Source organism: Alteromonas gracilis (assembly GCF_036870955.2).
In the GTDB taxonomy this organism is placed as follows: domain Bacteria; phylum Pseudomonadota; class Gammaproteobacteria; order Enterobacterales; family Alteromonadaceae; genus Alteromonas; species Alteromonas gracilis_A.
The window spans coordinates 3,114,258-3,575,630 of record NZ_CP145482.2; the positions used below are offsets into that span (position 1 = coordinate 3,114,258).

Consider the following 461,373-nt stretch of genomic DNA (forward strand, 5'->3'; position numbering starts at 1 on the left):
ATGGCCATGTAATGAGAAGGTACGACTTTTTGAAAAAATAGAAGAGGAATACTGTGTTGTTGGCGCTAGCTGGGCTACCACTAAGTCTAAAGCTATACTGTGGGGCGATAGCCATTCAATACACTGGTCGCCAATCTTTCAGCAGTATTTGCACAATAAAGATATAGCATTGGTTATTGCCCCTAGAGACTGCCCTGCCTACCTTGATGGTGTTTTGATAAAAGAAAGATACAAAAAGTTTCCGAGTTTTACTGATATGTGCGCTAGAAAACATCAAGCAACGCTGGAATTATTAAGAAACGAAAAAAATATCGACTATGTTATTCTCGCGGCGGCTTGGGCTGGGCATTTAAGAATGCTTTATGAAGACGTTAACAAAAGTGGTTCGGAAAAACCTTCAAGTAAACAAGAGTTGATGAAGCTAGGGCTTACAAAGCTTTTAAAAGAACTTCAAGGTTTGAATAAACAGGTTTTGGTTATTGGCGACATTCCTAGAAACGAAAGTGGCGTTAATATTGCGGAATGTGAGTTCAATACTATGACTGAATTGCTGCGAAGAGAATGCGACAGCGACCATACCTACCTAAACAGCGAAGATGTTAAGAAAACGCATAAACATTCTGAGTTGGTAATGGCGAACACCACAAAACAATTCGACAATGTAAAGTTTGTTTCATTCGTGGATACAATGTGCAATTCGAGTAAAGGTAAATGCATTACCACTTTAGACGGCGATATTTTATATCGAGATGGGAATCATTTGCGTCAGAATCTGACGCCCACAACGAACAATTGGTTTATAGAAAAATTACAATTATTAGATTTTTTCAAGAAAAGTAATACTATCGATTTATGAAAACACAAAACGAGTGAATCGACCAGACTTTACTAGACAGACTTTCGTTTGAATTCTTCTGGCTTTGCATAAGCCAGTGGGCGCATAACAATCGAGTCAGCGCTACCGAAATTAGCTTTGGACTTTACTTTTGATCCAATCCTAACTCTACAAAAGCAACTGTCATATCGGGCCTCTTATATATCGCACCATATAACCACCACATTAGAGCCTTTATCTGCGCAACTTCAGGTAGGTAATGGCTAACCCTAATCCGGTAACGCTTAACTTCACGACTGATAGTGCTTTGTCTCTTTTTCAGCCGCTTTTCAATTCCATCTGTAAACTGAACCCCTCGCGCAAGCTCTACTTCTATCATATATATTTTTCGTTTAATCAAATCCTTGTAACTCTTGTTAATAATCCTAGTTTATTTGCTTCAGTGTTGTAACATTCAGCCAGAGAGTGATTGTATCTTAATGGTTGAGGTTTCAGGCCGATTATTCAAGGAGTAGTTTTTGAAAGTTCTTCATCACACAATGCAGTTTTTACCTGTTTCACAAACTTTTGTTATCGATCTAATAAATGAACTAGGCGAACAAGATAGTTTAGAACAAGCAATTGTAACTCATGAAGTTATTACAGGTAATATTGCTAGAGTACCAGTCTTTGATATATCTCTAAATTATTTGTCAAAATATGTTAAAAAACTGGTCAATGCGAAAAATAAGTTAATATCTGGATTGGCGCACAATACGGACTACGTTAAAGCTAATTCAATTATTACTAGTTTTAAACCAGATGTGATTCATTGTCATTTTGGCACGGCAGCCTACATGAACTTCTATATACAAAAATATTGCAAAGTTGAGATACCCTTAGTCATATCATTACATGGTTACGATGTGTTTGACGTGGATAAATTATTTAGTGGATATCGAGATTCCATAGAAAAGTTGGCACAGCGTAACGTGGTTTTTACATGCCCAAGTCAATATTTGGAGCAAGAAATTCATAAAAGGCTGTCAATTTCAGCGGATAAAGTCAAGGTTGTTCCTAATGGGTTTAATGCAGGGTTATTTAAGCCTGCTCCTAAATTAAGAACGTTGAATAAAAAGTGTAATATTGTTCATACGGGACGCTTTGTTGACTGGAAAGGCCAAAAGTTTCTCATAGAAGCTGTTAGTACATTAAAGAAGCGAGGGTATGATCGAGTAGAATTAGTATTGGTTGGTGGTGGCGAGACAATGCAAGAAAACAAACAATTAGCAAAAATCTTGGGGGTTGAGAAGTCAATAATATTTAAAGGGGCGGTTTCTCATCAAACCGTCGCTCAGTTGTTGAATGACGCTGATCTTTATGTTCACCCCAGCTACACCTCATCTAAAGGGAATGCGGAAACTTTCGGTGTAGCAATTCTTGAAGCATTGGCGTGCTCATTGCCAGTTGTCATAACAGATTCAGGAGGAATGAAAGAGATCATAAGTTCACCAAATGAAAATTATGTAAAAGTTGTCCCCGAAAAGTCATCTGAAGTTTTAGCCGATGCTATACAGTGTTTTATAGATGATAATGCTTCTTTTGACGAAGATCAGTTTGCCAGATTTAGACAACAAGTGGTTGATGATTGCAATATAAAGCTAACCAAAAACAAAATTTACTCGATATATGAAACGTTAGTAAAAAGCTGATACGTTAACACAAAATTATTTTACTTAATTTCGGTGCTGGTAATTTTTGATCATATGGGTGATTTTTTCTTGACCAAAAGTACTATCACTATAATATTGTCAGGACATCCCTTAAGTCTCACTAGCGGCCAAAATGAGCTCAGTATCATTAGAAAATCTCGATTTCAACCAGCAATTTGAAACTTTTTCTGCAAAGGTGAACTCCTTCCTAGATGACAGCAAATCTGTTGTAGTATCATCTTCATTTCAGACTCAAAGTCTTCCTCTTTTGCATATGATTTCGAAGCTCGATACCAAAATCCCTGTTGCCTTTATTGATACGGGCTTTCTGTTTCCGGAAACTTATATATTTAGGGACAGAGTTGCCGAAGAGCTTAAACTTCATATCATCAACGTTTCTTCTAACGTAGAATATGGACAACAGATCGATAGCAGCAATCGATTTTTGTTTTCTACGGCTCCAGAAAAATGTTGCAATCTTAATAAAGTTGCATCGTTCAATGCGTTTCTTAAAGGTTTTGATGTTTGGATTAGTGGGGTTAGAGCAGATCAGAGCACAACTCGAAGTCAAATGAAAGAGACTCAAAAAAACTCTGACGGCTTATTGAGATATCATCCAATGCTTAATTGGAGCAGTAAAGACATATTTTTGTACCGCAAGCACAATGGGCTGCCATCACATCCGCTGGAAGAGCAAGGGTATTTGAGTGTTGGATGTATTCCATGTACTCAAAAATATATTGATTCAATTGGATCTGAGCGAGGTGGCCGCTGGTCTGGATTGAAAAAAGATGAATGTGGTTTACATACTGATCTAGCAAAGTGAGAATGAAATAAATGCGTATTTTGGTCACAGGGGGTGGAGGGTATCTTGGAGCTAATTTGGTCGAGATGTTCTTAGATTTGGATGAAGTGGAATCGGTTATTGTTTACGATAATTTCTCTAGGAAGTGTTTCAGTGTTTTGTCTTTATTGAATGACATTCATCAAAGTAAATTGGAGATACAGTGTAGTGACTTACTTGACAATAAGTCCTTGCACCAAACTTTACAAAATGTAGATGTCATAATTCATTTAGCCGCAGTATGCAGGACTCCGTTTAATGATGAAAACCCACAATTTTTTGATCAGGTTAACCACTGGGGAACCGCCGCTCTTGTGGGTGAACTTGATAAGATCACAACGTCAAAAAAAGTACTCTTCGCAAGTAGCGGCTCGATTTATGGTCGCACAGATTCTGAAGCTACAACTACGACGATACCACATCCAGTAACTTCCTATGCTAGGTCAAAACTTGCTGGCGAGACACAAATGAAGCGCCTTAAAGGCAAGCACAGTGTAGCCATTTATAGGTTTGGTAATGTTTTTGGTATTGGAAAGTCTATGCGTTTTGATGCTGTTATTAACAAGTTCTTTTTAGAATCCATTTTCAGTAAACCTTTAAAAGTTGAAGGTGATGGTACTCAGCGTCGACCATTTGTTCCTTTAAATAGTGCGATTTCTATGATTAAAAAGTATGTTTTTGAGGATTTTCAAGGTGTTTTTAATATAAATACACACAATTGGTCTATCAATGAAATACTCGATGGTTATCGGAATATTTTCAATCAAACCGAAATCATTCATATAAACCAAAATGAGGTTTTAGGGGGACTGAATATGACACCATCTCAACTTGTCTTAGATAGTCAAACTGAATTTATGAATAAAAGTTTTAGCTATTATCTGAATAGCATGGTTGATGAATTTAAAGTTGTAAACTGTGGGCTCTAACAGGGGCTTTACTTCCTTCAATTTTGATAATGTGCGTTTGTTTCTATTTGTCGGTTGAATAAGTTTTATGCTGCTAAATTGGTTAATTGAGTGACTAGTAAATCAAAAATAATGAACCGAGATGAAATTTTTTCAGTTCGACACCTTGAATCAAACCTCAAAGAGCATTCTGTTAAAAGTGCCGCTGTAACAATTATTGCGCAAGCTTTTAAGGTTGTTCTTCAAATTGGTTTTATTGCACTTTTATCGCGCTTATTGTCGCCTAACGACTTTGGTCTGATAGCTATGATTGCCGTTGTGACGGCTCTAGGTATGACGCTTTTGGATGGTGGACTGTCAATGGCAACTGTTCAAAGAGCGACTATTACTCACACACAGGTATCAAATCTATTTTGGATTAACATATCATTGGGCATTTTGCTTACATTGGTTGTCGCAGCAGCGAGTCCATTAATGAGCTGGCTGTATGGTGAAGACAGTTTGCTATTCCCTATGTTGGCCCTGAGCAGTACATTCTTGATTGGTAGTTTTGTTGTACAACACGAGGCTATATTGAAAAGGCGCATGCAGTTTAAAGCGCTTTCGACAATTGATCTATGTTCGGTAACTGTTGGAAATACTGTTGGTGTTATATTTGCGTACAAGGGGTTCAGTTATTGGTCTTTGGTCTTCGCTACAATTTCGACTTTTGTAGTGAGGGTTGTCATGACTTGGTGGGTGGTAGGCTGGATACCTTCTTTTTATCAGAAAAGCAGCGAAATCGGTGCTTTGGTTGGATTTGGAGCAAATCTAACGGGCGTCAATTTTGTAAATTATTTTACCAATAATATTACCCCTTTTTCTATTGGTATAATTGGTGGTGCTAATGCGCTTGGTTTGTTTGACCGTTCATTCAGACTTGCTTCAATTCCCAAAAACCAAGCCTTGATGCCAGTTTTGAAAGTACTTCAATCAACTCTAGTCAGAGTTGCTGTCGACCCGCAAAAACTGGAAAATCTTACGATCTCGCTAATGTCTAAACTGTCTTTAATTACTTTTCTAATATCATTGGTGATGTTTCTTTCCGCTGAATGGATTGTTTTAACTTTACTTGGAGAGTCTTGGGTAGAAGCTATTGCCATTTTTAAGCTGTTATCAATCGCAACAATTGCTACACCAATAACAACGTTAACTGCAATGTCGTTAGTTGCTATGGGGCAGGCAAAAGCGCTACTGAAATGGAAGATAATTACTTTCAGCATACTGTTAATGGCCTTGATTATAGGAAGTTTTTGGGGCATGTGGGGGCTTCTTTTCGGAGTAACTTTGTCAGCTCTATTTATTAGAGTTCCCCTGTTTTTTATTTATGCTGCACATTATTTACCAATTAAAGCCAAACAGTTATTTTTAGCCATCGCCTCCCCGTTGCTAATTTCACTATTCCTCGGTTTACTATTTGAGCTTTTTGTAATAAATCTTCTCCCTAGTCATTCTCTAGTTTCTATTGGGTTATATGTTTTTTTCATTCCTGCAGTTTATATTTTTCTTTGTTTAATAATAAAAAGTACACGACGCGATGTTATCGAGTTAGTAGGGTTGATTCGAGATAACCTCAAGCTCTCTAAATTTACAAAATAAATAGGTATTTAACATGGATCTACTTGTTATCGGGATTGATGGAGGCACAAAAGAAATTATTGATAATTTGCCCATGCCCTTCACTCAGTCGCTGTTTAAGACAGCAAAATCTAAAACCTTAACAGAAGATTTAATTAGTAGAGGATGGGCTGAGGTCTTAACGGGGCAACATGCGGCTGATACTAAGGCTTTTTATTTAATGCCTTGCGCCGACAAAAGCTACGATTTCAGTGCTTCTTACTCAAAGAAAGATATGGTTAATGAGAGTCCTTCAAAACCGCTGTGGGAAGTTCTGAACGAAAGCGGTGCGAGTGTTGGCATCGTAAATGTGCCAACGACCGGGCCTGTCGATGAAGTAAACGGATTTTTTATCATGCGGTGGCGGTGGAGGTTTAAAAGCGGGAGGAGGCATACCAAAGGGAATGTTTTATCCTGAGAAGTATGAAAAAGTTCTAGAGCGTAACGAGTATGTATTTGATGTAAGGTTACCTGGTGGAACGAAGACTGTCTCTGAATTTATAAAAAAAATAACCGCAGCAGAAGAATGCCAGAAAAATACGTTTATTGAATTAAGTTTAGCTGAGAAGCCTCACTTTGGGTTTCACTGTTTTAGGATTACGACTGAAATTCAATACTTGTGTCGTTATGAAATAAACAGATGTATGGAAGGTTTGAAAAAAGCTAAGCAGGAAGGTGTTGATTTTTTACCAACTACGACGGTTCAAGAAAGTATAATTCGACACTATCAAAAGTTAGATCAACATATTGAAGATATCTTTAAGGCTTTAGCTCCGAAAAACTTCTTATTTATTGGTGATCACAGTACATCTTCATTTGAATATGAGGGTAATGCGGATGTTTGGTTAGCGAATAATGGCTATTTGAACAAAGAAGGAATGTATAAGGCGTTTAAACGCAGGTTGACTAAATTCTTATCGAATAAGTTCGGAGTAAATATAGCAAATACAGCAAAAACTCCTGCCAAAAAGGGTTTGATTCGTAGGCCTATTACTAGGTTTGACGCAGACACAACGAAAGCGTTTGGTACATTTTACGACACAGGGAATTTTGCGGGGATTTTTATCAATGATGAAGCTCGTTTTGGCGGCGCAATAAATTCTGAAAACGAAATCAACGAGTTAGTAGATAAAATCTGCCAAGAGTTTAATTCAGATGAGACGAATATAAAATACCAGATTAGCGCGGAACCTTATAAAAGGAACTTTTTGAATACCAAGTTTTGTGAACTAATGCCGGACATTAAATTGCAAAAACCAGACAATATTTATTTTTCAAGTCGAAGGTGGGAGTATTTGATCGAGAATCCGTACATGAAACCTATCGATGAGCCTATTGAAGGTAAGAAATATCCATTCACTGGCGCTAAGGGAAGCGACCCTTTGTTTGTTTACAGTACAGAGCTCGATAAATTTATCCACAGTGAAGATCCCAACGATCTCAGGATGACATATCGACTAATTAAAAGATACTTTTCCAACGGAGCACCTTAACACAATGAAAGTAGCTATTTTGACTCAACCTTTGGGGCACAATTATGGAGGCTTGTTACAAGCTTATGCGCTTCAACACGCTATTTTAAAGTTGGGGGCAGATGTAGTTACGGTCGACCGCAGAAAGTTAGATGTGAAGCTGACCATCTCTGAACAATTAAAAATTTGGGTAAATGATACAATCCGTCTTGCAAAAGGGAAGATTAAAAATCGACCATCTATACATAAAGTTAGATATGTATTGACTAATCTTCACTCGTTTAAAGCTAATCATATTCAAATTTCTCCTGAAATTACTAAACAAGAAGAGTTGATAGAATACTTTACACAGAACCCAGTAGATTTGTTAATTGTTGGCAGTGATCAAGTGTGGCGTCCTAAGTATTCTCCTTGCATAGCGAACTACTTTTTTGATTTTTATTCCAAGATTGAAAGTTCTCCTAAGCGTATTAGCTACGCTGCCTCATTTGGAGTTGATACATGGGAGTTCAATGAACAGGATACGAGAAAGTGTCGCTCTTTAATTAGTGGGTTTGATGCTGTGAGTGTGAGAGAGGACTCAGCAATTGAACTTTGTAAATCCTATCTAAATGTTGATGCTGTAAAAGTCGTCGACCCTACTTTATTGTTGGAATCATCTGATTATAAAGCGCTTATGCCAAAGAGCGATGTTTTAGGGGCTAGCGGAAGAGTACTAAATTATATATTGGATCCAGCCAAGGAAAAGCAGGATATTGCAAAAAAAATTGCTAGTTTACTTTCTAAGGAGAGCCTAACTATAAAACCAGATGATTATATAAAGGTTAAACCAAAGCATATTGATAAGTGTATTTATCCTGGAGTGGAACTTTGGTTACAGAGCTTTTTCTTTGTGATTATGTGGTAACTGACTCTTTTCATGGTTGTGTATTTTCTATTATTTTTAATAAGCCTTTTATCGCCGTTGGTAATGTAAGCCGAGGTTTAGCTCGGTTTAATTCGCTGTTATCAATGTTTAACTTGGAGAAAAGGCTTGTTGATTCAGAGCTAAATATTGATAAAGAGATTCTAGTTTCCGAAATAGATTGGAATCAGATAAATATTAAGCGTTCAGAGCTTATCAAAGAAGCAAGTAGCTTTTTACAAACTTATTTATCTGGAGATAATTAATTGGAAAATTCACAGCTTGTTTCTATAGTAGTACCCGCTTATAACGCAGAAAAGACATTAGAGGCAAGTATTTATAGCCTTATCGAACAATCATTGAGAAAAGTTGAGATTGTTATTATTAATGATGCCTCGGATGATAAGACCTTAGATATTGCAAACCTACTAGCGAAGATAGATTCTAGGGTTAAGGTAATTGATTTGCCATTTAATCAGGGCGTATACAAAGCGAGGGCAGTAGGTATCGAGGCTGCGACAGGCAGCTGGATTGGCTTTATGGATGCGGATGATTTTGTAAAGCCTACTATGTATGAGCGAATGCTTAAAGTAGGAGAGGCTTATTCAGTTGATATTGTAATTTGTAATGCGGACAGAGTTACACAAGCTCGAGAGTTTTTGAATCATAAAGTTTCGTTAAATAAAGAAGGTGTGCAGAAAAAGGATATATTTGAGTCTTACTGTCATCTCGAGCTAGGTACTGGAGCGCTATGGAATAAACTATACAAAGCGAGCAACATAAAAAAATGGGGAACAATTAAGCATCCAATCAGACAGGATACCCATGAGGATGCCGTAATAAACTTTGGGTGTTTTTACGAGGCAGAGTCAATCTACTTACTAAAATCAAGTTTATACGAATATGTATATAACTCAGCAAGTGTTACATCAAAAATTACAAATGATCGTGCCTTTTATAAATTGATTTTGTCCTATTTTTTAGCACTTTTCATATACAAAGATTTAGACAAAGACAGTATTATCTTACTTACAGACCTTTATCGCTCAAAGCTTGAGTGGTCTTTATACCAACCATTGAGCTTAAATTTATCAGAACAAGATTTACAACAGTTGACTCCCCTTATGGCTCATGGTCTAGAAAGTAGTCCAGAGGCAATTTTAAAACTACTTTTAAGGCAACCGACTCAAAAAAAGAAGCTTGGTCAGTTGGCTGAAAAAGTGGGTCGCGAAATGAAGATTGACAAAATTTGATCTCCGCATGTTTTCGCAAATTTAAGGTTCACAGTAATGAAAATAAATAGTTCTTGCAGCTTAAAAGAAAATGTATTGGCTATGATTTATGGCGAAAAAAATACCAAGTTGGTTGTGCTAGGACATCAAAAGTCAGGTACGACGGTTATTGGAAACTTGATTTCTAAAGCTACAGGCCTCTCGTACTCTAATGACCCGACATATGCTGTCAAGGTTGGGGATAGTGAAATAATAAATCAGTTTTATCACTCGCCGTCTTCATTTAATTCCTTAAGCAAATCCAAAAAGTCTTTTTTTTATCAACAAATTGTAAAAGATCCAGAATTTACATTGAATTTCGAACTAGTTGAAAAATTATATCCTAATGCCGATTTTGTCTTTATAGCACGTAGCCCACATCAGACGATACGTTCTATATTTAATCGACTGAAGTTAGACGGGACACTCGACTCTCAGCATGTCAAAGTATCTGACATGTATAATGGAAATCAACTTTGGTCGTTTATTTTAAATGGTGAGGAAAACGACTACACAGTCGTTGAAAATTTAGCTAGGAGAATCGAAAAATGCACAGAGAACTATTTAGAAAACAAAGACAAAATGTATTTAGTTCGCTATGAAGACTTCGTGAAAAATAAATCGGAATCTATATTCCAGATTGTTAATGACCTTTCACTAGAAAAAAAATATGATATTGATTCATTTGTCGATATTCAATATCAACCTAAAGGGCATATAGAAACTGATTTGAATAAATTTTTTGGTAATAAAAACTACCAGAAAATAGCTAATTTATGTCCTAAGACAATGGAAGCTTTTTCCTACACTCACTGAAACTAATTGGTGAATTTAGCAGATACCTTGTTTTTGAGGTCGATACTTCTTTGCCCGCTGGCTGTATCGTGCGCGAGTTAGAACAGCTTAAGGCTGAGCGAGGATTACCAACTCAGCTGCGCATGGATAGTGGCCTAGAGCTAATTTCAGCGAAGCTGACAGATTGGAGTGAAACCAATAATCATTTGACGTTTTTCGAAGTTAATACAATATTGAATAATTACTTGGACTAGCAGTAGTTAATTAAGTCGCAACTTTAAACAATCTGTAAATTGTTTTTGACAACAATAATCGACAGGTAGATATTTTGTTTAAGTATTTAAACATTAACCAGAAATCTTTCCAGTTAATCGCGATTGAATAATAAGTTTGCTTGCTACACAACGCATACGCTAAATACTTTTCTTGTTGGTATTCAGGGTATTTTTGAGTAAATATCGTAATCGCTTTTTCTACCGATACAGGGCTTTTGCTGATCCGAATGTCAGCGCTCCCGTCCATGATATAGCTGTAATTATCTAGTAGAATCGCGGGTCCGAAGTTTTTGATCATTCGAATCCACATGTCGTAGTCTTGCCAAGCGGGTAAGGTCACATCAAATAAACCCGAGTCTACAAAAAATCGTTTTGGCGCAAACACTTGATTGTTGATGAAATTCCCTTGAAAGATGATGTTTTTGTCAATTTCTGAATAGTTACAACGGCGCTTTTTGCGTTTATCAGTTTCAACGTAGATGTAATTGGTAAACAGGCACGCATCACCGTGTTTTGCGGTCCAATTATAAAATTCTGCTAATCGCTCTGGTGTGAACGTATCGTCGTCATCTAAGCCCGTAATATATTCACCAGTTGCCGCGATAATTGCTTTGTTTCTGGCTACACAAGCTCCTTGTCGCCCTTGTGTGCTCAACTGAATCACATTGTTGTTTTTTAGATAGGACAATATTTGTTCTGGCAAAGTATCACCGTCGTTAACAACAAGAATTTCAACGTTTGGATATGTTTGGTTTAGCACCGAGTCGACCGCTTTTTGTAGTTCGTCAGGTCGATTAAACGTTGGAATATAAACCGAAATTAAAGGTGTTTTAGTTTGTGCTTTCATTGTTAAATCGACCTAACTAAACTTATTTAAGTAAGCTGTTATAAATAAAATATGTTCAAACATTTGATCAGTCGTTTCAATAAAGCGAGGTCTTTTTAGCAGAAGTGCGCCTCTTAAAGTGTCGAACTTTTGAGCATTTGGCAGTGAGTTGTAAATCTTACGTTCGAGACTATTCAACATGAGCGTTTTTCATGCGCCTTTTGATGATTTTGAACACTTCGTTGACAATAGGTTGAGAAAAACTACGCAGCTTTAGTGCGCCTGCCAACTTCTGCTTCTTTGACCGTAACCAACCTTTTAGCAACCAACGTGCGGCCAATTGTTTCAGCTGCTGCTGACTTTTTGCATTGAGTTTTTTTGTTTTTGTGACTGAATCAAGCAAAGCGTTAAAAAGTCGTGTTGCTGAGTCGAAGTCTTTGGCGGTTAGATAATTATGAGTAAACAATACGTTCATCGTCCCGAGTAAATCTCTGGCGTAATGTTTTGCCAAATCTGGGAATTCTCGTCGGATATTGTTTTTAACGATTTCTGCTGTTTTTGCCATTTGCGCTTCAAATTTGGTAGCGGAAATATTGTTGTCATGCAAACGATATTCAATCAGAGGCTCTTGTATTACGTGAATCTCACCGTAAGCCGCCATTCGTGACCACATATCAAAATCTTCCGCTGGAAACATATCGTCTTTGTAACGCAATCCATGCTCGGTTATAAGACTTGTACGGAACATGGCGGATGGATGCATTAACACGGGACGAAACAGATTTATCCAATACACCTCCCAAGCTTCGCCTGCTTCAATCGTAAGTTTGTAACGTTTGTCATTTTTATCGATTGTGTAATAACCGAGTGCCAACCAAAACAATTTCTGCTTGAGATTGAAGGGTGTTAACTTGTTTTTTGAAGCGGTCTGGGAAGGAATAATCATCACCATCCATGCGCGCGATATATTCTCCGCTCGCTTGCTCTAATCCTGCATTTAAATTGGGTAGCAAACCTAGATTTTTTTCATTTAGAGTTAGTTTTATGCGTGGGTCTTGTTGCGCATACTGTTGCAACTTCTCTCTGGAACCGTCAGTTGAGCCGTCGTCGAATATCAGAAACTCAAAATGCTCATAACTCTGCGCCAAAATGCTGGCGACGGCTTTTTCGATATAATCGATATTGTTATATACCGACATGACGACACTGACCAGCGGTGTTTGTTGAGTCATGTTGTTCATATTACCACTTACTCATTTTGGCTTGTAAGTAACCCCAAACATAAAAGGGCATTAACAGCAATAGAGCAAAATAATCCCAACCATCAAACTTTCCGCCACCATTGCTTGGCTCAGGTTTTCCGCCGCGCAATGCACGAGAGTAACCGCCGTAATAGATGCGTTTGGAAATCCATTTAAAGCTAACTCGCTCAGGCATGACTTGATGTTGGACCGCTGCGGAACCAACATATATAACGTCTAAACCTTTGTCGTTGGCATCTGAACATAGTTGGGTTTCTTCACCGCCCAATAACTTACCGTTTTGGCGGCCAAGCTCTTCATCAAAATGCGCCAAATCGCCTAGTAAGGCTTTATTTATTGCGAAATTTGCGCCAATCACTTTTTTAACTTTGAAGGTAGTTTCGCCGAGGTTTAGCATTGAATATTGGTCGAGTACAAAGCGACTCTTCTGCAACAAGCCTGGGGGTTTATGCCATTTGGGAACAATCTTTCCGCCAGCAATTGCGGCTTGAGTTTTGCTCATTTCTACATAGAGCTGTTGCGCCCAGTTCGGCTCAGCGACAGCGTCGGTATCTATGTAAAACAATAAATCTGTTTGGCACTGGCAAATCGCTTCGTTACGAGCATAGGACAGACTTTTGGCCGGAATGACTTGGTAATCTAGATAGATGGAATCCGATGAATGTTGTTGGCAAAAAGTTCTTATTTCCTCGTTATTTTGTTGGTCCAACACAAAAACATGAGCACGAATATTTTTCTGTTGAGAAAGGGATTCCAATGTTTCTAAAAACAACCAGTTTGGCTCGGCGTAACGAGTCAGCGTAATACTTACATCAGGTGAAAAGCTCATCCTAAAGATTCCCAAGCGATAAGGTATTTTCGGTAAACTTTTGCCAACTGAACATTTTGCGGTAATCGACAATATGTTTCGCCATTTCATCGGTGTTACAGTTGTGAGTGAATTCCATTAACGATTCGGCAACTGACGTGGCGGATACGGCGCTGCCGATAAAACCAGTTTTACCTTGTTTTATTACCTCGTGAAATGCTGGTAAATTTGTCGCAATTACCGGTTTTTGGTAATGATAAGCCAATGGAATTACGCCCGTTCCAGTCATGCTACGGTATGGTAGTACAACCGCATCTGCGCGATGAAAGTATTCTGCAGCTTGTTGATCAGAGACGTAGCGATCTACAAATTCGATTTTGTCAACAAGTCCCAACGCTTGTGCCTGATTTTTGTATTGATTTATATCGCTCCAACATTCACCGACAATACTTAAATGATAATCTATGTCATCAGGTAACTGCGACAGTGCCTCTAAAAGGATATCCAAGCCTTTGTAATCTCTAATAATACCAAAAAACAGTAGTTCGAGATTTGCTCGTTTCTTTAGTTCACCTAGCGCTTGAGGGTATTGGTCAAAGATAGGATGCGGAGTAATTACAATCTTAGGGGTTTCAATCACTTGGTTTATATCATCTGCAAGTGACTGATTGTGGCAAACAAAACTTGTAGAATTAAGTAGTTGGTACTTCATTAGTACATTCTTAATATGGCCTGCTTCATGGTCAAAAGCGTTGTGCACAATAGAGATTACATGAATACCTGAGCGTCTTAAAGCGCGACTAATCCAACCTAAACACGGTGCAACAAAAAATGTCCATGCAGGAATAATGACTATATCCGTATTGGATCTTTTAATGCTAACGATCACTTTTTGCCAAGTTAAGGGATTGAGGGTATCGATCCAAAATTTGGCACCAAGTTGCTCGGGCGGCCGTAGATACTTATCGCGGTCGCCATCACCGGGAAACAGAATTTTTGGATACAGACGTTTGAACGAATAAACCTGTAACTCGACATCAGCTCGATTACACAGCTCAAGCGCTATCTGATTAGAATGCTTGGCAACTCCACTTCTAAATGGTTCTATGGGTCCTATAAAAGCGACTCTTTTTTTCTTTTCCATATCGCCATTAATTCCTGTCGCTTTCGCCGCATTCTTTCTTTTCAATTACACCTTTATCAGATAAATCAGAACTCAATCGGCTACTGCCATACTCATTATGAATAACCAGTTCCATTCGTCGTACTTTTTCCAAGGTTTGCTCGATTAACTGACGATTAAAGTTTATTAAGTCTGCAATTAATGCTATGAGGAATGTGAATGCGCCGAGTAGCGAAATAACGCTACCCAATATTAATGATTGAACATGTCCATCACCTTCACCCATGAAGTAATAAACCAAAAATCGAACGATAGGAATTAAGCCTACTAATGTAATTAGTGCACCGAGCAATACAAACACTCTTAACGGTTGATACATTGTGTACATACGTACGATTGTGGTCAGCTGTCGCTCAATAAATTTGGGAATACTGGTGAAAAGGCGAGATTCTCGGGTTTTGGCATTGGTCTCTACCTAAGCACATGAGAAACTGCCATGTGCTTTTTACCCGATTGTATTAGTGCTTCAATGGTGTAACTAAACGGGCTGATTATATTCAGTTGCAGTGCAGCTTCTCTGCTGTAGGCACGAAAACCACTTACTGCATCTGGCACCTGTACTCCAGACACCTTCTTTACAACGTAACTACCAAGGCGCTGCAAGAGCTTTTTAACTGGCGAAAAATGCTCAATATTTTGTGTTTTTCTGTCACCAACAACCACATCGGCTTTTTCATCTAAAATAGGTTGAATTAGCTTTGGAATATCCCACCCCGCGTACTGGTTATCACCGTCTGTGTTAACAATAATATCAGCCCCAAGCTTTAAACACTCATCAATTCCTTTTCTGAAGGTTCGCGCAAGGCCGCGATTGTTTTTGTTGCGAATAATATGGTCGACGCCAAGAGACTTAGCTACTTCAACAGTGTGGTCTGTCGAGCCATCGTCGATAATCATGATTTCAACCGTGTCAACACCCTCAATTTTTCGTGGAATGTCTCTGTATGTATCAGGGAGTGTATGCTCTTCGTTGTAACAAGGAATTTGTACAATCAGCTTCACGGCTTTCCTTCTCCAAAAATAATGAATATTGAGTTTTGGTAGTTTGACAGATTTACTCTTTAATGAGCAAGCGCAAATTGGCAATTGCCGCTATGCAAGCCAATATTTATTCCCAGTTAATTAAAAAGTCATGGTCAACTATTTACACTTCAATCATGCTTGCCCAACATGTAGACTTATATTTTCATCGTAAAAACAGAGTGAAAGGCTTTGAGCAAACGGATTTTAGTAGTAAGTCAACGTGTTCCTTATCCTCCTAATAAAGGGGAAAAGATACGCACGTTCCATCAAATACAATGTTTAATCAACGAAGGCTACAAGGTCGATGTTTGCTGTTCTATTTCTGATGATGAAGAGAAAAAACAGTTAAGTGATTTGAATGAAAAAATTAATGGAAGTACGTTTGGCTTTTCTTACAAAACACCTAGGTGGTTGCGATTATTCAAGGGCTTGTTTTCTTCAAAGTCGCTGTCTGAGGCAAACTTTCACAACATGGCGCTGCAGCATTGGCTGACAAATTACGCAAGCGCAAATGAATATTTGGCCGCACTATTTACCGCTTCAAGCTTATTTACATATGCTAGCGCACTTGAAAAAGAGAGCAACCGCAAAAGATCTCAGCATACACCACGCATTTTAATTGACTTTATGGACGTGGATTCTGACAAGTGGCAACAGTATGCCGCGCAAAGCAGTTGGCCGATGACACAGCTTTACCGACGCGAAGCAAGCTTAGTAAGAAAGCTTGAAAAGGCCTGCGTGCATATTGCAGACAAAGTATTTTTGATAGCACAATCCGAAATTGCGTTGTTTAGCAAAACTGTGGTCAGTTCATCCAATGTTGTGGAACTTGGCAATGGCATAGACGCACATGAATTCAAGCCTGCTGCATCAAACTTTTCAACAAAACCGTCAAATTACAATTTATTATTTACTGGTGTTATGGATTACAAGCCAAACATTGACGCGGTGCTATGGTTCACGAAGGAAATTTGGCCAAAGGTTGTGGACAAATTTCCAACCGCCACATTCACCATTGCAGGCATGAATCCCACCGATGCGGTTAAAAAGTTGTCTGAGCTGCAGGGAATAGAAGTAACGGGGTTTGTTGACGATATAATGCCTTACTTTCAAAACGCTTCTGCATTTGTCGCGCCCTTTCAAATAGCCCGTGGAGTTCAAAACAAGGTACTGCAAGCTATGTCATGCGGGCTGTAGGTTGTAACAACAACCATGGGAGCAGAAGGCATTATGTGCAAACATGAAACGAATGTGCTTATTGCAGATAAGCCTGAAGCATTTGCCCACGCATTAATAAACGTGCTCAACTCTACGACGATGGCGAATTTACTTGCTCAAAATGCGAGGCAGACCATACTCGACCACTACTCTTGGGAGAGCAAAATGGAGCCTTTCATCAAAACCTTAAAACAATAATAAGAAGTTAACGACTATGAAGTTTATGATAAAAAAATGTATTCATGTCATGTCCCTCATTGTAGTTTGCCCTCTTTTTTTGCTTTATTTCGCTTTGAAACTTTTTCCATCAAGTAATTCTTTTGCGGCATTCAGTCAATTTTTGAGCCTATTTCCTGGCAAGCTGGGGAATTTTTTAAGAGGTGCGTTTTATCGACTAACCGTCAAAGACTATTCTCAAGATTCTTTTATAGGGTTTGCAACATTGTTAAGCCAAGCCAATACCACTATTGGGCAAGGCGTATATATTGGACCGCAGTGTAATATAGGTGCTTGTATAATTGAGAAAGACTGCTTATTAGGCAGCGGCGTACACATATTAAGTGGAAAGCAGCAACATAACTTTACTGATCTACAAACGCCAATAAGAGACCAAGGCGGCACCTTTACTCCTATCACTATAGGCGAGGACACTTGGATAGGGAATGGAGCGATTGTAATGGCTAATGTAGGTAAGAAATGTGTTATTGCCGCTGGTGCAGTAGTGACAAAAGATATTCCCGATTTTGCGATTGTTGGTGGAAACCCCGCAACTATTATAAAAATGAGAAAGTAACAATGAGAATTTTAACCTTCATTGCCGTTTTATTTACGCACTTCTGTAGCTTGGCGTCGGTAACGGTCGACAGTGTTGAAGACTTATCAAGGGCTATTACTCGGCCCGACACTCAAATTATTGTTCTACCCGGCGTATATAGGCTTAATCATCGGCTGCAAATAACCGCAAACAATGTTGCTATTAGCGGGTCTACAGGTAACCCCAACGATATAATTTTTCAGGGAAGCGGCATGCGCGCCCCTATTCCACATAGCGGCGCAGAAGTACTTATCGATGTTCATGCGGACAACTTTTCACTATCTGGCGTTACACTTGAGCAAAGCACCAACCATCTCATTCAGGTAAGGGCAGAAACTGGAGCAGACAACTTTACGTTAACTAACAGTATACTGCGCGATAGTTACCAGCAATTACTTAAGGTTAGCGCAAGCGCTAAAACCAACTCTTTGTTTTCAGAAAGTGGAACAGTTCAGAATTGTCTATTTACATACACCGCTGGCATTGGACCGAATTTTTATATAGGTGGAATAGATGCACATCGTGCAAAGAATTGGCGAGTTGAAAACAACCGCTTCGAGAACATAGCAAGCCCATCTGAACATGTTGCTGAGCATGCGATACATTTTTGGCGACAATCACAAAATACAGTGGTAAAAAACAACATTATTTTCAATAGTGATAGGGGCATTGGGTTTGGTCTGGACAATACTGAGAACGAGCACATTGGCGGCGTTATCGAAGGCAATATAATTATTCACAATAACAAGAACCATCCTTATAGAGATGCTGGCATTATATTGGAGAGCGCCCGCGCTACCAAAGTGATTGCCAATAATGTTTTGCTAACATCAGGCTACCCTAACGCAATCGAATTTCGATTTGTACACACACAAGACGTAGAAATTAGCAGCAACACTGTGCTAGGTAAAATAATGCCTAGAGATGGCGCTTCGGGAGTGATAGATAACAACACACAACTTAGTGTGAACGCCGAAGAGCGCTCAGTGTGGTCCAAGCTTCTTGGAAAATAAATATGAGCTGCCCACGATAGACTTTTGGCGATAACCAAAACATGTACGAGAAAGTTAAAACAATGTAAACCGCTCCAAATACAATAGAGATTATAGCAAGCTTAAACGGCGCCCATAACAAGGCGATGTGGCTTGCCACGAAAGCGGCCGCTTCACCAGAACCGACACTGATAAAGGCAAATGCCAATAAATTAACAAAAACGCCAATCAGTGCCTTCCATTGCTTTGAGTACAAGATGCCAACAGCAAGTCCGGTCAGCAAGAAGCCTGCTCCAACGCGTGCTTCTATTACCCACAAAATATCCATCTTAACTTTCAATGCTACCAGTAAAACAAACGCAATAAATAGCAAGGAAAGCACATCAAAGAAAAACAAAAAGCTAACTTTCCCCTGAGAAATAAGGCCTTGTTCGGTAATTTGCAGTACTACCCAATAAAAGAATAGAAAAATGAGATAGGGCATAAAGCTCGAAGCTAGCGCCCACTGTTCGCCCAGTAGAGCCAATACAACAATATCTGCGAAGTAGTTGACGAATACTGTGATCGGCGTAGCAATAAGTAAAGCAACGCAATAACTTACTGCTACTTTTTCCAACAACGCTTTCCCTTGTATTGTTTCGCTTCGAAATGAAGCAATAAGGGGTTCTATTGCGGGGCCTAGCAAAAACCGACCCGGCAACATTGCTACATCCCTTGCCATATAATAATGACCAGTAACTGTTGCTGAAAAGAATTTTGCTACAAGCAGCGTATCTAGCTGAGACCGAAGGTAACCTGCAATTTGCTTACCTAGAAGCCACTTTGAAAACATCCATTGCTCTTTTATTTTTACTAACATAAATATGGGGCGTTGCTTAGAAATTAGGTAACTTGCCCCCAAAAGTAAAACAGCACCACCTATATCTGCAAAAACAAAAGCCCAAACATTTTCATATAAAAGGGCACAAGAAATCAGCAATATTGTGGCACCAGCACGCTCTATTAACGTAGCCAAAGTAAGCGCCCCATACTTAAGGTGTCGCTTTAACTTCAAAAAATGAACCGAACATGAGGCCTTAAGCGGTAAAACTAGCGTTGCAGCCTGAAGCGGCGAGGTTAATGATGGCTGTTCAAAAAACGCTGCCGCAAACGGGGCTAGGGCAATCAACAACAGACAACAACCTGTTTTTATGACAAGGTTTAAAGACCATGCACTGTGAAGGTCGAAATACGAAACTCGTCTTTTCTGCAGTATATAGGTTTCACTTGCTACGTCCCCTAGAACATCTACAAAGTAAAGTGTTATCGAAAGCAGTGCAGCAACTGCAAACACTTCTGGAGCAAGAACACGCGCTACAACTAAAGTGCTCAGTAATCCGAGCAGTTTACTGAGTATTTGTGCCGCGCTAGAAAAAGCTGAGCTAACTAGCGTTTTTTTAGTCAGTGAAACTGTCAAACAGAGCCTTTGCTTTTTTCACGTGAACGTCCCAAGAAAAAGTTTCTTTTACAAAAGAACTCGCAGAGGCACTTAATTTTGGAAGCTGATGCATGACCAGTGAAAACCCATCAACAATTTCTTCTGGCGAATTACAGTCTATTACGAACCCCGTCTCACCAACATTCATGGTTTCTCTCGTGCCACCAGAATTCCCAGCCACGACATATTTGCCGCATGCCTGGGCTTCTAGAAGAACCATTCCAAACCCTTCTATATCTCCCCCTATGGTCCTATTGGGCAAAACAAAAAGGTCGCACTGTTGATACATTGCAGCCATTTTATCGTCATCTGCATCTGTAACAACTCGCGCGCTTTCAGCTAAACCTAATGTATCAATTTGTTTGTTTAGTTCGTCTTTTAACTCGCCCCTTCCAATAATGGTGTAGTGCAAATCAGGGAAGCGTTTTAACAATTCAGGCATTGCTTGCAGGAAATAGTCTTGCCCTTTTCTTCGTTGTAGGCGCCCAACTGTTATAACGGCAAATTTATTGTTCCATCCAAAGGAGCTTCGTATTTGTGCATTTGGTGGCGCGGGGCAAAATTGTTGCGCATCAAAACCAGGGTGAAGAACCACACATTTTTCTGGCTTAGCAAAGTTCAAGGTTTGTACAAGGCGCTTGCTATTTTCACTATTGCAGATAAGAGTATGAGACTTATGACAAACTCGCTTTACCAAAAAACTGTGTTCGCGACTTATTGCGGCAACTTCAACATCTTCACCATGCACGTAACATACAACTTTCACGTTGGTGAACTTTGATACTAACCAGGCTATCACTCCCTCGTGAATCACTCGCCCACAGTGTATTTCTTTTATGCCGTGTTTCTTTATCAGCTTTAAAACGTGCCTAACGCTTTTGAAATAAAACGAAAGGTTTAGCGAGGCTCTTAACCCCCACTCTGCACTTTGCAAAGGTATTCGCTCTATTATCATTCCATTTGGTGAAGCAGCGATTTGTTCGTCAGATAAATTAGTAGCAATCACTACACTTTCGCTTGGCAATCTAGAATAGAGTTCCCAAAACCATCGTCCACTTCCTCCTTCTACTGGAGGAAAGTTCTCAGTAAGTACTAATGTTTTATTCATAATATTCGGTAATTTGAAACTCTATAGTGTTTGCTTCTTGAGGCACGGCTAGCATCAAAAGGCGACCACCGTTGTATTGACGCGTCATTTTTAAGAAGGTTACATATAATTTGGCTTTGATATTTGAAGTGAAAACTCGATTGTTAACTTCATACCATTTGGTTACCTTAACTTTTTGTTCTGTTGGCGATGTCAAATATATAAACGAAACCATGACCTGCTGGTCACCAATTTGGACCTTTTCACTTTTAGTATTTTCTAAAGACCATTCTTTTTCAGAGTAAAGCAGTGTTAGTCCGCTCACTAATTCGCTGTCTTGACTATAATAATTGGCCTGAATTAATACCGCCTGGCAGATATCACTTATGAGATACTGCTTTCGAGAAATCCCGTCAGCGCCCTCAACTACGGGTCGCCAACCAACATTATGCTTATTGCATTCTAAGAGCGATTGAATTTCCTTTTGACTAAAAGCGGCTTGAGTATTTTCTAGCCCACTTAAAGAATAGCTTGTTCCCCACAAACCAAATAAACACAATACTGAGAATATTGCTGTTGGCTTCTTGAGGCTTATATCAGCTGTCTGGTTTACATTTGCGTTTTGAGCCGTATCAACAGGTATGTTCTTATCGCGCATTAGCTCGCCGATACCCAGTAGACAAACGATAACAAATGCAAAGAAAAACCAACCATAAATAAGATGATCAGCGCCCGCCGCATACTCCATATCAGTTTTATGTGCGATATAAATAATGCCAAAAACTCTAATAACATTAGCTAAAACAGGCAAAAATACCGAGATGGTTACGAAAGCCAGCTTTTTCTTAATAGAAACAAAGCTCAAATAGGAAAACAGCGAGCCAATTACAATACTGACAATAAAGAAGCTAACACCTGAACACGCCTCTGCGACTAAAAAGCGACCAGCCGGAATTTCGATGTACAACCCGCTCCTATATAGAGGGATGCCCACGGCCTTGAGTAATGCTACTGAGCCATCTGCTGTAACTTCCTGAAGGTGAGGAATCAATTGCTCCCCTATCGGTATCGCAAACAATAAGAAGAAAAGAGGGAATATAATTACTTTAGAAGCGTCATGACCCAATAGAGACCAAATTAGCAATGGCAATATGGTGAATACAGCCACATGCATAAAAAGCTGGATATCACCGACTTGGCCTACAACATACAGAAAACAAAATGGAACAATACAAGCTAGGGGTAACAGGGTGGGCTTAATCGAGCAAGTAGGCACTTGATTGCGTTTTTGATAAATAAGATAAGCTGACGTAGGAACGACAAATAGGCAATGATTGAAAATTTCATTGCCCCACCAAATGTCAAAAGCGGTAACGATGCCTTGCCAGAAAAAAAGCGCCCAGAGAGCAATGGTTATCGAAAGTAACGTTACAAACTTCCTATTTGACTGCTTATCCATAAAGCTCATAAATTACACCACTACACCGTTTTTATATCGTAGGCTGCGCTCATTGTTGTCCAGTTATAGTCCTCTAAAAGTCGAACTACTTTCGACTCCATCTTTTTAAGATTGATGAAATGACGAAACTTAGACTTTAAATATGCTCCCTTAACACTGGGGTGTTGTTGATCTATTTCCCAAGGGTGAAAATAGAAGTTGTATGGCGCCGACTCATTAGCAAAAAAAGTTTCTATTCGGCGCTTCGAGTACCAGTATGGATATAGCCTAAAGAAGCCTCCCCCGCCTATTCCAATGTTTTTGCCCGACTTTTTGATTGTTGGAATTGGAATTTCCCAAAGCCCTTCAACTCTCTGGTATTTGAATCGAGGCCAATCGGGCACTCCATACAAATCATGTTCTATCGGGTATGTACTTGAGGAATATAAAAAACCAAGCTCTTTAACAATGTCAAAAGCCCACTCATTGGCGCTATTTATAGAAAAACTAGGAGCTCGATATCCATTAACGGCAACACCACCAATATCTTCTAGAATTTGCTTACTCGATCCAGCATCTTCTTTGAACTCTTCGGGCGTCATTGTCGACACTCTTCGGTGCGCAACACCATGACTTGCTAGCTCGTGGCCTTCGCTTACAATTCGCTTAATCAGTGATGGGCATTTTTGCGCTACCCATGCCAAAGTAAAAAACGTTGCTTTAACATTATGCTCTTCGAAAAGGTCTAACAGGCGATTTGTGTTGTGGTCAACTCTAAGTGGTGTTTTATCCCAATCATTTTGCGTAAAAACGTTTTCGAATGCTGATACTTGAAAGTAATCTTCAACATCCACCGTCATGGCGTTCAAACGACCATCTTTCATCATCGCCCCTTGCCAAATAAAACGACCTCTACGGTGCGCACTAAAATTAGGATATCTAAAAGCAAGCTCTGGTGCTTTACGTAATACAAATCAAACTTAAGCTTTTCCATTGAGTCTTCGACACTCGCTCCGTATGGATAGTTAAGCTGTGCCCATCCGGCCAACCCTGGCTTAACATTGTGACGTTGATTGTAATATGGCACTTCTCTTACCAATTGTTCGACAAACTGAGGGCGCTCAGGACGTGGACCGATGAACGCCATTTCACCTTTGATAACATTCCAAAGCTGGGGTAATTCATCAACGCGGTATTTCCGCATAAAATTACCAATACGCGTTGTCCTGCTGTCATTTGCAACAGCCCACTTGGCGCCAGTAGCCTCTGCATCTGAACGCATACTTCGAAACTTGATAATATTGAAAAGTTTTCCGTTTAGCCCTACGCGCTCCTGCTTATAGAAGATAGAGCCTCCGCCTTTTCTTCCATCATCAAGAAAAATACATACCGCGGCGACCAACATTATTGGCCAAACGAATAAAAAAATCACGAACGCCAAAAATGCATTTAGGCTATAATCTAAAGCATCTCTTAAGTAATTTTGTGATTGAAACCCGTTTGAATAAATTACCCAACTTGGGTACATAAGATTAACCACAATTTGACCCGTTTCACGTTCCATAAAATCGAGAAGCTCTGTGACTTCTATACCACGCAAACGACATTCAAATAGTACCTCTACAGGCAAAGTCCCTCTTCGCTGGTCACAGGCGATGATAATCTCTTCAATGTCGTTATCTAAAATGAATTGAAGGAAATTGTTCGCCATATTTACGTGGACAATTCTTTCTTTTTTGATGCCATCTTCTCTGTTGTCGCCAGGAAGAGGAATAAAACCCATGAGTTCGAAACCAATTCTGTCAACGTCTCTTCTCATTCGCTTTTCGATGATTGACGCTCTTTCACCAGCCCCTATAACAACAGTTCTGACCTTCCCTAAACCAAGCAAACCCAGCCTGTGCGTGAAATAACGAAAAACGACGATGACAATAATATTGAAGCCCACTACAACTGGCAGAAAATAGGAATCCATTACCAGTTCATCGAAAAAAGCGCGGCTTCCTAACTCTACAACGAAATAGCTTAAGCCAAGGCTGACAAATATTCGTCTAATGATTCCACGAAATGTCTCTCTCAATTTTGCTTCATATAAGCCTACAGACAGCGAGCAGACCAATACCGACACAGTGAACAAACCAACGTTCACTATCAGTTTTTCAGCCGATACAGTAGGTGAAAGGCCTAAGCTCGAGAGTACAAAATGGGAAATATAACCAACGTAAGCTATTAAACACGCTTCAGTAAAAACCAATACGTTAGATCTTTTCCTTTGTCTGCGTGTATTTTGCGCCACACTAAAACTCCGTTTCAAAAATTATCTATTGCCATCATAAAGTTTTTTAAAGCCGTAGACTAGAACTTATGTTGGCGTTATAGTTTTTACTAATGTAGTGTTTGATTGCTACACTTTGAATTTCTTATGAATCATAGAATATAACTAAACGAGCGCAGGACGAACTCTTATGCGATGCAGTAAGCCACTTGTTGCGATAACTATAGCTACGGCACTACTATCAGGATGTACTAATACTTCAACTCTACCAGAGGCGACTACAAGAGCATCGCTAACCACTGATGTTAATAATTATCAGTATTTGATTGGGCCGGGGGACAGACTAAATATCTTTGTTTGGCGTAACCCTGAACTGTCGACTCAAGTCGTCGTTCGCCCAGACGGAAAAGTCACAACGTCATTGGTTGAAGATTTAGACGTGGCGGGTAGAACGCCTACCATGCTCGCAAGAGAAATTGAAGATGCATTATCCACTTACGTGAATTCACCTCGAGTTACGGTTAGTGTTAACAATTTTTCGGGCCCACTTAGCGAGCAAGTGAGGGTTATCGGCGAAGCATCGCAGCCTAGAGCCGTCAATTACTCTGAACATATGACATTACTCGATTTAATGATATCGGTTGGCGGCCTCACCAATTTTGCAGACGGAAATGGTGCGAAACTAATACGTGTAGTAAATGGTAAAAAACGCGTTTTTGAATTAAACATCGACGATTTGATTCGAGATGGAGATATTACTGAAAACGTGGATATGCTGCCAGGCGATATCGTAATTATTCCAGAAGCGTGGTTTTAGGGATTAGATGTAGTAGTAATGCAAGAATTACAATCAATTGTTACATTAGCGTCTGATTACCTTAAAGGTATTTGGATAAAGAAGCGGTACGTTATTATCTGCAGTTGGCTAATTTGTCCTGCAGGTTTTTTATATGTGGCAAATCAACCTGACTATTACTCTTCGAATGCGACCGTTCACGTTGACACGCGCTCAATGTTGCAGCCTTTGTTAAGGGGCTTGGCTATTCAGACAAACAAGCAACAAGAAATACGGTTAATGGCCAGAACCTTTTTCACCCCTGACAACGTAGCCAAAATAGCTCGTAACTCAGACCTCGACCTCACTACCTCATCAGAGGCCCAGTTTGATGCGCTGGTTAACCGTTTAAAAAACACCATTCGACTTAACAGCACTCCTCGAGACAATATCTACAGAGTTTCATATACAAACCGAGACCCTGCTGTAGCACAACGTGTAGTTCAAGAAACGCTCAACCTATTTGTAGAAGGTGCGTTAGGTGACAACAGGCGTAATACTGACAGCGCCGAACGCTTCATTGATAACGAAATCGCAGAGTATGAAAATAGACTCATGGAGTCGGAACAGAGGCTAGCTGACTTCAAACGGAATTATTCTGATATTCTTCCTGTATCAGGTTCTTTCTATGGCTTAGTTAGAAGGAGAAAAAGGTAAACTTGCAAGTATTGAATTAGAAATAAAGCAAACTAAAAAGAGACTTGAAGCTTTTGCCAAACAATTAGCTAATGCCAAAAACCAGCTTTCAAATGGTAATTCTGAAAATGCTGGCTTTTCTACTCGTTATGACTCGAGAATTCGAGCTTTAGAACAAAAGCTTGATGAATTGTCGCTTCGCTTTACTGATCAGCATCCAGACGTGATAGAAACGAAAGAGCTAATAAAAGCATTAGAAGAACGTCGCAGTGAGGAGATAGCAGAACTTGTTGAAAACACTGGGGAGGAGCCAGTACCGCTCAACGCTTTGAGTAGGGATTTAAGTCTAGAGATGTCAAAGCTAGAGAGCCAGTTAGCATCGCAAACCGTTCAGCGCGACGACATTGCTTCTAGAATTTTAGAACTGCAGTCTAAAATTGATCTAGTTCCTCAAATTGAGGCTGAGTCTACTGCGCTAAATCGAGACTACGGCATCCTAAAGAGTAAATACAACTCACTTCTCAGCAGAAAAGAGTCTGCGGAGTTAGCCAAACGTGCCGAGCTATCTGGCGAAGACATTCAATTTAAAATACTACAGCCCCCAAAACTTCCAACTAGACCTGCAGGTCCAAAGCGTATCATTCAATACGTATTGGTATTGATTGCAGGCTTTGGTGCAGGTTTAGGTATTGCATTCATTATTAGCCAATTTTCGCCAGTATTATTCCGCTCATCTCAGCTTAAATCGATTACTGATTACCCTGTACTTGGCGTTGTGGGGCACCTGGAAATAAACAAAGTGAAGAAGCGTAATCGCTTCCGAATTTTGGTTTTTGCCATTTCATCTGGTGTTATTTTAATGATGTTTGCAGCCGTCATTGCTATAGACATAACTAATAAGACGATTCTGCAGGGGTTATTTTAGTGAAAAATACAATTGAAAAAGCACTGCAAAAACAAGCAGAAGAAAAGCAAGCAGAGCTTGAAAACGCTCCAGGTAAAGCAGGTGTTACACCATCGCCTAACTCAGAAGAGTCGAAAGAGGTAATGGCCAATACTGAAGACAATGCGGAGTCACAACCGTCAAATGCTGAAGCAAAGCATCCGAAACAAGCTCTAACCGAAACCGCTAACTATACTCAGAAGCCGAAGTACAAGCTAAACTTTTCACAACTTGAAGAGAAGGGTTTTGTTTCAACGACAGGTCAGCGCAAGCAAATTAATGAAGAGTATAGAGAAATAAAGCGTAAGCTACTATCGAATGCGTTTGGTCCAATTGCAAAGACGCTTCACAACAGCAACGTAATAATGGTTACAAGTGGCCGCCCTTCTGAAGGCAAAACTTTCACTGCAGCAAATTTGGCGCTAAGCATTGCATCTGAACAAGACAAGACCGTTCTTTTAGTTGATGCCGATGTCTTAAAACCGAATGTTTTAAGAACATTGGGTCTTGAGAGGCGAAAAGGTCTTATGGAATACCTAATGGGCGAAGTAGAGGAAGTTGCTGATGTTCTCTACCCTACCAACATAGATACGCTTAAGATAATACCAGCAGGTAAATTCGATCATAGGACTACAGAGTTATTAGCAAGCCAGAGAATGCATGAGACTATTGACGAGTTCGCCAATAGATACAAAGATCGTGTTGTTATTATAGACACACCGCCCCTCATTGGCATTACTGAGTCGGCTGTACTGGCTAACTTTGCGGGCCAGGCGGTTGTTGTAGTAGAAGAAGGTCGCTCAAAGCTTAACGACATCAAGTTCTCGATAGAGAGACTTAACCCTGAAATGGCAGTGGGCTTTGTTGTCAACAAGTCCGTCGACAGTAATTCACTAAATGGATATTATGGATATTACTATGCTGAAAGAAACGACTAAGCTACCAAGACTTTCAGTCACACGCGCTTTAGTATTGTCAATAATTGTTTTTTCACTGTCTACTCTTTCTTATGCTAATGATATCCGAATAAATGGCAGCGTAAGTGTTGAAGGGATATATAGAGATTCTGATAGCAACAACTCTCGATTCGACGAAACAGTAGGCCAAGTTGCTCCCACTTTTGGTATTTCTTATCAAAGCGCAAGAGTAAGCGCTAGGTTAAACGCTAGAGCAACTCACTTGGAGCGCGATAATAGCGATGCCTTGAACACTCAACGTAATACTTTTGGTAGCTATAATTACAATAGCCGAGTCGAATTACTAGAAAACCTTCTTTTTCTTACCGCGGATGGAGGATTCAGCTATCGCGATGGCAATCCTCTCAATTTTTTGACGTCTGATTTTGTAAACAACTCAGATAATCTAGTTAAGACAAGAACTAATAGCTTAGCCGCTAATGTGGTAACACAGAATAATAGGCGCTTCCTGGTCAACGGTGTAGCGCGCTTCTCACGAACGGAAACTGACAATACACAACGAAATGAAGGCAGGATTGAAGATAATAACTACTCTTTAACTGGAAGCATTCAAAGCAACTCTCTAAGAAGCAATGTGATTTGGGACGCGAGAGGCAGTTACATTGAAACGGAGCGTGGAGGAGCTAACCAGAACAGCCTGATGACTCGCAATTACTTAGCCAATGCTGAAATTAAAGTTTTCGATAATTTTGGCGCTTTTGTAACAACGTCTCACGATGCTTTTCAGAATGAAAGCCAAGATGGAAATGTCAATGTCCAACAGTTTTATAGCTACGGCGCGGGCATCACTTATAGACAAAATAGACAACGATTTTTGAGGCTTGCGTTCAATAAGCAGTTTGACTCGAATATAGACGTAGAATTGGCAGATGACCAGGACATCAATGATGACGACTACTTTTTGAGTGGCGAACTGAATTGGGCTATTTCGCAAAGAAGCTCGATTAGGGGGTTGTACACAAGAAGGTCAACAGGTAGAACTGGGCAGTTAGCTCTAAATTACAACACCCGACGCATTAGAGCCCGCGTTGACTACAATGACTCAGTAACGAGTTTCTCTCGTTTAATTTCATCACCAGAAAACTTAGGTGTATTTGTTTGTCAACAAGGCAGCAGTGATATCGCAGACTGCTTCCAGCCAGCTAGCTTAGACTACACTTTGGATGCAGATGAACAATTTGTTAATTTCTTATCCCCAAATTTTGAGGTATCTAACGAAGTTATTAATAGAGAGTCGCTTATTGCTCAAATAGGACTACAAGGTAGGCTTACAAACATTTCATTTAATACCCGGTATTCATTGGACTCTTTTATAGACTCAGGAAGACAGACTCGAACAATATCAGTTGGTTCTACACTTTCACATAATATTGGAGTCAGAAGCAGAGTATCCCTATCTGCTACATACGCTAGAATACAAAACAATTTGTCTGATACTGTAGGTCTTGATAGCGAGAATGATAATATTAATGCCTCGTTAGTGTTTACTCACTCCTTTCGCAGCCCATTAACTGCAAATCTGGGCATGTATTATATCGAGCGGGACGCTGGAGGCTCAATTAATCAGAACTTTGGTTTGCAAGAAAGAAGGCTACAGCTAACCATCAGATACACTTTCTTTAATAGAAATGGAGCAAGAAACCAAGGTGGCAACAACCAAAATAACGGTACACCGAATGTAGGCAATCAAAACGTGGGTGGTTTCTAACGCGACAATGGACAATTCAAGAAAGACACAACTCAGTTTGTGTCTTTCTTATCATCACTCTTCAATCTTACATACGTTTTAAACTTCTTTTTCATCAGCTTATCAACGTATTGCGTCATTTTTACTTTTTGTGAAATGGCATCGTCTAACGCGTCAACCAATTCAGCAAGCATATCTAGGTAGTACTTGGTATCGCGAATAACGTTACCTTTAGGCGTCATCACTGTTTTACTTTCAGGGCTATCTGCAAACCCCATATGCTCGGTAACTTCAGCGCCCGACACCTCAGGCTCAAACATCTCAGATTTTACTTCTTCGATAACTTCATTTACCGCATCTGCAGAAAAGGTCTCTAGCTCTTCAAGAAAGCCATAAAGCATGACGCGGTCCATCAGCGTGTTGATTTTCCGGGGTATGCCCCGTGTAAACATGTGAATGCGTTCATGGGCTTCGTCGCTAAACAGCTGAGAGCCGTTCCAGCCTGCGTGATGCAGACGGTAATCAATGTATTCTTTACATTCTTCAAGGGTCAACGGCGCCAAATAGCAAGACGCGACAATACGCTGTCTAAACTGCTCCATATTAGGCGCTTTCAAGATAGGTTGAAGCTCTTCTTGCCCCAATAAGAAGCTTTGAATAAGCGGTTTGCCATTAAGCTGGAAGTTACTCAACATGCGTAACTCTTCAATAGTCTCTAATGGCAGGTTTTGTGCCTCATCAACCAGCAGCAATGCACGACGTCCCGCTCGGTTTAAGTCGTATAAAAATATCTCTAACGCTTTTAGAATATCGGCTTTCGAGCGCCCTTCCGTAGCAATATCAAATTTCGCCGCAACCATTTTGACAAGTTCATCGGGCGATAGCTTTGGCGTCACTATTTGCGCCGCTGCAATATCGTCTTCAATTTCTTCAAGTAGACTGTTTGCTATTGTTGTTTTCCCGGTGCCTATTCCGCCGGTAATAACAATAAAACCTTCTGCTTGCGAAAGCCCATACTGCAAATAAGACATAGCGCGTTTGTGCCATTTACTGGCAAAGAAAAACGCTGGGTCAGGGGTTAACTGAAACGGTTTCGAGTTAAGTCCATAATAACTTTCGTACATGCAAAATTACCGTTGAATATCGTGATTAAAAAGCGCGCAGCTATAGTACCCAACTACGCGCTTATATCGAAGTGTTAAATGTGCGCATATGATGATTTTGCGCAATTCATAAATTAGCCAAGTTTATTTTTGGTGATGCGTTCGATGATCCCTGTTGTCGAAACACCATCTTCAAAACTCAATACTTTAACTTCACCGCCATTCGCGAGAACTTCTGTTCCACCCGCGATGTCGTCTATTTTATAGTCGCCCCCCTTTACCAACACATCGGGTAGCAAGCGTGCAATGAGACGTTGAGGCGTATCTTCTTCAAAAGGTACTACCCAATCGACCGCACTTAACCCAGCTAATACTGCCATGCGACGATTAACATTGTTCACAGGACGGCCAGGGCCTTTCAACGCAGTTACTGACGCATCAGTATTTACGGCAACAATAAGTCTATCGCCAAGCTGTGCAGCTTCTTCTAGGTAGGCAACGTGGCCTGAATGTAAGATGTCAAAACAGCCATTCGTCATCACTACCCGCTCGCCTCGCGCTTTTGCCGCTTTTAGGGCAATGGCAAGTTGGTCTTCTGTCATCACGCCGCCATCTAAATGAACAGATTGCTCGCCAAGCGCCAGCGCAAGTTCAGTGTTTGATACAGATGATGTACCTAGCTTACCAACCACAACGCTAGCCGCTAGGTTTGCCAGTACACATGCTGCTTGCAAAGGCAGTTGGCATGCCATGGCCACCGCAAGCGTTGACACAACAGTATCGCCCGCCCCGGTAACGTCATACACTTCTTTAGCTTTTGCTGGTAAATGAAATTCAGTATTGTCACTTTCAAACAAGGTCATGCCGTCTTCTGAGCGAGTCACCAACAGCGCATCTATGGCCAGGTCACTTTTAAGTGCCGTCGCTTTTTCTACTAGCGCTTTTTCATTTTCTACTTCGCCTACAATGCTGCGCAGCTCATCCATGTTAGGCGTAATAATGGTAGCCCCAGCATACTTTTTGAAGTTGCTTCCTTTCGGGTCAACGACAACGCGTTTTCCCTTAGCTCTTGCTCGCGCAATTAGGGTTTGAGGGTTGCTCAAGCAGCCCTTTGCGTAATCGCTAAGAATGACCACATCTGCGTTGTCTAGCGCGTTATCAAACGCCGCTTCAAGTTCCTGCTTGCCCGTATCGGCGAAGCTCTTCTCGAAATCGAGTCTTAGCAACTGTTGGTTGCGACTCATTACACGCAGCTTTGTAATAGTGTCAAAACCAGGTACCGCAAGAAACTTGCATTTAATATCGTAGGTTTGCAGGCGCTCTTTCAGTATGCGTGCATTGTCGTCTTCACCGCACATTCCTAGCAGAGTAACCTCTGCCCCTAAGGTTGCTGCATTCACAGCCACATTGGCAGCGCCGCCAGGGCGGTCTTCAGCATTGTTCACATTCACCACGGGGACGGGGGCTTCTGGTGAGATGCGTCCCGTACCACCGCTCCAATAGCGGTCTAACATCAGGTCGCCAACAATAAGCACTTTTGCTTTTGTAAAATCTGGTAATATCATGCTGAAAATAACTTTTAAGACATTGAGAACATTGGCACAGAGTATAACAGCCAACACGGGCAATACCCACAGCAGCGAGGCAAATAACCCTTGGTACCTCTACCTGGTAGAGAACAAATTAGGGCAATTGTATACGGGAATAACTACCGACCCAACGCGAAGAATTGCTCAGCATCGAGGTGAACTAAAAGGCGGTGCAAAAGCACTAAAAGGAAAGTCACCTTTAACGTTCCGTGCTATTTTTGAAGTTGAAAATAAGTCGCAAGCGGCAAAACTAGAAGCCTTTGTGAAAAGCTTAAGTCGCGCTCAAAAGGACAAGGTCATCGCACTGAGCATGCTTAATGACCTGCCCTGTATTAAGTCAAAATTTCTTACTTAGCCGCCCTAACTTAGCCGCCTAAGATAGCGTTAATAATCATTGCGTTGCCAATACTTAATGTAAAGCCAAGCGCTGCAACGCCTACGTTATGTTGCTGATCTACTTCTTGGCGGTAGTTCATACCAAACAGAATAATTTTCTTACTCACCAACACTAATATATGTAAGGCAATAGCCATACATACGCTAACAATCAACCACCCGGTTACGTTGCTCACGTACCCTGACGGTGAATAAATAAGTAAATTCTTTGCCGCCGACACTATCATTGCCGTGCCCAGCAAATTCCCCGTATGTTCAATCGCAAGGGCTAACTGCCCTTTTTCCAGTGCACCTTGAAACGAGTCGTTTTGATTATCTTTGGCGTACCTAAATTCTAAGATCCGAGTCATAACAAGCAGCATGGTTAGCACTACAGAGAAGCTGAGTAACAATTGCGATCATCGCATTCATATCACTTCCATCTACCCACAGCATAATGTTACGAAGTACTATGGCGCTGGCTACCAAGCTGCCAGCGTCAACAAGTGCAACACTTACACTGCGCTCTGCAATCATTTCATGCGTGTCGATGCGATTAAGTACTAGCTTGTCGTGAGCAAACCGTCCTAACTTCACAAGAAGAATGCCCACAGCGCCGAAGGTTACCATGCCAATGGCAGCTTCTTGGTAACCTACTCCCACGTGCCGACCAACCACCGAACTCAATACTATGCAAAGAGATAGCATGCCGCTAAGCTATGCTTATCCCAAAAGCAAAATTGTCTTTTACACCCAGCTCCTCAGTAACTGAATATTTGCGAAGGGCGCCCGTTAGCCACTTCATAATCATCAACAGTACTAGCGCAATACCCACATCCATTGCCAAATAAATCAACAACTCTTGTGATAGAGGTACTAGTTTTACTAAGGCTTCCACGTTATCTTTGCTCCCTGAACCTGTTTGGTTCGTGTGTTTTTATTGAAGGCCTATCGCCTTCTTTCGGCTACTTTTAAGTGATAAGCGAGTATTATGCCAATAGACAGCCAAAATAGCATGACAAACGTAGAACACGGCGAAAAATTGTGGCAGCAATTGTTGTCAGCGTGCGACGCTAACAATACTGGTGAAACTGCTCACCTCATACAACACGAAGCCGAATTAAAACGTGTGTTTTCTCGCTCTTATTTTGTTGCCGACACGCTTATCAAATGCCCACAGTTTATCGAGCGCGTAACACAGCCTGCGCCACTTAATAACCACGACGCGTTTTATACCTCTGCACTCAATGAACGGCTTCTTAAGGTTGAAAATGAAGACCAGCTTATGAGTGTGCTGCGTCATTTTAGAAACAAAGAAATGGCGTGCATAACGTTTAACGACGTATTGAATAAACAGTCAATAGAAGACTCGTTAAAACAAGTTTCTGCGCTTGCCGACGCGTTAATTTGCGGTGCCTATCATTGGCTTTATCAAAATTTAGCACTACGCTACGGAAAGCCTGTCTCTCAGTCTGTTGATATGCATATGTATATTCTGGGTATGGGCAAGCTTGGTGGGCGAGAGCTCAACTTTTCTTCTGATATCGACCTTATATTTGCGTACCCCGAAAAAGGAAGCACAGAAGGTGGTCGAAAGCCAATTGAGAACCAACAATTTTTTACCAAGCTAGCGCAGAAGCTTATTCAAGCTCTGAACAAAATAACCAACGACGGGCAAGTGTATCGTGTCGATATGCGCCTGCGGCCATTTGGAGATTCAGGGCCCCTTGTTATGCATTTTGCTGCCTTAGAGGACTACTACCAAGACCAAGGTCGACATTGGGAACGTTTTGCGATGGTAAAAGCGAGGGTCATAAACGATGACGATTCGAGTAACGCAAAGTGGTTAAAGAGCATTCTGCATCCCTTTACCTTCAGACGCTATTTAGACTTCACAACGTTAGACGCGCTACGCAATATGAAAAAACTTATTGCCACCGAGATTCGACGACGTCGCCTTAGCAACAATATAAAATTGGGTGCAGGCGGTATCCGCGAAGTCGAGTTTTTTGCGCAAAGCTTTCAGTTAATTCACGGTGGAAGAGAACCATCCCTTCAAAGTAAGTCACTACTCACTACCCTTTCAGCGCTTAATGAAATAGGTACCGTAGAGCAAAGTGTTACTGACGAACTAAAAGCAGACTATTTGTTTTTACGTAAAGTTGAACATACTCTTCAGCAGTATAACGACCAGCAAACGCAAACACTTCCTGATGCTCATGAGCAGCAGCAAGCGCTCATTGACGTAATGGGTTTTGAAAGTTACCCCGCATTCTACGGTGAACTTGAAGCCATAATGGCTAGAGTGCATCGCCATTTCAATGAGCTTGTAGAAGAATCCCATGAATCTCACGACGAAGAAGACGCCCTGTTTTCAGCATGCCAAGATGCTTGGCGACTGTCCCTGCAAGAAGATGAGTTTGTTGATGCATTTTGCGAGCATTTATCAAAAACAGAAATTAAGGGCATTTTCGAGACGCTATATGAATTCAAAGAAAAGCAACGTCATTACAGAATGGGCCAAAAAGGCGAGGACACACTAAACAAACTATTGCCTGAGATTTTGTATGTATTGGTTGTACAACACCCCACCAATTCAATACACGTTTTAAAGCGTATTCTCGGTGTTATTGAAGCTATTACTTAGCCGCACGACCTACTTAGACTTACTTCTTGAAAATCCTGACGTGTTAAAACAGCTGGTTCGACTTTGCGAGCGAAGCGAATGGATAGCCCAAGAGATCAAACGCTTTCCGCTTTTATTGGATGAGCTGCTTACACCTTTATATTTGGGTCAGCAAAATACAGATATTGTCACTAGCAAAGCAGAATACGAGCAAGAGCTTAGAGAAACTATGCTTCGCGTGGAGCAAGATGATGTTGAGATGCTCATGGACACGTGGCGACAGTTCAAGCTATGCCAGCAGCTTCGAATTGCCGCTAGCGATATTAGCGATTCATTACCCATTAATAATGTCAGTGACAAGCTTACAGCGTTAGCAGAAGTCATCATGCATAGTGTGGTGAATGCGGCGTGGACGCAGATGCAAACACGGTACGGTATTCCGCGTCATATACAAGAATCGCCTGAGACAGATGTAACAGAAAACCGAAAAGGTTTTGCTGTCATTGGGTATGGCAAACTTGGCGGCTACGAACTTGGCTATGGGTCTGATCTGGATTTAGTGTTTCTTCATAATGCGCCAAGAGGAAGCACAACCGACGGCAAGAAATCGATTGAGTCTCAGCAATTCTATATAAAGCTGGCGCAGCGCATTATGCATTTGTTAAACACCAAAACGTTATTTGGCCAGCTTTACGAGACCGACTTACGGCTACGTCCATCCGGTAACGCCGGACTATTGAGCTGTCATATTGATGGCTTTGAGAAATACCAAAAAGAAGAAGCCTGGACATGGGAGCATCAAGCACTCGTCAGAGCACGTGCAATCTGCGGCGACCAAGACTTAATTCAAGATTTTAATCGAGTCCGAAATACGATTTTACGTCAACCAAGAGACAAGCAGCAACTGGCAGAAGACGTTTGTAAAATGCGAATAAAAATGCGTGAACATTTATTGTCAAACAACACCGACAAGGTCGATTTAAAACAATGCGTGGGCGGAATCACTGACATAGAATTTATGGCGCAATACTGGGTGCTCGCCCACTCACACGATGCAGAGGCGCTTACCGTATATCCTGACAATTTACGAATTTTTGATGCGGTGACGACTTCGGGACTGGTGGATGAAAAAACCGCGCATAAGCTTCAAAAAGCGTACTTAGCGCTGCGTGAACAATACCACCACTTAACGCTTGCTGATACCAAATATGCTGATCAAACCGAAGAATTAGAAGATATAAGAGCGAAAGTAACTACTTACTACAATACATTGTTTAGTCATTGCGCCACGTAAAATGTGGCGCTGTAAGAAAGACGTTTTTTCCAAGCGACTAACTGTGCGTGAACATTGTTATCGCACCAACTGACAGTTCTCTGTAAGGAACTCCGTTTTTGTTTCAGTAACAATTAATGAACGCTGATTTGGGCACATGTATACCCTTACCTTGCCCTCAAAGTTACTGTCTATTGCATTGGCGATATTAGCTAGCGATCCCGCAACCGTGTTCTCTAACTGAAATTGATACTTGATGACGAAGTCTTGTTCAAGGTTCCAAATAACCTGCATGCCTTCAGCTTGGGCATACTGAGAAATGACTTCACGCAGCGTACTGCCTTCTTTAAAACTGCGATATTTGTGTTCACCCGTCCAGCTATCTGCAACCGGGCGAGTTTGGCTCGACATATTCGCCAGCTTGCTATCAAGTTCTGGGTCAACCCCTTCAATATCAAGCACAAAGTCACCCTGCTCTTCTTCTTCTGGTGACGTTGAAGAACTTAAATAATCACGATAGAAATTCCCTAGACCGCTTGCAACGCTCTTTTCTTCCACTTGCGATTCAGGTACTGGCTGCGTATCTTGATTCTGTAACAAATAAATGAGCAGGCCTGCTATTAGTACAAGCGCTACCGCCAGCCCAATTTGCTTTGCCCAGAATGAGGAACTTGAATACCCTGTTTGCGCCATAGTCCGTTTTTACCTACTGCAAAATAGTAATGTGAATAACCGTGTGTCGAAGTAAAAACATAAGACACCTTTTTGTATAGTTTAGCCGAATTGCCTCTACAGACACATTATCCAATTTATCTAATTAGCCTAATAAGCAAATCGAAACCCTTACCCCTAATCATAAAGTGACGCAGGGTTGTCTGTAGGTCGTGTTTTGAAACGCTTGTGCATCCATAAATAGCTTTCAGGCTGCTCTTTAACGGCGGCATCAATATGTTCGTTAAGGCGCGTTAGCGCTTCAGCATCTTCCATCTCGCCTAAACCATCTAGCGCTGGAAAAAATTTAAGCTTATAACCGCGTTTGGTGTATTGCGATGTTATGAGAATCGGCTCGCAATCACTTCTTCTTATAAACATTAACGTTGCTGTTGTGGTTGCCGTTTCTTTTACGCCACCAAAGGGGACAAAAATGCTCTGCTTAGGTCCATAGTCTTGGTCTGGCAAATACAAACACAGTTCTTTGTCTTCAAGTGCCGCGAGCAGCGCTTTTGCATTGCGCTTATCTATCATATATTTGTTAGAACGATTGCGTCCGTGATACTGCAGATAGTCAACAAGCGGGTTGTTGTGCTTTCTGTAAAAAGCGATGCTGGGGTGGAAGAACCCAATACCACGACAAGCAAATTCTAGGTTCATGTTGTGCAGCGCCATGCCAAAGACACCTTTTCCCTTGGCGAAAGCCGCTTCAACGTGTTCCGCCCCTTCTATTTCAAAAGCACGCTTTATACGCCATGAAGGCCACCACCACCCCATCGCGGTTTCAAATAGCGCCATCCCTGTTCTGCGGATATTTTCTTTAAATAGAGTATCGACTTCCGCTTCACTTAGTGAAGGGTTCCAAAGCTCGAGATTTCTTTTAGCTACGCGCGCTCTTTTAGGCACAATCAACGCAATAAGCCGTCCTGCACCAGCGCCAATGCGGCGTATTATTGGCAATGGCAGCCAAGTAATCACATACAAAATGAACACGCCAAGCCACACGGGCCAAAATTTAGGACCAAGAAACGCCAGTTTAAATGTGGGAGCTTTTATTGCCGCAGCCAATGTCGAAATCCTTATAATACTCGGGCTGCATAGTGTATCAGAAGGAGTTATGGGGGGCTATTGAATGCACGCGCGCAGAGCACGTACTTAGTAAGTCTTGTCGATTTGCTTCAGTTTCTTTTCAAATGACTCGTAATGCTCACGGCTATCATAGTCAAAATGATACTGATTGTGGAATCCAAACTGTAGCTTCACGTTTACGTCTTCAATGTAAAGTGTATAACCATCGTGATCGGTAAAAGCGGTTATGCCCAGTAATTGGTATTGGTCGTTTTCTTTGTTACCGTGCTGGCGAATTTTATCGAATACTTGAAGAAGAAACTTGCTGTCGAGTTCGTTTTTCATAATCAATCCTTTATTGTCACGTGCTTATTTGTACACGCTCTTACTCAATTTGGATTTACATATAACGATATCTTGATGATCTAGCGAAAGCGCATGCAGTTATTAATGCAAAGCGCCTGCTAATATTATTACCTAGAAGTTATAGCGAAACCCTAAGTTTACGATGTGTGCAGAAAAGTCATCTTTGCCACCAAAATAGGTGTACTCAACCCTAAGCATTGACTGATAACCCAGATGATAATCGAAACCAAGGCCCGCCATTCCCGCAATAACACTTTCGTCATATCCGCAGAAATCAATTGACTCGCCGCAAACATCTGTTGAAGTAAAAGTCTGTTCTATATCAATGCTCGCAATACCTAGTTTGTAGTACAGCTCACCATCAGTACTGCTAGCCTTTCCGAGCAACGCTAAATAGGGTCCGCTGCTAGAAAGTGATTGGTCATCATTGTCCGCATCTATCAGTGAAATATAGCCACCTTCTACATACCATTGACGATGAAATTGGTATCCAAGAGCAGCTGAGTAGCTCACATCACTTTCGCTATCGAATTCGGTGTCGACATTTCCATATCCTACATTTACAACCGCATAACTCTCAGCACTCACGTTTGCTGTAAACATTGTCGCTACAGCAATGCCAAAACCTAGTGATTTAGACAGTGTGCTTATCTTCTTAACCATTAACTTGCTTCTCCATGTAATCAAGCGACAACTATAAAAGAGAATGGCGGGAAATCAAATAACTGACACCGCTTTGTTGTTAGCTCATTCTTATTGAAAGATTAAATTGGCGTAATATTAAACGATTGTTTGAATTAATTTCCCCTCTACCTGTCTTATCTTATGAGTAAGTTAATGAATATTAATTAATTTTTACAAAATTTGATCTTTTTCAAATCTGGTGTAGTATTAATATACACAACTGGTCAGATGAGCGGATGAGTTATTATGAGTATCAGAACTAGCTTAAAGAAAGTATTACCCCCAATTTCAATCACAGAACAAGAAGCCCTAGATGCGGGTGACGTGTGGATTGAATCTTCTATTTATCAGGGTAAGCCTGACATGCAGGCACTACGCGATATCCCTCAGGCAAAACTGAGCGCAGAAGAACAAGCATTCATGGACGGTCCAGTAACTGAACTACTGAACATGGTCGATGACTTCGAACTAGGCAACGGCAAGCATATTCCTCAGGAAATTCTAGATTTCCTAGGTAAAAACCGTTTCTTCTCAATGATCATTCCAAAGAAATTTGGTGGTCTTGAATTTAGCCCATATGCAAACTCGACGATTGTTGCAACGATTGCAGCTAAAAGTGGCGCGATCGCGGTAACCGTAATGGTTCCTAACTCGTTAGGCCCAGGCGAGCTACTAATGCATTATGGTACTAACGAGCAACAAGATTATTGGCTACCTCGCCTTGCTGACGGCCGCGATATTCCGTGCTTCGCGCTAACAAGCCCCGAAGCAGGTTCAGACGCAGGTGCAATTCCTGACGCAGCTATCGTAACGAAAGGCGAATACAACGGCGAAGAAGTACTTGGTCTACGCGTAAGCTGGGACAAGCGTTATATTACGCTTGCACCAATTGCGACGGTACTTGGTCTTGCGTTTAAAGTATTCGACCCAGACCAACTTCTTGGTGACAAACTAGAGCTGGGTATTACTTGTGCTCTTCTACCTAAGTCACACCCAGGTGTTGAACTTGGTAACCGTCACGACCCAATGGGCGTACGTTTCTATAACGGTACTACTCGTGGTCAAGACGTGTTTATTCCAATGGACTTTATTATCGGTGGACAGAAGAACATCGGTCGCGGTTGGCAGATGCTAGTAAGCTGTCTTGGTGCAGGTCGTGGTATTTCACTTCCAGCAATGGGCGTGGCAACTGCGCAGTCAGCATTTAAAGGCACGGTTGAATATTCATTTGTACGTGAGCAATTTGGTCTTCCAATTGGTCGCTTCGAAGGTATTCAAGAGAAAATGGCAGACATTGCTGGTAAGACATTCTTGCTAGAAGCGATGCGTGTGCTAACAACCGAAGGTCTAGGCCTAGGTGTTAAGCCATCTGTTGTGACGGCTATCGCGAAGTATCACATGACTGAACTAGGTCGTGATGTAATGAACTCTGCAATGGATATCCAAGCAGGTAAAGCGATTCAGCGCGGTCCACAAAACACATTGGTAAGCGGCTACGCAGCATTGCCTATCGCTATTACGGTAGAAGGTGCAAACATTCTAACGCGTAACCTAATGATCTTCGGTCAGGGCGCAATGCGTTGTCACCCTTACCTGAAAGACATGGTTGACCTAATTCACAGCAACGAAAGTTCTGCTGATAAAGAGTTCAACAAAGTGCTTCGTAAGACTGTAGGTTTTAGTGTAAACAACGCGTTCCGTAGCTTCGGTAAGGCATACCTTCCGTTCCTACGCGGCAGCGAGTCTGCTCTTCCAGAAGTACGTAGGTACGAGAAGCGCGTTAACAGCATCTCTGCGAAACTTGCACCACTAGCTGACCTGTCACTTGCGGTACTTGGTGGTGACTTGAAGAAAGCTGAGCTTCTATCTGCTCGTTTAGGTGATGTAATGAGCTACCTATACGGCGCGATGGCTGCAATTCGTTTCTACGAGCAGCGCATTGAAGATAGAAAACTTGCACTTCCATACTTTGAGTATGCGATGCAGTGGTCACTACAACAAGCTGAACAGGCAATTGTTAATTTCATCAACAATTTCCCGAACACAGCAACACGCGGTCTTATGCGTCTGCTAACAAACACGTACTCTAACAGCGTTGCTGGTATCAGTGATGACCTAGTGCGTGAGCTGTCAATTGCATCTATGCAAGACAACAGCGTTAAGGCACAGCTAACGCACCTTGTGCGCGTAAGCCCAGGTGACGGTAACGATATTAACGAGCAGGCGTTTAAAGCTAAGCACGCTGTTGCTCACCTTCTTGGTAAAGTGCAAAAAGCACTGCGCAAAGAGCTAGTTGTACCGTTTATCTCTTTCGAGCACGCGCTTAACAAGCTTCAAGAGAAAGGTGTGGTTAATGCCGATGAAGCAGCGAAGCTTCACGACTATAACGAAAAACGCAAACTTGCAGTACGTGTAGACGAATACACATTTGATATGGAACTTGTTCCAGCGTCACAAACGCTTAAAGCGATTGATGGCGGTCAAAGCGCAGCTTAATTGAAACACCAACGAAAAAGCCCCGACCAAGGTCGGGGCTTTTTTTGGCTTCAGTTTATAACGCCCATCCATCGCATTCGTTTGGACATTTGCGACATTCTGGACTACTTTGAAGATGCGTGTTTTTTCGATTTTCAGGGAAGTAAACGTGAAACCTACGTTACGCAACATGGCCTTGGCAGTTATCAGTCTCTTATTATTTATCTCAGTCACCTTCGCAGACGAAGACAGATTTATTATCGGTTATGTCAGCCACCCGCGCGTCACGCAATTTTATAAGCCGCTTATGGAGCAAGTGTATGCTGATATTGGTATTAAAGCAGAATTTGTAGAAGTGGGTGGCGAAAGGGCCTGCGGCTGCTAGATGAAGGCATGACCGATGCCGATGTTATTCGCTATAACGTTGTAGCAACACCTGATAACAACGTTATCGCCATAGAGCCCGCCTTTTCAATTGGCGCGTCTTTTTTACTTTGTATTCGCAATGCGATATGCAATAAAGATGTAACCTATAACCCTACTAATGCAATTGCAGTAACTACACGATTTTTCTCAAACGTAGGCGAAGCCAAGGCGAACATCACAGCGAATATTTTTGAATTCGATGATTTCAACCATGTGCTAGAACTACTCATTAACGGTAGATTCGACTACGCTATCTTACCCAGTGACTTTACACAAAATAGCGTATTCGAAAAGCAGGGCATTGAATTTGTGCCCATTGTCGAACACAGACTCGTGCACGTCATTAATAAACGGCATGCTTATCTTTATAGCGCGCTTTCAAACGCTATTGCAAAGAGATTGGCGGAACTTGAAAGGGACGACGATCAACAAACTGACCTACCGAATTGACTCCATAGAAAGACGGAAGGAACAAAGTATTAGAAAAAGAAAACGCCCGCATTTTACGGGCGTTTTGTTATAAGTTACTCGAACATATATTTAAGTGACAGTACTGTAGTACGACCGTTTAACGGACGTGCTCGCACATAACTACCTACCGCTGCAGAACCCTCTTCCGATTCTGTAATGATAAATTCATCAGTAGCGTTATTCACGTTAAGTGAAACCGAGAATTGATCGTTCACCCAATAGGTCGCAAAAAGGTTAACCAAGTTGTAAGCCTCTTGCTCTAGGTCATTATTGTCTTGAACGTAGTAATCAGTAGAGCCTTGCAGTGACGCCCCAACAGACCAATCATCGGTCACATATTCAGGTGTGATAGTCCAGATAAAGTCAGCTTGACGACGTGGAGTATTACCAACAAGTGCTGGATTATTTACGTCTCGGCTTATTTCAGCATCGGTCCACGTCATATTACCCGAAACAACAAAGTTGTCAGTCGCGTTCCAACGCCCTTCTAGCTCAAGCCCACGCGCTTCGTACTCGCGCATAAAGGTTAAACCACTGGTCACTTCAGCCTGTGTGTCTTCAGTAACAGTATCAAACAAGGTAGCGTTAACCATTAGGTCTTTTGTGCCATACTTGTATCCAACTTCAAACTGCTTTGTCGTATCGTAACCAGATGTTGTACTGGTAAGACTGCCGTCTACATTAAGCGTCCCACCTATCTGCAGTAAACGGTCAGCAATAGCGCGGCCACCTTTAGAGTAGCGAGCAAAGAATGTTTGGTTGTCGCTTAGCAAATACGAACCACCTAATGAATACGACGTATTGTTTGCCGAATAGTCGACGATTTGAGATGAAGCCCCTGCACGATTTAGATTGATAACGCCACCGCTAATAAAGCCGCTGTTCGTTGCAGACGCGTCTTCAATTTGTTCTATTACGCCGTTACCGTTAAGGTCGAAATCGGTGTTACCACCACAGCACGAACTGATCAATTCGCCAGACGCTTCTGTAGTATCGTGACGTACTGATGCATCGATAATGATGTTATCAGATAATTCGAAACCTACGTTCATGTAGGGTGCTTTAGTAACGTAGTTTAAGTCCCATTCCCATGACAAGAAGCTCGCCGATAACAAGCCGTCAGACACCAACTCGACACCATCAGCATCTGTAATGTTTAGAAGCTGAGAGTTGTCTCCGTCAAGCGTCTGAATAAAAGTCTGCCAGCTCGACCAGCTTGTCGCGATGTCCTGATTTGAATAGTAATAACCAACGGTAAGATTAACACCGTTGTCGAACTCTTTGCGCAAGCTGAAATCGTTAATCATGTTGCCAAGGTCGTTGATGCGTGTATCAAACTGCAAGTTTGTGAATGCTTGACCTGAATACACTTCGCTTAAGCACCAGGGCCATTGGCTAAAGTCACTGTGGTGCTGTCACAGTTTAGTGCATTGCCATCGCCGTCTGTTGCTCCTGCGCACAATGCAGATGCAAAATTAGACACGTCGCCTGGGCCTGCTGGGAAGCCATCAGTAAACGGCGCGATAAAGCCACCCGAAATATCTGAAATGCGGAATTTGTTCAAAAGAAACAGGTTTTCAGCAACTTCTAAGTCGACTTCTACACCAAAAGAACTCACTTTTGACTCAATACCATCGCGAACATCGCGATTTTCTGGGTTGCCAAAACTATCAAACGTTGAAATGTTTGTGTTGTATGCTGAGTTCAGCGCCTGCGAACTTGCATCGTAACCTGGTACTGGGCCATATTCACCGCCGCCTTTCACTAAAACAGGCGAAGGAAGATAGGTAGACACTTTGTCATCAAGGTTTTTGTAATAAAAACGAATATGACCGTTGTCTAACACTTTGGTCAAATTGAATTTAACCTGCCCACCTTGGTCGCCGTTATAGCCAGTTTCTCGTGGCCCCTCGCCTCCTCTGGCGAAACCTGCAATGTGATAATACATGTCATCGCTAATTTCACCGCCATAGCGAAAATCTAAGCGAAACTCTTCATAATCAACGCCAAATGAAGTCCCAATTGCACCACCGCCAATTTCGCCAGTGTTGCTGATCATGTTAATCACACCACCAGGTGAGTTACTCGCGAAGGTGGAAGCAGACCCCCTCGTACCGCTTCTACATTTGCCACAGACCAGTCGTAGCGTAAAAAGTTATCAGCGTTACCAAAGTTAATATCACCATATTCTAAAACCGGTAGACCGTCTTCGTGAATTTGAAGGAACTTAGACCCGCCCGTTGCTAGCGGTATACCACGGATAGTAATGTTGGCATTACCGCCGCCACCTGAAGATTCTGCGCGAATACCCGGCAATGCACGAAACACTTCTGCCGTTGAACGCGGTGCTAACTTGATAATATCTTCTTCATCGAACGCGCTAACAGAAACACTTGCTTCTTGCATGGTCGCGCCGCCCGGCGCAGCAGTAACCACAATTTGTTCATACTTTTCTTTGCTTTGTGTCTCTTCAGATGCCGCGTCTTGTGCAACAGCATGTGTAGATAGTGCAGTGCATACTGCCAGCGTGAGTGAATGTACTCTGTAATGTTTTTTCATGTTTTCTCCAGCGATGAACCAAGGGCGCCGTTAATCATTTGTGTGTTTTTGGATTATTTCACCCGCCAAACTTAATCGTTTAAGAATTTAAACCAATAAAAACGTGTTGTAAATATCTTGTGAAGAAAAAATAACTAAAAATCACATAGAGGAATTGATTTCAAAAAAATTTAACAGACCAACATCAATTAAAGGCACGCCACAAAAAAACATAATCGATTAAGATAATTTCATTTTCGACATCCATAACAAGTACTTTTTGAGCATAAAAGTGATTAAGGGCAAGGATTAATGGAAAGGTTATTTGCATTAAATAGAAGTCGAACGTCGCTGGTATAAATTTACTCTGCTAATCTAATAAGGTATACAGAATATATGTGAGCTGAACACCCTCTTGGTGGCAGTGAAGCAAGCAATATAAAACATAAATAATTTTTGCTCGAAAGTAGACTGGGTACTTTAACCATTGCAATTTGAAAACAACACAATATCCACTACCGAAATAAAGCGCGATACTGCAAACATGCTCGTTGGCAATAGCTTCGTTGGCTTATTAATGACCATTTTTGCGTTTTCTGGACTTGTTTTCTTCTTCGAAAGTGAATCAGAGACCATCGTGGCGTTAAAGTGGCAAGTGTGGCTTGTCATGATGGCAGTGTGTGTGTTGCGGTTTATTGATGCATGCTACTGGCGTTTACATTTAAGTGACAAACATTTCGAACCTGAGCCTGTGGTTAAACGCTTTGCTTTAGGGGTTTGTGTGACTGGAAGTGTATGGGCGGCGTATTCCATTATTTTCTATTCTTCTATGAGTGCTGTAGAAATGTCCGCTACCATGGTGGTGCTGTCGGCCATGTCTGGTGGCGCTGGTACTGTGCTTTCTCCTAGTAAACGACTGGTTTCATTCTATTGCACCGCGCTATTAGTTCCTATGTCTGTGTGCGCCTTGCTCGACGAGTCTGGCGAGTTTTTTATTTTAGGTGTGCTTGGCTTAGTATTTTGGGTTGGCATTTTTTTAAGTGCATCTCGATACAATCGTTTTTTTATCAACACGCTTTCACTTAAGTCGAACAATGAAAGATTACTTGAGCAAATGCGCATTGAGCGCACAGAGACTGAAAAAGTTAATCAACTGCTCATTGCTACTAACGAAAAGTTAGATGCTTCGAACGCTAATTTAGAAGAGGAAGTTGAGCGCAGGACCGAAGATCTATTTCGACTTTCAAATCGCGACCCACTTACGAATTTACTCAACCGCAATGGCTTTTTAAAACACCTAAACGGGCTGTTAGACACCACTGATGTTCTTCAAAACTCTCTCGCAATCTTATTTATTGATTTAGATGGGTTTAAACAAGTAAATGACAGCCTAGGGCATAAAGTCGGCGATATTGTATTAGCTGAAATAGCATCTAGGCTGAGAAACTATAGCGAGAAGAACCACCTTGCACGCTGGGGTGGCGATGAGTTTGTGGCAGTTATACCCTATGCCACCGTCGACACGGCTAAGGCAGTCGCTCACGCCATGAGAAGTGGTGTCACCATTCCAATTGTAGCTAACGACAATCAAATAACGCTGGATGCCACTATTGGTATTGCCATGTACCCGGAGCACGGAAACAGCGCCGTTGATTTAATTCAGCAAGCAGATCTAACCATGTACGACCAAAAGCGTAAGCAACGTGGATCTGTGGGTGTTTTTAATGAATTACTGCACGCTGAGATTAAACGAGACCAACGCCTATGCGAGCGTTTACGAGGTGCTATTAGTAAAGGAGAGCTCAGCGTTTTCTATCAACCTATCATAGATGTTCAAACTAACTCAGTTTCATCGGTTGAAGCATTACTTCGTTGGACGTGCGACGATGAAATGATAACACCAGATGTGTTTATTCCACTGGCAGAACGAAGCGGTCTTATGCCTGAGATAGGTGCTTGGGTGCTCAACCGGGCACTGATTGACTTATCGCACTGGCAGTTTGCCAGCAAACTGTGCATGTCGGTCAACCTTTCAATTACACAATTATTGGACGATGGGTTTGTAAAAGTGCTCGATAGCGCGCTCAAAACAACAGCGGTGGAACCTCGACGTTTGTTCCTAGAGGTCACCGAAAGCGTCTTTGCAAATAACGCAGAGCTAGTCACTCAACGATTGTACGACCTTGTCGACCGCGGAGTAAAAATTTCTATTGATGATTTTGGCACTAGGTTACTCTTCGCTACACAGACTACAGTCTATTCCATTTGATTTTATAAAAATTGATCGTTCTTTTGTACAGAACACATCTGAAGAGAGTGATACCATTATAAGAGCGACGCTGTTGATGGCACGAGAGTTTCGTTGCAAAACCATTGCAGAAGGTATTGAAACCGATGCCCAGCGAATTCACCTTTCCGATTTGGGCAGTGATTATTTGCAAGGTTATTACTATGCGAAACCGATGAGTGCCAACGACTTTATCTCTTGGTATAACAAAAATTATTAGAGCCCCCGAGCATGGCACAACTTTATTTTTATTACTCTGCAATGAATGCAGGTAAATCTACGTCACTTCTACAATCTGCATACAATTACCGCGAACGCGGCATGCATTCAATCATTTACACAGCGGCCCTTGATGACAGATATGGGGTGGGTAAAGTGACATCGCGTATTGGCCTTAAAGCTGACGCCCAACTTTACGCAAAAGAAGACAACCTTTTCACGTCTATAAGCAATGACCACAGCAAGCAAAAGCTTGACTGTGTTTTCATTGATGAAGCACAGTTTTTAACAAAAGAACAAGTAAGGCAGCTTGTCGATGTGGTTGATGAACTAAGAGTGCTTAGGTACTGGCTTATGGACTTCGAACTGACTTTCTTGGTGAAACATTTGAAGGTAGTCATTATCTTCTTGCATGGGCAGACAAGCTGTCAGAACTAAAAACCGTATGTCATTGCGGCCGCAAAGCAAGCTTTGTTGTCCGACTAGATGAAAATGGCAACGCTGTGACAGGCGGTGATCAGGTGCAGATTGGTGGCAACGACACCTATGAATCTATGTGTAGAAAGCACTTCAAAGCCTTAGTTTGGCGCTAATACCCCCAAATTAATGTGGCGCATGTATCATCGTGCGCTATGCTTTCGCAAGGCTATTTCTTTTCTTCTCACTTCCCTCACGGCAAAACTTTTCTACCTTTCAAATCAATGCATACAATAGCAGAAATGCATTAAGCAAAGGCTATATAGGCAGATATTAATACTTATAAACCAAAAACAAACTCAAACTTAATCAATTAAGAAAGCCCTTGCAAACGTTCAAATATCGAACTATTGTTAATTTAATGTAAACAACAAGAATAGCCTTTTTTCTTACAGCAAGGTAACGCATATGAAGCACACAGCACATTTCAAGCTCGGCATTGGTCGCAATGTCTATTGCTGCAGCACTCAACGGTAGCATCGCATACGCACAAGAAACGCCCGACGAAGATAACTTAGAAGTTATCCAGGTTTCAGGTATTAGAGGTTCATTAATGCGAGCGCAGGCCGTTAAAATGGATAACGACTCTATTGTTGAAGCACTTTCCGCAGAAGATATCGGTAAGCTTCCAGATTCCTCTATTGCCGAATCTCTCGCTCGGTTGCCGGGTTTATCGGGTGAACGCGTTGGTGGACGCACATCGGGTATATCAGTTCGTGGTTTCAAAGAAGACTTTACTCGGTACCTCGCTTAACGGCCGAGAGCTAATTGGTATTGGTGACAACCGCGGGGTTGAGTATGACCTCTACCCTGCCGAAATTATGACAGGGGCAACCATTTACAAAACGTCAGATGCAACACTGCTCGTTCAAGGCATAGGTGGTACGGTCGATCTTCAAACCGTTCGCCCTCTCTCTGCACAAGAAACCTTAACCGTCACGGGTGTATATGAACTAGGCGGTAATGATTCTGACAACCCAGAATTTGACAACACCGGCAATCGCTTCGCCCTGTCATTTGTCGAGAAGTTTGCTGACGATACCATTGGATTGGCACTCGCTATTGCGTCGACAGAATCGCCCCGTAACGAGCGAAAGTACGGGGTTTGGGGTTATGGCGAGAATGACGAAGGGCAAGTGTTGCCATTTGGCCTCGATACGCAAGCTATAAGCCGCGTGTTGGAGCGCGACACCATATCAGCCATATTACAATGGCGCCCTACCGACAGACTTGACATCGTTTTCGATGCTCTTGATATCGATTATTCTGATTCCGGCGTTATTCGAGGTTTCATAGAACCTTTTGCCGCAGCTAATGTAACGGGAAGCGGCGTCAACAACTCTGGGACACAAATCAACGCCAACCCAGTGCTGCGTACTGACCCCGCGCAAAAAGACGGTGAATTGCAAACGTTTGGACTAAACATCAGATACGACATTAACGATGAGTGGGCATTAAAAGTAGATATTGCCGATAGCCAGTCATCTAAACGCGATCTGCGCGGCGAATCTTATGCTGGCCTCGCTCGCTCAGGCGCACTCAACAATGACCAGCTTGGTTCACGTCAGTTTCAAATGAGCGCCGACGGTATATTCTTTACAGACAGCACAGGGCTTGATGCATTTGCAGACCCGAATCTTCTACAACTTGCTGGGCCTCAGGTGTGGGGCGGAGGTATGGCAAACATTGCCGATCAGTTCGCAACCGATGTATTGCAGGCAAACGGGCAGCCATATAGCTATTTTAATGCGCAAGATGGCTTTTTGAACTTTGCTGACTTTGAGGAAGAGCTAACCACAGCACGACTCGAAGTTACAGGATATGTGGAATGGAGTATTTTCAATACCTTTACTGCGGGTGTGAATTACAGCGATCGCTTTAAATCTAAAGACAATAAGGGCTTTTTTGCGACAGCGTCTTCCTACCCCTTTTCCGACTCTATTCCTTCTCAATATCTTTACAATGGGTTGGCAGACCTTTCGTGGGCGGGGCTTGGCCAAGTTGTAGCTTACGACGGCTTCGCGCCTTATAACGATGGCGAATATACCTTAAATGATGCGGGGCTATTGGAACCAGACCGCTTAGGTGACACGTTCACAGTAGATGAAGAAGTCATTACGCTTTATGCCCAGCTGGATTTCGAAACTGAGATCAGTGGCTTTAACGTAAAAGGTAACGTGGGTGCTCAATACGTAGAAACCGATCAAAGCTCTTCTGGATTCATCGGCATCGTTGGCGGCAACTTTGCTGTTTGTGATGATGATGGGAACCAGGTTGTTGATGCAGACTGTATTATCAACGACGGAGACGATTACTCGCATTTTTTACCTAGTCTAAATCTTAGCGTCGAGTTAACCGAAAACCGCTATCTGCGTTTCGGCGCATCCAAAACCATTAGCCGAGCACGTATTGACCAAATGAAAGCGTCTGGTTTTGTGAAGTTCGACCAAAACATCGAGCTAATAGCAACGCCCAACACACAAGCTGCGGTAGAAGAATACGGTTCACCTTGGTCTAAATTTACCGGTAACCCTACACTTCAGCCTCTTGAAGCCAACAACTTTGACTTGTCGTTTGAAAACTATTTTGAAGATGAAGGCTATGTTTCTATCGCGCTATTTTACAAAGACTTAGTCAATTGGACTCGCGATGGAAATCAGCTTATTGACTTTACCAATGATGAAACTAATGGCGGCGCCAACTACTTCATTCCAGGGTTTCATGACCGCGTTATAGATGTAGACGGTAACTATGGCCCAGAGGACACACCTTACCAAGCTGAGCGATTTAGTGACGCCGCCTGATTTCGGATTTTACTCGTTCTTTGAGGATGGCTTAACAGGCAGCATGAAAGGGGTTGAGCTTACGGCCAACATTCCACTGAGGATCGTAAGCAACTCGCTGGATGGGTTTGGCATAGCAGCTTCAGCTACCATTCTCGACGCTGAACTAGAAGACGGTACCGCCATACCAGGTCAATCTGACAATACCTATAGCGTAACGGCTTATTATGAAATGAATGGGTTTGAGTTTAGGGTCGCCGCTACGGATCGCTCTGAATTTTTGACTTACCAACGAGGCGGTTCAAATAAAATAGAAGCGGCAACGCGAGACGCTGTCACACAAGTTGATGCTCAAATTAGCTACGACTTCGCGCAGAGTGGCATTGAGTATTTGGAAGGCTTACGCATCGCACTACAAGGCGTTAATTTAACCGATGAAAAAGAGGAAACCATTGACGGTAACGGCATTGTTACCCTTAGACGAGAATTTGGGCCATCGTACATGCTTAACCTAAATTACTCTTTTTACTAAGCACTTCTAAATAGCGCCGTCTTTGACGGCGCCTTGCTTTCTTAAGGTTTAACTCGTTGAAACGGTTTCACCTTGCCTTAATTCAAATGGTAGCACCGCTTTGTCTTGCAATTGCTCAAGCAATGCCGTTGCTGCGCGGACACCTTTTTCGGTACTTGATTGGCAGATTGTCGTTAATCGTGGGCGAACTCTTTCGCCCTCTTCAATGCCGTCAAATCCAGTTATTTTAAGCTCTTCAGGCACTTTTATCCCCATGTCCAACGCCATCTGGAGCAGCTCAAGTGCAATAATATCACTCATACAAAGCACCACGTCTGGACGCGGTGAACTGGTTAGTACTTCTCTAGCCGCTTGTCTTGCGAAGCTGCGATCACTTTCCGGTAAATGCCAAACTCTTTCATTACTTACGGTAATGTTTTTTTCATGCGTCGCGCGCAAATAGCCGTCTAATCGTCGGTGTGAAATTGACGAATCCACGTCAATAAGTGGGTTGTCATAAATACGGCAAGTAGAGGGAGAATCGATAAGACGCAAGCCCAAGATAGCAACTTGATCACCCTCTGAAAGAGCGAAGCGCGCAACCTGATAGGCTGCTTCTTCGTTATCAATATTAATAGACGGCGTATCTTCTATATCAAAGTCCACAGTAATCACAGGCTTAACTGATGTAGAAAGCTCGTCAACTAACTTTGGATTTCTCGGTGCGCCATAGCAAATAAAGCCATCGACAAAATCAACCACATCAAGAATGCTCTGCGAGTCACCTGCATATAACAACAAGTGCTTGCCTTGCTCACGCAATGCATGTGAAACACCTTTGATAAAAGTACTCGCCACAGGGTCGCTCACCATATATGAAATGCTATCAGCAAGTACCAAGGCAACAATATTCGACGTCCCTTTTCTCAGAATTTGCGCCGCTTTATTTGGCCCGCTATAGCCAATTTTTTTACATTGCTCTAGTATTTCTTCGCGCTTAGCTTTAGAGAGTTGATCGGGGCGATTGAACGCGTTGGAAATGGTCGCAGTTGACACACCAAGTTGCAGTGCGACATCTTTAAGGGTGAGTTTGCTTTTATTCATTATTACCAGCTCTTATCACGCAACACATCAGAGCCTGCTTCGTTAATTGTGAAATTAAGCAAAAAGAAACAGGCTTAAGTTACCGTGCAATATTACTACTCAAGAACTATAACACTATCTTAAACGTTTAACCCGAGTAATTTATCTACCTCCGTGAGCCTGAGTAAAGCCCGGCGACTAGCGAGTACCAAAGATTTTATCGCCTGCATCACCGAGCCCAGGCAAAATGTAGCCGTTTTCATTTAACCGTTCGTCAATAGCCGCGGTAAAAATGTCCACATCAGGGTGAGCATCCACAACGGCGCGAATACCTTCAGGTGCGGCAACCAAAAACAGCCCCATAATTTTTGTACAACCTTTTTTCTTAAGTAAATCGATGGTCGCAATTAGAGTACCACCGGTAGCTAGCATGGGGTCTACAATCAATGCCGTTCGCTCGTCTATATTCTTAACGACCTTGTCAAAGTAAGCTACAGGTTGCAGCGTATCTTCATCTCGATATAAGCCAACGACACTAATTTTGGCGTTTGGGATAAGTTCAAGCACCCCATCAAGCATGCCCAAGCCAGCTCGTAGAATGGGAACTACGGTAATTTTCTTTCCTTTAATCTGTCTGACTTCAACTTCGTCGCCCGACCAACTCCTTATTTTTGCTCTTTCGGTTGGCAGTGTTCTCGTCGCTTCATAGGTCAGAAGGTTACCCACTTCTGAAGCCAGCTCTCTAAAGTCTTTGCTGCTTATCTTTGCATTGCGCATCAGTCCTAACTTGTGTGCAATAAGGGGGTGCGTAATCTCATGAACAGCCATGCTCTAACTCCAATTTAATCAATTATATCTTCGCATCATCAAAGCGTACGTTTAAACGCGCTTTCACGAAAGGGGAACGTTAAAAGTTTTTCTTCTCGCTTAAAACGTGCGCAAAGTATAGACAGCTCTCTTTTTTCATTTACTCTAGGGCTTAGCGTCATTATGACGTTGCCGCATAACACCACTTACCTTTTACTTTATAGCTTATTAACTGTGCACATTTTGGATGTAGTGCACGTGGGAAAGTAGTGGCAAAAAACCACGACCTCTTTAAACAAAAAGGATTTGTACCATGATAACACCGCGACAGTGCCTTAGAATATTGATAAGCACTACTCTACTATTTTTTTCGTCTCACTTATTTGCCCAATGGGAGCAAATTACTCCACCCTCTTTGTTTTCAGTTTCGCTTCCTGACGGCACTGAAAAGCAAATTTCCCCCTCTTGTGCGCTTCCAATACTAAACAGCCCTGCTGGCTTGCAAGCGAACCCTTTCTCTTTCTACTTCGAACGAGGAGAGAGTGACAACCTAGTTATCTATTTCAACGGTGGAGGAGCCTGTTGGGATGGCGCAACATGCTTGAAATCACTGCAACTAGAGGTAGATGATAACCCTCTTACGCGCGCTGCATTTAATCCATCTGCAGTTATAGAAAATACCCCTGCTGCCGCAGGCGGAATTTTCGAAAGCCGCGATGACAACCCATTCAAAACATGGTCAAAAGTCTTTATTCCCTATTGCACTGGCGATCTTCATTTAGGGGCAAGTGACAATAGTTACATTGACGAATTAGGCATAGTGTCTGACGTTCCTGGTGGCGAAGTGACAATTCATCACAGGGGCAATGACAACGCACTTGCTGTCATACATTGGCTTAAGGAAAAATTAACGCAATCGTCACTTTCACCAGACAAGGTATTGCTTAGCGGTAGCAGTGCTGGCGGGTACGGTGCCGTATTCAACTTCCCTACTATTCAACAACTCTTTGGCCGCACCAAAGTGGCACTGTTTGCAGACGCATCGCTAGGTGTCATCTCAAAGGGCTTTGTACAATCGGTTTTAAACTACGGCGGGCCATGGGCAATTGAAGATACCCTGCCCCGCAATTTCCAATCTTTGATTGGTAACTTCAATCACTTATCTTTAAACAAACAAGTTATGATGCGCCTTGCTTACCAATACCCATGGAATAGATTTGCGCAATATTCCACTGGTACTGACATTGTCCAAGTCCAATTCTTAAAAATATCCGACCAAGTCGCGAAGGGAAACCTCGACCCAACATCGTGGGGAGTCAACGAATCAGATCTTGCTTATATTCTAGGCTGGCAAATTCAAGCACATGCTTCTTTGCATGCGCTTTCTGCATTTACCTGGAATTACCAGTTTTATCTTGGCGAAGGTACCTGCCACATGGTTTTAAATGATTTTTGTGAAGACAATGCATTTCCAACATCATCTCCCAGCCCCTTTTACAACGAAAACAGCGCGAAAGGTGTTTCGTTTAATGAGTGGCTTTACACATTCGCAACGTCAAGACGTTTTAGTGACCGCAGTGTCGCTTATTATCACTAAAATGTGTTGAAATTGCTGGTCAAGCAGAGCGCCGCTACCCTACATGCAGGGTAGCGCCATCTGGCATAGTAACCTCAATTTTCACGTTGCCGCCCACCGCAGCGAGATAAGCGGCCGCTCTTTGTAATGACACGTCTTGAATACGTTTAGATTCTAGCTTGCTAACCCCTGACGCGGTCACTGACAACGCCATAGCAACCACTTCCTGTTTCACTCTATGCTGCTTTCTTATGTCACCTAATGTGAGTTCTTTCATTGTTCTTTACCGAGAATAACGGGCATTAAAAAAGCCCAGATGGTTAAACCTTCTGGGCTTTTGCAAAACGTTCTACCTGCGTGCCCAGAAGCCAAAAACTGCCCCTGAACACCGATGGTCAGGTGCAATCAGTAATTAAAATTATAAAAGTAGCCTGTTGAAACGTTTCGCATAATAATTCTCTTTATCACTCTATAAGTAAGTGTTTGTGCACCAATACCCGCGCACATCTATGTTATTTATCCTTTACCATACCAGCAAAATATTCAATAGCAATGACTTTCCAAAAAGGAAAGTCATTTGTGGCGCTAACGCCTATTCAGTGGCGTCGTTTATTACAGCTGCACTTTGCCCTTCCTTCACGGCTTTTAAGTGCTGTAAGAACAGTGGCACGTCTTCACTACCTTCTGGTGGCGCCCATGGTGCAAACCCTTTATCGTCAGTCACCTCATAAGGCCCTTGTTTTACTTCCATAAATACAACGGGCGCTTCGCATACGGTGGCATGCCATACATTAGGTGGGATTTCGAGGCCTCTGCAATCTCCAGTAGCATCTAACATGACACGCTTGGTTACCGTACCGTTATCATCGAACAGTATCAGCGTAAGCTTACCTTCAACCGCCATAAAAAACTCCCATTTATGCGTCTGGGTATGGCGATGGGGACGAACATAGGAGTCGGGCATCATTGCAATAAACAAGCGCTGTACAACGTCTTCATAAGACGCATGCACATTCAGGTTGGCACGACGCCGCTCGCTTTGAGCAGCTTTACTTAACAGAGCATCAAAAGTCTGCTTATCAAACTGCTTCACAGTATCCATTGGCACCCCCTTCCTAAACAGGTTAGTTTTATCGCCGCGCTTTTTTCATTCTACGGCTTTGTTCCTGACGCTTTTCTTCGCGTTTTTCTTTGCGATCTTTTTTGTCTGGTGTAAGCGACCCGGTTTTAAACTTTTGTTTTCGCTTAGCTTTCGCTTCCGCTTTTTTCGCTGCCGCCAACACCATTTCTTCTTTTTCTTTTTCCAGCATCTCTGGCGTTTCTAGAGTTATCCGCCCTAGTTTGCCGGACTGGAGCTCTTTCAAAAGAATTTCACAGATTTTGTGAAGGTTAACTCGGCCACCTGCCTGAATGGCGCCTCGATTTTTGGCTGCAGCTTCCAAAAACTCGATTTCCGTCTCCGGCAACTCATCAAGTTTATAGCGCTCTTTCATTACTTCAGGATAGGCTTTAATCAGATAATCTGCGGCAAAAAAACCAACATCATCATATTCCATCGCGGTATTTTTCACCGCACCCGACGAAGCAAGACGATAAATTGAATGTGGATTCTCAAGCTTCGGCCACAGCACGCCTGGGGTGTCAAACAAGATGATTCCACTGCCAAGATTTATACGCTGCTGACTTTTAGTCACCGCTAGGTTCGTTACCCGTTTTTGCAATTATGCGCTCTGCCAGAATATTGATTAGCGTTGACTTACCGACATTAGGTATACCGGTAATCATGGCTTTAATCGCTTTGGGCTGAGCGTCTTTTTGCGCACAAATGCTTCGGATAAGCTGCATAATTTGCTTACTGTTACCCGGATTATCGCTAGACGTGGTGATCGTTTTTACGCCGCGCTCTTTCTCCAAGCTCTCTTGCCAACGGGCCGTAATTTCTGGGTCAGCCAAATCATACTTATTGAGAATTTTAATACACGGTTTATCGCCGCGAATTTTCGCAATTTCTGGGTTCTCACTTGAATAAGGAATGCGTGCGTCAAGCACCTCAATAAGAATATCTACTTGACTTAAGGACTCTTTAATCTCTTTGAGGGCTTTGTGCATATGCCCTGGAAACCATTGTAATGCCACAGTTTAATCCTGTATTTTGCGAATATAAAAACGAGTTTTTAACACAAGCTAGCGTGAAAGCTCATAAGCACACATGTTCACGGCGCTGGCTAAGTTAAGTGAATCAATACTGCCGTTGCCAGGTATGGTATAAGCCTTGGCGTTCAATTCAGTCAATACGTCAGTGGGCACACCACGCGCCTCATTCCCGAATAAATAACACTGATGCTGTTTAAACGTTGGCGATTTTACTTCTTCACCCTTCATATCGAGATAGGCAAACCGTTGAAACCGTTGATTTAAAGACGCAAGCGGCACATTAAGTTCCATGTTGACATGAAATATTGCCCCCATGCTAGACCTAACAACTTTAGAATTGTATGGGTCAACGCTATTAGGGCTCATCAATAGCGTAAAATCGCCAAACCACGCTAGCGTTCTTAAAATAGTGCCAAGGTTACCAGGATCTTGCGTCTCATAGAGATAGACATACATTCTGTCTAATGGCGTTTGTACTTCAGAAGCACTGGCCCCTTCTTGAGGTAGCGGCACTCGCGCGATAATCCCTTGGGGGGTTTTGGTATCACTTAACGATGCCATCTGTTGTTCAGATAGCACGTCAACACGACACGGTTGAGACAACTTTTCGTTTAACCACGTTGCATATTGCTGTGTCACGTAGAAGGTTATGTTGTTCAGGCTCAATGTTTCGGGGCGTTTTGCGACGGCATTTAATAGCTCTAAGACTAAATGCTCTCCCTCAACCAAGTAATAACCGAATTGCGATCGGTATTTCTTTTGATGAAGCTTTTTTACATCACTGAGTTTCATTAAACCTGCCTTTGTGTCAATTGCGGCGCAAGTGTAAGGCAACCATCCGAAAACTCAAGTGATGCTTTACATTGAATCCGTCTTGCAACCTATGATTACTCTAGCGCACTGCACGTACGTCAGCTATGCGCTGAGGCAACGTGAAAGCACTTTTACCAAATGCTAACGCATAGCCTAGCCCTTCATTGTCAAGTACATGACCAGGTAAATAGAACTTTCTTACGCTTTGAACTGTGGCAAGTGCTGCATCAACTCTTACCCACTTATCGTCAATGAACAATTCATTCCACGCATGACCATAAGCTTCAATCGCCTCTGCACTCTCCACAATGACAGTACCAACGACGACGCGCGATGGCGTACCCAGTGCTCGCGCAAGCGCTGTCGTTAGTACAGCAAATTCCGTGCAATCACCACTTTTTGTGGTGGCCACGGTTGATGCAAAAGCAAAATCATGGATATAAGTCGGTTCAGTAATATAGCCAGATACAAAGCCTTCTAACGCATCACCTATCGGTAGTGTCGGTGACGCTCCGTATTGTTGCTTGAACTGCTCTAGTACCGTTTGTACCTGAGGTTCGTCGTAATCAATAACAAAGCTACTTTTGCGATATTGGTCAATAACACTGGCTATTGAAAGGTATTCCTCTTTAAGAGCGATGGAGAGCGTATTCTGTGTCACCTTATTAACGCTCACGCCTTCCCACTCTCGTAACAGTTCGCGATATTTTTGCGGCGTGTCTACCGTCACTTCAAATTCAATGACTGGCCCTAGTGGCAGTACCTGCCCCGCTTGACGGGTAATTGATATTTGCGCAAAGGTGGGCGCACTTTGTCCGAAAGAAAAGTGCGACACCAAGCATAAAGCTAGCGAAAGAAGGAGCCTCATAACGCGGTAGGCTTTCCGGTTACATAAAGCGGTGCCATTTTCATCGACACTGGCCCCATGCTCATTGTGGCAGACTGCATAACAAGGTCCTCATTAGACGAGTACTTCACTTTAAAGCCCGCCATGTCAGCGGCGTACTGTAGCAACCCATCTTGCTTGCCAAGTTTCTGCATCGTTGTGGGTGTCGGTGATGTAGGATCTGTGTCAGCCGACCAAGTCACATACGTCGTCGTATCTTGTTCTGAATCATTTAAGGCATCTACGACTAAATAGCTACCGAAGTTAGATACAAACTCACCGTCATACTCAAGTTGCATGGTCACAGGTTTGCCCTGCATTTCGCCCTCAATTTCCCATATTCCCTCAGATGCTGAGAGAGAAAATGTTGACGATACTTGTCCATTTTCAACTGAATATGTGTGCGCGTTGATTAAGCTACCATCTGGGCTGCTCCAAGACTGGGTAACCGTATCAGTGGCCGCTACATTACTCGCATCGACAGGAAGGATCATCGTGAGCGCTTCTCTGATTTCCACATCACCATCTGCATCTTTGGTAAATGTCTCAGCTGCAAGCCCCACCAGTTGCTGGTTAACTTCTACTGAATTAATTGAGTTGAAGAAAGGTGATGATTGCGCTGATGAGTCAAGTGCATTAACAAATGAGGTAAAGACTTCCTTAAACGTCTCTCTATAGCCCACTTCGTTGTGCATGCATATCTGCAAGCCACTTGCCGTTTCGGCAGACAAACCTTTTAGAAGACCACTTACTTTTTCGCTACCTTCTCCAAGGTTATACAATACTTGATAATCAAGCATCATCGCATCGTCAATGTTTGATGCATCAAGTGAATAGTTAAACTTACTTGAAAGCGCTTTGTTGTGAACAGTCGCAATGTTATTAGTGGCATAATTCATCATATTGACCAAGGAATTAGCCGGGCCGTCATACTCTTGGAACGCCCAACACTCAACCGGAGTATCACTACCAATGTTTACGGTGTAGTACCAGTAGGTGTCAGCTTTTTCAACATCTGACCATTTGCCTTTTACTGTGCCGTTAATGGGAAAGTCTGTTAATGAGATTGCGCTAGTCTCAGTCACATTCATCTCGCGTTTGACAGCATCATTGAACCATTTGGGAAGCTGGTCTGCACTTATATAGTCTGTCGCAATAACTGGGGTGGCAGAAAAAGCCATGACGAGGCCCAGTGCAGATGCATTAAATTTTGTCATTTTTAACTCCATACTCTAATGTTCTTTCCTTAAAAAGCGTAATGCGCTACGAAATACGCGTTCGCTATTTTTATTCTTCCACCACGTATATTTCACCGTCGTAGATACCTTGTACTGTCAACTTCTGACTTGCCAGCGCCTGTAAATAATCAATATGAGCTTGCTCTATGATTTGCCCTGGAACAATCAATGGAATACCGGGAGGATATGGGGTAATGAGACCCGCAGCCGTTCTTCCAACACTTTGTTGCCACGCAATTGCTTTCGTTTTCTTAAAAGCGCTATCGAAGTTAATGATAATACTAAGGTATGAAACCTATATACCACGATATAGAGTGTACCTCTGAATTGGTCGATTGTCGTGTAATGTATGCACGCTCAATAATCTTTATCAATCGCATGTCATCACTTTCGCAAAGTGGGCAAATACCGTTAAGTACGGTTATGATATATACACGTTAATTATTGAATGTTACTAACACTTTGAAGCTAGGACAAAGCATGGCTTTTAATTTGAAAATAGAAAACGATGTGGCGGTTATCACGTTTGATGACGGCAAAGTCAATGCCGTTGGATTTACACTAATTGATCAATTTAATGATGCATTAGACACGGCAGAAAAAGAGGCTAAAGCGGTCGTTCTGCACGGTGGAGAAGGTAAGTTCTGCGGTGGATTTGATCTCTCTGTGATGAAATCAGGCGATAAGACAAAGCAACATGAACTCGTGCAGGCAGGTGCTGACCTGATAATAAGACTCTATAGTTACCCGCTGCCAGTCATTGTGGCCGCAGAAGGTCACAGTATTGCCTTAGGCGCTATTATGCTGATGGCAGCAGATTTGCGTATAGGTAAGGACAGCGATACCAAGTATGGGCTAAATGAAACGGCGATTGGAATGGTCCTTCCACCTTTTGGCATGGAGCTGGCAAAGGCTCGACTAGCGAATACTTCTCAAACTGAAGCCTTATTATTCTCTCGTATCTATGAAGGTAAAGAAGCCGTGAAAGCTGGTTTTCTAGATGCAGCGCTGCCACAAGAACAAGTTTTACCCACCGCATTAGGCTACGCTGACAAGCTAAAAATGCTACCTCGGGATGCATTCGCAGAATCGAAACTACAGCTGCGTAAGTCAACGCTTGAAAAAATGAAGGGGCGCTAGCAAGGCGCTGTGCATTGGGTATCACAACGCAACTGCGCTTAGATTAACTAGCCTTTAAAGCACCACACTCACATTTAAGAGAGTGTGGTGTTTTCATATTATCTTACTGGGCCTGAGCGAGTTTCGATTTCATTTTTAAGCTGAGAGCGCAGCCCCAATTCAAAACTCACCTCGGCAAGCACAAACAGTGGCCCTATAACTAACCCCATAATGTCGTCAACAAATGCGGGCTTTTTCCCTTCAAAATGATGACCAATAAATTGCAATGCCCACCCACCGATAAAAATGCCAAGCGAAATAGATAACCACGCAGCCACACCCATTGCAGCAACAGGTTGAGCAAAGTACACCATCGCTCCAGTGACAAGCGCCATGACAGCCCCTAGTCTGCTATCAAGCTTAAGGTAGAAAATATTCCCTAAAACCCACACGATAACAGCTGGACTCATTATCACGTCTCCCAAAAACGGAAGTGCAACTAAAAACGCAGGCTTACTTAGCAAACACAACACAGAGAAAACAATTAGTGGAATGCCCACATAATGTGTGTAGATATTTCGCTGATCTCTATGGTAATGCGCGTACTCGCTTAGATACTCTTCTATCGACTTCATAAGATAAATCACTCATCAATTGCCATTCTCACAGTGTAAGGCGACACCAACAATCAAACTGTCGCCTACAAGACATTTCTACACATCAACGTATTACCGACAATTAATTAGACCCCTAACTAAAAAACTAATAAACCTTATGAGGTGAATTCTTACTCGAGTTTTTATTTGTCTTGTAAAAACATTTAATGTTTTTAATGAGTGGCAATAAAAACTTTGTAAATCAGAATAATAAGTAAATCTGATGTACAAGGATATCAAAGCAATCGCGCACACAACTTTGCTTAAAGTTGAAATAATAGTTAGAGCACTATACAATTTATTTTATATTGAACAATCAATCAAAATAAAATTTTAAAAATTTTACGTACTTTGAATGGTTAAGTGCTTAACTTTTAAACAGATATTCATCAAACCGTAGTGTTTGTTGTGTTTATAGAGTAGCGCGTCAATAAATATCAATAATGCATAGGAGTTTTACATGGCAATACCGACTTATCAGAATTTCATACACGGCAAGCCGCTGGCGAACAAAAGCGGAGAAACCTTCGCTGTGACCAACCCAGCTACCGCAGAAGTGATTTATCACGTTGAAGTTGCTGATGAGTTTGTACAACAAGAAGCCATAGAGAGTGCAAAAGAGGGTTTTGCAACGTGGTCAGCCATGACGCCTATTGAAAGAACACGTATTCTTAATAAGGCTGTTGCGTTACTAAGAGAGCGTAACGATGAACTTGCAAAAGTAGAGGTGCTAGATACCTAGCAAGCCCATTCAAGAAGCAGACTGCGTCGACATTGAAACGGGCGCTGACGTTATTGAGTATTATGCAGGCCTAGCGCCAACCCAGCTTGGTACTCAGCAGAGTGTTGGCAGCGACTTCTTTTACACACGAAAAGAGGCTCTTGGGATCTGCGCGGGCATTGGCGCATGGAACTACCCGCTTCAAATTGCGTGTTGGAAGTCTGGGCCAGCACTAGCAGCAGGCAATGCTTTCATATTTAAACCATCAGAAGAAACGCCTTTAGGTGCATTAAAACTTGCCGAAATCTTTGCTGAAGCTGGAGTACCTGCGGGTGTGTTTAACGTCGTTCAAGGCGCAGCCGAGGTAGGTCAGTGGCTCACATCGCACCCTGCAATTGAAAAAATCTCGTTTACCGGCGAAGTCGGTACGGGCAAAAAAGTGATGCAAAGTGCAGCGGCATCAAACTTAAAAGATGTCACCATGGAGCTTGGCGGAAAGTCGCCTTTGCTTGTGTTTGAAGACGCTGACATCAGCCAAGCCGTAAGCGCAGCAATGCTAGGCAATTTTTATACGCAAGGCGAGATTTGTACTAATTGTACACGCGTTTACGTGCAGCGCTCTGTTTATGCGTCTTTTATCGAAGAACTAAAATCACGTACTGAGCAAAACATTGTTTTGGGCAATCCTATGGATAGTCAAGTAAACATAGGGGCGCTTATCTCCAAAAAGCATCAGGAATTAGTCCTTAGCTACATAGAGAAAGGTAAACAAGAAGGTGCCACGCTTCTTACAGGTGGTCGCGCTGTCTCTCCAGAGTCTGCACCCAACGGATTTTTTGTAGCGCCTACAATATTCACTGATTGCACCGACGATATGACCATAGTGAAAGAGGAAATATTCGGACCAGTGATGAGCGTTTTGGTGTTCGACGATGAAGATGAGGTTATCAAACGCGCCAATGACACAACGTTGGGGCTTGCAGCTGGTGTATTCAGCCAAAATATACAGCGCGCTCATCGCGTCATTCATCAGCTTCAAGCGGGCATTTGTTGGATTAATGCATATGGAAACTCCCCGCAGAGATGCCAGTAGGCGGTTATAAGCAGTCTGGTATTGGCCGCGAGAACGGCGTCGAAACGCTCAACAGCTACACGCAAACCAAGTCTGTGTACGTTGGCATGGTAGATATTGAAAGCCCGTTTTAAGGAGTAGCTAAACCGATGACATCACAAACATACGATTACATCATTGTTGGCGCAGGCTCAGCGGGCTGTGTATTGGCAAATCGTCTGTCAGAGTCTCCAGAACACAAAGTTTTATTGTTAGAGACTGGCGGTTCAGACAAAAGCATCTTCATTAAGATGCCAACAGCATTGTCGATCCCCATGAACACTAATAAATATGCATGGCAGTTTCACACTGAGGAAGAGCCATACTTAAACAACCGCAAAATGCACTGCCCGCGGGGCAAAGTGCTGGGCGGCTCTTCTTCAATAAACGGCATGGTGTATGTTCGCGGTCATGCCAAGGACTTTGACGAATGGGAAGCGCACGGCGCTAAAAACTGGAATTACCAAGCATGCCTACCCTACTTTCAAAAAGCCGAAAGTTGGTATAGAGGCAACGATGCCTATCGCGGTGGCAATGGTGAGATTGGCGTAAATAACGGCAATGAAATGGAAAACCCACTTTATACCGCCTTTATCAAAGCGGGCGAGCAAGCGGGTTACGACATCACGAGCGATTACAATGGTGAACAGCAAGAAGGCTTCGGCCCAATGCACATGACCGTTAAAGATGGCGTTAGAAGCTCGACGAGTCGTGAGTACTTAGATCCGGTAAAGTCGCGCAAAAACCTTCACATAGTGACAGGTGCACTTGTGACCAAAGTTATTCTTGATGGCAAAACGGCCACGGGAGTGGAATATCAGGTGAAAGGCAAAACCTGCCAAGTACACGCCAACAAAGAGATTATATTGAGCGCAGGCTCGATTGGTTCACCACATATTTTGCAGCTGTCCGGCATAGGTGAGGCACACGCGCTCAACGCAGCAGGTATTGACGTTAAGCACCATTTGCCTGGTGTTGGGCAAAACCTTCAAGACCACTTGGAATTCTATTTTCAGTACAAGTGCAAGCAGCCCGTTTCGTTGAACCGTAAGCTGGGTCTAATATCAAAAGGACTGATTGGTGCACGTTGGTTACTTAACCGCTCTGGTCTAGGTGCTACCAACCACTTTGAATCCTGTGCATTTATACGTTCAAAGCCCGGTATTGAATGGCCAGACATTCAGTATCACTTTTTACAAGCGGCTATTCGCTACGATGGAAAATTGGCGTTTGATGGTGACGGATTTCAAGTGCACGTCGGTCACAACAAGCCGAAAAGCCGTGGCAGTGTAACCATTCAATCTGCCGACCCGAAAGTGCCGCCCAAAATACTGTTTAACTATTTGCAGCACGAAGAGGACATAGAAGGCTTTAGAGCCTGCGTTAGACTGACGCGAGAGATTATTGAGCAATCGCCCTTTGATGCGTTCCGCGATGGTGAAATTCAACCTGGTGAGCATATTCAAAGCGACGCTGAAATAGACGCGTTTGTCCGCGAAGCCGTAGAAAGTGCTTATCACCCATCGTGTTCTTGCAAGATGGGAGAGGATGACATGGCAGTGGTTAATTCAGATACACAAGTTCATGGTATTGAAGGATTACGAGTCGTTGACTCATCGATATTTCCCACGATCCCCAACGGGAATTTAAACGCGCCCACTATTATGGTCGCAGAAAAGGCAGCAGATATTATTTTGGGTAAGCCTCGCTTGCCTGAACACAATGTCAACGTCGCCATCAACGAACAGTGGCAAACCGAGCAACGCTAATACGCGTTTGTCGTTCGTCGGCATGTCTGCCCCTATGCGTTGCGATGTTTCACCAACATTGCCGGGCAGTGTGCTACAACAAACAATAAAAAGGAAAATCATGTTACATTTTTATCAATATTGGGAGGGTGACAATGACAGTTTGGCTTAGTGCAGGCATTATATTCACCCTACTTTCGGTAGCCTATATTCTATTTAAATGGGGCAACTTGAAAGTTGTCGGCGTAATGCTTAGTAAGAACCCTAACTTTTATTGCCATTTTATTTACCTCTGGTTTGGATGTGGGCTTGATCATGTTCCCACTCACCGAATTTGCAGGTTATGCTGACATAAGCGCAAGCCCTGAATATGCTTTTACCAATCCTCTGGCCATTGAGTTTGGCTTCTGGGGTTTCTTGATTTGGGGGTTTTACTTTTTAACTTGTTTTTATTTCTGCGTAATCGAGCCTAAAGTAAAGTTTTTCGAACTTCCTGTGGTAAAATTCGTTAATAATGTAGTCATTATCGGCACGTGTGCATTTACTGCATTTTTGCTCTTGTCCAATCTACCTTGGTACCTACCGAGCGTTGGCGACGGCGAGTCTATTGTTCCAACATTTTATGCCATTGTTTTTGCTGCCATCGCATTTGCCGTTTATTCAAGTACCAGCATTAAGTTTGTTCGCATTTTAAGTATCACAACAACGTGGGTATTTATTGCGCTTATCGTAGGTATGTGGGCAGGCGCGTTTATCTTTGGTGAAAGTGAAATGGCAAGCTACTTCACAAATTTAGGGCTTATCGGCGGCTACTTTGCCAACATCGACAAGTTTGTATTACCCATCAATGAATATCACGAATTCTATCTATTTTGGTGGTTTAGCTGGAGTATCATGATTGGCCAATTTACTTCACGGTTTGTGGGTGGCCTGAAAACCTATCAGGTGCTCATTGCCATGATGGTAATACCGTCTATTCCTATCGCCGCATGGTTCTCGGTATTGTACCACTACCATAGCGCTGGCATATCGACAGATGGACTGGTGAACTTTGCCATGGTGTTTGTGGGCATTGTATTTGTTATCAACTCACTGGACTCACTTATTCGTTTATACACTGACAACTTAAACATAACGGTTGAACGTTTAGGGCGTGTTAATTACATGGCATTAAACATTGTTGCGCTGTCGCTTTTGACCTTATTGTTCAAGCTCGACTTCCTACAAATACAATGGGTAGGTGCTTTGGTTATCGCTATATTCTTTGGCTGCTTCGGCTTTATTCTTAGCCAAAAATTTAAGTCAGTGATGGCAATTAAAACCTCGCCTAAAGAAAACAAAATCGATTTCACTAAAATCGAAAATCTGAACTAACTCATCAATTCTTATTGCGAAGACCACGGCTCATGCATTGAGCCGTGTCTCCGCGCGCGTCCGGCATTTGTGACGCTAGCAATACTTAGAGATAAAAGGCTCTTAAACAATGACAAAAACCATTTACATGTTTGCTGCATGCGCAGCACTATTTACAACTTCATCTTTGGCTGACTGGACTGCAACGGTATCTGGCGTGTCAGATTATACGTTTAACGGACTCAGCCAGACCCGAAATAACCCAGCGTTACAGGTGGGCGTGAACAAGACCTTAGACGATGGGTTTTACGCTGGAACGTGGGCGTCAAACGTCGACTTTGGCGGTGACACGAATACTGAGTGGGACTTTTACGCGGGTCGTTACCAAATGCTAACTGATGCTATAAGCATTGATTACGGTATTGCTTACTACTCTTATCACGGAGCAAGTAATTCGAGCGAGGGTAACTACCCTGAAGTCTATACAAAATTTGGCTACACCAGTGAATGGGGAGCGTCAGAGCTTAACTTTTGGTACACCTGGGATTATTTTGGCACAGGTGCAAGGCACGCGGTATCTATGATCGCCCATACTTTTGAACTTGCCCCCAACCACACACTGCGCGCAAGCTTTGATGTATCTAACTCTATGGATAGCGAAAAGTGGTTGTGGCGCGGCGACAACACCTCGTTTTACCACTATCGACTTGCATATCAAACCAACTACCACGGGTTTGATATAGAAATTGCGGCTGAGAATACAGACTTGGATAGGGGCACTGCAGATGAAAGGATAGTGTTTGGTATTTCAAAGACCCTAGATTTCTAGCAGCACACTGTATTGCAAATAAGGGGGCATTGCCCCCTTCACATATTACTTGCTTTCAATCTGTTTTAATAATCTTTCTTGTCTATTTTTGTATACCGCATAACCATCATAGTCTTCATTGGCTAGCGCCAACGCTTTATTAACGTGCACAAGTGCTTGGTCGTATTTACCCGCTTGTTCAAAACCATATGCCAAGCCGTTATTAGCATCTGGAGAATTGGGGTAATGCGCTATACCGTATTGAAAGAGTTGAATGGCGTGTTCATGGTTGCCTTGGTTCACGTAGTAATAGCCTAACTCCCTAATCACCCATTCAGGTGCAAGTATTTCAACGCCGCGCTGCGTCGATACGTTTTCATAGTATTGTTCGATAGACGCGATATCACCTGAATAATCTTTGGGCTGCATATACTCAGAGAAAAACAAATTGAAGTACGCGTTAAAACTGCCCGCAGCTGACACCAAATTATGCGGAACGTCATCAAACTTTTCATTTACCCAGCGCAAACCTGTTGGTTTATGCGCTTCAATGCCTTTGATCATGTCATCGTAGTATGGACGCATTGGTGAGGGCTCATTGCCGATTGCTGTGTAAACAAAGCGATCCAAGCTGTCTGTGTTTTTGAAAAACGACACCGTAGATTTTCCCGACGCGCCATATGCCCACCACACGGCGGCGCTATAGGTTATTACGGCGTGAAAAAGGTCAGGACGTTTTTGTAAGGCATACAAAGAAAATACACCTGCCGCTGACGCCCCCGCCATAATGCGATAATCATGGACACGGTATTTCGACTCAATAACGGGCATCAGTTCTTTTGTAATGAACGACAGAAAGTTGGCACCACCACCTCCCAAACCTACTGGGCCATTGGGGTCTTGGTTTACAGTGGGATACAAATCTCGCAGCCTGTCTGTATTTTCAATAGCTACAATGATGACTTCAGGGGCATTACCTTGTGACTGAAGACGCTCTAGAACAGCGTTCAACATAGGAAGGTTCCCAGCACCATCTAAACGATAAATGATGGGGTAGTTTTTATTTTCGTTTTCTTTATATGACTTGGGTAACTGCACGTTTACGGTACGTTGTTCACCCAGCACTTCAGAGGCAATAGTTTCAGTTATTAACGTGTAAGCATTTTCATCACCAATTGCCGGATGAACCCGCAAACACGCAACTAATGCCCCAATTATCATGATGAGGTTTCTAGAACTAAGCTTCAATTTATTCCCTTAAAACAAGAATGAAAAAATTAAGCTAACACAGAATTTACAACTTGGATACGTTCTAATATTACGGTAATCAATTGAATAGTATTAGAAATTTACTGTGCAAAGGTAGTTTTCGAAACGTTAAATTATCTGAAGGACCAGGCTACAAAACGGCTTAACTTGTTGCCCTGCCCCATTTCTACAACCTTGAAATGTGTGGCTTTATGATAGCGAATACTGGTTTCAATAGGTTTTAGATGCGCGCTTTTAGAGACTAGACAAGTAAACCACCCTACATTCTCTTTATATTGAGTACTTTCTGTAATCATTCGCTGAATAAAGGCCAATTCGCCGCCCTCACACCAAAGCTCATTCGCTTGTCCTGCAAAATTAAGGTTTGCTTTTGCTTGGCTTGCACCTTTGGAGCCACGTTTTTCCGCGTTGCGTTTGAGATTTTGAGTTTTACGCTGGGTACCCTGCAACGCCTCTTTTTGCGATTTGTGAAAAGGCGGGTTGCACATGGTAAAGGTAAAATACTCATCGTCTGCAATGATGCCATCAAAAATAGCATTTTTTGTACCCTGCTTGCGTATGCTTAAAAATGGTTGCAGATGTGAATTTTGTCTGGCTATTTCCGAGGCGTTACGAAAGGCAACATCATCGACTTCACTGCCAACAAAAGCCCATTGATAGCTTACGATGCCAATAATAGGGTAGATAGCATTGGCGCCGACACCAATATCAAGGCCTTTCACTTGCGTTCCCTTACAAAAGTCGGTGGTAGATAACAAGTCGGCAATGGCGTGAATATAGTCTGCCCGCCCGGGCACAGGTGGACAAAGATAGCCTTTAGGCACTTTCCAAAATTCGACGTGATAATAGTGTTTTAAAAGTGCTGCATTCAATGCCATTACAGCATTGGCTTCGGCAAAGTTAATGCTTTTTTGCCCACTTTTGGCGCGAATAACAAAGGGAGTGAGATTCGGGTGCGACTTACATAGCGCGTCAATGGGATAGCCGTTTTTATGAAGGTTTCTTGGGTGCATTAAAAATTACTAGTTTTATCATGTGTCAGCGGAAATACTACGTTGTGCAAATCGCGAACAGATTTAGAAAGGCATTGCTATATCGTATTTATCGTAAAGCGAGCGAAGCATACCAGACTTATTAAGTTGATCCAGCGTGTTGTCAAATTGATATTTAAGCCGTTTTCCTTTTTCATTTTTTGCAAAAGACCAATACAGCTCGAAATACCCCACTTCAGATGTTTGCATATCACCTTTTGATATGTTCTCGCCAAACACCCTGCTGATGAGTATCTCAGTGTCGACATAAAAGTCCACTTTGCCCTGAGTGAGAAGTGCTAAACCTTGCTCTACATCTTTCACTTCAATACCAGCAACATTATCAGGTAACGCTGCGTAAAATATCACATCGTCATAGCCAGCACGATACGCGCCTAACTTATGCTCTAAATCTTCAACGTGTAGTTTATTGACACTTACGAGTAAAATTTTCTCACTTAACACTGGCTTTTTCGACTGATAAAAATCTGGGCTTTTGGGCATGCCGCCTGTCATATCAATGTCAGCTTGTGAGAGGTGCTTAATAGAACGTTTCCAAGGGAAATAACTTACCTCGAGATTGAACTTTGGCGATGGAAAAATCTGGTTCATCAGGTCATGGTAGAAGCCAATGCCGTCTTGGTTTGTGAATCCGTTCCATTCATCTGTACCCCACTCCACAGTGACTGCGCTATTTGCGCTTACTGAAAAGGAAAAGAGGAACAGCAAGAGCCCAAAATACTTCATGAAATCATTTCACCAAACCAAAACAAGTGTTAAAACAAAACACGATCAATCAAAAATTTGCCTAGGTCAATCCAAATACGACAGACAACGGTGCTAGCTATCTAACAAACATAATGGCCAGCTTAGGCGTTTTTTTGGCCTAAATATATAAGTCATTAGTCAAAGTACAAGGAAAAATCAATGTTGAGAAAACTATCTGTATGTGTCGCGCTAATGTGGTTTTCAGCTTTTGAAATATACGCAGAGCCCGTTTTGAACATGAAAGAGCGCAGCATGCTTATTGATCGCATGACTGAACAGCGTGTGCAAACGGTGTTGCCAAAAATAATGGCCAGAGAAGATATCGATATGTGGATCATCATGTCGCGGGAATATAACGAAGACCCGGTATTAAAAACGTTACTTCCATCCACTTGGCTTTCAGCACGACGACATACCATGTTAGTCATTTATCGACCAAAAGAAGATGGCCCATTGGAAACATTGGCAGTTGCCCGGTACGCCGTTGGCAACTTATTCAAAAAAGCATGGGACAAGGAAGCCCAACCCGATCAATGGCAAGCGTTGATAGACATCATCAAAGAACGCTCTCCTAAGCGCATCGCAATCAATACTTCCAATGCTTTTGCGCTAGCAGATGGTATGACATCTACTGAATATACCAAGCTAATGCAGGTGCTGCCGCCAAATCTTAAGTCTCGTATTGTGTCGGGAGAAAAGCTGGCCATAGGTTGGCTTGAAACGCGAAGCGAACTTGAAATGACTCACTACCCGACATTAACGAGAATCGGCCATAATCTTATCGCAGAGGCATTCTCAAATAAGGTCATCATTCCTAATAAAACAACTACTGATGACGTAGTGTGGTGGCTAAGAGACCAAACTCGTGCACTGGGGTTAACTAACTGGTTCCATCCTACAGTGTCAATTCAGCGCGCCGATGACGAGGCCTTTGACCAAATTAAAGCCTTCAGCAAACGTCCCGGTGAAAACATTATACGACATGGCGACCTACTTCATGTCGATTTTGGCATTACTTACCTTCGCTTAAATACTGATCAGCAGCAGCATGCCTATGTACTAAGGCCTGGGGAAACTGACGCGCCCGAGGCCCTTAAACAAGCGTTGGCAAGCGCCAATCGTTTACAAGATATTTTAACTAATAACTTCCAACGTGGACGCACAGGTAATCGAATATTAAAAATGTCGAGGGAACAGGCAATTAGCGAGGGCATCAAACCTTCTATTTACACTCACCCATTAGGCTTACACGGTCATGCAGCTGGGCCAACGATAGGTATGTGGGATGCGCAAGAGGGCGTTCCGGTTCAAGGAGATTATCCTATGTACGAAAACACGGTGTATTCAATAGAGTTGAACGCTGCCAGCCATATTAAGCCGTGGAATAAAGAAATACGGATTATGCTAGAAGAAGACGCGTATTTTGATGGAAAAAACGTTACGTATTTGGACGGCAGGCAAAAAGCCTTTCATTTGATAGACGCTACACAAGAGTAACGCTAGGTAAAGTGTCAGGCCTCTCGCCTTTAAGAGCGAAAGGCCATGAAACTGTACAAATAGTTTAAGCAGATATCTGCTTAGTGCTTACTCTGCGTTAGAGCGCACAATCACATTTTCAGCACTGTACTGGCGCACAAAGTCTGAAATGTTTTGGTGGTTACAGATGATGTTTTCACCTTCTAAACCATATTTTACTAATGCAGCGTCTTTACCAATCGTAAGTGCTTCTAGACACGCTTGTGAAGCCGCATCTTGATTCTTCGCGACTAATGCAACTGTTTTTGCATTTTCAGTAACTTGGTTGTTTTTGTACATATAAGCGAATGTACGAAGCGATTCACCGTTACAACGAACAGAAGCACTGAACTCTTCTGCGTTAAAACCGCTGTTGCGAATAAAACGCAATGCTGGACCAAAACCCTCTTCAGCAGCAGTCAAACATGCTTGGGTTTCAATATTGTTGTTTACAGGCTTAAGACGTACGTCTTTAGCGAAAGGTTGAGTTGCAGCAACAGATAACGTTAAAGCAATAGCAAAAGTAGACAGTTTCATTTTTGAATTCCTATTTTGTAACTTAATTAGATATCACCTCAGTGATGTGTACATTATGAACAAAACTTTCAATAAATAAAGCATTTTTCGTAATTAAATTACAGAAAATACAAATAAAACATCCAGATCACGCCAAAAGTGAAAGTAATTTACAAAAATGGTGTAATTTTATCTAAAAATTTACAAATAAGACGAAATGATGACAGCTAGAGGTGTGGAATTACCTGTTTGCGATAGCATGGACAATGCCATGACCTCATAGAATGAGGTCATGGAGCCAGTTAAGTGAAGGTAAGGGTTGTTCAGGTTGGTAGAAAAGTCTGTTAAGTCGTCCCAGCAGATTGACAGAGCGAGTTGGGTCATGCGCTTTAACCCTATGCTCACTTTCGGTAAGCATGAACTCCCAGGGTTGCAAACTCAGTGCATCTATTTCTTCTTGTGATACCCCTAACGAAGCTAGTGTTGAAAGAATACGCTCCGTTTTGCTTTCAGCTATGGGAATAATTTCATTGCAATAGATGTCATCCAGAGGCGCATTGATAGCCTCTAGAGTATGATTAATTGCATGCCAAACGGCATCATGGTCGAAGGCCCAATCTCTCGGCGCATAGTAGCCTTCTATTTCCCACTCAAATTCAGCATTACTAGTGGCAATTGAACTCTCAGCTACAGGTGAATAGGACAAGTCAGGCTTTGCCCCTATGTTGTATGCATCGACGCTCATCGCGATACATATAACCAAATCACCGCACTCTTTATGCGTATATAGTGCTTCAAAAGCCGCCCGTTTCACTCCCATCCACCCGTGTACTTTTGACGGTTGCTCCACAAAATGACGCACTTCATTAGGTAGGTCTTCACCGTATAAATCAATAAGAAGCGGTAAAGGATTCTGATCAGGCGCTTCATCTGGCATCCAAACCTCATACTCCAAACGGTTATCCGCTTTACCACGACTTTTTATTCCGTACGACAGGTTTACTGGACGACAAATACTTCGGTCTTCATCAACGCGGTGAAAATACTCAGAGCGCATTCGTTTGATAAATGGTGCATCGAGACCCGCTAGCGCTGCTGTAGGATAGCGATAACCGATTTCGCTATTTTCCACCAAGGTTAACGTTGGAACCGCCGTAGTAAGCTTATGCTTTAAACCTTTGAGGACATTAACAGAAGGTAGCACTATGCTGCGCTCAGGCTCGATAGTCAGTCTTGAACCGTCTTCAGCTATAAATTTTGGCGTTTTGTGGAATTCATAGTCGCGATATCCCAACATATCTAATGCAGTGCTTCTGTATAGTGAGAGTTCGCTAAATAAAGCAGTATGGTTTCGAATGTGTTTAAACAGTGGTCTATTAGCGCTCATAGTTACGATTTCATCCCTTTTCACACAGTGGTTTCAGTAACAGTAGATATGCTTGAACTAATACAGCCAATACACATTAATGTAAGAACTGAAACCAAATTTGCGTTCCTACATCATCAAAATGTTTTACCAATTCACTATATCGCTGCCTGAGTGCTACGTCGACTAAGGGAGAAGGTAGCAGCGGATCGAAAACCACACGATGGATAGCTCTGTCTCCAACCTCATAAGAGGTAATCAATGCATCCTCTAGGGAAAGTGTCGAGAGTAAATCTAGGCAACGCTCTAGCTCGTCTATACCATTTCGGTAATGACTTTCGAGGTTTTTACTCTGCCATAGCCGATTAGCTGTAACATTATGAAGGTCATCAAAATCTCTGGCAGTGAAAACCAATGCTTTTTCAGCCAACCCTACGTTGTGTAGCTTTTGACGTGTTTCATTTAACGGCGTTTTTAGATTGTTAGGCCTGATGTACATATCATCAATTAGCTTTTCCATACCTAGAAGTTTCAGCGCCCTTGCGTTATGGCGTTGCTGCTTCTTGTCGCTTTTAGCCAAACTGCTTGTTTGAACAGCAATCCAGCTACCGTCCCAGTCACTTAACAACGACTCAGCATGGCGCCACTGGTTAATTTCTCTGGCGAACTGTTTGCCTGCTGGCCCCAATTGATAATAGCCCCTCTCTACCAGAGTGAGAAGATTACTACTGTGAAGACGGTTCAACGTTACACGTACATTGTTCTCTGATATGCCAAATAACGCCCCTACCCTTACTGCTGTCGCAGCATTCATTTCAATGTTTTCTCTCGAACCCAATAGTTTCAGAAGCAATTTGCGCGCTACTGGTTTGTTTCTTTTATTTTGCGTCATGACTACTTATTTACAACCGTTTCGAAAAAGAACGTATCTGTCTTGCCATAATACACGAGCATTGTGCACATCCCACCTGAAATGACATGACATTACTTTATTTGATCAAATATACCGTTGCATGTAATGTTTAAATATTCCAGTAGCATGACTTTATGAATAAGGTACGCCATCATGACCGAACTCAATCGTTTTGAAACCCATGTTGTTGAAAACCAACCCTATCCGATACGGCCCTACAATTTATGGGAAAACGATAGGCTGCTTAAACATTTCACGACCTTGTTTTTGAAGGAGGGAGAGTCGTCAGCGTGCACTGAACAGGGCCTGGGATTACTGCAACAATACGGTGATATAGCTGGAGATGTGCTTATGCAGCACGGAGAACTCGCCAACAAACACAAGCCTGTTTTCGTCCCCTTCGACCGTTATGGACGTCGCTGTGATCACGTTGACTTTCATCCTAGCTACCATGCGCTTATGCAAGCGGCAATGGATAATCAAGTTCACTGTTATTCTTGGCGTAATGGTGAATATGATGGCGCTCACGTCATTCGGGCCGCGCTAATGTTTATGCATTATCAAGCAGAATCAGGCACCGCATGCCCCTTAACGATGACCCATGCTGCTGTACCTGCATTAAAAGCTGCGAAACACTTGCCTTCCTTTTGGCTAGATAAAATTATTAACGGCAGTTACGACAACCGCAATATTGCCGCTCAGCATAAGTCTGGCCTCACTCTCGGTATGGGCATGACAGAAAAACAGGGCGGGTCTGATGTAAGACGCAACACGACCACGGCTACAAAACAAACTGATGGCAGCTACAAGATTGTCGGTCACAAGTTTTTCTTTTCTGCGCCTATGTGTGATGGTCACCTAATATTAGCCCAAACCCAGTTAGGTTTGAGTTGCTTTCTGCTACCTCGCTATTTGGAAAATGGTGAGCTTAACAAGGTAAGAATTCAGCGACTTAAAGATAAGCTCGGCGATTGGAGTAATGCGTCTTCAGAAGTCGAGTTCCAGGATGCAACGGCGTATTTAATAGGAGAAGAAGGAAGAGGCGTCCCTGTGATCCTTGATATGGTCTCGTTAACGCGCCTCGATTGTATGATTGGCTCTTCAGCATTAATGCGCCAGTCATTGGTTCAAGCTATACACCATGTAAGTCATCGTAGCGCATTTGGAGATAAGTTAATAAATCAGCCACTTATGCGAAACGTTTTAGCCGACCTTGCACTGGAGTGTGCAGCAGCAACAGCATTGACTATGCGTGTCGCCAAGGCTGTCGATGAGGCGCCAAACGACCCAGTTGAGGCGGCTTTTGCCCGCATCGTTACCGCTATTGGTAAATTCTGGATTTGTAAGCGCACGCCCACTTTTGTTAATGAAGCGCAAGAATGCCTTGGCGGCATTGGGTATGTTGAAGAAAATCCCATGCCCCGTTACTACCGCCAAGCACCGCTAAATTCTATTTGGGAAGGAAGTGGTAATGTGCAATGTCTTGATGTTTTGCGGGCATTGGCAAAAGAGCCCAATGCCAAAAATGCGTTGTTCTTAGAGTTAAAAAAACAGACTGGTAAAAACAAGCACTTCGACATACATCTGGCAGGTGTCCTTGACGCTTTCACTGACACAAACAATATGGAAATCCGCAGCCGCGCTATTACAGAGCAAACAGCACTGGCACTGCAAGCGGCTATTCTATTAAGTGATGACGGCAATCCTATAGCTCATGCATTTTGTAATTCACGCCTGAATAATGCGAGAGGGGTGACCTTCGGTACGTTATGCAGTGAAGCAGACTTCGAGGGTATTATTAACTTCGCATGTTTAGATTTTCAATAGTTGGACTAACTACTGAAAGAGGTCTTTAAGGCGCCTTTTATGGCTGTTTTCGCGCGACAATGTTGCCTTGTGGCTTAGGTAAGCTACCGCGCCAAAACTCCTGCTGCTTTTGATAAATTGGCGTATTTAATACGTTAGGAAGCGCTTGATTTATCCTCTTTACTACGTCTTGTCCCCACGCATTGTTAGTACACCCAATAGCGCCCGCAACGCCATTATTCGCCAATTCAGCCGTCTCGTAATACACCAAAGTACTTGCACCCTGCGTCATGTTGTAATACTGCAAAATTGAGGGGTACTCAAGTGTGTAATCTAGTCTGCCCATGTCTATTTGCTCAAGCACTCTTACCGTTGCGTTCTCACCAGTGAGCTCTGCAAAATGACGAGTTTTGCTCACGTTATCTACCAGAGGCTGTAGCAAATCGGGGTAACGCCTTGCAAGAGGCTTCCCCATGCGCAAGGGTGCCGAGCTGACCAGACTCTCCAAAGCAATTCGTCCATCTTCGTTGAGAAATGGGTCGAGCACTTCAGGTCGACCAATTATCCCTAAGGGAGCGTGTACGACAGTCTCATCCGTGTATACCCAAACATCATTGTCCTCTCGCTTTATTAAGCAGGGAAAACAAAGGTTTTCTTTTTGTTTTGATAACATGCGAACGCGGTTTTGAGGCATTAAAACCGTCTCATGGGTTGTGTGCGTCATCGTGTCTTTTAAGGAATCTATCAGGACGTCGCATATACCTGAATTTTGATACTCGCCCTCAATCACGTGGAAAGGCGGCGCATCGTTTATTGCCCAGGTTACGGTTAACTGTCGCTCTTCATCGGCATACACAAGGCTTTGGCTCATGTACAGGTACGACATAATTAGCGAAGCTGCACGTAACGTTTTCATTAAATTCAACACATCCTTATTCATTTATAACTTAAAGTTAGTGCATTGGCGCTAATATACAAATTAACACTTCTAAAGACATATTGGTTTGTACTTTCGTTATACAATAAAGTTTAATGTTTACTTGCTAGTCCAAAGCTACGTATCAAATTCGCAGAGCGTCATTCTTTTTCCTCAAAACAAGAAGGTATTGTTATGTTAATGCCACAAGAGCCAAAAAACTTGTGTGTTCGCTTCAAGACCACGGCGTTAATGTTGCTTGCATTAGCACTTTGCGCGTGTGCTTCAAATAACAAAGAAATCAGCGTAGATAAAAATCATAACTTTTCAGAGATCAAAACCTTTTACATTCAACTTCCAGTGAACCCAATTAATGAGGCTCTGCAAAACCACCTGAATTATAAGATCGCACAAAATCTTACCGCCAAAGGTCTTGAGCTAGCTAAGGAGAGCGATGCTGATATTACCGTAGGCTATCTACCAACTACGCTAACAAAAGATGACGGCGCTACGCTTAATCTAGGTTTAGGAACGGGGAGCTATGGTCGATCAGGGGGAATTTCTCTGGGAGGTATATTTAGCATTCCTGTGGGAGAACAAGTCTCTTTTTATCAAGTACTAGACATTAATATTATGCGCGATGGCCATTTTATCTACAGTGCCTCAGGAAGCATTGAACTAGAATCAAAAGATACCATTAGCGTGCAGGCAAAATTAGATGAACTGGTTGATAGGTTGCTCTTAGAATACCCAACGAATTAGGAAGTTATCTTCGCTCTTACTGCAGTAACCACCTGCAGGTGCCTTGATTTAGGCCCTATTGTGAACACTAAAATTCATTTTGAAGCGTACAAACGAGAAACTTTTCGCTAATCACTGAAATTTAAGGAAGTCTGAGAAAAATAGCGCTATGCTTGGCATCATGAAGAAGTTAGAAAAAGTGCAATGACAGCGCAACAACCGCTCTCGGTCCAACAAAACTTGACCATTCGCTTATTACGCGTTTTGAGATACAACAAAGCGCGCATTGAGCGTGCCCTTACGCTTCTTCCTACCAAACATCAACCCCTGTTTCATGTGCTTCCGTTTCTTGTCCACGTTAACCATGAACAACTCCCAGGGTATGTGCCCCCTTCTGATAACGGTGAAACCGTTCCATTTGGTATTAACAACTATTCCTTCAGAACCGACGTTGAGAATGCTTTGTTACGCTGTTTTCCTGAACAAAGTAATTTATTTACCGACATTAAACAGATTTGGCCTAGACAGCGCGCTATCTCATCTTTGGTACTAATGGGAAGTATCGGCACCATTGCGCAAACCGATGAATCTGACTTTGACTATTGGGTATGTGTCGACGGTAAACAATGCTCGCCAGAGGCCTTAACCCTGCTTCAGCAAAAACTCTCTGCCATCGAAAGCTGGGCTGAGCAGCAATTTGATATTGAAGTGCACTTCTTCTTATCTGAAATAGACAAAGTAAAGCAAAATGACTTTGGTGTTGCCGATGGTGAGAGCGCAGGCTCGGCACAAGCGTTATTTTTGAAAGCCGAATTTTACAACACGAATATCGTTGTTGCGGGCAAAGCGCCGTTTTGGTGGCTGACACCTGAAAAGACGACTGACAAACAGTATCAAGCGTTATACAACAGCCTAGAGAAAGGCGGTTCGCCAGATGTTGACTGGTTTATGGATCTTGGAAATCTAGAGCGACTTGAGGCAAGCGAACTTTTTGGCGCCGCCATTTGGCAACTAGGCAAAGCAATGGACTCGCCATTTAAGTCACTGCTTAAAATGGCCAAACTTGAAGTGTACCTTGCCAATATTGAACATGGGCAACCCTTATGCAATGCCCTGAAAAAACACGTTCACCATGGCAGCGAGGCGCCAGGACAAGTTTCTCATATTGACCCCTATGCATTTATGTTCGATGAACTCATTGAACACTATAAAGTGCACGGTCAACCCGAAGATGTGCTTATTCTTCAACAGTGTCTCTATTTGAAATGTGCATACAATCTTAGTCAGCCACTTGCAGAGGGCGAGCCGTATAATTTTAAACGTAAAATATTGGCGTCGTATGCAAGACAATGGGGATGGAGTCGCAAGCAACTCTATCAATTAGACAACCACCAAGAATGGTCGTTTAGTGAACGTGTTCAGCTAAGCGCGCGTATTCATCGATTTTTGCTCAAGTGCTATCGTCGCATTTCCAAGCAGCTTGGCCAGTACAAACAAGCGATGGACGAAAAAGACATGACCGTATTAGGGAGAAGGCTAAGCACTTTTTACGGCAAAAAGCAGCACAAAATAGAATTTCTACGCCGGGCTTTTGATGAAAGCTTGTACTGCGAGAAAATCACCATTGCTATGAAACAGCAAAAAAATGGCACTGAAATCTGGACTGCCTATGCTTATGACTTGTTAAGTAAGTCGGGCATAATGGACGACACTCAAAAGATAACTCAAGCATCAAATGCACTAGCCCTTATGGTGTGGTGTGTATCCAGTAAAATTATCGACATAAACAGTAAGGTCTACCTCGACTACAATTATGGTGAAATAAGCGAACTTGACCTTAACGATTTACTGAAACACCTTTGCACGTACTTCCCTCCTGTTAAGGTTTCGTCGCTCCCAAGAGAAGACTTACTTGCGCCTGAACGAATAACCGCATGCTTTGCCGTCGTCAATTTTCCTACATTGCGTCAAAAAGCGTCTGTAGAGCATATTAGTGTGCTGTATACCACATCATGGGGTGAGACATTTCTCAAGCATGGCAACGACGTATTGGATGAACTATGGTTTGAGCTACGAGAAGTGACGCCCGCCCCTAAATGCTACGTTATGGTTCCTAGAGGCAATCAGCAATCGCGCATTGTAGGAGAGTTTTTAGAAGAGAACGACCTAAATTTCAACGTTCTCTACTAGCGCTACTGATCTTGTAAGCGGCTTCTTTAATTAAGTACCTGCATTGACGAATTCGGTGTCATTACATAAGTATTACGTATATTGTGCTTCTTATCTGACACCGCCAATTCAAAGCGCTTCTCTACCCTAGAATCACCAAAAAGAGACATTGAAAAACCTAATGTATTAAAGCTGTTTTGCTTAACTTCATATTTTCCCGTGATAACAATTTGCTGTTCGTCATGAGAAAGCTCAGGAATAATTTGAAGCCCCATTATTTCAAAACCCTCTTTGTCGTAATCAGCATTATTTTGAGTGTTATTCACAAGCGAAACGTTGTTGAGTACATGATTTTTTATCGCCTGACGGGCGCGGTTAAACTCAATCATATCGACCTTTCCATTGGCATCGGTGTCAAGCACCACAACATCATTGGTAAACGCAGCAACGGGCACTGACAACACCATATAGATGTCGCCATCAACAAGGTTAAGCGTCCCTTTTTGGGCGACCATGTAATGTGCGCTGGCAAAGGGAGAAAGCATAGCTGCCAAGGCTGCACCTAAAACGAGACTTACACGGCTCTGTATTTTACTGAATAAATAGGCTTTCATTGCTACTGCACTCCCGAAATACAACGTTGAAAGTAGGGATAGGTATCAGTTGCGAAGTAGTGAAATATGCCTTCTGGAAACTCTGGAGTAACGCCAAACCGCCCGTTACATTCATCCAAGTCACCGCTACCCTCTACATATTCCCAGTCTTGAGAAAACGTTCCTAAGGCGTAAAGGTCTGTTGAAGGTCGTGAAGCACTCACTTGGCTGGTTAGCTGATAGCTCCCTTTTATTTCAACAATTTCAGAGGTTTCATCAAGAGGGTCGCTATAGCCATAACGCGCATAAACAGGGAATCCGTCAGCTGCCCACCCAATAAGCGTCATGGTATTAGAACTTCCTCCTCGAAGTGCCACTAGCCCTTCAGGCATACCGTGATAGTGATAAGCGCCGCCTGGTTGCACATGGGCGTTGTTTTCATCGGTCCCGAAATCAAAATACGATTGGCCTAGCGCCTCAATGCTCCAACCGTAACTCGGATCGCCAAGTGAACATGTCGCGCCACTATCATCACAACTTCCTCCTGTACCTGCATCCACTTTCACGCCATTGAGCATATAGGCAATAACCCCGCGTGGACCGCCCAATTCGGTTGCGCTTGTACCCTCAACCTAGGTGTAAGCGTAAACGATTCAGATACCCCCACCTCTTCAATGGCATTAGGGTTGTTCGCGTTGGGAAACGTTCCTACTTCATGATCAGGTATGCCGTTTGCTGATAGGTCACGGAAACCGTTAGAGCATGACCAATACGCCGTGCTATATGCCTGAACTGACGAAGAATCATTATAGGTGTCGTTGCTATAGTCACACATCACACCCTCGGTAGAGACTGTGTCTTGGCCTCCAGTATCCGTATCCGTCTCTGTTTCATCAGGCGTATCATCAACAACGGTGGACGCGCTATCGTCAATACTATCGCTTGTGCTACCACCGCAGCCTGTTAATCCGACAACGCCTGTCAAAACAAACAACCATACTGCTAATTTATTTGAATTCATGACTCACACCTGCTCATTACACATCATGAAAATAGAGTAACCAACAAATGTGCAGAAAATGTGCAGATGGTGTGAAGAACTTGGCGATTTAAAAGGACACAGTCAGCTTAACTTGACTTCATTTACCAACAACTTTAGTGTGCCCAACGCTATTGAAAATATGGATATTACAATGAAAATACTAATAGGATTTGGGCTCATAGCATGCCTTATCGCAACAGCCTACCTTGCTTTTCACAAAAACGCTGAAAGCCCAACTGCTTTGCAAGTGTCTAAAAATGAGCACGCGACTGAAACAGGCAAAATAGATGAAGTCCATAGTCAAAAAGGGACTAAACCCAACATCACGCCATTTCCTGAAACCACACTAACCTACGACCAATGCGAAGCCGTTGACGAAGAACGCCGCACAGATTTGCAAAAACGCAGTGAATTGGCAATGCAAGCTGCGATGAACGCATACTTGGCGGGAGAACCCAAAGAAAAGATTGCTGATGCAATTTGGCTGGACGTCACGGCATTTACCGCACAACAATGGTACGACACCATGGCTTTTTATGAAGCAACCAAACGGCACAAATTAGCCATAGAGAGTTTAAGCCCTGCGCCTTTTGTCGCGCAAGAAATTAACGAATTTCACGATGCTATCGAGTCTGGTGCATATCAACAATTTAATGTACGAGTAGAGCAACTTTTCACCAATGTCGACCTTAGATCTATCAATCAGGCGATCTCTGAGAAACGCGAACTGGACGACATTCTTTCCATTGTGGATAGCGCATTGGCTCATATACGCTAGCGCAGTTATTGCACGACCCGCTACTTTCGCCTGTAAAAGGCCTAATAAAAAGCGCGTTGGAGCTTCACTATTACGACTTGTCTATTACACTTATTGAGCTCTACCCATCAGCCGTTATTCAAGACAGCAAGTATTTGAACCGCTTTATCTCAACCTTGTTGAGTAGTTTATATCAATCTATCGCTAACGAGCCGGATAAAGGCCGCCTCCAGCGCATAGTGGAACTTCTGCAAAAAGAAAACGCCACCATAGTGTTAGAAGACATGCTTACCATGTTTGGACCTGCATATGCGAGTGCAGCAGCATCAAAGCTTAATGCGCTAGGCATCAACATTGACTACACAAAGTTGGAAGACTTAAAGCCCACGGTGGTAGAACTTGACCTCGTAGCAAACACGCCTGCACAAGGCGCTATAGAAGAAAAATACGAACAATGCAGGGCACCTAAAAAATGGCTGGCGTCTCGGCGATACAGCCAAAGCGAGTGGCAATCGTTTTCGCCTACACCACTGACACAAAAAGCAGTAGATTCATTCGAGTTTGCTTTGTGTAACGTGAACGAAAACACCGGGGACTTTGTGGGGCAGTCAAGTGCAGTACAAAACGCAGTGAGAGATATAAAGGTGCAGCTTTCATCAAAAGGCCAATCGCTTTTTGATGTATTGCCAAGCGAGTTACCTATCCCTGAACTCACCAAAGATGAGCGTGCTATTGTGATTGCCCTTATCGCAGACGGTTACCTAGAAAACCCAGCTTACAGCGAAGAAGAAGTTAAAACACTTATGGTGAGTGCTAGGTTTGCTCCCTGAGCCTGTAAGTATGGAAGCCAAACAAGTTTTACTGTCACAGCGTAGCGCTACGCTTTGGCTGGACATACTAGATTTTGATGATCATCCAACAAGTTACATGGCGTTGAATCAACTCGCCTATGATGGGAAGTTTGAACTATTCAATGCGTTAAAAAGTAAGATAGATGTCAAAGATAAAGCCTTATTCGACCCGCTTTACTTTTTCCTACTGGGGTACAGTGAGCTAACAACAACGGGCGGCAACAGCTTTGCGTTTGATGATACTGACAATGCACTTTTCGCCAGTTACTTTAAAGAAAACGGCTACGAGTTTCTCCCCCATCACCAGCGATTAATGCTCGAAAAAAAGCTCAATCAGCAACCATATTTTGAAAAAATAACAACGCTGCTCCCCAAGTTTGAAGTATCAAAACCTGAGGACTTCTTCTCTATATCGTGCAAATAACCTCTCTCTCAATTCGTGGCTCTGCGCCCTGCGTCTGAAAAACGTCAGGGCGGCAGAAATACTGCACCCCCTAAAGCCTAAAAAACATGCAAACAAAACTTGCAAAAACTAATTACAAGTGTAATCTTAAATCAAGACTACATTTGTAATCATCCTATTGGTGTACACAAAATGAATGCAAAAACGCAGAAGAATGATATCTCCAATGCTGAATTTGACGTGCTAGATGCATTGTGGGAGGGCAGCCCAGCCACCTCAAATCAAGTTATTGAGCGACTGAATAAGCGCAAAGATTGGCACGAGAAAACCGTAAAAACACTGCTTGGCAGATTGGTAAAAAAAGAAGTCGTTAGCTTTGAAAAACAACAGCGCCAGTATTTGTATTACCCGCTCATTGCCAGGGAAGAGTACGCCAAACAAGAAACCAACAGTTTTGTAAGCCGCCTTTTCAAAGGAAAAATCGCCCCTATGGTTGCTGGTTTTGCAAACCAGAATTCGCTCTCGAAACAAGACGTACAGGACTTAAAAGCGCTTATCGAAGAGTGGGAGAAAGACAATGACTGATTGGCTCATTGCACAACAGGGTGTGTTAAGTGCAGCTTTGCTTTTTCTTCTTTTGGCAGAACGCTTTTTAACGAAACGAATGGGCGCCGTAGGGACCTACGCGTTGTGGTTGCTCGTCCCTTTGACACTTATTGCCAATAACCTTCCTTTTGACATTGTCGCCGTTGAGTCAACCTCAATAACCCGCTTTGTTGTTGGTATGACACCCAACATCGCTAGCAACGACATCAATATTCTATTTAGCGTATGGGCGATAGGAGCAAGTGCGATAACATCCTTTATACTGGTTCATCACTTTTACACATGGCACTCGATAAGTCGCCAAAAAGCGATTCATACTGACGCCTACTATTCCAGTAAAGCCGCAACCCCAATGCTGTTCGGCTTTATCGCACCTAAGGTATTACTGCCCTACTCGTTCAAGTCAGTTTTCAGCCAATCTCAGCAATCATTAGTGCTTGAACATGAAACCATGCATCAAAAGCAGTTTGATCACGTTTGGAATACCTTGGCCCTAGTGCTAGCTGCTATGTTCTGGTTCAACCCGCTAATATGGCTGGCACTTAAATCGTTTCGTATCAACCAAGAGCTAGCGTGTGACTACCACGTTCTAAAAAACAAATCTGAAGTTGAAAGAATCACTTACGCCAAAGCGCTAGTGCAATGCGCCGAAGCGTGTTCAAAAAACATAACCCTGTACCCAACGTTTGGAGAAAAAACAACTATGATGAAACGCCTTAACGCAATTAAACAGCCCGCAAGTGGTAATCGATTGATAGCAGCCGCAGCGTTATCAATTGCGACACTTTTCATGGCAAATACGGTACTAGCCAACGCACCTCAAGCTGAAATAAAAAAAGCTTCCGCTAAAATAAACGAGGCCTGGCCGACAAAACGCATAGAGCCCAATTACCCTGAAAAAGCGATTGAAGAAAACATTGAAGGCTATGTGGTATTAGAGTTCGATATTACTGAAACCGGCGCGACTGACAATATACAAGTTGTACAGTCTTCACCAAAAGGTGTCTTTGACAAAAATGCACTGGCAGCCTTTAAACAATGGGAATACAAGCCAGCGATTAATAATGGTAAAGGGGTAAGGCAACAGGGTCTGCTCGTTCAGCTCGACTTTAAACTTGCGCCAGAACCGTTGAATGCAAACGCATCATCAAAAATGTAAAACATTGATTTAGTAGTAAGAATACTAAAAGGAGCTGAAGCTCCTTTTAGTGTTTTTTTCAAAATCTATTTTTGAATATGTGGCGCACAAGTATCGGCCACCCGTGACGCATTAAAAATTTCTATCCAGTAACCATCAGGGTCTTTAATAAACGCTATGCCTTTCATTGCACCGTCGTTAAGTCCTTTTTGAAAGGGAACGCCCAGCGATGAGAAGCGCGCACAAGCGGCTTCAGCGTCAGGCACATGAAAACCAATATGGCCAAACCCTTTGGGTTCGCTATTACCATTGTGATATTGAATAGAATCGGGAGTATCTCCCCAATTGTGGGTTAGCTCTAACATGGCGGGCCGACCAAACGTTTGCTGTGTGCGGTCTGCATCATCGCGACTAATATCAGAGAAGTCATCGCCTGCCGCAAGAAAATACAAACTGAACTGCATTTCTGCAAAATCTAAGCGTTTTATGAGTGTCATTCCCATGACGCGGGTATAAAAATCCAATGAACGTTTGGGGTCGGCTATACGCAGCATGGTTTGATTAAATACAAACCCTTGCGTTGCGTTGTCTTTCTCTTCACACAACCCTTCGGCGTTATCAAAGTGTCGACTCATACTTGCAACTCCTTTATTTAGTACTATTACGTCGTTGTTTCTATCTCGTGGATGCGGTGCTTACCAGTTCACCGAGTGGGTTTGGTGATCTTTCCCCACACCGAATTTGCCTTCGCCCCATCGCGGTTTGCGGGCTTTGAACCTTGGCGATGGTTCTCTTTGCTACAAGAAGCATTATCACGAGACGGCTTACCCTTGGCTTCTTTTCTGAGCGTGCTTGCGCCAGTATTACTTTTGCTATTTCTATTGCCTGATGCCTCAGGACGGTACTTTTTCACCATTCCCTGCAACAAGTTGCGCACAACTTGGTCACCAGCAGGTTTAAAGTTGCGATGATCCGGTTTTCTAAAAAACGCTGATAACTCGCCTTTACTGATACGGAAGTCCGCCCTTTTTAGCGCATCAATCATATCGTCATCTTTGTAGCTCAAGGCGATACGGATTTTTCTTAAAATTTCGTTGTTACTCAAGCGCTCACCTGCATCTAAAACGCGAGGTTCGCTGCCTTCTTGTTTTCCGCGATTTTTCACAATTAGCCCGTCGAGGAACAATGAAATAATCTTGTCTCGACACGGCAGATAGCCAGGTTCACCCTCTTTTTTCATTACGGCATGCAAATAGTCCATCTCCATGTCGTAATCGACAAGTTTAAATATGCTAATGGCTGCGGTGTCGTTAATGGCAAGTGCGTAGCGCAAGCGACGTAGAACATCGTTGTGGATCATGAATAGCCTATGAATAGTAGAAATGTGAAGGGATAATCAAAATGTGATTATACAGTGTAGCACAGCCCTTCGATACGGCTATTGCAGGTTAAGGTTAAGATCAAGGTTAAGACTAAGGCAATGCTTAATACCAGTCGGCCGCGACTTGCAATGGCGTTGGATCTTGTCGCGCGGACACCCATAGCACTAATGCTCGTCTCGTGGTTTTAACATCGTCATTTTCAGGAATAGGAAGTGATGCACCGTGCTTTCCCTCTAATTCACCCATGGGTGCTTTGACATAATCAATAACCACAAAGTCATGACTCAAGACCCTGTTTGCATTCTCACCGCGCTTTACAGAGGTTTTAACACCAAACCCTAATAACGCCGCGTGTGCGACTAAGTCACTTTCTTCAAACGCATCCTTCGATTTAACATACAGGGTGTCTATCTGATTGTTTCCTACCTCAGCCTCCAAGTGTCCCGCTAACATAGGTACACGTTGAGGTATTGGCTGTCCTCTAAACCAACCGTTCCACCCTTTGCCATTAAGCGCGAAGCCTGGTGTACCTACTGTTTTTGATTTTCCCACGCGTTTGTAATCGCGCTGCCTCATGCTAAACGCGCTTTTAGCAAACGGGTCTTTCCAACCCAAGTAATCCCAGTAGTCCACGTGAAAGTTAATAGGTACGAGTGACTGCCACAGAGAGGTATTATCCACCATTGTCGACAACCATTTTTCAGCAGGCGGGCAGCTGCTGCAACCTTGTGAGGTGTAGACTTCTAGTACCGTCGTTGGCGACGTTGAGCTGTAAAGCGTTATTGCCTTTTCTTCGCTTTTACTGCCACCTTCACCCTCTACTTCAGAATTATACGCATTTATGGTGTCTGTTGAGTTAATGTGCCAGTCATAGTCAATAAAGCGTACTTGATAGTCGCTCGGTATAGGCGTTGTAAGGTATCGATTAATGTACTGCGGTAAATCTCGCGCTTTGCCAGAGTCGACAAAGTCTTCTGTGTAAAAGTCGAGTATTTCAGAAATATAGGCACGTTTTGCTTTATGATCTAAATAAAAATGCTTAGGTTTAGCAAAGAACTCCACTGTTAAACTTTCAAGCACCTCATCTAGATTATCGGCATAAAACGGCTCTTGAGGTAACCTTGGACAGTCTTTTACCATGCAGTTAAGCGCGAAGTGAACACGAGGCTCATTAAGTGGGCGAATCACGTCATTCTCGTAGTCGTATAAATTCGTCTCGTTGCCACCAATAACAACATCGCGAAACTTAAAGAAGCTAGCCCGAGAAAAAAGCTGGTAAAGCCATCCGGTATATCTCGTTCAATAACCCCGTACATCGCCAATGCATTGTAGCTATTGATATGGTAAGCCAGCACAGCTTCAGGTGTTGGAAACAATGAAGGCGTATTGCTAGGGCTCACCGCGCCAATAAATGAAACGACATTTTCAAGCTTTGCCATGTCCTTTGATAACGCTTTAAAATTTGTTCGTCCTTGGTCATCTACGTAAGTTTTAAGCACATAGGCCCAGCCCTCTAGTGCTTTTTGATAGTCTTGCTTCATTTGCAAAGCAGTATCATTTGAAGCGGCAACACTAACGTTTGATGCCGGAAGCAAGTAAACCAGTGTGAGAGACAAGAAAAGTAAAAATGATGTCGATACTTTGAAGGCGACTTTAGACCATGACGATGTTTCGTAAGGTTTAATCATAGGGCTTTTTCCCCGGTAAAATGTGTTTGTTGCGTGCTCTCATTGGTGTCTTTTGACACAGCTGTTGGCGAATCGCCACTAAGAACGGTTATTGGAATAATGTTTTCATCGTTATAACGCTCGCGTTTGTAACGTTCGCTCAACGGTTTGTACTGCTTAACCTGGCCTCTGGCATTAGTATAGGAAAGCGGCTTTAAAATGTAGTCGTCACGCTGTGCATTGTGCTGACACATTGATACAGGTCCATCTGCGGTCATAACCATAAAAGAACAGGCATCAACGCGTTCCTTAACCAGCCCCTTGGCATCCATGAAATTCTGAACAAAAAAAGACAATTTATGCACTTTGCCCGCACTACATATGAGGCTAGAACGCATTTCAAAAAGTTTTTTACACGCAGCTTTTGTCAGGCGACCAATCCACCGCGGTTGCGCCAGCAATGCCTTGGAGTAGTCTGCAATGATGCGCAACGTGCCATCCTGTCGAGTCGTTTGAATATGCTTAAAGTCTTCTATAAATTGGGCGAACAGTGCAGCATCATCAACCACAGAATACACCGTGTTGTTTGAGACCAACGTGGGCATATAACTATGACAATCACTGTGACCAATGCGTACCTTTTCCCAAGGAAGAGACTTATTAATTGCACTTTCAATTGCGCCTTTAATCGTTAAGGGGTCTACCACATCGTTTCTAGCCCCCACTCTCCTCGCCCAGTTTCAGCCTGTAGCTGAAGTGAAGCAAAACTCACCGAGTCAGCGTGTCGAACGAAAAAGTCCACCAGCATGGGTAATTCTCCAAAGTTGCCGTTGTGAACTGTGGTATTAAAAATGACCATTAAGCCCAACCCTTTTGCGCGGGCAATGTATTCTTCTCTTATGGCATTAAGTGAGCGCTCGTCGTCATACCCCTTTCGCTCTTGCGTGGTATCGACATGGAAAGCAACATCGTTAAGCCCTGCTTTGGCGAGTTTTCTTAACAGCGCTCGAGAGGCTTCAATACCGTTGGTAAATAGCGCCGTATGCAAACCAAGCTTGTTTGCATAAGCCACAATATCTATAAGCTCGCTGTGCTTGCGCAACGTAGGGTCGCCACCTGTAATTTGCACACTAGTGCCCGGCCCATAGTGCAAAAGGATATTGTCTAGCCGTTGAAAAACTTCCTGAATAGGAATATCACGAACCGCTTGCGAATGTTCAGACAAATAGCATAAGGTGCAATCTAGATTACACTTTTGTGTGATTTCTACAGCAACGCACCCTATGGTATGTGTGCGCCCAAGTAACTGATTAGGAGTGAAATGTTCACCCATGCGTTGTTTGGTATGGGCCAGTTGTTGTTCTCTTGTTTTAACTGGTGAACACGCCATGACGAAGCGCCTTTAAAAACTGCAACATAATCAAAAAGACCTTTTACTATGAGAAATTCTTTCACTGCTTGGTGTTTTTTTACGCTGCTGATTACACATTTTTACTGCAGCTCGTCGACGAATAGCCAGTCGAAAGACGCGACAGAGCGTTATTATGACCACGCTGTACAAGAAGTGTTTTCAGACCCTTACCCTTTTCTTCCACAGTATGAAGTGAGCCGCGACCTCTTTGACAAAGGCAGAGAAAACATTCTTTTGAAACACGCAAAGCGCACGCTGTCGAGTAACGCTGATTTTGTTGAATTAGAAACCAAACAAAAGCTGCTGCAGGCAAACGGTATTTGTTTTGCGGGGACTTGGCGTATAGCAAACGATAGTCCTTATTCAGGGCTTTATGCCAGTAGCACCAACGCACCGGTTATAGTGCGGGCCTCGGTTAGCTTAAGCGGCACAAAGCAAAAAGACAAAAGAGCCTTTGGCATGGCAATAAAGCTGTTTCCAGGCTCGCATGCAGATGGCATATCGACAGAGAACCTTTTTGTTATGCACTCTCTGGGTGGCACAAAAACAAAGCAAGTTTTGCGTTTAGCCATGACAAATGAACCTGCACTGGGTGAATTACCGCCATTTAGCCAATTGCTGACAGCTTACCGTTTGGAAAGCGACTTAGAACAAGCCGACCAATTGTTCAGCAAAGATAGGGCTAACGCGAGGTTTAGACCGGTTTCACACTTAGGAAAAGTAGATGTGCGCAATGCACCAGTAAGTACTCAAAAGACTGAAGCCCCCTCTTTTTACGCGCCCCACTGGCTAAAACTCATCCCTTCACCAGACACCGTGTATGTCGATAAAGACGACTTTCGAGAAGAACTCAATGTGTCGCATTACCCTAACCATGAAATCAAATGGGAAATACACGCGGCTGATGAAATTGAGGCTGGCGTTGATAGCGCGTTATGGCAGCATATAGGGACGCTTACCGTTACAGCGTCAGTGGTCTCACTCACTTGTGATACTCGTCTGCATTTCAACCACCCAGCAATACCTTAGTGCAAATGAACTAGAACGACGATTTACTGCGCTTTACCGACTAGAATTTTTACTCAAACTTGGTTTTGCCTTATAGTAGTTGCGGTTATTTAAGGTAGTATTACATGTCCTCAACGCTTCGAAGATTAAGCCGCAGCCTGCATTTGTGGTTGTCTTTAGTCATTTTTATCCCTGTTGTGATTGTTATCGGCAGCGGTTTATTGCTGCAGGTAAAAAAAGAATTCGACTGGATCCAGCCTCCTACCCAAAAGCTGCAGAGTGCAGCGCCATCTATGAGCTTTGACGATGTGCTTCAAGCTGTACAAAAAGTGCCGCAGGCTAACATTCAAACATGGGATGATATTGACCGCCTCGACGTTCGCCCAAGCAAAGGCATCATAAAAATAAGAGGGCGTAATCACTGGGAAGTACAGATAAACGCGAGCACGGCTGAAGTGCTGCAGGTTGCCTATCGCCGTACCGACACCATTGAGGCCATTCACGATGGTAGCTGGTTTTTTGAAGGTGCAAAACTCTGGTTATTTTTACCTGTTGCAATTGTGCTCTTTATACTCTGGCTAACAGGGTTGGTAATGCTGTACACCACACTAAAGAGCAAATATAAAAAACGTTACTATCAACTCAATCGTTAACGATGATCACAATAATAGCGTAGCGCCTAGCTGTATTCGTCGTCCTTGCGCAAAAGCGGCTCTATCGTCAGTACTTGCGTAAAAGAGCTGATTGGATACATTTTGAATACTTGTGTTTACCGTTAGGCGCGGTGATAGTGCGAGTGTAATGCCCATATCTAGAGTAGTAACGCTATCAAGAGGGCGTTCTCCGTCAGCTACATCCCGCTTGCTCGCGCGATAAATGACAGAGCCGAACCATCGCCATTGCTGTTTGTCGTAGCTTACCGTCAATCGTTGATTATGCGCGGGAATATCAGCAACGGGAACATCATCATCGTCTTCACCCTGCGTCCATGCACCTGCTATTTGGGCCCCCCATGGGCTTTGCGAAGGTCGCCATGCAAGTTGATAGGTCACGCCTTCAATTGTGGCGCTATCTAGATTTTGATACTGAAGGGTATCTGTATCTTCTCCTGTCGAATCTACAACGTTTTTTCTTTCGATGTAGTCATTTATGCGTTGGTGAAACAGCTCTATTGAGCCAGTAAACGCGTCATCTGAAAAATACAACGTCGCTTGAACATTGGTTGCTTTTTCTGTGGCAAGCGTAGTATCGCCAAGCACCGTGCCACGAGGCGTTTCCCCATTGAAAAAACGTTCAGTTAATGACGGGTTTCTAAACGCACTGGATAAGTAAACACTTGCGCTAAAGCGTGATGAGATTGCATAGCTCACCCCCGCGAATGCACTGACGTTGGTATTAGTAACATCATTAGATAAGTGCGATTGCTGCTGCCAATCTACTCGCCCTCCACCTGCAATGGAGATAGACTCAAAGGTGCGGCTTGCATCTAACACTCCCGCAAGGTTTAGTTCACTGGCGTCAAGTGTACGAATGTCGTACGCCAAAGACTCCGAAGGCAATGAAAACTCACGTTCATCTGTTATTACCCCTTCTCGAGAATTCATTTGAAGCTGCCAATTCGTTAGCCAGTGTCCAACTAATGCTTTACTTCCAATGCTCGCGCCAAAGTCCAGCGCTTCGCTGTTGCTCTCATTAATGCGTTGCTCTGGCCTCAGCGTATTCGTATCAAGGGTATTGTGATGCCACCACACGCTTCCCTTCACACCAACATCAATATCATTATTGCCTTGGTCATCGCCTGATAATGAAAAGCGCAATTTTCCTAAAAAGTGCTTATTTTGGGGGTAAATAGTTATTCTATCGTTTGGAAAGTCACTGCTTGATTTACCGATATCACGATTATCTGAATAGAGTGCCCACGCTTCTTCTACTGCACTGTCTTCTGACCGATGACGGAGGAAGAATGAGGTTTGCTCAAAACCGTCAAAAAGCTCACGACCGTTTGCATCTTCGCCGTTTGCCCCGTGGCGATGAGAAACATGCCAGTCCATGCTACCCAACGCATCTGCATAGCTATATTCCTGCATATGCTGGTTGTCACTCAAGCTCAACCGGACGTGAGGTTCAATGAAATCACCAAAGTGCAAATTTACCGCACCACCTATAGCACCCGATCCAAGGTAAGTTGACGTTGCCCCAGGCACAACTGACACACTCTCAATTAACGACGGCGGAACAAACCCAACGCTCGAACCCGCCCTGCGATCACTAATAACAGGTACGCCATCAAGAAGCGACTGCACACGCCAGCGAGAAAACCCCCTTATATTGATATTTTGCAGTTGCCCACCCTGGCCATTAAGGTTCACCGAAGGGGACTGCAGCAATATATCGTTGATATGGTTTGGCGTAACAATATTGGCTTGGTGGTATCGGTATTGAGGGAATATACGCTCTAGAGTGTCGTCGTAAAACGCGCGCTCAGACGTCACTGTGTATCGTTCAATAATGGTATCTGTCGTCGCAAAGGTATGAGTGCACAGCGCGACACTGCAAAAGGCAATAGTAAATCTAAACAAACTGGATAACTTAACTTTAATAACGTAACGCAGATAAAAGGGTCTGGTGACTAGTTTACCGAAAAACAAAAAACGGCAGAACTAAGTCTGCCGTTTTCTATCATTTTCGCTATTACTCAGCGATTACAGTAAGACCTGTAGTCCAAGGACCACCTTGATCTACTACTGACTGCTGTAACGCAGGTACGGCATTTTGCTGAAGCGCGCTGATACGTGCGCTCACCTCTGCCAAACCTTCACTGGCATAGCCAAGTTGGTCTTTGTGCTGCTGCGTTGGGCCGTAAGAAGACCACAACGCAGAACGCGCGTAACCAAGGCGGCTCATTACATTAGCCGGTTTAGCCCCTTTGCGATTGCGCGCTTCAAGACCGTAAAGTACGTTATTCACGTCGTGAATTTCGCGCTTAATGGTCGCATACTTGGCTTCAAGATCTGCCACATTGCTCGGTGTACGCGATATCGCCACGCGAAGCAGTTCCATTGTGCTCTCTAGCTGCTTTAACACTGCAGTTGAAGACATGGCTCGCTTTTGTGCCTTATCAAGTGACGCTTGGAACGCCTTGATATCTTGCGCAGAAGGCCCTTCCAGTGCGCCCGGGTAGATAGACTCTAAAACGAACTCTACTGGATCAGCTAGCTGAGATACCTCTGCTCCCTCACGTTTAAACAAAGTCGCGGTATATGTACCTGGCAATGCCATAAAGCCGCTATTGCTGCCGTCTTTCTTGGTAACAGGGGTCGTCAATGCGTAATCCATTTCCCACGTTACGCGATGCAGACCTTTCTTAGTGCTACCGTCAACACGGTTAACAATGTCTCCATTTGCATCACGAATTTCCAAGTAAACAGCAGGCTCTAACTCTTCAAGTTCAGCTTCAACCGCTTCCCAGCTCGGATATTTAGGATACTTTTCATCGTCAAGTAGCTTCTTCTCTGCTTCTTTACGCTTATCCTTCGCTGTCATCAAACTTTCTTTTAGATAATAAGTCAGCGTTGCACCATGCTCAGGGTTCTCAGCAACATAGCGATCATCACCGTCAGAATCGGTATGGTTACTGTCTAACTGGAACCACTTAACAGGGCGACTTGGCGCAAATAACAGCGCATCTTGTTCCATTGACTTCTTAGTCAACTGGCGAAGTGGTGCATAGTCATCAAGAATATATATACCACGACCAAATGTACCCGCGACTAAGTCGTTCTCGCGGCGCTGAATTTTAACGTCGCGTGTAGAGATAGTTGGCATACCACCATCTAGTTCAACCCAGTCTTTACCACCATCAACAGTAAAGAAAATTCCGAATTCAGTACCAATGAACATTAAGTCTTTATTCACGTGGTCTTGAACAATTCGCCATACTAAGTGCTTTTCAGGTAAATCGTCGGCCAATGAAGTCCACTTTTTACCTAGGTTTGTCGACTTGATCAGATACGGCTTATAGTCACCATACTTGTGGTTATCAAGTGCCACATACACAGTGTTAGGATCATACAGGTCGGCACGAATATCATTTACATATGCAGTAGCTGGAATACCGCGAATGTCATCAAGTTCAATTTTCTTCCAGCTCTTGCCACCGTCAGTCGTGACTTGGATGATACCGTCGTCGGTACCCACCCATAGAATGTTTTCATCAACTGGGCTTTCAGCAAAGTTAGCAATGGTGTGGAATTCAGACATTGCGTATAGGTCCCAGCCCGCTTCAACCGACCAGGTTCTGCCCATCATAGGCATGTGCATACGGTTTTTGTTTTGGGTTAGGTCTTTTGAAATAGGCGTCCAGCTGTCACCGCGGTCATCACTTCGCCATACACGCTGTGAAGCGAAATAAATGCGCTTAGGATCATGTGCCGACACATTGATTGGCGCGTCCCAATTAAAACGCTCAGCAGGGTCGCCTGGCAGTGGCTGTGGCTTAATGTAAACCCCATCTTTATTGGTGCGGTCAACCCTTACCAAATTACCTTGCTGCCACTGAGAGTACATAATATCTGGGTTGCCTGGCTCAACAGCCGCTGATGCCCGTCACCGCCTAGTGTTAGGAACCAATCTTTGTTTTTAATCCCTTCTTCTCTGTTGGTACGAGAAGGGCCGCCTTGCGTTGAGTTATCCTGAGCACCTGCGTACACAGTGTAGAAAGGCTTGCCGTCATCAGGCGCTACTTTGTAGAACTGAGTCAGTGGTAAGTTAGCCATGTAACGCCAATTCGCCATTCTGTCGTGCGACATGTAAATGCCACCATCAGAGCCCATTAGAACGAAATCAGGGTCTGTTGGGTGGAATGCCATGGCATGGTCGTCTACGTGCTTACGCTTGGTATTAATTGGCGTCCATGTCTTACCGCCATCATCTGACACCTTGCTGTAGTTACTAGCAATATAGACGCGGTCAAACTGGTGCTGGTCTGCAAAGATTTCTTGATAATAATGAGGGCCAGTTCCACCGCCCACTTCGTCAGACATTTTTGTCCAACTTGCACCTTGATCGGAAGAGCGGTAAAAACCACCTTTGCGGTTATCTGTTTCAATTGTGGCGTAAAGCACATCTGGGTTCATTGGCGATATCGCCATACCTATTTTACCCATGTTACCGCTTGGAAGGTAGGTTTTAAGCTCTGTCCATGTCTCGCCGCCATCATCAGAAGTATGAATACCAGCACCTTCATTCGTCCCCACGTAAGCAGCAATAGTACGCTGGCGAGACCATGTCGCCGCGTAAAGCTTATCCGGGTTGCGCGGGTCGATGAGTAATGACGTTACGCCAGTCCACTCATCAGCGCCTTTCAGTACATGTGTCCAGGTTTCACCGCCGTCGGTCGTTTTATATAGACCACGCTCGCCTCCGCTCAGTCCAAAGAGGACCTTGTGCTGACACCCACACAATGTTGGGGTTAGTAGGATGGATAATAATGTCAGAAATATGCTCCGACTTTTTCAAGCCCATGTTTTTCCAAGTTTGGCCGCCGTCCGTTGACTTATAAACACCGTCACCAAAACTGATGTGTCTACCACCGTTGTTTTCACCCGTACCCACCCATACGATATTTGAGTTACTCGGGGCAATGGTAACGTCGCCTGTTGAATACACAGCCTGTTTGTCGAAGATAGGCGTCCACGTGGTTCCAGCATTAGTGGTTTTCCATACACCGCCTGAACCTACTGCCGTGTACCAAGTAGATGGGTTATTTTGGTCAACCGCTATATCAGCAATACGGCCTGACATGTAAGTAGGTCCGATGCTTCTTAATTCCATTGCTTCAAATGTTGAGCTATTGAAAACGGTTTCTTTGTCTGACTTGTCTGCCATTACTGGCATTGAGAGTGCCATCGACACTGCTACCGCCGCTTTAAGGAGCTTGTTCATTATTATTATCCAGTGTGTTTTGTATTGTTAGGATCCAATTGTGTGACTTTATAGCATTACTTATATTTTCATTAAGTTGCAATCGCTCGTACGACCAACGTACCAAAAAGAAAGCTCAGTTATCGAATACTACTTTTTAATATTTTGGTTAAGTAGCGACTATCGTCCATCCAGCGCTTAAAAGCACTATCGTTGGTGCTCGAAGGTTAGTCACATTACAAAGTTTTAACAAAGATAAAACCCACAATATTAGACTAAAGTCTAGACTATAAATATATATCCAAATGAAATAACCACATAGATTTTGTGGTTTAGTGTTAACGATGAAAAAACTTAGTCTTAAACTTCAGCTTCGTCTTATTTTCGTATTTGTTTTGGTATTAGTGTTAGCGACCTCGGTTGTCAGCTTCCTCAGTATAAACACTACCCAAAATACCTTTGAAGGGTTTCAGCACGAAACAGCAAACGCGGTAATCATCTCAGAGGTTCAGGAAGGCATGTTGATGGCCCGAATTCAGGCGATCAAATATTTTTCAGAGAGCAGTAAAACCCATGTAAACAGTTTTAAAACCTGGGCTGATACCGTCGACAAGAGGTTAAGCCAAGCAAGGCGTCAGTTTACCGATAAAGAAAATTTAGCCAACATAGCCAACATGCAAAATGACTTCACTGATTACGAGCAGTCTTTTTTACGTTTGGTTGAAACAGACAATAATCCTGACTTGTCATCCCAAGAAATTACTCAAATTAAAAATCGTATCATTAGTGACGAACTTAATGTTATTGGCCCTCGCATGGCCAGTAAGCTGGATCTTGCAAAAGAACGAATAACCACGATTCAATCTGAACTCGGTCAAGACGTATTAGCCGTGGTCAAAACATCAACCACCCTTGCTGTAACGATAGCCATTTTAGCAACCGTGATTTGCACGTTTATTGCCGTTGTATTTCCTAATTTAATTTTAAAGCCCGTAGGTGGCGAGCCCAACGAAATAAAACACATTGCTGAAAAAGTTGCGCAAGGTCAGGTAAACGCCATCTCTACAACCGTTGATAATAAGTCAGGGATTTATCGAGCGCTTGCAAAAATGGCATCAGAACTTAAAAGCGTGCTTCATGATATCAATAGTGCGTCTGGCTCAGTCAACTCACTTGCCTCATCGCTAGAGAATATGGCGTCAGATACTTCCTCTGGCGCACACAAACAAATGGATACACTAAGCCAAATTGCGACCGCGATGGAGCAAATGGCAACGACAATTTCACATGTAAATGAAAACGCACAGCAAGCAGCTTCCAGTGCTTCACAAGCCAAAAATAGTACGCTGTCAGGCAGTCATTCTATTGAAAATAGCGCACAAAGCTTGTCACAACTAATCTCTCACATTGATGACGTGTCCCTGTCAGTAGAACGCCTCACCACCGAAGCACAAGGCATGAGCAGCATTTTAAACACTATCAATGAAATTGCCGAGCAAACTAACTTACTTGCATTGAATGCCGCAATTGAGGCCGCAAGAGCCGGCGAACAAGGTAGAGGATTTGCCGTTGTTGCCGACGAAGTGCGCACACTTGCATCGCGCACTCAGCTCAGTACTGATGATATACAAAGCAAGCTCACACACCTTCAAGCTGAAACCCAAAAAGCAAAAGCTTTGATGCTGGAGACAACTAAAAAAGCTCAAGACACAAGGGAGGCATCGGACAATGCGCAACAAGCATTTGAAATTATTAATGGCGCTATAACGCAAATTGATTTGATGAACCAACAAATTGCGTCTTCCTCCGAGGAGCAGTCGGCGGTTGCCAAAGAGATCAATAATCTTGTCATTGGTGTTAACGAGCTTGCCCAGAGTACATCTCAACGGGCGTTAAACACCACAAACAAAGCGAAAACCCTAGCAAGCACAGCAACAACTTTAGAGAGCAGGTGTGCCTATTTTAGTGTGTAGGGTCACCGTTGCTCTCACAACAACGGCGACCCTACACATACAATCAAGGTATGAACTTCGCCACATAGTTTAAAAGGTAACAATATCGTCGTTAACCAAGTGACCCACAATATCGCTGTTCTCTGCGTCAGCAAAGGCACTATCGATAGCTTTAAAGCGACCTAGCTGTCACTTTGCGATAATTCGGGTGCGTGTATATATAGGTTTGTTTTGAGTGTAGCGCTTCAATAACTCTTTCAGCCAACATGGTTACTGGAATACCGGACTCAACAGCTCGTGCGGCAGCTTGGGCACCGGCTTTTAGTTTTTCTTTGTCTACAGGTTTGTCTGATGCGACTGCATATTTTTGTTGGCGATTGCGATACGACTCATGAATTCGCGTTTTAACAAATGCTGGGCACAACACAGAAACGTGAATATTGTGTGGCTGCAACTCAGCAAACCAGCTTTCTGACATAGAAACCACTGCCGCTTTCGATGCGCAATATGCTCCGGCATAAGGCATGCCCATCATGCCTGCCATAGAAGCAACATTAAGTACCCAGCCTCCTTCACCATGCGCTTTAATGGCAGGTACACAAGCCTGCGTACCATAAAGCACACCCATAACATTGACATCCATAACCCAACGCCAGGTTTCGTGTTCTGTATCCTCTATTTTTCCCGGTGTACCACCGACCCCAGCGTTATTGATAACCATATGTACTTTGCCAAATGTATCTTGTGCACGAGAAACAATGTCTTGCCATTGGGCGTAGTCGGTCACATCAAGTGCACACGTTAAGACGTTATGCCCGTCCTTGCGCAATTGCTCTGCTGAGGCATTCAGTGCATCTATGTCAATATCGCCCATCACAATATTCATGCCCTGCTCGGCGAGTGCCCCTGCGAGTGCAAGACCAATTCCCCCTGCTGCACCTGATATAACAGCAGTTTTTCCTGAAAAGTCGTTTGGCATGGTGCTCTCCTGTTTTACTTAAGCTTTTTAACTTCGACAACGATGCATAAAGACTAGGCTGGCACCTTAAATTGGAACACTTTATTTAACGAATTTGTCTTACTTCATGAAATTGATAAATAGCGGCCGAAGAAGATGTGAAGCAACAGCCTGTTACTTGGTAGGCATGACGTATACTTCTCTCACGCAAGATGAATCGCTCGCATTGAGCGCAAACACCACAGCATTTGCAATATCTTCGGGTTGTAGCTTTTCTTCTTTAGGTTCGTCAAAAAATGGCGTGTTAACCATACCTGGGCAAATCGTAGTACAACGCCCGCCCCATTCACGCATTTCCTCTGCTAGATTTAGACCAAAACCATAGGCAAACCATTTGCTTGCACCGTAAACCGAACCTTTAAGTGCGACGCGCCCCGCAACAGAACTTGTAATAATGAAATGTCCCTGTGTTTTGCGAAGTGTCGGTAAACTGGCTTTAGCCGTGTAAAGCAGACCGTTTACATTAGCGCCTAGCATCGTGTCCCAGTCTTTTACCTCTCCCTGCTCAATACCAGATGAGCTCGCGCCAGTGCCAGCATTAGCAAAAACACCGTCAATGCGTCCAAAACGTTTTTCTATTGCCTGAAACGCCTGCTCTAGTGCTTCATAATTACTGACATCGGCGACAAAAGGATATGCAGAACCTTCACCCAATTTTTCTACCAACTGAAGAAGTTTTGCTTCAGTCCTGGCAATAAGCGCCACACTAAAGCCCTCGTTAACCAAACGCTCTGCCGTTGCTTCACCAATGCCACTAGATGCTCCAGTTATCGCGATAACGCCTTTTTTATCTGCGTGCTGTTCATTCATATCACTCTCCTCTCGAAACCAAGTAATAGGCGGAAATCCAACAATAGCTCTTGCAACTAACAAGCCATCACCATGAAGAGTAAGCCATTGATTTTATTTAAAAAAGAAAAAAGAAATTTACTAACGCAATTTAAAATGTCAAAAAGACAAGGAGTATGAAGGTTTTACAAAAGGTGCTCAGCGCCAACTGGCAGATAAACTAACCCATTTCAGGCTCATCGCTGCTGGTACTGCTTTTTACTTCCTACTAGCTGCGTTTCCTTTAATGGCTTCAACAATTTCGCTTTACGGTTTGATAGTAACTGCAGAGCAACTTCACCAACACATGCAGCTTCTTATCAATGTCATCCCGGGTGAAAGCAGATATATTATCAATGAGCATTTGACCTCTTTGTCACAAAAATCATCCAGCACATTAGGCTTTGGGTTCATATTCACATTAGCGCTCTCATTATGGAGTAGCAGCAAGGGCGGCAATGCGCTTATAACGGCATGCAATGTGTCCTATATCGAGCCGCAAAGTAGAGGTTTTGTGGCCGGACTGATAGCTAGACTTGTTTGCACCCTACGAATGCTGTCTGTATTGATTATCGCCTTGGTATGCGTGTCGTTTTTGCCAGAAGTATTGGGTGCTGTAACGAGTCGAAGAATGCCCCCCAAAATGCAAGCTGGATAACATGGCCATCTTTGCTTCTCTTGTTCAATTTATGCCTGTCTTTACTGTATAAGTACGCGCCAAACCGCAAATCTGCAAAGTGGCGCTGGGTAACTCCAGGCTCATTTATCGCTACAGTGATTTGGATACTAGCGTCGAGTGCCTTCTCATTCTATTTGGATGAATTTGCACGATATGATGAAACCTATGGTTCAGTGGGCGGGATCATCATTCTCTTAATGTGGCTTTATATTAGTGCGTATGTCGTATTGATTGGTGCAGAGATAAACGCGGCAGCAGAACTTGAGACAGCAGCTGACAGCACCATAGGTGATGATAAACTTATGGGAGAACGTGACGCAGTTGTTGCGGACAATAAACCTAGGGACTTGTGAGTTCTTGCTCAAAATCTTGAACGAATTTATGCGCCCACGCCAATGCGGAACGCTCATCAACGAAGCGACGACGATGAAAACTGTCATCATCAGGCGGAAGGATCAATGACGTTAAAGGAGACAAACCTTGTTTTATCAAGGTAACGACATAATTAGAAAACATAGATCTTGGGCGCTATTGAATTTATGCAGCGCCTGACAGCCATGCTTCAAAGTCTTTTTTAGCTAACGGTTTACTGAAGTAATACCCTTGAAATAGTGTGCATCCATAAGATGCCATTAGTTCGACTTGCTCAAGCGTTTCTGTTCCTTCAGCAACGTTCGTTAAATCCATTGCCTTACTTATCGCAATTATTGATTTCACCAGTTCTCTATTGCGTTCGTCATGAAGACCATCTACAAATGATTTATCAATTTTAAGTACATCCAACGGCAACTCGCTAAGGTACGAAAGCGATGAATAGCCAGTCCCAAAATCATCTAGCGCCACCGCAATGCCAAAACTTCTAAGCGCATTCAACGTCGCAATGGCTTTATGGCGCTCAGTTAACAAGCCAGACTCAGTAAGTTCAAGTTCAATGAGACTAGGTGATATTTCGCGCGACTCAATTGACGTCATTAGGTGCTGAATAAATTCACTGTCTTCAAATTGAGATGCCGTGGCATTAATGGCTACTGGCACTACGTTCAACCCTGTAGATTGCCATCTTGCCATATCATCAAGTACGCGCTCTACCACCCACTTCCCTAGCATGTGGATGACGCCGGTTTCTTCTGCCACCGGAATAAACTCAGCGGGAGAAACGAAGCCTCGCTTTTTACTAAACCAGCGTACCAGTGCTTCAGCGCCAACAATGTCGCCGTCGCGATTCACTTTAGGTTGATAGAAAACATCGAGACCGTCTTCGCTTTGTAATGCCGCCAATAAATCAGCCTCAAGCTCACGGGCATGCTCTACATCCATAAGCAAGGCTGGGTCAAAGAAAGAAAAGCGGCCTCGACCTTGCTCTTTTGACACCATCATTGCCTGCTCTGCCGCGCCAATAACGTCAAAACTGGAATCCAATTGGGACGGAAATACAACGGCTCCCATCGTGCAATTTATGTTTATTCTTCTATTACCTATTTCGCACGTTTTGCTGACAATAGCTTGAATAGCGGTCCAGTGAACGTTGGTAACTTTAGCAATATCAGCTTTTATGTCAGGTATCACAACGGCAAACTCATCCCCGCCGCAGCGTGAAATAAAAACCCCCTCATTTGAGTAGCTTTGTAATCTGTCACCCAACACCTTCAATACTCTGTCGCCCACGTCGTAGCCATATTTGCGATTTACCTCACCGAAGTGGTCAATATCAAATAGCATGAGTAGCGCTTGATTATGGTCGGTGTAAAAACGCGAACGGATGTTATTGATAAACCTCAGTAGCTTGATGCGGTTAGGCAAACGCGTTAAATAGTCAATGTAGGCCGTTGCCCTTAATTCATCTTGAAGTATTTGCCGTCTAATCTCAGCGCTGATTCTTGTGGCAAATACATCGGTAACCGTTTTAACAGTGGCATCGTTTTGTAGCGGCGTTTTATAAAGTAATACCAGAACGCCAATCGTGCACTGCTTGCTTCCGACAATAGGGTATCCAATATAGGCTTCAATGCCTTCTTCACGCAAAAATGCGTCATCAGGATAATCGTCAGCGACATGAGATTGATGCACGCAGGCATCAATAGATAAGACGTTTTCGCAAGGTGTACCTTTTCTATCGTAAGCAAAGTTTTCTATTCGAACTCCACCCTTAAAGGCAACCTTGGTCACAATCTTTTGGTCATCGTTGGCGTCGACCAAACCAAACAGCACATAGTCAGCTTTGGTATAGCGGGTTAATAGCTCTACACTTTCTTCATAAAACGCATGCTGCCCATCTTCATTGGATATCTGTGCAAGCTCAGCAAACACATGCTGAAGCGCACTTTTTTGTTCAAACTCCTTTACTAATTCATTCGATTTTTCTTTGAACCCACGGCTTATCATGCCTAGAACAAGTAAAGACAATACAGTAGAAGGCACGCCGCCCACATAGACCCAATTCAGGTTTTGCTGATCTATTTGAAAGCCCACAACACTGGATCCAAATTGAAGGGCAATAGTAAGCAGTAAGGCTCCAAACAAATACGTTTGCTTTTGCTTAAAAAAGCGAACTACGCAGTACATCATAAATAGAGAAGACAAACCGTAGCTCAAATGAATAAGTGGAAAGTAAGCTCCCCCTTCACCTTTTAAAACCGAGGCATAATCTCCAAAGACTGTCTGGTAGGAGACGAGCTCGACATTTTCACCGTAGCGAATAGAAAAGTCTGAGAATATATTGATAAAAAGCAACGGTAGTGAAAGCAGACACCACGTGTAGAAGAGCGCATTGACATACTTAAACCTAGTCCATAAGCCCAATACAAGAATTAAAAACGGATGGCCTAAGATAATACACAAAAGGTGCAGCTTGCTAATGAACACGGCGTCATCGACGCTAGTAGCACTGTGCAATGACAATGAGCACCAGTGGAATAAAAAGAGGATGACGTTAAGTAAGGCCAGTACTACAAAATAAGGTCGTTGTTTGTCTATACCCGACAGCAAAATACTAATGGCGCACACTGCGTTCATTGTCATTAGCACACTGTAAAACTCTGTCATGTAAGGGTTCCTTTGCACAAATGCATCAATCCACTCCCTTCCATCATAACCTTATAAAAACCGCTGCACATTATTTAATCATAGCGGACTTTTTTGATAAAACGTCTTTGGATTATTAAAAATAAATAAAAAATGCCGAGTAAGAACTCGGCGCCAAAAATAGCGAATGATTTAAAAGGAGCGCTTAGTTATTACTTTGGCGCTGAAGACATTGGGAAATATGAAATTTCGTCGCTGCCTTCTCGGCTTACCACAATACGTTTTTTGTCTCCAAGTACCTCAATACTCAATAAATTAGCATACCCGTCTGCGGCATATTTACCGTTGCCGACATGCACTAACTCACCTTGGGTCTTGTCGCTCCAAAGCATTAGGCGACCATTGTAGATGAGCTTTCCATCCTGCTCTTCAATTGACAGCTTTTGGTCAAATATTAGGTCATACGTCCCCACCATAGCCTGTCGCGCCTTCAATGCCTGCTGACTGTCTGCTGGCGTAATAGGTTTTTCCCAATTCAATTGAGCCAATACATCTGCTGTTAGGGTTTCAATAACGGGTATACGCGACGGGTTTCCGCCATTACCGAATATTGCAATGCCACGCCCCCTTCCATCGACCCCATGATATGACCTCCCGTGCCTGTATTAGAACCGCCATGAGAGAACCAGTCTATATTGCCTTTTGCCTCAACTCGCATCCAGCCTAAGCCCCAACCGCCTGTGGTATGTAACGTTTGAATTTGTGTTGTTGCTTTAGCTACATTCTGAGTAATGACATTGGTTTGCTTACCAGCTAATGCTTTTTGCATTTCGATGATTAAGGTTGCCATATCACTCGGCGTACTCCACATTCCCGACGGCGCTATTTGTGGACATATTGGCAACCCTGCACCTATCACCGTTAAGTCATTGTGATGAACATTGGCTACATTGGTAAGAAACGCCTTGTGGTTAGGCTGATACATGGTTGTTCGAGTCATACCTAGCGGCTTGAACAACATGGACTCAGCAAGTTCAGGCAACGACTTTCCCGTTAGATCCTCAAGCGCAATTTGTACGATGACATAGCCACCGCCGCTATACTCCCAACTAGTACCTGGCTCGAACTTCAAGCTAATGGGTTTGTCATAGCGTGGAACCTTTACGCCGTTTAGACTATCTATCGCCGTTGGTACATCGTCACCGTCATAATAATCGGCAAACCCGCCTTGCGTTGTCCCTGCGGTATGACTCAACAAGCGTCGAAACGTAATGGCGTCAGGCTCTGGAAAGTCATTGGTATTCAAAGTCCAGCGCTTAAGATATTTGGCAACAGGATCATCGATAGATAACCTTCCCTGCTCTTCCAACATGGCCACCAGCAATGCGGTTACCGGTTTAGAAATTGACGCGGTAGAAAAGGCCGTATCATCGTCAATTAGTTCACCAGAACCGAAACGCTTTTCGCCACTTGTTGCCTTAAGTACCACCTCATAATTGTCGATAACCGCTAGACTCACGCCAGGGAGTTTATGTTCTTTTAACAGCTTATCGAGCTTATCTTGAGTAATATGTAAACCTGATGGTGACGCTAAAGCTGACTCCTCAGCAGCAGCATGGTTAATTGCGGCTATTTGAAAACCTGAAAGTGCGAAGGTTGCACCAAAAACTAGCGTTTTAATGAGTGTCATCGTTGTATCTCCTCGTAAAGTAGTTCATACCTTAACCAGAAGTACACAGCGATTTTGTCATCAATTCCCAAACGGCATCCAGACATCCCCAACGGCACCAAGGACGCTTCAATAGCGCAAGAAAACTGTGTAAGGTAGCCATCTGTTAGTACGTTTTTTGTTTTATAGAATGTTGTCGCGCTCCACGACACTAAAACCCATAGGTATCCCTTTTTGTGCGAATAGTTAACTGGTTTTATTTAGCACTCATGGCGTTTGTCATTTGGGGCCTCGTACTTATGCACAAACCAGCACTGCAGACGCTTGTTGAGCCCTCTTCGTTTTTTGTATTGCAATCAGATCAAACCGCTTTACCGTCTGACAGTGCAAACTGGCAAGCCCAATCCATAAAGAGTCTCGCGTTATCTGACACCCCCATTTGGTTAAAATTCACATTGGACTTTGATAATCCGCTGGAAGACGCAGGTGCGAAAATAACCAATATAGATGACCCTATGTCACAACCTATGGACGCAACTGGTTTGTTAATTTCGGTACTTGGTGCATATACCGTCTATTTTAACCAAGAATTCATCGGTTCAAACGGCCAACCCGCTCATGCTGGTTATGAAGAAATACCCGGAGACATCGACAGTGTCTTTTTGCTTCCACCGCATCTCATTCAGCCTGGCACCAATACGGTTATGATGCGTTTTAGCAGCCAGCATCGGCCCAAAAACCTGTCTTATAGTGGTGTCTGGGTATTAGCCGATCAGTATGTTCGCCTCGTCAACATTAACGAAGAGCGAGTGCGCCTACCTATGATGATGCTAAGTGCCTTACTGCTCGTATCTCTGTACTCATTTATGGTGTATTTCTCCTCGCTTAAAAATGTCAGTTACCTGTGGTTTAGTGGACTGAGTGTGGCACTAATGTGCCTCATTGTTGCTGAATCTTGGAGAGGGCTTTTTGGCTATACCTATCAATGGCACGTGTTTAGAATGGAAGTTGTATTGTGGCTAACATTAGCCATAAGCCTTCTGCTGCCTATGTTTTTTGTTGCCTTATTTGGTTTTAGCAAGCGCATATCCCTGATTTGTCTTGCGATAATTGCTCTGTCTTGTGGTGCGGTTATGCTTTTTGTCGGGGGCTATGATTATCGCAGTTTTATCTTATTCAGTGTTGGGCTAGCAAGCAGCTTCATTGTTTGTGTAGCCAGCTTAATTGCTAAAAAGCAGCATGCGTGGATCATGACAACAGGGTTAATGATATTTGTATCACCGGTACTGCTGAGCCGCTATTCCTTTATGGATCAGTACTTTTTTGTGTCGTTCATAGGCCTAGCCTTATTAATGCTTATGGTGCTCAATCAAACGCAGACTGAACGCCAAAAAGCGCTAACGCAATCTATGTTAACGACCCAAAGGCTCGAGCTGGAGCTTGTCAAAAAGCAGCTTCAGCCCCATTTTATTTTAAACACGCTAACGGCAATTGAAGAATGGGTAGACACTGCTCCAAAAGAAGCTGTGATTTTTATTCAAGCGTTAGCTCAAGAATTTCGACAGATGGCGCAGCTAAGCAGCCAATCGCTCGTAACACTCGCCCAAGAACTGGCCCTATGTGAAACTCACCTAAAAATAATGGGCTATCGCTTCGACGCCACTTTCACATTGGAGACCATCGATGTGGACCCGCAGCACTCTATTCCACCCGGCATCATACTAACGCTTATTGAAAATGCATTTAGCCATAATTATTACGACTCTCAAGCCTACACATTTGCGTTGTCATGCAAGGTGAACACTAGTACAGCGGACAATAGTAAAAAAATGGCAACCTATACATTTACATCAAAGCGCAGCACTCTTACAAATGAACATGGTGAAGGTAATAGCAGCCCTAGCACTCGAGGCCTAAATACCGGTGTAGGGAACAAGTATATCAAGGCCAGACTTCGCGAAGCGTATTCAGACGCTTGGGAATTTGAGGAAATCGTCAGGCCCGATGCATGGTCAGTAGTAATCAGCCTTCCGGCAGGAAGTGAAATAGATACCAACCAAAAGGCAGAACTCTAATGCAAATTGTACTGGTAGAAGACGAACCTATGGTTGCAAGGCGGCTTCGTCGATTTATAAGCGAGAGTACGCAAAACAAGGCCACAATTCGTCAATTTAGTAACCTAGACGATGCACAAGACAATTTAGCGACCCAGCCTGCTGATATATTGTTTCTCGATTTAAATCTTCATGGCAAAGATGGCTTCACCTTACTGAATGAGCAGCTTGCGCAGCCGTTTCATACTATCGTTGTGTCTGCTAACACAGACCGAGCACTTGAAGCCTTCGAGCTAGGTGTATTGGACTTTGTCGGAAAACCCTTTACTCAAGAGCGCATCGATAAAGCGCTTAAGCGCTATACAGACAAAAACTATAAAGGGCAATGCAAGCAACTTTCATACAAGAAACAAAACAGCGTTCACTTTATCAATATTAACGACATTCAATTTGTGCAAGCAGCTGGGCACTACAGCGAAATCACAATGCAAAACGGTGACGTTATCTTACATGATAAACATCTCGATAAACTTATGCAGATATTGCCAAACACCTTTGTAAGAGTGCATCGTTCTTACGCTATTTCATTGCACGAAGTATCAAACGTTTCACAAAAATCAGGCGCTAAATATATAGCTCATCTTAAATCAGGTGCGAGTGTGCCTGTGGGTAGAACCAAATTCAGTGAACTTGTAACCCAACTCGAAAACCTTTCTTCGACATAATTCTCCACCACCTTGCCATAAGTTATCACCGCATAGCGCCTTATTTATTGGCGTTAATAGCAATACCCTTTGCTTACACTGTGATATCCCATGTTATTTTCAAAAACCCCAAAACGAGAAATCTTTGATCCGTACCGCGAGCAAAAACCTTGGTTCAACCAACCAAGAAAAAAAAACACTACGCCACATATCACATTGTTCTTAGTGGGGTTGCTGTGCTTCTTGTTAGGCGTGCTATTAAGCCCTGTCGCGCGGGCTGACGCAGGTGAACTGCTTATGCAAAACGATGATGGAAGCAGTTCGCAAGCCCTGTTACTGCACACCGATATCAAACTCTCGGTCAATGGCATGATAGCGCATGTCACGTATAAGCAAGTTTTCACCAACAATAGTGATACGTGGAAACATGCCATTTATACCTTTCCACTGAACGAGAAAGCCGCCGTAAATGATATGGAAATGGTAATTGGCGAACGTGTCATTCGTGGCCATATAAAGCCAAGGGCCGAAGCGAAGAAAGCTTATGAAAGCGCACTTAAAGCAGGAAAAAAGGCGAGTTTGACTGAGCAGCAGCGGCCTAACCTTTTTACCCAGCGCATTGCTAACATTGCCCCGAATGAGAGCGTCACAATTACCCTTAAGTACATACAGGAGGTCAGCTACCGAGACGGTGAGTTCTCTTTTCACTTGCCGACTACGCTAACGCCTCGCTATATCCCTGGCAGTGTTCTACAGCAGGTATCATTAAATGAATTAGAAGCAAGTGAATTAAAGGAAAGTGAAAGCATGTCAGCCTTATCGAGTGGCTGGGCAATGCCCACCATCGAAGTGCCTGACGCCGACCAAATAACCCCTTTTATGTTTGACGCTGACAATGCTCGCAACACCCATCACTTGTCGTTCAATGCGTCGTTAGATATTGGCATTCCAATCGAGCGAATCGACAGCCGCTACCACGATATAACGCGACAAGATAATGCAGGTGTAACAACAATTAGCTTGCGCAACAATCAAACGCGCACGAACCAAGACATCTTACTTTTATGGCGTGTCGCTCCTGCGGTCACTCCGCGTGCTGCAGCGTTTACGGAAAGGTTTGAAGATAGTGACTATGCCATGGTGATGCTGATGCCTCCCCAAGTTAGCGCATCGGCGCAGCATGACTTTGCTCGCGATGTCACTTTTGTTATCGATACCTCAGGCTCTATGGGCGGAAGACCAATAGAAGATGCTAAGTCTAGTTTGCTAATGGCAATCGAACGTTTAGATGCAAAAGACAAATTCAATGTCATTGCGTTTAATAGTAACTACTCACTGCTTTTTCAACGCGCTCAGCCTGCCGACCTTCAACACAAACGCTACGCGTCTGGCTTTGTTTCACGTTTGTCTGCCAATGGCGGTACGGAAATGGCGGGCGCGCTCAAGGAAGCCCTTAACGCTCCATCCGATGAAAACTATCTAAGGCAGGTTGTGTTTATTACCGACGGTGCTGTTGGCAACGAGGCATCGTTATTTGCCCAGATTAAACAAGACCTTGGGTCTGCGCGACTATTTACGGTAGGTATTGGCAGTGCGCCTAACAGTTACTTTATGACACGGGCCGCGCAGTTTGGAAAAGGAAGTTATGTGTTTGTTGGAGATAGCGACGATATTCAATACGAAATGCAGCGCCTCTTTCACAAGCTCGAAAGCCCTGTACTTCGAAACCTAACGCTTACCCTTCCCCCGCATTTGCAGCAGTCGGCTGAGATATTTCCAAAACGCGTGCCCGACTTATACGCTGCCGAGCCACTTCTCATCAACCTTAAAGCTGTGCAAGATGCCCCGCGAAATGTCCCGCTTAGTGGTGAAATAACCCTATCCGGTAATATCAAAGGAAATGACGGGAACACTTACCCGTGGTCTCGTGCTATTTCCATCCCGCCAATTACCACATCAAAAACTGAACACAAAGGAGTAGCCACAGCATGGGCTCGCAAAAAAGTGGCGGCACTGATGGATGAAAAAATGTTGGGAAGAGACGAGGCACTAGTGAAAAAAGACATTCTAAACGTCGCACTTCCCCATAAGTTAATAACCGCCTATACGAGCTTTGTTGCTATAGAAGAGCGTATCTCTCGCCCCAAAAACCATACTGCAACCTCGGAAGTGCTGAAAAATGCTATGCCAGAGGGAATGCAAATGCGCGCGGTGAGTTTTCCACAAACTGCTGCTTGAGTATAAACGCACACTTATTTGTTGGCATTCTTGCTCTGGTTGCTTATTTGAGTTTAAAGGGTTTTATGCTAATAACGCGCCTCCCGACAACGTCAAAAACACGCAAGACAAAAACGAGAAATGCGACATGATTAAACGTTATATCGCCATTTTGCTAATAGGTGTATCGGCGTTAAGTTTTGGCCAGGCGCTTTGGATAAGCGTCAAGGCTGAACTTGCTCAAATCTTAATAAAGAATGCATGGCAAGACAGCATAGACTCGCAAACCATAGAGAAACCGTGGACGTGGGCAGATACCTGGCCAGTTGGAAGGTTAATGCATCCAAATAGTGAAACTGACCTGTACATATTGGAAGGCGCACAAGGCAACGCACTAGCCTTTGGTCCTGGCCGCCATTCAGATTCCGCCTTATTAGGAAAAGGCATTACTGTCATTGGTGGTCATAAGGACACACATTTCGCTTTTCTTAAACACGTGGAGCTGGGTGATATGATGCAGCTACAGTTACTTGATGGCAGATGGTTGCCCTATCGCGTGGCAGATAAGCAAGTCTACGACTCCAGCAAAGGGCCTCTACCTGTCGCAACTAGCGGCTTTTATGTGTATCTGGTGACCTGTTATCCATTTAATAGCCTAGATAGCTTTAGTTCAGGAGGACCACTGCGACTTGTGATTACCCTATCGCTTAGCTGAGCAAGCCCTCACTAAATAGGTTACACTCGAACAAGGATGTTCATAAAAAGCGTAAAAAGGAATGAAAAAGTCAGTGCTAAATCACGAACTGCCACTAGGTTTGTCAAGCGGTGCCTACCAGCGCCGCGCAATGCCCATTTACAAAGGTTTCCGCCTTGCCGCCGCGGCATTTTTTATATTTGCAGGCAATGCGAGTGCTGATGTTACGCCTCTATCAGTGTCTCAATCGGCCTCTGGAATTGAGGCGTCTGATTTACCAGCGTCAGGGACAGCAAGCAACACAGCAATCATAGAGAAGACATTCACTATTGAAAGCTTGGGCCGCGAAAGAAAAGTTCGTATTTATTTACCGCCCAACTATCAACAAAGTCACGCACGCTACCCCGTTATTTATATGCACGATGGGCAAAACCTTTTTGACGATAAAACCTCTTACGCTGGTGAGTGGCATGTGGATGAAACGCTAAATAAACTCTCAGCATCCCAGAACCTTAATTTTATTGTAGTAGGCATTGATAACGGCGGCGAGCATCGAATGAATGAGCTTTCCCCATGGCCACACAAGCGCTTTGGAAATGCCGAAGGTGCCCAGTACTTGGCGTTTATCACCAACACCGTTAAACCTTACATTGATAACACCTATCGTACACTTACCGATGCCCAAAACACCGCCATGATAGGCAGTTCGATGGGCGGCTTAATGACGCATTATGCGGCACTAAAACATCCTGGCATCTTTGGTAAAGCGGGCATATTTTCTCCTTCTTACTGGTTTAGTAAAGACGTTTTCACCTTCACTGATGATGCAGTTATCCCTAACGAAAACCGTTTTTTCATTACTGTGGGCGGAAAAGAAGGTGAGTCTATGGTGCCTTATGCCATTCGCATGACCGAGGAGCTCACCGACAAAGGGCTAACAAAAGCCAACCTGTTTTCCCATGTGGTCGAAAACCAAGAGCATAACGAAGCGTTTTGGACTGATGAATTTGAACAGGCGGTAGTATGGCTGTTTAAACGTTAATTGTTTAAACGCTAATCATTTAACGCTAATTATTTTATGTTAACCAGTGTGCTTGCCCGAGACTGCAAAAATGCAATAAATGCAGACACTTGCTTTGCAACACCTAGGTGCGAGAAGGCAATAAAATTGAAAGGGACGCCCGTTGTGTGTACCACTGTGGTAGCACGTTCGTCAGCGTTCCTTCTTCTATATCACGCTGACAAATATACGCAGGTAGCGACACCACCCCACGGCCTTGTTTACATACCATTTTAAGCGTATTCATATCGTCTGATATCAAGCGTGGACTGTATAATACGTCTTCCTTTTCGCCTGATGCTTTGCGTAACGACCACTCACGCTTTTGATTTTTCCAACCAAAGCTAAGCGCTCTAACACCGCGTAAGTCAGACGGCTGCACAATAGACGATACTTGAGATAAAAATTGTGGGCTTGCAAACAAGCTCCACTGAACGGTAGCCAGCGACTTTTGAATTAATGATGAGTCAGGTAAATTTTCTACATGGCCCCGTACCGCGATATCCAAGCCTGTAGAGATTAAGTCAACATAGTCGTTTGACGCATGCTGACAAATATCCACATGTGGATGCAGGGCCATAAACTCATTAATGATATGTGAAAGCAAAAAGGTCGACACACCAAACGAGCTGCTTACGTTGATAGTGCCTCTGAGTTCCTCAGATTGATTATTAAAAACGTTTTCTGCCGACTCCATGGCGTGCATCACTTTTTTGGCCTCGCTATAAAACGCTCGGCCTTCCGCGGTCACGGCAAACTGCCTTGTGGTGCGCTGTATAAGCTTTGTCTCCAACCTCTCTTCTAAGCGCTTGATGTGCCTGCTTACTTTCGATTTTGGCGCGCCCATGCGCTGTGCGGCTTGGGAAAAGCCCTTACTTTCTACCACGTAAACGAAATAGATATAGTCGTTTAAATCGATCATCCATCAAACCCAACCGCCATACACTAGCGCCATGTTTTTGCCAAGTACTTGCCACATTTATGCCATCACCATTGTTTCAATATTAGAACAGTATTTTCATTTTTTGACTATTTTTTAAAACAATAAACACCACTATTGTTAATGCGTAGACATTAAACGAGGGCAATATGATGCGCACTACAGAAGGTAACAACAATCCACTAGTTATGAACAGCAATGTAAGCCAACCTGTTGCAGGTACGCCTTTTAGCGTGGGGCAAGGCTTTAACGCCCTGTCATTTAGACATCACGCGTTTCAATCGGGCTTTGACCCGCTTATTATGGTTGATCACTATCACATGCACGCACCCACGTTCGGTGCACATCCACACGCGGGACTCTCAGCCGTAACCCTATTATTTGAAGATAGCCAGGGTAAATTCCACAATACCGATTCATTAGGCAATGACTTTGATATGTTGCCTGGTGATCTTTATTGGTTAAAATCAGGCGCTAGCGCAGTTCACGACGAACGCCCGCGCGAAGGTGGGACTGCACACGGTTTACAGATGTTTGTAAACATCCCAAACGCGCAAAAAAACGACGCCCCCGAAACCATGCATGTTAAAGCCAGTGACATGCCAGTTATCACAAAAGACAGTGCCAGAGTAAGAGTAGTGTTAGGAGAATACCTGCATTTACAAAGCGCGGTTTCCCCTAGCGTGCCAATGACCATATTAGACGGCAAACTGTTAGAGTCAGGGCGTTTTGGCTATCACGCAAAGGCACAAAGTAATAGCTGGATTTACGCGGTATCTGGCGCGCTGACAATACACATCAATGGCGCTGAAATCGCTCTTGCTAAAGGTGAATCTATAACCCTTGAAGCGAATGAGCACACGCTTGACGCAGAATTTTTAAACGCGCAAGGTGAACCTACTCAGTTTGCTGTGGTGTCGGCGACACCGCTTAATGAAACTTTTGTGCAGCAAGGCCCACTCGTTGCCGCAAATGACAAAGCAATGAAAGAAGTGATAGCTCGTCTGAGCAAATGAGCGCGATAACGAAGGTGGATGAGTTGCTATTTAACCTGCAATATACCCTTTACGTTTAACGCAACGACTGCTGATATCTAAGTGGCGTAATGCCACGCCACTTTTTAAAGGCATGAGTAAATGAAGACTGCTCTTGAAAACCTAACTCAAGCGCGGTTTCAGCAATACTGTATTGGGTGAGCAAGAAATCAACTCGCGATTGACGCTCTAGGTTTAGTAACTCCATAAATGAGACATCTTGTTGTTTTAATTTCCGCTGAAGAGTTCTTGGGCTAACAAAAAGTGCCGCCGCGATACGAGTTTGATTGCACTGGCGTAGAGTCGCTTTTGCTTTTAACAACAAGGTTACCTGTTCTTTAATATCTCTGTGCGTAGTGCGTGCTTGTAACTCATTCTCTGTTACTTCAATTAACGCCCTAAACATCGCTCTATTTTCACTTGTAAAGGGGATAGACAGTAACGCTTTTGAAAAAATAATGCTGTTCGTTTTGGCACGAACGATCACGTTACAGCTAAACCAATCGGTTAGGAGTGTTAGCTCATCAGACGTTAATTCAAAAGCAAAAGTGATTTCGTCAGGCCTATACGATTCACCTAAAATTTTTCGTACGGTTTCAACCCATGCTGTGGTATTTCGCAGCACCATTTGTTTGCAGTTGGTGCTCTTTGGAACCCAATCAAGCTTAACTTGATTCGCCAAAGGATGAACATGTGTATCCCCAATATCTGCCACCAGCGAGTCAAAGCGTATTAGTGCATCAATTGCTTGCGAGAGGTTTTCACAACTTTCAACGAGATATCCTAATACTCCATAATCTTTTGCCTGAATACGCTTACCTAGCTCAAAACCGAATAAGCTTTGTCCACTCAACTCAGCGCCTAAATTAAGTAAATTAATGTAGTCTTCCATTGCTATACGCCCAGCATTTTCAACATAGTTGCTTGCTGGAGGCGTTATATCGAGTTCATTTAGATAACTCGAAACACTGTGTAAATATGCAATCGAAACTGAGGCCATAACACTGTCGCAAAATAACAAAACTCATGACGTATTAGCGCAAGATAAAGATACAAAGTCAAATTAAGCTGCGATAAGTCGCAAATAAACAGCAGTGTTATGATTTCAGTTAGTTATCAAAAAACGATAGGGGCAACGCCAGAACAACTTTTTACTACGTTGACTGATCACCACAACTTACATCAATTATTTAATGCAAAATTTGACGTGGTGAAAGAGCAAAATAGTAATGAACCTAAAGGTGGTAAAGGCTGTGTCAGGCAAGTATCTATTCTTGGCGTGTCGTTTTTAGAAGAAATAATTGCCGCAACACCCCAGGAAATTCGCTATCGGGTCATAAATAATTTTCCGGTAAAGCATCATTTAGGAGTTATTTCGTTTCAGGCCCAACATCACGCTACAACGGTTAATTACACCATTAAATGCCAATCACCTTGGTATTTGCCGAGCTTTGTTTTGCGCAAGTTACTTTCTAATGACATTCGCAAATGCTTAGCGAAATTAGGAGCTATGTATGATCTCCGCTGAGCTAATTTTGTTGGGGTTGAGCCCAATTTTTATTTTTTGTGTTGCTGTAGAGTTTATCAAGGCACGTAAGCATTACGATATAAAAGACAGCATTAACAACACCGCACTTGCGCTTTTGCATCAAGGATCTGATGCGATTTTTTTACTGTTGCTCATGCCGATGTTTAACTGGCTCCATCAATTTGCATTGTTTGATATCAAGCTTACGGCTGTGTCCTTGTTTGTCGGCTTTATTTTACAAGATTTTCTGTATTATTGGTTTCATCGAGCATCACATAACATTCATTGGTTTTGGCTTGCCCATGTGGTGCATCATAGTTCGACACATATGAACTTTACTACCGCTTTTAGGCAAAGTGTATTGTATCCGATTGTGGGTATGTGGCTATTTTGGTTACCGATGATCTTGGTTGGTTTCTCGCCAAGTTTAGTCTTTGCCATTGTGGCAATTAACTTAGCTTATCAGTTTTTTGTGCACACTCAGACTATCGGCAATCTAGGCTGGTTTGAAAGCATTTTCAATACGCCAACTCATCATCGTATTCATCACGCAACTAACAAGCCCTACATCGATAAAAACTACGCGGGCGTGTTAATTATCTGGGATAAGTTGTTTGGTACCTTTGCGCCAGAAGATAAATCCCTAATCATCAAGTATGGAATTATTGGCGAACTGCCAAAAGACAACCCTGTGAGCACAAATTTTAAGCAGCTCTCGGTGATGAAGCAAAAGCTCAAAGCATCAAACTCTCTAAAAGAAAAATTAAGAGTGCTATTTGGCTACCCTAGCCATTAACAGGGAACAATTAATCTTTGCCATACAAGCGAGTGTATTCACCGACTATTTTGCTGAAAGCACCTCGATTATACACCTCACCAATCGCAGCATTTGAAGGTGTTAATAGGCGTTGCGAAGTAGTGGTTCTCTGTGTGACGGGTACTTTGCTATATGAAACGAAAAAACATGGAAATAACAATAAAAAAGGTATGCTATGAAACTAACAAGACGAAGCTTTCTTAAAGGCTCTATGGCAGGTTTCGGAACCGTTGTTGTGTCGACGGGTCTGTCAGGCTGTTTTTCAGATAGCAGCGACAATGGCCCCAACCAAGACCCCTACGTGCCCCCAGAAGCCGATTTTACACACGGTGTCGCCAGTGGAGATCCCACACCGTCAAGCGCGATTATCTGGACCCGCGCAACGCCAAGGGATGCTGGTGTAATTGCCGTGGCCGTTGTCTGGGAAATTGCAACTGATGCTAACTTTACCAATATCGTACGTAACGGTGCATCGCCTGTAGTTGCAGTGAACGACTTTATCCTCAAAGTCGATGCCCAGCAGTTAGATGCTGGGATGACCTACTACTATCGTTTCAGCGCTGGTGCAACGGTGTCGCCTGTTGGCCAGTTTAAAACCTTGCCTCATGGTTCAGTTGAACAGGTAAAACTCGCGGTGTTCTCTTGCTCTAATTATCCCGCTGGTTACTTCCATGTCTATGCTGAAGCGGCTAAACGTGATGACCTTGATGCGGTCGTGCATTTAGGGGATTACATCTACGAGTATGAAAATGGTGGTTATGCAACGGAAGATGCTGAAGCACTCGGACGAACTATTCCCGCTGATAATGATGTAGAGACGATTTCTCTCGATGATTATCGAAAGCGTTATGCGCTCTATCGAAGCGATCCTGATTTACAGTCGCTGCATCAGAAAGCCGCCTTTATAACCGTATGGGATGATCATGAAGTCGCCAACGACGCTTACCGCGATGGCGCGCAAAATCATGATGACGGCGAAGGTGACTATGAAGCACGTAAAATGGCTGCGCTCCAGGCCTACTTTGAATGGATGCCAATTCGTCCGGTGGCACCGGATGATCAAGAAACCATTTATCGGCAGTTCGATTTTGGCAACCTGGTGAGTCTGTACATGTTAGATACGCGGATTATTGCACGGGACAGCCAGCTCATACTAACTGACTATGTCACTCAGGATGGCATTGATGCAGATCGCTTTGTTGCTGATGTAACTGACCCCAACCGTGCATTGCTTGGGTCGCAGCAGATGGGGTGGTTAACCGATAGCATGATTTCATCGTCCGCAACCTGGCAAGTGTTGGGGCAGCAAGTTTTGATGGGGCGAATGCTGCTACCCGCGGAGATTATGGTTGTATTGGGACAGCTTGAAGCCTTGGTCAACGCTGGGCAGGATACATCTGCATTAATTGCACAGGCCAACGTACTGTTTGGTGAGCTGGCGACCATTAAGGGACGTCTTCTGGTAGTGATCCTACTGTTACTCCTCAAGAGCGTGCGCGCATAGAAACCGTTATCCCTTACAATCTAGACGCCTGGGATGGCTACGCTTACGAACGCGAAGTGCTGTTGGGTACTGCGGCTACCTTCAATAAGAACCTTGTGGTCCTAGCTGGTGACACCCATAATGCTTGGGCAAACAATTTGGTTACCGATGCAGCTAATCCTGTTGCGCCGGGCGTAAAGGCAGGCGTTGAGTTTGCGACCTCATCGGTATCATCACCCGGACTGGAAGCAATCTTTGGACTAAATCAGGCAACACCTGAAGCCGCAGCTCAGTTTGAAGGCGTTCTCGAACTGCTGGTTGATGGACTCGACTACACGAACCTGGTTCAGCGAGGGTATCTGGTAATGACCTTTACAGCACAGGAGGCAACAGCCGAGTGGCAGTTTGTCGATACTATAAAACAACAGCAATATAGTTTGCTGGAGAGTCGTCAAACGACACGCCGGGTCACCGTAGGAACCAATGACATCAAGGGCTGATGTCGCAGACAAGGTATATCAGCTTATGAAGACGTTAGCTGGTATGCCTTTCTCACCTCGTTGGGGCTTTTCCCAATGATTTTCTTAAACGCCCGTGAAAACGCGGCTTCAGATTGATAACCAATATCTAACGCGATGGACAGCATTGAGTCTTTGGATAGCTGCAGCTTTGAATAGGCCAGCGACATGCGCCACTCTGCAAGATACTCCATGGGTGTATTGCCCACTAACCGTTTAAATTGCTGCGCAAAGCTGGTGCGTGACATTCCTACGTTATGTGCCAATTCTTCAAGCGCCCAATGACGCTCTGGACTTTCGTGAATTAGGCTAAGTGCTTGGCCTATTCGATCATCTTCTAATGCGCCCAACCACCCTACTTGTTCATCGTCTAATTGGTTTAAATGTTGCCGCATGGCACTGATGACTAAGATATCAGCTAGCCTTGCAATAACCGCTTCTGCGCCTATGCCCACACCACTGGTTTCCGCTTTCAGTAATTGACTGATATTGCTCACCACATTGGTGGCAGGCGCTTCCGCCTGCGCGCTGTTTTGTCGAATGAGAATATAAGAAGGCAGCACGCCAAGTAGCTTTATGGCTAAAGGGTGTTGAAACAACAACACGCCACATACCATGTCTGTGGTTTCTCCGCCGCCACCAAATTCAAGGGTCTCAAAACGCTCTGTGACCGCTTTTATCGGCAATTCGCCAAGTGGAGTAAAGTGGGTACAGTCTCCATCATGTAAGTTGTGGCCTTCACCTTTTGGAAACAAAATAAAATCGCCAGACTCAAGCTTCACTGAACTAGCGCCAATGCGAAAAAAGGCACAGCCTTCCACCACCATATGAAACATCATGCAGTTATGCATTGGCGGCATACTCATGGCCCAGGGCTTACTTAACGTCGACTGCGTGAAAAAAGCACTTTCCATGCGCAAACTATCGAGTAACTTGCCTATCGGCTCATCGTGAATAGGGGTTTTAACCCGTGCCTTGTAATCGAAACCCATAATTGGTTCTCCGCAATGCCCTTAAAAGAGCATAGCATTAAAGCGACATTAGAAATCCAGAAACTATACCCGCCGCCGTTCTGCAGTGGTTCCACAATACCCATTTCGACAAATATTCGGCCCATACAGACGCCATACTCTCTTTTTGTGCCGCTTTTAACTTGTTGTTTAATGGAACATTAAATACCACTGTCACGACCGTAGTCCCCATGAAAAAAAACAAGCCAGATAGTGCTTTTGCACCGCTTCCAAAATAAACAAAGTACATACTGGCTAAGCCTGACACAAAAAAGCATGTCAGAAACACGGGGTTTAGGATCGCAGAGTTGATCTTATTCATAACACTGGCTCCGTCATGCTCCTTAGCGAGGACGCGCATGATGGTGTTGCTAAAAATAAAGTAAAGACCAATCATGACGATCATTGATAGCTGCAGCAGTGCTTCAGCTATCGTTACCCAATTGGTTAATTCAGACGTCGTATTTCCTTCAAGCATGAGACACTCCAAATTGTGAGTGGTTGTCTCGTACAAAGTCGCTAAAACGTTTCGCCGGGCGACCCAACGCTCTGAAAACCCCATCCGTCAGGTGTTCATTTCTGCCATCGAGTACTACGGTAAACAAATAGGACAACATTTCAATGGCACTGGGGTCGACCTGATTAGCACTAAGCCCGTCGACGAAACTATCAAGCGATATTTGCTGGAAACGAATGGGTTTATCTAACACCGTTGAAAAGGTATCAGCAAGCTGAGGAAAGCTAAGTAACTCTGGTCCTGTTACTTCATATAGCTCACCGTTGTGTTTATCATCAAGTAGCGAAGCAACCACAACATCGCAAATGTCATCCACATCAACAAAAGGCTCTGTCACATGGCCCACTGGCAGCGCGATGGTGCCCGACTCGATATACGCCTTGAACATTCCCTCGCTAAAATTTTGATTAAACCAGCTTGCTCTTACTACTGTGTTGCTTAACCCTGATGTCTGCACTATTTCTTCGCAAATCTGTGCAGCTGGTTCGCCTCTACCTGACAGAAGCGTGATATGTTTTACGCCTTTAATTTTGGCTAAAGCGCAAAACTTGGCAATATCTTCTGGCGCTTCGGGAATAGCTAAATCGGGATAGTAAGTCAAATAGACTGCATCTACGTTATTCAATGATATGGCCCACGTTTCTGGCGCCTGCCAATCGAAGTGTACTTCTCCATGACGACTCGCGCCTTTCACGTTAAGGCCCATGTTGGACAGCGTTTGATAAACACGAGAGCCAGTTTTACCTGTCGCGCCAATAACTAAATATGTATTTGTGTTGTTAAGCATTTTTCTCACCTTATTACCTTGTCGTACAAACACTGTAGCCAAACAAAACCGCTCTTTTTTTGCTCAACGTTTGTGATTTTTTACTTAGCGTCCGCAATTCACTGAACGGCCAGAGTATAAATAGCCGTTGCGTCTTCGAGGGTGAGCAAAGCCGTTAACGTACCGCCGTTTGATATATAGCGAGAGGCAAGCTGGTATCCAACCCAGTAGCCCATATCTACTGGCATTGCTATCTCTTCATTAAGCTCAGGGGACTGGGTGTAAAGCCACGGCGCATAGTCAAAGGTATGCATGGTTTTTGAAAAGGTATCTAACAGTAACGGGGCTAAAGGTTGCCCAAATGCCACACGTTCATCGTCTAGCACAAAAGCTTCATCAAGCAACAATGTAGCAACATAGTCGGCAGTTCCCTCTAGCAACGCCATTTCAAGTAAGTTGAAGTGAAAATCGGTACGCGTGGTAAGACGATATTGAGTCACGTGCACCAGTTCATGTGCCAGGTAGTTTTTAAGTATTTTTTCAATGTCTGCTGATTGCTCGAGGTTTGACGCTGTCGACCCGCAAAGCATTTCTAGGCCCAGCACAACCGCGTGAGGTGAAGCGGTAGCCGCCGTGTTACCCGCCCCAATTACACCGTATGCCGTTACATCATGAAGCGGTACCCCAGTAATTTCAGTAAGCTGCTTTTTGAAAGAAGAGAAAGCGGGGTTGAGTGAATTTAGTATTCCTGCGCATTGCTGGTAAGCCTTCATATCGCTGTCAGAGATTGAGGTATAAGCCTGTTTGAGCGTATCGACGGATTTAAAGCGTCCGCGCAACAATGCTAACCCACCCGCGTTCTCTGAAAGAAACTGCAATTCAAACTCTGAAGAAGTCAATTTACTCACATCAGTGGCAACCAACTTATTAACTGCAGACACATCAATATTGGCTTGTGCTTTTGCGGGCACTAACAGCCCGCCCGCCAGCATTGCCCCTCCTACTAACCGCAATAATATTTTTGTCATTTCATGCTCCGCACAGTTTTTGGTTTGTGAATGTGCAGATTAATCTTTTATAGCGCCCCTTAATGTGCCAAGCGTACGCTTTATCTTGCAGTTAGTACCTGCTTGTTCGTGGTCAATAGCGTGTCGAAAGAGTTTGTCAAAAAAGCCTGTTGATGATAGCTAAAGATTTTGAAACATCTTCTCGCTTGATGCGCTTTTTCAGCATGGTTACACTGAAATTAGAGAGCTATGGGTGCAATTAAGATGATGTTACACAACCTACAAATTGTCGTGCTGTTAACATGCCTTTGGCTGATGTTTGCCCAGTTGGTTGTAAAGAACAAACGAGCGACCCACATTCTCTTTGCCATATTCTGTGGCTCGGTCGCCATGTCGATTGCAAAAACGCTATCAGGTAGCACCATCGGCCCTTATCAATATTTGATTGGCATGGGAGCATGCATTACCTGCAATGGCTACTGGCTGTTATCTCGTTCACTATTTAGAAAAAGTGGCGCCATCGGGCTTCCCCATTTAGTATTCGCAGGCGCTATTGCCGTGCTTATCATGCTTAACCAAGGCATGTTGTTTGCGAGCAACAGTGGTGTCATTGCCTTCAATGAACAAAGTGTAATGGGGCATGTTTTAAGAGAATTCACTGTGTTGCTGTCTTCTTCTATTCTCGTGCTTTCTTTTTGGGAAGGCGTGCGGGGGTTTAAACAGGCAAACCATACCGAAAAAGCACAGCGAATATTGTTTCTAGCCACCTTTGGCGGGGCTGTAGCATTTAGCAAAGTACTACAAGGTGCACTTGCCGATACCCCTGTAGCCAAAGACCTGGCCATAGCGTGCATTACCCTGATTGTCGTCACGAGCACGCAAGTGCAAATACTATGGCATGACAAAACGCGAAAACACGCGAACAAAACATTGCCGTCTTCTGTACCGTCCGTCGCCTCTACAGCACATTCAGTTGCAACAGCATCACAAACAAATGGCGCTGTTGATGAAAGTCTGCTTGCTAATCAAATTGACGCGCTTCTTATCGATGACGCACTGTATTTGCAATCAAACCTGAGGCTCGTCGATGTTGCACAAAAGCTTGGCGTACCGGAATACAGGGTAAGCAATGCCCTTCGCTACAACCTTAGGGCGCGAAACTTTAATCAATACGTCAACGCGCTTCGCATTCAGCATGCGCAAACGCTATTGGCTGATGAAGATAAACAAAAATGGACGGTGTTAGTGGTTGGTTTAGAAAGCGGCTTTGCCTCAGTTGGCCCATTTACCCGAGCATTTAAAGCAACAACAGGTTTGACGCCAAATCAATATCGACAGCAGCTGCATCAGATGAAAACGGCATAGCACCATATCTAGCGACTTCATTTAAACTTCGACGCATCAGCCCCCCACTCTTGCACCAGAATCATTGATCACAGGACTGTGACTCTGGTGCATGTCAGGTAGCTTGGCTCTCACTTAGTTTGGCTCAAATGGATTTAATTACATGGATTTGAGCACAAGGCGGTTTAAAGCCACTTTTTCGGCATTTTGTTAGGCCAATTTCCGAATTCGGCGCGAATTCTCCCCTTATTCTTCGCACACTTCACTCACTTGAACTAGGTAAGGAACAGCAATGAGTGAATCTATCTTACGCCACCCGATATGGGTTTTACCCAACGCAAAAAAAGCGTTAAACATAACATTAAAAAGCTGGTTTGTAGTGGCGCTGGCAGGTCAATGGGCCTTCGCAATATACATATTGGCGATATACACGTTGACAGCATTTAACGATTTGGCAGTAACGGACTTCAGTCCATCGCCCAACTTAAAACATGCAACAGGGCATATCCTGTTTATCTTTTTTGCACACGTTTTGCCTGCCGTTTATCTGTCCATGTTTGGTTTACTACAACTTATTCCAGTGCTGCGCAGCAAGTACCCTCGCTTTCATCGTATTAATGGAAGAGTGTTTCTGCTGCTGGGTTTGACTGGTGCGCTTACGGGGCTCTATCTGCAGTGGTCGAAAGGCGGGCAAACAAACATCTCAGCCTCTTTAGGCACCTCGCTTAATGGCATCCTCATCATTTGTGCAGTATTTTTTGCATGGCGATTTGCGCTACAAAAACGTTTCGATTTACACAAGCGTGTAGCAGTGCATGCATTTCTTCTCGTCAACGGTGTGTGGACTTTCAGGCTTTATCTAATGGGATGGTATATGGTCAATCAAGGACCCAATGGCAATACGCCTAATATCGATGGTCCTATGGATATTTTCTTGTCATTCGCCTGTTATTTATTGCCAATGTTAATAGCAGAAGCAGTGCTGTTGGCACAAAAACAACAAAGTATAACCCGAGTGTGGGTAAGTACAGCGGTGTTGGCAAGCGGCACACTTATCACACTTATCGGGGTTATTGCCGCTGCCATGATGATGTGGAGCCCGAGAATATTAAATGTAATTAGTGCAATTTAAATGAATAGTGAAGGTATTGGTGCCATTCAGGCTATCCAAGTGGATAGCCCAATTAAATTGTCAAATTGAGGAACACATAGCGTTTTTTAGTAATCTAAGAAAACACTTACGCAAGTCACTAATAAGCGTCGCTTAATCGCTGCTATATAATGCTGTACCTGATAGACTACGCGTTATTCAAAGATCTCTTTACTAATAAGCCGAAGATTTTTGGCGCATCGCTAAAAAATAATAAAAATGCGTCGAAATTAACGCAGGAATACCATGGCACTGAAAGCAACCATATTTAAAGCGGACATATCTATTACAGATATGGATCGTAACTATTACAACGACCATAACCTAACCATAGCTCGCCATCCTTCGGAAAACGACGAGCGCATGATGCTGCGCGTTATTGCCTTTATCGTCAATGCACACGAAAGATTGCAGTTTACCAAAGGGCTGTCAGACGATGATGAGCCAGATCTATGGCAAAAGAGTTTTGCCGACGAAATAGAATTATGGATAGAGTTAGGTCAGCCTTCAGAACAACGCATTAAAAAAGGCTGTAACCAAAGCCAGCAAATGATGATTTACGCCTACGCTGACAATAGTTTTGACGCATGGTGGAAAAAAGAACGCAATAAACTTCAAACTCGAAGCAACCTTTCGGTGTTTACCTTGCCAGAGGCACTTGCAACAACACTCGCCAACGCCGTGCAGCGTTCAATGCAAATTCAAGTCACTATTCAAGATGGGCAAATGTGGTTAACCATAGAAGGAGCAGACGTTACCGAAAGTGTTGAAATTAGCATAGAGAAGCAGATGTAATGAAGAAGCTTTCAGCAGTGCAGCTTAAGCAGCAGGCACTTATATTTGATGTTGCAGATACCCTAGAAACAAAGGCTCGGGAAGAGCTTAGCGGTATGGTGCAATGCTGGTTTGACGTGGAGTATCATCAGTTTCCAAGCTCGTTATTACTGCGCTTTCAATTCGAAAGTGAACAAGCACTTACAGCTGCGCTAGCAGAAGAAAAAGCGTGGCAAAAACGACTTAGTGCCGCGCTATTAAAAAAAGGGGTGGTGTTCAAAGACAAACGGAAACACCTCATTTTTACAACAGAAGCACCGCAAACATAACCCTTCGTACTATTCACACCCTGATAGGGTTACAGAGTTTGATGTGATGGTAAGTGGCGCCACGCGAAGTAAGGTGTTAATACCCAAAATATTGCTTCCTTTGGGTAGCACCGCCACTTCTACTGGCCCTACTTCACATGTATTGCCAATGCGTACAGAGTTGAGTTGATACTGCGACACCGTGAGAATTTTGCCATTGGCCATTCTAGCCGCTGACGTTCTAGTCGCAGTTAACTTTTTATTACGAGTCAGCGCATCAAACGTAGCCTGATTTAAGGTAAGCAGACTTGAACCCGTGTCGAGTAGAAAAGAGGTCTTAAACTTCGACTCCAGAGTTGCTTCTAAATACAGTGTTCCACCTTTACTTTGAGACAAAGGAATGTTGTGCTCGATAGCAAACACTGGCGCTGTAAGGGCAAGTGAGGTAAGTAGCAAAACAGAAAATAGGCGCTTCACTGGCGTGTCTCGTAAACCACAAGGTAAGAGAAGACAGCAAGATAAAGACCAATTCAGTAATTGCTTGATTTGGCAATAACTTTAGAATTTATGCCTACTTTACTTGCACCACGCCCGTGCAAAAAACCAGCAGTCCTGCACTCTAATCGCACATATACGCAATTCCCATCGCTTATCGTGGCACCTTGATTAGTAAAACATAGTTTACAAAGCTAGGTGATAGATAATGCCTATCGCCAACCTGTATTGTTTAGAACTTTTTGAGTTATACAATAGTATAAGTATTGAGTGTATTAGTAAGCATGTATTACGTAGCGTATAACATTTGAGGGTTTAACATGAAATTACGTTATTTAGTGGGTTCTCTTATTACGGCTGTTTCGATGAGTTTTGCGGCAAATTCTGCACAGGCAATGACAAATCCTACGGGTGAAACTGTTGATGTACAGGTTGTTGATTATTCAGGCAAGCCACCGTTTAAACGCACGGTAGTGACCATGTCGGTTGACGACGTTGCACAGCTTGAGTCAGTAGGACAGGAAGCAGTTGAATACGTTGAAGTAAAAGAAGTGGTTATGCGTGGTAAGCCACCGTACCGCCGAGTGACCAAAACAATGCCTGTATACGATGTAGCGCAGCTTGAAGTACTTAAAGAGCAAGACACTTCAACAAAACGTGGAACACGTCCTCCATTTAAACGCCACAATTAATTATATAGCTCCTTATTAAAGCGGTTCACATTTAAAAGTGAGCCGCTTTTTTATAGTTTAAGCCGACTCAGGCTGACATGTGCTGCACCAATACAACCGTCTGCCGTTATAGGTTTGTCTTCGAATTGGCGTGGTGCACACCCGGCATGGCAAAGCTTCGCGATCAAAAACCATAAACCGAGTCCGCTCAAAATCACCGTCTTGAGTTTCGAGCACTTCACGTAACTCTGTATAAACCGTGTATCCACCAGTTTCATAACTGCGTTTACATATTTCTAAGGTATGTTGTGCCAAACGTGCCAGCTCAATTTCGTTTAACTGAGCAGGTTTACGTGCAGGGTGAAGACCTGCCGCAAACAGGATTTCACTGCGTAAATAGTTCCCCAGCCCTGCCATAAAGCGCTGATCAAGAAATAAGGCACTGAGCGCACGATTGCGAAACGTTTTAGAAGATAAGCGCGCTTCAACATCCGCTGGGGTAACTGTTTTATCAAGCACATCTGGCCCAACGCGCTGTAGGAATGGATGCTCACCAATAAGCTGCGTTGGATGAATGCTGATATCTGATGCGCTGTACAGTATGGCGCTATGCGTTGCCGTGTGTAGCCCAACTCTAAGCTGTCGAGCGGTTTCTGGCAGCTCACCACGTTTACACGTGTGCCAAATGCCGTACAGCTGGTTGTGAGAATACATCGACAACCCATTACTAAAATGTGTGATTAGGGCCTTGCCGCGAGTTTCAATTCGTAGTACTTGCGTGCCTTCCAATTGCTCAGCATAAGGTTGTAGTTGAGCTAAACCGAACTCGACACGCTGCAAAGGCTTGTCTATCAACACTGCTTGAACTTTGTCTGCGGCTCGGCGAATTTCTGGACCTTCAGGCATTCTGCTCTCTATAAAGTATGATGTTTTTGGAAAAACAACGTGTTTTTAGTTAGTCGCAGTTAATAGTGTAAAAATCGACACTGGGATCGCTATTGCCGCAAACCCCGTGTAAAATTTAACGCTCATTTCCAAGTTTCTTTGAACGAATACTAAGGACAACTTCTTCAGTGAATAAGACTCTATCTCTCACACTACGTCGCGCGGTGCTATTTATCTTTTGTTCGCTTGCAGCTACCTCAGTGTATGCGGCTAAATCGATTGAAATAGCAGGAACCCTTGTGCCAGCGGGCACTAAAAAAGATATCACTATAAATATTGCTGCCAGTGACAATGACCCAGCAACGTTTATCCCCATTACCGTTATTAACGGTAAGCACGATGGCCTGACACTGGCCACCGTAGCTGGCGTTCACGGGTACGAGTACATTTCTATTGCAGCAACTGAAAAATGGGCTGCGTCACTATCTCCCGATACACTATCAGGGGCATTAATCATCGTCAGACTGGCGCATATACCTGCTTTTGAAGAACGCTCAGTTTACGTAAACCCCTATGATAGAAAAAACCTTAACCGCAGCTTTCCAGGTAGCAATAACGGCACACAAACCGAGCGAATAGCCCATGCTATTTCAACACAAATTGTTGCCAATGCGGATTTCCTTATTGACCTTCATAGCGGCGACGGTGCGGAGTGGCTAGCACCTTTTGTAGGTGTTTATGGCGGCCCTCTGGCCACCGACTATGAAAAGGCAATGGATGTCGCCATGCATTTTGGTTTTCCGAATATTGTGACCTACCAAATGAAAACACAAAAACAGGTTGATACACGACGCTCGCTAAACAGACAAGGCGTGGCCCAAGGCATTCCAACACTGTTAGTAGAAATTGGGGAAAACGGCTCAACAGATAGTGCGTATGTAGACGCATTAATTAGCGGGTTGAACAATACACTTGTAAAGCTTGGTATAAGTGCGAATACACCTGTCTCTGAAGCATCATCTAACGCTATTAATACGTTTGTAGGCACAACGTCAGTGCCTGTTACTGCATCAGGCATTTGGTATCCACGTCAAAGCATGGGGCGTAAAATTACGAAAGGCGAGGTACTAGGCGAAATTAAAGACTACTTTGGCAACCTTGTTCAAGAAGTGAAAGCGCCTGCTTCGGGATATGCGCTATATGGCCTAGCGGGATTGCTTAGGTTAAAAAGGGTGAAAGTGTAATGACAATTGCGATAGAACAATAATTAGCTGCACGCTCGTCATTGTTTGTTTTTGCTTTCTTGGTTTCTCGCTAACTGCAAACCGAAAAACAGACGCAGAGTAAAACGATACGGCTTGTGACAACCCCCTCGTTGTCACAAGCCTATTGACCAACTTATTACAAACTTATTAACCTTTGCTTGGCACAATCAGGTATTTTTCATAGGTTTTCTTCGCGTTGTACAGGGCCACATTATCAGGCTGTAACGCTTCTTCAAGTGAAAGCTCTTTGGTATATGACGACGCAAATGTAGTGTTAATTTCCATCGCAACCTTTTGATACAGCTCGCCCACGCGCTTACGGTCAAGCTTGCCTAGGAATCGCATAAGCAACCAGCCACCAATTCCCCATGTCATACCATACGCTCGGTTTAAGATAGTGGGTGAAAAGTCTAGACCGCCATAGATATACACTTGTTTATTGCTGTCAGAGCCATAAGTGTTGAAACCTTTCGCATCTTTACTTCCCGATGCTTCCATCATGGTTAAAATATCGCTAACCAACTCACCGCCACCAATTGCATCAAACGCAAGCGTTGCACCTGTGCTATCAATTGCTTGATATAACTCTGCTTTAAAGTTCTCACTGGTCGAGTCCAACACAATTTTAGCGCCAATACCTTTTAATAGGTCTACTTGCTGTTGGCTACGCACAATATTGACCAGCTCAACACCTTGTTCTAAACAAATTTTGTTAAGCATTTGCCCCAAGTTTGATGCAGCAGCTGTGTGCACCAGCGCTTTGTGTCCTTCCATGCGCATGGTTTCTACCATACCCAAAGCGGTGAGCGGGTTCACAAATGAAGACGCGGCCTGCTGCGCAGTTGTACCATCCATATGCGGTAAACACGCCTGCACCTAGGTACACAAGCATACTCTGTGTACGCTGCACCTAGGTCAGAATAGATACTGTTTTTCCCATTAACGCTTGTGCTTCCGGACTGTCGCCAGTCGCTACCACAGTACCTGCCCCTTCATTGCCAATTGGCAGTGTTTGATCAAGACGTGACTTAATACGCATCAACATAGATTTATGGACAGGTGCAACAAGGGCGTTTTTATCCGCATCAAATGTTGCCTTTTCTAAGCTGGCTGGGCCAAACATAGGCCACATATCTGAAGGGTTTATCGGAGACGCCTCCATACGAACAATCACTTCGTGAGGCTTAGGCTGTGGAACATCTACTTCTTTCAATGAAACTTCTAGTTCGCCTGATGAGGTAATAAGCGTAAATAACTGTTTAGATTTGTTCATAGTGGTAAATTCGCCCTGTAAATGAATCGCTAAGTGTAGACGTAAGCTAACATGTCGCCACTATCAACGTTATTTATATTACGAATATATATGGGTAGCCATAATTTATAGAAAACACCTCAACTGAAAACAACATAGTAAATGATAGCAAACTAATTTATAGTGAATTCAAGAGGTAATTCGGTTAGCAAAATTGAACAGGACGTCATGGAAAACGCCCCAAAAGGAGAGCTAGTCATTGTTGGTACCGAGCATAAGTGTGGCAGGCCAAATGACGTTAGCAGCCAAGAACCAAATAGAAAGTGCCGACATTGTGTTTATGGGTATCATGAACAAAGTGGGTGAGCATGCGGTAAGAAAACTAAACCCTAATAGCGTTTCACTGGATGACCTTTATCAAGACGGAAAATCTCGTGCACTAACCTACGCGCAAATGACTGATCGCATCGTGCAAGCGGTGGTCGAGGGCAATAAAGTGTGTGCGGCCTTTTACGGACATGCAGGTGTCTTCGTTACTCCTTCTCATGAAGCTATAAAACGCGTTCGCGAATTAGGCTTAAGCGCAAAGATGCTGCCTGGTGTCTCTGCTGAAGACTGCCTTATTGCCGACTTAGGCATAGACCCCTCAAAATTTGGCTGCCAGTCTTATGAAGCCACACAATTTCTGTTTCGCGACTATCGCATCGACCCCTACATGACACAAATTATTTGGCAGATTGGTCTGGTTGGTGAAGCATCGTTAAGCGTTCTTGACGCGAAGCACAACAAACCGGGTTTGGCGTTGTTAACTGAAATTCTACTTGAACACTACCCTGCCGATCACGAACTCATAATTTACGAAGCACCAACGTTGCCTATTTTGCAGCCAGACATTCAAAGGCTCGCATTACGTGATTTAGTGCATGCCAACACCAATTTGGTTTCAACCTTGGTTATTCCGTCATTAGGTTTACCTGCTTACCGCAGCGACAGACTAGAAAAACTGGGGTTAACAGAACAACAAGTCATCAATTACAGAAGCCCGTCCACCAACTAGAAGGAAGCTACAATGGCAAAATCACTAGAAGATTTTTTAATTGAGTTAGACACCAATAGCGATCTAATGAAAGCGTACGAAAAAGATCCTGTGGGTACTGCAGAGCAATACGGCTTGTCTGAAGAGGATGTAAAACTGATAAAAGACAAGAATTGGGAAGAAATTGAAAAACGCTTTGCCGACCAAAACAAAGCGCCTCGCGTAGTACATTGCTAACCGCGCTTGATTTATCACTATGCGTTATCTGTTCCGCCTAGCATGCATCACCATTATGTTGGTGGTGCTGCCTGTGCTTGCGGTTCAATCAGATATTGATAATGGCGCTCATGCCAAAGACATGTTGGATGGACTTAGGGAACGCATTCAGCAAGGCGACCCTACCATCGATGATGCATTTCAAGCATTAGACAGCTTTTTCGAGTCAACCCCTGAAAACGACGACAAGGCCCGCTTTTTAAATTTAAAATCGTATAGCTACATACTTCGGCAAGACTACCTTGGTGCCTATGAAGCCCTTTTAGCGGCGCGTGATGTAGCTGCAACAAGCAACAATACCCGTGCAACGGCAGAGTCATACCGATTAGAGGGCCTGATACTCGACTTTTCAGGCGAGCATGCTAGTGCGCTTGAGGCCTTTAACCGCGCACTTGAATTATATAACGAGATTCAAAGCGACCGCGTGTTAATGGTGTATAGCTCAATGGGAAATGTCTTTTCGTCATTAAAAGACTTTGAGCAAACATTAGACTTTGGAAAAAAGTATCAATCGACAGCGCAACGCCTGTTTAGTCAAGAAGACGAGGGTATTGCCTACTTCTATCAAGGCTATGCCCAAAGCCAGTTGGGGCTGTATCAAGAAGCACAAGTGAATTTACTACTTGCCGAGTCGCTGCTTAGTGAAATTCAGTACCCGTTTATTGGTATTGTCTACAGCGCCATGGCAGATTTACACATTGCACAGAACAATTTTAATGAAGCGCTTAGAAAACTGAATGAAGCGGTCGAAGCAGACCGTAAAGTGGATTTTCGCTACAACGAAGGCGCCTACATTCTGCAGTTAGCAGAGATATATAAACGCCGCGGCGAAGTTGACTTAGCGATAGCAGAGCTAACTAACGGGCTTAACTCTGATGCCATTCAGAACGACAAATTGTTAGTGCTTAGTGCACTGGAGCAACTTATCGCGCTTTCAAAAACGAAAGAAGACTACCGCTCAGCGCTTAGCTATTCCGAAGAATATAAAAAGGTGTATGAGCAAAGTTTTAACGAACAACAATCTCGCTCGCTGGCACTTAACCGTATTCGCCTAGCAATATCGGAAAAAGAAGAAACCATAAAACTGCTAGAAAAAGACAACCTACTTAAAGAGCAGCGCAACCTTATTCAGCAGAAGCAGAATACCTATCAGCTTTACTTTATTGCGGTGGTGTTTCTATTTTTGCTACTTGTTATTGGCCTTTGGCTGCGCACGCGGCAACAGCGCAAAGCACTCAATACCATTACCCATGACTTGCAAAAAGCAACCGAAGCTAAGTCTGACTTTCTTGCTCGCATGAGTCACGAAATTCGCACCCCGCTTAATGCAATTATTGGGCTAACAAAGCTGTCTCAGCGCGCTGCTGAAAATGAAGAACAGCAAACTAATTTAATCCAAATAGAATCAGCTTCACACACACTGCTTGGCGTCATCAACGACATCTTGGACTTCTCAAAAATTGAAGCCGGAAAGCTAACGATAGAAAAGACGCAATTTAACTTAGACACTTTAGTTAATCAGACCATCCGACTGCATTTAGGGCGCGCCGACGAACACCATATTGAGCTTATCCAATATATCGCTAGAGACGTTCCTTTGCATCTCATTGGCGACCCGCTTCGCATACAACAAATCTTAAGTAACTTAGTGAGCAACGCACTAAAATTTACCGAAGAAGGCCTTATTTCAGTAAGCGTGCGTTGCAAAGAAAAAGAGGATGACATTGAGCTTGAGTTTGAAGTAAAAGACACGGGTATAGGGCTAAGCAGTCAACAAAAAGAACAACTTTTCAAACCTTTCAATCAGGGCGACGAGTCTATTTCTCGCCGATATGGCGGCACAGGATTAGGCTTGGCTATTTGCCAACAGCTTGCCGGATTAATGGGCGGTGAAATTTGGGTAGAAAGTCAGTTAAGCAAAGGCTCTAGCTTCTATTTCACAGTTCAGGTTCAGCGAGACCCTGCAAAACGGCTAGTGTCTCCGTCAAAACAACTGTCAGCGCTTAAGGTGCTGATAGCTGACGACGTTAGCCTATCAAGACGCGCCATTGGTGAAGCCTTATCGAGCGCCAACATCAAATCAGATACGGCTTCTGGCGGCCAGGAAGCCATTGCGATACTGCGTGACGCCGTTGCTCAAAACAAACCTTACGATGTATTGATACTCGATTGGAAAATGCCCGATATTGATGGTTTGGAAGTGGCAGCTATTATGAAGCAGCAGCTTTCAAACAAAATGCCTAAAGTTATCATGCTATCGGCATTTGACTCGCCGCGCATGCATGAACAAGCAAGGCAGCTTGGTATTCACACCTTCATTAAAAAACCCCTTGGTACCAGTGAACTCGTCGATAGGCTACAAGAGCTCTGCCTTAATATTCCTTTGCGCCCTGTTCAGACAGACGAGTTTAAATTGCCTAACTTTAGCGACAAAAAGATTTTGTTTGCAGAAGATAATGCACTAAATCAAAAGGTAACCTTAGGTCTTTTAGCCGATACGAACGCAAAAGTAACTGTAGTGAATAATGGCCTAGAAGCCGTCAATGCACTTCGCGAAGACCCATCCTTCGATGCCGTTTTGATGGACATTCAGATGCCAGTAATGGATGGTCTGGCTGCCACTAGAGCAATCAGAGAAGAGCTTGGTTTGTCTCTACCCATCATTGCCATGACGGCGCACGCTATGCAGCAAGATGTAGAAAAAAGTTACAAAGCAGGCATGAATGGGCATATCAATAAACCCATTGAACCCAAGGTGTTTTTTGATGCGCTAAACAAAACGCTGTGCGTTGAGTCTTCACTTACAGCACCAGAACACTTAAATGACACCAGCATTCAGTCGGCCATTTCCTACAAACACAGTGTACTTTCTGTGATAGATAAACCCAGGGCAATGCGCAAGCTTCGAGGTAATGAAACGCTGTATAACGAGCTTCTTAAAGACTTTGTAGAACTTAAAGGCGAGCTTTACGCGCTACGCAAAGCCATTGATGATGATGACTTCGCGACTATTTCGAGAATAGCGCATATTTACATTACAGCGCTTAAATACATTGGTGCTTTTGCGTTAGCTGAATTAACAAATATGGTTGAACTTACCATAGTGCGAAATGAACATGGCAATACAAAAGACTTTAAAGATCAGCTAGAGTTACTGCACAGCGAATTGTCAAAAATGAAAGAGAAGATAAAGACGCAGGTAAGCTCGATATAGCTAGTCATGCTTTGCTCTCTCGCGCCTTAACCTTCTGAGACTCCAGCCGAATTTTTAAAGTGTATGAACTTCGGATATCGCAGGCTGCTGACTTAGATTTCGTAAGTTTTGTTAAAGGCTGAGATAGATGAACACAAACGGTGTTCATCTATCTCGCACGATTTAGTGCTGATACTTAAATCGATACAAGGTGTATGGTGCTTTCGCGTTGCCTAAACCTTGACTAAAAGCAGGGTGCTGATGAAGTTGGTCTTGAGTGACATAAATATAGCCGTCACTAATTGCTAAGCTATCCGGCCACGACAGCCTTTTGTCACTGATAAGTGTTCGATATTCTCCTTTGGTTGTTAAGCCAATGGCGTTATGTTCTAAATCAGTTGCAAGTATTCCGCCACCGGGAGCAAAGGCAATACCATCGCTTGGCTTTTTGGGGCCAAAGACTTCGATGTTCTTCGACAAGGTAACATCGGAAGCATCACTATTACTGATTACTGCCGTAGGAATTCGATATACTGTTGTTCCTGAAAAAGCGCCAAAGTATAACCATTCAAATGTATCATCTATTGCTATTGGGTTCAGACCAAAACGGAGCTTATTTGTTTTCCCCTCTTTCGTCTTCGATGCCAACAAAGACGCTTCGATAACAATATCACGCTCTTCTGGCATGAGTTCGTTTGCACTTTCTAGTAATCGTTTTGATGCACCTGTCTTTAAATCTACGACAATAATGGCGGGCTTAGTGGCACCTGCAAAATTCCCAAATGTCATATCGGCGATATAAATTTTTTCGTGTTTCTCATCAATAGCAAAATCTTGAATAAATGAGTTTGGTTTTAGTGAAGAAGGGGCGATTTCAATAATATTGTGCAGCTTATTTTTCACCGTATCCCATGCAACTAACTGAGCGGGTGATGACTCGCTACCCATGTCCAAAATCCACACTATACCTTTGCTATCACTGTGTACGCCAATAACCGAGCTAAAGCCAACTGCCCCTGTTTCTGGGCCATCTGCCCAATCGAGCGTTGGGAATGGTTGCTTTGTGCCGTTTGCCATAACTTCGACAACACGCAGTTTTGGTGCATCTAGCGGATGCATGCTGATAATAATTCGCCCTTTGGGAGAAATAGTGATACCGCCACCCCGTGCATCGTCAAACGTGGTAACAGCCTCTAACTCACCAACTTTCGGTTCAGGCGCTTCAGCGGCATTTGTAGAAGTTGCGTTAAGCGTTACCGCACCGACAAAAGCGGTGAGAAGGCTTTTCGTGAATAGCTTCATGTTAATTCCTCTTCTAGTTGTTTGGTTAGTTTTACTTGATGGTATTAGCTAGCTATACACACAATAGAATTCTTATTAACAAACAAAAACAGCCTTACTTTCGAAAAATTATCAAATTTATTTTGATAATTAGCATTTTATTTTCGATAACCAACGTCCATACTTTAGTGAACCTAACCGCTAAAGGGCCTGTAATGACGATTGAAGATCTTATGATTGTGCTTAAAGTAGCTGAATTTAAAAACATTACCGCAGCTGCCGAGAGTTTAAACATGCGAACCGCTACGGCAAGCGCTGCACTTAAGCGGGTAGAACGGCAGCTTGGTGTCGAGCTATTCACAAGAACGACTCGGCGACTGAAATTATCCAGTGCAGGTGAGCGATTTATTCCGCGATGTAGAGAAGGTATTCACACCTTAGAAATCGCTAGACAAGAAATGTTGAGTGAAACGAATGTGATTCGCGGAGAGTTAAAGCTCTCTGCCCCCTCAGATTTAGGTCGTAACATCCTTCTGCCATGGTTAGATGAATTCACTACAACGTATGACCAGATAAAGCTGAACTTGCATATTGCAGATAGAAATATTGATTTCTATCGTGACCCCGTGGATGTGGCTATTCGATACGGCGCATTAACCGATGAAAATCTTTACGGATTTAAAATTTGTGACGTACGCCGCGTACTTTGTGCGTCTCCTAAGTATGTAAAAAAGTACGGAGTACCTCACAAACCTGCTGATATAAGTAAACACAATGCGCTGCTATATCAACTACATGAGCTTATAGATGATGAGTGGTGTTTCACGAAAAAAGACAAAAACTATAAGGTGAAAACAAAGAGTACTAAAGTCTCTAACGATGCTGATTTAGTAAGACGATGGTGCTTATCTGGCCAGGGGCTGGCTAAAAAGTCGAGCTTGGATATGTCGACAGCACTATTAAATGGTGATGTTATACGGCTTATGCCAGAGTTTGAGCCAACCCCAACTGAGCTATGGCTTGTCTGCCCTAGCAGGCAAACCATCACACCTGCCGTTCGACTACTAAGAGACTTTCTGCGAGAGAAATGTGAGCACGTGATTAAATCGCTCGTAGCGAACGGTATATTTTAATGTGACAAAAAAAGAGGCGTGTTTTGCTAGGTCAGAAAAAACCTCCTCCGTTTTACCCCATATTCTCAATATGCTTAAGAATGCTACCAAAAGCGCGGCTGCCCACGTTTTGCACTTGTTTATCGAAATACAGACTTCCCAAAAGAAAAATCGAGATATGCCCTACTGAGCGCCAGGTGACATGGGTTTTACCGTCCTGTTCTTTCAGCGTTACCTCGCCAAGCTCATGATTATACGGCAAAGGCTTTGATTTAATGATCTTGTATCCCAACTTGTAAGGTGGCTCGTAGGCGACGATTTCTTCATGTAAATTGGCACCACCTGCGATAATTTCGCGCACTGCCCCCAAGCCGTTTTTATCTTCTTTACCTTCAACAATAAGCGTAGATTTATCTACCCCTTTAAACTGAGAATAGTTTGCGTGGTCGCTTAATGCTGCGAATACGTCTTCAATGGGCTTATCAATGGTCCGCTCTACGTGTATTGAGAACATCGTTTTCCTTACATCTAACGTTAATCATGACTACCACGACATACTATCTTAATTAGATGCTACACAAGAATTGATATTGCTGAGTGAGGGCAATAAGAACGCATGATTATACAACAAGGTGTTTAAACACTTGCGCTCAGAAAAATCTTATCAATCAAGGCTTTCATGGTCGATTTTACTTGGATTACTAATACTTCATTTCGTTTAAAAAGCACTTATGCCCTTTGCGGTAGCGAGACTAAAGCCTGATGAAGCGCAGCTTTTTTTAATTCAAAGGTTTGATTGGGCTGCGCATAAGCGACACCGTGTTTCGCGAAATGAATAGCATCATCGGGGCAACTATAGTGATACGCTACCAAACGATTAAGCACGCCTGGTTCGTATTCTCTTGTTAAGTCATCTAACCCAGAATGACTTGGGTTTCCTTTAACACTGCAATCATGAAAAATGATTTCGTGATTATTAACATGGTGATTAATGATTTCAGGAATGGGTCGCGTATCACTAGGTGTAAAAGAAAGCGCCGGGCATATGAAGTGAAAATGCGCTAGTTGGCGCGTGATGTCGAACGGGATAAATATGCAGTTTAATGCCTTGGTGAAAAAATGTATGTTGGACAGGCACTATGTTTAGCACGTCCCACACATTCTCATGGCCTTCTGCAAGTAACGTGTTTCCAAGAACACTCACAAGCGTAGAAACCAGCAAATGTGATATGTAGATTACTGGTTTTTTATTTGCGAAGCGCGCGAGAAAGTATAACTGCTCTAGCCCGCCAATATGGTCGAAATGACAATGCGTAATAAATACTGCGGGAGGTAGAGAAGTAGGGTAGCGTGCTTGATACCTATCTAACGTATCAAAACCGCAATCCACCAATAACCAAGGTGCATCGTTGTGTTCGATGATCATACTGGCATTACCCAGGGAGGTAGCTCGTGCGTTGCCTACACCTAAAAACGTAGCAGTTAAGTCCACAAAGCCTCCCATCTCATGTAGCGCATTACAATGAATAACGCGCTTTAATGGCAAGCAAGTGTCTAAACAATGATGTTTTTGTTACTGTTTACCAATTGAACTACATGGCTTAACGTAATGACTTATACATTCGATAACAAAGAGCGAATAAGTTAAATGGAGTTTTTAGATACCTCGTGGCGCACAGCGCTTATGCTGGCGATGGTGCTGCCCATGTGGGTTATCGCTCTTGCGTTAGCCATAAGAGACATAGAAACCATAGCTCACCGTTTCTTAGCTGCTTTTTTGTTTTTATTTGGCCTTAATTTAGTACCACAGGTAATTGGGTTTTCTGGCTTTTATCAGGCATTTCCTTGGCTTACCTTCGCGCCTTTCAACAATGAACTGTGGCTTGGCCCCTACTGCTTGCACACACTAGCGCTTTATTGAAAACACCAAAACACCGTTTATTCAAGTGGCTGTTTGCCCCGGGTGTTTTGCAAACCGTGTATTATTGCATTGCGTTTGTGGCTATGCCTGATTACAAAGACAAATGGGCATTTAACGATGCTGTGCACGAGCCCTACATTGTGCCTGTTGAAGTGTTGGTAGGAATTACACTTAGCATTTACTGTGTATGGAAAAGCTGGCGTTTGATTTCCATATATCAAACTAAGTTAGTTGACGTTCAAAGTAGTGTGGAGTCATTTAGCCCAACTTGGCTTAAGCGAGCCATCAGCCTGTTTTCAGCGCTCATGGCAATGTGGATAGCATTTGAGGTATACAATCAACTTATCGAAAACATGACCTATATTGATCAGTTTGGGTTTTATCTTTTATTTGCCACTATTGTGCTATGGAGTGGCATACAAGCCCTTTCCCAAATTAGAGAGCCCTACCCCGGCATAAACTGGAAGAAATACACGGAAAAACCTGATGTTGCACAACCTCAAAACAGCGATGAACAGTTAAGTGCCTTAGCGGTACGCATTGACAAAGCGTTAACAGAGCAACAGTGGTTCAGGCGCTCCAAACTAAGTATTAGCGACTTGGCGCGAGAACTTGGTACTAACGAGTCTTACGTGTCTCGTGCGCTCAACAACCATTTAAATAAGAACTTTAATCAGTTGGTGAATGAAGCGCGCGTTGAATACGCAAAGCAGTGTTTAACGCAACAAACCAACGGTAGTGTATTAGATATTGCCTTTGACAGTGGCTTTGCCTCAAAAGCCAGCTTTAATCGCTGGTTTAAACAATGCACTGGGCTCTCGCCCAGCGCTTGGCAATCACATCAACAAAGCATTAATGATGCGGCGTAAAAAGGCTGTGAGCCGTTTGCATCGCTCTGTCTTGCATCGTTAAGAAATCGTTCAGTTGTTCTGGTACATATATGTCAGGCATGGCCCCCACCCCGTCCAACGCGTTATCGATATTGTAGTGGTTACGAATAAGTGGAATACGTACCACTATCTTTGAGGTAGGAAGCGTTAAAAACGCCATAATGGTAGCGGTTGTTCCACCTTGATTGCCACCTGTTGCCTGGCCCACCAGCGTAACATTGGGTTGCTGCTGAATATGCGAGAGCAATGCTGCCGAAGCCGACGCATTGCTTTTACTTGTTAGCAGTATAATATCACCTTTAAAAGCATGCTTGGCAGGTTGCTGTAGCTTTGCATTAACGCCTAACGCATCTACTGGAATAGCCCGGCCTTTGGGCGTGAGCGGTAGCTGTGATTTATCAATATCAATGGCACTTCTATCCCAACTGTTAAGTTTGGCCGCTAGCGAACCTAATGGCTTAGCAGACAACCAGGCCCCGTCAACTAGGGTAAAAGGCACTTGATACAAATGACGTAAAAGCGCCATTTGCGCATCGTCACTGCCCCCGCCATTATTTCTTAAATCAACGATAAGGTGCGTAACTCCCTGCTTTTCAAAATCTGAGAATATCTCCTCGAATACGTGAAATGCATCAACAGGGTTGCGGTAGTTAACGAAGGTATCTACCGTGAGCACAGCGGTATTACCTTGTACGTTTACCTTAACTGCATCACTGAAATTTAGCCGATAGGGACGACCACTCAGACCAATCCAGTCATCAAATGAAATAGCCGACATGGAGGCCTTTACTATATTAGAGCCTTCGTTATTTTGTTTATACGTAACATCAAACTGGGTAACAAATGTATCTTGCTGTAGTACTACAGAAGAGAAAAATTGCTCAAAACTGGAGCCGAGTAAATCAAAGTTTTGCTCTAGTAATGCGGTAGTAGCATGGTCGGTGTAACCGTCTCGCTCAATGTAGGGAAAAAGCTGGCTGATGATTTGTTGAATAGGCACATCGTTAATTCTTAGCACCTCATCACCTCGTGATAAGCCAGAGGTGTCATGGGCAAATTCTACAAACATACGGTTATCGAAAATACGAAAGCGAAACGGCATAAACGCCTGTTTCTTTTGTTTTTCTAAATGAGGAGAAAACTCTGCTTTGGTATGTTCGCAGCGAAGGCCTACCAATAATTTAGACACCGCACTATAAAACGTCAGCTCGGAGGGCGCTTTTGCAACTACCATTTCGAGCTCTTTAAAAAGGCCGTCCTTCTCTGCTTCAGTTAAGTATCGGCTATAACCTGGGTGAGCCGTTTCAAGCGCGGTTTTTAACAACGACACATCGGAAGCGTAGTCTTTATTAGCAAAAGTAAACGCGCTGAAACAAGTTAGCAAAGCACACAATAAAATTCGTAAAAGCATAGTGGTATCTACATGTAGAGAATTGAGCTTTAAGCATGGCGAAGATACCAAAGACTAGCGACTCAATACCTGTAAAGCCTTGAAAATACGTATTTTGAGACGGTAAGGAGAAATAATTTTGGCACTAACAATAATAAACACAAGAAAACCGAGAGAATGACTTACTGTTCACAAATCAAATTTCTATTGATGACTCGACGCAAGTAGAAGCTGAACTATACTCTTAGCTTCTAAACTTTAAGAAAGGACTCACCATGATAAATAAACTACTCATAATAATTGTAACTTCCTTTGCTCTTATCGCCTGTCATCACACAGACAATGATAGAATAGCATCGCCCGATAAGAACTCAATTAAGCTTTCATCAATAGTAACCCAACTTCAAGTTGCCGTAGATAGCATGAAGGAGGCAGCAGCTCAAAACCCGACACTTCCCCCATTTGATAACGCTGAGGTAACTCTTGCGAATGTGATTGAACGAAAGTCTGAGGCTGGAATTGATGTTTATGTATCAATAGGTGGTTCGTTTTCATCAAGTATAGAGTCGTCTATAAAACTTACGCTCAAAAATAAGACCATTGAAGAAAAGGCGAAACAATTTTCTCCAATGCTTACAGAGAAATTTATGAGCTTGCCTGATTCAACTAAAAGTAAGGTTAAAGGTCCAGAAGAACTACTAGAGAAGTTTTATCTTGAACAAGAGCAAACAATGGATGACAAAATCCTTGCGTTTGAGCTCTACGCTTCGCAATCTCAAAAAGCTGAAGCTAGTAGTTTACGTTCAAGCTATGAAGCTTTCTCCGAATTCATAAATAACTTTTACGCCAGTAATGTAGCACCTGGCCGCGAAATTTCTGAGCAAATCATAGCAGCTCTCAATGCTGTGGCCAGCAATAGTAGCTTCGAAGCGAATTCTGTTGTAATCAACTCAAAAATAATTAAAACCAAAGAAGGGAACATCGGCCTATCAATTGGAATTTTGGACAAGGATGGCCTTTTAATTGATCACACTAAATCATCTAAGAAAACTGATACAGTGGCTCTAACATTTAAAAAGAAAGCCCCTAAAAACGAGTAAGACTAGCTTTTAAGCTATTTTCGCCTACTTGCTAAACTTTTGTTCATAAAAAGATGCATGAAGGATTAACAACTCATAAACAAAAATTAAAAATTATTGTCTTAAAATCAGCCGCATATCACTAAAAACTGCTGTCTATATAAAAGTATAATTTCCCTAGCAGTTTAAGAGGTATAAGACATGAGCAAAAACAGAGAAAAAGTGAGCAAAGAAACCGCCAAAGTTGTAGCAACAATGATGATACCAATGGTGGGGCTAGGCCTATTATGTTTATCAATAGGCGTTTATTTGATGAATAATGTGTTTACTGGAATTTAAGATTACAACTTAGCCCATCGCATACGACAGTATGCGTTGGGGTTGTAAGCACAGTGAGTTGCAGTAAATACACACTACCCAAAGAAGTTAAAACACACCTTGTTTCCATCTAGGTCTCGCACATACCCACCGTAAAACAGTTTTGGAACACGCTGCCCCGGTTCACCGTCGCACGTAGCGCCGAGAGACAGCGCTTTTTGATACATGGCGTCTACTTTTTCTTTGCTACCTGGCGCTATTGCAAACATATTGCCGTTACCCGGATGCGGATCTTGTTCGTCATAAGGAATACACACGGCCACCATCGGCTCTTTCATGTTCTTCCCAATGTACTTGATTCTGTCCATATTAACCAAACGCTTAACGCCAAAATCTTCTAACAGTTTCTAGTAAAACTGTGCAGCAGCTTCAATGTCTTTTGTGCCTAATGTGATGTAATTAATCATTGTGAACCCTTGTTGATTGCTTTTGTCATTTGCCAAATAGTTACGGAAAACAAGGGGAAAAGTTCGCACTGTGAGCTTCAATCACTGGGCGCTTATTTATAACAACCAGTCATTGCCATCAAAAGAGTGCTTGCTTTGCTACTACTGCATCGCAGCAGATTAATTGACGGGGTAGCTATAGCAACGTAGTCTGAAGTTACTTAAAAAAGAAAACGCGTAATGGAATACTTCTGATGAAACCAACCAAGACACTTACTGCCTTAACACTTTCTTTTTGCCTTTCATCACTTTTAGGCTGCGTGGAACCTGAAACCTTAACGGCCTCCCCCTCGCCTGCCGAAGAAACACAAGAAGCCAATCTTTTAAAAACGGGGCTAGCAGGTCGAATTCGCATTGAAGGGCAAGCGGTTGATTTCCAGTCTTTAGAACAACGACAGGCGCATTACAAGGTGCCAGGGGTGTCTGTCGCATTTATGCGAAATGGACAGATAGCCTGGACCATGCAAAGTGGTGTTAAAGACGTAACCTCAGAGTTGGCGGTTGATGAAGACACAGTATTCCAAGCAGGCAGTATTTCTAAGCCCGCATTTGCAGCAGTATTGATGAAGTACCGCCAAGATAATCCTATTGATTTAGATACTGACGTTAACAACTTGCTTACCAGCTGGCAATTACCCGAACACGAATGGACTGGCCAAGAAGTGGTGTCGTTACGCCGATTATTAAGCCACACGGCGGGTACCACAGTGCACGGCTTCCCTGGTTACGCCGCTGGTGAGCCAGTGCCAACTTTGCAGCAAGTGTTAGAAGGCACAGCGCCTGCAAACACCAGCGCAGTAGTTGTTGATATTAAGCCAGGCACGCAAATGCGTTATTCAGGTGGCGGCACTACACTAGCTCAACTTGCCTTGCAAGACGTAGCTAATGAACCTTTGCCGACTATGTCGCAACGGCTTTTGTTTAAACCTTTAGGTATGACACGTTCAGGATACGAACAACCCCTAACAACAAACCTATCGAACAATATGGCTACCCCGTACGACGGTGACGGTTCGCCAATTAAAGGGGGTGCACATACCTACGCCACACTAGCAGCGGCAGGCATGTGGAGCACCCCATCAGACATGTTGAAGTTGGCAAACAGTGTTCGCAGTGCGTATTTAGGGCAAAAAACAGACTGGATATCGCAAGCTACTGCACAAGAAATGTTAACCAACAATACGCCAAGTATTGAGCCACCTAATGTAGGAATAGGCTTTTTCATCAATATGGATGACAACGGGGAAATTCTAGGCTTTGGCCATGGTGGCGCAGATGCAGGGTTTATGTCGCAGCTTTATATTGAGCTAGATACTGGCAACGGCTACGCCATTATGACTAACGGCAATAACGGTAGGCAGTTAATAACTGAACTAGAAATACGTTTAAAAGAAGCATTAGACGTAGGCTATTCGGAAGCTGAAATAAAAACACTATTACCTATTAGCCAAGACGAACTAAGCCAGTACGTTGGCACCTATGCAGTGACAAAACCAGTTATTGTTGATGTGGTGTTAGAAAAAACAGCCAATGGCTTTGTGCTTAACGCATTACCTTACGTTGAAAACGAGGAGTATTTTCATGAGGGTGAAGGGCTATTTTTTGCGAAAAATGGCAGCAGTATTCGTTTTGAAATGGATGAAGAAAATGGAATGGTTAAGGCGCTTGTGATGGATGGGAATATTCGGGGTGCTAGGAAGGAGTAGTTTGTAGGGTGTGAACCGATAGATGGCTCTGGACTTTTTTGTGCAAGCTGGCGCCGTTAATACATTCAAAGTCAGTAGGCTTCTATGTGCGTAAAACGGCTGCTGGCTAATCGTAATTTTAAAACCAAGTATGAGTTAAAAGCAGCCCTAGTCAAAAGGTTTCAATCCACTTCAAAGTATGGCTATTATATGTTTACAGAACTGGTGGCATTCATTCTTTAATTCGGAGAAATATGCGCAGTATTTTTTACCTAGACACATCAGCTCTAAATTTTCTTGCTGACAACATAAAGGACTTTAGTTTTCTTGCTGGGATGAAAGAGAATTTAAAGTTTGAGTTGTTTTTGTCTCCGGTAAGCCTCTGGGAAGTGCTTCTTAGCTCGAATGCTAAGCGTAGAGACTACCTTATTTACTGGGCTCAGTTTAATTGTGCTAGCAAGCTAGTCAAGTCCCCCACGGAAGTTATCATTGAATATATAAAACAGGGCTGTCCTGTTAAGGATAGAAAAATATTCCTAGATGCCCCTTACTCAAATTCGGAGATGGGGGCAACTTGGGAATACATTCATGGAAAAATTGACCGTACTATTCCAGTAGATTTTAACGAGTTAAAAGAGAGAGCTGACGGAATTAGACAACTTTCAAAAAATTTGAAGAGAATCATTAATGATATGAGTAATGACTCTCTAAAAAATTATGAGAACGATCCATTTCATGTCGCCATGATTATGGCATTGGGAAAACTAGAACTTCGCCTGGAGATAGATAAAAAAGCCGAGCGCACCTACAAAATAACACTCGTATTTATCTTCTTTTTCGTTTGTACTGGCTTTGAGCTACAGAACGGTATTGTTAGCGAATTTTGGAATGAAAAAGGTATTGAAGACCCTTTTGAAAGACTGGATTTCATAATTCAAAATCATTCTGTGCTGATGTAAGAGGGCCCGTTTTGGAAATGGCTGTGATGGCTGAAACTCAACTCCAAATGGATAACTCCAAGAGTAGAGGCCTAATTCACGACTGTATGCATACGATATATTGTTACTATGCTGACAACGTAATAACCAGCGATATTCACTTTGAACGTCTGCGAGATGATGTAAATCACCCAGTATTCGAAAGAATTATTATGACCTCTCAGATTCAAGAAATTTGGGAGCTGGCTATGAACAAACTAACAAATCAAAGCACGCAGAGAGCGTAAACACTGCCGTTTTTTAAAGTGTTAGCCTCCAAAGGAATATAAGGCCTTGTATAGAATAATTAACTATTTGGCTTTCATCGGTTGTATTATTTGGATCTTTCTAGATCAAAGCCCAGAGCCAGTAGTAGTACTTCTGCTTACAGTTGCAGGTTTTTTCCGTGATGACATTCATGGCGTTATAGGTAAAAACGTTTTTACGCTAACTCCAAAGAACCAGCTTATTCGAGACCTCGAATCGGCTAGATACTCCTTCATTAGTCCAGAGTTCATCAACCCTCAAATATTGAATGATTTATCTGGTTGGCTTAGTGATACGGGTGACCAAATCGTATCTATCAATATTTCCGAATCAAATGATTCAAACCGGTATTATGGTGATGTTACTTCGGAGGAAACAGATGGTTATCCTATTGTCACTTCCTCTGCTGAAGAAGGCTGGGTGTCGTATAAGTACATCGGTAATTCATTTAGTGGAGTTCACATTGTCCAAACTTGGAGTAATGGTGGTGGTTCTGGTGTCTATACTAAAATTTTACTAGTCACATTAAGCTCAGATTCAACACTGGAGTCAAATGGAGTTAGTTACAGTAAAAAACCTCGATACGTCATAAAGTTAGTGGGCTCATTACCTCTTGGTGATAGGTATCAAGGGCAAGTGAAGTATAGGTTTGGCATTCTTTCAATATCTCCATGTGAAGGCATGAAATCACTCAGAGAGTCAGGCTCGAGAATTCTCGTAATATAAGGCTTACAGAGCACTGCTGTCGGATAAATTTTCCGCTGCACTCAAATTCTGGCACCTAACGTGACGTTTCACCGTCTGCTGTTAGTCTCTTGATGCCAGCTAAAGCTGGTTGTAGGTCAACTGTGTACCTTGAGCTCAATCAATGGGTACAAAACATCGGTTAAATTTCTGTGCTGGTGTTTCATAGTCTAACGTTTTTCTTGGTCTTTCGTTAAGTTGTCTCGCTACATTGCTAAGTTTTTGTTGGCTGTGTTCTGAGCTTAGGTATGGGTACCAAATGGTGAGTAGAGCTTGTTTACGAAAATTGGAAAAAGCCACCAGAATATTGTAGTGGCCTTTATATACTAATACGGTACTTTAACGGGAATGCTCGCGCCGAAACTTGGTGTTGTGACATTCATTATTGCACCGGGCTCTGGCTTAAAGTCCGAGTTATTAATGTCAATTATCAACTGTGTCTGTACCAACATTTCGCAATCGTCTCTTGGTGATGTATCTACGATACTGATTATATACTGGGGAGGGTTTGACTTTCTCATTTTGCCGTCGCACTCAACTTCAAAGTCATGTTGGAGACACCCACCTGAATATTGAAGGTCAACAATGAGATGACCGCTCTGTTCGTCGATACTCGCACCTACCGGCGTAACCATGTTGAACGTTGAATCTGAGTATTTCTCAATGACACCTACCTTCATCAAAACGACTTCTTCGATAGGCTCATGATCTTGTGGGAAAAGTATTCTTACGCCATTCGCATCTTCTTCTGGCATCTCTGCATAGACTGAAAATGGTGTCAGCATGGCAGGAACAAAGGGTGCCATTTTATAGGTTATGGCATAGTCATATATACCATTGGCAGGTTTGTCAATATACACCATAAACGAAACAAAAACTTCCGTTCCACCATAAGCGGTATGGCCGCTGATGACTACTTTGTTTTTATCGGTAATATCAATTGATGTTACATACACTATAGACATTAATCTTTCCTTTTAATGATGTGATTCAGATTGCCATGGATTGGCAGTACCACAATAAATTACAACTGGTTAAAATGCGAGCAATTGTTTGTTTCATGAACAGCAAAGAAAGGGGACAGTCAAAGTTCTGTCGTTATAGTCGGCTGTGTACGTTTTCCGGACCTTCAGCATTGCTTTATCAGCTAATTTGTAACTAACAGAGACGCGCTAAGGAAATTAGTAGCGATCAACATTCGTTTTAAGTAAATGTCTGTTGATAACACACTATTCCAAACACTTAGACTCGTTGAGATAACCAATCAGTATCTTTGCCATTCTTCCACGCATTTTCCAAAATTGATCGGGTACATAGTTCGTCGCGAAGGCAATAGCAGCTTTGCATTGAGGAATAACGAGTAGATAAGCTGTTGATGCCTTATCAGTTACGCCTCCGTGGTGAAGCACGGTAAACAAGTTCTCATCTGACTCATCAAGTTGTAGCTTGCCTACCCGCCATCCAAGGGAGTAATTATCATCGTTTACCTTTCCACTTCTCAGTTTCACGGGGGTTGATAGAAGTCTTTGTGCTTCTTTAGAGAGATATTCTTCGTCAAACGTTGCGCGTGCCATATTAACTAAGTCTGTTGGTGTTGAGATAAACCCACCCCCACCAAACAAAAAGCTGCGATCTCTTTTCTTTACCGACTCTGTGTAGTGCTGGCTGTCTTGATAGTCCTGATAATAAGTGGCTTCATTGTCCTTTCCAGCAAAAGATGTATCGTGTTCAGTGCTGTTCATATCAAATGTTTGCCACAAAGATTTGTTGAGAAAATCAACATAGCGTTGCTGAGCTGCATTCTCTATTACAGCAGATAAGAGAATGTAACCATTCGAGGAGTAGAGGTATTCACTTCCGGGACTTGTTAGTAATGGATGTGAATCAAAAACATAAAACGCGTCCTTAGGCCTTTCGTGATCCTTCACCTCTTCAAATTCGGCAATAGCTCGTTCAGGCGTATTATGAGGAATGCCTGAGATATGTGCGGCAAGTTCTAGAACGCTAAATGAATCTGCATATTCAAGAGCATCCACGTAGTCGCTAACAGGGCTAGTTAAGTCAATTTTTTTAAGGTCGGCGAGTTTAACAAGAGCCAATCCGGTCATGGGTTTTGCCAGACTTCCCACGGAATATTGTGTCTTGATAGTTGCAGGACGGGATGTATTTACGTCAGAAAACCCAATTGCCTGCGCAAACGCAATCTCATTGTTTAAAGATATGGCAACAGACAGCGAGGGAAGCGTAAATTCATCCCGCAACGCTTCCATTTTATCTAAGGTACTGTCATGTTGCGGTTCACTACTTATCCCGCTGACTGAATAGATAACTGTGCATACAAACAATAGTCGAACAGCCGTTTTCATAATGATTTTCCTTTTAATTTTTAAATCTACTGCTTTGGTTTGATAAGCATGAGTGGAATGAGTATTATGCAGCGCCAAACAAGAAAAACGACCTTTGAATGATGAATCGCTCAAAAAAATGATGAGTAGCTCAAGTTTTAAAACCAATGGCTCGGTAAGTATTTGGACATTCTTACTCTCAATCGCAATGGCGTATTCTGTTGGTTTGTTTATTTCACATCTGGTTACCAAGAGTGAACCCGTTTTTTGGTCTGGTAAATACCTTCAGATCAAAAATAAGGAGGGGGAATGGGTTAACCGACACCGGATAGAAATTGGCAGTGAGTCTGCCCTTCAACAGGTTCGTTTTACCGTGAACATTGATGATTCAGATGTGTGGAAGCAACCGATTTCCCTGATATTGGGAGGGCCGTTTTCTGCACAAATTCTTTGGGATGAGAAGGAAATAGGAAGTAAAGGAACTGTTGGCGAAACACGAGAAAACGAAAAAGCGGGTTCAATAGACTATTCAGTTCAAGTGCCACAACATCTTCTATCGCCGGGCCAGCATGTTATTCAACTAACACTTTCTACGGCGCATATTACTGCTCATGACAACTCAGTATTACATTACGTTTGGCTAGCCCCCTATCGAAAAAGTGGGCAGCGCGACATACGGTATTATCTAGTACCGCTGTTGATTAGTAGCGGCCTGCTAATTTTAAGCTTTCAAAGCTTACGGATAGGCAGAAGTGCTGGAAATATTGAACACACAGGATTAGGTATTTATGGCTTACTTATTGTTATGGCGCTGCTGGCAGAAACCTCGCGTGCAGGCATAAACTACGCTTATACCTTTCATGAGCTTCGCAGTTACATAAACTGGTTTGGGGTAATAGGCGGTGCGCTCGCACTGAGTTATACATGCTATAGAGTTGCTTATACGACCTTTTCAAAAGTAGTATTGCTTTTCAGTCTTTTGGCTGTACTGTTAATACACATATTGCCTTTTCAAAGTGAAGACACTCAATTAGCACTCGCATTTTTATCATTACTTTTTGCACTTTCAATGGTTTTTGCTACACGGTTAGTTAAAAAACAATACACGTACTTATCAACACTCCCAATTTTTTGTATTGCCAGTACGCTATCTGCCAACCTTTCTGTAGGCGCATTTCTCGACAGTTTTTTGTTTGTTGGTTCACTTATCTTGATAGGTGGAGCATGGCTGTGGACGTATGTCGCGATTGAAAAAGAGCCTCGACTGAAAACATCGGAAAATGACATTCGGTTTCTTCACATAGTATCTGATGGAAAAGAGCAGTGGATTGCTGCGTATGATTGTTATGTACTTAAAGCAGAAGGAAACTATACGGCAGTACAATTGCAAAATGGAGAAAGCAGGCTCCATCAACGCGGTATTGGTGCAACATTAGAAACTGCGCCACCTGAGTTTGTGAGAGTTCACAAGTCTTATGCAGTCAATGTAAATGTCGTATTGACATTAAAATCTTCGACAGGCAGCAAATACTGGGCAGTTATGAAAAACGGACAACGCATTCCTGTTAGTCGTTATCGTGTTGCGGAATTACGAGGAAGGCTTAGCATCACTTGACAGTGATTGATATCTAGTTGGTCTGATATGTTCCGTAGCTGATTGATACAAAGTCCGACCGACTCTTTGGTATCGATTCAATCGAACGTCTGCTCTTTGTCTTAAGCGGACGTTGAAAATTCAATAGAAGAAGCTGTACTCAATGGTCACAGCAGCGGTTTAAATACTAGAACTTAAAAACCACAAAAAAAGGCGAACCAACAGGTTCGCCTTTCAAATCAATCAAGTTTTAGCAGCAATACTATAAAACCAACTGACGAATTATAAATAAGTCTGTGAACACAACCCTTATAGAATAAAGGCTAGAGGTCAGTATCAAATGGAATAAGTTTGTGAACACCAAAAATCAAACAAAGAGCTTTATAAAGCTCACAAAAATTAGTTTGTGAACAGCTGAAAAAACAACAATTTATGTCAAACTTAAAATAGTAATATACTGATTATATTAATTTTATAAATAATTAACCTTGAATCCTAAGGCTAGTATCAAAAAGGGATATTTACAAGAATTTATGTCTACTAATTTAAAAGTCTGACACGTCGAATGTCACGGCAGGATATTAAACCGTGAGCGAGGTTGTTATCTGAATAACGCTAATTGCACATTCGTGTAATATTACGCACGAGCTGTTCTGGTCTTACTACGCTTAGTGACATCTTGGTATTTGAGCGGGCAGATGGTCATATAACCAAACTTTGTCGTGTTTATACAACCACATGTATGCTGCTCCACTTTTCAACTTTATGTCATTGCGTCGCGGGTTGTGTAACTCATTGATGGTAGCTATAAGTAATGAGCGCATCAGCTCGCGCTTGCGATGCTTTCGAAGATCTGCTCTTGATTCAACAATATCAGGGTGCTGGCTCAAAATCGTTTCAATGGCCCCTGTTGAGCAATGAAACTGCGCGGCAATATCTTGTGTGGAGTATCCTAGAGTCAGTTTCTCAATGATTTCATCTTGCTCCGCACGAAATATCCTCTGAGGACGAAGGTCGAGTTCAATTTTGTGTATTACAGCGACCTTTTTAACAAAGCCGACAGATACGTGAAACTTACCTGAGACTTTTCTTAAGCTCAGACCACTTTTCAATTCCTCTACAATTGCTGCCTCAATATCGGCTTCTGGCTTTTGACTGATTGTCGAATGCGAATACTCCTGCTCTCGACATGAAGTACATTTGAACGACAACATAGTAGCGATATCACCAAACAAGAATCCAATCAAAAGCAAGTGTTTGATTGGTTGATGACAAGCATTTTGATAAGCAAAAAGGTTAGAGGGAAAGCCAAGAGAATGCTGCGTAGAAAATGCATCCTGAAAACACGGAAGATATGAGACCTCTTTCCAGAAGGTCGCCATTTCTGCACGAAGCAGTTGCAACCTGAGATGCCCGCAGGATGTCATAAACCCTCTTGCTACCAGCCTCGCAAAGTATCGTTCATATAAATCCGGGATTGAACCCATAACTTTGCCTAAGATATACGACTCGTTGATCAGCGACGATAAATGCCGTTCAGCTTTGTTACCTTGGGATGCGCCTATCGCGTCGCTACTGCTGACTTCAGGCCAGACATCGAATTGCTTTCTACTAAGGCGCATAACAATCAAACGTTCATGATGAAAAACACAGTGGGTTAAACCGGGTAACTGATGTCCGATGTGCCAATACGCTAATCCTAAGTTCTTCTCATCCGCCTGTGCACACTGCGGGCAATATTTCGCTATAGGCGTAAGCTTTTCTCTAGATGCTGTAATACCTAGCACTTTAAATACATGATTGCCTTTGCCATCTTTAAGCGCCTCAATTGCACTCTCATACTGCTTTTTAGGGGTAAAAAGGCGATACATCGGCAACACAGTGTGTTCTGTAATCCAAGTATCGCAAGAAATATTACTTTGGCATGTCAAATGAGGTATGACCGAAGGAAACTGCGAGCAAAACTGAAGAGAGCGTGAGCCAAAGAGTGTTGATAAGATGCGCTTGTCCTTCCCTCCCCCGTGCGTAAGGACGACCCTCTGGATCACGCTAAATATAGCCTCATCTGAAAATGGCCTTGGAAAAAAGCGACCTAATTGAACACTATACATATTTAGCCTCGTTATGCTCAATTGCCTGCGATTCGATAAAGTCAGGGCCTAAAAACATCCATACTAGTAACAGGTAAAAAACAGGCGAGTACCGTTTTCGGTGTACCAGAATCTGCGTAAGGTCAAACTTAGGATCTATCTTTATATCTTTGATGGGTCGAGTACCCCGTTTTAGAAACGCCTCATACCCAGCCTCTTTAACCTTTATAGCGAACGCTCTTCTATCAAAATCCGTCCGTGATGAATTTCTTTTTCTGGCTTGTCGAATATCTTCAGGCGTGCCTAAAAGCGAAATGAGATGCTTAATAATCGAGTTTGCTAACCCACGGCACTGATACAGCTTTACATCTAATGCCAGCGTTTCTAGCCATTGCTGAAAATCACTAAGATCGCTAAATGAAAGCGACTCCTCGTCCCCTAAATCGGTAATGCCATTAATTTCAACTAAGTATGCACGGCGCAGCTCAGCTGTTGCCTTTTGATAAGCGATTAATCTCGTGTTATGGACAGGACACCTCAGTAGTAACGGTGACTGGTGAAGCGTTTTCCAAAAACCAAGCCCAGACGAAGACACGCTTTCCCTCACACAGACAGGGCAATATCTGAGGTAACTAAGCGCTGTCTCGGTGGCAACAGCGTATTCACCCGGCAAAGCGTGGGTAAGCGGTCGGCGTTCATTAAAAAACGCGTTGTAGAGAGGCAATTGAGTAGCTTTTTCTAACACAGAACCATTTCGGGTAAAGTCGACAGATGTCATGTTCGAAACAACCTCAATCCATTTGCCACTGATGTCTACGGTTGCGTTTTTTGTTCTTACCTTCCTCGAATCAATCGGTTGCATTTTAGGGACGGCCGATTGAGTAGTGGCCCACCTTGTTATCGCGCCATATAAAAATTCGCCATCAAGTAATACTGGGAAAAAACGGGGCTTTGAAGACGTCATAGTCATAGATTTTTCAGCTCCTTCTCCGAACACACTCTTGGTCCTTTTACACTAGTATGTAAGGTCCGCGGTTCAAGTGGTGCATTGCTTAATTCAAGCTTATCGTCTTGCATCTCAGCTAATTCGTCATATTTACGCGGTGTGTGTTTCTCCACCTCATTCTCATACATTTGCGCGTTCTTGTTTTTTAACGCTTGAAGCGCTGGTTTGAGTTTTCCAAACTGATTATCAAAAACGCCTTTAAGTACATCGCTGTATTGACTAGGCTCTGGCCGTTTGCGATGAACGTTATCCAGAAATAGTCGCAACAGTTTGTTCAATACCTGATGCACACCTTGACTGTAGTCGTAGAGTTGACCCTTGAACTCCTCAGAACGAGCAGGCGTGCCATTGAATAAATACAAAGGAAGAAAGCAATCAATGAACTGTTGAAACTCATCATCAAAAAAAGACAATCTCTCACACCGAATATCACGCCCAGAGGTGAGACGCCGGGTTGTAGGAAACTTTTTAAGCGATTCATCATCGGAATGACTGTCGGTATCAAAAAGCGCGACCCCCTCTTCAGTGCAAGTCATGATAATGGGCACACCTACGTTGTTGAAAAGCGATTCCAGATAGTGGATTGTAGGCGAGTCGTCTTTTTTGGCCTCTGCGAGCAGCTTTTGGCATTCATCAATATGTGTAAAACCAACACCAAAACGCTCAGCAAGTAGCTGCATCTCAACAAGAAATGCATAGGTTCCCTGTTTGCCCTTGTACCACTGTTGCGTATAGTTCGTGCCCATGAGCTTATCAATGGCCCTAAAAAAGTTAACGCCAAGCGCTTTAACACTTTTTAGGTTTGATATTTCGAAGGACACTGTGGGCACTTGGTCAATAATCAGTGGATGTCCCCGATACAGCTCATGTCGAATTACGGGCTGAAACATTTTAAGGATAAGTTGGACTCTTTCGGTCTTTCCAATACCAGAGATTCCAGATAGCAGGGTACAACTGCCACTCGCAGTCTGTTTGTTCTTGTGAGGATTGGGCAAGAATTGCCCTCGTGCGACGCCAAGCATCTTCGCCTGTTGCATGGGTGTTATAGGGTTTCGGTGTACATACCCGTTAACTAATTCGCTGTGAATATGACGGTATATTTCATAATCTAGAGGCGAAGGGATATAGGCCTTTTCTAAACGCTTTATACAGCGCTGTGCATGTTCAAACGGCATGCTGAAAAAGTGACTTGGCAGCTCTGGCATGTTGGTAATAAAACCCAGAAACTCCGCTTCACTGTATTGAGGATACAGTGTTTCGATGAGTGGATTTCCCTGACATTCAATATCAAAGTGCGTGCGATACTCTGCTGGATACCATTCTTGGGGTTCGGCAAATGACATTAGTAAAACTCCCTTGATGATTTAGGTTTGGTCGGTAATGTAGATTCCGATGAAGTAGGCTCTGAAGCATATGCATCCTGCTCAGGAAAATCTGGTGACATGAGCTCATCTGCTCTGGATGCATCTTTATGGGCTTGTTCGCCACGCATAATGCGATTGTGTTTTTGGGTTTCCTTTTGATAAGTCCGCTGCGAATTAACAGGCACGCCTGCTAATTCTTTTTGGTTTGCCTCAATACGCGCCTTTTGGCGTCGCTTGTTATACACACGTCCTGCCTGCTGACTGTTTTTTCTATCGCGCTGCATTTGCTCACGAGCCTTCACAGACTGCTCAAGTTCAAAAAAGCTCATATCCTCATATTGCGAATTTTGCGTCTTCAGGTCGAGTGGGTAGATTGTGTTGTTGTCTCGGTAATAGACACGCTTAATACTGCCACTGGCAACGGCTACTTTGATTTCAGTTTTCGCACCTGAAACCTTATGCTTTTTCTGCAAATACCAATTTTCTAGCTCTTTGAAATCACCGTCATATTGCAGCTGAGGGTATTTTTTTAGAGTGATCCCGTCGGCATCAATGCGTGCTATGTGTTTTGGTAGCAACGTGTATCGAAGTGCCGGAATTTGCGCTTTAGGCACTGGATTTCCACCCGACATTTGATGCTTAATACTGTAATTCCATTGGGCAAGTGGCGTAGGCTCAACATTTGCTGCAAGCATGTCTTGGTCTAATGAACACTCGCGGTCTGCTGTTTTGTTCATCAACACAATTTCATCTATTAACTGTGCTGTGATGTCTTCAATCGTTAACAGCGCTTGTTGACTTGCGTCTTGCTCCATAGCATCTTTGTCTGGATTAATACCTCCGGGGTTGTTGGAGATAATTCTGTTAAGTTTTCCGAGCGTACTTTCCGAATCAGCCTTGAGATCGCCGCGACCTTTTGCTACCTGCTGACTCCCCTGAAAATTAAAAGGTGATGCCATGATTTCGGCCTCCTGCTCATGTGGATATTCTACGCCATTATCAATTTTATAAATCATGCACAGATGACGCGATGGCCAGTCTAGCTCCGTTAAATCGACGCCATAACGGGCAGCAAACTCGACTTTGTTCTCTACGCAATTAATGATGCATTCCGCGATATTATCCCAACATGGTGGTCTGAAACTGATGTGAAAGCCGAGGATAAATTTAGTGTAGACGTCTTTGGCGATAACCAGATAGAGGCGGCCCGCAGAGTAACGCTTGTCATGTACACCGGGCATTCTTGCGTGCAAATCTAATTGCGTGTGGTCGAACTCAACGACATGACCTGCACCTGCGACGCCATCTTTTGCGTCTCCGCGCTTTGGTCTGTGGTCCTTATCATACTTATGCTGACCATCCCTAAATATCACAAACGGTTTTAGCGGCAAAAGCTGTTTGAAATGATACCTAAACGTATCCTGCGATATAATTTCACTTTGCGGATATGAAAATTCATAGTCGCGTTGCTGATTAATTGTTACGTGAGGTAGGTTGAATTTATCTTCATAGCGAACAACATACTCATCGTAAAGCCGAGAAATATCTAATTTTCCACCTCGATGAGACACCCTGTTATCACGAACCAAGTCTTTAATGATCCTTTTGTCCGACTCGTTCACCCCTCGGTAATCTGAATAAATGCCGGGGCGCCCACGTTTCCGGCGATTGTTTTTCTTGTTGCTTCCGTTCTTGCTATTTCTCTCCTCCTTTTCAGTACCACAGAATTCAAATCCAAATGGCAGCAACGCATTCACAGTGAAACCAAAGACAATGTAGAGATTCAGTTTACGTGTGACCGTTGTCGTAGAGTCGTAACCATTCTCTTCACAATATTTTTTTATTTCTTGATGCACTTCTCCTCTGAGGTATCGCGTCACAAAATAACTCAGCTCGTAGGGGTCTTGCGGAAGTAAAGGCCGTATAACTTCAAACGCCTTATCTCGGCGGCTTAGCCATTCTTTCGTCCGAGTTTTGAGTAAATCCTCATCAGACATCCCTAAAAATTGCGGCATCATGATGGTTTGTGTATCGCCATCTTTTTTAACGATATCGAAGGCATCGGCGAATGCAGAGCGACTAAAAAGACGAGGTTTAGACGGCTGTGCCTGACGGTTTTTTACTTCGAAAGTCTCAGTATCATGAGAGTACCCTAAATACTGGGTATAGTTCGCAACACCAACACTGAGTGTTTGTGAGTCGACATAACAGATGCTGAACACATCGTCTTTTTTTCCAAATCCAGTGGGAATATCAAACGTATCTTTAAATTTGACAAGTGTAAGTCTAACTGGCATGTACCCCCTTAAGCCAACAAAACGGGCTTGTGGTACACCAGTGGCACCGGTGCTTTGAGAGGAATAAGGCCAGCCAATGTCGCGTTTTTAAACACTCTCTCTGCCGTGAATTGATGGACGTCTATCAATTGCGCAATTTGAGCAAGTATGGCCCGCAGTGGTAGTTTTGGTGCTTTAGCCCAACACTTCGCAAACAACCCACTAAATTGCGTTAATTCATGACTGGATAGAGATGGATCATAATGCATCGATAGAAAATCAAGATGTTTTATCCAATTTTTATCAACACGAACAGCGCTGATCGGTTCGCATGGAATATTCCGAGCCGTCCAGAATGCCGCTTCAACTTTAAGCTTATTATTAGTCCGTAATTTGGCATTCGAATCAATCTCAAATTTGACAGGGTGTGCTCGTTTAACCAACGCTCCGTTTCGGTTTATTGTCACAATAAGATCGGTGCTCATAATGTGGTGAATATCGCGCTGATACTCATAGGGGTGATGAATCTTGAGTTCCTGACAAATCTTCCACGTCTCATTGATATTAAGGGCGTACTGCTCCTCGATTGACACCACATCCGGACGCCAAATCAAGTCCTGATACACCCTGTACTCACTGTCAGACATCAAATGCACAATTCGCTGCTGCTTTGGACAGAAAAACTTGTGTTTGCGCCCCGTCGAATGAAGTTGATGGGTTTCAAAGAAAGGTCGGTATGGACCTACCTCTATGTCACTTCGCCATTTTCGATAACGTTTCCACTCTGATTTTGGAAGCAGGATCCGTTTTCTTGCTTCCGGGCGAATTTTTCTTTTTTTCGATTTGCCTTGCATGTTTACTACCTCTTCTAATTTCGTCGTAGGTAATAACTTGTAGACGTCAAATGAGAAGGCAGCAAACTTTAAAAGATTTTTAAAGCATTGTTTTAATTATCTTTTTTTGTATTAAATAGGCAAGGTTACACAACATTTTATTCACTCTCGTTCATATTTCACGCTATACTTTGGAAAAACATATAAATAACATAAAGTTATAAATTATCTTTTTATTGATTAATTAACTTATAAAAAATACTTCATTCCAAAACCTTTGAAATCACACATTTTTAATTCGAACAAAATATAAGCAACTTGTCGTATGTCCTCACCTAAATCTGAAAATTTGTATCATGGATCAAGAAACAAAATACTTGGAGACTTCCTTCGAAAACATCGTGAGCGGTTAAAAGCGACAGTAACTGGCGAAGCTTCATTACTCAAAAATGAACCTCAGCTTGAAAAATTTACCCAAGCAGAGGTTGCGCGTTTTCTTGGAGTAAAGCGCAGCTTTATAAACAAAATTGAAACCTAGCCGATACAAGCCAGCGAGAGATTTTCTGGAGCGGCTCTGTCAGCTGTATAATATCGACGTTGAACGGGCACTGTTTATTGCTGGGTATACGGATATTGATATGCTGCAAAAGGTGGCTAAGTCAGATTCGTTCTGGAAAGTCATCTCTGGGCTAAGCTTACGACGCCTCACGAATAAGGAGCTCTCGCAAATTATTGAGCTGTTCGAATTAGATGACTAAGTGCTAGGCGCATTTGGTTGAGCGTACTTTTTCGCTGAGTGAAGAGTTTCTTGGTGATTTTTTTAACTATGTCGATAGAGACTTGGATATTGAAAGGTGTGACTTCAGATTCTCATTAACGCAGTAGTTTTCAAAAGAGTGAGGTCACTCAATCCAAATACCATTTTTCTCACCCCCGAATTTTTGGGTTGATCATGCGTCTGTACTCTATAGTTAAACGACCTTTCATGATTAGAGAGATGCATGACAATGATTGCACTTAACGCAGAAACGCGTTTTCAGCTGTGGTTAGAAGAAGCTTATCCTGCTTTATATACAACTTTTGACTGGTCAAAAAACTGCTACTGCAAAATGGATGTCGACAAGCTACTCGATTATGCGGATGACGGAACGTCCGCATTTATTAGATTTGCTCTTGGCGTGTGGCACCACGAGAATAAATTTGAATTTGACGTAATAGAAGCAGCATCTGTCATGAGCGAAAAACAGTGTAATGCAGTTATAACTTGGTTACGTGACCCGTTTTGGCCGTAACCCTCAAAGATAATCACCTGCATATCGACTTTGTGATGCTAACGCGCTTCAATGTATGCACTCGCTTTAAGCAAACTGCGGCGACGAATGACACTATGTGGAATGACAATTGACTACACACGCCTCACCTTCTATCCTCCGATTCAGATAAGAGGGTGATCAGTCGGATTGAAAATTCCACCCCGCCCGCCGACTAGGTTGGCACTCATGCGGACTTTGGTCTGCATGTGTGTACGTCAGCGTTTGCGCAAGACGCATAGCGAGAATAGGTAATCTGGAAGCAACACTCGATGTGCCAACGTCCGTTGGCACATCACTTACGCAATCCAAACGCATATTCACGCATAGGCCAGACAAACGTATTTCTGTAAGACCATCTTGATACCAGTTGAGTTATATAGGTCTGTGGTTAAAATGCTGGCCAACAATCAGCAAATATTATGATGCGTTGGTACTTTGGATCGACGTTGAAATGCCGTGTTTCGAAGCAAACGCCAACAGCTTTTTCTCGTAGAACGGCAAGTCCACTTTATAGCGACAAATAAACTCTACGGTTTCACTGTCTTGGTCGTAGCGCGCACGTATATCGTTTTCCCCTGCATCAATCGAATATGTGCCTCCCTCTAATTTATATGCGGCTTGCCCGTCGACAAAGCATTCTTTTGAAAACGCTGATAGCACGCTATCAACATCTTCAGCTGCGATCATGTTGAACGTTGTGTTACAAAGTGGCATAGGACAATCCTGTTTAACCGGGAATAGTTTGAGTATAACCATGCTTCCGCGTTCCTGCTTGGCTGAGAAGTAGGCACTTTTCGTTTGATTAAAAATCACACAGCCGTGTTATAATTTGCACTAAGCATTCAAGCACTAGACGTTATCGCAATGAAAATATACGACATCATTTCACGCACCTCAGAAAAACATCGCATCGGCGTTAACGTCACCCAATATGACGATATAGCCGGAGGCAAAAAAATCGAGGGACTTGATTATGCATTGCTATCTTCGTTGATTGATGTCGAAGTTGACGAGCTAGTTCAAGAAGATATTGATATGAATTTTCGATATAGAAAGCTTTTGCAAGTCAGCTGAAATCTGAAAGCCCCTCCTTCATGAGAATTACGTGTTAAATCACTCGCCTCGTAAAATTTTCTCATACTGATAAAGCATACAATGACTGTTAAGTCACTATGGCGCTTACAGGGTCATACCGATTTTCTCCTTTTACGTGCTCCGTTGACGGTATGTGCTTTTTTGTTATTGCATAGCAGTGGCTTTTTGATAACGACGTATTGCCTCAGCCATTATCGCGCTTTCTTCTTTGTCAGCGTGTAACAAGGTTGAAGCTGAACCATTGACGGTGGGGTCCATAGCATCCGCAATCTTACTCGCCCACACCATAAAACGTTTTTTTCTTCTTGTGTGAAGTCTTGATAAGCAGGTGTGGCAAGAAGCGCATCTATAAACGCGCGGCAATCATTGGCACGTTTCCATTGCGTAAACAATCCTGTGAACGTGTTAATACGCGCGTGCTGAGTTCTCACGCGCTGCTCTATCGCCTCTTTTTGACGACGCTGTGCTTCCCAGCGCTGTTTTTCTGCCTCTCGCTCGGCCCTCACCACTTTCGTATGCTCAGCAGAAGTTTCTAAAGTAGTGAGTACATGCGCCAATTGGTTTTCAAGCGTCAGTGTAGCATTGTCTTCAAACAGGCCCCTCGAACCGCGTGGCAGTGCACCTTCCACAATTAGCTGTAAACAACCGCTCGGCATATTGATTTTTTCGTGCCAAATGGGTTTGCCCTTGGCTTTCTCGTCCTGCTCTTTTTTGTCTAATTCGCGAGGCACCTGACGAAGGCGTTCACGCAGCCGAAATGTTACTGACTCGTCGTTAATGTTCACAATATTTGTTAACCGCTTGGCATAGCGATGCTTGTCCACAGACACGGTCCATCCTTTATGCTTAAAATGAAAGAACAATGTGTGCAAAATGGCAATGGCTCTTGACTGCATCGCTGGTGAGACATCCAACCTCGCCACTGCGTCATTGTTATGGGCTTGCACCATCAAAAAATCATAGTTAAACGACGGATGTTTCATCGAGGCTTTTATCCCCTTTAGTAACGGATGGGCCCGCAATGAGGTGGTGGGTGTGGCCAGTGGCGCGGGCGTTAACCTTGTTTTTTCCCGTTTTTTCGATTGTAGTAATGTCAAATCAATGATCCGAGTGGGTGACAGTGTGTCTGGCATATCACTTACCGTCAGAGGTTTACCTAACACTTTTTGGGTCCAATACCCGCTTTTAGGGCGAGGCATGCCAACACTATCAATGAGCTGGCCCAGCGCGTGTGCGTTCACACGCCAGCGTGTTGCAAGGTGACTTAAAGGCGTCGACCAAATGGCCTCATACAATTCAGCGGCAGTCAGCGTGGATAAGGACATAACAAGGGCTCCGAAAGAACAGTCTTGCAAGCATAGTTCCTCACGAGCGCCTCAGAGACAAAACAGGCAAATAACTCTCTTTGTTATGCCGTCTTTTTACTCAACATAAGAAAAAGCTGCTATTCGTCTAAAATCAAAATAGGTGCGTTGTTATTCCAAACATGAAAACGGACAGGCCACACTGTGCTTTGCTTACTTCCCCAACAGAATGAGAAACGGAAAACGGCGCTTTTCCATTTCTGCTTTGGTAAACACTTGCTGTACACTTATGAACATTACTCATTGTAATGTGAGTTTTAAAATGGATGAGCAAGACTTAACGTTTGAAATCATTCCGTCTCCTCATGACCCTAAAATTGGCGCGTGTGTCGGTGTTAGGGTTCGCCATGCGTCGAAGAATATAACAGCAGAAAGCACACATGAGAAAACGCAACACGCGAATAAAGTCGTGGCCGTTGAGAGGTTGAAATTGCGTTTACGGAAAGAGAGCTTTCGTTGCCAGTGATAATACTTTCGTAATTAACGGTGGACCTTCTCTCAAGAGTTCTGATTAAAAAATCTTTTGGCATAATTGCACAGACAAACCATCAGGATAGCTAAAGTCAGTGCCGTTCGGGAACTCTATACAAAGTTACAGTTAACCTGAGACCATGTCGCTGTTGCCAAAAACGCACGCATCGTGTAACTACAAAAAGTGCAACCTTGGTTACTTCAATGCAAATTGTTCGACTTGAATAATGCCAGCTCAACGCTGTTTGGAGATTTATTTCTAAATTGCCTTAAACTATCGCGCCTAGTGATCACTAAAAAGTCACATCCGAATGGAAGTTCGATTTTCTTGTGGTTGCTAATTGTATTGTACGCTTCGAATGTATACCGAGAGGACTTTAGTTCTCTATTGATAGTTTGAAGCGCAACACTAGCCTCTGCTTGACTCATATTTGTGAAGTCTAACATTACATCGATATCCGATGCTTCAAGAGGAGATGATAAATACGAGCCGAACAGATAAGACTGGTTTGTAACACCAGCTTTATCTAAGACTTTGATAACTTTGGATAACATATTTACTCTCATATCGTTAGGGATTTTACAAAATCAATCTGTTTGTCTAACTCTGGGAATAATGCGCCCTCATGAAATCTGAGTAACATTAGCTCGTCGAATATATCCCTTTTTCTTTCCGCTGGAATAGTATACTCCTCAAGAAAGGTCTTGTTCGACTTTTCTTTAAGTTCAAGCATCGTAATGGGTTCACATAGTGGTCTTTCACCGTCTTCTTCCGTCGCTAACTTTCCTCCGTGAAGTGTAAATAAGCCATTCTGATTACGAATTCGGTGGTTTACTTGATTGGGGAAAACTGCAATCGGAGTACTCAATACCTTTATTTTATCATAATCACTAAATGCATCTGGCCTCTCTACTCTCGTGATCAGTTTCATTGCTTCGACGTTAATATCATCATGCTGCCAATCGAAACTGTCCAATAGATCTTTACTTTTATTTCTCCATTCATCGGCTGAGTCAGTATAGGCCATGTTTACTCTGAACCTAGTCCCAAAACTACTATGAATATGCATGTTAGTCGGGCCTTTACGCAAGCTAGATACATCGTTCAACATTTTAGCATTCAGGACAAACATCTTAGAGTTTTCCATAGGCGAATATTTGACAGCGAAATAAAGCGCTACTAAAGCAGAATCAGTCCAATCAAGTAGTCTTGTTGGAATCCCGTAGTGCTGCATGTGACACAGTTTATCGAATTCGGAATTCAGGGACCTAAGAGTATTGTTCTGAGTGGGAAGGTAATTGTTTATTGCAGTCTCGTTTAGATATTTATTCCCTGATTGCTCACGAAAAATAGAAGGAGTGAGGCATTGCTCGCCAAAATCAACTTCACCTCTAAACCATATTCCTAGATTTAACAGGTCTCCATCGAGGAACTTGGTGAACGAGTCATCGTCTTTACCGAGATCTATCCTTTTTCTTATATTTCTTAAAATGTTTAAAACACATTCAATGCTCTCAATGACGCCGTTCAATTCGAGATTCTCCAAATTACGCTATACTTAAAAATTGATTTAGTTATCTTTAACGCCTTTCAATAGCATAGTCTCGTAAAGACATCCTATTTACGGTACGTTTTTTACTGAATAGGCGGACAAACTACCTCAATTTAAAGATACTCTTCTAAGCTACAATCACCAACACACTAAGCACACACACCTTCTTTAGTATATGGTCTTCCGATTAGCTCATTAAATTCCTTGTACCAGTTATGCCAGTCTTTGTTAATAAAACAAGCTTGTACAAAGTACTGCTCCACGCATGATTCACCTGCGCCATTACAAAATGCGAAGTCAGTCAAACACCTCCCATAACTCTTTCCGATGTTTTCATCTCTGGTTTGTATAACTATTAGGTCTTGGTCGTTACGCTTTTTTAAATCACACAAAAAGTCTTTCGCAATTTTGTGATCACTATAGCGACCAATGGTCTTGTATTGTATTCCATTTAAACTTTGGACCCGTTTTTTCGGTTCTTTTGCAAAGTGAGCATAAAGTGGAGCTCGAGCTCTATCTTTTGCTTCAAGATCTGCAACTTTAGCAATAAGCAGTGTATTGGTAGCCTTAAGCGATTCAATAGTTTCGTAGTCAGACTCTGATTCTTTAATTATCGCCTGATTTTGCTCTACTTGGTCCTGATACTTAGTCTCAAGTGCTTCAAAGCGGTCCTGCGTATAGACTTTATCTACTGGCCCAAAGTTAGCTAATGTAAAGTTCCATTGTTTGTCTGAGATCGTTAAATAAACGGATATAACTGCGATGGCGACGAGGATAGAAGAAGCAAACCATGCCGGGGCCACTAGTCCGCTTTGAGAAACTTCAACGTGTGAATGCGCATCACTGGCTTTAGGGTTATCTGATGAATGCTGTGCGTTTTGAGGTGACATTTCCTTTGCTCTACATTTCCTTTACAAAAAGTGTAGCAAAGAAATACATGTCGTCAATCGTTTCTAACAAAGCCAAATTATCTGCATGAATGTCTGTACTATTCTGAAGCAGAGTTTTTTTAATTTGTATGGACTAGATTAAAGCACAACCAAGTTTATGCATTATTCTGATGATTAGAACATCCGGTGTTATGTTCAATGCCCTTCACATCCGCCTGATTTAGCGAAGTTTTCGCTCAACGGCGTCAATGTCGAAATAGGCATCGGGCTCGGTTTCATTTAGTTCCGTCAGTCCGGCCTTACGGGCTTGTCGCGCCGCCACGCTTTCGCCAAAGACCGCCAGACGCTCTGTCTCAAGCATCTCACTGAGTCGCTTGGCGGATGTCAGCCCGATTAATCGCGCCGAATAGAGAAGGCCTTCAGCGCGGTATTTGAGTCAATCATCCGGCATGCCTGCCCACTTACGCTCAAAGCTTTTTTGCAGTTCTGCTTGGCAAAATATAAGGTAGTCTTCTGGATTCATAATGCCCTCACGGTCATTTGAGTAGAAACTCCGCTAGTTTCCTTTTCCAGCTAGGACGTTTTCCGAAAGAAGCATAGCTATTGTCAAAATCCCATTCTTGCCTGATATGAAAAGGAGTCCTCTCTGCGATAACTTGTTGTGCCTTAGCAACACTTGACTCAAGATTGAGTCCATCTAGCCATTTGGTCTTATCATATGTGACCGAGTCAATTGGTAGCTGTATAACTCCGTTTGCCGAGCGATTGATTATGACCCACTCTCCACTTTCCATGAAAATAGAGTTTTTGTCGCCAAAGTGAAGCAAACTACTGCAATAGAGAACATCTGAAACATCAAACTCGTGATAGATCTGAATATCAGACAAATGGCTATATGCGCCGTTTTCGCACGAAAAAGAGTTAAGTGTATCCATTTCGAATTCAATATAATCAAGACCCAATATCTCAGCGCAGTCTCTTATTCCCATGATTGTCTGTGCATAATCGTTATCTGTTGCTGCAATGTGACGAACTAACTTTACTGTTTTCAAGCCAGCTTTTTTCAGCTCAGTTTGAGTATGCGCATAGATCGTCGTCACTTCAGCAACCAACTCATCAATCTTTTGTTCGGTGAGCTGATTTAAGATTGCATTGATAATAGTTTCGTCATTGCATTTAGAACTGAGATAACTTCTATCTTGGCACCAAGGGAGCCTTTTAAAACCTAAAGCAAGCTCAGTTAGATATGCTAATAATTGATAACCGTTGTCCTTGTTGTAACTAAATCCCACAATTGGCTTGTCTACTGACTTTAAACTACCCGCCCCAATGCCGATGCAGTTTGCTAATATCTCGTCCTTGATCTCGTAACGCTGTCTTTTCTGTTCCAAATGAGTGTAGTGGTAACCCCAAATATCAGATTGTTTCGTTAATTCCATAGACTATCTTTATCCTATTTTCTGTGGGGCTATCCAGAACACCAAACTTGTAGCTCTGCCATAGTCGTCTTCTTGATGAATAATTCTGTTGTGCCCAGAAGCTTTAGCATTTCTTCAGTGATTGAAGGTTTAAGGACACCCGGTTGAACTATCGTTACCTGAAACTCAATGGGTGTTGTTCGCGCTCTATTTTTCAGATTTTCAAATGTAGCAATGTTACCTTTTAGAAATCGACTTTGCCCTTTATCTCGCCAAGCTGACTCTCGCTTTTTAACATGCCTATAGACATATGCTAAGCCAACATGTTTCCACCGTACCGAACGTTGAGCTTGTCCACACACTTCATATAAATCATTCAGCCTTCTACCGGGGGTGGCCCCATGAGAGTACTTGCAGTGGTATAGGCTCAATATTATCTTGTCTGGTAAAGATTTAAGAGCGACAAGGTCAGCAGCTTCCCCACTGTCGTCATCATTAATGATGATATCGAAATCATCTTCAATTATTTTCCAAGTCTGATATTGAACAGTATCTGTTTTCTGACTAGCTCCCATCGATTCACTCGTAATATCAACCGTCCACTCGATAGGCGTTAAGTGCTCTGCGTCAAACATACCGATATTGTTTTTCACTTCGACCCAGTAACAGTTGTAGGAAAATGACCCATCGGCGTAGTATATAAATATTGGGTCTTTAACCATTTCTTCGATTAAAGAGACTTCTTCCGAGTTGCCTATTTGTACCTTGATTTCTTCGCCTTCCTTAAGCTCATACTCGAAGCCCTTTAGTAGTTCTCCATCAATGACCAGTTCGTAAACAGTTTTGTTCCTTTCAGACTGAAAAATCAAAAGGGGCCGCTTGTTCGATTCATCCCAATTGACCTTTAGATCCACTTCGTACAAGTATGTAGGTTCATTGCCAAAATGAATCTTTACGCCATCCTCAAACCTTTGCTGGAGCTGTTCCCCCCACTGAATGGATACAGGTTTGAAATTGTGAGGCTTATCAATTCTCGTTGGACGCAAAAAATCGCGGGTGATGTTGGTTTCATCAGCCTCTCCATTAGCTACTTTATCCCATGCATCCTTCACCCAACTGAGCCAATCCGCTACAGTGCCAGCCTGTGGCGACCATACTTTGCCTTTTCTTTCCGAGCATCCCCACAAAACCTTTTCGCCATTTTCATAACCCAGTGCGGCAATATTACTTAGTGTTGATGCAGATCTTTCGACAGCACTTAATCCATCAGTAACGTTAGGGCCAAAGAACTGGGTAAAGCTTATGGCACCATTTTGAGCGGAGCCTAAGTTTGTCACCAGAGGGTATTCAATGTTGTTCAATACATTGAAGATTTGTTTTCCAGACATTACCGAAGCAGTTTCACCACATATTTTTACGACCAACTCTTCTACTCGAAAACGCTTGTAGTCATTGGAATAAACAAAAAGTGCGCTGCGTGTGTTATCCCAATGAGCAATCAGTATCTTGTAGTTAGTATCGTTAATTTCTTTGAAGTGCCCCCATTTTACCGCCGTGCTTTTAACTGCTAATAGCACCAGAATGTTCTCTTTCGTTGATATTGAGTGCCAATATCCATCGAAGGAGAGATCTAATTCTGTAAACCTATCTGGTTGCCAGTTGTCACAGTCGGTTTTAAAAAGCATCGCTGAGTGAGATGGTCTAAGATTCCACAAAGAGAGCTGGTCATGAAGATCGCCTTCACTTTTAAGTGAATCGACAACTTCCTGTAAACGCACTTCACGTTCGATTTGGTTTTCTGACAGACGCCTTAATACAACATCCCAATCAGCGCCTAAGGCATACAGTTTTTGCAAAGCGCCTTCTACACCGGGGTCTGCGATATTGACCACGACTTTAGCCACATCAAGATTCTGCTCTCTAGATACGCGCGTGAAACGACCAATAAACTGCAATGTAATCGCTAAACTCTTATGGTGATCATGAATTGCAGCCACTTTTAAATTGGCAAGATCATAACCTTCACCGAGCATATCGACGCAGACAACTAGTTTAGAAGTCTTAGCTTTAAGAAGATTTAAGCGCCTATTCTGCTCAGTTTTAGATAAATCTGAATGAACCAATATTGGATTTAACTCAGGCGCAAGACGCTGATATAGCTTATACACAAGCTCTGCTCGCGCTTTACTACGAACTCTAGCCATCATAAGGTGGTCATAGCCGTCTTTGAGATCCTCATTCAATAAAACAAGAGCTTTTTTGGCAATTGCCTCGTCCATTTGCTCTTGGAAGTACTCTTCAACAGGCTCTAACTGGACGCTTGTAAAGTATCCAGCTTGCTGTGCCTCACCCATGGTGTAGTTGTATATAATCTTGGCACCAAGGCTCTCTGTATCATTTCTAAAAGGCGTTGCTGTGAATTGCAAAACGCGCTTTCCTTTAAACTGTTCCTTGATTTCATTCCATTTCTTAGCCGATATGTGATGAGCTTCATCAACGAACAGGTAATCGCAACCCTCACAAAGGGTGGTCAGCACATCAGGCTTAGAAAATTTTGAATTGAGAATTTGTGGCGTGGCTATGATGACATTTGAGCTATCTAAAATTTGATTTGCGTCATCTACAGATTTAATGCCCTGCTTAATCTTAGTGACCGCAGGGTATAGCGTATCTTGCTCTATAACGCCCAGCTCTTTCAAGCAGCCAAGCGTCTTAAACTTTTCGCCTATTTGGTCCCTTAGTGAATTAGAAGGAACCAGTACCAAAACTTTACTGCATCTATGATAAATAGTTGTAGAAAGCATGGTTTCCGTCTTCCCGGTGCCTGTTGGCAGAACAACGGTACAAGGTTCAACGTTACTTTTTGAAAACTCAGCCGATATCGCGTGTAAAGCTCCTACCTGAGGTGTTCTAAGACCACGAATTAGTAGTTCTTCGTTTTCTTCTCTGAAACTGAATTTATTAACCCATGATTTTGCTACTTCAGATGGAGAGAGTTTAGGAGTAAATTCCGACGGAGACTTTAACCACGACAGTTTCGTGTCCTTTGAAATAGAATCAAAATCTGATGTTTTTTTTACTTTTAAGATAGGTAAGTCGGGATATTGGCTAGTATCGCATTTATTATTTTTGATGATTAAATAATCGCCGTGATTAGCATCATCAACTACTGTTGCCTTCAATACACCCTTTGTTTCTGTTGGGATAATTGTTACTTCACTTTCTTTTTCGGTGAACAGCAACCTCTCTACCTTGTTGCCCTCAACTTTAATCTCTTGAGACCAAGCCTCCGGTATAAGGATCCTTGCTTTATATGACACATTCATAATTTACAATCCTTGTATTTTTGATATATCAGTTTGCAAAGATGCGACAAGTTCAACGGCTAACAACATTGCAGAATAAACCATCTGCAAATTCATATTTTCACCTTCTTGATGCTGACCAAAGTCTCCGTATGGGTATAACGCATTTAATGCTACGCAAGTCGATCTTGAAACCACCTTAGCAAGCGGATCAGACTGGTCATGCCCTGTCAATACTTTAAGTAGTCTTATCCGCTTGGCTCCCTGCGGAAAGCTTGTCTTAAAGTCTTGCAGATCTCTGCCTTCACCTTGGTGTCTCCAGATATCAAAATGCCCATCAGGTATGGACTTTCCACCAAACTCGACATTCCAAATAATATCGAAACACTGGTCAATTATTCCTCTTATTCCGCTCAAACAGACGTCCGGGTGATTTGGTAAGTCCTCTAAGCTTCGCTGTAAGTACCTGCTTAAAGTTGGATCGATATCTCTTATCTGCTCAATTCTTTTCGCTATGACACCGTTAAAGTTCTGAGTGAAGGAATCCGGCATCTTGAAAAGCCTATCTATAGCGCTACTTTCATTTTCCAAGGTTGATAGATACATTTTTACCAGATGACTTGGCTTGACTAGTCTGTTATTACTCTTTCTGGCGAAACCTTTCTCTGTAATACTGATCTCATCGTTTTGACATACTCTGTCAACTTGATTTTCTTCAACTAAGAGACGCACAGTATCTTGAGTGGAAGGCGAGCAATCATTCCAAAGATCCGCAATACAATTCTGATTAGATTCGAATGATTTAGTTACTGCGTCCTGCACCTCTGAATGTGATATGGCGCCTTGTCCTTGCCTATCCAAAAGATGATTCAACACTTCAAACAAAAGAACAGGATTGCCATTTGTACTGCTAAACAGCTCGGTCAAAGCGCCCTTATCAAATTCCACTTGGCAATGATTGGTCAATATTTCTGAAATTTCATTTTCATCAAAGCAGTTTATACGTATCGGTGTAGACAAAAATATGTTCCAAAAATCACTGGTTTGAGCATCAGGATTTCTTATTAATTCTCTTAATGTCTTTCTGCTAGCAGTTATCAATGTAAGTGACTTGTTTTGTGCCAGCTCTCGTAGTTGATCCCACAAATTTCTGGTCAATTTGTCACTTGATAGGGCCTTGTCGAATCCATCAAAAATGACGAGGATTTTTGTTTCGTCATTGAGAAGCTCTAAAACTTCAGCAATATCTTGTTGAAAGGTGCCTCTTGATTCTCTCAAGTGCGAAGCATAATCGGGAAATTTATCGCAAATTGCATCTGCTAGGTTTTTAGCGAATTGACTTAGGAATTCCTTGTCTTCGCATGGTGTACCGTGCCCAAGATCCCACAATAGCACCGATGAATATACAGAATTACCCTCATGGATAATGATGTCCTTCAGCCTATTCAAAAGTACCGTTTTACCAGCGAATCTAGGGCCTACAACTTGTATATGATCGGGAACCGTTTTGGTAATTGCTGATAATATTTCGTCTAATAAACTGGAGCGTCCGACTAGTTCAATGTTTCCAGTTCCTAGAATGGGGAATCGTCTAGTAATCATTAGTAGGTCCCTCTGCGTTCGTTGCGTTCTTAAATATCACTTCATTGTCTTGATGGTGACTTATCCATTTAGCCATCAACGGCACCTCCAAGGTGTAATGGCCTGAACCCAACTCTCCACAAAACTTTACAAGTTCTAACTCCCTCAGGTATGCGATATCTGTATCAAGTTCATCATCAGAGATCCTAATTCCTCTCTGCGTAAGTTCCTCTTGTAACATCCCATAAGTACATAATGTTTGATTGTCAAAGTTACATGCCAATGTATATAACAAGCAGAGTCGTCTGTATCCACCTGAGACTGGACCAAGCTTTGCGTAATCCCATAAGCTAGCAAAATGTTCATCAGCCTTGACCAATTCATCGGCGATTAAAAGTACGTCACTGGTCTTTATGGAATGAATTGTGTTTCGAGCGGCATAATCAAAAATGCGGTTGCAAACCTTTTGAATTAGGTAGGGTTGCTTAGCCGTCAAGTCCAAAATCAAGTCTATAGCTTCATTCGAATAAGCGATGTAGTCTTTGACAGGCTCGATTACAACCTTAACTGCATTTTCTCTGTCCAATGCTGAAACAGTAAGATTAGTGCCAAGCCCATATAATGCCGACCAATACTCTTCTCTGAGCCTTTTAAGTCTTCTAGACCCCGTCAAAATCGCAGAAAACTTTGGATAGTTTTGAATTAAATACCTAATATTCTCCGGGAGTTGAGGAGAGGTGACGCCATTATCGATACCTTCCTGTAATTTATCGAATTCATCCAACATCAGAACTATGCCCAAACGTTTTTGTTCCAATAAGGTGAGCAGAACTTCTAAATAGTCCCGAAAATCAATAAACGGAGAGTCCTCACTAATCCCTGCTTTACAAGACCTAGCAATCCCCAACGGCGTTTTTCCAGCTATAATTACTTTACCATCTGGAAGAGGGACATCTAATCGCAGTTTAGTTAATGCAGATGCTATTGAACGTGCCATTTCTCTGAAAACTTCTGCTGTTGGAACGCCAACTTTGTCCGATGCGCCTTCTGCACCTTGCAAGCTCGAATATACCGCCAACCAGTTGGGTATAGTTTCACTACCTTCAAGATGCTTTAAGATAGATGTCTTACCCGCTCTCCTATTGCCCTCTAATAAAATGACGTTGCCATTATCTTCTACTTGTCGAACAATTTGTTTCAACAGGCTATCCCTACCGTAAAAGACCAACGCACCGTTGTCTGGCTCCAGAGGGCTTCCTGTAACATATGGATTGCTAGCTGTTGCCAAGCTTTTGAACTTAGTACCATCAGAAGTGAGTTTTATTGCTATTTCGGAGCTGCCATCAACTTGCTTTCCTGCAAGCGTTTCAGCTCTCCATGTAACCTTAAAACTAATACTGTCGCTGTCTGGGGTCCGGCAAGAAAGCGGCACATCCATTTCACCATGGTCTGCTAAGTAGTAATTTTCATCAGAACCATAATCAGGGGAAGTTTCCACAACTACATTTTTCAATGGAAGAAAACTTTGGTTTTCTACCGTGACTGTAAACTCGACATCTGAGTCGCTTTGCAATTCCGCGATCGACGTTTTGACAAGTACTGCGACATGGCTCAGGATCTTGTCTATAGTTCTTTCGATTCTCGCTTTGAGCTTACCGAATACAAGCACAACCCGCTCTTCCTGATTGTAGTTTCCGGGGGTCGAATTAATTAACCCAAATATCTGCTCACCTGCGTCTTGTAGCATATTCAGAAGGACAGGCCCCGGTGGAATTTTATGGATGTCCTTCAACAACCGAAGTATTTTCAATACTCGCGGATACCAATCTTTTTTCTGGGACTGAAGTTCTTCTATAGCCTCCTTTACGTTAAGTGCCTTCGAAGCGATTTCGCTTACAGAATACGCCGACTTTTCAACAGTAAGGTCGTTACCAACCAACTGATCGACAGCAAGCTCCATTGTGTCTATAAGGTTTTCAATATCGCTGCGTCGAGACTGCTGACTACTTTCTTTTAAAAAGGTAATGACGTCTGTGCCTTGTTGACGAAATTGCGCAACTGCTCGTTTTTGCATTTCTAAAGAAGGAAGCAAAATCGGCAGAGACTTGATCACGTCCACATTTATATGCTGCTGGACCGCTCCTCTTTTGCGACTATCAAGCCAGTCCTGACAAAAAGATGTAGCCAAGTAATAGAGCAGATATTCAGGTAAGGCTTTGGCTTGATTAACTCTGAGAACGAAAAAGTTGCTACCTGCGAAGAACCTTTCTGACTTTTTATCAATGAGAGCAAGTTTTCCAATTGTGCCCGTTTTGGATAGTAAGATACTGTTTTTAGTCAATTGGTGTTTTAAATGGGTAATTGCTAATTCATCCGATAACCATTTCGTTGGTTGACCGACTCTATAGTTCGCCACATCTCGAATACGTATATACCCAAACGGGGTTTCAGTATCCAAAAGGTCTATAGCTCTAATTGTTCTCCCTGTGTTTATTTGAGCCACCTTCGGTAAGTTTTCCACCTTTACTTCGTCACCGATAAGCTGACTTATGTCTTTTAAAAGAGATGTAAGGGCATCGTCTAATACTCGATGTGGAGTTAGATCCCAATTATTTGATGCAATTTCTTCATAAGAAACATCCCAGAAAGCTCTTGTTGACACTCCAGTTCCCGGAATTCCTTCTTTCATACCAGAAGGAAGAGGTCTCGCCTCAGGTAGCTTGTCGCAAAACATCCTGTCAACGATTTCGTTCAGTATAACAGCGGGTAAGAACTGAGATGGCCTGCTTCGCGATGACTCAATATAAGTTGTGAGGTCAGCGAAACGCACCTTCCGAGTTTTTCTTCCTTTGTTTAACAGTAACAATGCGCCACGTATACCTGAGTCTTGAACTAAAACTCTGGGAGGAACTCTCACTATTCCTTGAATGTAACCGTGTTCAACTAAAAAGCGCCTTAGCTCAACTTGAGCTTTATTTTGGCCAAATAAAATACCCTCAGGAACAGCAATGACCGCTCGTCCATTGTTTTTAAGAGAAAGAAGTGCCTGCTGAATAAACATTCCCGAAATGTCATTAGTAATCACTGGGAAGTTTCGCTCATAGGCCATTTGTCTGTAGTCGTTTCTCTTTACACCCGCTGGAGGTTGGGCGAGTACGACATCAAACTGCTTTTGATGAACAGAATTGTAAACGTCAAGAAAACCGCTCTTACGAGTTAGATGGAAGTTATTGGCTCCTGATAGTAGTAACCTTACTGTTGAAATAAGAAGAGCTTCTTCTGATAAGTCATATCCGATGAAAGAAGTGTCATAGAAAAAGTCACTATTGGCAGATTCAATTGTCTTCTGGGCTTCAATAAGAAAGCCCCCCTCACCAACACAAGGGTCTAAAACTTCTTCTCCACTTTTGGGAGCAGCGAAGGCAACTACTAGTTGAGAAAGAAGTTTACTAGATGAAAATTGTGATGTTTGAGGTGATTTGGTTTCATTGAGAAGTACTTCAAATAGCCGCGAACAGTCTTTTCTTCCACCCGGTAAAAGCCCGCCCCAGTTTTTAAACCAAAAAAGAGCTTCCATTACTACTCTTTTATCTTTAAAAAGTTGGTGTTTGGACGAAACTTCGACTTCCCTTAACGCTTGAATGTTTAATCCATACTTTAAAGAATGCAGGCAGTCTTCGATGACTCGCTCAATATTATTAATACTAATTTCGGAAGAGAACAAAAGGTTAAGCTTGCCTACCAGATTTAGACTTTCTTCGTCATTACTATATTCAGCGAAGCCTTCCACCTCGTCACGCATGAACCTCAAAAGAAAAAGACAGACGAACAAGTGTCGAACGATTTCTCTGTTAACACCAAACGTATGAACACGTGTCATAACTGCTTTAACCGAACTTATTATTTCTCTGTCTTCCAAAATTCAAATCTCTCTTAATATTCTTTTATGAGCGTTGCATATCATGTACCAGATCCAATGAAACAAATTTCCCATTTATTATCATGCACTTAAATTCACCCGCAAAGTAGTTTAAATAAATTAAATTACTATTATGTAATTTTTATTACCATCAGTATTAAGCATTATTTACTTATAAAGCAAAATGTAATGCTCATTACTGTTTTGGGGAGAGACGATTTATTAAATCTACCAGTTGCGTCGGCCCCTGATCATTCTTAACCATGTCGGTAGTGCTGGGTCTGAAAAGTGTTTGGAGGATAAGTTGTCGGTCTTCTTCCTTCGGCCCTTGTCCTTTTCTTGTTAACGCCAGATAGGTGTGGATCATAGTCCGTCGTTCTTGCGCATCCGTCGCGAGATGCAGGTGTGACATAAAGATATTGGCGAGAATCTTTATTGCCCATAATCCAAACGTCGTCAACGCGGCCGCAGTTACCAGCTTACTGACTGCAACTTCTTTAATCGGCTTGTCTAAGCCATATAAGGCAAAAACAATGATTGTGGCCAACACGACCACAGTCGTAATTCCCAACGCCCATGCAAACCCTTTTGCTTTACTTTCGTGGCTATCGTGTTGGAGTCCCCAATACTTGACCGATGCATGTAAAGCCAATTTGTCATCATAGGTTTTGGTTAAGTTATCCAGCTCGCTTGAGGCTTCGACCAACGCATCATCATATTGCTTTTTGAAATCAGCTTGATGATCTGTAAGCTCTTGCAATTGGGTTTCCGTCTGCTGCTGCCAGTCTTCTATTAACGATTCAGCTTTTTTATTAAGGCGTGATGCTTCGTCAATCTGTAACTGATAGTCCGACGCCCATGAATCATGTTGCTCAGTAAATTCGTTATCCCATCTTTGTCTAAGCTCCTGAAGGCTTTCTCCTTCATCAGCGACACGTTCTTGATTTCCCTCGAAATAGGCATCGGCTTCTTGAATTGCCTTATACATTTCGCGATCCAATGGCGACACGTTCGAGTCAAGCGCTACTGCTAGGACTGCCAATCCTAAGACTGCGTCTTTTTGAGCTTGGCGTTGTAAGAAATCGTTAAAAGGCGCTTCGTCAGTAAAGAGCTGTTTCTTATCTAAAAAATCCTCAAAGCTTTTAGTAAACTGCTCTGCACGGGTATTGTAATTATCAACGTCGTTATGAAAACGCTTTAAGCCCTGCGTCACTTGTTGTTGCAGACTGTTCCAACTCTGATCAAACGAATTAAATAACTGATGCATTTGGTAACGCTGACTATGCTGCGTATGAAAGGCATATAGCTGGCGCTGGTGATGAATCCAAGCCAATAACTTATCAGGATCATCAAACCACTTGGTCCCATTTTCTGTTTTAATGGTAATGCGTTTTAATTTTTTTCTTCGGGTTGCTCCGACATATCTTACATCCTTGTAGAGTTACAGCTCTCCTGCAAAGGCTTTTTGGCTTAACGATTGGAAAATAGGCTGCCTCTCAACCTCGCCATATTTATCTAAAAGTCTATCGATTTGCTCGATTACACAATCAAATTTTCTTTGCAACTCTAAAGGTGGAATAGGCATTGAAATTTGCAAGAGGTCCACTTTAGTTAGACTTGGAATAGTCACTGCTTTATTAAGCTTTTCAAAATCAAAAAACTTACAGAACCAGAATAAAAAATTGTGACTCAATTTACTTCTAACTGGCTCAAGACCAAACGCAGTGTCAACATTCCAAAATTTCTTCTTCATTAAAATTGGGTTATGGATGTTTCCTTTTCTCCCGATAATTACTGAATTTTCTTCAGTCAACCAATTATCAGCATAGGACATAATCCCACCACTACCACAAATGGGAAATTTTCCCTCTGGATGCTCAACGGCTTTTTGGTTTTTGCCATTAACAATTTTTAGTACATCTCTCCAATACTCAACATCCCACCCCTTCGGATTTATCACCGGATCACCAAACATATCTAAAAACACGCTTTTGAGAAAATCATCGGCGAGTTGGGTAGCTTGCTGGCGTTTGCGGCGGATGGCGTCGGCTTTGTCCAAAATCGCCGCAATGCGTTTTTGCTCGTCGAGTGAGGGGAGTAATATTGGGTAACTTTTTAAAGCATCCATATCAATTCCACTTTGTCCTGCTGTTCTCTGTGACAAACCATCAATCAAGCGGAACAATTTTTCTTGTTTCAGAAAGAAATAAAGATAATCACGGTCAACCTTCTCACTTGGCTGAGCCTTCATCAAGGCAACATTGTAAGCTCCTTCTAACCCCCTCAAAATCTGGAAAACAGGCGGACCATACCTGCCAATCATGACGTCATCTTTTGAACAAAATTTCTTGGTTGAATCAATGGGAATGTAAGTTAAGTTTTCGTCAGATTTATAATCCCTAATCTGTAGTAAGCGGACATAACCGTCTTCTAACTCATACTTAAACGTTGATTTTGGTGGCTGAGAACCACCAATGAAGGTAACAACAGAACCTAGTTCTACTTCTCGCCAGCTCACAGCATTCCCTCCAGTGCCTTCAGGTCTGCCATAATGCCTTCTTCCAGTTTGACCAGCTTATCAAGAATGACCTTGGGTTCTTCGTACTCTTCCGCCTCGTACACCGTTTCTTTGTAGCGATTAATGGAAAGATCATATTTGTTCGACGCAATCTCATCCTTGGTCACCCAAAACGCTTTCTGGGTTTTGTCATTCTGTTCGGTGCCTAAGCAATAGCTTTATCACGTGATTTATATTTGGCGACCATATCCGGCAGGTCATTGTCTTTAATGGGCGTGCGCTTATCATCCAAGCTGAAGCCATCGGCCTGCACGTCGTAAAACCACACGTGGTCGGTTGAGCCACCTTTGGTGAAAATAATGATAGCGGTAGATACACCCGCATAAGGTTTAAATACACCACTAGGCAGTGAAATCACGGCTTCCAGCTGATTGTTCTCCACCAGCATTTTGCGTAGTTGCTGGTGCGCTTTGGAAGATCCAAACAAAACGCCATCAGGCACAATGGTCGCGCTTTGCCCACCAATGCGAAGCATGCGTTCAATCAATGCTACAAACAGCAGTTCGGTTTTCTTGGTTTTGACTTTGCGCAGTACATTGGGGCACACGTCTTCTTCGTCCAAGCTCCCTTTGAACGGGGGGTTGGCTAAGATAATGTCAAATCCTTCTTTAGCCTCACGAGGAAACTTCTCGCTGAAACTTTGGCTTAGCGTGTCTTGGTAGTGAATATCCGGCTCTTTAATGCCATGCATGACCAAGTTCATCGCCGCAACACGTAGCATGGTGGCGTCAAAGTCAAAACCGTGGAACATATCGGTGTCGATAAAGGCTCTGTCATCGGCCTCCAGCAAATCACCGGAATACAGTACGTTTTCGACCGGGTTACCATTCGCATCCAGAAGCGGTTTACCGCTCTCATCAAATAACGGCTCACGCTCAATGCCTTCTGGCGAGGTATATTTCTCTAGCAAATATTCGTAAGACACCGTTAAAAACCCGCCCGTGCTAGGTGCTGGGGTCGCACACTCGACTGGTTTTATTCATGTCGACCATTTCTACCATCGTACGGATAATGTGACGCGGCGTTCTAAACTGGCCATTGATACCGGCGGTGGTTAACTTGCTCAGCAAGTATTCATAAAGGTCGCCTTTGGTATCCGAGTTTTCCAGTGGCAAGTCATTGATTAGTTCGACCGCTTTCACCAACAAGCTTTGTTTTTGGATCATCAGTTGCGCGTCTTTCATAAACTCACTGAATAGAGCGCCTTTGCCTGAAGTCTCAGCAAAATAAGGAAAAAGCTCATCCCGTACTGTCTTGTAAAGCTCTTCAGCCCCCAAGTGCCGCAAATTCTGCCAGCGCAAATGCTGCTGCTCATCGCTGAATCGGCGATTAAACGGTTTACCGGTGCGAGCGCTGCGCTTTTCGTCAGACTGCTCCGCCATATCTAACATGCGTGCGTACATCAAAAAGGTGACCTGCTCAATCACTGTGAGTGGATTGGTGATCCCGTCGGTCCAAAACTCTGTCCAGAGTTTGTCTATTTTGCTTTTTAACTGTCCTGTTATCATTCTTTTCTCTTTACTGCTTATATGTGAGCCACGCGCCTGTAATTAATCCCGTGGCTGTTGATTATTCTGATTTCGATTACCTAATTGCACGCCAAACTGTTGTACAAATTGCGCAATCACGTCAGCTTGAGCTTCGCTGAATACGCCATCCAAGCCGCCATCGTGAATTTGCGTAAACGGTGCTTCATATAACTGCTCGACTTGGATGGTGCCAAAGCGTACTAAGTGATTTTTCAGCAAAGTGATAAAGCGCTGCTGTTTGCTATTTAAGTGGGTATGCACCTGTTGTACAAAATCAGTAAACGCCTGCTCGATGGCAGCTCTATCCATGCCCACGATGGTACGCAGAATCTTATCTAGCGTCTCTGTCGACTCCGGGAAGAATTCTTTCAGCGTGTTCAGTTCAACGTTGGGGTTTTGCACATGAACCAGTGCGTTTAATTGCTCCAACTCGGCTTCTGTCACAGGTTCGCCACTGCGAATTTTCTGAAGTACCGCATCGGTTTCAAACAGTGGCGTCAGCGTTTTTTCTACTTCACGACGAAAAATTTCGTAGTCGACCGAGACGATTTTGGCTTTGCGCTCCTGCACCTGAATGCCGTCGGTCTCCTCCGTTACATCAATAAAGACTTCTGGCCGAGGCTCATAGGTGTCCTTTTTACGCAGGTGAATAATGCTGCGTAACGCTTTGCGGCTTTCCTCTAACTTGAAGAAGGTTAAATCCTGCCAGTAAACGTCCTGCTGAATTTCATTAATCGCATCAGCCTGTGCACGTACTTCGTTTAGGTGCATTTGCAGTTTAGCGATTTTGATAATCAGGGCCTGCTTAGCCACATCAATCTTGCTTTTATTGGTGAAGAGCATGAGCTGTAACTGCGCCATGTCATTGTCAAAGCGTAAGGCCTCGCCCAGCCCCATGACATTTCGCCATTGCATCAGCGGTGCAATCGTTTCATGAAGTCGCGTTTTGGTTTGTGGTGCGAAGGTTTTAAGACGGTCTAAGTCCTTGCACACTTCTACATCCTGCCAATTATCGCGCACGCTGATCGTATTCATATCAAGCGCACAGATGTCTTCATAAATTAAGTCAATGACCTCTTCAAAAGCATCCATTTCAGCACGTTGTAGTAGAGTTTCGGCAAGCGCCAAACGGGTTTCAAAAACGCGCTGACATAAGGATTTGCTCTGACTGACATCGTCCTCATCCGGATCTTCGTCGAAATACTCGAAATTTCCCCAATGGTCAAAGATTAGGAAATGCGACTTATCCTGCCCATCACCATAAAGATTGGGGCACAGGCGTGTGCCTCGACCAATCATCTGCCAAAATTTCACTTTTGATTTGATTGGCTTGGCGAAGACCAGATTAACCACTTCCGGCACATCAATTCCGGTATCCAGCATATCGACTGAAATGGCAATACGAACGCTGCTCTCATCGGTTGATTTAAAATCATCAATCAGCTCTTCCGCTCGCTCATATTTCGAGTGGATAACGCGACAAAAATTACCGCCGAGCTGCGGATAGAGTTCAGCAAATAGCTCTGCCAGCAGCTCCGCATGCGCGATATTGCGGGCAAAAATAATAGATTTTCCGGGCAATTGACCATCTATATCGCGAAGCCCTTTTTCCATGAGGTTACGCAAAATATGACGGTTAGTGTCTTTGTTTTTTACCGCTTCATCAATTTGAGAGGCTTCAAAATCCAACTCGTTAGGATCGATGCCTTGATCTTCCAACTCTGCGATCTGCTCTTCGGTCAGCTTTTCTGACTTAATGCCATCGCGTAAAAACTGCGTGGTATACGACACCACCTTATAAGGCACCAGATTACCGTCAGAAATTGCCAACTCTAGTGGATAGTTGGCGGTGGGCTTTTTGTAATCGCAGCCAAACAACTGACACGTTGAACGTGACACCATCTCCACCGGTGTAGCAGTTAACCCAACTTCCAGCGCATCGAAATATTTAAAGATATCGCCGTAAATGTTGTAGATAGAACGGTGCGATTCATCAGCTACTATAAGGTCAAAATAACCCACGTCGTACTGCTGAAAAATACGCATCATGCCGGGATAGGTCGCGATAAATACGCGGGCACTAAGCAGCGGCGTCTTTTTTACTTTTTCCAACGACATAGAGCGGTTCGTTCGTGTGCTCATTGAACGCATTGCCCGCCTGCTTGCGAAGCTCTTTTCTGTCGCAAAGAAACAGTACGCGCTTCGCCCAACCTGCTTCCAGCAGGCGTTTCGCCAGTGCTATTGACACCCGTGTCTTGCCCGTACCCGTCGCCTGCACAACGAGTGCTCGACGATGCTTATCGGTAAAGCGCTCACATACACGTGAAATAGACTCCATTTGATAGAGTCGGCCCGCAACATTGGTATCAATAGGGGTTTTATTCAAATCTTTTTTCAGCGAGCGCTGCTTAATGAGGTATTGCAAACTGCTTTTGGAGTAATACCCATATAGCCTTCTACTGTTATAACCCTGCGCATCATCGAGAATGCGGATATCATAACCGTTTGAATAGAAGATCACCGGGCGTTGGCCATACTGTTTCTCTAACGCGTTTGCATATAGGATTGCTTGTTGACGACCTTTTTCCACTGACTCACGGGTGCGCTTGGCTTCAATCAGCGCCAATGGCTTACCGTCATCGTCCCAAAGCACGTAGTCAACATAACCGATGCCGGTTTGTGTCGGTTGGCCAGTTACCTCAACTTCCTTACCGACTTCCTCAGTACTGCTATCATCTAGTGAAACATCCCAGCCTGCGGCACGTAAATCCATATCAATGATACGTGCTCGTGTTTCAGCTTCATTGAAATTAAAGCCTGAAAGTGACTCAAAGCCTGACTTGGCAGCTTCCAACGCTTCTTGGTTAACAGCTTGTTTTAATTTGGCCGCTTCTTTTTGTGCTTCGGCTTGTGCCTGCTCTGCCGCTTTTAGTTCGTCTAGCGCCTGCTGAAGACGTGCTTCGTTATCCTGTAACTTCGCTTTGAGTTTATTATTTTCTCTCGTGAACGCCGCACTGGTTTGCTCAGCGGCTTTTTCACAGTCAGGTGCAGTAAAAGCGGCTAAGTCTTCTTGCTTGCCACCTGCATAGGCAACGTAAAAATAACAGGAGACAAAGTAGCTTTCTTTTAATATCCACACCGCCTCCTGCTGACTGACTTTGCCTTCATGCGCGGCGCGGTTACCACTTTTACGAATAGCGTGTAGCTTGTCCTGAATAGGCTTGGGCACCACACTGCGGAACTCATCCGCAGTTAGCTTATCGACAATACTGGAATTGGGGTAGACGGGAAGCTTGAGTTTGGCATAAATGACGCCGACAACCTTCTCCATTAAGCACCGCATTTTAACCAACGCACTTTGCGGGTCGCCACATGCATAGTCTTCCGCAAATGCAGCTAATTGATGGAGCTCAGGCCAAGGCTGTAAATGTTCAAAACTCATAGACTGCTTCATTCCGTTATTTCCTTGCTGTCACTATTGCGATATTAGTGCCAATTCAAAGCACTGCATTATTTTGTTTCATCAATATCGAGTTTTCTCATCCAGTCTTTTAATCGTTGATGACTTTTCAAGCCCAGCATGTCTGCGGCTTTTGAGTAATTATTACCGCAGGCTTTGAGCGCTGCCACAACGTATTTTTTCTTATATTTATCAACCAATTGCTCAACATTAACAGACTGTCCTATTGATAAGAGGATCTCTTCTCCATCATCGCTATGCTCGCGATAAAGCATTGCATTTGCAATATCTTTAGCCTTAATCAATGTTGCTTCTGTCTGAATAAACGCTCGATTCAACGTATTCCAAAGTTCACGAATATTACCCTGCCATGGCTGTTTTTTTATAAAATTTATTGCAGTATCGCAAATTTTCTTACTTTTGAAGTCTGGATGCCGTTCAAAAGCCAAATTGATTTCACTCGCGAGACTTTCAACTAGATAAGGAATATCAGAAAGACGCTCTCTTAATGGCGGAAGCTTCACAATGCCAACCGCCAACCGATAAAACAGATCTTCTCTAAACTGGCCGCTGACAACCATTTTCATGAGATCCCTATGCGTAGCACCTATCACCCTGACATCCACATTGATAACTTTGTCATCACCCACTCGCTGGACCTCTCCCTGCTGAAGTGCTCGAAGCAACCTAACCTGCACGTCCAGTGAAAGTTCGCCAATTTCATCAAGAAAGAGCGTGCCTAGATCAGCTTGCTCAAATAACCCTTTGCGCTCAGAGTTTGCGCCTGTGAAAGCGCCTTTAACATGCCCAAACAAAATTGAATCAACCAAGCTTTCCGGTAGTGCTCCACAATTGATTGTACGAATAGGTTTATCTGCTCTTACACTGGCATTGTGGATTGCATTAGCCATTAACTCTTTTCCGGTGCCGGTTTCACCCAGCACCAAAACCTAAGACATCTGTCTTCGCCAGCCGCTCTGCCTGACTGATAATAGCCGCCATAACAGGCGACTCTGCTGTTATTAAATCAAAAGATTGTGCTTTTCCCGGTTTAGACACTGCTTTTGACGCGACATTTTTTGATGCTGAGCGAACATATTCCTTGCCGAAATCAAGCGGAATATCGACGAACAGTACTTTGTTTTCTGGTGTTACCTGATAGAAATGCGTGTTGGATTTACCTTTTCCAATCAGTACCGTCATCGCAATCATTGCAGGTGTACCTGAAGTTAGGTTTATTGCAACGTGCTCACTACTGTTAGATAACTTGTTTAACCAGCGTTCTGCTTCAATGTTGATGCTTGTGTAATCAATAGGAGAGGTAATCTGGGCAGATATGATTTTGATATCGTGACATGGACGCCCAGCGCGCTCTAATGTGAGTTCCAGCCACGATCTATACTTATCCCATTCACCTTCCCACGTATTTGCCATGACAATAATCTTATCGAAAGGCACTTCATGATTCAGAGCAAGGCTGGCAATTGCGGCAGGAGCACTTTGCTTCATTTTGTCTAAATCAGTACGTCCCAACCAAGAGAAAAGCGCGTTCATAGGATTTTTAATGTGTTGGACGAAGACTGTAATTATATTTACATGAAGTAAATATAATTACAATTTTGTTCGTAACCTAAGATAGACCCAATAGAGGAGATCACAATTTTTGATTCACATATTGAGACCAACGAATACGCGTTATTGACGCGGTACAGTCATGAAGGGCACAACCTCCTTGTCCATTAGCCCATGCGTAAGGTGCGAGGATAACGATAGCCCAGTCCATCCGTTTTGCCTCACTGAACTTCTCGTAGAGTGTTTTTGCATCGTGCTCTGTCTCAGAAAGAAACGTGGCAGTATTGATACAGTCCAAATCTGACAAGTTGAGTGCTTTGATGTCGAGCTCCACGCTATAGTCAGATAACACTCTCACAGTTTTGACTCTTGACACAGTCCGAAACCCCATTGGCATATCACTATTTAACTTGTCGATTGTGACATCGGACGCTGACACCAGAGTCGAAGCTTTTCTAATCGCCTCGGTCATTTTACATCATATCCTGTCGCTTTCTTTCTTGTTGCATGAATAACGAACTTTTCAGGCCATAAATTATGCACCTCGTTTTGCCATGCTCTCTCGATCCTGCCTTTCTCATTAAGCTTTAACCAATAAGGCCAATACTTTTTCACTCTTTTCCCGCTAGGATAAAGCTCTACAGGTTGGAAACGCCGAATATATGTGTCGCCTTTGAACGTTACTTCATCATTACTCTTAGCATCGGAATACGTGTCGTTGAGTTCATCCATTATTAGCTCAAGTTCTGTATATGGTATATCTCCTTCCTTTTTAGCTTGCCGAGTCAGCAACACAATACGAAATCTCAATTGGGAGGTCTGCTCTTTGATTATGTCTGCTTGCGTCTGAACATGCCCATGAATGAACTTTAAGTCTCTGTCGGTGTGATTATCGACAAGATAAACCAGTCTATTGAAATACTTCTCGTATTTCGCTTTCATGGCATCAATAGCAGTTAACCGGACTGTATTGTTCATATTTAAAAACTCAACTTAACTTCTTTGGCGCCATGGTATTTTTTGATGGCATCGACAAGCACTTCGAGCCTTACGCCAACTAGATCGTCAAACGTGATTGCAGTGACATCAGCAACCCGATCAATCAAATCAAGCACCATCTCGACATCGAAATTAAAGAGCAATCGCGTCGGCTGGCCTCGTCGGCCAATTTTAAGCGTTGCAATTTCTGAATCAGAGGACATGATTTTCATGATGTGCAAAGCTGTAGCTCGATCACATTCAAGCAGTTCTTTGACCTCATCTATAGTGATGCAATCAAGTATGTCATCGCCATTACCGCAATGTTCAATAATGGTTTTAGCGGACTTGTTTTTCTGTACAAGTGCGAGTGCACGATACTCGGTACTCATTTCACCATAACTCCCAATCAGTGATTTAAAGAAATAGAGAGAAGCTCTATACAAAATAAAAATATAGAGTATATTTTTAAAAAGAAAAACGCAATAGAACTCCACCCTTTAAAAATTAGCTCTATAGAACCCTTCTCTATATTTTTCATATCAAGAGATATTTTCAACAGGAAAAGCGACGCAACCTATCGCGTGCAAATGAGTATTGATGTCGATCGAGCCAACAATTGCCTTACCCCTACGAACAAACTCATTGAAAACTTGCTATGTAAATCTAATCAAGTGGACAATGGTATAAGTTGTTCCGAGGCAGAGGACAGGATGATTCAAAAGGTCTGTTCAACTTTTTCACATTGAGAGATGCAATCGCGGATGCTTACCGTTTCAACATCTTATTCAGATTGCTCCTGCATATCCCTCTGATACAGCCCGAGAAGGCATACTGGGCAAGGATGTCCTCGGATACTAAAGTGGTCACGTAGCCGCTATCACTGTTGTTCGCGCAGAAAACTCAGTACCCAAGGGTATGTTTGATCGAGAGACCAAAAGAGCTTTGACTAGATGGAAATATAGATCGACACATAAGTTATGAGAACTTTCTGAATGTGAGTTTTTTGCCTTTATTCCTTTTTTCTTTATTCGGTAGGGCAGATTAATTGTTAAATAAAAAGCGTTGCTTATAACAGCTCAAAAAACGGCTCAACCCATTCTGCACGCTTTTTACTGCCTTTTACTTTGACATTGTTGATATCACGGTAATGTTCTGAAAACACTTTTTTGCCGCGATACCAAATATCTATCATATACGCTCGTTGCCCCGGGTAGACTTCGGCGCCAGAAAAAGGCGTCGTGTAAATCATAGAGAAGTCACCAATACTTGCCTGATGCGCCAACCCGGGTAGATTATCGACTTTTAGTGGTTGTCCATTTTTTTCTACAAGCTCAATGACTTTCAAAATGATATCGTATTTCGTGCGCATTGCTTTCTCTTAGGGTGGTCTATAAAAGGAGGTGGCGGTTGTAATACATTGTTCAAGTTGGATAACAGCGTTGAAAAGTCCGTTTTTTCAACGCCCGCATCGATGACACAAATTTAGAACAAACCAAAATCATGTCGTAAGCATTACAGTCGAGGTCAGACTACATCGGTAAATAGCTTTATTCGCTCTTCAAGGTTTTTTTGCACCTGCTCAGACAAGAGACGACTGTCTACACTCCTATATTCAGCGTACTCGCTGCCATGTAATGAGGTATCCCAGACAATCTGACCATCAGGCTTTATGATAAACAAATTTAAGTCATACAGCGTATGCGCATCTGAGCGCAGAAGGAGTCCATTGTCTGGCGACATATCCATTCCTTCTTTTACTGGTATGATATGAGCAGCTTCAAGCGCCGCTTCTACTCTGCAACCTGTCACAACACATGTTCCATTATATTTTTCGAGTAGCTGCTTTCTAAATTGCCCTTGCCCGCGACGTTCAAGTATGTCTCGAGTCACTCTATTGGGTTGATGCTTTGTTGCCTCGATTATATCGGGTGACAAGTTCGCATCAGACTTTATTTGTTCGGTGATGGCAATGTCAGTATAGATGCCAAGCGCCATGTGGAGCATCGATGCCAATTCCTCAGATGACAAGGATGCTCCAATTTCGAAGTGAGTTTCAAATACGCGGTGCGGTGCATCCAGCGCCTCATCTAGACAAGAGGTAAAGCCCGCCGCTCGTATATCCTCTTGATATTTTCGTGCAATTTCTTTCGCCTGTCTTAAGAGCACCTTATTCGCCGCTTCCTTACTACCCAGCTCATTTTTTAACTTGGTCATTCCCTGCGCCAACGACAGTGTAAAACGTCCTTTTTGTTCTGCCGTTTTCGGCAGAATCGACAGCGCGATATACATCCCCTCATTGCCAGATTTGCTTAACTTTTTATCTCGAAAATAGACAATAGGTTTTTCTGGGAGCCTCCCTGAACCAAGACTGACGTTGATTTCAATATTTTCATACGCACACAACGCCTGTATCGACGCTTCTAAGCCCTTGAGCTTTGGCACTATATCCGGATTATTGCTCTTTCGTGACTCATCGTCTTTTGTGCGGAGCGCATGATACTGCGAAATAATATTTTCAATTTGATTGACTATATCCATCGGTTTCCATTCTTTTGAACATTAACTAGATAAGCGCCAACGATGTAAAACATCGATTTGCGCTCGTGGACGACCTGCGACGTCAACGACGGCGGCTAGTTACAGAGCAAAACAAGCATAGCAAAAAACTCTTTGAGTTGATATTTTCAATTAACTTCATTAAGCTCATTAAATATGAAATATTATGAAATAGAAACATGAAAATCAATCTCACCATCGAATGCAGTGTTGAGGAAGCGACACAGCTCATTAAGCAAGGGTTAAATGAACAGCAAGCCGCTGATTTCATCAATGCGGTCTCAACATCGTTGAAAGATTCAATGAATACCTACCCTTCCGATGAAAAAAAACAAGCCATATTGACCGCTATGGAAAGAGCGAACTTCAGCGCTGTCGCCATGATTGCGCAAATTGTTGCTGATGAAACATCACTTAACGGAAATAAGTACATTGAAGATTTTGACGACGTCGCGTGTTTCCATGAATTTCTGGAGACACGAGACACTGCAATTAAGCGCAAGATAAGTAGTCGCATTGGTGGGTTGCGCAAGATTACCGATTCAGTGGATGCCCCTCCGCTAGCAACCATCGAGCGCGGTTTGGATAGTAAAGTCGTCGAAGTCAACTCGTGGGCAAAACCCCTCATCATCGAATATCTTCAACATCATCGCAGCAGCTGGGCGCAATATATTGAGCGCTATCTCGTTATAGATCCATTGGATATCATCACATAAGGCGCAGAAATATGCAGACTCCTTTTGACCCTAAACAGTTTAATGAGCGTGTACATCAAAGCCCTCTGTTAAAAGCGTTATTGATGATGCTGGATGCCGAATTTGACAAGCCTATTGAAGGGTTACTTTGCCAAGACATCATTCGAAAGTTACACCACTTAGCTATCTGGCCGGACGGTGATACTGAAGAAACTCTTAATCAACTATTACAAAGTATGGCGACATGGGGAGTGGGGAAATATTTTGATGGCAGGTTTTCCCGTTTCGTGTTTCTCGTTAATACTGATGATCTTATTGCCGTCGGGCTATACAACCACTTGGTCGAGGTTCGACGATGCCATGATGAAGAAAACAGCCTCGTCAATCACATGCTGGCACCGACGCGTGGTATTGACTGGGTTGAACATACCTATCAGCTTCGAAAATCGTGCTGCCTGACGTTTACACTGCCTTTCGATATGCCTCAATTTGTTATTGAAAGACTGTGTCATCTGGTGCAATCCGCTGCGTTTTTAGATGTCTTTGAGCCTCAACCGAGTGAGAGTAATCACGTCGAGCTATTAAAATACGCTTTTCGTCTCGATAGCCATCTTAATATCGACATCTATTTACCGAGCGACTTACATGCGCTTGAAGCGGAAAAAATCAGTGAATTTTTACAATCACTGGAGCGTCAAGCACTGTTTGACTCTGAGAGTAGCTACTTTTAATGGCGCAGAATATCTATACCCGTATGCCAATGTATCCCTGCACTGTGTGGGTCAGTTTGTATCACAGCGAAAAGCGCACGATGTCACCTGATCACATAAAGGTAACGGCAAGTGTCGATAATACGCTTGTACACACTGGAATATATGACTACGCGGATAATTCAGACAGTGACAAGCTTGTCGTTATTGGCAACGAACTCAACAAAATTCATGTCATTAATGACACGTCCGATATTCCAACGATGTTGGTTTTAAATACCTTCTTAGATGCGCCACCGATTGCAGGCACCTAGGTCTAAATTTCGAGCTCCCCAATAGCGAATACCTCTCTCTGTTTATTGACGTTGTGACGTATGACATTTCAACAGGGCAATGCAATGTCTACGCTGACACCTACATAAAAACGGAAGCGCACCGTGATGCCCTTGCGGACAGACTGTTTGCTGCTGGATGGGAACATCCATAAGCGACGCACGTTAAAGCAATAGGAGAAATCGATGAATGATTCGCTGAAAATAAACGGCGAAAACCTGTTTTCGTATAAAGACGCCGTAAAAGCAGGCGTCATCGAGCACGGCATCAGGCGCATTTGTGAATTATTATATTTTATGGACGCGCTGCCGCTGTCTAGCTGTGAAGGCCACCTTCGAAAACCCGGAAGCAAGGATTATGTGGGTAATCCATTTGTCATGTTTCATTCAAGCGTAGAGACAGCAAAATCAATTAACGACGCTGTTGTTAAAAAAGGAAAGATAGACTGGATGCTTCGGGGGCGCTTTCACGACAGTTTGGACATATTAGTCTGGACGCTCAGACCTGCACATAGTCACTGTCATTCTGCTCACTATTCATCAGAGCAACTCGACAACGAGCTCAAAGCTGTCGAGGTTGCGCTCGAGGGTTGTCTTACAAACGTGCCGGGCAAATGTGACATTACTGACGAAAAGGTGACGATAAGCCCTTAGCAATTGCAAGACTCAAGCGACTCACAATAGTGATTGCAACTCACGACAAATGTTGTCGAAAAGAGCCCGAAGTTTCAATTAAAAGCCAGCAAAGCACCGAACCATAAATGCAATCGCTGACCACGTCTTTTAGTTCAAAAAAGTTTGTTAAGGCCTATGCTACCAAATTGGTATGCCTGAAAGTCTCATCACTATCAATTTCGAAATATAGAAACATGAGTATCCAGACTTTTTGCACAGGCAAAGCATTACAACGGAAGTGACGAAAAGTTTCTGGTCAAAGCGACAGCCGAAGCGTTGATAGACTATTTGGGGATATTGAGTCAGATTTACTTACTTTTTGGCAGACCACAGCTCGGAAGTCGCGAATATAAGCCCTATAAATTCGTCAAAAGAGGGATAAGAAAAGAGGACGTTGAAAACGAATTGAAAGACACAAAGCGAAAGTTTGCATTTAAATTAGAACTCACACAAATCGCGCAGACACAACTCCCTATGTTTTTTAGGATAGTGGCTCAAGCCAGTGAAATTGACATCACGAATGATAATCTTCGCGATTAAATAGAAAACGATGAGGACAATAGCACTCATTTTGCAAATGAGTAAGTCGTATCAAATTGGCGTTTTCGAAGAGTTACTCGATTTACAAAACCGGCTGGAAACTGACGGCCCGTCAATTTTTTTATATCAACAAATCGGGGAATGCTCGCTTGCACTTTGTGAAGTAAACCAAGCGGTTGAATCACTCCAATTGGCAACGGCATCGATGAAACAAATTGCGTTGCATGGACGTTAATCGCCAATAAGCTGAGAAAGGAACTTAAAAGCATGAGGCAGTGTCAGCACTCTGTGCTTGCTATGGCAGATTTTTCTGGTCCCGCAGACCGCCCGGTCATCTCTGAAGAACAGTGGATAAATGAACGCATCGATACAACGCAGAGGTCAGGTTTCTGTTGCTACATACATAGACTGACTTCGAACAGTTTATCTAACCACTTTGTGGCCAGAATACGGTCATGTAAAGACTGAAAAGAAATATGAATAAGGAAACTATTAAATTTCGATGTCGAGAGATTTGATAGTAAATAATCGCATTTTATTGGAAACTATGAGGTTGACCACTGTTCACTAAGCTCTCCAGCCCACGCCATATATGACAACCAGATCGCATCTTATTGGAAACCATCGCAAGAACATCTAAAAACGACAACAAACGCTGGCAGATGCTGAATTTTTTATACACAAAATATTTTAATGTTTTTTTGTACAGGAATTTGAAGTACTGCTAGTTGTATTTTTCAGAAAAGGTCGAGATGTAGACGTTATCTTGAGCTGGTCAATAGCTATAAAAAAGCTGCGATATAAAATCGCAGCTTTTTATCGAAAACTAAGCCCTGTCCACAAACTAATTTCATTCACAAACTAATTTAAGTCGTTCTCCAACTAATTTTATTCACAAACTAATTAATCTATTCACAAACTTATTTTCAAATCGTCACCAACCTATTCCTCAGAATAGCTCTCAATGCTGGGGCAAGAGCAAATTAGGTTGCGGTCGCCGAATACGTCATCAATACGGTTCACCGTTGGCCAGAACTTGTTTCTGTGTACTTCTGGTGCTGGGTACGCTGCTAGCATGCGGTCGTAGCTGCGGTTCCAGTCGCTGTCACAGATGTCTGCTAGCGTATGTGGTGCATTGTGTAGTGGATTATCTGTGGCATCCCACTCGCCGCTTTCTACTTTCGCTACTTCTTCACGAATGCTAATCATGGCATTAATGAAACGGTCTAGCTCGTACTTCGCTTCCGACTCTGTTGGCTCAATCATAAGCGTACCCGCTACTGGGAAGCTCATAGTTGGCGCGTGGAAGCCATAGTCGTTTAAGCGCTTCGCAATGTCTACTTCGGTAACACCGCTTGCTTCTTTAAGCGGGCGCAGGTCAACAATACATTCGTGCGCAACACGGTCATTATTACCTTTATAAAGTACCTTGTAGTGCCCTTCTAGCTTCTTGGCTACGTAGTTAGCATTAAGAATAGCTACTTCGGTTGCACGGCGTAGGCCTTCGCTACCCATCATTTTGATATACATGTAGCTGATTGGCAGAATAGATGCACTACCCCATGGCGCTGCCGAAACTGCACCACAGTCTTTACCCGCTGTTGCTACGTCTACCACTGTGTGGTTTGGTAGGAATGGTGCAAGGTGCGACTTAACACCAATGGGTCCCATGCCTGGGCCGCCACCACCGTGTGGAATACAGAAGGTTTTGTGTAGGTTAAGGTGCGATACGTCTGAACCAATGAAGCCAGGTGACGTAATGCCCACCTGCGCGTTCATGTTCGCGCCGTCCATGTAAACCTGACCGCCGTGCTCGTGAACAATGTCACAAATCTCGCGTACGGTTTCTTCGTATACACCGTGGGTAGACGGGTATGTGATCATGGCACAAGACAGGTTCTCACCCACTTCTTCTGCCTTCTTACGAAGGTCGTTAAGGTCTACGTTACCGTTTGCATCACAGGCAACAACCACAACTTTTAGGCTAACCATTTGCGCAGATGCTGGGTTAGTACCGTGTGCAGAGCTTGGAATTAGGCACACGTTTCTGTGGCCCTCGCCGCGGCTTTCATGATAACGCTGAATAGCCAATAGACCTGCGTATTCACCTTGTGCACCCGAGTTAGGCTGCATTGAAAGTGCGTCGTAACCCGTTACGTTAATTAGCCACTTCGCTAGCTCGGCAATCATTTCTTGATAGCCTGTTGCTTGGTCTAGTGGTGCAAACGGGTGAAGCTGACCAAATTCAGCCCATGTTACTGGGATCATTTCAGCTGTTGCGTTTAGCTTCATGGTGCACGAACCCAATGAAATCATTGAGTGATTAAGCGCCAAGTCTTTATTCTCAAGGCTCTTGATGTAACGCAGCATCTCTGTTTCTGAGTGATACTGGTTAAATACTTCGTGGGTAAGAATGTCGCTTGTACGAACTAGCACTTCAGGAATAGACTTCACGTCTTGCGTAGTCACTTCAGCGTCTAGGCCTTCAACCGTTAAACCGTGGTCTTCACCTAGGATAACGTCGAATAGCGCAACAATGTCTTCACGGGTTGTGGTTTCATCTAGTGCTACACCTACTGCGCCTTCTAAGTCAGCACGTAGGTTCATGCCTTTCGCGTATGCTTTTGCAAGTACGTCTTCCTTGTTGTCTACCATTACAGTTAGCGTGTCGAAGTACGTGCTGTGCTTAAGGGCAACGCCTTTTTCTGCGCCTTTTTGTGTTAGGCCAGTAGCAAGAATGTCAGCAAAACGGTGAATGCGCTCAGCAATGGTTTTAAGACCTTGTGGACCGTGGTACACCGCGTAGAAGCTTGCCATGTTGGCAAGTAATACCTGCGCTGTACAAATGTTCGAGTTCGCTTTTTCACGGCGAATGTGCTGTTCACGGGTTTGTAGCGCCATACGCAGTGCTTGACGGCCACGGGTGTCTTTACTTACACCAATGATACGGCCAGGTAGTGAACGCTTGTAGCTGTCGCGCGTTGCAAAAAATGCGGCGTGCGGACCACCGTAACCCATTGGTACACCAAAGCGCTGTGCACTACCAAGTGCAACGTCTGCACCTAGCTCGCCTGGCGACTTAAGCATTACCAAGCTCATTAGGTCAGCCGCTACTGCAACAATACCTTTTTTCGCTTGTACCGCAGCAATGATGTCGCTGATGTCTTTTACTTCACCTGTGGTCGTTGGGTATTGCAGTAGCGCACCAAATACGTCGTGCTCTGCCGCTTCTTCTGCTGCACCTTTGATGATTTCAAAGCCAAACATTTCCGCGCGCGTTTCAACCACGTCAATTGTTTGAGGGTGAACGTCGTTAGCAACAAAGAATGCGTTGGCTTTTTTATTTTTAGATACGCGCTTGGCAAGGCCCATCGCCTCTGCCGCCGCTGTCGCTTCATCTAGTAATGATGCCGACGCTAGCTCTAGGCCAGTTAGGTCAATGGTAACTTGTTGGAAGTTAAGAATAGCTTCTAAACGGCCTTGTGCAATCTCTGGCTGGTAAGGCGTGTATGCTGTGTACCAACCTGGGTTTTCTAGCACGTTGCGCAGAATAACGTTTGGTACGTGAGTGTCGTAGTAACCCATACCAATAAAAGAACGGTTAATTTTGTTCTTTTGCGCAACCGCTTTTAATTCACTTAATGCTTCAACTTCTGTCGCACCTTCACCGCACTTTAGTGGCTCTGGTAGCGCAATACCTGCTGGTACAGTTTGCTCGATTAAATCGTCTAATGAGCTTGCACCAATGGCAGACAGCATTTCTTCAATTTCGCCTTTACCCGGGCCGATGTGACGGCGGATAAATGTATCTTTTTGCTCTAGTTGAGCCAATGTAGGGGAAGTATTCGACATAACGTTGTTAAGCACTCGTAATGGTTGCCGCAAAGGGCGCGTTAAATCTTTAAGTTAAAAAGGGGCGCTAAACCTAGGCCCCTTTTTTAAACTGTGAATCTGTAAAACTGCGTAACGAATTACTCTTCGTCAATGCTGTTTTCGTAGCCTTCTGCATCAAGTAGACCTTCTACTTCTGCCGCGTCGTCAGCTTTAATTTTGAACATCCAGCCGTCACCGTATGGGTCAGAGTTCACAAGCTCTGGCGAATCTTCTAGGTCTTCGTTAACCGCAACAATTTCACCAGAAATTGGCGCGTATACGTCAGACGCTGCTTTTACAGATTCAGCAACACAAATGTCGTCGCCAGTGCTAACCGCGTCGCCAACATCTGGTAGTTCAACGAAAACCATGTCGCCAAGTAGGCCTTGTGCGTGCTCAGAAATACCTACAGTGAAAACACCGTCACCTTCAGGGCGAACCCATTCGTGCGTAGCGGCATAGCGTAAATCAGTTGGGATGTTGCTCATAATCGTTCCTGTTATTCTCTGTTAACTTATAAAACACTTTTTCCATTGCGTACAAAGGAGGGCTTAACCACATTTACTGTAACCCACTTTTTGCGCATTTCCACTTCAACTGTCTCACCAACGTCACTTGGTACTCGCGCCATCGCAATTGAATGGCCCAATGTTGGAGAGAACGTACCTGAGGTGATAACACCTTCGCCGCTTTCAGTTTTCACTTTAAGGCCATGACGTAGCACGCCTTTTTCAGTCATTACCAAGCCTACTAGCTTGTCGGTACCCGCTTCACGCTGTGCTTCTAGCGCTTTACGCCCTACGAAGTCACGCTCTGCTGGTTCCCAAGTAATTGTCCAGCCCATGTTAGCGGCTAGTGGCGATACGGTTTCATCCATATCTTGGCCATATAGGTTCATACCCGCTTCAAGACGTAGCGTGTCACGTGCGCCTAGGCCGCATGGCTTAACACCTGCGTCAAGTAGTGCTTGCCAGAAGCTTTCTGCTTGCTCAGCTGGCACCATAATTTCGTAACCTGCTTCACCCGTGTAGCCTGTAGTGGCAATAAACAAGTCTTCTGCTTGTACGCCAAAGAATGGCTTCATGCCTGCAACCGCTTCTTTTTGCGCTGCACTAAATAGCGTTGCCGCTTTTTCTTTAGCATTAGGGCCTTGCACGGCAATCATGGCAAACTCAGGGCGCTCGGTAATGGTTACGTCAAAGCCTTCTGCTTTGCTCATTAACCAGTTCATATCTTTTTCGCGCGTTGCTGAGTTAACTACCAAGCGATAGTTAGTTTCTTCAAAGTGATAAACGATAAGATCGTCTACTACACCGCCTTCTTCATTTAGCATGCCGCTGTATAGCGCTTTGCCTTTGTCTTTTAGCTTGGCAACGTCGTTGGCCAATAGGTATTGAAGATAGGCTTTTGCTTGCGCGCCTTTCACATCAACAATGGTCATGTGAGACACATCAAACATACCCGCGTCTTGACGCACAGCGTGATGCTCTTCAATTTGTGAACCATAGTTAATTGGCATATCCCAGCCGAAGAAATCGACCATTTTCGCACCGGCTTCTAGGTGCTTTGCGTGTAGGGCGGTGGTATTAGACATTCCACTTACTCTTTTTAATTGAAAGGTAGAAAACGACACTGAGTATAGTGAGCTAACGTTTGTGCAACAAATTGGAAATATTTATCAATACATTTAAAAAGCAAATGTATTACTGCCTGAACATCAGAAAATCAAATATCAAAGAACTAAACACTGTCTTTTGGCAACGTTGTTAAAGTCTATCGAGAGGCGCAACTTGGTACAGAATTCGCCTAATACTGCTTTTCTGTAATTGTTTGACCATTTTGAGGAATGTTAATGATAGTGTCTCAAGCCGACTACGATCGCTGGCAAGCCATGTATAGTGAGCGAAATAACGATGGTGTTTCAGGTGAAGGTGGCAATGTATCTGAGGCAAACGACTATGCAGATGGGCACAACTTCGCCACCAAGGCGGCAATGGATGGCGAACAAGTTACCTCTACCACAACTGAAGAACGCCCCAAGAGCTTTCTAGAAGAAGCTTTTGAGCGGGTGTTATTTAATAGGTTAGGCGTAGACCAAGAGAAAATGGATGAGCTTAAAGAGGAAATCGAAAAAACCAAAGATGCTATTGAAGCACTTAACGAGCAAAAGCCGCACAATGAAAACCAGAAAAAACAGCTTGATGACTTGCAAGCTAAACTCGAAAAATTAGAAGAAGCACTTAAGGCTTTACTTCGCCAAGCTAATGAGCGTGCAAATGAAGAGCGTACATTAGGACAGCAGTCGAAATTACAGTCGGCTGGCGTCTATTTGTCCGTATCCCAATATAATGAATAACATATTGGCAGAACGAAACTGCTAAATAGGGAATAAAGTCGGCAGTAGATCCTTCCACTGCCGAAAGAGGGCGCAATACACAAGAATTGCGCAAAACAGGAGATGCCCAAACAATAAGCCTGAACATGATTAACTTTATAGGCGTTAACTTATTTTGTTTGAACCAAAGGTCTCAAATAGCATGCTAATCGTCTTTAGTGCCCAACTGTTTACTTTTATTCGAAATAAACTGCTCAACTACCTCTTTAACAAACTGTTGGCAGTTTACCGATGTGGTTGGGTCGTAATGCCCACCATTGGTAATGTTGTTAGATAGCACACGAATACCTAAAAAAGGCACGTCGTATGCCAGCGCAATTTGTGCCGCAGCCGACGTTTCCATTTCTTCCACGCTAGTTCCAAAATGCTGGTGTAACCACGCGATACGGTCTAGCTCGTTATTCCAAAAGTTGCCGCTACCAATGGTACCCTCTACTACTTTGCCCCGGGTGTAGTGCTGCTTTACTGACTTCGCTATAGCAAGCAATTGTTCATTGCCTAGGTAGTAGCGAATTTTTTCGGCGTCTGCGGCACTGTCGCCCTCTCCGGCACTTCCTTCTGAAGCCATAATATCCATAGGCACCCATTGCATAGGGTCTGAGCCTTGTCCTTGCGCTAAACGCGCCGTTTTAAAGTTACTCGCATTTACCGCGCGTTTGCCTAGCACTATATCGCCCACGTTTAACTTAGGATCATGCCCGCCCGATGTGCCTTGATTGATGATGGCTATGGGGCGATAACGCTCAATACCAATAGCCGTTGCCGCAGCGGTATTTTCTAGCCCCTTCCCCGTTTTGGCTACCACCACTGGATAGTCGTTCAACCTTCCAATATAAAACGTGGCATTCCCTGCTTTTTCTATGCGAACGTCGGTGAGTAAACTTGCGAAGAATTCTGCTTCAATGGGCATAGGCCCTTGGATCATGATGGGCGATTTTGGTGCATTTGCAGAGGTCACCGACACAGATTTAAATTGGCTCTGCTTGCCCAAACATACGCTACTGACCAGTAACGCCATAACTACAACCACATATTTCAACAGTACACTCCCCATATTTAACTGCATAAATTTACGAAACCCGAAAGCAGCAACTGCGGTGCCAGCTTTTAAAAACGTAAGCCTTTTCTCGTTGCTATTCCAAATAGTAACACCGATAACGATTAAGAAATTATTTTCACCTAACCATAAAGATTCTTTAGCTGAAGCCGATAACACAGTTGAGCAGAGTTGTACCTTGAATTAACGTAAAGATAGGGCCAACACAATGATAATTGCACAAAGTCAGATAACGCTTGGCTATAAGCATAGTTACAACGAAACTGTCTCGGTAAAAGAATCGCTTGCTACTCGGCCTACTGCGAATGCAGATAGCGTCCCCTCTGGAAACATAACCACTGATAACCTTTCGCAAAACACGTTAGATGCCCCTGCCGATAGTGAAACGCAACACTTGGATGTTAAAACGGCTCAACTGAAGATGTTGGTTGAGCAATTAGCCGGGCACAAAATTACGCTCACAAGCCCTTCAAACTTTGATAATGAACCCGGTACACAAAATGATAATCAAGGTAATGCGCAGGCGCGCCAATCGACTACCGCAGACCTAATATACCAGTATGAGGAAAGCTATTTAGAACACGAATCAGGGCATTTTAGTGCCAGCGGGCAATTACTCACCAACACAGGCGATACCATCAACATTGCGTTGTCGCATTACTCAGAACGTCAGTATTACATTCAAAACCGCTTTGAGATGAAAGTGGGCGAAGTAGAACTTACAGATCCATTGGTGCTTAATTTGGGCCACTCAACGCATTCAGGCCTTGACCTTACACACAACAAAGTAGCGTTTGATATTGATGCCGACGGAAAGACAGACAGCGTGCACTTTGCAACAGGAACATCAGGTTTTTTGGCTATCGATACAAACATGAATGGAAAAATTGATGATGGCAGTGAACTATTTGGCGCCCGCACTGGCAACGGTTTTGCAGAACTAGCTCGGTTCGATAGTGACGGTAACCACTTTATTGATGCAGGCGATCCGATGTTTTCTAACCTAGCGTTTTATCAAAGAGATACTTCGGGTAGTGATGTCATTACGCCGCTTAGCGCACTGGGTATAGGCGCGCTGTATTTAGGCAATATCGCGGCGCCTTTTGAAGTAAAAGACGCCAACAATCAGCTGCAAGCTAAAGTACGCGCCAATGGGTTCTTTCTGTTTGAGGATGGACGCGCTGGCACGTTACAACAAATTGATTTAGCCGTGTAAGCGTGCCTGCCATGCATTAACTGGCACTGGGCGCTCGCAATTCAAGCGCCCCAAGGCAACCTTTCAGGCATATTACATTGGCTTAGAGCGCCTATTAAGCAAATCCATCATGTCTGTTTTATAATCTCTAAAGTACTGCTTTATATCTTCAAGGATCAGATAGTTTAGCGGCACAATAAACAACGTAATGACGGTCGCAAACAAAATTCCAAAGCCAAGGCTTACCGCCATGGGGATCAAAAACTGCGCCTGTGTCGATTTTTCAAATAACAGCGGCATCAAGCCTGCAAACGTCGTCAGTGAGGTTAAAAGCACAGGCCTAAAACGCCTTCCGCCAGCTTCATAAACGGCAACACTCAGCGCCACGCCTTGTTTGCGTTTTTGATTGATGTAATCCACCAACACCAGAGAGTCGTTGACGACCACACCTGACAACGCAAGCATGCCCATAAAGCTGAGTAACGTTAGGTCCATCCCCATTATCCAGTGACCCAACACAGCGCCAACCAAGCCAAACGGAATCACCGACATAACCACTATAGGCTGCGAGTATGACTTAAACGGTATTGCCAATAGAATGTAGATTAGAATAGCTAAGCCAATACCACCAACCATCAAACCTTGCGATGACTCTTCTTGGTCACGAGCCTCGCCCGCCATTTCATACGTAACGCCGGGGTACTGCGCAAGCTGTGAAGAAAGCCACTCGCCCACTTCTTTTTGCACAATGGTCAGGTCGCCATTTTGTTTATCGAAATCGGCGGTAACTGACAAAGTACGCTGTCGGTCAACACGTAAGATACTGTCTGGGCTAAACCCAGGCGTTACCTCAGCAACTTGCCAAAGCGGTACTTCCTGATTAGGACCAATGCGTATCATCATCTGTTCTAGGGTTTCAATAGACTGCCTAGCTTTTAAGGGGTAACGAACCATCACTCGCACCTCCTCGCGCCCGCGCTGAATGCGCTGAATCTCAAACCCGAACACTGCCTGACGTACCTGCCTTGCCACGGTGTTAAGGTCTAGCCCAAGTAATCTTGCTTCAGGCTTAAGTGCTAATTGAAGCTCTTCTTTACCGTCAGAAAGCGAGTCTTCAATATCAAAAACAGCCGCATACTCACCCAGTTTAGTTTTAAGCTTTTCACCCAAGTCATTAAGCGCTTGCGTGTCTCTGCCTTTAAGCTCAACATCCACAGGCGAACCGCCCCAGCCTCCAATTTCGGCACGGTAGTTAAGCTGCTCAGCCCCTGCTATTTGACCAACACGTTTTCGCCACTCGTTAACAATATCTCGCGTCGACACGTTAACCGTGCGTTTTTCAGGCGGTACTAAATCTATCTGCACTCGACCCGTGGTTGAATTACGACCGCCGCTTACCGAGTAGATATTTCTGATAACCGACTCATAGGTCTCTTCATCATAGTATTTACTTTTAAGCGCTTGAGCATGCCCTGTAATCGACTTAACAATTCTATCGGTACTTTCAAATGCAGTACCTGCTGGCATTACCAGCGTTGCTGTTGCCACTTCACTTTGCACTCGCGGGAAGAAAATAAACTTAGTTTGGCCGCTGGCAATAGAGCCTACGATCACAATAAGCGATGAGAGCATTAACACCCACGTGGCGTATCGCCATCTCATGGCAACCGCCAATAATGGCTGATAAAAGCGCTCGATAAGCGTTTCAAGCGAGTTAGCCACCTTGCGCTGAATCTTCGATAGTCGAGAGTCTTTTTTGTCAGCCTTCGCTTTAACATGTTTAAGGTGGGCAGGAAGAATAAACTTCGACTCGATTAAAGAAAACAACAGCACAGGAATAATGACGAAAGGAATTGCTGAATACCAGCTGCCCCTGCCCGTTTGAAATGCCAGAGGCAAGAAGGCTGCTGCGGTGGTTAATATGCCAAAGGTTACCGGTACCGCCACCTCTTGCGTGCCTTTGATTGCGGCATCTAGCGGGCTTTCGCCACGTTCAAGGTGTGCATACACGTTTTCGCTTAGTCACAATAGCATCGTCTACTACAATACCCAGCACCAATATAAAGGCGAACAGACTCATTAAGTTAAGGGTTACACCAAATACCGGCATTAGTAAGAAAGCGCCCATAAAGCTCATGGGAATACCCAAGCATACCCAAAACGCCACCGAAGGGCGTAAGAATAGTGCAAGCAAGGTAATAACCAGTAACGCCCCTTGCCATGCACTGGTCGACAAGGTTGCTAGTCGCGCTTTAATGGGCTCACTTCTGTCTCGCCAAAAATCAAGGCTAAGACCATCGGGCATTTGTGTTTGCTTGTATGCGATATACTCTTTAACGGCTTGCGTAACCTCTATAATACTTTCATCGCCTGTCCGAAATACTTCGACTTCTGTGGCGGGCACGCCGTTAAAGCGCGTTTTAAGTGGCGTCTCTTCAAACGCATCAGATATGTTTGCGATATCGCCCAGCTTTATCATGGTGCCATCTTGCGCAGTAAGCACGGGAATATTGGCATATTCACTTGCACTGTATGCCTGGCCTCTGCTGCGTATGAAAATATCACCGCCTTCAGTTTTTAGGTTATAGGCAGACACGTCAGTCGCGTTTTCACGAATAACCAAGGCCACTTGCTCAAGTGTCAAATCGTACTTGCGTAGCGTTAGTTCGGGGATCTCAATTGAAATTTCAAAGGGCAAGGTACCCCCTACTTCCACCTGAGATATTTCAGGCAGCGCGGCTAGCTCGTCGCGAACAGTGTCGGCAAGGCGTCTTAGCGTTACGGCATCGTATTCGCCGTAAAGCACAACGCCAATGGCGTCTCGACGCCATTGTGGTACTTGTATCAGTAAATTCTCAGCATCGACGGGAAAGTTGTTAATAGCGTCAACTTTAATTTTTACGTCATCAAGCATTTGCCTTACGTCGTATCCCTCTTCCACTTCTATGGTAACCGACGCACTGCCCTCACTACTTGAAGAGTTGATTTCTCGAATACCTTCAAGGTCTTGTATCGCTTCTTCGATACGAATAGTGATGCCTTCTTCCACCTCTTCTGGCGACGCACCCGGTAACGACATAGATACGCTAACACTGCGCTGCTCAAATTCAGGGAAAAGGTCTACGGGGATATGGTTAGACGCCACATAAAGACCCGATAGAAAAATAACCACCAATAGAATGTTGGCGGCCACATCATTTTTAGCAAACCATGCAATCATCGACTTGTCTCCTATCGTGACTGGCTAGCATTTGCTTGCAGTGCTTTTTGGGCAGAAGCATCTGAGGACTCAGGTAAACTTTCAACAAGCGTTTTTACCTTGGTGCCGTCTGGAATATTGGCTGTTGGCGTAAGGATCACCTTGTCATCTGTTTTGATGCCATAACCCTTTGCCGTATCAACATTAGATTGCACGGCCGAAACAATTACACTGTTGCTGTCAGTCCAAAGTGGAGAGATAGCACGCTTTCTTAATACGCCGTTATCAACAACGCTCACTTTGTTATTTTGCGATACGGCTTGGCGAGGAATAACAAAAACATCGTTAAGTGTTTGGCCTTCTATTTTGGCATTAAGAAATTGGCCGACACGCAGCGCTGGGCGCTGAGCGTTACTTTCAAAAGGTGACTGCACCTGCGCGACTAAAAACAGGGTTCGTGTTGCAGGGTCAAATGCCCCTTCACTTCTCACAACCTTGCCTTCCCAGGTGTAGTTACTTACGCCCAAGTCGCCACTTAAATACACATTTGATTGCGTTTCTGGCGCCTGACCATTCAGCAAACTCAAGTACTCAAGTTCTGTGGTCTTCACCGGAAGTCTTACTTCAATGACGTCGGTGCTATAAATAGATGCAATGGTTTGATTAGGCGAAACTACCTGACCAATATCTACCGACTGGCTAAGTACCATGCCGTCGAATGGGGCTTTGATGGTCGCGCGTTCTAAATTAAGTTCAGCCCCTGCCAAGCGCGCTTCTGCTGCGCGAAGTGCTGCTTCGGCAGCGGCCACTTGGGGTTTGCGCAGGGCAAGTAATTTAGCTGCTTCGCCTTTAGGCTGCTTATTCCACTGCTGAGCAGAAAAGTCTGCCTCTGCCAGTTCTTGCAGGTAGGCTACGTTTGCCTGAGCAACCTCAGACTTTGCAATTTCTACTTCAATTTTGAAGTCGCGATCTTCAAGCTGAACAAGCACGTCGCCCTTTTTGAATGCACTTCCCGCTCTAATATTTGGAGAAATCGCCACCACACGTGCGGACACATCGGCGACAAGCTCGGTTTGCGTCAAAGGCTGAGCCGTGCCGTAGGATTCAACCCATACTTGATAGTCTTCAACCGTTAAATCCATCACATCAACAGCAACGGTAGGGGCACTCTGCTGCCCTCCCCAGCGTTTGGCTTCTGGTTTGTTGGAAAACATCGCCATCACCGTGAACACCGCTATCACTAAAATAACGATTGATACCAGAAGATGGGCGATCCAAGGGACCTTTCTATTTAAGTGGGGGTAGTCTTTATTATTATTTGCCACTGCTCTCTCCAATTGGCCGTGCTTATGCCGTATTAGCGTCTTATTAACGACGTTACTTTTAAACTCGTCGAATGTACGTGAACGTGCGTCGAAAAGTTTATTCAAAAGCGACAAACGGGCGATGAATGAGGACAAACGGAGGCAATGATCACAACACCTGCTGTGATCATTGATTTTTACGAAAAGATGAAACGATAAAAGTAAGGAAGAAACGCTACCAACGCGTTTTTTTACATCCCCACAGCGCGTAATAAGCGATAAAGCAATAGCACGGCAACATTATGATATAGGCGGTTTGCCCGCCAATAGCTTCGCTAGCAATACCGTAGACCATGGGCAGGATAGCCCCACCTGCTATTCCCATAATAAGCAATGCTGAACCTTGCGCAGTGTATTTACCCAAGTTGTTCAATGCCAGTGGCCAAATAGTAAGCCACACCATGGCATTGGCTAAACCCAATAGCGCAATAAAGGTTACCGTGTTCGGCAACGTCTGCACGCCCAACCAGCCCCATAGCGCAGATGAAATACCCGTATCTGTATTTGAACTAAGCAATATACAAATGGTTAGCACTAAGCCAAGTAGCGCTGAGCTTAGAAGGGCCGTTTGTTGCGATATCAAACGGGGAATACACACTAAGCCAACCGCGTAACCTATTACCATTGCCACCATTGTGAACGAGGTTAATGTTGTTGCATTTTCAACACCAATAGACGAGCCATATAAGCCAATTGTGTCTCCTGCTACTACTTCAACGCCCACATAGAAAAACAAGCTTATTGCGCCTAATACCAAGTGTGGGAACTGCAATATTTGCTTGTTGCTGGCTGGCGTATCATCAATGCGCTGACTCAGTTGTTCGCCTTCTGCTTCAGTCTCATTGTCGATAGACGGAAGCGATATGCGCATAAACACCATTGCTAATATGCCAAGCGCAATGGCCATACCTACGTAGGGTTGAATAAGCGACACCGACATATCGTTAATAAGCGCGACGCGCGCATCGCTGGGCATTGCATTAAGTGACTCTTGATTTACATCTGGCAAACCACTTAGCACCAAGCTTGTAAATACAATGGGCGCTAGTACGCCTGCGGCTTTGTTTAATAACCCCATAAAAGCAATGCGCGCAGCGGCACTGTCTTCGTTACCCAAGCGCACGATGAAAGGGTTTGATGCGGTTTGTAAAATAGTAAGCCCACTTCCCACCACAAACTGCGCCAGCAAGAAAATAGGAAAAACAGCGGTAATTGCAGCAGGTACAAAGAGCAAACATCCCATTGCGATAATGCCCAGCCCTAAACTCATGCCCTTTTGATAGCCTGTTTTTTCTAGTATTTTTGCCATAGGCAGTGCCATGACGACATAGGCAATGTAGAAACAAAACGCTATCAGCAAGGCCTGTATTTCTGTGAGCTCGCATACCATTTGTAAAAAAGGAATAAGCGCCCCATTAAGCCAGGTAATAAACCCAAAAATGAAGAACAATAGGCCAATACTTAAGATGGGAATGAACCTAGCTTAAGCCCTGCGTGTTGGGTACATTGGATTGAGCTTGTGTTGTCATGTCAAAAGTCTCTTATTCTTGTTTATTCTCTTGATTCACTTAAAAGCGACTTATCACTGTTATGAAGTTCAGCAGAATAAGTAAAACGCTTTTTACCTTGCAACCACACTTGGCAAAGCGTATTTGTGCTATCTAAAACCACAAAGTTGGCTGCCTTTCCAATAGCAATATCACCTACCCTATCATGGATTTTAGTAAATACCGCAGGTGTCGTGCTTGCCATTACACTGGCATTGGCAAGGGTCACTTTTATGTCGTTTACACTGTTAACTAGGGCGCTATGCATATCTAAACAGCTGCCTGCAAGCGTGCCATCAGGCGTAGTCAATTTGTCGCCTTCGCGCGTGATATAGGTATCAAAAAACGCAATGCGATCTTCACTTGCCCCAACATGCGCCATGGCGTCAGTGACCAGCATAAGCTCATTGGGCCCTTTTACTTTGTAGGCCAATTCTACGGTTTTAGGGTGTACGTGCTGATGGTCTACAATAATGCCGCAGATACTATTGTTAAGCATAGCGGCGCCCACCATACCAGGCTCTCGCGAGGTCAGCGGCGACATAGCATTGAACAAATGGGTAAAACCAGTCGCGCCCGCCTCTAGCGCTTGTTCAACAACGTCATAAGGCGCGTTAGAGTGCCCCAGCGCCACTATAACGCCGTGATTAACCAAATCGCGAATTACGTCAACCGACACATTCTCCGGCGCTACGGTAATCAGCACTTGGCCAATATCTTTGCGCGTATAGGTTGCCATTTCACGGTCGGTAAGAGCGCGAATGTAACGGGGCAGGTGCACGCCCTTCTTTTCAACCGACAAATGCGGCCCTTCGAAGTGAATACCGGCAATGCTCGAATGATTGTCTGCAAGTGCCTCACTAATGGCATCAGCGGCGCGTTCAATGGTGTGAATATCGTCGGTAATTAACGTAGGGAATAGTGTTGTCGTGCCGTACTTAAGATGCGCGTCGGCCATCACTTTTAGACTTTCATAGGTAGGGGCATGATTAAACATAACCCCACCGCCACCATTCACTTGTGTATCAACGTAGCCAGGTATCACCGAGCCTTTGATAGTCTGTGAAATGCTTGCCTTTACCTCGTCGCTTGCAAACGGGTAATCGGCAATACCTTTAATGATGCCATGTTCAACGCTAAGCACTTGGTTGGGTAACCAAGTGCCGTCCACCAGCACCTTTTCAACGAGAAGATGTGTGATCATTGGGTTTTAGTTACCTTATTTAGCCCTGGCGGTGTGTCAGGGTTTAAGCCCCACTCAATGGCGATGTGTTCTATATCCAGATAAAAACGTTGCATCAATAACAGTGCAGAAAGGCGCGGATGCACATTGCTAACAAACGCATCGGCGTTAAAGCCTAAGTCTAGGCACTCGGCTCCTCTCGCCCTCACGTTGTTCACCATATCGGTATGAAATGATGCACTCTCGTCTTCTATATTAAGCGCGATAAGCTTCAGCTTTTTCTCAACCAGTGTTACCGGGCCATGAATAAACTCAGCACTGCTGAAAGCTTCGGCATGAATGCCCAACACTTCTTTTAACTTAAGCGCCACTTCTCGGCCCACCGCGTAACCAAACCCACGACCTAGCACCACGGTATTACGCGTGTCTTTTAGGTAACTAGCGCTAAGCTGGTTGGGCGACTCAATCACTTTTTGTAACGATTCAGGTAACGCGTTTAATGCGTCAAACAAGGCGTTGTTATCGCTCCAACGTGCACACAAATGAAGTAGTGCCGACAATGTGGCTATAAAACTCTTTGTTGCTGCTACCGCTTTTTCTTCATAAGCACTTAATGGGATCACCGCATCGGCTAGTTCGGCTAACGGCGAGGTTTCATCGTTAACAAAGGCAACCGTAAACGCGCCGCCCTTCTTTGCCGACTCGGTTTGTTTCAATATGTCGGGGCTTCTTCCCGATTGAGAAATAACAAACGCCACTGCACCATTTAAGTTAAGTTGCTTGCCAAATATGCCCGCAATAGAGAGTGCAGCACTGCACACCGGGATCCCCATTTCGGTTTCAAACAAATATTTTCCGAATACCCCTGCGTGATCTGATGAGCCGCGGCCAATAATATAAATAAGACGAGGATTTAACTGCTTTAATGAAGCAACAAGCTCTTGCATTGCACCTTCATTTTTCTCTAATTGTTGCGCAACGACTGCTGGTACTTCTCTGGCCTCTTTGGCCATTATTGATAACTTCATTTCTCACCTTTTAATTGATAATAAGCCGCTTTGGCGCAATGGATAGCACCTTCTTGAGGTGTGGCCTTGCACGCCACTAAACGCGCTTTAACTGAATCGGAAAAATATGTTGAATACACACTGCTTAACCCACCAATCATGGCTAGCCCATGGCTGTGTTCGGTCAATAGTTTGCCAGCCATGCGTTCAATGTACTGCGCCCCTTCTTGAAACAGCGCCGATACACGCGCTTGCTTGTTGTAAAGCAAAGGCAGCATGTGTTCGACTAGTGCAGCATAGTGATGGGTGTTAAAAGTGGCGCATTGACTAACAATTGTGTCGGTGTCGTTTGACTGAAGCGCAGCGCAAATTTGCGTAGCAAGACTGTCCATAGGTTCAAGATCATCTAAACATAGCAAGGTGTGCTGAACGGCTTTTAGCCCTAGCCACGCGCCACTGGCTTTGTCACCAATTGGAAAGCCATGTCCACCCACATCTTTAAACGCATTGTCTTTCCACAGCGTACCGGTTGAACCTGTACCGATAATAATTGCCGCCCCTTCCTTACCGTCGTGTGCGCCAAGGCAAGCAGCGTGCAAGTCGCTTATCACATGCATGGAATGAAAAGGGTGAGACCAAGCTTCGAACTGTTGCTTCGCGCTGGCAATATTCGCCCCCGCGACACCGAGCCCCAACTACACATTGCGACAAGCTTATTGCGCCAGCGCCTTGTGCAGCTTGGCTTGAACCTGACTGAGCCTTTTGGTCATTACCGCACTCACAGGGTGAGGCCACGCCTTGGCTTGTGTTAGCGGCATTAATAGCAATTGAAATCGCCTCTAGTATCGACGTTTTAGCTAACTCGCTATTGCGCATGATGTTGGCGGGGCCGCTTATACCTTCACCCAGCAGCTTGCCGTTGCTGTCTTCTAGCCTTGCGCGGCATTTAGTTCCACCGCCATCAATGCCAATAAAAAATAAATCAGAACTCATTGAAACTTCTCGTTTTGAATAATTAGGTCAAGCACGATAAAAACATGACAACGCTGTCATTTTTAACTATAAAAAACAGACACTTACAAGTGTGCCTGTCTGCTTATTTTTTGCGTACCCTCAAGCCTTGCACGTACTTTTATTTGTGCGTCTGCGCTTACTGCAACAGGCTTCACATAGTGCTCCCAACTGCCCTGCGATACTTGATACTCTGCTTGCAAACCAGCTTTAACATACATATGTAGTACGCCGTCACGCACCACCGCAGCGGGCATTGGCACACGCACGTTAATATCTTGCTTTACAAGAACCGAGTAGATGTTGGGTTAACATCGCATGCTCAAATGCTTGCCAGTCTTGATATCGCGTTTCTTGCAACTGGCTTTCTTTATCAAGTTCGCGCGCGTTTTGCTGCCATGGGGCTTCGTGCCAAGCGCGCTCTGCCAGCGCCAGTAAGCGTGGGAATACCATGTACTCCACCGCATCTTGATTTACGGTGACTTCGCTCCATAGTTGCCCTTGAATACCCACTACTGACGATGTATTCACGTTGTCGTTGCTGGTATAAGCTTTCCCCATACGATCAGTCCACTCCTGACTGTGTAAAGACAAATGATTTGGCATCAGTGAAAACACCTTTTGGGTACTGGTTGCTCTTGAGCCCCAGTAATAGCCCGGCTCATATGGGTTGCTTTGATATGGGAAGTCAAAATAAAGCACATCAGGGAACGACAGCACGACCGGAATGTCGGTTTCAGCGAAGTGCGATACGGTGTTTTCACCACCTGCGGCAAGCAAATGCCAAACATTGGTATACGCCTTCTCGTTATCCAGAGTCGCTGCGGCTTTTTCCATACCGTCACTCCAACCACCAATCGCAATATCGTGTTGTTTTGCAATTTGCTGTACGCGTGTGACAAATGTAGGAAGAATACGTTCTACGTCTTGCCCTTTGGCTTTACACTGTGGCGATTCCACCCAGGCGCCAGCGGTTTCATCAGCACCTACATGAAAATACTGAAGCGGCACGTTCGCTTGCTCGTGCAGTTTTTTGACCGAGCTCATAATGGTGTCAATAAAGTGATAGGTGCTATCTAGACACGGGTTAATGGTGTTGTCGCGATAAAATTGCACACTTTCATATTGCGTCGTGTCTTTTGTATCAACTAACAAAAATTCACTGGCCGCTTCATGTTGGCCCGCATCTGTCAGTCGCTTAAAGCGTGCGTTCATCGAGACAATAGCAGCGCGAGCGTGACCAGGCATGTCTAACGACGGAATAACTTCAATGCCGCGCTGATGCGCCATGTGAAGAATATCGATGTAGTCTTGCTGCGTAAGAAAGCCATTGCCTTTCGCTTGCTTAAACGGCCCACTGCCAAGCTGCGGTAACAAGCAGGTTTGCTCTGACAAATCATGGCAGCGATAGGCGCCTATTTCTGTCAACTCAGGCAGGGCATCAATAGCTAAACGCCAGCCTTCATCATCACTTAAGTGCAGGTGAAGTTTGTTAAGCTTATAGGTAAACATTTGTTCGATTACCGAGGCAATGGCGTCTTTGCCCGGAAAGTGGCGCGCAATGTCTAAATGCATACCGCGAAACGCAAAGCGCGGCTTGTCATGAATACGAGTAACAGGCAATGTGCGCGTGGCTTTGTTATACAATTGAGCCAATGTCAGTATGGCGTAATTTGCGCCTTGAGTGTCTTTTGCGTTTATTTCAATGCCAGCCTCGCTTACGCGCAGTTCGTATTCACCCTTTTCAAACTTGGTGGAATCAAGGCTAATTGCGACACTTAACCCATCATCTTGCTGAGTTAAGCTAAAATTAGCCGCTTGTGCTAATGCGGGCGCGAGGGCGTTAACGACCTCTTCAGTGACACTGTCATCAAATGCGATTCCTGTAATCGCAATGGTGTCGCCTGTATTGTATCGTTTGCTAACTTGTGGAATAACCCGGCGCTCGTTAACTTCAACCAAACTCGTTTTAGCAAGTTGCGCTTTGCTATTTTTTTCTATCCCTTTTGTATCAGTTTTGGGCTTGTTGCTCGCTTGCAGGTGTGAAGACATTGATGCCAAATACGCGCTATCCATCAATGGCATGTTGTCTTCAATAACGCGTTTGTATTGTGCTTCACTCGTCCATGGAGCGGTATGTTGGTTTACCAACAAGTTACTGCCTTCTTCTTTTACACGCGTTGTTGAATCAACCAGCACTGGCGAAAGATTTGGATATGTCAGGTAGTAGTTAGGCATAGCATCCGAGCGAGAGGCGTGCCAAAACGGGGCCGATAAGGTAATGGTGACTTTGGTATCTGCGGCGATTACCTTATCAAAGGTTAAGCGATGTAAATCGCCATTAATATGTTCAATCGATATCGGATGTGGCGTATCAAAACCGCGCACGGGTGCGATATGACTAAAAAACAAGGATGTAGATGCAGGTATTACGCTAGTGCTACTTTGCAACGTGATCTGAGAAGAGAAACAGTTGCCGTTGGGAATATGGACACGGCACATATCATCATCGGTATTGCTCAATACCGCATATTGAACATCAAGTTGCTTTCCTAGCCTGTCCAACTGTGGTTGTTCAATGCCCGCACTCGTCTCTTGTAATGGCGAGCAAGCCACAAGCAACAGTGATAATCCCAAAATACTTCTCACGACACACATCCTTCGGTGGTTTTTGACAAAAATTGGTGTGCAAAAAACAAGGGTAGAGCTTGTGCTCTACCCTTATGCAACGTAAAAATAGCGAACACACAAGCTATTTTTACTCTCCAGCAATTAGAACTTCATGCTAGCGCCGATGAAGAATCGACGGCCATTGGCGCTTTGTGTACCGCCAAGGCGTTTACCGTCACTACTGCGAACGTAGTAGTTTTCCCAGATTTCATCGGTTAAGTTCAACGCTTCAGCTTTAAGCGTGATCGTTTCTGTAACATTCCAGCTAAGTTGCGCATCTAGCTGAGATTGCTCGTCACGGAACTGGTCGCCAATTTCCGTTTGTGCAATAAAGTATTCAGAACGGTAGTTGTAGTTCAAACGCGCACTGTAAAGGTCAGTTTCGTAGAAAACACCCACGTTAAACGAGTCTTTTGATGTGTTCGGGAAGCTAACTAAACGCGACGCTAATGTTGCACCCACAATATTGCCGTCAGCATCTGTTACAGGTACCGCCTCATCTACGCGAGCATCAGCTACGTCAGTATAGGTGTAGTTAGCGTAACCACCGAAACCATTGTCAAAGACATGCTGAATTTGCATTTCAACGCCGTCAATTGACGTAGAGCCACCGTTTTCAGGTGTTCTTAGCTGGTTGATTTGCTGTCCATCAATTTCTCTCGACACGGTTTTAGTAAAGATAAAGTCGTTGATATCTTTCTTAAATACCGTAATAGCGGCAACTGAAGATTCAGCAAAATACCACTCTGCACCTACTTCGAACTGGTTCGCCGTTAACGGGTTAAGCTGTGGGTTACCCGCTGAACCTGAACTGGTTTCAGGCGTTAGGTTTACCGCTGGCGCAAGCTGGAACGGTGCTGGACGAGTTAACACACGAGATGCAGCCATACGCAGCAATACATCGTCGGCTAAGTCGTATGACAAGTTAATGCTTGGTAGCCATTCGTTATAACCACCATCAAAGGCAACGGCTTCGCCTGTATTTAAGTCAAAACCATTAGACGTTGAGTCAGTTTCAACATAACGCAGACCCACGTTACCTCTGAAGCCGTCTCCGCTGAATTTCGCCATTACATATGCCGCTGTAATGTCTTCTTCAATTTCAAACGAAGACTCGTCAAGGAACTGATCGGTACGACGACATAGGGTGGTTGCATCGCCAGCACATTCAGCTACGTTATAAAGCGCGCTATACATACTGTCTTTGTCTGGGAAGAAATAGCTTGCCGCCACGCCGTTAGTATTTGAGTGCGACACGTTAATCATGTCGCCATTCCAGAACGCTGAAGCTGGGCCAAGGCTGCCTTCACCCGTCGGTGCAAGATTCGCCAAGTCAGTTCTGTAACGCGACTGAGAGAAGCTTCTATCACGGCGTTTAAAGCCGGTTTTCACTTCTGTTACTGCACCCCAATCTACGCTGTGCTCGTAATCAAACTGAATGTAGTTTTCTTTGTCTTCCGTTTGGTTTAGCTGGTCGAAAATGCCGCCTAACCACATTTCATCGGTTGGGTTCGCTAGCCATGGACTAGCTGTTGTAAAGTCGATGTAAGGAGAGTCGCCACCTGGATTATAGAAGTCGAAGGCTGCTCTTGGGTCGTTAGCATCGGCCCAAAACTCTGTGAAGAAGTCACGGTTTTCACCTTCACCCGTTGTTGTACCTAACTGGAAGTGCAGTTTGCCGTCGCCCATAAGATAATGACCTTCAACATCAATAATCTCTGTCGACATTTCAGAACCATCACGGAAGATGTTGTCATAGGCAATAAATCTTGCCCAAACTGGACGTTGGTCAACACCCACGACATTCAGTGACTCAACCACGTTGTCGCCGCTGACTGTACCTGTGTTAGTGTCGGTGCCCATATAAGCAATACCGCGAAATGGAATACCAATAAGGTTAGAGTTTACGTTGTCAGCTTTTAACGTAGACGACAAATAATGTACAGACATATCAAAGTTATCTGTTGGTGCCCACTGTGCGGTCACATCAAAACCAACGCGCTCACGGTCTTGCTTAAATAGTGCCGAGCCCATTCCCCAAGGCAATGCGCCTTTTCTATCAGCACCTGCTGGCGCTTCAATAAGCGGGTCAATACGCGGAATGCTTGGGCCAAACCAACCGAAGTCTTCGTTAGTTTCGCGCTCTACAGTACGCTCTTGATAAGAGCCTGAGAAAAGAATACCGAAGGTTTCGTCGTCATTCTTCCAGCTGTATAAACCTGACAACGATGGGTCAAGTGCATCGGCAATATCACCGTACTGCCCTTCTACCGAAATTTGGCCAGAGTTAGCGTCTAGGTCAAACGGCTTACGGGTTTTAAGGATTACCGTACCACCTAACGCACCTTCGTCGATATCGGCTTGTGAAGATTTGTACACTTCAAGGCCAGCAATCATTTCTGATGCTAGAATTTCAAAGTTAAAGTTACGCGTTGCATCTGACAATACGAACCACTGACCTGTACCTACCGCTTGGCCGTTTACCAACGTTAAGTTTTGATCGGGCTGAACACCACGAATGGTTACGCCCTGACCTTCACCAAAGTCACGGTCAATAGTAATACCAGGAACACGCGCGAGTGTTTCTGCCACGTTTTTATCCGGGAACTTACCAATGTCTTCCGCTGTAATGGCATCGACAATAGCGTTAGAGAAACGTTTTGCGTTGATGTTGGCCTTTTGGCTACCGCGGATCCCTCTTACTTCAATGACTTCCGTCTCGCTTGCACTTTGTGCGTCTTGTGCTTCTTGTGCCAGCGCGATAGGCGCCGAAACACTACTTAACGCACCCATTGCTATTGCAAGGCGTACACTTCTTGTGAGTTTGTTTTGTTGGTTTTTGGACATTGTTTTAACCTTTTCTCAGCCAAAATGACAACGCTGTCATTTATTAAAATAATAAAATGACAGGCGTTGTTATAAGGTACAGTTTTTAGATGACAACGCTGTCATTGAATGTTAAGTTACATGACAGATTGTAAAGCTGCAAATATTTTTTTAACAAAAAGATAATAATTAATTCTTAATTGTTGAAAATTAAACCAATTTTTTGAAGTGAGAATGAATTTGGCTGCTACCATCAAAAGTGTTGCCGACATGGCGGGCGTGTCTATTAAGACCGTATCACGGGTCATCAATAAAGAAGGCACGGTTAAACCTGATACGTTAAAGCGCGTGGAAGATGCCATTGCCGCCTTGAAATACACCCCCAACAAAGCCGCCCGCGATCTCGCCAGTAAAGGCGCGTCAGTATTAGGGTATGTCTACGATAACCCTAACGCCTACTACATCATCGATATGCAAAAAGGCATATTGGATGTGTGCAGAAAGAATAATTTCGAGCTCTTGATTCACCCCTGCGACGCCAGCTCTAGCAATATTGCAAAAGAGCTAGTCGACATGGTAGATACCGCGCAGCTGGCCGGACTTATCTTGTCACCGCCATTATCTGAAATGCCTGCGGTTCTCAGCGAATTAGATGCTAACAACATTAGCTATGTGCGTATTTTATCGGGCGACGGTACATTGAGCTCCGACCTTCCCTATGTGCTGGTAAACGACTTTAAGGCTGCGTATGACATTACTCGGCACTTAATTTTGCAAGGCCACAAACATATCGCTTTTATTGCTTAGGTGAAGAAATTCACAAATCGACAACCGAGCGTCTAAATGGCTACAAAGCTGCCCTTAAAGAAGCCAACATTGAGCTAGACGAGTCGTTAATTATAAAAGGCACGTACTCGTTTGAGACAGGGGTTAAAAGTGCCGAAACCATACTGGGTATGTCGCCTCACCCTTCTGCCGTGTTTGCCTGTAACGATGAGATTGCCGCGGGAACTCTATTTGGTGCGCGTATGAAAGGGGTGGATGTTCCTTCTGATTTAGCCATTGCGGGTTTTGAGAACAGCCCCTTTTCACGCCAAACCTTTCCACCGCTAACCACGGCATCTCAGCCCACTAACGAGATAGCCCAACATGCGGCGGCATCGCTTATTCAGTTTTTACGCGCCAGAAAGACTAAGTCAACGGCTGATAATTTAAACCATACTTTTGTGCCCGAATTAGTGGTACGAGCGTCAACAGAGAAAGCCTGATGAAAGCATTACCTCAAGACATTGTTATTGTAGGAGGCGGCACGGCTTATTGGATGAGTGCATGTTACTTAGCCCGCGCAATCGAGTTAAGCCAAACCAATGTGAAAGCGCCTGCGCCGCAAATAACGCTTCTTGAGTCTGCCGATATCAGCACAGTAGGTGTGGGCGAAGGCTCTACCCCTTATTTACGTTACTTCTTTGACTATCTTGGTGTAACTGAAGATGCGTGGATGCAGCACTGCAATGCCACCTATAAAATGGGAATAAGCTTCGAAAAATGGACATCTGCAGGCGATAGCTATTTTCACCCGTTTTTTTCCGCGCTTGATATGCCTACTGCGGATATGTATTTCAGCGCAGTTAACAAACGGCGCCATGGGTATGCAGAGGACGTTAATCCTTCACACTATTTTACCGCTGCCCATATGGTTAATGAAGGTATATCGCCGCAAGCCGTATCATCGTCGGCTAATCTTGATTACGCCTATCACTTTGATGCGGGTTTATTGGGTGACTTCTTAAAGCACTACGCCAAGCAAAAAGGAGTTTGTCATAAAATTGGAACCGTTCAAGACATAGCAGCAAACGGGCAAAATATTGACCACATCGTGTTACATGATGGTGAAGTACTTAAAGCCGAACTTTTCGTAGATTGTTCTGGTTTTAGAGGCCTTTTAGGTAAGCAAGCGCTTGCACGCACATTCACAAGTTACGCCGATACCTTGTTTAACGATGCTGCTGTGGCTATTCCAAGTGTTGCCGTAGCACAGCCAACCAAGGCACTTCAAACCCGTTCTATTGCATTAAAACACGGTTGGCAATGGCATATTCCCCTGACAAATCGTACCTAAACAATGGCTATGTATATAGTAGTGCGTTTTGCAGTGCTGAGCAGGCTGAAGATGAGCTGCGACAACAGCTTGCGCCAGATGACATAAATGCGCAACAAGAGGCGCGTCATTTAAGCATGCAAGTGGGAAGACTTAGCGAGCACTGGCAAGGCAACTGCTTATGTATTGGATTGTCTCAAGGCTTTATTGAACCGCTAGAGGCAACGGCCCTTATGCTTGTGCAATATGCTTTGCACCATTTTGTTGACTGCTGGCAAAGTGAAAGCGCACATCGCATGTCGCACTACAATAACGAAATGAACCGTATGTTTGATGGTATTCGCGACTATATTGCGGCGCACTATTATTTGACCACCCGCACTGACACCCCGTATTGGAAAGCCTGCCAGTCTGATCTGGTTGTGCCTGACACCCTCTCCTATTTGCTAGAGGCATGGGACAAAGGCGCTAACTTCGAACAAGCACTTAATGATGTCGACAATAAACTCGTGTATTTGCGCCCATCCTGGTACTGCATTTTTGCTTAAGCATGCAACGTTTTTCATCAAAAGGCGAGCCTAATTATGGACGTGAAGTAGCTAAAAACATCAACGCTATAAAGGCGATGGCAAAGTCGGTAAACGGTGTTTTAGTCACTCCCTAACAAGTGCCCAATGAATCGTTACTCAAAGTAATGTAAAACGCCGAGCATGACTAAGCACAATCATGTTTACACCAATACATTTACAAATATAATAATTACAAGCCCACACATTAAAAAGACTAATCAATATGAAGCAGCTATCGTTAGATACCCTACGTACTTTCGTCAGCGTAATTGAACTTGGTGGTTACGCCAAAGCGGGCGACTTTTTAGGGCGTTCGCAGCCTGCTATTAGTTTACAAATTAAGAAACTTGAATCTCAGTTAGACAGAAAACTGTTCACGAAAGTGGGTCAGCGCCATTTGCCAAGTGCTGACGGCAATTGGCTTTATCCCAAAGCGAAAGAACTTCTAGAGCTAAACGACAACATATTCCGCAGTTTAACGCCTACACCACTTAGCGGCTAGGTTGCGTTTGGGAATTCCGAATGAATTTGCATCGACTTTGCTACCCGGTCTCATTGGTGAGTTCTCGAAGCGTTACCCAGATGTTTCTCTTGAAGTTACATCAGCACTCAGTCGAGATTTGCTTAATCCGAGCCAGCGTGATCATTACGATTTAATTTTGGCGTTAGTTAACCCAGATGAAGACACCGAGGGTGAAGTGGTGCTAGAGGATGACGTGGTATGGGTTGGTGATAACGCTCACCCTCTTGTAGGCAATACTATCTCGCTAGTGCTGGCACCTGATGGCTGTATGTATCGCAGCCGTGTTATTGAACAGCTCAAACAGCAAACCTTTGCATGGAAAATAACTTACACCAATGCAGATTTAGGTGGTCTGGTAGCCGCTATTCAGCAAGGGCTTGGCGTAACAGCGTTGGCAAAATCAAGTCTTCCGTCACATTTAACCGCGCTTAACCACCCCCATTTACCAAAGCTGGGTAAGGTGAATATTTGCCTATTCAACCAAGATACACAACACCCTGTGATCAGCAAAACGCTTGCTGAGTTTTTTAAGATGCGTCTAACAACCAATGCTAGTTAGCAAAACCAAGGTTAAAAAGACGTAACCAAATACCAAGTCACTTTTTGTTATCTTTTTCGTGGAAAAAGTACGTTGCTTACTTTTGACATAGCAACTCTGAAAAAGCGTACGTGGAGAACTGAGATGATAGTGACGTTGGTATTTACCGTTGTTGTCGTTCTTGCGTTAATGTACTTTTTCAAGGAAGAAAAGAAACGTATAGAACGTCTAGAGAAACAACCTTTGTTTGTGCGTCAGCAAAACGATGCAGAGCATCAGGGTGATGTGCAAAATCATTAGCGGATTCATCATTGTATGTCCGCTCAGAAAATCATTAAAAAGGCTGTACTGGGTACAGCCTTTTTTGATTCAACCAGATGGCTCAGCTTAGTAGCAGACAACGCTTAGCATCTTTGTGTGCAGAAAGTTATGCTGGAAACGCAGCCAATTTACCTAAAGGTTTCGTTAAGCTTTCAGGAGGCTCCGTAAAGTAGGCGGGGCCGCTATTTGTCATATATAAGCAATCTTCTAAGCGCACACCGAATTTCCCTGGAATATAGATCCCTGGTTCGTTTGAAAAGCACATTCCTTTATTCAAAGGCGTAGACTCCCCTCTAACAAAGTTAACGCTTTCATGCCCTTCCATACCAATACCGTGACCCGTTCTATGGCTAAGACCCGGAAGCGCGTAATCTTTGTCATACCCCTTACTAGCATAATACGCACGTACAGCATCATCGACACTGCCGGCTGGCTCTCCGACTTTTGCCGCTGCAAACGCCACGTTTTGCCCTTCACGTACTGTATTCCATACATCTTCTACTTTCTGCGAGGCTTTTCCGAATACTAAGGTTCGACTGATATCACTTTGGTACCCGTGAACGCTACAGCCACTATCAAGTAAAACAACCGACCCTTCTTTGATAACTTGTTTTGCATTGGTGCCATGAGGATAAGCACTGGCATCATTAAACAGGGCAAGGCACCAAGTTTTGGTCCCCCCAGCTTTTGCTGTGCTGTATTCATAAGCGACTTAACATCTTGTTGGCTCATGCCTATTTTCAGGTTATTGAAAACAAAAGCATACGCTCGAAGCGTGACTTCGTTAGCCTTGTGCATTAGCGCTAGCTCTGATGCCGTTTTATACATTCTACAACCGAGTGTAATGGGCTCGGCGGGCACGATATTCATAGCAGGCATGGCGTTGGATATACCAGTTACAACGAAATAACGCACGCTGCTTTCAAAACCAATATTGCCTGATGTAATTCCACGAGATTTTAAAATATCTGCAACAACATCAAAAGGACTCTCGTGTTCCTGCCAGACGCGTACATCGTCACCCACTTTTAGCGACTCCATTACACTTGGCTTTTCGAAAAATGGCGTGACTACTGCTATTTCACCCTTCTGCGGTATCACTAATGCGGTCAGCCGCTCGCTTCGCCACCATTGAATGCCGGAGAAGTAGTCCATTGCTGCACCAGGCTCAACGAGAATGGCTGCAATATTATGCGCTTTCATTAACGCTTGTGCTTTTTCTATGCGAGCACGTCTCTCTTCTACCGTTATGGGCGCACTATCGCCGATAATATTGTTTAAGGAATTGAAATCAGGTTGTGTTGTTGTATCTACATTGCTTGTACGTGCCATTGCAGCCATCGGCATTAACGCTGTCGCGGCCCCTGCAAGCTTTAAAAAGTGTCGTTTATCCATCCCACCATTCCCTCTATTTTGTTTTATCTTTTCTTGTTTCTGTCGTAATGCAGTAGCATCTTTACGTTTGCTCTATGCCCACATTACCATAATAGCTGCGACACCAATCAACAGAAGCCCCGCAACTTCTCTTCTTGTTACTGCATTTTTCAACCAAAAGTGTGACAGTAAAAGCGTAAGCAATACTTCAAGCTGCCCTAACGTTTTCACTAATGCTACATGCTGAAGTGCCATAGCAGTAAACCAACATATCGACCCCAAACAGCTTACCGTGCTGATTGCGAGCACCGACGTTTTAGCTTGCCATAGCTGTTTAAAGACAAAGGGTTTTCTTGAACTAATAAATGCACTTAAGCTTAGCGCTTGAATGCACAAAACCCACAGCAATACCCAAGCTGCCGCGTGTACAAAAGGCATGTCGAGCATGTGACTGGCCTCGCGAACCAATAATGACGTTAACGCAAAGCAGGTGCCGCACAACAAACCAATAAACATGGTTTTGGTGCTTATTCCTTTAAGCCCTGTGCCACTGCTTAATACAAAAACAGCAACACCACCGATGACAATACCCGCCCATCCCAACAAGGTTAAATAGCTGCCAAAAAACAGCATGCCAACCACACCCGCAACCAAAGCTTCGCTTTTCGCAAGGCCAGCTCCAATGGCGAAGTTCTTTTGTTTAAACAGCACCACCATTAATGACGTGGCGGCTATTTGGAACAATGATGCGCAAAGCACAACACCTAAAAAAGAGATTGAAAAGTGGGGTAGCGGCTGAGGTGAAGAAGTGTTTAGTAAAAACAAATAACCCAGCGCGATAGGAGGCGCCAATAAAAAGCGAGATAGTGTGACGCCTGAAGTATTTACATGACCACTGAGCTTGCTTTGCAAGGCATTGCGCACCGTTTGCAAAACAACGGCGCCCAATGTAAACCACACCCATGCCATTACTTCACCGCTGTCGTCACACGCTGAGCTTGCTTTAAAGCCTTTTCCCGCTTGGTTTTAAAGTCCGATTCACGTTTCCAATACGGCCACTCATTGCTGTTAGCATATTTAATCATCATTGAGCTTATTAAGGCCATGTCTTGTGCTACACCGCCGAGTGTCCAGGAGGGTAAGTAATCATCATCCGCTTTGTGGTAGCGCTTTGCGATAAAGCTAGGGTCGGTGTCACCTAAACTCATGAACAGTATCGACGGTACGCCTTGCTTGGCGAGTGCAAAATGATCGGAACGAAAAAACAATCCATTTTGTGGACGAGGGTCCATTTTAACAGTTCGCCCTTGCGCCATTGCTGCTGCGTGTAAATCGTCTTCAATGGATAGATAGCCTTCTCCATACTGCAAAATATAATCCACGCCATCGTTTACGTTCATGCCATCTATATTAAGAAAAGCAACCATATTAGCCGTTGGAATGGGCGGGTTGTTTGCAAAGTAATCGGCGCCTAACAGCCCTGTTTCTTCAGCGGTAAAGGCACTAAACATCAATGTGCGTTTTGCTTTAACATACTTGTGCCGCGCAACAAAGCTGTCTGCTATCGTTAGCACGCTTAGCAACGCCAGATGCATTATCTACCGCGCCATTGTAAATCGTGGTCACACCATCTTTTTCAACTTTACCCAAATGATCCCAATGGGCATGCAACATAACCCACTCGTCTGGCGTTTCGCTGCCGGGAAGAATACCCGCTACATTTTGCGATTCAGCATGGGCAATTTGGTTGGTAAAGCTAAGCGATGCGGTGGTGTTGAGTTTGATGGGCGTAAAACCTGGTTTAGACGCTTGTGCTTTTAAGTCAGCATAATTTAGACCTGCGCTTTCAAGCAATGCTCGCGCGGCGTTTAAATGTAGCCACCCCATAACCCCCACCTGCGACGCATTGTTATTGTCGTCGACAAGCGCGAACTTGGTATTTGAGTTTGAATTTTCAACGACCCCCCAACCATAGCCTGCTGGCATTGTTTCATGAATAATGAAGACCGCTTCTGCGCCCTGCCGTGCAGCCTCTTCATATTTGTAGGTCCAACGCCCGTAGTAGGTCATGGCGTTGCCCTGGAACAAGTCAGGATCTTTAGAGGCAAAGCCCGGGTCGTTAACTAACATCACAACCGTCTTACCTTTTACATCTAACCCTGAATAGTCGTTCCAATCGTACTCAGGCGCATTAATACCATAGCCCACAAAGACTACATCGCTATTGGTAAGGCTGTAATCATTAACAACACGCTGAGTTCGCGCAGTAAACTCGCTGCCCGCTTTAAGCGCTTTACCACCTATTTTAAGCGCCGACATTTTTGTGGGGGTAATCTTAGCCATAGGGACAGCCTGTGTGTAGCTGTCTCCAAACGCTGGCTGTAAGCCAAGCTGCTTGTAGGTATCAATAAGGTAAGCGACCGTTTTTTCTTCACCCTTAGACAAAGGACCTCGTCCTTCAAAGGCGTCGCTTGCTAATACCTTGGCGTGGGCTCTGTATAAATCTAAGCTGTATGCCATTACTGACGATGTGTCGTAGGGGGCCACTTGGTTTTCTTTTTTGTCAGATTCAGCGGCATGCAAGCCTGCACAAAAGAATGTCACGAAACAAAATAAAGCGCCGCGATTCGGCGCTGGGCGTCGCGTTAGCCCAAGTGTTTTTTTAAAAACGATGTTAAACATAAATATGGATAAAAAAGAAAAGGATACCCAAGAGTATCCTTTACCTATTTCTATCTCAATGTGAATCCTAAAGAATCTGCGTCACATTCCCATAGCATGGCTCACAAACGCATTTTTCACAGCATCAAGCTTGTTGGTTGCGCTTAACCCTACTCCGCGTATTAGCTTTTTAATCGGGTCATCGCCATCAAATAGAAATTTAAAACCATCCATTGCTGCAATCATTTTCATCGCTTGGGTTTTACGGGCGCGCTCGTAGGCACGAAGGTGTTTATGTAAACCAATGTCTTTGCCATCTGACGCTAAATCAATTAATGATGACGCCAAAGCAATCGCATCTTGCATACCTAAATTTGCGCCTTGCCCTGCAAGAGGGTGAATAGTGTGTGCGGCGTCGCCTACTAGCACAACGCCGTCTTTCGCCCATTCGCGGGCATAACGCATCGTTAAAGGAAATGATGTACGCTGCGTCTCAAGCGTTAATATACCAAGCACACAATTGCTCGCCGCGCTCAATGCGCTGCAAAAAGCATTGTCGTCCAAAGAAGATAAACTTGCGGCGGCCTCTGGCTGTTGAGACCAGACAATAGAACATACGTGGGGGTCTGCCATAGGCAGTAAGGCCAACGGCCCCGTCGGCGTAAATGCCTGTCGAGCAACATTATTGTGAGGTTGCTCTGTTCTGATGTTGGCGACGATAGCGGTATGTTCGTAGTCTTTAAACGTAATAGGAAAGCCAGCTTGCTTACGCACATAAGAGTTAGCACCATCGGCGCCAACCAACAAACTGCAGCTTAGCACGTCGTTATTATCAAGCATCACCATAGTTTGCTTTGGACCCGCTAACACTCGCTCAATTCCTGCTGTTACAAAATGCACATTGGATTGTTGTGTTACTGCATGAGACAGCGCATTAACCAACGCCTGATTTTCAATTATGGTCCCTAGTGCATCACTTCCCATGTCATTACAAGAAAAATGAATATCGCCAAAACTGTCCTTGTCCCATACATGCATATCAGTGTACGCACAGGTTCTGTCTTGCTGTAAATGCGTCAACACGTCTAGTTTGTGCAAAGCAGAAATATTAGCCTGATTAATGGCACTTACACGCGCACTGGGCTTATCGCCCAGCACCTTATAACACTCACTCTTATCAATAATGGCTACTTGTAACTCACTGTTTTTCAGCGCGGCAGCTAATGTAAGACCTACAATGCCTGCGCCTACAATGGCAATATCAACATGCTGCATTATTTTCTCTACTCTCATTCGAATTTTGCGACGTATCAGGGTAATGCTTTTTATACTCAGCATACCCGGTCGTTTGCCTAACAAACGCTTTTTTAGCATTGGGCAGCATGTTAAGCGTTAACAACGCCATATTGCGGCCAATCACCGTTGGTAAATAGCCATTGGAGAAAGTACGTACCAATGTGTCAGTCAGCCGTATCGTCTTATCTCTATCAGACTGACGCATAGCGGCATACGCATTGGTTATTGCAAAGGCACCAGCATCAATTTGAGCGCCTTGAACACTGCGTTTCGCGTCTTTTAGTACATCAACTAAGGTAATAATGTCTCGAAGCCCCAAATTAAACCCCTGCCCTGCTATTGGGTGTAAAGCTTGAGCAGCATTCCCCACGACTACGCTTCTATGCACTGCAACCTGATCAGCTCGAGTTAGTGCAAGAGGGTAACTGGCTTTTTGGCTTATGCGTAAAATCTTGCCTTGCCTGTATCCAAATGCCGCTTGCAGTTTATCTGCAAACTCAGTTTCGCCCAAACTCAGAAGGTGGGCAGCGTCTTCTGCGCTGACCGTCCAAACGACGGAGAAGCCATTTGCTGTGGCTTTTACTGCGTTAATCTCGCTGTCAAAAGGCAAAAATGCAAGCGGGCCAGACTCTGTGAAACGTTCATATGCTTTGTTGTTGTGCGGTAGCTGCGTATGTACGTTAAACACTACTGCAGTTTGTTGATATGTCACTATATCTTTGGTGATGCCAACTTGATCAGCCAACGCTGAACGGCCACCATCTGCAAGCACCAGTAATTTGGTTTGAAGTACCTCGCCATTTTCAAGCAAAACGTCGGTATGATGTTGAAAGCGCGATACCGTGTGCACTGACGCGGGGGCAATAGTGTCGTAATGGTTACCCATATTTGCCGCTAAATGGGTGAGCGCGCTAAGAGAAACCACCTGACCAAAAGCGTCAATGTGATAGTCATTACAATACAAATCAACAAGGCCGATATGCCCTTTGTCACTCACTTCAATATGGTGGATATTCGGTGGCGCTTCACCGTGAAGCTGCTTAGATAGGCTATCAACATTAATACCAAGCTGGGCTAATTCGTTAACCGTTCGCCGGGCGAGCGCAATCACTCGAGTGTCAGTGAAAGGATTAAAATTACCTTTCTGAGTATCCACGTCTTTAGGGTCTGCGGCGTCGACAAGTGTTACTTTTAACCCCACTTGCTCCGACAATCCTTTGGCTAACACGGTACCAACAATACCGCCTCCGACAACTACAACATCAACCGATTTCACTACCTGCTACTCACTTTATTTTGGTTTGTCGCCTTTTTCACTTTGACGTTTCGTTGTTTGGCTTCGCCTTGCGCACTAGCGTGCCATAAGCGCTTCGACTTCATCTATATCTTTAGGTACATCTGCTGTTAATACCTCTACACCAGTGGCTGTGATCACTACATCGTCTTCAATGCGAACGCCAATACCTTTGTACTCATCTGGTGCGTCGCTATCTTCGCTTATATAAATACCGGGTTCTACAGTAATTACCATGCCCGGTTTAAGGGGACGGTCCTCACCATCAATTTTATAATTGCCCACATCGTGGACATCTAAGCCGATAAAATGTCCGAGGCCGTGCATGTAATATTGACGCCAAGTTTCCTGCTCTAGATTTTCAGCAACACTGCCTTCTAGAATTCCAAGTGCCACTAAACCTTCAGTGATCACCTCAGCGCTATATTGCATTGCTTCGGTCAATGACATACCTGGCATAAGTTTATCTAGCACGCTTGTTTGCGCTTTCAGCACTAGGCTATATATATCGCGCTGCGCTTCAGCGTAAAAACGCCATTGGCAGGAAAGGTACGTGTAATATCTGAAGCATAACCTTGATACTCTGCGCCTGCGTCGATCAAGATCAAATCACCGTCGTTTACCTGCGCATCATTTTGCGTGTAATGTAAAATACACGCGTTGTTTCCGCTGCCTACAATAGTGCTGTATGCTTAGGTGAACGCGCTCCGGCCATAGCAAACTCATGATGAATTTCGGCTTCCAGCTGATATTCATAAACACCAGGTTTCGCAAACTGCATGGCGCGTTTGTGAGCCCGTGCGGTAATCTCGCCCGCCGCCTTCATCATAGCGACTTCGCATGCAGACTTGAACAAACGCATTTCATGTAAAATTGGACGTGGATCACTTATGGTTAATGGTGCAAGCGACTCTTTTGGTGCTTCACGCAGCGTGGTTAACGCTTTACTTATTAGCCTGTCATGACTGGCACTGTGACCCATAGCAAAATAAACATTTTGCTGTCCCTGCATCGACTCTAAAAGCGCCTCTTCTAATTCTTGAAGCTCAAACGCTTCGTCTAAACTAAAGCGAGATAATGCCGCTTCTGCTCCCAGACGCTTACCGTGCCAGATTTCGGCGTGTGGGTCTTTTGCCTGCACAACCATAGCGCGATAACGCTCACCATAACGAGGATGATTAGATAGTATTAACCAGGCATTGGGCTCTTCAAAGCCCGTGAGATACCAAAAGTCACTATCTTGCCTAAAAAGATACTCTGTATCTCGACTACGCGTGACCAGAGTAGAGGCAGGTATAATACATACACTGTTTGGCTGGCATTGAGCGAGTAATCTATCTTGACGTGCAATGAACTCTTGCGCACTGATCATAAAACCGATCCCGATAACGTTGGTGAAAAGTCGATGAGTATCTATTCCGATTAGTGCTAATGCACCGAAGGCGTGTCTTGTTGGTCATCCAATAATGACTGACCCAGTTCGCTGAAACACAAAATTGCAGAAATTTTTACGTATTCTACAACTTCAAATAGCGCCTTTTCTGACTCTTCGTCAGCATCCATCGGCTCTTCCATTCGCGCAATATCAGCAAAGTCTTCTAGCGCTTCTTTAACGTCTTCAGAGCACTGCATTAAATCTTGCTGGTGTAACCCAAAGCCAAGCATAAACCCTTGCACCCAATTAATTAACGCAGTACCTCTGTCGTTAATTGGCGCCTGGTCGTCAGGCAGAAGAAGGTTCAACGCAAACTCTGGCTCTAGTAATTGTTGGCATGTTTGATTGAATAGCGAAGTGAGCAAATACGAGGTTTGATCGGAAAAACCATCACCTTGATTAATAGTTTCACTAAGTGCTTCGAGCCACTTTTGATCCGTCAATGACATGCCACCACACAACATGCCACACAGCATACCGTGAACTTCAGCACCATCTACAATAATGCCATGTTGAGAAAGTTTGTTACTTACGCTGTCGTAATCGAGCTGTTTTTCCACAAAGAAGTCTCTTTAAATAAATCAGTATTGAGAAGACGTAGCTCAACGCGCATTTTTCTTTGCTGTCGCGATAAGCCCATCTCTTATTTGTGGTAGTAATACTAGCAAAATTCAATATATAAAACCTACTTTTGCTTTGAGTACTCTTAGACACAGATAACAACACGAACAGACAATGAACAATGTTTTGTATTAAACGAGAGACTTTGATTACTCACTGTGCAAACGAGCGCTCATTTGGTCATTTCCCCCTATCTGCACTGGCAACATAGCGTTATTTAATCTAAGATCTTGTTCTAGTTTGAAGCTGACATGTCGAATTCTTATTTGTGCGTTCTGCTTTCAAACCCTGTAGAGACAAGGATTTCCACTCACAACAGGCAATCATTAATGCTTGTGCGAAAGCGCGAACATTGAGCTTATTAAATATGCGTGTATAATTGCTGACCAACTGGTCAAGAAAATGTATAGTTCTTTTCAACAGTAATAATCAACAACGCAAAAATAAGTAGTTGGTGCACCAAGTGATCCGCTTCACTGAACTGCCCGTTTGATATACCCTGTTGCGTTTAATACAACAACAATGTTTCCTGGGATGTTTGCTAGTTCATTCATGTCCCTGGCCGATGCTTTAAACCTAGGAAGTTGAAACAGCTGCTATTGTGCAAGCTCGACGCGTATCGAGAAGCCTACGGCAATTGTGATGCTTCCGCCCTGAACTTTTCGGTTCACGGGCGAAACATGGACAGCGGCATTCTGGGAAGCGCCCTCTTTCGACGGAAGAAGAAATGGCAATAATAAATTTTGGCTCTATAAATATCGATCACGTTTATCAGGTAGAACATTTTGTACAACCTGGTGAAACGCTGGCCTCAACCCATTACCAGACTTTATTAGGTGGTAAGGGTGCAAACCAATCTATCGCTTTAGCGCAAGCTGGAGCTGACGTACGCCACGTTGGCAGCATTCACGAAAACGACGCCGCATTTAAGCAAGCCCTTATCAAGAAAGGCGTAGACTGTCGCGGTGTAAAATGCTCAGAAACGCCTTCTGGTCACGCTATTATTCAAGTTACGCCAAGTGGCGAAAATGCCATTGTACTGTTCGGCGGTGCTAACCAAACGATCACTGCAAAAACCGTAATGCAGGCGCTCGACGATGCAAAACCATCTGACTGGGTGTTAACGCAAAACGAAACCAGCAGCATCGAAGAAGTACTGCGCCAAGCAAAGGAAAAGCAACTCAAGGTTGCATTCAACCCTGCACCAATGAGTGAATCGGTAAAACAGCTTCCGCTAGAATGCGTTGACTTACTGATTGTTAATGAAACTGAAGCTGCTGCAATAACAGATAAAGACTCTCTTGAAGATATTGTGGCCGTGTTCAAATCACAATGGTCACACTGCGAAGTCATTATTACATTGGGCAAAGCTGGCGTAATGATGCTACGCAAAAACGAGGATGTTGAGGTTAAAGCATTCTCTGTTGACGCTGTTGATACCACTGCCGCGGGCGACACCTTTATTGGTTACTTCCTTTCGGCATACAGCAACCACACTGATGCTAAGCAGGCGCTACGTCGCGGTTGTGCAGCATCTGCTATAGCAGTAACTCGCGAAGGTGCAGCGCAAAGTATACCAACGCAAAAAGAAGTGGATCGTTTCTTAGCGAAACACGCCAACTAGCAAAAACGAATTTGAGAAAAAATTGATGGCACATAAAATCATTTTAGATACAGATCCGGGTATTGATGACGCAATGGCGATTTTCTTCGCTTTTCAATCTCCAGATATCGAAGTTCTTGGCCTTACCACAGTATTTGGTAATGTTCCTGTTGATATGGCGGCGCAAAACGCATTAACCCTGTGTGAACTTGCTAGGTAAAGATATCCCAGTGACGAAAGGTGTAGGTATGCCATGGGTAGGCCCAGAGTCAACCTACGCGCACTTTGTGCATGGCGATTATGGCTTTGGTCATATTAAGCCTGAAGCACCAAAGACTGAGCTAGATCCTCGTAGCTCTGCGCAGTTCATTGTTGATATGGCGCGTAAATACCCTGGCGAGATTACAATCGTGGCTATTGGCCCACTAGGTAACTTGGCGTTGGCCCTTCGTCTAGAACCAGAATTGCCCAAGCTAGTTAAAGGCGTGAGCATAATGGGCGGCGCTGCGTTTGTTCGCGGTAACGTGACACCTGTTGCCGAAGCTAATATCTGGAATGATGCCAATGCCGCTGAAATTGTATTTGCTGCAGACTGGGATTTGACCATGTTTGGCCTGGACGTAACAAACGACGTACCATTCGCGCCGACGTTCGTTGATGTGCTTGCCGAGAAAAATGCCAAACTAGGCAGTTTTGTTCAAGAAAGCGCACAGTTCTATATGGATTTTTATTCGCAGAACCGTGAAGACCGCGTTTGCTTCTTCCATGATGCATTCCCTATTGCACACCTTCGTCACCCGGAGTTATTCGAACTTACCGAGGGCCATGTTCGCGTTGGTACTGGCGCGCTTGATAGAGGACAAACTGTCGTTGCACCTAAAGGAACAACGCCAAGTCCGCTATGGAATGAAGCCAACACCATCAAAGTGGCGACAAAAGTGGACCACGCAAAACTTGAACAATTGTTTATAGATACTTACGCACTTTAAATACAGTGTGTTAATGTTAAAGGGGGTTGTGTAAGCATCCCCCTTTTTTATTGTCTTCAAGGTAGAATAAACGACGTCATGATATCTGCGCCCATTCCTGAAAACGAAAACGAACGATTAGCTGAGCTTTTAAGCTATGACGTACTCGATACCGAGGCCGAGCAGCTTTTTGATGACCTTACCGCTTTAGCGTCGCAGATATGTGAAACGCCCATTGCACTTATTAGTCTTGTCGATCCAAACAGGCAATGGTTTAAGTCTCGCGTCGGGTTAGACGCGCAGGAAACGTCCCGCGAAATTGCATTTTGCTCGCATGCCATATTGCAACGAGAAGTTTTCGAAGTCCCCAATGCCAAAGAAGACCCCCGTTTTCATGACAACCCATTGGTGACCGGTGCACCTGATATACGTTTTTACGCTTAAGCGCACCCTTGATAACGCCTTCCGGCCAAGCCATCGGTACCTTGTGTGCCATTGATAAAAAGCCTCGAGAGTTAACTGACGAACAACGAGCCTCGCTTCAAACGCTGAGTAAATCAGTGGTAGCACATCTTGAACTAAAACGAAAAAACAGAGAGCTTGAACGCACCAGTCAATTTAAATCCGACTTCTTATCTTATGTAAGCCACGAAATACGTACACCGCTAAACGCCATTAATACGTTTAGTCATCTACTGGAAGCGGAAGCAAAAAGGCTCTCACTGCCGTCAAGTTTCTCCACACCACTTTCGCATGTGACAAAAAGTGGTGAGCGATTGTTGGAGATTGTTAACTCGGTATTAGATATAAAACAAATTGAAGCGGGTAAGATGCGGGTAATGCCAAGGGCAGTTAATACGCAAGACTTCTTCACTCACTTATTTTCACTTACCAAAATACGAGCGCAGGACAGCAACATTACCTTTACCACTGTTATTTATGAATCTGTACCAGACTCGCTGTTTTTTGATGACACTAAACTTGGACAGGTAGCGCTGAATATTTTATCTAATGCCATTAAGTTTACGCCCAAAGGAAAAGCAGTAAGAGCGCAAGTAAAGTACAAGAGCAACAAAGTCATTTTCAATGTTATTGATGAAGGCATTGGAATGAGCGACGAAGACCAAAAGCGCCTCTTTACTGCATTTGAGCGCATGGACAACGCGCAGCAGATAAAAGGGACTGGACTTGGCCTTAACATTTCAAAACGACTGATTGAGCTAATGGACGGCAGTATTAAGGTTAGTAGTAAATTGAATGAGGGCACAAGAGTAAGCATCACTCTGCCCGCTGATGAAATAAGTGCCAATCAATTTGTTGAAGACCAGCCTCAAAGTTTCGTGGCCCAAGCCGTTTTTGATAAAGACGTGAATGTTCTCGTTGTAGAAGACCACGAAATTAACCAAATAGTGATAGAAACGCTCTTTGAAAAACTGGGAACCCCCGTAGCCTTAGTTAGCACAGGCGAAGAGGGAGTGGAATACGTGAAGTCAAACCCGGTTGATTTGGTGTTGATGGACTTGAACTTACCTGGCATTCAAGGTGATGAGGCCACAAAACAAATAAAAGCTATTCACCCAACGCTTCCTGTTGTGGCTCTTACCGCTGATGTGATAACCGAGGCTGAAGCGCTTCAGCAAAAAGGGCTAGATGCCGTACTTACCAAGCCTATAGACAGCAAAGAGCTGGTGAGTATGCTGAACACGATTTTAGGTGAGCAGTAGCATTTCAACATGCCAAAAGCGTCGTATCAGGTTCATCCTTTACCGCAAACTGACCTTAATGCGCGAGCAACATTAAGAAAAAGTTTAAGAGCAGCGCGCAAGCGCTTGTCAAGCGAAGCCAGTATGGCAGCAAGCCTTGGTATTATTGATAATTTACAAAAATTAGCATGGCTCGAAAAACCAAGTTGCGTTGCGGTCTATTTAGAAAATGATGGTGAAGTTGATTTACAACCCTTCGTTGAACATTGCTGGCACCGCTTCCCTAAAATCTTCTTCACCCTTCCTGTTTTACACCCCGTATGTAAAGGACATTTATTGTTTTTACAATACAACAAAGACACATTGATGGTGCAAAACAAATATAAAATTAGTGAGCCTAGGCTCGCGTGCCAAGACGTTATTCCCACGTCAGATGTCGACGTAATTTTGATGCCACTGGTCGGTTTCGACAAACAGGGGAACAGACTTGGCATGGGAGGCGGATACTACGATCGCACATTGGCGTTTACGAAACACTCCAACAAAAAGCCTGTCCTTATTGGTATAGCGCACGACTTTCAAGAAGTTAACGCCCTGCCTACAGCGCCTTGGGATGTTCCACTGGACGCTATTGTCACTCCAACTCGAATACTTCGTTTTTAGTTCGCGCTTAAAGATTGGATTTGTTTATGGGGAGTGACAGCTAGGTCGCCGCCTGAGAAGCGTCATGCCATTTCATATGGCGAACTTGACTAACTATTGGTCAATAAAGTTATTTCACTACCGAAAAGGTAGATGCAACTAGCCTACCGCCAAAGCAAACCACTGTTTTTATTACCTTTTTCTTCTTGGCGCTTATATTGCAAAAACATCCTTAATCTCGCTACGCGACAACACGCATAGAAGAATAAGGAAAAGCAAATGTATACAGACGAAGACCTTACACTCGCAGTCAAACAGGATATTTTTAATCAGTCAGACGTGACGCGGTTTCGACATTTCATCAATGAAACACGAAATAGTCACGCTGTCGATGAAGAGAACTTTCGCCTCATTAATGGCTTTAATGACATTTTTGTGGTGATTGCAAGCGCATTATTGTTGGCGTCACTGGCATGGCTTGGTTACGCTGTGACACCTCCGTTAGGTGGCATTGCTCTGGCAGCAGGCTCGTGGATTTTAGCAGAGTATTTTGTCAATAAACGTCGTATGGCATTACCTGCCATCGCGCTATTGCTATCGTTTTTAGTCGGACTATTCGCCATTCCCATTCTATTTAGACCAGAAGTGAAAGAGTTTGCATTTATCGCGTCTGGGTTGCTTACCACCATAGGTGCCATAGCGCATTGGGTGAGATTCCGTGTTCCAATTACTGTGGCAGCTGGCGCGGCAACATTAACGGCAGGTGTTGTGGCTACAGTTACCTATATGTTTCCAGCGACACTTTTGTATATAAATCATTTTATTCTGACCTTTGGCTTAATCATCTTTGGTCTGGCCATGTACTGGGATAGCAAAGATACGCTAAGACAAACACGCTCGTCTGATGTTGCGTTTTGGCTGCACCTTATTTCAGCACCTATGATTGTGCACCCTATATTCCATAGTTTAGGTGTACTTGAGGGGAGCGGAGACATGTTTATTTCGTTGGTCGTACTTGCTTTGTACGTACTACTTGCGGTGATCTCTATTGCTGTAGACCGCAGAGCCATTATGGTGTCAGCACTAACCTACGTGGTTTACACTTTCTCTGCCCTGATGGAAGATTTTGGCATGGTTTCATCGAACTTTGCGATTACTGGACTGTGCATAGGAACTTCACTGCTTTTACTTTCTGCCTACTGGCACAGCTGCAGACGCGTGGTATTGAAATTAGTTCCCCACAACGTACAGCTGAAATTACCAGAAGCAAAAGCGTAAACAAGCTCGAACTACACGCCTACAACGCAGCAACATCCTGTTTGCTGCGTTTTTTATTTCTGCGTTTTACGACGCTATACAAAGAAGCACAAAGAAGCATAATTGTCTCTACTACCGCTGGGGTTAATCGGTTACACTGCAACCAAAAATAGTCAGAGAGTACCCCCATGGATCAGAACGCAAAAAAACAAGCCGTGGCAAAAGCAGCTATTGCCTACGTTGAACAAGACAGTATTGTTGGAGTTGGAACCGACTCAACCGTTAACTTCTTTATTGAAGAGCTGGGCAAAATCAAACACAAAATTGAAGGTGCGGTATCTAGCTCTGAAGCGTCTACAGAACGCATGAAAGCGTTGGGTATAGACGTTTTTGAACTTAATGAGGTCAGCGACTTATCGGTCTACATAGACGGGGCGGATGAGGTTACCGAGCACAAGCATATGATCAAGGGCGGCGGCGCAGCCCTTACCCGTGAAAAAATCGTTGCAGGCGCGGCCAAGACATTTGTTTGCATTGTCGATGAGAGTAAGCGCGTACCAGTGCTTGGCAAATTTCCCCTTCCGGTAGAGGTCATTCCTATGGCTCGCTCTTTCGTTGCGCGTGAGCTGGTTAAGTTAGGTGGCGATCCTGAATACCGTCAGGGTGTGGTTACCGACAATGGCAACGTTATTATTGACGTGCATAACCTTGAAATAATTAACCCTCGCGAACTTGAGCAAAAAATAAACAACATACCTGGTGTTGTCACTAATGGCATTTTTGCACTGCGCGGTGCCGATATCGTGCTTTCAGCGTCGGATAACGGCGTAGACACCTATAAGTAGTCAGCATCATCAATACTGCACACCTTTGTGTGCAGTATTAGCACAATTACTACTTTTATCTTTGTGTGTTTTCTGTTAGTTTTCGTTTAGACGTCTAGATGTCCTTAAAAGCATTGGCGGTAGTAGAGAAACGGAGTGAAATCACTCCTCGTGTAAACACCCCGTACGGTGATTACATACAGGTAGTAAAAGTGAGAAGATAATGACTGTGTTTGTAAAACGCAGTGTTACCCCTAAAACATACTTGCCACCCCATTACATCAGCGAGAGATAGCGAGTTCATGAGCAAAGTTTCATTAGAGAAGGATAAAATCCGAATTTTGTTGTTAGAAGGCGTTCACCAAAGTGCTTTGGAAACCCTGAAAAGCAATGGTTATAGCAACATTGAGTTTCTTAAAACCTCGCTTCCTGAAGATGAGCTTATTGAGAAAATTAAAGATGCCCACTTTGTTGGTATTCGTTCGCGCACTCAAATAACAGAGAACGTTGTCAACGCAGCTCAGAAGCTTGTTGCCATTGGTTGTTTCTGCATTGGTACCAACCAAGTCGATCTTGAAGCCACTCAGCGTCGTGGTATTCCTGTTTTCAATGCGCCATTTTCAAATACCCGTTCGGTGGCTGAACTTGTCCTTGGACAAATTATTCTGTTGCTTCGCCAAGTACCAAGTAAAAATGCCAAAGCGCATCGTGGTGAGTGGGAAAAAACAGCAGTAGGCTCATATGAAGCACGCGGCAAAACACTGGGTATTATTGGCTATGGTCATATTGGTACGCAGCTAAGTATTCTTGCAGAGCACTTAGGTATGCGTGTTCAATTTTTCGATATCGAAGACAAGCTAGTTTTAGGTAACTCAACCCAAATTAAGTCGCTAAACAAACTGCTTAACACGTCAGATGTTGTGTCTTTACACGTTCCAGAAACGCCTCAGACACAAGACATGATAGGTGCAGAGCAACTGGCTCAGATGAAGCCAGGTAGTATTCTTATTAACGCGTCTCGCGGTACGGTTGTTGACATAGACGCGCTAGCTAATGCGCTTGAAAGCGGTCACTTAAATGGTGCAGCTATTGACGTATTCCCGGTTGAACCTAAGTCAAATACCGAAGAGTTCCAGTCACCTTTACGTAAATTCGACAACGTTATTCTTACGCCACATGTAGGTGGTAGCACGCAAGAAGCGCAGGAGAATATCGGTATTGAAGTAGCGGGTAAACTGGCTAAATACAGTGACAATGGTTCTACGCTATCTGCGGTCAACTTCCCAGAAGTATCATTGCCAGAGCACACTGGACGTTCGCGTTTGTTACATGTACACAAAAACCAGCCTGGTATCCTAACGCAAATTAACCAAGCATTTGCTGAAAAAGGCATCAACATTGAAGCTCAGTACCTACAAACTAATGCCGATATTGGTTACGTGGTTGTTGATGTTAAAGAAGACCGAGGTTACGAGGCGCTTGCCGAATTGCAGCAAATTGAAGGAACGATTAAGACCCGTATTCTTCACTAATTGATAGACTGTAATTAAACAAACAACGCTGCGAATGCAGCGTTTTTTATGTCTAAACATTAGTGCCGAATAGGCGAGAATAGGCTTAGAAGAAGTTGTATACCAAGCTAACGGCTGTTTCAGTATCAAGCTTTTCTACATCTTCTGCTACTTGCGAGTTGTGATCTAACTTAAATGACAAGCGCATAGAAAGGTTACCGCTGATCGTGGCCGTCAGGGCTGACTCTGCGCGAGATTTGGTGTTTTCATCACCCACTTCGGTACTTGCCGTTTGCGTAAATTTGGCCGTATCTGAAATCTTCCACGAATAAATAGTCGATGCACGGACAATCATGCTGTTTTGGCTTTCACCTTCTTGAGTTTCAACAAACGCATAACCCGGACCGATTGAATACTCTAACTTATGGTTTTTATTTTGAATGAGCTTTTGGTTCCAACCAGCAGCAACCGTTGCTTGGTAATTAAAGTTACTAAAACGGTCGTCTTCGTATGAGGTGAACACAAACAGGCGGTTATCAGGGTTTTCTAATTTGTAGTTACCCTGTGCAGAGGCAAAGAACTTTTGTGCAGATGTGACATCTACATCTTCGCCATTATCACCTTCTACTGTTTCTTGTCTGTATAGACCTTCAATATTGTAGTCGTTGCTCCAGCTTTCAAATTCTTGATTTGCCGTGATGCCCGCATTGATTGACGTTGTATCTGTGTTACCAGTTGTCGAGATAAAACCCAACTCACCTTCCATTGTAAAAGGCTTAACTTCGTCGTCTTGCGCAAAGGCGGGGGTAGAAAGAGAGAGTGCGATTAAAGATGCAAGCGCCTGCTTTTTCATTGAACAATCCTATTGATTATCGTTCCATTTGTTACACACGAGACCTTATGAACTGCAAGGCGGTGTAACGCGAGTTTTTAAATAGTGAAGAGACACCATCGTCAATGTCTCTAAAAACAATGCTGCGCAGTGTACATTTCTTATTCTTATCGTCAATGTCACCGCTGCGAAAACAGCGTATATAGCGCACTTTTTACACTAATTGACTAGAAAAACTGGTAAACCAACGCCACAGACGTTTCTGTACTTAAGGCCTCTACATCATCTGCCGTATCGGTTTCATGATTTAAAATAAAAGACAATTTCATTGCCAAAGACCCGAATACATTAGCAGACAGTGACGTTTCAGAGCGTGATTTAGTATTGTCCTCATAAGCTTCTGTACTGAAAAACTGACGCAGCCTAGCACCACTAGTCCATCGATAACGATATTCTGCAGAGGCGCGCACAATAATGCCATCGTTGACTAAGCTGTCGTTGTCTTCTTCGGCTTCTAAAAACGTATAGCCTGGCCCGATACTGTAGCGGAACTCACTGTCCTCATCGCGCCATAAGCGTTGAGACCAGCCCGCAGCCAAGGATGCACGATGCTCGTATCCAGAGAACCGATTGTCTTCATAGTCGCCATACATAAACAGGCGACGGCCTTTTTCAACGAGTTTATAGTCGAATTGTGCGGTGGTGTAAAACCGTTGTGCACTGACTTCTCGGTCTGTCGTTGCGGTGCCACTTTCTTTATAAAGTAGCTCTGCAAAATAAACATTACTCCAATGCTGCGTTTCATGGTCTGCATTGAGCGCAGCTTTGATGCTGGCAGCGGATGTATTGCCCGAATTTAAAAGCACACCGAGTTCTCCGTCTAGGGTGAAACGCGGTATCTCATCATCGGTATCAGGAGTATATTCTGCATGGTATAGCGTGCGTATGAGATCTTTTGCGTACAGCGGCGTACAAAAACAACCAAACAAAAAACACGCTACAAGGCGCATTAAGTACTTTGTAGTGAACATATTAAAATACACGTCTAGCTTTATAGTTTTGTGGGCGCTTTAAAACAGCGCTTTTTTAATTAATTTATAGAGCTTGCTGCCAACTACTTTTAGGGCTTTCACCCGCAGTCATAGCCCGACAGCGAAGTGTTTTTTATTTAGCTCATTGGATAAGCGAAACCACTTTTGATGTTTCAATTTCCGCATATTCAGCTGAAACTCGCACCAGTTCCTTGTCAGGGCTTATCACATTGGCTATTTCTTTCGAGAAAAGTTCAATGTCATGATATTTCTCATTTTCAAGCTCACTAATAGTGACCTTGTTTGCTAACGCAAGCACGCTAACATCAATATCAGAGGCTTGCTTTTCTTTGTCATTCATTTGAACAACTGGATGTGAGAGACCAACGGGCAAATTCCAGTTTTCCATTATGATACCGCTGCAGTGTGCAAACGTAAAACCGAAATGCGCGATTTGACTTTCGTCAGGTAATGTCGCTTCGTGGTCTTTTAAATACGTTACATAGCGTCGTGGCGCGCGCTTAGCGACGATAAGCTCGCTAAGATTTTGCAGCATACCCATCACAAAAAAGCGGTCCGCACCTTTTATGTTTAGCCGCATTGCCAAGCTTTTAGCGACCATTCCGCAATACACAGATGCGTACCAATGCTTATCGAGATTCACATACTTAGTTTCAAAACACTTGAACGCGCTGCCTGCGGTTTCAGCAACAACAATATTGTATAGCGCTTCGCCGCCAATGACATTAATGGCTTTTGAAACAGATTCAATTTGCGAGGGAAAGCGAAAAAGCGAGCTATTTGCTAAACGCAGCACTTTGCCCGTTAGTGAAGGGTCTACGCTTATCAGATCACTCATGTCGTCTGCACTTGAACGTGGGTCGTCAAGAACTTCACGCAAACGTACACACACATCAGGTAACGCAAAGGACTTCGCCGCAAACGCAACGTACTTTTCTATCGACATCTAATCACACTCACTAAATTACTCACAAAAAACCAATTTTGTTTGTCTATCGACTTGTCGTTTTTTCCCTAAGGATAAATTCCCTAATCATAGGTTATTAAACAGGTTGTACTGTTCGTTCGCCCCTTGGCCACTTTCTTCGCTTTGCTTCCTTTCTCTTGCTAACACCGCTTTTTTCGCCTTACGCACGCACTGATAATTTGACGTTTTGTTGCGTCGTCAACTTTCAGCCAATATAAACGTTCATCTCTACTGCGAAAACATCCTTTGCAAAAGCCTCTAGGGCCCGACTCGCATACACCTATGCAAGGGCTAGGAATCTCAAAAAATTCCAACTGCTTAGATTGTGGTGCTTGCTCTGGCATGCAAATATCTCAGTTTTCGCAGAATTACTAAGGCGTTCTACTTAGGATAATTTTCACGCAACTCATCAATAAACTCACGCGCTAAATTATACCTACACGCTGCCAGAATGGCAGCGAAGAATAAGGTCTAGCATTCAAAAAAATACGTTTATTACCCTTTTAGAGTTAACAATCAATCACTAGCAATACCAAACCTAGTGATTGATTGGTTTGTTTAGCATAGCACGGTTCGAATTAATCGATGAGTGTATAGTCAATGGTCGAGACCACTCTGACCTTTTTGATATGAGGATGATGGCTATCTCGGCTACTGATAGTAAATTGACCTTGGTTCGCCCGCTTTATTTTTCCTAACGTACTTTGCGAGTCTTTCGCAAATTTCTCAGCGACTTCTCGTGCATTAAGTGTTGCCTCTTCAATCATGACAGGTTTGACTTCATTTAAGCGCGTAAATACATAGTCTGGTTGGGCGCGATAACTTTGATCAGACAACACAATTCCCGTTTTAATCAATTCACCGATTTGTTGCATCAACAGTCTGACTTTTTCCACGTCTTCAGAAAATACTGTCACAGTCTGAATAGCACTGTAGCGAAAAGGCGCTCTGTCAGAACCGCCGTATTGTTGTGCAAGCTTGTCGGTAATTTCTGGTTTTCCTATTGTGATGCTCTCGCTTGATATTCCCTTAGTTTGTAAAAACTGTGATACCTTGGCACTGTTCTTTTCGATTTGATCGTACAATGCAGGTAAGTCGTTGTAAGCATCAACAAACTGAATGGGCCAAATTACCTGATCGGCAATGTATTCTTTTTCAGAAAGACCTTTAACGGTGACTACTCTGTCCCATGTCTGCATATCATTCATCGCGCCTGATACCTGAAGACCAAGTACGCCTAACGCGACAATCATTCCTATTGCAATAATACTTGCTGCATCTACTTTCACAATTAACTCCCTAATACATTTAATACCGTTCCAAGTTTAATCAACAATAGCACCATTTTTGTTGTGTAAATAAGGCTAGTTGAGGCGAATTAAGGCAAAAAAAAGGCCACTCAAGTGAGTGGCCTAAAAAGCCCCTTAAGAGGGCAACGCTTGGGTAGACGGGAGAGTTAACCGTTGCGCTTTAGCAAATAGTAAAAGACTGGGGTTAGGATTAGCCCGAAGAAAGTTACGCCTATCATGCCTGAGAATACTGCTACCCCCATCGCCTGACGCATTTCAGCACCTGCGCCTGTAGAGATAACCATTGGCAATACGCCCATGATGAATGCAATTGAAGTCATCAAAATAGGACGTAAACGTAAACGGCTCGCCTCTTTAATAGCAGACAGCGCATCCATACCCTTGTCTTGCAACTCTTTGGCAAATTCGACAATAAGAATGGCATTCTTAGTGGCAAGGCCAACCAGTACAATCAATCCAATTTGAGTGAATATATTGTTGTCTCCACCGTAAACTTGCACACCTATTAACGCGCTAAGCAATGTCATTGGTACAATCAGAATGATGGCCAGTGGCAAGCGCAAGCTTTCATATTGTGCTGCAAGTACAAGGAACACCAATAACACCACGAGTGGGAATACGAACGCTGATGCGTTACCTGCAAGAATTTGCTGATACGTTAATTCAGTCCACTCGTAAGTCATTCCCAATGGCAGTGTTTCAGCCAAAATTTCTTCAATAGCGGCTTTCGCTTGGTCAGATGAATAACCCGGCGCTGGCGCCCCATTGATTTCTGCCGTGATATAGCCGTTATAGTGCATAACACGGTCTGGACCTGCGCTGTGCTCGATATTCAAAAATGAACCTAGGGGAATCATCTCACCTTGTGCATTTCTAATTTTAAATTGCGTAATATCTTCAATATCTTGACGATACTGCGCATCGGCCTGCACATTTACTTGATACGTACGGCCAAACAAATTGAAGTCATTGACATAAAGTGAGCCTAAGTAAGCCTGCATAGTGGTGAACAAGGTATCGATATTTACGCCTTGGCTTACCGCTTTTTCACGGTCTACATCAACATCAAGCTGTGGCACAGCAACCGTAAAGCTGGTGAAAGCGTCGGTAAGCGCAGGATGCGCCCATGCTTTGCCAATCACTTCTTGAGTGACGCGCTCTAGCTCTTCAAATCCAAGGTTGCCCCTGTCTTCCACCTGCAAACGGAACCCGCCAATTGTCCCTAACCCCATTACTGGTGGTGGTGGGAAGATAGCCACAAACGCACCTTTAATAGAGCCAAAGTTTTGATTTAGTTGAGCCGCAATGGCGCCGCCCGATAATTCAGGGCTATTACGCTTGTCAAAGTCGGTCAAGGTGGCAAACAAAACACCTGAGCTTGGACTATTGGTAAAGCCGTTAATGTTTAGCCCCGGAAATGCAATGGCATCTTCAACACCAGGGTGTTCCATGGCAATACGTGACATCTCACGAACGACTTCCTCGGTTCTATCTAAGCTGGCGGCATTAGGTAGCTGAGCAAACGCGACTAAGTACTGCTTGTCTTGCGGGGGTACATAGCCAGTGGGTGTATTGGCAAACTGGAAATAGGTCAGGCCAAGCAAACCAGCGTAAAGCACCATAATGACGCTGCTTTTACGGATAAGACCGCCCACAGCACCTGTGTACTTCTTAGAACCTCGGTCGAAGAAACGGTTAAAAGGCGCAAATACAGAACGACCAAACACTTTATCCATTAGTCGGGTAAGCCAGTCGTTAGCTTGACCGTGAGGCTTCAGCAATAGTGCAGACAAGGCTGGACTAAGCGTTAACGAGTTAATTGCTGAGATAACCGTAGAAATAGTGATAGTCAGTGCAAACTGCTTATAGAACTGACCTGTTAAACCACTCATAAAGGCGGTAGGTACAAACACTGCTGCAAGTACAAGTGTTGTCGCAATAATAGGCCCAGTTACCTCTTTCATTGCCTGTACCGTGGCATCAAACGGTGTTTTGCCTTCAGAAATATTACGCTCGACGTTCTCAACAACAACAATGGCGTCATCAACAACAATACCGATGGCAAGTACTAAGCCAAACAATGACAAGGCGTTAAGTGAGAAGCCCATCAACTGCATAAATGCAAAGGTACCCACCAACGAGATTGGTACTGCAACCAATGGAATTATAGATGCACGCCATGTTTGAAGGAAAAGTACTACCACAAGAACAACAAGCAATACCGCTTCTAGCAATGTGCTAATTACTGCTTCAATTGAGCCGCGCACAAAGACGGTAGGATCGTAGGCAATTTCGTACTCTAGGCCTTCTGGGAATAGCTGCGATAATTCAGCCATACGCGAACGCACATCGTCTGAAATTTGAATAGCATTTGACCCTGGTGCTTGGAAAATAGGTAAAGCCGCTGCCGGGTTATTGTTAATTAATGAACGAAGCGCATAAAACTCTGAACCTAGCTCAATACGAGCCACATCTTTAAGGCGCGTAATTTCGCCATTATCACCGGTTTTAACGATGATATTTTCAAATTCAGATTCGTCTTTAAGGCGACCGCGTACGTTGATAAGAAGCTGAAATTCGCTCGTACCCGTTGGCTGTGCACCAAGGCTACCCGCAGCCGCTTGCTGATTTTGATCGGCAATTGCCGCCACAACATCGCCTGGGTTCATTTGCAACGCAGCGAGTTTATTAGGGTCTAGCCACACACGCATGCTGAACTCGCCTGCACCAAACAGGCGTACTTGCCCTACCCCGTCAATACGGGCCAGCTCGTCTTTTACAAACTGGTCGGCATAGTTAGACAGATATAGCATGTCGTAGCGATTATCTGGCGATGTTAAGTGAACCACCATGGTCAGGTCAGGCGATGACTTTTCAGTAACTACACCTAAACGCTGTACTTCTTGTGGCAAACGTGGAGTAGCACGATTCACACGGTTTTGGACCAGCGTTGTCGCTTCATCAGGGTCTGTACCGATAGCAAACGTGATGGTTAATGTCATGCGGCCATCACTGGTTGCTTGTGAAGACATGTACAACATGTTTTCAACGCCGTTAATTTCTTGCTCAAGTGGCGTCGCGACGGTTTCAGCTATAACCTCTGGATTTGCGCCTGGATAGTTGGCTGTTACCACTACCGTTGGCGGAACAACTTCTGGATATTCTGTAATGGGGAGTTGCCATACTGCAATGGCACCTCCAATAAAAATGAGTAGTGATAGCACGCCCGCAAAGATCGGGCGGCTAATAAAGAATTGCGAGATGTTCATTACTTAAGACCTACTGTTACAGTGCCAGATGCCACTGAACCACCAGACAATACGTCCTCGTAATGCGCCATGTTGGTTACTTCTGTTACGTTATCTACCTGAGACTGCCAATCCTGCAAGCTCGCTAGCGCATCTTGGTCACCCATAGGTACTTCGTTCGCCGACACTGGCGCCCCTGGACGTACGCGTTGTAACCCGTCTACAACTATGGTGTCGCTAGCCGCAAGCCCACTTTTAATAATGCGCATGCTGCCCACTTTGTCACCCAGTGTAACCGCACGGTATTCCACTTTGTTTTCTTCATTCACCACAAGCACATACTTGTTATTCAAGTCGGTGCCAATCGCTTTTTCTTTGATAAGAATGCCTTGCTCGTTTGTACCATAAACGAGTTTAAGGTGGGCAAACAAACCAGGGATTAGGCGACCCTCTTCGTTATTGAACACGGCGCGAACGCGTAATGTACCTGTGTTGCCATTCACTTGATTATCGATAAAATCAATTTGGCCCCAATGCTGATAATCCGATTCATTGGCTAGACGCAACGCAACAGGCTTGTCGTTCACAGACGTTGCATTGCTGCTTGATACATAATTAAGGTAGGTTTGCTCATCGATGTCAAAGTATGCGTATAAACGGTCTGTTGACACGATACGAGTAAGTTCAGTTTGTCCCGCCGTTACAAAGTTACCTTCAGTAATATTGGCGCGAGAAATGCGGCCTGAAATAGGTGCTTCAACGCGCGCAAAACCTCGGTTTAAGCGCGCGACGTCAAGAGCGGCTTGAGTTTGATTAAGGCTAGCTAGCGCTTGGTTTTTCTCTGCTAAACGCGCATCAAGTACCTCTTCAGACACTGCTTGCGTCTTGCGAAGTTTGTGGGCGCGTTTGTAATTTTGCTCAGCAAGCTCTAGTCGACTTTTCGATTCTTCAAGCTGTGCGGTCAAGCGAGCGACTTCTGCTTTAAAAGTACGATTGTCAATTAGGAACAGCGTTTGCCCTTGCTCAACATATTCGCCTTCTTTAAATGCAACAAAATCGATGTAACCTGAAACACGAGGACGAAGCGCTACAATTTGTGGCGATTCCAAGCGACCAGTGAAGTTGTCCCATTCGGTAAGACGTTGCGTGACAACCGCTGCTACATCCACAGGAACGCCAGCATTTGCCTGCATAGATTGACTAGGATCCTGCTCGTCACCACCGCATGCAGCGACTAGCGCAGTAAGGCTTAAAACAGCCAATAAACGGGTAAAAGTTTTCATTGCAAGATTCTCTCTTAAGTTCGACTAAAGTTTGATGGAATGCATTATGAACCACACTAAACAATAAAAATAATTATCTTTTTATATGCAACACATCACACAATGTTATATATTGAGAATCTAGCGGACAAAATTTAAACGTGATGAAGGTGGTTTCACCTTTATCACGCAAATAACTGCTTAGAAAGCGAGAACTTAGGAAATTAGCGGGCTGTAGCGGTGCAGTGTAACACTGTCACTCATCGCATTCATTTGGAAAATAAATGCATTTAGCTATAACCTATAACTAAACTATGTCATTGCAATGACTTCGATATGTTTTCTGAAAACAGAAAAATAAATAGGTGAAACCAAGTGAACTTCACCTTACTTAAAGTGAAATTTTTTGGTTTGCTGATACAAAGCGAGATGACACACGTCGTCAATGCGAAGTAATTTACTTGTACCTTTGAGTACATAAAAAGCAATTGACGCTTTTTGCGATAGTCGAGAGACAAAGAGGTGGAAGCGCGGAGTAACCCCTCTACCGCAGGGATGCGGTAGCGGAGCCCCCAAGGATGGGTTTACGGCGCGTTTACGCAGCGCTTCCTCCTTTTTGGCTAAATGATTATCGCAAGAAGCGTCTAAAGACCGGAGACGATTATGCGTCCACATGACTTAAACTTACTAATGATATTCGATGCGATAATGACAGAAGGTGCCATTACCCGCGCCGCAGATAGGCTGTCAATGACTCAGCTAGCAGTATCAAATGCCCTGTCACGTATGCGCACTGCATGGAAAGACGAATTATTTGTTAAGGACGGACGCGGTATTCAACCCACTTCATTTGCCAAAAACTTGTGGAGCCAAATTCAAGGCCCGTTGGGTGAACTTGAAGTTGCGGTAAATCCGACAGATTTTAATCCTGCAACGGCCAAGCGTACATTCAGAATTGCCGCGACAGACAGTATTGTTTCTATGGTGTGGGGACCACTTCGACAAGTTATCGAAAACGAAGCGCCAAGTATCAACATTCACGCTATTCCTAATTATGACATGGAAACGGACAAAATACTCAAAGACGCAGAAGCTGAGTTAACTTTTTCCAAATACCAAGAGCCTGATTCGGTTATACGCGCTGAACATGTACTTGATCCCAGCTGGGTTGTGGTTATGCGCCCTGATCACCCGTTGGCAAAAAGCCAGCTTACATTAGAAGAATTTGTGGCCGCTGATCATTTATTGGTGTCTGTGACAGGTGATGTGACAGGCCCTACCGATCAAGTATTGGCTAACTTAGGGTTAAAACGCCGCGTAGCCATGTCGGTTAATCAGTTTTACAACGCAACGCCCTTGCTAAAAGAAAGCAACCTTATTTGTGTTGCACCATCGCTTGTGATGGAGCGTGAGATATTTTCTGGTGAACTCGCGGTTTTTGAAACGCCAATTGAAATTGTAAGTTCACCACTGTCTGTAATGTGGCACAAGCGTCAAGACCAAGATGCAGGATTACAATGGCTTCGAGGTTTGGTAGTTAAATTTATACGCGAACGGGTTCAACGTCACGAAATGTTGCTGTCTCAATGTTGCCGTAAAGCCTACTGCGAGAAAACCGTTAAACGCTTTATGGAACAGCGCAACATGGACTGCAACGAGTTCACGCCAGCGCATCTTAAAGCGCAGGAGTTTGACACTGAAGAAGTTGCAGCCAACCAAAAAATTAAAGAAAAAGTGATTGCTTAAACACGAAATAATGTAATGAATAGCAGGGTTAGTTGGCTTTACATCCCAGTGAAGAAAGCCAATCTAGCCCTTCCTGCTCACTACTACAGAACAAGTACTTTATTCCCGCTTGCTGGAATACCCGCTCAAACTGCCTAACCACCAAGGCTGGCACTTTTGCCCTATCTGCAATAACCACACTTGCAAGCATGCCAAGCTCCATACGACGCTTTATAGACACTACAAGCCACTCTTCCGCTTCGGGTGTTAATACACCGGTCCCAAAAATTGAGCCGATGAAGCCCCATTGCGCACCATCAAGGTTCCCTGTCAGCATGAGAACATCGTCGTGATATTGCTGCAGCATTTTTTGCGTTGCAATACCTTTCAATTCAGCCTTTACAACGCTGCCGCTAAGCTCAATGGCATATTCACCGTGCTTAGAAAATGAAGCCGGAGATGAGAAATGAGATGGTTGAGTACTTTGCATTAAAACCTTTGATGTTTGTTGAGTATAAAACGGGATAACTAAAGAGGCGCGTATTTTAATTAATCGTTCAATAACGTAAATCACCCTTTAGTATAAAAAAACAACAAATAAGGTATTTTTTATATTAAACGTTCAGAGACAGAAAGAAAAAATGCAGAGTTGCAAAAAGTGCTAGATACAAAAAACCCGCTCGTTGAGCGGGTTCTAATTAATTAGCAAAAAAGACGTTTACTTCTTTTTCTTCGCTTTCGGGTTTGGCAAGTCTGTGATGCTTCCTTCGAAGATTTCAGACGCAAGACCGATAGATTCGTTCAGCGTAGGGTGAGCGTGGATAGTTAATGCTACATCTTCAGCATCCGCACCCATCTCAATTGCTAGACCAATCTCACCGAGCATTTCACCAGCATTGGTACCTACCATTGCGCCACCGATAACGCGACCCGTGTCTTTGTCGAAGATCATCTTGGTCATACCGTTTGTTGCATCAGATGCAATTGCGCGACCAGAAGCAGCCCATGGGAATACCGCTGTTTCGTAGCTTACGCCCTGCTCTTTTGCTTCTTTCTCAGTTAAACCTACCCAAGCTACTTCTGGCTCAGTGTACGCAACTGAAGGAATTGCACGTGGGTCGAAGTAGTGCTTCTGCCCAGCAATAACTTCTGCTGCTACGTGGCCTTCGTGAACTGCTTTGTGCGCAAGCATAGGCTGACCTACAAGATCACCGATTGCGAAGATATGGTCAACGTTAGTACGCATTTGCTTATCAACATTAATAAAGCCGCGATCGTCAACATTAACGCCTGCAGCTTCTGCGCCCACTAGTTTACCGTTAGGCTTACGACCAACAGCAACAAGTACTTTGTCGTAGCGTACTGGCTCAGCAGGTGCGTTCTTGCCTTCAAATGTTACGTATAGACCGTCATCTTTTGCTTCAACTGCAGTAACTTTCGTTTCTAGCATGATGTTGAATTTTTCTTTGTAGTCTTTCATGAATACTTTCATGATGTCTTTGTCAGCTGCAGGAATAAGCTGATCTAAGAATTCAACTACGTCGATGTTTGAGCCAAGCGCTTCGTATACTGTACCCATTTCTAGACCGATGATACCACCGCCTAGTACTAGCATTTTCTCTGGAATGTCTTTCATTTCCAGTGCGCCAGTTGAGTCGATTACGCGCTCATCTTCTGGGATGAACGGTAGGCTAACTGGCTCAGAACCCGCTGCAATAATTGCTTTTTCAAAAGTAATGGTTGTAACGTCGTCACCATTTTTTACTTCAAGGGTGTTTGCGCCTGTAAATTTACCAAAGCCTTGAACGTGCTTGGTTTTACGCATTTTAGACATGCCGCCAAGACCGTTAGTTAATTGCTTAACTACGCTGTCTTTGTAATCGCGGATTTTGTCTAAATCGATGGTTGGCTCGCCAAACGTTACACCGTGGCTTGCAAGATGCTTCGCTTCTTTCATCACTTTTGCTACGTGAAGAAGGGCTTTAGAAGGAATACAGCCAACGTTCAGACAAACGCCACCAAGTGTGTCACGAGAGTCTACGATAACTGTTTCAATACCTAAGTCAGCTGCACGGAATGCTGCTGAATAACCGCCAGGGCCGCCGCCCAGTACCACCAATTGCGTTTTAATTTCGCTCATTGTGAACCTCAATCCTGTTCTTGTAGGGTCATGCTATTACTTTTGTGCAATAGCATAACCTAAATGCCACCAAATGGGCTTATAAAATCGTCGAAAATGTTACTGATATTGTAAACTTTTTCGACCTTTTATTTAAAGTATGATTCTGCGCAAATCAGTAAGGTTTGCAGCAACCTCAGTAGAGAATCTCGCACCTACTGCACCATCGATTACTCGGTGGTCGTATGACAGGCTCAGCGGCACCATCAAACGCGGCTCGAATTCTTTACCATTCCACTTTGGCTTCATCTCAGACTTCGATACTCCTAATATGGCGACTTCTGGCGCATTTACAATAGGTGTAAATGCCGTTCCACCAATTCCGCCTAGGCTAGAGATTGTAAACGTGCCACCCTGCATATCAGCCGCTTTAAGCTTCCCTTCCCGTGCTTTCTGAGAAGTCTCGATAAGCTCACGTGACAGCTGCTCAATACCTTTCTTATTCACGTCGCGAATAACAGGTACAACAAGGCCGCCCGGTGTTTCTACTGCGATACCAATATTGATGAACTTCTTGATGATCAAACTTTCGCCGTCATCAGACAGTGATGAGTTGAATACTTCGTATTTTTCAAGCGCTTTAGCAACGGCTTTCATGACGAATACCAGTGGCGTGATCTTAAGACCAGACTTAATTTTCGCGTGGTAAGCGTTTTGCTCTTTACGGAAGTCTTCAACTTCTGTGATATCTGCTTCGTCAAACTGCGTAACGTGCGGAATAGTCGCCCAGTTACGGTGTAGGAATGGACCAGAAATCTTTTGAATACGCGATAGCGGCTGTTCTTCGATTTCACCAAACTTGCTGTGATCAACAGGTTTAACTGGCACAATTTGAAGCACATTATCGCCTACTGGCGCACTACCAGAAGCTTGAGCCGTGCGAGGCTTAGCAAGCTCGGCTTTCACATAGGCTTGAACGTCTTCTTTCAAGATACGGTTCTTAGGACCAGAGCCATTCACTAGGGTTAGGTCTACACCAAACTCACGTGCAATACGGCGAACCGAAGGCGACGCATGGGCTTTACCATTACCTTTCGGTGCAGGCTCTGCTGGTACTGGAGAGCGATTAGCCGATTCTTGTTTCGGTGCTTCTTTCTTCGGTTCTTCTTTCTTCGCTGCTGGCTTTTCAGCCGCTGGCTCAGAGGCTTGAGACGATGCTTGTGAAGATGTGCCGCCGCTAGTTTCAAGCTTAACCACTACCGTGCCTTGCTTTACTTTATCGCCTGTTTTGATAAAGACTTCTTTGATAGTACCCGCATGCGTTGAAGGTACGTCCATTGTCGCTTTATCAGTTTCAAGCGTAATTAGACCATCTTCTTTCTCAATAGTATCGCCTACCGATACCAGTACATCGATAACATCAACTTCACCGTCTTCACCAATGTCTGGTACCGCAACTTCAATAGTTTCGCTGCTTGACGACGCCGCTGGTGCTGACGCTTGCTTTTCACTTTCTTGGGCAGACGCTTCAGAAGATTCACTTGAAGCAGAGCCAGAGCCTGCAACTTCAAGCTTGATCACAACAGTGCCTTCTTTCACCTTATCGCTTAGGTGCTAATGAATACTTCTTTCACTGTACCTGAGTGCGTTGAAGGCACATCCATAGTCGCCTTATCGGTTTCAAGGGTAATAAGACCATCTTCTTTTTCGATGGTATCGCCTACAGAAACCAAAACGTCGATAACGTCAACTTCGTCTTCAGAACCGATATCGGGTACAGCAACTTCAATGACTTCGCTGCTACCAGACGCAGCTGGCGCTGCCTCTGATTTGCTTTCTTCTTTTGGTGCTTCTTCTTGCTTAGACGCTTCTTCTTGTGACGCGTCGTCTGAAGATGATTCTTCAGCAGCACTATCACTATCGCCATTGGCAACTTTCATTTCACCAATCACATCGCCTTCTTTGATTTTATCGCCTACCGATACAGACAGGCTTACAATCTCACCTTCAAACGGTGCAGGGATGTCCATCGATGCCTTGTCACTTTCAACAGTAACAACGCCTTCATCTGCCTCAATGTTGTCGCCTACGGCAACACATAGCTCGATAACTTCAACTTCGTCGCCACCTACATCGGGTACGATAATCTTTTGAATATCTGACATATGTAAAATACCTTATTTGGCTTACGCGTAAAGTGGGTTAAGTTTTTCAGCGTTAATATCAAAACGCTTAATGGCTTCTGCTACCACTTTCTTCTCAACGTCACCGCGCTGAGCCAATTCATAAAGTGATGCAACCACAATGTATGACGCATTAACTTCAAAGTGAGTACGCAAGTTTTCACGGCTGTCGCTGCGACCGAAACCGTCTGTACCTAAACAGCGGTAATCAGTTTCAATGAACGCGCGTACTTGGTCTGAGTAGTTCTTCACATAGTCAGTAGCTGAAATCGCAGGACCTGCGTCTTTCGTAATTACTTGACCAATGTAAGGTACTTTTTGCTCAGCTTCTGGGTTTAGCATGTTCCAGCGCGCTACGTCCTGACCTTCACGAGCTAGCTCGTTAAATGAAGTTACTGAGTACACGTCAGAAGACACGTTGTAGTCCTCACACAGAATTTGCGCTGCTTTACGTACTTCATTCAAAATAGTACCTGAGCCCATTAACTGTACGTTAAGCTTAGACTTATCGTTTTCAACACGCTCAAGTTTATAAATACCTTTGATGATTTGCTCAGCAACATCATCACCTTGAGGCATTTCAGGGTGCTGATAGTTCTCGTTCATCAACGTTAGGTAATAGAAGATGTTCTCGTTGTTACCATACATGCGACGCAAACCGTCTTGAACGATAACGGCAACTTCGTAGCCGTACGTTGGGTCGTAAGTAACACAGTTAGGAATTAGGTTCGCCTGAACGTGTGAGTGACCATCTTGGTGTTGTAGACCTTCACCATTTAGTGTAGTTCTACCCGCTGTTGCACCTAATAGGAAACCACGCGCTTGGCTATCACCTGCTGCCCATGCCAGGTCGCCAACACGTTGGAAACCAAACATAGAGTAGTAAATATAGAACGGAATAGTTGTTGCGTTACACGTTGAGTAAGACGTACCAGACGCTACCCACGATGCCATTGCACCTAGTTCATTGATACCTTCTTGCAGTACCTGACCTTTCTTATCTTCGCGATAGTAAGCGACTTGGTCGGCGTCTTGAGGTACGTATTTTTGGCCTTCGTTAGCGTAAATACCTACCTGACGGAACAAGCCTTCCATACCGAAGGTACGCGCTTCATCAGGAATAATTGGTACAATGCGCTTGCCAATTTTCTTATCTTTCAACAACGCGTTAAGCACACGTACAAATGTCATGGTTGATGAAACTTGACGGTCGCCAGAACCTTTTAAGATAGCGTCGAATGCGCTCAGTTCTGGAATTTCAAGCTGCTCTTCGGCTTGCTCACGACGCGCAGGTAAATAACCACCTAGCGCTTCACGACGTGCACGAAGGTACTTCATTTCTTCGCTGTCTTCTTCGAACTTGAAGTAAGGCAAGTCTGCGATCTTTTCGTCTGCTACTGGAATGTTGAAACGGTCGCGGAACTGTTTGATTGAATCCACATCCATTTTCTTCACGTTGTGCGCAACGTTTTGTGCCTCACCTGAGCGGCCAAGACCGAAGCCTTTTACCGTTTTAGCAAGGATTACCGTTGGACGGCCCTTTGTATCAATGGCTTTTTGGTAAGCTGCAAAAACTTTAACTGGGTCGTGGCCACCACGGTTTAAGCGCCAGATGTCATCGTCTGACATATTCGCTACAAGTGCCGCCGTTTCAGGGTACTTGTTGAAGAAGTTTTCACGGGTGTACTTGCCGCCTTTGGCTTTGCAGTTTTGATATTCACCGTCTACCGTTTCACCCATAAGCTGAATAAGCTTGCCAGATTTGTCGCGCGCAAGAAGCTCATCCCAGTAACTACCCCAGATGACTTTCACTACTTCCCAGCCTGCGCCGCGGAATGTACCTTCTAGTTCTTGGATTATTTTGCCGTTACCACGAACCGGACCGTCTAGACGCTGAAGGTTACAGTTGATAACGAACGTTAGGTTGTCTAAGCCTTCGCGAGACGCAAGACCAATTGCCCCCAAGCTTTCTGGCTCATCACATTCACCGTCACCCATGTAGCAGTAAACGCGCTGATCTGAACAATCTTTAATACCGCGGTTAGTGAGGTACTTAAGGAATCGCGCTGTGTAAATTGCTTGAAGCGGACCAAGACCCATCGATACGGTTGGGAACTGCCAGTAGTCTTTCATCAAATGCGGATGCGGGTAAGAAGATAGACCGTCGCCAGCACATTCTTGACGGAAGTTATTTAACTGCTCTTCAGTTAGATTTCCTTCCATATAAGAACGCGCATAAATGCCTGGTGAAATATGGCCCTGAGCAAAAATGAAGTCGCCGCCTTGGTTTTCATTCGGCGCTTTGAAGAAGTGGTTAAAGCCCACATCGTAAAGCATCGCTGATGATGCAAAACTACCGATATGACCCCCAAGCTCCAAGTCTTTCTTAGACGCACGAAGTACGATCATCAATGCGTTCCAACGGATAGCAGCACGAATGCGCGCTTCGATGGTCAAGTCACCAGGCATTTTAGGTTCTTGAGCTGCAGGGATAGTATTGATGTAAGCCGTTGTCGCATCGTAAGGCAAATGTGCTCCGCTACGGCGTGCTTTATCAATAAGTTTCTCAAGTAAGTAATGGGCGCGCTCTACGCCTTCCTCTTCTAAAACTGACTCAAGCGCATCAATCCACTCTTTAGTTTCTTGAGGATCTACATCTTGGTGCATCATATCAGACATGGTGCCATCCTATTTTTTGCTTATAGAAAATCCTCCCTTAGCAATGCCCTTAGGCAAAAGAGCGCTAAAAGAAGGAAAACTAAATTACGTTGTACTCACAGTGACCCAATCTGGCTCACCTGCTTTTGCAGTGGCACAGGCTTAAACCTGACCTAAGCCTCTGCGAATGAATAATTATTTGCCCACCACCTAATTCGGTGAAGCACAAATAACTAAATTTCTAATCGTCGCAATGCACGCTGTACGCGTGAATCGCGTTGATTAATCGTTAATAGCGTTTTTTCGATAAACGCCAAATGCGTATTACATGCTTGGCGCGCTGCTTCTGGGTCGCGAGAGGCAATCGCCTCGACAATTTCACGCCGCTGTTTGGCGATATCTTCTACCGCGTCAGAATGCGCTGCCAACATATCTAAATTTCGTTCGATGTTGTCTACCAACATACTTTGCATGGTGCTCATGACGTGCAGAAGCACCATATTGTGAGAAGCTCGCGCCATGGTGATATAAAACTGACCAAGGGCCTCAGCCTGAGCACGCTTACTTTCATTCGCAGCTGGTGTAGGAAGTTCATTTAGCGCTTGTTTGAGCGCATCATAATCTTCTGGCTGACCACGAAGTGCTGCGTAATAAGCGGACATCCCTTCAAGGGCGTGTCTGAACTCGAGCAAATCAAACTGCGTCTCGGGACGTTGGCTAACTAAGTCCATTAACGGGTCTTTCATCGCAGCATTAAGGTTACGGTTTACAAAAGTGCCGCCCCCCTGCTTTCGCTCAACTAAACCACGCGCCTGTAAATTACCGATAGCTTCTCTAAGTGAAGGACGAGATACGTCAAATTCAAGCGCAAGCTCTCTCTCCGGGGGAGCTTCTGTCCCGCCAACAGCGTCCCATCAAGTATCATTGACTCGAGTTGTTCTGTGATGACGTCAGAGAGTTTTTTTCGCTGCTGGCGCATGCGGCTTATCTATCCTTTTCCTTAACATTTAAATAGGTATACACCTTATGAATGTAAAAAATAATCGGGGAAAATTTAAACATTACACAAATTGGTAATACCATTTTACCTATACAGTTTAAGACAGATCGATTTAGAGGTAAACACTCTAGAGCATAGCAAAGGTTGCGCACTTTGCTTTGTGTTAAGCTTTATTATTGAATTTGTTAAGAAAAGTGGAAGAGCTCAAACTGGTCTGATGAGGCTCAAAGAAAGTTGAGGAGTGTAAAAGCGTTTGATCTATAAACGAAATATTTATAGACCAAACTGTCTTCGAGGTTAGCTACAGATTAAATGTTAAAAATAGTGATTATGCCAAGCTTCCGATAACTGTTAATGCAGACGTAATTACAAGAAGAAAAATAACATTACGTTTTGCTAACTTGACCAATACTTTAGGCTCAACCGCTGCATTTTTAGTCTGTTGCTCTCGTTCTTCAGGCGTAAGCATTTCAGCTTTAGATGAAATTTGCGTCAACACATCATACGCAGAAATATCAAATTGTAGCGCATGCTTTAGCCATTCGGGCAAAGCGCGGGAAAAATGCCCCATCATCAACATGCCAAACGACGTAATGCGAACAGGTACATAATCAAGTGCAAACATTAAGCGAATGGCGTTATCTCTAAGTGGATGATTCTCGGCGCACAATGCCTCTGTGGTACTGCGACTCAAGCTATAAAAAACAGCGCCGGGTGCACCAAATGCAATAAACCACAGCATGACAGCAGCATAGTGCTGGTAATTGAGCCACGTTAAGTGCTGCCCAAAGCTTTTGCCTTCGGCCGTTGCCGTTCCGTCGCTCTCATTGGAGGCCCCACAGTGACCCAGTTGATCGGTGTACATGCTGCACGCCTGAAGATCGCCTCGGTCAGCTGCGTTTAAAAAGCATTTGTAGGTCGCACGTAGCGCAGGACATCCGACGCAGATGAAAAGAACAATACTCTGTTCAACAAACGTAAGAAATGCGCCGAGCACCCAATACTCTGTAAGTCCCAATAACACTGCTGGTAAAAGGAGGTAAAAGTAAAAGTGTGCAGATGAACTCTCTTCTTTTAGCCACCCCTTGTCGTTAAGAAAACGGCGGTACATGGCTGCGTAGGTCTCTACGTGCCAGTAGCGGCTTTTAGTGATAAGGCGCTCGAGGCTTAACACCAACAATAAACTCATTAACATCATGGATTAGTTATGTCCTTGTTCTAACGCTTTACGCAAGTTCACTCTGTATCTTGCCCAATCAAACGCAACACCTGGGTCGGTCTTTCGACCGGGTGCAATATCATTATGTCCTACAATACGTCCTAAAGAGATCCGAGGATAGTGCTTAATAATAAATTCGCTTAACGCAGTAAGCGCATGGTATTGCTCATCAGTGTAAGGCAACGCATCTGTCCCCTCTAACTCAATGCCAATTGAAAAATCATTACACCGCGTTATTCCTTGAAAGCTCGATACACCAGCATGCCAAGCTCTTTTATCAAAGGGGACAAATTGTTCAATTTCCCCCGTTCTATAAATAACACAGTGCGCCGATACACGAAGTCCTGCAATTTCTTTATAAAAAGGATGTGCATTAGGATCGAGTTTACCGGTAAACAAATCGCGAATTCCTGACGTACCAAACTGCGAAGGCGGTAATGAAATATTGTGAATTACTAAAAGGTCCACATTATTTACCAAGGCGTTTTCCTGATATGGCCGTTCATCACAGTGGGGAGAGGGTGTAAAAGTCGCTTGGTTAAAGAGCACCATATAAATAAAACACCGTAAAATTTGAATTTTTGCGTCATCAACTACATGAGGTAAAGTGTGACACTGCGTTATAGAGTAATGCAAGTCCTTCAAATATACAGCAAAGGCACAGAGAATGAGTGAACAGCACGACCCAGCCAAAAGTGCGGGTAAATGGATGGTAGCGCTAGCGTGGATATGCGGTTTTGGTTTGCTCGTATTTGTTTTTTCCGACTTGCTGGAGAAGCAAGTCAATCCAAATAACAGTCCGGAGTCACAGCGCGTAGGAGGACAGACTGAGGTGCGCCTGAAGCAAAATCGACAGGGGCATTACGTCGCCACAGGCTATATTAATGGCGAAGAAGTTTTATTTTTAGTAGATACTGGGGCTACTGATGTTGCTGTGCCTGCGCATTTAGCATCTAAATTACAGTTACGCGCGGGTAGAGAAAGCTTAGCGTCAACCGCTAATGGTGTAGTTAGGGTAGCCGAGTCAACCATTGATACGTTACGAATAGGCGATATTGTCCTAAACAATGTTGATGCAAACCTAAACCCCGGTATGCAAGATAACCACATCTTGCTTGGAATGAGTGTTCTTCGCCAATTAGAGTTTACTCAGCGCGGAGATTGGTTAATATTGCGTACCCTTTAATACAGACTATAGCGATGAAGATGACATCACCAGATATGCACGCAATTCGTGAACAAGTGAAAACCGCACTTGTAGAAGATTTAGGCGGCGAATTAAATGCTGCTAACGACATTACAGCCAACTTAATAGACGATAATGTCAATGCAAAGGCGACAATAATTACGCGAGAGCAGTGCGTTGTGTGTGGTGTTGCATGGGTAAATCAAGCCTTTGCGCTTATTGACGAAACTGTGTCACTGACTTGGCATGTAAAAGACGGTGACAGTGTTGCACCTGATACCGTGCTACTCAGTTTAGAAGGCTCCGCAAAGGCTATCCTTACCGCAGAGCGCACCGCGCTGAACTTTCTACAAACGCTTTCGGCGACGGCAACAGTGACTGCGTTTTATGCAAACCTTTTATCAGGCAGCAAAACAAAGATTCTTGATACGCGCAAAACTTTGCCAGGGCTTCGCTACGCCCAGAAATACGCGGTTCGCTGTGGCGGCGGACAGAATCACCGAGTAGGTTTGTTCGATGCATTTCTTATTAAAGAAAACCACATATTTTCATGCGGCGGTATTGAACATGCCGTAACGCGTGCAAAGGCGATGATGCCAGGCAAACCTGTAGAGGTAGAAGTGGAAAACATTGACGAACTTACACAAGCTATGACGGCAGGTGCAGACATCGTTATGTTGGACAATTTCACTAATGCGCAAATCCAAGACGCCGTAGAAATGAACAAAGGCCGTTGTAAATTGGAAGTATCAGGGAACATTACTGACGAAAGGCTCGCTTCACTATCTCAATTAGGCGTGGATTATATTTCTTCAGGTGCACTAACAAAGCATGTTCAGGCTATCGATTTATCGTTACGCATACATTTAGAGTAATTTTCTCTTGATATTGTGATTACCCGTTACTCACAAGCAATTTTGGCTTAGTTTTATCTTGGATTTGACCGAGTCTTGAGTATCTTGATGGTGAGTAAAACCATACTTACTTGCAAAGGCAAGATGGCCTTTGCAAGCGTGTTATTCTAAAGCTTTTGCACTAATATTACGTTAAGCTTTCACTTTCAAATTCCTTTGATCTTTACCGCACTCACACCTCCAATGTATAGTTAGCCATACGCTGGTAAGTTGTTAAGAACTATGCCAAAGTTCAGATAGTTAAGCCTACACAAGACGTTTTGAACATGTCATACTTAGAAAGTCAGACATAGGTATGTTCCCTAATACTTGTCAGTGACAATAAAAATTCTATACTGAGAAGCAAGTACCAGGGGCGTACAAAAACGACTCAGGTATAAACGTCAATTTGAATTAGATTTAAACTTAACGTGTTATACACGTCCCGGAGAAAGAGCCATGATGAACATGAACGCTAAAAACCAAAAAGGTTTCACCCTTATCGAACTAATGATTGTTGTTGCAATCATCGGTATTCTTGCGGCAATCGCACTTCCTGCTTACCAAAACTACACGCAGAAAGCCAAGTTTACTGAAGTATCAAACGCGACAGCAGCAGCAAAAACAGCAGTAGAAATCTGCTACGCTTCTACAAACGACCTTGCAGCATGTGACGGCGGCGCTAACGGTATTCCTGCAGACATCGCAGCTTCAGCAGCAGGCGCGGGCGTTGATGTTGTTGGCGTGACTACGGCAAACGGCGTAATCACAGCAACTCAGCACGGTGACCTTGGTCTTACAGGTGCTGGTACTTACACACTAACACCTAACCTAGATAACAACCGCATTATCTGGACTTCAGCGTGTGACCCAGCAACGCTTTGCTAATCGCATAGCCTAGCAGCTTAATTTACAGAGAAGCCCAGTATTGACTGGGCTTTTTTGCTCAAAGAGACCACATATAGACGGAATTCGCGATGGCAAAAGCAGCAACTACATTTACTTGGCAAGGTAAAGATCGTCACGGTCAATCTCGCAAAGGTGAAATATCCGCTGTCTCGATTTCAGAAGCTAAGAACCTGCTTCGCCGCCAAGGCATCTCAGCCAACAAAGTTAAAAAGCTTGCAAAACCCTTATTTGGCGCAGGCGGACAAAAGATAACCCCTGCTGACATATCTGTTATCTCTCGACAAATTGCAACAATGTTAGCCATGCGGCGTTACCCTTATTCAGTCGCTTGAGATGATAGCGCAAGGGCATGCAAAGCAAAGCATGCGAAAGCTTCTTGGTGAGATAACTGAAGAAGTTAAATCAGGTAATCCGTTGTCATCAGCGCTTCGAAAACACCCACTTTATTTTGATGATTTGTATTGTGACCTGGTCTATACAGGAGAACAATCTGGTGCACTTGAAACGATTTACGACCGTATAGCAACATATAAAGAAAAAGCTGAAGCCTTAAAGTCGAAAATCAAAAAGGCGATGTTTTACCCGGTTGCCGTACTTGTGGTTGCCTTTATCGTTACCACAATTTTGCTTATTTTCGTGGTTCCTCAGTTTGAAGAAATTTTCAGTAGCTTTGGCGCAGAACTTCCCGCCTTCACCCAGTTTGTACTAGGAATTTCGCGATTTGTGCAAGATTACGGGATATTTATTGCCATCGGCATTGGCGGTGCAGGCTTTATGTTTATGCGCACTTATAAACGAAGCCAAAAGCTTCGAGATAGTGTTGATAGAAATATACTCAAGATTCCTGTTGTGGGTGAAATTCTCAAGAAAGCGAGTATCGCACGTTTCACTCGTACATTGGCGACAACGTTTGCCGCAGGCGTGCCGCTGATTGGTGCGCTAGAGTCTGCTGCAGGTGCATCTGGCAACGCGGTTTATCGTGAAGCTATTTTGTATATGCGCAAAGAGGTTGCAGGCGGTATGCCAATGCACGTTGCTATGCGCGCAACTCAAGTATTTCCAGATATGGTTACGCAGATGATTGCTATTGGTGAAGAATCAGGCGCCGTTGACGAAATGCTTAGTAAGATTGCCACTATTTATGAAGCGGAAGTTGACGACATGGTTGATGGCCTAACCAGCTTACTAGAGCCTATGATCATGGCAGTACTTGGTGTCGTCATCGGTGGCCTAATTGTAGCCATGTACTTACCTATATTCCAAATGGGCGACGTGGTATAACTACGCCCCCATACCTTAAATTAAAATAATAAAAGATACGCTGCTCATGGATGCATCATTTGCTCAAAACTTGGTAGCGCTTAGCCAAGCGTCGCCACTTTTTTTCTACTCACTAATTTTTATTGTTTCTCTTATGGTGGGTAGCTTTTTGAACGTTGTCATTTATCGCCTGCCTATTATGATGGAACGCAGTTGGCAACAAGAATATAGCAATTATTTTGCTGACGATGCTGATGGTAGTGCAACACAAGCACAACCTGAAAATGAACCTTTTAATCTTGTTAAACCCGACAGTACCTGCCCTTCCTGCGGACATAAAATTCGAGCATGGGAGAATATCCCCGTCATTAGTTACCTAGTGCTACGAGGAAAGTGCGCTAACTGTAAGACCCCAATCTCAGCACGCTACCCTGCGGTAGAACTGTTTACAGCGGTAGTGTGTACCTTTGCTGCCTATCACTTTGGTCCAACGCCGCAGGCATTGTGGTCGGTTGTTGTAAGTTACATGCTGATTTCGCTTATTTTCATCGATCTGGACAAAATGCTATTACCAGATCAGCTTACGCTTCCACTTTTGTGGCTTGGCTTATTATTAAGTACACAAGACGTTTTCGTCAGCACGACCGATGCAATATTAGGCGCTGCATTTGGGTACCTTAGCTTGTGGTCAGTGTTTTGGCTGTTCAAAATTGTCACAGGAAAAGAAGGTATGGGCTATGGCGACTTTAAGCTACTGGCAGCGCTTGGCGCTTTTACTCTATTGGCAAGGCTTGCCCGTCATCATATTACTGTCGTCTTTTGTTGGGGCTATAGTTGGTGTTGCTATCATGGTCATTCAAAAGAAAGGCCGCTCGCTTGCGATCCCCTTTGGCCCTTACCTTGCCGTTGCTGGATGGCTCACGTTACTATACAAATCTGAAATAATAAGCGCCTATTTGGACGCGGTGCTGTAGTCAGGGTTGTAGCATGAAAGATAAGAACAATAAATTTGTTGTAGGCCTAACAGGCGGCATTGGTAGTGGCAAGTCAGCGGCTACAGCATTATTTGAAAAACATAAAATCGATATCATTGACGCAGACCAGGTCGCGCGCGACGTAGTTGAAATAGGTTCCGAAGGCTTGGCCAAAATCGCAGAACACTTTGGAAATGATATTTTGCTTGAGAGTGGTGCATTAAACCGTGCAGCGTTAAGAGAGCGAGTCTTCAACGACGAAAGTGAGAAACAGTGGTTAAATAGCTTACTGCACCCTCTTATACGACAACAAATGATGTCGCTTATCGCCGTGTCAAATGGCCCTTATTGCATATTGTCTGTGCCTTTATTAGTTGAAAACAAACTTACCGTAATGTGCGATAAGGTTGTGGTTGTAGATTGCCCCGAAGCCATGCAACTGTCGCGCGCAATGCAACGTGATGGTAGCACCGAGCAAACCATTAAGAATATCATGTCCTCTCAAGCAGACAGAGACACGCGCTTAGCCGCAGCTGATTTTGTACTGGATAACAGCTCAAGTTTGGCACACCTCGCTCAACAGGTTGACGAACTTCATCAAAAACTTCTTCCGCTATCATCGAGCCATCAATAGCGTTGTATTCTTTGACGCTGTACTTTTACTACGATAATTGCCTTTATAACAACGCTAAGCCGCGCATTTTGAAACTTTTTTGAACAAATAACGTCAAAACAACACTTTGGTCGTTAAGTAAACTTGGCTTAAACGCAATCATGCATTAGGCTTTAGCTCTAAGTATATGTGTTTTAAAGGGTATCCATGGGCAACGCTGTTTTCGAATTTCCACTAAAGGAAAAAGTACGTAATTATTTACGTGTTGAGCAGCTGCTTGGGCAACTCAAAATCTCTGCAAAATCCGAGCATCAACAACTACAGCTTGTTTTCTTTCAACAGCTGTTTGAATTACTCGATCTTGTTGAACGCCTAGATTTGCGTTCAGATTTGTCCAAAGACCTGGAAGCCCATGAAAAGAACCTCGTATATTGGTCAAAGCACCCCAAAATTGATAGTACAGCGTTAGAACAGGCACTCAAGACCGTACTTACGCTTCGTGAAAAACTTAAAAACGACCGACGCTTTGGTAGTGCGCTAAAAGAGGACAAGTTGTTAAGCGCCATTAGGCAGCGCTTCGCCATACCTGGTGGGGCATGCAGTTTTGACCTACCCAATCTCCATTTTTGGCTACAGCAGCCACTTGAAAAGCGCCATATTGAAATTGCTCAATGGTTGGAAACATTAGCCTTACTGGATGACGCTATTGCTGTAAGTTTGTCGTTTATCCGCGAGCGCGGCCAGTTTATTAATGTAACCGCTGAGAATGGTTTTTATCAGGGCGTTGCAGAAGATAAAAATGAGCTTATCCGTGTACGCTGTCGAGTTGATGAAGGTTATTACCCAACGCTTAGCGGAAATAAATATCGATACGCACTGCGTTTCATGTTGTTTACTACTAATGAAAATGGCAGTTCCGCAATGGAGAACCATGTTCAGTTTCAACTAGCAGCCTGTTAAAATTAGTACTTACAACAGTTCCTGTTTTATTTATCGCGGAGTTCCAATGGAAGTAAAATGCCCTATCTGTACTAAAGCCGTAGTTTGGTCACCGGAAAGTGAGTACCGCCCTTTTTGTAGTAAAAAGTGCCAGTTGATCGATTTGGGCGAATGGGCAGCAGAAGACCGCAAAATTGCAGGTAAACCTGCTGAGGACGCAACACCAAAGCATATAGATGTAGAAGAAATTGAAGCTATGCTAGCGCAACAGCAAGAAGATTTCTTTAAGCACTAGCCCTCGCCCAAAACGTCAGAAGCGTTGTAAATGAAGCTCAAAACGTGAGCTTCATTACTTTTTACAAACTTCTGAGCAACTGGCCACTGGTAGCAATATCAAAAGAAACAAACGCCTCATTTAATGCAATAGATGCATCGCATAACAGCGTTGGCTGCTCAACATATTCCTTTGCAGAGGACACCACACTTATATACTCTTCATTGTCGTTGCGGACAATAGATAAGACCTGTTGTATTAGCTCTCGCTGCCTCTCTTTTTCCATCATGATGTGTGTCGTTTGAGAAGTGCGGATTAACGACGCTATTGCTGCAATGTCTCTGGCCTGTTGTTCATTGCTAATTGCTCCATCATTACCATAGCGTTTTTCTTCAGGTACTTCGTCAGGAAAAGACAAAGACGCACAAGCCAGAGGAAAATCGTCTCTCAGCGATTTCATGTGTGCTATTTGAGACTTCCAATATTCGACAATAGCCGCATCACTGCTGTTTGATAAATAAACGGGCAACCGCTCGGTATACAATAAATGATTAAACTCTGCGGTTATCGAGTTTTGATTTTTTCCATTCAGCATGCCATTTAGGTTGATTTTAATCGCTCTATCGTAAGCTTCTGGATCGAACTGTTTCATCGCTACCATATGTTCCAACTTGAGGAACCCAGATTCAATTGCTTCTACTGTAATGGAGGATTCTGGACCTAACCCACTCATGGGGTAGACGTCTGGATCAACGACTTTGTCTATGACGCTTGCCTTTATCAACTCGTCATAAGTAGGAACCCAAAACGTGTCATTTGGCGTGTCCATTACCTTGCGAACAAACCAAGATGGCAATTTTTCTTGCTCGTATATGCGCTTCATTTCAATGCTAAATTCTTCAATGTCATGCGTAGACGTCCCTCCTAATCCAGGCGCATGAAATTTAAGTGAGCCTAGCTCTGCTAGTAATCGTGTTTTTCCGGCAAGAAATAGCAAGGTGCAAGCGGATGCACACTCCGTTTTAACGTATGTCTCAAGTTCGTATTGTTTAATAGTCTCCATCATTCGTTTTGCAGCAAGAATACGACCGCCATGGCTGTGAAGATGGATCCTCTTGACATTCGGATGCAGCTTCAGCTGTTCAACTAGTAATTTGTTTGAACCCACTTCAATACGCCCAATAAGCTCTAAATCTCTACCATCGTTTAAAACTCTAAAATCGATACTGTCATCATTCTCTGATTCAAAAAGTAACTGAATACCCGATTTAATGGCGGGTACACCACTTTTATAAATAGAAAATGAAAAACTAAGCAAACCAATGCCCAACATGAGCAGCGCAACTGTAGCCCAGCCAGAGTCTCCGGTCCTTTGAGGATGTTTGATTGCTGTTCTAAAGAGGCCAACTGACTGCCATAAAACAACAAGACCGATAAACGCATACATGAATAGAATATATGCCCCCATATGCCAGGTGGCAGTCGACGCATCTATACCTTTTTTGACGAGAAATGTTACCGCATAGGTAACCAAAGCAACGGCCAAACCCACTCCCCAATAACTCATTGGAAGCGAAACTTGACCGCGCCAATATCGAATGAACCAATTGGGATGCTTATCTTCTACAAGAGGGACAAATTCACTTTTCTGGGATTCCCGATCGTTTTGGCGTAAAGACAATTCATTAATGATGATTTGTGTGCGCTCTGGGAATGCATCTTGGTCGATGTTGGCTAAAGCATCATTAAGCTCTTGTAGGGAATATTGACTATAGTCGGGTTGGTTCAAACTCAATTCCATTTGATATTGGCGTAAATAAAGCCAACATGGTATCAAATTTTAAGTTTCATAATAACGAGAAACTTTTACGCTACATGACGTTGTGCAACTACACTAAGCGCGGTCAGAAGGTTCTATGTTAAGTCCATCAAGTAAGCCATCTAGTTCACAAGCGCTCATACAGTGACCTTGTTTCCATAACTCCTCTAACCGCTGCATTAAATGCTCCATCTGCATTTTCTGGCGCGTAAGCGTGCTGAGCAAATGATTTATTTCAGCTGCACGCTCACGTAAGTGCGCCATTACCTGCTCATGATCCAGTCCTTCACCACTTGCAAACAAGCCCGGTAAATCATCGAGAGAAAAACCAAGACTTGTCGCAAATTTTATCATTTTGAGGCGCTCGACCGCGTGGACATCATATTTACGATATCCTTTGGCCGTGCGTTCTGCTTAGCGATATTAGCCCTTTTTGTTCATAAAAGCGGATAGTACTTGTTGGTAAATCGATGGTTTCTGCTAGCTGTCCAATACGCATAAAACTCTCAAAAATAACCTTGACCTTAAAGTTAACTTTAAGCTTATAGTATGTTTATTGTCAGCACAATAAGAGAGCACACAATGTCATCAAGCGTTTTTACCCCATTTACATTACCTAACGGACACATCGTAAAAAACAGAATCGCTAAGGCTGCCATGGAAGAGAATATGGCACAGGCCAATCAGTTGCCAGGCAAATCGCTATTCACGCTTTATAGAAAATGGGCTGAAGGCGGTGTAGGTCTGATTATCACAGGTAACGTTATGGTTGACCATTTAGCTATGACTGGGCCAGGTGGCCTAGCGCTAGAGCCAACGACGCCTCTCGCTCCATTTCAGCAACTCGCTAAAGCTGCAAAGCACAACGGCACTCGCTTGTGGATGCAAATTAACCACCCTGGTCGTCAAGTGTTTAAAAAAATGGGCGGCAAAGTGCTCTCCCCTTCTGATATACCCTTGAACATGGGTAAGCATTCAGGTTTGTTTGGACAACCCAAAGCAATGACTGACAATGAAATTGAAGACGTTATATCACGGTTTGTAGCGACTGCTTCGCTAGCTAAACAAGCAGGTTATGATGGTGTCCAAATACACGCCGCTCACGGTTATTTGCTTGCGCAGTTTCTTTCGCCCCTTACCAACAAACGGCAAGATCAGTGGGGGGCTCACTTGATAATCGCGCCCGTATTTTACTGAGAATCGTGCATGAAGTACGTCAACAGTGTGGTAACGATTTTGACGTCGCAGTAAAACTTAATTCAGCAGATTTCCAGCGCGGAGGTTTTGATATAGAAGACGCTAAGCACGTTGTGGCCATGTTGGCACAGCATAATGTTGATATGGTAGAGCTATCGGGGGAAGCTACGAAGCACCTGCTATGCAAGGTCGCACAGCCGATGAAAGAACGCTCGCTAGAGAGGCCTATTTTCTCACGTTTGCTGAACAAATAGCACGTTCTACTACCCTGCCAATTATGACCACAGGAGGCATTCGTAAACTCGGTGTTGCTGAAAATGTGATTCAAAGTGGAATTGATATGGTAGGGATCGCATCTGCACTGGCACTTACACCAGACCTACCAAACCGCTGGCTTGCGTCGCCTGACATAGAAGGCGTAATTCCAGTGGTGAATTGGAAAGATAAAACCTTGGCGGGTTTGGCTACCATGGCGCAAGTTAAACGCCAGCTACGACGCATTGGCAAGGGTAATACCCCCTCGCACAAGGCAAACCCTGTTGTGTCTTTAATACTTGATCAAATACGCAGCGCATCTTTAACAAAACGTTATCGCAAACAGTATGCCGAGGAAGTGCAATAAAGCTATTCTCGGCAGTTGTAGACTATTGTACTATCAAGCTTAACTTTTAGATGGCGATAAGCGCTCTATTTTCTGCAGCACAAAGGAAAGTCTATGATTGAATCGATTGCGATTGTTGGTGGCACCCATGGCAATGAAACCAGCGGTATTCAGCTTGTAAGAAACTGGCAACAGCATGGGTGTCCTGCGCGTTTTCAAGCGCTCAATATATCGCTTCATATAGCCAATCAAGCGGCGCTAGACGCTAACGTTCGTTTTGTAGAAGAAGACTTGAATAGGCAGTTTACTCTTGAAGCACTTGATGCTGGAAGTTCTTCTAAGGAAGGTAGACTCGCACAAGCGCTTAACAAGGCGTTTGGCCCCAAGGGTAACGCTAAGACAGATTTAGTTGTAGATATTCACAATACGACCAGTGCGATGGGCGCGACGCTTATCATCTTAGAAGCAGATGAATTTCATACTCAACTTGCCAGGTACGTAAAACAACACATGCCTGAAGCAAATATATTACTTGAGGATGAAAAGCCTTATCTTGAGCACGGCTATTTGTGCACCACGGGAAAACGTGGCGTCATGATAGAAGTAGGCGGACAGCCACAAGGTGTGCTGCGTGAAGACGTGTACTTATTGACACAAACTATGGCCGAAGTCATTTTGGACTTTTGCTTAGCTTACAATCAAGACTCTCTCGAAACCGACGCACTTTCGCCTTGTGAAGTATTTCGGCTTGGTGAAAACATATCGTTTCCACTCGACGAGAACGGACAACGAACGGCTATGATTCACCACGCGTTGCAAGATGCAGACTTCAAGCCACTGATGCCAGGCATGCCTATGTTTAGAACGTTTGATGGACATGACATTGTATGGCAGGGAGAGACTGAAACGTATCCGCACTTTATTAACGAAGCGGCATATTTCAAACTTGATGTCGCCTTTGCCACGGCGACGCGCATTGCGTTGTAAAAGGTAATTACAAAAATGGCCACTCATAGTGGCCATTTGGAAAATCAAAGCGCGTTATGCTTGTAATGCGTCAATAATAGGCACATTCGCTTCGGGAAAGTCATCTGCATTTAGTGCATTAAGCTCAACCCATCGAGAAGACTGTCCTTCTTTGCCATGAGGCTCACCTGAGAATTCACAAACACGGTGTACATCTAACTTAACTACTTTGTCGCCATAGTCATGCGTAATAACAATGACAGGCTCGCTGGCAAGCACGTCGATACCTACTTCTTCAAGTAGTTCACGAGCGAGTGCCTCTTGTACGCTTTCGCCTTCCTCAACTTTTCCGCCTGGGAATTCCCATTTACCGCCCTGATGAAGGTGGTCTTGGCGTAACGTAATAAATATGTTGTCGCCACGGGTAATAACACCCACGGCGACATGTACAACTTTCATTACTTCAGCTTACCGTGGCATTGCTTGTACTTTTTACCCGAACCACAAGGACACGGGTCGTTACGGCCTACTTTCGCGCCTTCTCGAACTTGAGTGCGTACCTTGTCACTGGCCTGCTCTGGCGTGGCCGAGGTTTCTTCATGTTCAAAGTTCTTAGGTACATCGTCGGCCTGGCGACGCTGCTCTTCAACTTTTTGAACATCTTCTTCAGCTTGTACTTTTACGCGAGCCAAAATAGTAATCACTTCAACTTTTAGCGCTTCAAGCATTTGAGAGAATAATTCAAACGACTCGCGCTTGTACTCTTGCTTAGGGTTCTTTTGTGCGTAGCCACGCAGGTGAATACCCTGACGCAAGTGGTCCATTGCAGCCAAGTGCTCTTTCCAATGACTATCTAGATTTTGAAGCATTACGGCTTTTTCGAATTGACGAAGTACTTGCTCGCCAACTACGTCTTCTTTCGCTTTATAAGCGTTAACCACTTCATCTAAGATACGCTCACGCAGTTTCTCTTCGTAAAGTTTGTCATCATTTTCTAGCCACTGCTGTAACGGAAGATCGGTGGCGAAATCAGCTTTCAGTCGCTCTTCTAACCCTTTGACATCCCACATCTCTTCAAGCGATTGCGGAGGAATGTATTCATCAACAACACCTGAGATAACATCTTCTCGAATAGCCGTGATTGTCTCGCTAATATCACCTTCATCAAGTAGTTCGTTACGCTGCTCGTAAATGACTTTACGTTGGTCGTTAGCAACATCATCGTACTCAAGAAGCTGCTTACGAATATCGAAGTTGCGGCCTTCAACCTTACGCTGAGCATTTTCGATAGCACGTGTCACCCACGGGTGTTCAATAGCTTCACCACGCTCCATCCCTAGGCGCTTCATCATGTTCCCCATCTTCTCTGAGGCAAAAATGCGCATAAGAGCATCATCAAGTGATAGATAGAAACGGCTTGAACCTGGATCACCTTGACGACCAGAGCGACCACGAAGCTGGTTATCGATACGGCGTGATTCGTGACGCTCTGTACCAATAATGTGTAGACCACCTGCTTCAAGCACTGCATCATGGCTTTCTTTCCACGCTGCTTTCACTTTTTCAATTTGCGCTTCTGTTGGATTTTCAATTTTCTCAAGCTCGGCCTGCCAGTTGCCACCTAGCACGATATCGGTACCACGGCCTGCCATATTAGTCGCGATAGTTACCGCGCCAGGCTTACCTGCTTGCGCTACGATATCTGCTTCCTGCTCGTGGAATTTCGCGTTCAGTACTTTATGCGGAATCTTCTCTTTCTTAAGAATGCGCGAAATAAGTTCTGAGTTTTCGATAGATACCGTACCCACAAGAGTTGGCTGACCGCGTTTTACGCAGCCTTTAATGTCTTCGACAATGGCTTCATATTTCTCTTCAGCGGTAAGATAAATAAGGTCAGCATTGTCTTTACGCTGCATTGGTCTGTTGGTTGGAATAACCACAGTTTCTAGACCGTAAATATGATTGAATTCGAACGCTTCGGTATCAGCAGTACCCGTCATACCGGCTAGCTTATTATACAAACGGAAGTAGTTCTGGAATGTAATAGAAGCTAATGTCTGGTTTTCGTTTTGGATGCGAACGCCTTCTTTCGCTTCGACCGCTTGGTGCAGACCTTCTGACCAACGGCGGCCTTCCATCGTACGACCAGTGTGCTCGTCGACAATAACAATCTGCTCGTCTTTAACGATGTAGTCCACATCTTTGGAGAACAGCTTATGTGCACGCAAAGCAGCGTTAATATGGTGAAGAAGGGAAATATTACCCGCAGCAAACAGTGACTCGCCGTCTGGTAGAATACCTTCTTGATGAAGGATCTCTTCAACGTGAATTTGACCGCGTTCTGTTAGATGAATCTGTTTGGCTTTTAGGTCGATAGTATAGTCGCCATCGCCTTCTTTCCCTTCTTCGTCTTCATTTTCCTGCTGTACTAGCTTAGGAATAACCAGGTTGATACGACGATAAAGTTCAGAGCTATCTTCTGCCTGACCAGAGATGATGAGTGGCGTACGCGCCTCATCGATCAAGATTGAGTCAACTTCATCAACAACAGCAAAGTTAAGTGGGCGCTGAACGCGGTCTTGAGGACTAAACGCCATGTTGTCACGCAGATAGTCAAAACCGAACTCGTTGTTTGTACCGTATGTCACGTCAGCTTGATAAGCGTCGCGCTTTTGTTCTGGTGACATACCAGGTACGTTACAACCAACGCGCATTCCCAGGAATGTGAAAAGCTGATTACTCCACTCCGCGTCACGACGGGCAAGGTAGTCATTGACGGTAACAACGTGTACCCCTTTGCCCGACAACGCATTTAGGTAAGTCGGTAAGGTTGCCGTTAATGTTTTACCTTCATAGGTGCGCATTTCAGAAATTTTGCCTTCGTGAAGCACTTGGCCACCAAGCATCTGCACATCAAAATGACGCATGCCATACACACGCTTACTCGCTTCGCGAACAGTAGCAAACGCTTCATTTAAAATATCGTCTAATGTCTCGCCTTTTTCAAGGCGCGCTTTAAACTCATCGGTTTTCGCTTTAAGCGCCTCATCAGAAAGCTTTTCATACTCTGCTTCCAGTGCATTGATGGCATCTACGTTCTTGCGTAATTTTTTTAATAGTCGGTCGTTTCTACTACCGAATACTTTTCGAAGGATGCTTGAAAACATTAGCTTTTATATTCCACTACTTGTCGAGACGCCGCACATGCTGCACAGCTAAATTAAACCAATAAAACACAATCACGACCGATCATGTTTTGCGATATATTTACATTGTTGTTTATGTATCCGGCAACATAAAATACGCCGTATACTTTTACCTGGCTGCTACCTATCTACTTCTTGTAGACATACGGTAGAGGATCGACTTGTCTTCCGTTTCTTATTACTTCGTAGTGGACATGAACATAGGTTGAGCGCCCTGTATTGCCCATTTTGGCGATAGGTTGGCCTTTGGTTACCACATCGCCTATTGAAACAGTTAACGTTTCGTTGTGCCCGTATCGAGTTACAAAACCATCACCGTGATCAATTTCTACTAATTGGCCGTAGCCGTAGCGGTCTCCTGCCCAGGTTACAATACCTGCTGCAGTCGCTACAACGTTCTCTCCTGCTTTACCAGCGAAGTCCAGGCCCTTGTGCATAGCGGGCTGGCTAGGTAAATGGATCGGCTCGCATACCATAATAAGAAGACAACCACCCCGACTCTATCGGACGACCAGATAATTGGCTCTGTTCGTAGATATGGTGACCCCTTACCAGACTTTCAAGCATAGACAGCTGCTGCGACTTTACATCGAGCGACTGCTCTAACTTAGCAATCTCTAAAAGTATGGGATCGTCTTGGAGGTTATCCGGTATCGATACCGGTACGAAAGCGTCCAGGTCAGCCGCTGACATACCTAATTCTGTTGCGATTTGTTTTCCCTTTTCATCCAATAAACGAGTTTTAGCAGAAAGCTCTGCAATATGGGAAAGCAAAGTTTGAAGTTTAACTGTGGTTTGTTGCTTTAGCGTTTCAACGTCTTTTTGCGTTTCGTTGACTTCAGTTTGCGCTAAACGAACTCGAGCAATATCTTCTGATACCGACTCGGTGGAACGACTCGACACTAACATAAAAATAGACGAGAGCACCGTTGCGCTCACGAGCGTACGGACACTGATACTGTGCCTATAGCGTCTGTTTTTACCTGCTAGTGTAATCGTTAATTTCATACCACGAAGAAAGAATGCTGTTTCACGCCTGTGTTTTTATTTGTCTCTCTATTTTACTAGAGCGTTTTTTAGTCACACATGGGTGAAATTTATATAATTATCCGGCTACTGTATCATTTATTTCAGTAAATACCATACGAAAAAAAGCCGCCCCGTAGGCGGCTTTTAGAATTTTCTTATGCTAATGCGGGTTGGGCGTAGCGAATTGGCGCAGTTTCCTGCGAATCGTACGTAACATATTCCCAACAGTCTTTCTGTGCAAGTACTGCATTTAGCAGCTTATTATTGAGACCATGGTAGGTCTTGTAAGCTCGCAGTTCACCAATAAGACTATGTCCACCAAGATACAAGTCACCGATAGCATCAAGTATTTTATGCTTTAGAAACTCGTCATCGTAGCGCAGCCCTTCTGGGTTGAGTACTCTGAACTCATCAAGCGCTACTGCATTTTCCATACTGCCGCCAAGCGCAAGATTATTTGCGTTCATGTATTCAAGGTCGCGCATGAAACCAAAAGTACGTGCACGACTTACCTCATTCACATAAGAACATGAATCAAAATCCATCGTCATATGCTGGCGCGTTTGGCTAATGACCGGGTGTTCGAAATCAATTTGGAAATCTACGCGAAAGCCATCGTAAGGTACTAATTCGGCCCACTTATCACCGTCCTCAACACGGACTGGCTTTTTAATGCGGATAAATTGCTTGGGCGCATTTAGCTCTTCAATACCTGCTGACTGAAGTAAAAATACAAACGGGCTAGCGCTTCCGTCCATAATTGGCAGCTCGTTACTGTCTACTTCAACAATGATATTGTCGATCCCAAGACCCGCTAATGCAGATGCTAAGTGCTCAACGGTTTGAATAGTGACACCGTCTTCGTTATTCAGACACGTACACAGCATGGTGTTCCCTACCGCGTTGGCACGCGAGGGAATATCAACATGAGGTTCAAGGTCAACACGCCTAAACACGATTCCCGTGTTTGCTGGCGCAGGTCGGAGAGTCATTGTGACCTTTTCCCCTTTATGAAGCCCAATTCCAGTCTCTTGTACTGGGTGCTTGATTGTACGTTGTCTAATCATCTACTTAAGCTTTTACCTATTAAAAAAGCGGTCGCAAATTATAGTGAGTTATCACTCACATGTCAAAAAGTGCCCAATCTGCTACCAAAGTGGCATCAATTTGGCTAATTTCAACCTTTCGCGCAGTTACCTAACATCAGTATTTTCATACATTGGTAATATACGACAACACGTCTGCAAAATAATTCCTTTCCTAATCAGGCAGCTAAATTAGTCTGCCTGCTTACGCAAAAACGCCGGAATATCTAAGTATTCCAAATCATTGTCTGGCTGTGCACTATCATCTGGTTTTAGCGCCTGATTGCCCTCGGTACCACCCACGGCTGTGCGCGGTTCGCTAGGCTGTGTGCTGCCATACTCTTTTGCCGTTTGCGTTAAGCGCGAGCCTTCTGAACTAACCAATGAAATATCAGGTTTACGCTCGGCACCAATGCCTGTAGCAACAACCGTTACACGCAGTTCATCGGTCATTTCCATATCAATAACCGTACCTACTACAACCGTTGCATTTTCAGAAGCAAAAGCCTTAACTGCGTTACCAACAGTTTCGAACTCGTCGATAGCGAAGTCTGGGCCAGCAGTAATGTTAACAAGAATGCCGCGCGCGCCAGAAAGATCGATATCCTCTAGAAGTGGACTTGCAATAGCTGATTCCGCCGCTTCTTCAGCACGGTCTGGACCGCTTGCCGCGCCACTACCCATCATTGCTTTGCCCATCTCAGACATAACGGTGCGAACGTCTGCAAAGTCAACGTTGATAAGACCAGGGCGAGTAATAAGCTCCGCAATACCCTGTACAGCGCCACGTAATACATCATTTGCTGCACTGAACGCTTGTAAAAGCGGTGTGCCTGGGCCCATGACTTTAAGTAGCTTTTCATTAGGAATCGTGATCAATGAGTCAACGTTGTTCGCAAGCTCAACAATACCTTGCTCAGCAAAAGAGGTACGCTTCTTACCTTCAAATGGGAATGGCTTGGTTACCACTGCAACCGTCAAAATGCCCATCTCGCGGGCGATTTTCGCCACTTCTGGTGCCGCACCGGCACCCGTACCACCGCCCATACCAGCTGTGATGAATACCATGTCCGCGCCATCAAGCGCTTGACGAATGGTTTCTCTGTCTTCTTGCGCCGCTTCACGACCAATGTTTGGATCGGCACCTGCACCTAACCCTTTAGTAACACTTGAACCAATTTGAAGTGTTACGTCTGCACTAGAGCTGCGAAGCACCTGTGCATCGGTGTTAACTGCAATAAATTCTACGCCTTCGATGCTTTGAGACACCATGTGCTCGACGGCATTACCGCCGCCGCCACCGACACCGATGACTTTGATTACGGCTTCTTCGCCGTGACTATCCATTAATTCGAACATACTTACTCTCCGGTTGTACGTCTTTTCAACACTACGCCAGGTCATTCCCTTAGGCTAATTGCATCCTGCTAGCCTTAATGCCGTAGCTATAGCGCCCCCAAAAAATTAAAATTCACCTTTAAACCAGCTTTGCACCCGTTGAAATAAACTTTCACCGGGTTTCTGCGTACTGGATTTCTTATTATCAGATTGTACTTTGCCATATTGCAGCAGTCCTACGACAGTTGCAAAGCTTAGCGTCATCAACATATTCAGACAAGCCTTTTACGTTGATGGGTTTGCCCACGCGCACGGGCATCTGGAAAAGCTCCTCAGCAAATTCTACAGCACCTTCCATTTTTGCAGTGCCGCCTGTGAGCACAAGGCCCGCAGCAATTTGCTCTTCCAGACCACTGGCACGAATTTCGTCGTGTACCAGTTCAAAAAGCTCTTGATAGCGAGGTTCTATTACCTCAGCCAACGTATGACGAGACATCACTCTAGCAGGGCGACCACCCACACTAGGTACTTCTATGCTGTCTTCCATACTCACCATATCTTTTAATGCACAGGCATAATTAACCTTAATTTCTTCTGCATTACTGATAGGCGTTCTAAAAATCTTTGCTATATCACTGGTAATTTGATTACCAGCAACAGGTATCACCGCAGTGTGACGAATTGCTCCGTCTGTGTAAATCACCATATCCATAGTGCCGCCACCGATATCGACGACGCAAACACCAAGTTCACGCTCATCATCGGTAAGTACTGCGTAACTTGACGCTAACGCAGAAAATATAAGCTGATCAGCGTTGAGCTCACAACGCTCTACGCATTTAACCATATTTTTTGCCATATCGTCTGCACAGGTGATGATATGTGCATCCGCTTCCATTCTTACGCCAGACATGCCAATAGGATTTTTAATCCCTTCTTGAACGTCTATTGTGAACTCCTGCGGTAAGACATGTAGCAAACGTCGCTCGGCGGCAATAGGAACACTGCGCGCTGCGTGAATAACGTTATCTACATCTTCTTGTGTTACTTCTTGGTTATTAATGGGCACCATGCCATTTTCATTTTGACATTTTACGTGACGCCCCGAGATAGACATGAATACTGAAGACACTCGGCAATCTGCCATTAGTTCCATCTCGTTAACTGCACGCTGTACCGACTTTACTACCAAGTTCAAATCGTTAACGCCGCCCTTATCCATGCCTTTTGATGCATGGGTGCCCACGCCAACGATACTGATTTGATCATCTTCTAGCAGTTCGCCCACCACAGCCTTTACTTGGCTGGTGCCGATATCTAGCCCTACAATCAAATTGCGTTCAGCAGGTTTTGACATGGTTTCCTTAACTCTCTTCATCTGTGGTGCTGTCATCGTTCCAACCAACGGCAACACCCGTGTCATAGCGAAGGTCGACGTATTTGACCGCCTTCTCTTGCTGCGCCAACAGCGGATATACATCGATAAAGCGTTGTAATCTATCGATAAACTCTTGGCGCCCTAAATTTAATTTGATGCCGTTCTCAAGCTGCACTTGCCAAGCAAAACGCTCGCTTAAACTCAGCTCGCCAATCGCCATCTCTGTTGTGGCAATTAACGCATGCATAGCGTTATATCCCTCAAGTGCTGTTTTTTCGCTGCCACCTGGGCCATATAACCTAGGCAATTGCAGCACAACACCTTCATCATTGAACGTATCGCCATACGGATTAAGCAACAAGTCTTCGTTCCATTTGGCAACGGGTTGTTGTTCAACCAAATAAATTTTCAACGTGTTCGGCCACTTTTTGCGAACCGAAGCACGATAAACCCAAGACTGAGATTCAACGAGTTCAAATACCTCGTTCACATCTAACGCAAAAAAACTGCCTGGCTGCGCTTGACGAATTAATTGCTCGAGTTTAGCAATATCGATGTGCTGATAATCACCAGAAAAATCGATAACCTGTACCTAAGCATTTGCTGTTCATCATACAAATACTGGTTAGCTTTCATTGCGCCAAAAACGAGTGCTGACAGCACCAACACCAAAAAAGCAACACCGCCCCACATGGCCTGCCTACTTTTCTTCGGCGCCGCAAGTGCCTCAGCATCTTGTCTCGTGTTTAGCTCTGTCATTTAAACTACTAACATCATTAAATGGCCCATGCTAAGGTGCAGCCGTCACAGTATCTTCAAAACTGGTTGATAAGATACTCATCACCAGCTCATCAAAACTTAATCCAGCTACTTTGGCCGCTTTGGGTACCAAACTTTTCTCTGTCATGCCTGGAACAGTGTTCGCCTCTAGCAAATAAAACTGCCTTTGGCTGTCCTGCATAACATCAACACGTCCCCACCCGCTGCCTGACACCGCATCAAAAGCACGCACAGCAAGCCTTGCTAGCTGCGCTTCCTGCTCTTCAGGCAAACCGCTGGGGCAATAATATTCTGTCGTATTATCCTGATACTTAGCAGCATAATCGTAGAATGTATGTGGAGTAGACATGCGAATAGACGGCAAAGCCTGTCCCTGTAGAACAGAAACAGTAAACTCTGGACCGTCAATATATTGCTCTAACAAGACTTGATTATCATATTTAAAAGCGTCTTGAATCGCAGTTTCGAGTTGTTTAGCGCTTGTCACTCTCGCCATGCCAATACTCGACCCTTCTCTGGTAGGTTTTACCATGACTTCATTCCCCAATTTATCCATTATAGCGCTGCACTTACCAGCTTCAAAGTGCCTTTTGTCAGCAATTTCATATTTTGCAGTCGGCAGACCCAAACTTTGCCATACTTGCTTAGTATGAATCTTGTCCATTGCCAGCGCAGAGCCTAGTACACGGCTACCTGTGTAGGGGATGTTGAGCAGCTGCAAAGCGCCTTGCATAGACCCATCTTCACCGCCGCGACCATGCAACATTATCAGTGCTCTATCTACATTTAACGCCAGCAAATCAGTCAAAGGGCGCTGTGCAGGATCAAAAGCAAAGGCATCTACGCCCTGGCGCAACAACGCATTGAGCACTGCGGTACCTGAGTTCAAGGACACGGCGCGCTCTGCAGAGTCGCCACCGAGTAATACTGCCACTTTTCCATATTCGTGCGGTGAATGCATGCTTACTGAAGGTTTTAACATGTTATTCCCCTTCCCTTGCAAGCTGCTGCGGCTCAAGTTTATGACTGGCAAGCAGTTTGGCGATTTGACCAATATTGCCTGCACCTTGTGTCATTACGATATCGCCGTCCTGCATAATGTTGGCTAAAATGCCCGGTAGCGCACTTTTATCTCCCACGTAAACAGGTTCGATTTGTCCTCTTTGACGTATCGAGCGGCAAAGAGATTTGCTGTCTGCGCCCTCAATGGGCTGTTCACTCGCCGCGTATACGTCGAGCAGCAGAAGTGCATCAACACTTGATAACACTTCAACGAAGTCTTCGTACAAATCCCGTGTACGCGTATAGCGATGTGGCTGATAAATCATAACTAAACGTCTATCAGGCCAATTCGCTCTTGCAGCCGCTATTGTTGCTTTAACCTCTGTTGGATGATGACCATAGTCATCCATCAAGCACACTTCCCCTTTACTGGTGGTAAATGTACCTAACTGCTCAAAGCGACGACCTATGCCGCCAAAACTCGCCAGTGCACGAACAATGGCTTCGTCATCAATACCTTCATCGGTTGCTACTGCAATGGCAGCAAGTGCATTTAGCACGTTGTGATTACCCGTTAGGTTCAATGTGATATCTAACGCCGGTAGGCCTGGACGAATAACAGTGAAATTCGCTTTACCAAATGACAGACTAATATTTTCTGCGCGGTAGTCGTTATGTGCTTCAAAGCCATAAGTAAGAATACTACGGCCAATACGGGGGCGAATCTCTTGAATATTAGCGTCGTCTCCACACACAATTGCCTGCCCATAAAAAGGTAGGTTTGATAGGAAATCGACAAATGTGTCTTTGACCTTTGAAAAGTCACCGCCATACGTATCCATGTGGTCAGCTTCGATGTTAGTCACCACCGACACCATAGGCTGAAGATGAAGGAATGACGCATCACTCTCGTCGGCCTCCGCGATTAAATAGCGGCTCTTGCCCAATCGCGCATTAGTCCCCGCACTATTAAGCAAACCACCAATCACAAACGTGGGGTCATACTCAGCTTCTGCAAAAATAGTGGAAATAAGACTGGTTGTGGTGGTTTTACCATGTGTTCCTGCTACCGCAATACCATGACGAAAACGCATCAGTTCTGCCAGCATTTCGGCGCGGCGAATGATGGGAATACGATTCTCGCGGGCAAATATTATTTCTGGGTTCTGCTCATTGATAGCGCTGGATACGACAATAACATCCATGCCGTCAACATTCTCTGAACGATGGCCAATTTTAACATCGGCGCCAAGCTCGCCCAACCGCTTGGTCATTGCGCCTTCTTGTATATCCGACCCCGAAATAGCATAACCTTCGTTTAGCAGCACTTCAGCAATACCGCCCATACCCGCACCACCGATGCCGATAAAAAATATGTTTTTCACCCTGCGCATTTGCGGGCTTTCAAATGGGGTTTTAAAAACCATTAGTCCCCTACTCCTACCACGCTTTTAACGTGGCTTACTACATGTTCTGTGGCATGCGGGCTTGCACATTTACGCGCAACAGCCCCCATGTGCAGACAGTCATCAGGGTGTTGAAGCCACTGGCGCACCGCCTGCCCTAAATTTTCTTTCAATACATCTTGCGCAATCATTAGCGCGGCTTGTTGCTTAACTAAGGATTGCGCATTTTTGGTTTGGTGATCATCAACCGCGTGAGGAAGTGGAACAAAGATAGCGGCTCGTCCTGCGGCAGCTACTTCGCTCACGGTTAACGCACCTGCGCGACACACGATAAAGTCTGCCCACTGGTATGCTTGCGCCATATCATCGATGAAATCGTTAACGGTGACGTTTTCAATACTAGCGCCTGCGTCTTCATAGGCCTCTAAGACCTTGTTACGATTCCCTTTACCACACTGATGGACAACAGATAGCCCCGACAATTGTCCGCAAACTTCAGGCACGGTTTCATTTAACGCTTGAGCACCAAGACTTCCTCCAACGACTAGCATGTTGAGGTTGTCACCAAGCGCTGCGTCTTTCACCAGTGTTTTTTTCACTTACCGACCAAATATCGTCACGAACTGGGTTACCGACAGTATGCACTTTGTTTATAGCACTCGAGAATTGAACTTTCGCATCGTCAAACCCAAGCAGGATAGTACTGGCAATTTTACTCAATAACTTATTGGTCATTCCTGCTGCGGCGTTCTGTTCGTGCACAATGACGGGAATACCAAGAGATTTTGCCGCAACACCGCCAGGTCCACTGGCGTAACCGCCAAACCCAACTACCACATCTGGCGCAACGCGTTTAATAATGCGCCTTGCCGAAAATAGGCTTTTTATTAATGCGATAGCGCCGTTAACACGTGCAGCAATACCTTTTCCTCGTAACCCTTTCACCGGGATAAAGTGAATAGGGATACCGTGCTTTGGCACGACATCCGCTTCCATTCGTTCTGCGGTACCTAGCCATTGTACGTCCCAACCCTCGTTGCGCAGCGCATTTGCCACTGCAAGGCCCGGAAATACATGACCGCCCGTTCCACCAGCCATGATTAAACAGCGCTTAGCCATTATCAGCCTCCTGAGCAACTCTTGCTAGTATGGCTTTTATGCCTGCTTTACCTTCATCTTCTGGAGATTGGGCTTTGGCTTCGGTTTTAGTTTCCACCGTTGCATTGTCGAAACTGTGCTCTTCGGGTGTCGACTTTACCGTAGAAGATTGTTTTTGAGCGCGCTTTTTCGAACTCGCTTTCTTTCGTTCGCCTTTACCATCACCACGACCTAAAGCCTGTACCCCATCTACCCGCAGTTCAAAATCGATACGCAATAGAATAGCCACGGCAATAGACATGATAATAAGTGATGACCCACCATAGCTTACTAACGGTAACGTCAGCCCTTTAGTAGGAAGGATTCCTGCACTCGCGCCAATGTTCACCGCAGTTTGGAAACTAAACCAAATGCCGATGCTGTAGGCAAGATAGCCGTCAAAAGCGCGCCCTTTCTCTAGCGCTTTGTTACCGATACTCAATGCGCGCAAGACCATCCATAGAATCAAGCCTAGTACGGCGAGTACTCCAACAAAGCCAAGCTCTTCGGCAAGAATAGCCATAACAAAGTCAGTATGCGCTTCGGGTAAGAACTCTAATTTTTGTAAACTATTGCCAAGACCTTGACCAAACCAATTGCCACGCCCATAAGCCATTAGCGACTGCGTAAGCTGATAGCCTGCACCAAAAGGGTCGGCCCAAGGATCCAAAAAGGACGTGACACGTTTGAGTCGATATTCCTCAAAAACAATGAGCGCCACAACGGCAAGTACACCAACAAAGACCAAGGCGAAAAACTGCCAAAGCCTTGCCCCGGCCAAAAACAATAGCCCAATGGTCGTGGCGAACATAACGACAACGGTTCCAAGGTCTGGCTGTAATAGCAGCAACATAGCAAGCACGAAGAATACGACCAATGGCTTTATAAAACCCTTTAAGTTTTCAGTCACTTCTTCATATCGGCGTACCAAATACCCTGCCAGATAGGCAAAAAAGAATAGCTTAGCTGGCTCAGCAGCCTGCACCGTAATAGGCCCAATAGCTAGCCATCGCGTACTGCCGTTTACGGTTCTACCGACAAGTAATACCGCGACAAGAAGGCCGATGGCCGCCAACAACAAATAAGGGTTAGTCATACGCCAAAATTGCATGGGCAGCTGCAACACTACCATTGCAGCGACTACAGCTGCGACAATATAAATGCCATGGCGAATAGCAAAATAGAAAGGGTTGTCGTGCAACCTGTCAGCAACAGGCATTGACGCTGATGTTACGATTATGACACCTATGCTCATCAACGCTAGCGCAATAAGAATAAGCGTTACATCATAAGGCGCAGACGGCTGTGCAGGCCCGTCATGGCGCGCGGAAAATAGTTCACTTAGTCGAGTGGTAGCCGACATCATGGCGTCACCTTCTGCGCAATACTTTTATTCGCCAAAACCAAGGCTACGGCCTCTTTAAACACCTCACCTCGGTGCATATAGTTCTTGAACATATCAATACTGGCACAAGCAGGCGACAGCAACACGACATCGCCATTTTCAGCAAGTGTCATTGCCGCTCGCACTGCATCCTGCATAGAGTCATGTAGAGTAGTTCGTTCGAAAATCTCAGCAATACGGGTAGCATCTTTACCAATCGCAAAAACGTGTGCCACATGTCGTTCGAGATATGGCACCAAGGTTTGCATATCTGCACCTTTCGCGTCGCCTCCAGCGATTAATATAAGACGACCTTGCGTCATTGGCGCCAGACCCTCTAACGCTGCAACAGTTGCGCCTATATTGGTCGCTTTCGAATCGTCGATGTAACGCACACCATTTTCATTTGCTATCTCTACACAGCGATGCGGAGCACTTTCAAAGCTATTTAAATGCCTAATTGCGTCTTCTGGCTTTACCCCAAGCTCATGACAAATCGCCAACGCCGCCATAACATTGAGCACATTGTGAGTACCCGCTAATGGAATAGCGTCAAGTTTAATTAAGGGCACAGAATTAAAGACAACTGTATCTACCCCTTTAATTTTGGCGACTGCAAAGCCCGTGTCTGACTCTCCCAAGCCATACTCTACTATTTGCAAAATGGCTTGCTCAGCGTCTGCATCTGGCGATACAAACTCACCGTCGCGCCATACAACGGCACTTGCGGCATTGTCAAAAATACGCTGTTTAGCATCGATATAATTCTCTAATGAACCGTGTCTATCTAGATGATCATCAGAGATATTCAATATTGTGGCAGTGTTGAGTGATAGTGATGATGTGGTTTCAAGTTGAAAGCTCGACAGTTCCATAACAACAACGTCAGCATCACTTTGCAGCGTTTCAAGTACGGGGCGCCCAACGTTGCCTGCTTCTATGCAACGGACACCGCAGGCATTCAACAAATGATTGGTTAATAAAGTCACCGTGGTTTTGCCGTTTGATCCGGTGATGCCCACGACGTTTTTGGGTGACGCTAATTCTCGATTCAATCGCGCGAATAATTCAACATCACCGATCACTTCAACCCCGCAGCGCTTGGCAATAGTGACCTGCTCAATATCCAATGACAAACCAGGGCTAAGTACTAGGGTATCAACACCATCGAAGTAGTGCTTCGTCAGAGGCTTAGTAGTAACCTTGCCCGCTAGCGACAATGCTATATCGTCAGGTAAAGTCAGTTGCTCTCGGGTATCGAACGCTTTTACCGAAGCTTGATGTTGCAGTAAAAAGCGCACGCAAGCCTGGCCTGTTACACCAAGGCCACCGACAACATAACTATGCTCGCGTACGTTATACGACATAAAAACCTTATCTCAATTTCAGGGTTGCAAGCCCTACTAGAACCAAAATGATAGATATGATCCAAAAGCGCACAATAACGCGCGGCTCTGGCCAACCTTTTAGTTCATAGTGGTGATGAATAGGAGCCATTCTGAAAATGCGCTGACCGCGCAGCTTGTATGACCCTACCTGCAAAATTACCGACAATGTTTCAATAACAAAAACACCGCCCATTATGATAAGCACTAACTCTTGACGCACTAACACCGCGAGCACCCCTAAGGTACCGCCTAACGCAAGAGAGCCTACGTCACCCATAAATACTTGCGCTGGATAGGTGTTAAACCATAGGAAGCCTAACCCCGCTCCCACCATGGCCGTACACACAATAACAAGCTCACTAGTCAGTGGGATATGGGGAATGTTTAGGTAGGAAGCAAAATTGGCATTCCCTGTTACATAAGCAAAAATAGCGAATGCACCCGCCACTAAAATGGTCGGCACGATAGCCAATCCATCCAGTCCATCCGTGAGGTTTACCGCGTTACTCGTTCCAACAATCGCAAAGTAAGTAATGACAATAAAGAAAGCGCCAAGCTGCGGGAAGACTTCTTTGAAAAACGGTACCAACAGCGATGTTTCTGCGCTTAACGTAGCACTGCTGTAGAGGAAAAATGCCACACCAAGTGCCACCACTGATTGCCAAAAGTACTTCCAGCGAGCAATAAGGCCTTTCGAGTCTTTGCGGATAACCTTTCTATAGTCATCGACAAACCCGATGATGCCGTAAGCAACCACCACAAATAGCGTTACCAACACATAACGGTTGGTCAAATCTGCCCACAGTAACCCGCTTATAACAATGGCTGCAAGTATTAATAGGCCACCCATAGTCGGTGTACCGGATTTTGACAAATGGCTTTGGGGGCCATCGTCACGCACAGTTTGGCCTATCTGCATGGTCTGCAAATAACGGATCATCTTGGGGCCAATAACTATTGCAATAAGCAATGCGGTCAACGTACTCAATATCGCTCTTAGCGTTAGGTATGAGAAGACATTAAACCCAGATTCGAATTGAGTCAGCCAATCGGCGAGCCAAATTAACATGCGATGCGCTCCCGACGGCTATCAAGCTTTCCCAGCGAAGAGGCCTCAATCGCCTCTACCACGCGCTCCATTTTAGAGCTGCGTGAACCTTTTACCAAAATTGAAATATCGCGCTGTTGCACCAGTAAACCACTTTCCATTGCAGTCAATAAACTTTCGATGTCGCTAAAGTGACCGCCATTTTCATTAAATACGGCGCTTGCTGATTGACTTAACACTCCCATCGTATAGAGATAATCAATGCCTTTCGTTTTGGCATACTCGCCAACTTGCTCATGATAAAAGCGCGCTTTTTCTCCTAGCTCCTTCATATCGCCCAATACCAACACAGTAATGCCTGAAAAGCTGCTAAGGGTGTCAATAGCGGCGTTAACAGATGCCACATTGGCGTTATAGGTATCATCAAGAAGACGAACTTGATCTGTGAGTTGTTTCACGTTGAGCCTGCCACTTACCTGTTTCATTGCAAGTAAGCCATCACGCACGTTTTCTAACGTCGCGCCAACCTGAAGCGTTAGTGCAGCAGCGAGTAGCGCGTTGCCGACATTGTGAATACCAGGGATAGTAAGTTGAACCGAAATATCGCCCTGCGGGCACACCAGATGGAAAGACGCACAACCATCTAAACCAATCGTAATATCTTCTGCATGAAAATCTGCTGGGTTCTTTTGGTCAGGAGAAAACGTAAGCGTTTTGGTTTGCTTAAGTTTCCCTAACCAGAAGTCGGCAAACTGGCTATCAATATTTACAATGGCTACACCGTCGTCGCCAAGTCCTTTGAAGATCTCGCTTTTTGCTCTTGCAACACCTAGCAAACTGCCAAACCCTTCTAAGTGTGAAGCTGCTGCGTTTACAATGGTTGCAACATCAGGTTTAACTAAATTAGTGGTGTAGGCAATCTCGCCGAGATGGTTAGCCCCAAGCTCCATGACTGCGTATTCATGATGAGGCTCCAGCCTCAACAATGTCAGCGGCACACCGATGTCATTGTTGAAGTTTCCTTTGGTAGCTAGCACATTGCCACGGCGTTCTAAAATTGAGGCACACATTTCTTTTACCGTGGTCTTACCGCTACTGCCTGTGACAGCAATAGTTTTAGGGGCAACATGTGCCTTTACCGCGGCGCCTAGCGCACCTAACGCTTGTTTCGTATCTTCTACTAAAATAACCAAGCAGCGTGGTTTCCACAGATTCACTGGCAATAACCGCACTCGCACCAGCTTGTTGGGCCTGAGAAACAAATTCATGTCCGTTAAAATTAGGCCCTTTTAACGCTAGATATACAGCACCTTTTTCTATGGTGCGCGTGTCCGTACTCACCGCAGATACTTCAATGTCCCCGTGAGCACTTTGCAGAGTTCCATTCACTTTGTCGGCTATCCATGACAGCGTTGTTTTTATCATTTGCTGTACTCCTTTTGCAGTCGCGCCACAACTGCTCGTTCATTATAATTTGTCTTGTTGTTATCGATAATTTGATAATCTTCATGCCCTTTGCCAGCAACGATAATAATGTCGTCGCTCCCAGCGTGAGAAAGACAGTGGCGAATGGCCTGCTCTCTGTCTGGTATAGAAATCGCCAAGTCGCGATTTTCAAGGCCAACTTTGATGTCATTAGCAATAGCTTCAGGGTCCTCACTGCGACTGTTGTCTGTTGTGATGACGATAGCGTCAGCACCCGCCTCAGCCGCTTTGCCCATAAGAGGTCGCTTACCCTTATCTCTATCTCCGCCGCAGCCAAACACACACCATACTTTTCCCGTGGTATGAAATTTTGCGCTTAACAGCACTTTCTCAAGTGCATCAGGCGTATGTGCATAGTCCACCACAATGTTAGCTGCGCCCGCTATCGGGAACACTTCCATGCGCCCTGGCACTGGCGTAATGGCGTTGACCGCATTAACAACGTCATCAAAACGTTCGCCCTGTGCCAGTAAAGTACCCACTGCACTTAGCACATTGCTAATATTGAATTTGCCAAACAGTGGCAGCGAGATGGCAGCGGTTCCCCATGAACTCACTAATTCAAAGCTGCATCCAGAAGAATGATAATCGGCATTTGTGGCGAAACAGTGGCGATGATGAGGTTGTTTGTGCGCATCAACCAGCAAGCTTTCTTGTTCATCAATACCGGTCCACACCCGTGTTAACTCGGCATTTGCATGCGCATCCCATTTACTACTCTCTTTATCATTGGCATTAAGTACCACTGCATATAAACCAGGCTGTCTAAGCAGCAAGCGTTTAGCTCTTCCGTATTCTTCCATCGTGCCGTGGTAATCGAGATGGTCACGGGTAAGATTCGTAAATACTGCAATATCGGTTTTTACTGTGCCAAGGCGTCCCTGAACCAAAGCGTGAGAGCTTGCTTCAAAAGCAGTATGGCGCACTTCGCTTTGCACAAACTCTGCCAACAAGTACTGCATGCGTATTGCATCGGGTGTCGTGTTTGCTGCGGGTGTGTTTTTCCACTGGGTGTCTTGCCCCTCAAACACGCTGCTACCGAGTGTTCCAATGCTAGCGCTGCGCGTACCCAATGCATCTTTAATCTGGGTAAGCAATTGAACTGTAGAGGTTTTTCCGTTAGTCCCCGTTACAGCCACTGTTGTCATTTTTTGAGCAGGGTAGTCGTAAAAAGCTGCAGCAAGGGCTGACAACATTTGTGGCAAATCGAACAAAGAGATAATTACGCTGTGATCGCGCATTTCCATTTGTCCATGGGCGGCACTGTCTTCAGTTTGCGCCAATATTACACGCGCCCCTAAACTTATTGCTTGCGGAATAAAATCTCGACCATCCAACTCATGTCCCTTAACAGCAATAAACGCCAGTCGCGTGTTCACCTCACGGCTGTCCAAGGTTAACCCTTCAATACGAATATCTGGTGCGTCGACACCAAACTTTGCAAGTAAAGCACGAATACTTTGAATAAAGGCACTAACTACCACTTTGACCTCCTTTCAACAGGCTGCTAGAAGTGACTTGCTTGTCATCAGGCGCCACATTAAGCATGTGCAGAGCGCCTCCCATAATTGCAGAAAAGACAGGCGCTGCCGTGTCACCAGCGTGGTACAAATCGCCACCTGGTTCATTGATTAACACTACGGTCACAAGACGAGGATCAGAGACTGGCGCAATGCTAAGCAAAGATATTCACGTATTCTTCACCATATCCACCCGCTACGGCCTTTCGACTTGTTCCAGTTTTACCCGCAACGCGGTAGCCTGGCACTGCCGCTTTGGTCGCCGTACCGCCGCGCTGTGTCACGCTTTCCATCATTTGTACGATAGCCTTGGCATTTTCTTCGCTAATCACCCTTTCTGCTTGGGCTTGCCAAGAAGGCTGTTCGGGAGACTTGATGATGTTAAGCGGCGTTTTTACTCCACCATTGGCCAGTGTGGCATATAGTCGCCCAAGCTGTGCTGTTGTTACTGAGATACCATAGCCAAATGATAATGTAGCTAGTTCAAACTCAGACCAACGACTGCGTTCATGAAATATCCCGCTGCTCTCCCCCGCCATATTCAACCCGGTATCGCTCATCAAACCCATGTTGTAATAAGTGTCCAGCAAAAACTGCTTAGGTACTGACAGCGCCAGCTTTGACGTACCCATATTGGACGAGTGTTGAATAATTTCCTCTAGCGTTAGCTCACCGTAATTTCGCGAATCTTTTACAAGGCTTCCGCCAAGACGCATCCAGCCTGGATAAGTATCAACAGAGTCATCGGGCTCAACCTCCCCGAACTCTAATGCGGTTAGTACAGCAAGAGGTTTCAGTGATGAACCGGGTTCAAATGCATCGGTGATAACGCGATTACGCATTCGATGAGGGGAAATATTGCTGCGGTCATTGGGGTTAAATGAAGGCGCATTGACCATAGCGAGTACGTCGCCAGTTTTCACATCAATCACAATGGCTGACGCCGAGCTTGATTGATAGTAAATCATTGCTTCTTTGATTTCTTTGTACGCCAAAGCCTGAATACGCTGGTCGATAGACAGCTGTAAATCCCCTGCTTTCTCACCGGATTTCATTTCAAGAATTTCGACTTGGCGTCCTTTAGCATCACGACGAATTTTGCGCGTGCCAGGCGTACCCGTTAACCACTCGTCGTACATGCGCTCAAGGCCCTCGACGCCGCTATCATCAACGTCAGTAACACCAATAAGCTGCGCCGACACTTCTCCGGTAGGATAGTAACGACGACTTTCTCTGCGCAGGTAGATACCCGGAATATCCAGTTTATCAACGTATTGAGCCATGGCTGGCGACACTTGGCGTTGGAGGTAAACGAAGCGTCGTTTTGGGTTGGCAACTTTGTCTTTTAGCTCATTAACATCTTGGCGCAATACGTCGGCGAGCGCTTCCCAACGACGTTGCTCATCAAAGCCATTGTTTTCATGAATAACTTTTGGGTCTGCATAAATTGCCCTTACTGGCACACTCACGGCTAGCTCTACGCCGTTTCTATCAGTAATTAATCCGCGATACGTTGGCATATTGCGCGTGCGTAAGGTACGGCTATCGCCCTGTTGAATAAGCTCATCTGGCTCAATCACTTGGATGTAAGCAGCGCGAGAAGCGAGTACACCAAAAACCATAATGATGACGACAAGAACGACGACAAAGCGCCAGTGCACTAGACTAGGCGTAACGTTTTGTTTTGCGCCAGACTTTTTGCTGCGCATATTACGTTGAGGCTTATTCAATGATTGTGACGATTCAGCCAGGCTCATTTCAACCTCACTACGACTTCATCGTCAGCGGTAGGACGATACATTTGTAACTGCTTTTCAACCAAGGTCTCAATGCGGTTATGCTCGGTAAGCGCACGTTGTTCAAGCACCAGATTACGCCACTCTACGTCAAGCTCATCTTTTTCTTGCATAAGGTCTTCAAGTGCTATGACTTGCTGACGATTGTGATGACTACTTAGGATCACAGCCATACCGCTTACAATAACCATTAAATACAACAAAACCCGCAACTTGTTGCGGGTCAAATCTGAAACAATAATCAGCAGTAAACTGAAATTCGTGCTTGCTTTATCAGCGCGCTGCTTGGTCATAACTTTTCTGCCACCCGCAACACGGAACTGCGAGAGCGAACATTGTTCGCTATCTCCTGTTCAGATGGTTTAATCGCTTTGCCCAACGCTTTAAGCACTTTATCTGCGTCTATTTCCGCTTGTGTTATCGGCAAATTATGCGGTACGGCCTTTCCCTTACTTTGCTCTTTGATAAATCTCTTTACGAGCCTATCTTCAAGGGAATGAAATGAGATAACAGCCAACCGCCCTTCTTTCGCCAGCACTTCAGTAGCAGCTTTAAGGCCAACGCGCAGTTGCTCTAACTCAGCATTGATGTAAATACGGATTCCCTGAAATGCGCGAGTAGCGGGGTGTTTAAATTTATCTTTTACCGGAACGGCTTCATCGATAATTTTTGCTAACTGAGCAGTACGTGTAATAGGCGTTTCTTCACGTGTATTGACTATGGCGTGTGCTATTCGTTTGCCGAACTTCTCCTCGCCAAATTCTTTGATTACCTGTGCGATATCTTGCTCTTCAGCGCTGGCCAGCCATTGCGCAGCGCTTTGACCGCGTGATGTGTCCATACGCATGTCTAAGGGCCCGTCACGCAAAAAGCTAAAACCACGCTCTGCGTCATCTAGCTGGGGTGAGGACACTCCCAAGTCCATCAAAACACCATCAATTTTGCCAGTTAGGCCGAGGGCTTCAATTTCTCCAGCCATATCACCAAAAGGCGAGTGAATAATGCGAAAGCGTTTGTCATCGGCAAAACGCTCAGCGGCCTTTATCGCCTGAGGATCGCGGTCGAACGCAATCAGTTGCCCCTCGTCATCAAGTGAAGCAAGGATATGTGCAGAGTGGCCGCCTCGCCCAAAGGTGGCGTCAACATAAATACCATTAGGCTTAATCGCAAGTGCCTCTATGCACTCGTCAAGTAACACTGAAATATGTTTAAATTCACTCGGCTGTGTCATAGAGAGAAGTCCTGTAATCGTTCGGTAAGTTCAAATTCGCCTTTGCGTTCGGTGTCTATATCAACCTCAATTTGTTGTGCCCATACTTCGGCATCCCAAATTTCAAATTTGTTTAACTGACCAACCAACATGACTTCTTTTGATAGTTTTGCGTGTGCACGCAGTGGAGTAGGAATAAGAATACGCCCGCTTTTGTCCATCTCTCCTTCTGATGCGTGACCTAACAACAAGCGCTGCATTCGGCGCTCTGCTGGGATCATGCTCGAAAGTTTAATGAGTTTAAGCTCGATCTCTTCCCATTCGGGAAGTGGGTAAAGTAGCAAACAACTTTGTTGTGTATCTACTGTGCAGACTAGCTGTCCCTGACAATCATCCAGCAGCGACTGACGATACTTCGTCGGTATAGCCAGTCTGCCTTTTGTATCCAGATTGATTGCGTTAGCGCCGCGGAACATTCCCCTAGCCTTTTATTATTTGCTCTTGGTTTTCTTATTATTTGAGTACTAATCTGCAAAGTGATGATGATTTGATCCACAATTCGCCACATTTACCCACTGAGATACAGTTTAGGTATCAATGATCCCCACTGTCAAGTAGAAAAGTGCCGTGAAAGCCGCGTATTTACTGGCCTTATACTGTTTAGATAAACAGTAGTTTTAGGAAGTCTATGATTAGGCATGTAAAAAGTTTAACGTGACGCTGACATTAATCGACGAACGGCGGTAAAAAACATATGCCAGAGCGGCATTAGGATTGGAAAAGCGAAGAAAGCTGTTGGAAATAAGAAGAAAGCGCGCACACGGCGCGCTTAAAAGAACCTGAAAGAATTAAAAACGGTACGTTGCTCGTAGGTTAGCGACATCCGCGTCAATATCACTATCTAGATTTCTTGAGTAGCTCGCCTGAATTGAAAACTGTTCATTGAACCAATAATCAACGTCTATGCCAGCTGTCTTGTTATCGTCAAAACCACTCGGTGCGTCAGCATAGCTAAATACGCTACCAACGCTTAGTTTGGGACTAAAGAAATAGCGCGCGCTGGCCGCTATCGCATCTTCGTCATCTGCAAAGTAAGTAGCAAGTAAATCCCATCCCGTACCTGATTTGCCGACCGTAGTATAACGTGTAAAGACAGTGGCAGCGGTGTCGTTATCACTTTCATCGATGATGATATCGTCAAATTGTCCATCAGCATTGTAGCGCGCATAGTTTAGACCTGCGCCAATTTGCCACTCTCTTGTTACGTTATACCCCACCTGCACATTGATATTGGTATTGTCGGTGTCTACAAAGTCGTTATCGGATCTTGAGTGTGTGCCACTGATATCAAGCATCCATTCTTTGTTGAGATAATAGGTAGAAGCAAGAGAGAAACTATCAATTCCATCGATGTTAGCGTAACCGCCAGATACACTTGAAACTCGCTGAAGGTAAGGATTTATTAAATACGCTCCTGAATTTCCTTGAAGCGAATCTAAGTATCGTGTGTATGATGCGCTGTAAAGATTATCGTCAACGCCTTCGATATCCGATACAAGAACATTTACTTCATTTTGGGTAGCAGCAAAAGAAGTAGAAACACTGAAAAGGGAAGCGGCTGCAATAGAGAGTACAGACAGCGTGGCCTTGATTGAAGTTGATTTGATATCCATGTCTTGTCCTAGAAATAGTGTGTTGGGAACGGGGACAAAGATAAGCGATTCAAACTTAACAGATTATGAACGAAAGTTGACGCAATCTGAACTAATCTAAAGGCAATAAAAAACCCCACATAAATGCAGGGTTTTTTATCATAGCGATGGTGAATTACGCGCTTGGCGCTTCTTCACTTGCAGGTTGAGCACTTACTGCTGAAAGCTGCATGCTACGAATAGGGTTTTCAGTGCCGTTTGAAAGCTCAACAAGACGGTTAAGCTGACCTACTGACATCATTACCGCATACATAGCGCCCAAGAAACCCGCCTTATGTAGCTCAAGTACTTGATCGTCAGGTAGTTCAAGAAGCTTCTTCTCGTTAATGCTCATCATGCCAGTCACGTTGCGCTGTGTGCCGTCTTGGTATGTCAAACGAATTTGGATTTGATCAAGCAGGTCTAACTCAACAACTTTATCAACAAAGCGCTGTGTTAGCATTTCGCTGTTAGCAAGGTCGCTTAGGAACTGCTGACGATTGGTAAGGAACTCAGACGGTTCACCTTCAGCAGTGAATAGCGGCTGACCATCTTCAGATGCCAGTTCAGTGTTTTCGTCAATGAAAACGCCTAGCTTGTCACCGTCAGGGCGCACGTCAAATGGATAGCGAAGAATGTTCATTGGAACATGAGGGCCTTGCCACTTGTCGCTCGGTTAGGAACAAGTTTTGTCCTTGCTCTAGTCCAAGCATAGTCACAACATGGTGACGTTTTGCTGTAGTGTCTTCAATGAATACCAATGGCATTGATGAAGCAAGTTGTGCAAATTCACGAATAGACGCTGCAGCTAGGTGAGTATTTTTCGCGAAGCTGAAAGAAGACGTTACCGCAATTTTTAGGTCTTTATGTTTTTCTTTATCTAGCGGTACAAAATTAATAGCCATATTTATTTCTCATACTTGTTTGCTGTGGCATCAGTTAAAAATGAAAAGAGAACGGATACCACGAAAATTACGTTGGCCCTACAGAGTCGCTTCTGTTACCGACGCTCACGGTCGGATCTGGGCGGGGCGCACAGGAGTATTACGCATTCACGCAATGAAGTCACGCACACTTCACCATAACAAGTTTTAAATTTTTATTGCAATGTAAAATTTAGGTGAATACGCACAAACGCTGAAAAAACATACGATTTCACACAGAGTGCAGGTAAATGACCTGCTGCGACGTGACTATTCGTTTGTTTTAAGGGTTGCTTCGCTGTCGCCTATATTGTGGCATGTGCGAATTTGCTTTAGTCTTTTCAGCAATATTTGTTGGTATTAGGCGACTCCAGCGACGAAGACCCGCAATGAGAATCCACATTCAAAATAAAATAAGGAACTTATCTATGAAGGGGCGATTTACACTCTCAACCTGCACATTGGCTATATCGGCATTGTTAAGTGCAGCCGCATTCTCAGCAGAAACGAAAGAATATTCAGCCTCTCAGCAAGCCGTGCGCATTGCCCAAGAAACCATTATTGTAGACGGTCATATTGATGTACCTTATCGCGTTAAAGAGAAATGGGTAGATGTGACTAAGGCGACTGACGGTGGAGATTTCGATTATCCGCGGGCCGTTAAAGGTGGCCTAAATGCCCCATTTATGAGCATATATGTTCCAGCAAGTCTTGATAATTCACCGGAGTCAACACAACTTGCCCATGAGCTTATCGATTCAGTTGAAGCAATTGTGGCCAGGGCACCCAACAAGTTTGCAATTGCGACTAGCCCTTCACAAGTGAAAGCACAATTTGAACAAGGTTTAATTTCATTGCCAATGGGAATGGAAAATGGCTCCCCTATTCAAGGTAGCTTAGATAATCTCAAGGCCTTTTATGAGCGCGGCATTCGCTACATCACGCTTGCGCACAGTCAAGCGAACCACATCTCCGATTCTTCTTACGATTTGCGCCGAAAGTGGAAAGGCTTGAGCCCGTTTGGCAAGACCTTAGTCACAGAGATGAATAACATCGGTATTATGCTAGATATCTCGCATGTTTCTGACGCTGCATTTTATCAAGTTATTGAATTGACCAAGGTTCCGGTAATTGCTTCACATTCCTCATTACGCCGATTCACTCCGGGTTTCGAGCGCAATATGAACGATGACATGATTAAGAAACTTGGTGAAAATGGTGGCGTAGTCATGATCAACTTTGGTTCAAGCTTTGTGTCAAAAGCCGCAGGTCAATGGCGTACAGAACTTACTAATGCGCGCAAAGCGCTTATTGAACAAGAAGGCGAGGATAGCCCAAAACTTGAAAACTTTGACGAGAATTACCGCAAAGAAGTGCCTTACCCTTATTCGACGCTAGATGAAGTGTTAGACCATATCGACCACGTCGTTAAATTAGTTGGCGTCGAACATGTGGGTATTGGTTCTGACTATGATGGTGTAGGTGACTCACTACCTATTGGCCTTAAAGACGTAGCCAGTTTCCCTAATCTTGTTCAAGGTTTACTTGACCGAGGTTATCAACGTAACGACATAGAAAAAATCCTTAGCGGCAATGTACTTCGCGTTTGGCAGCAGGTAGAAGACTACGCTGCTGCTCACTAACATTTTTACTTACTTGTTTGACGGCGTACTAACAAATAGTACGCCGCGGGCAACACTAACAGCGTTAAAAGCAATGCGCTTAACATGCCTCCAACCATAGGAGCTGCAATTCGCTGCATCACTTCACTTCCTGTCCCTGTAGCAAATAGCACAGGTAAAAGCCCGATAATGATAGAAAAAGATGTCATCATTACAGGGCGCAATCGCATGACAGCGGCATGAATAATGGCACTTTTTATGTTCGCCTCATTACGTGGCTTTGTGTCTTGTAAACTAGCAGTGATATGTTGATTTAAATAGACTAACATTATTACGCCAATTTCTACTGCCACGCCTACTAAGGCAATAAACCCAACACCAACGGCAACAGACAAGTTGAAATTAAGACTGTAAAGTAACCAAATACTGCCCACCATAGCTAAAGGCAAGGTGGCGAGGATCAGCAAGACATCGCTTAGGCGATTAAATGCCATATACAAGAGTAAGCCTATTATGGCTAAGGTAATTGGTATCACCACAGACAGTCTAGCCTTCGCGCGCTCAAGGTACTCAAATTGGCCAGCCCAAACAAGCGAGTAGCCCGCAGGCAATGTTAAGTGGTCACGCAAGTATGCTTTCGCTTCATCAACATATCCACCGAGGTCGCTATCGTCGATATCCACGAATATCCAACCGTTCAAGCGAGCATTCTCACTTTTAATGCCTGCAGGGCCTTCCTCTATGCTAATGTCGGCTACGTCGCCAAGGGTAATATGTGCGCCACTTGGCGTGACAAAGGGCAACGTCGACATCGCTTGTGGAGTATCTCGGTATTCTTGAGGAAAACGCATGCTCACGGGATAACGCTCTCGCCCTTGAATAGCTTGTGTTACAGTTTTTCCCCCTATCGCAGTCGCGATTAGGTTGTGCACTTCATCAATACTCATACCGTACATCGCCGCTTTAGATGCAGAAACATTAAGGTCTATATAGCGTCCACCCACGACGCGCTCAGCATACACTGACGTCGTATGCTCGATATTGGATAGTAATGATTCTATCTGTTGGCCTAACGACGCTATTACATCTAACTCAGGCCCTGCAACTTTGATCCCAACTGGTGTCTTAATGCCCGTTGCCAACATATCAATGCGCGTTTTAATGGGCATTACCCATGCATTGGTGAGCCCTGGAAACTGCACCAGCGCATTGAGCTCATCTTTGAGTTTCGAGGTAGTCATTCCATGGCGCCATTGCGACTTTGGTTTCAGCTGAATAAAAGTCTCAATCATGGTCAAAGGTGCGGGATCAGTGGCACTTTCTGCACGGCCAACTTTACCAAATACGCTTTTCACCTCTGGTACCGTAGCAATGAGCTTGTCTGTTTGTTGCAGTAGCTCTCTTGCCTTCCCGATTGACACCCCAGGATACGTAGTGGGCATATACATCAAATCTCCCTCATCGAGTTCAGGCATAAATTCGCTGCCTAACTGGCTTAATGGCCACAGCGATGAAAGCAAGATCAACAATGCACAAACCAACGTGAGAATAGGATAACGCAAGGTTGTTTTAAGCAAGGGTTTATAGGCTTCTACCAGTACTCGGTTAATAGGGTTGTCTTGCTCTGACCTAACGTTTCCTCTAACAAAATAGCCCGCCAGAACCGGGATCAGCGTAATAGCAAGTAATGCGGCAGCCGCCATTGCATAAGTTTTAGTAAAAGCCAGTGGCGAAAACAGTCTTCCCTCCTGCGCTTCTAATGCGAAGACGGGAACGAAAGAAATGGTAATGATCAATAACGAAAAGAATAGGGCTGGACCAACCTCAGATGTCGATTTAGCCACTAGTTGCCAGCGAACTTTTGACGTTATATTCGCATTTTCATTGTTTAAGGCGTGTTGGTGCAGATGTTTGTGGAGGTTTTCTACCACTACGATAGCCCCATCCACCATGGCCCCGATGGCAATGGCAATACCACCTAAAGACATGATATTGGCGTTCAACCCTTGTAGCTTCATGACAATAAACGCCCCTAGAATACCTATAGGCAGACTTATCATCGCAACCAAAGAAGAGCGCACGTGAAATAGAAACACCAAACACACAAGCCCTACCACAACGAGCTCTTCGATAAGCTTATCGAAAAGTGTAGACACTGCATTGTCGATAAGCGTAGAACGGTCGTACACTGGCACAACGTTTACGCCTTCTGGTAAGCTCGACGACAAACTCGATAGTTTCGCTTTTATGGCGTCTATTGTTGTCTTAGCGTTTTCGCCATAACGCATAACGACAATGCCACCCACCACTTCTCCATCACCATTGAGCTCAGCAACACCTCTTCGCATCAATGGCGTTTCGATGACCCTCGCGACATCACCAATGGTTACGCTTATACCATTTTCGATAAGCCCTGTAGGAATGGCTTCTATATCGCTTATCTGTCCAATGTAATTTTGGGCAGTTACTATGTATTCCGCCTCAGCCATTTCGATGACTGAAGCGCCTGTTGCGCGGTTACCTCGTTTTAACGCAACCTCAATAACTTGGGGAATAAGGTCAAAAGCACGTAGCTTTTCAGGGTCGATAACAACTTGGTATTGTTTGACCATTCCTCCCACAGGGGCCACTTCTGATACACCTTCAACCGATTGTAATTCGAACTTTAAAAACCAGTCCTGCAAAGTGCGTAACTCACCCAAGTCCAGTGGATTTGCCGAATCTGGAGCATTTTGCAATGCATAAATATATACCCAACCCACGCCAGTAGCATCTGGGCCTAATTGCGGTGTTACACCTTCAGGCAATGTTGACGAAGCTTGACTCAGGTATTCCTGAACTCGACTTCTCGCCCAATACATATCGGTATCATCATCAAAGATAACGTACACGTACGCATCACCAAAAAAAGAATACCCCCTAACGGTCCTTGCGCCCGGCACCGACATCAATGCAGAGGTCAAAGGGAAAGTCACCTGATCCTCAACAACTTGCGGTGACTGGCCTGGGTAGTTCACTTTTACGATAACTTGTACATCAGATAAATCTGGAATGGCATCGACGGGCGTGTTTTTCACTGCCCATACTCCAGCAACACTGACAAAGACTGCGCATAGCAGTACCATTACGCGGTTGGTGACCGACCACCTAATTACTGATTCAATCATGATTCATACCCATTTGATGCTGATGTGAATCCATAACCTCTTCGTCAATAGGTTGCATATCGACAATCGTAAATGATTCGCCAGTAACAAAGGTGAAACGAACCTGCGTACCAATATTGAATTGCGTTGCGTCGATGTGGGGAGAAAGTACGAAAGACATGGTTGCAGGCCCCCTTCCCCATTTCTCTATTGGGCCTCGCGCTATTGTAAATACAGCAATATTATCCTCACCAACAGATTTTTCCTCAATTTTCCCTGTCGTTGTTGCTTGATTATCTGGCGCTCGCATGCGAGTGAAATCACTGTCTTTTGATGACTCTGCATCGATCAGAAACTGTGCAGAAACAACCACATCATCGTCCGGAAGGAGACCTTTGGTCACTTCAAAAAACTCTGTGTCTTGAGCGCCTAAAGTGATTTCTACTGATTTGAAATGCCCCGTACCATCACTGACTACAACCAATGTCCGCGTAGCGGTTCTGATAACCGCACTTTTTGGTACAAGCAATACTTGTTGCTGCTGCTTTGGCCGTATATTCACCGTGGCAAACATGTTTGGCTTGAGTTGATCGTTGGGGTTAGCAAGAGCAATGCGCACCTTAAGCGTTCGCGTGGGCATAGATAGTGATGGATAGATATAATCAACGTCACCTCGATAGACCTGCTGTGGCAAACTTTCAATACTAATTTCAGTATGATCACCTAGGCCTATCATACCTAAGCATAGGTACTTGGTACCTCAGCCTGTACCCACACGCGTTTTATCTTTGCAATGCTCATTATGGTCGTGCCAGGCTGAACAAAAAAACCCTCGCGGATTGCCAAGGCTTCTACAACTCCCGATTGCGGAGCATTAAAAGTTACGGTCTGTGATATTCGTTTATTTTTCTTCAGGTCATCAATTAAACGCTCATTCAGCGCAAGGGCATTGAGTCGCTGCTCAGCCCCATCAATTAGCCGTTTATCATTTCGCTTTAGGGCGAGTAAGTATTCTTCCTGTGCATTAACCAGTTCGGGAGAATAAAGCGTATACAAGGGTTGTCCTGCTTTTACTTCTTCTCCTTGAGATTTTATATGGAGTGTCTCTATCCACCCCTCTACTCGAGGATGAATATGCATTATTTCGTCCTCATCATAGGTAACAGCCCCTGCGACTTTAATGCGCGGTGAAAGCGCTCCCACACGCACTTTTTCAGTTTTCACCCCCATGTTTTGCTGTACTTGCGGTGAAATCATCACAACACCTGCCCCACCATGTGCCATGTCACTACTGTCCTTCACTTCTGCGTAAACAGGAACTAAGTCCATTCCCATCGGGGACTTTCCAGGTTTGTCTCGGCGATAGCTATCATCCATAGGCGCAACCCAGTACAAGGGCTCACTGCTTTTTTGTGATTCACGTTCAGTTTCATCGTGACTCATTGAAGCCCCTGAAAGTAGGTACCATAAAATGCTGCTCAAAAAGGTCCCCAGAAAAACACCGACCACCATTGAAGGAAATGTTGATTTAATTGGCATAACTACTTTCCTGTGTGTTGTTGAGGCTGCGTTTCGATAGATGGCAAATACAAATAGGCCAAAGACACCAGTGTTTTAGCTTCTTCTATTTGAATTGAGAGCAAAACATCTTGAATTTGAACTTGACGAAGAAGCGCGCCAATGACGTCGCTGAAGTTAGCGGTGTCTGAGGTGTAAGCGGTAAGTAACGTCTGTGCAAGACCGTCAACTTCACTGGTTAACCCACCTTGATAAAGTGACTTTCGCTGTATCAAAGAAGATAAACGTGCCTTTAATACTTCGGCTTGCGAAGCAAGCGCGTTTACTTTAAGACGAAAGTCAGTTTTAAGTGCGTTGACACGAGATAGCGCCGCTGCGATATCCGCATTTTGCTTAGGCTGAGTGAAATAGGGTAAATCTACCTGAACACCCACAGAGAGAAAATCAGCACGACTTGTACCATTTTGTGCGTCTTGTCGGTAACCATAGCTCGCCTCTACACTCCATTGCGACTTGGTTTGTTCCCTTGCAATCTCTACCTGCTTCTCCTGCGCTTGTGTTTTCATTTGAACAGAAAGCGCCTCTGGGTGTCGTTGAAACAATGTAAATGGCTCACTGTCGCTTACGATTCTGTAAAACGCTGTGAGGGCGTTTTCATCTTCCCCAACTAAAGCATCTAAACGCAGTGTATTAGGAGCCATTTCATCGACAATGGGAGCGCCATAAAACTCTGAAAGTGCGGCATGGGCCTCGTCCAATGACTGACTAGCAATTGTTTTTTTGTCTTCAAGGGTGAGTTGGGCAAGGCGCACCTGCAAAATATCACTCTGCTGTGCCTTTCCTAGTCCTTGGCTGTAGCGAGATTCCGTTATGTCCATCAACTGTTTTAGCAAACGCTCTTCTTCTTCGAGCAGGCGTACTCGCTCGTGTGCGTTATACCAATCTAGCCAGACTAACGCGACTGACTTTTTGAGCCATGCGATTCTTGCCAGTGTGTTTACATCTATTTCCTTTTCCATAACGGCGAGTTTTTCACGATTTAATGTATTTACATCTCCCCTTGGCAATTGTTGTTTAATACCTATTTTGACCTGCGTCATTGGCTCTTGGTTAAGCGAAAAACCATCAGTTGGCAAGTTTTGTACTGATGTTGAAAGCTGAGGATTTGCCCAAAAATCTGAAGCAGTTTGGTCACTTCTAAGCGCCTGCTGACGGTAATTATTACCTTTGAGAAGAGGGTCATTCGCAATGGCAAGTTCCTGAGCTTGCTGCAACGACAACTCTGCAGAAACCGAATTGAAGGAAAACAAAGCCAACACGGCTAGGGTACTTGTCGTTTTGACCCTTACAGCACTGATGGCGCGCGAAAAATTAACGCAATTCATAATATCATCACTGTTCATTTTGCAAGTTCAATACACTTAGTATTAAAGGCCTGCACGGAAGATTCTGATTGAGACACGAAAGCGAAGCCCAATTACATTGGCAACAGTTCGCTAGGCATCTCTTACACTAAGTTAGCTGTGTTAAGCATTGCAGTGCTTAAACACCGCAAGAACACAAGATAGATCTATGCTGTTAGCTGCGTTTTGGGTGGGCGGAATTGCTTGAAAGTAAGTCGTGAACGCTGACCAATTGGCTTTTGCAATGCCGCAGTGCGCGTCTTGGTAACGTGGGATTGAAACAGCGGGTTGATTAACGCTACGCCGCTGGAATTGAAACAATGTTCGGCACTGCATTGACAGTCTTCACCACAGCAATCCATCGTTGATGCCATATGAGTCATGTCAGGGGGTGCGATTGAATTTGCATCGACGCCTTTTAGCGACGAAGAATTCCCCTTGGAGTTCGATGATGCATTGTGATGAGCACATCCCTCGCCCGGCTCTGAGACGCGCGACGTGTCTGAGGCTGAGTCTGCCGTTGATTGAAGGGTTGATAGCGATACAGAGGAATGGGAATGAATGAAGGTTACAGCACGCGCTTGCGATACACTTTGTACCATGATCGCGACAAATAGCACGAAAAACAGCGCAGATAATTGTGTGCCATTTCTGCTCCGTGTGTTTTGGCTCAAGCCGTAATTCATAAATGCGTTCATCGCTTAAGCATAGCGCCATGAAGCCACAGAGTAAATAAACTCGCTAACTTCTGCGAGAGCCTGCATTGGTAAACTGTCAAAACTGCTTAACATAATCGCGCAGCATTAACTCCATGGTTGAGAAAAGAGGGTTGGCTTGAGGTACTGCACAGTCTTCTTGCTGGTTCACCATGTTTGCGTTGAACTTCATGTCACGCAAAAGTTTACTGTTTACCACAACATCAGCGTGGCATAACGCATAGGATTCATCGATAACAAAAAATGAATTTGGCCCCTTGCTTTGCTCCATCGCATTTTCGACGCCATAAATAGGCGTGGTCGCATCTGCTTGTGAGTGCGCAGCAAACAGCGGCACCTCTATTTGCTGCCCATCTTCAAACTTTTCCCTCACGGTATTAATAAGGTCCATTAGTTCAAGCCCTGCAAAGCCAGCCACATTGGGATATTTGAAGGGATTTGGGCCATGTGTTTCGTAGGTACCATCAACAATTCTTGCCAATAGTTTAATGCCCCAAATACGCGACATGCCCTCGGCATTTTCTGACAAAGCTAAAGCACCTGAAAACAACATAAGACCGTCGATACCTTCACCTTGGTCCAAGTAATGTTCCACCGCAAGGGCTCCCCCCGTAGAGAAGCCACCAACAATCAAGGTATCGCCCATATCGCTTGCAATTGAAATAACGTCATCAACATGAGACTGCCAGCGCTCAGCGAGGTCCCAATCCGACATATCATCATCAGCGTCACGTTTACCGTGCCCCGGTAATAGCGGAACAATAACCGTAAAGCCTTCATCAAACAAAACATGAGCAATCTCTCGCATGAAGAACGGTGAATCGCTCAAACCATGAATAAGCACTGCGACCTTTTTACTCGATGGATTATTTAATATAAATGGCGCATTACCTTCATTGCGCAAAACGTTACTGCACACACCAAACTTATTCAGAGCGGTCTCACGACACGGTTGTACGCTTCCCCACTCTGACTCATATAAGGATTTGAAGCGCGCGTTAGACTCTGAAACACTCTTCGATTGAGCTAGCGCTGTGTTTATGACAAACACCGATACAAGACCAACAACACACTGGGCAACGAACTTAAATGACACCATTATTCTCCGAACGGAAATAAAAAACGGGAGCATAATAGCATGCTCCCGTCATTTTTCGAGGTGAGGCGTTATTGATTAAAACAACGCATGCGCTTAGGCTTAAGCCAAAAATGCTTCTAAGTCGTCTGAACCGCCAATATGTTTACCGCCTATGAATACCTGAGGTACTGTCTCACGCCCGCTTATTGCCGTTAAGCTTGTCAGCGATGCATCTTTGCCAAGCACAATTTCTTCAAACTCGTACCCTTTTTCTCCCAATAACGTTTTCGCCTTGGCACAGTATGGGCAACCTGGCTTGGTAATGATCGAAACTGGCGCTTTTGATTCTTCCTCAGGGGCAATATAAGCGAGCATGGTGTCAGCATCTGATACCTCAAATGGGTCACCCGGCACATCTGGCTCGATAAACATCTTCTCGACTACACCGTCTTTCACTAGCATAGAGTAGCGCCAGCTACGCTTGCCAAAACCAAGTTCGGCCTTATCAACCAACATACCCATGCCATCGGTAAATTCACCGTTTCCATCTGGAATAACCGTGATGTTGTCGGCTTCTTGATCTGCAGCCCACGCGTTCATAACAAACGTATCGTTGACCGATACACATACAATTTCATCAATGCCGTGCTTTTCAAATTTCTTAGCCAAAGCATTGTAACGAGGCAAATGCGTTGATGAACACGTTGGCGTAAATGCGCCTGGTAGCGAAAAAACAACGACATTTCGGTAGGTAAAAATCTCATCTGTTGTTTTTGTCACCCAGCTTTCTCCCTCGCGGCAAGGGAATGAAACACTCGGTACTTTTTGACCTTCTTTTGACGTAAAACGCGCTTCTGTCATAACAACCTCTTATTCGGTTTGAGTATTAGTTTTAAAGACTAGATTGTGTCCAAACACAAATCAATAGGTATCACTGTACATTCGTTAATATTGAATTTGATGCTGAACACTTTGCTTGTAGTACCTATCCTTTTTAATAATTAAAACTACCGATAGATCATAGAAAGTAAGTCTATCGCGTAGCAATGGTATTGATAGTAACGTTGAGGGTTAACGCCATGATTATTTTGGTTGGTGGTGAAAAAGGTGGAAGCGGAAAAAGCTGTCTTGCACAAAATATTGCCGTGTATTTGCGCACTGAAAAAGGCGCTAAAGTACTTATGGTTGACTGCGATCCTCAACGAACGACGTCAGATTGGATCCAAGAACGCAAAGCGGACCCTCGTTTAGCTGAGATTAACTGTGTGCAGTTATATGGAAAAATTCGCAACGAGCTGCTAAGCCTTCGCCAGTATTACGACTATGTCGTGATTGACTGTGGTGGACAAGATAACCTTGCACTTCGTTCCTCAATGGCCGTTGCAGACCATATTCTCATACCGCTGCGCCCCAAACGTCGAGATCTTAAAACGGTTCCGCACATGGAAGATATCCTTTCTACTTGTAAAATGGTCAACCCAAAGATGAACGCGGCATTTGTGATAACGCAGTGTCCTTCTTTACCAAGTTTAGCAAACCGAATTTTAGAAGCGAAAGAGGTATGCCGTTCATTTGGTATTCCTGTGCTTAACGCAGTGACATTTAGTCGCAATATGTATGACGACTCTGAAGAATCCGGTAAGTCAGTTATTGAGAGTGAACCAGAGGGCAAGGCTGCGGCAGAAATTCGTACGTTATTTGAAGAGCTCTTGGCGGGTAAAGAGGAGGACGCGTATGAGTTTGCTCAACCTCAAAAAGTCGAAGCCTTTAGCTAAGCCTGCACTGCGCAGTGTCGAGTCGTTCATTGACGATGCCCTGTTGTATGCGCAGGGCCAGCAGGACAGACGCACTGTTAGTGTTGACCCAGTAACACATACTGGTTGTGATACGCAAAGTCGCGTTGTACCGCTGCGAAAGCCGCAAAAATCGCAAACTATGCGCCATGCAACATTTACGCTTACCCCAGACTGTATAGAAAAACTCGCTATTCTGGCTGAAGAAAGTGAAACTTCGCGCTCGGCGTTAATCCGAGAATGGATCCAAGAAAACTATAAAAATCTGTAACCTAGAGCATACGTGAGAGAAGGGGATATTCCCCTTCTCTTCAGCCTTTAGACTAAAGTATAAAAATACATACCATTTACCTTCGTATTTATCTTCACAATTGGTTTGCAATCGCTATTATGAGCGCTAGAGAGCGTGTGTGGTGGACATACGGCTGTAGCCAGTTACCATGCAGAAGAGCAGCTCTTCCCGATTAATCGTGGTGCAAAGGAGATAGAAGCTGATGAGCGAAAAAGGAGTAAGTACGTTGTGTGTACTTCTATGGCTTTTTGCTTCGTCTATGCTTTGGACTTCAACAGCCTCGGGAGATGAGCACGCCTACGGCGATTATACTGTCGTTAAAAATCTTCTCGCGGCAAAGCGTTACGATGACGCAGATAACAAAGCGATGCTAATGCTTGAGCAAGCATTACAAAAAGAGTCGCTGTCACAAGAGACGTTTATCGAACTCGGCCTACTCCTTCAGCAAGCCTCACGTTTTGAGGTCTCCAAGGCAATTTTTAGTGCAGCACTCGAAGGTTTTACCACTCAAGGTAATTTGGGTGAAATGGGCACTACGTTATATTACCTTGCTGTATCAGAGCGCCAACTCTCCAATTACACAACGGCACTATCATATATCAGACGTGCACTTTCTATTGCCCAAATTCAACACAATGAGCTGTTAAAAGCAAAACTCAACTTGGAACTTGGCACTGTCCAACAGGAGCAAGGGGATATAGAAGCAGCCCTGGACACATTGAAGCAAGCTCTCCAGTTCTTTAGGGAATCTAGTGAGGCAACCTTAGCGGGCGTTAGTTTACTAAGAATTGGCGATATATATAGTTTGCTTAACCAGACCAGCCTTGCACATACGTACTATAAAGATGCATTTGACACAGTAGGACAGTCTTCAAAAGACAAGCGCTTGCTTGGGATGGCCAAATCCCGCCTTGGTGCTTTGCAGCTGAAAAATGGCCAAACCGATAACGCTGTAGCTTCTATCGCAAATGGCCTAGATTTTCTACTTGCTGCCAATGATGAGGGCGGTATCGCAGAAGCCAATATCCTTATGGGAAAGGCCTTGATAGAAACTGGTGATGTTAGAAAGGGGATTGAGTTACTGCAAGAAGCCATGCACTTTGCCATTTCATCAGGTCAAGCCAAGTTGGTGAAAGAAGGAAGGCTGGCATTGGCACAAGCCTACGTTAAGGAGCAAGACTTTGAGCAAGCGCTCTCGCAGGCGCGAATGGGGACAATAGCCGCGAGAAAAAACAGAGATATACGTGGTCAACTAAGCTTCCTTTCTATTCAATTAAGCGCTTTCGTGTCACAAGGTGAATTTAAAAAGGCGCTAGATATTCAATCTGTGATCCAACAATTGCGAGAGGCCTTAATGGACTCTCAAAGTAAGACTGCTATCGAAGGACTTCAAGCAGAAATTGAACTTGTACGTCAGTCAAGAGCACTTGAAAAACTTGCCGAATCGAAAAAATTGGCGCTCGCTCAAGCTGAACAGGAAAACTTGAGAACGACCCTGATTTGGAGCATCACCCTTGCTGGTCTACTGATGATGTTCTTGGTATGGAGTAGATTTAAACAACGACAGCAAACTATCATTTTACGGCGTGAAGTAAGACAACAAACACTGACACTACAAGAGAAAAATGATGAGCTTGAACGCGCCTATAAAACGCTAGAAGAAGTCAGCCTAAGAGACCCTCTCACGGGTTTGTACAACAGACACTACCTAGAGGCACACCTTCCTGGTGAGCTCAGACGCAGTCAGTTTGCTATCAATCAACCTAAGGACAAACACGCGCTCAAGCAAGATTTACTATGCTTGCTGATAGACATTGATCATTTTAAGCGCATCAATGACGACTATGGTCATATCGCAGGCGACAAAGTTCTTGCCGCATTCGCACAAATCTTAAAGGAAGTTTTCAGACAAACGGATCTCATCATTCGTTGGGGGGTGAAGAGTTCTTGGTGGTCTGTCGACATTCTAGCCGAGAGGAACTTCCTTTGCTGGCTGAGCGTTGCCGAGAAATGGTGGCCAGCACGCCCTTTGACATTGATACTCAATCACCCATTAGCATTACGTGCAGCATTGGTTTTTCTTTACTCCCTCCTGAGAAAATGGAGAGTTTCGATGCCGCGTGGGAGCGAACCTTTACCGTCATCGATTATGCGCTATATGCTGCAAAACTATCAGGTAGAGATGGATGGGTAGGTGTGATTGAAACCTATGATGAGCACAGAGGGTCTCTCACACCAATGGACGTTAAGTTCCATTTCCCTAGTTCAAGAATCGCCACTTCCTTTAATAATGTGGCAAGCATTACGTGGCCAGATCATAGTGAGGAGCAGTAAAATGTACAAAGGCAGTTGTCATTGTCAGGCAGTACAATTTGAGGTCGATCACCTAGATGAATTCGATGCTGATAAAGAGAGTATTGCAAACTCAGATAACCAAGCTTTGCGTCTTAATATAAAGAAAGCCGCACTCGTTATAGACTGTGCTCCTTCAGCGCTTGCTACACTTCATGTGGCCAATGGCGAAACACATCACATGTGTAATATATGTGGCCAGCTTATGTTTATCGAAGACGAGCAAGAGAATGTGAATGTTGAAGTGGCCTTTAACGGCCACGATGCATTATCAACACCTCATTGTCAGTTTGGGCTATAGCACTTCGCTAGTCGCTATTTTTGATATCTTCCATATGGTATTTATCAATAAGTGAATAGAGTGTAGGTCGTGTTACCCCTAACAACTCGGCCGTCTTTGACATATTTTTTTCTGCTGTTTGATACGCCCGGCGAATTGCTCGACTTTCTGCAATTTCACGGACTTCACGCAAGTTTAATGTCTCAGGTTCACCTGAAGTATCAACTGGCATCAACCCTAAATCGTCAGGCTGAATAACGCTGCCCTCGGCCATAATTACCGCTGACTTGAGCTTATTTTGCATTTCACGAATATTGCCTGGCCATTTGTGCGCAAGCATGGCATTGACTGCGGACTCTGAAAAGCTTTTTGCTTTTGCCTTAAACTCTTCTCGATACACGTTTAAGAATGTACGGGCCAGTAAGACTATGTCTTGATCTCGCTCTCTTAATGGCGGGATCATTATTGGCATCTCCCCCACACGATAATACAAATCTTCCCTAAACGTTTCCTCTGCAACCATTGACTGTAAGTCGCGGTGTGTGGCACAGATAACACGAATATCAACAGGTATTTCCGCCCTTCCCCCACACGCTCAATCACCCGCTCTTGCAGGAAACGAAGCATTTTGGCTTGCAAGCCAATGGGCATGTCACCTATTTCATCAAGAAACAAGGTTCCGCCCTGTGCGGTTTCAATTTTACCCATTGTTGTCTTGTTGGCCCCGGTAAACGCCCCCTTCTCATAACCAAAAAGCTCACTCTCAAGCAAATTTTCAGGAATAGATGCACAGTTAATGGCAACAAAGGGTTTATCTTTTCTTGGGCTGTGTTCGTGAATACTTCTCGCAAACACTTCTTTACCCGTACCACTTTCGCCAAGCAGTAACGTGCTAATGTCAGTATTAGCAATTTTTTCAGCTCGTCGAACGACTTTTTGAATTGCCTCGCTATTGCCAACTATACGCGACATGCCAGTACGTGTGCGGGCAAGGATGTTGTTTTCGTGCTCTAACTTGGCTAAGTTTAGCGCTCGGTTAACAAGCAGTTTTATCGTATCTGAGTCGATGGGTTTCTGGTAAAAGTCATACGCACCGAAGTCTATGGCCTTAAGTGCGTTTTGCTTGTCATTGTTCCCGGTTACAACAATGACTTTCGTACGCGGCGCTAAAGAGATGATGTCTTGAAGAATTCTTAGCCCTTCTGATGCATTTGCAGGATCTGGAGGCAGTCCCAAATCAAGGGTTACCACTTTAGGCTCAAATCGGCGCAGTTGCGCAATGGCAGAAGAATGATCGTCCGCAAAAACAACATTGTAATCGGTTAGGCTCCATTTCAATTGTTTTTGGATACCTAAATCATCATCTACTACCAAAACGGTATCAGTCATTTTCTTATAATCCTATTTTTCAACTTCATCCATCAAACAACACCTGCGTTCAACACCATTACCCTAGAGGGAAATGCAATGTAAAACAACTGCCACGTCCTGGCTCGCTCATTACCGAAAGCTTTCCGCCAATCGATTCGATATACGTTTTAGCATCATACGCACCAATTCCCATGCTAAGCGTTGCCCTTTGTCGTGTCAAAGGGCTTAAACAAACGCTCCTCGATAAACTGTTTGTCCATGCCTATTCCGTTGTCTTCTATCATCACCAGCTGAGTATGGTTATCTTTATCAAGACTAATAATAACATCTACCACACCGTCATCAGCTGTCGCTTGTTGCGCATTACTGATCAAATGATAAAGCACATTCGCCACTTTTTCTCTATCCACCGTGACAGATTCTTCAGTGGCAATGTGAACGCGTGGCATTGGACTAAGTGCAGAGCAGCGATTCGACACAACATCATTGGCAATCTCTGAAAGCATAAATTCTGAGTTAACGCCCTCTTCAATCGCTTTCTTATCTGTCAACTGCTTCAACATTTTTTCCATTCTTGCTTTGGTGTGTTCCAAAGTCTCGAATGTATCGTCAATGAACTCTGGATTGTGCTTGTGTTGCTGTGCATTAGCTAGGATCAAGTCGACTTGCGCTAATACATTTTTTAAATCGTGAAGGACGAACGCTGACATACGGTTGAACGCTGCGAACTGGGCATTTTCCGCCACAACCTGGGCAGCTTCATGATGCTGCATGTACGTGCCCACTTGCTCTGAGACCGCGTTAAGGTAATCTTTTACTTCCCAGTTCAAGCTTACTTTTTCTTTATCGCCTGCAGAGAGAATTGCAAATCCCCACAGCCCTCCATCCTTCATAAAAGGGATGAAGAGTTGGTACTGCCAAGATTTCAGCACGTTTCTATCAAGCTTCAGTCCGTTGTAATCAAATGGCTTTACTAAATACGCATCAGTATCGACTATCCAACCGTTCTGCTGCGTATAAGTAGCAAGGGTAGAAAGCACTTCCTCAACATCGTCAGACAACGCATCTTTTTGGTTTGATGACGTGGCTATGCATTCAATCTCCTTGTTGGTTACTTTGAAAAGTAACCCCGACTCGTACTGAATGGCATTTAACATACCGGTAAGACCCGCGTAGTAGACATCAGATGAACGGTCACCTAAGCATGCGTTAGCCACTTGGTTAATTTTACCCACTCGACACGATAGTCAAATTGGTTAGCAAAGAAATGCTTTGTGATGAATACTTTAATTTTTGTGCGAAAACCCGTCGACAAAAAGACCGTTGCTAACAGCGCAAAAGACATGACGACAAGTATGATTTGTACGGTTGCTCCCCAATTACCTCCGAGATAATTCACCGCGTAGCCAACCAGCGCCATCACAAACAAGTAGCCACCTGCCACCAACAAAAGTGAGCTATGCAATACCACATCACGAGACACAAATATGTCGACTCCCCAGTGGCGAATTCGGCGAATAGCAATGACCAACAGAGGCATTAAGAAAAAGTATATATAGCCTCTCGCAGCGATATACCCAATTTCAACCTGATTAACCATGGTTGCATTTGCATAAGTCACGAACTCAAAAAGGTTTGTTGCGCCAAGGTATATAATAAGTGGTTTGAATGCCCACTGCTCTTGACCAGCTTGACGGTAAACTACTTCCAATAAAACAAGTACCTCCAGCGACAACACGATAAGCGCTAAGAAGCTCCAAGATGGGTTTATTGGCAAGAGATAGGGGGCAAACAAGGCAACAAGTGCGGGGGCAATAATGACAAGCGTAGCGGGTTTGCGGATTACATCCCAAAAGCTTTTAAAATCTGTCTGAATACACCCTGCTAGGAAAAGCAGCCATGCCATTTGCTTGAAAACATCAATACTCAGAAGTGAGCTTAACGATATAGGCCCAAACAAAAAGGTAACGAGGCTGGTTGACCAAACGAATGTCGCTGCCGATGCCAGCACTAAAAAATGTTTGGCAACGCCTGGTTTTTTGACAGTAAACAGCAACAACAATAATGCTAAATGCGCTAGGCTATTAAGCGCATAGCCCACGTCAGATATCATCCTTAAAAACCACCCTTTTTTATCGTTATTGTTAAGGGCCTATGCACCTTATGCACGGCAGCGCGTTCTGGTTAGTCGGCGTGCGTTGTACACACGCCATTTGTATTGACTATCGCTTTTTGATAACCAAAGAGCCGATTGAATACCCAGCGCCAAAAGAGCACAACACGCCGATGTCTCCTGACACTAAGTCTTCATGATTAAGGCCAAAGGCAATCACGGAACCCGCCGACGCGGTATTTGCATATTCATCAAGCACAATAGGTGCTTCTTCTCGCGTTGCATCACGGCCTAGAAGTCGCTTACAAATCAGCGTATTCATATTGATGTTTGCTTGGTGCAGCCACCAACGCTTTACACCTTCCGGCGTTATGTCGTGACTTGCTAGGTGCGCCTCAATATGTGCAGCAGCGAGCGGGCAGACTTCTTTAAACACTTTTCTTCCGGCTTGATGGAAAAGCTTGTCAGGCCCATACGGGTCAACATCTTCAGCGCGAGTCATGTAACCAAAATTTGAACGAATATTGTTCGAGAATTTGGTCAAGGCTTTCGTACTTAGCACGTCATAAACGTGCTTGCTTTGCGCCGTCTCAGCAAGCTCCATCACGGTAGCGGTTGCGACGTCGCCGAAGATAAAGTGGCTGTCTCTATCTGCATAGTTAATTTGTGGTGATACTAATTCAGGATTAATCACAAGCACGCGTTTTGCGTTGTTTGCACACAGCATTTCGTAGGCGCGATGCATGCCAAAAGTCGCCGCAGAGCACGCCACTAGCATATCAAAACCGAAGCCTTCGATATTAAGTGCTTCTTGCACTTCAATAGCAATGGCTGGATACGCGCGCTGTGTATAGGCACATGACACAATAACGGCATCAATATCTTGTGCCTGCACGTTAGCAGAAGCCAATGCTAGCTTTGCCGCTTTCACTGCAATTTCAGCCTGATGGGAAAGCTCATCATCTTGACGAGGTGCAATTTTTGGTTTCATTCTACCAATATCTAATGCACCTTCTTTTTGATAGATGTAGCGGCTCTTAATGCCAGACGCCTTTTCAATAAATTCAGCACTTGAGTACGGTAGCGCGGTAACATCGCCCGCTTCTATCTGCTGCTTGTTCTCTTCATTAAACTTATCGACGTAAGCGTTATAACTGCTGACTAACTCTTCGTTAGTTATGCTCTCTTCAGGGTGCCATACACCCACGCCACTTATCACTACTTGTTGAGACATACGCATTCTCTGTTCTTTAATCGTTAGAGCGGCCATCAGTACATAATAGACAAAGGTACAAGCTTCGAACGGCTATTTACCTTCTTGCTAACTGGGGCCTTTCATGGTCTTGAACGTTTCCGTCCATCCCTTTTTCAATCCACATAGAGCATTCGTCTTAATGGATCTTCTTCATTTCTATAGCTTACCTCAAAGACGTAGCGCTGTAACTATCACAACACACCATTAACAATGCTAGTGGCAAGAAAAACTACCAAATAGCATGGGCAAATCAGGCACAAAAAAACCGCCGAAAGGCGGTTTTTTGTATTAGCCAGAAGTTAGCAAATTTAACTTTGCCAATCGGCCTTATATTTACGTTTAAAGCTGATTAATCTGCCAAACCGTCACTGTGCCACTTACTTCACTACCAACGATTAGAAGCGGAACACCGCTAGGGCTATTTTCAGCTGCAACAAACACCAAACTTTCTGGAGCCAAGTCGCCAATAACGTCATCAGCAGTTAGCCCTTCAGTAAGGTCTCTATTGATAACATATTCTGCGAACTGCACGTCGTAAGGGTTAGTAACATCATAAACAAAGATACCGCCCATGCGCTCTGTGCCGATGAACGCATAAGTGCGATCACCCACTTGACCAACGGTCAAAGCTTCTGGCTCAGGACCTTTGTTTTCAGAGCGAGAGTCGCCTTCATTCTCATCGTCACCGTTGTTGAACTGTGCACCATGAACAGACGCGGTAATACGCTCAAAGTCATCACCCGAATCGTAGACAACTAACCCATTTTGATCCCAAATAGTGAAAGAACGTGCACCATAGGCATAGGCTGCGTCGTACTCGCCGTCACCATCCGCGTCGCCCATCGCTGTAGTCACGCGCAAATCATCGGCTTCACCGTTCGCCTGAAGCATTGCCAAATCAGAATTTGCTTCAGCTGTCAGGTCTTCAACCTTCACTTCATCAGTGTACGCTAAACAACCATCATCAGCGTCAAATTCTAAACCACCAGCTGCAATACATGCCGCTTCGTCCGCTGCACTGAAGAAATATTCACGCGCATCCCCCTCGTTTGCCGTAACAACGAAAGTAGCGTCTTTCCACGTGAAGTTTGCAATTGTGTCAGGCTGGTACACGCCGTATAGCCCTGTGTATTGACCAAAGCTAACTGTGCCGTCTTCCTGCACGTCGATATTTAGGCCCGCCCATGATTTAGCACCAAGGCCTACAACTTGAACGCTTAAGTCTTCAAGGTCGATTACAGCTAGACCATTGTTTTCTTGTAAGCTTACATAGGCAACATCGTTAGTTGCTGTAATGTACTCTGGCTCTAAGTCCTGAGCCACTGAAGCGGTAATAGCGGTACCGTTAATTGTACGACTAAGCTGGATTTGGGAACATGACGCCCTGCGCCATTAAGTCAGCTTCCATGCCGTTGAATGCAGAGAAACCTACCGTAGTGCCAGTCTCTTCTGGCTCACCACTTGCTAAAATGTTGATAACTGTCACCGAGCCAACTGGGTCAACGGTATAATCGTCAGACGGCTCACCTTCGTTAGCAACCAACACTTTGCCACCATCTGGTGTGAACGTAACCATATCTGGCAACGCACCTACTTCAACAGAGTCAAGGAAAACAGGCGCAGAACTGTCTACACCTTCGTAAAACAGCACGTAACCATTGTCAGTTTTAACGCTTGCTGGTACCGCAACCGCCATTAGGTCACCGTTAATAGCAATGCTGGTAACACTGCCCAATGCAACGCCATTTAAATCAGCAGGAAGGCTGATTGTTGACGTAGTCAATGAAGTAGTATTGATTGGGTCTGCCATGGTAGCAGTTGTGATACTTGAAGCAGGGATTATAGCGATTGTATTAGTTTCACCATTAGTAGCATAAATGGTGTTGGACGCTGCGTGATACTGCACAATTTCAGCGGCTGTTTGGTTGCCCAAAAACGCACGGCCTACAACATCCATTGCGATGCCAATTGATGCATCTGCGCCATCAGAACCGTCAGTACCCGCCTCACCTTGCTCACCTTGAGGACCTTGCGCATAGGTCTCACCCTGTGCACCGTCGTCGCCGTCCAGACCACAGCCTGTAAGTGCTGCTGATACTAAAAATGCGAGTAACCCTACTTTAAATTTATTACGCACTGCCATTTGCTTTCCTTTTTATATAAGTGTCGTACGTCTATTGGTTTTCAAACAAAAGCTTCATTGATATCGACACCGCCGAACTATCATGGGAAGACGTTTCGTATTGAACGCCAGTACACCAGAAAAATCATTTAACTTCTATGTATAAATTAGGACCAGTTTATGACACAAATATTAATTTGGCAAAACGTATCAAATGTATGGCTGAGGCGCGTGGAATCTAGACTCCAAATCAATCTCAATTCGCAGCTTTATCCCTCTATCCACATGCTGTCACAGTTCTGTCATGAAACAGCATCATAGGTATCGTAAGCAGCTAGTGAAATATTGCACCTTTAATAAACGCTTGTGCAGTAATCAGGGTGTACATGAAAAAGCTGCACTTCGCCCCCCACTCTAACGCTCACGCAATCACCCACTGAAATATCATCTTGCTCAGTTGTTACAATCACGTAGTCTCCATCTACAGCCTGTAAGCCCACTTCCAAGCCGTTAAGATCCCCTTCCATAATTGATACCGCCATCCCGCTAAACACCGCACCGAACAGCGCAGAAAAGAGCATTTCATCTTCGCCAAAGTTCCACAGAGCACCTTCAACAGCTCCCATTGCAGCAGCCTCTTCGGCATGCGACTCAAATTTTATGGGTGAAACATCTGCGACTGTGGCGTAAAACATAGTGACAAATTGATTGCGTTCACTATTGGGTATTTCACCTGTAGAAGTGCACGCAGACAGTAATGTCGACGCGGCGATTAAAAGCAAAAGGTTTAAGTAGGTAATGCATGTTTTTTGTAAAGAAGGGCGACATGTTTTCATGACGAAAATTCCAGTAGTAAGTTAACGCCGTTTGATGATGGAAGTATGTTACGAGAGATAAAATGAACGGTAACTTAACGCCAGGCATAATCGCGTTTGACAAAGTTGGCGCAACAATTAGATTAAGCATGATTTATTTGAATTGTTGATTTATCCTACCAATAGCAACGAGACAACGGCTTTAAAGCCTGCAAAAAGGAACTACTATGAAAATGACATTCACCGCTTCGGCTGTGCTCGCCGCAACACTTGCCCTTGTAGGATGTGCCACGTCACCAACTGGTAGGAACCAGGTACTCCTTTACTCAGAAAGTCAGCTTTCACAAATGGGCGACCAAGCATTTTCGAGTATGAAAGAAGAGCTAAAAGTGTCTAGTAAGCGCGTGCAAAATAGCTATGTAGAATGTGTTGCCAACGCGATAACTGCCCAAGTTCCAGCTTCGGTATTCGACGGACAATGGGAAGTGGTTGTATTTGACGATGAACAAGTAAACGCGTTTGCACTGCCTGGAGGAAAAATTGGTGTATACACAGGGCTTCTCAATGTTGCTGAAAACCAACACCAACTCGCTGCCGTTATCGGTCATGAGGTAGGTCATGTTATTGCGCACCATGGCAATGAGCGCATGTCTCAATCAACGCTTATCAACATTGGCACTCAGGCCGTTGGCCAAGTGCTCGAGGCCAATGAAGTATCTCAGTCAGGTCCAATAATGGCCGCTATCGGTTTAGGCGTGCAGGTTGGTGTTCAATTGCCATACAGTCGTTCTCATGAATCAGAAGCTGACGTTATCGGGTTAGACTTGATGGCTAAATCAGGATTCGACCCAAGACAGTCGGTCAACTTATGGCAGAACATGGAAGCGGCGAGCGGCACAAACAGGTCGATGGAGTTATTATCAACGCACCCTGCTCCACAAACACGTATTGATAACTTACAGAACAATATGCCAAATGCGTTTGCCAGTTACCAAGCAAGTGGCGCGAGACCAAGTTGTAAAAGCTAGCGCGGTGGTTTTCCAGCCCAAACCTGATTTCAGCTGTTAGAACACGCCTAATTTACTTAAAAAAAACGCCGCATTTCGCGGCGTTTTTGCTTGTTATTCGCTGTCTGTTTTATGAAGGTGTACGTCCATTTGAGGGAATGGAATAGAGATACCCGCTTCGTCAAAACGCAGCTTCACTTTTTCAGTAAAATCGAATTTAACGCCCCAGAAATCAGAAGACTTGACCCATGGACGAACCACAAAGTTCACGCTACTGTCAGCGAGCTCAGATACTGCCACCGTTGCTGCTGGTTCAGCTAAAATGCGCTCATCTTCCGCAATCATTTCCTTAAGCAAATTTTTGGCTTTTAATAGATCTGCGTCGTAACCAATGCCAACTACCATATCGACACGTCGCGTATCTCTTGCTGAATAGTTTGTGATGTTTCCGCTGTAGATATTGCCATTAGGAACGATAATCTCTTTGTTGTCAGGTGTATTCATTGTTGTTGTGAATATACCAATTTTCACGATAGAGCCTGCCGTTCCTGCTGCCTCAACAAAATCACCCGCTTTAAAGGGCTTGAACACTAATAGCATAACGCCAGCAGCGAAGTTCTTGAGCGAGTCTTGAAGAGACAAACCTATCGCCAGACCAGCTGCACCTAATATGGCAACAAGCGACGTGGTATCTACACCTAACTGGTCGAGTGAAGCGACAATCACAAACAGCATTAAAATTGCGCTTAAAATGGACTCTAAAAAATCCACCAACATATTGTCGTATTTTGATTTCGCCATAAGGCGTCTAAATACAGACAGCAAAAATCCAACTACAATTCTACCGATAACATAGATAGCTATTGCCATCGCAATATTAATACCCCACGGGATAGCGTATTCATTTATGTATCGTTCAACATCACTTGCAGAGAAAAGCGTTAGCGTCTCTTCCATAATTAAGTCCTTGTCGTGTTTTGTGGTGTGATTAGACTACTTTTTGTACACACCCCATTGCAGCGCCATGCACAAAAAACAGTCTTCCAAAGTGATCGAGTCTTAACGGTATCAGCTATTGCGCTGCATACCAATAAGGTATGTAAGTTATTGATGCAATTTCGACCTAAAGTCTAACTAATTTTTTAGACTATGGCGTTCTCATCATTCGAAAGATCAATACCGAAAACCGATATCGTTTTCTATCTTTATTTATGTAACGTGTCATCACGCTGTCATTCTAGGTAAGTAAGATTAATTCCAACGTATTACTTACGATACGTTACCGTGCGACAAAACCTGTATATTTAAACGACAAGTTGACAGAGAGATGTAATTTCTCAGAAGTATACACTGACACTTTTTCGGAAGTGACAGAGTTTTAAGACTATTTTTTTGATGACTTTTTAACCACGTAGTTTAAACTAAAGCGAGATATGACAAAGGATGTTTGACGCACTTGTAACGAGTCTCTAAGAGAGCTCTTGTGCCCATATCGAACCAAAAGCTTTAGCAAACTATGTCAAATAAAGGATTAACGCATGTTGCTTCTCACAGTACTATTTACGGTTGTTTTGTGTTTGTTTTTATACTCATTACGCACCGACAAAGGTAAACATACCAAATATGCGCGAGCGGAAAATCGCTCTACGTCACGCGCAGTGCATCAAAATAAAACGCTGAAATCTTCTGCCGATAACTCTACGCCTTCAGCAGCATAGAGAGTATTTGCTTTCGACCTGAAAACGTTGTTGTAGTTGCGCGCGTGATTTAGGCGAAAGCGGGCTCAATGACGTAGTGGTGGCATTGCACGAGGCAGCTTCATTGAAATGAAAGACAAGCCTCGCGACGTAACATAAATTCATTACGTTCATGAAATACTGTGGGGTTCGTGAAACATGGCTGAGTCTGTGCTCTGAGCAGATACTTACGCTTCATCTAAACACAAATGTTCAGCTGCACAGTATTCAGTTGCCCTCAGTGGGGTTTACAAGTAATCAGCACTTTTGAGCGCCAGCACGTTTCGATAACGTTTTTAAAGCATACTACTTGGATTGCAACAAGCACCGCGTCGCGCGTATCATAGTGAACAAAAGATACAGTGCTGAATTAAAATGCGAATTCCAAGAATTTATTACCCCTCACCAATACCCTTAGAGCAAGAGTTCACTTTGACTGATGATGCTGGGCATCACATTGCGACTGTGTTGCGATTAAAACCCAACAGGCCCATTGTGCTTTTCAATGGCGACGGTAACGAATACAGCGCGCAAATTATCAGCATTCAACGCAAAAAAGTCATTGTTGAGGCTGATGCATGTTTGTCTATCGCAAAAGAATCTCCGCTTCATTTACATTTGGGGCAAGGGGTGTCTAAAGGCGACCGTATGGATACCGTACTGCAAAAAAGCGTTGAATTGGGAGTAACGGAAATTACTCCCATTATCACAGAGCGTTGTACGGTCAAACTCGATGAGTCGCGTTGGGAGAAAAAACGCCAACAATGGCAAAAGATTGTGATAGGGGCGTGTGAGCAAAGTGGTCGAAACGTACTTCCTGTATTAAACGAACCAATTTCGCTAAACCAGTGGTTAGCTAATTCCACAGCAACCACGCGTTTAGTGCTTGCCCCTGGTGCAGAGCAAGGCCTAGCAAGACAACCTTATAATGCGCAAGGCTACCGATTACTGATTGGCCCCGAAGGTGGTTTATCAGACGCTGAAATACATTTAGCAAATGAAAACGGTTACCAATCGGTTAGTTTAGGGCCACGTATTCTTCGTACAGAAACGGCTGCAATAACAAGTTTAAGTATCCTTCAGGCTCAGCACGGCGACTTTTAATGGCCTAATGGTTTTATTTCGACATAAGTAATTACAATAACTGGGGTAAGGTGGGTCTTGAAGTCGGCCGTTGTTGCCCCAATTTACCTGTAAACGAAATCAAGGTTATTTTGTCCTACACTTGGCCTAACCCAATCTATCCAAAGTGAGAAAACTATGCACTATACCGTCGGCGTAATTATGGACCCTATTGCGAGCATTAAGCCGCATAAAGACACTAGCTTTGCAATGATGCTCGAAGCCCAGCGCCGTGGTGCAACAGTGGTGTATTTTGAACTTAAGGACCTGTTTCTGGATAACGGTAAGCCGATGGGTATCGCCAAAACGGTCAAAGTGAAAGATCAGGCAACCGATTTTTATGTGATAGAGAATGAGGCAACTGTTCACCTTGGCGATATAGATGTACTTTTAATGCGTAAAGACCCCCCTTTTGACAGTGAGTTTTTGTACGCAACACAAGTGCTATCATTGGCGCAGGATGCTGGAGCTTTGGTAGTAAACAACCCCCAAGCGCTTCGCGATTACAACGAAAAACTGTTTACGTCGTATTTTCCAGAGCATATTCCCAACACCTTGGTTACTAACAATCAGGCTCTTATCCGTGAATTTCACGCTAAGCACCAAGATATTATATGTAAACCGCTAGACGGTATGGGTGGTGCCTCTATTTTTCGCGTCAAACCTGACGGGAATAATTTAGGGGTGATCATTGAGACGCTCACCAAGCTAGGTACGCGCTACATGATGGTTCAGGAATATTTACCTGAGATAAAAGACGGCGACAAACGTGTACTTATCGTCGATGGTGAAGTTATGCCATATTGCCTTGCGCGTTTGCCAACAAAAGGCGAAACCCGCGGGAACCTTGCAGCCGCATGGCACAGGCAGACCACAGCCCATATCTGAGTCAGATCGCGCGCTTGCACAGGCCATTGCACCAACACTTAAAGAAAATAACATCTTGTTCGTAGGGCTTGATGTGATTGGTAACAAGATTACTGAAATCAACATTACCAGCCCCACCTGCGTACGAGAGATTGAAGCGGCATATGACGTTGATATCATGGGCGCGTTATTTAACGCTATCGAAAAGCGCTTGTCTAACCGATAATCTACATTAGGCGTTGGGTAACTACTGCCAATTCATAAAGGTGAGAATAAAGAGAGAAAGCATGACGGAATTAAAGAGTTTACAAAATCATTTCTTGGTTGCGATGCCAAGTTTAGATGATCCGTATTTTTCTCGCTCGCTGATCTATGTGTGCGAACATAATGCCGAAGGCGCTATGGGTATTGTGGTAAACCAGCCTTCAACGATGAACGTTAAACAGCTGTTAGAACAAACTGATAAAGCGCTTACCGTGTCAGATGATAAAGCTGAGCAAATTGTGCTTGCGGGCGGCCCTGTAAGTCAGGAGCGCGGTTTTGTGCTGCACTCTGCTCAACAAGAGTGGGCGTCGAGCTTAAAACTTGCACCTGGCGTTATGGTAACAACATCAAAAGATATTTTGACTGCTATCGGCAAAGATGAAGGGCCTGATGACGTGCTCATCGCTCTAGGTTATGCTGGTTGGACTGCAGGCCAGTTAGAAAAGGAAATGCAGGAAAACGCATGGCTTACCATCGAAGCCGATGAAGAGATTTTATTCCACACCCCTATCCACAAAAAGTGGCAAGCAACGGTGAACAAACTGGGTGTAGATGTTTGGCAGCTTGCGCCTGGAGCAGGACATGCCTGAGGTAGGAAGCCGCACAGTACTAGCTTTTGACTTTGGTACTAAGAGCATCGGCGTTGCTGTAGGCCAGGAAATTACGGGGACCGCGTCTCCTTTGGCAGCAATCAAAGCCCGCGACGGCATTCCTGACTGGACCCTTATTGAAAAGCTTTACGATGAATGGCAACCCCACGTTGTTGTCGTTGGCTTGCCGCTCAACATGGACGGAAGTGAACAGGAAATGACGCAACGCGCGCGCAAATTTGCCAATCGTTTGCACGGCCGCTTTCGTGTTGCTGTAGAAGAATGTGACGAAAGGCTTACCACCACCGACGCAAAAGCGATGCTATTTGAGCTGGGTGGCTACAAAAAGCTGACCAAAGACAAGGTAGATAGCGTCTCAGCATGCGTAATTTTCGCAAGCTGGAACGAAAGTCAATACGAGTAACGAGCTTTACTCTGGTCTTCTCCCTTCTTCGCATTGCCAGCAGACTTCAAATGCACCGCCATTCTCCTCACCGCACAGGTTACAGGCCCAATCTTGATGAGACCGGGGAGCTTGTGCTGAGTTATCGCTAAACAAGGCGTCAATCACTTTACTGGCCCTGGCATACCAACTGTCATCAACCAACCATAATTCAGGCTGAGCATCTTGCCACGGCAGTTCACCGATTGCTCCACCAGCAAACTCATTCTTTACCAAATAAGGGATAGACAATGCGTCCAATTCACTGCGCACTGCCTGGATCTCGAAAGCATTTTGTGAAGAAAACAGCTTTTTCAACGAAACAACTCCCTTAGTTATAGCGGTAACTTAATCATCCATATCAATGGAAACATTCGACAATGTGCCCAAGCTAGAGCCATCTTTAGTGTCTAGTTTAATCATTAGACGCAAATCATTTGGCGAGTCAGCGTGATGCAGCGCTTGGTCCATATCAACTTTACCGGCTTTATATAGGTCGTAAAGCGCCATATCAAAGCTCTGCATGCCCTGCTCTTTGCCTTTTTTCATCGCCTCTTTCAATGCACCAATCTCATTGCGTTGAATCAAGTCTCGAACCAATGGAGAGTTGAGCAAAATTTCAATAGCCGCCACACGGCCCTTTCCATCAGGAGTCGGCACGAGTTGCTGCGCTACAATGGCGCGAATATTTAGGCTCAAATCAAAACGCAATTTATCGTGCTGGTCTTTAGGCGCAAGGTGCATAATACGTTCAATGGCTTGGTTAGCATTATTGGCGTGCAGCGTCGCTACGCACAAGTGCCCTGTATCTGCAAAAGACATGGCGTATTCCATGGTTTCCATGGAGCGAATCTCACCAATGAGAATAACATCAGGCGCTTGACGCAGTGAGCTTTTAAGCGCGTCATCAAATGACTGTGTATCAATACCTACTTCACGTTGTGTAATCACGCAGTTTTTATGCTCGTGAACAAATTCGATAGGATCTTCAATCGTTAGTATATGACCATGCGAGTTTTCGTTTCTATGACCAATAAGTGCCGCTAGTGACGTAGATTTACCCGTACCTGTACCGCCCACAAAGAGCACCAAGCCACGTTTGGCCATGATAATTTCTTTGAGCACCCGAGGAAGACCTAGGTCGTCAGCTTTTGGTATTTGCGTCACAATGCGACGCACTACCATGCCAGCTTGGTCTCGTTGCCAAAATGCTGAACAACGAAAACGTCCGATCCCTTCTCTGACTATGGCGAAGTTACATTCTTTGGAGTTGTGAAATTCTTCGCGTTGCTTTTCCGTCATTGCCTCGTGCACTAGCGCAAGAGAGGCCTCTTCTGAAGACGCTGAATCGGTGATTGGCGTTAGCTTTCCATTAATTTTGGCACTGACAGGAAAGCCCGCGGTCACAAATAAATCTGACGCGTTGGTGTCGACCATTTTTTGTAATAAGCTATCTAACATGGGTTTTCCTTAAAGACCACTCATCGATTTTTTATCAATAGATTTTTCGGCAGCATCTTGCTTAGTAATGACCCCCATTGCTACCAAACGCTGCAGGCACTGATCCATGGTTTGCATACCGTGCGCCTGACCCGTTTGAATAACAGAGTACATCTGCGGCACTTTGTCTTCACGAATAAGGTTTCGAATAGCTGGGATACCGACCATGATTTCATGGGCTGCAACTCGTCCGCCGCCCACTTTCTTAAGTAGCGTTTGTGAAATAACCGCACGCAGTGACTCAGACAACATAGAACGCACCATGGCTTTTTCTTCCGCTGGAAACACGTCAATAATACGGTCAATGGTTTTGGGTGCAGAGTTAGTATGAAGCGTACCGAAAACTAAATGGCCCGTTTCTGCTGCGGAAATCGCCAAACGAATGGTTTCAAGGTCACGTAATTCACCTACTAGGATAACATCAGGGTCTTCACGCAGCGCTGAACGAAGAGCGTTGTTAAATGAATGTGTGTCACGATGCACTTCACGCTGGTTTACTAGGCTCAGTTTGTTGTCGTGAACAAATTCGATAGGGTCTTCAATCGTCAAAATGTGTTCGCGCTTGTGTGTATTGATATGGTCGACCATTGCCGCCAATGTTGTACTTTTACCCGAGCCCGTTGCCCCGGTTACTAGCACAATTCCCGTAGGCTGGTTGATGATGTCTTTGAAGATTTCTGGCGCACCTAAATCGTCAAGTGTCAGCACTTTACTTGGGATGGTACGCAACACCGCAGCGGCACCACGATTTTGAACAAACGCATTTACACGAAAACGCGACAAGCCATTCACTTCAAACGAGAAATCGGTTTCTAAGTTTTCTTCGTATTCTTTACGCTGCATGTCGTTCATAATTTCATACACGAGCGCGTGCACCTGTTTGTGATCAAGAGCTGGTACATTCAGTTTACGCATCTCTCCGTCGACACGAATAATTGGGGGCAAGCCTGCTGATAAGTGTAAATCTGAGGCGTTATTCTTAACACTGAAAGCCAAAAGTTCGGTAATATCCACAACCACTTCTCCAAAACAAGGTGAATAATGCAAACAATAGCAGAAAGACTACATTCCGCACGAAAAGGAATAGACAAAGCCGCTACCAGTGCACATCGTCCACCAAATTCCATTAAATTACTAGCGGTTAGCAAAACAAAACCCGTATCAGATATCATGGAAGCGTATGAAGCGGGACAACGTATGTTTGGTGAAAACTATGTTCAAGAAGGTGTTGAAAAGACACAAGAACTTGCTCACTTAGCTGACATAGAGTGGCATATGATTGGCCCTATCCAGTCAAACAAAACAAAAGTCGTCGCTGAGCACTTTCACTGGGTACAGTCTGTCGATAGGGAGAAAATCGCTCGTCGATTGAACGAACAACGCCCAAGCCATTTGGCGCCGCTCAATGTGTGTATCCAAGTTAATATCGATGACGAAGAGAGTAAGTCGGGCGTGTCGATTGATGAACTAGACGCATTAATTCATTTTGTGAGCCAACAAGAACGCCTTCAACTTCGCGGTTTAATGGCTATCCCCAAAGCGAACCCAAACGAAACTCAACAGCAGCAAACGCTCGCTAAGTTGAACGAATTATTCGACCATTACAGTACATTACTGAGCAATTTTGATACCCTATCCGTAGGAATGAGTAGCGATATGTTGCAAGCAATACAACACGGCTCGACGATGGTCCGTGTCGGTACTGCCATCTTTGGTAAACGGGACTATCCTAAAGGGTAATACTTCCGTTTACGCAATATCGCTATGCATTAGCTAAACGTAATCAACATAGAGGATTTACATGCAACAGAAGAAATTAGCATTTATTGGCGCGGGTAATATGAGCCGCAGCATTATCAGTGGTCTAATTAAGTCAGGTTATGCCAAAGAAAATATTCTTGCCGCAAACCCTTCAACACCTAAATTAGAAGGTTTAAAGGCCGAGTTCGGCATTCATACCACTCAGTCCAATGATGAAGCATGCCAGTTTGCTGATGCCATAGTACTTGCAGTTAAGCCTCAAATAATGGGCGATATGTGTGCAGCGTTGCAGGACAATAACGACCTGTCAGGTAAATTATTCTTAAGTATAGCGGCGGGATTACCCGTAGCTCGCCTGCAAGAAATGTTAGGTGGTCAACACCCGGTAGTTCGCATCATGCCAAACACGCCCAGCCTATTAGGTAAAGGTATGTCGGGCATGTACGCAGACGACACCGTCTCAGCGTCAGACAGACAATACGTTGACGACGTGATGAACAGTGTTGGCGAGACGGTTTGGGTAGAAAAAGAAGATGGCATTAACGGTGTTATTGCCGCTGCAGGCAGTAGCCCAGCTTATTTCTTCTTGTTTTTACAAAACATGCAAGAAGAAGCGATGAATATGGGCTTTGATAAAGCACAGTCTCGTTTGATGGTTCAACAAGCTATGTTAGGCGCAGCCGAAATGGTTTGTAACAACCCAGAGCTTGAATTAAGCGAATTGCGCGCCCAAGTTACTTCTAAAGGCGGCACAACTGCTGAAGCTGTCAATACTTTCATTGGCGAAGGTCTTAAAGACATCGTCAGCAAGTCAATGCGCGCGGCAGTTGCTCGTGCTGAAGAAATGGCAAAACAGCTATAACGTTTGTAGGAAAATTAGAACATGAACGCAACGGTATTTTTAATTGATACCCTATTTAGTCTTTACTTGATGGTCGTCATCTTGCGCCTTTGGCTTCAAGTTGTACAAGCAGATTTTTATAATCCATTAAGTCAGTTTGTTGTAAAAGCGACGCACCCAATCGTGGGGCCGTTGCGACGTGTTATCCCCTCTATTGGACGCTTCGACACGGCCACGTTTGTGTTAGCCGTTGTTGTTTGTGCGCTTAAAATTGTCACTCTTGGGCTGCTGTTTGGGGGGAATTTAAACCCGCTAGGCGTTGCCATTTTGTCGGTCGTTGGCGTGGTAAAAGAAACCTTTTCGCTAATGTTTTGGGTTCTTTTGCTAAGGGCTATTCTCAGCTGGGTTTCACAAGGACGCTCGCCGGTAGACTATGTACTTCACCAACTCACTGAGCCATTTTTGACGCCAATTCGTAGAATTATTCCACCTTTAGGTGGACTTGATCTGTCGGTGCTCATTGCCATTATTGCTCTGCAGTTTTTGCAATTGCTCCTGCAAGAAACATTTCCTTTTTACTAAGAACACGATGCTCAAAGGCATCTAGGCTTGATTCGCATTGGAATAGGTAGAAATAAATGAAAACTATTAAGTTAACGTTGTTGACTGCACTTGCTGCGGTATTATCAATGTTAAGCACAAACGTATTCGCTGAGCAGAAAAAGGCGCTTGGTGAATGGGACGTGCACTATATGGTGGTAGGCACACCATTTTTAACACCTGAAGTGGCTTCAAGCTATGGCATAGTCAGAAGTAAATTTAACGCACTGGTGAACATTTCGGTGCTCGACAGAACTTCTGGCGAGGCACAGCGCGTTAATGTATCAGGCAATGCGAAAAATTTATTGGGCAACACTCGCCAGCTTACTTTTAAGAAGGTTGAGGAAGGCGATGCCATTTACTACCTCGCCGTATTGCCATTTCGCGACCAAGAGACGTTCCGTTTCGATATTGACGTGCAAAAAGGTAACACCAAACAAACACTCAAGTTTCAGCAAAAGATGTACGTCGACGAGTAAGTTGAACGGTGTAAGAGCAACCTATATAAAAGCGAGATTGCCGTGGGCCTTCTCGCTTTTTTAATGCATTTTTTCATTCCCTGACTTTACCATTCACGCGAGGTAGTAAATAATCAAGTTAACTGGTCGGGCCAACGTATTGGCACCCTTCACTAAAAATTAAAGCAAAGAGAATACTTATGGCTACCCCTTACCCTCACCTACTAGAGCCGCTTGATTTAGGCTTTACTACCCTTCGCAATAGAACCCTGATGGGGTCTATGCACCTTGGTCTTGAAGAAGAAAAAGGCGGCTTTGATAAACTGGCAGCTTTCTATGCCGAGCGTGCGAAAGGTGGCGTTGGTCTAATCGTTACCGGTGGTATCAGCCCAAACATCTCAGGTTGGGTAGCCCCTTTTGCAGGCAGAATGACCCGTAAAGGCCATGCAAAGAAACATCGCGTTATAACTGATGCTGTGCATGCACAAGGCGGTAAGATATGTATGCAGATCCTGCATTCAGGGCGCTACGGATATCATCCTCTTGCGGTATCCGCTTCGCCAATGAAATCACCGATTACACCGTTCAAGCCACGTGAGCTTTCATCTCGTGGGGTCAGAAGCACTATCAAAGACTATATAAAATGCGCAAGTTTGGCCCGCGAGGCTGGCTACGATGGCGTAGAAATTATGGGGTCGGAAGGCTACTTGATTAACCAGTTTTTCTGTCAGCGAACAAACCACCGAGATGATGAGTGGGGAGGCAGTCTAGAAAACCGGGCGCGGCTTGCAGTAGAGGTTGTCAAAGGTGTAAGAGAGAAAGTGGGTACTGACTTCATCATCATTTACCGACTATCAATGCTAGATCTAGTAGAAGGCGGTGCACAGTGGGATGAAGTAGTGTATCTGGCCAAAGAGATTGAAAAAGCCGGTGCGACGCTTATCAATACTGGGATTGGTTGGCATGAGGCGCGCGTTCCTACTATTTCTACCTCAGTACCACGCGCCGCATTTACTTGGATAACCAAACGAATGAAACAGGAAGTGTCGCTTCCATTGGTGACAACTAACCGTATTAATACACCAGAAGTTGCTGAGTCTGTGCTCGAACAAGGCCATGCTGATATGGTATCAATGGCGCGCCCGTTCCTTGCAGATGCACACTTTGTGACTAAAGCCATGCGCAACGAGTCATCGCTTATTAACACCTGTATTGCCTGCAACCAGGCCTGTCTTGATCATGCCTTTGAACAAAAGCGTGCTAGCTGCTTGGTTAACCCTCAGGCGTGTTACGAGACAGAACTCACATTCACGCCGACTACCCACAAAAAGAAACTTGCTGTTGTGGGCGCAGGCCCAGCAGGGCTAGCATTTTCTATGTACGCGGCTGACAGAGGTCATGATGTACACCTGTATGACAAAGCTGCAGAAATTGGTGGTCAATTTAATTACGCTAAGCAAGTGCCGGGCAAAGAGGAGTTTTATGAGACCTTACGCTACTTTAAAAATCAGCTTGAGCGCACTGGCGTAAATCTTCATTTAAATACAGAAGTTACCCCTGTTGAACTGGAAAATCAGGGGTTTGATGAGGTTGTACTCTCGACGGGTATTAACCCTCGAAAGCTTACCATTGAAGGGCATGACCACCCGAAAGTAATGGGCTACCTTGATGTATTACGCGATCATAAACCAGTTGGTAAAAGCGTTGCTATTATCGGTGCTAAGCGGCATCGGGTTTGATGTAGCTGAGTATTTAGTCGAGCATGAAAACCTCGCACTAGATAAAGAAAAGTGGCTAGCACATTGGGGTATTGATGAACAATACACAACACCAGGCGCGCTTAAAGAAAAAACCATCGAGCCCTCAGAGCGAGAAGTGTATTTGTTACAACGTAAAACCACGAAAGTCGGTAAAGGTTTGGGCAAAACCACGGGGTGGATCCATCGTCAGTCGTTAAAACACCACAATGTTCAAATGATAAATGGCGTTAGCTACGACAAGGTAGATGATGAAGGCTTGCACATTACCGTCAACGGCACACCTAAATTACTGGCGGTGGATAATGTCATTGTTTGTGCAGGACAAGAGCCGTTTAAACCGCTACAGCAGCCATTAGAAGAGGCGGGGTTTAAGGTACACATTATTGGCGGTGCAGATGTGGCAGCAGAGTTAGACGCAAAACGTGCAATTCGCCAAGGTGCAGAACTCGCTTCCACCATCTAATTTTACTGCTTGATGCTACGCTGCAACGCTTCTAGCTTTGCAGCGTACAACTCCCTGTTGTCAGAAGGAAACGAGAGCGACATTGCTTTTTCCATCGTAGACACAGCTCTATCCAGGTCGCCCTTGAGATAGTAGAGTCTCGCGAGACCGAAGTAACCCTCACTCAGGTACGGTCCTTTGTCGATAGCGCGCTTAAAGAATAATTCTGCACGCTTATAATTTCCTTTTCCCAACATCCGATTGCCGATGTCATACCAACGATACGGATTACTATCGTCCGCCTCAAGGTACATATCGCCTATTTTCTTGAGTGTCTCAGTGTCATTTACTTTGTTAAGCAGTACTGCAAAATTACTGAGCGTGTGAATGGACTTATTATCAATATCAATCGCATACTCGTAGAGCGCCCTTGATGCTGTTAGGTGATTGTCCATACGGTACAGCACAGCCAGCGTATTTAGTGTTTCTGCGTTTGTGGGCTCTAATTGCATCGCTTCTGACAACAAACTATAGGCCAAGTCGCTTTCGTTTTTGCCCATGGCCTCAGCAGCCATGTTTTGATAGTACATCGAAATAAAAGCTTCTTCAGTCAAATAGTCTCCTATGTCGTTCGATGCAGAAGGAAAGTAGTCGATGATGGCTCTACTTCTAAAGAAAATCACATCGTCTTTTTTCTCTGGCAAAGGTTCAAGCACTAAACTTCTCACGTGGGTAGACGTAGTGAGAATGCCGTTGATTCTTCGATAAATAGGTGGGGTATGTACTTGTTGATAGTAAACATCTAATCCCACTAGACGTGCCAATGCTGTAGTAAGCACAGCCAGAGACAAGCAATTGCCTGACTGATTGTTTAATGTCTCTGAAGCCGTAAAGGTTTCACCGACATAGCTAAAATGCTCAACCAACTTGTTGATATAATCAGACAGCCTAAAGTTGGGTGATACATCTTGATTTTCCGGTGCGTAATAATAAGACAAGAATTCCTGCTGCTGCTCCTGACTTAACGCGAACAGTGACGCAGGTTTATTTACAGGGACGTATCGGTAAGACGCGTTTTCCCACTTTGGCAAAGTAGCTTGAGGTTCTGAATTTAGGCTTGCTGTTGGCGGTACAGATTGACATGCTGTTAACGCTACAATAGCGACAGCACCTAATACGGCGTTAAATGTTTTCATTGCTACTCCCTTGTACTTTCTCCCTGCGACACTAGAGCGTGTTGACCTTTGCGGTACACTTTTTGTTCATTCCAAGCGAGTATCAGGCAATGAACGAGTTGCGTGGTTTGGTTATTCCAAATTAGCGACGAGTAAAGCCGCATGAGGCTCGCTTGGATGAACCTTTCAGGCAGCAATTGTTTAGCATTTATACTGCGTCTGCGCACACTTATGTAGATGGCTACACGACGTGTGCACTTCCTTGTCTAAATGCTAAACACTTTGCTGCAAAAACGTACGGCAAAGGTCAACACGCTCTAGATAATTGCATTTATAATCCAGCGCCACAAGGCATTGTGGGAAAATATTTCTATTTAACAATGACCTATAAAATCCCTCCATGGGAGTGTCGACACGAAAACCGTCAGAATTGGTCAAACATAATGGCGTTGCCATCGGGGTCTTTCACTATCAGATGTCCCGGCCCGCTATTGCCTTTTACGGGCACGTCAATAGAAACACCATTATCAATAAGCCTGTCTTGCACTGCTCGCACGTCACTGGGGTTAAACGTAAGGATATTGTCCTCGAACATGCCCTCGAAAAGGCCAATCATGGTTTGGCCATTTTTCATGATTAGCCACTTATCTTCTATCGAACCACACGAAGGCATAGCCTCAAACCCAAGCGCTTCATAAAACGCCTTTGACACCTTAATATCACTCACTGACAAGCTCAGTGAAAACAACCCAAGTTCCACAACACACTTCCTTTTAATTGTTTAAAATTTATACCAAGCAACAATGTAATAAAGCTATATGACAAAAACACTGCCACTGGTCGCAAATACAAAAAAAGCCAGTGATAATTATCTATCGACTGGCTTTTCGAGTTTACCGTTTATTGTCCTCGTTGAATTAACCTTTTTGGCTTTCTATCCAACGATCAATCTTTTGCTCAAGAATAGCCAGCGGAATGCCTCCGGTATTGAGTACTTGTGCATGAAATTCGCGAATATCAAACTCATTTCCTAATGCTTTCTCTGCGCGGGCACGAAGCTCTTGAATTTTCAGTGCACCAACTTTGTAAGACAACGCCTGAGAAGGTATTGCAATATAGCGCTCAACCTCAGCAACCACCTCAGTACGTGTCATGCCTGAGTTTTCTAACATAAAGTCGATAGCTTGCTCTCGTGTCCACCCTTTCGCGTGAATGCCGGTATCAACTACCAGACGCATCGCGCGTAGTTGCTCATCTTGAAGCGTGCCGTAGCGGTTCCATGGGTTCTCAAAAAAGCCCATTTCATAGCCCAGGGTTTCTGAATACAACGCCCAGCCTTCGCCAAATGCAGGTAAGAAACTAAAGCGCATGAATGAAGGAAGCGCTTCGTTTTCTTGCGCTAAACTTATCTGGAAGTGATGTCCAGGCGCACCTTCATGAAGGTAAAGAGTAACGTTACCTGTGGTAAGACGGCTTGGTAAATCATACGCGTTAAAATAGAAGGTGCCTGGTCTTGAACCATCCGGTGTGCCTGGTTGATAAGAACCACCCGCACTAAATTGCTCAATTGCAGGGTCATAAGGTTTTATCTCTAACTCTGATTTTGGAAGCAATGAGAAGTATTGATCAATTTTTTTATCCACTTCTTTGCCAATATCGTAGTAGCTTTGAGTTAAAGCTTCGCGGCTCTTTGGCTTAAATTGCGGATCGGTGCGCACGAAGTCAAAAAACGCATTAAGTGAACCATCAAACTTCACTTCATCTTTAATCTCTAGCATATCGTTTTTAATACGCTTAACTTCTTGAAGACCAAGGTTGTGAAGCTCATCAGGGGTCATTGGCAGTGTTGTAGAACCTTCTACCATCAACTGATACAACTTCGCCCCGCCTTTCATGTCACTCAGTCCGATACTTTCACGTGCCACTCGGTAGATATTCGTCACGAAGAAAGTCGCGCATACGGGTTGTTGCGTCATAAATATCTTGCGTCGCCGTTTCATACGCAGCCGTCAAGCGCGCTTTTTCAGCTTCGGAAAAGCTTTCTGGAAACATAGTGACAGGCCCCCAGAATTGAGACTCTTTCAGAGGAATAGCAAGCTGAGTGTCAAACTGCTTGATAACACGATCAATGGTTAACTTAGTTTCAAGCACACCGCTTTCCATACCTTCACGGAACTTATCGATCGAGCGGTCAGAAATGGCAATGTACTCTTTATGACGAGATAAGTTGTTTTCGTAGTCTTCTACGGTGTTAAAGGGTGCCGCCCCTTTTCCGCTGGCGAACGTTGGATAAAATGTATGGAAACCACTGAAGTGGTTAACTGGACGTACTTCGGTAAGCGCCTCAATTTCGTCACTGGACATTTCAAGAGAACGTTCTTCATTGTATTTGAAAACATCGTATGCAAGCTTATCAACGTCGCTAAGTTTAGCTCTGTCAATTTGCTTAAGTTCAGACAAATTAAGCAATGTTGCCGTTTTTCCTGCTAGTGCGTGTGAATCCGTGTAAAAGTCGCCAAGTTTGTCCGCATATCGCATATCGCCTCGAAAGATAGCCATAATTGGGTTTAACTCTATGTCTCGTTGGTCAGCGGCTGCAAACAACGCGAATAGTTTATCGTGCTCTGATGCTGTAGTAACCGATGACGCTTGTTCACTCGCTTCGTTTGCATGATTATGTGAATGGGCAAGGGATGCAAAAGAGGTAACTCCCAGTGCCAATGTAACTGCGCTACTTACTAGCAATGTTTTAAATGCTTTCATTTTTGTTCTCTTGTTATATCGCCGTCAGGCGCTGCCGATTATTATTGTTCGCTGTCGATTCAGTACTTTTAATAAAGTCGTGTGATGTATTGTCTAAGACAAATGTTGTGTCCCGACACTATTTGGACATATGGCTTACTTCGTTTCGCCATGCTCGTTCATAAGCTTCTCGCCCAAGGACTCGCTGCGCATATACTGCTACGTTTTCGCATTTTCCATTGGCGGTTAAATCTAGCTTACTTCCTTTTGCCCACGCGAGAATATGCCCTGCAATGACGTCAGCCATAGTGAACATGTTACCGCAAACAAATTCGTTATCTGCCAGCATAGCTGAAAATACAGGCAGTACGCGTTGAAACTCCCAGACAGCGACTTCTCGCATTCTGTCAATTCGCTGCTCGCTTGGCAATGCAAAGGTGTGCTTTGCTAAATTCCAGATAGGCTGTTCTAACTCGCTTGTCAGAAACAACATCATTTCTTCATACTTTGCGCGCTCAAAGCTGCCTGGTTCGGGAATAAACTCCTGCATACCATGGCGTTCGGCCAAAAAAGTGACAATTGCTGCGGATTCAGTTAACGCGCCTTCTTCTGTCACTAATGCTGGAATTTTAGCAGCGGGACTAATCGCTCTGTATTCATCAGTTAAGTGCTGGCCCATTTTTAAATCTATAAGGTGATAATTGTAAGGTAAACCAAGCTCTTCTAAAGCCCACGCAATACGAACTGAGCGCGTCTTTGGGTAACCATAAAGTGTGTACATGCCTTTGACCTTTAATGAACGAATGTGCGCTCACTGTAAGTCGAACGAGTAAAAAGTGCTACTAGGATATTGTTACTGAGTTTTAACTTCGCAATAAAGCCCGCGTCTAGGCCTATAAATGAAAGGTAAAATGATGAACACCGTTCTCTATCTACTTAGATGCGAATTACTCTTGGTGACACGGCTTTTACTGTTGTTAAAAGACAGCCATAAATCACATAGAACAATTCGTGCTTTTGAACGTACCTAGTTATTAAGCAACACGTTTAACTACAAACTAATACAAATAAAAAAGGTGACTAATGAAAACGATTGTTTCTGCGCTTTTGATTTGCACGGCAGCATTTGGAGCTCCGTCATATGCCGACGAGGCCATTTTGGCGGGTGGCTGTTTTTGGTGTATGGAATCTGATTTTGAAAAGCTGGAGGGTGTCACTGATGTAATATCTGGTTTTACCGGAGGAACTGCGCCAAACCCGACCTATAATGGCAATCATAAGGGGCATTATGAGGCAGTAAAAATAACCTATGACGGCAATAAGCTTTCGTATCGCGATATTCTTGATCACTTTTGGGTAAACATAGACCCCTTCGATAGTCGTGGTCAATTCTGTGACAAAGGCCCGAGCTACTTGAGCGCTATTTTTGTCGCTAACGCTGAAGAACGTGCTATTGCACAAGAGACCAAAAATGCAGTGATCGCCCAATTTCCAAATCAAAAGGTTGTAACCCCCATTCTAGAAACTACGACGTTTTACCCCATAAAGGGGAAGGAAATTGGACACCAAGACTTTTACAAAAAAAGCCCCGTTCGATATAAGTTTTATCGTTGGAACTGTGGCCGCGATCAGCGATTAAAAGAAATTTGGGGCGATAAAGCTAACGGAAAATCCTAAGTAAACACTACAAGCGCGAGCCCAAACGCCAATACGCCCACCAATACAGGGAGCCCAAGCGTCCTAAACTTGCGCCACATTAAGGCTGTAACAAGAGAGCCAACAACTGTAGCAAGCCAACTCGCTTCTGTAGGCACCTTCGGTATTAGCGAGGTGCCCAACATAGCGGCAATCATAAGTGGCCCTAACACACTCAACCACATGGGCAAATGCGCCTCGTTGTTACCGCCTTTGCGCCTATTGAAGTGGCGCTGCGTCCATACCAGGGGAACAGCTCTAAGCGCATAAGTCCCTAGTGCCGCAATGACAATAGCCACCCAAATATCAGTTTGCATATTTCTGTTTCCTCTCAGCGTGAATATATAAGCAATAGAACGCAAGTGCTCCTGCCATAGCAGCCAGCGGTATGGCAGCATTTTTAAATGCGCTTTGAGCGATAAATAGCGCCATCGTAATAGTTACAAGTAATGCAATACCCCATGTCCTGTCAGAAAATTTAGGCGCAAGTAATACGAGAAATAATGCAGGTAAGGCAAAAGGCATGACGCTATCCAGTATTGGCCATTTTTGTGTTAACGCATCGCCAGCTATTCCCCCAATTGCTGTGCCAATTATCCAGCTAAACCAGGCGACCAAGGAGAGCCCTATAAACCACCCTACTTTTTCGGCATCTTTCATTGTAGGTAATCGAGTATGCGCCAACGCAAAAATTTGATCGGTTAACCCGTGCATGAGATAAGGCCACGCGCGACTTTGCGGTAAATATGGCACTATGTTGGGTGCATACACCACATGACGAACATTCACCAGCAATGTCATACAAACCGCCAACCACAATGGTGAACCTGACGCCACCATAGCAACCAATAAAAATTGAGAAGCACCTAAGCATAGATAAATACCGAAATAAGTGTTGCTTCTAACGTTGAAAATCCCGCTTGAACCGCTATTACGCCAAAGGAAATAGCAACAGGTATGTATCCTCCAAGAAGTGGTAGCCCATCGATAACGCCTCGCTTCCAGCCTCCTTTTTGCAATGATGGATTCATTCGCTAACGTCCTTATTGTAAACAATGGTGATGAGGCAGGTTGCCCATGCATCCTGTGTTTTATATACATGTGGTAGGTCGGCGTTAAATGTGACACTTTCGCCCGGCGTCAAGCATGCAGCATTGTCAGTGTTTCCCGCTTCAAGAGAGCCACTGACCAGCACAATGGTCTCTTGTGTGCCTTTAGCGTGAGCCTCTGCTTCCCTTGTAGTATTGGGCGCAATAGACATCCAGTATGCATCGACGTTGGGGCGTCCCTTACCTTGTTCAATCAAACGTACCTCGACGCCCTTCTCCCCGACACTACTGCTTAGAGGTTGGACTAACGCCCCAAAAGGCACGCCTAATTGCTTAGCTAATCGCCAAATTGTATCCAAAGTAGGATTGCCATTGCCCTGTTCAAGCCGAGATAAATTTGACTTAGCAATCCCCGCCCCCGCAGCCAATTGAGACAAAGAAATGCCTTTGTCTAGCCGCAATTTTTGCAAGTGCCTACCTAACGTGTTCAACGTAGTTTGATTCAAAGCTGGTCACCCCATGTTTTTTTACAAAAAACGATTGACGCAAAAACGTTCCATTTAAAGAACGTTCTATATATAGAACACTCAAAAGTCAATAAATTGTTCATTAAAAAAACAAATAAGCGTAAGAAAACCTATGGGTGACGTTAGGCAATGGAATAGAGAATGAGGAAGCAGAAGGTAATAAACTAAGACATGATTCTAAAACTAAAAGAGCCCTCTGATTCATGGTATTCCACTTCACAGAGAGCCTATAATTATGTCCCATTTAGCGTTGCGCAGAACACACTACCTGTAGCGGTTCTACATGCTAATTTGGTTACTGAACCATGCAAAAAGCATTTAGTTTATTGCCGTCTAGGTCGCGAAAATAGCCAGCATAAAAACCTTTAGTCGCATCTTCAGGACGAAAGCCTGGAGCGCCTTCACAGGTTCCACCCAGCGCGAGAGCTTTTTCATAAAAAGCATTGACTTGTTCGGGGCTTTCCAATGCAATGGCAACCATATTACCGTTACCAATAGTGGCAGCTTCTTTGTTGAAAGGCCGTGTAACGCCAAATGAAACTTCCCCAGGCTGACGAGCCCACGCGATAAAATAGTTGTCTTCCTCCATAAAACGCTCTGCGCCTATAGTGCTTAATAGCGCATCGTAAAAGCTGCCAGCGTGCGCCAAATTGTTTGTACCTACTAATACATAACCGATCATTTTTGTCTCCTTGCTGTTTTAAACACGAAATCATCATATTCATTGACTACTGACAGTAAGTGTCAGTAGTGTTTTCCTATTGTTGTTCTACCTACTTAAGAGATATCGGTAATGCGAAAAGCAGAGCGACTCAACGAAATTGTGCATTATTTAAGAAGGATGCATCGCGCCACGACAGCACGGGTTTTAGCTGACACTTTTGAAGTTAGTGAGCGAACTATTTATCGCGACATTCAAGACTTGATGGACACGGGGATCCCCATTACTGGCGAGGCTGGCGTGGGTTACTTAATTGATAAGACGTACCACCTCCCTCCTATTATGTTTGATGCTGACGAAATAGAGGCTATTGCGCTAGGTATAGGAATGGTGAGCAACTGGACGGACGATACCTTTGCTGAAAAAGCCAAAAGCGCATATAGAAAAATACAGGCTACACTCACAGCTCCCATGCTTCATGAACTCACTCAGATCAGTACGTTTTCCGCACCTAGCCACTATAAAATTCCTTGGGAAGTTAATTTCACAGAAGTAAGAGAATGCATTAGGCAAAAACAGTTTGTTTCTTTTTGCTACATAGACCTTAAAGAGAGGATTACCAAACGTACAATAAGGCCACTGGCATTAATTTCATTTAGTCCGGTTTGGCTGCTAACAGGCTGGTGCGAGAAACGAGCAAACTTCAGAAACTTCCGACTAGATCGCATCTCCCAATTTAGCGCAGAGGGCAAACGGTTTCGTGATGAAAAAGGAAAGACATTAGCAGATTACTTAGCATTAACGGAAAACGACCAGTGAATGACTTATTGCACCTTTCAGCGCTCACGTGTACTCAAACCGCAGAAACTTATCGTACTGCTAACGCCCCCTCTTTTCCCTTTGGTTTTTATTGGTAATTTGCCTTATTCCCATTACAGACTAAATTTTAAGATAGCCGTCTGATGTGACGGCAAAAAATTTATACAAACTACACTATTGGGAAAACCTATGAAAAAAATTCCACAGTAATTGTCGCATTGTTATTGTTGGGTTCGTTTAACGCGCATGCCGTTGACTTGGTAAGCGGAGACAACTCTAATTTAACAGCCATGTGTATTGCAGCCGCGAGTTCGGATGAGATGGTAGAGGCGAAGGCTAAAGAGTTTGGTTTCTCGAAACAGGAACTAGACACGTTTACTTGTAATGGAATGACCCTAAAGGAATTTGCTAAAGAGTATCGCGATGATACTTCTGGCACGCCTGTTGTTGTTTATACGTTTGAAGAAACCGTAAGCAGTCGTGAGACACAGCTTTGCATTGCTGCAGCGAAGTCAAATGCAGCGTATGAGAAAGTGAAAAAAGAATTGTTTAATGGAAAGGTAGAAAAGGTAGCCTGCAACGGATTGAGTATTGAGCGATTTGCCAAGCGTTATGGGAACAAAGGGTTTAAAATATAGCGAGCATAGGTGGCGAACCTAGTAAGTTCGCCACCTTTCCTTGTACTGTGAGTTACCGTTGCGCCTATTCTTCCTGATTGCGCAAGAATACCAACTCAGTCGATGAGCTTTGTTCTTCGCTATATTGATAGCCGTCGACATCAAAAGCTTTTAGCCCTTCAACATCAGCAACACGGTTTTCCATGATATATCGCGCCATTAAGCCGCGTGCTTTTTTAGCGAAAAAGCTAATGATTTTGTACTGACCGTTTTTGTAATCTTTAAAGTGCGGTGTAATAACCATGCCATCAAGCTGTTTTTTCTTAACAGCTTTAGAGTATTCGTTTGAAGCAAGATTAATTAAGACATTATCACCCTGTGCACTAAGGGCATCATTAAGCACGTTAGTAATGCGCTCGCCCCAAAATGCATATAGGTCTTTTCCTTCTGAATTCGCCAGCTTAGTTCCCATTTCAAGTCGATAAGCTTGCATTAAATCCAGCGGGCGTAGAAGTCCGTAAAGCCCCGATAATATCCGCAAGTGATCTTGCGCATAATCCACTGTCTCGCTATCTAAGGTGTAGGCATCAAGTCCAGTATAAACATCACCGTTAAACGCATACATCGCCTGGCGCGCATTGTCTTTGGTAAACGGCGTTGAAAACTCAGCAAATCGATTAGCGTTAAGCGTGGCAAGCTTGTCACTTATCTTCATCAGCGATGATAAATCGGCTTACGACAGGGTTCTGCATACTTTCATTAGACGCTCGGTGTCTTCAAGCATACTAGGTTGCGTAAATGTACTTACCGGAATTTCGCTTTCAAAATCGAGATTTTTTGCTGGGGACACTACAACTAACATTTCAACTCCTTCAATCAACTACATCGCCATTGTACCACTTGATACGCAAGAAACCGTAAAATGGCATAAGAAAGACTCAAATTGGCTTAACAGAGAAATCCGATTAGCGGCTATTTTATCCAAATCTTACCCAAATCCCATTCCATATATTTAGTGGGTTTGGTATAAATAGTGTATTCCTTGAATGTTTGATGCAATCAAACCGCTAGACCCTACAACGCATTAGCGAAACCAACAATTAAAGCCTGCTACAAAAGCGAGCTATCCAACGCTGTTAGAGTGCACTGCTCTAAATAGCAAAATGTAGAATACTGAAATAAAGAACAGAGAGAACTATGAGCAATCAGCTAGCTTCATTACGTGATATTACTACTGTAGTTGCCGACACGGGCGATATCGACGCGATTAAAAAATACCAGCCAGTAGATGCCACTACTAACCCATCGTTGCTGTTAAAAGCAGCTAGCCTACCACAGTATGCCAGCCTAATTGATGATGCGGTTGCATGGGCAAAGCTTCAATCAAATGACGCTGACCAGCAGCTTACCGACGCGGCAGACAAGCTTGCGGTTGCTATTGGTAAAGAAATCTCTGGTACCATCCCTGGTCGCATTTCGACAGAAGTAGACGCCCGCCTTTCATTCGACAAAGCTGCAACCATTGAAAAGGCCGAGCGCCTTGTTCAGCTTTACGAAGACGCGGGTATCGACAAGTCACGCATTCTTATCAAGATTGCGTCTACGTGGGAAGGTATTCAAGCTGCTGAAGAGCTAGAGAAGAAAGGCATTCAGTGCAACCTAACGCTCCTATTTAGCTTTGCTCAAGCACAAGCGTGTGCTGAAGCTGGCGTTTACCTTATCTCTCCTTTTGTAGGTCGTATTCTTGACTGGTACAAAAAGGCCACAGGCACTGAGTCATATGCTCCTGAGGAAGATCCTGGCGTAGTATCAGTAACGAAAATTTACAACTATTACAAAGAGCACGGTTACAAGACTGTCGTAATGGGTGCAAGTTTCAGAAACATCGGTGAAATTCAGGCATTAGCAGGTTGCGATCGCCTCACAATTAGCCCTGCCCTGCTTGAAGAACTAGCCAACGAGTCTGGTGAGCTTGAAGTAAAGCTTAAAGACAACGGTGCAACCAAAACGCCTGGCGCGCGCTTAACCGAGAGCCAGTTCCGTTGGGATATGAACCAAGATGCCATGGCAACTGAGAAGCTTTCAGAAGGTATTCGCAACTTCGCAGCAGACCAAGATAAGCTTGAAACTATGCTTCGCGAGAAACTTAGCGCTTAAGGAAAAGGTAAAACAATGAGTGTTTTAACGTCACTTCCAGAATTTCAAAAACTAAGTGAACTTGCAGAATCGGTAAAACACGCGCATATGCGTGACTGGTTTGACAACGACCCTAACCGCGCATCTAGCATGCAGCTAGATGCCTGCGGCATCTTTTTGGACTATTCCAAAAACCGCGTTTCTTCAGAAGCATTAAACGGCCTTTTCGACTTAGCCCGTGCGTGTAACGTTGAGGGGCTTCGCGATGCAATGTTTGCGGGCGAGCAAATCAACTCTACCGAAGGTCGCGCTGTGCTGCATACCGCCTTGCGTAATTTCTCTGACCGCAAGGTAATGGTGGATGGCATAGATGTTATGCCTGAAGTACACGCTACACTTGAGAAAATAGAAGCCTTTACGGCGTCAGTTCACAGTGGTGAGCATAAAGGTTATACGGGTAAGCCGATAAAGCACATTGTTGCGATTGGTATTGGTGGTTCATTCTTGGGCCCCAAAATTATGACCGAAGCACTTAAGCCACATACTGTAAACGCAGTAAAGGTGCATTTTGTTGCTAACGTTGATGGCTGTCATATTCACGATGTACTCTCAAGCGTCGATTTTGAAGAAACTCTTGTAGTAATGTCTTCAAAGTCATTTTCTACTCAAGAGACACTTCAAAACACGCTAACGGCAAAAGACTGGTTCTTGAAATCGGGCGGTACTCAAGCGGATATTGCAAAGCATTTTGTTGCGGTATCGTCAAATGTGAAAGCGGCGACAGAGTTCGGCATTAGTTCTGACAACATTTTCCCTATGTGGGACTGGGTTGGCGGTCGCTACTCACTTTGGTCGGCTATCGGCCTCCCTATTTCGCTGGCGTTAGGTTTTGAGAACTTTAAAGGCTTGCTAGAAGGTGCGTTTGACATGGATACGCACTTTACCACAGCGCCACTTGAGCAAAACATGCCAGTACTACTGGCGTTATTAGGCGTGTGGTATCGCAACTTTTTTGATGCGCAATCTCATGTACTTTTACCTTATTATCACTACTTGCGCGGTCTTCCAGCCTATGTGCAACAGTTGGATATGGAAAGTAACGGCAAAGAAGTAACGCAAGAAGGTAAAAGCGTTGATTACCCAACCTGCCCAATCATTTGGGGCAGTGAGGGCACAAATGGCCAGCACAGCTTCCACCAGCTTATTCATCAAGGCTCTGGTGTTATTCCTGCTGACTTCATGCTTCCGCTTAACGTACCTAATCAAGACGACACGCACCACGCCATGCTGGCGTCGAATTGTTTTGGTCAAACGCAAGCATTGATGCAAGGTAAGACCTTTGAAGAATGCTACGCCGATTTAGACGGTAAGGGCTTAGATGATGCTGAGCGTAAGCGTTTAGCGGCGCACAAGACAATGCCGGGCAATAAACCTAGCAACACGATTTTGTTTGAAAGCTTAACGCCTAAAATTCTTGGCGCGCTGGTTGCAATGTATGAGCATAAGGTATTCGTTCAGGGTGTTATCTGGAACCTAAACTCTTTTGACCAATGGGGCGTAGAATTAGGTAAAGTACTAGGAAACCAAGTACTTGCAGGCATTCAGGGTGAAGCAGACAAAGAAATCTTCGATGCATCAACCCAACAACTGATTGCTAAATTCAGAGCAGCGAATGCACCAAAATAAGGAAACCGAGGTAAGCTAAGCTTGCCCATTTGGTGCAAAAAACAAACTGAGCGGTCATCTTTTATACGATTAGAAGATGGCCGTTTTTTTATAGCAATGTAAATAAAGCATGTAACGACAGATAAAAACAACATACATTGCTGCGCTAAATTGACTACTAAAAACACAAATAGTATCAATTAGATAGTCAATTTGTTCACGCTTTAAACATATCTAACGAATCCTTGCCTGTGTCATCATAACGTCACAATTTGTTAATAAAAGGTAAATTAAACTATTTTATTTTAGTGGCGGCTGTGATACAAAATTGTACAGAGGGAAAAATAATAACGCTCTGTATTAGTTGTAGTGGTATAAAAAGGAGATCCCAGTGGATAAATCAGATCTATTTGCCATGTTAGACATCGAAGCAAGCCCAGCAAAAACCAAAAGCAAAAAACGTAAGTGGAGAGAAATCGAAGCGCTGCAAGATCGCTACAAGTTAGAAAAAGAACTCGCCGAACTAGATTGTGGTTTCGAATACGAGTTGGAAACACTGGAAAGATAACAAAAAGGCCGCCTGAACATTCAGGCGGCCTTTTCACTTTCTTAAGGGTAATTCGCAACCGCGTATGATTATTTATGCGCGATTGCGCTTTATATGCTTTGTTGTGAAACTAGCGTTTTATTACCCTCGTACGTTACCTAGGTAGCGCCGTACCAGTTATGCCAGCCACCAATTACACTTGCCAATCGACAGGCGTTTGCCCTTTAGACGCAAGATAAGTATTCGCTTTGCTAAAGTGCGCACAACCAAAAAAGCCGCGGTATGCTGATAGCGGAGATGGGTGTGGACCACTTAAAACGTGATGCTTGTCACGATTAATATGCTTTCCTTTTTTTGTGCATGACTGCCCCACAACAAAAACACCACGTTTTCACAATGTTCGTTAACCGTGCTGATCACTTTATCGGTAAAATGCTCCCAGCCCCATTTAGCATGACTGTTAGCCTGTCCCTGTTCCACAGTAAGTACGCTATTAAGTAACAGCACACCCTGCTTCGCCCATGAAGTAAGCGTGCCATGTTCTGGGATAGCAAAGCCGTCAATGTCGGTAGCCAACTCTTTATACATATTCACCAGAGAAGGCGGCGTTTTGACACCGGGCAACACTGAAAATGCTAAACCGTGAGCTTGATTTGGGCCGTGGTATGGGTCTTGCCCTAAAATAACCACTTTCACTTTATCAAGCGGCGTTAATGTAAGGGCGTTAAACACATCGCTTTCTAGCGGGTAAATGATTTTTCCCGCGTCTCGTTCACTGCGAATACGAGAAAGAAGCTCAATGAAATACGCTTGCTGTTTTTCATCAGCAAGCGCGTTGTCCCATGTACTAATGCCATCACTAGTGCCAATCTTAACGCCAGCACCATCTGCGGCATTTTTTAAGGCATCACTCATGCCTTGAGCAAATCCATCATATGCTGTTTTAGTGCATCGTAAGACGCAGGAAGGTCCACTGCCAAGCTGTCTTCACCAGCAACATCAGCCAGCGCTTTCGGCAAACTAATGGGGTTGCCAAGGACATTCTCAACAGTCTCTCTGAACTTGGCTGGGTGCGCTGTCCCTAAGAACAGGCCAATTTCTCCATCTTCTAAGTCGTGACTGACTGCACGATAGGCAATAGCCGCATGGGGCTCACTGGTGTAGCCTTGCTGCGCAAGTTGGCGCATAGCAAGCTGCGTATACTCTTCATCAACCATTTCACCTTTCAGGCATGCCTTATCGATGTATCCACGTTCAATTAGCGCTTCAATACGTGGCCAGTTGTTTGGCTGACTCACGTCCATGGCGTTCGACATAGTGGCTACGGTAGTTTTCGGTGCCCACTCACCCGTTTTCAAATAGCGCGGCACAGTATCGTTAAGGTTAGTAGCTGCAATAAAACGCTTAATAGGAAGACCTAGCGCTTTCGCAATCATACCGGCGGTTAAGTTTCCAAAGTTACCGCTTGGTACAGAAACCACTAGCTGATCGCGCTTGTCTTTAGGCAACTGACTGAACGCTTCAAAGTAATAGCATACTTGAGCAAGCAGTCGGCTAATGTTGATTGAATTTGCCGAGTTTAGATGCAGTCCTTCCCTTACGTCCGGATCATCGAATGCCGTTTTTACTAGTGCCTGACAAGCGTCAAAGTCTGACTCAATAGCGACGGTATGAATGTTGCCACCTAATGTCGTAAATAACTTTTCCTGTAGCGCGCTAATCTTGCCTTTAGGAAACAAGATGACCACGTTGATGTTATCAATACCATGGAATGCATGAGCAACGGCTGCGCCAGTATCACCAGAGGTTGCCGTTAAAATAGTAATCGGTTTACCTTCACTGATGCGTGAAAGGGTTTGCGCCATAAAACGACCGCCAAAATCTTTAAACGCAAGCGTTGGGCCGTGGAACAACTCTAACGAATATACATTGTCGTTCACTTGCTCGACTGGCGCACCAAATGCAAACGCGGTTTCAACAATCGCTTCCAACTCACCACTGTCTAGCTCGTCGCCAATTAACGCTCGCAGTACTTCAATACTGCGCTCTACAAACGGCTTCTCTAATAAGGCGTCAATATTCTCAAGTGTGGGGATATGCTCTGGAAAATACAGACCTTGGTGCTTTCCTAAACCACGCTTAACGGCTTGCGCAAAACTCGCTGTGTCCGATGAATCTTTTAAATTAACCAATTCCACTTGCTGTACCTTTGTTGTTTCGGCCTTATAAGTAATCACTCGGCCTTTTAAATCTTTAGTTTTTCGTTGGACGCGCTATTACAATGCGCGTTCAATCTTTTATTCTTACGTGCCACTATTGTTCTGACACTGTTGTGCCCTGTTGAGGGATTTGGCACACATGGCTAAAACCATCTTCATTTTGAATATAATTATCGGTTAAATATGCCGCAACTTTTTCTGCCTGCGCTTTGCTCGAGCATACTGCGAAAACAGTTGGGCCTGAGCCCGATATGCCAAACGCCAGCGCACCAACGCTTTCGCTGAACGCGCGAGCATCATCAAAACCGGGTAACAATGACTTGCGATACGGTTCAGCAATAACATCTTTCATTACCGATGCTGCAAGAGCGAAATCATAGGCATGTAGCGCATGTACAAATACACCAAGCTGTCGCCCAAACGTTAATGCGGTAGCCATATCGAGGTGTTTTGGCAAAATGTCACGGGCAGCCGCCGTCGATACGCTTATCCCCGAGTAACAAATTGCGTAGTACCACTCTTTGTTTAAAGGTAAGGACAACGTAACTGGACTATCAGCACCTGTCATCAACGTCATACCGCCCAAGTAACAAGGTGCTACGTTGTCATAATGCACGCTACCGCTGATTTGGCCCTCAAGCTCTCCCATCATGGTGAGTAACGTGTCTTGATCAAACGGATAATCGAAGTAGGCATTTAACACGACAAAAGCAGCCACAATTGAGCTTGCACTTGAACCAAGGCCGCTGCCTATTGGCAAATTTTTATGGAGCGTTAACGCCACAGAGTGTGTAGGCTTACCCACCTTCTCCATCTGCTCGCAAAAGTAGTGATAGCACTTCGTGACAATATTGCTGTCAGCGTCACCGGGGAGTTTATGCGCAAATGGCCCCGTCACGTTAAGTGAGAATACCTCAGCCGGTTTAATCTCTACTTCATCACCCAGTTTAGTACCATCAATTGGCGCGAGCGCTGCGCCAAGCACGTCAAACCCTAAACTGACATTTCCTATTGAGGCTGGCGCATAGGCCTTAAATGCTTTCATTACGTTCTACCTACTACCTTACTACTCTTAATGCGCCATTTGCTTCCATGGCATTGTGCGAAGAATGTCAGCAAAGACTCCCGCTGCTGTTACTGTTCCACCTGCACCATACCCGCGAATAACATAAGGAATTGGATTGTAATAATCGCTATTAATCGCCAGTGCATTTTCACCGTCTTTTACTTGAGATAATGGATTAGATGCTGGTACGGCTTGAATACTTACTTTACATTTACCATCTTCAATGCTGCCAATGTAACGCAGCACTTTCCCTTCGGCTTTGGCTTTTTCGACTTTGTCCATAAACGCTGAATCAAGTTCTGGCAGCTGTCTCATGAAATCATCGACCGAGCAGTCTTCAGCGAAACCGTCAGGCAATACAGATTCAATCTCAATATCCGATAGCTCTAACCCTAAGTCTGCTTCACGCGCCATAATAAGTAGTTTTCTGGCTACATCCATGCCGCTTAAGTCATCGCGTGGATCTGGCTCAGTAAAGCCATTATCTTTGGCCGTTTGCGTGGCTTGAGATAAGCTCATTCCTTCTTCAAGCTTACCGAAGACATACGACAAACTACCTGACAAGATACCCTCAAAACGATGTAGTACATCACCCGCACTAAATAGTTTCTGTAAGTTATCGATTACAAGCAACCCAGCACCCACTGTGGTTTCATACAAATACTGGCGGTTTGTAGATTGCGCCGTTTTGCGAAGTTTGCGGTAGTACGCCATCTCACTAGTGTTCGCCTTCTTGTTAGGCGTAACAACGTGAAAGCCGCTTTCCATCATATCTACGTACTGTTGTGCTATCGCCTCATGGCTAGTGCAGTCAACAATGACAGGGTTCACTAAACTATTGTCATTCACAAACTGATGTAATCGCTCGACGCTCAGCCCTTCACTGGCAGATTCAAGGGCAGCTTTCCAATCGCCGCTTAAATCTATGCCTTGACTGTTAAGCAGTAACTTTCGGCTATTTGCAATGCCATAAACGCGCAGCTGTACGTTGCGTTTTAGTAACGCAGGTTGCTGTTTTGCTATTTGCCCTAGTAACTCAGTCCCTACATTGCCACACCCTACTAGGAATACGTCAATGGTATGGCGGTCTGAGAAAAAATTCTGGTGAATAACCTTAACGGCTTTTTTCGCTCGCTTACTTTCAATCACTGTTGATATTGAACGTTCAGAAGAGCCCTGCGCTATTGCAACGTTATTAACTCGTGCTTGCGCGAGCGAGTTAAAGAAACGCGCGGCCAAACCTTTTGTTTGGCGCATACCGTCACCCACAAGGGTTACAATTGCAAGGTCATGACGAACTTCAATAGGGTCAAGCAATTGGTTTTGTAGCTCAAGGGCAAAGGCATCTTCGAGCAATGTCAAAGCGCGATTGGCGTCTTTGCTCTGAATACAAAAGCTGATTGAATACTCTGAAGACGACTGCGTAATAAGGCTAATCGAAATATTGGCGTTAGACATGACTTCAAATACACGGCTCGCCATACCGACCATGCCCTTAAGACCAGGGCCTGCGACGTTAAACATGGTCACATTATCAAGCTGTGATATACCTTTAACCGATGTCCACTTTTCGCTCTTTTCGTTGCTGATCAACGTACCCGGCGCTGCAGGATTTAATGTATTACGAATAAGGCACGGAATATGGTGCTGCGCAATTGGGCCAATCGTTTTAGGGTGAAGTACTTTGGCGCCAAAGTAAGATAATTCCATGGCTTCTTGATAGGTCAGTTTATCAAGAAGAACAGCTCCCTCAACTTGGTTCGGGTCGGCGTTATAAACACCGTCCACATCCGTCCAAATTTCACAGCAACTAGCATCAATACAAGCCGCTAAAATAGCAGCAGAATAGTCTGAGCCGTTTCGTCCAAGCGTTACCTTTTCACCCTGTTCGTTTGCGGCAACAAACCCCGGCATAACTAACAGTTCACTGCCGTCGGCAGGCACATCTGAGAAACGCGCTTTACTCAGCGCAACATCAGCAATACTGTCTAGATACTCGCCGTCAGCCAACACGTACTTAACCGGGTCAATAACGCGATTGGCGATTCCCTTTGCTGACAGCATAGCGCTGAATAGGGTAACAGAAATATATTCACCGATACTCAAAATGCCCGCGGCCACATTATCAGGCGCCACGCCCAGCAAAGAAATACCTTCTAAGTGCTGCTTTAAAACAGACAAATGCGTATCAATAAAGTCAACAACATCAGCGTGAGCAAAACCATCTAAGGTGTCATTGAGATTGTTCGCAATACCGCTAACGGTATCATTGAGTTTATTGAATAGAGGGTTAAAATCTTCACCAGCGGCTGCTTGTTCACAAAGTAATGAAAGCGCGTTCGTCACCCCTTTCGGGGCCGAGAGCACAACCGCAGCACCGTCGGTTTGGTGGGTCGCCGTGCTAATCTCCATAACGCGCATATATCGCGGTGCATCGGCTAGAGAAGAACCCCCAAACTTTAAGACTTTCATATGCTGCTCCTTAAGGTTACGCATGCTAAAACGTGAGTAAAAAAAGCCCGCTCTGTGTTAGGCGGGCTTTCGTTGTCTTTTGCTTACTTGCACTAGTCAGCGACCGCCCTATTTAAGGTGGTAATCGACATGGTTGTGGTGCCAGTAACTAGAATCTTTTTCATACAAGCAATTTGCCGTATAGACGTCTATCTGTCAACCGCAGTTTTTACCACACTGTATTGCATAAAATGCAATATAGAATAAAAAACATTTCTCTTTCGGGTACAATGAGGAAAAATATCACCGTAGGTCAACCATCATCTAGAATGTTTTTTGACATAAAATCAATAAGTAACCGTATTTTAGGCGCCACATTTCGATTCGACGGAAAAACTGCCCAAATGGCCTCCTGTCTATCTTTGTACTCTGGTAATACCTCTAATAAATTTCCATTTTTTAAATCATCACGTACATAAAACCCCGGTAACTGTGCAATTCCAAGTCCCTCGAGAGCAGCGCTGCGTAGTGCATTACCGCTGTTGTACCTCACTCTTCCTTTCACCGGAATAGTATAGGGTTCTTTATCAACAACAAATCGCCAGTGCGGTTGAGAGCCAACTAGCAACGCATGATGTTTTAAATCATCAAGTGATAAAGGCATGGTATGGTGCTCGAAGTAGAGTGGGCTCGCACAAACATAAAGGTGACGAGTGGCCAATTTTTTCGCCACGAGCGTCGAGTCTTCTAACTTACCAATGCGGATAGCCAAATCGAAACCTTGCTCGACGATGTCTAGCTTTTCATTAGAAAACGTGCAGTGCACGCTGATGCCAGAATATTTTTTCATAAATGCATTGAGCAAAGGAGCAATAAAAGCTTCACCGAAAGCGACCTAGGTGCAGTAAGTCTAATGAGCCCTTGGGGGGTTTGTTGAAGTGCGCTAACAGAAAGCTGTGCGTTCTCCAAAGACTTGAGCGCAGGAAAAGTCTGCTCAAAGTAAAGTGAGCCTGCTTCTGTAAGGGACACACTGCGAGTGGTTCGCTGTAGCAATTTAACGCCCAGGTGTTTTTCCAACGATGCCACTTTTCGGCTCACCTGCGCGACAGACGTATCCAGTTTACTCGCCGCTCCGGTAAAATTTCCAACCTCGGCCACCGCGCAAAATTCAACTACTCCCTCTAAGAATTTCATTTTGTTCTACCCCATTTTGTTCATTGCCTTTGAAACACGCCCGCTATTGTGAGCATACTGAATCCCCCTTTTATTATTACACATATGAAATAGTGATTTACTTATTTTGTATTTATCTACTACTAACTCTTTCCTATACTTCAACCATCTCAGAACAAACATATTTGTCATCAAGGAGTCAGTAAATGACGACGTTTAAAGATTCATTGCAAGAAGGTCAAACTCATATCAAGTCGAAAGCCGCCGTAGCGTGGGGGCCAGGCGAACCATTAAAAATGGAAGAAGTGGATGTTGAGCTTCCAAAGAAAGGTGAAGTCCTGGTGCGTATCGTCGCTACTGGCGTTTGCCATACTGATGCGTTTACTCTGTCAGGCGATGATCCAGAGGGCGTTTTTCCATCAATTCTAGGGCACGAAGGCGGCGGTATTGTAGAAATGGTGGGTGAAGGCGTGACAAGTGTCTCTGTCGGTGATCACGTTATTCCTCTGTATACGGCCGAGTGTGGCGAATGTAAATTCTGTAAATCGGGTAAAACGAACCTGTGTCAAGCGGTACGTGAGACTCAGGGCAAAGGCCTTATGCCTGATGGCACCAGCCGTTTCTCTAAAGACGGGGAGCCCATTTATCATTATATGGGATGTTCGACCTTTTCTGAATTTACCGTGCTTCCTGAAATATCATTAGCCAAAGTCAACAAGTCTGCGCCTCTTGAAGAAGTCTGTTTGCTGGGCTGCGGTGTGACCACCGGTATGGGCGCCGTATTAAACACAGCGAAAGTGCAAGAAGGCGATACGGTGGCAATTTTCGGTTTAGGCGGCATTGGACTGTCAGCGATCATCGGTGCGCGTATGGCGGGTGCGGGTCGTATCATCGGTATTGATATTAACGAAAGCAAATTCGACCTTGCCAAGCAGCTAGGTGCGACGGACGTAGTAAATCCAAAGCATTACGATAAGCCTATTCAAGAAGTCATCGTAGAGATGACTGACGGCGGCGTAGACTTTTCCTTTGAATGTATCGGTAATGTAAATGTTATGCGCTCGGCTCTTGAATGCTGCCATAAGGGATGGGGAGAGTCTGTCATTATTGGTGTGGTAAGCGCTGGTCAAGAAATTTCAACTCGTCCCTTTCAGTTAGTCACGGGTCGAGTATGGCGCGGCAGTGCATTTGGCGGAGTAAAAGGCCGCACTCAGCTGCCAGGCATTGTTGAGCAATACCTTAATGGTGATTTTGGGCTACAAGAGTTCATTACCCATACCATGGGACTCGACGATATTAATGACGCTTTTGATCTGATGCACAAAGGCGAAAGCATTCGTTCTGTCGTCCATATGAATAAATAACGCGTCCCCTCTTTTCAAAGGCCCAAGAATATTTTGGGCCTTGTTGTTTTTTTATTCAACTGACCACTTGGTACACTTTCAACAGCGTCTAGAAGCGCAACGCCTTAAAGCACGGTAGCTGGCGAATAGGCAACCTATCCTTAGTACCAGCACCTCTTCCTTGCTGTCAGAAAACCTTAATTTTTCATACATTTAATTGTCACTCAACTTTCACATTGTTCATTCAGTCTTTTCGCGCGGAAATTAATCTCACCGCCAAAACATATCGGCGTCTTACAAAACACAATATTCAAAACAGGCAAGGACAGATGATGAAAAGCGAAACTCTTCGTGGCATTAAATATTCAGCTATCGCACTCGCGGTAACGTTAGGCATGAGCGCGTGTTCACTAGAAGGTGACGACGGCGCTGACGGTGTTCAAGGTCCAGCGGGTGAACAAGGTCCTGTTGGCGACCAAGGCCCTGTAGGCGATCAGGGACCACAAGGCGATACAACAGGTAAGCTAACGCGCATTGCAACTGTGCCACTTGGTGCAGAAGTAACAGGTATTTTCCTTACTGATGCGGGCGACTTGTTCTTTAACGTTCAGCACCCTTCTAATACCAATACGGCAACTAATAGTGTTAATGCAATGCCAATTAATACAGGCACCGTTGGTGTACTTGCAGGTGTTAACTTTAATAACCTTCCAGCTACACTGCCTAACTCTCCTGTACCCTCAACAGATGAAGAGAAAGAGCTTGTTATCTCAGCGATTGGCCAATACCAAGTACTAGGCCAAACCGGTGACACCTTTGATACTGACCTACCTGAAGGTTTAGGCCATATCTACACACTTGATGGTGCAGAGCTTGTCTTAGAAAACGATATGCCTGACTTCAACGGCTTTATCTCAACGGCTGATAACGAAGGTTACCTATTCTCTAACTGGGAAGAACTTCCTGGTGGCATGAGCCGAATGAAAATTGAAAAAGACCAATTCGGCATGTGGCAAGTAACAGAAGCAATGATGCTAGACTTCTCACCTAGGTATGGGGCACGGCCGCTAACTGCTTTGGTTCAATGTCACCGTGGAATACACCGCTTACTTCAGAAGAGTGGGTAGTTGATTCATCAGTAGACACAACGACATCGCCAAACTGGAACAACCCTGAAGCGGTTGCTACAAGCTCTCGCCTTGGCCGTATGTGGCAAATGACAGCACCTGACGCGCCAAACCCGTATAACTATGGCTATATCGCAGAAGTGACCGAACCTCTTGCCGATGAACCAGTTATTGTTAAGCATTTCGCAATGGGCCGCTACGAGCATGAAAACTCAACCGTAATGCCTGATGGTAAAACGGTTTATTTGTCTCAAGATGACACGGGTGGCGTGCTGTTCAAATTTGTTGCTGATACCGCTGAAGATTTATCAGCAGGTACACTTTACGGCGCAAAACTTACGCAAGACGCGGGTCAGAATGACCCTGCTACAACAGGCTTCTCTGTTGAGTGGGTAGAGCTTGCTAGCGGCGACAACATGACAATCCGCGCATGGATTGACGAGTACAATGGCCTTGGTACAGACGACTATGTTGAAGGTGAGAGCTCATACATCACTATGGCTGACGTACAAGCTTGGGCTGATGGCGATGCAACCTATCCAACTGTTGAAAACGGTGGTTCAAGCGTAACAGCAGGTCAACCAATGGATGACCGTGTGGCGTTCTTAGAAAGCCGTGCTGCAGCTCGCCTTAAAGGTGCAACTGCCGAATGGAGAAAGCTAGAAGGTATTTCAATTAACCTTAAGCGCGCACAAGAAGCTGTTGAAGGTGTCGACACTATCGAAGGTGAGACAGTACAAAATGCTTACCTGTACATCGGTATAGCAGATATTGACAATACGATGACAGACGGCGAAGGCGATATGCAGCTTTCTGCTCGTGTGAAAGATTGTGGTGGTGTTTACCGCGCGCAGCTTGAAGAAGGCTACAACATTTCTCGCATCGAACCGGTAGTAATGGGCGGAACATATCGTTCAAGCCTTACAGGTGCAGAGCGTTGTGACGTTGAGCAGCTATCTCAACCCGATAACGTGATCGTTATGAACGACGGTCGCATCCTTATCGGCGAAGACGGCTTCCAAGAAAACAACACGCTTTGGATGTATGAGCCAGCAGATAAGTAACACCCTATTTTAGCCAATTATTCCGGGTACCTAGGTACCCGGATTTTTTCGTTGTGACGACCATGAAATATCAAAAACTCTATTCAAGCATTGGCATCGTATTTTCGTTGTTGTTAACAGCAGCATGTAGCGATGACCAACCAACCGTAAGTGAGCAAGCGCAACTGCTTGTGAATGAAAAAGCGAACGACAAAACTGTTAGCTACCCATATAAAGAAGGCGACGATATCCCCGCCCTCGCCTACATTGAACACAATGAAGTTTATAACCCTGAATCTGTCATTCCGCCCCAGTGCTATACCAAAACAGACGGCGTGAATAACCCTTGTTATGCTTGTCATCAAAGTTATGACATGAGTGAAAAGCGCCCTAACCAAATGGGTGATGGCACATTGCAAGGCAATTATGAGTTCTCAGACGTGGGTCTGACGAACAGTTGGAAGAACCTTTTTATCGACAGAAGGTCGCTCATTGCCAATATTGATGATGCCACCATTAAAGCCTACGTTGAGCAAGATAACTACAGTGAATCACTTGCAACAGACACAATGCCAGCGTATATGCGTATCGAGAACTTAAGCCAAGCAGAACAAGCCTTTGACGAACGCGGCTTTGCCAAAGACGGTAGTGGCTGGGTGTCGTATAACTACAAACCCTTTCCTAGCACATTTTGGCCGACAAATGGGTCAACCTAGGTGACGCCATGATTCGTCTGCCAAAAGCATTTCAACAGCAAAATGGTAAAGACAACCAAACTGTTTACATCGTCAACTTAAGTTTGGTGGAAATGGCGCTTAAAGCACTGGATACCATCACGATTGCACCAATAAACGAAAAGCTCATTAATGTTGATTTAGATAACGATGGCCAGTTAAGCGAGCACGTTACCCAACTAACCCGATTAAGCCATTATATCGGTGACGCGAATGCTGTTCCCCTAGCACACATGCTCTACCCTGAAGATACGGAGTTTTTGCACACCGTTCGTTATATTGGCGTAGATGAGCAGGGCAATATTTTTAACGCCCCCCGCATGAAAGAAGTGCGTTACATGAAAAAGCACATGTTCCGTTCTCGAGAAAGCCTTGCCTCAGCATACTATGCGGAAGAAAAAGATAAGCACTTTGAAAAGCTACCGCAAACCCGATATCTAGGTGAATCAGGCATAGATAATGGATTTGGTTGGACGATAAACGGTTTTATTGAAGACGAAAAAGGCGAACTTCGTGCGCAACATGATCAAGAACTAGCCTTCTGCAATGGATGTCATAAAACCGTAGGCTCTACCTTTGACCAGACATTTTCTTTTGCTCGAAAAGTACCGGGTAAACAAGGATGGGGCTATATTAATCTCCGCGACATTGAAGATGTGCCTAATATCAACGAAGAAAAAGGCGAATTTCTGACTTACATGGAACGTGTGGGTGGGGGCGATGAATTCCGTCAAAATGCAGAAATGCTAGCGAAATGGTTTGACGAAAAAGGCATGGTAAAAGCGGATGAATTGAATAAAGCCAAGTCGGTATATGACATCATCACGCCAAGTGCTGAGCGCGCTTATGCGCTCAACAAGGCGTACCTGACTATTGTCAAAGAACAGAGCTATTTGTTTGGTCGCGATGCCACCCTAACTGAAGCGACAAATGTGCTAAGTACAATTGATGCGGAGCAACCGCCACTTAAGCCTGAACACCGATTTAAGTGGGACATGCGGCTAGATTGGCACAAAGGTGAAAAGCATCAGGTTGCTGACCTTAATTAGCACCCCTTTGGCATATTTGAAAATTAAAAAAGGCTCGTTATAAAACGAGCCTTTTTGTATTGTGCCTAACTTAATGGCCTTAGGCTTTCTTGCGTAGTCTGGCTAAAAAGACAATGGCAGCTGATAGCAAGAGTATTGACGACGGTTCGGGTACCGAAACGCTCGATGCGCGAAGTGCAGGTGTTGGTGCACCAGTAACACTGACATTGTCGATAAAATTGCCGTAAGTACCACGGTTAATTGTAGAAAAACGAATCGTCGTGAAATTTGATAATGCGACAAATCCGCCAGAAAACAGACTCCAGCTTTTGACTAAATGATCATCAATGACCTGCGAGAACAACACACTGTCGTTGACGTCGAGAATATCAAAACGAAAACTCTCATAAGTGCGTCTTCGCGCTGCATAAGCAAAGGACACATCGTAAGAAAGTCCAGCAATGGTATTTATCGTTTGATAAATACTGTACCTTCCGCCATTACCGTTAGCGTTGAGTTCGGCATACTGCCTACCTTCAAATGCCTTAAAACGCTGAAAGTGATCCCACAATTCCATATTGGTGCCAGACCAGCCATCTACTGTACCTGCGTTAAACGGGCGCCAGCTATTGTTAGGGATGTCATTGTTTTCAAAACTGCCATTGAGGATGAGGTTCGCATGGCCTGTACCACTAACACTCATCAACGCTAAAAATAGAAAAATAACCTTATGCATGAACTACTCCTCACACAAACCTCAAGATACTGATCATATTTTAAACAATTATTGACATATTGTCTCTTATTTTTTAGCAGCTTAGTAGAAAGTCTAAATCGACTTTCCATGTGCGCTTCCCCTTTTTGACAAAGCGCTATTGTTAAATCCAACCTAGTTCCAGCGCTTTTAATACCGCACGTGTGCGGTCGCGCACACCAAGTTTTGCCATAATTGCTGAAACTTGGTTCTTTACTGTTCCGGTTGACTTATAAATGGTATCGGCTATTTCTTTGTTACTGTAACCAGCCGCCACTAAACGCAGTATCTCAAGCTCCTTTTTGGTGAGTGACTCTGGTGTATCAAACGACTCAAAACTCACGTCTAGCCCTTGCAGTCCTTTTAGCACCTTTTCCGTTACCGCAGGCTGAATAAGTGTTTCGCCTCGTTCGACAGCCTTGATAGCATCAACAAGGGTTTCAAGCGATACATCTTTGAGCAAATACCCTTTGGCGCCTTCATTTATAGCACTGCTCACCAATGCATGATCATCAAAGGTCGTTAACATAAGGACTGGCACTGTAATGGCATTCTCTTTGAGTGCTTTAAGCGCCTCTATTCCCGACACTTTGGGCATGCGAATATCCATCAGTACAACGTCACATTCACACATGCGCAGTGTTTCTATCAGTAGACTTCCATCTTCGCATTCACCGACAACCTCTACGCTATCATCTAGCGCCAGCAATGATTTAATTCCTTGACGCACTAGCATCTGGTCTTCTACCAATAGTACTCGCGTGCTCATTCGCTCTCCATTAGGGTTGCATGTATGCAAAACCCGTTATCATTAAAACCTGCTGTTAGTTCGCCGCCAAGGGCACTGACCCTTTCTCTCATTCCGATTAGGCCGTTACCTTCAACAATGTGCCTATTTGGTATCTGTTGACTATCCTGCATAGTGAGGTGAATCGTATGCCCTATTTTGCTAAGTGAAATAGAGAACGTTGTCGATTGGGTATGACGAATAACGTTAGTTACCCCCTCTTGAATCAAACGCAACAAAGCATCTGCAATTTTAACGTCACTTATCATGACGCCGCTTTGCAACGACATAGTAACCTTTGGCCTTGGTAAGTCTTTTACTAGCAAGTGCACTGCCTCTTCGAAATCAATGGTGGCATGCTCTCGAATATCAGAAATCGCTTCTCTGACATCACTTAACAGTAGCTTTGCTATAGCATGGCATTGGTCAACATGTGCTTTAACTTCACTGTTTTGCGCCACCTCGCTTTTTCGCGAGGCCACTTGCAGATTTATGGTCAGTGCGGTGAGGTGATGCCCCAGCACATCGTGAATATTGCGCGCAATTCGCAATCTTTCATCTTGCGTTATCGCCTGTTTAACAAGATGCTGAGTACTGACTAACTGTCGATTAAGGGCGTCGGCTTTTTCTCGCGCTTCCCCTTCTCTTATTGCCGTATTTGCCATCATCATTGCGAATAAATTAAATGTCCAAAAAAGTGCACCTGTTAGCATGGCTTGCTCTTCGTGCCATAACAAAGCTTGTATGAGCACTGTTGGGACCGCCAGCGGTATACTGAGCAATAAGCACTTCCCCCACGAAATATAGTATGGAAGTACTGTCGACCATATCACTACAAAAATCGCAATATAGGCATAGGGCAAAAGAAATTGGCTGACAATAGCAAGTACATAAATGGCCCATAACAATGGGAAGCGCCATCGAGGTAATGTGTGATCATGACGCGTAACCAAGACAAAGCACACTGCTATCAAGCTAAAAGTGATGCACGCTGATATCGGACGCCAGTGCCAAAACGACAGCTGTTTAATAAGAAAATAGAGCGAAGAAACACTAACAAAAAGCCAGGTCACCAACGCCGATAGTCGCTCAACGTTGTTTACTAGCCATGACTTAAAGGTAGAAGGAAACGCCATTAACTATTCTCAAATCACTGTGTTGTATGGATTGTTACAGAAATCATACCTTACTACATAGGCCAAAAGTCACTTTTTCCGTCATGACTTTTGGCACTTATGTGAATCGACCCACACTGACACACTGATTGCCATCAACATAAGTCTTTGGAGATAGACGTAATGCAATCCATTCATAGTACACTGGTTTTTCTACATATTATTACTGGCGCAATATCATTGTTTTTATTTTGGGTACCTTGCCTGACTCGAAAAGGCACAAAGCAACATCGTCAGTTTGGAGATTACTACATTAAGGCAATGCTCTTTACATCGATAAGTGGTGTGGTGAGTTCAACTATAGTGCTATTTTTACCCCTTACCATTTACCCCGCGATACCTAAGCACACTTCGAATCAGTTGAGTATTTTGTTGCCTATTTGAAAGGTCAGTACTTGTTCTTGCTTATGTTAAGCCTCTTGGTGTGGAACAATGTGCGTCATGCGAAGCGCGTACTCGAGGTGAAAAAGAATGTTCACCACATGCGCACACTACAATACCTTTGGCTGCCATGCTTACTTTTCATCGTCGCTTCAGTAGCGCTCTATCAAGGCATTACATACAGCATTACGTTGACCTGTATCTTTGCGCCAATTGCACTGCTTAATGCATTAGGCATAATCCGATATGCCTTACAAAAGTCTATCCCTAACGGTAAATGGGTGGTGGAACATATTGGACATATTATTGGGTCTGGTATTGGTGCATACACCGCATTTTTCGCTTTCGGTGGCAGAACACTTTTTGAAGGTATACCCAGCTTACAGATTGCCAGCTGGGTATTGCCAAGCCTAATTGGAGTTCCGTTCTCAATTTGGTTGGGAAAAAAATATAGACCTCGCCCGCGTAAGTTAGAAAATGCCTAATATTAGTTTAGCGCTCGCTCGATAAGGGATTGGGGCGTTCTGTTCTTTGCAGTACGCTCGATTTATTTTGGTTCATTTTTTCAGTAACTTGTGCTTTATTTAGTCAAGAAAGTACTCGCACTACATAGCAGACTTCAAAGGCACCTAAATATGATGTTTTCAACAACCAACACTCAACGTAACACACGCGCTATTGTGCTGTTTATATTGCTCTTTAGCACTGTATTCCAAACACTCGCTTACGCCGATACAGTCAACGGCGAAGCAGAATCATTAGCATCATTGACCAACCTGCAACACAACAATGCATTTATGTATTCTTCAGGCTTACCCACACAATCGCACTTGGCATTGCTAAAAGGCAAAGGGGTCAGCCATGTGATTGACCTTATTCCAGGCGATCGTACAGATGAAATTCAATTTACCGCAGCACTTGATTTGGATTATTTTAATGTACCCGTGGCGTGGGAATCCCCCAGCGTTGCTAATTTTCTAAACTATGCAGCTTACATGAATAAAATTAAGCAGTCTGATGGCACAGTACTCACACATTGCAAACTCAACTGGCGTGGCGCCGCATTTACCTATTTGTATCGCGTCGCTGTTTTAGGTGAGCAAGAGGCTGTCGCTAAAGCAGATCTAATGAAAATTTGGCATCCGAATCCCACATGGCATGCGTTTATGTCGGACGTAATGAGCTACTACAACAGTATAAACAATACTCAACTAGCCATGTCTTTTGACCCCGCTCCTGTAGAAAGCCACTAAATGAAAACGGGCCTTTTGTACTTGAGGCCCGTTCGAATGTAAAACTACCCACCACTAACACTGGCAACTCACATTCGATTTGACACATATGGAATTTCATATACGATACCTCACATACGAAATTTCATATATGAGAGAAACATGTCAGATTGCACACTATCCCCGCTGTCTTTCTTTAAATGTTTGGCAGAAGAAACTCGGCTAAAAGCCTTACTTATGCTTAGCCAAAAAGACGAGCTTTGTGTTTGCGACTTTACTGATGCGCTCAACATTAGCCAGCCTAAGATATCCCGCCATCTCGCTGATTTAAGAAAGTGTGAGCTTGTACAAGACACGCGAAGAGGAAAGTGGGTGTATTACCGACTTCACCCAAACCTCCCTCAATGGGCGCGAGAGGTCATACAAAGTACGGCGTTACACAATGCACATTACATTGAAGACGCATTAATCAATTTATGTTGTGAGACATGCTAACAAAACCAAACAAATACCCTTTTAGACATTAAGGAAAACCCATGAAAATTCTTTATATCTGCACACACAATCGCTGCCGTAGTATCTTGTGCGAAGCGATTACCAATGCTTCGCAGGGGGCACTTGAAGCACGCAGTGCAGGCAGTCAGCCAGTAGGTGAAGTGCACCCTTTATCCAAAAAATATCTTGCACAACGTGGCTATAGTATTGACGGACTTAAAAGTCAGTCTTGGGACGAGTTTGAAGACTATGCGCCAGATTTGGTGGTTACCGTATGTGACTCTGCAGCCGGAGAATCCTGCCCTGTCTATTTTGGTAAATCACTCAAAGTCCACTGGGGACTTGAAGACCCATCAAAACTAGAAGGAAGCGAAGAAGAGAAAGCGTCTGCCTTCAATAACACCATGAATATTATAGAAAAGCGCGTTCAGCGTTTAAGTGAACTTGCTGAGCAATCACTTTCGCGCGACGCACTAAAAGACGCATTAGCTGTATTAGGAGCACGTTAAGTGACTACGCAGAATCACTCCCCTTCCGACAACCTTGTTATGGCGCAAATGCACGCCCCGCAAGCAACGGACTTTACTCGCTCGGCATCTCAGCATAAGCCTCGTATACTTTTACTGTATGGTTCACTAAGAGAACGCTCATATAGCCGTTTAGTTATCGAAGAATCAGCGCGACTACTTACATATTTTGGCGCAGAAGCAAAAATATTCGACCCACGAGGCTTGCCGCAACCTGATACCGAAGATGAGCATCACCCAAAAGTGAAAGAACTTCGTGAGTTAATGATGTGGTCAGAAGGCCAAATATGGTGTTCACCAGAACGACATGGCAGCATTACTGGTATTATGAAAAGCATGATCGACTGGGTGCCACTGAGTATTGGTGGCATTCGACCTACGCAAGGTAAGACATTGGCGCTTATGCAAGTGTGTGGCGGGTCACAGTCATTTAATGCCGTAAACCAAATGCGCATCTTAGGCCGCTGGATGCGCATGTTGACAATTCCCAACCAGTCTTCTGTGGCAAAAGCGTTCCTAGAGTTCGAAGAAGATGGACGTATGAAGCCTTCTCCTTACTACAACCGAATAGTAGATGTCGTTGAAGAGCTAGTGAAATTCACATTGTTAACACGCGACAATAAAGACTACTTAGTAAATCGCTACTCGGAACGAGTTGAAAGCGCGGAAGAAGTCTGTAAACGCGTAAACCAAAAGTCAATTTAACAGGGGTAAGTTATGGGTTTCTTCGAGCGGTATCTATCAGTTTGGGTAGGGCTCTGTATATTAGCCGGTGTAGGGTTAGGTTATGCTGCTCCCGGCGTTTTTGAAGGTATAGCTTCACTTGAATACGCCCACGTTAATCTGGTTGTGGCCATTCTCATTTGGTTAATGATTTACCCTATGATGGTGCAAATAGATTTTGGGTCTTTAAAAGATGTAGGCAAAAAGCCTAAAGGCCTTGTTCTTACACTAGTGATAAACTGGCTGGTAAAACCTTTCACCATGGCCTTGCTTGGCTGGTTATTTTTTAAAGGGATTTTTGCTGACTGGGTAGATCCGCAAACGGCAACTGAGTATATCGCCGGCATGATCTTGTTAGGTGTTGCGCCATGCACGGCAATGGTGTTTGTATGGAGTCACTTAACGAAGGGCGACGCCAATTACACGCTAGTACAAGTCTCGATTAACGACCTTATTATGGTCGTTGCATTTGCACCAATCACCGCATTGTTACTGGGTGTCACCGACATCACAGTACCATGGGATACACTTATTCTATCTGTTGTGCTTTACGTGGTTTTACCGCTGTTGGCAGGTTTTATCACACGTAAACAGATAGAAAAGAAAGGTGCAAATGCGGTCAACACTTTGGTAGACAAATTCAAGCCATTTTCCGTTTGTGGTTTGTTGCTTACTATCGTTATTTTGTTTGGCCTACAAGCGAACACAATCCTCGCACAGCCTCAGGATATTGTACTTATTGCCATCCCACTGCTCATACAAACGTACGGTATATTTGCTATCGCGTATTTTGCAGCGAAGCGCATGAAGCTGCCTCATAATGTTGCAGCACCAGCCTGTATGATTGGCACATCAAACTTCTTTGAACTCGCGGTTGCAGTAGCCATATCACTGTTTGGACTACACAGTGGTGCAGCACTTGCCACAGTAGTGGGTGTATTAGTAGAAGTACCAGTTATGCTATCGCTAGTCTGGTTTGCTAATAAAACACGAGGATGGTTCGATTAGTTAGCTCATCGAGTCGGTGTGACTAACCAACTAAAATATATGAAACACTTAAGCGCGCTACACTGCTAGCGCGCTTTGGTGTGTTTCAGGCAAAAGAAAACCGAATCGTTGTAAAAGTGATGTTAGTAGTGCGGTATTGATCGGCTTTTCAATGAAACCCAGCGCGCCTAATTCCATCACTTTTTCCTGCATCATGGGCTGGATATCTCCAGAAACCACGATAACAAAAGTTTCGAGTTGGCGACGTTTTATTTCGCGCAGAACGTCTATGCCACCTAAGACGGGCATGGTGAGATCAAGCAATACCAAATCGATGGTGTGATGAGCCAGTACTTCTAAGGCATCCATTCCATTCGATACTTCATAGATATTTTCAGCAAAACCTTGCGGCAAGTTTCTTTTTGCCATTTTGCGCGCGAGCGCAGAGTCATCACAGATTAAAATATTAAAGCCCATCGAATAAAGTCTTATTATTGTTCAGTATTCAAACTTCAGAATACATTAATCAAAAATTTAGTAAAACAAAAATACAGGCCTATTTTCTAAACTTATATTCGAACTGCTTCAAACTTCTCTCACTTTGCCACTTTTTTATGGTAAACCTATCATCATAAAAGTAAGGAAAGTACTCTATGCATTCTACGGCTTCTCATCTCGATTCATCACTTGTTAAAAAAGTCGCCTATCAAATATTGTCGCATTTCGACAAAAGCTATCGCTGGTTCACGCGTATCACGCGCGGCGCACAAGAGCGCTTTGAAAAAGGTAACTGGAAGGAGACGCAAGCGGCATCAAAAGAAAGAATTACCATTTACGAACAAAGTTTGTCTGACGCAGTTGCTGAGATTTATCAGATGACCGAAGTTCATCAAAAAGATGGCGGTTTTTGGCAAGAGCTCAAAAAAGCTTTTGCTACACACCTTGAAGGTCATCCTCAATTTGAATTAGCAGAGACCTTTTATAACTCAGTCATAGGACGCTTGTTCAAACATCGAAAAATTGATAACGATATGATGTTTGTATTACCGAGCCGTTGTTTCTTGCCTGGCCAAGACAGACACAAAGTAATTAATAGCTTTGATACCACAACGACGGTTCGAGAGATGTATGAGTCCATCTTCAAGATATATCGCTACAACATTCCTTTTGAGGATTTTGAACGCGACTTACAACATCTTGAACAAGCTTTACGTGCCCGTTTAGACAAAGCACAATTAGCCAGTGTTCAAGCAGTAGAGATCCTTAAGCCAACGTTCTTTAGAGGCAAAGCAGCCTACTTAATAGGACGTATATGCATGCCTGATGAGACGCTGCCTTTTGTTATCGCCATGCGCAGATACAATGAGCCTCACATGTTTGTGGACGCTTTGCTTACAGACAGAAAAGACCTTAGCGTTATCTTTGGGTTTGCACGAAGTTATTTTATGGCAGATACGCAAAACCCAGCGGAAGTTGCCGCTTTTTTGCAAGAGTTGTTGCCCAACAAAAAGCACTTTGAACTGTACATGGCGCTAGGACACTACAAGCATGGAAAGACGGTATTTTATCGTAACTTCCTTCAGCATATGGACACATCGGACGACAAATTTGAGGCTGCGCCTGGAATAAGAGGCTTAGTGATGATGGTGTTTCATCTACCTTCTTACGGAGTGGTATTTAAAATCATTAAAGATGAGTTTGCTGAAAGCAAGAAAATTACCAGAGAGCATGTTAAAGAGTGTTACAAGCTAGTAAAAATGTCAGACCGTGTCGGGCGCATGGCGGACACCCACGAGTATGTTAATTTTCGATTCCCTCTTGAACGCATTGAGCCAGAATTAATTGAGGAACTAAAAGCAACCTGTGCTTCGAGCTTAGAATTCACAGAGTCTGAACTTATTATCAAACACCTTTACATTGAGCGAAAGATGACACCGCTCAATCTGTTTTTGCAACAAGAAACCGACGAAGAAAAAATAACCAAAGCGCTCGACGAACTCGGTCTTTGCATTAAACAAATCGCCATGGCCAATATTTTTCCAGGTGACATGCTGCATAAGAACTTTGGTATTACGCGACACGGCAGAGTCATTTTTTATGATTATGATGAAATCTGTTTAATGAATGAACGAAACTTCAGGGCCCTGCCGAAGTCGGACGACCCATATGCCATAGACACACTATCCGTCGCCCCTAACGATGTATTTCCAGAGCAGTTCGAGCACTTTATTGTGGGAAAACGGCAATTTAAAGACATTCTGAAGTCGCTGCATGGGGATCTTATGACGCCGGAGTATTGGCATGAAGTACAAAAGAAATGTGAACGTGGCGACGTTCAACATTTTACACCCTACGGTGCAGAGATGCGCTTCAATCGTGAGTCTTAGTCGACGTAGAAAAGTGATCGTATCTGTCACTGAAATACGTAAAAGCATTGTATTAAGAGTGCCTGTGCACTCGAGTAGCGCTTTATTTCGATAAAGTGCATGTGCGTTTAATAATAGAAAAGAAGCGTGATGATGAAAGTCCTATTGGTAGAAGATGATCCAAAAGTTGCGTCGCATATCTCTAATGGCCTATCTGGCGAAGGGCATGAGTGCATCACTGTGGGTGATGGTGCTGCCGGATTTCGCGAGGCTGTTTCAAACGAGTTAGACGCCGTTATTCTTGATGTAATGTTGCCAGAACTTGATGGTTTCACTGTACTTGAAAAACTTCGAGAAAGCGGTAATACCACTCCAGTGCTCCTACTCAGTGCGAAAAGCCAAGTTGAAGATAAAGTAAAGGGACTCAGAACAGGGGCTAACGATTACCTTACAAAACCGTTTGCTTTTGAAGAGTTGTTGGCAAGAGTCGAAGGGCTAGCAGGTCGAAATCGTGAAAGCGATGACAAAACTCTGATTAAAGTAGGCGACCTCACGTTGGACTTGGTTAATCGCAAGGTTCTTCGCGGTGAAACAGAAATAGATTTGCAGTCTAAAGAGTTTCAGTTGTTGGAATGCTTGTTACGCCACAAGGGCAAAGTAGTTACACGTAGCATGCTACTAGAGCAAGTGTGGAACTATCATTTTGACCCCCAAACAAACGTAATTGATGTTCACATTAGCCGCTTGCGTCAAAAAGTAGACAAAGCGTTTAACGTACCGCTTATTGAAACAGTTAGAGGAACAGGATACCGAATAGCGGATAATCTTGCATGATTGCAATTCGCGACTTTACGCGAAGCTCAAGTTTTCGCGTTGGCGCTCTGTTAACAACGCTAGCGAGTATTGCAATCGTCCTTATCATTTATTTTTGGCGTTTAACCAGTAGTGATTTGTTTATAACAGAATCCAATGCTGCCATAAACGCCAAAGTGGATGCGCTAACGACGCTTCATCAACAGCTTGGTATTGAGGCCGTTATTTCAGCCATTGAAAGCGGCAGTTTTTCAAGCTCCACAGCCACTGAAACTGGCCTATCTCAGTTCGAACCTATTCGCTCCTTCGTTGTACTTAGCCAAGGTGACAGCGTGGTGACTGGCACCTTATCAGTCATTCCTATTGTTATAGCTAGGCACGATTTTGACGGCTATAGTACCGCCGAAATTGTGGTGACTCATAAAGGTTCAGAAGATACACGCACGCTCCATCAGGCTCTTTTTAAAGAAGTACAGCTTGGCGACCACGTGCTTCATGTCGGCAGAGGCATAGATGACTTATACAGTGCACAATGGTTCGGGCGAACTTTTAGCTGGATAATTGTTGTTCTTTTATGTTTGTTGAGCATACTGAGTTTTGCCATCGCCGTGTACGTCGTCAATCGCATCAACCGTATGTCTCAGACAGCCGATAAAATCATTAAAACGGGGAGTTTAGAGGAGCGTCTTGAAATCGACAGTAATTGGGACGACCTAAGTAGCCTCTCTTTTGTTTTTAACAACATGCTGGACACCATTGAAAGTTCAGTTAACAACATCAAATCAGTGACTGACAGTATTGCTCACGATTTAAGAACGCCGCTATCGCGACTGCGCAATACGCTTGAGAAAATAGAAGACGACAGACTGCGTGAAGAAACCACGCACGAGGCTGATACGCTGCTTAACATGTTTAACAGCTTGCTCAGAATCAGTGGCCTGGAAACCACCAGCAAAAAAGAAGGTTTTTGTGATACGGATGTGCGCGCGATTGTCGAGGATGTGATTGACCTTTATTTGCCGTTGGCAGAAGAAAGATCCATTACACTCACTAACACGTTACAGCCTGTAACTATGTTTGCAGACCCCAACCTGCTCTTTCAAGCTGTGGCCAATGTACTAGACAATGCCATTAAATATTCTCCTAAAGAAAGCCTAGTAGACGTGCAGTTAAATGAAGCCAACGGACGCATTGTGATTGCTATAAATGACGCTGGCATAGGTGTAGGCGAAAAAGAAATTACCAGCCTCGAAAGACGTTTTTATCGCGCCGAGTCAAGCAGAACAAGTCAAGGCAACGGACTTGGGTTATCACTCGTAGCAGCCATTGTAAAAATTCATGATGGTAAGTTATGGTTTGTTCACGACCCATTATTTAAAGGCCATGGATTAGGCGTTGTATTCAGTTTTAAGCGGTAACGCCCATTTCATCTGAAGGTTGTGAGTTAAAAAAAAGCCCAGACAACGAATTGACTGGGACTTTTGCTTACTTCCGTACTAAGAGAACTTTTTAATTACGCAGATACTTTGTTTACGCGGCGACGAAAGCCAATTGCTGCGGCTAACAGTCCAAGCAAACCACCCATTGCTCCACCCGAGCTGGTTGGCGCTGGAGTAGGCATAACTACAGGGTCCTCATCAACATCGGCTTGTAAGTTGAACGTAGCAATAAATGGGTCATGGTCTGAGCTTCTGTATGGCCCTACATCAGTGAATGCGTAACCGTCTTCATCAGGGTAAAATCGCAATGCTTGGTCATATTGTAGCTGGAAAGCTTCGACCGAATTGATGTTCCAATGCGTACCATCGACTGCATCTTGTAACATGGCGTCGCTAGCCAGAACGTGGTCCAAACTACCCACCTGCTCTGAGCCAAAGAACCAGTAAGAAAACCCTTCTGCGTCAAAGGTTTTTGCTAGGTTGTGGTAACCAAAGCTAGATTCAACAGCAACTGACGCGCCTTCGTCACGTTCTGTGTTGACTGCTGTTTGAATAGTGTATCCACGGGCCTCTGGCGTATAGTCAGTGAGTACAGCAACTGGGTCTTCCGCACTGTAGGCGTTCAAGTCGCCCAAAATAATCTTGCGATCTGGAAGTGATTCATCACTCAATGCTTCACCTAAGGTCACAGCAGCTGAAACACGAAGGGCATTACAGCTACCTTGGATGCTATCAATATCTGAGGTTTCAGCCGCATCTTCTGCACAACCAGAGCCCTTAGATTTAAAGTGGTTAACCGCCACTAGGAAAGATTTTTCAGAGTCTGTGTGTACAAAGTTTTGCACCAATGATGGACGCATACGAGCCAGACGATCGTCGCCAAGTTGTTGTTCTGGCATATTTACGATTAGCGGCTCACCGTCCACAGTGACGACCGATGCGCGATAAATTAAACCTACAGTTATCGCATCTGTACCGATACCACTTCCATCCGTCGTTGTAACAAATGAATATTGCGCTTCATCAGCCAACTCAGCGTTTACCGCATTAACCAATGACTGAATAGCGCTGTTTTCATCGAACCCATCATTTTCAATTTCCATCAAGCCAACAACGTCAGCATCTAGGTTAACAATGGCTTCTACAATACGACTTTGCTGAAGAGCGAATGCGGTTTCATCACCTGCACCTCGATTGCCATCAAAATCAAAAGTAACATCGCCGCTGTCGGTAATTTCACCGTTGAAATAATTGAGTACATTGAAAGTCGCGATAGACAAATTGCCTTCTGTAACGACAGGCACAGCATCGCGTTCTGTAGTAATTTCTAATGCTTGAGATGGGTTGATACGGTATGCGCCAAAACCAAAGCTCATTGGGCCAGACGTCGACACCGTGTCACCAATTCGAATTGGGTTTGCATAACTAAAGTTCGGGAAAAAGCTTAACGTATCTGGAAACCTTGCATTACTGCTATCTTCAATAGTAATAAGGTTACTTTGCGCTTCTTCTACGGCAGCAGTATATGCATCTGACAACGGCGCAGCTACGTCACTTGGTTGACGTTTAAGCGCGTCGCTTACCTTGATTTCACCAAAACGCCATAGTGTGCTTGTGCTTGTTACAGTGGCATCAACAACGCTAACCACCATACCTTCGACGGTTTCAAGTTCAATGTCTAATGGAAGCGCAATGAAAACAGGATCAGCAACCTGTGCCACACCGCAATCAAGCGCTTGAACGTCAGTATCCATTGCAATTGTTGTAAGGCCAAAGTTTTCTTCAATTTCACCATGCAATCGAATGCTGTTACCCACCTCAACATCGATTACGCCTTCAACAAAGATACCCTCTGAAGTAGCATCATCCGCATCCATGTCGCTAGCTTCTTCCTGAATGAAGAATCCACCTTCTCTTACGCCAGTTATTACGGCTTCAACCGTGTGGCTCATCCCTACTTCTGGCGACTCATCACCACTTCCTTGAATAGCGCTGATTAAAGTTGCGCTCTCGCCACAAAGGCCCAGTTCTATAATCGGTTCTTCTGGCGGCACGACTACACTACCGCCACCTTCTGTGGTAAATGTCGCGATTGGGAATGGCGTAGTGGCACCTAAGCATTGTTGTCTTCTCCATCAAGAGCATCGACACCACTAAATGTCCAATTAGTAGGGTCAAAACTTCCTGCATTTGCCGATTCACCGTTCACACGATACGCCCAGCCATCTAAGTATTCCCAAGCCGTACCATTTCCATCGACATTTATATCACCAAATGTATCGACGACATTGCCGTCTTTAAACAATTCAACCGCATCATCACCGTTGATGCCCATTGCACTGCTAGTAAAATCAGGTGCATCTCCAAAGAATGCAGTAAAGCCGTCTTCTTCCGATGCTACATAAATATAGGTACCAGCTTCAGCAGCTTGTGCAGGAAACGTAAATTCCTGTCCATCAGAACCACCGCCATTATTTGCACTTCCTACGCCGTACACAGAAAGGTCAGCGATATCATTAACAACAAAAAGCTCAACCGCTTTTGGTACACCACCACTCAAAGAGCCATCAATAACGCCACTGATGACAAGATCGCTTGAGTACGCAGAAGAAGCTGCGAGTGCAGAAATAATGCCCGCGCTCACTAAAGAAAGAGTTGTTTTTACAGTTTTCACAGTGTGTTCCCATTGTAGTTTTATAATTTATCGCCACCGTATGGCGCGCAATTTTGCATTGCTGAAGAAAACAGTAGAGTGAATACACTTTTGTAAAAAGAACTTAATAAAATTCAATATAATTCTAGTTAAAACCAATTAAAACATATACATACACCCTTAAAATAAGATTATTTATATCTTTATTTCGTCATAAAGTATGCTTTGAAGGGTATAGATAACGCTATTTTGGAAAAACAAAAAAAGCAGCACCCAACAAGGGTACTGCTTGTTACTTATAATCCTATACCCAACCTAAACACCTGAAATAGAATTAAAATTTCCGTGTCAGATAATGGCGTGCGCTATGCACTATGCTCGCCATTGCTCTCACTTATTAATGACTAAGGCTGCTTTTGCATGAAAATGGTGACTTCAGCCATAACAATGCCAAACTTGCGAATATAAGAACGGTTCATCATCGTGCTATCGTCAAATGCCCAAAACCAATCGTCAAACGTGACGGCATAGGTTGTATCATCCACGGGTAAATCCATTTCATAGTGAAAGTTGAATGCGTTACCAAATGACGTTCCTTTCGCAGGCCCTTCAATATCTGTCGCACTCCCCACAAAAGTATTGTCCGCTTGCTTCACAATAGTCCAAGTCCGAGAAGTTGGGCCTTCTCCTACACCGTATTCGAAAGCTTCATCTAGGATTAGTGTATCGCCATCAACCCGGCCGTTTATATCAACAATGAATCGCTGGATAACCTCACCAGACCGATTTTGTACAATACCCCAGGCTTTTACATCGCCCTCAAAAAATTGCTCGATATCAAAAATGGCTTCACCGCTTTGTAATCATTTCCATCTACAGAGACAGAGCAACCTGAAAGAGATGCAAGTGTAAGCCCTGCTCCAATAACAACAAGCGCTACATTTTTTACGATTTTCATTTAACTGTTTCCTAGCAATGCTTTTCTAAATTTAGGCTCAGACGTTTTCTCACCTAACCAAATATTAAAAAACTGAGTAGTGAATTCGGCATCATCAATGCTATCAACCTTTTCGCCGTTAAAATAAAATATGCTTGTCCCATCTTTTAGCGCTATCCCCGTTAACACGTCACCGTCGCTTACATCAGGGAAAATCGCTTCCATTTTGGCCAACCACATACTGGCTTGCTCTTTTGACGGCGAGCTCTGTTTCTTAATCTCGTCAATCGAGCGTTGTGCTATCTTTTTACCCTCTAAATCTCGCTGGTACTTCAGACGCAGCGCGAACGATGAGTCAATATCAAACTTACCGCTGGGTGCATACAAGGAGGCGAGGTATACGTCCCAAAAGTAATAAGTAAACATATCTTCACCTACCAGCGCAGCGTCTGGTATGTTTTCTTGGATTTCAGCAGGAGATGTTTTCTGTGCTGATTTATCTTGAGCCATGGAATTTCCTACCATTAGCAATGTGCCAAACATGTATACCATTACGACGAGTAACCAACGTGTTCTACCCGAGCCATTGTCAAGTCCATGCGGCGGGGCTAATCCGAAGCTCTTCATGTCAAACCCTTGTTGATTCAATTTTTTTTACTTCACATACTGGTTATACTTCACGTCAATCGCATTTGATCAGATTACGGTAACAGTACTTGTGCATCCGCTTGCAACACTCGAAGCATCGCTAACACTTCCTTCGCCTCTTACTCTTTTTACACCATCATGGAAAGGCGCAAGTGACGTAACTATTTGGGTAAAGCGCGACGATGCCATTCACCCTGTCATGTCTGGTAATAAATGGAGGAAATTGTCTAACGCACTTCGTGAACCACTTCCTCCAAGAATAGCGAGTTTTGGAGGCGGATTTTCAAATCATCTACATGCACTCGGCTATGCTTGCCACCAATTAGCTATTCCTTTCACCGCTATTATTCGTGGTAACTACAGTGCTTCGCCGAGCCCGATGATAAAAGACTTACTCATGTGGCATAGCAACATTGAGTATGTCGATAAAGCGACATATAAAAAACGCAATGACCAACTCTATTTACGAGACTTAAGAGAGAGGTTGGATAATGCTGTAATTATCCCTGAAGGTGGTAGTCAGCACGACGCGCTGTTAGGCATCAAGCAGATGGTACAAGAAATATCCAGGCCCTTTGACGTACTTTTGACGCCAGTTGCGAGCGGCGCAACATTGGCGGGCATTGCCAATGCGCTGAATCATAAGCAACATGCGATGGGCGTCGGCGTACTGAAAGGAGAAGGATATTTAGAGTCATTAGTGTCACAATTTATCGACAAAGATCGTGAAAATTGGTCTATAACCCATGACTTTCATCTGGGAGGTTATGCCAAAACCCCTGCACATTTGCGAACCTTCTGCGATTCGTTCAATGAACTTATGCCTTTTAAGATAGAGCCCGTCTATTCAGGAAAGGTATTTTGGGCGTTAAAGGACATGTTAGAAAACCGACGCTTCGAGAAAGGGACGCGCATTGTTGTGTTGCATACAGGAGGGCTACAAGGCGCTAGGTAGCAAAAGAAAAGAGGCTACTGGGCATAATCTATTTTTTTGTATAGCCACAATAAGCGGTTATTACTTGAGCAGTCAAATATTTACTGCCATTCTCTATCTAGGCTTCTCAAACTTTATGTTCAATTTTTCCCAAGGGCTAAATCACTAATCTAATTTTCGACGGCGTGCGTAACAAAATACAGTGCTCAATAGCAAGGCTAACTAGGAGTGACACTATGCTTGATCGACCAGTTACATTGCCCAAACCGCTTAACGAACTAGTCTCTCGTGCTCTGCATCTTTGCGAGCATATGCTACCTGTATGTGAGGTGTTTTACCCTTTTGCTGCAATCTATGAGCACGGTAGAGTGGGTTGTGTCTTCAGTGAAGAAACTAATAGCACAAAACGCGAGTCACAGCTTATTGAACAGCTTCAATGGCGCATTATTGATGCGACAACCGATAGCAATAGCTACAGCGTATTGGTTTATGCTGCAACGGTAAATACACAAGATAGTAATACACTTGAAGCTATTGCGATAGCAACAGCAACCCCCAACCACGAAGAGCGGCTTTTGCTATACCCTTACTACAAAGTTGATGGGAAAGTTGTTATATCGCCGCCTATTGATACTGTCACACGGTAATGGCGGTCAACATTCTTGATTATTCGCTTGTAACGATTAAAATTTTTTGTTCTCTCTCACGCTGACTTTGCTTGCCAAATAAGAATGGTCTGCTAGCATTCAGCCCAAATTTAATTAGCAAAATTAGGGATCAGATAATATGTCTCGCGTTTTAATTATTGGTGCTGGCGGCGTTGCGTCAGTAACTGTAAAAAAGTGTGCACGTTTGCCACAACACTTCGACGAAATTTATCTTGCAAGCCGCACCGTATCGAAATGCGAAGCGCTTCAGAAAGAAGTTGGCGAAGACCGTGTTAAAGGTGTATTTGCCCTTGATGCAGACAACGCAAAAGAAGTAGAAGCACTGATTAATGAAGTGAAACCTGATCTTGTAATTAATCTAGCCTTGCCTTACCAAGACCTGCCTATTATGGATGCGTGCTTGGCAACGAATACAGACTACCTAGATACTGCCAACTACGAACCAAAAGACGAAGCTAAGTTTGAATACTCATGGCAGTGGGCGTATCAAAATAAATTCAAAGACGCGGGTATCATGGCACTGCTAGGCAGTGGCTTCGATCCAGGTGTAACTAACGTTTATACGGCCTATGCAGCAAAGCATTATTTCGATGAAATTCATTACTTGGATATCGTTGACTGTAATGGCGGCGATCATGGCCAAGCATTCGCGACAAACTTCAACCCTGAAATTAACATTCGCGAGATTACGCAGCGCGGTCGTTTTTGGGAAAACGGTGAATGGAAAGAAACTGATCCATTAAGCGTACGTGAAGACTTGGACTATCAAAATATCGGTGTTCGCGCATCTTACCTTATGTTTCACGAAGAGCTTGAGTCACTGGTCAAGCACTTCCCTACCCTGAAACGCGCACGTTTCTGGATGACATTTGGTGATGCATACCTTAACCACCTTCGCGTATTAGAAGGTATTGGTATGACGAGCATTGAGCCAGTGGAATTCCAAGGCCAACAAATTGTGCCTCTAGAGTTCTTGAAAGCCGTATTACCTAACCCTGGTTCATTGGCCGAAGGCTACAGCGGTATGACATGCATTGGTACATACATCACAGGTATTAAAGATGGCAAAGAAAAAACAATCTTTATTTACAACAACTGTGATCACGCCAAATGTAATGAAGAAGTGGGCGCACAAGCAGTATCTTACACCACAGGTGTACCAGCAATGATTGGCGCTGCGCTAATGCTAAATGGCACGTGGAAAGAAGCAGGTGTATGGAACATGGAGCAGTTTGACCCAGATCCATTCATGGATATGCTAAACGAGCATGGCCTTCCATGGCATGTGATCGAATGTGAGAGCAGCCCTTTCACTAAATAACTTCAACAAAGGGCGCTAAGGCGCCCTTTTGTTTGACTGTTACGCCATATCGCGTACAAATAAAACGAACACTATCATCTTTACGGAGTTTGACCCCATTGACCGATTTAACGCAACGCACTGATATCCCCTCTCCTTGTTACGTATTGGAGGAAGCAAAGCTTATTCGTAACCTTGAGCTAATGAAGCGAGTTCAAGACGAGTCTGGAGCTCGTATCATTCTTGCGCTTAAGGGCTTTTCAATGTGGTCATGCTTCGACATTATTAAGCAGTACCTCCACGGCGCGACAGCAAGTTCTGTTTGGGAAGCCAAGTTAGCTGCAGAAATGGGTAAAGAAGTTCACGCTTACTCGCCAGCGTACAAAGAAAGTGATGCCAAAGCACTTGCGTCATTGGTCAACCACCTTTCATTTAATAGTTTGACTCAATGGAATGCGCACAAAGATACCTTGTCTAATGTCTCTCTGGGCTTACGCATTAATCCTGAACATCAAGAAGCTGATACTCCGCTTTACGATCCTGCCGCACCAGGTTCTCGTTTGGGGATAAAAGCGAGTGATTTAGAGGGCGTTGATTTAAGCGGTATCGACGGTTTCCACTGCCACAACTTGTGTGAGTGTGATTCATTTGCCACAGCCCGTACCCTAGAAGCAATCGAGAAGCGCTTCGGAAAATGGCTGGGAGACCTTAAGTGGTTAAACCTCGGGGGCGGTCACTTGATGACACGTGAAGGTTATGACGTTGAGCATTTAATCACTACGCTGAAAGCGTTTAAAGCACGCTATCCGCATTTAGACGTTATCCTAGAGCCCGGCTCCGCAGTCGCGTGGCAAACAGGCCCGCTTATTAGCGAAGTGGTCGACATTGTTGAGAATGAAGGTGATATCGCCATTTTAGATATTTCCGCAACCGCCCATATGCCAGACGTGTTGGAGATGCCCTATCGCCCTGCCATTTTAAATGCAGGTATGCCTGACGAAAAAGCCTATAACGTGAAATTGGGTGGTAATTCATGTCTTGCTTAGGTGACGTTATTGACACCTACTCTTTTGACAAACCGCTAAAAGCGGGAGATCGCCTACAGTTTGAGGACATGATGCATTACACCATGGTAAAGACAACCTTCTTTAATGGTGTTGAACACCCTGCCATTGGCATACTGCGTTCAAATGGTGACTTTGAATTGGTTCGTGAATTTTCTTACGAAGATTTTAAAGGCCGTTTGTCTTAAGAACAAAGCGCACAGCACCTACTAAAAACCCGCCAAAAGGCGGGTTTTCTTATACAGCAACTTAGAGAACTTTCATTACTTCTTGGCATCAAGCCCTGCTTGGTAAAGTGCATTTTTCTTTAAGTCATAATGCGTAGCCACAATCCCTGCTGCTTTTTTAAGTGGAACATGCTCGCACAATGTCATTAATAGCGACATCGCCTCGCTTGGAATATCTTGCTCGTCAATTTGTGCGGGTGAAATCATCACAACAAACTCACCTTTTTGATGAGCTGCATCAGACTCTAGGTAATCGATCACATCTTGTGGCATACCGCTAACGTAGGTTTCAAAGGTCTTAGTAAGCTCCTTTGCGACAACCAGCTGTCTTTCTCCCAGCACTTTTTGAATAGCGCATACGGTGTCTAAGATACGTCTTGGCGCCTCATAAAATACGGTTGTGGAAGTTCTATCGAGTAGCGCAGATAAGGCGTTTTCACGCGCTTGGCTTTTAACGGGTAAAAAACCCTCGAAAATAAACGAATCTGTAGGGAGTCCAGATGCACTTAGTGCAGTTATCGCTGCACAGGGACCAGGCAAAGCGCTGACTGGAATACCCTGTTCACGACACCGCATGAACCAAAACAAAACCAGGATCACTAATTAACGGTGTTCCAGCATCACTTATCAGTGCGACGGCCTCTCCACTTTTAAGCCTTTCACACAACATGGCCGCACGCTTGTCTTCGTTGTGCTCATGCAACGAAAGTGTTTTCGTATCAATACTGAAATGCTGCAACAATTTTGCACTGTGACGTGTATCTTCAGCTGCAATCCAGCTTACTTCTTGAAGAATATCAATCGCCCGAGCACTCATGTCGTTTAAGTTTCCGATTGGTGTGGGAACAATATACAGCGTGGCGGTGTCAGTCATATAGCTCGTTTAGTGTTATTAAATTAGACGTAGATGCGACAAGTGTACCACGTCATTAGATCAGATTATGCTGGCAAGCATAGATTTTCACACTGGTTGCGATAAACTTGATTCATATTGAAGTAAAAGGATTGAGACTGTGCCCCATTTTGGACACGCTGGAAAGCGATTCGCGTTAACAACACTGAGCTCTATTTTACTGCTTGCGGGTTGTGGTAGTACGCCCAAACAATCAGAAGCACCGCGCATAGCAACGCCAAAGGCTATTGAGCGCCCTACCGATACTGGGCTTACGCCAGAACACAAACTGGTAGAGGCAAAGGAAATATGGGCCAAGACTCGCAACAAAGCCCGTAGAGACGAACTGCTTCTCAATGCTGCAGAACTTTATTTAAGTCAGGACAAACCGATATTGGCCCAGCAAATCTTGTTTGAAGTAAAACAAGATGGCATTCCTAATGAGCTTGAGTCTTACTATGCCTTGTTAATGGTAAAAGCATACGTAGACGCACCCTCTACGTCTATTGACGACTTGCTTGCCATGTTAGAGCGCGTCACTGAAAATCAAGATACGGTTGCTGAAAAAGCCACACTTCAGGCTTATTTGTTTTCAAAGAAAGGAAACTATGCAGCCGCCGCTAATAGCACGTTAAAAACAGACTTACCTGATGAAGAAAAAGTGCGTAATGTATGGGAGTGGATAACGTCTGTACCAAGCCGGGAGCTCTCGCAAATCGGCAGACAGTATTCAGCACTGTCTCCATTTATCACGCTGCGACAATTGACCGAACAGTACGCCGCGAGCCCGCAAGAATTTAATAATAATCTTGCACAATTTAGACAAGTATACAGAGGCCATGTCATTACCAACGCGTTACCGCAAGAGGTCCTTGATGCCGCCACAATAAGCGATGCTTAGGTGCCAATGATATTGCTGTGTTACTGCCCCTATCAGGCCGATTGGCACGAACTGGGGATGTCGTGAAAAATGGAATAATGGCAGCGTATTATGCAGATGTAGATGCTAGGCAAAATGAACGAGCCCTGCCCCGTCTGCGCTTTATTGATACCAATAACGCTGACACTGACTACCTACTAGAACAGATTGGCGATACCAAATTTATTCTGGGCCCTCTTTTGAAAGAAACTGTAGAGCAACTCATTCCAGCTTTACCCGTTGGCGTAAACGTGCTTGCTTTGAACCGATTTGAAACGACTGAGGAGCCTGGCAACCTAGACTCAATGCAACAACATAATGAACTCAGTACGCCAAATGACAACGATTCTGAGCTTACACAGTTAGTGTTGCCAACTTCATTAAATTATTTCGGCCTTGCCCCTGAAGACGAAGCGAAACAACTTGCTGATTATATTTTTTCCAAAGGATATCGAGCGCCTATCGTCATTGCAGCTCAAAGTAACCTTTATCAAAGAATGGACGCCACGTTCAAACAACAGTGGCGTGCATTGAATAATAAAGAGAATAAACAGCGAGCGAATATCACATCGGTGACGTTCAATGATAGTGGTTCACTACGTGAAGGCATTACTCAAGCATTAGACGTAGCCCAAAGTAACGAGCGCATTAATCAAATTGAATACATGACAAATGATGAGGTTTATAACTTGCCTCGAAGCCGTCGGGACATTGATGCCATTGTAGCATTCGCATCTCCCCAAGATACTGAGTTACTAAATCCGATTATAGAAGCGAGTTTGAACCCGTATGACGCCAAGCAAGTACCGGTTTATGCAACGTCGCGCTCTATGGATTACGACAGTGGTAAAAACCAGTGGCGAGATTTGCAAAACGTTCACTTTATCGATATGCCATGGTTAATGCCCGAGCACAATTGGAAAGCCCTAGAAAGTGAAGTAGCTACCGCGTGGGAAAACCAAAACACCATGCAAAAACGTTTGTTTGCATTTGGCTATGATGCTTATCAGCTATTGCCTGAGCTTGGTATGCTCAATACCCTTAATTACTTAACACACGATGGCCTAACGGGGACACTATCGGTAAACGATAAAGGTGAAGTCATTAGGAAACAGCCACAGGCCATTATTCGCAACGAAGAAGTTCAAATGCTAATGGAGTGAGCGAATTATGTCACTACTGCAAGGGAATGCAGCAGAAGACAAAGCATGCGAGTATTTATTGGAACAAGGACTATCGCTGCGTTGTCGTAATTACCGAACACGCCGTGGTGAACTTGATATTGTCATGCAGGACGGTAACACGATAGTCTGCATTGAAGTGAAATATCGCAAGCAACAACGCTTTGGCAGTGCCATTGAGTTTGTCACCGCCAAGAAACTACACAGAATTCGGGCTGCGTTTGAATTCTATTTGTTAGATAATAACCTAAATCCAACGTCTACCCCTTTGCGCATAGACGTTATCGCCATTGATGGAAGCAACCTTCAGTGGCTAAAAAATATCGGCTGAGCAAGGCTTGCCTGGAACTAGGCGGGGGATACCTCCGAAAACACGCGGTAAACCCATCCATGGGCGCTCCGCCGCTGCATCCATGCAGCGGAGGGTTTTCTACGGTATCCCCTACCCAGTTCTGCAAGCATCGCCATAGTTTGTGTAAAGTCGGAGTCTTCATTGCTGTGTACAAGGAAATGTTCCCTCGCGCACATGAACGATGGAGAACTCAGCCGCACCACAACGACAAATGTGTCGTCAGCCGTGAGCCTTATATAAGAGAAAGCGAAGTATGATTGAACAAATTAAAGCGAATTTTACAGAAAGTATTCAAACCAAGATTGCAGCTTCTGAAATACTGCCTGAGTCTATTGAAAAGGCAGCAAACATGATGGTTGAAGCCCTTATTCGCGGCAATAAGGTATTGAGTTGCGGCAACGGTGGTTCAGCAGGTGATGCGCAGCACTTCTCTTCTGAAATGCTTAATCGATACGAACGTGATCGTCCTAGCCTACCAGCCATAGCGCTAAGTACCGATACTTCTACGCTAACGTCTATTGCTAACGATTATAGCTATGATGAAATTTTTGCCAAACAGGTACGTGCTTTAGGTCAACCGGGCGATATTCTTCTTGCCATTTCAACTAGCGGTAATTCACGTAACGTAATTGCAGCTATGGAAGCGGCGCTTTCTCGCGACATGACCATTGTGGCGCTTACAGGTAAAGACGGCGGTGAAATGGCAGGCTTTTTAAGCGAGCACGATGTTGAAATTCGCGTGCCATCTAACCGCACTGCACGCATTCAAGAAGTTCACTTGTTGGTCATTCACAACTTGTGTGAATGTATTGATGATAGCTTGTTTCCAGCTGATCACGGTGATGAGTAAATACAAAAACAATGATGATAAGCGCTAAAAGAATTGGAGCATTGGGGCTGTGTTGCGCCCTTCTGTTTAACTTACAAGGTTGTGTCGTTGCCGTTGGCGCTGCTGGTGCTATGGCTGCTAAAGTCGCTAATGATAGACGAACTGTGGGCACTCAGCTTGACGATCAAAACGCTGACAGCGCTGTAGCGTACCAGTGGTCAAAAAGTGATGCCCTAAAGGAACTGACCAATTTACAGGTTGATGTATATAACGGTGTAGCTCTGCTTACCGGACAAGCACCTAATCAGTCACTTGTGGACGAGGCTGTTCGCCGCGCTCAAGAAGTTTCTTACCTGAAGAAAATACACAACCAAATTCGACTGGCAGAGCCAATCGGAGCTGGTACCCAAGCCAATGATCTTTGGCTAGCTTCGAAAGTTCGCGCCAAGATAGTCGCAGACGAGCGCGTACCATCACTGCAGGTTAAGGTAGTTGTTCAGGACTCTGAAGTATTTTTGATGGGTAGGCTGAGCAATGCTGAATCAACCACAGCGGTAGACATCGCGCGCAATGTGACGGGTGTAGCGCGCGTGGTACGTGCATTTGAAATTATTCAATAAAGAGTTTGCCACTGCCCTTTTAGTTGCAGGGGCTCTTTTTATGGAAATATTGGATGCGACCGTAATTACCACGGCGCTTCCGGTTATCGCCGCTGACTTTGATATTCCAGCGGCGCACCTCTCTATAGGCGTTTCAGCCTACCTCGTCGCGGTAACCCTCTTTATCCCGTTAAGTGGCTATGTTGCAGATCGATTTGGCGCACGCCGTATTTTTATTGCTGCTATAAGTGTTTTTACATTGGCATCGGTACTTTGCGGCCTAAGCACAAATTTAGTTGAATTTACTTTAGCACGCATTCTTCAAGGTATAGGCGGCGCGATGATGGTGCCTGTAGGGCGTTTGGTCGTACTCCGTGACTTACCCAAAGAAAAACTCGTTAAAACCGTAGCGATTATTACTTGGCCAGCGCTGAGCGCCCCGCTACTAGGCCCGGTTTTAGGCGGTTATATTGCCACTCACCTGAGCTGGCAATGGATTTTCTACATGAATATCCCCCTCGGCCTTCTTGCGATAGTTGCAACACTGTACTTGTTGCAAAACACCAAAGGAAACGTAAGTCCTTTCGATTTAAAAGGTTTCCTGCTAACGGGCGTTGGGTTTGCACTATTTATGGCGGGTATAGAGTATCTCGCAAGCGCGACTGACAGATTAAGCTATGCGCTAGTCATCTTGTCGATGGGTATGATAATGATGTACATGGCAGTTAAGCATGTAAAGCGAACACCAAGTCCTTTGTTTTCATTCGAGGCAATGCAATATAGGACGTTTCGATTATCTGTCTACGGTGGTTCTGTTGTGCGTGTAGCGTTAGGTAGCGCCCCATTTCTAGTCCCTTTGATGCTACAACTTGGTTTAGGTTACACCCCTGTCGAGGCGGGCGCGTTGTTGCTTTGGTTGTTCGCAGGAAACCTTGCAATCAAACCTGCGACAACGTGGATCATGAATACCTTTGGATTTAAGAAAGTGCTAATCGTCAATGGACTTCTTATTGCTGCCGGTTTTGTCGCGTTGGCCTTAATTACACCTGAGACGTCAGCATTTACCATCGGCGTTATTTTGTTTGTAAATGGTATAACGCGTTCTATGCATTTAACGCTACTCAACACCATTGCTTTTGCTGACGTACCTGCCAACAACATGCGCGATGCAAATACATTGGGCGCAATTTTGATGCAGATGAATAGAGGGCTGGGTATCACCTTATCCGCCCTCGCCATCGCAATAGGCACCTTCGTACTAGGGCAAGACCCTGCATCTCCAGACCTAGCAACATTCACTTTCGCCATGCTAGTCATGTCATGCATAGCGTTGTTAAGTATTACTGATAGCTTAATGTTATCTGGAGAAGATGGCGACAGCGTGCTAAATAAGCGCAAAGCACAAAAACAAAATCCTAGTTAACGTCATAGGTCGTATACGCGCAGTGCCATGTCTTTATTGATGACAATTGTCATACTAAACTCGTGATCTTTGTGACTACGTTTTGTTGATGGATGCCAGCATACTTTCCCTACTGAATTTACATCACACTGGGATAAACACCATGGCACAAGCAATTCAACAACAACCAATTACACCTGCTCAGAGCTCGTCAAAGGTCGACGCGTCAACAATGACGTTGGAGCAAGAAAGAACGCTTTTTAAACAAAATCGATTTATCGCAATGCCACTGGCAGGCACTATTGTGTGGGCACTAATAGGATTAACCGCACCATTTGTATCTGAGTTTGTTATCACATGGATGATCTATATTGGTACAGGGGCAATTTTCTACCTTGGCGCAGGACTTTCTTATTTAACTGGAGAGCGTTTTTTCGCTAAAGACAAAGTTATTACAAGCTTCGACCGCTTGTTTTTTGTAGGCCTAATCATGAGCCTAATGGTATTTGCTATCGCCCTTCCTGTTGCGGCTATCGACCACAGTACTGTGCCCTTATCAATTGGTATTCTCGCAGGGTTGATGTGGATGCCACTATCTTGGGCTATTGAACATTGGGTTGGCTACTTCCATACCATCAGCAGAACACTCTCAATTGTTACGGTGTGGTACTTGTTCCCGGACGCACGTGTAGAAGCGATAAGCGCTGCTATCGTCATCATCTACATCATATCTCTTTATGCGCTAGAGCAGCGCTACCGTTTGGCTAAATAACAGTACTACTACAAGGAAAATACTTATGACTTACCTAATTTTAGCGTTTGCGATTGTCACTGAAGTCACAGCAACGATGCTACTAAAAGCATCGAATGGATGGGAAAAATGGGCTTTCGGCTACGGCGCTATTTTCTTTTATGCCGTTTCTGGAATGCTGTTTGCCTTCGTGCTAAAAAACATGGGCGTTGGTGTGGCTTACGCTATCTGGTCTGGAATGGGCATTGCTCTGATTACTGCAGCGTCGGTGGTTTTTTGGAAACAAACGTTCGACATCTATGCCGTGCTAGGTATTATGTTAATTATATCAGGTACTTTGCTCATAACTAGTAAGTCTACCGTCGTATTCCAGTAGCGCAAAACACACTCTTAATTTGCGCTTCAATGAATTGCTGAGGTATCTAGCGCCAATGTTAGACATAAACGCTTCACAACAAGACGATGTAATTATGCCGCTACTAGCTAGCGGCAGAAAAAAGCGCTGGTCGTATAGTAGCCTTTTTTTTCACTGTTCTTTTTCGTTCCTCTTTTACTCTCTATGCCGCTGCTTAGGTGCAGGTTTGGATCTATCAGCTTTTAGGATATGCAAGTTTTGTTGTTATCTACGTGTTTGCTATCAACAAACCAACACACCACCTTCCCTATTATTTAAGTTTGCTGGTTGTTCTAGCCTATGCATTAAGCTTTCAAAATCCAGGCGGTGCGGTTGTTTTTGGTTTTGTCGCGTTTATCATCGGTTACTATTACAGCTTAACAAAAGGCATGGTATTCATTATCGCCATTGCCCTTTCACTAGCGTTACTCCAACTGCTAGTTTTACAAAACCAAGGGTTCTACTTACTGGCCGCTACCATTAACAGTGTCGTGCTATTTGGGTTTGGTGCAATGGAGCGTAAAGAAACACTTTACCAACTCAATGAAATAAAACACGCCGAATCGATGAAAACACTCTCGGCGATTGCTGAACGAGAGCGTATTGGTAGAGACCTGCACGATGTCGCTGGCCACGCCTTAAGCTCTATATCACTTAAGGCACAGCTCGCCGATAAGCTTCTTGATAAAAATGAGATAGCACTCGCTCAACAGGAAGTTAAAATGCTGGCGAAATTATCTCAGGAATTGCTTAGTGATATTCGCCATGCTGTCTCTGATATTAAGCACTTAACCCTTAGCGATGAAATTGCTAAAGATGTAGCTTTGCTAAGAGAAAACAGCTTTGACGTTGTTGATAATGTGGCAGATGGCCTTGAACGTTATATCACTTCAATAGAAGAGTCCCAGTTAGCCCTTATATTTAAAGAGCTTACTACCAATAGCCTTCGCCATTCTGTGAGCAAGCAAGTGAAAATATCAATTGACGTAAAAGGCCGTACATTGTGTATGTCTTATCAAGATCATGGTGCTCAAACGGACAAGCATGATGTTGTCGAAGGTAACGGACTGACAGGGATTCGTGAAAGAGCGAGTTCAATTGGCGCTTCTGTTAATTTCTCTAGTGAGTTTACCATTGCGTTTAGCTGCTCGCTAAGCCTGCAATTTAAGCCTGAATAACGGTAAGCCAAAAGGATTTAGAAATGCCCTCCATATTAGTCGTCGAAGACCAATCTTTAGTTCGCGATGCGATAGCGATGTTACTTGCACTTGAAGACAACTTTAACGTTGTGAGCAAATTAAGTAACGGACAAGAAGCAATCGACTACCTTGGTGCTAATGAAGCGCCGGACATTATTCTTAGTGATATAGAAATGCCGATGGTTTCAGGGTTAGAACTTGCGAATTATGTTGCTGACAATCAGTTGAGCAGCAATATTGTCTTAATGACAACGTTCTCCAAACCTGGTTACATCAAAAGAGCAATAGCAACAGGTGTAATGGGCTTTGTTTTGAAAGAAGCCGATAGCGACTATCTTATCGGCGCTATCAACACGGTTCTTCAAGGTAAAAAAGTTATTTCGCCTGAACTCGCAATCATGGCTTTGGACGATAATAATCCGCTCTCGCAAAAAGAAATGGCTGCGTTGAAACTTGCTGCAGAAGGGTTGAAAACACAGGAAATAGCGAAGAAATTGTTCTTATCTGATGGCACAGTTCGCAACTATTTGTCAGAGGCCATTGCCAAGCTAGATGCCACAAATCGGGTTGATGCCGCACGAATTGCCAAGCAAAAGGGCTGGCTGTAAAGCGAATGCCGTCTACCCTTTTTGCATGACGAAAAAGACGACCGCTAAAACCAGGGCTGCGTGATGGTATTAGACGTTGGTAAGTTAAGCTTTTGAGCTAAGCCATTTAGTACACGCGATGGACCGTAGACTTGTCCCTGCTCTTTCATCGTCCAAATACACGTCAAAATGCTGGTACCCTTCTTTAAAATACACTGCCATTTGGGTGTTTCTACCGCAAGGCGAAGATAATCATCTTCAATTTCCCAGCCATTATCGACATGATCAACAATCAACTGTTCAAACTGTGAAAAAGGAATTGATTGGATAATCACCCAGTCGCTTTTTTTGAATTTTTTCTCGAGGTTATATTTCTTAAAACCCGTCAACAGTCCCATGTTACAACTCCGTTTCAGTTTCTTGGCTACTTGACCAAGACTCGGCTATCGGTCAAAAACATAGATACTATTTTTGCCTGATATAGACAGCCCGCTGTTTAAAAATAAAGCTAAGCTAAATAGTAGTAGAAAACAAGCAAAAAAAGCCAGGTCTCTGACCTACTTTTCAAACTTTCTTTCTATTTAGAACTCAGTGCTAAATCTCACACCAAACTCACTTGCATCGTTGCTTAGAATTTGAAGGATGTAATCACCTGTGTTCAAACGTGCATTGTCATAACGCTCATCAAAGATGTTGCGACCGTAAAGCGCTACGGTATATGCATCGTTTGCTGGCGTGTATGCAATATCAAAGTTCACTAATTCACGGCTATCAAGCTCAGTCATACGCTCTGGTGCTGACGTTGGCTCACCGTACATTTCTGAACGATAAGAGTAGTCTGCACGAACGCGAATTGAAGCACCGCCGTCAAGGTCAAAGGTGTACTGAGGGCCAATTGCTAGAGTAAGATCTGGCGTTAAAGGCGCTACTGGACTGAAGCCAGCTTGCTCTTCTACGTCAACGTCCATGTAACCAATGCTGGTCATTACACTAAAGTTGCCGTAGTTGAATGTTGCATCAGCTTCAATACCACGAGAAGTTTGCTCTACAACTAGGTTAGCTGTATCAAAACCACCCTCGCTTACACGGCTTACCTGATAAGGTAGGTCTTCAAACTCAGTATTGAATATCGCGATACTCATATCGAAATATTCGTTTACACGACCTTTAATACCCACTTCGTAGTTAGTGGCAGTGATGTTATCTGATGCTGTAAAACAGTTGTTTGCACGTACCGCCGCTTGAGCACCCTCGATATCATCGAAACCACCAGCACCAAAGAACTGGCCAATTAGACAGTAAGGGCGCGCAGGGTATTGACCTGACTGATAACCAGACTGGATCGTTGCATAACCAGTCATGCCATTTTCAAACGTATAGTTTGTTGCAAGTTCCCACGTTACTTCGTCCCAATCATTTGAATCGAAGATTGTGCCTAATGCACTGAATACATTCGCAGATGCATCTTTCTCATCTTTAGTATAGCGAAGACCACCTGATACACTTAGTTCATCAGTTAGGTCGTGACGAACGTTAACGTATGCCGCTTTTGACGTAGTTTCTTGGTCAAGCTCAAGAAGGTTTGGGCCACCGTCGAAGTTTGAATCGTCACCTTGGCGGTTACTGCCTTCTTCATTGAAGTAGTAAAGGCCTGCCACAAAATCAGTGTATTCGTTGATGTAACCGTTTAATTGAAGCTCAACTGAGGTTTGGTCCGCTTCGCCGCGCTCTGGGAACTGGTCAAGAGAGAAAACAGTACCGTCATCATCAAGGCCAGCTTTGTACTTAGATGTGCGTTGGCTTGCTACAACTTTTGCCGTGTAGTCTTCGTTGATATCCCACTCAGTGGTAAGTGAAATACCACGCGCTTCGTTTGATACGCTAGTTACGGCTTCAGTTCCCGTTGCGTTGTCGTAACGGTCAAAACCTTCTGGGATAACGTCAGAGTTGCGAAGTTCTACACCTAAACCATTGCCGCCGCCGAAGTAACGAGCTGAGCCCACTTCATCAATAAGCACAGTGTAAGGGCGAAGACCGCCGTCACCATTGTTGGCATCTGCAGTTAATACCATACGGAAGTCGTTTGAAGGCTCCCACTTAACTGAGATACGGCCAGAAATGTCTTCTGTTTCGCCCACATCATACTCAGCGTTTGGCACGTTGATAAACTCGCCAAGACCGTCGCGTTTGTTAAATGATAGGTTCATGTTGAACGCTAACTCATCTGACAAACCGTGGTTAACAAAAAGGTCAGCTTTTACGCGACCACGAGTACCAAACTCAGTATTGATTTTGGTTACATCGCCTTGATCAGGTTCTTTAGTAATGATGTTAATTGCACCACCAATTGAGTTACGACCGTATAGCGTGCCCTGTGGACCACGCAATACTTCGATACGCTCAATGTTGTTTAAGCTCCAGTTTTGACCAACTTGGCGACCTAAGTAAACACCATCAACATAAACACTCACGCCTGGGTCAGTGGTAATAAGGTGATCTTGAAGACCGATACCACGAATAAACGGGTTAACTGACGATGTGTGACCAGCAGAGAAACCGGTTACGTTAAGGTTTGGTACAAACTTACCCACATCAGTAAGGTCAGTGATACCTTGTTCAGCTAATTTGTCACCGTCGAATGCACTCAAGGCAATCGGTACTTCATAGATAACTTGGGGACGCTTAGTAGCGGTAACGGTAATGGCTTCGAACTTTTGCTCTTCAGTCGCTTCTGCTTCTTGTGCTACGGCAACGTTGGAAAGAGCTGGAACGGTCATCGCTACTGCAAGTGCGACAGGCGAAAGCTTACTGGCGAGTGTCTTAGACACGTCAGTATTGGTTTTCATGGTGTAACCCCTTTGCTTGAGTGTTAGGTATTTAATCTATTTATCAATTGCTTCAAGTTCTTCTGTGGAACTTTTATAACCTAGACTCGAGAGGATAGTATGAGGAGCAGCAAGGCGCTTAATGCTGATTTCAGGCAATAAAAAAGTAAGTTGCAATGGAAAATTACAGACTTACTTTCAATAATACTTCGCTTTAAAAGTGGAAGTTACCTTTACCAGCCCTCAATATCTCAGTGAATGAGTTTAGGCTTGAAGACTGGAACGGTATGATACCGACATGTTTCTATATTGGAAAGTGAAATATTACATTTTTACTAAATTAATCTTTTATTATTAGACTAATTGGTTAGATTTCACAAAACACTAACAAGTCACCCAAAAATAAAATTACCCTCTTATTATCAACAAGATAAATAATCCGCACACATTATTTATTGTTATCGCCGCCCTCAACACCACACTGACCATTTGGACGAAAAAGCAACAGCATGTCACATCAATATGGTCCCTGCTAAACAAGCTTATAAATGTCATATTACCCGGTTACTGTAATTTTTTTACTTTTGACACACAGGCCAACGTATCTGCACACCACTTTGTCGACAATTTAAGCCAAATACATTGATAACAGGGTTAAACAACGCTATATTGTCGACATTCCAAACAGAAGTTGAATATTGTGATAGACCCAAGCGAACAAGCTATTACCAATGCCGACAGAACCTTTTACCAGTTGAGAAAGGATATTGTCGAAGGTGTTATTGCCGCTGGCAGCAAGCTCAGCGAAATGGAATTGTCGACAAAGTACGAAGTCAGTCGTGCTGTCATCCGAGAAGCCATTAACCGGCTTGCTACCTGTCACCTTGTTGAGCGTAAAGCCAACGTGGGGGCCCGCGTGGTCGCACTATCTCCCGAAGGTCTTATACAGCTATATCAAGTGCGCGAAGCATTAGAAGGCATGGCCGCGCGATTAGCCGCCAGGTATATGACTGACGAAGAAATTGCAGATATGCAATCGTTACTCGACAGTCATTTTGACAAAGTAAAAGACAGTCATAGCTATTACCAAGAAGCTAGCGACGTAGACTTTCACTACCGCATTGTAACGGGCAGTAAAAACGATCATCTAATTAGTGTGCTTATCGACGGACTCTATCATCTTGTGCGCATGTATCGCGTGCAGCTAGGTATGGCAGGCCCTCGAGTCAGCACCGCATTTGACGAGCACAGACACATCGTAAATGCCATTGCCAATCGCGACGAAGAACTGGCGGAAATGTTAATGCGACGCCATATTCTTTATTCAAAAAATAATATCGAGAAGAAGCTCAATCATGACTAACACCTTAGAGACTTCTTTGTATCCAATTCACCTCTACCCTACTTTCAAATAAGTGAGTGACAATCATGAGTGCAGGAAAGAAATTTAGAACCGCATTAGAGAACAATAAACCTCTACAAATTGTAGGCACCATCAATGCCTACACCGCCATGATGGCCAAGGCCATTGGTCACCAAGCTATCTATCTTTCGGGTGGCGGCGTAGCCAATGCATCATACGGCCTACCGGATTTGGGCATGACGTCACTAAACGACGTAATTGCAGACGTACAGCGCATAACCAGCGCATGTGACCTTCCGCTTATGGTAGACATCGACACAGGTTGGGGCGGCGCATTTAACATTGCTAAAACCGTTCGCGACATGGAAAAAGCAGGCGCGGCCGCGGTTCATATGGAAGACCAGGTTGCCCAAAAACGCTGTGGTCATCGCCCTAACAAAGAAATTGTAAGCACAGAAGAAATGGTGGACCGCATAAAAGCCGCAGTTGACGCCAGAACCGACCCCGACTTTTTCATTATGGCCCGCACTGACGCGTTCGCACAAGAAGGCTTGGACAAGGCCATTGAGCGCGCAAAAGCCTACGTAGCAGCAGGTGCTGACGGCATATTTGCAGAAGCAGTTCAAACTGAAGAGCACTACCGAGCATTCTCAGAAGCATTAGATGTACCTATTTTGGCCAACATTACCGAGTTCGGCAAAACCGAACTATGGAACAAAGAAGAGCTTGGCGAATGGGGAGCTGACATGGTGCTTTACCCATTAAGTGCATTCCGTGCCATGAATAAAGCAGCAGAAATGGTGTACAAATCTATACTTGAAAACGGTGACCAAAAAGCCGTTGTCGACAGTATGCAAACACGTATGGAATTGTACGATTATCTTGGCTACCACGAATACGAGCAAAAGCTAGATGCCCTATTCGCCCAAGGCAAAAATTAGTAAGCAGATAAATTCAGCTTGAAGTTGGCGGGCACGAAGATGTAGGGGTGAAGTACAGTTCCCTGCCCCTCCATAGGAGCGGGAGCGATACGCAGGGCGTTACCACGCCGTGAACCCATCCATGGGGGCTCCGCCTCGGCATCCATGCCTCGGAGGGGTAACGCCCTACGCACCGCCCCCGTTTTATCGGTGCCTCGAGCCGACCCTAAGCTGAGTATTTCGCTTTTTATTTTTTAATGAAGTTTTTAAGTACCTTACAAATTACACAAGACCGGAGACAACAAGATGGCTAAACAGTTAAGTGGCGCGGGTTTACGCGGCCAAGTTGCAGGTAAAACAGCATTATCAACCGTAGGTAAGTCAGGTTCAGGTTTAACGTATCGTGGTTATGACGTAAAAGACTTAGCGCAAAACTGTCAATTTGAAGAAGTAGCGTACCTTATTCTTAAGGGCAAGCTACCTAACCAGTCTGAGCTAGACGCTTATAAAACTAAACTTCGCGGCATGCGCGGCCTTCCAACAGCACTGAAAGAAGTGCTAGAGCGCATCCCAAAAAATGCACACCCAATGGACGTACTTCGCACAGGTTGCTCAATGCTAGGTAACCTTGAAATGGAAACCAGCTTCGATGAGCAGCAAGATGTGACAGACCGCATGTTGGCGTGTTTCCCAAGCATCATTTGTTACTGGTACCGCTTCTCGCACGACGGTGTGCGCGTCGATGTTGAAACCGATGACGACTCAATTGGTGGTCACTTCCTACATATGCTTCATGGCGAAAAGCCACGTGAATTGCATGAGCAAGTGATGCATGTATCGCTAATTCTGTATGCAGAGCACGAGTTTAACGCGTCTACCTTCACGGCACGTGTTTGTGCTTCAACCTTATCTGATATGCATTCTTGTGTAACGGGTGCTATCGGCTCACTTCGTGGTCCACTTCACGGTGGCGCTAACGAAGCTGCCATGGAAATGATTGAAGGCTTTACGTCTGCCGATGATGCTGAAGAAAAAATGATGGGTATGCTTGAGCGCAAAGAGAAGATCATGGGCTTTGGTCACGCGATTTACTCAGAGTCTGACCCGCGTAATGAGATCATTAAGCAATGGTCTGAAAAGCTAGCTGCTGATGTTGGCGATGACGTGCTTTACCCTGTATCAGTTCGCTGTGAAGAAGTGATGTGGCGCGAGAAAAAGCTTTTCTGTAACGCTGATTTCTTCCACGCGTCTGCGTACAACTTTATGGGTATTCCTACACCGCTATTTACGCCAATCTTCGTAATGTCTCGTTTAACAGGTTGGGCTGCACATGTTATGGAACAGCGCGCTGACAACCGTATTATTCGTCCATCAGCAGAATACACAGGCGAAGAACTACGCCCAGTGCCAGCTATTAGTGAACGCGCTTAAGATTAAGGTTGGGGTTTTATGAATATTGATTACCGTAAACCGCTTCCTAACGCGGGTATCGATTTTTTCGATACCCGTGAAGCGGTAGATGCTATTGAGCCGGGCGCCTACGCTAAGTTGCCTTACACGTCGCGTGTATTGGCTGAAAACTTGGTGCGCAAATGCGCACCTGAGATGCTCACCGACTCACTTAAACAGCTTATTTATCGCAAGCGCGACTTAGACTTTCCATGGTTTCCTGCTCGCGTAGTGTGCCACGATATCTTGGGGCAAACGGCACTAGTAGACTTAGCGGGGCTTCGCGATGCTATTGCAGCAAAGGGCGGCGACCCAGCTAAAGTAAACCCGGTTGTACCAACGCAGCTCATTGTTGATCACTCGTTAGCCGTTGAACACGCAGGTTTTGAAAAAGACGCGTTTGAGAAAAACCGCGCTATTGAAGACAGACGTAACGACGACCGTTTTCATTTTATCAACTGGACAAAAACCGCGTTTAAAAACGTGGATGTTATCCCGCCGGGGAACGGCATTATGCACCAAATCAACTTGGAGCGTATGTCACCCGTTATTCAAGCCCGTGACGGCGTAGCCTTCCCAGACACTCTGGTAGGTACCGACAGCCACACGCCACATGTTGATGCGCTTGGTGTAATTGCCGTAGGCGTTGGCGGCCTTGAGGCCGAAAGCGTTATGCTAGGTCGTGCGTCTTACATGCGTTTGCCTGATATTGTAGGTGTTGAACTTACCGGCAAACCACAGCCTGGCATTACCGCAACCGACATTGTATTAGCGTTAACTGAATTCTTGCGTAAAGAGCGCGTGGTATCTGCGTATTTGGAATTTTACGGCGAAGGTGCATCGCATCTTACGCTGGGCGACCGTGCTACCATTTCGAACATGACACCGGAATACGGCGCCACTGCAGCCATGTTCTACATTGACCAGCAAACCATCGATTACTTACGCCTAACAGGGCGTGAAGAAAAGCAAATTGCGCTTGTTGAGCAGTACGCTAAACACACAGGTTTATGGGCAGATGACTTAGAAACTGCGGAATATGAGCGGGTACTTACATTCGACCTTTCTTCAGTTGGTCGAAACATGGCTGGCCCTTCTAACCCACACGCACGCTTACCTACTAGCGACTTAGAAAGTCGTGGTATCGCGGCTAAATGGACTGAGGAAGAGGGCAAAATGCCTGATGGCGCAGTTATTATCGCAGCTATCACCAGCTGTACTAATACCTCAAACCCGCGCAATGTTATTGCCGCAGGCCTGCTTGCACGCAACGCCAACCAGCGCGGTTTAACTCGCAAACCGTGGGTGAAAAGCTCACTAGCACCAGGTTCTAAAGCCGTCAAATTGTACCTTGAAGAAGCTAACTTAATGAGCGAGTTGGAAGATTTAGGCTTTGGCGTTGTAGCGTTTGCCTGTACTACCTGTAACGGTATGAGCGGCGCGCTAGACCCTAAGATTCAGCAAGAGATCATCGACCGCGACCTCTACTCAACAGCTGTATTGTCGGGTAACCGTAACTTCGACGGCCGTATTCACCCTTATGCTAAACAAGCGTTCTTGGCATCGCCTCCGCTAGTAGTGGCGTACGCTATTGCTTAGTACCATTCGCTTTGATATTGAAAAAGACGTTTTAGGCACTGACAAAGACGGCAACCCTGTAACGCTTAAAGACATTTGGCCAAGCGACGAAGAAATTGATGCCATTGTAGCGAAGTCGGTGAAGCCGGAGCATTTCAGAAAAGTGTACGAGCCAATGTTCGACTTAAGCGTTGATTATGGCAAAGACATTAACCCGCTTTATGACTGGCGTAAAATGAGCACCTACATCCGTCGCCCCCCTACTGGGAAGGTGCAATGGATGCAGAGCGCACTATGAAAGGTATGCGCCCGCTAGCCATTTTAGGTGACAACATCACCACCGATCACTTGTCGCCGTCAAACGCTATTTTAGCCAGTAGTGCAGCGGGTGAATACCTTCACAAAATGGGCTTACCTGAAGAAGACTTTAACTCGTACGCCACACACCGTGGTGATCACTTAACCGCGCAACGCGCTACCCTTGCGAACCCGAAAGTGTTCAACGAGATGGTGCTGGAAAATGGTGAAGTGAAGCAAGGATCTCTTGCGCGCGTTGAGCCTGAAGGCCAAGTGATGCGCATGTGGGAGGCCATTGAAACCTACATGAACCGCAGACAGCCATTGATCATTGTTGCAGGCGCTGACTACGGTCAGGGTTCATCACGCGACTGGGCCGCTAAGGGCGTACGTCTTGCTGGTGTTGAAGTCATTGTGGCAGAAGGCTTTGAGCGTATTCACCGCACCAACCTTATTGGTATGGGCGTGCTGCCGCTTGAGTTTAAGCCGGGCACAACGCGTAAAACCCTTGAGCTAGATGGCACAGAAACTTACGACGTTAGCGGTGAGCCGTCACCAGGTGCAACATTGACACTCGTAGTTAACCGTCAAAACGGTGAGCAGCTTGAAGTGCCAGTAACCTGCCGTTTAGATACTGCAGAAGAAGTCTCTATTTACAGCGCAGGCGGCGTATTACAGCGCTTCGCCAAGGACTTCTTAGAGGCTGAAGCTAACTGATTGTGATAGGAAGCACTGAGCCGATTACGGGACACACCGTAAATACTTCCATGTAGGCTCCCAATTCGCATCCATGCGAATTGAGGGTCCCGCAACCGACTCAGCACTTCCTTTACGGTCTAGTTCTCGGCCGAAGGAGATGAATTAGTTACAGGGCACGCCGTGAATACGTCCCTGTAGGCTTCCAACTCGTATCCGAGCAAGTTGAGGACCCTGAAACTAACTCACCTCCTCCATAGCTAGCATCAGCTAGTTTAGTTGGAAGAGATAAGTTAGCCACAGAGCACACCGTGAATACGTCTCTGTAGGCTCCCAACTCGCATCCTTGCGAGTTGAAGGCCCTGAAGCTAACTCATCTCTCCCCTAACTCTTTGTTAGTTTTTAAATTAGAAAGAGTGTAGAGGCTTTTTGGAAACCTTTGGGGCGTAGACCTCCCCTCTCGAAAGAGTTTATTACTTTTGGGTGGAAGCTGTTTGTGATTTGAAATCCTCCAGCTTCGACTAACACTAACACCATGATTATTTTATTGAAGAGAGTGTTGGGGCACCGTTGAAACCTTCGGGGCGCATGGACGCGCCCCGAGAGCCTACAGGGATGTATTCACGGCGTGTTTCAACGTTGCCTCAGCGTTCTCTTACCGAAGAAAGGGAAAAAACATGACAAAGTATGCGCCACAACTTCGAGTACCGGCTACCTACATGCGTGGCGGTACCAGTAAGGGTGTGTTTTTTAATTTAACCGATTTACCAGAAGCCGCACAAAAGCCAGGTCCTGCGCGCGATGCGTTGCTGTTACGCGTAATTGGTAGCCCCGATCCTTACGGTAAACAAACCGACGGTATGGGCGGTGCAACATCAAGCACCAGTAAAACGGTAATTTTGAGTAAAAGTGAACGTGAAGGCTACGATGTCGATTACTTGTTTGGTCAAGTATCAATCGATAAGCCCTTTGTCGACTGGAGCGGTAACTGCGGTAACCTGACAGCCGCCGTAGGCGCGTTTGCCATCAGTAATGGTCTTGTCGACAAGACTAAAATACCCAAAAACGGCATTGCTACCGTCAATATCTGGCAAGCCAATATCAATAAAGCCATTATCGCAAAAGTGCCCATCACTAATGGTGAAGTTCAGGAAACTGGCGGTTTTGAATTAGACGGTGTTACTTTCCCTGCTGCGGAAGTCGAAGTGGCATTTGTCGACCCAGCAGACGGTGAAGGTGCAATTTTCCCCACTGGTCGTTTAGTCGATACCCTTGATGTCCCAGGTGTAGGCTCGCTGCAAGCAACGATGATAAATGCCGGTATACCTACTATATTTATTAACGCCGAAGATATTGGTTACTCTGGCACAGAGTTACAAGAAGACATAAATAGTGACGATGATGCACTAAGTAAATTCGAAGCCATTCGAGCCCATGGCGCAGTGCAAATGGGGTTAATTACCGAGGTAGCAGAGGCAGCTAATCGCCAACATACGCCAAAAGTTGCCTTCGTAGCGCCCCCAGTACCATACAAGTCATCAAGTGGTAAAGATGTACTGGGATCTGACATTGATGTATTAGTACGTGCATTGTCTATGGGTAAATTACACCATGCCATGATGGGCACCGCGGCAGTTGCCATTGCCGCAGCCGCTGCAATACCGGGGACATTAGTGAACTTAGCGGCAGGTGGTAAAGATAGGGATTATGTGACATTTGGGCACCCCTCAGGTACGTTGCGCGTTGGTGCAAAAGCCTCCTTTGGTGATAACAAATGGTCAATTGATCAGGCTGTTATGAGTCGCAGCGCCCGAGTTTTGATGGAAGGCTATGTTCGCGTTCCGTTAGAACAAAGCTGATCGATGAAGATTTTTGTTACGTATGCATTGCCATAGACATTCGTATGAAACGCCCTCATTTTGAGGGCTTTTTTCTAAATTATTAGTTACTATAGTGTGGCGTGTTGATTTTAGTGACACACTAACTGTTTATTTTTTATTCTACACTATTGATAAACAAGGTTTCTTATTCTGAATCAGTGAATAAGCAGCACGCTAAACCTTAAGCGTTACGAGTGGTTCACATGTACAAAGTTCTTGTTGTTGAGGATAGCGCGACTGTCCGAAAGATCGTCAATAAACTCATAGAGGATAACCCTCATTTTACGTGCGATCTTTGTGAAGATTTGGCAGAGGCTAGCAGTGCGCTTGCTAAAAACTCGGACTATTTGGCAGCGATTGTCGATTTGAACCTTCCTGATGCACCTAACGGTGAGAGTGTTGAGCTAGCGCTATCTTACAATTTACCTACCATTGTACTAACAGGAAATTTCGACGAATTCACTCGTGCTCAATTACTAGACCAAGGCGTACTCGACTACATTACTAAAGAGTCTCGTTATTCTTATTTACAAGTGTCTAAACTTATAGACCGTTTGAGAAAAAACTTAACGACTCGCGTGCTTGTCGTTGAAGACTCGAAAACAAGTCGGAATCATATATGCGCGCTTCTGCGAAAATTTAAGTTTCAGGTGCACGAAGCTAATGATGGTGTAGAAGCCTTACAAGTACTTGAGGAACACCGCGATATTAAAATGGTCATTTCCGACCATAGAATGCCAAACATGGATGGCTATGAACTTGTTAAAGCCATCCGTCACGAAAAACGCATGCAGGATTTGGTGTTTATCGGCCTTTCAGCAACGGGCGATAGTGTACTTACGTCTAAATTCATTAAAAGCGGGGCTAATGACTTCTTATCAAAACCGTTTTATCACGAAGAGTTTTATTGCCGCGTTATGCAAAACCTTGAATCTCAAGAGATGATTCAAACCATACGCGACTCGGCAAACCTCGACCCGTTAACGAAGGTGTATAACCGTCGCTATCTTTATGAGATTGCTGAAGAACTTTACGCAAACAAAGACTCACGTAACCAAGTTATTGTTTCAATGATTGATGCAGACAACTTTAAGTCTGTAAACGATACTCTGGGACATAAAACAGGCGACACCTTGTTACAAGAATTCGCTGCATTGCTGCAAGAGTATTTCCCTGATGATTTAATCGTACGGTACGGTGGTGAAGAGTTTACCGTTGTGTCGTTAAGACCACCAAAAGCTTACCTTGCCGCGCTATCGCAATTTATGAATGCCGTGCGTACCACGCAGTTCACTCAACACAAATTCAATATTACTTGCAGCATTGGTGTATGCGCCGAAGAATCTGATTGCTTAGAGTCGCAGTTAGATGTGGCAGATGCTCGCCTTTACCAAGCAAAACACAGCGGTAAAGATCGCATCGTGACGCGGGATGAAAACAAAGCTAAGGCCTGACGCCTTTAATAAAGGCGACTTAGCTACATCCAAGAACGCCTTGTTGACTCAACCTCATGTAAAATGACGTTAGCAAGATTGTGTACATACTTTTCTGGCAAAAAGGGCACGGTGACTGAACCCGAAGCAAGCACAACTTTTAATGTTGCCAATCCTCTTCGTTTCATAAAAACACTTTGCTTTACCATAACTTGCTGAACTTTGTAGGGCTCAAAACAAAGATAGTCCACGCCTATACGCCCTCGTCGAACGTAAATATACTGCTCGTCAAATGCAATTCCCCAACGCCACCAGCGAAGTGTGAGTAGAAGACAAACCGAAACAAAACCGCCTAATGCCAGCACAACGATATCAAGGTGATTGCTTAAAACACCAATGGTGACGGCGAGCAAAAAAGGCACTGTCCATGCCACTGCTATCCAATGCAAAATAAAGCGTTTGCTTATCGTATGATAGTGTTGGTGGTGAAGGTCACAACCTGGCATAACTTCTTGGCTAAGCGCAATGGCCTCAGACTCAGTCACCGAGGGCACAATAAGCTTATTGGGCGACATGAGCTCTTGGACTTGTTGACTCGCCGTTGAGTTTTGCTCAAAGTATAAATTCACGCGTTTAAGAATTTTGTCCAGCCAATCTTGTTTTGCCGTGATCATCTGTATTCGCGATGATCGCATACTCACTTCGAGTTTATTAAGCAACCCACTGCGACGTATATACCTATCATCAGCACGAGAGAGTGTATAGCCGTAAAATGTAAAGAGTGCCCCACCGACACTTAACAGCGCTATGGCTGCCATCACCATCATAAGCACAACAAAGGCGTACAAACTGAACTGCCACCATGCAATGGCCTGCTCGCCTACAAGCTGATTTAATTGCAGACCTTTTTCAGCTAGCCATTGTGAGACATACCCGAAAACATCGTCATAAAACGGTGCAGCAGCGCCTAGAATGATCCAAACTCGGTTGTTTGTAATGCCGTGAATGACAATATCACCCACTGAGCGCGTGTTCAGTACCTCTTCTGCTGCGTCATCCTGTGTATGCGAAGGTTCTGCTGTGCTCTGACTAGATGACACTTCCGCAGTATTGTTAGGTTCCAGATGATGCGCTTTTTCAAACAGTACGCGCTTTCGAAGTGCGTGTGCGTACGCCAACGGTACCGCTACAATTTTAGCTTCCTCTTTGCCGCTACCCGCAGTATCAAGCACAACCAATGCGTATCCAAAAGGACGGTAATAGAACGGCAGCTCAATTTTTACATTTTGAATTCGCCATAGAGGCAGGTTGGTGTATCTTCGCTGAAAAACATAGGTGTGGATCTCTACGTGCTGATTATGCACCCTGAATTTATACATCAGAAAACTAACCACGCCACTTAGGGTAGTAATCAATACCACTGCGGCAATCCCAATGTGGGCTTCGGGGGAGTTTAAACTGTCAAAAGCATTAAAACTTACCGCAATAGCAGGAATGGCATATACCAAGCCTTGTGCAGTATTAATGATATTGCGAACGGTAAAGTAAACAATGGCTATCGGTGAAAGCCTGCGCCAGTCATCGCCTGTATCAACTTTTACCGGCGTGTTGTCGCTAGGCAGCGACGAGGTTTGTTCGGTCATTAGCGTGCACTCACGTCCTTATGGTCAAGAATAAACTGACGAATTTGTTCTGCTTGTTCTAATAATAAGCCCGGAATTTCAAATGTATGCATTTCGCCACCAGCGGAAAACACCTGAAGTTTTGCTAACCCTGCCCAACGATCAAGAGGCCCTCGCTTGACCTCAACATGCTGTACTCGCAAAATTGGTTGACATGAAAGCCCACGAAAAATAAGGCCTGACTGCTTACTGATATCTTGCTCTCTTACTGCATACTTTATTTTCGTGTCGGCAAACCAGTGATAGGCGAACCAGAGTGTACCTAGGACTGAAATTACGCCGACGATAAATGGGTAGGCAAAAACGAGGTCTTCTGGTAATTCAAAAAACGGATTAAATCGCAGGGCCGAAACAATTGCGATAAGCACAGAAGCAAAAACCGCCACAAACACTAAATTCAAAGTACGGTATTTCAAACTGATGGGCTCTAGTACTAGCCTTTCCAAGTGCGGTAGGCTTTCCTGCATTATTTGCTCGTTTGAAAACGTCGACTCCTGCGTTTGCACCTGCAAATCACTCATCATCATGCTATTCCTTTGTCTTTTCTGCCTGTCACTAAAAAAAAAAGGGGCGTAGGCCCCTTTTCAACAAGCAGTTGTATTTCGAATAACGCTGGCCAGCGTTAATCGTCTACTTGTTGTTCATTAAGCCAATCATGAAGTGCTTTCATGTCATGCTGAACAGCCATCTGCAGTTCTTCCACCCAATCGTGAACATTTTCCCACCAGGTGGGGTGATCGCCCTGCTGTATTTGGTTCGCAATACGCTGAACGCGCGCAAGACCAACAGAACCGGCGGCTCCTTTTATTTTGTGCGCCTGCGAACACACTTCTGACTTTTCATCTGCACTTAGACTAAGTTGAAGTATTTCCATATATTCTGGCATTTTCTCTTGGAAAACCTTCACACTTGCGCGCACCATCTCATCACCTATGGTATCCACTAACATCTGCAACAAGTCCATATCTAAAATGTTACTTAATGTTTTGCTCGGTTCTGGTCGCTCTACCTCACCATCGACTTCAAGTGGCGCGGGAGGCGCGTGGAACAGTTCATTAAAGACTTCGATCACTCGAGACTTTTTAATGGGCTTGGCGATGACATCATCCATGCCATTTTCCAAATACTCGTCGCGCTTTTTAATAACATTAGCAGTCAGCGCCACGATAGGCGTTTGCATTACCAAATCTTCTTCAATTAAGGTGCTAGCCACGTCAAAACCAGTCATATCAGGTAGCTGAATGTCTAACAGTATTAGGTCATACTGATTAGCTCTTGCTTTGTCGATGGCCTCTTGACCTGTCATGGCGACATCCACTTTTTGTCCTAACTTTTCAAGCAGTGCCTTTGCAACCATTACGTTCAACTCAATATCTTCTACTAACAAGATATTGAGCCCGGTAACTTCAAGCTGTGCCACTTTCATTGGGCTATTTGAGATTTGCACAGGCAGCACAATTTCAAAACGCGTGCCTTTGCCAACTTTGCTGGAAACGTGTATTTCACCTTTCATCAAATCAACCATCTGTTTGCAGATAGCAAGCCCTATTCCCGTTCCGGTAGCTGATTGATGGTCTGGGTGGTCTACTTGGTAGTACATAGCGAAAATTTTGTCGATTTCGCTTTCAGGGATACCCACTCCTGTGTCTTCAATAATGAAGGTAACGTAAGCTTTGTCACCGTCCGGTTTCGTTGAAGATACAGACAGGCTCACATGTCCTTTCTGTGTAAATTTCACTGCATTAAACAAGATGTTCCATAAAATCTGACGCAACCGCGTACCATCAATCTCCACAAGACGCGGGAGAGGCTCGTTGATCGATGTTTTTAATTCAAGCTGTTTGTCTGCCGCTAGCAATCTTATAATACTGCTAAGCTCTTCAGTGAAATCTTTCAGCGATATGGTTTTGAGACTAAGTTCTAATTTATCCCTGTCCAACTTATCAAGATCGATAATATCGTTAAATATATTACCTAACGTAATGGCGCTGGCGTAAATCGTGCTGACCCAGCTGAACTGCTCATCGCTCAGGTCGGTATCACGCAGCATGCGACTAAGCCCCACTATACCGTTAAGTGGTGTGCGAAGTTCATGACTTATTGTCGCGATAAAGCGCGTTTTATCTGTACTGGCTTTGGCAGCTGCATTTTCCGCCTGCTTCCGCTCAGTCATATCGCGACCAAACGAGAGTAAACCTAAGCGATTACCTTCTTTGTCAAAGAACGGTACGCGTTTCATTTCAAAGTAACGACGACGTCCATCGGCAAAGCGTAACCACAACTCTTCTGTGATACTTGCGTTAGTCTCTAGCACCTCATGGTCACTGGCAACAATCTGCCTGGCAAGATCTTCTTCGTATACATCTTTTGGAGTTAGACCTAAGAGCTCCTGCTCTGTTTTTCCTGTCATTAACTCAGCAATACGGTTACAGCCAGCAAAGCGACCTTCTTCGTTGCGGTAGTAGATAAGATCAGGCGAGGCATCGATGATCGAGCGTAAAAGAGTAGATAAACGCCTAGCTTGGGCTTCTTGCTCTGATTTATTCTGAATTTCTTTTTCCAAGTCTTTAAACAAGGCTTCGCGTTCTTCTTGGGCTTGCTTTCGCTGCTCGATTTCGTGGTTGAGCTGTCGGATATTGCTCTGTAGCTCACGATTTAAGAATACGTCTTCTTCTCGTAAGCTCTCGAGCTGACTTACCACTTCTTTAAGATTCGTACGTGAATTCTCAAGCTGTTTAATAAGTTCACTAAAGAAATACAGTACCCAAGGCGCTGACAGCATGGTCAACACTACCGCACTAATGAAGTCATCAGGTTGCACCTGACTCCCCATGCTCACTCTAATGACATATGAGCCGCCCAAAGTGAACACGAGTGACAGCACAACGAAGAGGATACTGAGTTTTAATGTGCCAAAGCGCTGAACAAATTGAGCAAAGCGAATTGCCCAAGAATCGTTAGGAGAATCTGAATGCATGTACGTCTAACTTAAACTTATCTTTCCTCTATCCTAACAGGCTTTGTTAACTTCGGGAATGCAGATTATGTTAAGCCTTATTTGCGAGGAAGCTTTTCGTTCACTTCGTTGATATACCTAGAGTTTACCCAACCCGTTTTGGTGTAAGAGACCTTAACCCATTCTCCTTGTAGGTCGATAATTGTGAGCTTATCGCCTTTATGTACTTCTCCACTCACTTTATCAAATGCTATGTTAGGGCCAGTACGAACGTTTAAAGCACTGGCGTTAACACTTGCCATAGACGCTGCTGCGTTTACGGTTCTATTTGAAACCGTCTGTACCTTATTTGTGTGCCCAACAAACTCAGCTGGCTTTAGACCTATGTTCAGAAGCCTCGCTCTTAGTTCATCTAAGGGAAAAGCTGGGCCTGGATCCACCTTTCTTACTGGGGCAATTTCTTCATGCCCCACTATATGTTTAATGTGATAGCGCTGGCATAAAGCTTTGCACACCGCATACGTCCGCGCTATTTGTGCATCTGTATATTTGTGCCAATACGTTTTGACCGTTTGATTTCTATGTACCGCAAATACCACTTCGTTTTCAGAGCACGGTTTTCCGAACCATGTCCTAAAGTCACCACTTCCATTTCGAGTAAGCTGGCCAGCGTTATCTAACTCAATGCCTATTGAATAGCGATTTAGGTCAGTTCGGCCCAAAAGGTGACTTTCCCCTGCATGCCAAGCAATCTTGTTGGTAGGCAACATTTGCACAACGTCACCATCGCGTCCTATCGCAAAGTGCGCCGATACCTTACTAGAGGGCTCGGTCATCACTTTTACGGATGACGCTAGACTGCTGCCAGCAGTGAAATGAATGACCAATGTATCAGGTAATCCATCTTCGAAATTTCCTGATGTGTTTGGTGAGGGCGTGAAAGTAACGTGAGGCCCTTCTAGCAAATGCGATTTTATGACGTAATCGACATCAGATAATGGAAATGCAGTAGACATAAAAATCCCTTTTGTTTTTAACCACAGTGCCACCTCAACGTTTAAGTATTTCCGAACTCGTCGCCTAATCACTTAACAAACGCACAAATTACCGACACTAAGCCAATGTTTACAGCAACGACAAACCGACAGCCTCGACTCACTTTCACTGCATAACTATTTTTTGCGATATTTTCTACTGCTTATAGAATCACTTTACACCAGGTTATTTTTTAACCAATATATCAAACATCACTGTCAAGTGGAATATCATGTTTACAACTACATAAAAATACAACAAAGCTCCCATTGACAACATAAAACATCAGCATAAACGCATAACTATTCAGAAAAACACAGTTAATGAGATAAGTTATCATTTAAAAACAAATCCGAATGCTTATTAATATTTTTGTAACAACCTTGTAACAAAGATACATTTAATTAATTAATTTATTGATATTTATATGAATTTATAGAGTTATACTAATTCACTATATCAGTTACTGTTTTTACGTTTGATTTTAGATTTTAATGTGGGTATTTTGTACGGCCCGCATCGCAATAATGCATAAAAATGCGGAAAGACTGGAATCCTCTAATAATAAATAAACGACAAGAAAGGCGCAGGCCGCGCGCAATAACGCGTGTGAGCACAAAAGACGTCTAACCATGTTGTGATACGCAAACCTAGGCGCATCTACACGCAACGCATACCTTGCCCAGTCAAAAGGTTGAAGGAGTTAAGAGATGAGTTTATATAATCCCAATGATTCCCGGGACAACTGCGGGTTTGGCTTAATTGCCCATACCCACGGGGAAGCCAGTCATGAATTGGTAACAACTGCAATTCACGGCCTAGACCGTATGCAGCATCGTGGCGGTATCGCCGCAGACGGGAAAACCGGTGATGGCTGTGGTTTACTACTGCAAAAACCGGATGCGTTCTTCCATGCAATCGCCGAAGAAAATGGCTGGAAACTCAGCAAAAAGTACGGCGTGGGCATGATTTTTTTAAGTCAGGACCCAGTACTTGCGCAAACTGCGCGTGAAGTACTTAATGAAGAGTTAGAAAAAGAAACATTGTCAGTAGTGGGTTGGCGCGAAGTGCCTGTCGACCGTTCAGTACTTGGCGAACTTGCCCTGACAGGGGTTCCGCAAATTGAACAGGTGTTCGTAAATGCGCCTGCGGGGTGGCGTAAACGCGACCTTGAGCGTCGTCTTTACATGATTCGACGTCGCGCGGAAAAACGCCTTGAGGAAGATCCTGATTTCTACGTAGCATGCTTATCTGGCCTTGTAACTATTTACAAGGGCTTGGTAATGCCTAAAGACTTACCAGCGTTTTATCACGACTTAGCTGACGAACGCATGCAAAGCGCTATTTGTGTATTCCACCAGCGCTTCTCAACAAACACGTTACCACGTTGGCCACTGGCTCAGCCTTTCCGCTTCCTTGCTCACAATGGTGAAATTAATACCATTAAAGGAAACCGCGATTGGGCAATGGCACGTGCTGCAAAATTTGCAACGCCACTTATCCCAGATTTGAAAGACGCTGCTCCTTTTGTAAACACTGAAGGCTCAGATTCATCGTCTCTTGATAACATGCTAGAGCTGTTTTTAGCAGGCGGTATGGATTTATTCCGAGCTATGCGCTTACTTGTGCCACCTGCGTACCAAAACAACAAAACCATGGATGAAGACCTACGGGCATTTTATGAGTTCAACTCAATGCACATGGAGCCATGGGACGGTCCAGCGGGCATTGTATTAACTAACGGTCGCCATGTTGCATGTAATCTTGATAGAAATGGGTTACGCCCTGCTCGCTATGTCATTACTAAAAATGGCTTTATTACCCTTGCCTCGGAAGTGGGAATTTGGGATTACGAGCAAGCCGACGTTATTGAAAAGGGCCGCGTAGGTCCTGGCGAAATGCTTGCCGTCGATACTTATACCTAGCAAAGTCTGGCGCTCAAACGAAATTGATGATGACTTAAAAGAACGTCATCCTTATAAGGAGTGGCTAGATAAGCACATTCGTCACCTTACGCCAATTGAACAACTCGATGCATCGCTTATCGGCAAGCGTGTGTTCGATGATGACGCTATGGCGGTTTACCACAAGCTTCACGCATACAGCTACGAAGAAATTCAACAGGTTGTTAAAGTACTGGCAAAAGACGGCCAGGAAGCTGTGGGTTCTATGGGTGACGACACGCCGATGGCCGTTATGTCGTCGCGTCAGCGCACGGTGTATGACTATTTCCGTCAGCAATTCGCTCAGGTAACTAATCCGCCTATCGATCCACTGCGTGAAAACCACGTAATGTCGCTAGCAACCTGTATTGGTCGAGAGCAAAACGTATTTAGCGAAACCTCAGGTTACGCTGACCGCGTACTGTTCGACTCGCCAATATTAATGTATACCGATCTAAAACAGCTTCGCGAATTCAATCCAGAGAACTATTACTCTGAAATAGTTGAATTACAATATTCACCGCAAGAAGGCCTAAAGAAAGCCATTGAACGCGTGTGCAATGAAGTTGAAATGCTGGTGAAAAACAAACGTGCTGCGTTCGTTATTTTGTCAGACAGAAATATTAAGCAGAATCGTTTGGTGATCCCTGCCGCAATGGCAGTTGGTGCCGTGCAGCGTCGTTTAGTTGAAAAATCGCTTCGTTGCGATGCTAACATTGTTGTTGAAACTGCAAGCGCGCGCGACCCGCACCATTTTGCTGTACTTATCGGCCTGGGTGCTACCGCTATTTACCCGTTCCTTGCTTATGAAACCATTGAGCAACTTTGCGAGAAAGGCGAGCTTGATATCACACCAATGCAGGCCACGTTGAACTACCGTAAGGGTATCAACAAAGGTTTGTACAAAATTATGTCGAAGATGGGTATTAGTACCGTTGCAAGCTACAGAAGCTCTAAGCTGTTTGAGGCAATTGGTATTAATAACGAAGTAATGCAGCTATGCTTTAAGGGCGTTACTTCACGCATTCAAGGTGCTTAGCTTCGATGATTTCCAACAAGATTTAGTTAACTTAAATCGTGTTGCTTGGCTTAAGCGTAAATCAGTGGACCACGGGGGTCTTCTTAAATACGTGCACGGCGGCGAATATCACGCATACAACCCAGACGTAGTCAGCACGCTACAAAAAGCCGTTGTGTCTGGTAACTATGACGACTATCAGGTTTACGCAAAGCTCGTTAACGAACGCGCCCCTGCACATATTCGTGATTTGCTGGCGTTAAACCCAGACTGTGATCCAATAGATGTTAGCGAAGTGGAAGCTGCGGAGAATTTGTTCCCACGTTTTGACACGGCAGCAATGTCTATTGGTGCGCTAAGCCCAGAAGCACATGAAGCGTTGGCTATTGCCATGAATCGTTTGGGTGGTCAGTCTAACTCTGGTGAAGGTGGTGAACACCCTTCTCGCTTTGGAACTGAGAAAAACTCGAAAATTAAGCAAGTGGCATCAGGTCGCTTTGGCGTTACACCGCATTACTTGGTTAACGCTAGCGTTATTCAGATCAAAGTGGCGCAAGGTGCAAAACCTGGTGAGGGCGGTCAGTTACCGGGCGATAAGGTGAACAAGTACATTGCCCAACTGCGTTTCTCTGTACCTGGCGTAACCCTTATTTCTCCGCCACCACACCATGATATCTATTCAATTGAAGATTTAGCTCAGCTAATTTTCGATTTAAAACAGGTCAACCCAACCGCACTTATTTCTGTAAAGCTGGTATCTGAACCAGGCGTTGGCACCATTGCAACAGGTGTTGCAAAAGCCTATGCCGACCTGATTACCATTTCAGGTTACGACGGCGGTACAGGAGCAAGCCCGCTAACGTCAGTTAAATATGCGGGTAGTCCGTTTGAACTAGGCTTATCTGAAACGCAGCAAGCCCTAATCGAAAACGGCTTGCGTCACAAAGTACGCGTTCAAACCGACGGTGGTTTAAAAACAGGCTTAGATGTAGTGAAAGCGGGTATTTTAGGTGCAGAAAGCTTCGGTTTTGGTACCTACCCAATGGTAGCGTTAGGCTGTAAATACCTACGAATTTGCCATCTGAACAACTGTGCGACCTATGTTGCAACTCAAGATCAGAAACTGCGTGACGACCACTTTATCGGCCTTCCTGATATGGTGATGAACTACTTTAAGTTTATCGCACAAGAAGTACGTGAAATCATGGCATCGCTAGGTGTTGCCAAGTTCGACGACCTGGTTGGCCGCACTGAGCTACTTAACGTCTTAGACGGTATTACTGCGAAGCAAAACCGTTTAGATTTGTCACCGTTGTTGGTACAGCCGCAAGCGGGAGAGCATACTAGGTTATTCTGTTCAGAAACTACCAACGCGCCTGTTGATAAAGGCGAGCTAAATGCACAAATGCTTAAAGACGGTAAGCAAGCAGTAGCAAGCAGCCAGTCAGTAACGCTTAAGTACGCTATTCGCAATACTGACCGTTCTGTAGGCGCGCTTCTGTCGGGCGAAATTGCTAAGCACCATGGTAACCATGACTTTGAAGATACGCCGATTAAAGTAGAGCTGACCGGTACTGCTGGACAAAGTTTTGGCGTGTGGAACGCAGGTGGTTTGCATATGCACCTTGAAGGTGACGCAAATGACTATGTGGGTAAAGGTATGACAGGTGGTAAGCTTGTCATTCACCCACCGCGTAATGTCAACTTTGACGCGCACGACAGCGCCATAATGGGCAACACATGTCTGTACGGTGCAACTGGCGGTAAATTATTTGCAGCAGGCCGAGCTGGCGAACGCTTTGGTGTTCGTAATTCTGGTGCTATCGCAGTAGTAGAAGGTATTGGTGATAACGGCTGTGAATATATGACAGGCGGTATTGTTGCTGTACTTGGCCCAGTAGGCGTCAACTTTGGTGCAGGTATGACAGGTGGTTTTGCTTATCTTATGGATGATAACAACGACCTTGATAACCGTGTGAACGCTGAACTTGTTGATGTTATGTCAATAGAAGATAAAGCCATTCTTGCTGAACACTTACGTGGTTTGATTAATCAGCACTATGAAGAAACAGGCAGTGAGCATTCGTTGTCGCTACTGACAAACTTTGCTGACACACTGAAACGCTTCAAGCTGATTAAACCCAAAACCAGCGATGTGAAGAACTTGCTTGGTCACATCAGTCGTTCAAGTGCTGAATTACGCATTCAGGCCCAGTAGGAGGATTTAGTTTATGGCAAAGAACGTATATCAATTTGTCGATGTTGAACGTATCGATCCGCCGAAAAAGCCGATCATGGTGCGTAAACAAGAGTTCGCGGAAATTTATCAACCGTTAAGTCAGTCTCAAACCGAAGGCCAAGCAGACCGCTGCTTGGACTGCGGCAACCCCTACTGTGAGTGGAAATGTCCGGTTCACAACTACATTCCGCAGTGGTTAAGCCTTGCCAATGAGGGCCGTATCCTAGAGGCAGCAGAACTTTCGCATAAAACCAACAGCCTGCCTGAAGTGTGCGGCCGTGTATGTCCACAAGACAGACTATGCGAAGGAGCATGTACGCTTAATGACGATTTTGGTGCGGTTACTATAGGTAGTATTGAAAAATACATCACCGATACGGCATTTAAAATGGGCTGGCGCCCTGATATGTCGGACGTAGTTTGGACTGATAAAAAAGTCGCGATTGTAGGTGCAGGCCCAGCAGGTCTTGCATGTGCCGACATTTTAGTTCGCAACGGTGTAAAGCCTGTTGTTTACGACAAGTACGAAGAAATTGGTGGCCTACTGACGTTCGGCATTCCGTCTTTCAAACTAGAAAAAGACGTTATCAAGCTTCGCCGTCAGATCTTTACTGAAATGGGCGTTGAGTTTGTACTCAATACCGAGATTGGCAAAGACATTCAATTCCAAGACTTGCTCGATAAGTACGATGCCGTTTTCTTGGGCATGGGTACCTACAAGGCGATGCAAGGTGGTTTTGATAACGAGCAAGTAGAGGGCGTGCACGAAGCCTTACCGTTTCTAGTGGCTAATACCAATCGTGTTATGGGTCTTGAGAAAGACCCTGCCGATTACATTGATATGAAAGGCAAGCGCGTTGTTGTACTTGGTGGTGGTGATACTACCATGGACTGTGTAAGAACCTCGATTCGCCAAGGCGCCGCTCAAGTAACCTGTGCATATCGCCGTGATGAAGAAAGTATGCCTGGCTCTCGCCGCGAGGTGGTTAACGCCAAGGAAGAAGGTGTAGAGTTTAAGTTTAACTTGCAGCCGCTCGACATTGCCGTTGATGAAAACGGTAAGGCCTGTGGCGTTAAGTTAGTAAGAACCGAAATGGGACCGCCTGATGCTAATGGTCGTCGACGCCCTGTAGAAGTAGAAGGTTCAGAACATATACTTGAAGCCGACGCTGTGATTATTGCATTTGGCTTCCAGCCAAGCCCTGCTCCTTGGTTTGCTGACTTTGGCATTATGCTAGACGAAAAAGGCCGAGTACGTGCTCCATCTGCGGGTAAGTTTGCTTTCCAAACATCTCACCCTCAAGTATTTGCAGGTGGCGATATGGTCCGCGGTAGTGACTTAGTAGTTACCGCTATCGATGAGGGCCGTAAAGCAGCCGAAGGGATCATGGATTACATTGGCGTGTAAAACCGACGATCCTACATAACTTGTGCCGCTAAATGTTATTAAAAGCCCAGTGATTCACTGGGCTTTTTTGTGTCGCTAAGTTATGTACTGACTTTCATTGAAAAGAAGGCGCTACCATGCACAAGATGCATCAAGAAGACTTTTTTAACTCACAATGAGATTTCAAAACCTTACTGCCATCGTTTTGTTCAATAAGGTAGGCTGGCTCGCTTTCACTGGCTTCACGTTTCACTGAAGTTCCCTTTAATCTACGCTCTACATCACTCGTAAATTTTTCTCTAATATTGCCAACGGCACTACCACTGCTCCACTCCCACTCAACTTCTGTATTTATCGCATAATGTTTCATGTTCATTCCCTCTGCGGTTATGTTGCGTATCTACATAGTGGTTTAACGAAAGCAATGGAACATGAGTTCATATCGTATTGCCGTGAATAAATATTGGGACTTAACCTTCGTACTTTTATACTACTCTGACGCCAACGCGCGTAAATGAAACCCACTTATACGTCGACTGAAAACTGCATACCTAAAAATGTACAAATAAGAGGCAATCTACGCTCTAAGGTAGTTGAACTCTTTAGCATTCAGCTCTACTCTTTTCGTAACAGCAGTCACTTAATAAAAACGAGAAAGCGTCATGTATCAACGCCAAACAACATCCTCCATTGCACGAACTGTGTTTGTTCCCGCATTGACCTTTTACGCGCTTTCAATGACAACCGCAGTGGCAGATACTATGGCCATTGAAAGTAGCGATGCTGCATCGAAGGCAGCGGCCCAGTTATCGCTAACGCAGCCAGAAACCGTATCTTGCCCATCAGCATTTCACAATGTAACCATTACCGAAGATGCCACGCAGTGCCAACAATTTGAAACCCAAGTGCCTGCGGCTATGGTTTATCACACCAAGCAACAACCCAATGACGTGGTTGCATTTTACCAAGCAAATATGTCAACACTCACTGTTCATGCGCCGGTAAATCAACGCACACTTCTTACTTCAGACAGCAATCGCACCCGCATTGTGATTTCACCAGATAATACAGGCGCGCAAGTTGATATTCTTGTCACTCCTAAGCCAAATAGCTAGTACACACTATTAGGTGCCAGTAGTTCGCGCATGCGTTTTACTGCACTAATGTATTGAGTTTTAGCAAACGCATAAAACTGGCATTGGCTTTGCAGAATCAGTAACAGAACCCCTTGGTTTATTCATGGTGTCATTTTTCTGACGCCATCATTGACTGATATTTGCGAGGATTATGATGGAATTGGCAATTATTTTGATGATGTTACTTATTGTCGTCGCGCTAGGCGCCATTAAATTGTCAGATGGTGGAGTGGCATTTCCGTTTAGAAGGAAGCCCCAATTATTTACACCAGTCGAACATTCTTTTTTGAATCTGATTGAACAGGCAATGGGCAGAGAATTTAGGATCATTTGTCGTGTTCGATTGAATGATCTTGTTGCTGTACGCCAGACAACCAGTAAGAAGACAGCTAGCCAAGCGGTAAGTCGTGCATCAAGCAGACAACTCGACTTTGTTTTGGTTGATAAGAATGACATGAGCCCCGTTCTAGCCATCGACTTGGTACACAATCAAGGTAAAGATGGCTATAAATCGCAAAAGGACTGGTTTGTTACAGGTGCGCTTGATGCTGCAGGCCTTCCCCACGCACGTATTAAAGTTAAATCTGGGTATAGTGTTGATGATATTCGTGAATGTCTTGAAAACAAACTTATACCTTACCGACGCCTACAGCAGAAAATGGCGCAATTGCCAACGCACAATCCAGAACCACCTAAACGCCCAACGCGCCCAATTCGTTCAAGTCGTCCTGCGGCGGCTTAGTAAAAAAGCGTAACGCTTCCCTAGCCTTTGTTGCTTTGCTGTTTTATTACTCTCAAATAGCGGTAACAAAGGCATTTTTCTGTCAGTTTTTCTCTATTCCTTATACAATCAAGCCATTCCTTTAAACACGATTCTAAAACCCTCGGTAGCATCATGAATAAAATTGGTATCTTAGGCGCAATGGACGAAGAAGTTGCATTGCTTAAAGCGTCATTGGGCGATCTTAAAGAAACGCAGTGGAAACATCTTACCTTCTTCGAAGGCACACTTAATGGCATGGAAGTCGTATTAGTTAAATGCGGCATTGGCAAGGTCGCAGCAGCAATAGCAACAGCGGTACTTATTGAACAATACGCGCCTGATGCGGTAGTGAATACCGGCTCTGCTGGCGGCTTCGACAAAAATCTTAATATTGGCGATTTAGTAATAGCGAGCCACGTCATTCATCACGATGCGGATCTAACACACTTTGGCTATAAGCTTGGTCAATGTGCGGGTATGCCAGAAGATTATCGTTGTGACGAAACGCTTATGGCGGCGGCAAGCTCTGCTGCAGGCGATATAACCAGCTTACAGTCGACAACCGGATTGATTTGTACTGGCGACGCCTTTATTGGAAGTGATGAAGCAGTTGCACAACTACGTAGTAACTTTCCAGACATGAAAGCTGTTGAAATGGAAGGAGCGGCTATCGGACAAACGTGCCACATGTTAAGCACACCATTTTTGGTTATTCGTTCTTTATCTGATATTGCAGGCAAAACGTCATCTGTTAGCTTTAAAGAGTACCTAGACACTGCTGCCAAGCACTCTGCTCAGCTTGTTATGGCTATGATTGCAAACCTTGCTAAGTAAATGAGCGCCATATTTAGCGACATTCACTTCCAGTCGCTACTGGTTTTATGGCTGGCCATTGCTATTGACGCTGTCTGGCAATGGCCTGAGCGCACGCATCCCCTTACGCTCGTGCGCTTTCTCGTTCGCCAAATGGGTAAAAAAGTGCTGCCTTCTGCTGATTATGGCCCTACTCAGCACTATATCTCAGGCGCACTGGCGGCCTTGGTGTTACTTTCTCCACTTATTGCATGCCTAGCAATACTTGTTTACATGGCGCAGTACCCTATCTTTTTTGAAGCCGTCATTATGGTAGGGCTGCTCGACTTTGGCTATCAACGACATCAATACAAAAAAGTTTTAGCCAGTGTGGGCAGAAACAAGAAATCCCTTGCGCGAGAAATGGTCGCGACGATAACTGCACGACAATGCAAAAACTTAACTGACATTGGTATTGCGAAAGCCGCTATTGAGTCGCTTTGGCTAAAATTTCTTTATATTTACTGCGGTGTGATTTTCTATTTCATTGTAACAGGTCCAATTGGCGCGTTGATTTATAGGCTTTTGTTACTCACTTCGTGGCAGTGGCACTATAGAACTCCTGCTATGCGGCACTTTGCTCAGCTTAGGTGCGAAAGGTGGTCGCAGTTCTAGTTGTTCCTCCCGCTTTTATCGGTGCTTGTATAACGATGCTAATCAGCCATCCCATTCGTGCTATTTCAGCATGCAAACGCGCTCCGGCAAAAGATAAGACCTCCTTACTGCTTGCAGTATTTGGAGGCGCCTTAGATATCAAGCTTGGAGGACCAGCCTTTTATTCAAATAATAAGTACCGCTTCCCTCGGGTGGGTGGTAGTCAAGATGTGAAATACTCACACATGTTAAAAGCGCGAAATACTATTTTATATGCCATGGTCGCAGTGTGCGCGCTCTCTTCGTTGGCATTGTTGATGATTGCTCTGTAAGAATATTGTTAAGCCGTTAAGTTCGCGGTTAGATAAATCAAGGACAGGTACGTGAAGGTTTCATTTTTTGTTTGTGTGCTGTTGATAGTAAACGTGTTTGTGTCATCGCTTGCGTGCGCAAAAACTCAAAACAACTTACCCCAATCATTGCATACAAGTGATCAAGCCCCCTAAGAGATGACTTTAAGATTGTCAGCTTAGCACCTCATTTAACAGAATGGGTGTACAGTCTTGGCCTCGAGAAACATCTTGTTGCGGTAAGTGACTACAGCGACTACCCCGATGCTGCCTCACTTTTGCCTCGTGTGGCAGATTATCAAGGGGCTGATATTGCCGCTATAATGGCGTTACAACCTGACTTACTGCTAGCTTGGGATGGCGGAAATAAAGCTCAGGATATTCAAAAGCTCAAAGCGCTGGGTGTAAATGTATTTAGCAGCAAGATAACAACGCTTGAAGATATTCCAAAAGAAATCTTGCGCCTTGCAGCAATTACTCATGTCGAACCAAGGGCAAAACAACTTAGCGAATCATTTCTTCAGTCACTTGGGCATCTGCGATCTCAATATCAAAACAGTAAACCCGTTTCTGTATTTTATTACTCTTGGACCGCGCCACTAATGTCGATAGGTAAACAAGCTTGGGCAAATGGCTTACTTAATGTTTGTGGTGCAGAAACCGTCTTCGCAGACAGCCCTGTCGATTATCCTCAAGTCTCGTTAAAAGATGTCTTGATAAGGCAGCCAGAGGTTTTAGTGGCCGCGAGCAAATCCTCTATAACTGAGCTAGAAGTTTACTGGAAGGCGCATCGTGCACACCTTACGGCACCTCTTGTTGTAGTAAACCCAGATGCCACCAGCCGATTCTCACTACGGTTAATAAATGAGCTAAAAATTCTGTGTAACGGTATAAACGAAAATGCATAAGCGCTATACTAAAGATGAGCATCACAGATAGAGTAAGAGAATAAAAGTAATGAAGGTTGTTGTTGCAGGGTTTCTTGTTATTGCAGGTATCGCACTTTTTGTGTCGCTTCAGTGCACGGCAAAAGCAACCTCGCAAGCTTCTGTTGTAGCTTCTCCCTATCTTATTGAGCGCGTTGCTAATAACGACTGGCTGCTCATTGATGTCCGCTCCCCACAGGAGTTCGCTGAAGGCCACATTCCAGGTGCAGTGAACATGCCGCACGAAAATATTAATGAATATGTTAGCGAGCTCGAGGGGCATAAAGACAAACCAATCATTATTTACTGTCGTTCAGGCCGTCGTGCTAAGCTTGCAATGAAGATTCTAGAAGAACTCGACTTTTCTGAAGTTATGCATCTAGAGGGAGACATGCTAGGTTGGAGTGCTTCAGGTATGTCTGTAGACAGCATGTAGCCGCCATCCGGCAAACTCAAATTCCCTCGTTTATTTATGCTCATTGCTACGAGCTGTGATAGACTTTTCGTTTGTTTCTCAGACTAATTTATCGTTATGAAAATCGATATCGCCACGCCTGCCATGCTGTTTCCTGCAATTTCGCTGTTATTGCTGGCCTACACGAACCGTTTCCTTACGTTAGCGACTATCATCAGGAACTTTTCTAAAGAAGAACGCGATGACAACACCTTAGCTCAGATCAAGAATTTGCGTTTGCGCATTCAGCTTATTAAGCGTATGCAAATAGCAGGGGTCGGCAGTTTCTTTTTGTGTGTCGTGTCTATGCTTGCCATTTATCTAACTTACCAACAAGTTGGTAACTGGGTATTTGCAGCAAGCTTAGTCTCGCTTCTCTATTCTTTGTGGATGTCGGTGCGAGAGATCCTGATTTCTGTTGAAGCGCTCGATGTCCACTTAGATGGCATGAAACAGGCACACAACACAAGCACACCCGCTCAAAAAACACAGAAGAAGCGCATAGAACACATTTCATAGAAACGTGCGCATACTCACTTTCAGCAAAACCCTACAATTATCTTATTATGCAAACAACAACTCACATTGATTATGCTCAACTAGCGCAAGAACACTTTGATGGCGTTATAGAATTAGGCAACGCCGTGCACGGTGATAATTACCTCACAGATGCACTTATCAATGATTACTACAACCGAAGCTTTCACAACGAGATTAACGCCAGCTGGGTAGCATTACACAACAACAAAGTTGTAGGCTTTAGACTGACTTTTGCTCATAGTCAGTGGCAGGTAGATAAATGGTGTAGCCCGTCACTTTGGCAGCTTGATGCCGACCGTGTGTGCTACTTCAAATGCAATACAGTGTCGCCAACTATGCAAGGCACGGGCATTGGAAGTACGTTACTCAAGAAATCCGTAGAACGCGCATCAGCGCAAGGTGCTCAGGCTGGCTTGGCTCACATCTGGCTTGCAAGCCCAGGTAACAGTGCATTTAAGTACTTTACCAAGAACGGTGGAGAGCTTATTAAAAAACACCCTGATAAATGGCGTTATATTTCCATCCATGACGGCTATAACTGCCCTGTTTGTGAAGGGTATTGCGAGTGTGAAGGCGCTGAAATGCTGCTGCGTTTTTAATCTACTTCAACAATACATATTATGCCTTTATGAATTACGACCCTCTTGTCTCGTCACACGTTTCTCCCTCGTTGCCAATGCCATCAACGTATTGGCACAGTACACATAGCTGCAAGTCCTATCCTTCACTGTCCGATGACATAAAAACAGACTACCTCATAATAGGTGGTGGTTACACGGGGTTATCTGCGGCCATTACCTTGGCCGAAGCGGGTAAATCTCCCGTACTTATCGATGCTCACTCTATTGGTTTTGGCTGTGCTGGACGAAATGGAGGATTTGTTTTATCAGGTAGCGGACGTATGGCCTTAAGCGCTATCGAAGCTAAATGGGGTAAGGAAACAGCAAAGGGCATGCAGGGCGAATTTGACGGCGCCGTACACTTATTAAAAAAGCGAATTAGCCAATATGATATGCAGGTTGATTTTTGCGAAGGGCCTTATTACAAACTTGCACATAATGCTAAACAAGCAACGCACTTACACAACGCTGCACGCAAGCAAAAAAACCTTTTTGGCGTTCACAGTAACCTTTTATCGCAAAATGACGTTGAAGGTAATTTTGCAATAAAGAACACATTTGGTGGAGTTCAAGTTGACGGGGCGTGTTTGCATCCGCTGAAACTTGCCGATGAATATGCACGAACAGCGACTACACTTGGTGCATTGCTGTACTACGACACCCCAGCATTATCGTTAAACAAACATACCGACACTTATACTGTTACTACACCCACAGCAACTATCCATGCAAAAAACGTCTTGATTGCAAGTAACGCTTATACACCAAAACAATTTCATGTAGCGGTGGACAATAAACAGTTTCCAGTACAGTCCAGTATATTTGTCACTACGCCGCTCACCACACAGCAGCGTGACATTACCGGCTTGAACAAACCAATGAGCTTTATGGACACGCGAATGATGAAATACTATTACCGCGTATTGCCTGATGGCCGATTGCTCTTTGGTGGTCGAGGTGCGGTATTAGGTAAACACAGTGACAATGACAGTGAAAAGGCTCGATTATACAAGGCGATGACGAAGAGCTTCCCAGCGCTTGATGGCATTGCCATGACGCATTTTTGGAGCGGCTGGGTAAGCGTTTCATTTGACGATATGCCAAGAATCTTTATCGATGCTGAGCCAAATGGCTCACTTGGTTATGCCATGGGCTACTGTGGTTCTGGTGTATCTTTTGCTGCCCATGCAGGCATGCGCTTGGCGCAGCGGATGCTCGACGAAGGGAAAAACGAGATAGATTTATCACTTCCGCTTTATCAGTCCGCATTACCAACCTTTCCATTTGCCACCTTTAGAAGAATGGCATTGCGAGGGCTGTATCAATGGGCAAAAGTAGCCGAACGGTAAATTTTCACAAACACTAGAAGGCAACAGGATATATAAATCATTTAAGAGTGCTGACGTCTACTCCAAGCGAGTTGCAGGCATTGGAAAAGGCACAAGCGTAAACGCTCTCTAGTGAACGCTTAATTTTTGCGCTACTCTAGCTAAAGCGTGATTGTCTTAATTACACGTCTGGCGGCCTATTTTACAAGCGTTAAAAAGCCAACCCTATTACTAACTCCATACAAGGAGCTTCACTATGTCATATATCGATGGATTCGCTGTTGCTGTTCCCAATGAAAATAAAGAACTGTATGTAGAACATGCCAAGATGGCCGGAGCTATTTTTAAAGAGTATGGCGCGCTAAAAATACTGGAAGCATGGGGTGACGATGTTCCGGACGGTGAAGTCACGTCGTTTTTAAAGGCCGTTCAAGCCAAAGAAAATGAAACCGTGGTGTTTTCCATCGCCTTTTGGCCGTCAAAAGAAGTGCGCGATGAAGCATGGAAAAAGGTTATGGAAGACCCGCGAATGCAGGGCGACGAAAACCCTATGCCATTTGACGGAAAGCGCCTTATCTACGGTGGTTTCGAAACGCTCTTAGAGCTCTAGATACTGCGCAATCTTCAGCACAAAAAAGCCCATCGAAAAGATGGGCTTTACAAGTTTATTTGGTGTTCGTATCGCTGCGGGCAAGCTAGCGTTGCGTTTATGCTAACGTAATACGCGCAAACTTACGTTTGCCAACCTGATATACATTCTCGCCTTTTTCAGAAATGACTAAGCGCGTATCTTCTACTTTTTCGCCATTAATTTTAACCGCGCCTTGCTTGATCATACGCATTGCATCAGACGTAGAACCCACTAGTTTGGCTTCCTTCAGAAGGTTACCAATGGCAATGCCTTCATCGCCAAGGGCAATCTCAACTTCTGGCATATCATCTGGGATCGCATTTTTCTGGAAACGCTGAATAAAGTCCTGGTGCGCACCTTCTGCAGCTGCTTCGTCGTGGAAGCGTGCGATAATTTCTTTGGCTAGCAGAATTTTAATATCACGAGGATTTTCACCACTAGCAACACGCGCTTTAAGGTCTGCAATTTCTTCAAGCGGGCGGAAGCTAAGAAGATCGTAGTAGCGCCACATTAGGTCATCAGAAATTGACATCACTTTACCAAACATGTCGTTTGGCGCATCAGTAATACCAATGTAATTATTAAGCGACTTAGACATTTTTTGAACGCCATCAAGGCCTTCAAGCAATGGCACCATAACAATAGATTGCTGCGTTAATCCTTGATCTTTTTGCAGTTCACGGCCCATAAGAAGATTGAAGCGCTGATCAGTACCACCCAGTTCCACATCAGCTTTAAGTGCCACTGAGTCCCAACCTTGTACTAGTGGATACAAGAACTCGTGAATAGCGATTGGCTGCCCATTGCTGTAGCGCTTTTTAAAGTCATCACGCTCTAGCATACGTGCAACAGTTTGGCTGGCGGCTAGTTTGATCATGCCAGCAGCGCCCAACTCGTCCATCCACTCTGAGTTAAAACGGATTTCCGTTTTTTCTTTATCAAGAACTTTGAACACCTGCTCTTGATACGTTTTCGCGTTCTCTAGTACCTGTTCTTTGCTCAAAGGCTTGCGCGTAACATTTTTACCTGTAGGATCGCCAATAAGGCCAGTAAAGTCGCCAATAAGAAAAACAACGTTGTGACCAAGTTGTTGGAACGTACGTAGCTTATTAATAAGTACTGTGTGACCAAGATGAAGATCAGGCGCTGTTGGATCAAAACCCGCCTTAATTGTCAGGGTTTTACCGGATTTTAGTTTTTCAATTAAATCCTCTTCGGGGAGAATTTCGTCAACACCCCGTTTAATCTCAGCCAACGCTGTTTGCCAATCTTTCATTTGTAAGTCACACTCTTTGATAAGACTAAATTCATTTTGGGCGGCATTTTACGCGTACACGGGAACCATTAAAAGGTTTTGGCGTCAAAAACCGGATTACAATGCGTCATGTTGTTAATCCCAAAGGCTTTGTGTAGATCGGCTGACATTGAGCGAGCAGGGGGAAGGGCTTACGCAAACACGCGGTAAACCCTTCCATGGGCGCTCCGCCACCGCATCCATGCGGTGGAGGGTTTGCTCCAGCCCTTCCCCCTACTCGCTCGTGTTCAATGACAGTCTATCTAAGAGTTTTTGGGTGTAGCAATTTGCGAAAATTTATAACGAGAAAAGTTGCATTTTTAAGCAACGTATGTGAAATAGTGTTGTGCACATAACGTTTCTCAAGTGGGCAGTAGTATGAGAAAGACAGTAGACGCCTCCAAGGCGTTAAATCTATTCAAAAAATTACCTAAGCAGCATAGAACCGGGTTGGCGGTTGCTAGCCTGTTTTTAGGTGGGCTTATTCTTTTGCCGTCTGAGTAGGTAGAAGCAAGCCGTCATCAAGAAGCACATATTCTTGATGCGGGCGTACGCTACCCAGTAGAGCTTCATCTTACTCCGTCAACCGATGTTTTCATTGGTGAAGAAGAGTCTAGCTGGCAAACCTATAAAGTGCGCCGTGGCGATACGCTGGCAAAGCTTTTTAAGCGGGCTTGGCTTTACTTCCCGCGATGTTTACAACGTAACGCAAGCTTAGGTGAACTTGCAAAAACATTGGTGACACTACTGCCTGGAGATGAGCTGTCGTTTAAAGCCAACGGCGAAGGTGGGTTTGGTGAACTCAAATACAAACTGTCTTCAACTGAAACGCTATTTGTACGTCCCAACGCAAACGAGAGCGGAACAACATTAACCGCTGATATCGAAAAACGGGATGTGGATATTCGCTATAATTTTGCCCAAGGCGAAATCAACTCTAGCTTTTGGAATGCAGCAGTCGATGCCAAGCCTTACCAACAATCAAATTATGAACCTTGCTAGGCATTTTTGGTTGGGATATCGACTTTGCCATGGAAATTCGTTCTGGCGACACATTCAATGTGATATTTGAAGAACAATATATTGATGGTGAGTTTGTTGGCTATGGCGATATTGTCGCCGCTGAATTCACTAACCAAGGTGAGCAATTTAGTGCAGTTTTGCATGAAGACGGCACCTACTACACGCCAGACGGACGAAGCATGCGCAAGAGCTTCTTGCGTGCTCCAGTCAACTTCAGGTATGTCAGTTCAAACTTTACCAAAGCGCGCTTTCACCCTGTTCAAAAACGCTGGAAAGCGCACCGCGGAGCTGATTACGTGGCTGCAGTAGGCACACCCGTAATGGCCGCGGGTGACGGTAAAGTTATTAAAGCCGCTTACGATAAGTACAACGGACACCATGTATTTATTCAGCATGGCGAAAAATACACAACCAAATACCTACACTTTAAAAAGCGCGCGGTTAAAGTCGGTGAAACCGTTAAACAAGGTCAAACCATTGGCTATCTAGGCAGTACTGGTATGGTTACTGCAGCGCGCATTTGCATTACGGATTTTTGGTTGACGGTGTCCACCGTAACCCACGCACCGTAGAGCTTCCGAAAGCGCTACCTATCGCCAAAGAAGAACGTGAAAGGTTTATGGAAATTGCGGCTCTTCGAAAAGAGCAGCTCGAAAATACCAAGCGTATTATGCTTGCTATGAAATAGCATGCATAATGGCTAAATACATTGGCCTGATGTCAGGCACCAGCATGGACGGCGTCGATGCCGTCCTTTGCGAAATAACTACGACTAACTGCTCCACTATTGCTGCAACTTCCGTCGACTACGCTCAACCATTATTAGATGCGCTTAATGCACTTTGCCGCAAGAGTGACGACGAGCTAAATAATTTTGCTATTGCTGACAGACTCGTGGCTGAAACATTCGCGAAAGCCGTAACCGAGTTGCTCGAAAAAGCTAACCTAAAATCAAACGACATTACTGCTATTGGCTCCCATGGCCAAACAGTGCGCCATTATCCAAAAGGGACGGCTAGTTCTTCACTTTTCAGTAGTGAGCTAGTGCGCGGCTTTACGTGTCAGATTGGCGACCCCAATACCATCGCGGTGTTAACAGGTATTGATGTAGTAGCAGACTTTAGGCGTAAAGACATTGCCTTAGGAGGCCAAGGTGCCCCGCTAGTAAAGCTTATCACAACGCGGTGTTTGCACACGAGACTAAGCACAGGGTATTGGTTAACATCGGTGGTATCGCCAATGTATCACTATTGCCACCCAAAAACGCCTCACGACCAGTGCGAGGCTTTGATACCGGGCCTGGCAATACACTAATGGACAAGTGGATATCGCAGCACCTAAACCAGCGTTTTGATGAAAATGGACAGTGGGCTGCCTCTGGAGTCGCACAAGAAGCGTTGTTAAACACATTGCTATCAGATAACTATTTCGCCTTACCTGCGCCTAAAAGCACGGGGAGAGAGTATTTTAACCTTGATTGGCTTAACCATAAGATTGAATCGCTGAATTCAAACACATGGAACTTACCTGATGCGGGTTCACACACAGACCTGACTCCTGAAAATGTGCAAGCCACGTTACTTGAGCTCACCGCAACCACAATTGCGAATGACGTTAAAAAGTACGTTGAAGACGGTCTTGAAGTAGGAACTGCTGTAGACGTCATTGTATGTGGTGGCGGCGCTTTTAATCAGGCCTTAATGTCAGCTTTGCAACAAAAGCTACCCAATTTTACTGTTGATGATGCCTATTCATTGGGCATCCACCCTCAGCACGTTGAAGGTGCCGCCTTTGCGTGGCTGGCTTTTGCCTACCTAAACAACATAAATGGCAATGTTCCTGAGGTAACCGGGGCATCTCGAGCGACTGTACTAGGCGCACTCTTCAAAAAGTAATCTCACTCTCAAGCCCCTTCGCTAGATTAAGTTGCGCTTTTTCATATCAAAACGCGCTAAAAATAGAGCTTGAATCAATCCAAGTTGAAGCTATCTCTGTAATCACATTTACATTAAAAATGACAGAAACAGGATAACCAATGACAGATTCAGTACTTTTTAAAACGTTTGATTGGGCGGGCCATACGCTAAAAAATCGAATGGTACTTGCACCACTAACACGAGGCCGCTCGGGTCCTGACCGCGTACCCAATAAGATTATTGGCGATCACTATGTTCAGCGAGCAGAAGCAGGACTTATCATTTCAGAAGCAACCTCTATCTCTGAAGAAGGGAATGGCTGGGTTGAATCACCCGGTATCTACACTGATGCCATGGTGGAAGGCTGGCGCTCAGTGGTTAGCCGTGTTCATGAAGCCGGCGGAAAAATGGTGCTGCAACTATGGCATACAGGGCGTGCATCGCACAGCGACTTCCACAATGGAGCTTTACCACTATCGGCGTCTGCCATAAAAATTGAGGGTGATGAAATTCATACGCCTAAAGGCAAGAAGGAATATGAAGTCCCCAGAGCAATGACACAAGACGATATCAAGCGCACTGTTGCAGACTATAAAAAGGCAGCCATCAACGCGAAGGCAGCCGGTTTCGATGGCGTAGAAGTTCATGCGGCAAATGGGTATTTAATCAATCAATTTCTCGATAGCAGAAGCAATCAACGTGACGACAGCTATGGCGGTTCGCTTGAAAACAGATACCGCTTTTTATCAGAAGTCATGGACGCAGTGCTTAGCGTATGGCCTGCTGAGCAAGTTGGTGTGCGTCTTTCACCTAATGGCGTTTTTAATGATATGGGCGCTGATGATTTCAGAGAAACCTTTACTTATGCTGCACAGCAGCTGAACGCACTTAAAGTGGGATATTTGCACATTATGGACGGGTTGGCATTTGGCTTCCACGAGCGCGGCGAGCCAATGACGTTAGCTGAGTTCAGAGCCTTATATGATGGAATGCTAATTGGAAACTGTGGTTATACACAAGAAGATGCTGAAACCCGTATCAGTGATGGTGACGGTGACATGATTGCCTTTGGCAGACCGTGGATAACTAACCCAGATTTGCCCACTCGCTTTGCAAATGACTATCCACTCACGGCGTTTGACGATCCATCAAGATGGTATGGAACCAGTGTAGAAAACTATAACGATTTCAAAACCTACAGCGAAGAAAGCGGTAAAGACGCGCTTGAATCGCTGAGTTAATGTTCAACTAGCAGTGGTACGAGGGAGAATCTCCCTCTTACTTCTGCTTTTCGCGATGTGCTCAAGGCACTGCTAAAAAATGTCGCTCCAACGCACTCACACTAATTGAAAGACTCCTTTTGGCTCGCCAAAACAGCCAGTTTTTCAAGGCATGACATCCACGCGTAGTTGTGCTGGTCGCACTCTTCTTTGTTGGCGAAACCACTTTGTACTAGCACCAACCTCACATATCCTTCTTCGGTTTTTTCAAAATGAATATCCACCGACGTCATTACTGAGTCTTCTAGGTCATCTTCCCATGCCCATGAGAATGCCAATTGCTCGTTGGGTAATATGGTGATGTACTCATAGAGTAAGCGACATCTCAACACCACTTGGCTCCATCATTTTTATGCGATAACGGCCATTTTCTTTAAAGTCACTCATTATTTGCGACACCACGCAGTTACCGGGCGCAAACCATTCAGACAAATACTCAGGTTCGTGGAATGCGGCGAAAACAAAGGGCAATGATGCGTCTAATGTGACATCTATTTTGAACTGGTGCATAGCGCTGCCTTAATAACAATAAGCAAAAAAAATCCCGAGCCCGCGTAAGGAAAGGCCCGGGAGAAGGAGTACATCCTCAATGTAATTATCGACTACCGCGCTAATTACTTGAGTATCACTACCGCAGCGAATGTTAAGTGAGCGCCGACTTAGTCATGGCCTTTCATAAGTGATGCCATACTGGGTTTACTGCCAAAATGCTGCGCGCATACTCTCTCGCTCACACTTAAATACAAGGCGTCTATATCATCAACGGCCATAAACTTCTGGCAGAAACCTGGAGCATGTGGCTCGATAAAGTGTTTTGCTGCAAGCATGAAATGCGCAATAAGCTGTTTAACATTGTCAGTGCCCATCGCAATACGCATAGTCGTAAGCTCAATACCCGCTTTCTTTTGCTCATCTGTGCTTAGTTCAGAGTGTGAAGTGAGCGCTGGGCATAATATAATGGTGTTGTTCTGGCCAATGCTGACCTGATGGCTAAACGCGGGCTCTAGGGCATCGAAAAATCGTGTAAATACATCACGAGGTAGGTTTGCTTAGGTGCCATATCCACAGTAAACAAAGTGCAAGGCCATCCGTTTGCGTGCTGCTTTTCTCGCAAGTTTAAGCATTACTGTGTTCAGGTAATGCATGGCAGTTAACGCGAATTTGATCATGCGCATGTAAGAACGCCGTAAACACTTCGGTATTAATCACCTTAGTCATCATGCGCTGTTCTAATGTTTTCATACCATTTAGCACATCAAACGCTTTTTCTGAGTCTAGGAAAGCGCCCTTGATGTAATACACATCCCAGAACATGGTTTCAGACCAATCTACGCCATTCATATTGCTGCCTTTTGGCTGGAACATGCGATGCCCCTCGCCAATAACAACGCCTGCGGTCGTCGCACCGCTACCACACAAGTCTTTGGTGTAGCTATGCATCACGTAATCGGGTCTGGCCGCTTTGTTTTTGTGCTGAAGGGGCTGATGCAACACAGGAGTGGCAAGCGTTGAATCCAGCATAACCAGCGAACCTTCTGCATGCGCGAGTTCACATATGCCAGGCACATCTAAAACATAACCATGTGGGTTACACGGAGACTCAAGATACACATGCATACTTGCGCCATTATCTAAACGTGCCGCATGTTTCTTTTTAGTCTCCTGCATAAACTCGGCGAAACTGTCTTTGTCATAGCCATCAAACCATGCAATTTGAATATCCATGCGGTTGCTGCGCGCAAAGTAGTCGTGCAATAGCTGATACACACCGCCATAAACATTGCGTGAAACAATCAGCACATCGCCATGACTTAACACGTTTGATAAACACGCATCAATTGCCGCCATACCTGAGTTGAAGTTCCACGCGAGATATTGCGCTGCATAAGGTCCCGCTTCCATATCAACAATGGCATTAGCCAATGAAATATTGGTAGGATTGAGCAGTCGAGAATAGATTTGGTGCGTGAATTCTTTACCTTGGAATGCGTCATCTACCCATTCGGTACAGGCATAGACGTAGGTAGCCGTACGTACCACCACTGGAGTGGCAGAGAAAAGCGCCGTGACGTTGTCGAATAAAGGATAATGACCTTGTGAGCCATTGCCGCCGGATAAACTTTGATATGTTGCTCTAAACGGGTTTTGCAACGTGTCGAGAATTTTTGCAATTTGGAATGACAAGAATTTTTTGGCGTTGAAATAGGCTACTCTGTCCTCTTTATCGAGCCCTTGCAGCGTGTTACTAGTAATATCCCAGAGCTGCATAACGCTAGATTGTGCGCCGTAAAGGTGATGAGCAGTATTCGCTAGCGCTTTCCCATAGTCGCTTGCTGCATCGATACCAAAATGAGAAAGTTGTTCTGCAACTAGCGCCTCTGTGGTGTCAGCCACAGTGGTATTACGTTTTGGCGATAGCACTTTTGCGTGCTCGACGTTGATAGAAGAAAGAGTATTTGACTGCATAGTTATTCCGTTAAGTATTGATACAAACTCGACACTATATGCCGACTCATTTACAAAAATGTAAAACTTAAATCACAATTTTAGAACAACTAGCTATACGAAAAACGCTTTGAAGCTAGGAAAGAAAAGTTTACTTTGGGATACAAAAACGAATGAATTCAACTGCTACGACAGCGCTTGATGTCACGATTTTGAGTGATGAAGCCCATGATATTGCCAGCGCCATTACGCAACAATTAGCAAGCTTTGATATCGAGACTCACAGTGGCGACAACGCATTCTCTTCCAATATTCGTATTCAACAAATTGCCACATCGCCCAAAGATATAGACCCTCATAAGGTTTCAATATTGCTCTCAGACCCAGACCTCGCAGCAGAAATAATTGAGCAATGTGATGGATTAACCTGGTGCCAATCAACATGGGCAGGCAATGCGCCTTTACTGCGTGCCAATAAAAGAGACTACATACTCACTGGTCTAAAAGGCATATTTGGTAAACTCATGCGTGAATATGTATTTGCGTATTTACTGCAACACGCTAGAAACATACCCGCCTTTGACGTAAACCAAAAAGCTCAGCCACCGCGTTGGAAAGCAGAGCCACGCCACCCCTTACATGGACAAACATTGGGTATTTTAGGTATAGGTAGTATAGGTCAGTCGCTTATCCCGGTCGCACATGCCTTTGGTATGCAGGTTATTGGACTAAGTCGCAACGGCGCTCCGGTTGAAGGCACTGAGGCAGTGTATACCAAGGCGTCTATCATTGAATTTGCGCAGCATGCAGACCATATCATAAACCTTATGCCCGACACGCCAGAGACACAGAATGTAATATCCCACGAGCTGCTACACGCGCTCAAGCCACACAGCATATTAGTTAATGCCGGACGGGGCAGCGCCATTGATGAGGATGCGCTGATTACCTGTTTAGATAAAGGAACCTTGGCTCACGCTGTTCTCGATGTTTTCAGACAAGAGCCTCTTCCTCGAAATCATCCGTTTTGGGCACACCCGAAAGTAAGTATTACGGCGCATACGGCTGCCGAGTCACAGCCATCAGATGTCGCGAGTGTATTTTTGAAAAACGCCAAACGGTACCTCAATAATCAACCTTTGCACTACCAATTCGATTTCGACAAAGGCTACTAGTAGAAGTTAGCCGAGTGTAAAAGGCTAACTTCTTGGGTCGGTGGCTGTAACTTCAATACGATGATGATGTTTTTCATGAAACTCAAGCAACTGTGGATAGCGTTTCATATCGTGAAGCTCTCGAAAAAGTACCCAGTCAACTAATGAATACAGGCAAATTTCAGGGTAGCTCCACGTACTAAATCCACCTGCGTCTAATTGGGCACTTAGGGTTGAGAGAACCGCTTCAATACGCTCACGCTGTAGTGAGAAATACATCTTGTCTTCGCTAATATCAAAGTCAGAACGCTTTAGTAGCATCATCTGAACAAATGAGTCATTTGCTGCGTCAATCAAGGTCAGTTGATTTTCTTCTTCCCACGTTAATCCCTCTAAATCGAGCTTATCTGCGAGATAATTGTAGATAATACGCGAATCAAAAATCATCTGCCCGTCATCTTCTAAACAAGGTACTTTTAGTGTGGGATTACGCGAAGCAAGCAGCGTGCGATCTTCTCCAGAAAATATCTGCAAGTTCAGAAATTCGTGTTCTGTTGACGCCAACACAATGCGTATTCGGCGTACATAAGGTGATGTTGTCGAACCATACAATTTCATTTCAATACCCTATTTAACGTTAAAAACGGACCTAGTTTTCCCGCACATAAAACAATGAGGTCGCACATTCACCCTATGTGAATGAACGACCTATGCACAATCCAAATAGCTAAAAAAGCGTATTCTTGTCGCTTGCCGCTTTACGCTTTCATGGGTTGTATTGGCAAATTTCTGTGACGCTTACCGGATGCTTGGTAAATAGCATTACTTAACGCCGGAGCAAAAGGCGCCATACCAGGCTCTCCCAATCCAGTAGGTTTAGCGTCAGAGTCGATAAAATGCACATGAACTTCAGGCATATCACTAATGCGCATGACTGGGTAGTCGTGGAAATTACTGTTTACCACGGCGCCATCTTTAAACGACACTTCGCAGTATTTTGCTAACGATATCCCCATCGCTACGGCACCTTCTTGCTGCGCTGTAGCGCCGTCTTTATTAAGCACTTGTCCGCAGTCCACTGCTGAGTCCACTCTAAGTACTTCAAAGTCGTCGCCTTTCATACGTACGTGAACGGCCATAGCAATGTAGGTTTGAAAACTGTAGTGCACAGCAATACCAATGCCTTCACCGTCAGGAAGAGCCTTACCATAACCCGACTTTTCAACCACCAAGTCAAGAACGCCTTTTGAACGCTTAACTTGCTCAGCCTGCTTGGGATTAGCGTTGCTGTCATACAGGCGGTGTAACATGGTAGCAGTATCCACCCCGGCTTTTTCTGCTAACTCATCAGTAAATACGCCATAAGCAAAGCCCCAGAAAATAGCGTAAACCGCGCGATACCAGCCAATACGCGTATGCGCCGGTGCTAGGCCAGACTCGCTTCTCAAATTAGCCACACCGAAGGGATGATTTTCTACTTCACTCATCGCATTTGCTTAGGTGCAAATTGTACCGACGGGTCGAACAGCGTATTGATTGACGGGAATGCCGCTCGATGTAACCAGCCCGTTACGTTGCCATCGCTATCCAGCGACGCTTCTATGTGCTGTGCGCTATTTGAATGATAGAACCCTGTGCGCGTGTCTTCTTCCCTCGTCCATGTTAATTGAATTGGCGTACCTACAGCTTTAGAAATAGCCGCAGCTTCTTGCACGTAGTCACATTTAAACTTACGCCCAAATGCACCGCCGCTAATCATCACATTCACTTTCACGGCTTTCTTATCGATACCCAGAAACTGAGACAGTACAGATTGAATGTCATCTGGGCTTTGAGTAGACGCCCACACCTCACAAGTGCCATTACCCACAGCCACCACGCTTGCATTGGGCTCCATAGGAGCATGCACTAGATGACCTTCGGTATACGTCGCTGACACCGTTCGCGCAGCTTTTGCAAACGCGCCTTCCACATCGCCACGCTCAGCAATTTTGTTTGCTTAAGCTTTTCAACGTTTTCCACCAAGGTTTTCATGTACGCCATGGTGTCATAGCTGCCATGCTCGCCTCTGTCCCACTCTACTTTAAGCTTTTCGACACCTTGTTGCGCTGACCATGAATTGTTTGCCACAACAGCCACGCCCCCCAAAGAACCGAAGGGTACTTTCATAGGCGCAATTTCCACTACAGCAGTTACGCCTTGCACTTTCATTGCGTCGGTTTTATCTACTGATTTGAGCGTCCCGCCCATCACAGGGCAATGCACAATAGCTGCGTATTGCATACCATCCACTTTGGTATCGACGCCATACTTGCGCTGACCTTGTACAACTTTGGCTACATCATGACGCGGTAAATGCGAACCGATATAACGAAAATCCGCCTTCGCTTTAAGCGTTGGATTTTCAGGCGTTGGCATGGTCGCAGCCACGCTAGCAAGCTCGCCATAGCTCAATTTTTGCTTTGTTGCTTTGTTTACAACGAAGTGGTTTTCGGCATAACAGTTCTCGGCACTTATACCCCACACTTTTGCCGCAGCAGCGACAAGCATTTCTCGTGCAACGGCACCGGCTTTGCGCATAGGTTCGTACATTGTACGGATACTGGCTGACCCGCCCGTGGCCTGACTGCCGTATTTGTCCTGATCACCCTCGGCTTGTTCTACCGTAACCTTTGACCAGTCAGCTTCCATTTCATCAGCAACTACCGATGGCAAGGCCGTACTAATCCCCTGCCCCATTTCGCATCGACCGCAATAAATAAGCACGCTGCCATCTTTTTGCAAATGGATAAAAGCGTTAGGGTTGAACTCGGCGGCCTGAGATGGGCTAGCTTGCGCATTAAGTGATACCCCCACCACCAAACCACATGTCCCAAGGGCACTTGCTTTTAAAAACTGTCGACGATTTAGCGACACCGACATGCGCTTAACGGTAAACGATTGCGCCTGCTTTTCTCGCTGCTCAACAAGTAAACTTTCAATATCAGCACGCATTATGAAACCTCCTTGGCTAGGTCATAGTTCGCAAGCTCGGTAGCCGCAATATTAATCGCCTTTTTAATGCGCTGGTACGTGCCACATCGACAAATGTTCCCTTGCATGGCGTTATCAATTTCTTGATCACTAGGCGATGTATTCTTTGCAAGTAGGCTGGCTGCATTCATTATTTGGCCCGCCTGGCAATAACCGCACTGCGGCACGCCTACTTCTAGCCATGCCTTTTGAAGGGGATGAGATGCATCTTCAGAGAGACCTTCAATCGTCGTAACCTTTCGACCCGCTAGTGCGCTAACCTAAGCATAACACAAGCTCGTGTAGCTTGACCGTCCACGTGGACAGTACAGGCGCCACATAAACCTTTTCCGCAGCCAAATTTGGTGCCTGTAAATTCCAATCTATCGCGTAAAAACCACAATAGTGGCATGTTATCTGGGACATCGATGGGGTATTCAGTCCCGTTGACGAATAAGGTTTTGCTCATGGTCTTTCCTTTTTGCCTGTTGTCGCATGCTGATGCTTGTAATTATATTGTTAACTTAGACAAGTTAAGGAACGAAGACAATGTACTTTATCTGTGAGACAGGTTACTTAACGGAATACAAAAATAGAAATGTGTTGTAGACATAACGTCGACAACAAGAACGAAAAGAGGAAAATTAGAAAAACGAGGCATGGTGCAAGAACGCACCATACCATCAGGTGTAAAGCGTTATTGCTTATTAAACACTGAAACTTGCACCGCAACCACATGTAGTTGTGGCATTAGGGTTTTGAACTAGGAAACGCGAGCCTTCAAGGCCATCAACATAGTCAACAACGCCGCCAACAAGATACTGCAGGCTCATTGGGTCAACGACTAGGGTTACGCTATCTTTTTCAATGGTCATATCGCCTTCATTGACTTTTTCATCAAATGTAAAGCCATACTGAAACCCTGAGCAACCACCGCCTGTTACATAAACACGCAGTTTCAAATCAGGATTTTCTTCTTCTGTCACAAGGGTTTTCACTTTTGCTGCCGCTGCATCAGAAAACTCAATTGGCAACGCCGTTTCTACAGACATACCCACCTCTTAACCGGACTTAATGTGCAAGTGCACAAACACTATGCGCAATTATCTAATACTTGACTAATTTCATCAACTATTGGGGCGAAACTTAATGAATCAATACCGCTTAGCTCGAAAGCGTTAAACAAAAACCGTACAGCAGAGCATTTGCTAAGTTGTCTTTAAGCGTTACTCTACAACTACGATTTTCCTGATTCGAGACAGTAATGGCTTCTAATATGGTATGGGATCCAAAACCACCTACCCTATACACCTCATTTCCAGACTCGCGCTTTGACGAAAAAGACGAGTACAAACAAGGCTTAATTTGTGCACAAGAGACGCTTTTTCACGTCCAGCAGGCTTATTTTCATCAAAAGCGTCGCGCGTTAATCATTTTTGAAGGCTGGGACGCATCAGGAAAAGGCGGCGCGATTAGAAGAGTTACCGAAAAGCTAGACCCAAGAGGTGTTAGTGTCTTTCCCGTAGCCAAACCTGCTGATGATGAGCAAAGCAAACACTTTCTCTATCGCTTTTGGCAGCAGATCCCTTCTCCGGGCACCCTGAAGATTTTTGACCGTTCTCACTATGGGCGCGTGTTGGTGGAACGCGTGGACAACTTGGCAAGTAAAGCCGAATGGGTGCGTGCTTATCAAGAAATCAATGAATTCGAGCGTACCTTGGTCGACAGCGGCGTACGCATCATTAAGTTCTATATGCATATTTCGGCAGATGAACAGAAAAAACGTTTTGAAGAACGATTACATAACCCTTTCAAACGCTGGAAGCTTACCGAAGAAGACCTTCATAACAGAAGAAAAAGAAGCGAGTATGAAATAGCCATTAACGAGATGTTTAAACAAACGCACACTCAACATGCGCCCTGGCATATTATTAACGGCGAACACAAGTGGCAAGCCAGAGTAGATGTTTTAACGCATATCGCAAACACGCTGAGCCAAGGAGTCGACATTTCTCCTCCCCCGCTTGATGAAGATGTTATCCGTTTGGCATCACAACAGCTTGATACAAACATAAACACCTGATCTAGTTACTGTTTAGCCGAAGCTGTATGCCACCAAAGGTGATGCCTGATGTTGGGTAGTCGCTCTTTTCCTCATACCACATGACACCGTGTTTTTGCCCTCTGCTTTTGCGGTATACAGCGCTTTGTCTGCTTTTTTCACCAACTCTACGAATTTAAGTGAGTTTTCGTGCTCTGATGACGACACACCAATGCTCACTGTTACTACCCCGTGGTCAGAGAAACTATGATCGATCATTAATGCTTCCACTGCCCTAGTCATAATGCGAGCAATTCGCTTTGCATGGTCTAGCCCAGTTTTTGGAAGTAAAACCATAAATTCTTCACCGCCAAAACGCATCACACAATCAAGCGGCCTAGACACTGACTCACTCAGCGCACGCGCAACGGCTTTCAACACTTTATCACCTTCCAAGTGACCATAGTTGTCGTTGAATTTCTTGAAATTATCAACATCGACCATCAACACAGACAAATCAGCCTTCTCCCGAACAAGTTGTTTAATTAGTCTTGGCGCATTTTGCTTTAAGAACTGGCGGTTCGGCAAAGCGGTAAGCTGGTCTTTACATGCTAAAGAAACGAGGTGACGCTCTTTGGCTTTCACCTCGATTTGCCGCATTATACGCATTTTAAGCACATCGGCTTTTACGGGTTTAGAGACAAAATCAGCAGCCCCTGCTCCCCAACACTGCTTTTGTACATCACCGTCATCATTACCAGTAAAGAAAATGATAGGGATATCTTTGGAACGGCTGCACGCTTGTAATTTTATGCACGTATCAACACCATTGACTTCAGGCATGTGATAATCCATCAAAATAACATCTGGCGACTCATGCCTTTGGCAGTACCTGACGGCCTCAAACCCGTCATCCACATAGCTACAGTTAAATTCCTTACATAACATACCTATCACTGTGGCACGCGCTAGTGCGTCGTCTTCGACAATAAGCACACTGTATTTTTTTGCTTTAGTACGGTCTAACATCATTCTCTCCTACAGTGATTTTTGCAAAGCGCTACGACTGTTTGCGTTTGTAATAGGGGCTTTCAAAAAGCCTTGAAACTTTTTTGCAAATACATGCTTCACCTGTGAAATAAATGCATGTAATCGAGCTCGACGCGTAATGTTAAATTGCCCGTCATTTTTGTATTCACTTAACGTTGATGCACACGGGTGCACCGCACATTGTGGCGAATTTACATTGTTACTCTCTAGCTGCTGTGGCGAGCGCATTGGAAAGCAGCGCGAAACAATAAAACCTTGTGCCATGGACGATGCCCAATCTGGGAATTTAGTCGATACCGACTCTGACCACTTGCGCACTGGGTCGTTAGCAAAAAATCGTTTCTCACTTTTATTCACCGAATAATATTTACGGCGCTTAGTAATTGATTTATTTACATCTTCACTATCAAAATCTGCAACTTCTTGGCTGGTCAGATAAAAGCGTGCCAACCATACTTTCATCGCATTTTTCTTCGCTGCAGTCGCCTCCTTCAACTGCTCCACTGGCGACTCACTGAGTAACTCGTCGGGGTTAAGTATGTACCACCAGTCATCGCTGGTGTATTCGCTGTGATGGCGGTTGTAAATGCGATTTAATAACCCACTCTCCTTCGGTTCATCGGTTTGTCCGAAAATCACCAGCTCTCTGAACCTTGAGGCCATTTCATTTACAAGCTCCCAACTGCCATCGCTTGAGTGGTTGTCGTAAACGTAAATTTTATGGCAGAACTTCATGGCATATAGCAAGGCTTCCTCAACAATGTCTACATCGTTACTAACCACTATGATTGCGTTAATTTTCATGACTGCCACTCCTTAGATAGAATTGATTTAACATTGCCAAGCGTCGACTTGAGCGCGTGAAGTTTCATCAACGCCATCATAGATACGAAAGAAAGCGTGCGGTGTTGACACATAGGCATCAACAGCACTGCTTTGGCCGCATGTTGATTGCCATCGTTGATAAAGCCTTTCACCGCTTCAAGACCTTGAACAGCACAGTAATGCTTAATGCTTTTAACCGTCTTTTGTGGGTAACGACCAGCCATCACCATAGTATAAAGGCGTTCAGCTGAGGCGTAAGTGCCTACTGGGAAAAGATCTTCAAAGCCAGGTTTGTGCGCATCACTCTTACAGTGCATATGTATGTTAGGGCTATATGCGATAGTGCCGTCTAGCGCTGCTTGCAAGATGAAGTCTTTAGGTACGCGGGTATGCTCGCTTACTGCGAAGCCGCCAAGAGCTAAGAAATTCGCTTTCTTAACCATCATTGATGACACCGTGAAAGGCATATCTCCTAAAGTGACCATTTTGAAAAAGTCTGATAGTAAATAACCCTCAGGGTTAACAGAGTCTAAGAAGATATTCGCATCCACAGGATTGCCTTCAGTGTCAACACGCTGATAGCGAGTCGCAAATACATCTGAACAAGGGTAGTTGTCCTGAAGCTTTTGCATTTCGAACGTGAAAAAGGGCATCCACTGGTCGGCAGCATCAAGAAAAGCGACATAGTGGTTAGACGATGCTTTTACACCTTCGTTACGCATGCTGGCAATACTGCAGCCCTCTACCTGTATAAGCTTGATGTTCTGCGCCTGCATAGCGTTAACTTTTTCAACGCTACCGTCCGTTGAACCACCATCAACAACGATGATTTCACCTACGCTAACAGCCTGGTTCAAAACACTCTTAACAGCGTTTTCAATGCTGTGAGCTTGATTATACATAGTGATGACAACTGACAATGATTTCATGGCTCTAGTTCCTACTTGGAATGCTTACTTACCATGACTTTTTGCAAAGCCTATGCCAAACACGAAAAAGATATTATTTTCAAAGAGATACATGTGACCAGAGGTTTTCTACAGCCGTTTCAAAATGCTAATTTCTCAAAATGCACAAGACCATCAGTAGCATTTTGCAAAACTACAATAAACGTCGCTGCGGTTATGTTATCTCGTATTCGCCTATAGCAAAGGTGAGTCATTTCACGAGAGTGACAACACTCGATGACAAAGAAACAAAATATGAAGGCCCATCTACAATGGGTGAGTGGGTGGCATTGCGCAGTTCAACGCGCTATCGAGGAATGCAATAAAAAAAGCAGTATGCCAACTACGACATACTGCTTAGGGCAAAACACACTTAAGGAGATTAATAAGCGCCTCTTGCAGTAACCACAGCGGGAACAGTCGCTAGCAGAATTTTGACATCAAAGAACCAGCTCTGCTGTGCGATATACGTCTTATCTAACATCAACTGCTCCTCAAAGGTTGTATCTGCACGACCAGAAACCTGCCACAAACCGGTCAAGCCTGGCTTGCAACTTAAACGAGCCAATGTGTCTGTATCGTATTGAGCGTACTCTGAAGTCAAGTGAGGGCGTGGACCAACCAAGACCATGTCACCTGTAAGAACGTTAAACAATTGCGGTAGCTCATCAATCGACAGCTTTCTGATGACACGACCAACACGAGTAATGCGCGGGTCGCTATACATTTTCTGGCAAATACCTTCTCTATCGCTTTTCATCTTCGCAGCAGCTTCCCACTGGGGAGAGTCAGGTGTGAACATTGAACGAAACTTGAAGCATTTAAACTGACGACCTTGTTCACCTACACGTGTTTGAGAAAAAATAAGTGGGCCACGACTTTCTAACTTGATAAGACAAGCCACAATAAGAAGCAAAGGTGACAATGCAATTAACCCCATCAACGCAACCGCTTTCTGCGCTGCAATAGGTAAACCTTTGTGATTAGTCGCGTTGTTATTAAATTTGGCAGTAACTGTTTTCATCATCTTTCTCCTACTCAAACATGATGTGCATGCTGAAGATAAACTGGTCACCTGAGCTGTTATGGTTCTTCTATCTAACAGGTCAAGGTGAAGATACGGAGATAAGAGCAAAACCTTTGCCAACTTTACAAGCATAACAAAATCAACAACTTAAGAAAAAACAAAGAAAAAAGAGAAACTGGGGTATTTGAAAATTCTCAAATTGAAAAGCAAAACACTAAAGTCGCTTTACAAATTCCCATTTTGAAAAACAAATAGCAGAATCAAGGTCGATATTGCAGTTACACATAATTCATCTAGCGACATTAACGCTATCAATGCATCTATCCAGCTCAGAGTGTCTGGCGTGACTTGCAAATAATGAATAAAGAGAGTTTAGTTAAGAAAAGACATCATAAAGTCGGCATAGAAAGATGCTTTCCATGCCCCGAAAAGTTAGAAGTAGCGAGTCATATGGCAGCTAGAGCGATTTGAACCAATCATAGAGCCCTAGTGAGAAACCCTCGAATAAATCTATGCCTAGCAGTGATTTAAGAAGGTAAATAACAACTAACCCTAGCAAACTTAATATCATGACTGTGAGGGTAGCTATGAGAAAAAGTGAGGCCGCTGCAATTGCTTTTTCTTTGGCCGTGAGGGGGCGTTTATTTCTTCCGGCAAGAAAAACAAGATAGAAACTATAGGGTAAAAAGGGGAACTTTACCGTTGCTCTTAAATCGACACTGTGCACGCGGCCACCGCGAAGCCCTACTACGCGAGCCAATGCCATTTGCTGCTCTACAGTAAAACTTTGCGCTATATGTGGCTCCATGCGTTGCATAAGCCGTTTAACGGTTGGATCATGCATGGGATGTGATTGTTCGCTGCTCTTTGCCACCGCACTACCTTTTAGTAAATTTGTATCACATAGTTTTTTTGAACATTAGCAATAGATGATTAAGCTTTTCCCTGCTACCACTGCTGTATTTTCCTATAAAGCGTAGAGGGGCTGACGCCAAGTGCATTTGCAGCCTTAACCACATTGTCTTCATAATAAGCAATGGCATCTTCGATGGCTTTGCGTTCAATATCAGCAAGTGGCATAATGTCTTCCTCACTGTGGCCCCCATCACCATCCGTTGGCCCGCCATGCGATGCATCAACGCTGTCGAGTTCGTCTTCGCTATATGTACTTGATTCCGACGACTGAGAAACGTCGCTAGCTTCTTTAGCAACTGACTCAATACGCGCTTGTTCAACCGGGATCTGAGACTGAAGCATGCTGGCTGTTAATAAAGGCCCATCATTCATAACAACAGAGCTATAGATCAAATTTTGCAGTTGGCGAACATTACCAGGCCATGAAAACCTGCGAAGCAGTTGTTTCGCGTCTTCAGCAAAGCCGGAGAACATCTTGCCTTCTTCCGACATGTAGCACCTCATAAAGTGGTTGGCGAGCAACAATACATCATCACCTCGCTCTCGCAACGGTGGTAAATGAAGCGCTATAACATTTAGCTAAGTAAAACAAATCTTCTCGCAAATGCCCATCTTTTATGGCCTCTAGCGGCTGACGGTTTGTCGCCGCTATAAATCGGACATCCACTTTTTCCAGCTTGCCCGACCCTACCCTCTGGAAGGTTCCAGTTTGGATAAAGCGCAATATCTTAGCTTGCAGCCCCATATCCATTTCGCCAAGCTCATCAAGAAAAAGGGTACCGTTATCTGCTTGTGTCGCCGCCCCATCTCGATTGGACACCGCACCAGAAAACGCCCCTTTTACGTGACCAAAAATCTCTGATTCCATCAACTCTGATGGAATTGCCGCACAGTTCAATGCGACAAAATTGTCGTGCTTGCGTTTACTTAAGTTATGGATTGCCGATGCAGCCACTTCTTTACCGACACCGCTCTCTCCAGTAATGAACACAGACGCAGAACTGGGTGCCGCCTTTTCAATAATGGAATAAACACTTTCAAGGGCTTTCGACTCACCAATAAACCCTTCTACGGCACGCTTCCGTCTTGATTCGGCTTTAACCAGTGCGCTACGCAGCATACTACGCTCAACTAGCGCTTTGCGCATTTTCACGGCTTGGCCAATGACAAGTTCAAGGCGCGTATCGTCCCACGGTTTTTTAAGGTAACTCCACACATTCGCTTCGTTTACGGCCTCTAACACATGTTCAGCTTCGCTATGTGCAGTAAGCATAATGCGAATTGTCTCGGGGGCAGAATGAGAAAGCTGCTTTAAGAACTGCGTGCCACTCATGCCTGGCATCGACAAATCGCTAATGACAATGTCATATGTTTTGTTTTGACAAGCCTCTAACCCTTCTTCACCGCTGCTTGCGGTATCAATCGTTGAAGGTATTAAACATTCCAAGGTCCGTTTTAATGCACGCTGCACAGCGGCTTCGTCATCTACTAGCAATATTTCAAGTTTGTCTGTCATTCCATCGCCTCAGTCTCTTTTTTCTTTGTTGCTTGGGGAAGCATGATAGAGAAACAGGTACCCACATCCACAGTAGAATCTACTTTCAACAATCCGCCATGCGCCTCAATGATGTTTTTTGAAATGGCCAACCCTAATCCTGTTCCTTTGCCAACGGCTTTGGTTGTAAAGAAGGGTGAAAATATCTTGGCTAGATTTGCTTCTGATATCCCAACACCTTCATCCTTCACATTGATAGTGAAGTATTTCCCATCTCGTAAAATGTTCACCGCCACGCCTCCGTCTTCTTGGGTGGCGTGGATAGCATTGATTATGATGTTAAGTAGAACCTGTTCTATTTCCCCAGCATTAGCCTCAACTAGCGCCGTGTCATCGAAAAGCTGTATTTCAATGTCCTCTCGAAACTCTTTGCTGAACGATGCAACTTTAACGGTATCTTTAACCACTTTGTTAAGGTCAACCAGCTTAAACTCTTTGTTGCTGGTATGAACAAAGGTGCGCAGGCTATCGCTAATTTTGCTAAGCCTTTCTACGCCATCCATATTATCTTGCAACACTTCAGCTATGGCGTCTTCCATCCTTACTAAGTTGTTCTTTTCAAGTGCGACCCCCGCTTCACTTCCCGCTAATGAACCCGCCAATGCCTTCAACTCTCCGATGGCAGGAAGAAGCGCTTGCTTTAGGTATTTATTGTTTGCCGAAATAAACGCTAGTGGGTTGTTTATTTCATGAGCGACGCCGCTAGCTAAGATTCCTAGCGAGGACATTCTATCGGCGATAGCCAGCTGCTTGTGCGCATCAGAAAGTTCATCTTTCAGACCAGCGGCCTCTTTAGTCTCACTTGCTCGCAAGTTGTCATTATTTAGCTTTTCTAAGCTGTGTCGTAGCTGAGCAATGTGCGCATCTAATACGTAGAGCTTTTCTTCATCTATCATCGGTGAATCAATAAGCATGGCCAGCCAACCGTCAACTTGGTCAATATATTTGAAATTTAGATAAACTAGCCAAGTAGAGAATTGACTTTCTTCATCACTTACTTCTTGTATACACCAATATGGTATAGGGCCGTCAATATCGAAAGGAATGAGGTTAGCGACGCTTGATACATTGACGGTTTCAGAAGTATTTCTGATTACTCGAGGATCGCCATACTGAGTGCCATTTTTCGTGTAAAAAATCGCTGCAAATTTCGCATTTATAAATGTTGCGCTTAGCTCTAACAGCGACTCGACAAGAGTTTGATTGCTCTCTGCGCTGGTTGACTCAGTTGTTGATTTTACAAAGAACTCAATTTCATGCTGTCTAAGCTCAACTTCAGCAACAGCTTCTCTGAGCTTTTCATTGGCAATAAACGTTTTTTTAGCGTAGTCATCAAGCAATTGTTCTGCGGACTCGCGAGCTTTTTTCTCTCGCTCAAGTCGCCTTTTTAAATGGGCAACTTCTTGCTCTAAACTCCGTTGCATATCAACTTCCTATAAAATCATTGGGCACTTTGATTTGCGTGATAGAAACACACTAAGATGAGTGTAGATTAGAAACGAATTTTGTACATAGCCTTTAGGTATAAAGCTATTGAAAAAGGGATGATTTTTAATGAAGAGGCAACAAAAAAAGAACAGCAAAACTAGCGCGTTTAAACTGTTCTTTTTTTAAAATTAGTGAAATGCGAGATGGCTATTGAGAATCTGGTAAGGTCACGTTTAATTCAAGGACGCTGCAATCGTCATTGTTGTCTAGTTGAACCGATACTTGGTCATCAGCAATGGTTACATACTTGCGAATAACCTGAATAATTTCCTGCTGCATCATAGGCAAGTAATCAGGCTCGCTGCGTTTTTTGCGCTCATGGGCAACAATTATTTGCAAACGCTCCTTCGCTACAGCGGCAGTGCTAGGCTTCTGCTTTTTCTTAAGTAAATCGAAAATGCCCATTACTTACCTCCTAGCAATCGTTTAAAGAATCCTTTCTTTTCAGCTTCTAAGAAACGGTGCTCAACGGTTTCACCTAGTAAACGCTTTACAGCATCCGAATAGGCTTGTCCCGCATTAGCTTCGCTATCAAGAATAACAGGCTGACCTTGGTTAGACGCTTTTAGTACAGCCTCAGATTCAGGAATAACGCCCAATAGAGGAATGGCGAGTATTTCTTCTACATCAGCCACACTAAGCATTTCAGCGCTTTCAACACGGGTAGGATTGTATCGGGTTAGCAATAGGTGCTCTTTTACTGCTTCGCCTTTCTCAGCACGCATCGATTTACTCTGCAAAATTCCCAGTATGCGGTCTGAATCGCGAACTGAGGAAACTTCTGGGTTTGTTACCACGATAGCTTCATCAGCAAAGTAAAGGGCCATTTGCGCCCCTTGCTCTATGCCTGCTAGGTGAGTCACAGATGATAAAATCGAAGTCGTTTTTGAGTTCGTCCAGCACAGCTTGCACACCTTCGATGGTTAGCGCATCTTTATCGCGTGTTTGTGAAGCAGGCAGAATAAATAAATTATCCGTTCGCTTATCTTTGATTAGCGCTTGTTTTAGCGTTGCTTCTTTGTTGATCACATTGACAAAGTCGTACACCACTCGGCGCTCGCACCCCATAATAAGATCAAGATTTCGAAGGCCTACATCAAAATCGATAACAACCGTTTTGTGCCCAGCCAATGCCAGACCTGTACTGATCGCCGCACTTGATGTGGTTTTTCCAACCCCACCTTTACCTGATGTTACTACGATAATTTTTGCCATTTATTCTTTCCTATTCTTCACACAGCACATTTTTTAGCGCAATTGTTCTAACGTTTTTATGCCAAAGGCACTATGCGTAATGATTCTTCTTCTAAATATACTTGTGCTTAGGTTTTTCCAGCACTCGCCTTTCACCGACTCATGCATGATAAATTGACCAGCAATTGAAATAAGCTCAGCATCCAAACCTTGGCAATATACTCTAGCGTGAGTATTTCCTTTGACGCCAGCTAGCGCTCGGCCTCGCAGCGTGCCATAAACATGGATATTACCATCAGCGAGTAGTTCGGCTCCTTCGCTCACCGATGCTGTAACAATAAGATCGCCACCTTCTGCATAAACTTGCTGTCCCGAGCGCACGGGGCGAGATACTACCTTCGCAGGCTTAAACGCTGCAGAGGGTGCTTTTGCTCCTTGCTCGGCAGGCCGTTCAACTTCAGACGGTGTTGTTTTCTCACTCACTTTGTCTGGCTGAGCAGGCTCTGCGCGCTGCGCTTTTAATGCCGAGTCCGTAAATTTGCTTTGGCTTACATCAGCCAGTCCCAAATCGTTAATGATGGGCCTTAATTCGCTCACTTCACCTTTTACTGCCATCGGCTGCAGCTTTAAGCGTCGACACAGCGCGACCAGCAGCTCAAACTCTGTTGCAGATAAAGGTTTTACTATATGAAGAATAAGCGAAGAGCGAGTAAAAAACTGAGGAGCGCTAGCCACCTTTTGACTGAGCTGTGACTCAAATGTATCTGGTTCAAAATCTACTACTTCTAGCACAATGCTGGTCAGCGTTGTGCCTTTCATGCGAAAGCACTTTTCTGTCATTTGTTTTTCCCGAGAAGGCCTTACAGCGTGTTGCCTCTTTTACCGTAAAAAGGCTAAGCCTGACTATGACGTCACTGTATCAAAAATACCTACTACGGCAACTGTTATGCCGCTAGAAAAGATCAATTAACGACGAACATACAAACAACTGGCTAATTTACATACAAACAGACAACCAAAGACTCTCAAAATGCTTATTCTATCTCAACGGCCAGTGCATCTTGCCACGATAAATCTACGTCGAATTGTGCTTTGCGCGTTTTGTATTGATAGACCGACGTCGAAAATGAAATTCGCTCGGGTTCAAGCCCTTCAGGAATAGTAAAATCCACGTTAACTGCCTGGAAAAAACGAAAACGATACTTGATATCTTGAGGCATAAAGCTGCTATTTCCGGAGGTAAGAGTGATTGACTGTTTGTCTTTTACCCCTTCAACGCTTACTTTCAAACTGCCATTAATGACGGCCTTTTGCCGCCTTGTTTGCAACAATACCATGCGCAACTGATAGCGGTTGCCATCTAGTTTGAACACTTCTACGCCTTCGACAGCGAGAACCGACTCACCTTTTTCGGGCGCCATTACGCGCTCATAAAAGGTAACGAGTTCTTGCTGTTCTTCTAATTGCTTTTTACTGACGTTGGCAACCTCAGTAATGGCCTCAGTTTCAAGCTTTGCAAGTTCAGCAGCAACTTCCAACTGATTGACTCTTGTTTGTAGCGCATTATTTTCTTCTGACAATATTGCAATGGTGTCATTTTGTGCCAAAACCTTTTTATAGTGACCTTCGTCGACAATGCGTGCTAACTGATAGCCAAAAGCCACCATTGCCAGCATGGCGAAGGTTACTAAAAGAGACCATTTATAATTGCCCAATACTTTTTTTAACTGATCAGTTGTCATTGTTACTTCTTGTCTGACTACTCATTTTCTCACTCGCTGTGCTCTATCACTGGCAGTTGTGCCCGCGTGACGACGCGAGTATACCTTCAAGGCTGAAAAATACGTGCCAAGGCCCAATGTATTCAATGGAATCGTAAAACCCTGCCCCCGCTTTGCCCCTAACCAGAGATAACGTCTAAAACATTATGAAATTTAGGTGTTTATGGTAAGCTTCTGGTTACGTCAAACCTACTGTATCACATCATGCGCTTGCAGGCTTTAAGAGAGGAAGTGGCTCATCCACGTACATCGGTTCAATTGTGCGTTTTGGGCATTGTAGGAGGGACCTGCGCGGCACTCATTATCATTCTTTTTCGACTATGCGTAGAGTGGCTTCAAGTTACAGGCATTACAACGCTACAGTCCTATTTAAAGCATGATTGGTTAGTGTGGCTACTTTTACCTTTCCTCAGCGTTACCCTCATTCTATTTATCGCCTTCTTGACAGGGTTTAAGCACTACCGACTGGGTATTCCATTTGTTATCCATCGCGTAAAATACTTTTACGGCCACATTCCCTTTAGAACCACTATTAATCAGTTTTTTGGCGGTATGCTGGCACTCGCAGGTGGTTTTGTTGTTGGACGTGAAGGGCCCTCAGTGCATATGGGCGCGTCGGGAAGTAGCTTTTTAGGACAATGGCTACGCTTGCCCTATAACAGCATTAGAATTCTAGCAGGGTGTGGTATCGCGGCTGGAATATCAGCCTCGTTCAACACTCCTTTCGCGGCTGTTATTTTTGTTATGGAAGTGGTTTTACGAGAATACAAAATTCACATATTTGTGCCCGTTATGTTAGCTGCAGCGTGCGGCTCAGTGCTAACCCGAATTGTGTTTGGTGAAATCAACGAATTGTCATTCCTGTCGTTTAATGCTTTTAGCCAGTGGATGTATTTTTATCTTGTTCTGCTGGGCATTTTGCTAGGAATGTTGGCTGTACTGTTTAATAGCCAATTAATGCGCGTGATGACCTGGTTTAGGCCAGTTTCAATGGTATGGCGTCTTATTTTGGCCGCTGCAATTACAGGCACAATTGGCACCTTTATACCCGAAGCGTTGGGCGCAAACTTTGTTGATGTTGAGCATTTATTCGACACCTCGCCCAGCACACTGTTACTTGTTTCAACCCTTGTTTTCAAAGTAATACTTGCTGTTTTCGCTATAGGACTTGGTATACCCGGCGGCATTATTGGCCCCGTAATGGTAATAGGTATGCTCGTTTAGCGCAGTCTTATTGCTGCCTTTGTCGTATTTCGTCGATGTTCCTGAATTTACCAACAGCTTTGCACTATTAGGTATTGCTGGCATGTTGACTGCGGTATTACACGCCCCGCTGGCCGCGTTATCAGCGGTAATGGAGCTGTCCTACAGCCCTCAAATTATATTGCCAGCTATGTTAGTAATTGTTCCAGCCTACGTAACGTCAACACAGTTTTTTGGCAACCGCTCCATTTTTATTCGACAACTGGATTATCAAAATCTTCCTTATGCTATTTCATCCATCAGGGAAGCGCTTGAAAAGACAGGGGTGTTAGCGGCGATGAATACGCAATACAAGCTATTTCACGACGCGCCCGAAAAAGCGCTTACTGACTTTCTCGAAAAAAATCCAACAACAATTGTTGTCCAGAAATCAAAATTTGAAATAGATGTGCAGTATAAACTGGTCCAATACAATGTGAGCCTAGATCACGATGCTACCGCGTTAAGTTACTATCAAATGGAAGGCATTAGCGCGCAATCTACACTTCACGAAGTCTATGAACACTTAAAGAATTCGCGCTCTGGGGCCGTGTATATTTACGATCAAGAGCTTAACGACATAATCGGTGTTGTTACTTGGAACATATTGCAAAGTTTTTTACAAAGGGCACATTACTAGCATGTACATATTATGGTTTAAAGCACTTCACATTTTTTTCATGCTTGCTTGGATGGCGGGCATATTCTATCTTCCGCGTCTTTTTGTTTATCACGCCTCAACTACTTCACAAGTGGTTAAAGACGAATTCAAAATCATGGAGCGACGTTTGTGGTTTTTCGTCACCCCGTTCGCACTGCTAACGTTTGTATTTGGCGTCGCGTTGATTGTCAGTTACGGGGGAACTTGGTTTAAAATGTCGGGATGGCTGCATATAAAGTTATTACTTTTACTTGCGCTTTACAGCTATCACTTCTATTTATTTAAATTGTTGAAGCAATTCGCGAGAGATGAAAACCGTCATTCACCCCGCTTCTACCGCATTCTCAATGAAGCGCTTAGGTTCTGCTAATACTCGCTATTGTTTGCCTGGCAGTTGTTAAGCCTTTGTAAAATATAAGTTAGCACTAGTGACAAAACAATGTAGTATTAAAGATAACACTCAAGGAGCCAGTGTTATCTTTTTACCGCTGCTGAGCTAGGGTGCATTTGCTTAGCTAATTTACTCGTTTACGACGGAACATAATGACATGGATGATAGCAATCAACATTTGAAGCACCTGATCAAACAAACTGACATTGCCTTTAAAGCATTGATGAGAGACCCATCATCGCTTAGCTTGAACGAACAATATGATCGCGCCAAGCTCGAACTTGACAGCTATACTGCATCACTCAAACATTCACTTATTCAGCGCAATCAGCAGCAACGTCACAGGTAGCAGCAAAGTCACAGGTAAATAATTGATGCGATGTGCGCTTATTGAGGCTTAACAAACGTTTCAAATTGATTGGGCAAGGCGTCAGCTAACTCTCCCGCTAGCTGAATATAATCACGCAGCATTGATGGTACCTGCTTGATTAACATTTCAAGGTTTGCTTCTAACTGAGCAGTTTGCTCTTCATTGCGATATTGCAGCGCTAGCTCAACGTTAGCCAATGTAGAAAAAAGCTTTAGACAGCGAGTAAGTCGAATTTCGGGTGACTCTGCTTGCTCTGCTTGCTCTGCGTGCGCGGCCGATTGCTTTGCAAATCGATCCCACGCACTTTGCCAAACAGGCTCTACGTGTTTATGTCCCTGCAATAAACCATTTAGCCATTCAACCAACGCTTTAGATGGCCTCACGCCACTTTTCATATTGTTTGCAACCAAAAAGTCAGGGGATAGCGACAAAGCCTCGTTTCGCATAACGTCTAAGTGCGCGCGCAATCCATTCATTAACGTGTCAGCAAGCTTGTCGACATCTTTATCAATGAGATGACTAGAACTGCTTTGAATAAGCCAGGGCATCCATTGTTCTGGCATGGGGATCTCAGGCGCAGCCGCCACCGCGAAAATCATCCCATCAACGTGGGCTGCAGATGGCATAACTTGCTTAAAACAGGGCTGTTCAATCGTTTCAGCAATCACATCAATTGGAAATTGTTCACTCACTGTCTTTTCTCATTTTTATTTGCGTTCTATTTTGTGAAACGTTAGGCTTCGCGACCACTTCGCTGTGCATGCGCTCTGCGCGTAAGAAATTTTTATACAGCCATAAGTGAGTACGCGACAATAAGGTTAGAGAGTGTTGCGTGCTCGCTTGCCTATTGTCATGATAGCAAAACTTAACTAAGAGTCGTTGCAATGGCAAAAGATAAATCTGGATATATTATCGCGGCCGCGTTTATAGGCCCCGGAACCGTTACCACAGCAAGCTTAGCTGGCGCTAATTTTGGTTTTCATCTTGTCTGGGCATTGCTTTTCTCAATTTTTGCCACAATTGTGCTGCAAGACATGGCAGCCAGGCTCGGTGTAGCAAGTGGCCAAGGCCTAGCAAATGCAATGAAGAACATGGCCTACAAACCTTGGCTCAAAAATGTCTTCATTATCCTAATTGTCGCTGCCATTGGTATAGGCAATGCGGCCTACGAGTCAGGCAATCTCACTGGCGCCGCCATTGGCCTTGATGCTTTTGTCAGTATTGGCATTGGCCCTTGGGCCTCAATACTTGGTGCAATTGCAATCGTACTGCTATTCAGCGGTAGCTACCTGTGGATAGAAACGGTTCTGGTGTATTTGGTTTTCATTATGGCGGGAGTCTTTCTGATCACCCTTCTCGTTGCGAAGCCCGATCTTGGCACGATGCTATCGCAGTTAACTTCGCCGCAGCTAAACACAGATGCAATCACCACAGTATTAGCGCTTATTGGCACAACCATTGTTCCCTACAACCTATTTTTGCACGCAAGTCTGGTGGCAAAATCATCAAAAGGACAAGATAAGGCTATTGCAGTATCTGCGTGCAGAGCCCAGTCAGCAAAAGCAATATCCATGGGTGGGCTTATCACCATGATCGTTATGGCCACTGCAATGATGGCCTTCTTCAATCAAGCCGCTACTATGGATGCAGGTAACATGGGTGAGCAACTTAAGCCCGTGTTAGGTGATAAAGCACAATGGTTCTTTGCGTTAGGGCTTTTTGCCGCGGGACTTACCAGTGCCATTACGGCGCCGTTAGCTGCCGCCTACGCGGTCACCGGTGCACTGGGAATGTCTGATGATATGCAAAGCAAAGGTTTTAGAGCGATATGGCTTACCATTATTATCATAGGCATTGCTGTCGCTACACTTGGCTTTAAGCCGCTACCCGCAATATTGTTTGCTCAGGCAACGAACGCATTGCTACTGCCTATTATTGCTATCTTTTTGATGGTGGTAATGAATAAGAGTGATGCGTTAGGGCAGTTCAAAAACACGTGGAAGAGCAATGTTGCTGGTGCAATTGTGGTGAGCACTGTGGTGGGCCTGGGCGCCTATAAACTGATAGGCGTCTTTGGATAAGCAACTGAAGCTTAGTAGCTGCACGCGCAATTAATATTGGTGCGCGTGCAACCACTAGGCAAACCTAGCCAGCTAGCCTTTTTAAAATTGCTTCCAACATATCTCGGCTACAACCGAAATTAATTCTGAAGTGATCAGCTTGGTGGAAATCGGCACCTGGTGATGGACCAACGCCCCTTTCTTCTGCCCATGTTAATACATTTTCGGTATCTAACGAGCTAGCATCAACCCAAGCTAAAAAAGTGGCGTCTGCTTTTAGCATTCGCAAACCGTCAATACCGTTAACCACTTCCACCACTCGGTCACGATTACGTCGTAAGTAGTCAATTTGTGCCAGATGCCACTCGTCACACTGTGTGAACGCCGCCTCTGTTGCCGCAAGGCCCAACACCGTTACCCATGGCACAATACCTGCCGCTGCTTGAGTAAATGCTAGACGTAACTTGCGATTAGGGATGATGGCAAAAGACGTTCCCAACCCTGCTATGTTGAAGGTTTTGCTCGCTGCCATTAACGTAATACTGTTTTGCGCCAGCGCCTCTTCTCGTCCCGCAGGTATATGGAGTTTCCCTTCTTCTAAAATAAGATCACAGTGAATTTCATCAGAGCACAGTGTGACGCCGTTGTTGTTGCATATGGTCGCAATTCGATTGATCTCTTGCTGCGTCAACACAGAACCAACTGGGTTCATAGGGTTACACATGATAAACAGTTTACATTTGGGGTCAGCGGCTTCACGCTCTAACGCTTCAAAGTCTAACGTGTATCGCTCTACCGTGTTTCCGTGGGCGTCTTGATGCGTTTCAATGACAGTACCAATATCAACGCGCTCTAAACCATTCAATTTTGGTGCTGCGAGAAGCGGTGGATAGTTTGGTGTTTGAATAAGTACCTTGTCTCCCGCTTGGCAATTGGCTTTACACGCAACGTTAAACGCAGGTACAACGCCCGGCGTCCATACCAGCCATTCAGGTTCGATATGCCAATCGTGTTTGTCCTTGAGCCAGCGACATACTGCGTTTATCGCGCCTTGGTGATGGCTAGGTAAAATATACCCCATATTGCCGTGTTCTACTTGTGCATTGATCGCGTCAAGAATGGGCTGTGCACAACGAAACTCGGTGTCTGCAACCCAGGCAGGGATAATATCTTTGCCTTTATATTTCTGCCACTTAAATGAAAAGGTATCTTGTCTTGAAGGGGTATTGTCAAATAGCGCGCTCACAGAATTTCCTTTGCTAAAATCACGTTAATATCAGTGTAGAATTTTCAGCGAACAGAAACTAGCACTATGGCGCTTTTCACTATATCAAAACGAACTTAAATAGCGGATGTAGTTCTGCTTACGGCGTCTCTTGATTTTTGAACGAGCTCGGTCATATCCAGCGGCTTTGCCAAAAAATCAGTGGCTTCTAGCTGGCGCGCCTGCATAACCAATTCTTTATTAGGATCGGCAGTAATCAACAGGAAAGGGATATCTAGTCCTGCAGCATGACAGGTTTTCAACAGACTCAAGCCGTCATAATCGGGCATTACCTGGTCGCTGATTATCAAATCGAGTGATTCGGGAGTTTGTTGCAGTATAAAGTCACGGGCGAATTTACTTCGGCTAAAGGGATGAACTATTGCATCAAGCTGCGTTTCTAATGTCTCAATGATGAGATCTAACGTAATTTTGTCGTCTTCAACCACGGCAACTGAAAGCACGTACTTCCCCTTATTTGTTATTCTGATGAAATGTGAAAGCAATTTGCATCAATAGGCTCTCGCTCTACTAATAAAAAAGCGAAGTCCCATAAGATTAGGATAGGCAGTAAAGTCGCTGTTCGCTACTAACCTTTGGTCGAATTTAGCAGTAGTAAAGGTATTTATTAGGATACGTTTGCCAAGACAAAAAAAAATGCCAACTCAACGTTGGCATTTTTCAAAGTATTGCGTTTAAGTCGTTTACGACTTAGGTGCGCGAGATGCGCGCTTACGCTCGTTTTCAGTAAGAAGCTTCTTACGAATACGGATAGACTCGGGTGTTACTTCTACTAGTTCGTCATCATCGATAAACTCGAGCGCTTGCTCAAGAGACATCTTGATTGGTGGAACAAGTGTTTGTGCTTCATCAGTACCCGATGCACGAACGTTAGTCAGCTGCTTACCTTTAAGTGCGTTTACTGTTAGATCGTTATCGCGGCTGTGAATACCAATAACCATACCTTCGTAAACTTCTACACCGTGACCGATGAATAGACGACCGCGCTCTTGTAGGTTAAATAGTGCATTTGTAAGCGCCTTACCATTTGCGTTAGCAATAAGAACACCGTTCTTACGCTTACCGATGATACCGCCTTTATAAGGGCCGTAATGGTCAAACGTATGGTATAAAAGACCAGAACCCGACGTCATTGTCATAAAGTCTGTTTGGAAACCAATTAGACCACGGCTTGGAATAATGAAATCGATACGTACGCGACCTTTACCGTCTGGAGACATATCAGTCATTTCAGCCTTACGAAGACCTAGTTGCTCCATGATAGAGCCCTGGTGTTGCTCTTCACAGTCGATAGTTAGTGTTTCGTACGGTTCTTGTGTTTCACCGTCTACTTCTTTCAGAATTACTTCTGGACGAGATACAGCAAGTTCGTACCCTTCACGACGCATGTTTTCAATAAGAATACCAAGGTGCAGTTCACCACGGCCAGATACGCGGAATTTATCTGGATCTTGTGTTTCTTCTACGCGCAGTGCAACGTTATGTACAAGCTCATCGTTCAAGCGCTCAAGAATGTTACGTGAGGTTACGTATTTACCTTCTTTACCCGCGAATGGTGATGTGTTTACTTGGAACGTCATCGTTACTGTAGGCTCATCAACCGTTAACGGAGGAAGTGCCTCAACAGTGTTTACGTCACAGATTGTGTCAGAAATTTTCAGTTCACCAAGACCCGTAATCGCGATAATGTCACCCGCGTGTGCAGATTCAACTTCGTGACGCGCAAGACCAAGGTAACCATATACTAGGCCAACTTTACCGTTACGCTTTTGACCGTCGGCAGTTACAACAGTAACTTGCTGGTTAGGCTTAACTGAACCGCGCTTAACACGACCAACGCCAATTACGCCTACATAAGAATTGTAATCAAGCTGAGAGATTTGCATTTGGAATGCGCCATCTACGTCGGCGTCAGGAGCTGAAACTTGCTCAACGATCGTTTCAAATAGCGCAGTCATGTCTTCTGCTTGCTCATCCGCATCGTGAGATGCCCAGCCGTTAAGCGCTGAAGCGTAAACAACTTGGAAATCCAACTGTTCGTCAGTTGCACCTAGGTTGTCGAAAAGGTCGAATACCTGGTCCATTACCCAATCAGGACGCGCACCTGGCTTATCGATTTTGTTGATAACAACAATTGGCTTAAGACCTTGAGCAAATGCCTTTTGCGTAACAAAACGCGTTTGCGGCATTGGGCCTTCTTGTGCATCTACAAGTAGAAGCACAGAGTCAGCCATCGACATAACACGCTCTACTTCACCACCGAAGTCGGCGTGTCCTGGAGTGTCTACGATGTTAATACGGTAGTCGTTCCAGTTAATTGCCGTGTTTTTCGCAAGGATGGTAATGCCACGCTCTTTCTCGATGTCGTTCGAGTCCATTACGCGGTCTTCCTGCTCGCCTCGAGACTCAAGGGTGCCAGACTGTTGTAACAGTTTGTCTACCAGGGTTGTTTTACCGTGGTCAACGTGCGCGATAATTGCGATGTTACGCAATTTACTTATATCAGTGGTATTCATGCTTATATAGAGCCTGTGTAAATCGGTGCCGACTATTTCTCAATGAAAAAGGATGCACGAGATTTGTTGCAAAAAAATGCAGATAGAAAAATTTGCGCGGATTGTACAGAAAAACCACGACGTTTGCGCATCTTTTTTTAAAAAATCGATATGAAACTTCAACTCTTGTGCGCATTCTGTTGTTTGCTAATTCAATTTTACATTTAAAGTGGTAAGCCCTCTGAAAGTAATCTAGTCTAAAAACCGTAGACGAACGCAATCTGAACCAAAATCGTGCAACCTTGCACTATTTTGGTGCTTTATTTTGATTCATGTAATCGTTGCGCGCTTGCTATGCCACAAAATACGGCACACATATAGATGGCATGATAATCGCTTTCAATTTTCCCACTGTTGGGGTGAAGCTGATCATCCCGCATTTTTACATTAAACCTGGAGGACACGATGTCAGTAGAAAAGGCATTAGAGCTGATTAAAGAAAGTGAAGCGAAGTTTGTAGATTTACGTTTTACCGATACCAAAGGTAAAGAACAACACGTATCAATTCCTGCTAGCCAAGTTGATGAAGATTTCTTCGAAGAAGGAAAGATGTTCGACGGTTCTTCTATTGCTTAGGTTGGAAAGGCATTAACGAGTCTGACATGGTTCTTCTTCCAGACGCAGAAAGCGCTGTTGTAGACCCGTTTGCAGAAGAAACTCAAGTAAACATTCGTTGTGACATCGTAGAGCCTTCAACAATGGAAGGTTACGAGCGTGACCCACGTTCTGTTGCACGCCGCGCAGAAGAATATCTAAAGTCTACAGGTATTGGTGACACATGTTTCTTCGGTCCTGAGCCTGAATTTTTCCTTTTTGACGATGTTCGTTTCCACACTGACATGGCAGGTTCGTTCTACAAAATCGACTCTTCTGAAGCGAAGTGGAACTCAGGCGAAGAATTCGAAGGCGGCAACATGGCGCACCGCCCTGGCGTTAAAGGCGGTTACTTCCCAGTACCACCAGTAGATTCTGCACACGACATTCGTGCTGCTATGTGTTTAGTAATGGAAGAAATGGGCTTGGTAATTGAAGCGCATCACCACGAAGTTGCTACCGCTGGTCAAAACGAAATTGCTTGCCAATTCAACACGCTAGTAAATAAAGCGGACGAAATCCAAATTTATAAGTATGTGGTTCACAATGTTGCACACGCATACGGCCAAACAGCGACCTTTATGCCTAAGCCTCTTGTAGGTGATAACGGTTCAGGTATGCACTGCCACCAATCAATCTCTAAAGATGGCGTGAACATCTTTGCGGGCGATAAGTATGCAGGTCTATCTGAAGAAGCGCTTTATTACATCGGTGGTATTATCAAGCATGCGCGCGCAATCAACGCGTTTGCTAACGCATCTACTAACTCATACAAGCGTCTAGTTCCAGGATTCGAAGCACCAGTAATGCTTGCGTACTCAGCACGTAACCGTTCTGCGTCTATTCGTATTCCTCACGTAACAAGTGATAAAGCGCGTCGTATCGAAGTGCGTTTCCCGGACCCAACAGCAAACCCTTACCTAGCATTTACAGCAATGCTTATGGCGGGCCTTGACGGAATTAAGAACAAGATCCATCCTGGCGATTCTATGGATAAAGACTTATACGACCTACCTGCTGAAGAAGCAGCGGAAATTCCAACTGTTGCAAGCTCATTAGAAATGGCGCTTGAAGCACTTGATAACGACCGTGACTTCCTTAAGGCTGGTGGCGTTATGACTGACGACATGATTGATGCTTACATTGATCTTAAGTCAGAAGAAGTAACAACACTTAACATGACAACTCACCCTGTTGAGTTCGACATGTACTACAGCGTTTAATTTACGCAGTATTAAGAATCATACGAAAGCCCGCACAGCGGGCTTTTTTTATGTCCGATGATTAACTACTATAACAATCTAGGGATTTTCTAGGTGGGTACTCGTGCAAAAGCTTACAGTTTATACATTTATCTTGCTGCTACTTGCTGCACTGCAAAGCAATAGTGCTAGCGCTCAAGTAACTGCACAGCGAAATGACACGCAAGGCAAACCCAACGAGGCTTCTAATGAGAAGACAATGCCCTCCAATACACAGCAAAGTAAGAGCAACGGCATTTATAAAGTCGTAGCGGCTGACGGTTCCGTTACCTATACAGACCGCCCCAGTGTCGACGCCAAGCCAGTTGCATTTGACGGCAAAACACAAAACGTCGTAACAGCCGCAGCTCCGCCCCCCATGCCTAAACCCCAAGTAAAAGCCAAGCAGCCCAACTACACGGTTTCTATCCAAAGCCCTGCACCAGAAGCGACTATTCGCAATAACGTGGGTGAGATTACCATTCAAGCTACACAACCAAGTGCACCAAAAGCTCCCATCTACCGTTTGGTCTTTAACGATGCCCCTTATGCAAGCAATACATCTGGCGTTTTTCAACTCTCAGGCATCGATCGTGGGGCACATACATTTAAAGTTGAACTTACCAATAATACGGGCAAGACTCTTGCATCGTCTCCTCTACAAACCCTTTACCTACATCAGGCATCGGCGTTAATTAATAACTAATAGCGTGCAACACCCGCGCAAGTAGCGCACCAAGGCGGTTCAAACGCAATAATCTGCTTTGAATAAAAATCGCACTTTAGGTGCTTGCAAGCTACAATGCACAATAATGGTGCAAAGGAGACAAGCTCGGATGCAAACAACCGAGTTAGAAACACAACAGCTGCTCAATAGCTTAAACACAGCATTGGTAATGGTAGACAGTAGACTTACTATTGTTTATGCCAACCATGCAGGCGAAGCTTTGTTTGAAACGGGTAAAAAACAATTACTTGGACATCCGCTGCAGGACTTTTTTCTGCCAGGAACCATAGAAACCGCTCGCTTGAAGGCCGCTATTAGAAAAGGTGAAGACTTCACTGAAAATGAAATAAAACTGGCCTTCAGAGATAACCGCTATGTTTCGGCAGATTTAACGGTTACCAATTTACATCTTCAAGATGGCCCTCGTCTTTTGTTTGAAGTTAAAAAGATTGACCAGCAAAAACGTATTTCTAGGGAAAACTTACAGAATGCACAACACTATGCGGCACGAGAGCTGGTTCGCGGATTAGCCCATGAGATAAAGAACCCGTTGGGCGGAATTCGCGGTGCTGCGCAACTGCTTGAAAAAGAGCTTAGCGAGGAGCACAAAGAGTTTACGCAAATGATTATTGAACAATCTGATCGCTTGCGAAACTTAGTCGATCGATTGCTCGGCCCCAACTCTTTACCTCGTTTTGAATGGAGTAACGTACATCAGGCACTTGAAAAAGTAAGAAGTCTTATGCGCGTTGATTCTGAAAACCCCATTAGTATTGTGCGTGATTATGACCCAAGCATACCGCCATTAATGCTTGATCCTGACATGATTCAACAAGCTGTCCTCAACATTATTAGAAACAGTGTTCAAGCCTTGTTAGAAAGTCACACTGCCAACCCACAGATTCGTATTGTTACCCGCATTGAGCGGCAAATGACAATACAAACAAAGCGCCATGCGCTAGTAGCAAAAATAAAAATTATTGATAACGGCCCAGGCATTCCGCCGGAAATAAAAGATACGCTTTTCTATCCCATGGTTACTAGCAAACAAAATGGCTCGGGCTTAGGGCTGTCTATTTCTCAAACGTTGATAAATCATCATGGCGGTAAAATCGATGTCGACAGCTACCCTGGGCATACCGAATTTGTAATATATATTCCAATAGATCGTAAGGAGACAGACGATGACGAATGAGTCAGTATGGATTGTCGATGATGACAGTTCTATTCGTTGGGTACTGCAAAAGGCCTTACAAGCAGCCAACATTAGCTGTTTAAGCTTTGAAAATCCTGAAGATCTGCTTCTTCAGCTTCAAAGCGGTCAGGCACCAGAAGTCATCATTTCAGATATCAGGATGCCACAAATGGACGGGATGGCGCTGCTGAACGAAGTACATGCATCGCACCCTTTGTTGCCAGTGATAATAATGACTGCACACAGCGATCTCGACAGTGCGGTTAATGCTTACCAAAAAGGGGCGTTTGAATATTTACCCAAGCCGTTCGACGTTGATGAAGCCGTTACACTGACTCAACGAGCGCTTGCACATGCAAGAGAGCAGACTTCTGGCAGTAACGTTCAGCAAGACGATGTAGTCACCGAGATCATTGGCGAAGCGCCTGCAATGCAGGAAGTGTTTCGAGCAATAGGCCGCTTGTCTCGCTCTTCTATCAGTGTATTGATCAACGGCCAATCTGGTACGGGTAAAGAGCTTGTTGCACAAGCGCTACACCGTCACAGCCCCAGAGCAAGCAAGCCATTTATAGCGCTTAATATGGCTGCAATCCCTGCAGACCTTGTCGAGTCGGAACTGTTTGGTCACGAAAAAGGCGCGTTTACGGGAGCGCAAGCGGCCAGGCAAGGTCGCTTTGAGCAAGCTGACGGCGGCACACTGTTTCTTGATGAAATCGGCGATATGCCATTAGACGTGCAAACCCGATTACTACGGGTGTTAGCAGATGGACAATTTTATCGTGTCGGAGGGCACCAATCGGTGAGTGTAGACGTGAGAATTATTGCCGCTACGCACCAAAACCTTGAACAGCGGGTAGCGGAAGGTAAGTTTCGTGAAGACTTGTTCCACCGACTTAATGTTATTCGAGTACATTTACCCTCATTAGCTGAACGTCGCGAAGACATTCCCCTTTTAACCCGTCATTTTTTGCGCCGTGCAGCCAAAGAATTGGATGTTGAAGCGAAGAGCATTTCTAAAGAAGCCGAACGCGTTATGTCGCAACTGCCTTGGCCCGGTAACGTTAGGCAATTGGAAAACGTATGCCGCTGGCTTACCGTTATGGCGAGTGGCCAAGAAGTGCTACCAAGTGATCTTCCTCCCGAGATTCATACCGACAGTTCAACAGACAAGCCATTGTCAGAATCTGCACAATGGCCAGAACTTCTTGCATCTTGGACAGATAAACAACTAAGAGACGGTCACCATAATATCTTAAATGATGCGATGCTTACGTTTGAGCGTGTGATGCTTGAGCGTGCCCTTGCACATACGCACGGGCATAAACAAGATGCCGCAAAGCGCTTAGGCTGGGGGCGTAATACCCTTACGAGAAAACTCAAAGAGCTAGACGTAAACTAACCTCCTTTTTGCTAAACCATCTCAATTAAAAAAGGCACGATTTTCGTGCCTTTTGTGTGTATTAGCTGACCTTGAAAGTACTGTCCATCAGTGACCTTTCGTTAGCAGCTGCGTCATACCTTTGTTAAATGCTCTAACCCATTTCATACTGAACTGACCTTTAGCACTTCGGTTTATGGCGATAACCGCATCTTTTTTGGAAAGCACATTGTCTTGATTGTGTGCACGGGGATGAGTCATTGCGTCATACGTATCAACGATAGCCAAGAGCTTAGCACCGTCGCATATGTCATCTTCTTTAATACCCAGTGGATAGTAGGTTCCGTCGGTGCGTTCGTGATGCTGCATCACAATCTTTCGCGCCATGTCCCATTGATCAAGATGTTCAAGCAAACGCGCGCTTTTATACACGTGAGAACGCATTAAATTAAACTCTATCTCACTTAATGCATCGCCTTTGTGCAAAAGCTTAAGCGGCATGAAAGCCATACCAAAGTCGTGCACGTAGCTTGCAACCGCCAGTTGGTCTTCGTCTACTGGGTTGCCCGCAACATCGTTGATGTACTTTGCTAGCTTTGCAATGCGGTCTCCTCTACCTGTCCAATAGTCTGAGCGACGTTCAATTGTTTGCATGAGATCGCGAAAAAACAAAATGTCTTGTTTCTTTTCGCTGCTAATATCTTTTGGAATACCGGTCGATGCTAAGGTAGGGGGCTTAATCTGGACCTTTTCGGGATCGTCATTGTCGGCAATAACGTCTAGCGCGGGGTTTAAAAGCAATACAGCCTCTGTTAAGCGCTTTTCATGCTCAGACGCATTGTTTGGGGTAATTCGACTTATCGCCAGTACAAGCTGATTGTGTAGGTTATCATCGTATTCTGCCGCCCCTTTTGCCATTACTAATTCAACAAACGCCTTTACTCTGTCCATGGTAAGCAGAACTAAGTCGCTCATAGTACTGGTATAGGCCACCTGCCCTTTGCGCAAGTAATCTAGCAAATCTTCGACATGCTGTAGCAGCGGAATCATCGGTGAGAAATTAACTAGCCCTAAATCACCCTTAATAGTGTGAATAGAGCGAAAAAGTGCGCGTTGTAATTCGTTATCATCAGGACGAAGCTCTAACTCTATCAAGGTTTGTTCACTTGCTTCGTAGAGTTCGTTTATTTCCTCCATGAGGTCAGTAAGAATATCTTCTTCTAGGTCATCTGGAGTGAATGTCTGCATACAAATTACCGTGGTTAAGTTGCGCTTTACTTTTATTTTAATCGTAAACGTGTATCGGCTTAATTTCCTTATACTAAAGCACAGAACACCCCGATACTACTTAAAAAGTATAACCATCATTGTGCGTTTTGTTGATTTTATCCCCTGTTAGCTCTGTCATACACGTAATTACGAGCATTTCACTATAAAAACTCATCGGACAAGTGTACGCTGAAACTTCTACTATACTGCGCGCGTAATTTGTCTCTAGGAGTTGTTTTGATAGCTTTAATCCGCGTCCCTGCACTATTCATCGCCTTTTTACTGATCAACATTGTCTTACTGGTGGTATGTATTGCTCGACCTTTTCACAAGGATAATGTACATATTGCAGGCCAGCTTTATTCTCTTATGGCCAAAGTAGTTGGCCTTAAAATAGTGATTAGAAAAGACCCGGCCGTAAAGCTTAATGAGCCGTATGTTTTTATTGCCAATCACCAAAACAGTTTCGATGTCATCACAATTTGCAAAGCGGCACTGCCCGGTGTGGTAACCATTGGTAAAAAAAGCCTGAAATGGATCCCCATTTTTGGACAAATTTATTGGCTTTCTGGCAACATCCTTATCGATAGAAAAAATTCTGGAAGAGCGCGCAATACTTTAGATGTTGCGGCCAATAAAATTGCGAACAAGAAAACGTCTGTATGGCTTTTTCCAGAAGGAACCCGCAGTTATGGGCGCGGCATTTTGCCATTTAAGCAAGGTGCGTTTCGACTAGCCAAATCAACAAACGAACCTGTTGTTATGGTAACCGCAAGCAACATGCACAAAAAAGTGAAGTGGAATCGCTGGAATAACGGTATTGTTCTTATCGATATCGCCGCACCGCAACCTTTAGATGAAGAGCATTCGATTAAAGAATGGATGGTCCACTTCAATGACCAAATGAAACAAAAATTTGAGCAAGTAAACGCACAGGTCGATGAACTTGAAAAAGCAGGTAAACTGGCGCCATTATAATTTGTGAGTGTTTGCTATGAACCAGTATGATGAAAGAGAAGAGTGGTACGATTTTAATCAAGAAACCATCGACGCACTTCTAGAAGACGGCAGCCAAGCCGATGCTGACTATACCATTGAGCATCATTTTGCTAGCACCGACTTTGATGTGCTTGAAAAAGCCGCTGTGGATGCTTTTAAAGCTAAGCTTCGAAGTAACTGACGCGGAAGAGTTGGTGCTTGACGATGGAGAGATCGTGTTTTGTTTTGACGCCATTGCAGAGCGCGCGCTTAATATCGACAAACTCAATGCAGATATCGATGTCTTGCTAAAAATTGCAGACAAACACAACGTCACCTACGATGGTTGGGGAACCTATTTCGAACCACGTGAAGACGGTGATTTTGACGAAGATGACGATGGCGATTATTACGACGATTAATCCCTCTTCGTACTTCGCGTTAAGTTAGTCTTCAGCTTTTGTTCATCTTTTTCCATCAACAATGTCACTGTCATTAACGATTGGAAAAGGATGCACAAATGAAAACCTTAAACGTTTCTTTAGCAACAATATCAGCATTTGCCCTGTTGCATGTGCTGACTCCCTCAACAGTACTCGCAGACGACACTTCGCGTAACATAGAAGTATCCTCCAAAGAGTATCGCTATGATAAGCCTTATATTGGGTCACAAGCGGTTGATGCTAATGCCCAACCGAGTCACAGCGCTCAGGCTTCTTCAAATAAGCATGCCATCAAAGGCTCTACTAGCCTGACTGATAAACCTGAACGCGCAAAAAAATACATTGGCACAAGCAAATCGGCGAGCGATATTTTTGTGAACAGCGTGAACGAGTTTTGGATTTACGAGACTTGGGTAACGCTGGACAATGACATTGACTACGATGGCTACCACTCAACTTTTACTGTCGAGTTTGACGCCGATACTATCTTTACGCAGGCGCCTGTATATGCCGTACTCTACATTGGCCGCAACGATGTATATGACGCCATTCATGTGTCTTCTGACTTTTTTATCTATGGAGAAGACTCAACGGATAGTTTCACCATAGAAAGTACACTGGTTTCAGGGTTCCCAACGCGTGACTACGATGTGCTGTTAGAGCTTTATGATGCGGATACCGAGACATTGGTCGCCTACTCAGATAGTTACGATAACGCGGACTTTGCTTTTCTTCCTCTTGAAAGTGAAAACAACGAGTTTGTTGTCGAAGAAACTGTGGTTATTGTTGAAGAACGCGGTGGCAGTACCTCGCTACTGAGTATTTTATGCCTTGGGCTAGTCATTGCGGGTAGACGCCTGCTGAGCTTTAAGAAGTAGAGTAAATACGAAAATACGCAGTCCCTTTAGCCTTCTAACAATAATTTTTGGTAACTCTATCAAATAGGTGCCAAAATATTAGAATATTAAAAACGGCGAGGGACTTGCGTGAATGCCAAACAAGACTGAAACCGACACCCCAACTTCTCCACTACGTCGGACATTACTTAAAGGCAGTGCGGCGCTCAGTATTACTGCCGGAGTTGCCCCTTTTGCCATAGGACAGCCTAAGCCCACATTAAAAGTAATGGGAACTCATGTAACCCTACAAGAAGACATCCGTCAACGTGCGATGCAAGACTTGGGTATAAATATTATTTTTGAAGCAGGCGGCAGCGCCTCTGTCTTACAAAAAGCATCAATTAATCCTGCCTCTTTCGACTTATATGAGCAGTGGTCAAACAGTATTGGTGTTTTGTGGCGAGCAAATGCCATCCAGCCCATTGAGAAAAAACGCATTGCCCATTGGGAAGAGATTAATAACCTGTCTAAAACAGGAAAGCTGACACCGAATGCGCGCATGGGAGCAGGCGATGCACCACATAAAATTATCAATGTGCAAGCAGATGGCACGCTTGGGGAAAATCATACCGAGACTATTAGTTTTCTACCTTATGTGCATAACGTAGATTCGTTCGGCTACGACAGGCGCTTGTTACCTGAAGAATTGCAAAACGAGGAAGAAAGCTGGGGATGGCTGCTTGATAGTCGCTATTCCGGAAAGGTGGCTATTGTTAACGATCCAACCATAGGTTTATTTGACCTAGCACTTGCTGCACAAGCAAAAGGCTTTGTTCGATTCAATGATATAGGGGCGATGACAGAAGTTGAACTAGACGACCTTTTTAGCGTACTCATAGAGCTAACCCAGTTAAATCACTTTAGTGGCTTTTGGACATCGGTACCCGAGTCTGTCCGTTTCATGCGAAGTGGGCGGGTGGCTATTGAAAGTATGTTTTCTCCCGCGGTATCAGCCCTTAACGGCCAAAATATACTCGGTAACCTTTGCGGCGCCGAAAGAAGGTTATAGAGGCTGGCACGGCGTTATGTGTTTATCGTCAGCAAGTCAAGGCAGAACAAAAGACGTAGCCTATGAATACATGAATTGGTGGTTGTCAGGCTGGCCTGGTGCCTATATTGCGCGTCAAGGTTACTACATATCTAACCCTCAACGCTCAGCGAAATACTTATCAGACGCTGAATGGAATTACTGGTACAAAGGTCAAGTGGCGTCTGAGCCGTTAAAAGGGACCGATGGCATGATCAGTGTGAAACAAGGAGCGCAACGCAATGGAGGTAGTTATGAAGAGCGTTTCAGTAATGTGGCGGTCTGGAATACAGTCATGCCCACCTATGAATATAGTTTGCAAAAGTGGTATGAATTTATTACCTCATAGCTGTTATGCTGTACACGCGTTACTGAGATAGGACCTCACAGATAAAATGCTTTCATCTATTCGTACACAACTCATTGCCGTTTTAGTAGCTCTGGTCGCGTTAATACTAGCGCAAGGGTTTATCGCTAGAGAGAACCAAGTGATCCTTAGTGACGGCGTTTCATCTGCAGCAAAAGCCGTTGTTGATGTTGGCTTGGTTAAAGAACTTGAGCGTGATGTCGTCGACTTACAGCGTAACGTATTAATTTTTAAAGAAAATGCCAGTCAATCTGCCATCACGCGTTTTGGTCGTTTGATGGTTACGATTAATGCAAAATTAGACCAACTTGCTCAAGCAGATACCTTGGATGTACAGGCTGACGATGACTACATTCTCAACCGTATGCGAGAACATCTGTCGGCCTATCAAGAAAACTTTAATCAAGTGGTAGATGCGCGTTCTGAGCGCGATAACCTTGTTGCTTACGGCACATTGTCTGACATCTCGACCCTCGAGCGTACTTTACAAGATGCGCTAGACCGAAATGCATTAAATGAAGAGTCCCTCGATAGCGCACTTTCTTTGCTGCTTCAGGCAGAAAATGCCATGTTAAAGTATCTATCGAAGCCGGATATCAATTACACAAAATCGTTTAACGACGCCATTAACAGCTTTAAAGCACTTCCACTCTCAGACGACGACGCAGTTCAAGGACGCATTTACTCGGTTGACTGAAAAAGCAAAAGCCGACTTTTTTAAGCTAACCCAAATAACTCAAGGAAACATGTTTCTCGTTAACGTGGTAATGGTAAGCTCTGCGAATGAATTTTTATATCTTAGTGGTGAATTAGCGAACAAGGTAACTGACGAGTCTGAACAAGCGACTAAACGCACATATGCACTCGCCAAAAATACACAACAAAACGGAGAGCTGTTTTCTTTATTTGCCATACTATTAGCCCTCATTGCTGCGCTATTTACCACGCTTCGAATGCTTGGCCCTATCCGCTCAATCACAGAAGTATTTAACAAGCTGTCGCAAGGTGTACAGATTTCTCATATTCCAGGTAGTAGCAGACAAGATGAAATTGGAAACTTGGCTAAGGCCGCGTTGGTGTTCAGCGATAAAAACCGTCAAACAGAGAAGCTTTTAGCGGAAGCGCAGAAAATGAATGCGCAGCTTGAAAGCCTCAACAAAGCGTTAACTGAGTCAAAAATTAAAGCGGAACAAGCCACCGCATCAAAAAGTATGTTCTTAGCCAATATGAGTCACGAAATTCGAACGCCGATGAATGGCATTATTGGCTTAATCGAACTTGCTCAGCATCAAGAGTTAAGTCCTACTGTGAAAGGTTATCTTGATAAAGCAGCCTATTCAGGCCAAATTTTGCTTAGTGTCATTAACGATATTCTCGACTTCTCAAAAATTGAAGCAGGAAAGCTTAAAATTGAAGAAGTCAGCTTTTCATTGCATTCTCTATTCGACAATCTCATCGCAGTCATTGCACTTCGAGCAAAAGAAAAGAACTTATCTGTTCACTTCACCGTTGACCCGACAATTCCTCCCCAGGTAATTGGAGACCCATTGCGGATCGCGCAGATTATTATGAACATTGGCAATAACGCTGTGAAATTTACCGAACAGGGGCGAATTG

General features: G+C 44.3%; 373 protein-coding genes, 1 other RNA gene and 62 pseudogenes (2 of these 436 running past the window's edge). 197 read left to right on the top strand and 239 right to left on the bottom strand.

Translation table 11 applies throughout. The features are described 5' to 3' along the window. A protein-coding gene (locus V6N89_RS15045) for an acyltransferase family protein (RefSeq protein ID WP_338518261.1) crosses the window boundary here: on the top strand, positions 1-856 show its final stretch. The gene continues 1,193 nt to the left of window position 1, outside the view; the window shows 856 of its 2,049 coding nt (coding positions 1,194-2,049); the start codon falls outside the window, past its left edge; its stop codon occupies positions 854-856. A 124-nt stretch (positions 857-980) separates the two neighbouring features. Here the strand turns inward: V6N89_RS15045 and V6N89_RS15050 are convergent, their stop codons facing one another. Beyond that, positions 981-1,214, bottom strand: a complete 234-nt coding sequence (locus tag V6N89_RS15050; protein WP_346992888.1) for a hypothetical protein — start codon at positions 1,212-1,214, stop codon at positions 981-983. A 139-nt stretch (positions 1,215-1,353) separates the two neighbouring features. On the opposite strand from V6N89_RS15050, the gene V6N89_RS15055 reads away from it, so the two are divergent. From V6N89_RS15055 to V6N89_RS15105, 11 genes and pseudogenes are all read left to right on the top strand, one after another. Then, the gene (locus V6N89_RS15055) at positions 1,354-2,526 is read left to right on the top strand and encodes a glycosyltransferase family 4 protein (protein ID WP_338518262.1); all 1,173 of its coding nucleotides are present in this window, start codon (positions 1,354-1,356) and stop codon (positions 2,524-2,526) included. Between the two features lie 133 nt (positions 2,527-2,659). Further along, entirely contained in the window at positions 2,660-3,352 is a 693-nt protein-coding gene (locus V6N89_RS15060; protein ID WP_338518263.1) for a phosphoadenylyl-sulfate reductase, read from the top strand. An 11-nt stretch (positions 3,353-3,363) separates the two neighbouring features. Then, positions 3,364-4,299 carry an NAD-dependent epimerase/dehydratase family protein gene (locus V6N89_RS15065; RefSeq protein ID WP_338518264.1) on the top strand — a complete coding sequence of 312 codons (936 nt, stop codon included), beginning with the start codon at positions 3,364-3,366 and terminating at the stop codon, positions 4,297-4,299. A 90-nt stretch (positions 4,300-4,389) separates the two neighbouring features. Then, positions 4,390-5,916: a lipopolysaccharide biosynthesis protein gene (locus V6N89_RS15070; RefSeq protein ID WP_338518265.1), complete on the top strand. Its 1,527-nt coding sequence runs from the start codon at positions 4,390-4,392 to the stop codon at positions 5,914-5,916. A 13-nt stretch (positions 5,917-5,929) separates the two neighbouring features. Continuing rightward, positions 5,930-6,352, top strand: coding sequence for a hypothetical protein (locus V6N89_RS15075; protein ID WP_346992889.1), 423 nt, complete (start codon positions 5,930-5,932; stop codon positions 6,350-6,352). Further along, on the top strand, positions 6,339-7,427 hold the full coding sequence (locus V6N89_RS15080) for a hypothetical protein (RefSeq protein ID WP_338518267.1): 1,089 nt from the start codon (positions 6,339-6,341) through the stop codon (positions 7,425-7,427). The genes V6N89_RS15075 and V6N89_RS15080 overlap by 14 nt, the downstream gene beginning before the upstream one ends. Before the next feature lie 4 nt (positions 7,428-7,431). After that, positions 7,432-8,313, top strand: coding sequence for a polysaccharide pyruvyl transferase family protein (locus V6N89_RS15085; protein WP_346992890.1), 882 nt, complete (start codon positions 7,432-7,434; stop codon positions 8,311-8,313). Next, positions 8,277-8,576, top strand: a complete 300-nt coding sequence (locus V6N89_RS15090) for a polysaccharide pyruvyl transferase family protein (RefSeq protein ID WP_346992891.1) — start codon at positions 8,277-8,279, stop codon at positions 8,574-8,576. Before V6N89_RS15085 ends, V6N89_RS15090 begins: the two co-directional genes overlap by 37 nt. After that, the gene (locus V6N89_RS15095) at positions 8,577-9,563 is read left to right on the top strand and encodes a glycosyltransferase family 2 protein (RefSeq protein WP_346992892.1); all 987 of its coding nucleotides are present in this window, start codon (positions 8,577-8,579) and stop codon (positions 9,561-9,563) included. A 36-nt stretch (positions 9,564-9,599) separates the two neighbouring features. Continuing rightward, a complete protein-coding gene (locus V6N89_RS15100; RefSeq protein WP_431189734.1) occupies positions 9,600-10,397 on the top strand; it encodes a sulfotransferase in 798 nt (265 codons plus the stop codon). Between the two features lie 26 nt (positions 10,398-10,423). Then, a pseudogene (locus tag V6N89_RS15105) lies at positions 10,424-10,579 on the top strand (IS3-like element ISAma2 family transposase); the annotation flags it as partial. 61 nt (positions 10,580-10,640) lie between these two features. On the opposite strand, the gene V6N89_RS15110 reads toward V6N89_RS15105, so the two are convergent. The 7 genes from V6N89_RS15110 to V6N89_RS15140 form a co-directional block, all read right to left on the bottom strand. Further along, positions 10,641-11,498, bottom strand: coding sequence for a glycosyltransferase (locus V6N89_RS15110; RefSeq protein ID WP_338518270.1), 858 nt, complete (start codon positions 11,496-11,498; stop codon positions 10,641-10,643). A gap of 169 nt (positions 11,499-11,667) precedes the next feature. Continuing rightward, positions 11,668-12,429 carry a hypothetical protein gene (locus tag V6N89_RS15115; protein ID WP_346992893.1) on the bottom strand — a complete coding sequence of 254 codons (762 nt, stop codon included), beginning with the start codon at positions 12,427-12,429 and terminating at the stop codon, positions 11,668-11,670. Further along, positions 12,323-12,718, bottom strand: a complete 396-nt coding sequence (locus tag V6N89_RS15120; protein ID WP_346992894.1) for a glycosyltransferase family 2 protein — start codon at positions 12,716-12,718, stop codon at positions 12,323-12,325. Before V6N89_RS15120 ends, V6N89_RS15115 begins: the two co-directional genes overlap by 107 nt. A 1-nt stretch (position 12,719) precedes the next feature. Continuing rightward, entirely contained in the window at positions 12,720-13,568 is an 849-nt protein-coding gene (locus V6N89_RS15125) for a glycosyltransferase family 2 protein (RefSeq protein ID WP_338518273.1), read from the bottom strand. Between the two features lies 1 nt (position 13,569). Beyond that, positions 13,570-14,736: a glycosyltransferase gene (locus tag V6N89_RS15130; RefSeq protein WP_338518274.1), complete on the bottom strand. Its 1,167-nt coding sequence runs from the start codon at positions 14,734-14,736 to the stop codon at positions 13,570-13,572. Beyond that, positions 14,699-15,049, bottom strand: a complete 351-nt coding sequence (locus tag V6N89_RS15135; RefSeq protein ID WP_338518275.1) for a hypothetical protein — start codon at positions 15,047-15,049, stop codon at positions 14,699-14,701. Before V6N89_RS15135 ends, V6N89_RS15130 begins: the two co-directional genes overlap by 38 nt. A 92-nt stretch (positions 15,050-15,141) precedes the next feature. Next, entirely contained in the window at positions 15,142-15,732 is a 591-nt protein-coding gene (locus tag V6N89_RS15140) for a glycosyltransferase family 2 protein (protein WP_338518276.1), read from the bottom strand. 210 nt (positions 15,733-15,942) lie between these two features. Between V6N89_RS15140 and V6N89_RS15145 the strand changes: the two genes are divergently transcribed. The 4 genes from V6N89_RS15145 to V6N89_RS15160 are packed head-to-tail and all read left to right on the top strand — an operon-like array spanning position 15,943 to position 18,798. After that, entirely contained in the window at positions 15,943-16,950 is a 1,008-nt protein-coding gene (locus V6N89_RS15145; protein WP_346992895.1) for a glycosyltransferase, read from the top strand. Between the two features lie 33 nt (positions 16,951-16,983). Continuing rightward, positions 16,984-17,169: a hypothetical protein gene (locus V6N89_RS15150; RefSeq protein WP_338518278.1), complete on the top strand. Its 186-nt coding sequence runs from the start codon at positions 16,984-16,986 to the stop codon at positions 17,167-17,169. A gap of 16 nt (positions 17,170-17,185) precedes the next feature. Next, positions 17,186-17,764 (top strand): acyltransferase, encoded by a 579-nt coding sequence (locus V6N89_RS15155; RefSeq protein WP_338518279.1) that lies wholly within the window; start codon positions 17,186-17,188, stop codon positions 17,762-17,764. A gap of 2 nt (positions 17,765-17,766) precedes the next feature. Beyond that, positions 17,767-18,798: a right-handed parallel beta-helix repeat-containing protein gene (locus V6N89_RS15160; protein WP_338518280.1), complete on the top strand. Its 1,032-nt coding sequence runs from the start codon at positions 17,767-17,769 to the stop codon at positions 18,796-18,798. On the opposite strand, the gene V6N89_RS15165 is transcribed toward V6N89_RS15160, so the two are convergent. The 5 genes from V6N89_RS15165 to V6N89_RS15185 are packed head-to-tail and all read right to left on the bottom strand — an operon-like array spanning position 18,746 to position 25,075. Next, entirely contained in the window at positions 18,746-20,233 is a 1,488-nt protein-coding gene (locus V6N89_RS15165) for an oligosaccharide flippase family protein (protein WP_338518281.1), read from the bottom strand. The two genes, V6N89_RS15160 and V6N89_RS15165, sit on opposite strands and share 53 nt — an antisense overlap. Further along, a complete protein-coding gene (locus V6N89_RS15170) occupies positions 20,214-21,362 on the bottom strand; it encodes a glycosyltransferase family 4 protein (RefSeq protein WP_346992896.1) in 1,149 nt (382 codons plus the stop codon). Before V6N89_RS15170 ends, V6N89_RS15165 begins: the two co-directional genes overlap by 20 nt. Continuing rightward, entirely contained in the window at positions 21,355-22,809 is a 1,455-nt protein-coding gene (gene xrtA / locus V6N89_RS15175) for an exosortase A (RefSeq protein ID WP_338518284.1), read from the bottom strand. The genes V6N89_RS15170 and xrtA overlap by 8 nt, the downstream gene beginning before the upstream one ends. 11 nt (positions 22,810-22,820) lie before the next feature. Then, entirely contained in the window at positions 22,821-23,666 is an 846-nt protein-coding gene (locus V6N89_RS15180; protein WP_338518285.1) for an XrtA system polysaccharide deacetylase, read from the bottom strand. After that, a complete protein-coding gene (locus tag V6N89_RS15185) occupies positions 23,663-25,075 on the bottom strand; it encodes a TIGR03013 family XrtA/PEP-CTERM system glycosyltransferase (protein WP_338518286.1) in 1,413 nt (470 codons plus the stop codon). The genes V6N89_RS15180 and V6N89_RS15185 overlap by 4 nt, the downstream gene beginning before the upstream one ends. Before the next feature lie 169 nt (positions 25,076-25,244). Here V6N89_RS15185 and V6N89_RS15190 point away from each other — a divergent pair, with 169 nt between their 5' ends. The 5 genes from V6N89_RS15190 (at position 25,245) to V6N89_RS15210 (ending at position 30,153) form a co-directional block, all read left to right on the top strand. Continuing rightward, positions 25,245-25,871, top strand: coding sequence for an XrtA/PEP-CTERM system exopolysaccharide export protein (locus V6N89_RS15190; RefSeq protein WP_338518287.1), 627 nt, complete (start codon positions 25,245-25,247; stop codon positions 25,869-25,871). 18 nt (positions 25,872-25,889) lie between these two features. Further along, complete coding sequence (locus V6N89_RS15195) at positions 25,890-26,546, top strand: hypothetical protein (protein WP_346992897.1); 657 nt, start codon at positions 25,890-25,892, stop codon at positions 26,544-26,546. Between the two features lie 169 nt (positions 26,547-26,715). After that, positions 26,716-27,450: a hypothetical protein gene (locus tag V6N89_RS15200; RefSeq protein WP_346992898.1), complete on the top strand. Its 735-nt coding sequence runs from the start codon at positions 26,716-26,718 to the stop codon at positions 27,448-27,450. Beyond that, positions 27,450-28,406 carry an XrtA-associated tyrosine autokinase gene (locus tag V6N89_RS15205; protein ID WP_338518290.1) on the top strand — a complete coding sequence of 319 codons (957 nt, stop codon included), beginning with the start codon at positions 27,450-27,452 and terminating at the stop codon, positions 28,404-28,406. Before V6N89_RS15200 ends, V6N89_RS15205 begins: the two co-directional genes overlap by 1 nt. Continuing rightward, a complete protein-coding gene (locus V6N89_RS15210) occupies positions 28,387-30,153 on the top strand; it encodes a hypothetical protein (protein WP_338518291.1) in 1,767 nt (588 codons plus the stop codon). The genes V6N89_RS15205 and V6N89_RS15210 overlap by 20 nt, the downstream gene beginning before the upstream one ends. 32 nt (positions 30,154-30,185) lie before the next feature. Here the strand turns inward: V6N89_RS15210 and V6N89_RS15215 are convergent, their stop codons facing one another. Together V6N89_RS15215 and hldE are read right to left on the bottom strand one after the other, a co-directional pair. Continuing rightward, on the bottom strand, positions 30,186-31,256 hold the full coding sequence (locus V6N89_RS15215) for an XrtA/PEP-CTERM system-associated ATPase (RefSeq protein WP_346992899.1): 1,071 nt from the start codon (positions 31,254-31,256) through the stop codon (positions 30,186-30,188). A 113-nt stretch (positions 31,257-31,369) separates the two neighbouring features. Further along, positions 31,370-32,800 carry a bifunctional D-glycero-beta-D-manno-heptose-7-phosphate kinase/D-glycero-beta-D-manno-heptose 1-phosphate adenylyltransferase HldE gene (hldE, locus tag V6N89_RS15220; RefSeq protein WP_338518293.1) on the bottom strand — a complete coding sequence of 477 codons (1,431 nt, stop codon included), beginning with the start codon at positions 32,798-32,800 and terminating at the stop codon, positions 31,370-31,372. Here hldE and V6N89_RS15225 point away from each other — a divergent pair. After that, positions 32,799-33,179, top strand: coding sequence for a GIY-YIG nuclease family protein (locus tag V6N89_RS15225; RefSeq protein WP_338518294.1), 381 nt, complete (start codon positions 32,799-32,801; stop codon positions 33,177-33,179). The genes hldE and V6N89_RS15225 overlap by 2 nt on opposite strands. A 10-nt stretch (positions 33,180-33,189) precedes the next feature. Here the strand turns inward: V6N89_RS15225 and V6N89_RS15230 are convergent. Then, positions 33,190-34,097: pseudogene (locus V6N89_RS15230) on the bottom strand (DUF350 domain-containing protein). Positions 34,098-34,190: 93 nt separating this feature from the next. Between V6N89_RS15230 and glnE the strand changes: the two are divergent. After that, positions 34,191-37,119: pseudogene (glnE, locus tag V6N89_RS15235) on the top strand (bifunctional [glutamate--ammonia ligase]-adenylyl-L-tyrosine phosphorylase/[glutamate--ammonia-ligase] adenylyltransferase). Between the two features lie 57 nt (positions 37,120-37,176). Here the strand turns inward: glnE and V6N89_RS15240 are convergent. The 4 genes from V6N89_RS15240 to V6N89_RS15255 all read right to left on the bottom strand — a co-directional run bounded on the left by V6N89_RS15240 (position 37,177) and on the right by V6N89_RS15255 (position 39,906). After that, positions 37,177-37,791, bottom strand: coding sequence for a TcpQ domain-containing protein (locus tag V6N89_RS15240; RefSeq protein WP_338518295.1), 615 nt, complete (start codon positions 37,789-37,791; stop codon positions 37,177-37,179). A 156-nt stretch (positions 37,792-37,947) separates the two neighbouring features. Continuing rightward, a complete protein-coding gene (gene lpxL, locus V6N89_RS15245) occupies positions 37,948-38,877 on the bottom strand; it encodes an LpxL/LpxP family Kdo(2)-lipid IV(A) lauroyl/palmitoleoyl acyltransferase (RefSeq protein WP_338518296.1) in 930 nt (309 codons plus the stop codon). A gap of 87 nt (positions 38,878-38,964) precedes the next feature. Continuing rightward, entirely contained in the window at positions 38,965-39,222 is a 258-nt protein-coding gene (locus tag V6N89_RS15250; protein WP_338518297.1) for a DUF3081 family protein, read from the bottom strand. Positions 39,223-39,354: 132 nt separating this feature from the next. After that, positions 39,355-39,906 carry an outer membrane beta-barrel protein gene (locus V6N89_RS15255; RefSeq protein WP_338518298.1) on the bottom strand — a complete coding sequence of 184 codons (552 nt, stop codon included), beginning with the start codon at positions 39,904-39,906 and terminating at the stop codon, positions 39,355-39,357. A gap of 267 nt (positions 39,907-40,173) precedes the next feature. Here V6N89_RS15255 and V6N89_RS15260 point away from each other — a divergent pair, with 267 nt between their 5' ends. The 3 genes from V6N89_RS15260 to V6N89_RS15270 all read left to right on the top strand — a co-directional run bounded on the left by V6N89_RS15260 (position 40,174) and on the right by V6N89_RS15270 (position 43,278). Continuing rightward, complete coding sequence (locus V6N89_RS15260) at positions 40,174-42,423, top strand: acyl-CoA dehydrogenase (RefSeq protein WP_346992900.1); 2,250 nt, start codon at positions 40,174-40,176, stop codon at positions 42,421-42,423. A 148-nt stretch (positions 42,424-42,571) separates the two neighbouring features. Further along, positions 42,572-42,787, top strand: coding sequence for a hypothetical protein (locus tag V6N89_RS15265; RefSeq protein ID WP_338518299.1), 216 nt, complete (start codon positions 42,572-42,574; stop codon positions 42,785-42,787). Between the two features lie 8 nt (positions 42,788-42,795). Then, entirely contained in the window at positions 42,796-43,278 is a 483-nt protein-coding gene (locus V6N89_RS15270; RefSeq protein ID WP_338518300.1) for a hypothetical protein, read from the top strand. Positions 43,279-43,352: 74 nt separating this feature from the next. Here V6N89_RS15270 and V6N89_RS15275 read toward each other — a convergent pair whose 3' ends face one another. From V6N89_RS15275 to V6N89_RS15285, 3 genes are read right to left on the bottom strand one after another with little or no spacing between them, the layout of a single operon-like run. Then, positions 43,353-44,642, bottom strand: coding sequence for a TonB-dependent receptor domain-containing protein (locus tag V6N89_RS15275; RefSeq protein ID WP_338518301.1), 1,290 nt, complete (start codon positions 44,640-44,642; stop codon positions 43,353-43,355). Positions 44,643-44,674: 32 nt separating this feature from the next. Beyond that, the gene (locus V6N89_RS15280; protein ID WP_346992901.1) at positions 44,675-45,358 is read right to left on the bottom strand and encodes a hypothetical protein; all 684 of its coding nucleotides are present in this window, start codon (positions 45,356-45,358) and stop codon (positions 44,675-44,677) included. Positions 45,359-45,363: 5 nt separating this feature from the next. Continuing rightward, positions 45,364-45,858 (bottom strand): Plug domain-containing protein, encoded by a 495-nt coding sequence (locus V6N89_RS15285; RefSeq protein WP_346992902.1) that lies wholly within the window; start codon positions 45,856-45,858, stop codon positions 45,364-45,366. A gap of 466 nt (positions 45,859-46,324) precedes the next feature. Here V6N89_RS15285 and V6N89_RS15290 point away from each other — a divergent pair, with 466 nt between their 5' ends. The 4 genes and pseudogenes from V6N89_RS15290 (at position 46,325) to V6N89_RS15305 (ending at position 52,135) form a co-directional block, all read left to right on the top strand. After that, on the top strand, positions 46,325-48,106 hold the full coding sequence (locus tag V6N89_RS15290; protein WP_346992903.1) for a diguanylate cyclase domain-containing protein: 1,782 nt from the start codon (positions 46,325-46,327) through the stop codon (positions 48,104-48,106). Continuing rightward, a complete protein-coding gene (locus V6N89_RS15295; protein ID WP_346993811.1) occupies positions 48,051-48,344 on the top strand; it encodes an EAL domain-containing protein in 294 nt (97 codons plus the stop codon). The genes V6N89_RS15290 and V6N89_RS15295 overlap by 56 nt, the downstream gene beginning before the upstream one ends. Before the next feature lie 11 nt (positions 48,345-48,355). Further along, positions 48,356-48,936, top strand: a pseudogene (locus tag V6N89_RS15300) (thymidine kinase). A 292-nt stretch (positions 48,937-49,228) separates the two neighbouring features. After that, a pseudogene (locus tag V6N89_RS15305) lies at positions 49,229-52,135 on the top strand (TonB-dependent receptor). Between the two features lie 48 nt (positions 52,136-52,183). Here the strand turns inward: V6N89_RS15305 and V6N89_RS15310 are convergent. Both V6N89_RS15310 and upp read right to left on the bottom strand, forming a co-directional pair. Next, positions 52,184-53,218 (bottom strand): LacI family DNA-binding transcriptional regulator, encoded by a 1,035-nt coding sequence (locus V6N89_RS15310; RefSeq protein ID WP_338518305.1) that lies wholly within the window; start codon positions 53,216-53,218, stop codon positions 52,184-52,186. Between the two features lie 177 nt (positions 53,219-53,395). Then, on the bottom strand, positions 53,396-54,025 hold the full coding sequence (upp, locus tag V6N89_RS15315; protein ID WP_346992904.1) for a uracil phosphoribosyltransferase: 630 nt from the start codon (positions 54,023-54,025) through the stop codon (positions 53,396-53,398). 292 nt (positions 54,026-54,317) lie between these two features. Between upp and V6N89_RS15320 the strand changes: the two genes are divergently transcribed. Further along, positions 54,318-55,601 (top strand): pectin acetylesterase-family hydrolase, encoded by a 1,284-nt coding sequence (locus V6N89_RS15320; protein ID WP_338518306.1) that lies wholly within the window; start codon positions 54,318-54,320, stop codon positions 55,599-55,601. Between the two features lie 34 nt (positions 55,602-55,635). On the opposite strand, the gene V6N89_RS15325 is transcribed toward V6N89_RS15320, so the two are convergent. The 7 genes and pseudogenes from V6N89_RS15325 to V6N89_RS15355 all read right to left on the bottom strand — a co-directional run. Next, positions 55,636-55,857: a DNA-binding protein gene (locus tag V6N89_RS15325; RefSeq protein ID WP_338518307.1), complete on the bottom strand. Its 222-nt coding sequence runs from the start codon at positions 55,855-55,857 to the stop codon at positions 55,636-55,638. A gap of 315 nt (positions 55,858-56,172) precedes the next feature. Next, positions 56,173-56,682 carry a WbuC family cupin fold metalloprotein gene (locus V6N89_RS15330; protein WP_338518308.1) on the bottom strand — a complete coding sequence of 170 codons (510 nt, stop codon included), beginning with the start codon at positions 56,680-56,682 and terminating at the stop codon, positions 56,173-56,175. Between the two features lie 28 nt (positions 56,683-56,710). Next, positions 56,711-57,716 (bottom strand): annotated as a pseudogene (gene ylqF, locus V6N89_RS15335) (ribosome biogenesis GTPase YlqF). A gap of 48 nt (positions 57,717-57,764) precedes the next feature. Next, positions 57,765-58,526 carry a TrmH family RNA methyltransferase gene (locus V6N89_RS15340; protein WP_338518309.1) on the bottom strand — a complete coding sequence of 254 codons (762 nt, stop codon included), beginning with the start codon at positions 58,524-58,526 and terminating at the stop codon, positions 57,765-57,767. Between the two features lie 100 nt (positions 58,527-58,626). Next, positions 58,627-59,382 (bottom strand): transglutaminase-like domain-containing protein, encoded by a 756-nt coding sequence (locus V6N89_RS15345; RefSeq protein WP_338518310.1) that lies wholly within the window; start codon positions 59,380-59,382, stop codon positions 58,627-58,629. A gap of 29 nt (positions 59,383-59,411) precedes the next feature. Then, positions 59,412-60,650: a hypothetical protein gene (locus tag V6N89_RS15350; RefSeq protein WP_338518311.1), complete on the bottom strand. Its 1,239-nt coding sequence runs from the start codon at positions 60,648-60,650 to the stop codon at positions 59,412-59,414. Positions 60,651-60,720: 70 nt separating this feature from the next. Next, positions 60,721-60,885: pseudogene (locus V6N89_RS15355) on the bottom strand (hypothetical protein); the annotation flags it as partial. A gap of 266 nt (positions 60,886-61,151) precedes the next feature. On the opposite strand from V6N89_RS15355, the gene V6N89_RS15360 reads away from it, so the two are divergent. After that, on the top strand, positions 61,152-61,811 hold the full coding sequence (locus V6N89_RS15360; protein ID WP_338518312.1) for a crotonase/enoyl-CoA hydratase family protein: 660 nt from the start codon (positions 61,152-61,154) through the stop codon (positions 61,809-61,811). Between the two features lie 98 nt (positions 61,812-61,909). Here the strand turns inward: V6N89_RS15360 and V6N89_RS15365 are convergent, their stop codons facing one another. Beyond that, positions 61,910-62,425 (bottom strand): DUF962 domain-containing protein, encoded by a 516-nt coding sequence (locus tag V6N89_RS15365; protein WP_338518313.1) that lies wholly within the window; start codon positions 62,423-62,425, stop codon positions 61,910-61,912. 481 nt (positions 62,426-62,906) lie between these two features. Here V6N89_RS15365 and betB point away from each other — a divergent pair. From betB to V6N89_RS15385, 4 genes and pseudogenes are all read left to right on the top strand, one after another. Next, positions 62,907-64,373: pseudogene (betB, locus tag V6N89_RS15370) on the top strand (betaine-aldehyde dehydrogenase). A gap of 15 nt (positions 64,374-64,388) precedes the next feature. Beyond that, positions 64,389-66,047 carry a choline dehydrogenase gene (betA, locus tag V6N89_RS15375; protein WP_346992905.1) on the top strand — a complete coding sequence of 553 codons (1,659 nt, stop codon included), beginning with the start codon at positions 64,389-64,391 and terminating at the stop codon, positions 66,045-66,047. A gap of 134 nt (positions 66,048-66,181) precedes the next feature. After that, positions 66,182-67,400: pseudogene (locus tag V6N89_RS15380) on the top strand (BCCT family transporter). Between the two features lie 109 nt (positions 67,401-67,509). Next, the gene (locus V6N89_RS15385; protein WP_338518315.1) at positions 67,510-68,208 is read left to right on the top strand and encodes a TorF family putative porin; all 699 of its coding nucleotides are present in this window, start codon (positions 67,510-67,512) and stop codon (positions 68,206-68,208) included. A 45-nt stretch (positions 68,209-68,253) separates the two neighbouring features. Here V6N89_RS15385 and V6N89_RS15390 read toward each other — a convergent pair whose 3' ends face one another. The 3 genes from V6N89_RS15390 to V6N89_RS15400 form a co-directional block, all read right to left on the bottom strand. After that, positions 68,254-69,435, bottom strand: coding sequence for an alpha/beta hydrolase-fold protein (locus tag V6N89_RS15390; RefSeq protein WP_338518316.1), 1,182 nt, complete (start codon positions 69,433-69,435; stop codon positions 68,254-68,256). Positions 69,436-69,569: 134 nt separating this feature from the next. Beyond that, positions 69,570-70,469 (bottom strand): 23S rRNA (adenine(1618)-N(6))-methyltransferase RlmF, encoded by a 900-nt coding sequence (gene rlmF / locus V6N89_RS15395; RefSeq protein WP_338518317.1) that lies wholly within the window; start codon positions 70,467-70,469, stop codon positions 69,570-69,572. Positions 70,470-70,532: 63 nt separating this feature from the next. Next, positions 70,533-71,234, bottom strand: coding sequence for a substrate-binding periplasmic protein (locus tag V6N89_RS15400; RefSeq protein ID WP_346992906.1), 702 nt, complete (start codon positions 71,232-71,234; stop codon positions 70,533-70,535). 213 nt (positions 71,235-71,447) lie between these two features. Here V6N89_RS15400 and V6N89_RS15405 point away from each other — a divergent pair, with 213 nt between their 5' ends. Next, positions 71,448-72,752 carry a M24 family metallopeptidase gene (locus tag V6N89_RS15405; RefSeq protein ID WP_431189804.1) on the top strand — a complete coding sequence of 435 codons (1,305 nt, stop codon included), beginning with the start codon at positions 71,448-71,450 and terminating at the stop codon, positions 72,750-72,752. Positions 72,753-72,839: 87 nt separating this feature from the next. Here V6N89_RS15405 and V6N89_RS15410 read toward each other — a convergent pair whose 3' ends face one another. The 3 genes from V6N89_RS15410 to V6N89_RS15420 all read right to left on the bottom strand — a co-directional run bounded on the left by V6N89_RS15410 (position 72,840) and on the right by V6N89_RS15420 (position 75,544). After that, the gene (locus tag V6N89_RS15410) at positions 72,840-73,307 is read right to left on the bottom strand and encodes a DUF3718 domain-containing protein (protein ID WP_338518320.1); all 468 of its coding nucleotides are present in this window, start codon (positions 73,305-73,307) and stop codon (positions 72,840-72,842) included. A gap of 256 nt (positions 73,308-73,563) precedes the next feature. Next, entirely contained in the window at positions 73,564-74,673 is a 1,110-nt protein-coding gene (locus tag V6N89_RS15415) for a hypothetical protein (RefSeq protein ID WP_338518321.1), read from the bottom strand. A 76-nt stretch (positions 74,674-74,749) separates the two neighbouring features. Then, a complete protein-coding gene (locus tag V6N89_RS15420; protein WP_338518322.1) occupies positions 74,750-75,544 on the bottom strand; it encodes a PaaX family transcriptional regulator in 795 nt (264 codons plus the stop codon). A 174-nt stretch (positions 75,545-75,718) separates the two neighbouring features. On the opposite strand from V6N89_RS15420, the gene V6N89_RS15425 reads away from it, so the two are divergent. Continuing rightward, positions 75,719-77,392, top strand: a complete 1,674-nt coding sequence (locus V6N89_RS15425) for an acyl-CoA dehydrogenase family protein (RefSeq protein WP_338518323.1) — start codon at positions 75,719-75,721, stop codon at positions 77,390-77,392. Between the two features lie 37 nt (positions 77,393-77,429). Here the strand turns inward: V6N89_RS15425 and V6N89_RS15430 are convergent, their stop codons facing one another. Next, positions 77,430-78,287: a hypothetical protein gene (locus V6N89_RS15430; protein WP_338518324.1), complete on the bottom strand. Its 858-nt coding sequence runs from the start codon at positions 78,285-78,287 to the stop codon at positions 77,430-77,432. Positions 78,288-78,482: 195 nt separating this feature from the next. On the opposite strand from V6N89_RS15430, the gene V6N89_RS15435 reads away from it, so the two are divergent. Then, positions 78,483-79,049, top strand: a complete 567-nt coding sequence (locus V6N89_RS15435) for a DUF4136 domain-containing protein (RefSeq protein ID WP_338518325.1) — start codon at positions 78,483-78,485, stop codon at positions 79,047-79,049. A gap of 183 nt (positions 79,050-79,232) precedes the next feature. Then, the gene (locus V6N89_RS15440) at positions 79,233-81,218 is read left to right on the top strand and encodes a class I adenylate cyclase (RefSeq protein ID WP_346992907.1); all 1,986 of its coding nucleotides are present in this window, start codon (positions 79,233-79,235) and stop codon (positions 81,216-81,218) included. Positions 81,219-81,244: 26 nt separating this feature from the next. Here V6N89_RS15440 and V6N89_RS15445 read toward each other — a convergent pair whose 3' ends face one another. From V6N89_RS15445 to V6N89_RS21810, 3 genes are read right to left on the bottom strand one after another with little or no spacing between them, the layout of a single operon-like run. Further along, the gene (locus tag V6N89_RS15445; RefSeq protein ID WP_338518328.1) at positions 81,245-81,811 is read right to left on the bottom strand and encodes a hypothetical protein; all 567 of its coding nucleotides are present in this window, start codon (positions 81,809-81,811) and stop codon (positions 81,245-81,247) included. A 2-nt stretch (positions 81,812-81,813) separates the two neighbouring features. Further along, complete coding sequence (locus V6N89_RS21805; protein WP_431189735.1) at positions 81,814-82,398, bottom strand: YHYH protein; 585 nt, start codon at positions 82,396-82,398, stop codon at positions 81,814-81,816. Further along, entirely contained in the window at positions 82,353-82,811 is a 459-nt protein-coding gene (locus V6N89_RS21810) for a hypothetical protein (RefSeq protein ID WP_431189736.1), read from the bottom strand. The genes V6N89_RS21805 and V6N89_RS21810 overlap by 46 nt, the downstream gene beginning before the upstream one ends. A gap of 172 nt (positions 82,812-82,983) precedes the next feature. On the opposite strand from V6N89_RS21810, the gene V6N89_RS15455 reads away from it, so the two are divergent. The 5 genes from V6N89_RS15455 (at position 82,984) to V6N89_RS15475 (ending at position 86,608) form a co-directional block, all read left to right on the top strand. Beyond that, complete coding sequence (locus tag V6N89_RS15455; protein ID WP_346992908.1) at positions 82,984-83,610, top strand: hypothetical protein; 627 nt, start codon at positions 82,984-82,986, stop codon at positions 83,608-83,610. Between the two features lie 8 nt (positions 83,611-83,618). Beyond that, positions 83,619-84,419 (top strand): hypothetical protein, encoded by an 801-nt coding sequence (locus tag V6N89_RS15460; RefSeq protein WP_346992909.1) that lies wholly within the window; start codon positions 83,619-83,621, stop codon positions 84,417-84,419. A gap of 10 nt (positions 84,420-84,429) precedes the next feature. Then, the gene (locus V6N89_RS15465; RefSeq protein WP_338518331.1) at positions 84,430-84,864 is read left to right on the top strand and encodes a hypothetical protein; all 435 of its coding nucleotides are present in this window, start codon (positions 84,430-84,432) and stop codon (positions 84,862-84,864) included. Between the two features lie 171 nt (positions 84,865-85,035). Continuing rightward, positions 85,036-85,428, top strand: coding sequence for a BlaI/MecI/CopY family transcriptional regulator (locus tag V6N89_RS15470; RefSeq protein WP_338518332.1), 393 nt, complete (start codon positions 85,036-85,038; stop codon positions 85,426-85,428). Continuing rightward, the gene (locus V6N89_RS15475) at positions 85,421-86,608 is read left to right on the top strand and encodes a M56 family metallopeptidase (protein WP_346992910.1); all 1,188 of its coding nucleotides are present in this window, start codon (positions 85,421-85,423) and stop codon (positions 86,606-86,608) included. Before V6N89_RS15470 ends, V6N89_RS15475 begins: the two co-directional genes overlap by 8 nt. Positions 86,609-86,673: 65 nt before the next feature. Here the strand turns inward: V6N89_RS15475 and gloA are convergent, their stop codons facing one another. The 6 genes from gloA to V6N89_RS15505 form a co-directional block, all read right to left on the bottom strand. After that, positions 86,674-87,222, bottom strand: coding sequence for a lactoylglutathione lyase (gene gloA / locus V6N89_RS15480; RefSeq protein ID WP_338518334.1), 549 nt, complete (start codon positions 87,220-87,222; stop codon positions 86,674-86,676). Positions 87,223-87,290: 68 nt separating this feature from the next. Further along, positions 87,291-87,947, bottom strand: a complete 657-nt coding sequence (locus tag V6N89_RS15485; protein WP_346992911.1) for a DUF1456 family protein — start codon at positions 87,945-87,947, stop codon at positions 87,291-87,293. Between the two features lie 124 nt (positions 87,948-88,071). Further along, positions 88,072-89,199: a DUF1223 domain-containing protein gene (locus V6N89_RS15490; protein WP_346993812.1), complete on the bottom strand. Its 1,128-nt coding sequence runs from the start codon at positions 89,197-89,199 to the stop codon at positions 88,072-88,074. After that, on the bottom strand, positions 89,154-89,657 hold the full coding sequence (locus V6N89_RS15495) for a hypothetical protein (RefSeq protein ID WP_346992912.1): 504 nt from the start codon (positions 89,655-89,657) through the stop codon (positions 89,154-89,156). The genes V6N89_RS15490 and V6N89_RS15495 overlap by 46 nt, the downstream gene beginning before the upstream one ends. Next, a complete protein-coding gene (locus V6N89_RS15500) occupies positions 89,654-90,361 on the bottom strand; it encodes a hypothetical protein (protein ID WP_346992913.1) in 708 nt (235 codons plus the stop codon). Before V6N89_RS15500 ends, V6N89_RS15495 begins: the two co-directional genes overlap by 4 nt. Then, on the bottom strand, positions 90,337-91,026 hold the full coding sequence (locus V6N89_RS15505; protein ID WP_346992914.1) for a radical SAM protein: 690 nt from the start codon (positions 91,024-91,026) through the stop codon (positions 90,337-90,339). Before V6N89_RS15505 ends, V6N89_RS15500 begins: the two co-directional genes overlap by 25 nt. Positions 91,027-91,074: 48 nt before the next feature. On the opposite strand from V6N89_RS15505, the gene V6N89_RS15510 reads away from it, so the two are divergent. Both V6N89_RS15510 and V6N89_RS15515 read left to right on the top strand, forming a co-directional pair. Next, positions 91,075-92,076, top strand: a complete 1,002-nt coding sequence (locus V6N89_RS15510; protein ID WP_346992915.1) for a hypothetical protein — start codon at positions 91,075-91,077, stop codon at positions 92,074-92,076. A 104-nt stretch (positions 92,077-92,180) separates the two neighbouring features. Continuing rightward, the gene (locus tag V6N89_RS15515) at positions 92,181-92,708 is read left to right on the top strand and encodes a PepSY domain-containing protein (RefSeq protein WP_338518339.1); all 528 of its coding nucleotides are present in this window, start codon (positions 92,181-92,183) and stop codon (positions 92,706-92,708) included. A gap of 6 nt (positions 92,709-92,714) precedes the next feature. Here V6N89_RS15515 and V6N89_RS15520 read toward each other — a convergent pair whose 3' ends face one another. The 4 genes from V6N89_RS15520 to V6N89_RS15535 form a co-directional block, all read right to left on the bottom strand. After that, positions 92,715-94,634 carry a TonB-dependent receptor plug domain-containing protein gene (locus V6N89_RS15520; RefSeq protein ID WP_338518340.1) on the bottom strand — a complete coding sequence of 640 codons (1,920 nt, stop codon included), beginning with the start codon at positions 94,632-94,634 and terminating at the stop codon, positions 92,715-92,717. A gap of 112 nt (positions 94,635-94,746) precedes the next feature. Further along, entirely contained in the window at positions 94,747-96,621 is a 1,875-nt protein-coding gene (locus tag V6N89_RS15525) for a hypothetical protein (RefSeq protein WP_346992916.1), read from the bottom strand. Then, positions 96,588-97,517, bottom strand: a complete 930-nt coding sequence (locus V6N89_RS15530) for a WD40/YVTN/BNR-like repeat-containing protein (protein ID WP_346992917.1) — start codon at positions 97,515-97,517, stop codon at positions 96,588-96,590. The genes V6N89_RS15525 and V6N89_RS15530 overlap by 34 nt, the downstream gene beginning before the upstream one ends. Next, positions 97,456-97,998 (bottom strand): WD40/YVTN/BNR-like repeat-containing protein, encoded by a 543-nt coding sequence (locus tag V6N89_RS15535; RefSeq protein WP_346992918.1) that lies wholly within the window; start codon positions 97,996-97,998, stop codon positions 97,456-97,458. Before V6N89_RS15535 ends, V6N89_RS15530 begins: the two co-directional genes overlap by 62 nt. Positions 97,999-98,321: 323 nt before the next feature. On the opposite strand from V6N89_RS15535, the gene V6N89_RS15540 reads away from it, so the two are divergent. Further along, entirely contained in the window at positions 98,322-99,950 is a 1,629-nt protein-coding gene (locus V6N89_RS15540; RefSeq protein WP_346992919.1) for a methyl-accepting chemotaxis protein, read from the top strand. A gap of 69 nt (positions 99,951-100,019) precedes the next feature. Here V6N89_RS15540 and V6N89_RS15545 read toward each other — a convergent pair. Together V6N89_RS15545 and V6N89_RS15550 are read right to left on the bottom strand one after the other, a co-directional pair. Beyond that, positions 100,020-100,908, bottom strand: a pseudogene (locus V6N89_RS15545) (SDR family NAD(P)-dependent oxidoreductase). 153 nt (positions 100,909-101,061) lie between these two features. Then, entirely contained in the window at positions 101,062-101,757 is a 696-nt protein-coding gene (locus V6N89_RS15550) for an SDR family oxidoreductase (protein ID WP_338518348.1), read from the bottom strand. Between the two features lie 265 nt (positions 101,758-102,022). On the opposite strand from V6N89_RS15550, the gene V6N89_RS15555 reads away from it, so the two are divergent. After that, a complete protein-coding gene (locus tag V6N89_RS15555; protein ID WP_338518349.1) occupies positions 102,023-102,433 on the top strand; it encodes a YhjD/YihY/BrkB family envelope integrity protein in 411 nt (136 codons plus the stop codon). Beyond that, positions 102,358-102,807, top strand: a complete 450-nt coding sequence (locus tag V6N89_RS15560) for a YihY/virulence factor BrkB family protein (RefSeq protein WP_338518350.1) — start codon at positions 102,358-102,360, stop codon at positions 102,805-102,807. Before V6N89_RS15555 ends, V6N89_RS15560 begins: the two co-directional genes overlap by 76 nt. Here V6N89_RS15560 and V6N89_RS15565 read toward each other — a convergent pair. The 4 genes from V6N89_RS15565 to V6N89_RS15580 all read right to left on the bottom strand — a co-directional run bounded on the left by V6N89_RS15565 (position 102,794) and on the right by V6N89_RS15580 (position 107,165). Further along, entirely contained in the window at positions 102,794-102,970 is a 177-nt protein-coding gene (locus V6N89_RS15565) for a hypothetical protein (protein WP_338518351.1), read from the bottom strand. The genes V6N89_RS15560 and V6N89_RS15565 overlap by 14 nt on opposite strands. A gap of 21 nt (positions 102,971-102,991) precedes the next feature. Beyond that, positions 102,992-105,496, bottom strand: coding sequence for a sensor domain-containing phosphodiesterase (locus V6N89_RS15570; RefSeq protein ID WP_346992920.1), 2,505 nt, complete (start codon positions 105,494-105,496; stop codon positions 102,992-102,994). A 191-nt stretch (positions 105,497-105,687) separates the two neighbouring features. After that, complete coding sequence (locus tag V6N89_RS15575; protein ID WP_346992921.1) at positions 105,688-106,023, bottom strand: hypothetical protein; 336 nt, start codon at positions 106,021-106,023, stop codon at positions 105,688-105,690. Between the two features lie 11 nt (positions 106,024-106,034). Next, positions 106,035-107,165, bottom strand: coding sequence for a serine hydrolase domain-containing protein (locus V6N89_RS15580; protein ID WP_346992922.1), 1,131 nt, complete (start codon positions 107,163-107,165; stop codon positions 106,035-106,037). Between the two features lie 215 nt (positions 107,166-107,380). Here V6N89_RS15580 and V6N89_RS15585 point away from each other — a divergent pair, with 215 nt between their 5' ends. The 5 genes from V6N89_RS15585 (at position 107,381) to V6N89_RS15605 (ending at position 113,855) form a co-directional block, all read left to right on the top strand. Next, the gene (locus V6N89_RS15585) at positions 107,381-109,219 is read left to right on the top strand and encodes a sensor histidine kinase (RefSeq protein WP_346992923.1); all 1,839 of its coding nucleotides are present in this window, start codon (positions 107,381-107,383) and stop codon (positions 109,217-109,219) included. Further along, positions 109,219-109,923, top strand: a complete 705-nt coding sequence (locus tag V6N89_RS15590) for a LytR/AlgR family response regulator transcription factor (protein ID WP_338518357.1) — start codon at positions 109,219-109,221, stop codon at positions 109,921-109,923. The genes V6N89_RS15585 and V6N89_RS15590 overlap by 1 nt, the downstream gene beginning before the upstream one ends. 90 nt (positions 109,924-110,013) lie before the next feature. Further along, on the top strand, positions 110,014-112,140 hold the full coding sequence (locus V6N89_RS15595; protein WP_346992924.1) for a marine proteobacterial sortase target protein: 2,127 nt from the start codon (positions 110,014-110,016) through the stop codon (positions 112,138-112,140). 127 nt (positions 112,141-112,267) lie between these two features. Next, positions 112,268-112,834, top strand: coding sequence for a class GN sortase (locus tag V6N89_RS15600; protein WP_338518359.1), 567 nt, complete (start codon positions 112,268-112,270; stop codon positions 112,832-112,834). A gap of 61 nt (positions 112,835-112,895) precedes the next feature. Further along, positions 112,896-113,855 (top strand): alpha/beta hydrolase, encoded by a 960-nt coding sequence (locus tag V6N89_RS15605; protein ID WP_338518360.1) that lies wholly within the window; start codon positions 112,896-112,898, stop codon positions 113,853-113,855. A 103-nt stretch (positions 113,856-113,958) separates the two neighbouring features. On the opposite strand, the gene V6N89_RS15610 is transcribed toward V6N89_RS15605, so the two are convergent. Further along, positions 113,959-114,795 carry a LysR substrate-binding domain-containing protein gene (locus V6N89_RS15610; protein WP_346992925.1) on the bottom strand — a complete coding sequence of 279 codons (837 nt, stop codon included), beginning with the start codon at positions 114,793-114,795 and terminating at the stop codon, positions 113,959-113,961. 167 nt (positions 114,796-114,962) lie between these two features. Between V6N89_RS15610 and V6N89_RS15615 the strand changes: the two genes are divergently transcribed. After that, entirely contained in the window at positions 114,963-115,829 is an 867-nt protein-coding gene (locus V6N89_RS15615) for a pirin family protein (protein WP_346992926.1), read from the top strand. A gap of 55 nt (positions 115,830-115,884) precedes the next feature. Here the strand turns inward: V6N89_RS15615 and V6N89_RS15620 are convergent, their stop codons facing one another. After that, positions 115,885-116,847 carry an AraC family transcriptional regulator gene (locus tag V6N89_RS15620; RefSeq protein ID WP_338518364.1) on the bottom strand — a complete coding sequence of 321 codons (963 nt, stop codon included), beginning with the start codon at positions 116,845-116,847 and terminating at the stop codon, positions 115,885-115,887. Positions 116,848-116,946: 99 nt separating this feature from the next. Here V6N89_RS15620 and V6N89_RS15625 point away from each other — a divergent pair, with 99 nt between their 5' ends. The 3 genes and pseudogenes from V6N89_RS15625 to V6N89_RS15635 all read left to right on the top strand — a co-directional run bounded on the left by V6N89_RS15625 (position 116,947) and on the right by V6N89_RS15635 (position 120,175). Continuing rightward, a complete protein-coding gene (locus V6N89_RS15625; protein WP_338518365.1) occupies positions 116,947-117,375 on the top strand; it encodes an SRPBCC family protein in 429 nt (142 codons plus the stop codon). After that, positions 117,362-118,171 (top strand): sterol desaturase family protein, encoded by an 810-nt coding sequence (locus V6N89_RS15630; RefSeq protein ID WP_338518366.1) that lies wholly within the window; start codon positions 117,362-117,364, stop codon positions 118,169-118,171. The genes V6N89_RS15625 and V6N89_RS15630 overlap by 14 nt, the downstream gene beginning before the upstream one ends. 196 nt (positions 118,172-118,367) lie before the next feature. Continuing rightward, positions 118,368-120,175, top strand: a pseudogene (locus tag V6N89_RS15635) (alkaline phosphatase D family protein). 23 nt (positions 120,176-120,198) lie between these two features. Here V6N89_RS15635 and V6N89_RS15645 read toward each other — a convergent pair. The 4 genes from V6N89_RS15645 to V6N89_RS15660 all read right to left on the bottom strand — a co-directional run bounded on the left by V6N89_RS15645 (position 120,199) and on the right by V6N89_RS15660 (position 123,514). Then, positions 120,199-121,185, bottom strand: coding sequence for an AraC family transcriptional regulator (locus V6N89_RS15645; RefSeq protein WP_338518369.1), 987 nt, complete (start codon positions 121,183-121,185; stop codon positions 120,199-120,201). Between the two features lie 37 nt (positions 121,186-121,222). Beyond that, entirely contained in the window at positions 121,223-121,681 is a 459-nt protein-coding gene (locus V6N89_RS15650) for an anthrone oxygenase family protein (RefSeq protein ID WP_338518370.1), read from the bottom strand. After that, complete coding sequence (locus V6N89_RS15655) at positions 121,674-122,507, bottom strand: NmrA family NAD(P)-binding protein (protein WP_338518371.1); 834 nt, start codon at positions 122,505-122,507, stop codon at positions 121,674-121,676. Before V6N89_RS15655 ends, V6N89_RS15650 begins: the two co-directional genes overlap by 8 nt. A 98-nt stretch (positions 122,508-122,605) precedes the next feature. Next, the gene (locus V6N89_RS15660) at positions 122,606-123,514 is read right to left on the bottom strand and encodes a DUF2268 domain-containing putative Zn-dependent protease (RefSeq protein WP_338518372.1); all 909 of its coding nucleotides are present in this window, start codon (positions 123,512-123,514) and stop codon (positions 122,606-122,608) included. Positions 123,515-123,757: 243 nt separating this feature from the next. Between V6N89_RS15660 and V6N89_RS15665 the strand changes: the two genes are divergently transcribed. From V6N89_RS15665 to V6N89_RS15680, 4 genes are all read left to right on the top strand, one after another. Then, positions 123,758-124,858, top strand: a complete 1,101-nt coding sequence (locus V6N89_RS15665) for a helix-turn-helix domain-containing protein (protein WP_338518373.1) — start codon at positions 123,758-123,760, stop codon at positions 124,856-124,858. A 271-nt stretch (positions 124,859-125,129) separates the two neighbouring features. Beyond that, on the top strand, positions 125,130-125,969 hold the full coding sequence (locus V6N89_RS15670) for a DUF2306 domain-containing protein (RefSeq protein WP_338518375.1): 840 nt from the start codon (positions 125,130-125,132) through the stop codon (positions 125,967-125,969). A gap of 264 nt (positions 125,970-126,233) precedes the next feature. Beyond that, complete coding sequence (locus V6N89_RS15675; RefSeq protein ID WP_338518376.1) at positions 126,234-126,782, top strand: YaeQ family protein; 549 nt, start codon at positions 126,234-126,236, stop codon at positions 126,780-126,782. After that, positions 126,782-127,090: a hypothetical protein gene (locus V6N89_RS15680; RefSeq protein WP_338518378.1), complete on the top strand. Its 309-nt coding sequence runs from the start codon at positions 126,782-126,784 to the stop codon at positions 127,088-127,090. The genes V6N89_RS15675 and V6N89_RS15680 overlap by 1 nt, the downstream gene beginning before the upstream one ends. Positions 127,091-127,099: 9 nt before the next feature. On the opposite strand, the gene V6N89_RS15685 is transcribed toward V6N89_RS15680, so the two are convergent. Continuing rightward, a complete protein-coding gene (locus V6N89_RS15685) occupies positions 127,100-127,546 on the bottom strand; it encodes a retropepsin-like aspartic protease (RefSeq protein WP_338518380.1) in 447 nt (148 codons plus the stop codon). 338 nt (positions 127,547-127,884) lie between these two features. Between V6N89_RS15685 and V6N89_RS15690 the strand changes: the two genes are divergently transcribed. Then, positions 127,885-128,256 carry a hypothetical protein gene (locus tag V6N89_RS15690; protein WP_338518382.1) on the top strand — a complete coding sequence of 124 codons (372 nt, stop codon included), beginning with the start codon at positions 127,885-127,887 and terminating at the stop codon, positions 128,254-128,256. A gap of 57 nt (positions 128,257-128,313) precedes the next feature. Here V6N89_RS15690 and nei read toward each other — a convergent pair whose 3' ends face one another. Continuing rightward, on the bottom strand, positions 128,314-129,141 hold the full coding sequence (gene nei / locus V6N89_RS15695) for an endonuclease VIII (protein WP_338518384.1): 828 nt from the start codon (positions 129,139-129,141) through the stop codon (positions 128,314-128,316). 167 nt (positions 129,142-129,308) lie between these two features. On the opposite strand from nei, the gene V6N89_RS15700 reads away from it, so the two are divergent. Continuing rightward, positions 129,309-130,364 (top strand): M14 family metallopeptidase, encoded by a 1,056-nt coding sequence (locus tag V6N89_RS15700; RefSeq protein ID WP_338518385.1) that lies wholly within the window; start codon positions 129,309-129,311, stop codon positions 130,362-130,364. Between the two features lie 168 nt (positions 130,365-130,532). Here the strand turns inward: V6N89_RS15700 and V6N89_RS15705 are convergent. Then, positions 130,533-131,658: pseudogene (locus V6N89_RS15705) on the bottom strand (zinc-binding dehydrogenase). A 271-nt stretch (positions 131,659-131,929) separates the two neighbouring features. Between V6N89_RS15705 and V6N89_RS15710 the strand changes: the two are divergent. Genes V6N89_RS15710 through V6N89_RS15720 form a run of 3 tightly spaced genes read left to right on the top strand, consistent with a single transcriptional unit; the run spans position 131,930 to position 136,163 of the window. Continuing rightward, positions 131,930-132,694, top strand: a complete 765-nt coding sequence (locus V6N89_RS15710; protein WP_338518386.1) for an SAM-dependent methyltransferase — start codon at positions 131,930-131,932, stop codon at positions 132,692-132,694. Between the two features lie 12 nt (positions 132,695-132,706). Beyond that, positions 132,707-132,910 carry a hypothetical protein gene (locus tag V6N89_RS15715; protein ID WP_338518388.1) on the top strand — a complete coding sequence of 68 codons (204 nt, stop codon included), beginning with the start codon at positions 132,707-132,709 and terminating at the stop codon, positions 132,908-132,910. A gap of 19 nt (positions 132,911-132,929) precedes the next feature. Next, on the top strand, positions 132,930-136,163 hold the full coding sequence (locus tag V6N89_RS15720) for a response regulator (protein ID WP_338518390.1): 3,234 nt from the start codon (positions 132,930-132,932) through the stop codon (positions 136,161-136,163). Positions 136,164-136,325: 162 nt separating this feature from the next. On the opposite strand, the gene V6N89_RS15725 is transcribed toward V6N89_RS15720, so the two are convergent. Then, on the bottom strand, positions 136,326-137,444 hold the full coding sequence (locus V6N89_RS15725; RefSeq protein WP_338518392.1) for an L-dopachrome tautomerase-related protein: 1,119 nt from the start codon (positions 137,442-137,444) through the stop codon (positions 136,326-136,328). A gap of 194 nt (positions 137,445-137,638) precedes the next feature. Here V6N89_RS15725 and V6N89_RS15730 point away from each other — a divergent pair, with 194 nt between their 5' ends. After that, complete coding sequence (locus V6N89_RS15730; protein ID WP_338518393.1) at positions 137,639-138,556, top strand: LysR family transcriptional regulator; 918 nt, start codon at positions 137,639-137,641, stop codon at positions 138,554-138,556. A gap of 52 nt (positions 138,557-138,608) precedes the next feature. On the opposite strand, the gene V6N89_RS15735 is transcribed toward V6N89_RS15730, so the two are convergent. Both V6N89_RS15735 and V6N89_RS15740 read right to left on the bottom strand, forming a co-directional pair. Next, on the bottom strand, positions 138,609-139,049 hold the full coding sequence (locus V6N89_RS15735; RefSeq protein ID WP_338518394.1) for an SRPBCC family protein: 441 nt from the start codon (positions 139,047-139,049) through the stop codon (positions 138,609-138,611). Between the two features lie 504 nt (positions 139,050-139,553). Next, on the bottom strand, positions 139,554-140,027 hold the full coding sequence (locus V6N89_RS15740) for an MBL fold metallo-hydrolase (RefSeq protein ID WP_338518395.1): 474 nt from the start codon (positions 140,025-140,027) through the stop codon (positions 139,554-139,556). 156 nt (positions 140,028-140,183) lie between these two features. Here V6N89_RS15740 and V6N89_RS15745 point away from each other — a divergent pair, with 156 nt between their 5' ends. Further along, entirely contained in the window at positions 140,184-140,456 is a 273-nt protein-coding gene (locus V6N89_RS15745; protein WP_346992928.1) for a hypothetical protein, read from the top strand. Beyond that, on the top strand, positions 140,453-141,325 hold the full coding sequence (locus V6N89_RS15750) for a helix-turn-helix domain-containing protein (protein ID WP_346992929.1): 873 nt from the start codon (positions 140,453-140,455) through the stop codon (positions 141,323-141,325). The genes V6N89_RS15745 and V6N89_RS15750 overlap by 4 nt, the downstream gene beginning before the upstream one ends. Here the strand turns inward: V6N89_RS15750 and V6N89_RS15755 are convergent. Next, entirely contained in the window at positions 141,309-142,676 is a 1,368-nt protein-coding gene (locus tag V6N89_RS15755) for a S41 family peptidase (protein ID WP_338518398.1), read from the bottom strand. The genes V6N89_RS15750 and V6N89_RS15755 overlap by 17 nt on opposite strands. Before the next feature lie 335 nt (positions 142,677-143,011). On the opposite strand from V6N89_RS15755, the gene V6N89_RS15760 reads away from it, so the two are divergent. Then, on the top strand, positions 143,012-143,836 hold the full coding sequence (locus V6N89_RS15760) for a hypothetical protein (protein WP_338518399.1): 825 nt from the start codon (positions 143,012-143,014) through the stop codon (positions 143,834-143,836). A 180-nt stretch (positions 143,837-144,016) separates the two neighbouring features. After that, on the top strand, positions 144,017-144,154 hold the full coding sequence (locus V6N89_RS15765) for a hypothetical protein (protein ID WP_159495068.1): 138 nt from the start codon (positions 144,017-144,019) through the stop codon (positions 144,152-144,154). Between the two features lie 74 nt (positions 144,155-144,228). On the opposite strand, the gene V6N89_RS15770 is transcribed toward V6N89_RS15765, so the two are convergent. Beyond that, complete coding sequence (locus V6N89_RS15770) at positions 144,229-144,471, bottom strand: VOC family protein (protein ID WP_346992930.1); 243 nt, start codon at positions 144,469-144,471, stop codon at positions 144,229-144,231. A 362-nt stretch (positions 144,472-144,833) separates the two neighbouring features. Between V6N89_RS15770 and V6N89_RS15775 the strand changes: the two genes are divergently transcribed. From V6N89_RS15775 to V6N89_RS15785, 3 genes are all read left to right on the top strand, one after another. Next, on the top strand, positions 144,834-146,345 hold the full coding sequence (locus tag V6N89_RS15775) for a serine hydrolase domain-containing protein (protein ID WP_338518402.1): 1,512 nt from the start codon (positions 144,834-144,836) through the stop codon (positions 146,343-146,345). 233 nt (positions 146,346-146,578) lie between these two features. Further along, positions 146,579-147,283: a hypothetical protein gene (locus tag V6N89_RS15780; RefSeq protein WP_338518403.1), complete on the top strand. Its 705-nt coding sequence runs from the start codon at positions 146,579-146,581 to the stop codon at positions 147,281-147,283. A 312-nt stretch (positions 147,284-147,595) separates the two neighbouring features. Further along, positions 147,596-148,294 (top strand): hypothetical protein, encoded by a 699-nt coding sequence (locus tag V6N89_RS15785; protein WP_338518404.1) that lies wholly within the window; start codon positions 147,596-147,598, stop codon positions 148,292-148,294. 135 nt (positions 148,295-148,429) lie between these two features. On the opposite strand, the pseudogene V6N89_RS15790 reads toward V6N89_RS15785, so the two are convergent. The 3 genes and pseudogenes from V6N89_RS15790 to V6N89_RS15800 all read right to left on the bottom strand — a co-directional run. After that, positions 148,430-148,552: pseudogene (locus tag V6N89_RS15790) on the bottom strand (IS30 family transposase); the annotation flags it as partial. An 86-nt stretch (positions 148,553-148,638) separates the two neighbouring features. Then, complete coding sequence (locus V6N89_RS15795; protein ID WP_346992931.1) at positions 148,639-149,277, bottom strand: hypothetical protein; 639 nt, start codon at positions 149,275-149,277, stop codon at positions 148,639-148,641. A gap of 264 nt (positions 149,278-149,541) precedes the next feature. After that, positions 149,542-150,678 carry a serine hydrolase domain-containing protein gene (locus V6N89_RS15800; protein WP_338518408.1) on the bottom strand — a complete coding sequence of 379 codons (1,137 nt, stop codon included), beginning with the start codon at positions 150,676-150,678 and terminating at the stop codon, positions 149,542-149,544. Between the two features lie 118 nt (positions 150,679-150,796). Between V6N89_RS15800 and V6N89_RS15805 the strand changes: the two genes are divergently transcribed. Further along, the gene (locus V6N89_RS15805) at positions 150,797-152,272 is read left to right on the top strand and encodes a LytTR family DNA-binding domain-containing protein (RefSeq protein ID WP_346992932.1); all 1,476 of its coding nucleotides are present in this window, start codon (positions 150,797-150,799) and stop codon (positions 152,270-152,272) included. A gap of 647 nt (positions 152,273-152,919) precedes the next feature. Here V6N89_RS15805 and V6N89_RS15810 read toward each other — a convergent pair. The 5 genes from V6N89_RS15810 to V6N89_RS15830 are packed head-to-tail and all read right to left on the bottom strand — an operon-like array spanning position 152,920 to position 159,841. After that, entirely contained in the window at positions 152,920-154,362 is a 1,443-nt protein-coding gene (locus tag V6N89_RS15810; protein ID WP_338518410.1) for a TnsD family Tn7-like transposition protein, read from the bottom strand. Beyond that, positions 154,355-155,311 carry a TniQ family protein gene (locus V6N89_RS15815; protein ID WP_338518412.1) on the bottom strand — a complete coding sequence of 319 codons (957 nt, stop codon included), beginning with the start codon at positions 155,309-155,311 and terminating at the stop codon, positions 154,355-154,357. Before V6N89_RS15815 ends, V6N89_RS15810 begins: the two co-directional genes overlap by 8 nt. Continuing rightward, on the bottom strand, positions 155,308-156,690 hold the full coding sequence (locus V6N89_RS15820; protein ID WP_338518414.1) for an AAA family ATPase: 1,383 nt from the start codon (positions 156,688-156,690) through the stop codon (positions 155,308-155,310). The genes V6N89_RS15815 and V6N89_RS15820 overlap by 4 nt, the downstream gene beginning before the upstream one ends. Further along, the gene (locus V6N89_RS15825; RefSeq protein ID WP_338518415.1) at positions 156,690-159,008 is read right to left on the bottom strand and encodes a hypothetical protein; all 2,319 of its coding nucleotides are present in this window, start codon (positions 159,006-159,008) and stop codon (positions 156,690-156,692) included. Before V6N89_RS15825 ends, V6N89_RS15820 begins: the two co-directional genes overlap by 1 nt. An 8-nt stretch (positions 159,009-159,016) precedes the next feature. Then, complete coding sequence (locus V6N89_RS15830; protein WP_346992933.1) at positions 159,017-159,841, bottom strand: TnsA endonuclease N-terminal domain-containing protein; 825 nt, start codon at positions 159,839-159,841, stop codon at positions 159,017-159,019. Positions 159,842-160,145: 304 nt separating this feature from the next. Here V6N89_RS15830 and V6N89_RS15835 point away from each other — a divergent pair, with 304 nt between their 5' ends. Continuing rightward, entirely contained in the window at positions 160,146-160,358 is a 213-nt protein-coding gene (locus tag V6N89_RS15835; protein ID WP_338518417.1) for a helix-turn-helix domain-containing protein, read from the top strand. A 463-nt stretch (positions 160,359-160,821) separates the two neighbouring features. Next, the gene (locus V6N89_RS15840; RefSeq protein WP_338518418.1) at positions 160,822-161,112 is read left to right on the top strand and encodes a hypothetical protein; all 291 of its coding nucleotides are present in this window, start codon (positions 160,822-160,824) and stop codon (positions 161,110-161,112) included. Positions 161,113-161,550: 438 nt separating this feature from the next. Here the strand turns inward: V6N89_RS15840 and V6N89_RS15845 are convergent, their stop codons facing one another. Further along, positions 161,551-161,889 (bottom strand): hypothetical protein, encoded by a 339-nt coding sequence (locus V6N89_RS15845; protein WP_338518419.1) that lies wholly within the window; start codon positions 161,887-161,889, stop codon positions 161,551-161,553. Between the two features lie 108 nt (positions 161,890-161,997). Between V6N89_RS15845 and V6N89_RS15850 the strand changes: the two genes are divergently transcribed. Then, positions 161,998-162,207: a hypothetical protein gene (locus tag V6N89_RS15850; RefSeq protein ID WP_338518421.1), complete on the top strand. Its 210-nt coding sequence runs from the start codon at positions 161,998-162,000 to the stop codon at positions 162,205-162,207. A 212-nt stretch (positions 162,208-162,419) separates the two neighbouring features. Here the strand turns inward: V6N89_RS15850 and V6N89_RS15855 are convergent, their stop codons facing one another. The 21 genes and pseudogenes from V6N89_RS15855 to V6N89_RS15960 form a co-directional block, all read right to left on the bottom strand. Beyond that, the gene (locus V6N89_RS15855; RefSeq protein ID WP_346992934.1) at positions 162,420-163,553 is read right to left on the bottom strand and encodes a hypothetical protein; all 1,134 of its coding nucleotides are present in this window, start codon (positions 163,551-163,553) and stop codon (positions 162,420-162,422) included. A 711-nt stretch (positions 163,554-164,264) separates the two neighbouring features. Then, entirely contained in the window at positions 164,265-164,618 is a 354-nt protein-coding gene (locus V6N89_RS15860) for a hypothetical protein (RefSeq protein ID WP_338518424.1), read from the bottom strand. 8 nt (positions 164,619-164,626) lie between these two features. Next, positions 164,627-165,196, bottom strand: coding sequence for a hypothetical protein (locus tag V6N89_RS15865; protein ID WP_346992935.1), 570 nt, complete (start codon positions 165,194-165,196; stop codon positions 164,627-164,629). 78 nt (positions 165,197-165,274) lie between these two features. Beyond that, positions 165,275-165,610 (bottom strand): annotated as a pseudogene (locus V6N89_RS21815) (FRG domain-containing protein); the annotation flags it as partial. Between the two features lie 155 nt (positions 165,611-165,765). Next, positions 165,766-166,506 (bottom strand): hypothetical protein, encoded by a 741-nt coding sequence (locus V6N89_RS15870; RefSeq protein WP_338518427.1) that lies wholly within the window; start codon positions 166,504-166,506, stop codon positions 165,766-165,768. A 536-nt stretch (positions 166,507-167,042) separates the two neighbouring features. After that, positions 167,043-167,945, bottom strand: a complete 903-nt coding sequence (locus V6N89_RS15875) for a hypothetical protein (RefSeq protein WP_239241494.1) — start codon at positions 167,943-167,945, stop codon at positions 167,043-167,045. A gap of 29 nt (positions 167,946-167,974) precedes the next feature. Beyond that, positions 167,975-171,250 (bottom strand): DEAD/DEAH box helicase, encoded by a 3,276-nt coding sequence (locus V6N89_RS15880; protein ID WP_338518430.1) that lies wholly within the window; start codon positions 171,248-171,250, stop codon positions 167,975-167,977. Between the two features lie 3 nt (positions 171,251-171,253). Further along, positions 171,254-172,831 (bottom strand): ATP-binding protein, encoded by a 1,578-nt coding sequence (locus V6N89_RS15885; protein WP_338518431.1) that lies wholly within the window; start codon positions 172,829-172,831, stop codon positions 171,254-171,256. After that, on the bottom strand, positions 172,821-176,729 hold the full coding sequence (locus tag V6N89_RS15890; protein ID WP_338518433.1) for an N-6 DNA methylase: 3,909 nt from the start codon (positions 176,727-176,729) through the stop codon (positions 172,821-172,823). Before V6N89_RS15890 ends, V6N89_RS15885 begins: the two co-directional genes overlap by 11 nt. 196 nt (positions 176,730-176,925) lie before the next feature. Continuing rightward, entirely contained in the window at positions 176,926-177,996 is a 1,071-nt protein-coding gene (locus V6N89_RS15895) for a DUF6161 domain-containing protein (protein WP_346992936.1), read from the bottom strand. Positions 177,997-178,170: 174 nt separating this feature from the next. Further along, entirely contained in the window at positions 178,171-179,247 is a 1,077-nt protein-coding gene (locus tag V6N89_RS15900; protein WP_338518435.1) for a restriction endonuclease subunit S, read from the bottom strand. Further along, positions 179,244-180,815: pseudogene (locus tag V6N89_RS21820) on the bottom strand (type I restriction-modification system subunit M). Before V6N89_RS21820 ends, V6N89_RS15900 begins: the two are co-directional and overlap by 4 nt. Before the next feature lie 42 nt (positions 180,816-180,857). Beyond that, complete coding sequence (locus tag V6N89_RS15920) at positions 180,858-182,954, bottom strand: type I restriction-modification enzyme R subunit C-terminal domain-containing protein (protein WP_346992939.1); 2,097 nt, start codon at positions 182,952-182,954, stop codon at positions 180,858-180,860. Beyond that, on the bottom strand, positions 182,917-184,290 hold the full coding sequence (locus tag V6N89_RS15925; RefSeq protein WP_346992940.1) for a DEAD/DEAH box helicase family protein: 1,374 nt from the start codon (positions 184,288-184,290) through the stop codon (positions 182,917-182,919). The genes V6N89_RS15920 and V6N89_RS15925 overlap by 38 nt, the downstream gene beginning before the upstream one ends. Before the next feature lie 56 nt (positions 184,291-184,346). After that, entirely contained in the window at positions 184,347-185,207 is an 861-nt protein-coding gene (locus tag V6N89_RS15930) for a sigma 54-interacting transcriptional regulator (protein ID WP_346992941.1), read from the bottom strand. A gap of 22 nt (positions 185,208-185,229) precedes the next feature. Continuing rightward, entirely contained in the window at positions 185,230-185,850 is a 621-nt protein-coding gene (locus V6N89_RS15935; protein WP_338518451.1) for a hypothetical protein, read from the bottom strand. Between the two features lie 100 nt (positions 185,851-185,950). Further along, positions 185,951-186,340: a hypothetical protein gene (locus V6N89_RS15940; protein ID WP_338518452.1), complete on the bottom strand. Its 390-nt coding sequence runs from the start codon at positions 186,338-186,340 to the stop codon at positions 185,951-185,953. Further along, the gene (locus V6N89_RS15945; RefSeq protein ID WP_338518453.1) at positions 186,337-186,846 is read right to left on the bottom strand and encodes a hypothetical protein; all 510 of its coding nucleotides are present in this window, start codon (positions 186,844-186,846) and stop codon (positions 186,337-186,339) included. Before V6N89_RS15945 ends, V6N89_RS15940 begins: the two co-directional genes overlap by 4 nt. A 2-nt stretch (positions 186,847-186,848) precedes the next feature. After that, entirely contained in the window at positions 186,849-187,238 is a 390-nt protein-coding gene (locus tag V6N89_RS15950; RefSeq protein WP_338518454.1) for a hypothetical protein, read from the bottom strand. Positions 187,239-187,915: 677 nt separating this feature from the next. After that, positions 187,916-188,218, bottom strand: a complete 303-nt coding sequence (locus V6N89_RS15955) for a hypothetical protein (protein WP_338518455.1) — start codon at positions 188,216-188,218, stop codon at positions 187,916-187,918. 155 nt (positions 188,219-188,373) lie between these two features. After that, positions 188,374-189,387 carry an MrcB family domain-containing protein gene (locus tag V6N89_RS15960; RefSeq protein WP_346992942.1) on the bottom strand — a complete coding sequence of 338 codons (1,014 nt, stop codon included), beginning with the start codon at positions 189,385-189,387 and terminating at the stop codon, positions 188,374-188,376. A 197-nt stretch (positions 189,388-189,584) separates the two neighbouring features. On the opposite strand from V6N89_RS15960, the gene V6N89_RS15965 reads away from it, so the two are divergent. The 5 genes from V6N89_RS15965 to V6N89_RS15985 all read left to right on the top strand — a co-directional run bounded on the left by V6N89_RS15965 (position 189,585) and on the right by V6N89_RS15985 (position 192,592). Next, positions 189,585-190,121 carry a hypothetical protein gene (locus V6N89_RS15965; RefSeq protein WP_346992943.1) on the top strand — a complete coding sequence of 179 codons (537 nt, stop codon included), beginning with the start codon at positions 189,585-189,587 and terminating at the stop codon, positions 190,119-190,121. An 11-nt stretch (positions 190,122-190,132) separates the two neighbouring features. Next, positions 190,133-190,831 (top strand): hypothetical protein, encoded by a 699-nt coding sequence (locus V6N89_RS15970; protein WP_338518462.1) that lies wholly within the window; start codon positions 190,133-190,135, stop codon positions 190,829-190,831. Next, positions 190,831-191,124 carry a hypothetical protein gene (locus V6N89_RS15975; RefSeq protein WP_338518464.1) on the top strand — a complete coding sequence of 98 codons (294 nt, stop codon included), beginning with the start codon at positions 190,831-190,833 and terminating at the stop codon, positions 191,122-191,124. Before V6N89_RS15970 ends, V6N89_RS15975 begins: the two co-directional genes overlap by 1 nt. Before the next feature lie 204 nt (positions 191,125-191,328). Beyond that, positions 191,329-191,796: a hypothetical protein gene (locus tag V6N89_RS15980; RefSeq protein WP_338518466.1), complete on the top strand. Its 468-nt coding sequence runs from the start codon at positions 191,329-191,331 to the stop codon at positions 191,794-191,796. Positions 191,797-192,394: 598 nt separating this feature from the next. Further along, positions 192,395-192,592, top strand: coding sequence for a hypothetical protein (locus V6N89_RS15985; protein WP_338518468.1), 198 nt, complete (start codon positions 192,395-192,397; stop codon positions 192,590-192,592). 707 nt (positions 192,593-193,299) lie between these two features. Here the strand turns inward: V6N89_RS15985 and gcvP are convergent. From gcvP to gcvT, 3 genes are all read right to left on the bottom strand, one after another. Next, a complete protein-coding gene (gene gcvP / locus V6N89_RS15990) occupies positions 193,300-196,209 on the bottom strand; it encodes an aminomethyl-transferring glycine dehydrogenase (protein WP_346992944.1) in 2,910 nt (969 codons plus the stop codon). A 119-nt stretch (positions 196,210-196,328) separates the two neighbouring features. After that, positions 196,329-196,718, bottom strand: a complete 390-nt coding sequence (gene gcvH / locus V6N89_RS15995) for a glycine cleavage system protein GcvH (RefSeq protein ID WP_334050849.1) — start codon at positions 196,716-196,718, stop codon at positions 196,329-196,331. Between the two features lie 26 nt (positions 196,719-196,744). Further along, positions 196,745-197,824, bottom strand: a complete 1,080-nt coding sequence (gcvT, locus tag V6N89_RS16000; protein ID WP_346992945.1) for a glycine cleavage system aminomethyltransferase GcvT — start codon at positions 197,822-197,824, stop codon at positions 196,745-196,747. Positions 197,825-198,082: 258 nt separating this feature from the next. On the opposite strand from gcvT, the gene V6N89_RS16005 reads away from it, so the two are divergent. Next, a complete protein-coding gene (locus tag V6N89_RS16005) occupies positions 198,083-198,586 on the top strand; it encodes a hypothetical protein (protein WP_346992946.1) in 504 nt (167 codons plus the stop codon). Between the two features lie 184 nt (positions 198,587-198,770). Here the strand turns inward: V6N89_RS16005 and V6N89_RS16010 are convergent, their stop codons facing one another. Further along, on the bottom strand, positions 198,771-199,841 hold the full coding sequence (locus V6N89_RS16010) for a 5'-methylthioadenosine/S-adenosylhomocysteine nucleosidase (protein ID WP_338518472.1): 1,071 nt from the start codon (positions 199,839-199,841) through the stop codon (positions 198,771-198,773). Between the two features lie 49 nt (positions 199,842-199,890). On the opposite strand from V6N89_RS16010, the gene V6N89_RS16015 reads away from it, so the two are divergent. Further along, a complete protein-coding gene (locus V6N89_RS16015) occupies positions 199,891-200,898 on the top strand; it encodes a hypothetical protein (RefSeq protein ID WP_338518473.1) in 1,008 nt (335 codons plus the stop codon). A gap of 72 nt (positions 200,899-200,970) precedes the next feature. Here V6N89_RS16015 and V6N89_RS16020 read toward each other — a convergent pair. The 10 genes and pseudogenes from V6N89_RS16020 to V6N89_RS16065 all read right to left on the bottom strand — a co-directional run bounded on the left by V6N89_RS16020 (position 200,971) and on the right by V6N89_RS16065 (position 215,705). Next, positions 200,971-204,097 (bottom strand): annotated as a pseudogene (locus tag V6N89_RS16020) (efflux RND transporter permease subunit). Positions 204,098-204,108: 11 nt separating this feature from the next. Further along, a complete protein-coding gene (locus V6N89_RS16025; protein ID WP_338518478.1) occupies positions 204,109-205,401 on the bottom strand; it encodes an efflux RND transporter periplasmic adaptor subunit in 1,293 nt (430 codons plus the stop codon). Between the two features lie 214 nt (positions 205,402-205,615). Beyond that, positions 205,616-206,890 carry a sugar MFS transporter gene (locus V6N89_RS16030; RefSeq protein ID WP_346992947.1) on the bottom strand — a complete coding sequence of 425 codons (1,275 nt, stop codon included), beginning with the start codon at positions 206,888-206,890 and terminating at the stop codon, positions 205,616-205,618. Between the two features lie 101 nt (positions 206,891-206,991). Beyond that, complete coding sequence (gene nagA / locus V6N89_RS16035) at positions 206,992-208,191, bottom strand: N-acetylglucosamine-6-phosphate deacetylase (RefSeq protein ID WP_338518479.1); 1,200 nt, start codon at positions 208,189-208,191, stop codon at positions 206,992-206,994. After that, entirely contained in the window at positions 208,188-209,198 is a 1,011-nt protein-coding gene (nagB-II, locus tag V6N89_RS16040; protein WP_346992948.1) for a glucosamine-6-phosphate deaminase NagB-II, read from the bottom strand. Before nagB-II ends, nagA begins: the two co-directional genes overlap by 4 nt. Further along, positions 209,195-209,845, bottom strand: coding sequence for an ATPase (locus V6N89_RS16045; protein ID WP_346993814.1), 651 nt, complete (start codon positions 209,843-209,845; stop codon positions 209,195-209,197). The genes nagB-II and V6N89_RS16045 overlap by 4 nt, the downstream gene beginning before the upstream one ends. Next, positions 209,742-210,170, bottom strand: a complete 429-nt coding sequence (locus V6N89_RS16050; RefSeq protein WP_346992949.1) for a BadF/BadG/BcrA/BcrD ATPase family protein — start codon at positions 210,168-210,170, stop codon at positions 209,742-209,744. Before V6N89_RS16050 ends, V6N89_RS16045 begins: the two co-directional genes overlap by 104 nt. A gap of 83 nt (positions 210,171-210,253) precedes the next feature. Continuing rightward, positions 210,254-210,457 carry a chitobiase/beta-hexosaminidase C-terminal domain-containing protein gene (locus tag V6N89_RS16055; RefSeq protein WP_346992950.1) on the bottom strand — a complete coding sequence of 68 codons (204 nt, stop codon included), beginning with the start codon at positions 210,455-210,457 and terminating at the stop codon, positions 210,254-210,256. A gap of 1 nt (position 210,458) precedes the next feature. Next, positions 210,459-212,837 carry a family 20 glycosylhydrolase gene (locus V6N89_RS16060; protein ID WP_346992951.1) on the bottom strand — a complete coding sequence of 793 codons (2,379 nt, stop codon included), beginning with the start codon at positions 212,835-212,837 and terminating at the stop codon, positions 210,459-210,461. 123 nt (positions 212,838-212,960) lie between these two features. After that, on the bottom strand, positions 212,961-215,705 hold the full coding sequence (locus V6N89_RS16065) for a TonB-dependent receptor (RefSeq protein WP_338518484.1): 2,745 nt from the start codon (positions 215,703-215,705) through the stop codon (positions 212,961-212,963). A 219-nt stretch (positions 215,706-215,924) separates the two neighbouring features. Between V6N89_RS16065 and V6N89_RS16070 the strand changes: the two are divergent. The 5 genes and pseudogenes from V6N89_RS16070 (at position 215,925) to V6N89_RS16090 (ending at position 219,712) form a co-directional block, all read left to right on the top strand. Then, positions 215,925-216,952 (top strand): annotated as a pseudogene (locus V6N89_RS16070) (LacI family DNA-binding transcriptional regulator). Further along, entirely contained in the window at positions 216,952-217,803 is an 852-nt protein-coding gene (locus V6N89_RS16075; RefSeq protein WP_346992952.1) for a tryptophan 7-halogenase, read from the top strand. Before V6N89_RS16070 ends, V6N89_RS16075 begins: the two are co-directional and overlap by 1 nt. Next, positions 217,773-218,330, top strand: coding sequence for a tryptophan 7-halogenase (locus tag V6N89_RS16080; protein ID WP_346992953.1), 558 nt, complete (start codon positions 217,773-217,775; stop codon positions 218,328-218,330). The genes V6N89_RS16075 and V6N89_RS16080 overlap by 31 nt, the downstream gene beginning before the upstream one ends. A 244-nt stretch (positions 218,331-218,574) precedes the next feature. Continuing rightward, a pseudogene (locus tag V6N89_RS16085) lies at positions 218,575-219,433 on the top strand (LysR family transcriptional regulator). A 123-nt stretch (positions 219,434-219,556) separates the two neighbouring features. Further along, the gene (locus tag V6N89_RS16090; protein ID WP_338518487.1) at positions 219,557-219,712 is read left to right on the top strand and encodes a hypothetical protein; all 156 of its coding nucleotides are present in this window, start codon (positions 219,557-219,559) and stop codon (positions 219,710-219,712) included. A 127-nt stretch (positions 219,713-219,839) separates the two neighbouring features. On the opposite strand, the pseudogene V6N89_RS16095 reads toward V6N89_RS16090, so the two are convergent. From V6N89_RS16095 to V6N89_RS16125, 7 genes and pseudogenes are all read right to left on the bottom strand, one after another. Next, a pseudogene (locus tag V6N89_RS16095) lies at positions 219,840-221,128 on the bottom strand (M24 family metallopeptidase). Between the two features lie 72 nt (positions 221,129-221,200). Beyond that, entirely contained in the window at positions 221,201-222,076 is an 876-nt protein-coding gene (locus tag V6N89_RS16100; RefSeq protein ID WP_338518488.1) for an EamA family transporter, read from the bottom strand. Continuing rightward, a pseudogene (locus V6N89_RS16105) lies at positions 222,076-223,627 on the bottom strand (M28 family metallopeptidase). The gene V6N89_RS16100 and the pseudogene V6N89_RS16105 overlap by 1 nt, the downstream one beginning before the upstream one ends. Before the next feature lie 243 nt (positions 223,628-223,870). Then, positions 223,871-225,043, bottom strand: a complete 1,173-nt coding sequence (locus V6N89_RS16110) for an FAD-dependent monooxygenase (protein ID WP_338518489.1) — start codon at positions 225,041-225,043, stop codon at positions 223,871-223,873. Continuing rightward, positions 225,030-226,340, bottom strand: a complete 1,311-nt coding sequence (gene ubiH / locus V6N89_RS16115; protein ID WP_338518490.1) for a 2-octaprenyl-6-methoxyphenyl hydroxylase — start codon at positions 226,338-226,340, stop codon at positions 225,030-225,032. The genes V6N89_RS16110 and ubiH overlap by 14 nt, the downstream gene beginning before the upstream one ends. Positions 226,341-226,415: 75 nt before the next feature. Beyond that, positions 226,416-227,730 (bottom strand): annotated as a pseudogene (pepP, locus tag V6N89_RS16120) (Xaa-Pro aminopeptidase). Between the two features lie 56 nt (positions 227,731-227,786). Next, on the bottom strand, positions 227,787-228,353 hold the full coding sequence (locus V6N89_RS16125; RefSeq protein WP_338518491.1) for a UPF0149 family protein: 567 nt from the start codon (positions 228,351-228,353) through the stop codon (positions 227,787-227,789). Positions 228,354-228,937: 584 nt separating this feature from the next. Between V6N89_RS16125 and ssrS the strand changes: the two genes are divergently transcribed. From ssrS to serA, 9 genes and pseudogenes are all read left to right on the top strand, one after another. Continuing rightward, positions 228,938-229,120: non-coding RNA, 6S RNA (gene ssrS, locus V6N89_RS16130), on the top strand. 21 nt (positions 229,121-229,141) lie between these two features. Beyond that, positions 229,142-230,038: a ribokinase gene (locus V6N89_RS16135; RefSeq protein WP_338518492.1), complete on the top strand. Its 897-nt coding sequence runs from the start codon at positions 229,142-229,144 to the stop codon at positions 230,036-230,038. A gap of 25 nt (positions 230,039-230,063) precedes the next feature. Next, positions 230,064-231,006 (top strand): annotated as a pseudogene (locus tag V6N89_RS16140) (nucleoside hydrolase). Between the two features lie 78 nt (positions 231,007-231,084). Continuing rightward, positions 231,085-231,429, top strand: a complete 345-nt coding sequence (locus V6N89_RS16145) for a GAF domain-containing protein (protein WP_346992954.1) — start codon at positions 231,085-231,087, stop codon at positions 231,427-231,429. A gap of 8 nt (positions 231,430-231,437) precedes the next feature. Further along, positions 231,438-232,709, top strand: coding sequence for an ATP-binding protein (locus V6N89_RS16150; RefSeq protein ID WP_338518494.1), 1,272 nt, complete (start codon positions 231,438-231,440; stop codon positions 232,707-232,709). A gap of 9 nt (positions 232,710-232,718) precedes the next feature. Beyond that, positions 232,719-233,351, top strand: a complete 633-nt coding sequence (locus V6N89_RS16155) for a 5-formyltetrahydrofolate cyclo-ligase (RefSeq protein WP_338518495.1) — start codon at positions 232,719-232,721, stop codon at positions 233,349-233,351. A gap of 258 nt (positions 233,352-233,609) precedes the next feature. Next, entirely contained in the window at positions 233,610-234,608 is a 999-nt protein-coding gene (locus V6N89_RS16160; protein WP_338518496.1) for a hypothetical protein, read from the top strand. A gap of 167 nt (positions 234,609-234,775) precedes the next feature. Next, entirely contained in the window at positions 234,776-235,432 is a 657-nt protein-coding gene (gene rpiA / locus V6N89_RS16165; protein WP_338518497.1) for a ribose-5-phosphate isomerase RpiA, read from the top strand. Between the two features lie 281 nt (positions 235,433-235,713). Further along, positions 235,714-236,943 (top strand): phosphoglycerate dehydrogenase, encoded by a 1,230-nt coding sequence (serA, locus tag V6N89_RS16170; protein ID WP_338518498.1) that lies wholly within the window; start codon positions 235,714-235,716, stop codon positions 236,941-236,943. 85 nt (positions 236,944-237,028) lie between these two features. On the opposite strand, the gene V6N89_RS16175 is transcribed toward serA, so the two are convergent. The 7 genes from V6N89_RS16175 to V6N89_RS16205 all read right to left on the bottom strand — a co-directional run bounded on the left by V6N89_RS16175 (position 237,029) and on the right by V6N89_RS16205 (position 245,614). Further along, positions 237,029-237,775, bottom strand: coding sequence for a DUF481 domain-containing protein (locus V6N89_RS16175; RefSeq protein ID WP_338518499.1), 747 nt, complete (start codon positions 237,773-237,775; stop codon positions 237,029-237,031). Between the two features lie 206 nt (positions 237,776-237,981). Beyond that, complete coding sequence (locus tag V6N89_RS16180; RefSeq protein WP_431189805.1) at positions 237,982-238,764, bottom strand: DUF481 domain-containing protein; 783 nt, start codon at positions 238,762-238,764, stop codon at positions 237,982-237,984. A 163-nt stretch (positions 238,765-238,927) separates the two neighbouring features. Further along, the gene (locus tag V6N89_RS16185) at positions 238,928-239,752 is read right to left on the bottom strand and encodes an HDOD domain-containing protein (RefSeq protein WP_338518501.1); all 825 of its coding nucleotides are present in this window, start codon (positions 239,750-239,752) and stop codon (positions 238,928-238,930) included. A gap of 161 nt (positions 239,753-239,913) precedes the next feature. Then, entirely contained in the window at positions 239,914-240,117 is a 204-nt protein-coding gene (locus tag V6N89_RS16190) for a DUF1289 domain-containing protein (protein ID WP_431189737.1), read from the bottom strand. Positions 240,118-240,351: 234 nt separating this feature from the next. Further along, positions 240,352-241,026 carry an SIMPL domain-containing protein gene (locus V6N89_RS16195; RefSeq protein ID WP_431189806.1) on the bottom strand — a complete coding sequence of 225 codons (675 nt, stop codon included), beginning with the start codon at positions 241,024-241,026 and terminating at the stop codon, positions 240,352-240,354. 203 nt (positions 241,027-241,229) lie between these two features. Further along, positions 241,230-244,352, bottom strand: a complete 3,123-nt coding sequence (locus V6N89_RS16200; RefSeq protein ID WP_346992956.1) for an efflux RND transporter permease subunit — start codon at positions 244,350-244,352, stop codon at positions 241,230-241,232. Next, entirely contained in the window at positions 244,352-245,614 is a 1,263-nt protein-coding gene (locus V6N89_RS16205; protein ID WP_346992957.1) for an efflux RND transporter periplasmic adaptor subunit, read from the bottom strand. Before V6N89_RS16205 ends, V6N89_RS16200 begins: the two co-directional genes overlap by 1 nt. Before the next feature lie 642 nt (positions 245,615-246,256). Between V6N89_RS16205 and V6N89_RS16210 the strand changes: the two genes are divergently transcribed. Then, complete coding sequence (locus tag V6N89_RS16210) at positions 246,257-247,339, top strand: LysR family transcriptional regulator (RefSeq protein ID WP_346992958.1); 1,083 nt, start codon at positions 246,257-246,259, stop codon at positions 247,337-247,339. 28 nt (positions 247,340-247,367) lie between these two features. On the opposite strand, the gene V6N89_RS16215 is transcribed toward V6N89_RS16210, so the two are convergent. The 7 genes and pseudogenes from V6N89_RS16215 to ampD form a co-directional block, all read right to left on the bottom strand. Continuing rightward, complete coding sequence (locus tag V6N89_RS16215) at positions 247,368-247,808, bottom strand: hypothetical protein (RefSeq protein ID WP_346992959.1); 441 nt, start codon at positions 247,806-247,808, stop codon at positions 247,368-247,370. 228 nt (positions 247,809-248,036) lie between these two features. After that, positions 248,037-249,458, bottom strand: a complete 1,422-nt coding sequence (gene lpdA, locus V6N89_RS16220) for a dihydrolipoyl dehydrogenase (protein ID WP_159626855.1) — start codon at positions 249,456-249,458, stop codon at positions 248,037-248,039. Between the two features lie 132 nt (positions 249,459-249,590). Continuing rightward, a pseudogene (aceF, locus tag V6N89_RS16225) lies at positions 249,591-251,602 on the bottom strand (pyruvate dehydrogenase complex dihydrolipoyllysine-residue acetyltransferase). 21 nt (positions 251,603-251,623) lie between these two features. Continuing rightward, positions 251,624-254,299: a pyruvate dehydrogenase (acetyl-transferring), homodimeric type gene (gene aceE / locus V6N89_RS16230; protein ID WP_338518506.1), complete on the bottom strand. Its 2,676-nt coding sequence runs from the start codon at positions 254,297-254,299 to the stop codon at positions 251,624-251,626. A 212-nt stretch (positions 254,300-254,511) separates the two neighbouring features. Beyond that, positions 254,512-255,257 (bottom strand): annotated as a pseudogene (locus V6N89_RS16235) (FCD domain-containing protein). Between the two features lie 349 nt (positions 255,258-255,606). Continuing rightward, entirely contained in the window at positions 255,607-256,476 is an 870-nt protein-coding gene (gene ampE / locus V6N89_RS16240; RefSeq protein WP_338518507.1) for a beta-lactamase regulator AmpE, read from the bottom strand. Between the two features lie 3 nt (positions 256,477-256,479). Beyond that, positions 256,480-257,049 carry a 1,6-anhydro-N-acetylmuramyl-L-alanine amidase AmpD gene (ampD, locus tag V6N89_RS16245; protein WP_338518508.1) on the bottom strand — a complete coding sequence of 190 codons (570 nt, stop codon included), beginning with the start codon at positions 257,047-257,049 and terminating at the stop codon, positions 256,480-256,482. Positions 257,050-257,164: 115 nt separating this feature from the next. On the opposite strand from ampD, the gene V6N89_RS16250 reads away from it, so the two are divergent. The 8 genes and pseudogenes from V6N89_RS16250 to yacG all read left to right on the top strand — a co-directional run bounded on the left by V6N89_RS16250 (position 257,165) and on the right by yacG (position 263,566). After that, on the top strand, positions 257,165-257,683 hold the full coding sequence (locus V6N89_RS16250) for a retropepsin-like aspartic protease family protein (protein ID WP_338518509.1): 519 nt from the start codon (positions 257,165-257,167) through the stop codon (positions 257,681-257,683). A gap of 20 nt (positions 257,684-257,703) precedes the next feature. Further along, positions 257,704-258,558, top strand: coding sequence for a carboxylating nicotinate-nucleotide diphosphorylase (nadC, locus tag V6N89_RS16255; RefSeq protein WP_338518510.1), 855 nt, complete (start codon positions 257,704-257,706; stop codon positions 258,556-258,558). Between the two features lie 477 nt (positions 258,559-259,035). Beyond that, positions 259,036-259,464 carry a pilin gene (locus V6N89_RS16260; RefSeq protein ID WP_338518511.1) on the top strand — a complete coding sequence of 143 codons (429 nt, stop codon included), beginning with the start codon at positions 259,036-259,038 and terminating at the stop codon, positions 259,462-259,464. A gap of 89 nt (positions 259,465-259,553) precedes the next feature. Beyond that, positions 259,554-260,766: pseudogene (locus tag V6N89_RS16265) on the top strand (type II secretion system F family protein). A 46-nt stretch (positions 260,767-260,812) separates the two neighbouring features. Next, positions 260,813-261,719: pseudogene (locus tag V6N89_RS16270) on the top strand (prepilin peptidase). Between the two features lie 13 nt (positions 261,720-261,732). Continuing rightward, entirely contained in the window at positions 261,733-262,353 is a 621-nt protein-coding gene (gene coaE / locus V6N89_RS16275) for a dephospho-CoA kinase (RefSeq protein WP_338518512.1), read from the top strand. Positions 262,354-262,539: 186 nt separating this feature from the next. Continuing rightward, positions 262,540-263,292 (top strand): cell division protein ZapD, encoded by a 753-nt coding sequence (gene zapD, locus V6N89_RS16280; protein ID WP_338518513.1) that lies wholly within the window; start codon positions 262,540-262,542, stop codon positions 263,290-263,292. A 46-nt stretch (positions 263,293-263,338) separates the two neighbouring features. Further along, complete coding sequence (gene yacG, locus V6N89_RS16285; RefSeq protein ID WP_338518514.1) at positions 263,339-263,566, top strand: DNA gyrase inhibitor YacG; 228 nt, start codon at positions 263,339-263,341, stop codon at positions 263,564-263,566. Between the two features lie 61 nt (positions 263,567-263,627). Here the strand turns inward: yacG and V6N89_RS16290 are convergent, their stop codons facing one another. From V6N89_RS16290 to V6N89_RS21825, 3 genes are all read right to left on the bottom strand, one after another. Then, a complete protein-coding gene (locus V6N89_RS16290; RefSeq protein ID WP_338518515.1) occupies positions 263,628-265,334 on the bottom strand; it encodes a hypothetical protein in 1,707 nt (568 codons plus the stop codon). 105 nt (positions 265,335-265,439) lie between these two features. Then, entirely contained in the window at positions 265,440-265,718 is a 279-nt protein-coding gene (locus V6N89_RS16295) for a MerR family DNA-binding protein (protein ID WP_346992960.1), read from the bottom strand. A 31-nt stretch (positions 265,719-265,749) separates the two neighbouring features. Continuing rightward, positions 265,750-265,863 carry a MerR family transcriptional regulator gene (locus tag V6N89_RS21825; RefSeq protein WP_431189738.1) on the bottom strand — a complete coding sequence of 38 codons (114 nt, stop codon included), beginning with the start codon at positions 265,861-265,863 and terminating at the stop codon, positions 265,750-265,752. Between the two features lie 83 nt (positions 265,864-265,946). On the opposite strand from V6N89_RS21825, the pseudogene V6N89_RS16300 reads away from it, so the two are divergent. Both V6N89_RS16300 and V6N89_RS16305 read left to right on the top strand, forming a co-directional pair. After that, a pseudogene (locus V6N89_RS16300) lies at positions 265,947-267,183 on the top strand (NADH:flavin oxidoreductase/NADH oxidase family protein). A gap of 93 nt (positions 267,184-267,276) precedes the next feature. After that, positions 267,277-268,149, top strand: a complete 873-nt coding sequence (locus V6N89_RS16305; protein ID WP_338518516.1) for an aspartoacylase — start codon at positions 267,277-267,279, stop codon at positions 268,147-268,149. Between the two features lie 54 nt (positions 268,150-268,203). On the opposite strand, the gene mutT is transcribed toward V6N89_RS16305, so the two are convergent. From mutT to V6N89_RS16415, 21 genes and pseudogenes are all read right to left on the bottom strand, one after another. Further along, on the bottom strand, positions 268,204-268,587 hold the full coding sequence (mutT, locus tag V6N89_RS16310) for an 8-oxo-dGTP diphosphatase MutT (protein WP_338518517.1): 384 nt from the start codon (positions 268,585-268,587) through the stop codon (positions 268,204-268,206). Beyond that, entirely contained in the window at positions 268,587-271,295 is a 2,709-nt protein-coding gene (gene secA / locus V6N89_RS16315; protein WP_346992961.1) for a preprotein translocase subunit SecA, read from the bottom strand. Before secA ends, mutT begins: the two co-directional genes overlap by 1 nt. Before the next feature lie 167 nt (positions 271,296-271,462). Continuing rightward, positions 271,463-272,342, bottom strand: a pseudogene (locus V6N89_RS16320) (M23 family metallopeptidase). A gap of 176 nt (positions 272,343-272,518) precedes the next feature. Continuing rightward, on the bottom strand, positions 272,519-273,430 hold the full coding sequence (gene lpxC / locus V6N89_RS16325; protein WP_346992962.1) for a UDP-3-O-acyl-N-acetylglucosamine deacetylase: 912 nt from the start codon (positions 273,428-273,430) through the stop codon (positions 272,519-272,521). Between the two features lie 210 nt (positions 273,431-273,640). Next, positions 273,641-274,807 (bottom strand): cell division protein FtsZ, encoded by a 1,167-nt coding sequence (gene ftsZ, locus V6N89_RS16330; RefSeq protein ID WP_346992963.1) that lies wholly within the window; start codon positions 274,805-274,807, stop codon positions 273,641-273,643. A gap of 105 nt (positions 274,808-274,912) precedes the next feature. Next, positions 274,913-276,143, bottom strand: a pseudogene (gene ftsA / locus V6N89_RS16335) (cell division protein FtsA). A 7-nt stretch (positions 276,144-276,150) separates the two neighbouring features. Continuing rightward, positions 276,151-276,923, bottom strand: a pseudogene (locus V6N89_RS16340) (cell division protein FtsQ/DivIB). Between the two features lie 31 nt (positions 276,924-276,954). Then, entirely contained in the window at positions 276,955-277,926 is a 972-nt protein-coding gene (locus tag V6N89_RS16345) for a D-alanine--D-alanine ligase (protein ID WP_338518518.1), read from the bottom strand. 1 nt (position 277,927) lies between these two features. Then, positions 277,928-279,373: a UDP-N-acetylmuramate--L-alanine ligase gene (gene murC / locus V6N89_RS16350; protein ID WP_346992964.1), complete on the bottom strand. Its 1,446-nt coding sequence runs from the start codon at positions 279,371-279,373 to the stop codon at positions 277,928-277,930. Next, a pseudogene (murG, locus tag V6N89_RS21830) lies at positions 279,373-280,471 on the bottom strand (undecaprenyldiphospho-muramoylpentapeptide beta-N-acetylglucosaminyltransferase). The gene murC and the pseudogene murG overlap by 1 nt, the downstream one beginning before the upstream one ends. Next, positions 280,464-281,855, bottom strand: a complete 1,392-nt coding sequence (gene ftsW / locus V6N89_RS16365) for a cell division protein FtsW (RefSeq protein WP_338518522.1) — start codon at positions 281,853-281,855, stop codon at positions 280,464-280,466. The pseudogene murG and the gene ftsW overlap by 8 nt, the downstream one beginning before the upstream one ends. Beyond that, the gene (murD, locus tag V6N89_RS16370; RefSeq protein ID WP_338518523.1) at positions 281,852-283,240 is read right to left on the bottom strand and encodes a UDP-N-acetylmuramoyl-L-alanine--D-glutamate ligase; all 1,389 of its coding nucleotides are present in this window, start codon (positions 283,238-283,240) and stop codon (positions 281,852-281,854) included. The genes ftsW and murD overlap by 4 nt, the downstream gene beginning before the upstream one ends. A gap of 7 nt (positions 283,241-283,247) precedes the next feature. After that, positions 283,248-284,330 carry a phospho-N-acetylmuramoyl-pentapeptide-transferase gene (gene mraY / locus V6N89_RS16375; RefSeq protein ID WP_338518524.1) on the bottom strand — a complete coding sequence of 361 codons (1,083 nt, stop codon included), beginning with the start codon at positions 284,328-284,330 and terminating at the stop codon, positions 283,248-283,250. Next, positions 284,324-285,734: pseudogene (locus V6N89_RS16380) on the bottom strand (UDP-N-acetylmuramoyl-tripeptide--D-alanyl-D-alanine ligase). Before V6N89_RS16380 ends, mraY begins: the two are co-directional and overlap by 7 nt. After that, positions 285,731-287,278: a UDP-N-acetylmuramoyl-L-alanyl-D-glutamate--2,6-diaminopimelate ligase gene (locus V6N89_RS16385; protein WP_346992967.1), complete on the bottom strand. Its 1,548-nt coding sequence runs from the start codon at positions 287,276-287,278 to the stop codon at positions 285,731-285,733. The pseudogene V6N89_RS16380 and the gene V6N89_RS16385 overlap by 4 nt, the downstream one beginning before the upstream one ends. Next, positions 287,268-289,023 (bottom strand): annotated as a pseudogene (locus V6N89_RS16390) (penicillin-binding transpeptidase domain-containing protein). The gene V6N89_RS16385 and the pseudogene V6N89_RS16390 overlap by 11 nt, the downstream one beginning before the upstream one ends. Before the next feature lie 44 nt (positions 289,024-289,067). Beyond that, the gene (gene ftsL, locus V6N89_RS16395; RefSeq protein WP_338518525.1) at positions 289,068-289,403 is read right to left on the bottom strand and encodes a cell division protein FtsL; all 336 of its coding nucleotides are present in this window, start codon (positions 289,401-289,403) and stop codon (positions 289,068-289,070) included. Then, complete coding sequence (rsmH, locus tag V6N89_RS16400) at positions 289,400-290,341, bottom strand: 16S rRNA (cytosine(1402)-N(4))-methyltransferase RsmH (protein ID WP_338518526.1); 942 nt, start codon at positions 290,339-290,341, stop codon at positions 289,400-289,402. The genes ftsL and rsmH overlap by 4 nt, the downstream gene beginning before the upstream one ends. Next, on the bottom strand, positions 290,338-290,796 hold the full coding sequence (mraZ, locus tag V6N89_RS16405; RefSeq protein ID WP_159626811.1) for a division/cell wall cluster transcriptional repressor MraZ: 459 nt from the start codon (positions 290,794-290,796) through the stop codon (positions 290,338-290,340). The genes rsmH and mraZ overlap by 4 nt, the downstream gene beginning before the upstream one ends. A gap of 372 nt (positions 290,797-291,168) precedes the next feature. After that, positions 291,169-291,993, bottom strand: coding sequence for a hypothetical protein (locus V6N89_RS16410; RefSeq protein ID WP_338518528.1), 825 nt, complete (start codon positions 291,991-291,993; stop codon positions 291,169-291,171). Between the two features lie 154 nt (positions 291,994-292,147). Further along, positions 292,148-292,916: pseudogene (locus tag V6N89_RS16415) on the bottom strand (SapC family protein). A gap of 446 nt (positions 292,917-293,362) precedes the next feature. Here V6N89_RS16415 and V6N89_RS16420 point away from each other — a divergent pair. Beyond that, positions 293,363-294,577, top strand: a complete 1,215-nt coding sequence (locus tag V6N89_RS16420) for a dipeptidase (protein WP_338518529.1) — start codon at positions 293,363-293,365, stop codon at positions 294,575-294,577. A gap of 5 nt (positions 294,578-294,582) precedes the next feature. Here V6N89_RS16420 and V6N89_RS16425 read toward each other — a convergent pair whose 3' ends face one another. The 7 genes from V6N89_RS16425 to V6N89_RS16455 all read right to left on the bottom strand — a co-directional run bounded on the left by V6N89_RS16425 (position 294,583) and on the right by V6N89_RS16455 (position 303,278). Beyond that, a complete protein-coding gene (locus V6N89_RS16425; RefSeq protein WP_346992968.1) occupies positions 294,583-297,723 on the bottom strand; it encodes an efflux RND transporter permease subunit in 3,141 nt (1,046 codons plus the stop codon). Further along, complete coding sequence (locus V6N89_RS16430; RefSeq protein WP_338518531.1) at positions 297,716-298,438, bottom strand: efflux RND transporter periplasmic adaptor subunit; 723 nt, start codon at positions 298,436-298,438, stop codon at positions 297,716-297,718. The genes V6N89_RS16425 and V6N89_RS16430 overlap by 8 nt, the downstream gene beginning before the upstream one ends. A 2-nt stretch (positions 298,439-298,440) precedes the next feature. Beyond that, positions 298,441-299,241: an efflux RND transporter periplasmic adaptor subunit gene (locus V6N89_RS16435; protein ID WP_338518532.1), complete on the bottom strand. Its 801-nt coding sequence runs from the start codon at positions 299,239-299,241 to the stop codon at positions 298,441-298,443. Between the two features lie 2 nt (positions 299,242-299,243). Next, a complete protein-coding gene (locus V6N89_RS16440) occupies positions 299,244-300,605 on the bottom strand; it encodes a TolC family protein (protein ID WP_338518533.1) in 1,362 nt (453 codons plus the stop codon). 185 nt (positions 300,606-300,790) lie between these two features. Further along, positions 300,791-301,309 carry a hypothetical protein gene (locus V6N89_RS16445; RefSeq protein WP_338518534.1) on the bottom strand — a complete coding sequence of 173 codons (519 nt, stop codon included), beginning with the start codon at positions 301,307-301,309 and terminating at the stop codon, positions 300,791-300,793. 88 nt (positions 301,310-301,397) lie between these two features. Then, entirely contained in the window at positions 301,398-302,438 is a 1,041-nt protein-coding gene (locus V6N89_RS16450; protein WP_338518535.1) for an alpha/beta hydrolase, read from the bottom strand. 99 nt (positions 302,439-302,537) lie between these two features. Next, positions 302,538-303,278 carry a glutathione peroxidase gene (locus V6N89_RS16455; RefSeq protein ID WP_346992969.1) on the bottom strand — a complete coding sequence of 247 codons (741 nt, stop codon included), beginning with the start codon at positions 303,276-303,278 and terminating at the stop codon, positions 302,538-302,540. A gap of 218 nt (positions 303,279-303,496) precedes the next feature. Here V6N89_RS16455 and V6N89_RS16460 point away from each other — a divergent pair, with 218 nt between their 5' ends. The 4 genes and pseudogenes from V6N89_RS16460 to V6N89_RS16475 all read left to right on the top strand — a co-directional run bounded on the left by V6N89_RS16460 (position 303,497) and on the right by V6N89_RS16475 (position 307,155). Next, entirely contained in the window at positions 303,497-304,192 is a 696-nt protein-coding gene (locus V6N89_RS16460; RefSeq protein WP_159626792.1) for an AAA family ATPase, read from the top strand. Then, positions 304,152-304,481 (top strand): ribbon-helix-helix protein, CopG family, encoded by a 330-nt coding sequence (locus V6N89_RS16465; protein ID WP_338518536.1) that lies wholly within the window; start codon positions 304,152-304,154, stop codon positions 304,479-304,481. Before V6N89_RS16460 ends, V6N89_RS16465 begins: the two co-directional genes overlap by 41 nt. A 547-nt stretch (positions 304,482-305,028) precedes the next feature. Further along, positions 305,029-306,836: pseudogene (locus V6N89_RS16470) on the top strand (diguanylate cyclase). A gap of 1 nt (position 306,837) precedes the next feature. Then, positions 306,838-307,155: an ADP-ribosylglycohydrolase gene (locus tag V6N89_RS16475; protein WP_338518538.1), complete on the top strand. Its 318-nt coding sequence runs from the start codon at positions 306,838-306,840 to the stop codon at positions 307,153-307,155. Positions 307,156-307,162: 7 nt separating this feature from the next. Here the strand turns inward: V6N89_RS16475 and V6N89_RS21835 are convergent, their stop codons facing one another. From V6N89_RS21835 to V6N89_RS16500, 7 genes and pseudogenes are all read right to left on the bottom strand, one after another. Next, positions 307,163-307,597, bottom strand: coding sequence for a helix-turn-helix domain-containing protein (locus V6N89_RS21835; protein ID WP_431189807.1), 435 nt, complete (start codon positions 307,595-307,597; stop codon positions 307,163-307,165). A 60-nt stretch (positions 307,598-307,657) separates the two neighbouring features. Continuing rightward, positions 307,658-308,523 (bottom strand): annotated as a pseudogene (locus V6N89_RS21840) (sigma 54-interacting transcriptional regulator); the annotation flags it as partial. A gap of 58 nt (positions 308,524-308,581) precedes the next feature. After that, positions 308,582-309,662 (bottom strand): annotated as a pseudogene (prsK, locus tag V6N89_RS21845) (XrtA/PEP-CTERM system histidine kinase PrsK). Positions 309,663-309,703: 41 nt separating this feature from the next. Next, positions 309,704-310,618, bottom strand: coding sequence for a hypothetical protein (locus V6N89_RS21850; RefSeq protein ID WP_338518542.1), 915 nt, complete (start codon positions 310,616-310,618; stop codon positions 309,704-309,706). A gap of 109 nt (positions 310,619-310,727) precedes the next feature. Beyond that, on the bottom strand, positions 310,728-311,852 hold the full coding sequence (locus V6N89_RS16490) for a beta-ketoacyl-ACP synthase III (RefSeq protein WP_338520156.1): 1,125 nt from the start codon (positions 311,850-311,852) through the stop codon (positions 310,728-310,730). 360 nt (positions 311,853-312,212) lie between these two features. After that, a pseudogene (locus V6N89_RS16495) lies at positions 312,213-314,016 on the bottom strand (choice-of-anchor I family protein). A gap of 332 nt (positions 314,017-314,348) precedes the next feature. Next, on the bottom strand, positions 314,349-314,831 hold the full coding sequence (locus V6N89_RS16500; protein ID WP_338518543.1) for a hypothetical protein: 483 nt from the start codon (positions 314,829-314,831) through the stop codon (positions 314,349-314,351). 206 nt (positions 314,832-315,037) lie between these two features. Here V6N89_RS16500 and V6N89_RS16505 point away from each other — a divergent pair, with 206 nt between their 5' ends. After that, a complete protein-coding gene (locus V6N89_RS16505) occupies positions 315,038-315,838 on the top strand; it encodes a M48 family metallopeptidase (RefSeq protein WP_338518544.1) in 801 nt (266 codons plus the stop codon). Positions 315,839-315,931: 93 nt separating this feature from the next. Here V6N89_RS16505 and V6N89_RS16510 read toward each other — a convergent pair whose 3' ends face one another. Further along, on the bottom strand, positions 315,932-316,774 hold the full coding sequence (locus tag V6N89_RS16510) for a mechanosensitive ion channel family protein (RefSeq protein ID WP_338518545.1): 843 nt from the start codon (positions 316,772-316,774) through the stop codon (positions 315,932-315,934). A 581-nt stretch (positions 316,775-317,355) separates the two neighbouring features. On the opposite strand from V6N89_RS16510, the gene V6N89_RS16515 reads away from it, so the two are divergent. The 5 genes and pseudogenes from V6N89_RS16515 to ruvX all read left to right on the top strand — a co-directional run bounded on the left by V6N89_RS16515 (position 317,356) and on the right by ruvX (position 320,820). After that, a complete protein-coding gene (locus V6N89_RS16515) occupies positions 317,356-317,535 on the top strand; it encodes a hypothetical protein (protein ID WP_346992971.1) in 180 nt (59 codons plus the stop codon). 393 nt (positions 317,536-317,928) lie between these two features. Further along, positions 317,929-318,657: a 16S rRNA (uracil(1498)-N(3))-methyltransferase gene (locus V6N89_RS16520; RefSeq protein ID WP_338518546.1), complete on the top strand. Its 729-nt coding sequence runs from the start codon at positions 317,929-317,931 to the stop codon at positions 318,655-318,657. 156 nt (positions 318,658-318,813) lie between these two features. Next, positions 318,814-319,768: pseudogene (gene gshB, locus V6N89_RS16525) on the top strand (glutathione synthase). A gap of 61 nt (positions 319,769-319,829) precedes the next feature. After that, the gene (locus V6N89_RS16530; protein WP_346992972.1) at positions 319,830-320,396 is read left to right on the top strand and encodes a YqgE/AlgH family protein; all 567 of its coding nucleotides are present in this window, start codon (positions 319,830-319,832) and stop codon (positions 320,394-320,396) included. Next, positions 320,389-320,820, top strand: coding sequence for a Holliday junction resolvase RuvX (ruvX, locus tag V6N89_RS16535; RefSeq protein WP_338518547.1), 432 nt, complete (start codon positions 320,389-320,391; stop codon positions 320,818-320,820). The genes V6N89_RS16530 and ruvX overlap by 8 nt, the downstream gene beginning before the upstream one ends. 6 nt (positions 320,821-320,826) lie before the next feature. Here ruvX and V6N89_RS16540 read toward each other — a convergent pair whose 3' ends face one another. Genes V6N89_RS16540 through V6N89_RS16550 form a run of 3 tightly spaced genes read right to left on the bottom strand, consistent with a single transcriptional unit; the run spans position 320,827 to position 323,352 of the window. Then, the gene (locus V6N89_RS16540; RefSeq protein WP_338518548.1) at positions 320,827-321,156 is read right to left on the bottom strand and encodes a DUF2007 domain-containing protein; all 330 of its coding nucleotides are present in this window, start codon (positions 321,154-321,156) and stop codon (positions 320,827-320,829) included. Between the two features lie 30 nt (positions 321,157-321,186). Further along, positions 321,187-322,299 (bottom strand): PilT/PilU family type 4a pilus ATPase, encoded by a 1,113-nt coding sequence (locus tag V6N89_RS16545; protein WP_346992973.1) that lies wholly within the window; start codon positions 322,297-322,299, stop codon positions 321,187-321,189. 9 nt (positions 322,300-322,308) lie between these two features. Continuing rightward, a complete protein-coding gene (locus V6N89_RS16550; protein WP_338518549.1) occupies positions 322,309-323,352 on the bottom strand; it encodes a type IV pilus twitching motility protein PilT in 1,044 nt (347 codons plus the stop codon). 27 nt (positions 323,353-323,379) lie between these two features. On the opposite strand from V6N89_RS16550, the gene V6N89_RS16555 reads away from it, so the two are divergent. The 5 genes and pseudogenes from V6N89_RS16555 (at position 323,380) to V6N89_RS16575 (ending at position 328,221) form a co-directional block, all read left to right on the top strand. Next, positions 323,380-324,078, top strand: coding sequence for a YggS family pyridoxal phosphate-dependent enzyme (locus tag V6N89_RS16555; RefSeq protein ID WP_346992974.1), 699 nt, complete (start codon positions 323,380-323,382; stop codon positions 324,076-324,078). 61 nt (positions 324,079-324,139) lie between these two features. After that, a complete protein-coding gene (gene proC / locus V6N89_RS16560; protein ID WP_338518551.1) occupies positions 324,140-324,961 on the top strand; it encodes a pyrroline-5-carboxylate reductase in 822 nt (273 codons plus the stop codon). Positions 324,962-324,982: 21 nt separating this feature from the next. Next, entirely contained in the window at positions 324,983-325,522 is a 540-nt protein-coding gene (locus V6N89_RS16565; protein ID WP_346992975.1) for a YggT family protein, read from the top strand. 56 nt (positions 325,523-325,578) lie between these two features. Further along, positions 325,579-326,019: a DUF4426 domain-containing protein gene (locus tag V6N89_RS16570; RefSeq protein ID WP_338518552.1), complete on the top strand. Its 441-nt coding sequence runs from the start codon at positions 325,579-325,581 to the stop codon at positions 326,017-326,019. 179 nt (positions 326,020-326,198) lie between these two features. Continuing rightward, a pseudogene (locus tag V6N89_RS16575) lies at positions 326,199-328,221 on the top strand (FAD-dependent oxidoreductase). Positions 328,222-328,223: 2 nt separating this feature from the next. Here the strand turns inward: V6N89_RS16575 and V6N89_RS16580 are convergent. The 4 genes and pseudogenes from V6N89_RS16580 to V6N89_RS16600 form a co-directional block, all read right to left on the bottom strand. Then, on the bottom strand, positions 328,224-329,396 hold the full coding sequence (locus tag V6N89_RS16580) for a hypothetical protein (RefSeq protein WP_338518553.1): 1,173 nt from the start codon (positions 329,394-329,396) through the stop codon (positions 328,224-328,226). Between the two features lie 403 nt (positions 329,397-329,799). Further along, on the bottom strand, positions 329,800-330,135 hold the full coding sequence (locus V6N89_RS16585) for a VOC family protein (RefSeq protein ID WP_338518554.1): 336 nt from the start codon (positions 330,133-330,135) through the stop codon (positions 329,800-329,802). Positions 330,136-330,292: 157 nt separating this feature from the next. Beyond that, positions 330,293-332,138, bottom strand: a pseudogene (locus V6N89_RS21855) (DUF885 domain-containing protein). A gap of 118 nt (positions 332,139-332,256) precedes the next feature. Next, positions 332,257-332,898, bottom strand: a complete 642-nt coding sequence (locus tag V6N89_RS16600; RefSeq protein WP_338518558.1) for a glutathione S-transferase family protein — start codon at positions 332,896-332,898, stop codon at positions 332,257-332,259. A gap of 302 nt (positions 332,899-333,200) precedes the next feature. Between V6N89_RS16600 and msrA the strand changes: the two genes are divergently transcribed. Then, the gene (gene msrA / locus V6N89_RS16605) at positions 333,201-333,794 is read left to right on the top strand and encodes a peptide-methionine (S)-S-oxide reductase MsrA (RefSeq protein ID WP_338518559.1); all 594 of its coding nucleotides are present in this window, start codon (positions 333,201-333,203) and stop codon (positions 333,792-333,794) included. Here the strand turns inward: msrA and V6N89_RS16610 are convergent. From V6N89_RS16610 to V6N89_RS16630, 5 genes are all read right to left on the bottom strand, one after another. Continuing rightward, the gene (locus V6N89_RS16610; RefSeq protein ID WP_338518560.1) at positions 333,791-334,129 is read right to left on the bottom strand and encodes an AzlD domain-containing protein; all 339 of its coding nucleotides are present in this window, start codon (positions 334,127-334,129) and stop codon (positions 333,791-333,793) included. The two genes, msrA and V6N89_RS16610, sit on opposite strands and share 4 nt — an antisense overlap. Continuing rightward, a complete protein-coding gene (locus V6N89_RS16615; protein WP_338520157.1) occupies positions 334,119-334,652 on the bottom strand; it encodes an AzlC family ABC transporter permease in 534 nt (177 codons plus the stop codon). Before V6N89_RS16615 ends, V6N89_RS16610 begins: the two co-directional genes overlap by 11 nt. Positions 334,653-334,678: 26 nt before the next feature. Beyond that, complete coding sequence (locus tag V6N89_RS16620; RefSeq protein ID WP_338518561.1) at positions 334,679-334,843, bottom strand: AzlC family ABC transporter permease; 165 nt, start codon at positions 334,841-334,843, stop codon at positions 334,679-334,681. Next, positions 334,840-335,331, bottom strand: coding sequence for a helix-turn-helix domain-containing protein (locus V6N89_RS16625; protein WP_338518562.1), 492 nt, complete (start codon positions 335,329-335,331; stop codon positions 334,840-334,842). Before V6N89_RS16625 ends, V6N89_RS16620 begins: the two co-directional genes overlap by 4 nt. 352 nt (positions 335,332-335,683) lie before the next feature. Then, positions 335,684-336,070: a VOC family protein gene (locus V6N89_RS16630; protein WP_346992977.1), complete on the bottom strand. Its 387-nt coding sequence runs from the start codon at positions 336,068-336,070 to the stop codon at positions 335,684-335,686. Between the two features lie 111 nt (positions 336,071-336,181). Between V6N89_RS16630 and V6N89_RS16635 the strand changes: the two genes are divergently transcribed. Both V6N89_RS16635 and V6N89_RS16640 read left to right on the top strand, forming a co-directional pair. After that, complete coding sequence (locus V6N89_RS16635) at positions 336,182-336,868, top strand: helix-turn-helix transcriptional regulator (RefSeq protein ID WP_338518564.1); 687 nt, start codon at positions 336,182-336,184, stop codon at positions 336,866-336,868. A gap of 218 nt (positions 336,869-337,086) precedes the next feature. After that, positions 337,087-337,506 carry a hypothetical protein gene (locus V6N89_RS16640; protein WP_346992978.1) on the top strand — a complete coding sequence of 140 codons (420 nt, stop codon included), beginning with the start codon at positions 337,087-337,089 and terminating at the stop codon, positions 337,504-337,506. A gap of 64 nt (positions 337,507-337,570) precedes the next feature. Here V6N89_RS16640 and yaaA read toward each other — a convergent pair. Beyond that, positions 337,571-338,347, bottom strand: a pseudogene (gene yaaA / locus V6N89_RS16645) (peroxide stress protein YaaA). A gap of 335 nt (positions 338,348-338,682) precedes the next feature. Here yaaA and tal point away from each other — a divergent pair. From tal to V6N89_RS16660, 3 genes are all read left to right on the top strand, one after another. Beyond that, positions 338,683-339,642, top strand: a complete 960-nt coding sequence (gene tal, locus V6N89_RS16650; protein WP_159626714.1) for a transaldolase — start codon at positions 338,683-338,685, stop codon at positions 339,640-339,642. Between the two features lie 15 nt (positions 339,643-339,657). Continuing rightward, the gene (pgi, locus tag V6N89_RS16655; protein WP_346992979.1) at positions 339,658-341,307 is read left to right on the top strand and encodes a glucose-6-phosphate isomerase; all 1,650 of its coding nucleotides are present in this window, start codon (positions 339,658-339,660) and stop codon (positions 341,305-341,307) included. Between the two features lie 370 nt (positions 341,308-341,677). Then, positions 341,678-341,854 (top strand): DUF3545 family protein, encoded by a 177-nt coding sequence (locus V6N89_RS16660; RefSeq protein WP_012519516.1) that lies wholly within the window; start codon positions 341,678-341,680, stop codon positions 341,852-341,854. A 172-nt stretch (positions 341,855-342,026) separates the two neighbouring features. On the opposite strand, the pseudogene ung reads toward V6N89_RS16660, so the two are convergent. The 6 genes and pseudogenes from ung to V6N89_RS16690 all read right to left on the bottom strand — a co-directional run bounded on the left by ung (position 342,027) and on the right by V6N89_RS16690 (position 348,763). Beyond that, positions 342,027-342,685 (bottom strand): annotated as a pseudogene (gene ung, locus V6N89_RS16665) (uracil-DNA glycosylase). Between the two features lie 59 nt (positions 342,686-342,744). Further along, positions 342,745-344,031, bottom strand: a complete 1,287-nt coding sequence (gene thrC / locus V6N89_RS16670; RefSeq protein WP_346992980.1) for a threonine synthase — start codon at positions 344,029-344,031, stop codon at positions 342,745-342,747. Between the two features lie 115 nt (positions 344,032-344,146). Further along, positions 344,147-345,097: a homoserine kinase gene (thrB, locus tag V6N89_RS16675; protein ID WP_346992981.1), complete on the bottom strand. Its 951-nt coding sequence runs from the start codon at positions 345,095-345,097 to the stop codon at positions 344,147-344,149. 27 nt (positions 345,098-345,124) lie between these two features. Further along, positions 345,125-347,590 (bottom strand): bifunctional aspartate kinase/homoserine dehydrogenase I, encoded by a 2,466-nt coding sequence (gene thrA, locus V6N89_RS16680; RefSeq protein WP_346992982.1) that lies wholly within the window; start codon positions 347,588-347,590, stop codon positions 345,125-345,127. Between the two features lie 292 nt (positions 347,591-347,882). Then, positions 347,883-348,419: a LysR substrate-binding domain-containing protein gene (locus tag V6N89_RS16685; protein ID WP_338518566.1), complete on the bottom strand. Its 537-nt coding sequence runs from the start codon at positions 348,417-348,419 to the stop codon at positions 347,883-347,885. Then, the gene (locus tag V6N89_RS16690) at positions 348,416-348,763 is read right to left on the bottom strand and encodes a LysR family transcriptional regulator (RefSeq protein WP_346992983.1); all 348 of its coding nucleotides are present in this window, start codon (positions 348,761-348,763) and stop codon (positions 348,416-348,418) included. Before V6N89_RS16690 ends, V6N89_RS16685 begins: the two co-directional genes overlap by 4 nt. A 185-nt stretch (positions 348,764-348,948) precedes the next feature. Here V6N89_RS16690 and V6N89_RS16695 point away from each other — a divergent pair, with 185 nt between their 5' ends. The 3 genes and pseudogenes from V6N89_RS16695 to V6N89_RS16705 all read left to right on the top strand — a co-directional run bounded on the left by V6N89_RS16695 (position 348,949) and on the right by V6N89_RS16705 (position 354,038). Further along, positions 348,949-350,106 (top strand): S-(hydroxymethyl)glutathione dehydrogenase/class III alcohol dehydrogenase, encoded by a 1,158-nt coding sequence (locus V6N89_RS16695; protein WP_346992984.1) that lies wholly within the window; start codon positions 348,949-348,951, stop codon positions 350,104-350,106. 311 nt (positions 350,107-350,417) lie between these two features. Next, positions 350,418-352,276: pseudogene (locus tag V6N89_RS16700) on the top strand (alkaline phosphatase PhoX). Between the two features lie 62 nt (positions 352,277-352,338). Continuing rightward, positions 352,339-354,038 (top strand): annotated as a pseudogene (locus V6N89_RS16705) (hypothetical protein). A gap of 79 nt (positions 354,039-354,117) precedes the next feature. Here V6N89_RS16705 and V6N89_RS16710 read toward each other — a convergent pair. The 3 genes from V6N89_RS16710 to V6N89_RS16720 form a co-directional block, all read right to left on the bottom strand. Further along, on the bottom strand, positions 354,118-354,753 hold the full coding sequence (locus V6N89_RS16710; protein WP_346992985.1) for a DUF642 domain-containing protein: 636 nt from the start codon (positions 354,751-354,753) through the stop codon (positions 354,118-354,120). 142 nt (positions 354,754-354,895) lie between these two features. Further along, positions 354,896-355,540, bottom strand: a complete 645-nt coding sequence (locus V6N89_RS16715; RefSeq protein WP_338518569.1) for a response regulator transcription factor — start codon at positions 355,538-355,540, stop codon at positions 354,896-354,898. Beyond that, complete coding sequence (locus V6N89_RS16720; RefSeq protein WP_338518570.1) at positions 355,537-356,694, bottom strand: sensor histidine kinase; 1,158 nt, start codon at positions 356,692-356,694, stop codon at positions 355,537-355,539. Before V6N89_RS16720 ends, V6N89_RS16715 begins: the two co-directional genes overlap by 4 nt. Before the next feature lie 521 nt (positions 356,695-357,215). On the opposite strand from V6N89_RS16720, the gene V6N89_RS16725 reads away from it, so the two are divergent. From V6N89_RS16725 to arsB, 6 genes are all read left to right on the top strand, one after another. Further along, complete coding sequence (locus tag V6N89_RS16725; RefSeq protein WP_346992986.1) at positions 357,216-357,599, top strand: hypothetical protein; 384 nt, start codon at positions 357,216-357,218, stop codon at positions 357,597-357,599. 150 nt (positions 357,600-357,749) lie between these two features. Beyond that, positions 357,750-358,367, top strand: a complete 618-nt coding sequence (locus V6N89_RS16730) for a hypothetical protein (protein ID WP_338518572.1) — start codon at positions 357,750-357,752, stop codon at positions 358,365-358,367. A gap of 141 nt (positions 358,368-358,508) precedes the next feature. After that, positions 358,509-358,841, top strand: a complete 333-nt coding sequence (locus V6N89_RS16735) for a metalloregulator ArsR/SmtB family transcription factor (protein WP_338518573.1) — start codon at positions 358,509-358,511, stop codon at positions 358,839-358,841. Between the two features lie 41 nt (positions 358,842-358,882). After that, a complete protein-coding gene (locus V6N89_RS16740) occupies positions 358,883-359,350 on the top strand; it encodes an arsenate reductase ArsC (RefSeq protein ID WP_338518574.1) in 468 nt (155 codons plus the stop codon). A 39-nt stretch (positions 359,351-359,389) separates the two neighbouring features. Next, the gene (gene arsH / locus V6N89_RS16745) at positions 359,390-360,073 is read left to right on the top strand and encodes an arsenical resistance protein ArsH (protein WP_338520160.1); all 684 of its coding nucleotides are present in this window, start codon (positions 359,390-359,392) and stop codon (positions 360,071-360,073) included. A gap of 12 nt (positions 360,074-360,085) precedes the next feature. Further along, positions 360,086-361,099 carry an ACR3 family arsenite efflux transporter gene (gene arsB, locus V6N89_RS16750; RefSeq protein WP_346992987.1) on the top strand — a complete coding sequence of 338 codons (1,014 nt, stop codon included), beginning with the start codon at positions 360,086-360,088 and terminating at the stop codon, positions 361,097-361,099. A 57-nt stretch (positions 361,100-361,156) separates the two neighbouring features. Here arsB and V6N89_RS16755 read toward each other — a convergent pair whose 3' ends face one another. Continuing rightward, the gene (locus tag V6N89_RS16755) at positions 361,157-361,555 is read right to left on the bottom strand and encodes a response regulator (protein WP_338518575.1); all 399 of its coding nucleotides are present in this window, start codon (positions 361,553-361,555) and stop codon (positions 361,157-361,159) included. Positions 361,556-361,731: 176 nt separating this feature from the next. Between V6N89_RS16755 and aceK the strand changes: the two genes are divergently transcribed. The 3 genes from aceK to V6N89_RS16770 all read left to right on the top strand — a co-directional run bounded on the left by aceK (position 361,732) and on the right by V6N89_RS16770 (position 365,675). After that, positions 361,732-363,465: a bifunctional isocitrate dehydrogenase kinase/phosphatase gene (aceK, locus tag V6N89_RS16760; protein WP_346992988.1), complete on the top strand. Its 1,734-nt coding sequence runs from the start codon at positions 361,732-361,734 to the stop codon at positions 363,463-363,465. A 132-nt stretch (positions 363,466-363,597) separates the two neighbouring features. Next, complete coding sequence (locus V6N89_RS16765; RefSeq protein WP_338520161.1) at positions 363,598-364,278, top strand: response regulator transcription factor; 681 nt, start codon at positions 363,598-363,600, stop codon at positions 364,276-364,278. Further along, positions 364,275-365,675, top strand: a complete 1,401-nt coding sequence (locus tag V6N89_RS16770) for a sensor histidine kinase (RefSeq protein ID WP_338518576.1) — start codon at positions 364,275-364,277, stop codon at positions 365,673-365,675. Before V6N89_RS16765 ends, V6N89_RS16770 begins: the two co-directional genes overlap by 4 nt. Positions 365,676-365,770: 95 nt before the next feature. Here V6N89_RS16770 and V6N89_RS16775 read toward each other — a convergent pair whose 3' ends face one another. From V6N89_RS16775 to V6N89_RS16790, 4 genes and pseudogenes are all read right to left on the bottom strand, one after another. Then, positions 365,771-367,750, bottom strand: a complete 1,980-nt coding sequence (locus tag V6N89_RS16775) for an ExeM/NucH family extracellular endonuclease (RefSeq protein WP_338518577.1) — start codon at positions 367,748-367,750, stop codon at positions 365,771-365,773. 59 nt (positions 367,751-367,809) lie between these two features. Next, on the bottom strand, positions 367,810-368,370 hold the full coding sequence (locus V6N89_RS16780) for a hypothetical protein (protein ID WP_346992989.1): 561 nt from the start codon (positions 368,368-368,370) through the stop codon (positions 367,810-367,812). A 383-nt stretch (positions 368,371-368,753) separates the two neighbouring features. After that, positions 368,754-369,307, bottom strand: a pseudogene (locus V6N89_RS16785) (DUF3833 domain-containing protein). Continuing rightward, the gene (locus V6N89_RS16790) at positions 369,308-369,913 is read right to left on the bottom strand and encodes a chalcone isomerase family protein (RefSeq protein ID WP_338518579.1); all 606 of its coding nucleotides are present in this window, start codon (positions 369,911-369,913) and stop codon (positions 369,308-369,310) included. A 91-nt stretch (positions 369,914-370,004) separates the two neighbouring features. Between V6N89_RS16790 and V6N89_RS16795 the strand changes: the two genes are divergently transcribed. The 4 genes and pseudogenes from V6N89_RS16795 (at position 370,005) to nspC (ending at position 374,088) form a co-directional block, all read left to right on the top strand. Beyond that, a complete protein-coding gene (locus tag V6N89_RS16795; protein WP_338518580.1) occupies positions 370,005-370,889 on the top strand; it encodes a 1-aminocyclopropane-1-carboxylate deaminase/D-cysteine desulfhydrase in 885 nt (294 codons plus the stop codon). A gap of 215 nt (positions 370,890-371,104) precedes the next feature. Further along, the gene (locus V6N89_RS16800; protein ID WP_338518581.1) at positions 371,105-371,515 is read left to right on the top strand and encodes a hypothetical protein; all 411 of its coding nucleotides are present in this window, start codon (positions 371,105-371,107) and stop codon (positions 371,513-371,515) included. 139 nt (positions 371,516-371,654) lie between these two features. Continuing rightward, positions 371,655-372,857: a saccharopine dehydrogenase family protein gene (locus V6N89_RS16805; RefSeq protein WP_159626669.1), complete on the top strand. Its 1,203-nt coding sequence runs from the start codon at positions 371,655-371,657 to the stop codon at positions 372,855-372,857. Between the two features lie 98 nt (positions 372,858-372,955). Further along, positions 372,956-374,088, top strand: a pseudogene (nspC, locus tag V6N89_RS16810) (carboxynorspermidine decarboxylase). 75 nt (positions 374,089-374,163) lie between these two features. On the opposite strand, the pseudogene rsmI reads toward nspC, so the two are convergent. Further along, positions 374,164-375,001: pseudogene (gene rsmI / locus V6N89_RS16815) on the bottom strand (16S rRNA (cytidine(1402)-2'-O)-methyltransferase). A 139-nt stretch (positions 375,002-375,140) separates the two neighbouring features. Here rsmI and V6N89_RS16820 point away from each other — a divergent pair. From V6N89_RS16820 to V6N89_RS16865, 10 genes are all read left to right on the top strand, one after another. Further along, on the top strand, positions 375,141-375,920 hold the full coding sequence (locus V6N89_RS16820; RefSeq protein WP_338518582.1) for a hypothetical protein: 780 nt from the start codon (positions 375,141-375,143) through the stop codon (positions 375,918-375,920). A 62-nt stretch (positions 375,921-375,982) separates the two neighbouring features. Beyond that, entirely contained in the window at positions 375,983-377,101 is a 1,119-nt protein-coding gene (locus tag V6N89_RS16825) for a penicillin-binding protein activator (protein ID WP_346992990.1), read from the top strand. Positions 377,102-377,108: 7 nt separating this feature from the next. Then, complete coding sequence (locus V6N89_RS16830; RefSeq protein ID WP_338518584.1) at positions 377,109-377,450, top strand: YraN family protein; 342 nt, start codon at positions 377,109-377,111, stop codon at positions 377,448-377,450. Positions 377,451-377,724: 274 nt separating this feature from the next. Beyond that, a complete protein-coding gene (locus V6N89_RS16835) occupies positions 377,725-378,321 on the top strand; it encodes a phosphoheptose isomerase (protein ID WP_105929513.1) in 597 nt (198 codons plus the stop codon). A gap of 11 nt (positions 378,322-378,332) precedes the next feature. Further along, positions 378,333-378,920: a BON domain-containing protein gene (locus V6N89_RS16840; protein ID WP_338518585.1), complete on the top strand. Its 588-nt coding sequence runs from the start codon at positions 378,333-378,335 to the stop codon at positions 378,918-378,920. Positions 378,921-378,960: 40 nt separating this feature from the next. Continuing rightward, positions 378,961-380,322: an MFS transporter gene (locus V6N89_RS16845; protein ID WP_346992991.1), complete on the top strand. Its 1,362-nt coding sequence runs from the start codon at positions 378,961-378,963 to the stop codon at positions 380,320-380,322. 211 nt (positions 380,323-380,533) lie between these two features. Beyond that, the gene (locus V6N89_RS16850; RefSeq protein WP_431189808.1) at positions 380,534-381,073 is read left to right on the top strand and encodes a DUF7010 family protein; all 540 of its coding nucleotides are present in this window, start codon (positions 380,534-380,536) and stop codon (positions 381,071-381,073) included. A gap of 25 nt (positions 381,074-381,098) precedes the next feature. Continuing rightward, positions 381,099-381,428, top strand: a complete 330-nt coding sequence (locus V6N89_RS16855) for a DMT family transporter (protein WP_338518588.1) — start codon at positions 381,099-381,101, stop codon at positions 381,426-381,428. Positions 381,429-381,625: 197 nt separating this feature from the next. Then, positions 381,626-382,624 carry a sensor histidine kinase gene (locus V6N89_RS16860; protein ID WP_346992992.1) on the top strand — a complete coding sequence of 333 codons (999 nt, stop codon included), beginning with the start codon at positions 381,626-381,628 and terminating at the stop codon, positions 382,622-382,624. A 23-nt stretch (positions 382,625-382,647) separates the two neighbouring features. Then, positions 382,648-383,253, top strand: coding sequence for a response regulator transcription factor (locus tag V6N89_RS16865; RefSeq protein ID WP_338518590.1), 606 nt, complete (start codon positions 382,648-382,650; stop codon positions 383,251-383,253). Positions 383,254-383,297: 44 nt separating this feature from the next. Here V6N89_RS16865 and V6N89_RS16870 read toward each other — a convergent pair whose 3' ends face one another. Further along, positions 383,298-383,630: a hypothetical protein gene (locus V6N89_RS16870; protein WP_338518591.1), complete on the bottom strand. Its 333-nt coding sequence runs from the start codon at positions 383,628-383,630 to the stop codon at positions 383,298-383,300. Positions 383,631-383,813: 183 nt separating this feature from the next. After that, positions 383,814-386,078, bottom strand: coding sequence for a TonB-dependent receptor (locus V6N89_RS16875; protein ID WP_338518592.1), 2,265 nt, complete (start codon positions 386,076-386,078; stop codon positions 383,814-383,816). 679 nt (positions 386,079-386,757) lie between these two features. Here V6N89_RS16875 and V6N89_RS16880 point away from each other — a divergent pair. The 6 genes and pseudogenes from V6N89_RS16880 (at position 386,758) to V6N89_RS16905 (ending at position 395,694) form a co-directional block, all read left to right on the top strand. Then, positions 386,758-387,420: a GntR family transcriptional regulator gene (locus V6N89_RS16880; RefSeq protein ID WP_346992993.1), complete on the top strand. Its 663-nt coding sequence runs from the start codon at positions 386,758-386,760 to the stop codon at positions 387,418-387,420. Between the two features lie 65 nt (positions 387,421-387,485). After that, positions 387,486-388,361: a methylisocitrate lyase gene (prpB, locus tag V6N89_RS16885; RefSeq protein WP_338518593.1), complete on the top strand. Its 876-nt coding sequence runs from the start codon at positions 387,486-387,488 to the stop codon at positions 388,359-388,361. A gap of 285 nt (positions 388,362-388,646) precedes the next feature. Next, complete coding sequence (gene prpC / locus V6N89_RS16890) at positions 388,647-389,771, top strand: bifunctional 2-methylcitrate synthase/citrate synthase (protein WP_338518594.1); 1,125 nt, start codon at positions 388,647-388,649, stop codon at positions 389,769-389,771. Positions 389,772-389,789: 18 nt separating this feature from the next. Beyond that, positions 389,790-392,381: pseudogene (gene acnD, locus V6N89_RS16895) on the top strand (Fe/S-dependent 2-methylisocitrate dehydratase AcnD). A 656-nt stretch (positions 392,382-393,037) separates the two neighbouring features. Then, entirely contained in the window at positions 393,038-394,219 is a 1,182-nt protein-coding gene (gene prpF / locus V6N89_RS16900) for a 2-methylaconitate cis-trans isomerase PrpF (protein ID WP_346992994.1), read from the top strand. 224 nt (positions 394,220-394,443) lie between these two features. Beyond that, a complete protein-coding gene (locus tag V6N89_RS16905; protein WP_338518595.1) occupies positions 394,444-395,694 on the top strand; it encodes a diguanylate cyclase in 1,251 nt (416 codons plus the stop codon). 23 nt (positions 395,695-395,717) lie between these two features. Here V6N89_RS16905 and V6N89_RS16910 read toward each other — a convergent pair whose 3' ends face one another. The 4 genes from V6N89_RS16910 to V6N89_RS16925 form a co-directional block, all read right to left on the bottom strand. Further along, the gene (locus V6N89_RS16910; RefSeq protein WP_346992995.1) at positions 395,718-397,316 is read right to left on the bottom strand and encodes a PH domain-containing protein; all 1,599 of its coding nucleotides are present in this window, start codon (positions 397,314-397,316) and stop codon (positions 395,718-395,720) included. Continuing rightward, a complete protein-coding gene (locus V6N89_RS16915) occupies positions 397,316-397,879 on the bottom strand; it encodes a PH domain-containing protein (protein WP_431189809.1) in 564 nt (187 codons plus the stop codon). Before V6N89_RS16915 ends, V6N89_RS16910 begins: the two co-directional genes overlap by 1 nt. A 98-nt stretch (positions 397,880-397,977) precedes the next feature. Continuing rightward, positions 397,978-400,332, bottom strand: a complete 2,355-nt coding sequence (gene arcB / locus V6N89_RS16920; RefSeq protein WP_346992996.1) for an aerobic respiration two-component sensor histidine kinase ArcB — start codon at positions 400,330-400,332, stop codon at positions 397,978-397,980. Between the two features lie 77 nt (positions 400,333-400,409). Continuing rightward, positions 400,410-401,327, bottom strand: coding sequence for an N-acetylmuramoyl-L-alanine amidase (locus V6N89_RS16925; RefSeq protein WP_346992997.1), 918 nt, complete (start codon positions 401,325-401,327; stop codon positions 400,410-400,412). A 729-nt stretch (positions 401,328-402,056) separates the two neighbouring features. Here V6N89_RS16925 and gltB point away from each other — a divergent pair. Together gltB and V6N89_RS16935 are read left to right on the top strand one after the other, a co-directional pair. Continuing rightward, positions 402,057-406,525: pseudogene (gltB, locus tag V6N89_RS16930) on the top strand (glutamate synthase large subunit). 13 nt (positions 406,526-406,538) lie between these two features. Then, complete coding sequence (locus V6N89_RS16935; protein WP_338518599.1) at positions 406,539-407,954, top strand: FAD-dependent oxidoreductase; 1,416 nt, start codon at positions 406,539-406,541, stop codon at positions 407,952-407,954. 130 nt (positions 407,955-408,084) lie between these two features. On the opposite strand, the gene V6N89_RS16940 is transcribed toward V6N89_RS16935, so the two are convergent. After that, positions 408,085-408,303, bottom strand: coding sequence for a DUF2945 domain-containing protein (locus V6N89_RS16940; RefSeq protein WP_346992998.1), 219 nt, complete (start codon positions 408,301-408,303; stop codon positions 408,085-408,087). Between the two features lie 292 nt (positions 408,304-408,595). On the opposite strand from V6N89_RS16940, the gene V6N89_RS16945 reads away from it, so the two are divergent. The 11 genes from V6N89_RS16945 (at position 408,596) to V6N89_RS16995 (ending at position 416,106) form a co-directional block, all read left to right on the top strand. After that, entirely contained in the window at positions 408,596-409,048 is a 453-nt protein-coding gene (locus V6N89_RS16945; RefSeq protein ID WP_346992999.1) for a hypothetical protein, read from the top strand. A gap of 175 nt (positions 409,049-409,223) precedes the next feature. After that, a complete protein-coding gene (locus tag V6N89_RS16950; protein WP_338520165.1) occupies positions 409,224-409,811 on the top strand; it encodes a DUF2726 domain-containing protein in 588 nt (195 codons plus the stop codon). Positions 409,812-409,964: 153 nt separating this feature from the next. Further along, positions 409,965-410,666 carry a 5'-methylthioadenosine/adenosylhomocysteine nucleosidase gene (locus tag V6N89_RS16955; protein WP_338518601.1) on the top strand — a complete coding sequence of 234 codons (702 nt, stop codon included), beginning with the start codon at positions 409,965-409,967 and terminating at the stop codon, positions 410,664-410,666. After that, complete coding sequence (locus V6N89_RS16960) at positions 410,667-411,299, top strand: cobalamin biosynthesis protein (RefSeq protein WP_346993000.1); 633 nt, start codon at positions 410,667-410,669, stop codon at positions 411,297-411,299. Beyond that, positions 411,284-411,610 carry a hypothetical protein gene (locus V6N89_RS16965; RefSeq protein WP_338518603.1) on the top strand — a complete coding sequence of 109 codons (327 nt, stop codon included), beginning with the start codon at positions 411,284-411,286 and terminating at the stop codon, positions 411,608-411,610. The genes V6N89_RS16960 and V6N89_RS16965 overlap by 16 nt, the downstream gene beginning before the upstream one ends. 221 nt (positions 411,611-411,831) lie before the next feature. Continuing rightward, on the top strand, positions 411,832-412,536 hold the full coding sequence (locus tag V6N89_RS16970) for a cobalamin-binding protein (protein ID WP_346993001.1): 705 nt from the start codon (positions 411,832-411,834) through the stop codon (positions 412,534-412,536). 49 nt (positions 412,537-412,585) lie between these two features. Next, on the top strand, positions 412,586-412,990 hold the full coding sequence (locus V6N89_RS16975; protein WP_338518605.1) for a rhodanese-like domain-containing protein: 405 nt from the start codon (positions 412,586-412,588) through the stop codon (positions 412,988-412,990). 96 nt (positions 412,991-413,086) lie between these two features. Next, positions 413,087-413,527, top strand: coding sequence for a DUF2721 domain-containing protein (locus V6N89_RS16980; protein ID WP_338518606.1), 441 nt, complete (start codon positions 413,087-413,089; stop codon positions 413,525-413,527). Between the two features lie 47 nt (positions 413,528-413,574). Then, complete coding sequence (locus tag V6N89_RS16985) at positions 413,575-414,147, top strand: GNAT family N-acetyltransferase (protein WP_338518607.1); 573 nt, start codon at positions 413,575-413,577, stop codon at positions 414,145-414,147. 29 nt (positions 414,148-414,176) lie between these two features. After that, the gene (locus tag V6N89_RS16990) at positions 414,177-415,517 is read left to right on the top strand and encodes an NAD(P)/FAD-dependent oxidoreductase (protein ID WP_346993002.1); all 1,341 of its coding nucleotides are present in this window, start codon (positions 414,177-414,179) and stop codon (positions 415,515-415,517) included. Positions 415,518-415,752: 235 nt separating this feature from the next. Further along, positions 415,753-416,106 (top strand): DUF1428 domain-containing protein, encoded by a 354-nt coding sequence (locus tag V6N89_RS16995; protein ID WP_338518610.1) that lies wholly within the window; start codon positions 415,753-415,755, stop codon positions 416,104-416,106. A gap of 97 nt (positions 416,107-416,203) precedes the next feature. Here the strand turns inward: V6N89_RS16995 and tyrS are convergent, their stop codons facing one another. Continuing rightward, complete coding sequence (gene tyrS / locus V6N89_RS17000; protein ID WP_338518611.1) at positions 416,204-417,403, bottom strand: tyrosine--tRNA ligase; 1,200 nt, start codon at positions 417,401-417,403, stop codon at positions 416,204-416,206. A gap of 396 nt (positions 417,404-417,799) precedes the next feature. Between tyrS and V6N89_RS21860 the strand changes: the two are divergent. From V6N89_RS21860 to V6N89_RS17025, 3 genes and pseudogenes are all read left to right on the top strand, one after another. Next, positions 417,800-419,132 (top strand): annotated as a pseudogene (locus V6N89_RS21860) (OapA family protein). An 8-nt stretch (positions 419,133-419,140) separates the two neighbouring features. Continuing rightward, positions 419,141-420,339 (top strand): annotated as a pseudogene (locus V6N89_RS17020) (anhydro-N-acetylmuramic acid kinase). Between the two features lie 140 nt (positions 420,340-420,479). Then, a complete protein-coding gene (locus V6N89_RS17025) occupies positions 420,480-421,601 on the top strand; it encodes an alkene reductase (protein ID WP_346993005.1) in 1,122 nt (373 codons plus the stop codon). Between the two features lie 101 nt (positions 421,602-421,702). On the opposite strand, the gene V6N89_RS17030 is transcribed toward V6N89_RS17025, so the two are convergent. From V6N89_RS17030 to V6N89_RS17040, 3 genes and pseudogenes are all read right to left on the bottom strand, one after another. Further along, positions 421,703-421,975 (bottom strand): SRPBCC family protein, encoded by a 273-nt coding sequence (locus tag V6N89_RS17030; RefSeq protein ID WP_346993006.1) that lies wholly within the window; start codon positions 421,973-421,975, stop codon positions 421,703-421,705. Continuing rightward, a complete protein-coding gene (locus V6N89_RS17035) occupies positions 421,947-422,150 on the bottom strand; it encodes an SRPBCC family protein (protein WP_346993007.1) in 204 nt (67 codons plus the stop codon). The genes V6N89_RS17030 and V6N89_RS17035 overlap by 29 nt, the downstream gene beginning before the upstream one ends. 149 nt (positions 422,151-422,299) lie before the next feature. Beyond that, positions 422,300-424,106, bottom strand: a pseudogene (locus V6N89_RS17040) (trans-sulfuration enzyme family protein). Positions 424,107-424,258: 152 nt separating this feature from the next. On the opposite strand from V6N89_RS17040, the gene V6N89_RS17045 reads away from it, so the two are divergent. Continuing rightward, positions 424,259-425,260, top strand: coding sequence for a D-2-hydroxyacid dehydrogenase (locus V6N89_RS17045; protein WP_338518620.1), 1,002 nt, complete (start codon positions 424,259-424,261; stop codon positions 425,258-425,260). Between the two features lie 24 nt (positions 425,261-425,284). Here V6N89_RS17045 and V6N89_RS17050 read toward each other — a convergent pair whose 3' ends face one another. The 6 genes and pseudogenes from V6N89_RS17050 to erpA form a co-directional block, all read right to left on the bottom strand. Beyond that, positions 425,285-425,857, bottom strand: coding sequence for a glutathione S-transferase family protein (locus tag V6N89_RS17050; protein ID WP_338518621.1), 573 nt, complete (start codon positions 425,855-425,857; stop codon positions 425,285-425,287). A 140-nt stretch (positions 425,858-425,997) separates the two neighbouring features. Next, positions 425,998-426,726 carry a molybdopterin cofactor-binding domain-containing protein gene (locus V6N89_RS17055; protein ID WP_346993008.1) on the bottom strand — a complete coding sequence of 243 codons (729 nt, stop codon included), beginning with the start codon at positions 426,724-426,726 and terminating at the stop codon, positions 425,998-426,000. After that, a complete protein-coding gene (locus V6N89_RS17060; protein ID WP_346993009.1) occupies positions 426,723-427,211 on the bottom strand; it encodes a molybdopterin cofactor-binding domain-containing protein in 489 nt (162 codons plus the stop codon). The genes V6N89_RS17055 and V6N89_RS17060 overlap by 4 nt, the downstream gene beginning before the upstream one ends. Then, on the bottom strand, positions 427,148-428,233 hold the full coding sequence (locus tag V6N89_RS17065; protein WP_346993010.1) for a molybdopterin cofactor-binding domain-containing protein: 1,086 nt from the start codon (positions 428,231-428,233) through the stop codon (positions 427,148-427,150). The genes V6N89_RS17060 and V6N89_RS17065 overlap by 64 nt, the downstream gene beginning before the upstream one ends. Beyond that, positions 428,233-428,720, bottom strand: a pseudogene (locus V6N89_RS17070) ((2Fe-2S)-binding protein). The gene V6N89_RS17065 and the pseudogene V6N89_RS17070 overlap by 1 nt, the downstream one beginning before the upstream one ends. A 238-nt stretch (positions 428,721-428,958) precedes the next feature. Beyond that, positions 428,959-429,303, bottom strand: a complete 345-nt coding sequence (gene erpA, locus V6N89_RS17075) for an iron-sulfur cluster insertion protein ErpA (protein WP_159626566.1) — start codon at positions 429,301-429,303, stop codon at positions 428,959-428,961. Positions 429,304-429,515: 212 nt separating this feature from the next. On the opposite strand from erpA, the gene V6N89_RS17080 reads away from it, so the two are divergent. Next, entirely contained in the window at positions 429,516-430,334 is an 819-nt protein-coding gene (locus V6N89_RS17080) for a polyphosphate kinase 2 family protein (protein WP_346993011.1), read from the top strand. Positions 430,335-430,346: 12 nt separating this feature from the next. Here the strand turns inward: V6N89_RS17080 and V6N89_RS17085 are convergent, their stop codons facing one another. From V6N89_RS17085 to V6N89_RS17140, 12 genes and pseudogenes are all read right to left on the bottom strand, one after another. Further along, positions 430,347-431,324 (bottom strand): GGDEF domain-containing response regulator, encoded by a 978-nt coding sequence (locus tag V6N89_RS17085; protein WP_338518625.1) that lies wholly within the window; start codon positions 431,322-431,324, stop codon positions 430,347-430,349. 6 nt (positions 431,325-431,330) lie between these two features. Next, positions 431,331-432,146, bottom strand: coding sequence for a glycosyltransferase family 2 protein (locus V6N89_RS17090; protein WP_346993012.1), 816 nt, complete (start codon positions 432,144-432,146; stop codon positions 431,331-431,333). Then, complete coding sequence (locus V6N89_RS17095) at positions 432,143-433,096, bottom strand: glycosyltransferase family 2 protein (RefSeq protein WP_338518628.1); 954 nt, start codon at positions 433,094-433,096, stop codon at positions 432,143-432,145. The genes V6N89_RS17090 and V6N89_RS17095 overlap by 4 nt, the downstream gene beginning before the upstream one ends. Before the next feature lie 400 nt (positions 433,097-433,496). Continuing rightward, positions 433,497-434,141, bottom strand: a complete 645-nt coding sequence (locus tag V6N89_RS17100) for a sugar transferase (RefSeq protein WP_338518629.1) — start codon at positions 434,139-434,141, stop codon at positions 433,497-433,499. 457 nt (positions 434,142-434,598) lie between these two features. Next, positions 434,599-435,015 carry a hypothetical protein gene (locus V6N89_RS17105; protein WP_338518630.1) on the bottom strand — a complete coding sequence of 139 codons (417 nt, stop codon included), beginning with the start codon at positions 435,013-435,015 and terminating at the stop codon, positions 434,599-434,601. Positions 435,016-435,089: 74 nt separating this feature from the next. Next, positions 435,090-435,548: a helix-turn-helix domain-containing protein gene (locus tag V6N89_RS17110; RefSeq protein ID WP_338518631.1), complete on the bottom strand. Its 459-nt coding sequence runs from the start codon at positions 435,546-435,548 to the stop codon at positions 435,090-435,092. A gap of 40 nt (positions 435,549-435,588) precedes the next feature. Then, positions 435,589-436,572, bottom strand: coding sequence for a sigma-54-dependent transcriptional regulator (locus V6N89_RS17115; protein WP_338518632.1), 984 nt, complete (start codon positions 436,570-436,572; stop codon positions 435,589-435,591). Next, on the bottom strand, positions 436,569-438,035 hold the full coding sequence (locus V6N89_RS17120) for a sensor histidine kinase (RefSeq protein WP_346993013.1): 1,467 nt from the start codon (positions 438,033-438,035) through the stop codon (positions 436,569-436,571). The genes V6N89_RS17115 and V6N89_RS17120 overlap by 4 nt, the downstream gene beginning before the upstream one ends. A gap of 211 nt (positions 438,036-438,246) precedes the next feature. Next, complete coding sequence (gene minE, locus V6N89_RS17125) at positions 438,247-438,504, bottom strand: cell division topological specificity factor MinE (RefSeq protein ID WP_159626548.1); 258 nt, start codon at positions 438,502-438,504, stop codon at positions 438,247-438,249. Next, positions 438,504-439,314 (bottom strand): annotated as a pseudogene (minD, locus tag V6N89_RS17130) (septum site-determining protein MinD). The gene minE and the pseudogene minD overlap by 1 nt, the downstream one beginning before the upstream one ends. A gap of 56 nt (positions 439,315-439,370) precedes the next feature. Continuing rightward, a pseudogene (gene minC / locus V6N89_RS17135) lies at positions 439,371-440,133 on the bottom strand (septum site-determining protein MinC). Between the two features lie 194 nt (positions 440,134-440,327). Next, positions 440,328-441,035, bottom strand: a complete 708-nt coding sequence (locus V6N89_RS17140) for a DUF6776 family protein (protein ID WP_338518636.1) — start codon at positions 441,033-441,035, stop codon at positions 440,328-440,330. A 243-nt stretch (positions 441,036-441,278) separates the two neighbouring features. Here V6N89_RS17140 and V6N89_RS17145 point away from each other — a divergent pair. From V6N89_RS17145 to V6N89_RS17155, 3 genes and pseudogenes are all read left to right on the top strand, one after another. Further along, positions 441,279-442,956: pseudogene (locus V6N89_RS17145) on the top strand (chloride channel protein). Between the two features lies 1 nt (position 442,957). Beyond that, a pseudogene (locus tag V6N89_RS17150) lies at positions 442,958-443,388 on the top strand (CopD family protein). A gap of 137 nt (positions 443,389-443,525) precedes the next feature. Further along, a complete protein-coding gene (locus tag V6N89_RS17155; RefSeq protein WP_338518637.1) occupies positions 443,526-443,717 on the top strand; it encodes a hypothetical protein in 192 nt (63 codons plus the stop codon). 38 nt (positions 443,718-443,755) lie between these two features. On the opposite strand, the gene V6N89_RS17160 is transcribed toward V6N89_RS17155, so the two are convergent. Further along, entirely contained in the window at positions 443,756-444,430 is a 675-nt protein-coding gene (locus V6N89_RS17160) for a UPF0149 family protein (protein ID WP_338518638.1), read from the bottom strand. A gap of 192 nt (positions 444,431-444,622) precedes the next feature. Between V6N89_RS17160 and V6N89_RS17165 the strand changes: the two genes are divergently transcribed. After that, positions 444,623-445,819 carry an Nramp family divalent metal transporter gene (locus tag V6N89_RS17165; RefSeq protein ID WP_338518639.1) on the top strand — a complete coding sequence of 399 codons (1,197 nt, stop codon included), beginning with the start codon at positions 444,623-444,625 and terminating at the stop codon, positions 445,817-445,819. 64 nt (positions 445,820-445,883) lie between these two features. Here the strand turns inward: V6N89_RS17165 and V6N89_RS17170 are convergent, their stop codons facing one another. The 3 genes from V6N89_RS17170 to typA form a co-directional block, all read right to left on the bottom strand. Beyond that, entirely contained in the window at positions 445,884-447,044 is a 1,161-nt protein-coding gene (locus tag V6N89_RS17170) for a MalY/PatB family protein (RefSeq protein ID WP_338518640.1), read from the bottom strand. A gap of 95 nt (positions 447,045-447,139) precedes the next feature. After that, a complete protein-coding gene (locus V6N89_RS17175) occupies positions 447,140-447,526 on the bottom strand; it encodes a response regulator (protein WP_338518641.1) in 387 nt (128 codons plus the stop codon). Between the two features lie 240 nt (positions 447,527-447,766). Beyond that, positions 447,767-449,599: a translational GTPase TypA gene (gene typA, locus V6N89_RS17180; protein WP_338518642.1), complete on the bottom strand. Its 1,833-nt coding sequence runs from the start codon at positions 449,597-449,599 to the stop codon at positions 447,767-447,769. A gap of 444 nt (positions 449,600-450,043) precedes the next feature. Between typA and glnA the strand changes: the two are divergent. The 4 genes and pseudogenes from glnA (at position 450,044) to glnG (ending at position 454,794) form a co-directional block, all read left to right on the top strand. Further along, positions 450,044-451,455 (top strand): annotated as a pseudogene (gene glnA, locus V6N89_RS17185) (glutamate--ammonia ligase). A gap of 103 nt (positions 451,456-451,558) precedes the next feature. After that, entirely contained in the window at positions 451,559-452,179 is a 621-nt protein-coding gene (locus V6N89_RS17190) for a DUF4124 domain-containing protein (RefSeq protein WP_338518643.1), read from the top strand. A gap of 130 nt (positions 452,180-452,309) precedes the next feature. Beyond that, a complete protein-coding gene (gene glnL, locus V6N89_RS17195) occupies positions 452,310-453,395 on the top strand; it encodes a nitrogen regulation protein NR(II) (protein WP_338518644.1) in 1,086 nt (361 codons plus the stop codon). Continuing rightward, the gene (gene glnG, locus V6N89_RS17200) at positions 453,385-454,794 is read left to right on the top strand and encodes a nitrogen regulation protein NR(I) (RefSeq protein WP_338518645.1); all 1,410 of its coding nucleotides are present in this window, start codon (positions 453,385-453,387) and stop codon (positions 454,792-454,794) included. The genes glnL and glnG overlap by 11 nt, the downstream gene beginning before the upstream one ends. 87 nt (positions 454,795-454,881) lie before the next feature. On the opposite strand, the gene V6N89_RS17205 is transcribed toward glnG, so the two are convergent. Continuing rightward, complete coding sequence (locus tag V6N89_RS17205; protein WP_346993014.1) at positions 454,882-456,021, bottom strand: HD-GYP domain-containing protein; 1,140 nt, start codon at positions 456,019-456,021, stop codon at positions 454,882-454,884. Positions 456,022-456,279: 258 nt separating this feature from the next. On the opposite strand from V6N89_RS17205, the gene V6N89_RS17210 reads away from it, so the two are divergent. The 5 genes and pseudogenes from V6N89_RS17210 to V6N89_RS17235 form a co-directional block, all read left to right on the top strand. Further along, positions 456,280-457,020, top strand: a complete 741-nt coding sequence (locus V6N89_RS17210) for a 1-acylglycerol-3-phosphate O-acyltransferase (protein ID WP_346993015.1) — start codon at positions 456,280-456,282, stop codon at positions 457,018-457,020. A 16-nt stretch (positions 457,021-457,036) separates the two neighbouring features. Continuing rightward, a pseudogene (gene rraB, locus V6N89_RS17215) lies at positions 457,037-457,442 on the top strand (ribonuclease E inhibitor RraB). Between the two features lie 98 nt (positions 457,443-457,540). Continuing rightward, a complete protein-coding gene (locus V6N89_RS17220) occupies positions 457,541-458,341 on the top strand; it encodes a choice-of-anchor H family protein (RefSeq protein WP_338518647.1) in 801 nt (266 codons plus the stop codon). 112 nt (positions 458,342-458,453) lie between these two features. Continuing rightward, positions 458,454-459,738: pseudogene (locus tag V6N89_RS17225) on the top strand (ABC transporter substrate-binding protein). Between the two features lie 46 nt (positions 459,739-459,784). Then, a pseudogene (locus tag V6N89_RS17235) lies at positions 459,785-461,373 on the top strand (response regulator); it runs 1,109 nt beyond the window's last position.

Coding starts and splice junctions, on each gene's coding strand:
- V6N89_RS16570 (WP_338518552.1), top strand. CDS start 325,579: ATGAAAACTATTAAGTTAACGTTGTTGACTGCACTTGCTGCGGTATTA.
- V6N89_RS15405 (WP_431189804.1), top strand. CDS start 71,448: ATGTGGTTTTCAGCTTTTGAAATATACGCAGAGCCCGTTTTGAACATG.
- gcvT (WP_346992945.1), bottom strand. CDS start 197,824: ATGTCTAATACCACCGCCCTACACGCAAAGCACCTAGAAGCCGGTGCG.
- ftsZ (WP_346992963.1), bottom strand. CDS start 274,807: ATGTTCGAATTAATGGATAGTCACGGCGAAGAAGCCGTAATCAAAGTC.
- V6N89_RS15110 (WP_338518270.1), bottom strand. CDS start 11,498: ATGAAAGCACAAACTAAAACACCTTTAATTTCGGTTTATATTCCAACG.
- V6N89_RS16460 (WP_159626792.1), top strand. CDS start 303,497: ATGATTATTTTGGTTGGTGGTGAAAAAGGTGGAAGCGGAAAAAGCTGT.
- V6N89_RS15240 (WP_338518295.1), bottom strand. CDS start 37,791: ATGGCGCAAACAGGGTATTCAAGTTCCTCATTCTGGGCAAAGCAAATT.
- V6N89_RS16615 (WP_338520157.1), bottom strand. CDS start 334,652: ATGGTGGCGTCAGGTTCACCATTGTGGTTGGCGGTTTGTATGACATTG.
- V6N89_RS15630 (WP_338518366.1), top strand. CDS start 117,362: ATGATCTCCGCTGAGCTAATTTTGTTGGGGTTGAGCCCAATTTTTATT.
- V6N89_RS16475 (WP_338518538.1), top strand. CDS start 306,838: ATGTACAAAGGCAGTTGTCATTGTCAGGCAGTACAATTTGAGGTCGAT.
- V6N89_RS16630 (WP_346992977.1), bottom strand. CDS start 336,070: ATGATCGGTTATGTATTAGTAGGTACAAACAATTTGGCGCACGCTGGC.
- V6N89_RS15100 (WP_431189734.1), top strand. CDS start 9,600: ATGAAAATAAATAGTTCTTGCAGCTTAAAAGAAAATGTATTGGCTATG.
- V6N89_RS15865 (WP_346992935.1), bottom strand. CDS start 165,196: ATGTTTGTCCTGAATGCTAAAATGTTGAACGATGTATCTAGCTTGCGT.
- V6N89_RS15295 (WP_346993811.1), top strand. CDS start 48,051: ATGATTTTGGCACTAGGTTACTCTTCGCTACACAGACTACAGTCTATT.
- V6N89_RS15710 (WP_338518386.1), top strand. CDS start 131,930: ATGACGTTAGCAGCCAAGAACCAAATAGAAAGTGCCGACATTGTGTTT.
- V6N89_RS15320 (WP_338518306.1), top strand. CDS start 54,318: ATGATAACACCGCGACAGTGCCTTAGAATATTGATAAGCACTACTCTA.
- nadC (WP_338518510.1), top strand. CDS start 257,704: ATGACATCACCAGATATGCACGCAATTCGTGAACAAGTGAAAACCGCA.
- V6N89_RS15255 (WP_338518298.1), bottom strand. CDS start 39,906: ATGGTTAAGAAGATAAGCACACTGTCTAAATCACTAGGTTTTGGCATT.
- V6N89_RS16765 (WP_338520161.1), top strand. CDS start 363,598: ATGAAAGTCCTATTGGTAGAAGATGATCCAAAAGTTGCGTCGCATATC.
- murD (WP_338518523.1), bottom strand. CDS start 283,240: ATGTCGTATAACGTACGCGAGCATAGTTATGTTGTCGGTGGCCTTGGT.
- V6N89_RS15420 (WP_338518322.1), bottom strand. CDS start 75,544: ATGACGCAAAATAAAAGAAACAAACCAGTAGCGCGCAAATTGCTTCTG.
- V6N89_RS15845 (WP_338518419.1), bottom strand. CDS start 161,889: ATGGTTATACTCAAACTATTCCCGGTTAAACAGGATTGTCCTATGCCA.
- V6N89_RS15325 (WP_338518307.1), bottom strand. CDS start 55,857: ATGAAAGAACTCACATTAGGTGACATAAGAAAGCAGCATAGAGTGAAA.
- V6N89_RS15715 (WP_338518388.1), top strand. CDS start 132,707: ATGGCAAAATCACTAGAAGATTTTTTAATTGAGTTAGACACCAATAGC.
- V6N89_RS15560 (WP_338518350.1), top strand. CDS start 102,358: ATGCGTGTCGTTTTTGCCAGAAGTATTGGGTGCTGTAACGAGTCGAAG.
- thrB (WP_346992981.1), bottom strand. CDS start 345,097: ATGAAAGCATTTAAGGCCTATGCGCCAGCCTCAATAGGAAATGTCAGT.
- V6N89_RS17115 (WP_338518632.1), bottom strand. CDS start 436,572: ATGACAGACAAACTTGAAATATTGCTAGTAGATGACGAAGCCGCTGTG.
- V6N89_RS15920 (WP_346992939.1), bottom strand. CDS start 182,954: ATGTCGTTGGAAAAAGTAAAAAAGACGCCGCTGCTTAGTGCCCGCGTA.
- V6N89_RS16050 (WP_346992949.1), bottom strand. CDS start 210,170: ATGAGTTCTGATTTATTTTTTATTGGCATTGATGGCGGTGGAACTAAA.
- V6N89_RS16685 (WP_338518566.1), bottom strand. CDS start 348,419: ATGAAAAAATATTCTGGCATCAGCGTGCACTGCACGTTTTCTAATGAA.
- V6N89_RS15330 (WP_338518308.1), bottom strand. CDS start 56,682: ATGGATACTGTGAAGCAGTTTGATAAGCAGACTTTTGATGCTCTGTTA.
- V6N89_RS15825 (WP_338518415.1), bottom strand. CDS start 159,008: ATGCCAGTTAGACTTACACTTGTCAAATTTAAAGATACGTTTGATATT.
- V6N89_RS21850 (WP_338518542.1), bottom strand. CDS start 310,618: ATGATATCTGACGTGGGCTATGCGCTTAATAGCCTAGCGCATTTAGCA.
- V6N89_RS15535 (WP_346992918.1), bottom strand. CDS start 97,998: ATGAACAAGCTCCTTAAAGCGGCGGTAGCAGTGTCGATGGCACTCTCA.
- zapD (WP_338518513.1), top strand. CDS start 262,540: ATGGGCAACGCTGTTTTCGAATTTCCACTAAAGGAAAAAGTACGTAAT.
- V6N89_RS16510 (WP_338518545.1), bottom strand. CDS start 316,774: ATGGAAGAGACGCTAACGCTTTTCTCTGCAAGTGATGTTGAACGATAC.
- xrtA (WP_338518284.1), bottom strand. CDS start 22,809: ATGAGCTTTATGGATAAGCAGTCAAATAGGAAGTTTGTAACGTTACTT.
- V6N89_RS16500 (WP_338518543.1), bottom strand. CDS start 314,831: ATGAAAACATGTCGCCCTTCTTTACAAAAAACATGCATTACCTACTTA.
- mraZ (WP_159626811.1), bottom strand. CDS start 290,796: ATGTTCCGCGGCGCTAACGCAATCAATCTGGATACAAAAGGCAGACTG.
- V6N89_RS17095 (WP_338518628.1), bottom strand. CDS start 433,096: ATGAAATCATTGTCAGTTGTCATCACTATGTATAATCAAGCTCACAGC.
- V6N89_RS15350 (WP_338518311.1), bottom strand. CDS start 60,650: ATGACAAAATTTAATGCATCTGCACTGGGCCTCGTCATGGCTTTTTCT.
- V6N89_RS17065 (WP_346993010.1), bottom strand. CDS start 428,233: ATGCGTGCTGATATTGAAAGTTTACTTGTTGAGCAGCGAGAAAAGCAG.
- V6N89_RS15125 (WP_338518273.1), bottom strand. CDS start 13,568: ATGAGCTTTTCACCTGATGTAAGTATTACGCTGACTCGTTACGCCGAG.
- prpB (WP_338518593.1), top strand. CDS start 387,486: ATGAGTGCAGGAAAGAAATTTAGAACCGCATTAGAGAACAATAAACCT.
- V6N89_RS15815 (WP_338518412.1), bottom strand. CDS start 155,311: ATGACTATGACGTCTTCAAAGCCCCGTTTTTTCCCAGTATTACTTGAT.
- V6N89_RS15800 (WP_338518408.1), bottom strand. CDS start 150,678: ATGAAAACGGCTGTTCGACTATTGTTTGTATGCACAGTTATCTATTCA.
- V6N89_RS16600 (WP_338518558.1), bottom strand. CDS start 332,898: ATGTACACACTTTATGGTTACCCAAAGACGCGCTCAGTTCGTATTGCG.
- V6N89_RS15190 (WP_338518287.1), top strand. CDS start 25,245: ATGCGATGCAGTAAGCCACTTGTTGCGATAACTATAGCTACGGCACTA.
- nei (WP_338518384.1), bottom strand. CDS start 129,141: ATGCCTGAAGGTCCAGAAATTCGCCGAGCCGCAGACAAAGTTCAAGCA.
- V6N89_RS15310 (WP_338518305.1), bottom strand. CDS start 53,218: ATGAATAAAAGCAAACTCACCCTTAAAGATGTCGCACTGCAACTTGGT.
- V6N89_RS15650 (WP_338518370.1), bottom strand. CDS start 121,681: ATGCTTGAAGGAAATACGACGTCTGAATTAACCAATTGGGTAACGATA.
- V6N89_RS15510 (WP_346992915.1), top strand. CDS start 91,075: ATGAGAAATTCTTTCACTGCTTGGTGTTTTTTTACGCTGCTGATTACA.
- V6N89_RS16180 (WP_431189805.1), bottom strand. CDS start 238,764: ATGCGCCTTGTAGCGTGTTTTTTGTTTGGTTGTTTTTGTACGCCGCTG.
- V6N89_RS15440 (WP_346992907.1), top strand. CDS start 79,233: ATGACAGCGCAACAACCGCTCTCGGTCCAACAAAACTTGACCATTCGC.
- V6N89_RS16205 (WP_346992957.1), bottom strand. CDS start 245,614: ATGAAAACTTTTACCCGTTTATTGGCTGTTTTAAGCCTTACTGCGCTA.
- V6N89_RS16515 (WP_346992971.1), top strand. CDS start 317,356: ATGTTGCTTCTCACAGTACTATTTACGGTTGTTTTGTGTTTGTTTTTA.
- ruvX (WP_338518547.1), top strand. CDS start 320,389: ATGCCTGAGGTAGGAAGCCGCACAGTACTAGCTTTTGACTTTGGTACT.
- V6N89_RS16420 (WP_338518529.1), top strand. CDS start 293,363: ATGAAGGGGCGATTTACACTCTCAACCTGCACATTGGCTATATCGGCA.
- V6N89_RS16260 (WP_338518511.1), top strand. CDS start 259,036: ATGATGAACATGAACGCTAAAAACCAAAAAGGTTTCACCCTTATCGAA.
- V6N89_RS16190 (WP_431189737.1), bottom strand. CDS start 240,117: ATGCCAGAGCAAGCACCACAATCTAAGCAGTTGGAATTTTTTGAGATT.
- V6N89_RS16620 (WP_338518561.1), bottom strand. CDS start 334,843: ATGAATCCATCATTGCAAAAAGGAGGCTGGAAGCGAGGCGTTATCGAT.
- V6N89_RS15615 (WP_346992926.1), top strand. CDS start 114,963: ATGATGCGCACTACAGAAGGTAACAACAATCCACTAGTTATGAACAGC.
- nagB-II (WP_346992948.1), bottom strand. CDS start 209,198: ATGAAGTTATCAATAATGGCCAAAGAGGCCAGAGAAGTACCAGCAGTC.
- V6N89_RS15730 (WP_338518393.1), top strand. CDS start 137,639: ATGACGATTGAAGATCTTATGATTGTGCTTAAAGTAGCTGAATTTAAA.
- V6N89_RS15610 (WP_346992925.1), bottom strand. CDS start 114,795: ATGATCGATTTAAACGACTATATCTATTTCGTTTACGTGGTAGAAAGT.
- V6N89_RS15765 (WP_159495068.1), top strand. CDS start 144,017: ATGAGCAAAAACAGAGAAAAAGTGAGCAAAGAAACCGCCAAAGTTGTA.
- V6N89_RS15780 (WP_338518403.1), top strand. CDS start 146,579: ATGCGCAGTATTTTTTACCTAGACACATCAGCTCTAAATTTTCTTGCT.
- V6N89_RS15225 (WP_338518294.1), top strand. CDS start 32,799: ATGCTGAAAATAACTTTTAAGACATTGAGAACATTGGCACAGAGTATA.
- V6N89_RS16345 (WP_338518518.1), bottom strand. CDS start 277,926: ATGTTAAAACCTTCAGTAAGCATGCATTCACCGCACGAATATGGAAAA.
- V6N89_RS15215 (WP_346992899.1), bottom strand. CDS start 31,256: ATGTACGAAAGTTATTATGGACTTAACTCGAAACCGTTTCAGTTAACC.
- lpxC (WP_346992962.1), bottom strand. CDS start 273,430: ATGATTAGACAACGTACAATCAAGCACCCAGTACAAGAGACTGGAATT.
- V6N89_RS16175 (WP_338518499.1), bottom strand. CDS start 237,775: ATGAAAAAGCAGGCGCTTGCATCTTTAATCGCACTCTCTCTTTCTACC.
- V6N89_RS17165 (WP_338518639.1), top strand. CDS start 444,623: ATGGCAAAAGATAAATCTGGATATATTATCGCGGCCGCGTTTATAGGC.
- V6N89_RS16875 (WP_338518592.1), bottom strand. CDS start 386,078: ATGAAAACCAATACTGACGTGTCTAAGACACTCGCCAGTAAGCTTTCG.
- V6N89_RS15830 (WP_346992933.1), bottom strand. CDS start 159,841: ATGCAAGGCAAATCGAAAAAAAGAAAAATTCGCCCGGAAGCAAGAAAA.
- pgi (WP_346992979.1), top strand. CDS start 339,658: ATGAGTGTTTTAACGTCACTTCCAGAATTTCAAAAACTAAGTGAACTT.
- V6N89_RS15600 (WP_338518359.1), top strand. CDS start 112,268: ATGATTAAACGTTATATCGCCATTTTGCTAATAGGTGTATCGGCGTTA.
- V6N89_RS16090 (WP_338518487.1), top strand. CDS start 219,557: ATGATAGTGACGTTGGTATTTACCGTTGTTGTCGTTCTTGCGTTAATG.
- V6N89_RS15435 (WP_338518325.1), top strand. CDS start 78,483: ATGTTAATGCCACAAGAGCCAAAAAACTTGTGTGTTCGCTTCAAGACC.
- V6N89_RS16770 (WP_338518576.1), top strand. CDS start 364,275: ATGATTGCAATTCGCGACTTTACGCGAAGCTCAAGTTTTCGCGTTGGC.
- prpC (WP_338518594.1), top strand. CDS start 388,647: ATGGCTAAACAGTTAAGTGGCGCGGGTTTACGCGGCCAAGTTGCAGGT.
- ftsL (WP_338518525.1), bottom strand. CDS start 289,403: ATGACCAAGCAGCGCGCTGATAAAGCAAGCACGAATTTCAGTTTACTG.
- betA (WP_346992905.1), top strand. CDS start 64,389: ATGACATCACAAACATACGATTACATCATTGTTGGCGCAGGCTCAGCG.
- V6N89_RS15665 (WP_338518373.1), top strand. CDS start 123,758: ATGATGTTACACAACCTACAAATTGTCGTGCTGTTAACATGCCTTTGG.
- ampE (WP_338518507.1), bottom strand. CDS start 256,476: ATGATGTTAATGAGTTTATTGTTGGTGTTAAGCCTCGAGCGCCTTATC.
- V6N89_RS16910 (WP_346992995.1), bottom strand. CDS start 397,316: ATGACCGAACAAACCTCGTCGCTGCCTAGCGACAACACGCCGGTAAAA.
- V6N89_RS17155 (WP_338518637.1), top strand. CDS start 443,526: ATGGATGATAGCAATCAACATTTGAAGCACCTGATCAAACAAACTGAC.
- V6N89_RS15050 (WP_346992888.1), bottom strand. CDS start 1,214: ATGATAGAAGTAGAGCTTGCGCGAGGGGTTCAGTTTACAGATGGAATT.
- V6N89_RS17080 (WP_346993011.1), top strand. CDS start 429,516: ATGGCTTCTAATATGGTATGGGATCCAAAACCACCTACCCTATACACC.
- yacG (WP_338518514.1), top strand. CDS start 263,339: ATGGAAGTAAAATGCCCTATCTGTACTAAAGCCGTAGTTTGGTCACCG.
- V6N89_RS16410 (WP_338518528.1), bottom strand. CDS start 291,993: ATGGATATCAAATCAACTTCAATCAAGGCCACGCTGTCTGTACTCTCT.
- V6N89_RS17025 (WP_346993005.1), top strand. CDS start 420,480: ATGACAGATTCAGTACTTTTTAAAACGTTTGATTGGGCGGGCCATACG.
- V6N89_RS15620 (WP_338518364.1), bottom strand. CDS start 116,847: ATGGCCTCAGTTTCGATTGCATATTTACACAGTGTTTCGAGTTATCTA.
- V6N89_RS15590 (WP_338518357.1), top strand. CDS start 109,219: ATGCAAATTGTACTGGTAGAAGACGAACCTATGGTTGCAAGGCGGCTT.
- V6N89_RS15410 (WP_338518320.1), bottom strand. CDS start 73,307: ATGAAACTGTCTACTTTTGCTATTGCTTTAACGTTATCTGTTGCTGCA.
- V6N89_RS15155 (WP_338518279.1), top strand. CDS start 17,186: ATGAAGTTTATGATAAAAAAATGTATTCATGTCATGTCCCTCATTGTA.
- V6N89_RS15960 (WP_346992942.1), bottom strand. CDS start 189,387: ATGGATATAGTCAATCAAATTGAAAATATTATTTCGCAGTATCATGCG.
- prpF (WP_346992994.1), top strand. CDS start 393,038: ATGACAAAGTATGCGCCACAACTTCGAGTACCGGCTACCTACATGCGT.
- V6N89_RS15835 (WP_338518417.1), top strand. CDS start 160,146: ATGTCCTCACCTAAATCTGAAAATTTGTATCATGGATCAAGAAACAAA.
- V6N89_RS16935 (WP_338518599.1), top strand. CDS start 406,539: ATGGCAAAGAACGTATATCAATTTGTCGATGTTGAACGTATCGATCCG.
- V6N89_RS16835 (WP_105929513.1), top strand. CDS start 377,725: ATGATTGAACAAATTAAAGCGAATTTTACAGAAAGTATTCAAACCAAG.
- rsmH (WP_338518526.1), bottom strand. CDS start 290,341: ATGACACAGCCGAGTGAATTTAAACATATTTCAGTGTTACTTGACGAG.
- V6N89_RS15880 (WP_338518430.1), bottom strand. CDS start 171,250: ATGAATGTGTCATATAAAGCAAGGATCCTTATACCGGAGGCTTGGTCT.
- V6N89_RS21835 (WP_431189807.1), bottom strand. CDS start 307,597: ATGATCCCGCCATTAAGAGAGCGAGATCAAGACATAGTCTTACTGGCC.
- V6N89_RS15950 (WP_338518454.1), bottom strand. CDS start 187,238: ATGAGTACCGAGTATCGTGCACTCGCACTTGTACAGAAAAACAAGTCC.
- V6N89_RS15075 (WP_346992889.1), top strand. CDS start 5,930: ATGGATCTACTTGTTATCGGGATTGATGGAGGCACAAAAGAAATTATT.
- V6N89_RS15645 (WP_338518369.1), bottom strand. CDS start 121,185: ATGGGTTTCGATTACAAGGCACGGGTTAAAACCCCTATTCACGATGAG.
- arsH (WP_338520160.1), top strand. CDS start 359,390: ATGGCGCAAATGCACGCCCCGCAAGCAACGGACTTTACTCGCTCGGCA.
- V6N89_RS15855 (WP_346992934.1), bottom strand. CDS start 163,553: ATGTCCTTATCCACGCTGACTGCCGCTGAATTGTATGAGGCCATTTGG.
- V6N89_RS17140 (WP_338518636.1), bottom strand. CDS start 441,035: ATGACAACTGATCAGTTAAAAAAAGTATTGGGCAATTATAAATGGTCT.
- glnL (WP_338518644.1), top strand. CDS start 452,310: ATGCAAACAACCGAGTTAGAAACACAACAGCTGCTCAATAGCTTAAAC.
- murC (WP_346992964.1), bottom strand. CDS start 279,373: ATGGTTTTTAAAACCCCATTTGAAAGCCCGCAAATGCGCAGGGTGAAA.
- V6N89_RS16450 (WP_338518535.1), bottom strand. CDS start 302,438: ATGGTGTCATTTAAGTTCGTTGCCCAGTGTGTTGTTGGTCTTGTATCG.
- V6N89_RS15360 (WP_338518312.1), top strand. CDS start 61,152: ATGGCTTTTAATTTGAAAATAGAAAACGATGTGGCGGTTATCACGTTT.
- V6N89_RS15725 (WP_338518392.1), bottom strand. CDS start 137,444: ATGAAGCTATTCACGAAAAGCCTTCTCACCGCTTTTGTCGGTGCGGTA.
- V6N89_RS15975 (WP_338518464.1), top strand. CDS start 190,831: ATGGCGCAGAATATCTATACCCGTATGCCAATGTATCCCTGCACTGTG.
- V6N89_RS16730 (WP_338518572.1), top strand. CDS start 357,750: ATGATGTTTTCAACAACCAACACTCAACGTAACACACGCGCTATTGTG.
- V6N89_RS15605 (WP_338518360.1), top strand. CDS start 112,896: ATGAAAAAGTCAGTGCTAAATCACGAACTGCCACTAGGTTTGTCAAGC.
- V6N89_RS15180 (WP_338518285.1), bottom strand. CDS start 23,666: ATGATGAAAGATGGTCGTTTGAACGCCATGACGGTGGATGTTGAAGAT.
- V6N89_RS16610 (WP_338518560.1), bottom strand. CDS start 334,129: ATGCAAACTGATATTTGGGTGGCTATTGTCATTGCGGCACTAGGGACT.
- V6N89_RS16080 (WP_346992953.1), top strand. CDS start 217,773: ATGGCATATTCCCCTGACAAATCGTACCTAAACAATGGCTATGTATAT.
- V6N89_RS16830 (WP_338518584.1), top strand. CDS start 377,109: ATGTCACTACTGCAAGGGAATGCAGCAGAAGACAAAGCATGCGAGTAT.
- V6N89_RS15770 (WP_346992930.1), bottom strand. CDS start 144,471: ATGAAAGAGCCGATGGTGGCCGTGTGTATTCCTTATGACGAACAAGAT.
- V6N89_RS17055 (WP_346993008.1), bottom strand. CDS start 426,726: ATGAGTGAAGTAGAAAATCATCCCTTCGGTGTGGCTAATTTGAGAAGC.
- V6N89_RS16790 (WP_338518579.1), bottom strand. CDS start 369,913: ATGAAGAGCTTCGGATTAGCCCCGCCGCATGGACTTGACAATGGCTCG.
- V6N89_RS15955 (WP_338518455.1), bottom strand. CDS start 188,218: ATGCGCACGAAATACGATATCATTTTGAAAGTCATTGAGCTTGTAGAA.
- ampD (WP_338518508.1), bottom strand. CDS start 257,049: ATGGTGCTCTTTAACCAAGCGACTTTTACACCCTCTCCCCACTGTGAT.
- V6N89_RS15970 (WP_338518462.1), top strand. CDS start 190,133: ATGCAGACTCCTTTTGACCCTAAACAGTTTAATGAGCGTGTACATCAA.
- V6N89_RS16865 (WP_338518590.1), top strand. CDS start 382,648: ATGCCCTCCATATTAGTCGTCGAAGACCAATCTTTAGTTCGCGATGCG.
- V6N89_RS15120 (WP_346992894.1), bottom strand. CDS start 12,718: ATGAACAACATGACTCAACAAACACCGCTGGTCAGTGTCGTCATGTCG.
- V6N89_RS16505 (WP_338518544.1), top strand. CDS start 315,038: ATGAAAATGACATTCACCGCTTCGGCTGTGCTCGCCGCAACACTTGCC.
- V6N89_RS15060 (WP_338518263.1), top strand. CDS start 2,660: ATGAGCTCAGTATCATTAGAAAATCTCGATTTCAACCAGCAATTTGAA.
- V6N89_RS16850 (WP_431189808.1), top strand. CDS start 380,534: ATGACGTTGGAGCAAGAAAGAACGCTTTTTAAACAAAATCGATTTATC.
- V6N89_RS16160 (WP_338518496.1), top strand. CDS start 233,610: ATGTATACAGACGAAGACCTTACACTCGCAGTCAAACAGGATATTTTT.
- V6N89_RS15870 (WP_338518427.1), bottom strand. CDS start 166,506: ATGTCACCTCAAAACGCACAGCATTCATCAGATAACCCTAAAGCCAGT.
- mutT (WP_338518517.1), bottom strand. CDS start 268,587: ATGAAAGTTGTACATGTCGCCGTGGGTGTTATTACCCGTGGCGACAAC.
- V6N89_RS16185 (WP_338518501.1), bottom strand. CDS start 239,752: ATGTCGATAGAAAAGTACGTTGCGTTTGCGGCGAAGTCCTTTGCGTTA.
- V6N89_RS15340 (WP_338518309.1), bottom strand. CDS start 58,526: ATGAAACTCAGTGATGTAAAAAAGCTTCATCAAAAGAAATACCGATCG.
- V6N89_RS15515 (WP_338518339.1), top strand. CDS start 92,181: ATGTCCTCAACGCTTCGAAGATTAAGCCGCAGCCTGCATTTGTGGTTG.
- V6N89_RS15735 (WP_338518394.1), bottom strand. CDS start 139,049: ATGTTCTCAATACACGTAGAGCGGACCATTGATAAGCCCATTGAAGAC.
- V6N89_RS15820 (WP_338518414.1), bottom strand. CDS start 156,690: ATGTCATTTGCCGAACCCCAAGAATGGTATCCAGCAGAGTATCGCACG.
- V6N89_RS15680 (WP_338518378.1), top strand. CDS start 126,782: ATGAAGAAGCTTTCAGCAGTGCAGCTTAAGCAGCAGGCACTTATATTT.
- V6N89_RS15670 (WP_338518375.1), top strand. CDS start 125,130: ATGAGTGAATCTATCTTACGCCACCCGATATGGGTTTTACCCAACGCA.
- V6N89_RS15945 (WP_338518453.1), bottom strand. CDS start 186,846: ATGAACAATACAGTCCGGTTAACTGCTATTGATGCCATGAAAGCGAAA.
- V6N89_RS15170 (WP_346992896.1), bottom strand. CDS start 21,362: ATGAATAAAACATTAGTACTTACTGAGAACTTTCCTCCAGTAGAAGGA.
- glnG (WP_338518645.1), top strand. CDS start 453,385: ATGACGAATGAGTCAGTATGGATTGTCGATGATGACAGTTCTATTCGT.
- V6N89_RS16465 (WP_338518536.1), top strand. CDS start 304,152: ATGAGTTTGCTCAACCTCAAAAAGTCGAAGCCTTTAGCTAAGCCTGCA.
- V6N89_RS16530 (WP_346992972.1), top strand. CDS start 319,830: ATGACGGAATTAAAGAGTTTACAAAATCATTTCTTGGTTGCGATGCCA.
- msrA (WP_338518559.1), top strand. CDS start 333,201: ATGAAAACGATTGTTTCTGCGCTTTTGATTTGCACGGCAGCATTTGGA.
- upp (WP_346992904.1), bottom strand. CDS start 54,025: ATGGCTGTTCATGAGATTACGCACCCCCTTATTGCACACAAGTTAGGA.
- V6N89_RS16845 (WP_346992991.1), top strand. CDS start 378,961: ATGGAAATATTGGATGCGACCGTAATTACCACGGCGCTTCCGGTTATC.
- V6N89_RS17085 (WP_338518625.1), bottom strand. CDS start 431,324: ATGATGTTAGACCGTACTAAAGCAAAAAAATACAGTGTGCTTATTGTC.
- V6N89_RS17100 (WP_338518629.1), bottom strand. CDS start 434,141: ATGATGAAAACAGTTACTGCCAAATTTAATAACAACGCGACTAATCAC.
- V6N89_RS15065 (WP_338518264.1), top strand. CDS start 3,364: ATGCGTATTTTGGTCACAGGGGGTGGAGGGTATCTTGGAGCTAATTTG.
- nagA (WP_338518479.1), bottom strand. CDS start 208,191: ATGATCACACATCTTCTCGTTGAAAAGGTGCTGGTGGACGGCACTTGG.
- V6N89_RS16995 (WP_338518610.1), top strand. CDS start 415,753: ATGTCATATATCGATGGATTCGCTGTTGCTGTTCCCAATGAAAATAAA.
- V6N89_RS16915 (WP_431189809.1), bottom strand. CDS start 397,879: ATGATGAGTGATTTGCAGGTGCAAACGCAGGAGTCGACGTTTTCAAAC.
- V6N89_RS15365 (WP_338518313.1), bottom strand. CDS start 62,425: ATGAAGTCGATAGAAGAGTATCTAAGCGAGTACGCGCATTACCATAGA.
- V6N89_RS17220 (WP_338518647.1), top strand. CDS start 457,541: ATGAAAACCTTAAACGTTTCTTTAGCAACAATATCAGCATTTGCCCTG.
- V6N89_RS15940 (WP_338518452.1), bottom strand. CDS start 186,340: ATGACCGAGGCGATTAGAAAAGCTTCGACTCTGGTGTCAGCGTCCGAT.
- V6N89_RS16145 (WP_346992954.1), top strand. CDS start 231,085: ATGATATCTGCGCCCATTCCTGAAAACGAAAACGAACGATTAGCTGAG.
- tyrS (WP_338518611.1), bottom strand. CDS start 417,403: ATGAAAGATTGGCAAACAGCGTTGGCTGAGATTAAACGGGGTGTTGAC.
- V6N89_RS15795 (WP_346992931.1), bottom strand. CDS start 149,277: ATGTCTATAGTGTATGTAACATCAATTGATATTACCGATAAAAACAAA.
- V6N89_RS15475 (WP_346992910.1), top strand. CDS start 85,421: ATGACTGATTGGCTCATTGCACAACAGGGTGTGTTAAGTGCAGCTTTG.
- V6N89_RS15430 (WP_338518324.1), bottom strand. CDS start 78,287: ATGAAAACGTTACGTGCAGCTTCGCTAATTATGTCGTACCTGTACATG.
- V6N89_RS17090 (WP_346993012.1), bottom strand. CDS start 432,146: ATGAAAATTAACGCAATCATAGTGGTTAGTAACGATGTAGACATTGTT.
- V6N89_RS15655 (WP_338518371.1), bottom strand. CDS start 122,507: ATGCTTAACAACACAAATACATATTTAGTTATTGGCGCGACAGGTAAA.
- V6N89_RS16580 (WP_338518553.1), bottom strand. CDS start 329,396: ATGAAAACATTTAACGCCGTATTAGGTGCTGTCGCTATTGTAGCGTTA.
- V6N89_RS16925 (WP_346992997.1), bottom strand. CDS start 401,327: ATGTCTACTGCATTTCCATTATCTGATGTCGATTACGTCATAAAATCG.
- thrA (WP_346992982.1), bottom strand. CDS start 347,590: ATGAAAGTCTTAAAGTTTGGGGGTTCTTCTCTAGCCGATGCACCGCGA.
- typA (WP_338518642.1), bottom strand. CDS start 449,599: ATGAATACCACTGATATAAGTAAATTGCGTAACATCGCAATTATCGCG.
- V6N89_RS16735 (WP_338518573.1), top strand. CDS start 358,509: ATGTCAGATTGCACACTATCCCCGCTGTCTTTCTTTAAATGTTTGGCA.
- V6N89_RS15595 (WP_346992924.1), top strand. CDS start 110,014: ATGTTATTTTCAAAAACCCCAAAACGAGAAATCTTTGATCCGTACCGC.
- V6N89_RS15985 (WP_338518468.1), top strand. CDS start 192,395: ATGAGTAAGTCGTATCAAATTGGCGTTTTCGAAGAGTTACTCGATTTA.
- V6N89_RS15965 (WP_346992943.1), top strand. CDS start 189,585: ATGAAAATCAATCTCACCATCGAATGCAGTGTTGAGGAAGCGACACAG.
- V6N89_RS16870 (WP_338518591.1), bottom strand. CDS start 383,630: ATGGGACTGTTGACGGGTTTTAAGAAATATAACCTCGAGAAAAAATTC.
- V6N89_RS15455 (WP_346992908.1), top strand. CDS start 82,984: ATGAAAATACTAATAGGATTTGGGCTCATAGCATGCCTTATCGCAACA.
- V6N89_RS15980 (WP_338518466.1), top strand. CDS start 191,329: ATGAATGATTCGCTGAAAATAAACGGCGAAAACCTGTTTTCGTATAAA.
- V6N89_RS15875 (WP_239241494.1), bottom strand. CDS start 167,945: ATGGAATTAACGAAACAATCTGATATTTGGGGTTACCACTACACTCAT.
- V6N89_RS15495 (WP_346992912.1), bottom strand. CDS start 89,657: ATGATTAAACCTTACGAAACATCGTCATGGTCTAAAGTCGCCTTCAAA.
- V6N89_RS16690 (WP_346992983.1), bottom strand. CDS start 348,763: ATGAAATTCTTAGAGGGAGTAGTTGAATTTTGCGCGGTGGCCGAGGTT.
- V6N89_RS15210 (WP_338518291.1), top strand. CDS start 28,387: ATGCTGAAAGAAACGACTAAGCTACCAAGACTTTCAGTCACACGCGCT.
- V6N89_RS15565 (WP_338518351.1), bottom strand. CDS start 102,970: ATGTTTTCTAATTATGTCGTTACCTTGATAAAACAAGGTTTGTCTCCT.
- V6N89_RS16435 (WP_338518532.1), bottom strand. CDS start 299,241: ATGCCAATTAAATCAACATTTCCTTCAATGGTGGTCGGTGTTTTTCTG.
- V6N89_RS15135 (WP_338518275.1), bottom strand. CDS start 15,049: ATGTATCAACCGTTAAGAGTGTTTGTATTGCTCGGTGCACTAATTACA.
- V6N89_RS15840 (WP_338518418.1), top strand. CDS start 160,822: ATGACAATGATTGCACTTAACGCAGAAACGCGTTTTCAGCTGTGGTTA.
- V6N89_RS21825 (WP_431189738.1), bottom strand. CDS start 265,863: ATGCGTATTGGACAGCTAGCAGAAACCATCGATTTACCAACAAGTACT.
- V6N89_RS15525 (WP_346992916.1), bottom strand. CDS start 96,621: ATGTACTCTCAGTGGCAGCAAGGTAATTTGGTAAGGGTTGACCGCACC.
- lpdA (WP_159626855.1), bottom strand. CDS start 249,458: ATGAGCGAAATTAAAACGCAATTGGTGGTACTGGGCGGCGGCCCTGGC.
- V6N89_RS16955 (WP_338518601.1), top strand. CDS start 409,965: ATGAATAAAATTGGTATCTTAGGCGCAATGGACGAAGAAGTTGCATTG.
- V6N89_RS15260 (WP_346992900.1), top strand. CDS start 40,174: ATGAGTATCAGAACTAGCTTAAAGAAAGTATTACCCCCAATTTCAATC.
- V6N89_RS16695 (WP_346992984.1), top strand. CDS start 348,949: ATGACGACGTTTAAAGATTCATTGCAAGAAGGTCAAACTCATATCAAG.
- erpA (WP_159626566.1), bottom strand. CDS start 429,303: ATGTCTGTAGAAACGGCGTTGCCAATTGAGTTTTCTGATGCAGCGGCA.
- gcvH (WP_334050849.1), bottom strand. CDS start 196,718: ATGAGCAACATCCCAACTGATTTACGCTATGCCGCTACGCACGAATGG.
- V6N89_RS16440 (WP_338518533.1), bottom strand. CDS start 300,605: ATGAATTGCGTTAATTTTTCGCGCGCCATCAGTGCTGTAAGGGTCAAA.
- V6N89_RS16005 (WP_346992946.1), top strand. CDS start 198,083: ATGATAGTGTCTCAAGCCGACTACGATCGCTGGCAAGCCATGTATAGT.
- secA (WP_346992961.1), bottom strand. CDS start 271,295: ATGTTTTCAAGCATCCTTCGAAAAGTATTCGGTAGTAGAAACGACCGA.
- V6N89_RS15250 (WP_338518297.1), bottom strand. CDS start 39,222: ATGAAAAACGAACTCGACAGCAAGTTTCTTCTTCAAGTATTCGATAAA.
- V6N89_RS15930 (WP_346992941.1), bottom strand. CDS start 185,207: ATGGCTAATGCAATCCACAATGCCAGTGTAAGAGCAGATAAACCTATT.
- V6N89_RS15385 (WP_338518315.1), top strand. CDS start 67,510: ATGACAAAAACCATTTACATGTTTGCTGCATGCGCAGCACTATTTACA.
- V6N89_RS16200 (WP_346992956.1), bottom strand. CDS start 244,352: ATGAACATCTCGCAATTCTTTATTAGCCGCCCGATCTTTGCGGGCGTG.
- V6N89_RS16305 (WP_338518516.1), top strand. CDS start 267,277: ATGATTGAATCGATTGCGATTGTTGGTGGCACCCATGGCAATGAAACC.
- V6N89_RS15625 (WP_338518365.1), top strand. CDS start 116,947: ATGATTTCAGTTAGTTATCAAAAAACGATAGGGGCAACGCCAGAACAA.
- V6N89_RS16075 (WP_346992952.1), top strand. CDS start 216,952: ATGAAAGCATTACCTCAAGACATTGTTATTGTAGGAGGCGGCACGGCT.
- V6N89_RS15485 (WP_346992911.1), bottom strand. CDS start 87,947: ATGATCCACAACGATGTTCTACGTCGCTTGCGCTACGCACTTGCCATT.
- V6N89_RS16710 (WP_346992985.1), bottom strand. CDS start 354,753: ATGCATAAGGTTATTTTTCTATTTTTAGCGTTGATGAGTGTTAGTGGT.
- V6N89_RS16985 (WP_338518607.1), top strand. CDS start 413,575: ATGCAAACAACAACTCACATTGATTATGCTCAACTAGCGCAAGAACAC.
- hldE (WP_338518293.1), bottom strand. CDS start 32,800: ATGATATTACCAGATTTTACAAAAGCAAAAGTGCTTATTGTTGGCGAC.
- V6N89_RS16755 (WP_338518575.1), bottom strand. CDS start 361,555: ATGGGCTTTAATATTTTAATCTGTGATGACTCTGCGCTCGCGCGCAAA.
- V6N89_RS15285 (WP_346992902.1), bottom strand. CDS start 45,858: ATGAAAAAACATTACAGAGTACATTCACTCACGCTGGCAGTATGCACT.
- V6N89_RS15885 (WP_338518431.1), bottom strand. CDS start 172,831: ATGATTACTAGACGATTCCCCATTCTAGGAACTGGAAACATTGAACTA.
- coaE (WP_338518512.1), top strand. CDS start 261,733: ATGAAAGATAAGAACAATAAATTTGTTGTAGGCCTAACAGGCGGCATT.
- V6N89_RS16445 (WP_338518534.1), bottom strand. CDS start 301,309: ATGAATTACGGCTTGAGCCAAAACACACGGAGCAGAAATGGCACACAA.
- V6N89_RS16565 (WP_346992975.1), top strand. CDS start 324,983: ATGAACGCAACGGTATTTTTAATTGATACCCTATTTAGTCTTTACTTG.
- V6N89_RS15745 (WP_346992928.1), top strand. CDS start 140,184: ATGGAGTTTTTAGATACCTCGTGGCGCACAGCGCTTATGCTGGCGATG.
- V6N89_RS15080 (WP_338518267.1), top strand. CDS start 6,339: ATGTTTTATCCTGAGAAGTATGAAAAAGTTCTAGAGCGTAACGAGTAT.
- V6N89_RS15465 (WP_338518331.1), top strand. CDS start 84,430: ATGGAAGCCAAACAAGTTTTACTGTCACAGCGTAGCGCTACGCTTTGG.
- V6N89_RS15570 (WP_346992920.1), bottom strand. CDS start 105,496: ATGACAGAGTTTTACAGTGTGCTAATGACAATGAACGCAGTGTGCGCC.
- V6N89_RS16555 (WP_346992974.1), top strand. CDS start 323,380: ATGCAAACAATAGCAGAAAGACTACATTCCGCACGAAAAGGAATAGAC.
- V6N89_RS15400 (WP_346992906.1), bottom strand. CDS start 71,234: ATGAAGTATTTTGGGCTCTTGCTGTTCCTCTTTTCCTTTTCAGTAAGC.
- V6N89_RS16015 (WP_338518473.1), top strand. CDS start 199,891: ATGATAATTGCACAAAGTCAGATAACGCTTGGCTATAAGCATAGTTAC.
- V6N89_RS16425 (WP_346992968.1), bottom strand. CDS start 297,723: ATGATTGAATCAGTAATTAGGTGGTCGGTCACCAACCGCGTAATGGTA.
- V6N89_RS15580 (WP_346992922.1), bottom strand. CDS start 107,165: ATGACACTCATTAAAACGCTAGTTTTTGGTGCAACCTTCGCACTTTCA.
- V6N89_RS16715 (WP_338518569.1), bottom strand. CDS start 355,540: ATGAGCACGCGAGTACTATTGGTAGAAGACCAGATGCTAGTGCGTCAA.
- V6N89_RS15935 (WP_338518451.1), bottom strand. CDS start 185,850: ATGAACGCGCTTTTCTCTTGGTTGGGACGTACTGATTTAGACAAAATG.
- V6N89_RS15085 (WP_346992890.1), top strand. CDS start 7,432: ATGAAAGTAGCTATTTTGACTCAACCTTTGGGGCACAATTATGGAGGC.
- rpiA (WP_338518497.1), top strand. CDS start 234,776: ATGGATCAGAACGCAAAAAAACAAGCCGTGGCAAAAGCAGCTATTGCC.
- V6N89_RS16805 (WP_159626669.1), top strand. CDS start 371,655: ATGTCTCGCGTTTTAATTATTGGTGCTGGCGGCGTTGCGTCAGTAACT.
- V6N89_RS15280 (WP_346992901.1), bottom strand. CDS start 45,358: ATGATCAGCAACACTGGCGAAATTGGCGGTGGTGCAATTGGGACTTCA.
- V6N89_RS16545 (WP_346992973.1), bottom strand. CDS start 322,299: ATGTTAGATAGCTTATTACAAAAAATGGTCGACACCAACGCGTCAGAT.
- V6N89_RS15160 (WP_338518280.1), top strand. CDS start 17,767: ATGAGAATTTTAACCTTCATTGCCGTTTTATTTACGCACTTCTGTAGC.
- V6N89_RS15150 (WP_338518278.1), top strand. CDS start 16,984: ATGTGCAAACATGAAACGAATGTGCTTATTGCAGATAAGCCTGAAGCA.
- V6N89_RS15860 (WP_338518424.1), bottom strand. CDS start 164,618: ATGTTATCCAAAGTTATCAAAGTCTTAGATAAAGCTGGTGTTACAAAC.
- V6N89_RS15850 (WP_338518421.1), top strand. CDS start 161,998: ATGAAAATATACGACATCATTTCACGCACCTCAGAAAAACATCGCATC.
- V6N89_RS17205 (WP_346993014.1), bottom strand. CDS start 456,021: ATGCAGACATTCACTCCAGATGACCTAGAAGAAGATATTCTTACTGAC.
- V6N89_RS15425 (WP_338518323.1), top strand. CDS start 75,719: ATGACCGAACTCAATCGTTTTGAAACCCATGTTGTTGAAAACCAACCC.
- V6N89_RS16210 (WP_346992958.1), top strand. CDS start 246,257: ATGCGTCCACATGACTTAAACTTACTAATGATATTCGATGCGATAATG.
- V6N89_RS16960 (WP_346993000.1), top strand. CDS start 410,667: ATGAGCGCCATATTTAGCGACATTCACTTCCAGTCGCTACTGGTTTTA.
- V6N89_RS16250 (WP_338518509.1), top strand. CDS start 257,165: ATGAGTGAACAGCACGACCCAGCCAAAAGTGCGGGTAAATGGATGGTA.
- V6N89_RS16635 (WP_338518564.1), top strand. CDS start 336,182: ATGCGAAAAGCAGAGCGACTCAACGAAATTGTGCATTATTTAAGAAGG.
- V6N89_RS15445 (WP_338518328.1), bottom strand. CDS start 81,811: ATGAAAGCCTATTTATTCAGTAAAATACAGAGCCGTGTAAGTCTCGTT.
- V6N89_RS17035 (WP_346993007.1), bottom strand. CDS start 422,150: ATGCACCAGTTCAAAATAGATGTCACATTAGACGCATCATTGCCCTTT.
- V6N89_RS16740 (WP_338518574.1), top strand. CDS start 358,883: ATGAAAATTCTTTATATCTGCACACACAATCGCTGCCGTAGTATCTTG.
- V6N89_RS16490 (WP_338520156.1), bottom strand. CDS start 311,852: ATGTCTCAACAAGTAGTGATAAGTGGCGTGGGTGTATGGCACCCTGAA.
- V6N89_RS16800 (WP_338518581.1), top strand. CDS start 371,105: ATGCTTGATCGACCAGTTACATTGCCCAAACCGCTTAACGAACTAGTC.
- V6N89_RS15775 (WP_338518402.1), top strand. CDS start 144,834: ATGAAACCAACCAAGACACTTACTGCCTTAACACTTTCTTTTTGCCTT.
- V6N89_RS15805 (WP_346992932.1), top strand. CDS start 150,797: ATGATGAGTAGCTCAAGTTTTAAAACCAATGGCTCGGTAAGTATTTGG.
- V6N89_RS15540 (WP_346992919.1), top strand. CDS start 98,322: ATGAAAAAACTTAGTCTTAAACTTCAGCTTCGTCTTATTTTCGTATTT.
- V6N89_RS15660 (WP_338518372.1), bottom strand. CDS start 123,514: ATGACAAAAATATTATTGCGGTTAGTAGGAGGGGCAATGCTGGCGGGC.
- aceK (WP_346992988.1), top strand. CDS start 361,732: ATGCATTCTACGGCTTCTCATCTCGATTCATCACTTGTTAAAAAAGTC.
- V6N89_RS16945 (WP_346992999.1), top strand. CDS start 408,596: ATGTATCAACGCCAAACAACATCCTCCATTGCACGAACTGTGTTTGTT.
- V6N89_RS21810 (WP_431189736.1), bottom strand. CDS start 82,811: ATGAATTCAAATAAATTAGCAGTATGGTTGTTTGTTTTGACAGGCGTT.
- V6N89_RS15270 (WP_338518300.1), top strand. CDS start 42,796: ATGACCGATGCCGATGTTATTCGCTATAACGTTGTAGCAACACCTGAT.
- V6N89_RS16940 (WP_346992998.1), bottom strand. CDS start 408,303: ATGAAACATTATGCGATAAATACAGAAGTTGAGTGGGAGTGGAGCAGT.
- V6N89_RS16155 (WP_338518495.1), top strand. CDS start 232,719: ATGCCAAAAGCGTCGTATCAGGTTCATCCTTTACCGCAAACTGACCTT.
- V6N89_RS15470 (WP_338518332.1), top strand. CDS start 85,036: ATGAATGCAAAAACGCAGAAGAATGATATCTCCAATGCTGAATTTGAC.
- V6N89_RS16135 (WP_338518492.1), top strand. CDS start 229,142: ATGGCAATAATAAATTTTGGCTCTATAAATATCGATCACGTTTATCAG.
- V6N89_RS15505 (WP_346992914.1), bottom strand. CDS start 91,026: ATGGCGTGTTCACCAGTTAAAACAAGAGAACAACAACTGGCCCATACC.
- minE (WP_159626548.1), bottom strand. CDS start 438,504: ATGGGCATTTTCGATTTACTTAAGAAAAAGCAGAAGCCTAGCACTGCC.
- V6N89_RS17110 (WP_338518631.1), bottom strand. CDS start 435,548: ATGTCGGAAGAAGGCAAGATGTTCTCCGGCTTTGCTGAAGACGCGAAA.
- V6N89_RS16520 (WP_338518546.1), top strand. CDS start 317,929: ATGCGAATTCCAAGAATTTATTACCCCTCACCAATACCCTTAGAGCAA.
- V6N89_RS16720 (WP_338518570.1), bottom strand. CDS start 356,694: ATGGCGTTTCCTTCTACCTTTAAGTCATGGCTAGTAAACAACGTTGAG.
- V6N89_RS16430 (WP_338518531.1), bottom strand. CDS start 298,438: ATGATAGGCCTAGGTGATCATACTGAAATTAGTATTGAAAGTTTGCCA.
- V6N89_RS16975 (WP_338518605.1), top strand. CDS start 412,586: ATGAAGGTTGTTGTTGCAGGGTTTCTTGTTATTGCAGGTATCGCACTT.
- V6N89_RS15555 (WP_338518349.1), top strand. CDS start 102,023: ATGGCTTCAACAATTTCGCTTTACGGTTTGATAGTAACTGCAGAGCAA.
- gloA (WP_338518334.1), bottom strand. CDS start 87,222: ATGAGTCGACACTTTGATAACGCCGAAGGGTTGTGTGAAGAGAAAGAC.
- V6N89_RS17120 (WP_346993013.1), bottom strand. CDS start 438,035: ATGCAACGGAGTTTAGAGCAAGAAGTTGCCCATTTAAAAAGGCGACTT.
- V6N89_RS16215 (WP_346992959.1), bottom strand. CDS start 247,808: ATGCAAAGTACTCAACCATCTCATTTCTCATCTCCGGCTTCATTTTCT.
- aceE (WP_338518506.1), bottom strand. CDS start 254,299: ATGTCTGATATGATGCACCAAGATGTAGATCCTCAAGAAACTAAAGAG.
- V6N89_RS15415 (WP_338518321.1), bottom strand. CDS start 74,673: ATGAGCGCTAATAGACCACTGTTTAAACACATTCGAAACCATACTGCT.
- V6N89_RS16840 (WP_338518585.1), top strand. CDS start 378,333: ATGATGATAAGCGCTAAAAGAATTGGAGCATTGGGGCTGTGTTGCGCC.
- V6N89_RS15115 (WP_346992893.1), bottom strand. CDS start 12,429: ATGGTGATGATTATTCCTTCCCAGACCGCTTCAAAAAACAAGTTAACA.
- arcB (WP_346992996.1), bottom strand. CDS start 400,332: ATGCATTCAGATTCTCCTAACGATTCTTGGGCAATTCGCTTTGCTCAA.
- V6N89_RS15760 (WP_338518399.1), top strand. CDS start 143,012: ATGATAAATAAACTACTCATAATAATTGTAACTTCCTTTGCTCTTATC.
- V6N89_RS15690 (WP_338518382.1), top strand. CDS start 127,885: ATGAAATTACGTTATTTAGTGGGTTCTCTTATTACGGCTGTTTCGATG.
- V6N89_RS15810 (WP_338518410.1), bottom strand. CDS start 154,362: ATGTATAGTGTTCAATTAGGTCGCTTTTTTCCAAGGCCATTTTCAGAT.
- V6N89_RS15720 (WP_338518390.1), top strand. CDS start 132,930: ATGCGTTATCTGTTCCGCCTAGCATGCATCACCATTATGTTGGTGGTG.
- V6N89_RS16950 (WP_338520165.1), top strand. CDS start 409,224: ATGGAATTGGCAATTATTTTGATGATGTTACTTATTGTCGTCGCGCTA.
- V6N89_RS15895 (WP_346992936.1), bottom strand. CDS start 177,996: ATGCATCAGTTATTTAATTCGTTTGATCAGAGTTGGAACAGTCTGCAA.
- proC (WP_338518551.1), top strand. CDS start 324,140: ATGCAACAGAAGAAATTAGCATTTATTGGCGCGGGTAATATGAGCCGC.
- V6N89_RS16455 (WP_346992969.1), bottom strand. CDS start 303,278: ATGACAGAAGCGCGTTTTACGTCAAAAGAAGGTCAAAAAGTACCGAGT.
- tal (WP_159626714.1), top strand. CDS start 338,683: ATGAGCAATCAGCTAGCTTCATTACGTGATATTACTACTGTAGTTGCC.
- V6N89_RS16980 (WP_338518606.1), top strand. CDS start 413,087: ATGAAAATCGATATCGCCACGCCTGCCATGCTGTTTCCTGCAATTTCG.
- V6N89_RS17050 (WP_338518621.1), bottom strand. CDS start 425,857: ATGAAATTGTATGGTTCGACAACATCACCTTATGTACGCCGAATACGC.
- V6N89_RS16295 (WP_346992960.1), bottom strand. CDS start 265,718: ATGATAAAATTTGCGACAAGTCTTGGTTTTTCTCTCGATGATTTACCG.
- V6N89_RS16195 (WP_431189806.1), bottom strand. CDS start 241,026: ATGATTGTCGCGTTAGGCGTACTTGGTCTTCAGGTATCAGGCGCGATG.
- V6N89_RS16065 (WP_338518484.1), bottom strand. CDS start 215,705: ATGTCCAAAAACCAACAAAACAAACTCACAAGAAGTGTACGCCTTGCA.
- serA (WP_338518498.1), top strand. CDS start 235,714: ATGAGCAAAGTTTCATTAGAGAAGGATAAAATCCGAATTTTGTTGTTA.
- V6N89_RS17045 (WP_338518620.1), top strand. CDS start 424,259: ATGAATTCAACTGCTACGACAGCGCTTGATGTCACGATTTTGAGTGAT.
- V6N89_RS15925 (WP_346992940.1), bottom strand. CDS start 184,290: ATGAAGCAGTCTATGAGTTTTGAACATTTACAGCCTTGGCCTGAGCTC.
- V6N89_RS15550 (WP_338518348.1), bottom strand. CDS start 101,757: ATGAATGAACAGCACGCAGATAAAAAAGGCGTTATCGCGATAACTGGA.
- mraY (WP_338518524.1), bottom strand. CDS start 284,330: ATGTTAATTTGGCTCGCCGATTGGCTGACTCAATTCGAATCTGGGTTT.
- ftsW (WP_338518522.1), bottom strand. CDS start 281,855: ATGATGTCGGCTACCACTCGACTAAGTGAACTATTTTCCGCGCGCCAT.
- V6N89_RS16725 (WP_346992986.1), top strand. CDS start 357,216: ATGCGCACACTACAATACCTTTGGCTGCCATGCTTACTTTTCATCGTC.
- V6N89_RS16990 (WP_346993002.1), top strand. CDS start 414,177: ATGAATTACGACCCTCTTGTCTCGTCACACGTTTCTCCCTCGTTGCCA.
- V6N89_RS16855 (WP_338518588.1), top strand. CDS start 381,099: ATGACTTACCTAATTTTAGCGTTTGCGATTGTCACTGAAGTCACAGCA.
- V6N89_RS15675 (WP_338518376.1), top strand. CDS start 126,234: ATGGCACTGAAAGCAACCATATTTAAAGCGGACATATCTATTACAGAT.
- V6N89_RS16100 (WP_338518488.1), bottom strand. CDS start 222,076: ATGGCATGGGTGTGGTTTACATTGGGCGCCGTTGTTTTGCAAACGGTG.
- V6N89_RS16110 (WP_338518489.1), bottom strand. CDS start 225,043: ATGCAGCATGTTGATATTGCCATTGTAGGCGCAGGCATTGTAGGTCTT.
- V6N89_RS15195 (WP_346992897.1), top strand. CDS start 25,890: ATGCAAGAATTACAATCAATTGTTACATTAGCGTCTGATTACCTTAAA.
- arsB (WP_346992987.1), top strand. CDS start 360,086: ATGGGTTTCTTCGAGCGGTATCTATCAGTTTGGGTAGGGCTCTGTATA.
- rlmF (WP_338518317.1), bottom strand. CDS start 70,469: ATGCACCCAAGAAACCTTCATAAAAACGGCTATCCCATTGACGCGCTA.
- gcvP (WP_346992944.1), bottom strand. CDS start 196,209: ATGTCGAATACTTCCCCTACATTGGCTCAACTAGAGCAAAAAGATACA.
- V6N89_RS16905 (WP_338518595.1), top strand. CDS start 394,444: ATGTACAAAGTTCTTGTTGTTGAGGATAGCGCGACTGTCCGAAAGATC.